The following is a 453328-nucleotide window of genomic DNA, read 5'->3' as shown; positions in this document are numbered from 1 at the left end:
GCGCCCGCGGTCCCGCCGGCGTCTCCGGCGCCGCCGGTGCGGCTGGTGTGGTGGAGCGGCCGTGGCACGGCAGGGCGGTGGCGGCGGCCCGGAGCGCCGCCCGGCGCAGCGCCACCGTCCTCGACGACGGCATTCACGCCGTCCAGGTGCAGAGCCTGGGCTTCACCGGCCCGCCGGGCGGCTGGCTGGCCATCCGCACGGCCTCGCCCCTGGAATGGCACACCAGGATGCTCGCCAACCAGGCGGCCTGCCTGCTGGCCATGGAGCTGGTGGGCGTGCGCGCGAACCGGGCCAGGGCGCACGCCCAGCGGGCCGCGCTGCTGTCGGCCGTGCTCGACGGGACGCTGACGCCGCGGCAGCTCGGCGAGCTGTGCCCGGTGGCGCCGCCGTACGAGGTGGTCGTGGTGCGGGCGCGGGTCCCGGCGGACGCGGCGATGGAGGCGCTGGAGGACGTGCTGCCCGACCCGGACGCCGAGGACCGGGCGTTCGTCTGCGCCCGCCCTGACGGTACGACCCTCTTCGTGCTCCCGGAGCACACCGGGCCACCGGACTCCGGCCTGGGCAACCCCAGGTTGAGTGACCCCGGTCTGAGCGGGCCCGGTCTGAGCGAGTCCGGTCTGAGCGACCCCGGGCGGGGCGACCCTGGGCGGGGCGATGCGCGGTCGCGGGGAGCGCGGCTGTGCGCCCGGCTGGGCGTGCCGGGCGGCGGCTGCCGGGCGCACGACCTGGAGGAATTGCCGGCTGCGGCCCGCCACGCCACCGCCCTGGCCGGCCGCGGCACCGCCCCCGGCTACACACACGTGGACGATCTGGAGACGGCGGCCCTGCTCAGGGACGCGTTCGTGCCTGAGGCGGCGCGTCGCTTCTCCGACGCCGTCCTGCGCCCGCTCAGGGAGCACGAGGCCCGGCACGGCGGCGACCTGGTGGGCACGGTGCGCGCGTACCTGGAGGCGGGGGAGAACCTGGAGCTGGCCGCCAGACGCCTGGGCGTGCACCGCAACACGCTGCGCCGCCGCCTGACCACCGCCGAACGCGTCTGCGGCCGCTCCTTCACCGACCCCGGCCACCGCCTGCACCTGTGGCTGGCCGTCTCGCTGGGAGATCTCGTGCCGCCGGGCCGGGCGCGGGACGGGGAGAACGCCTAACATCGGGAGTCGGCGGTCAGCGCAGATCCCTTCGGGAGACCACATGAGCGATTCCGCGACCTTACCCCTCTACATGCGCCGCTCCCTGTTCGACCCGGACCCCGAGCTGGTGCGGGTGCGCGAGCAGGAGGGCGTGCGCCGGGTCCCCACCCCGTTCGGTGAGGACGTCTGGATGGTGACCAGGTTCGCCGACGTCAGGGAGGTGCTGGGAGACCCGGCGCGCTTCAGCAACGCCAGGCAGCCGCGCCCGCCGGGCGCGCCCGACATGCCCAGGGAGCAGGTGGAGGCGCAGCGGGCGGGCCACCTGCTGCTGTTCGACCCGCCCGAGCACACCCGGCTGCGGCGGATGCTGACGCCGGAGTTCACCATGCGCCGCATCCGCCGCCTGGAGCCGCGGATCAGGCAGATCGTGACGGAGCACCTCGACGCGATGGAGGCGGCCGGCCCGCCCGCGGACCTGGTCGAGTCGTTCGCGCTGCCGATCCCGTCCCTGGTGATCTGCGAGCTGCTGGGCGTGCCGTACGCCGACCGCGAGGAGTTCCAGCGGCGCACGACGAGCCTGCTCGACCTGTCCCTGTCGCTGAAGGAGCGGGCCCCGATCCGCGACGCCGCGCGGGCCTACATGGGCGAGCTCGTCGCCCGCGCCCGGGCGGACCGGGGAGAGGACATGCTCGGCATGCTGGTGCGCGAGCACGGCGACGACCTGACCACCGACGAGCTGATCGGCATCGGCAGCCTGCTGCTGGTGGCCGGCCACGAGACCACCTCCAACATGATCGGCCTCGGCACCCTGGCGCTGCTGCGCCACCCCGACCAGCTCGACCTGCTCAGGAAGGAGCCAGAGCGCGTCGGCGCGGCCGTGGAGGAGCTGCTGCGCTGGCTCAGCATCGTGCACAACGGCACGTTCAAGGTCGCCACCACGGAGGTCGAGCTGTCGGGCGTGCGCATCCCCGAGAACGCGCTGGTGGCGGTCGCGCTGCCCGCGGCCAACCGCGACCCCGCGCTGGTGCCCGACCCCGACCGGCTCGACCTCGGCCGCGGCGACCTGGGACATCTGGCCTTCGGCCACGGCGTGCACCACTGCCTCGGCGCGCCGCTGGCCAGGATGGAGATGCAGATCGCCTTCAACGCCCTGCTGGCGCGCTTCCCCGGCCTGCGCGAGGCCGGGCCGCCGCCCGCGTTCCGCGCCATGAACGTCGTGTACGGGCTGACCTCCCTCCACGTGACCTGGTGAGGCCCAGCGTGAGGCCCAGTGTGAAATCCAGTGTGAGACCCAGCGTGAGGCCCCGCATGAGGCCCGGCGTGGAGCTCAGCCCTTCAGCCCGCTGAACGTCATGGTGGCCACGAACTGCCGCTGCGCCAGCACGAACGCGATGATGAGCGGCATCGTGGCCACCACGTTCCCGGCCATGAGCAGCGACCACTGCGTGTGCCGGGTGCCCTGGAAGTTGGCCAGCCCGAGCTGCATCGTGTACAGGCTCTCGTCGCTGATCGCGACCAGCGGCCAGATCAGGTCGTTCCACGAGCCGAGCAGCGTGAACACGGTGAGCGTCGCCAGCGCGGGCCTGGCCAGCGGCAGCACCACCCGCCAGAACACGCCGAACGTGGAGCACCCGTCGATGCGGGCCGCGTCCTCCAGTTCGGCCGGCAGCGACAGGAAGAACTGCCGCATCAGGAAGATGCCGAACGCCGAGGCCAGCCACGGCACGAACGCCGCCGCCAGGGTGTCGATCAGGCCGAGCCGGCTGAACATCACGTAGGTCGGGATCATCAGAAGCTGCGCCGGGATCATGATGGTCGCCAGGATCATCATGAATCCGGCGTTCCTGCCGAAGAACTTCAGCCGCGCGAAGCCGTACCCGGCCATGGAGCAGAGCACGAGCTGGGCGAGCACCGCGATCGCGGCCACGATGACGGTGTTCAGCAGCCAGCGCAGCGCCTGCGACTCGGTGAACAGGCCGACGAAGCCGTCGAGCTGCAGCCGGCTCGGGATCAGGCGGGGCGGGAAGCGGTTGATGTCGCCGTCCGGCATGAACGCGGTGAGCACCATCTGCACCAGCGGCAGCGCGAACAGCAGGGCCAGCGGCATCAGCAGCAGGTGCCAGGGGCTGAACGGCAGACGTCTCAGCATCAGAAGGCCTCGATCTTGCTGCGCCGGGAGTAGACGATCATCCCGACGGTGATGAGCAGGGTCGCGGCGAACAGCCCGTAGGCGACGGCCGAGCCGTAGCCGAACTTCGTGAGCTTGAACGCCTGGAGGTAGACGTAGTAGACGATCGTCTGCGTCGCGCCCAGCGGGCCGCCCCTGGTCGTGGTGAAGACCAGGTCGAACAGCTGCAACGCGGTGATCGTCTGCCAGATGGAGGTGAAGACGGTGACGGGCCCGAGCGCGGGCAGCGTGACGTGGCGGAACACCCGCCAGCGGTTGGCGCCGTCCATCCGGGCCGCCTCCACCACGTCCTTCGGGATGTCCTGCAGCGCGGCCAGGTACACGACCACGGTGAAGCCGACCTGGCCCCACAGCGCGATCAGGCAGATCACGGGGAGGGCCTGCGACTGGCTCTCCAGGAACTGCTGCTGCGGCAGGCCGATCGTGCGCAGCACGGTGTTGGCGGCGCCGTACTGGGGGTTGAAGACGAAGCTGGCCAGGATGCCGGTCGCCGCCGCCGACGCGACGAACGGGATGAAGATGCACGTACGGTAGAAGCCGACCAGCTTGATCGGCCGGTTGAGCGCGACGGCGATCAGCATCCCGAGGAAGATCGACGCGGGCACGAACAGCACCGTGAAGACCAGCGTGTGCCGCACGGCCGCGATCAGGTCAGGGTCCTGGGCCATGAGCTCGTAGTTCAGCAGGCCGATGGGCTTGGCGGGGGCGATGCCGTTCCACTTCTGCAGCGAGATGAGGAACGCCCACACCGCGGGGAAGATCGACAGGCCCACCACGAGCGCGGTGGCGGGCCCCGCGAAGCCCCATCCGACCAGGCTGCGATGCAGCCACCGCAGCCGGCCGGACGGGATCGCCGCGCGGGGGGCGGTGTTCTGGCGCCGCCCGGCGAACAGCAGCGACATCGTCAGCCCCCGGCCAGCGCCTGGCGCGACTTGGTGGCCGCCTCGTCCAGCGCCGCCTTCGGTGTGGCCGCGCCCTGCAGCGCCTTGGCGATGGCCTCGCCGACGTAGCGGGACATCTCGACGTACCCGCTGACCGTGGGCCTGGCCTGCTTGGCGTTGGCGAGGTTGGCGACGATCTTCTCGACGCCCGGGTACTCCTTGATGTAGGTCTGGTACTCCGGCAGCGACGTCTCCGAGGCGCGCAGCGGCAGGTTGCCCTGGGCCAGGTTCCACTGGGCGTCGCCCTCGGCCGAGGTCAGCCACTTCATCAGCTCGAACGACCAGTAGGCCCGGTTGGCGTCGCCGTTGTCGAACAGCGTCCACAGGTCCGGCCCCGAGACCGTCTGGTGGTCGCCGTTGGTGCCGGGCAGGAAGGCCACGCCGTAGTCGGTCTTCTTCTCCTTGAGTTCGAGCAGCGACCACGGCCCGTTGATGATCATCGCGATGCGGCCGTCGCCGAACAGCGGCGCGTACCGCTCGTCGGTCTGGTCGAGGTAGACGCTCTTGTCGTCCACCGCCATCGCCCGCAGGAACTCCAGCGCGTCCACCCCGGCCTGCGAGTTGAACGCGGCCTGCTTGCCGTCCTGCGACAGGATGCTGCCGCCGCGCTGCCACAGCAGCGGCCAGAAGTGCCAGGTGGTGTCCTCGGAGGCGCTCACCGAGTACGCGGTGCCGTAGATCTTCTCCGCCGGATCGGTCAGCTTCCTGGCGGCGGCCCTGAAGTCGTCCCAGGTCCAGTCGTCGGTCGGGTACGGCACGCGCTTGGCGTCGAAGAGCGTCTTGTTGTAGAGCAGGGCGAGGTTGTCCACGAGCGCGGGGAAGCCGATGACCTGGCCGTTCGGCGTCGCGGTGGTGCGGGCCGACTCGGGGAACTCCGCCCACCCGACCGCCGGGTCCTTCACCTTCTCGGTCAGGTCGAGGGTCTTGCCCGATTCCTGGAGCTGCGACGCCCAGCTACCGAAAGCATAGGAAATATCGGGATACACGCCGCTTGCGAAGCCCGCGGACAGCTTCTGCAACAGCTCGTCGGTCGTGGACGCGCCCGAGGTGACCTCGATGGTGACGTTGGGATGCTGCTGGGTGAACTTGGCCGCCAGCCCCTCCAGGATCTTCTGCGCGTCGGCGGTCTGCCCCGACCACCACGTGAGCTTGACCTTCGCCTGCGGGTCCACGGTCCTGGGGCCCTCCTGCGACGGTCCTCCGCAGCCCGCGGCCGCCAGGATGATCGCCGCGACCAGGGCCGCCACGGTTCTTCTTCGCACGGTGGATGCTCCCTCCCGGAATGTTGGAGCCCATCATGGCTACTTTCGAAGTCTTGTCAATACCTTCGAAAATTCGCAAGGGTTGACAAGCTTTCACAACTCCTGCGACTGTGCCGTGGTGTCCAGAACGACCTTCGACCTTCTAGTCGTCGGCGACGCCAACCCGGACGTGATCGTGTCGGGTTCGCCTCGCCATCCCGAGTTCGGCCAGCGCGAGCAGCTCGTCCCCGCCGCCGGCCTCGTGCTCGGCGGCTCCGGCGCGATCACCGCGTACGGCGCCGCCCGGCTGGGCCTGCGCACCGCGTTCGCCGGGCGGGTGGGGGACGACCCCGCGGGCGCCTTCGTCCTGGACGCCCTGCGTGGCGGCGGCGTGGACGTCTCCGCCTGCGTCGTCGACCCCGGCGTGCCCACCGCCATGACCGTGGTGCTGGTGGACGGCGACGACCGGGCCATCCTCACCGCCCCCGGCTGCCTCGACCGGCTCGCCCCCGCGGACGTGCCGCCCGGCCTGCTCGAACGCGCCGCGCACGTGCACGTCTCGTCGTACTTCCTGCAGCCGCTGCTGGCGGCCGGGCTGGCCGGGCTGTTCGGCATGGCCAGGGCCGCGGGCGCCTCCACCTCCCTCGACACCAACGACGACCCGGCCGGCCGCTGGGCGGGCCTGGCCGGCGTGCTGCCGGTCACCGACGTGCTGCTGCCCAACGAGAACGAGGCCCTCGCCATCGCCCGCGCCGTCTCCGGAGCCGGACCGGGCGCGGGCACAGGCGTGGGAGCAGGAGCGGACGACGACGCCGATCTCGAGCGTGCCGTCAAGGAGCTGGCGGCCCGAGGCACGCTGCCCGTCGTCAAGCGCGGCGAACGCGGCGCCCTCGCCTTCGCCGACGGCGAGCTGGTCGAGGTCCCCGCCCGTCCCGCCACCGTCGTGGACGCCGTCGGCGCGGGTGACAGCTTCAACGCGGGCCTGCTCGCCGCCCTCCTGCGCGGCCTGCCACTGAGCCGCGGCATGTCGGTCGCCGTGACCTGCGGCACCCTTTCCACCCGCGCCGCCGGGGGCACCGCGGCGCAGCCCACCTGGGAGGAAGCAACCTCATGAAGAAGATCGTGTTCGTCGGGGCGGGAAGCGTCGTCTTCACCCAGGGGCTGCTCGCCGACCTGGCCGCCTTCCCCGAGCTGCGCGGCATGCGCATCGCCCTGCACGACATCGACCCCGAGCGGCTGCAGGTGGCCGAGGCCGTCGCCCGCCGCATCACCGGCGGCTGCGCCACCGTCACCGCCCACCTTGATCGCAGGGAGGCGCTCGACGGCGCCGACTTCGTGATCAACATGGTGCAGGTCGGCGGGTACGACGCCACCGTCACCGACTTCGAGATCCCCGCCAGGTACGGCCTGCGCCAGACGATCGCCGACACCATCGGCGCGGGCGGCGTGTTCCGCGCGCTGCGCACCTTCCCCCTGCTCGACGCGCTGGCCGCGGACATCGCCGCGCTCTGCCCCGACGCGCTGCTGCTCAACTACACCAACCCGATGGCGATGAACGTCTGGTACCTGGCGGGCAAGGTCAGGAACGTGGTCGGCCTGTGCCACTCCGTCTACTGGACGATGCGGGGCCTGGCGGAGCTGGTGGACGTCCCGTACGAGGAGGTCTCCTACGTCGCGGCGGGCGTCAACCACCAGGCGTGGGTGCTGCGCTTCGAACGTGACGGCGAGAACCTGTACCCCCGCCTGGACAGCGCGGCCGACCGCGACCCGGAGCTGCGGCGGCGGGTGCGGGTCGACATGTACCGGCGGCTCGGCTACTACCCGACCGAGACCAGCGAGCACTCCGCCGAGTACGTGCCCTGGCTGATGCACCACGACTCCGAGCTCGACCGCCTGCGCATCCCGGTGGGGGAGTACCTGCGGGTCAGCGAGGACAACCTGGCCGAGTACAAGCGCACCCGCGACCTCGTCCGGCACGGCGGCGAGCTCGACCTGGCCGGCACCGGCGAGTACGCCCCCCAGATCATCCACAGCGTCGTCACCGGCACGCCCCGCGTCGTCTACGGCAACGTCGTCAACGACGGCCTCATCTCCAACCTGCCGCAGGGCTGCGTGGTGGAGGTGCCGTGCGCGGTGGACGCCACCGGCGTGCGGCCCACCGCGATCGGCGCGCTGCCCCCGCAGTGCGCGGCCCTGAACAGGACCTACGCCAGCGTCAACGAGCTGACGGTGCGCGCCGCGCTCGAAGGTGACCCCCGCCTCGTCAGGCACGCCCTGATGATCGACCCCAACACGGCGGCCACGCTCACGCTGGACGACATCTGGCGCATGGCCGACGACCTCACCCGCGCCCACGGCGACCTACTGCCGGAGGCGCTCAGAGCGTAGGAACGGGCTCAGCGGGCGATCTCGACCTCCAGGCCCTTGTCGCGCAGCGCGGCCACGCACTCGGGGTCGGCCGACTCGCCCGTGATCAGCAGGTCGATCTCGCCGACCGCGCAGATCGGCGCCATCTCCACCACACCCAGCTTGGACGCGTCCGCGACCAGGATCTTCCTGGCCGCGGCGCGCAGCATGCGCTGCTTCATCTCCGCGTCGGGCAGGCTCACGTTCGTCACCCCGCCGGCCGCGTCGACCCCGCCGCAGCCCAGGATGACGGTGTGGGCGCGGATGCCCTCCAGCAGCTTGCCGCCCAGCGGATCGACCAGCGAGTGCTGCTGCCGCCGCAGGCTGCCGCCGGTCACCACGACCGAGATGCGCGGCAGCGCGGGCTCCAGCTCCAGCGCCGTGCGCAGCCCGTTGGTGAACACCGTCACCTCGGTCAGGTCGGAGCGCGCCACCAGCTCCCTGGCCACGTACGTGGTGGTCGTGCCCGCCCCCATCAGCACGCTCTCGCCCGAGCCGACCAGCCGCGCCGCCACCTTCGCGATGGACGACTTCTCCACCGCCGCCGTGCCCAGCGACAGCTCGAACGACGGCTCCACGTGCGGCGCGGGCCCGGCGGACACGGCGCCGCCGCGCACCCGGCGCACCTTGCCCTGCTCCTCCAGCGCGTCGAGGTCGGCCCGGACCGTCACGCTGGACACCCCGAACGCCTCGGCCAGCTCCGCGACCCGGGCGAACTCCTGCTCGGTCAGCAACGCCAGCATGCGCTCGCGCCGCACCTCCGTCGGCATCGACTCGCTCATCGGCGGACCGCCGCCGGCAGCAGGTCGCCGTGCGCCTCGATCAGCTCGTCGCACAGCGCCTCGATCGCGGGCAGCGGCAGCGTGGCCGCCGTGTTGGGGTCGAGCATGGCCGCCCGGTAGACGTGCGCGCGCTCCCCGTCGAGCACCGCGCGCACGGTCAGCTCCACCACGTTGAGGAACGTCCGGTTGAGCGCGGCGAGCTGGACCGGCAGGTCGCCGACGGCCCGCGGGCGGACCCCGCCGGAGCCGACCAGGGCCGGCACCTCCACGCACGCCTCCCCGGGCAGGTTGCCGATCAGGCCGCGGTTGGGCACGTTGACGTAGATCTCCTTCTCCTCGCCGGTCAGCAGGGCCAGGATCATCGCGGCGGCGGGCTCCTGGTGCTGCCACCGGATGAGCAGCTTGTGGCCGGCGGACAGGGCGCGCCGGGTCTCCTCGTACAGGTGCAGGCTCTGGCCGACGCGGCGCAGGTACTCCTCGACCGGCACCCCGAGCCGGGCGGTCTCCTCGGGGTGGCGCATGATCCACGGCACGTACTCGGCGGCATGCTCACTCGACTGCGTGGGGAAGTGGCCGAAGGTCCGGTAGAGCTCGACGCGGACGTGCCTGCGCAACTGAGGGTCGGCGGCGATCACCGCGTCGAGCTCCGGGTAGAGCGAGCGGCCGCCGGCCTCGAAGCGCAGCACGAACGACTGGTGGTTGAGCCCCGCGCTGAGGAAGGTGATCTCGTCCTCGTCGCGGCCGACCAGGTCGGCGAGGTAGGCGTGGGTGTCGCACACCGCGTGGCACAGCCCGGCGAACCGCTCGAACCCGGTGGCCTCGTGCACCGCCCACCCGGTCATCGCCATCGGGTCGGTGGAGCTCAGCAGCCACGCCCGCGGGCACAGCTCGGCCATCTGCCCGGCCAGCTCCACCAGCACCGGGATCGTGCGCAGCCCGCGGAACACGCCGCCGATGCCGATGGTGTCGCCGATGGTCTGGCGCAGGCCGTACCGGTGGGGGATCTCGAAGTCGCGCAGCGTGGCCTCGAACCCGCCGACGTCGAGGTGGGCGACCACGAAGTCGGCCCCCTTGAGCGCCTGGCGCCGGTCGAACACGCTGCGGATCTTCGCCTGCGCGCCCGCCTCCGCGCCCAGCGCCCGCACCAGCGTCTCGGTGGTCGCCAGCCTGCCGGGGTCGTCGTCGTGCAGCACGACCTCCAGCTCGCCGCGCAGGGCGGGGGCGAGCATCAGGGCGGACAGGACGCGGCGCGTCAGCTCCACGTCACCGACCCCGATGAAGACGATCCGCGCCATTCCGGCAGTATCCCACGCCGGGGCGGCGTAAGCGGCTGCGTCAGACCCGCAGCAGCGGCGCCCAGGTGCGCGGCCCGACGAGGCCGTCCGGGTCGATGCCCTCGGCCTGCTGGAACCGGCGCACCAGCTCGACCAGCCCGTCGTCGCACCGGGTGGACTTCAGCCACCCCTCCAGCCCGTCCTGGACGGCGGCGTAGGCGGCGGGAGGCACGTGCCCCCGGGCGAACAGGCAGCCCCTGACGGTCTTGACGTCGTAGTTGTCGTCGCCGAGCCGGATCAGCGGCAGTTCCTTCATGATCTCCTCCGTCCAGGATGGGCCGGGCGCACCGGCGTTGAGGGCGGCGACGGCCGCCCGGAAGTCGGTCATGTCGATGGAGTGGGGGTCGGGCTTGGCGGTGTTGACCTCCCGATGGGCCCTGACGCGCGAGGCGCCCAGCCCGAACTCGCGGCACAGCTCCGCGCACAGCCGCCGGTAGGCGTCGAGCTGGACCTCCGGCCACGGCTGCGAGCCGTTGTTCTCGGCCTCGATGCCGAGCGAGCTGGAGTTGTCGTGCAGGGGCGAGGTCGAGGGGGCGTTGTGCCAGCAGCGACCCGCGGCGATGACGTAGATGCGGCCCGACCTGCCGAGCCCGAACTGCGACAGCGGCCCCGCCAGGCCCGGCCGGCCGTCGCGCACCACCGCGAGCGAGGGGTAGTCGCCGCCGCCGGCCGGGCCGGCGGTGTGGTGGCAGACGATGCCCTGCACCTCCGGCTGCGGCCCGTGGCCGCGGCTCTTCCACCCCGCCACCTCGGTCACCGGGTGGCCCGTGCGGCGGGCGACGTCGGCGAGCTGGGTCAAATACGGCATCGAGCACCTCCGTCTTGCGTCTGGATGAGTCTCACACCCTTCGATCGACGACCAGTAGCCATCGTGTTGCTGTACGTGATCACCGCCGGACGGGCCGATGACCGCGGCCCCTGCCGTGCCCGGCGGGCGCCTACAGATCACTACCATGCCGTACCCGTACGCGACCGGGAGATTCGAACAATCAGGTCGATCCGCCCCCGGCAGGCGCGCGAGCCCGGCTCGCCGGCGGGGTCCCTGAGGTCTGTCCCCGGAGGTCATCGCCCGATCCCGGGATCGGCAGCAAGGTTCTTGTACTCGGGGCACATCACTCGGGCGACCCTCCAGGAGGACGGCCACGATGAGCCATCTCGACACCCCGCGGCTCACTTTCGCGGGCAGGTTCCTCAGCGACGTTCCGACCATGAACAACAACGCGGAGTCCTTCGGCAGCCCGGACCCGCCGCCGCCGGGCTGGAACCCCTACGGCGGCGGCACGTTCGACCTGCTCGCCTGCAAGGTGACCGGCGGGGAGCGCGCGCCGGGGGAGCCGCTGGGGGAAGGCGACCCGGCGCTCGGCCTGAACGTGCTCACCGGCCAGGACCAGGTCGCCGCCAAGCTCGTCGACCTCGATCCTGAGTGGCCGGCCTCCAGCGAGATCTGGGGGCTCACGATCCGGCTCGCGGGGCCGCGCGGCGACCCGCTGCTGACCGGCCGCCACTGGGCGGCGGCCTTCCGCGACCTGTGGCCGCGCGGCGGCTTCGAGCGCGACTTCCCGATGATGGGCGCCTGCTTCACCTCCGTCCTGGAGGACGTCACGTACGGCCCCGCCGCCGCGGCCGTCCCCCTGCTGGCCGAGCTGCGCGAGCGGTCGCCCGACCGGCTCTCCATCGCCTTCACCATGTACGGGATCTCCGCCCAGCGCTGCACCGCCGCCTTCGCCACCGGCGAGCTGACCGGCTGCCTCGGGCCCTGGCAGCCGGGGGAGCCGCGCTCGTTCGTGGCCGGCCGCCGCCTCGACATGGGCGCCCTGACCCCGGAGACCGCCTTCGGCCGCTCCGTGGCCGTCGTCACCGGCGGACGCCTCGTGCTCGACCTCGGCAACGCCTACCCGTTCTTCGACACCCCCGGCTCGGCGCATCCGCTGGCGGCGCGCCTCGACGTGGCCGTCCTGCCGGACGAGCGGGTGCGCGCGGGCGACGTCCTGGCCCCGGGCGCCGCGGTGACCGAGATCGGCACGGTCGCGCTGCGGCCGAAGCTCCCGCCGTCGGGCATCGTCTCCCTCCCCCTCACCCGGCAGGCGGCCTCGAAACCCGGCCGCTGGCGCTGCTCGTCGCCGAGACCGGCGGGGGAGGGGGCAGGCGCGTGCTGTCCCGGGAGACCAGGGACGGCCTCTACGTCAGGGCGGACGAGTTCGTCCACCGCGTGGAGGCCGGCGCCCGCGCCACGCTCACCCTGCACGCCCGCGAGCGCGGCGCGCCCGCCCCGGCGTGACCATCCACCTCCAGCGCGTCCTCGGCGAGCGGTCCGTGCTGACCGCGCCGGACTCCGTCGTGACCGGCCCCGACGGCACGGCCACGGTGACACTGCGGGCGGGCGACCCGGCGGGCCCGCGCCCCCGGCGGACGAGGGCCTGGAAGGCGAGGTCCAGCGCATCCTGGCCCCGTACGCCAGGCACTTCCCGATCATGGGCGAGCACCTGGTGGACCTCGGCGACCTCGCCGCCGTCCGGCCGTGGCGGGCCGCGATGTCGCTGGCCCTGTCCCGCGACATCACCGACCCCAACCACATGCCGGTCACCCGGGACCTGTCCGAGCCGAAACGCGCGACGCTCCTGCGCTGGCTGAACTCCCTGCCCGCCGCACCCCGCGGCCTGGGACGCGCCGCGCCGCCGCCCGACACGCGCGCCGTCCCGCCCGAGCCCAAGCTGGCGGTCGCCCGCGGGCTGGCCGACCGCGCCCTGCACCCGTCCCCACACCCGTCCCCACAGCCGTCCCGGGATCCGTCCGGCGACGACAGAGAGAGGCGATTGACGCCCGACCAGCGCGTGGCCGGCCTCGACGGGAACTCCGAGGGGCGGCGGCGGGTGCACCAGTTCCGGGTGACGTTCACCCGCCTGCTGAGCGCGCTGCAGCGCTGCGTGGACGGATCGCCGGGCCGGCTCGACGCGGCGATGGGCATCATGTTCGAGCTGAAACTGGCCGGGCAGCGGCTGGCGGCCACCCCGGCCATCTCGGGCGGCTTGCCGACCGGCAGGCACGCCGGGCCCGTCTTCACCCGCGCCGACATCAACCAGTGACGCCTACGGTGATGCCTCAGGGACGTCTCAGGGCCGGACGGCGCCGACCAGGCGGCCACGCCAGTAGTCGTCGAGATCGACCACCTTGATGACGTCGCCGGTCTGCGGGGCGTGCACCATCTTGCCCCCGCCCGCGTACATGCCCATGTGCCCCAGCCCCTTGCTGAACAGAAGGTCGCCGGGCTGCACCTGGTCCAGGGGCACGCGCCTGCCCGCGCCCCAGGCCCACTGCGTGTACGTGGTGCGGGGCAGCGTCACCCCGGCCGCCCGCCACGCCGCCTGCGTCAGGCCCGAGCAGTCGAAGGAGGCCGGCCCCGTGCCGCCGTACCGGTAGGGCTTGCCCACCTGGGCGAAGGCGAACTGCAGCGCCTCGCGGGCGTTGCCGGAGGCCGGGCCCGTGTACCTGATGCCGGTGCTGCGCGGGTTGCCGCTCTGGTAGGCGCCCAGGCGGCGCAGCAGCTTCGTCTGCTGGTCGACGAGGTCGTCGACCTCCTCCTGCTTGCCGCGTACCGCGTCACGGGCCTGCTCGGCCTCCTCCAGGGCGGCCCCGGCCCGGTCGCGCCGCTCGCGCAGGCCCCTGGTCGCCTCCTCGAACGCCCGGATCTTCGCCGCCCGGTCCCTGGCCATCTGGTCGAGGGCGGCCATGCCGCTGAGCATCGCCTCCGGCGGGCCGCCGAAGGCCAGCCGCTGCCAGCCCTGCGACGGGCCGAACTGGTAGTTGTGCACCGCGATGGCGGCCAGCTCCTCGCGCAGCCCCGCCACCTGCTCGTCCTTGGCGGCCAGCTCGGTCTCCAGCGTCTGGTGCTTCTTCCTGGCCTTGCGGTAGGCCTCGGTGGCCTGGTTGTAGCGCTCGACGAGCTGGTCGGCCCGCTCGTTGAGCTTCACCAGCCGGGCCCTGACCTGGGCGGGGGACGGGTCGGCCCAGGCCGCGCCCGGGACGACGACCGCAACGGTCATGGCCAGCGCCGTGGCAGCCGCCGCCCGTGCGAGCCTCGCCGACACCGTCACCCGCCTGCCTCCTTCTCGCCGCTGTATGAGGAGGTACGCGGGAAGCGCCGCGGATGTTCACCCCGTTCGCCCCGCGCGCCGGCCCATACGATTCATTCGCCTCTCGGTCGTCGCCGCGTACGTCTTCTGGAACCTGCACGAGGAGCGGCGCGGACCGGCTGGGGGCACGCGTGACGCCCGCCGGCCCCCGGCGTCCGGCACGCGCAGCGCCTCTTCACCCGGGCGCCGGGCCGGTGCTGCCGCGGATGAGCAGGCGAGGCTGGTAGCGCACGTTGTAGCCGCCGCCCTCGCCGTTCATCAGCCCCCGCAGCCGCTCCCACGCCTGCCGCCCCAGCTCGCTCTGCGGGATCGACACCGTGGTCAGCGGCGGCGTGGTGTAGCGGGCGAACGGGATGTCGTCGAACCCGGTCACCGACACCTGGCCGGGCACCCGCACATCCAGCTCCCGGAGCCCTGTCAGCACGCCCGAGGCCACCATGTCGTTGAACGCGACGACCGCGCTGGCCCCGCACTCCACCACCCGCGGCGCGGCGGCGTGCCCGTGCTCGAACATCGATCCGCACTCCAGCACGGTCAGCTCCACCCCGGGCCCGGCCTGCGCCAGGGAGCGCAGCGCGGCCAGCCGCTCGGCGTTGCCCGCGCTGCCGTCCGGGCCGGCCAGGTAGGCCAGGCGGCGGTGCCCGTGCCCGGTCAGGTGGGTGACGATCGCGCCGATGCCGGCGGCGTTGTCGATCGACAGCGACGGAGCCTCCAGCCCGGCGACCTCCCGGTAGACCAGCACGAACGGCGCCAGCCGGTCGCCGAGCGCCCGCAGCCGCTCGTCCGGCGCGCGCGGCGAGGCGAGCACCAGCCCGTCGGCGTTGCGCCGCGCCTCCAGCGCGAGGATCACCTCCTCCTCGGGGTCCTCGTCGGACTCGGCCACCAGGAGCTGGCGGCCCGCCCTGCCCGCGGCCTGGCTCAGCCCGCGCAGCACGCTCTGGAACAGCGGGTTCGACAGGTCGGGGACGACGAGCGCGACCGCGCCGGTACGGCCGAGCGCGAGCCTGCGGGCGGCGGCGCTGGGCTCGTAGTCGAGCGCCTCGGCCGCGGCGCGCACCCGCGCGGCCAGCTCGGGGTTGACACTCGTCGAGCCGTTCATCACCCGCGACACCGTCGCGCGCGAGACCCCGGCCGCCTCGGCGACGCGGCTGATCGTGGCCTGCCCGGCCGGTCTGGGCCCGCGCCTGCCGGCCGGCCGCGGCGGGGACGCTGGCGCCTCCAGGTCCTGCTCGCCGTCTCCGGTGCTCGCCCTCATCCGCTCTCCCTGCACGCCGCGCGGGCCGCCTACGCATGCATTAAAGCGCGCAGCCGCCCCGGCGGCGAGATACCGGTTTCTCACCTCACGGAACAACCGGTTGCGGCGGGCCCCACCGCACGGATTTACCCAGGTCAGTGCTTCGCCGACCAAGCGTTGACACCCGTTGTGGGCAATGTTAGAAACTGGTTACTGCGAAGGGTGCCAGATGAGCAAACGTTTGGAACTCGCCGACACCGCCGTCGCCCCGCCCCCTCCACGACCGCACCCCGCCGGGAGCCCGAGGCCCGCCCGCCCCGGCAAGGACCGGATCGGCTACCTGTTCCTGACCCCGTGGTTCCTCGGCATGGCCCTGTTCACCGTCGGCCCGATCCTGGGCTCGCTCTACCTGTCCTTCACCGAGTACACCCTGCTCAAGCCGCCCGAGTGGCTCGGGCTCGAGAACTACCGCCAGATGCTGGACGACCCCCGGCTGCACAGGTCGCTGCTGGTCACGTTCGTCTACGTGTTCGTGTCGGTGCCCATCCAGCTCGTGCTGGCGCTGGCGCTGGCCCTGCTGCTCAACCGCGGCGTGCGCGGGCTGAGCTTCTACCGGTCGGTCTACTACCTGCCCTCGCTCCTGGCCGGGAGCGTGTCCATCGCCATCCTGTGGCGGCAGATCTTCGGCAAGGACGGCCTGGTCAACCAGCTCCTGGCGGTCGCCGGCCTCGAGGGCGTGAGCTGGGTGGCCCATCCCGACTTCGCCCTCGGCACACTGGTGCTGCTCAACGCCTGGACGTTCGGCGCCCCCATGGTCATCTTCCTGGCGGGGCTGCGGCAGATCCCCGCCTCCTACTACGAGGCCGCCCAGGTGGACGGCGCCGGCCCCGTGTCCCGGTTCCTGCACATCACGCTGCCCATGCTGACCCCGATCATCTTCTTCAACCTCGTTCTGCAGCTCATCGGCGCCTTCCAGAGCTTCACTCAGGCGTTCGTGATCAGCGGCGGGCGCGGCGGCCCGTCCGACTCGACCCTGCTCTACACGCTCTACCTGTACGAGCGCGGCTTCGGCTCGTTCGACATGGGTTACGCCTCGGCGATGGCGTGGGTGCTGCTCGCGATGATCGCGGTGCTGACCGGGCTGAACTTCCTGTTCGCCAGGCGGTGGGTGTTCTATGGGAGCTAGACGATGGCCCAAGCACCTGCTGCTTATCGGCTTCGGCCTGGTGATGCTCTACCCGCTGCTGTGGATGGTGTCCAGCTCGGTCAAACCCACCGAGACGATCTTCCGTGACCCGTCGATCTGGCCCACGGAGCTGGACCTCGGCAACTACACCGAGGGCTGGACGGCCCTGGAGCACTCCTTCCACTACTACCTGTGGAACTCCGCCGTCATCGCGATCCTGGCCGTCGCGGGCAACCTCATCTCCTGCTCGCTGGCCGCGTACGCCTTCGCGCGGCTGGACTTCCGCGGCAGGAAGCTCTTCTTCGCCCTGATGCTGGCGACGCTGATGCTGCCCGTCCACGTGCTGATCGTCCCCCAGTACGTCCTGTTCTCCCAGCTCGACTGGATCAACACGAACCTGCCGCTGGTCGTGCCCAAGTTCCTGGCGCACGACGCGTTCTTCATCTTCCTGATGGTGCAGTTCATCCGCGGCCTGCCCCGCGAGCTGGACGAGGCCGCCCGCATCGACGGCTGCGGGCACATCAGGATCTACTGGCGGATCATCATGCCGCTGTCGGTGCCGGCGCTGGCCACCTCGGCGCTGTTCACCTTCATCTGGACCTGGAACGACTTCTTCAGCCAGCTCATCTTCCTCACCGATCCCGAGCTGTGGACCATGCCGGTGGCGCTGCGCTCGTTCATGGACGGCCAGGGCGAGACCGCCTGGGGCCAGCTGTTCGCCATGTCCATCGTGGGGCTGGCGCCGATCTTCGGATTCTTCCTGGCCGGGCAGCGCTACCTGACCCAGGGCATCTCCACGACCGGCTTCCGTTGACACGTTCGTACGAAGGAGAAGGCCATGCCACGATCGAACGGCCTGGCGGCGCTCTGCCTGACCGGCGTCCTGCTCGCGGTCACCGCCTGCGGCGGGAGCCCGGCCGGAGGCGGTGACGGCACGGTCGAGCTGCGCTTCGGCTGGTGGGGCAACAACGACAGGGCCGCCGCCACCCAGCGCGTCATCGACGCCTTCCAGAAGCAGAACCCGGGCATCAAGGTCAAGGGCAGCTACACCGACTTCAACTCCTACTTCGACCGCCTGGCCACCGAGGTCGCCGGCGGGCGCGCCCCCGACGTCATCACGCTCGGCGGCGCCTACCCCCGCGAGTACGGCGACCGCGGCGCCCTGCTCGACCTGGCCGAAACCGGGCTCAAGACCGACAAGATCGGCGCCGCGGCCCTGGACAACGGCAAGTTCGGCGGCGTCCAGTACGGCGTCCCGACCGGCGTCAACGCCATCGCCGTCGTCGTCAACGAGGCGGTGTTCGAACAGGCCGGCGTGCCCCTGCCCGACGAGGACACCTGGACCTGGGACGACTTCACCCGCACCGCCACCGAGCTGGCAGGCAAGCTGCCCGAGGGCACGTTCGCGCTGGCCGACCCCACCAGGACCGACATGCTCGACGCCTACTCCCGCCAGCGCGGCGAGGCGCTCTACACCGCCGACGGCAAGGTCGGCATCAGCGAGGGGACACTGGTGGACTGGTGGACGATGACGCTCGCCCTGATGAAGGCCGGCGCCACCCCGCCCGCGTCCCAGACGGCCGAGCTGATCACCCAGCCCGCTCCCGAGCAGTCGCTGATGGGCCGCGGCCAGGCCGCCATGCAGTTCGACTGGAGCAACCAGCTCACCGCGCTCGGCAAGGCCGCCGGCCGGCCGCTGCGGCTCATGCGGGTGCCCGGCGAGAGCGCCAGGCCCGGCATGTGGCTGCAGGCGTCGCAGATCTACAGCGTCAACGCCAGGAGCGAGCACCCGCAGGAGGCGGCCAAGCTCGTGGACTTCCTCGTCAACAGCCCCGAAGCCGGGAAGATCATCCTCGCCGACCGCGGCATCCCGGCCAACTCCGACGTCCGCGCCGCCATCCAGGACGTGCTCGGCGAGGCGGAGAAGACGCAGGCCGCCTTCATCGACGCGCTCACCCCGAAGGCCGGGCCGCCCCTGGTGATCGGCCCCGCCGGCTCCACCGACACGCCCAAGATCCTGGACCGGGTCAACGCCGAGGTGCTGTTCGGCCGGCAGCAGCCCGCCGCGGCGGCGGCAGACTTCGTCCGGCAGGTCTCCACGGCGATCAAGCAGTGATCGACCGCCGCGAGCTGGCCGGGCGGCACGCCGTCGACCTGTCCGGCCTCGTCCCCGGCTCCCCGCTGTCGGTCGGCAACGGGGAGCTGTGCTTCACCGCCGACATCACCGGCCTGCAGACGTTCCCCGCCCTCCACCCATCGGGAGGCGGGACGCTGCTGGCGACCATGGCGTCGTGGGGCTGGCACAGCGTCCCCGCCGGCGTCCCCGCCGGCGTCCCCGGCGATGTCCCCGGCGAGCACACGCTGGAGCAGGTGACGCGCACGTACCGGACGCCGCGCGGGCCCGTCCCGTACGTGGACATGGCCGGAGAGCTGACCGGCTCCGGCGGCGAGACGCCCGCGTCGGCGGCCGAGTCGTGGCTGCGCGCCAACCCGCACCGCCTCGACCTCGGCCGGATCGGGCTGGCCACGCCCGGCACGCCCCTGACGACGGCGGACGTGAGCGGCGCCCGGCAGCGGCTCGACCTGTGGACGGGCACGCTGACCAGCCGCTACCGGCTGCGCAGCGTGCCGTTCGAGGTCGTCACCGCCTGCCATCCCACGCTCGACGCCGTCGCCGTGCGGCTGCGCTCACCCGCGCTGGCCGAGACGGGGGTGCGGCTGGCGTTCCCGTACGGGTCGCAGGAGTGGGGGAACGCGGCCGACTGGTCACGGCCCGGCGCCCACACCTCGCGCCTGCGCGCGGGGGAGGGCGGCTTCACCGTCGAGCGCACCCTCGACGCGGCCGCGTACCGGGTCGAGGTGCGGATGACGGGCGGCTGCGAGGTGACGCGGACGGGGCCGCACGAGTTCCGCGTCACCTTCCCCGGGCCCGCCGCCGAGCTCACCTTCGCCTTCCAGCGCGGCGCCACGAGCCGGGTGCCCGGCTTCGCCGAGGTGGCGGAGTCGTCCGCCGCCCACTGGGCGTGGTTCTGGAGCACCGGCGGCGCGATCGACCTGTCCGGCGGCCACGACGAGCGCGCCCACGAGCTGGAGCGCCGGATCGTGCTGTCGCGCTACCTGACGGCGATCCACTGCGCCGGCTCCAGCCCGCCGGCCGAGACCGGGCTGATGGCCAACAGCTGGCGGGGCCGCTTCCACCTGGAGATGCACTGGTGGCACGCGGCGCACTTCCCGCTGTGGGGCCGTCCCGAGCTGCTGGAGCGCAGCCTCGCCTGGTACGCCGCCATCCTGCCCGCCGCCCGGGGCACCGCCCGCGCCCAGGGCTGCCCGGGGGCGCGCTGGCCCAAGCAGACCGGCCCCGACGGGCGGGAGAGCCCCAGCCCGATCGGGCCGTTCCTGGTGTGGCAGCAGCCGCACCCGATCTTCCTGGCCGAGCTGGTGCGCCGCGCCGCCGGCACCCGCCACGCCCTCGACCGCTACGCCGACCTGGTGCTGGAGACCGCCGCGTTCATGGCGGCCTTCGCCGTCGAGGGGCCCGGCGGGTACGGGCTGGGGCCGCCGCTGGTGCCCGCCCAGGAGTCGTACGCCGCGGTGCGCGCCCGAGCGGCGAACCCGACGTTCGAGCTCGCGTACTGGTCGTGGGCCCTGGAGGTGGCCCAGCGGTGGCGGCGCCTGCTGGGCCTGGCGCCCGAGCCCCGCTGGGCGCAGGTGGCCGCGGGCATGGCCAGGCCGCTGGTGCGCGGCGGCGTGTACGCGGCGATGGCCGCCCCGCCGTACACGGTGCGCGACGACCACCCCTCCATGCTGTACGCGCTCGGCCTCGTCCCCCCGACCCGCCTCATCGACGCCGCCACGATGCGCGCCACACTGCACGACGTGCTGTCCGGCTGGGACTGGGACAGCACCTGGGGCTGGGACTACCCGGCCATCGCCATGACCGCCACCCGCCTCGGCGACCCGCGCACCGCCGTCGAGACCCTGCTCATGCCCACGGCCAAGAACACCTACCTGCCCAACGGGCACAACTTCCAGACCGCCGCGCTGCCCGTCTACCTGCCCGGCAACGGCGGCCTGCTGGCCGCGGCCGCGCTCATGGCCAGAGGATGGGACGCCGGCCCCGCCACCCCCGGCTTCCCTGACACGTGGCACGTCCGGCACGAGGGGCTGCTGCCCTCACCCTGACCAGTCGATCTCCTCCCGCTTGCGCAGGAACTCCTCGGCCGCCTCCCACTCCAGCGGCAACGGCATCGGATACGTCGTCCTGATCCTGGACAGCTCCCGGTGCCCGCGGATCAGCCCGGCGAAGTCGCGCGGGTAGGCCCGCGTGTCCACCCCGGTGAACACCCCGACCTTGCGCGCCCGCTCCAGCAGCCGCCGCCAGTGCCCGACTCCGGCCAGCCCCACCGACTCCACCCCGTGCGAGAACAGCATGAGCCTGATCTCGTCGAACGGGTCGGCCCCGTCGAGGTAGGCCATGGCCCGCGCGTGCGACTGCTCGGCGTTGAACACCATCCAGTACGGCACCGACCCGGAGCGCAACGCCCACCACGGCTCCAGCAGCAGGAAACACTCCACGAGCAGCCGATCGCCCGGCAGCCCCCGCAGCTCGTACCAGCTCCGGTACAGGTCGGCCACGACCGGGCTCAGGTCCTCCGGCTCGTCGAAGCGCATCCGCGCCAGCCGCCAGCCGTTGCGCGCCGCCAGCTCCTCCAGGTCGGCGAGCAGCTCGGGCTCGAACCCCCACTCCGCCTCCGGGCTGTCGCCGTCCGCCGGAGGGTAGTCCCACCGCTCCCGCCCGGCGCCGTAGCGGCTCAGGTGGCCGGCCACGCGCGGGCCGCCGCGCTCGTACTCCTCCCGGGTGGCGCCGCCCAGCGCCCCGTGCTGGAACACGTAGCGCGGCCCCACCCGCGTGACCGGCCAGCGCAGCCCGCACTCCGGCACGACCAGCGTCGCGCCCGCCGGCAGCGACTCCTCCAGGAAGCGCCGGTAGGCCCCGGGCAGCCTGCGCCACTTCACCCGGAAGTACGTCATGCCCGCGATCATCAGCCGGTCCTGGTTGGCGTCGTGCATGTGGTGCAGCACCAGGTCAGGGTTGGCCGCCAGCAGCGCCTCGCCGGCCGCCCGGGTCGCGCGCAGGTCGCCGCGCGGGTCGTCCGGGCCGACGCCGCGGCGGCGCACCGGCAGCAGCAGCGTCTGCGGCAGCCACGGCGCCCGCAGCGCCGCCGCCAGGTGCACCAGCGCGCCGTTGGACGACCCGATGAACGCCACCGGGTACGGCCCCCGCGGGTAGTGCCCGCTCACCCAGCGCGCCAGCTCCTGCGAGCGGATCTCCGGCACGCGGCGCAACGGCACCGCCTCGGCCCAGCCGCTCACCGCGTACGCCTTCTCCTTGGCCGCCCGCGGCAGCCGAGCCGCCGCGCCCGCCACGGCGGCGGCCACCGGCTCCACCGCCCCCGGCGCCTGCCCGAGCATCGGCACGTCCCGGTCGCGCAGGAACCGCGACAGGGCCCGCAACATCCCGGTGGCCGAGTCGAACGACGCCACCGCCTTCTGCGGCTTCACCATGCCGCCTCCAGGAACGCCGCCACCTCGCGCGCCAGGCCGTCCGGGTCCTTGTACGGCACCATGTGCGGCAGCCCGTCCATCACCACCAGCCGCCCCCGCGGCAGCAGCCGGGTCACCTCCTCGGCCCACGCCTGGCTCACCATCCGGTCCTTGCCGCCGCGCACCACCAGGGCGGGCACGGTGACGTGGGGGAGCTTGTCCTCGATCCGGTCGCGCATCGAGGCGCCGAAGCTGGCCAGCACCTGGCGCGGCCCGGCGTCGAGGTAGTCGGCCACGTTCAGCGGCAGCATGCGCGGGCTCTCCCGCACCGAGTTGCGCAGCCACTGGCCCACCAGCCGCGCCGGGCTGCGCCCGCGCGCGTCCACGGTCGGTCCCACCAGCACCAGCGCGCCCGCCGCGCCCGGGTGCCTGGCCGCCACGTCCACCGCCACCTGGCAGCCGAACGACCCGCCCAGCAGGCAGGGCCGCTCCAGCCCGCTCGCGGCCAGCCAATCGGCCACCGCGTCGGCGAGCGCCGTCAGCGTCAGCGGCGCCCGCGGCTTCTCGCTGCGCCCGAACCCGGGCAGGTCGAGGCTCCAGGCGTCATGGGTGACCCCCATGGCCCGCACGAACGGCAGCAACTCCCGGCTCGACACCCCGGCGCCGTGCACGCACACCACGGCGGGCCCGGGCCCGTGACTCCGCCACACCGCCAGCTTCATGCCGAGGGCGGTGCGGACCAGCGATTCGAGCGGCACGCCTCTCCTTCCACAGGGGAGCCGCCCACCTACCCGAACCGTGATCGGTCAGTCCACCGGCGACGGCGGCGGCGTGCCCAGCGCCTGCAGCTCCTCCCAGAACCCGTCCGGGATCACCGCGTCCACCAGCGCGTCGAGGCCCTCCAGCCGCTCCACCGAGGTGATGCCCACCACCGTGGAGTGCACCCGCGGCTCCCGCAGCGAGAAGTGCAGCGCGGCGGCCGGGAGCGCGATGTCCCACCGCTCGCACAGCTCCCGCACCCGCTCCACGTGCTGCCCGAACTCCGGCGTGATGGGCCGGTACCCGTACCGGGAGGCGTGCCGCGGCGAGCCCGACAGGATGCCGCCGCCGAAGGGCGCGGCGTTGAAGACCGTCATCCCGCGCTCGGTCGCCAGCCGCAGGATGTCCTCGGCCCCCCGGTCCACCAGCGTGTACCGGTTGTGGGTGAGCACCGCGTCGAACGCGTCCGTGCGGATGTAGTCCTCCACCAGCGTCCCGCCGGCGGCGGCGATGCCGATGGCGGCGACCAGCCCCTGCTCGCGCAGCGACACCAGCGCGGGCACCGCGCCGCCCGGCGCCATCGCCTCCCGCACCGTGATCGTGAACGGATCGTGCAGGTGGTAGATCGGCAGGGTGCCGACGCCGAGCCGGGAGGTCGTCTCCTCGAACGAGCGCATCACCCGGTCGCCGTCGAACACGCCCGTCCGCGGGTCGCGGTCGGCCTTGGAGAAGACGGTCACCCCGTCGGCCGGGCCGAGCACCTGGCCGATCAGCGTCTCGCTGCGCCCGCCGGCGTACTCGTTGGAGGTGTCGAGCTGGCGGAACCTGCCGGACACCAGCTCCCGCGCCAGTCGTTCGCCGCCGGGCTCGCGGCCCAGCCCCGACGTGCCGAGGGTGATCGCCTCCAGGGGAGTGTCCGTCCCGGGCACGCGGCGCGCCTGCTGCTCTGGCACCGTGTCCGCCTCTCTTCGTGATCGTACGATTTACGGACGATCATCCCATGTGCCTGGGTCAGAGGACGAGCTGGAAGCGCCGCCGCGTCTGCCACTCCACGGTCACCACCGTCGCGTCATCCTGCAACCGGCCGTGCTGGTGCGCCAGGATGGCCTGGATGAGCCGCCGCAGCGTCTCCGGGGCAGAGACCCCGTCGGCCTCCCGCCGCACCACGAAGTCGATGAACCGCTCCAGCCCGAACAGCTCCCCGTCCGGGCTCTGCGCCTCGATGACGCCGTCGGTGTAGAACAGCAGCCGGTCCCCGGGCTCCAGCTGGTAGTGCAGCAGCCCGGTGGAGACGTGCAGGCCGAAGCCCATCGGCGGGTCCGGCACGCTGGCCAGGCTCGCCACCAGGTGGCCGTCGCGCAGCACCAGCGGCGGGTGGTGCCCCCGGTTGACCCAGCTCAGCAGCCCCGAGCGCAGGTCGAGCTGGGCCAGGATGCCGGTGGCGAAGCGGCCGGTGAACTCCTCCCTGATCGCCGTGTCGATCGCCTCCCCGATCGCGGCGAGGTCCATGCCCTGCCTGCGGTTGTTGCGGCAGGCCGCCATGGCGATGGAGGCGGTCAGCCCGGCGGAGGTGTCGTGGCCCATCGCGTCGAAGATCGACACGTGCAGGGTGCTGCCGTCGAGGGCGTAGTCGAAGGCGTCGCCGCCCATCTCGTACGCGGGCTCCAGCGCGGCGCTGACCACGACGTCGTCGTTGGCGAACGTGCCCGGCGGCAGAAGGTTCCACAACACCTCGGCCGACAGGGTCAGGGGGCGGGCGCGGACCAGGCGGGCGAAGGAGTCGCTGTGCGGCCGCTTGCTCACCACCATCACCGCCACCAGCGACGCCAGGTCCTTGGCCCGCGTCTCGGTGAGCTCGCCGTCCTGCGGCGCGGTCAGCCCGATCACGCCGATCCGCTCGGTGCCGTCCAGCAGCGGCACCCACAGCAGCGGCGTCCGCTCGTCCTGCGGCGAGCGGGCGCGGACGATCGCCACCGCGCGGAAGGCCCGGCCCGGCATGGTCGCGTCGATGCGCATGCTCTCCAGCGGCTCGCCGGCGGCGTCGTGCTGGCCGGGCAGCGGCACGAGGAACTGCTGCTGCAGGTCGGTCACGTAGATCACGACGTGGGTGAACCCGGTCAGGCGGGCGTGCTCGGCGGCCTTGGCCGGCAGGTCCTCCATCCCGGACAGGTGCATGCTCGCCAGCAGGCCGCCGAGGGCGCGCTCACCGTCGCTCCGCACGTCCTCACCCCTCGCGCGCGTCGTCGTCCATCACCCGCCTCCTACCCATCCCGCGGTGGTAGCTGTCCGCCGGGCGGATCTTTTGCGCCGTCGTCCGGTCAGGCCGTCACCGGGTCCTCAAGCACACGGCCGAGCACCCCGCGCTGGAACCCCTCCGGGCCGGGGCTGGACAGGCCGGCCATCGTCGCCAGCGCCTTCCACAGCGCCCATCCGCGCGCCCGCCGGTCGCGGACGAGCAGGTTGCCGGGCGCGACGTCACCGTGGAACCACACCGGCGCCTGCCGCCAGGACGAGTCCACCGCCCGCGCCCACACGGCCCGGCACGCGGCGGCGTCGACATCGCCGTCCAGCCTGCGCAGGGCCTGCTCGACCTCGCCGCCCAGGACGTCCGGATGGCGGCCGCGCCGATGCGAGTGCGCTCCGGCGGCGGGCCCGTGCCGCGCCGGGGCGGCACGGAGGGCGGCCAGGAAGGCGCCGAGGTCCCGGGCCAGCGCCGGCCGGTCGACGCCCGCGGCGCCCTCCACGGTGTCCCCGGGCAACCACCGCCGCACCGACCACGGGAACGGGTACCCCGCTCCCGGGCGGCCGGTCGCGACGGGCGCGGGGACGGGCAGCGGCAGGTGCCCGGCCAGCAGCGGCAGGCAGCGGTCCTCCTTCTCGACCCCTTCCACGTACGCGTCGCCGCTGGGCAGGCGCACGGCCAGCCGGTCGCCGAGGCGGAACGTCCGGTTGTCCCAGCCCTGGCGGGCCACGGGGGTCACCGGCAGGCGGGCCCAGGCGGGGAACTGCTCGGCGACCAGGGCCCGTACGAGATCAGCCGTGATGTCGATCACGACCTCGATTCTGTCCCAGCCCCCGGCGGCCCCTCCGCCCGCCTCTCCCGCCCGGCGGCTCAGGTGTTCAGCCTGCCCGCTCGACCGCGTACGTGGACTGCACCACGCCCGCCCCGAACACCCTGGTCGACACGTGCGTGAGCGGCACGTCCCGGCCGACCGGCCCGAACAGCGGCAACCCCGTGCCGATCAGCACCGGCACCGTGGTGATGGTCAGCTCGTCGATCAGCCCCTCGCGCAGGAACATGCGGATGACCTGCCCGCCGTCCACGTACACGCTCTTCGTGCCCCGTTCCTCCAGCGCGCTCACCAGCGTGCCGAGCTCGCGGTGAACGGTGACGCGCGGGTCGGCGCCCAGCGGGAGGGTGCGGCTCAGGACGGCGCAGTGCCTGCCCTCGTGCGGCCACGGATCGTAGGTGAGGCCGGGCTCGTAGGTGCCGCGGCCCATGACGACGGTGTCGATGCCGTCGATGAACTCCTGGTAGCCCAGGTCCCCTCCGGCTGCCTCGCCTCTGCTGGTGAGCCAGTGGAGGTCGCCGTCCTGCCGGGCGATGAAGCCGTCGAGGCTGATCCCGATGAACACCGAGCACGTGAACGAACGGCCTGCGGTCATGTGAGCGTCTCCCCGTTAGTAAATGATCCTTCGTTTATAAATCTAGCGACTCCTGGCCGGGTTTGTAAACGCGGATTCAGGAACGAGGCGGATTCTGTCGGCTCCGGCCGTCATGATGAGGGTCATGGCTTCATGGCAGGAGTTCGAGACCCAGGCGCCGGAGCTGGCCAAGGCCGCCCGCCGGTTGATGGACACCTACACGCACAAGGTCCTGGCGACCTTGCGCAAGGACGGCTCGCCCCGGGTGAGCGGCGTCGAGACGAGCTTCAAGGACGGCGAGCTGTGGACGGGCTCGATGGCCCGCGCGGTGAAGGCCGCCGACCTGCGCCGCGATCCCCGCATGGCCCTCCACGTCACCTCGCGCGACCCCGACCAGGCCGACCCGTCCTCGTGGGAGGGGGACCTGAAGCTGTCCGGGCGCGCGGTGGAGATCACCGACGCCGGGGTGCTGGCCTCGTTCGGGCTGCCCGACGCCGACTCGCACCTGTTCCGGATCGAGCTGACCGAGGTGGCCTGGACGAGGGTGCAGGGCAACGAGATCGTCATCGCCGCCTGGCGTGAGGGTGTGGGCGAACGGGAGTTCCGCCGCACTTGATCTACAACGTAAAGGCGCCCGGCCGGTCCATCCCACCCACCTGCGTCCCGGTCGTCGACGCGCGCGGCACGTTCAGGGAGCAGGCCGTCGCCCGGTGACCGCGCAGCCGTTGTGACCCGGCGCCTGCCTCCGGCCGCGGAGCGCCGCGGTCACCGGCCGGTGCGGCTAGTGGACGGCGAAGCCGCCGTCCACGAAGAGCATCTGGCCGGTGACGAACGCGCAGGCGTTCCCCGCCAGGAACACCGCGGCACCCTCGAAGTCCTCCGGCACCCCGTTGCGCCCCACCATGTGCCGGGCCGCCAGCGCCTCGACCCGGCCGGGGACGGCCTGGGCGGGCTCGGTCAGCGGCGTCAGCACGAACCCCGGGATGATCGTGTTGACGCACACCCCGGCCGCCGACCACGCCTCGGCCTGGGAGCGGGTCAGCCCCGCCAGGCCGGCCTTGGCGGCGCCGTAGATGCCGCTGTCGCCGAAGGCGCTGACCGACTGCTGCGAGCCGACGTTGATGATGCGGCCCCAGCCGCGCTCCGCCATCCGCGGCCCGTAGTGCTGGCCGAGCAGGTACGGGGCGGTGAAGTTGACGGCCATGGTGCGCTCGAAGTCGTCCAGGGTGAGCTCGGCCATGGGCTTGCGGATGTTGTTGCCCGCGTCGTTGACCAGGATGTCGATGGCGCCGGCCGTCTCGCACACCCGCCGCACGTCGGCGCGGTCGCCGAGGTCGGCACTGATCCAGGACGCGCTCACGCCGTGCTCGCGCAGCCGGGTGACGGCCTTGTCGAGCTCGGTCTCCCTGCGGGCCACCACCACGACCTCGGCCCCGGCGCGCCCGATCGCCTCGGCGACGGCGTACCCGATTCCGGAGCTGCCGCCGGTCACCAGCGCGCGCCGGCCGTGAAGGGAGAACAGCTCCCGCAGATAGTCGGACATGGTCGATGAAGCTAGCACCCCGCGCCCGACCGGCCGCCACGAGGGCCGGTGTGAGCGAAACCACAGCCCGCCGTGTCCTGGCGGGCCGCCCCGGCGCCGCTGAGATGCCCGTCCCCGGCCGCCGGGGTCAGGAGGGCGGGCGCCGACCGGCCGTCGCGAAGGGGAGGGCGGGGTGCCGGGACACGGGTGTCAGCGGCCGTTCCCGGGCCTGTCGCGACACCCCGGGAAACGTGCTCTGACCAGGGGCGACAGGGATCGCTGGCCGTAGGATCATGAGGTCCGGCCGCGCGGGGCGGCCGCCCTGTTCTGGAGATCCCGAGTGAACCGCACCATTCGTACGATCGACGACGTCCTGGCCCTCATGGACCGGATGTTCGCCTCGGAGGCCGACCGGTGGACGGGCAACGCCTCCACCTGGTGGGACGGCTTCTACGCCGACCGGTCCAAGCCGGTCCCGTTCTTCGTACCGGGGCCGGACGAGAGCCTGGTCTCCTACCTGGACCGGGGGCTGCTGAAGCCCGGGCGCGCGCTGGACCTGGGGTGCGGGCCCGGCAGGAACGCCGTGCACCTGGCGTCGCTCGGGTTCGAGGTGGACGCCGTGGACCTGTCGCCCGCCGCGGTGACGTGGGGGCGGGAGCGGGCCGGGGAGGCGGGGGCCGAGGTGCGCTTCGTGTGCGGCGACGCGTTCACCTCGCCGGAGGTCGCGGGCCCGTACGACCTGGTGTACGACTCCGGCTGCCTGCACCACCTGCCGCCACACCGCCGGGTCAGCTACCGCGCGCTGCTGGAGCGGGTGCTGGCCCCGGGCGGGCACCTGGCCCTCACCTGCTTCGCGGCCGGCGGCATGGGGTCGGAGAAGAGCGACGAGGAGCTGTACCGCGACGGTGAGCTGCACGGCGGCCTGGCCTACACGCCCGGCGAGCTGCGGTGGCTGTTCTCCGACTACACCGAGGTGGAGCTGCGGCCGATGGTGCGCCAGCCGCCGGGCGGCGCGCTCTTCGGCGCCCCGTTCCTGCTGTCGGCGCTGTTCCGCCGTACGGAGGGCACGGGCTGACCCGCCCGCAGTGAAGGAGCTCAGGCGTCGCGGCGGCGCCGGCGGCAGGCGCGGGCCAGAGTGGCGATCTGTCCCCTGCGTGGGGGAGATCGCGCGGTATGAAGTACGGTGACAGAGCTCAGGAGGTCCCTTCGCCGACCCTCTGAGATGGATATCGCATACTGCATTCAGTATGTATGATCACAGGCGAAGTGGAGGGGAGTACTCCTTCGCGGCCGCGTCGTCATCACGGACCCGCCTTCGGGGCCCGGTGCGGTCGGTCCGCGACGACGCGGGCGGAGAAGACCTCCGACGGACGTGTCAACGCCAAGTCGGAGGAGCATCATGCCCCCACCCCTGTCCGTGCCCGCATGGCTGTGGGCGGCCACCATCGCCGCCCTGCTCGGACTCATCCTCCTCGACCTGTTCATCGTCAACAGGAGACCCCACAAGGTCACGATCGCCGAGTCGGCCCGGTGGATCACCTTCTACATCGGCTGTGCCGTCGCTTTCGGCGCAGCCGTGTGGATCTTCGGCGGCAGCGAGCACGCGGCCTCCTACATCACCGGGTACATCACCGAGTACACGCTGAGCGTCGACAACCTGTTCATCTTCATGCTCATCATGGCGAACTTCGCCGTTCCCGCGATCCACCAGCACCGCGTGCTGCTCATCGGGATCATGATGGCGCTGGTGATGCGCGGGATCTTCATCGGCGTGGGCGCCCAGGCCGTACAGCGCTTCAGCTGGATCTTCTGGCTCTTCGGCGGCATCCTCATCTACACCGCGTGGAAGTTCGCCTTCAACCACAACGACGACGAGGAGTACGACCCCAACGGCGGCGTCGTACGGCTGGTCCGCAGGCTGTTCCCGGTCACCGACACCTACCACGGCTCCCGGCTGACCATCAAGCAGGACGGCCGCCGCCTGCTGACCCCGATGTTCATCGTCATCGTCGCCATCGGCGGCGCGGACCTGGTCTTCGCGGTCGACTCGATCCCGGCCATCTTCGGCATCACCCAGGACGCCTATCTGGTCTTCGCGGCCAACGCGTTCGCGCTGATGGGGCTGAGACAGCTGTACTTCCTGCTCGGCGGGCTGGTGGAGAAGCTCGTCTACCTCACCTACGGCCTGGCGGTCATCCTGGCCTTCATCGGCGTGAAACTCGTCCTGCACGCCCTGCACGAGAACGAGCTGCCGTTCATCAACGGCGGCGAGCACGTCACCTGGGTCCCGGAGATCAACAACTGGCTCTCGCTGGCGGTCATCGTCACCGTGCTCACCGTCACGACGGTGGCCAGCATGATCAAGTCCAGGCGCGACACCCGCCGGGCCGCCGGGCAGCCCCTGCCCGAACCGCCGGTGTCCGAGCCCGCCGATCAGCCGAGCAACTGATCACGGCGGCAAACGGCTGAGCGGCACCGCCCCGCGGGCTGGATCCCGCGGGGCGGTGCCGTGTCGGCAGCCAGAAGCTGTTCCGGCGTAGCCGGCTTGCTCGTTTCGGGATGCGGCGAGATGGGGGCGATCAACCGTTCGCTGCCCGTACGGGCTGAGCTGCGGGGACGCGAAGCGCCGACAGGAGGGGCCGACAGGGGGCCGACAGAGGGGTTTGCGCGCGGCGACGCGCGGGTCTAAGCTCGAACATTGCCATTCTCTACTGCGAGCTATCACATACCTCCTGTTAGGAGTATACCACCGAATGACTAATCGTCAAGATGGTCTCGCGCAAGCCCTTGACACCGAGCAGCGCACCGTGTCGTGGCTCTACGGGCGGCTCGACGCCGCCAGGGAGAGCGCCCAGCGCACCCTGCGCGAGGTGTACGCCGCCGGCGGCGTCGCGGTCACCCGCCAGGCGCGGGTGGAGCGCGAGGTGCTGGCCTCGGAGCAGGCGCGGCGGCTGGCGCAGCTCAACGCGGTCGAGCGGGGCCTGTGCTTCGGCCGCATCGACGACGCCGCGGGGCGCAGCACGTACATCGGCAGGATCGGCCTGCGCGACGAGGCGCACGAGTCGGCCCTGATCGACTGGCGGGCGCCGGCGGCCCGGCCGTTCTACGTGGCCACGGCCACCGACCCGGGCGGGCTGGTGCGCAGGCGCCACCTGCATCTGAAGGACCGCCTGGTGGTCGGCATCGACGACGAGGTGTTCGACCTGGAGGGGATGAGCGAGGGCGACCGGCGCACGCTGGTGGGCGAGGCGGCGTTGCTGGCGGCGCTGCGCCGGGGCCGTACGGGCCGGATGGGCGACGTGGTGGCGACCATCCAGACCGAGCAGGACCGGGTGATCCGGGCCTCGCTGCAGGGGGCGCTGGTGGTGCAGGGCGGTCCCGGCACCGGCAAGACGGTGGCGGCGCTGCACCGCGCGGCGTACCTGCTCTACACCCACCGCGACACGCTGGAGCGGCGCGGCGTGCTGGTGATCGGCCCGAACCCGATGTTCCTGCGCTACATCGGCCAGGTGCTGCCCGCGCTGGGGGAGACGCAGGTGGTGATGACCACGGTGGGGGAGATGTTCCCCGGCGTGCGGGCGGCGGCGGCCGACGAGCCGGCGACCGCGGTGGTCAAGGGCGACGCGCGGATGGCCGGGCTGGTCGCCGCGGCGCTGGAGCGGCTGCGGCGCGTGCCGGAGGGCGAGCTGGTGGTGGAGCTGGACGGGCTGCGGCTGCGGGTGCCGCACGAGACGTGCGTACGGCTGCGCGAGCGGGCCCGCGCGGTGCGGCTGCCGCACAACATGGCCCGCAAGCTGTACGTCACCGAGCTGCTCAAGGAGCTGGCCAGGGCCGAGGCGCGGGCGCTGGAGGAGTCGCTGCACATCGAGGACCTGGTGATCGAGGGCGAGCCGGAGCTGAGCGAGCCGCTCGACCTGGAGGGCGACCTGGACGAGCTGGACCTGGAGCTGGCCTCGCGGCGGTTGTGGGGCGAGCCGGCGGTGCGCCGCGCGGTGGACGGGCTCTGGCCGGAGCTGACACCGCAGTCCATGATCGCGGGCCTGCTGTCGGACGCGGAGGCGCTGCGGCAGGCGGCGCCGCCCGGGCTCGACTGGAGACCGCTGCTGCGCCCGCCGGACGCCGCGTGGACGGTGGGGGACGTGCCGCTGCTGGACGAGGCCGCCGAGCTGCTGGGCGAGGACGACTCGGCGCGGCGGGTGGCGGCCAGGGCGGCCGGCGAGGAGCAGGCCGAGCAGGAGCTGTACGCGCGGGAGGTGCTGACCGTGACGGGCGTGGCGGAGTCGGGCATCTTCGAGCGGGCCGACGTGCTGGCCGGGCGGCACGCCGACGAGGGCCTGGGCCTGACCACCGCGGACCGGGCGGCGGCCGACCGGAGCTGGGCGTACGGGCACGTGATCGTGGACGAGGCGCAGGAGCTGTCGCCGATGGCCTGGCGGATGATCATGCGGCGGGTGCCGGCCAAGTCGCTGACCGTGGTGGGCGACGTGGCGCAGACGGGCTCGGCGGCGGGCGCGCGCTCGTGGGGCGAGGTGCTGGACCCGTACCTTGCGGGCCGCTGGCGGGAGGAGCGGCTGCTGGTCAACTACCGCACCCCGGTGGAGATCATGCGGGTCGCGGCGGACGTGCTGCGCGCGTTCGCGCCGGGGCAGGAGCCGCCGGAGTCGGTGCGCGAGGGCGAGGCGGAGCCGCGCGCGGTGCGCACGCCGGTGTCCGGGCTGCCGGAGCTGGTGGCGGGGGAGCTGGCGGAGATCGGGGCGGGGCAGGAGCAGGGCCGCGTGGCCGTGCTGACGCCTGACGCGCGGCACGCGGAGGTGGCGCGGCTGTTCCCGGCGGGGGACCTGGACGCGCCGGTGGTGGTGCTGACGGTGGGGCAGGCCAAGGGGCTGGAGTTCGACGCGGTCGTGGTGGTGGATCCGGCCGGCATCATCGGGCAGTCGCCGCTGGGCGGCCAGGATCTGTACGTCGCGGTGACGCGGGCCACGCGGCGGCTGACGGTGGTGCACGAGGGCGACCTGCCGCCGGTGCTCTCCCGCCTGGCGTAGAAATCTACAACGTAAAGGCGCCGGCCCGGGAACCCGGAGAGGGGGTCACCCGTTGTCGGGGGTGAGCTCGTCGGGGACGGGAGCCCTGTCCGGGGCGAGCTTGGCGGCGACCTCACCGATCTTCCGGCTGACGTGCTCGAGGGTGCGCAGGGTCTCGGTGTCGAGGTGCTCCATGATGCGCCGGTACTGCTGGATTCCGGCGTTGTTGATCTCCTCGATGAGGCCGGCGCCGGCGGGGGTGAGCTCGACGCGGCGGACGCGGCGGTCATGGGGGTCCTCGTGACGGCTGACGAGGCCGTGGGCGACGAGGCGGTCGACGATGCCGGTCACGGTGCCGAGACCGACGCCGAGATTGTGGGCCAGGTCCTGTCCTGAGGCGGAGCCGTTCATGGACAGGACCATGACGACCTTGAGCTGCCTCATGGTGAGGTTGGAGCTGAACAGGGGGGATTGGTGCTGAGCGAACAGCCGTGCCAGGCCTCGCTGTGTGTCGGTGATCCGGCGGATCAGGTCTTCGCGTTCGTTGCTCACGCTCACCTCTCGCTTCCTGAGAAGGTTATCAGGAACGCTTGAGTGATCTAAATATTCGTGCAAGGCAAAGTGTTAGTCTAGGGCGAACTCTTGGAGGGGGACCCTATGACCGCATTTGCTCGGTTGAGCCTGGTCAACCGGAGCCTTGTCATCTTGGTGGCGGTCGTGCTCAGCGCGTTCGGCGCGTTCACGATTCCGCAGTTGAAGCAGCAGTTGCTGCCGTCGTTGTCGTTCCCGGGCGCGTTCGTGATCGCGTCGTATCCGGGTGCGTCGCCTGAGATCGTAGAGGATCAGGTGACCGCCCCGATCGAGGACTCCTTCCAGGGGCTTGCCGGGATGGAGCAGATGACCTCGACCTCGAAGGAGGGCCTGGCACAGATCCAGGTCGCCTTCGAGTACGGCACCGACGTCGAGTCCTCGCTGAACAAGATGCAGCAGGCCATCAGCAGGGTGGCGCTGCCGGACGGCGTGGACCCGCAGGTGGTTGCGGGCAACACCGACGACATCCCGGTGCTGGTGCTGGCGGTGGGCGACGGTGGTGACGAGCGGGCGATGGCCGACAAGCTGCGCCGCATCGTGGTGCCCGAGATCCAGGGCGTCGAAGGCGTACGGGAGGCCGAGGTCACCGGCACCCGCGACGAGGTCGTCACGATCGAGCCCGACGCCAAGAAGATGGCCGAGAAGGGCGTGTCGGCGGCGCAGATCCCCGAGGTGCTGCGGGCGAACGGGACCCCGATCCCGGCCGGCACGCTGACCGCGGACAACAAGTCGCTGTCGGTGCAGGTCGGCTCGCGGGTCGACTCGGTGGACAAGCTGAAGAACCTCTACCTGACGCCTGCTCAGCCGACGGCCGCGCAGCAGCAGGCCGCCGCCCAGGCGCAGGCCCAGCAGGCCGCCGCGGCCCGGGCGCAGGCCGCCCAGGCGCAGGCGCAGGGGCGTGCGCAGGTTCCGCAGCAGCCGGTGGCGCAGCCCAAGCCGCCCAAGCCCGTCAAGCTGGGCGACGTCGCGACGATCACGCGCGGGCTGGCGGACGCCACGACGATCACCCGTACCGACGGCAAGACCAGCCTCGGCGTCTCGGTGACGATGGTGCCCGACGGCAACGCGGTGGCGATCTCCCACGCGGTCGCCGAGAAGCTGCCCGAGCTGACCAAGGCGCTGGGCGACGGCTCGGACACGGCCGTGTCGGTGGTGTTCGACCAGGCGCCGTACGTGGAGCAGTCGATCGAGAGCCTGACCACCGAGGGCCTGCTGGGCCTGATCTTCGCGGTGCTGGTCATCCTGGTGTTCCTGCTGTCGGTGCGCTCGACGCTGGTGACGGCCGTGTCGATCCCGCTGTCGGTCGTGATCGCGCTGATCGCGCTGTGGGCGGGCGACTACTCGCTCAACATGCTGACGCTGGGCGCGCTGACGATCGCCGTGGGCCGGGTCGTGGACGACTCGATCGTGGTGCTGGAGAACATCAAACGGCATCTCGCCTACGGCGAGGCGAAACTCCAGGCCATCCTGACGGCGGTGCGCGAGGTGTCGGGCGCGGTCACGGCCTCGACGCTCACGACGGTGGCGGTGTTCGCGCCGATCGCGATGGTCGGCGGCATGGTGGGCGAGCTGTTCAGCCCGTTCGCGATCACGGTGACGGTGGCGCTGCTGGCCTCGCTGGTGGTGTCGCTGACCGTGGTGCCGGTGCTGGCGTTCTGGTTCCTCAAGTCGCCCGACCTGACGCCGGAGGAGGCGCGCAAGCAGCGCGACGAGGCCGAGGCCAAGGAGCTGCGCTCGCCGCTGCAGCGGGCCTACCTGCCCGTGCTGCGCTTCGCCACGCGGTTCAAGCTGGTGACGATCCTCATCGGCGTGGCGGTGTTCATCGGCACGATGGGGCTGGCCGGCGGGCTGCAGACGAACTTCCTGGACTCCTCCGGGCAGAACACGCTGTCGATCTCGCAGCGCATGCCGGTGGGCACGGACCTGGCGACCACCGACAAGGCGGCCAAGAAGGTCGAGGACGTGCTGGCCGGTCAGGACGGCGTCGACACCTACCAGGTGAACGTCGGCGGCGGCAACGCCATGATGGGCGGCACCGGCGGCGGTGCCGACCGGGCGTCGTACTCGGTCACCCTGAATGAGGACGCCGACACGGCCAGGATCGAGCAGGAGCTGCGCGACAAGGTCGCCGGCCTGTCGGGGGTCGGCGAGGTCACCGTCGGCGGCGCGAGCGGCGGCGGGTTCGCCTCCGACACGATCGAGGTGATCGTGCAGGCGCCCGACAACGAGACGCTGCGCACCGCGACCGACGCGGTGAAGACCGCCATGGGCGAGGTGTCCGGGCTGCGCGACCTGTCGTCGAACCTGGAGACCAGCGCCCCGCGCGTCGAGGTCGTGGTCGACCGCGAGGAGGCCGCCGAGCGCGGCCTGTCGGAGGCGCAGGTCGGGCAGGCGGTGGCGCAGGCCTTCCGCGGCGCCCCGCTGGGCCAGATCACGCTGGACGGCCGCGCGAGCGACCTGGTGCTGCGCGGCGCGGACGCGCCGGACGACGTCAAGGCGATCGAGGACCTGAAGCTGGCCACGGCCGGCGGCACGGTGAAGCTGTCGTCGGTGGCCGACGTGCGCGAGGTGGCCGGGCCGACGCAGGTGACCAGGATCGACGGCGAGCGCTCCGCGACGGTCTCGGCCAAGGCCGAGGACTCGGGCAACCTCGGCGCGGTGACGCAGGAGCTGACCACGAAGCTCGACGGGCTGGCGCTGACGTCGGGCGCGTCGTACGAGATCGGCGGCGTGTCGGCGGACCAGGCCGACGCGTTCTCCGACCTCGGCATGGCGATGCTGGCGGCGATCGCGATCGTGTTCCTGATCATGGTGGCGACGTTCCGCAGCTTCATCCAGCCGGTGATCCTGCTGGTGTCGATCCCGTTCGCGGCCACGGGCGCGATCGGCCTGCTGGTGGCGACCGACACGGCGCTGGGCGTGCCGGCCCTGATCGGCATGCTGATGCTGATCGGCATCGTGGTGACGAACGCGATCGTGCTGATCGACCTGATCAACCAGTACCGCGATCAGGGCATGGGCGTGGTCGAGGCGGTGATCGAGGGCGGCCGGCGCAGGCTCCGGCCGATCCTGATGACGGCGGTGGCCACGATCTGCGCGCTGACGCCGATGGCGCTGGGCGTGACCGGCTCCGGCGGGTTCATCTCCCAGCCGCTGGCCATCGTGGTGATCGGCGGCCTGATCTCCTCGACGCTGCTGACCCTGGTCCTGGTCCCGACGCTGTACGTCGTGGTCACCAGGAAGCGCGACCGGGGGCCGCGCCACGCGGCCGGGTCGCAGGGCGGGGAGCGGAGCGGCGAGGAGGCCGGCAAGGAGAACCTGGCCGGCCAGCCGGCCTGACGGTCGCCTGACGCCGTGGTGAACGCCCGGCGGGGTCGCTTGACCTCGCCGGGCGCTACGGCCAGGTCGCGCTGATCAGCCGCCCGTGGGTGCGGCTCGGTCGCCTACCCGGCTGAGCACAGCCTGCCCGTGTACTTGGCGTACCAGATGCTGGGATACTTCCCTAGCGTGGTGAGGCCTGGCTTGACGCACTTGTCGTAGTTGCCGCTGTCGCCACCCCAGCCCAGTTCGACGTTGATGACGATGTCGGTCCGAGGTGGCGCATCGCAGTGCCCGTACAGTGCGTTGAGGTTGCCGTCCACGTGAAAGCCGCACTGGAACTGCGCGGCGGGCTGCGGCTCGGCGGTGGCGGCTGATGCGGGCAGCGCAACCGCCGCCATGGTGGCCAGCGAGAGGGTGGCGATTGCCGAGCGCATGGAGGCGGATGTCCGAATTCGCATGATTGCTCCGAGAGAGATGAGGAGATCTCGAACAGGGCCATCCAATGCGAGAGCAGCCTCAGATCCGCTTCATCCCGGCTTCATCTGAGGTGGAGGGGCATGCGGGGGGCGCATACTTGCACTTCTCTTGACGTCGAGAGCCCGGATTGCCGGGCCTGCCGTGAGAAGCCTCGTTATAAATCTACGATGTAAAGGCGCTGGGTTTCGGGATCGACCGCACCGCTACGATCACGAACGACAACAGCCACGGGAAGAAAGGGCCGCGCCATGGACATCGTGACCGCTGACCTCTACGACGAGCGCGGTGACCAGCTCGACTCCTGCGACCTCCAGCTCTCCCAGTACGGCGGCCGCCGCTCCTTCGCCGGGACGATCGCCACGGTGCGCTGTCATGAGGACAACGCGCTGCTCAAGAGCGTTCTGGGCGAGCCTGGTGAGGGGCGCGTCCTGGTGGTCGACGGCGGCGGCTCGGTGCACACCGCGCTCATGGGCGACGTCATCGCCGCTCTGGCCGTCGCCAACGGCTGGGAGGGGGTGGTCATCAACGGTGCTGTACGCGATGTCGCCGCCCTGCGCGAGCTGAATCTGGGCATCAAGGCACTGGGCTCCAACCCGCGTAAGAGCGGCAAGTCGGGTGTCGGCGAGCGCGACGTCCCGGTCACGTTCGGCGGGGTCGTCTTCGAGCCGGGAGCCGAGCTGTTCAGCGATGACGACGGCATTCTCGTGACCCGCCCCTGAGGTCAGCGCGTCGAGCCCGTCGCGCAACACGTCGGCCGGGCCATGAGGAGAACACCGTCGATCGCGGACCGCGCCCAGGTGGAAGCCGTCACCGGAGCGGTGCCAGGCCCGGTAGCCGGGCTTCCGGCTGCGGCCGGCGCCGGGCGCGAGGAGGGCGGAGGTTCACGCCGTGCCGGTCTCCGCGTCGTCACCCGCCTCACGGAGATCGGCGAGGGTGAGCCCCAGTGTCTCCAGCAGGTCGGTCAGCTCGTGCAGCTGGTAGTAGCCCGGCAGCCGGCCGACGGCGGCGCCGCCCTGGGTCACGAGGTACCACACCTCGCCCGGCCGCACGTCGGGTGCGATCATGCGGACGAAGACCCAGTGCGCGTTGCTGGGCAGCACGTCCACCGGCTGGATGCGGAGCCCGCCCGGGGCCACGAAGTAGCGCCCCATGCGTCATTCCGGCGGTGAGAAGCGCGGCTGGTCGGCGAGCTTGATCTCGCGCAGGTCGTCGTCGGCCTGCTCGGTCGCGGTGTGGAGCCTGCGGACGGCCACGCGCAGCTCGTCGAGCGTCAGGTCGGCGTCGAGCGCGCCGAAGGCCTCCCGGACGGGTGCCAGCGCTGCCTCTATCGCCCCGTGCTGCTCATCCATGAACCGACGTTACGTCACGGTGCCCGCTTCGTCACCCAAGGGCCGCGCCGTCCAGCGTGGCGCGGTTCACCAGTTGTCGGGAGCGACGGACTTGCCAGGCGGATGGGTGATGGTGAAGCCGGCTCCCCAATCCCGGTAGATCTTGTTCTGCTTGATGTAGTCGAAGCCGTCGTCCTTCTCCTCGGGGGCGTTGTCCCAGGTGATCACGGCGTGGAAGCGCCTCGGCAGGCGATCGGGGCCGACCCAGAGCCGCCACGAGATCGTCCCTCCGGTGAAACCGCCTTCCTCGGTGCTGAACCTGACGCCCGGCTGGGTCGTGCCGAGGCCGGCGACGGTCACCGTTCCCCGCAGGAGGGTGCAGGGCGTGCCTTCGACGGTTCCGCCGTCGGTGGCGCTGTGGTCCTGGGCGGCGGCCAGTGCCAGGAAACCGAGGTTGATCCCGTCGACCAGATCGTCCTTCCACTGGTAGTTCGGTGAGTACCCCCGTGCGCGCCACTTCTTGCCCTTGGGCAGGGGGTCGTACCTGTCGTCCTGGGTGTAGCTGGCGCGGCCGACCGTGCGTAAGCGGAAGCGCCGGCCTTCCTCGTCGACCTCCGTGACGTCGGAGGCCGACACCCCCGAGGCCGTGAGGCGGTACGCGCCGGAGGAGGTGCTGGTCGTGACGATGCCGACCAGCCTTTCCACCGACTTGGCGGTGAAGCGTACGCCGCTCTTGCTCGCGAACTGGCGTTTGACAGCGGCGATCACGGGGGTGAGGGATTCCGGGCGGGCAGCGGCGGCGGGTGGGGCGGCGAGGAGGTGCGTGGAGGCGAGCAGGGCGGCTACGGGGGCGAGGAGACGAAGTGAACGCACGAAGCCCTCCGCTGGTCAGTGAACGTCCCACCCTGAGGCGATCACTCTAGCGGAAACGATCTGTGCCTGGATCGGATTGATCTACGCTGTAAAGGCGCTGGGATCGGGACGATCCACCATCCCGCCGTCGACAACAGACTCAACGACGGGGGAAGGCGTCAGGTGGCCGGAGCGGGGTGAATACACTTGTCGAACGTGACTTCCAAGCCGCGTATCCCCAATGTCCTGGCCGGCCGCTACGCCTCGGCGGAGCTGGCGCGCCTGTGGTCGCCCGAGTACAAGATCATCGCCGAGCGGCGGTTGTGGCTGGCGGTGCTGCGGGCACAGGCCGAGCTGGGGATCGCGGTGCCCGAAGGGGCGGTCGCCGACTACGAGAAGGTGGTCGAGCGGGTCGATCTGGAGTCGATCGCGGCGCGGGAGCGGGTCACCCGGCACGACGTGAAGGCGCGCATCGAGGAGTTCAACGCGCTGGCCGGGCACGAGCAGGTGCACAAGGGCATGACCTCGCGCGACCTGACCGAGAACGTCGAGCAGCTCCAGGTGCGCGACAGCCTGCTGCTGGTGCGGGACCGGGTGGTGGCGCTGCTGGCGCGGCTGGCGACGCTGGCCGAGGAGCACGAGGCCACGGTCATGGCGGGCCGCTCGCACAACGTGGCCGCGCAGGCGACGACGCTGGGCAAGCGGTTCGCGACGGCGGCCGACGAGCTGCTGGTGGGGTTCCGGCGGCTGGAGGAGCTGATCGGCCGTTACCCGCTGCGGGGCGTCAAGGGGCCGGTGGGCACCGCGCAGGACATGCTGGACCTGCTGGGCGGTGATCGCGGGAAGCTGGCCGAGCTGGAGGGGCGGGTGGCCGCGCACTTGGGGTTCGAGCACCGCTTCACCAGCGTGGGGCAGGTGTATCCGCGGTCGCTGGACTTCGAGGTGGTGACGGCGCTGGTGCAGCTGGCGGCGGCGCCGTCGTCGCTGGCCAAGACGATCCGGCTGATGGCCGGGCACGAGCTGGTGACCGAGGGGTTCAAGGAGGGGCAGGTCGGCTCCTCGGCGATGCCGCACAAGATGAACACCCGCTCCTGCGAGCGCGTGAACGGCCTGGCCGTGGTGCTGCGCGGTTACGCCTCGATGGTGGGCGAGCTGGCGGGCGACCAGTGGAACGAGGGTGACGTGTCCTGCTCGGTGGTGCGGCGGGTGGCGCTGCCGGACGCGTTCTTCGCCTTCGACGGGCTGGTGGAGACGATGCTGACGGTGCTGGACGAGTTCGGGGCGTTCCCGGCGGTGATCGCCGCCGAGCTGGGCCGTTACCTGCCGTTCCTGGCGACGACGAAGATGCTGATGGCGGCGGTGCGGGCCGGGGTGGGCCGCGAGCAGGCGCATGAGCTGATCAAGGAGCACGCGGTGGCGGCGGCGCTGGCGATGCGCTCGCGCGGGGCGGCGAACGAGCTGCTGGACCTGCTGGCCGCCGACGAGCGGTTCCCGCTGGACCGGGCGCGGCTGGAGGAGCTGCTGGCGGACCGGGTGTCGTTCACCGGGGCGGCGGCCGACCAGGTGGAGGCGGTCTCGCAGCAGGTGGGCGAGGTCGTGGCGGCGTACCCGGAGGCGGCCGCGTACCGTCCCGGCGCGATTTTGTGATCAGAGATCTGCGTTCCCTGGACGAGGTGCGGGCCGCGTGCGGGGACGACGATCTGGTGGTGTGGGCGGCGCAGGGCCTGTCCGGGGGCAGCCGGGCGTGGGCGCTGGGCGGGGCGGTCGTGGCCGCCAGCCCGGCGGTGTCGCGGCATGACCGGTTAGCCGTGTGGGGGGAGGCGTCGGACGCGGTGGGGCTGGTGCGGCACGCGCTGGGCGAGCTGGGGCCGACGTACCGGCCGCTGGGTGAGGTGGAGCTGGTGCGGCGGGTGGCCGCGAAGGTGGACGGCGTGCGGGAGGCGGCGGAGTTCTCCTGGATGAGCCTGTCCGGTCAGGTGCCGGCGCCGGGCGGGGGTGTGGGCTGGCTGGACGGCGGTGCGGGGGTAGAGGTGGCGGAGCTGCTGGCGGCCGACGCGCCGCACTCGTACGCGGTGCCCGGCGCGGCCGGGGTGAGCCGGTGGGCGGGTGTCCGGGTGGACGGGGTGCTGGCGGCGGTGGCGGCCGAGGCGTGGTCGGCGCCGACGGTGGGGCTGGTGGCGGGGGTCGCCACGCGGGCGTCCCTGCGCGGGCGGGGGCTGGCCGGGCTGGTGTGCCGGTGGGTGTCGCGGGAGCTGGTGGCGGCGCGCGGGCGGGCGGCGCTGATGGTGGACGACGGGAACGCGGCGGCGATCAGGGTGTACGAGGGGATCGGGTATCGGCGCAGACGGGTGCTGGCCGCGTACGTGGCCTGATCCCTCCCGGTACTGCTGCGCGCGTATGGGGATGGCGCCGCCGTGACCGCGTCCGTGCCGCTGTCCTGGCTCGGCGCCGACCGCCTGCTCGCCGGCGCCGCCCCGGGTCAGGCGACGGGCACGGAGATGTCCACCGAGGGCCGTAGTTTCGCGGCGGCGGCCAGCGCCTGGTGGACGGGGTGGCCGGTGAAGGCGGACACGAGGTCGCCGTCGGCGGGAGCGCTCGCGGCCGGGAAGGCGATCTGCTCGTAGGCGGCCTGGAAGCGCGGCCCCCACCGGCGCGCGCCGAGCCGCGCGGTGCGGGAGCAGTTGTCCACCATGTACGCGACATCGCGGGCGTGCATGTACGGCAGCAGCGAGTCGACGGCCTCGATCACCGACTCGTTGACGATCTCCGACCACGGGTGGCCGCGTTCGGCGAACTCGTCCACCTGGGCCATCATCGTGGCCACGAACAGCCCGGCCGTGAACGGCTCGACGTCCGTCTCCCGGCCGGCGCGGCCGGCGCGGCCGGCGCGCACCGGCCGGCCGGCGGCCCACATGGGCGAGCCGCTGATGCGGCTCATCGGCCGGTCGGCCAGACGTCGTTCGGCGAGGATGACGCTGCGCAGCTCGGTGCCGTCGGCGACCTCGTCGTAGATCTCGGCGACGAGCTCCCTGGCGGGGCCGTAGGCGGCGGTGTAGGCGCGGTCGAAGGTGTCGCGGGCGCCGGGGCCGAGCCGGTCGCGGACGGCGGTCAGGCCGGAGCGGGAGATGGTCTGCCGGATGGGGCCGGTGAGGGATTCGCAGGAGCGTTCGTAGGCGGTGGCGGGGTCGTCGCCGGCCAGCCGGTAGTGCCCGTACAGGGCTTCGACGAGGCCGTGGACGGCGCCCAGCAGGATGGCGCGCTCGCCGGCGATGTCGGAGAGGTATTCGCCGGCGAGCGTGGTGCGGAAGGTGTAGGGGGAGCCGAGCGCCACCGACCAGCCGAGCGCGAGGTCGGCGGCGCGGCCGCTGTGGTCGGCGTGCACGGCGAAGCTGGCGTTGATGCCGGCGCCACCGACGTGGCCGCCCTGCTCGTACAGGCGGCGCACGGAGTCGCCCATGCCTTTGGGGCAGACGGCGATGACGTCGTGGCCGTCGGGGAACGCGCCGCCGGTGGCGCGCAGGTGGCCGAGCAGGAAGCCGTGGGACAGGCCGATGGCGGCGCCGGGCCGCAGCGCGGCGAAGATCTCCTGGTGGTGGGCGGCCAGGGCGGCGTCGGCGATGAGCAGGATGACCAGGTCGCTGGTGGCGGTGACGTCGAGCCAGTCGCCGAGGGTGCCGTCGTGCTCGGTGAAGCCGTGGGTGCGGGCGTCGGGCGCGGAGGCGGAGCCGGGGCGCAGGCCGACGGCCACCTGGATGCCGGTGCCGGCCAGGGAGTCGCGCAGGTTGAGCGCCTGGGCGCGGCCCTGGGGGCCCCAGCCGATGACGCCGATCCGGCGGACGCCGGCGAACGCGGCGGGCAGCAGCGGGAACAGGTGCCTGCCGCCCGGCAGGACCGTTTCGGTGCCGCCGGGCACGTCCATGGTCTGCAGAGGGAAGACGGCGGAGGTGAAGGAGTTGCCGGGGGAGGTCATGGCGTCAGTTGTAGGATCCGCTGCGATCCCGCGGCAAGCGCAACCTGTGCAGCGGGGCGTTGCGTGAAGCGGAACACCTGAGGTGGGGCGGTATGGAGGAGCATCGCGAGTTGCGGGTTTTCCTGCATCTGGCGCGGACGCTGAGCTTCGGCAGGACGAGTCAGGACTGTCATGTGAGCCCGGCGACGCTGACCAGGCTGGTGCAGCGGCTGGAGGCGCGGCTGGGGCAGCGGTTGTTCGACCGGGGGCCGCGCGGGGTGGCGCTGACGGACGAGGGGCGGCGCTTCCGGGAGTACGCGGTGGCGGCGGTGGACCTGTGGCACGCCTACCGGCAGGGGGAGGTGGGTCCGGGGGAGTTGTCGGGGCGGCTGGGCCTGTTCGCGACGGTGACGGCCTGCCAGGCGTTGCTGCCGGATCTGCTGGCGCCGTTCCGGGCGGCGCATCCGCGGATCCGGGTGGATCTGCGTACGGGGGACGCGGCGGCGGCGCTGGCGCGGCTGGATGAGGGGGAGGTGGACGCGGCGGTGGCGGCGATCCCGGGCCGGTTGCCGGCGTCGCTGGTGAGCCGGACGGTGGCGGTGACGGATCTGGTGTTCGTCGCGGGGACGGCGGAGGCGGGGCTGGAGGGGCCGTTCGTGCTGCCTCGGCGCGGACTGGTGCGGGAGGCGGCCGACCGGTGGTTGCGGGGGCGGCTGCCGTGGCGGCCGGAGGTGGTGGCCGAGCCGGAGGGGCACGAGGCGCTGCTGGCGCTGGTCGCGCTCGGGTACGGGACGGGGATCGTACCGCGGATGGTGCTGGAGACGAGCGTGATGCGTGACCGGGTGCGGGTGGTGGCGGCCGATCCGGCGCCGGCGCCGCTGGCGGTGGGGTTGTGCGTGCGGCGGGCCGATCTGCGGCGGCCGTTGGTGGCGGCCCTGTGGAGCCTGACGGACGGAGTGCGACACACGGTCTGACGGGCGGGTCTGACGGGCGTGCCTGGCGGATGAAGCCTGCCGAAGGGGGGCCGTCCGGGGTGATCACCGGAGCCGATCCCGTGGTGGCGTTAATTCGGATGAGGTTCCGGCGGCGCTCGTGCAGAGTTGACGGAGTGATGTCCAACTTTGTACCTGGTATCGAGCTGTCGCGCGCCTTCTACGGCGAGGTCGTGGCGCCCTTGGTGTCGGGAGTTCCGCATAGCGCAGCGCTGATCGGGCCGGGCTCGGAAGTGCTGGAGTTCGACACGGCGCGGTCGGCGGATCATGACTGGGGGCCGCGGGTGCTGCTGTTCGTGGCCGCGGAGCGGGTGGCCGAGGTGGAGGCGAAGGTGGTGGCGGGGCTGCCCGACCGGTTCGGCGGCTTCCCGACCGTGTTCGCCTATCACGAGCGGGTGCGGCCGGGGGTGACGGTGATGGATCTGGGCCAGTGGCTGGTGGACCGGCTGGGTTTCGATCCGCGGCGGGGGGTGACGCTGCTGGACTGGTTGTCGGCGCCGTGGCAGCGCCTGGCGGAGGTGACCGGCGGCGAGGTGTTCTCCGACGGGCTGGGCGAGCCGGGCCTGGAGGCGGCCAGGGCGGCGTTGCGCTGGTACCCGCACGACGTGTGGCGCTACGTGCTGGCGTGTCAATGGCAGCGGATCTGCCAGGAGGAGCCGTTCGTCGGCCGGTGCGGGGAGGTGGGCGACGAGCTGGGGTCGGCGGTGCTGGGGGCACGGCTGGCGCGGGAGGTGATGCGGCTGGCGCTGCTGCTGCGCAGACGGTACCCGCCGTATGCGAAATGGCTGGGCAGCGCGCTGGCGCGGCTGCCGGGCTCGACCGAGCTGGGGGAGTCCCTGGGCGCCGCGGTGGCGGCCCGCTCCTGGCGGGAGCGGGAGACGGGCTTGTCGGCCGCGTACGGGAGGGTGGCGGCGCTGCAGAACCGGGTGGCGCTGGCCGAGCGGCTGGATGAGGGGGTGCGGGGGTTCTTCGACCGGCCGTTCCAGGTGATCGGGGCGGGGCGGTTCGTGGAGGCGCTGATGGCTTCGGTGTCGGATCCGGTGATCAGGGGACTGCCGGTGACGGGGTGCGTGGATCAGCTGTCGGATTCGACGGATCTGCTGGTGGCGCCGGCGCGGGCGCGGGCGGTGACGGCCGCGGTGCTGGGCTTGACCGCTTAGTAATCTACAACGTAAAGGGCGAGGGTATGGACAAAATCCCTCGCCCTTCTTTCGTTCAACCCCTGTCAGACGATGAGGGAGGCGGCGAGGTCTTCGACGCGGATGCGCCAGGCGTCGGCCGTGGCGGGGTCGCCGGTGCAGGTGATGATGAGGCGCGGCCCCTGGCCGGTGCCCTGGGTGAGCTCCCAGCGGACGGAGCCGTCGGGGGTGTCGTACTCCAGGAGTTTGGCGGTCTCTGCGCGGGTGACCGGCCCGGGCCGGAGGGTCGGGACGGTGAAGGGGGCCGGTGGCGGGGTGCCGGGGGTGGCGTCGGGGCCGTGCAGGAGCTGCCAGACGTCTTCGGCGGGGCGGGTGAGCTGGCGTTCGACGCGTACGGTGTCGCGGTCGACGGTGGTGGAGGGCAGGCCGAGGATGGCGATGTAGTCCTCGTGGAGGCGGGCGGAGTGGGCGGGGTCGGGCTGGTCGGGCAGGTGGCTGGGGCGTTGGTCGAGGTGGGCGTGCAGGGCTTGGATGCAGGTGTGCCAGCCGGCGGCGAAGCTGGCGGCGCCGTGGCGGTCGGTGAAGGTGTGGGTGAAGGTGAGCAGGGTGCCGTCGCCGTCGGGGGTGAGGTGCCAGCGTAGTTCGTCCTCGCCCCAGGTGTGGGCGAAGGTGCGGGGTGGGTCGTTGGTGGTGATGCGGCCGTCGGGGCCGAAGCCGTAGCCGATGCGGTCGCCGTCGATGGTGACGTCGGCGGGGAACCAGGCGGCGAGGTGTTCGGGCTGGGTGATGGCGTGCCAGACCTTGTGGGGTGGGTGGGGGAGGCGGCGTTGGAGGGTGAGGGTGGTGCGGCCGTCGGGGTGGAGGGTGAGGGTCTCGTTCATGGGGTGGGGTCGTCTTCCGTGGCGGCGGGCAGGGTGTCGGGCAGGGTGTCGGGCAGGGTGTCGAGGTGGTGTTCGAGGTTGTCGAGGGCGGTGTTCCAGAGTCTGCGGTAGGGGGTGAGCCAGGCGTCGATTTCGGCGAGGGGTTGGGGGCGGAGTTCGTACCAGCGGCGTTGGGCGTCTTTTCGGACGGTGACGAGGCCGGCTTGGCGGAGGATGCGCAGGTGTTTGCTGGTGCCGGGTTGGGTGAGGCCGAGGTGGTGGGTGAGTTCGGCGACCTGGTGGGGGCGTTGGAGGAGGAGGTCGAGGATGTGGCGTCGTGCGGGTTCGGCGAGCACGTCGAAGGGCATGCGGCGAATATACCGGTCTAGTTATATGCCTGCAAGGGTATGTATGCGGGTCAGGGGGTGTGGCGGCGGGCGTTGGCGTGGATGGCGTGGCGCAGGTAGGCGGCCAGGCCGGGGGTGACGGCGTCGAAGACGGCGGTGAAGCGGGGGTCGTCGACGTAGAGGTCGCCGAGGCAGCGGTGCAGGTCGTGGGGGCAGTCGTAGAACCAGCGGGTGATGTGGCCGCGGTGGCGCTCGGCGATGTCCATGGCGGGGGTCTCGTCGGCGGGCAGGCCGGCTTTGTGGGCCGCGGCGAGGTCGTCGGTGATGGTGGCGGCTTCGGCTTTGAGCTGGAGCCAGTCGGCTTTGGTGTAGGCGGCGACGCGGCGGCGGCTCTGGGTGTAGGCGTCGGTGTGGCCCCAGCGGCGCTCGGCTTCGGCGTCGTGGTCTTCGGGGCGGAAGTCGCCGAAGATCTCAAAGCGTTCTTCGGGGGTGAGGGTGATGCCGGCGGTGCGGGCGGTGATGGCGCGTTCGACGGCGGTGATGACCTCGTGCAGGCGGGCGGCCTTGCCGGTGAGGAGCTCGTGCTGGCGGCGCAGGTGGGTGAGCTCGTCGGCGGCGGGTTCGTCGAGGATGACGGCGATCTCGTCGAGGGGGAAGCCGAGCTCGCGGTAGAGGAGGATCTGCTGCAGGCGGGTGAGGTCGTCGTCGGTGTAGCGGCGGTAGCCGGAGCGGGTGCGCTCGCCGGGGGTGAGCAGGCCGATCTCGTCGTAGTGGTGGAGGGTGCGGACGGTGATGCCGGCGAGTCTGGCGACCTGGCCCACGGAGAAGCTCATGTCTTCCAGCTTGGGGGCTGCCGTCGGGTGGGGGTCAAGCCGGGGTGGACTCTCCCCTTGTGGGAGGGGTCATGCTGGTGGGCGTGGACGAGGAGTTGCTGCCGATCGGGCAGTTCGCCCGGCTGGGCCGGTTGAGTGTGAAGCAGTTGCGGCATTACGACGAGCTGGGGTTGTTGCGGCCGGCGTATGTGGATGCGGAGACGGGTTACCGGTATTACCGGGCGTCGCAGGCGCGGGCGGCGTTGTCGATCGGGTTGTTGCGGTCGCTGGATGTGCCGTTGCCGGTGGTGGGTGAGGTGTTGTCGGGGGCGCCGGAGGAGGCTGCGGGGGTGCTGGCGGGGGTGCGGGATGCGCTGGAGGCGGAGCTGGTGCGGCGGCGGCGGACGCTGGCGGCGCTGGAGCGGGTGATGGCGCAGGGGTTGCCGGCGGCGCCGGTGCGGCTGGTGGCCGAGCCCGCGCGCCGGGTGGCGGTGGTGCGGGAGCGGGCGGCGGGGCCGGAGGACATCGGGCGGGCGACGTCGGTGGCGGTGGCGCGGTTGCTGGCGGGTGGGTTCTCGGGGGAGGGGGCGGTGCGGCTGGTGGGGTTGTTCCCGGTGGATCTGGGTGAGGTGGTGGAGGTTTCGGTGGCGGTGGTGCTGGAGGAGGGGTGGCGGGCGGCTGAGGGGGTGGAGGTGGGGGTGTTGCCGGGCGGGGTGTTCGCGTGTGCGACGCATGTGGGGCCGTACGACCAGATCTCGTTGACGGCGCATGCGGTGCTGGCGTGGTGTGCGGAGCGGCGGCATGTGGTGAGGGGCGCTGTTCGTGAGGTGTACGTGTCGGATCCGGCGGTGACGGCTCCGGAGGAGCTGGTGACGCGTCTGCTGGTGTGTGTGGAGGAGGAGTCGTGGTGAGGGCGGAGCTGGTGTCGTGTGGCCGGGTGTCGCGGCTGTGCGTGTCGGGGGTGGGGGAGCCGGGTGGTGTGGAGCACGTGTCGGCGATCGGGGCGTTGTACGCGGTGGCGTCGGCGCTGGGTGGTGCTTCGGGGCCGTTGGAGGGGTTGTGGTGGGTGGAGGAGGAGGGGCCGCCGCTGATGGTGGCGCGGGAGCGGTGGCGGTGGCATCTGCTGCTGCCGGCTGCGGGGGCGGAGGTCGCGGGGGCTCTGGAGCGGGCGCGTGAGGGGGCGCGGGGTTCGGGGGCGGCGGTGGATCGGGTCGTGGTGTCGTCTTTCACGGAGGGGGAGTGTGTGGAGGTGTTGCATGAGGGGCCGTTCAGCGAGGAGTACCGGTCGCTGGCGGTGATGGAGGCGTTCATGGCGGAGCGGGGGCTGGTGGTCAACGGGCCGCATCATGAGGTGTATCTGACGGCGCTGGATGATCCGTCTCCGCGTACGGTGCTGCGGCAGCCGGTGCGGCGGGCGTAGGCGCGGGTGGGTGTCCTGGCCGTTCCGGCGGCTGGGGCGCCTTTTTGTCGTTTACGGGAGGGAGTGTCGGTCAAGGGCGGGCCGGGGGCGTGCCATGCGCGGGTCAAATCTTGTCGTGGCTTCGTGACCAGGGCAGACTCGCGGCGGGGGCGGGACATACGCTGGGTGGCGACGGCCAGGGGCGTGGTCGTGGTGGCCTCGCCCGCCTGATCGGCGCGGGCGTTTCGGGGTGTGTGCGGCTCCGGGGCCGGGCGCCGGTCGGCGCTGATCGACTGGAGTTACGCCTCATGTTAGGTAGAGGAACGGCTGTTGTGGCGCCTGCCGTTCGGCGGCGCGCCGGAGTCCGCCGCGCGGGCGGGGCTGATCGCCGCCGGCCGGGCGGAGGGGTGCGTGCCGATGCGCGGCGTCCTGAGCTGCGTCCTGCGCTACGTCCTGCGCTACGTCCTGCGCTACGTCCTGTACTGCGCTCGACGCTGCGTCCTGCTGGAGGGCCTGCCGGGTGGCGGCGGGTTTCGCCGGGCGCCGGTGGGTGGCGGCCGGTCGTCGTGCGGCGTGCGGCGCGCCCGATGGACGGGTTATTAGCCGGCAGGCCCTTGCGGGTGGCGGCGGGTTCGCCGCCGGCTGGTGAGGTCCGGGCGGCGGCGGTGGAGCGCCCGGTTCTGGGTGTGTGCGGTCACGGGGCGGTGGCCGTGCCGGATCACGGGTTATTACCCGGCTTCTGAGGCGGTGGGGCGCGGGTGTTGCGGCCCGCGCCGGTCGCGGGTCTCGTGCGCGGCCCTGCTGGCTTCGATGTGCGGGACGTGTTCGATGGCCCAGCCTGCGAGGGCGAGCGCGGGCGGGATGAGGCTCTTGCCGGTGGGGGTGAGGGCGTATTCGACGCGTGGCGGGACTTCGGCGTGGACGGTGCGGGAGACGAGGCCGTCGCGTTCGAGGTGGCGCAGGGTCAGGGTGAGCATGCGCTGGGAGATGCCGGGGATCTGCTGGTGCAGGTCGGTGAAGCGCAGGGTGCCCTGGTCGAGGGTGGCGACGACGAGCAGGGTCCATTTGTTGCAGATGCGGTCGAGGACCGCGCGCAGGACGCGGCCTCCGTCTCCGCGGATCAGGCAGGTGTGCTCGTAGTCCGGCATGACAGCCCCTTGTGGGTTACGCACACGTGTGTGCCTTTTGTAAGGCTTTCAATGGTGACGCATGATGAGGCTACTTACGACCGGTAACCATCGGGCCCGGTCTGCTGTTTTCTCCCTAGCCTCGTGAAGGTGTCCTCATGGAGTTGTCGTACTGGGCCGTGGCCGCGCTGCTGGCCGTCCTGTACCTGTTCGCCGGCGGCAAGAAGATCGTCCAGAGCCGGGAGCGGCTGCGGCCGATGATGGGCTGGGTCGACACCGTCCCGATGCCGCAGGTGCGGGCGATCGGCGTGCTGGAGGTGCTCGGCGTGGCGGGGCTGTTCCTGCCGCCGCTGACCGGGATCGTGCCGTGGCTGGCGGTCGCCGCGGCGTCGGGGCTGGCGCTGATCCAGGTGGGGGCGATCGTGCTGCACGTACGCCGGGGCGAGGCGTCGGTGGTGTGGCTGAACGTGGTCGCGCTGGCGGTCGCGGCGGCGGCCGTGTGGCTGGCCACCGTCTGGATCTGAGGATCCTCCGGCCGCTACGTCAGCGGGACGGGAAGTCGCGCACAAGGCGGTGGAGTCCACGTGCCACGCCTCGATGCGTCCTGCCGTGCGGACGGCGTGCACCCTCCAGGGTCAGGAGCGGGCGGAGAGCGCGGCCTTCAGGTGGGCGCCGGTGACGGATCCCGGGGCGCCGGGCAGGCCCGCCGGCGGCCCTTCGTACAGGATGCGGCCGCCGTGCCTGCCGCCGCCGGGGCCGAGGTCGATCACCCAGTCGGCGCGCGCGACCACGTCGAGGTGGTGCTCGATGACGATGACGGTGTTGCCGCCGTCGACGAGCCGGTCCAGCAGCGCGATGAGCGTCTGGACGTCCGACAGGTGCAGGCCGGTGGTGGGCTCGTCCAGGATGTGCACGGCGCCGGTCCTGGACAGCTCGCCGGCGAGTTTCATGCGCTGCAGTTCGCCGCCGGACAGGGTGCTGGCAGGCTGGCCGAGGGTGAGGTAGCCGAGCCCGACGTCGACGAGCGCGGCGATGCGGCCGGCCACGGCGGGCTCGGTGAAGAAGGCGGCGGCCTGGTCGGCGGTCAGGGCGAGCACGTCGGCGATCGACAGGCCGCGCAGCCGGTGGGCCAGCGCCTCGGGCCGGTAGCGGGTGCCGGCGCACAGCTCGCACACCGTGGTGACGGGGTCCATGAACGCCAGGTCGGTGTGGATGACGCCGCGCCCCTCGCAGCGGGGGCAGGCGCCGCCGGAGTTGTAGCTGAACAGGGCGGGCGGGGCGCCGGCGGCGCGGGCGAACAGGCGGCGGATCGGCTCCAGCACGCCGAGGTAGGAGGCGGGGCTGGAGCGGGCGGAGGCGCCGGGGGCGGCCTGGCCGGCCACGACGGCGCCGGGGTGCTGGGCGGGCAGGATGCGGGTGATGAGGGTGGACTTGCCGGATCCGGCGACGCCGGTGACGCAGGTGAGCACGCCGGTGGGGATGGCGGTGGTGACCTCGCGCAGGTTGTGCAGGCTGGCGGGGGCGATGGTGAGCCGGCCGGTGGGGCGGCGCGGCGCGGTCTTGAGCTCGGCGCGCCGGCGCAGGGCGCGGCCGGTGCGGGTGGCGGAGGCGGTCAGGCCGCCGGGGGTGCCGGTGTAGACGATGTGGCCGCCGTGGACGCCGGCGCCGGGGCCGAGGTCGATGACGTGGTCGGCGACGGAGATGACGTCGGGGTCGTGCTCGACGACCAGGACGGTGTTGCCCTTGTCGCGCAGCTCCGCGAGGAGCCGGGTGAGGCGGCCGACGTCGCTGGGGTGCAGGCCGGCGCTGGGCTCGTCGAAGACGTAGGTCATGCCGGTCAGGGCGGAGCCGAGGTGGCGGACGGTCTTGAGGCGCTGGGCCTCACCGCCGGAGACGGTGGAGGTCTCGCGGCCGAGGGTGAGGTAGCCGAGCCCGATGTCGTCCAGGCGGCGCAGCGCTCGTACGGCGGCGTCGGCGACGGGGTTGCCGAGGCCGGACAGGACGGTGATGAGGTCGGTGATCTCCATGGCGGCGTGGTCGGCGATGGAGTGGGGGCCGATCCTGGTGGCCAGGGCGGCCGGGTTGAGGCGGGCGCCGTGGCAGCCGGGGCAGAGGCCTTCGGTGATGAGGCCGGCGACGGCGCGGCGGGTGCGCTCGGACAGGGTGGAGGTGTCGCGTCTGAGGTAGAGGCGGGTGAACCGGTCGGCGACGCCTTCGTAGTCGACCTTGTTGAGGGTGCCGTTCTTGCCGCGCACGTCGACGGTGAAGCCGCTGCCGTGCAGGAGCAGGTCGCGTTCGGCGGGGGTGTAGGCGGCGACGGGCTTGGCGGGGTCGAAGGTGCCGGAGCGGGCGTAGATCTGCCACTGCCAGGTGCCGACGCCGAACAGGGGGAAGCGGATGGCGCCGTCGTCGAGGGAGAGGGCGGGATCGATGAGGGCGTCGAGGTCGAGCTGGACGGCGCGGCCGAGACCGTCGCAGCCGGGGCACATGCCGGTGGGGTCGTTGAAGGAGTAGGCGAAGGAGTAGCCGGCGCTGGGGGTGCCGTAGCGGGAGAACAGCACGCGCAGGATCGGCATGATGTCGGTCATCGTGCCGACGGTGGAGCGGGCGTTGCCGCCGACCGGCTTCTGGTCGACGACGATGGCGGCGCCGAGGTTGTCGATGGCTTCGACGTCGGGTTTGTCGTGCGAGGGCAGCCGGTTGCGGATGAAGGCGGTGTAGGTCTCGTTGAGCTGGCGCTGTGATTCGGCGGCGACGGTGCCGAAGACGATGGAGGACTTGCCGGAGCCGGACACGCCGGTGAAGACGACCAGGCGGTTCTTGGGGATGCGCAGGGAGACGTTCTTGAGGTTGTTGACGCGCGCGCCGGTGATCACGATGCTGTCGTCCATGCCGCCACGCTACCGTATGGTGTACGGCACGCTGTACGGCTCAAGTCCTCGCGGCCGCCCGGTATAAGGTGGGGGCATGGTGCGACCACCGCTGACCCCCGAGGAACGCCTGCGCGGCGAGCAGCTCGGCCACGTTCTGCGCCAGGCCCGCGGCGAGCGCAGCATCGTCGAGGTCGCCGCGCAGGCCGGCATGTCCGCCGAGACCCTGCGCAAGATCGAGACCGGCCGCATCGCCACCCCGGCGTTCTTCACCATCGCCGCCCTGGCCGACGTGCTCGGCATCTCCCTCGACCGCCTCGCCGTCCGCTCCACCCCCGCGCCCACCCCCTAGCGAAAACGCCAGGAAACCTCCCCGCGGGGAGGGCTATCCTCCTGCCCATGATCACGCATCCGGAGCTCCTGGAGCGCGGCCACCCGTTCCGGCAGTGGAAGACCTGGCGCCTGCCCGGCACCCGGCTCACCCTCACCGGCTACTCCCGCGCCGCCGACAAGACGTTCTTCCACATCCCCGAGCTGAAACTCGCCCTCGACGCGGGCCTGGCCGAAGGCCGCCAGGCCGACACGGTGCTGCTCACCCACACCCACCTCGACCACGCCAAGGACCTCGACTTCCTGGCCACCCGCCCCACCGGCGTCGACATCCACGTCCCCGAGCAGGCGCTGCCGTACGTGCGCCACTACCTGCGCGCCACCACCGAGCTCAACCAGAGCGCCGCCTACGACGCCACCCTGGCCGCCGGCGCCCGCGTGCACGGCGTACGGCCCGGCCAGGAGTTCCCCCTCGGCAGGAACGCCTCCCACACGGTGCGCGTCCTGCACACCGAGCACAAGGTGCCCAGCGCCGGCTACGGCGTCGCCGAGAACCGGCGAGCCCTCCTGCCGGAGACCGAACAGCTCAAGGCGAGCCTCGGCGCCGCCGAGTTCGGCCGGCTCCTCGCCGAGCGCCGCAGGCGCGGCATCGCCGTCGACCGGCAGGTCCAGCGGCCCCTGTTCGCCTACCTCGGCGACACCCACGCCGACGCCCTGCCCCGCAACCCGGCCCTGGCCGAATACCCCGTGATCATCACCGAGTGCACCTACCTCGACGACACCCAGGCCGAACGGGCCCGCCGCGTGGGGCACACCGTGTGGAGCCAGCTCAAACCGTACGTCCTGGCGCACCCGCGCACCCTGTTCGTCCTCACCCACTTCAGCCTGCGCCACACCGACCGCGAAGTGCTCGACTTCTTCGACCGGGAGAACGTGCCCAACGTGCTGGCCTGGGCACACGCCGGCAGCCACCTGCCCGAGCAGCACCAGCGCTGACCCCGGGGGGTCACACGAGCGCCAGCTGCGCCGCCCTCGGCTCGCGCCGCACCGCCTCCGGCGCGCCGCACTCCATCCCGTACACCCGGCACAACTGCGCGATCTGCCCCGTGATCCGCCCCTCGTACGCCTCCGGCGGCAGCCCCGACCGGTCGTACAGCTCCTCATAGCGCGCCACCAGCTGCGGATGCGCCTGCCCCAGCCACTGCAGGTACCACTCGCGCGTCCCCGGCGGCAGCCGCAGCACCACCGGCTCCACCCGCCGCACCCCCGCCGCCGCGATCCGCCGCACCGTCGCCCCCAGCTGGTCGGCCGCGTCGCTGAGCAGCGGCAGCACCGGCGCCATCACCACCCGGCAGTCCACCCCTGCCTCCACCAGCGCCGAGACCAGCTCCAGCCGCGCCTGCGCCGAAGGCGCCCCCGGCTCCACCGAGCGCCGGATCCGCTCGTCCACGAACGCGATCGACACCGCCACCCGCGCCCCCGCCCGTGCCAGCAGCTCCGCGTCGCGCAACACCAGCGGCCCCTTGGTGTACACCGTGAACGGCGTGCCCGACCCCGCCAGCGCCCCGATCACGTGCGGCATCAGCCGGTAGGTCTCCTCGGCCTGCTGATAGCAGTCGCCGCCCAGCCCCACCGCCAGCTCGCTGCCGTCCCAGCGCGCCAGCTCCGCCCGCAGCCGCTCGGCCACGTTCGGCCGCACCACGATCCGCGTGTCGAAATCACGCCCGGTGTCCAGGCCCAGCCGCCGGTGCGCGGCACGGGCGCCGCAGCCGCGGCAGGCATGGGCGCAGCCACGGTAGGGGGAGACGGCCCACTGCTGGGCGATGCCCGCGGCCTGCGGCACCCGTTCGATCACCGTGCGGGCCTGCAGCTCGTAGAAGCCGCCCCGCACCACCGCCCGCCGCTCGATCAGCGGACGATCGTCGTCGTCGGCGTCGACCAGCGAAAGCGCGTCCCAAGCCACACCCTCCAGTGGAACACGTATTCGACTGCGTTTTCAAGCGGTTCACGCGAACGCGGCGGCTGCCCGGGGGAGTACTAAAATCAGGACACCCGTACCACTTTTGCGAACCCCGGAGAACAACCACCCATGGCCTGGCTCCTGCTCGCCCTCGCCATCACCACCGAAGTCCTCGCCACCACCGCGCTCAAGCTCAGCAACGGCTTCACCCACCTCGGCTGGACCGTCGCCGTCGCCGCCGGCTACATCACCTCCTTCGCCCTCCTGTCACGCGTCCTGAAACTCCAGCTCGACATGGGCACCGCCTACGCCGTCTGGTCCGGCGCCGGCACCGCCGCCATCGCCCTCATCGGCGCCGCCTTCATGGGGGAGACCCTCACCCCCCTCAAGATCGGCGGTATCCTGCTGATCATCGGCGGCGTCGTCCTCCTCAACCTCGCAGGTGGCCATTGAACCCACACCCCGCACAGGCCGGCCAGGGGCCCGCACAGGCGCCCAGCCAGGAACGCAGCCGCCGCCGGCGCACCACCCTCCTCAACGCCGCCGTCACCCTGCTCACCGAAGGCGGCTTCAACGCCGTCACCCACCGCGCCGTCGCCTCCCGCGCCCGCCTGCCCCTGGCCGCCACCACCTACTACTTCGCCTCCCGCGACCAGCTCCTGGCCGAAGCCTTCGCCCAGCTCGTCGAGACCGAGCTCGCCACCACCCGCACCTGGATCACCCGGCACGGCCTGGCCGCCCTCACCGACCAGGTCGCCACCGCCGACCGCACCCGCCAGCTCGGCCTGTGGGAGCTCTACGTCCACGCCGGCCGCGACCCCGTCCTGCAGCACATCGCCCGCCGCTGGACCGACGGCTGCGTCCACCTCATCGCCGAAACCCTCGGCCTGCCCGGCACCGACCCCCGCGTCCGTCTCCTCTACACCACCGTCTCCACCCTGTGGCTCGAGCACGTCGTCGAGCAACGCCCTCTCGGCCAGGCCCGCGACCTGCTCACCCTCGCCCTGTCCCACGCCACGAGAAAGGACCCCATGACCGGCCCCATCCACCACCTGGCCCTGCGCACCGACTGGGACGACGCCCGCGCGGCGGGGGAGTACCGCATCTCCACCCTCGGCCGCACCCTCGAACAGGAAGGGTTCATCCACTGCAGCCGCGACCTCACCCAGCTGCACGGCGTGCACACCGCCTACTACAGCCACCTGTCCGAGCCGCTGCTCGTCCTCGACATCGACCCCACCGGGCTCGACATCCGTTTTGAGAACGGCTTCCCCCACCTGTACGGGCCCCTGCCCGTCACCGCCGTCACCGCCACCCGCCCCTACCGGCCCGCGGCACCGGGGGAGAGCACCCCATGACCCGCCTGGACACCCGGCAGGCCGCCCAGCGCTTCGCCGACACCTGGCAACACGGCTGGACACGGCACGACGTCGCCGCCATCACCGCCCTCTACCACGACGACGCCGTCCACACCAGCATGCCGTTCCGCCCCCCGCACCACGGCAAACAGGCCATCGCCGACTACATCGCCTGGTCCTTCACCGGCGAGAGCGACCCCCAGGTGACCTTCTCCGCACCCGTCACCGACGGCGACCAGGCCGCCATCGAGTTCCGCGTCCACGCCTACGACAACGGCCGCCCCGTCACGCTCGCGGGCTGCGTCTTCGCCCAGTTCGACGCCGACGGCCTCGCCGTACGGACCCGCGACTACTGGCACACCGCCGACGGCCACCACTGAACAGGCGGGCCCGCCGGCGTCACCACCGAACGCTCAGCGCACCACCCGCAGCGGCGCGCGACCGGCGCCCTGCATGGGGGCCTGCACCGGCGGCTGCACCGGCTGCCGGCCGTGACCGTGGTTCGGGACCGGAGCAGGGGAGGGGGCCGCCTGAGGGCGCACCATCTGCTGGGTCTGCTGCGTCTGCTCGGCCCGCTCGGCGCACCCGCCCGCGCAGTACCCGTTCGTCACGATCAGCCGCCCCCGCAGCGGCGTGTACGACTCCTTACCGGAAGCGGGCAGAACCCTCTGGCACACCGGGCATAACACCGACTCGTTCCCCACGTGCTGCTCCTCTCGCGGCGCGAATAGCAGGAGCTCCACCCTATGACCACACATGAGGCGAAGGACAGGGAATCAACGAAAAGTCAAGCCGGGCGTCAGCGCCCGCACAGGCCGCCCCACCAGAGCCGATGACACCGCGTAACCCCCGCTCAGCCGCCCTCCCGGCACCCCTCGCACCCCTCCCGGAACGCACCGCCCACGCCGTAAAAATCTTCCCGCCAACCCCGGCCGCCCCACCCGCCGAGGGGAGCCCCGGCCACCCTTACTTGACATAATGTTCATTATCGAGCAACCACGGACGGGGCCCGCATAAACCCACCGCACCCGGGAAGACGCCCCACCATGCCCCCGATCCAGATCGCCTCACCCATCACCTCACCCAGCATCATCGCGCTCACCGCGGTCGTCACCGCCGCCGCCATCTGGCTCATCATCCTCGCCGCCAGACTCACCAGAAACCCACGCAACCGCCCCGGCATCAGCGTCGACCTCGTCGACCAGGCCCGCGAACTCAAAGCACTCGGACAGATACAGGAAGCCGTCTTCCTCGTCCGCGGCGAAACCGGCATGAGCCAGCGCGCCGCCGCCCGCTTCGTCAACCGCCTATAAGCCACCACTAATACAACGCTTCGCCGCCCCCCACCACGGGAATGCCACCCTGGCCACCATCCACCCGGCCCAGGGAGACCACCCATGCCCTCACCGCCCGCTCCGGCGCCACCACCCGCCCTCACCCAGGCAGGCCACGCCCTGGCCAGCCCCCGCACCTACACCGACGAAACCCACCTCCACGACGCCCTCACCCTCCTGCGCCACCAAGCCCCCGTCCACCACGTCGACGCCCCCGGCTACCACCCCTTCTGGGCCGTCACCCGCCACACCGACATCCTCACCATCGAACGCGACCACACCCTCTGGCTCAACGCCCCCCGCCCCGTCCTGCGCACCACCGCACTCGACCACGCCCTCCACACCCGCCGGCAACAAGGCAAAGCCCTCACCAGCATCGTCCACCTCGACGAACCCCACCACCGCCCCCTGCGCGCCGTCGCCGCCGACTGGTTCCGCCCCCACGCCATGCGCACCCTGCACACCCGCATCCGCGACCTGGCCCGCCGCCACGTCGACCTCATGGCCCAGCACGGCACCACCTGCGACTTCGCCCGCCAGATCGCCGCCCACTACCCCCTCTACGTCATCCTCACCCTCCTCGGCCTGCCCGAATCCGACTTCCCCCGCATGCTCCACCTCACCCAGCAGCTCTTCGGCCACGACGACGACGAAACCGGACGCGGCACCGGCACCCCCCGCGACCACACCGGCGTCCTGGAAGACCTCTTCGCCTACTTCCACCACCTCACCGCCACCCGCCGCGCCCACCCCACCACCGACCTCGCCTCCCGCATCGCCAACGCCCGCATCGACGGCCGCCTCCTCGACGACAACACCGCCGCCTCCTACTACATCCTCATCGCCACCGCCGGCCACGACACCACCAGCTCCACCATCGCCGGCGGCTTGGAAGCCCTCATCCGCCACCCCGGACAGCTGCACCGCCTGCGCCAGGACCCCGCCCTGCTGCCGTCCGCCGTCGAGGAGATGATCCGCTGGGTCAGCCCCGTCAAGGCGTTCATGCGCACCGCCGCCGCCGACACCCACGTGCGCGGCGTCCGGATCGGCCAGGGCGAGTCGGTGCTGCTGTCGTACCCGTCGGCCAACCGGGACGAGGACGTCTTCGACGAGCCGTTCCGCTTCGACGTCGGGCGGGAGCCGAACCGGCATCTGGCGTTCGGGTTCGGGGTGCATTTCTGCCTGGGCGCGGCGCTGGCGCGGATGGAGGTCTCGGCGTTGTTCGCCGAGCTGCTGCCCCGGCTGGCGCGGGTCGAGCTGGACGGTGAGCCGGCGTGGACGGCGACGACGTTCGTGGGCGGGCTGAAGCGGCTGCCGATTCGCTACTCCCTCACTTGACCGCTGGTTGGGCGAAAGTATGCGTTACCGTACAGAAGCTGGATTCTGTCTGGTTTAGGCAATATCGTCACTTTTGCTCTTCAAGGTCCGTTTTCGCGAGGTCTGGCGTACAAGGGCATGCGCGGCTCAGGCGGCGGGCACGTCGGGATCCGGCCATCGGCACGCGGTGCTGTCTGCGCCGGCGCGGCCGAGGAGGCGCGCGGCGAGGACCGCCCGCGATCGCGCCGGGCGGGGCGGCGCGCCGGTCCGGTCCGTTGGCCGCCGGCTGCCCGGTCGGGGCCGGTGGTGATCGGTGCCACTCCCCTGCTCGCGGCCGCCAACCGGTGATCAAGGGCCGCTCAAGGGGTTTTGGGGGTGCGGGGAGCCCGGGGCGGGGCGGCGGGTTTGGATCGCCGTTGCGCGGGATTGGGTCAAGGGGCTGTCGGGGACTCGTGTCCTGGGCCTGACCTGGGCGGGCGGGGTGCGGAGTGATGCTGGAGGGTGTCGGCGCAGGTGGTGTGTGGTGGTGCGGCTCCGTTCGCGGGTCGTGCCGTCGCCTGGGGGTCCGGGTCGCCTCCCTCGCCCGGGCCCCCTCCCCTGGTTCGGTGTCCCGCACCTGGAGGGATTTTCTGGGCAAAGCGGGTCAATTGGGGCTGGTCAGGGTGGCTTTTTGCGGTGAATGGTCACCAGTAGTGGAAGTTTCGTGTCAGCATCGTGGGATGTATGGGTCATATGGGTCTGCCGTAAATGCCTGTGACACGTGTGTGTGCCCGTGTCCGGGCTGGTAGGTCCCGCCCTGGTGTAGCCGTCTCCCCTGCTCGGAAAGAAGTGCCGCGTTGCGTATCCTGCTGCTCTGCTCCTCCTTCAACGGCCTGACCCAGCGTGCGTGGCTGGAGTTGCGCCGGGCCGGTCATGACGTTTCGGTCGAGCTGGCCCTGTCGCCGGAGGTGATGGTGGAGGCGGCCGAGCTGGCCAAGCCGGATCTGATCATCTGCCCGTTCCTGAAGGAGCGGGTGCCTGAAGCGTTGTGGCGGGCTCACCGTACGGTGATCGTTCATCCGGGGCCGCCCGGCGATCGGGGGCCGTCGTCGCTGGACTGGGCGATCCTCGAGGGTGAGGCGGAGTGGGGTGTGACGGCTCTGCAGGCGGTCGAGGAGATGGATGCGGGGCCGATCTGGGGGTTCCGTACGTTCGCGATGCCGTCGGAGGCGCCGCGTAAGTCGGCGTTGTACAACGGGCCGGTGGCCGAGGCGGCGGCGGAGCTGGTGGTGGAGGTGGCGGCGAAGGCGGGTGACGCGTCGTTCGTGCCGGCGCCGCTGGATTACCGCTCCCCTGGTGTGCGGGGGCGGTTGCGGCGGGCGATGAGGCATGCCGATCGGGAGTTCTCGTGGTCGGAGCCGACGGAGGACGTGCTGCGGCGGGTGCGGGCGGCCGATGGGGCGCCGGGCGGGCGGGCCGAGTTGTGCGGTCTGCCGGTGCGGGTGTTCGACGTGTATCGGGGGCCGGAGCTGTCGGGTGCGGCGGGGCAGGTGGTGGCGCGGCGTGAGGGCGCGGTGCTGGTGCACACCGGTGACGGGACGGTGTGGGTGGGTCATCTGCGGGTGGAGCAGGACGGGGCGATCAAATTGCCGGCGGCGATGGCGCTGGGTGAGGCGGTGGCGGGGGTGCCGCAGCGGTCGGGGTACAGCGAGATCACCTATGACCGCAGTGAGGGGGTGGGGGTGGTGAGTTTCGATTTCTACAACGGGGCGATGTCGACGGAGCAGTGCAGGCGGCTGGCTTCGGCGTTGCGGTACGCGGTGGCGCAGGATACGCGGGTGCTGGTGGTGCGGGGTGGTGAGGTGTTCTCCAACGGGATTCATCTGAACGTGATCGAGGCGGCGCGGCATCCGGAGCTCGAGGCGTGGATGAACATCAATGCGATCAACGCGGTGTGCCGGGAGATCGTGGGGTGCACGAGCCAGCTGGTGGTGACGTCGATCGGGGGGAACGCGGGTGCGGGCGGGGTGATGATGGGGCTGGGCGCCGATCGGGTGGTGGTGCGGGATTCGGTGGTGCTGAATCCGCATTACCGGACGATGGGGTTGTTCGGCAGTGAGTACTGGACGTATGTGCTGCCGCGGCGGGTGGGTGCGGAGCATGCGTTGCGGCTGACGCAGGAGGCGTTGCCGGTGGGGGCGGCGGAAGCGGTGGAGTGCGGGCTGGCGGACAAGGCGTTGCCGGGGTCGCGGCTGGATTTCGAGCGGCGGGTGCTGGAGTACGCGGAGCGGCTGGCCGCGGATCCGGGTTACGATCGGTTGCTGGCGGGCAGGCGGCAGGTGCGTGAGGTCGATGAGCGGCGTAGGCCGCTGGATGCGTACCGGGCTGAGGAGCTGGCGGAGATGAGCCGGGACATGTTCGACGACCGCGGCGGGTTCCGGCTGGCGCGGCGGGAGTTCGTGCGGAAGGTGAAGGCTGCGGCGACGCCGGAGCGGTTGGCGGGTCATCGGGAGTTGTCCGGCGCGTCGCTTGCGGGTGGCGCGGGGGCATCTCATATGTGAGATATGGTTGCCTGTTGTGGCAGATGATTATCTTGTGCGGATCGGCCGGCTGATCCGGGATGCGCGCCAGCATCGCGGGTGGACTCAGCTGCAGCTTGCCGACGCGCTGGCGACGAGTCAGAGCGCGGTCAACCGCATCGAGCGTGGTAACCAGAACATCAGTCTTGAGATGATCGCCCGGATCGGTGAGGCGCTCGACAGTGAGATCGTCTCGCTCGGTTATGCGGGGCCGATGCATCTGCGGGTGGTGGGCGGTCGCCGCCTTTCGGGCAGTATCGATGTCAAGACGTCGAAGAACGCGTGCGTGGCGCTGTTGTGCGCGTCGCTGCTGAACTCGGGCCGCACCATCTTGCGGAAGGTGGCGCGGATCGAGGAGGTGTACCGGATCCTGGAGGTGCTGGCCTCGATCGGGGTGCGGGCGCGGTGGATCAACGAGGGCAGTGATCTGGAGATCGTGCCGCCGTCCCGGCTGGAGCTGGAGGCGATGGACACGGAGGCGGCGCGCCGTACCAGGAGCGTGATCATGTTCCTGGGGCCGCTGATGCATCGCACGGAGCAGTTCCAGATCCCGTACGCGGGCGGGTGTGATCTGGGCACCCGTACGGTGCAGCCGCACATGTCGGCCCTGCGGCACTTCGGGCTGGACATCACCGCGACGGGCGGGTTCTATCACGCGCGGGTGGATCGGGCGGTGGCGCCGTCGCGGCCGATCGTGCTGACGGAGCGGGGTGACACGGTCACGGAGAACGCGTTGCTGGCGGCGGCGCGGCACGACGGGGTGACGGTGATCCGTAACGCCTCCTCCAACTACATGGTGCAGGACCTGTGCTTCTTCCTGGAGCAGCTCGGGGTGCGGGTGGAGGGCATCGGCACGACGACGCTGACCGTGCACGGGCTGCCGGAGATCGAGCGGGACGTCGACTACTCCCCCTCCGAGGATCCGGTGGAGGCGATGAGCCTGCTGGCCGCGGCGGTGGTGACGTCGTCGGAGCTGACGATCTGCAGGGTTCCGGTGGAGTTCCTGGAGATCGAGCTGGCGGTGCTGGAGGAGATGGGGCTGGATCACGACCGGGGGCGGGAGTATCCTGCGGCCAACGGGCGGACGCGGCTGGTGGATCTGACGGTGCGGCCGTCGAAGCTGGTCTCCCCCATCGACAAGATCCATCCGATGCCGTTCCCGGGGCTGAACATCGACAATGTGCCGTTCTTCGCGGCGATCGCGGCGGCGGCGCAGGGGTCGACGCTGATTCACGACTGGGTGTACGACAACCGGGCGATCTATCTGACGGAGCTGACGCGGCTGGGGGCGTCGGTGAAGCTGCTGGATCCGCATCGGGTGCTGGTGGAGGGGCCGACGCGGTGGCGCAGCGCGGAGATGATGTGCCCGCCGGCGCTGCGGCCGGCGGTGGTGGTGCTGCTGGCGATGATGGCGGCCGAGGGCACGTCGGTGCTGCGGAACGTGTACGTGATCAATCGGGGGTATGAGGATCTGGCCGAGCGGCTGAACGCGCTGGGGGCGCGCATAGAGACCTTCCGCGACATCTGAGGTTTCTGTCGGTGCGGGCCGCTACCGTCGTTGCTGGATCTTCTCGCTCGTTGGCGGTGAGGGAAAGGGGCGGCGGGTGCGGCCTGCGGAGCTGGACCGGGTGACGGTGGCGGAGGCGGCGGACCGGTATGTGGAGCTGGTGCGGGCCAGGACTCTGACGGGGGCGTTGTCGCCGGCGACGGCGGAGGTGTATGCGCGGGACGTGGCGACGCTGGTGGAGCTGGCCGGTGAGCGGGTGGTGCTCGACGATCTGACGGGCGCGGACGTGGATGCGATTCTGCTGGCGTTCGCGCGTAAGCCGGATGGGCGCTCCTCCCCCGGGTCGGCGCGTGAGGGTGAGTGGGCGGGGCAGTCGCCGTCGTCGCAGGCGCGGTTCCGGCGGTCGATCTCGGCGTTGTTCAAGCATGCGGCGCTGGCGGGGTGGGTGCAGATCAACCCGATGACGGTCTCGACGGTGACGTCCCGGCAGCGGGGCGGGTTGCGGGCCGAGCGGCGGGCGTTGACGCGGGAGCAGGCGCAGGGGCTGGTCGGGGCGGCGCGGGGGTTGCAGGAGGCGCCGGCGGAGCCGGGTAAGCGGCGTGATCAGCGTACGGGGCTGCGGGACGCGGTGATCGTGTTGCTGCTGGCGACGGTGGGGCCGCGGGTGTCGGAGCTGGTGCGGGCGAATGTGGAGGATTTCTTCACCAACGACGGGGTGCGGTACTGGCGGATCTTCGGCAAGGGCGGGCGGACGCGGGATGTGCCGTTGCCTGATGACGTGGCGCAGGTGTTGCAGGCGTATCTGGTGCGGGGGCGGCCGGAGATGGCCGGCGCGGGGGGCGAGAAGGCGTTGCTGCTGTCGTGGCGGGGGCGGCGGCTGGCGCGGGGGGATGTGCAGGCGGTGATCGATCGGGTGCAGCGGCGGGTGGACCCGGATCAGCGGCGGTCGGTGACGCCGCATGGGTTGCGGCATACGACGGCGACGCACCTGCTGGCCGATGCGGTGGACATGGATGCGGTGCGGCGGGTGCTGGGGCACAGTGACCTGTCTACGCTGGGGCGGTATCGCGATGAGCTGCCGGGTGAGCTGGAGGTGGCGATGCGGTCGCATCCGCTGCTGCGGGGCCGCCCCTGACGGGCCCCGCCCCGATCACCCCGCCTGATCATCCTGCCTGATCATCCTGCCCGGTCTCGCGCCCGGATCACGCCTGGGAGACCGGGCGTCCCCGGTTCCCGTCGGGGCGGCGGCCTTGGCCGGATCCGTGCGGGAGGGCAGGCGGATCCGGTTCCCGGCCGGGAGACGACCTTGCCGGATCCGCCTGAGGGAGCACGCGTACCCGGGTCCGGCCGGGAGGCGGGCTTGCCCGCTGCCCTTCGGGAGAGCGGGCGCGCCCGTCCGTACCGGCCCGCGCGTTCAGGCCGGTACCGACGTCCGGCGTCCCGGCCCGGTCGTGGCCGGTGGTGCCGGCCAGGAGGCCCAGGTGCGCGGGCCGGGGTGACCGGATCGGGGTGACCGGGCCAGGCTGTCAGGCTGGCCGGTGTGGCGTGATCGGGGCGTCGGTGAGGTCGTTGCGCAGCAGTTGCCGCAGGTCGGCTACCGACTGCACGCCGGGGACGGGCGGGCGGCCGTCGATGACGAGGCTGGGCACGCCGGTGACGCCGTGTTGTGCGGCGCGGCGGCGGTCGGCGTGTACCTCGGCGGCGTAGTCGTCGCCGTCCAGGAGGGCGCGCACCTGACCGGTGTCCAGCCCGGCCTCCCCGCCGAGGCGTTGCAGGACCTGCGCGTCGGCCACGTTGTGCCCGTCGGTGTGGTACGCGTGCAGCAGCAGCTCCATCATCTCCTCGGCCCGGCCGTGGGCGGCGGCGAGCTTGACCAGCCGGTGGGCGTCGAAGGTGTTCACCGGGCGGGCCAGATGCAGGTTCAGCTCCAGGCCTTCGGCCGCGCCCAGCGACCGGATCCGGTCGATGCGGGATTGCGCCTGCTCGCCCCACCAGCCGGCCATGGCCTGGGCGGCGGTCGGGCCGGGGGTGCGGTTCTCGCCGGGCGCGAGTTCGTAGGCGCGCCAGGTGATCTCGATGCCGTCGCGGCGGGGGTGCCGGGCCAGGGCGGCGGTGAGGCGTCTTTTGCCGATGTAGCACCAGGGGCACAGCACGTCGGCGTAGATGTCGAGCTTCATGGACGTCCCGCGCGGTGAGCCGGCGGCTGGAAGCGGGCGATCAGGCATCGAGGCGCTGCGGGCCGGGGCCGACCTCGCGGACGACGGTGTAGGTGGGCAGCCCGGTCATGCGTGGTTCGGCCTTGCCGGACAGGCCCTGCAGTGCCTTGCCGATGGCGGCCGTGCGCCTGTCGGTGTCGGAGGTCTCCGCGAAGTGGCGGTAGTCCGCCTCGCTGGCCCAGTGCACGATGTTGTAGACGCGGGTGCCGTCGGTGCTGATGTGGAAGCGGGCCGAGCGGTAGCCGGGGTGGAAGCGTACCCACCGTTCCTGGATCTCGGCGAACGCCTCGACGAGTTCGCGTTGCGTGTCAGGGCCGTCGACGGTGTAGTCGATGATCGAATAGAAGCCGGGATCGGTGCTCACGGTGGGTACTCCTCAACGTTGGTCGCGGGGCGGCGGCCCCGGCCGCCATCGTGCAATCTCAACCGCGGTTGAGGTCAACCGGCCGTGCGCGGGGGTGCCCCGTCCCGCATCGACGACCCCAGGCCTCGCGTACGCGGGCCGCGCCGCCTGCGGGTCCGTGACGGCGGAGCCTCAGGCCCGGCCGCCGGGCGTCTGTGACACCCGGACGGTGATCCGGTCGCCCGCCTCGGCGAGCCTGTCCAGGCCGGTCGTGATGACGCCGAGGCGGATCAGGCCCGGGTCGGGGACCGCCTGGCCGAGGTCGTCGTAGTAGACGGCGATCATCTGGCTGGAGGGCCAGAAGTAGATCTCGCCCGGGATCGGGTCGTGGACGGGGGTGCCGCCGTCGAGCGGGTGTGGGAGCGGCCCGGCCTTGGCCTGTCCCCATGCGTCCGTCAGGTGCAGGGTCAGGGGCAGCATCGCGGCGAGCTGCCGCGACGGCGGGGTGTCGGTCAAGGTGGCGGTGACGGCCTGGCCGCCGAACCGCAGCACCACCGGGATCGGCCAGGCGGTGCTCGCCGTGTTCGCCCGCGTCCCCGGCGTCTGCGGGCCGGTCAGGGGCGGGCGGGCCGACGTCGAGCACCCGGCGAGCGCGGCGATGATCAGGGCGGCGATGATCAGGCAGGTGGCAAGTCGGCGGGCCCGGGCGGCGAGGAGCGCGCCAGCCGTGACGGAGCCGGCGAGGGAGGCGGCGAGGGAGGCGATCATGTGGCCGGCGAGGGAGGCGGTGGCGGAGCCGGTCATGGGGGCGGTCATGGGCTCCAGCACATCGGGGGTGCGTGGTGCGGGGAAGTCACTGCTGATGGGTGTACTGCCAGTACATCCCAGTCTGTTCGGAGTTGGCGTACGGTCGGGGCATGGACAACCGGTCCGAGGTGCGGGAGTTCCTCACCTCACGACGCGCCAGGATCACCCCCGGGCAGGCGGGCCTGCCCGCTGCCGGGCAGCGCCGTGTCCCCGGGCTGCGGCGCAGTGAGGTCGCCGCTCTGGCCGGGATGAGCGTGGAGTACTACGCCAAGCTCGAACGCGGCCACCTGGCGGGCGTGTCGGCCGGGGTGCTCGACGCGCTCGCCCGCGCCCTGCGCCTGGACGACGCCGAGCGCGCGCACCTGCTGCGCCTGGCGCACGAGGCCGACGGCAGCAACGCCGTCCTGCGCCGCCGCCGGCCCCGGCAGCCGGTGGCGCGCCCCGGCCTGCAGTGGATGCTCGACGCCGTCACCACCGCCCCGGCGATCATCGGCAACGACCGGTCGGACCTGCTGGCCGCCAATCACCTGGGCCGCGCCCTGTACTGCGACGTCCACGCCGCCGCCGACCCCACCCGTCCGCCGAACTTCGCCCGCTTCACCTTCCTCGACGGCGCCGCCCGCCGCTTCTACCCCGACTGGGACCTGGCCGCCGACATGACCGTGGCCAACCTGCGCACCGCCGCCGGCAAGGACCCCCACGACAAGGCCCTGCACGACCTGGTCGGCGAGCTGTCCACCCGCAGCGACGAGTTCCGCCTTCGCTGGGCGGCGCACAACGTCCGGACGCACGGCAGCGGGGTCAAGCACGTCCGTCACCCCGTCGTCGGGGAGCTCGCCCTGGCCTACGAGAGCATGGATCTGCGTGCGGAGCCCGGCCTGTCCATGACGGTCTACACCGCCGAGCCCGGCTCCCCCACCGAGGACGCGCTGCGCCTGCTCGCCTCCTGGGCGGCCACGCAGGAGCACGCCGGGCGCCCGCACGTCGAACGCGCCTGACCTGCGAAGTGCCACCGGCGGAGACCGCGCGGAATCAGAGGGCGCCCGCCCCCGAGTCACGGCTTCCCGGCCCAAGCCCGGGCCTGCCATCGCCGACAACCGGAGCGGAAGGCGTCACGGCCGCCGCGTTCCCCGCCGATGTGCTGGACCGCCCCTCCCTGGCCGCTGCTCTCGACGCGGCGGCCGAGCGGTTCGGCGGCATCGACGTGCTGGAGTACTCCCCCGCGCCGCACGCCCCTGTGCCCGGCCACACCCTGGCCGTGCCCACCGAGGTCACGGCGGACAACCTGCAGTCACAGCTCGAATACCTCGTCTACGGCGCGCCGGCCGCCGCCCGCGCGGTGCTGCCCGCCATGCGGCAGGCCGGCGCCGGCACGCTGCTGTTCACCACCGGCGGCGGCTCGGTGCACCCCATCGCCATGCTCGGCAACGTCAACGCCGCCGCCGCGGCGCTGCGCAACTGGGATCTGCACGAGCGCCGTGACCAGTCCTGTGGATCGTGCTGGCCGTCATGTTCGGCATCGCCGGAGTGATGAAGGCCACCCAGCCCAAGGACGAACTCGCCGCCAGGCTGCCGTGGGCCGAGGACTTCTCCGCCGGCACCGTCCGCCTCATCGGCGTCGCCGAGCTCGCCGGCGCGCTCGGGCTGACCCTGCCCGCCCTCACCGGCATCGCCCCGATCCTGACCCCGCCGGCCGCCCTCACCCACGCCCGCCGCAGGGAACCGTCCGCGATCGCGTTCAACGCGGTCCTGTTCGTCCTGGCCGCGTTCGTCGCCTGGGCCCGCCTCGGCCCGTACGGCTTCTGACCGGTGGGCAGCCGCCCTGTGTCAGTGGCGACTACCGTTGCCCGTCCCGCAGCCTGGCCAGAGCCTGGTCGATGCGCCGCGCGCGGGTCTCGGGCTTCTTCGCGCTCTCGATGGCGAGCACGTGCTCCCGCTTGCGGCTGTGGGACAGGCGGTCGTAGGCGGCCCGGGCGGCCGGGTCGGCGTCCAGGGCGCGGGCGAAGTCGCCGGGCTCGGCCACGACGGGAGGCTCGGCGTCGAGTTCCAGCTCGACCTCGACCTCCTCGCCGGTCGCGACACCGGCCGCCCGCCGGTTGGCGTTGCTGAGGCCGAGCAGGCAGCGGCCGCGCATGATGGCGACCCGGCTCTTCCACGTGTGCCCGTTGAGCGTGATGGTCACCCTCGGCCGCTTGCCGCCGCCGAGCGCCTCCACCACCTCTTCGGGGACCTCCAGCCCTCTCATGGGCTCGGCAGGTTCGACAAGGGTCCGGAACTTCATGGTGTGCCCCCGCTCCGTGAGTGTGCGCCGATCCGGCCGGCACTTGGTATGACCGGCGGCGCGCAGGAATGTGACGGGTCTACCCGCGTCGGGTGGCGCGTACGACGACGTCATGCAGAGGGACGGTGCGGCCGGGCACGGTGCGCAGGTGCTCTTCGGCGGTGACGATCTCCCACTCGGTGTCGCGCAGGCGGGCGGTGATCGCGGCGGGGGTGGCCGACGCCTCGGCGGGAGGGTGGTGGTCGTGACCCCCGGAGGCGGGGCCGGATGAGGAGTGGCCGGGACGGGAGTGGGAGGTGTGCAGGTGGCCGACGATGAGCAGGGTGCCGCCGGGGGCCACCCAGCCGGCGATGCGCTCGTAGAAGTCCTGCTGCGGCGTCGAGGGGTGGGCGTAGTGGGTCATGACCAGGTCGAACGGCGCGTCCGGCCGCCAGAGGGTCAGGTCGGCCCGGACCCAGCGCAGGCGTGCGGCGGCGCCGCTCGCCGCCGCGCGCCCGGCGGCGACGGTCAGGGCCTGGGAGGAGATGTCGGCGGCGGTGACGTCCCAGCCGCGCTCGGCGAGCCAGATCGCCTCGGCGCCGCCGCCGCACCCGGCGTCCAGGGCCGTGCCGGGTGTCAGGCCGGCGGTCTCGCGGGCGAGGTACGGGTTCGGCGGGTGGCCGCCCATGGAGGCGTGCCCCGCGTGCCAGTGCTGCTCCCAGTAGTCCTTGTCGAAGGCGTGCGTCATCGGTGATCTTCCTCGTTCGCAGGGTGACGGGCTCGGTTCGTCCCTCATGGTGGTGAACGAACCGGCCGATGCGCAAACCTTGTTGCCGAATGGCAAACTGGCCGGATGGACGAGACGATTGACCGCACCCTCGACGCCGTCGGCCCCAGGCTGAAACGCCTGCGGCTGCAGCGGGACGTGACGCTGTCCGGCCTCGCGGCCCAGACCGGGATCTCCGCCAGCACGCTGTCGCGGCTGGAGGCGGGCCTGCGGCGCCCCACGCTGGAGCAGCTGCTGCCGCTGGCCCGCGCCTACGGGGTCACGCTGGATGAGCTCGTCGACGCGCCGCCGACCGGCGATCCCCGCGTCAACCTGCGTCCTATCACCGCCGGTGACGGCATGGTCGTCCTGCCGCTGACCCGCAGGCCCGGAGGGATCCAGGCCTACAAGTTCGTCCTGCCGGCCGGGCGCGACGACGCCGAGCCGGACCTGCGCACCCATGAGGGCTACGACTGGGTCTACGTGCTCAACGGGACGCTGCGCCTCGTCCTGGGGGAGCATGACCTGCTGCTCGAGCCCGGGCAGGCGGCGGAGTTCGACACGCGCACCCCGCACTGGTTCGGGGCCACCGGCGCCGGTCCCGTGGAGTTCCTGAGCCTCATCGGCACGCAGGGCGAGCGCGCGCACGTCCGGGTCGCGCCGAGGCGCGTCGCCGGGCGCCCGTAGCCGACCGAACTGTTTGGTTTGGGCTTTTCGCGTTGCGGGGGTAGCGTGGGCGGCAAGAACCGAACAGTTCGGTTTGGCGATGGGAGGGCCATGATGCAGCAGCGTGTTCTGGGTGCTCAGGGGCTGGTGGTGTCGGCGATCGGCTACGGCTCGATGGGGCTGACCATGGCGTACGGGCCCGGCGACGAGAAGGCCGGCGTCGCGGCGCTCCGCCGCGCCTACGAGCTGGGCGTGACGTTCTTCGACACCGCCGAGCTGTACGGGCTCGGCACCGGCTCGAACGAGATCCTGGTCGGCAAGGCGCTCAGGGACGTCCGCGAGGAGGTGGTGATCGCCACCAAGTTCGGCTTCGACCTGTCCGGCGGGCTCACCGGCGCGCTCAACAGCCGCCCGGACAACATCCGCAAAGTCGCCGACAACAGCCTGCGCCATCTCGGCGTCGACCGGATCGACGTGTTCTACCAGCACCGCGTCGACCCCGACGTGCCGATCGAGGACGTCGCGGGGGCCGTCAAGGAGCTCATCGAGGCGGGGAAGGTGAAGTACTTCGGCCTGTCGGAGGCCGGCGCGCGCACGATCCGCCGCGCGCACGCCGTGCAGCCCGTCTCGGTGCTGCAGACCGAGTACTCGCTGTTCGAGCGCGACGTCGAGCAGCTGTTCCCGGTCCTGCGCGAGCTGGGGATCGGGTTCGTGGCCTACTCCCCGCTGGGCCGGGGGTTCATCACCGGCGCCGCCAGGCCCGCCGCCGAGCACGACGCCACCGACATGCGCCACAGCCTCGACCCGCGCTGGGAGCCGGGCAACTTCGAGAAGAACGCCGAGGCGGTGGAGAGGCTGCGCGAGGTGGCCGCCGCCCGGGGCGCGACCGTCGCCCAGCTCGCCCTCGCCTGGATCCTGGCCCAGGGCGAGGACATCGTGCCGATCCCCGGCACCCGCAGCGCCGAGCGCATGCAGGAGAACGCGGCGGCGGCCGGGGTGGAGCTGACCCAGGCCGACCTGGACGCCATCGCCGAGATCCTGCCCACCGGCGGGTTCGGCGACCGCTACCGGGTCCTGCCCGCCTGGGACTGACCCGCCGTTCCGCGCCCCGGGCTCAGAGGGGGTGTCTTCGAGCTCTCTACGTGATCTTTCTGATTTTCGCCACGACGAGCAGGCCCGCTGTGATCAGCCCGCCGGCGTGCAGGCAGAGCGTGGGGACGATGCCGAGCCGGTCGCCGAGCACGCCCGCCAGCGCCATCCCGAGCAGCGACGTGGCGGCCTGGGCGCTCATGAGAAGCCCGAAGACCGCGCCCAGCCGGTCGTCGCTGGTGACCGTCTGGGCGAATGTGGTCAGCCCCGCCATCGCTGCGGCGGCCGGTAGGCCGGCCAGGGCGATCAGCGCGATGGCCGGCCACAGCTCCGGCGTCAGGATCGGGTAGCTGAACAGCGCCAGGTCGGCCAGGCCGAAGACGACCGTTCCCCATCCGAACAGCGCCCGCGGCGTGGCGTTCCCCGGGCGGGCGGCGACCATCAGGCCGCCGGCGATCCCGCCGACCGCCTGCGCCGACAGGAACAACCCGTAGGCGTCCCCTTGCCCGCCGAGCACGTCCGCCACGAACGGTGCCGCGAGTGTCCCGAAGATGCCCTCGCCGAGCCCTGTGATCATCATGTATGCCACCAGCAGGCGCACCCCGCGGTTCTGCCTGGTCAGCCGCAGCCCCGAGGTCCACTGCCCGCCCGTCGTCGCCGTGGCCGCGGGGCGGGCGGGCGCCCGCAGGCGGGCCAGCAGGAGTGCGGAGATCAGGAAGCTGGCCACGTCGATCCAGACGATGGCGGCCGGCCCGCCCGCGCCGACCGCGACCCCGCCGGCCAGCGCGCCCAGCAGTCTGGCGGCCTGGCCGCTCTGCCCGTGCAGGGCGTTGGCCCTGACGAGCTGCGAGGCGGCCACGATCTGGGGCACGAGGGCCTTCTGGGCGGGGAACAGGACCGTGCTGAGCACGCCCGTCCACAGGGCGACGGCGTAGACGATCCACACCTGGTCCGGCTCGCGTACCGCCAGCAGAGGCAGCAGCCCCAGCGCGAGCAGCACGTCCGTGATCACGAGCAGCCTGCGGCGGTCCCACCGGTCGGCGAGCACGCCCGCCAGTGAGCCGAGCAGGACGTCCGGTAACCGGGCGGCCAGCAGCATGGTGGCGCTGGACAGCGTGGACCCGGTGAGTACGTAGACGTGGTAGGCCAGGCCGGTGCTGATGACCCAGTCACCGGTCTGCGAGATCAGCCCGGCGAGGAGCAGCCGCCGGTAGTCCCGGTTCTTTCCGAGCAGGCTCCGGATCCCGTCCGGCGCTCGCCGCGCCGGCTTCTCCGGAGCGCTCGTGGCCTCCCCTGCCGGCTCCTGTCCCGGCTCCTCTTCCGGCTCCTCTTCCGGCTCCTCTTCCGGCTCCTCTTCCGGCTCCTCTTCCGGCGGGGTGGCGTCCCTGGCCTCAGTCACCGGTGCCGGTGGCCGGGAGCGGGACCAGGAGGGTGGTCAGCAGGACCGGCCGGGCTCCTTCCGGCCGCTCGCAGGGGTCGGCGATCCGCGCCATCAGCGGCTCCAGCAGGCGGGTGAACGCGGCGTCGAACGCGGCGAGCTCGTCGGGTGTGACATAGAGGTAGGAGCTGCCGATCCCGCCGCTCGTCCGCCACGGGTCCGGCTCGTCCGCGCGGCGCTCCTGCCACTCGGCCAGCCGTGCCAGCGCCCGTTCGGCGATGACCTGTTCCAGCAGGCCGCGGGCGGCCGTGACCTCGGGGCTGGACTCGGCGCCGGACCACTCCTGGGTCAGCGACGTCGCCTTCCACGGCCGTTCGCGCTCGTCTCGCGCCTCGGCCTGCTCCACGAAGCCGTACCTGGCCAGTTGCCGCAGATGGTAGGAGGCCAGGGCCTGGCTGATGCCGACCTCGCGGGCGGCGTCCGCGGCGGTCGTGGCGCCGGCCCGCATCAGCAGCTCGTGCAGTGCCAGGCGGACGGGGTGGGCGAATGCCCGCATGGCGGCCGGGTCGTCGAGCACCTGCCGTGGCCGCTTCCTCCACGATTCCAAAGACATGCTTGGAATCGAAGGTCAATCACGAGCGCATGTCAAGGAAATCCTTGGGATGCGATGAAGGCCGATCAAGGCGTGTGCGCGGTGAAGCAGGGGGCCCGTCAGCGGGGCCGGGTGGTGTCAGGGGCGGAGGTGGCGGGGAACATCCGCTGCACGGCGGCGACGATCGCGGCCCGCCGGGCGGCGATGAACGCCTCGCGCTCCTGCCCGGCGGGGACCAGGTCGGCCTGCAGGACCCAGGAGGTGGCGACCTGGCTGGTGAACATCAGGATGTCCTCGGGCGCCCAGGAGGGATCGAGGTGGCCGGCCTCCTGCGCCTGGCGCAGCTTCTCGGTCTTGCGGAGCATCGACTGCCGCACGGGATCGCCGGGCAGGGCCTGGCCGGGGGCGAGCTCCAGCTGCCCCCACATCATCAGCCGCTGCCGCTCGGGATGGCGCGACAGGTAGTCGTGCACGCGCCCGGCGTAGCCGGGAAGGTCGGTGGGGTCGATCTGGGTGGCCTCGGCCAGCGCCGACAGCTCCCGCCCGGCCACATGCCGGTACAGCTCCTCCTTGCTGCGGAAGTAGGCGTAGACGCGCTCCTTGCTGGTGCGCGCGGCCTTGGCGATCCGCTCGATGCGGGCTCCGGCGATCCCGTGGCGCGCGAACTCCGTGGTCGCCGCCGCGACGATCCGGTCGGCGACGGAATCGGTGCTGGTGGAGGCGGCCATGGCGCAAGTGTATCCAACTGAACGGTTCGGTTCGGGCGGCGGGAGAGAGCGCCGGGGCCGGGACATCGCCTGGCGGTGCCCGAACGCCGTCCAGGTGTTCCTGATGGATCAGGAGGAGTCGTTTGTCCCGGTCATGGCCGGCCGAGCCTCCTCAGCCGCCGGTGGTAGGTGTCGTCCCGCTCTCACTGGCGTCGGCGTCGTCCCCTGACCTCAGAGCCCGGCCGGGCGTGCCGCAGGTCCTCGGCGCACACTCACCTCGGCGCTCTGGCAGGGCCGATCACAACACGGCCCGGCCCGGCCCGCCCGGCAAGCGGCTTTTATCGGCATGCCGCCGAAGGGCACGCCCGCGTACGATGCCGGCATGGCCCACCCCGACCCGGCCGGTCCCCGGCAGGCCGGCCCCGCCTACGCCTCCACCCTGTCCGAGAGCGAGGCCGAGCGCATCCGCCGGTGGCACCACAGCGCCTACGAGGCCGCAAGCGCCGAAGCGGCCTCCACCCGGACCTTCACCTACCTCGGCACGACCCTGGTGATCCCGCCGCAGGTGCATCCGGTCACCGGCATGTCGCATCTGCTGGGCGAAGCGGTGCTCGCCGAGGTGCGGGATGACGATCACGTGCTCGACATGGGCACCGGCAGCGGCGTCAACGCGATCCTGGCCGCCTCGGCCGCGGCGAGGGTCCTGGCCGTGGACATCAATCCGGTCGCCGTCGAGACCGCCCGCGGCAACGCCGCCCGCAACGGTGTCGAGGGCCGCGTCGAGGTCCGCCACAGCGACGTGTTCGGCAACGTCGAGGGCCGCTTCGACCTCATCGTCTTCGACCCGCCGTTCCGCTGGTTCGCCCCGCGCGACCTGCTCGAGGCCGCCATGACCGACGAGAACTACCAGGCGATGACCACGTTCTTCCGCAACGCCAGGAGTCACCTCAGCCCTGGCGGGCGGATGCTGATCTCCTTCGGCACCTCGGGGGACCTGGCCTACCTGCGGCGGCTCGCCGGGGAGGAAGGGTTCGTGACGCGGACCGTCGCCCAGCGGAGCCTGGTCAAGGACGGCTGGACGGTCGACTACTTCGTCTTCCGCATGCTCCAGGCCCCCTGAGCGGGCCTCACAGGCGGCGTTGCAGGAGCATGCCGGGCCACTCCCCCACGGTGAAGGGGGCGACGCGGGTGAAGCCGCAGCTCTCGTAGTAGGCCACCAGGCGGCCGTCGTGGCCGGCGTAGCAGTCGACGCGCAGCAGGCCGACGCCCCGGTCGCGGGCCTCGCCGGCGGCCCGGTCGAGCAGGGCGCGGCCGATGCCGTGGCCGCCGTGACGGCGGTCGAGGACCAGGATCTGCACGTACAGCTCCGGCTCGCTGGCCGGGGTGACGTAGTCGTGGGCGGGGCCGAGGGAGATGCAGCCGGCGGGCTCGCCGCCGTGCTCGGCGATGCGCATGCCGCCGCCGGCCAGGAAGGACGTGATCTGCGCGGTGCGCTTGGGGTCGCCGGTGAAGGGACGGCTGCCCCACTGCCCGGTGCGGCCCTGGGCGGTGAGCCAGGCGACGGCGGAGTCGAACATGGCCAGGACGGCGGGCACGTCACCGTCGCGGGCCGGCCGGATGACGACCGGCCCCTGCGGCACGGGCTGCCGGGACACGGCCCGAGGCGCGGGCTCGGGCCGCTGGAGTGCGGGCTGCTGCGGGACGGCGTGGTCGCGGGTCACGACTTGCTGCTCTTGTTCAGTGCGCTGCCCTTCTTCCACTGGGAGAACGGCATCTGCCAGTATCCCCAGCCGTTGTTCCACTCCAGCTCCCGGTCGGTGCCGGTGATGTCGACGACGTCGCCGCGCTGCACGTTGTCGTAGAACCAGCGGGCCTGGTCGGGGCGGGCGTTGATGCAGCCGTGGCTGACGTTGCGCACGCCCTGGGCCCAGACGTTGTCCTTGGCGTGGACGTACTCGCCGGAGTTGGAGATCCGCACGGCGTGGTTGATCATGACGTCGTAGTAGCCGGGGTCGCCCTTCTTGCGGCCCGGGGAGATCATGCGCACGGGGCTGCCGCGTTCCATGGTCAGGTGCACGCCGGAGGTGGTGGTGTACTCGCGGGTGGTGGCCATGCCGGCGCTGATGCGCATGGTCTGGACGCGCTTGCCGTCCTTGTAGACGTACATCATCTTCTTGCGCGTGTCGACCTTGCTGATCTGCTTGGCGCCGATCTTGAGGTTGGCGGTGTAGTCCTTGACCCCGTACAGGCCCTTGCCGCCCTTGATGCCGGTGATGTTGGCGTTGAAGGTGACCTTCTGGTGGGCGGGCCAGTACTTGGCGGTGCGGTAGATGACGACGGTGTCGTTGATCCAGCGCCAGGCTCCGTCGACGGGCTTTTCCGCCTCGATCTCCAGGGCGCGCTCGATGGTCGCCTTGCTGGTGACGGGCTGGTTGAAGGTGACGATGATGGGAGCGCCGACGCCGAGGGTCTCGCCCTTGGCGTTGGGGGTGACGTCGGCGACCTGCAGCGCGCGCTCGGGCTTGGCTGTGGTGAACGTGCTGGTGGCGGTGGTGACGCCGGCGGTGGCCGAGACGTTGTAGCTGGTGGACGGCTTCAACGCGGTCCTGGACACCCAGCGGGTCTTGTCGGCGTTGTACTTGCCTTCGAGCTGCTCGCCGTCGGCCTCGACGGTGACGTTGTCGAGCGGGGCGCCGGCCGCGGCCACGACGACCTTCTTCTCGGGGCTGACCTTGCTCGCGCCCTCGTCAGGGGTGATCTTGACGGTGGGGGCCTGGGGGGTGGCGGTGGTGGTCGCCTCGGAGGCTTCCGGTGGTTGCGCGGCAGGGGCGCCGGAGCATGAGGCCGTCAGGACAGCCGCCGCGAGCAGCGCGAACGCGGTGGCGGGTCTCCTCCGAGCGGGCGCAACGTTCAACTTTGTCCTCTCCCCACGGCACCACAATGGCACCCCAAAAACTTTAATGCTCCCGCATGTAAGACGCGGAATCCTTTGGGAGAGTTCGATCACATTTCAATCACTTCTGCCGGAAGTGGGTGGCGGCCCGTCAGCGCCGCTGGTCAGCCGCGGGTCAGTGGCGGGTCAGGCGGTGTGTCAGGCCGGTGTGGCGGCGGCCCGCGCCCTTGGTGCGCACGGCCTGGGCCAGCGCCCGCCGCGAGCCCACGATGACCACCAGCTTCTTGGCCCGCGTGATGGCGGTGTAGAGCAGGTTGCGCTGCAGCATCATCCACGCGCTGGTGGCCAGCGGGATGACGACGGCCGGGTACTCGCTGCCCTGGGAGCGGTGGATGGACACGGCGTAGGCGTGGGCGAGCTCGTCGAGCTCGTCGAAGGCGTAGTCGACCGCCTCGTCCTCGTCGGTCAGGACGGTGAGCTTGTGCTCGTCCGGGCGGATGTCGGTGACGATGCCGACGGTGCCGTTGAACACCCCGGCCGCGCCCTTGTCGTAGTTGTTGCGCAACTGGGTGACCTTGTCGCCGACGCGGAAGACGCGGCCGCCGTAGCGCCGCTCCGGCATGCCCTCGCGGGCGGGCGTGAGCGCCTCCTGCAGGGCGATGTTGAGCGCGCCTGCGCCGGCGGCGCCGCGGTGCATGGGCGCCAGCACCTGGACGTCGCGGCGCGGGTCGAGGCGGAAGCGGCGCGGGATGCGGCGGGCGACGACGTCCACGGTCAGCTCGGCGATCTCCTCGGGCTCCTCGCAGGGGAACAGGAAGAAGTCCTTCATGCCCTCCAGGACGGGGTGGCGGCCGGTGTTGACGCGGTGGGCGTTGACGACGACGCCCGACTCCTGCGCCTGGCGGAAGATCTGGGTCAGGCGCACCCGCGGGACGTTGCCGGCGGCCAGCAGGTCTTTGAGCACCTCTCCGGCGCCCACGGACGGCAGCTGGTCCACATCGCCCACGAACAGCAGGTGCGCGCCGGGCGCGACGGCCTTGACCAGCTTGTTGGCCAGCAGCAGGTCGAGCATGGAGGCCTCGTCGACGACGACCAGGTCGGCGTCCAGGGGGTTGTCGCGGTCGAAGGTGGCCTCGCCGCCCAGGCGCAGTTGCAGCAGCCGGTGCACGGTGGTGGCCTCGTGGCCGGTCAGCTCGGCCAGGCGCTTGGCGGCGCGGCCGGTGGGGGCGGCCAGGATGACCCTGGCGCGTTTGGCGCGCGCCAGCAGCACGATGGAGCGCACGGTGAAGCTCTTGCCGCAGCCGGGGCCGCCGGTCAGGACGGCGACCTTCTCGGTGAGGGCCAGGCGGACGGCCTGGCGCTGCTCGGCGGCCAGCTCGGCGCCCGTCCGGCCGTGCAGCCAGGTCTCGGCGCGCTCCCAGTCGACGTCGGCGAAGGCCTTGAGCCGGTCGTGGCCGTTGTGCAGCAGGGAGAGCAGGCCGCCGGCCAGGGCGGTCTCGGCGCGGTGGAAGGGCGGCAGGTAGACGGCCGGGACGTCGTTGTCGCCGGCGGGGATCGTCTCGCGCACCACGCCCTCGTCGCCGACGAGCTCCTCCAGGCACGTGGTGACCAGCGGGGCGGGCACGTCGAGGATCTTGACGGCGTCAGCAATCAGGTTGGGGGCGGGCAGGTAGCAGTGGCCGTCGTCGGCGGCCTGCGACAGGGTGTAGCGCAGGCCGGCCTTGACGCGCTCGGGGCTGTCGTGCGGGATGCCGACGGCCTGGGCGATGGTGTCGGCGGTCTTGAAGCCGATGCCCCACACGTCGTCGGCCAGCTTGTACGGCTGGCTCCTGACGACGGAGACGGAGGTGTCGCCGTACTGCTTGAAGATGCGCACCGCGATGGAGGTGGACACGCCGACCCCCTGCAGGAAGATCATCACCTCCTTGATGATCTTCTGTTCCTCCCAGGCGGCGGCGATCATCTTCGTCCGCTTGGGGCCGAGCCCGGGCACCTCGACCAGCCGCTCGGGCTGCTGCTCGATGACCTCCAGGGTGCCGGTGCCGAAATGGTCGACGATGCGCTCGGCCATCTTGGGGCCGATGCCCTTGATCAGGCCGGAGCCGAGGTAGCGGCGGATGCCCTGCACGGTGGCCGGCAGCACGGTGCTGTAGGACCACACCTCGAACTGGCGGCCGTAGCGGGGATGGGAGGCCCAGCGGCCGCGCAGCCGCAGCGACTCGCCGACCTGGGCGCCGAGCAGGGGGCCGACGACGGTCAGCAGGTCGGCGCCGGAGCGTTCGGTGGCGACGCGGGCGATCGTGTAGCCCGTCTCCTCGTTGGCATAGGTGATGCGTTCAAGCACGGCGTCCAGCGTCGCTGCGGCCGGGCCGTCTTGACCTTGCGCCACCTGATCCTCCCCTTTCGTCTGGGGCCAGATTAGAGCAGGAACCGCCCGCCGCTGCCGGGCCGGGGCATTACCTCCGCTTTGAACAAGGCGATATGTCGCGCGTTCCCGGGGTAGTCGAAGGCTTTCCGCGAACTCAACGGAGGAAAGCGATATGGGCTTGAGCTACCGGAAGTCGATCAAGATCGGGCCGTTCCGGCTGAACCTGTCCAACCGCGGCGTCGGCCACAGCTGGGGCAACCGGCTGTTCCGGGTGACGCGCGGCGCCGACGGGCGCCGTACGGTGTCGGTCAACCTGCCCGGCGGCTTCACCTGGCGCAAGACCCGCGCCCGCCGCTGAGGGGCTGCCAGGAAAGAGCACGGGGCGCGGGCGGATGCAGCCCGCGCCCCGCCGCGCTGCACGGGGACTCGCGCGCGGCCCCGCCGTCCAGCACACTGCCTACAGACACTGCCTACAAGCACTGCCTGCGGACGTCCCTGCGGCGGGAGGCGAGACGGCGATGCCCACACGCGCGGCCCTGCTCCTGGCCGCCCTGCTGCTGGCCGCCCGCTGCGGCGGCGCGCCGCCCCCGCCCGCAAGCCCCCAGAACCCCGCGCCGCAGGCCTCCGCGGCGCGAGCCGGTTCCAGCGGCTGCCAGGCCGCGCGCCCCCTGGAGCCCGGCACCCACCGGCTGCGCTCCGGCGGGCTCGAACGCCGCTTCCTGCTGTCGCTGCCCAGCGGCGACGGCCCCCATCCCGTCCTGCTCGACCTGCACGGCCTCGGCTCCAGCGCCGCCCAGCAGGCCGCCTACGGCCGGCTGCCGGAGCAGGGCTCACGCCGCGGCTACATCGTGGCCACCCCGCAGGCCGCCGAAGGCCGCCTGGGCTGGACGCTGCCGCACACCTCCGGGCCCGACGACACCGCGTTCCTGACCGCCCTGCTCGACCACCTCGAGCGGGGCCTGTGCGTGCAGGACCGGCGCGAGTTCGCCGCCGGCCTGTCCTACGGCGCCGCGATGGCCACCGCGCTGGTCTGCGAGCTGGACGGCCGCCTGAGCGGGGTGGCCGCCGTGGCCGGGCTCAACATCGTGCGCCCGTGCGAGCGCCGGCCGCCGCCCACCACCGTGGTGGCCTTCCACGGCACCGCCGACCGCATCGTCCCCTACCGCGGCGGCCACCCGTTCCAGGACGCCACCGGCGAGCTGCGCACGCTCGCCGACCTGGTCGTGCTCGACCCCGTCGAGGACGCGGCGGCCGGCTGGGCGGACCTCTTCGAATGCGCGGGCCGCGCCACCGGCACCCTGTCGGCGGGGATACGGGTGCGTGACTGGAAATCCTGCCCGGGCGGCACCACACTGCGCCTGTACACGATCGACGGAGGCGGGCACACCTGGCCCGGCCCCATCGAGGTGCCCTGGCTCGGGGCCACCGCCCGCGACCTGGACGCCACCCGGCTCATCCTCGACGCCTTCGACCGCGCCCCCTCCCGCTGACCCTCCGCAAAGGAGTCCAGCATGACCGACGACGTACGCGTCACGCTCGAAGCCGTCCCCCGCACCGGGCTGAGCGAGCAGCGGCTGCGCCAGGCCGTGGCCGAGCACCCCGAGGCGCTGGCCGCGCTGGAGGTCGCCGACCCCGAGCGGCTCACCGTCGCCTTCGCGCCCGGGCTGGGCCACGACCCCGGCGACAACGCCCCGTTCCAGGCCACCGTGTTCGACCCGGTCGGCAACCGCGCCGTCGAGCTGCGCGGCACCCTCGACCGTCCCGAGCGCGCCGAGCTGCGGCCCAGCTCCTTCCGGCCGCCGCCCAGCCGCGAGGAGCTCGTCGCCGCGGCGGCGATCCTGCGCGCCGACCCGCGCTTCCCCGCCGGTGACGACGTCGTCGTCTACCGGCCCATGCCGTCCCTGGCCGACGCCGAGAACCCCGACGGCACCACCGTGCGCCGCCCCGCCCTCGGCCTGTACACGCCGGGCGAGCCCACCGGGCTGCGGCACCGCATCGTGGCCGTCGACCTGGCCGCCCGCTCGGTGGACTGGACGCCCGCCGGCGTCAACGTGCGCATGCACCACGACTGCGAGGACAGCGTCCCGGCCGGCGTGGACGCGCTGGCCGACCGCGGCGGCCCCGACCAGGTGCGGGTGCGCGTCCATCGCGGCGGCACCGAGCTGTGGAACCTGCTGGTGGTCCGCCCGCGCGCCTCGGCGCCCAGGAGCCCCGGCCTGGGCGGCGGCGTGGAGCTGCGCCAGGTCCGCTACCGCGGCCGGCTCGTCCTGCGGCAGGCGCACCTGCCCATCCTCAACGTCGAGTACGACGAGGGCACCACCTTCCGCGACGACGTCAACCTCGAGACCCGCTTCAGCGCCGCCGGCAGCGACCCCGTCGGCTGGGGATGGCGGCTGTGCACCCGCCCGCCCCGCACGATCCTGGAACGCCCCTCCACCGACTCCGGCAACTTCCAGGGCGTCGCCTTCCACCACGACGGCGGGCAGCTGCGCATCGTCAGCGAGCTGGAGGCCGGCTGGTACCGCTACGCCAGCGACTGGCGGCTGGCCGACGACGGCGAGATCCTGCCGCGCTTCGGGTTCGCCGCCACCCGCAACCCGATGACGTGCCTGGTGCACCGCCACCACTGCTACTGGCGGCTCGACTTCGACGTCGAGGGCGCCGGCAACGACGTCGTCGAGCAGATCGACGACACCGGCTCCCTCATCCCCGAGCCGGTCACGATCATCCGCGAGACCTCCCGGCGGCGCCGCCCGCCCGCCCGCCACTGGCAGGTGCGCGACAAGGCCTCCGGCCGCGGCCTGCAGATCCACCCGGGCCCGTTCGACGGCACCGCCGACGCCTACGGGGTGTCCGACCTGTGGTTCCTGCGCCATCACCCGCGCGAGCTGGACGACGGCGACCCCGGCCCGCGCAACCGCGCCGCGCTCAACCGCTTCCTCGACGGCGAGAACATCAACGGCGCCAACGTCGTCGTCTGGTACGCCGGCCACTACTACCACGACCAGGCCCACCCCCAGCCCCACCAGGGCGAGCTCATCGGGCCGCGGCTGATCCCGATCTGAACGCTACCCTTGTCGCCCATGACGCAGGTGGGACAAGAGGCGGCGCGCGCACTGCTGCGCAGGCTCGCCGTCGAGCAGGCCGAATGCAGGATCCCGTCGCTGACGGCGGCGATCGTCCGCGACGGGCGGACGGCGTGGTTCGCCGGGCGCGGCAGCGTGGACGGCGCCACGCCGACCGCCGCCACGCAGTACCGCATCGGCTCGATCACCAAGAGCATGGTCGCGGTGGTGGTGATGCGGCTGCGCGACGAGGGCGCGCTCGAGCTGAACGACCCGCTCGAACGGCACCTGCCGGGCACCCGGCTGGGCCACCTGACCATCGCCCAGCTGCTGTCGCACACCGCCGGCCTGACCGCCGAGCCGCCCACCTCCTGGTGGGAGCGCACCCCCGGCATCCCCACCGGCGACCTGCTGGAGCGGCTCGGGCCCGGCGAGCTCAAGCACCGGCCCGGGCGGCGCTTCCACTACTCCAACGTCGGCTTCGCCGTTCTCGGCGAGCTGGTGGCCCGCCTTCGCGGCACCACCTGGCTCAAGGCGCTGCGCGCCGAGGTGCTCGACCCGCTCGGCATGCACGCCACCACCGCCCGCCCCCGCGCCCCGCACGCCACCGGCTACGCCGTGCACCCGTGGGCCGACGTGGTGCAGGCCGAGCCCGAGCACGACGCCGACGCCATGGGCCCGGCAGGGCAGCTGTGGTCCACCGCGCACGACCTGGCCCGCTGGGCGGCGTTCCTGGGCGGCGAGACCGGCGGCGTGCTGTGCCCCGGCACCCTGGCCGAGATGCGCGAGCCGATCGGCGTCGACGACGGCGACGCCTGGACCGGCGGCTTCGGCCTCGGGCTGCAGCTGGCCAGGATCGGCGGGCGCCGCCTGGCCGGGCACGGCGGCTCGATGCCCGGCTTCCTGGCCACCGTGTGGAGCGAGGCCGCCGACGGGGTCGGCGCGCTGTTCCTGGCCAACACCACCAGCGGCATGAGCGGCACCCTGCTGACCGACCTGCTCGACATCCTCGACCGGTACGAGCCGCGCCTGCCGGACGAGTGGCGGCCCGTCGCCGCCGACCCGGGGCTGCTCGCGCTGACCGGGCTGTGGCACTGGGGGCCCAAGGCGTACACGCTGCGGCTGCTGCCGGAGCGGGGCCTGTCGCTGGAGCCGGTCGGCGGGGCCGGGCGGGCCTCGCGGTTCGTGCCGCAGGACGACGGGACGTGGCTGGGGCTGGACGGCTACTACGCCGGGGAGACGCTGCGCGTGGCGGCCGACCATCTCGACCTCAACACCTTCGTCTTCACCCGCACCCCGTACGACCCGGACGCGCCGGTGCCGGGCGGGGCGGGCGACTGGCACGCCTGAACCTGCCGGCAGGCCCGCCGGCAGCGTGCCGGCGGGCCTGCCGCGGGTGTCAGCCGAGCGGGATGACCGGTTCGGTCGAACGGGTGGCGTAGGAGCAGCCCGTGGTGGGCAGGCTGGTCGCGGCCGGCGGCGTGGCGCCGTCGTAGACGGCCAGCAGGAAGTTCTGCGGGCAGCGGCGGGTGCTGCCGGTGCGGATGCCGAAGTGCAGGTGCGGGCCGGTGGAGTTGCCGGTGTTGCCGGTCAGCCCGATCTGCTGCCCGGCGGCGACGGACGCGCCGCCCGAGACCGACCACGACGAGAAGTGGCAGTAGGTGTAGATGGCGCCGTCGGTGCCGGTCAGGTTGACGCCGCGCCCGCACAGGCTGTCGTCGATGATCGTCACCGTGCCGGCGCGGACCGCGTACGCCGGGGTGCCGGTGCCGACCGGCAGGTCGATGGCGGGATAGTCGTGGTGCGGGTCGTCGTACTCGCTGCGCGGGAGCGCGGTGCGGGGCAGGGGCAGCGAGAACGAGGGGTTCCCGGTCGAGGAGGTGATCCGGACGGCGTCGGCGACGACGTAGCCGGGCTGGCTGGTCCAGCGGCTGACGCCGACCACGTTGTAGTCGCCCGCGGCCAGGGTGAACGTGCCGAGACTGACCCAGCGGCCGCCGTTGGCGCGCTGGTCGACGACCATGCTGCGGGTGCCGTCGGCGGTGGCCACCATGAACGGGGTGGCGCTGTTGTAGCCGGGGTCGGCCGGATACCACACCTCGACCAGGTGCGGCCCGGCCGCGGGGATCGACGCCTTGAACCAGGCGACGTCGCTGGCGGTGGTGTCGGGTGCGGCGAAGCGGTAGTCCGCGCCGTAGCGTTGCCCGGACCAGGCCGAGGTGCCCCAGCCGGCGCTCGCGGTGAACCGTCCGGCGGTGGCGTTGTCGACCGTGGTGGTCGCGGCCGCCACGGGGTGGGCGGGGCCGAGCAGGGCCAGGCAGGCCGCCGCGGCGGTGGCCGATAAGCGAGTGAGGATTTTCACGAGCTGTTCCCTCCGGGGGGTTGAGGGGAAGCAGAGGCGAAAGTATTCAACCAACCCGCGAAGACGAATGAAAGATATCTACACAGACCGGTCTTTTATGCCGCGTTCCAGGTCTTGGGTGTCCGGCCGGAGGGTCAGCGCGGCGGCCAGGGCGGCGGCCGCGCCCGGGGGCAGGGCGGCGTGCAGCAGCTCCACCCGGTGCACCAGCCGGGGGGCGGCCACCGGCACCGCCGTGATGCCGCCGCCGGGGACGGCCGAGGCGGGCAGGAGGGTCAGGCCGTGGCCGGCCGCCGCGAGGGCGAGCACGGTGTGCACGTCGTCCCCCTCGTACGCCAGGCCCGCCGGGAAGCCGTCGCCCACCAGGTCCCGCAGCCGGGCGAGCGGGCACAGCGGGGTCTGCAGCCAGCGGGCGTCGATCAGGTCCGCCAGCCGCAGCGACGCCCGCCCGGCCAGGGGATGCCCCGACGGCAGCACCACCACCAGGTCCTCCTCCGTCACCCCCGCCGTCGTCATGGGGCCGGCGTCGGGCAGCCGCAGCGGGTCGCTCGGGGCGGCGATGCCGTCGGCCAGGCCCAGGTCGGCGTGGCCCTCGGCGACCAGGGCCGCCAGCCGTTCGGCCCGGCAGGTGCGCAGCCGCACCTCCAGGCGCGGCATGCGGGCACGGGCCCGGGCCAGGCGGGCGGCCACGGCCGGGTTGACGGCCAGCGGGGTGGCGGCCAGGCGCAGCAGGTGGCGGGGCCCGGCGGCGGTGCGCAGCACGTCGGCGCGGGCGGCGCGCAGGCGCAGCAGCAGCGGCTCGGCGTGCTCCAGCAGCCGCCGCCCCGCCGGGGTGGGCTCGACCGGGCGGCGGCGCAGCAGCGGCAGCCCCAGGTCGGCCTCCAGGGCGGCGATCTGCTGGGAGATCGCCGACTGGGTGTAGCCGAGCTCGGAGGCGGCGGCGGAGAACGAGCCGTGCCGGGCGACGGTCACGAACGTGGTCAGCAGGTGCGGGTCCATCAGCGTCGCTTATCGTGAGTGCAGGAATCATCGTTGGCGCTTAACGAGGGGCGCCGGTCACGATGGTGCCATGAGAATCGCTCTTGTGGGGGACCGCTCCCCCGGCGTCCGATCCCACGCCCGGATCCCCCTGCTGCTGGAGGCGCTGCGCGAGCGGGACGGGATCGCGCTGGACGCGTACTGGATGCCGACCGACGACGTGAGCGGGGTGGCCGGGTTCGACGGCGTCTGGCTGGTGCCCGGCAGCCCCTACCGGGACGAGGCGGGCGCGGTGGAGGCCGTGCGGGTGGCGCGGGAGCAGCAGATCCCGTTCCTGGGCACGTGCGCGGGGTTCCAGCACATGCTGCTGGAGTTCGCCCGGCACGTGTGCGGGCTGCCCGTCGCGCACGCCGAGAACGAGCCCGGCGCGGCCGACCTCCTGCTGACGCCGCTGTCGTGCTCGCTGGCCGGGCACGAAGGGCGGGTGCTGCTGGTGCCCGGCACGCGGATCGAGCAGATCGTCGGGGCCGGTTCGACGACGGAGTCCTACATCTGCTCCTACGGGCTCAACGAGGACTACAAGCAGACGCTGGCCGGGCACGGGATGGTGTTCTCCGGGCACGCCGACGACGGCACGGCTCGGGTGGCCGAGCTGCCCGGGCATCCGTTCTTCCTGGCCACCTTGTTCCAGCCGGAGCTGGCGGGGGACGGGCGGCGGCCGCATCCGGTGGTCTCGGCGTTCGCGGCGGCCGTCGCCCGCCGCCACGCCGGCCGTGACCTGCCCGCGTCCGTGGGGTGAGCGGCCCGCTCCAATCCGTCAGCCGGTGGCGCCCTCGGCATGGCGCAGGGTGCGCAGGCCGGGCAGGATGAGGGCGCCCAGGCGGGCGCCGGTGGCCGGGTCCAGGCGCAGGACCTGCTCTCCCGCGCCCGCCAGCAGCTCGCCGCCCAGGAACGCCAGCCCGCGTGCCGGGCCGGGAAGGTCCCAGATGGCCCGCAGGGCGAGGGTGCGGTCGTCGCAGACCAGCAGCCGCCTGCCCTCGGCCAGGTACAGCTGACCGCCGCCCGACACCGCGAACGCCTCCCCCGCCTGCCCCGCCTCCTCGCCCTGGCCCGCCTGGCCGTCCGCCCTCGCCTGCCCTGCGCCTGCCTGACCGGGCGAGCCGGCCCGGCCCAGCAGGGCCGAGCGGCTGATCGTCAGGTCCTGCGTCGAGGCCATCACCACGCGCCCGCTGGAGGCGTCGAACACGTACAGGCCCGCCAGGCCCAGCGCCAGCGTGTGCGCCGCCGCCGGGCCGAGCCCGAACGGTGCGGGCAGGTCCAGGCAGTACGCCCAGCGCCGGCCGAGATGCAGGACGTGGACGAAGGCGTGCGCCCCCGGGCTGAGGTCCTCGCCGGCGGCCAGGTCACGGGTGTGCAGGTGGCTGTCCTGATGGGTGTAGAGGGTGTAGAGGACGTCCTGGCCGGGGTCGAGGACGGCCTGGCGTCCCCGGCCGCGCATCTCCTCCTCCTGCCCGGCCGGGACCGCCCGCTTGTCGCGCGTCTGCAGAGGGCCCATGCGCCGGCGGGCCAGGTCGTAGGCGCGCACGCGGTAACGGTCAGGGGCGTTCGGGGGCAGGAGGTCCAGGACGTACATGGTGGTGCCGTCCGGGGAGAAGGCCTCGGGCTCGATGTTGCCGTCGAGGCGCAACGTGCGCGGCCGGCCCTCGCCGGTGAGGGTCAGGGTGGTGCCGTCGCGCGGCCCCGGCGGCGGGCCGGTCACCACGAGGCCGGCCGAGACGGCCTTGATCTGCTCGCCGGCGGCGGCGACGTCGCCGGCCAGGCGGCCGCTGCCCGCCTCCCAGGTGCGCAGGCGGCCGTCGGCGAGCTGGTACAGGCGGCCCCAGCGCGCCTCGGGGACCGCGCCCGGGTAGGTGGCGCGTACGGTGCCGGTGGCCAGATCGGCCACGGCCAGCCCGGTGGCGGTGTCGGCGTACAGCCGTCCGGGCCGGGGCGGGCGCGCCGGACGCGTACCGGCCCGCCGGCCGGCGCCCGGGTCGCTGGAGCAGCCCGGCAGGAGCGCGGCGGCGCCGGCCAGGGCGCCGCCGAGGGCCAGAGCCCGGCGTCTGGTGCAGGAAGCCATGCCCTGCCTACACCGGCCGGATCCCGCGGGTTCCCTCTGGCCCGGGAAAAGGGCGCTCCGCGAGGAGAATCCTCGCGGAGCGCCGGATGCGCTGGCGCTAGTCGAGCGCCCAGCTGCTTCTAGTCGTCCTCGACCTCATCTGCGTCCTTGCAGTACTCGGTCCTCCACTTTCCGTGCCTGTAGCACTGCTTGCACCAGTCGCCGTAGACGGTCTTCCAGCGGCACTTGACCGCGGCGTTCCCGGGTGCGGCGCTCTGCCCGGCGACGGTGCAGTTCGTGTCGGTGACGGTGGCGGCTTGAGAGGTGACAGGGCTGCTGATCACCAGCGTGGACGAGGCCACGGCCATGGCGACGAGAAGTCGTTTCACCATTGATCTGCTCCTGATGGAGGGATGAGTTCCAGGTCAGGCCTGGAACCAGTCGAAGCGTCGTTCACGGGTGTACGAATGTCGCCGCAACGGCGCTATGGACACTTTCCACGCTAGCGACGGTCGCCCGAATCGTCCCCCCACCAGGTGCAAAGCCCGATTTTCGAACAATCGGCCCTATATTTCGTTCGAGCGGCACTAACGAATATCGCCCTGGGGTCGGCGCCGCAAGGAGAGCCGCTACTTCGCGTGCACACGGCGATACGGACTCCCGTCTCGTAAGGCCGCCTGAGACGATCTTCTCTTCCCCGGCCGGGCCAGGGTGACGCCGGGCTTGCTGAATGGTTCGGGAAAGGGCCCGGGTGGCGGGCGATGCGCGGAGGGGGCCGCCGCCGCGATTGACGATACTTCATTGAACGGAGTATCGTCGCCTGGCGTGCCAAGAAGATCCACATTGGCGCTGATCATGATAGGGGCCGCACGCCGCGCCGAGCCGTACGGGCACCCAGGCGGTCGCGTGCGCGCGTGAGGCCGACATACGGGGAGACCGACCTTGAACACCATCAGCAAGACCGCCTTGGCCCTGGCCGCCGCAGCCGTGCTCAGCGGCTGCGGGAGTGACCCCGGGCCGGCCGGGAAGGCCGCCTCGCCTCCCACGGAGCCGGCCGCGACGGCGCAGGAGAAGCGGCACCGGTTCGAGTCCGTCAAGGCGGACTGCATGAAACAGAAGGGCTTCAGGTACATCGCCCACGTGCCGCGGGAAGAGCTCGTCACCGACGAGGAGCGCAGGCGCAGAGCCGGCGACTACGAGGCGTTGAAGGCCCAGCGGGCGAAGTACGGCTTCGGGGTCTTCGCGGTGTACGTCCACCCGAAGGGCCCGGACAGCCCCGACAGCATGCCCGACCTCTCGGGGGCCGACCCCAACGGGGACGTCTGGACCAAGCTCTCCCCGGCTCAGCGCAAGAGCTACTGGAAGGCCGTCAACGCCTGCGTCGCCGTCGCGGCCAAGCAGGTCCTCGGCAAGGACGTGAAGTCCGACACCGACCTGTTCGACCAGCTCGCCGCCGCCTCCGACCGGGCGGTGCGGCGGGAGATCGACGGCGACGCCGAGCTGGTCGAGCTGGCCTCGAGCATGGCCACCTGCCTGACGGGCAAGGGCTACGAGGTCTCCGCCACCATGCCGTCGGAGCTGTCGCAGCGCGGCCGCATCGCGTTCCTCGACCAGGAGGACGAGATCGGGCGCAGGCAGCGCGAGGACGTTGCCGACGTGCCGCCGCCCGTCAAGAAGGGTGAGGTCGAGCGGACCTTCGGAGCCACGCTCACGCCCGCCGAGGCCAGGCCCCACCTGGCCAGGGAGATCCAGGCCGCTCTGGACGATCTGGAGTGCGGCAGGGACTTCTACCGGGTCTACACCCCCAAGTCGGAGGCCATCGCTCAGCGGATCGCCGCGGAATACGGCAGCTGACGCCCGGGCGTGCGGGCGAGGCGCCGGCCGAGGTCTCCTGGGGGCCGGTCACCCCGCCGCCGGGGCGGACCTACCTGTCCCCTGGTCAAGGGCGAGCCGGCGACGGCCGCCCGCCGGATGCAGCCGAGCTCACCGCTCCCGCGTGCCGCCCAGCTCGCGCAACCGCCGCAGCAGCGCCGCCCGCCGGGCGTGGGCGCGGACGACCAGCACGAGCGCCGCCGCCACGAACAGCCCGCCGGCCGCCAGGACCGGCCAGGGAACGGCGGCGCCGCGCTGGACGGCGGCCACACCGGCCAGGGCGGTGGTGGCGACGGAGGCGGCCAGGCCCATCCAGGCGGCGATCACCCGGTCGGTGGCGAACAGCGGCACCCGCCGCCGCACCAGCCAGCCGCCGTATCCGGCCCACGCCAGGCAGATCACGGTGAACAGCGCGAACGCCGCCTGCGTACGGCCCGGCAGCGGCCCGGGCTCGCCCCACCACAGCGCGGCCACGAACACCGCCCCCGCCAGCCCGGCCACCAGCGCCGTCACCGCCCGCACCCGACGGCCGGCGCCCAGCGACGGCTCCAGCCGCTCGAGCATCTCCCGCGCGGACAGGCGCGGCTCCTCGCGTTCGTTCATGACCGCTCTCCCTCCTGAAGATGGGCGCGCAGCAGCCGGCGGGCCCGGCTGAGCCGCGACTTGATCGTTCCGGCCGGGACCTGGCAGACCTGCGCGCAGTCCTCCACCGAGAGGTCCTCCAGGTAGTACAGGACGAGCACCTCGCGCTCCGGCACCGGCAGCCGGGTCAGGGCGCTGATCAGCTCGGCTCGGTCCACCATGGCCTCCACCGGGTCCCCGGCGGCGGCCTCGCCGGCCGTGAGCGTCTCGGGCTCGCGGGCGTACTGGCCGCGCAGCCGGTCGGTGACCGAGCGGCGGGCGATGGTGAACAGCCAGGGCGCGAACCGGCCCGGCTCCCGCAGCCGCGGCAGGCCGCGCACCACCGCCAGCCAGATCTCCTGGCTCACGTCGTCGGCCCGCTCGGCGTCCAGCATGCGCCGCACGTACGTCCACACCGGCACCCGCCATCGGGTCACCAGCTCGGCCAGTGCCGCCCGCTCACCCAGCTGGGCGCGGACCACCAGCAGCTCATCGCTCATCTCGTCCTCCCGTCACCCTGCACAGTCGGGCGGGAGGCCCGTCAGGTTCACGATCCGGACGGGACGCCGCCCAGGTTCGCGGGTTCAGGCGGCCGGGGCCACTCGCGGTGCACCGGCACGGGGCAGGCCACTCGGGGTGCACCGGGGCGGGCAGGCCGCCCCCCGGGCTCAGGCGGGCGGCACGAGCGCGGCGAGCCGGTGCAGGCAGTGGCGGGTCAGCGCGGCCGCGAACGGCCGGGCCAGCGGCCAGGCGGCCCTGCCCAGCGCGCCGAACGGCAGCTCCAGCTCCTCGGCCCAGATCACCCGGCTGCCGCCCCGCTCCGGCCGGACGCTGAAGGCGCCGCGCCCGCGCACGACGCGGCCGGTGTGCGTGACGCGCACCAGCGCCGGCGGCTCCCAGCGGGTGATCGTCATCGTGTCGAGGAAGCCGAACGGCCGCACCCCCGTGTACGCCTCCAGCCCGTCCCGGCCCACCCGCCGGGCGGTGGTCAGCAGCATCCACTCATGATGCCGGGACCAGTCGGTCATCACCGCGAACACCTGCTCCGGCGGCGCGGGCACGTGCACGGCCGCGGCCATGTACACGGGTCTCACCAGGACGCTCCCCTCTTCACGCTCTTCACCGACATCCTCGCCCAGCGACGGCCGGGCCCGCCGGCGATCCTTTGTTCCCTCGACGTACCTGCTCATGATCGGACCGGACGAACCCGACGTGCCGCGAGGAGATCGCCCGCCTTCGGGGAGCGGGGCGGGGGTTCAAGGGGTCGCCCGCGCCGCCCGCTCGTCGATGAGCCCCGCCGCCGCCAGATCGGCCCACAGCCCCTCCGGCACCTGCGTGGCGAACGCGGCCAGGTTGCGGCCGGCCTCCTCGGCCGAGCGCATGCCGACCACGATGCCCGCCACCGCCGGATGCCGCAGGGGGAAGGCCATGGCGGCGGCGGGCAGCGTCACCCCGTGCGCCTCGCAGACGTCGGCGATGCGGTGCGCGCGCTCCAGCACCTCCCCGGAGGCGGGCCGGTACTCGAAACACGCGTCCGGCGCGGGCCGTGGCGCCGCCAGGACGCCGGAGTTGAAGACGGAGGCCGCCAGGACCGAGACGCCGCGTCCGGCGCAGGCCGGCAGCAGGTCGTCGAGGGCGGAATGCTGCAGCAGGGTGTAGTAGCCCGACAACATGACGACGTCCACGTCGCTCTCCCGCACGAGCCGGGTGAGCATGCCGGTGTCGTACATGCCCGCCCCGATGGCGCCGACCAGGCCCTCGGCCCGCAGCTCCGCCAGCGCGGGGCAACCGTCGCGCAGGGCGGCCTCGAAGTGCTCCTCGGCGTCGTGCAGGAAGAGCACGTCGAAGCGGTCGACGCCCATGCGGGCGAGGGAGTCCTCGACGCTGCGCCGGATGCCGTCGCGGGAGAAGTCCCACACCCGGCGGTGGGTGGCGGGCACGTGGAAGAACTCGTCCGTCCGGCCCGTCGGGTCCTGGGCGAGCAGCAGCCGGCCGACCTTGGTGGACAGCACGTACCGCTCGCGCGGCACCTGGCGCAGGAACTCGCCGATCCGGCGCTCGGAGTGCCCGATCCCGTAGTGCGGCGAGGTGTCGAAGTAGCGGATCCCGCCTTCCCAGGCCGCGGCCAGCGCCTCGGCCGCCGCCTCGTCGGACAGCGGCGTGAACAGCCCGCCCAGCGGGCCGCCGCCGAAGCCCAGTTCCGTGACCTGCACCGTGCTGCGCCCGAGCCGCTTGGTCTTCATCCCGCTCCCTGTCCGGCGATCGTGAGGGCTTCAGCTCACAACCTGCGGCGCCGGCGGCCAAACGATTTAGCGTGGCGCTTCATGGCGGGCCGGAGAGGCGGTCGCCGAGCTCGGTGCGGCGGTACAGGACCTGCCGGCCGTCCCGGGCCCGGGCGACCAGGCCCGTACCGTGCAGGATGCGCAGGTGCTGGGAGACGGCGCTGGGCGTGACGCGCAGGCGGCGGGCGAGCTCGACCGTCGGCAGCGGCTCCTCGAGCAGGTGGAGCAGCCGGGCGCGGGGCGCGCCGAGCAGCGCCGTCAGCGCGGTCGCGTCCGGGGCGGGCGGCGGCGTCCACAACGTGGCCACGGCGCGGCTGGGGTAGACCAGGCTCGGCGGCTCCTCCGGGCTGACCGGCGGGGCCGGCTTGTGGGCGAACACCGACGGCATCAGCAGCAGCCCCTGGCCGGTCGCGGCGACGTGGTGGTGGCCGATCATCTTGGAGATGTGCAGCACGCCGTCCTGCCAGCGCAGGTTCGGGTGCATGTCGGCGAACAGCAGGCGGGCGCCGCCCAGGGCAAGCCGGCGCGCCCGGTAGGTCATGTCGGCCTCCAGCACCCGCCGCATCCGGGGCCAGACCGGCTCGATGGCCAGCTTCCAGTAGCGGCGCAGCAGCTCGCAGGCCGCGTCGCGGAAGGCGACCGCGGCCTCGTCGTCGGCGAGGGCCGGCCCGAGGACGAGCGCGGCCGGCAGGTCCCGGCGGACCAGCCGCGGAGCCGCCCGCCGGACGACGGCCAGCTCCTCGTCGAACGTCGGCGCGAACGTCGCCGGCCGCGGGGTCAGGAAGTCCGGCAGGGCGAGCTTCTCCCCGACCAGGGACACCAGCCGGTCCGTCCCGGCCGCGCCGAGCCGGGCGAGCACCGCCCTGCGCCACGGCAGGTGCGCCGTGTGCAGCCCGGGCTCGCGCAGCACCCGCAGGCTGAAGACCGTCTCGGCCAGCGGCGAGATCGCGAACCGGGTGTCGGCCAGGTCTTCGACGCCGAGCTCGTAGCTGATCATTAAGCTGCAGGCTACATCAGTTGGCCGCACGTCCCCTCGGGCGCTGTGCTGGCGGACATGACACCTGCGCCTCGCGGGCAGCGCATCGCGATCACGACCGGGCGCCTGCATCCGGGCCGTCCGCGCGCAAGTTCCCCGCGTGCGGACCGGCCGGGTTCAGGGCGATCCCGTACAGGCCGGCCGCGTTCCCGGCCGGACGGCGGGCCCGGCATGGCGCTGATCCTGCTGCTGGCCCTGGCCGGCGGGGTGGCGGTCGGCAACGTCTACTTCCCCCAGGTCGTCGGCCCCGCGGTGGCCGCCGGGCTGGGCGTCGCCCCGGAGACGGCGGCCCAGGTGGTGACCGCGACCCAGTTCGGCTACGCGGCCGGGATCGTGCTGCTGGTGCCCCTCGGCGACCGGATCCCGCACCGCCGGTTGATCGTCGGCCTGCTCGCTCTGACGGCCCTCGGGCTCCTGGCGGCGGGCAGCGCGCCCACGCTGGGCGCGCTGCTGGCCGCGGGCGTGTTCACCGGCGCCGCGACCGTGGCCGGGCCGGTGATCGGCCCGATGGCGGCCGGGCTGGTGGGCGAGGACCGCCGCGGGATGGTCAGCGGGATGCTGCTGAGCGGGGGGCTGGGCGGCATGCTGCTGTCGCGCACGTTCGGCGGGGTCCTCGCCGAGTGGCTGGGCTGGCGCGCGCCGTACCTGGTGGCGGCGGCGATCGTCTCGATCATCGCGCTCGTCCTGCTCCGCGCGCTGCCCGAGACGGCCCCGCCGTCGGCGCAGCGGTACCCGGAGCTGCTGGCCGGGTCGCTGCGGCTGCTGCGGACCGAGCCGGAGCTGCGCCGCTCCTGCCTCTACCAGGCCACGGTCTTCGCCGGCTTCTCGGCCGTCTGGACCAGCGTCACGCTCCTGCTGACCGGCCCCGCCTACGGCCTGCCGGCGTCGGCGGCCGGCGTGCTCGCCCTGGTCAACGCGGCGACGATGGTGTGCACGCCGATCGCGGGCCGGCTGGTGGACCGGCGGGGCCCCGACAGGGTCAACCTCGTCTGCCTGATCGGGGTCATCGCCTCGGCGCCCGTGCTCGCGATCGGCGGCCTCGGCGGGACGCCCGGCCTGGCGGGGCTCGTGCTCGGCTCCCTGCTGCTCGACGTCGCCATGCAGTCCGGGATGGTGGCCAACCAGGTCCGCGTCTACGGCCTGCGCGCCGAGGCCCGCAGCAGGCTGACGACCGCCTTCATGGCCTGCGCGTACGCCGGCGGCGCCGCGGGCTCCTGGCTCGGCACGCTCGCCCACGGCCGGACCGGCTGGACCGGGGTGTGCGCGCTCGTGGCGGTGCTGGCCGCGCTCGCCCTGGCCCGCCATCTCATGGCCCGCCCCGTCGAGCGCCCGTCCCGGACGGCGTAGCCGGGGGCAGTCCTTCGGGCTCTGCGCGGGTGGCTCGCCGCCCCGCCGGGCTACAACGTGCGCAGCACCTGCATGGCGTCGTGCTCGATGCGCGACAGCTCCTCAAGGACGGCGCCGGCCTGCTCCAGGCAGTCCGCGTCGCCGCTCTCCCCCGCCTTGGCGATCAGGGCGGACACCTGCGTCCACAGGACGGCGGCCTCGGCGTACAGCCGCTGACCGGCGCGCAGGCGCTCGTCGCCGATCAGCCCGGCGCACTCGCCGAGGAAGTCGCGGTACAGGGCCCGGAACAGGGCGCCGCCGGTGCCGCCGCGCTCCATGAGCATGGCGGCGTGCGGCAGGTCCCGCCGCGGCTCGCCGGCCCGGCGCAGCCAGCCGGGCACCTGCTTGCCTGCCTTGGCGATGCCGCGGTGGCCCAGGTTCGCGATGGGGGCGGCCAGGAACGCCTCGGCGCAGCCCCTGATGGCGGGGACGAGCTGATCCTGCCAGGCGGGCGGGCGCGACGGCAGGGTGAGGGTGAAGGACCGGTTCCTGGCGGTCATCGGGCCGCGCTCGGCCCTCGCCGCGGCCAGGGCCGCCAGGCCGGTGCGCACCGTGCCGCCCTGCTGGTCGGTGTCCACCAGGTAGGCGTCGTGCTCGTCGTAGCCGTACATGGCCACGACATGGCCGCCGAAGTGCACCCTGGACCGGAAGTAGTCCAGGTGGAAGGAGTCGAGCTGCAGGCCGACCGGCCGGCCGGCGTCGATGGCGGCGGCCACGTTCTGCCACGCCCTGCGCGGTGAGGTGGTCTCGGCGACCGTCAGCGTGAGACCGAGCCGGGCGGCCAGGTTCCTGGTGAGCTCGAAGGGTTTGACGCGGCCGCCCAGGAAGGGGAACGGCATGCCCTTGCCGTCCCAGTAGACGAAGGACAGGCCCGAGCCGAGCCCGAACAGCATGGGCTCGGACAGATCGAGGCCCTCGTGCCGCAGCAGCACGCCCAGCGCCGTCGTCTCGCAGTGCTGCATGCCGCGGGCCTCGATGCCCTGCACGATGGTCATACGTCCGCTCTCCCTGTCCCCGGCACGGTCATGATGGGCCAGCATGAGGCCTCCCCCCGTGGGAGAGTCCAGCTCAGGGCCGCGCCCGGTCGTGTTCCGCCTGGAGGAAGTCGAGGCCGGCCAGCTCGTCCACGGTCTCCTGGAGCTGAGTGACGCGGGCGCGGCCGATCCGTACGAGCTCCTCACCCGCGGCCGTCCACAGGGCGAGATCGTGGGACAGGGGCGGGATGGCGGCCAGGATGGCGGCGCTCTCCTTGAGCGTGATCCCGACGCGTTGCGCGGCGAGCGCGAGCCTGATCCGGCAGACCGCGTCGACGGTGAAGCGGCGGGCGTTGCCGCTGCTGCGGTACGCGCTGATCACGCCGTAGCGCTCGTAGAAGCGGACGGCGTTGGCCGTCACCCCGGCGGCCCCGGCCACCTGACCGACCGTGAGCGAGGCCTGGCTCGCCGCACGGCCGGGGTGCTCGATGGTGGTCATGGCGCCTGCCCCGCGTTCGCTGATGGTCGTTGCCGCTCCAGTATGGCCGGGGGGCGGCGCGGGGCGCGCAGGCGTACGGCCAGGGCGAGCGCCATCACGACGAGACCCGCCGCCTGCGTGAGCCGCAGGGCGTCCACGATGGCGGCCTGCGCCGGCGGCCCGGGCGCCGCCGTGAGGGCGGCGCCGCTCAGCGCCGTGAACAGCGCGCTGACCGCGGCGGTGCCCACGCCGTTGGCGACCGTGTTCACCAGCGACAGCAGCGCGGAGCCCGACGCCAGGTCGGGGCCGTCGAGGTCGCGGCTGGAGCTGGACATGGTGGGCATCATGACGGCCCCGGTGCCCGCTCCCTGAAGCAGCGCGAGCAGGCCGAGCAGCGCGTACGGCGTGTCCGGCCGCAGGACGGCCACCTGGGCGAGGCCGGCGGCGATCGCCAGGCCGAGCCCGGAGCCGACGACGAGCCGGGGGCCGAGCCGTTCCAGGAGCCGGGCGGCGATCTGCAGGCTGACGCCCATGCCGATCGCGCCGGGCACCATCAGCGCGGCCGTGATCGCGGGGCTGTCGGAGCGCAGCGTCTGCACGTAGGCGGGCATCAGCACGGCCGAGCCGAAGTAGGGAGCCGCGTACAGGGCCAGGACCGCGGCGCCCCGGCCGAACCCCGGCCTGCCGAGCAGGCCGATCCGCAGCAGCGGCTCGGGACGGTTCGTCGCCCGCACGCAGAACACTCCGGCCAGCACCGCGCCGGCGGCGGCCGTGGCGATCCGCACCCAGCCGGGCGCGTCGTGGGCGCTGATGCCGTACGCGACCGCGACGATGCCCGGGACCAGCAGCATCGCGCCCGCCAGGTCGAGCCGGGTCCGCCGCCCGGCGGCGCCGTCGGCCGGCAGCCAGGCCAGCGCGCCCGCGATGCCCAGCAGCGCCAGCGGCACCGTGACGAAGAACAGCGCCCGCCACGACCCGGTGCCCAGCAGTACCGCGCCGAGCACCGGGCCCAGGATCGGCCCGGCCAGCATCGGCACGCCGGTGATCGCCATCATCCGGCCGCGGCGCTCGGGCGCGACCGCGCCGAACCCGATCGCCATCCCCAGCGGCGTCATCAGCCCGCCGCCGAGCCCCTGCGCCGCCCGCGCCGCGATCAGCCAGCCCAGGCCGTCCGCCGCGCCGGCGACGGCGGAGGCGGCCGCGAAGGCGGCCAGCGCCCCCAGGTACACGCGGCGGGCGCCCCACCGGGCGGCCAGACCGGCGGCCAGCGGCATCGTCGCGACCATCGCCAGCGTGTACGCGGTGATGATCCACTGCGCGGCGGCCAGCGTCGCGCCGAACGTCCCCATCAGGTACGGCAGCGCCACCGCGACGATCGTGGCGTCCAGCACCGCCATCAGCCCGCCGGAGGCCAGCACCACCCCGGCCCGCAGCTCCGGCCCCGTGAGCCTGCTCATGCCCGCCCGGCCGGCTCGGCGGCCCCGTCCCCGGCCCAGGACTCGGCCCGGGACTCCGCCCGGACGGGGCGCAGTGCCCGCGCCCACGTCCGCAGCTCCGTCATCATCGTGTGCAGCGCCTCCACCGTGCCCGGCGGCGGAACGAAACGGCCGCCCGCGTCGAGGTGCTCCCACGCCATCGGCAGCAGGACCGACTCCCGGACGGTGGTGGCCCGCAGCTCGGGAAAGACCGTGCGCAACTGCTCGACGGCGCGGATGCCGCCGGAGGCGCCGTATGCGACGAACGCGACCGGCTTGTACGCCCATTCGGTGAAATGCCAGTCGATCGCGTTCTTCACCGGCGCCGGGAAGCTGTGGTTGTACTCCGGCACGAGGAACACGAAGCCGTCGGCGTCGGCGAGCCGGCCAGCGATCGGCGAGGTGGCCGCGCCGCCCGGCTGCATCTCGTGCATCGGCAGCGGGACCGCGGCCAGGTCGATCAGGTCGAGGTCGAGCCAGTCGATCCTGGTGAGCTCGTGCTCCAGCCACGCGGCGAGGGGGCCGGCCATTCTGGGCTCGCGCACGCTGCCGATCACCACGGCGATCCGGAGGGGCGCGTTGAGGTTGTCTCGCGTCATGGCCACGACGCTAGGCATTCGCCTATGGGCGAACTCAAGCCGAAGGGCCTCGGGGGAACAGCACGGTGACGGACAGCCCGCCTTCGGCAGGCGCGGCGGCGGTGAGGGTGGCGCGGTGAGCCTGCGTGACGGCGTGGACGATGGCCAGGCCGAGCCCGTAGCCGTCGCGGCGGCCGGCCGCCAGCTTCTGGAAGGGCTGGAACAGGCGCTGGACCTGGTCGCCGGGGACGACCGGGCCGCTGTTGGCGACGGTGAGGGCCGCCTGCGTGCCGCAGACCCGCGTGGTGACCGTCATGTGGCCGTCTGTGCGGTTGTGGCGGATGGCGTTGTCGACGAGGTTGGCGACGAGGCTCTCGATCAGCCGGGGGTCGCCGGCCGTCACCGCGGGCGCGAGCTCCTCGGCGAGGCCGAGGCCGGCCCGCCTGGCCTGGTCGCGGCGGGAGTCGAGCACGGTGCCGGCGACGCGGGCGAGGTCGAGGGGGTCCCGGCGGGTGACGCCGCACTCGCTGGTGGCCAGGGTGAGCAGGGCCTGGACGAGCCGCTCCTGGTGCTCACCGAGCTCAAGGGCTTCCTGGCAGGCCGAGCGCAGGGTGGCGATGTCGGCGCCGGGGTCGGCGAGGGCGACTTCGAGCAGGGTGCGCAGCCCGGCCAGCGGGGTGCGCAGCTCGTGGGAGGCGTTGGCGACGAAGTGGCGCTGGGCGTCGAAGGAGGCCTGCAGGCGGGCGAACAGGTCGTCGAGCGTGTGGCCCAGCTCGGTCAGCTCGTCGCCGGGCGCGCCGAGGTCCAGGCGCCGGTGGAGGTCTCCGGCGGAGATGTCCCTGGCGGTGGCGGTGATGGCGCGCAGCGGGTGCAGGAACCGGCCGGCGACGTACCAGCCGAGAGCCAGGGCGACGGGGACCAGCACGGCCAGCGCGACGGCGGACCCGACGAGGAGCTGGGGCAGGCTGATGCCGGGACCGGCCGCGGTGACCGCGCCCCGCGAGCCAGGGTCCTTGGGGACGGCCGCGTGGATGCTCGCGAGCGGGACGTCGACCATCACCAGCACCAGGACCCCGGCGGCGTAGATGCCGCAGGCGTAGGCGATCGCGAGCCGCGCCTGCAGGGACCTCCTGGCGGTCATGCCGGTCCGAGGCGGTAGCCGCCCTCGCGGACGGTCTCGATGACGGGCGGGTCGCCGAGCTTGGCCCGTAACCGGTGCACGGTGTGCTTGACGGCGCTGCTGAAGGGGTCGGCGGCCTCGTCCCAGGCCCGCTCGAGCAGCTCCTCGGCGGAGACGACCACGCCGGGCTCGGCGAGCAGGCATTCCAGCACGGCGAACTCCCTGGGGCTCAGATCGAGCCGCCGCCCCGCCCGCAGCACGGTCCGGCGGGCCGGATCGAGGGTGATGTCGCCGCACGCCAGGGTGGGCGGCAGCGGCGGGGCGGCGCGGCGGGCCAGCGCGCGGACGCGGGCGACCAGCTCGGCGAATGCGAACGGCTTGGGCAGGTAGTCGTCGGCGCCGAGGCCGAGCCCGTCGACGCGGTCCTCGATCGTGCCGGAGGCGGTGAGCATCAGCACGCGGGTCCGGCAACGGCCGCGGGCCAGGCGCCGGCAGATGTCGTCGCCGTGGACGCCGGGCAGGTCGCGGTCGAGGATCACCACGTCGTAGCGCGTGGCGGCCAGGCGCTCGACGGCAGCAGTCCCGTCCAGGACGACGTCGACGGCCATGCCCTCGCGGCGCAGCCCCGTCCCGATCGAGCGGGCGAGGACCTCGAAGTCCTCCACGACGAGAACCCTCACCGTCGCCTGCCGCCGGTCGTCGTGCGGGCGGGGCCGCCGCGTCGGGGTGCCATGCCTCCCACGATGCCAGATCCCCGGTCGCAACCCGGTCGCAGCCGCCGCGACCGCACCGGAACCGGGCGCCGTCTACAACCGTCGGCATGAGTTCATCAACGCCGCGCCGATCCGGGTCGCTGCGCGCGCAGTGGGCCGCCTTCCGCTCCTCGCGGGGCCGGCTGCTCGCCCTGGCCGCCTCCGTGCTTGTCACCGTGTCGATCGGGCTGCTGGTCGCCGGAGGCGCCCGCAGCACCTGCGTCACCGGGAAGGGCGAGGGCCCCTGCCCCGCGCCGCTGGTGGGGCCCGACGGCACGGCGGTCAGCGACAAGTACTTCTTCGTGCACCAGCCGCTCACGGGCGACGGCAGTATCACCGCCCGCGTGACGGGGCTGACCGGGCAGATGCGGGTGCCGGACGTCGTGCCGGGGGTGCGCAACGTCAAGGAGGGGGTGGTGCCGTGGGCCAAGGCGGGGCTCCTGGTCAGGCAGAGCCTGCGGCGGGGCACGCCGTACGCCGCCGTCATGCTCACCGGGGAGCACGGCGTGCGGATGCAGCACAACTACATCCACGACGTGCCCGGTGGCCCGCACAACGGCCCGCAGTGGCTGCGGCTGACCAGGGCGGGCGACCTCGTCAGCGCGTACGAGTCGGACGACGGCACGCGGTGGACGAAGGTCGGGGCGGTCACGCTCGGCGCTCTGCCGGAGACGGTCGAGATCGGGCTGTTCGCCGCCTCGCCGGGCGCACTGTGGGACACGGCGTCGGCGTTCGCGCAGGTCACGGCCACCTTCGATCGGATCGAGCTGCGGGGTGCGGACGGTTCGTGGCGGTACGACGACGTCGGCGTCGTCATGGAGTCGGACGGCCTGACGCCGCATCATCCGGGCCGGGCCGTCGCCTCCGGTGACAAGCTGATCGTGACCGGGGGCGGTGACATCGGGCCCGCCACGATGGAGGGCGGGCTGCGCGCCGACCTCCTGCTGATCGGCGGGGCGGTGGGGCTCATCCCGGTGCTGCTGGCGGCGGTCACGTTTCCGGCCGGCGGGCCGCGGCCTGCGCCGTCACCGGCGCTGTCACCGGTGCCGAGGCCGGTGGCGGCCAGGGCAGTGGTGGCCAGGGCAGTGGTGGTCGGCGCGGCGGCTTTCGTGACGGGCCTGGTGGCGGCAGGGGCGGTGGTTCCCGTCGGCCTGGCGATGCTGCGCGCCGGCCACAACCCGATCCAGCCGATCACCCTGGGCACCGGACTGCGGGTGGTCGCCGGCTACGCGGCGCTGAGCGCCGCCGCGGCCGTCCTGGCGGTGGGCCTCGCCGAGCTGGTCAAGAGGACCGTGGTGGCCGCCGCTCTGGCCATCGCGCTGGTCGTCGCCCCCCACCTGCCGGCCGTCGCGGGCCTGGCGCCATGGCTGCTGGCGGTCACCCCGGCCGCCGGGTTCGCGATCACGCAGAGCGTGCCCACGTTCGCGCACGTGGACGTCGTCTCGACCCTGCTCGGGAGCTACTACCCGCTCCCGCCCTGGGCAGGGCTGGCGGTGACCTGCGGATATGCCGCCCTCACCCTGGCGGCGGCGATCGCCGGACGTCAGGGGCCGCCCGCATGAAGCCGCGGTCCGGCGTGCCCGGCCAGGCACAGCCACCGGCCCTCCTCCTCGACCCAGGTCTGCGTCACCGGCATCCGGAACGTCACGCGCTCACCCTCCCCGGTGGTCACGTCGTCGGCCACCACGCACCGCAGCACCGCGGCCCGCCCGCACACCACCACCTCGACCTCGGTCAGGCTCTGGCCCTGCCACGCCAGGGCCCCGGCCGTGTTGGCGCTCACGTAGCCGTCCCGGTCGAAGCGCTCGCCCGCGTGCGACGTCCAGTGGAAGCGCGGATGCAGCGACCGGCGCAGCCGTTCGGGGTCCCGCGCCGCCAGGGCGGCGGCGCGCTCGCGGGCCGCCGCGACGACCTGCTGCTCCGGGCTCACGACGGCGGCGCCGCTCCCGCGGCGGGGCGGATCGTGCTCACTCCCTGCTCACTCCGTGCTCGTTCGTGCTCACACTGGGCTCACGCTGGGCTCATACTGCGCTCACTCCGCACGCACGCCGGAGGTGGACAGCAGCGGGATGCCGAGCATCACCAGGCGCGGATCGAGGGAGATCTCGGCGATGAGCCGCAGATCCTCGGCGGCCATGCCCGCCTGGACGAGCTGCGGCGCCAGCTCCCTGCTGCCGTGGTGGGCCAGCAGGCCGACACCGGTGCCGCCGCGCCAGGAGCGCTGCCACGCCTCGGTCTCCACGCGCGCCAGGCCGGCCCCCGCCATCGCGGCGTGCACCTGGCGGCCCCAGTAGGGGTCGTTGCCGTTGGCCCGCAGGACGGCGCGGATGCCGCTCTCGTAGGCGGCGAACACCTCGTGGGCGCGCGGGTCGGGGGTGTCGAGGACGGCCCCGGCCCAGCGTGCCTCCAGCTCCTCCACCAGCAGCACCCCGCCGGGGGCGAGCGAGCCCGCCAGCCGGGCCAGCACCTCGTGGCGTTGCGGCAGGTGCTGCAGCACCGCCCGCGCGTGGATGAGGTCGAAGCTGCCCGCCGGCATCGGGTCGGCGGCCACGTTGTGGCGCATGACCGTGAGCCGGGGATGCGGGCGTACGTGCTGGGGCTTGACGTCGGTGGCGATCACCTCGCCCCGCGGGCCGACGCGGTCGGCGAGCCAGGCGGCGATCGTGCCCGCGCCCGCGCCCACCTCCAGGCAGCGGGCGCCCTCGGCGACGCCGAGGCGTTCGAGCCTGGCCGTGGTGAACTCGTCGCACATCTCGCCCAGCGAGCCGAGCAGCTCGCCGGCGTGGGGCGCGTCGTTGTCGAAGGCGTACGGGGTGGCCGGGTCGTGGCTGTGCCCAGTGGCCGTCATCGGCCCTCCTCGCTGGCGTGCTCCGGCGGCGTTGATCGGACCTGGCCGGAGTGTCGCAGGTCTGGGCGGGAGGGGCAAGACGTGCCGGGGCGGGCTCAGCCGCGCCCGCCGGTGAACGGGGGCTCGCCCTCCTTCAGGGGCCGGAAGCGCAGCGCCGACCAGGTGTCGTCCACGGCCACCTGGCCGTTGGGGCGCAGGCCGTACTCCCCCACGATCGGCCAGAGCGTGTCGCGGTTGATGTCGGACTTGTTGCCCTTGGGGTAGGCCACCCAGACGATGGCGGGCTCGGTGAGCAGGTCGCGCTGCTCGTCCAGCAGCCGGCGGGCGGCGGCGGCATCGGCGGCGAAGAACACCGCCACGCCCGCCTCCTTCAGGTCCGCGGCGTAGCGGGCGCCGTCGGGCAGCGGCTCCACCAGCGGGCGGTGGGCGTCGTCGGAGATCCACACGACGGTGCCCGGCTTGACGAGCAGTTTCTCGGCGATGGTCTTGGCAGGCATGGTCAGGCCCTCGTGTAGGTCAGGTTCAGCACGCCGGTGCTGAAGGTGGCGGATCGGGTGAGCGTCAGGGGGAGCTGGCCGGTGCCCTCGTCGAACAGGCGGCGGCCGCGGCCGAGCACGATGGGGTGCACCATGAGGTTCAGCTCGTCGAGCAGGCCCTCGCGCAGCAGCCACGTCACCAGGGTAGGGCTGCCGCTCATGCCGATGTCCCCGCCGGGGGCCTCCTTGAGCCTGATCAGCTCCTTGCGCGGGTCGCCTGCGATGACCGTGGTGTTCTCCCAGGTGGGCTCGGTCAGGGTGGTGGAGACGACGTACTTGGGCGCCGCGTTCAGGGTGGCGGCCATGGGGTCGTCGGCGCTCTGGTGCGGCCAGTGGGCGGCGAAGACGTCGTAGGTGTGCCGGCCGAGCAGCAGGGCGTCCGCGGCCTGCATCTGGGCGGTGACCGCCCGGCTCATCTCGTCGTTGAGGTACGGGAAGTGCCAGGTCTCGGGCGCCTCGATGACGCCGTCGAGCGAGATGAACAGCCCCGCGACGATCTTTCTCATGGTTGTCGGCTCCTTGTTCTCCGAAGGTGGCTCCAGCGTTCCACCGACAAATAGAATTGTCAAGAAAGATGGGTTTGTCGGCGGGGAAATGCGGGTGAGAAGCGGGCACGGGCCTCGGTAGGGTCGGTGGACATGACCTATCCCCGCAAGCTGACCAGGGGCGATGTGGTGCGCGTCGTGGCCCCCTCCCGATCCCGCGCGATGGTGACCGAGCACGACCACACCGGCCTCATCGAGGCCCGCTTCGCCGAGCTCGGCCTCACCCTCACCTACGGCCGCCACGTGGACGAGCGCGACGCCTTCGACTCCTCCGCCGTCGCCTCCCGGGTCGCCGACCTGCACGACGCCTTCGCCGATCCGTCGGTCGCGGCGATCATCACGGTCATCGGGGGGTACAACAGCAACGAGCTCCTGCCGTACCTGGACTGGGAGCTGATCCGCGCCAACCCCAAGATCCTGTGCGGCTACTCCGACATCAGCGCGCTGCAGAACGCGATCCTGGCCCGCACCGGGCTGGTCACCTACTCGGGGCCGCACTGGTCGACGTTCGGGATGCGCGATCACTTCGAGCAGACGCTGCGCTGGTTCACCGAGGTCATGTTCGGCTCGGCCCCGCTCACCCTGGCGCCCGCGGACGCCTGGAGCGACGACCTGTGGTTCCTCGACCAGGACAAGCGCGAGCTCATCCCCAACGAAGGCTGGTGGCGGCTGCGGCCGGGCGCCGCCGAGGGGCCCGTCGTCGGCGGCAACCTCGCCACGCTGAGCCTGCTCCAGGGCACCCCGTACATGCCGTCACTCGACGGCGTGATCCTCCTGCTGGAGGACGACTTCGAGTCGCACCCGGCGATCTTCGCCCGCAACCTGACCTCGCTGCTGCAGCTCCCGGACGCCGCCGGGGTGCGCGGGCTGGTCATCGGCCGCTTCCAGAGCGAGACCCGCATGACGCGCCCGCTGCTGGAGCAGATCGTCGCCACCCAGCCGGCGCTGGAGGGGGTGCCGGTGCTGGCCAACCTCGACGTCGGCCACACCTACCCCCTCGCGACCGTCCCGATCGGCGGCCTGGCCGAGCTCGCGGTCGGCGGCGGCGAGGCGAGTCTCACCCTGCGCCGCCACTGACGCCCGGCTCAGGACTCCAGGAAGTGCAGCACCGCCAGCACGCGGCGGCTGTAGCCGGTGGTGTGCGACAGGTTCAGCTTGTCGAACAGGGAGTTGACGTGCTTCTCCACGGCGCTCTGCGACACGTGCAGCTCCTGGGCGATCGAGGCGTTGGTCAGCCCCTGCGCCATCCGCTCCAGCACCTCGCGCTCGCGCGCCGTCAGCCGGGCCAGCGGGTCCACCTGCGTGGTGCGGGCCAGCAACTGCCGCACCACCTCGGGGTCGAACGCCGCACCGCCCGCGGCTACCCGCTCCAGCGCGTCGAGGAAGTCGCCGACCTGCCCGACGCGGTCCTTCAGCAGGTAACCGACGCCTTCGACGTCGGAGCTCATCAGCTCGGTGGCGTAGCGCTTCTCGACGTACTGCGACAGGACCAGCACCTTGACCTCCGGCCGGCGGCGCCGGATCTCCAGCGCCGCCCGCAGCCCCTCGTCGGTGTGGGTGGGCGGCATGCGCACGTCCACCACGACGATGTCGGGGCGGTGCTCGTCCACGGCCGCCACGAGCGCCTGGCCGTCGCTGACGGCCGCGGGCACCTCGTGGCCCTCCTCCAGCAGCAGCCGCACCAGGCCCTCGCGCAGCAGCGTGGAGTCCTCGGCGAGGATCACCCGCACGGCAGCACCGCCGTGATCGTCGTGGGCCCGCCCGCCGGGCTGGTCACCTCGAACCGGCCGTCGAGCGCCGCCACCCGCCTGGCCAGCCCTGACAGGCCGCCTCCCGACGCCTGCGCGCCGCCCGAGCCGTCGTCGCGCACCCTTACGACCACCGCCGACTCCTCCTGCCGCACCTCGACCGTGATGAGCGTGGCGCCGGCGTGCTTGGCCGCGTTCGTCACCGCCTCGCAGACCACGAAGTACGCCGCCGTCTCCACCGCCATCGGCGGCCGCTCCTCAAGCCGGCAATCTACCGTGACCGGGACGCTGGAGCGTTCCGCCACCCCCGCCAGCGCCTCGCCCAGCCCGAGGGAGTCGAGCCCGCTCGGGTAGACCCGCCAGGCCACCTCGCGCAGCTCCGCGAGCGCCTGCTGGGCCTCCTGGTGGGCCTGCTGCATCAGCTCGGCCCGGCCGCGCAGGGAGCGGCCGATCAGCATCGACAGCGCCACCAGCCGCTGCTGCAGGCCGTCGTGCAGGTCACGCTCGATCCTGCGCCGCTCGGAGTCGACCGCCGCCACGATGCCGGCCCGGCTCTCGGCCAGCTCGGTGATCCGGCGCTGCAGCGCCTGCGTGGGGTCGGGGCCGAGCATCCGCCGGGCCAGCATGCGCTCCAGCGCGTGCACGCCGACCAGGCCCGACAGCACCAGGAACAGCACCACGAACCCGGCGACCCCGAGGTAGGTCACCAGCGGCACCGAGGGCACCATCCCGTCGAACGCCTCGCCCCGCCCCCAGGCGGCCGCGAAGGGCACCGCGACCGACAGCCCGTACCCGAGCAGCACGAGCACCAGGCCGCCCAGGATCCCGACCGGCACCCGGGCGGCCAGGTACCCGCCGGCCCGCTTGCCCCGGCCCTCCTCCAGCGCGTCGAGCTCGCTCAGGTCCAGGCGCAGGCGCCGGGCCTCCAGCCGGGCCAGCCGCCGGGCCGAGGCCCGCACGTTCGGATTGCCCAGGAAGGGCAGCGTCAGCAGCAGGAACACCAGCTCGGCGAGCGCCGTGACCGTGCCCAGGACCACCGCGCCGCCCAGGCGCAAGCCCTCAACGGCGGCTCGCATGCCTTCCCTTCGCGCGCTCGGTCAGCCGGACCACGACGAAGACGACGACCGCGAGGGCCACCAGGCCGAGCACGACCTTGCTGCCGATGCCGGCGTAGGTCTCCACCAGGTGCCACTGGTCGCCCAGCAGGTAGCCGGCCATCACGAAGGCGGTGTTCCAGATGAGGCTGCCGGCCGTCGTGAGCAGCGTGAACATCGGAAGCGGCATCCGCTCCACACCGGCGGGGACGGAGATGAGGCTGCGGAAGATGGGGATCATCCTGCCGAAGAACACGGCCTTGCGTCCGTGGCGCTGGAAGAACGCCTCGGTCTTCTCGATGTCGGAGACCTTGACCAGGGGGAGCTTGGCCGCGATCGCCAGCGTGCGCTCGCGGCCCAGCAACGCGCCCACGGCGTACAACGCGAGCGCGCCGACCACCGAGCCCAGCGTCGTGCACACCAGGACATCGACGAGGTCCATGCTGCCCTTGGCCGCCGTGAAACCGGCCAGCGGCAGGATCACCTCGCTGGGTAGGGGCGGGAACAAATTCTCCAGTGCGATGGCCAGCCCCGCCCCCACGGCACCAAGGCTCTCCATCAATCCGATCAGCCAGTCAGTCATGAGATCAAGGCTATGGAAGATCTGGAAAAACGCGGAATGGGGAGCCTGCCCGATCCCGACTGCGGTAAACCACACCCTCCCCGTACCGTACACTGTACGGCCGTGAGCTCTTCCACGGATCTGGTCCGGCACTCGGCAGTCTTCCAACCCGGCGACCCGCCCAGGTCCGGCCAGATCGCCTTCCTCGACCCCGGCGGGGACGGCCTGGTCACCGTGGCCGAGGAGCAGGACGGCCAGGTCACGGCCAGGTCCGCCGCGGCCACCCTGGTGCCCGTCGGCGAGGCTGTGGCGGCGCTGGCCAGGGCCCGCACGGATCCGCACGCCCACCCGGCCGCCCGCTTCTGGGGCGCCGCCGCGCTCGTCGCGCTGCAACTCGTCACCCGGGGCCGCATCCTGCCCGGCGTGACGGCCGGCGAGCACGACTCCTGGCGGGCCGGGCCGCTGGACGCCGAGGACCTGCGGCGCGTACGCGAGCTGGCCGCCGCGATGCCCGCCGCCGCCCGCGCCGTCCCCCGCGACACCCGGCCGCACCCGGACGGCCCGCTGCTGCCGGACGCCGAGCCTCTCGTGCGCGCCTTCCTCGACGCCGTCGCCGACGCCATGCCGCGCTCGCCCGGCGCCGTGCGCGCCACCGGCCTCACCGCCTTCGCCGCCGCCCGGCCCGTCAAGGTGCCCCACCTGCGCCGCTGGTCCGAGGAGGTCTCGGCCGGCCTGGACGCCGGCGTGCGGCTGTCGCTGCGCGTCGAGGCCGACGACCCTGCCAGCGCCGAGTTCCGCGCCGTCGTCCAGCTCCACAGCCTGGCCGACCCGTCGCTCGTCGTGGACGCCGCCGACCTGTGGCACGGCCGCGACCCCGGCTTCGGCGCCCGCGCCAGGATCGAGGCCACGCTCGCCGTGCGCCGCGCCGCCCGCGCCTGGCCCCGCCTGGAACGCCTGCTGGACAGCGCCGTCCCCGACGAGCTCACGCTCTCCGACGGCGACGTGGAGGACCTGCTGGCCGGTGCCGCCGACCGGCTGGCCGCCGCCGGCGTGGACGTGCACTGGCCCAGGTCGCTCGTCCGCGGCCTCAGCGCCCGCGCCGTACTCGGAGATCGTGACGCCGCCCCCTCCGACATGCCCTCCTTCCTCGGCGGGCAGCACCTGACCAGCTTCGACTGGCAGCTCGCCCTCGGCGGCGAGCGCCTGACCGCCGCCGAGATGGACCGGCTCGCCGAGGCCCACCGCCCCGTCGTGCGGCTGCGCGACCAGTGGGTGCTCATCGACCCCGACCTGGCCCGCAAGGCCCGCCAGCGCGACCTCAAGCCGCTGACCGGCATCGAGGCGCTCGGCGCCGCCCTGACGGGAACGGTCGAGGTCGAGGGCGAGCAGGTGCCCGTCGAGCCCACCGCCTGGCTGGAGGAGCTGCGCGAGCGCCTGGCCGAGCCCGCCGCCGTCGATCCGCCCCCGGGCCTGGCCGCCACCCTGCGCGACTACCAGCTCGCCGGGCTGCGCTGGCTGGCCAGGATGACCTCGCTCGGCCTCGGCGCCTGCCTGGCCGACGACATGGGGCTGGGCAAGACGATCACGCTCATCGCGCTGCACCTGCACCGCGCCGCCGAGGGCGCCGGCCCGACGCTCGTGGTCTGCCCCGCCTCGCTGCTGGGCAACTGGGAGCGCGAGATCACCAGGTTCGCGCCGGGCGTGCCCGTGCGCCGCTTCCACGGCAGCAACCGCGCCCTCGCCGAGGAGGGGTTCGTGCTGACCACGTACGCCACCATGCGCCTGGACGCGGCCCGGCTCGCCGCCCACCGCTGGGGCCTGCTCGTCGCCGACGAGGCCCAGCACGTCAAGAACCCCGCCTCGGGCACGGCCAAGGCCCTGCGCGAGATCCCCGCCGCCGCCCGCGTCGCGCTCACCGGCACCCCCGTGGAGAACAACCTGTCGGAGCTGTGGGCCATCCTCGACTGGACCACGCCCGGGCTGCTCGGCCCGCTCGGCAGGTTCAGGGCACGCTGGGCCAAACCCGTCGAGTCCGGCGACACCGAGGCGGCCGGGCGGCTGTCCAGGCTCGTCGGGGCGTTCCTGCTGCGCCGCCGCAAGAGCGACCCCGGCATCGCGCCCGAGCTGCCGCCCAAGACCGAGACCGACCGGCCCGTGGCGCTCACCGTCGAGCAGGCCGGCCTGTACGAGGCGGTCGTGCGCGAGATCATGGCCCAGATCGCCGACGCTCAGGGCATGGCCAGGCGCGGCCTCATCGTCAAGCTGCTCACCGGGCTCAAGCAGATCTGCAACCACCCCGCGCAGTACCTGCACGAGGCGAGCCCGCGCCTGCCCGGCCGCTCCGGCAAGCTGGAGCTGCTCGACGAGCTGGTCGACACCATCGTCGCCGAGGACGGTGCCGTGCTCGTCTTCACCCAGTACGTCGCCATGGCGCGCCTGCTGGAGCGCCACCTGTCCGGTCGCGGCGTGCCCACCCAGCTCCTGCACGGCGGGACCCCCGTCCCTCGCCGCGAGGAGATGGTCCAGCGCTTCCAGGACGGCAGCGCCCCCGTCTTCCTGCTGTCGCTCAAGGCCGCCGGCACCGGCCTGAACCTCACCCGCGCCGACCACGTCATCCACTACGACCGCTGGTGGAACCCCGCCGTCGAGGACCAGGCCACCGACCGCGCCTACCGCATCGGCCAGACCAGGCCCGTGCAGGTGCACCGCCTCATCGCCGAAGGCACGATCGAGGACCGCATCGCCCGGATGCTCACCGCCAAGCGCTCGCTCGCCGACGCCGTCCTGGCCTCCGGCGAGGCCGCCTTCACCGAGCTGACCGACGCCGAACTCGCCGCCCTCGTGGAGCTGAGATGACCACCCCCGCCTCTCGCCGCCCTCGTGGAGCTGAGATGACCCCCGCCGCACTCCCCGCTCTCGTGGAGCCCCGATGACCGCCGCCCGTGGATTCGCCGCGTTCCCTCCGCAGCGCGCCGGCGCCCGCTTCGCCACCTCCTGGTGGGGACGCGCCTGGGTCCAGGCCATGGAGGACACCTCCCTGGACCACGGCCTGCTGCGCAAGGGCCGCGCCTACGCCAAGCACGGCCGGCTCGGCCCCATCACCGTCAGCCCCGGCAGGATCGCCGCCGTCGCCGAGAGCGAGTACGACGTCGTCGTCCGCGTCGAGCAGCTCACCGACGCCGCCTGGGAGCGCTTCCTGGACCAGGTCGCCGCCAAGGCGGGGCACATCGCGGCCCTGCTCGACCGCGACATGCCGCACGACCTGGTGGAGGCGGCCGAGGACGCCGCCGTGCCGCTGCTGCCGGCCGTCGGCGACCTGGAGCCCGAGTGTTCCTGCCCCGACTGGGGGCACCCCTGCAAGCACGCCGCCGCCCTGTGCTACCAGGCGTCGTGGCTGCTGGACGCCGACCCGTTCGTGCTGCTGCTGATGCGCGGGCGCGGCGAGCGCGACCTCATCGAGGCGTTGCAGGAGCGCGAGGCGCCCGTCCAGGAGCCGTCCGGGGTGCCGGCCGCGCGGGCGTACGCGGCGGGGGTGCCGCCGTTGCCGGAGCCGCCGCCGTACGACGTGGCCTACACCGCGCCCGCCCTGGAGCCGGCCCCCGGCGTGGACGTGGCCGCACTGCGGGTGCTGGCCGCCTCGGCCGCCGGGAGGGCCCGCGAGCTGCTGCGACGCGGGCGGCTGCCGGAGCTGGGCGAGTACCAGGACCGCGTCCGGCTGGCCGCCGAGCACGACCTCGACCTCGGGCTCGGCGCGGCCGTCCAGGCGTGGCGCTACGGCGGCGCCGACGGCCTGGACGTGCTGGACGGCACGTGGACGCCGCCGCGGCGGGAGCTGGCCAGGGCTCAGGCGCTGCTGGAGTCCGGCTGGGAGGGGGAGCGCCCGCCCCAGGTGGAGGCGTGGCGCAACCGGTGGACCATCGGCTCGGTGCAGTTGCGTTACGGCCGTGACGGGCGCTGGTATCCGTTCACCCGGCGGGAGGACGAGTGGTGGCCCGCGGGCCCGCCGGAACGCGACCCGTCCGTGCTCCTGGGCTGATGGGACGGGCCACGCGCGCAGGCCACCGGCCCGGGCGCAGGCGCCTCAGGAGGCCACCGAGATGACGTGTCCGACCGAGGCGCGGTCGCTGATCAGTCGCAGCATGCAGTCCGCCACGTCGGCGCGGGTGGTCCTGAAACCGCCGCGGAGGCTGAGGTCCCAGGCCGTGCGGTAGGCGTTCGTGCGGCCGTCGTCGGTCAGGCGGGCGGGGCGGACGATCGTCCAGTCCAGCTCGGCGGCCCGCACCAGGCGTTCCGCCCTGGCCAGGTCGGCGTAGGAGTGGCGGAACACGCGCTGGATGACGAGGGGCTTGAGCACGTACCGGGTGAAGGGGCCGTCGCCGGCGTCGGCCTCCAGGCCCGCGGCGCTGACCATGAGCAGGCGGCGGGCGCCCTCCTGGCGCATGGCGGCGAGGATGGCGGCGATGCTGCCGGCCTGGACGGTGGTGGGGCCGCGCTCGCGCGAGCCCATCGCGCTCAGCACGGCGTCGCGGCCCTTGACGGCGGGGGCGATGGCGGCGGGGTTCATGATGTCGGTCTCGACGACGTCGAGGCGGTCGCGCAGATCGGCCGGGAGGCGGCCCGCGTCGCGGACGACCGCGGTGAGGTCGTGGGCCTGTTCCAGGCCCTGACGCAGGAGCTCCAGACCGGTGCCGCCGGTGGCTCCGAAGACGGTGATCTTCATGGTGGATGTCGCCCCTCGATGGTGTGTAAGTATTTACTCACCACGATAGCCGGAGGGGGCGCCGCCCGGGCGCCGGACCTCCTGGAGCGCATCGGTCACAGGATGCGGAGCGGCAGGGTACGGGGGCCGCGCACCTGGCTGGCCGCCCACGTCACCGCCGCCGGGTCCGCGAGGGTGAAGGCGGGCACGCGTTCCAGCCAGACCTCCAGGGCGACCCGCAGCTCCATGCGGGCCAGGTGCGAGCCCACGCAGCGGTGGACGCCGAGGCCGAAGGCGGCGTGCCGGTTCTCCTCGCGGTCGATGAGCACCTCATCGGCCCGCTCGAACCGGGCCGGGTCGCGGTTGGCCGCCGGGAAGGACAGCAGGACCCAGTCGTCGGCCCTCATGTCCACTCCGTTGAAGTGCATGTCCTGCTTGACCAGGCGGGCCATGGTGACGGGGGCGTAGGCGCGCAGGAACTCCTCGATCGCGACCGGCAGCAGCGCCGGCCGGGCCGCCAGGCGCTCGCGGTCGGCGGGCGTCGCGGCCAGGTGCCACAGCGACGCGCCGATGGCGCTCCACGTGGTGTCGACGCCGGCGATGAGCAGCAGCATCATCGTGCCGACCACGTGCACGGGGTCCAGCTTCCTGCCGTCCAGCTCGGCGTTGACCAGGTACGTCGTCAGGTCGTCGCGCGGCTCGGCGAGGTGGCCCTGGATCTGCGTGACGAGATAGGCGGCCAGCTCGTCCTGGTGGCCGAGGCGTTCCTCGGGCGGCTGGTCGATGCTCTCCAGGACGTTCTCGACGAACTCGCGGAAGCGCGGGCCGTCCTCCGGAGGGAAGCCGAGCAGGTCGGCGATCACCCGCATCGGGATGTGCTGGGCGTAGTCGCGGGCGGCGTCCACGACCTGCCGGCCCCGCATGGCGTCGATCAGCTCGTGGCAGTACGCCCGCGTCGCCTCCTCCTGCTTGGCCACCACCGCCCTGGTGAACATCGGCAGCAGCAGCCTGCGCGCCTCCCGGTGGAACGGCGGGTCGGAGGTGATGGGCGGGGCGTCGCCGGCCGGGGCCAGCTCGCGTGGCGGCTTGTTGTTGCTGACGATGACCGCCCGGGAGGAGAACCGCTCGGTGTCGTAGGCGATGGCCGCCACGTCCTCGTACCGGGTGGGCAGCCACGCGCCGCCGAACCGCTCGGTGCGCGCGATCGGGCAGCTGCGCCGCAGCTCGTCCTGGATCGGGTACGGATCGGCCACCCAGACCGGATCGACGTGGGAGAAGTCGCTCGCCCAGTCCGTGACCGGATCGGTCACGACCTCGCTGGAGGTGCCCAGCAGCCGGTCCTTGCGGCCCTGCCCGACGTCTTGCCCGAAACGGTCGTCCCCGGTCATCGCGGCGGTTCCCCTCTGTTGACGCCGGTCCCCATGCGGGTGATTCGCCCGGGAGCCGCCGCCGGATGTCCCGGCCGGCCGGGAATCGCACGCGGATGACGATCGGGGGTTCAGGCGCGGGACGTGGCTCCGGCCATCCGCTCGGCCAGCACACCGGCCAGCTCCACCACGACCTCGCGGCGGCGGGCGACGGCGCGCTCATGGTCGGGCTCGTCCAGGATGAGGCCGCGCACCTGCGGCACCGCGAAGTTCCACGCCACCAGGCCGAGGACGGTGAACAGCCAGTCCTGCGCCATGGCCCGGTCCGGCAGGCCGGCGGCCAGCAGGCCGTCCACGTGGCCGCGGTAGGACTCCCTGCGCTCCTGTTCGCCCTCGACCTGCACGCCGGCCTCGAGCGCCTCCCACAGCAGCAGGCGGATCAGCTCGGGATGCTCCTGGTACCAGTCGTAGAGCTGCCCCACCGTCTCGGGCAGGGTGCGCGGGTCGAGGGTCAGCGTGTGGCAGATCTCGTCCATCTTGGCCCGCACGACCGCCCCGAACAGCTTCTCCTTGCCGCCGTAGTACAGGTAGATGGCCTGCTTGTTGGCGCGGGCGGCGGTGGCGATGCGGTCGATCCTGGCGCCGGCCAGCCCGTGCTCGGCGAACTCGGCCGTGGCGGCCTGGAAGATCCGCTGCCGGGTGGCCTCCGCGTCGTACGTCATACCCCCGATTAAACCATCCAGTTGACTTATTCGCCCAACGTGCGCCATGGTGGTGCCGCCAGCTAAACCAACCAGATGGTTTATTTGCTCGACGAGGAGTGCTCCATGTCCGCGACCCTTGCCCCCATGCCCATCACCTCGCCCCTGCCCACCGCCCTGGAAGGCCGCACGGTGCTGATCGTCGGAGGCAGCTCCGGCATCGGCCTGGCCGCCGGCGCCCTGCTGACCTCCGTGGGCGCCCGCGTCGCCCTCCTGGCCCGCGACCCCGCCCGCCTGTCGGACGCGGTGGACCGGCTCCGCACGACGCCCGGCGTCTCCGTGACGGGCATCGCCGGCGACGGCACCGACGAGACCGTCCTGGACCGGGCTCTGGACCAGGCGGGCCCGGTCGACCACGTCCTGGTGACCGCGGGCGTCTTCAGCGCGGGAGCGCTCCTGGACACCCCGCACGACCAGGTGCGCGAGGCCGTGGAGGGCCGGATCTGGGGCGCGTACGGCACGGCCAGGGCCGCCGCCCGCCGCCTGCCCGCAGGCGGCTCGATCACCTTCAGCTCCGGCCACTACCTGGCCCGCCCGATCCCCGGCGCCTCCGCGGCCATCGCCAGTATCGGCGCCGTCGAGGGGCTCACCCGCGCCCTGGCGGTGGAGCTCGCGCCGCGCAGGCTGCGGGTCAACGCGATCAGGTTCGGCGTCGTGGACACCCCCCTGGCGCGCGGCGCGTTCGGCCTGGCCGACGACGCGGCCGTGGCGGCGGCCGGGCAGGGCACGCCGCTGGGGCGTTTCGCCACGGCGGAGGAGGCGGCCTCGGCGGCGCTGTTCCTCATGGCCAACAACTTCATGACCGGGACGGTGATCACCGTGGACGGCGGCCAGGCCCTGGTCTGAGGCCGCGCTCCCGCCCGGCCCCTCAGCCCCGGGGGCCGGGCGGGGCTTCCCCTGTTCAGGCCAGGCTGAGCTGCCAGGAGACGCCGAAGCGGTCGTTGACCCAGCCGAACTTCGTGCCGAACCCGTACGAGCCGAGCGGCATGAGGGCCTGCCTGCCCTCGCCCAGCGCGTCGTACAGGCGCTGGATCTGCTCCTCGCTGTCGCAGTCGACGAACAGCGACATCGACGGCGTGAAGGTGAAGTCGTGCTTGGGGACGCTGTCGATGCACATGTACTCGCGGCCCGCCAGCGTGAAGAGCGCGTGCTTGACCGTGCCCTCCGGGCCGGGCTCTCCCGGGCCGTAGCGCTCGACGGAGACCACCTTGCCGTCGTCGAACAGCGACACGTAGAAGTTCATCGCCTCCTCGGCGTCGCCGTTCTGGAACATGAGAAACGTGGTGACCTTCATCAGGAGCCCTCCTCGGGGGCGTAGAACGTGGTGAGTGCGGTGACCATGGCGGCGGCCACGTCGTCCGGGGCGCCCGCGGACCGGTAGGCCTCGCCCCACGCCTGGGCGCTGCCGGTGATGTAGGCGCGGCCCTCCTCGGTCAGGTGGAAGGAGGCCTCGTCGACCTTCTCGCCGCCCGACAGGTGCAGGCCCAGGCCGAGCAGGGCCAGGTCCCAGCCGACGCCGACGGCGCCGGGGCCGTACTGCGCCCAGAACTCCTCCGGCGGCTCGGCCGTGTGGGTCAGCTCGAACAGCGTGCCGCCGTCCTTGGCGGCCAGGCGCACCTCGACCTCGGAGAAGCCCGGGTCGGGGCCGAACAGCCAGGAGACCTTGAGCAGGCTCGGCGGCTCGCAGCGCAGGATCTCCCCGCCGGCGTTGCCTTCGAGCTGGTACTTGCCGCCCAGGCGGAGGTCTCCGCTGATGGGCAGGAACCAGCGGCTGAGCCGGTCGGCGTCGGTGCAGGCATGCCAGACGTCCTCCACCTCGGCGTCGTAGTGGCGGCGCAGCACCATGGTCTTGCGGGAGCCGTCGATCAGCTCATGGTGTGTCCGGGTGAGGTGGTCGATCATCTTCATGGGGTGTCTTCCTTCTCGGTGTTCGGACGGCGTTGGCGTCTGCCCCGGGCCAGCTCCGTGGCCAGCGCGTCCAGGCGCTGGTCCCAGAAACCCCGGAAGCGTTCCAGCCAGAGATCGACCTCCTGCAGCGGCCCGGGCTCGACGGCGTACAGCCGCCGGGTGCCTTCGGCCCGTACGCTGGCGAACCCGTTGTCCCGCAGCACCCGCAGGTGCTGGGAGACGGCCGGCTGGGAGATGCCGAACTCGCCCTGGATGACGGCGGTGACCTCTCCGGAGCTGCGCTCACCGCCTGCGAGCAGCTCCAGGATCCGGCGGCGGACCGGATCGCCGAGGACGTCGAATGCGTGCACGGCCCAAATTGTTTCAGCGCAGGCTTATATAAGTCAAGCCTGAGGCTTAGTCGTCGAGGCCGCGGGCGCTCAGCGCCTCGCCCAGCGCGTCGGCGTGCCGCAGCGAGCTGACCACCAGCGGCACCGCGAACGCCCGCAGGCTGCGCTCGACGCCCCTGGCCCGCTGCGCCTCCCGCACCCGGCCGGCCAGCGAGGCCACCACCGGCACGCTGCGCACGGTCAGCGACAGCAGCAGCGACAGCCGGAACGGGTCCAGCCCCACGAGCCTGGCCGGCGACAGGCACCGCTCCAGCGTGCGCATCATGGCCGCGGTGCGGGTGGTGAGCGTGACCAGCCCGGCCAGCGCCACGGCCAGCACCACCCGCAGCGTCGTCGAGATCGCCCCGTCCAGGCCGGCGAAGACGAGCTGCGTCCCGAACAGCGCCACCGCGAACCAGCGCACCGGCCTGACCTGCGCCCACGCCGCCGCCACGCCCACCCGCGACAGCGCGTACAGGGCCGCGACCAGCACCCCGGCCACCGCCAGGGCGAGAGGCGAGCGCAGCAGCACCAGCACGGTGCAGGCCGCGGCGAGAGCGGCCAGCTTGGCGCCGGCGGGCAGGCGGTGCAGGAGGGACGAGCCGGGGACGTAGGCGCCGGTCAGGCCGTTCACGCCATGAGCTTCCTGTAGTGGCCGATGGCCTCCTCGGGGGAGCCGTCGGCGGCGACGCGGCCCTCGTCGAGCACCAGCACGCGGTCGAAGCCGGCCAGCAGCGGCAGGTCGTGGGTGACCACCAGCACCTGCTGGGGCAGCTCGCGCAGCAGGGCGGCGACCTGGCGGGAGTGGCGCAGGTCGAGCAGGGTGGTCGGCTCGTCCATGACCAGGATCTCGGGCTCCAGGACCATGATCGAGCAGAGCGCCAGGAGCTGCTTCTGGCCGCCGGACAGGTGGTGGGCGGGGTGGTCGGCGTGATCGGCCAGGCCGTAGCGGGCCAGGACGTCCGTCACGCGCCGGTCGACCTCCTCGCGCGACAGGCCCTTGCGGCGCAGCGAGAAGGCCACGTCCTCGGCCACCGTGGGCATCACGATCTGCGCGTCGGGGTCGGTGAACAGGAAGCCGACGCCGCGCCTGATCCTGGCGGCGTGGCGGCGGGTGTCCAGGCCGAGCACGGTGACGCTGCCCGAGGTGGGCAGCGCCAGGCCGTTGACCAGGCGGGCCAGCGTGCTCTTGCCCGAGCCGTTGGCGCCGACCACGCCGACGCGGCGCTCGGACAGCGAGGCGGTGACGCCACTCAGCACGTCGCGCTCGCCCAGGCGGACGTGCACGCCGGCGAAGTCGATCGACGTCCCGGCCGCCATCACACCACCTCGAACAGCGCGGCCAAGCCCAGCCCGCCGCCGACCGCCGCGGCCGCCAGGCCCAGCGTCCCCGGCGGGGCGGCGGCCCGCACGAGCCTGCTGAACAGCCTGGTCACCACGACCGCCCCGGTCGCCCCCCACGGATGCCCCAGCGCCAGCGCCCCGCCGTCGGGGCACACCCGCTCCGCGTCGGCGCCCAGCGGGTCGAGCCCGAGCGCGTCGGTCACGGCCAGCACCTGCGCCGCGAACGCCTCCACGATCTCCACCGCCGCGACCCGCTCCACATCCACCCCCGTCCGCGCCAGCACCCGGCGGACGGCCGGCACCGGCCCCCAGCCGGGCAGCCCGGGATCGCACCCGACGACGGCCCCGGCCACCAGCCGCATCCCCGGCAGGCCCGCGCGCAGCCGCTCCGGCACGATGGCCACGGCCGCCGCGCCGTCGCTGACCGGGGAGGCATTACCGGCCGTCACTGTACCTCCCGCGACGAACGCCGCAGGCAGGCGGGCCAGCGACGCCGCCCGCAGCGGGCGCGGGCGCTGGTCGTCGAGACGCCCTCCGACAGGGACGATCTCCTGCTCGAAGCGCCCCGCCTGCCTGGCCGCCAGGGCGCGGGCGTGGCTGCGGCAGGCGTAGGCGTCCTGGCGGTCGCGGCCGATGCCGTACGCCGCCGCCAGCGCCTCCGCGGCCGGCCCCATGTCGGGATCGGGATGCCCGTCGGGGGTGAACGGCGCCCGCTCGTACGGCTGCGCCGCCCCCCGCAGCGTGCGCAGCGGCGCGGTCGAGGCGCTCTCGGCCCCACCGGCGATCACCAGGTCCGACTCCCCCGCGCGGACCGCCTGCCCGGCCACCAGGATCGCCGCGAGCCCGCTGCCGCACTGCCGGTCCACCGTCAGCCCGGGCACCTCGGGCCCCAGCCCGGCGGCCAGCGCCGACACCCGGGCCACGTTCCCGCCGGGCCCCATGCAGTTGCCCAGCACCACGTCGTCGGCCCGCCGCCCGGGCACGTCGGCGGCGACGGCGGCGATCACGGGGGCGGCCAGCCGGTCGACGGTCAGCTCCTTGTAGGCGTGCCCGGCCGTGCCGATGGGCGTGCGCCGGGCCGCCACCACCACAGGGATGTCGCCCATGTCAGGCCAGCCGCCGGATCTCGGGATCGCCGCCGGCCAGCCGGGCCGCGACGAGGGCCCGGGCGGGCTTGCCCGTCGGGTTGCGCGGCAGGCTCGGCACCACGAACCAGCGGCGCGGCCGCTGCGCCGCGTCCAGCCCGCCCCTGGCGGTGGCCTCCAGCAGGGCGCGCGGCGGCGTGGCCGCCTGCCCGGCCTCGACGACGGCCGTCACCACCGAGCCCAGGGACGGGTGCGGCAGGCCGACCACCACGATGTCGTCCACGCCGGGCACCTTCCTGAGCACCTCCTCGACGTCCTCGGGCACGACGGTGGCGCCGCCGGTCTGGATCGCGCCGTCTCCGCGCCCGCGCAGCCGCAGCACCTGTCCTGCCCGGTACGGCTCGGCGAGGTCGCCGACGCTCACCCAGCCCTCACCGTCGCGGCGCAGTGGCCCGGCCGCTCCCGCCAGGTACCCCTCGGCCAGCCAGGGCGAGCGCGCCCACACCTCGCCGAGCGGCTCGCAGGCGCCGGTGCGGACCTCGATCTCCACGCCGGGAAAGGGGCGCAGCCCGCCTCCGTCGGTGTCCACGGCCACGAACGACAGCTCGGTGGCCCCGTAGTACGACACGACGCGCACGCCGGCCGCGGCGGCCCGCGCCCGCGCTCCGGGGCCGAGCGCCGCGCCGCCGACCACGGCCACGCGGAGCGAGCCGGGCTGCTGCAGCACGTCGGGCAGCCGGTGCGGCACCACGTGCACGACGGTCGAGCGGGCCAGGCAGGCGGCCAGGGAGCGGCCGGGCCAGCGGCCGGGGACGACGGCCGTCGCGCCGGTGGCCAGGGCGTGCAGGGCGGCGAAGGCGTACAGGGAGGAGACGAGCGGGCCGGGCACCAGCACGACGTCGTCGGGACCGATCCCGGTCAGCGCGTTCAGGTGCGGGTAGGAGCCGGTCCACGAGGCGCGGGTGCGCACGACGGCACGGGGGCGGCCGGTGCTGCCGGAGCTGAAGCAGGCCCAGGCCAGGTCACCCGGGCGGTCCTCGGCCGGCACGGCCGGCCCGGCCGGGTGCGGGAGTGGTTCGTCGAGGACGGCCGCGAGGTCCTCGCCGGTGATCTGGTCCCACCGCTCGCGGTCCCACGCGTGCTCGCCGACCAGCGGCGTGGCGCCGGCGAGGTCGGCCGCCAGCACGGCGGTGAGCAGCTCCACGGGGTCGGCCAGGGCGATGCCGACCAGGGCACCGGGGCCGACGCCCCGGCCTCGCAGGTGACGGGCGGCGCCGTCGATCCTCTCGGCGAGCCCGGCGTAGGTGAGCTCGCCTTGGGGGCCGCACAGGGCGAGCCGGGACGGGCGCCCGGCGGCGTGCGTCAGGACGTGTCGCGCTACGGGCATCGAAGGGTCAGCGCCCCCCGGCCGAGCGCACCCGCTCCTGGTGCACGGCGGGCACCGCGTCAGGGTAGGCCCGCTGCGTGCCCCTGGCCACGACCGCGGTCAGCCCGGCCTTGATCAGGTCGCCGGGCAGGAAGACGAGGCTGCTCAACGCCGCCGCGCCGAGCGACATCCCGCCCACGAGAGCCCAGACCGGAATCCCGAACAGATAGATCACGCCGACGCAACCTATCAAGCAGGCCAGGAACAACCGCAGGGTGCTCGGGCTGCGGCCCCCCCGCTCCACCAGCCATCCGGTCACCGCGGCCCCCGGCAGCCAGCCGATCAGGAACCCGGCCGACGGCCCGGTGAACACCCCGAGCCCGCCCCGCCCGCCGGCCGCCAGCGGCAGCCCGGCGGCGATCAGCACGAGCAGCACCAGGACGGCCAGCGCGGCCCGCCACGAGCCCAGGATCACCCCCGCCAGCATCACGCCCATGGTCTGCAGCGTGATGGGAACGGCGGCGCCGAAGACGTTCAGCGTGCCGGGCACGCCGAGGACGGCGATGAGCGCCGCGAACACGGCCACCCTCGCCAGGGTCTGCATCGCGAACCCGCGCTGTTTCTTCATGGAGTCGATCCCACACCACGACCGTCACGAACGGGCATGGAGGGATCCCACAACATTGCCGCGCATCATCTGCTGACGACCGATACCGTTCGCACAAAACTTCTCGAACATCCTGGTGATCTCCTCCTGGCGGGTCCGCAGCTCCCCGGTGGTGAGCTCGCGGTTGGGCAGGGTGAAGTCCAGGTCCCCTCCGGCCGACAGGGTGATCCGGATCTGGTCGGGCGCCAGGGCCGTGCGGCCGGGGTAGCGCAGGCGGACCCGGTAGTCGGTCACGGCGCGGTCGCCCTCCAGGCAGGAGCGGGCGCCGTCCTCGACGCGTTTCATCAGGCCCTGGTTGATCTGCCTGCCCCGCATGGGGACCAGGTTGTAGCGCAGGCCGACGCCGTCGAAGGAGGCGGCGATGAGGTGACCGCCGTTCCAGTCGCCGCGCCCGCCCCAGTCGCCCACCGTGCTCTGGCAGGCGGTGCGCGTGGCGGATCTGTCCACGAGCTTCCTGGCCAGGGCCTCGACGGGGCGTCCGGTGTCGTCGGTGGTGAAGGTCTGGCGGTGGGCGTGGTAGGTGTGGGCGGGCTTCAGGTGGCGCTCGCAGGGAGCGCTGTCGGGCGCGTACGCGGGGGCCGCCGCTCCGGCGGTGAGCAGCAGGGCGGCGGCGCTCGCGCGGCGCAGGGCAGGCAGAAGTGCGGGCACGGTGGCGTTCCTCTCGGGCAAGGGGAGTTCGCCGGCGCAGGCGCAGCAGGCCGATGGAGGGGCGGGGCAAATGGCCTTATCGGCCGCCTCGTCGGCTTTGTTGCGACATTCGTGCCCGTGACGGAAGTCACATAACGTTGCTTCTTGGTTACTGTTGGTTGTTTCAGGCGGCCAGGCGCAGAGCGCGGGCCACGTCGGCGGTGGCGGCCGAGGTCTCCGTCGCGGTGTAGCCGTCGCGCAGGGAGGCGTCGAGGTCCTTCAGGCCGTTGCCGCTGAGCGTGATCACGATGCGCAGCCCCGGCTCGAGCTCGCCCCTGGCGTGCAGGTCGAGCAGGCCCGCCACCCCGGCCGCCGAGGCCGGCTCGGCGAAGACGCCGTCGCGGCGGGCCACCAGCCGGTACGCCGCGAAGATCTGCTCGTCGGTCACCGCGGCGATCAGCCCGCCGGACCCGTCGCGGGCCGCCAGGGCGCCGTCCCAGGTGGCCGGGTGGCCGATGTTGATCGCGGTGGCCGCCGTGCGGGGCTCGGCGACGGGCCCGCCGCGCACGAACGGCGCCGCGCCGGCCGCCTGGAAGCCCCACAGGCGCGGCAGCCGCGACGACAGCCCGGCCTCGCGGTAGTTGCGGTAACCGCCCCAGGTGGCGGTGATGTTGCCGCCGTTGCCCACCGGCAGGCAGTGCACGTCGGGCGCGTCGCCGAGGGCGTCGGCGATCTCGTACGCCACGGTGCGCTGCCCGGCCAGGCGCAGCTCGTTGCCCACCGAGTTGACCAGCGCGATCGGGTGGTGGGCGGCCAGCTCGCGGGCCACGCGCAGGCAGTCGTCGAAGGTGCCGTCGATCTCGACGATCTCGGCGCCGTACCGTACGGCCTGGCTCAGCTTGCCCAGCGCGACCCCGCTCCTGGGCACCAGCACGGCGGCGCTCAGCCCGGCGCGGGCGGCGTAGGCGGCGGCCGAGGCGCTGGTGTTGCCGGTGGAGGCGCAGATGACGGCCTCGGCGCCGGCCTCGGCGGCCCGGCTGATCGCCACCGTCATGCCGCGGTCCTTGAACGAGCCCGTCGGGTTCGCGCCCTCGACCTTGAGCCAGACCTCGCAGCCGGTGAGCCCGGACAGGTGCTCCGAGCGCAGCAGCGGGGTGTTGCCCTCGTTGAGCGAGATGGACGGGGTGTCGGCGGTGACCGGCAGCCAGCGCCGGTAGGGGCTGTCGATCAGGCCGTGCCAGGTAGTCATGGCGGCACCGTAACACTCGTTTCGTACAAATCGCCAAATGGCGGCTGGTGTAACATTTGTCATCGTGGAGAACGATCCGATCGCGGGCCGCCTCGGCGCCGTCTATCCCGAGCTGCCGCCCGGGGAGCGCGCCGTCGTGCGCGTGCTGCTCGACGACTATCCGTTCGCGGCGCTCGGCTCGCTGCGCTCCCTGGCCGAGCGGGCGGGGGTGAGCCCGCCGACGGCCTCGCGGCTGTTCGACCGGCTGGGGTTCGAGGGGTTCGCCGCGTTCCAGGCGGCCGTGCGCGACGGGGCCCGCGACCGCTCCCAGCTCCTGGAGCACGTCGCCGGCTCCACCACCGGGCTGGGGCAGGCGGCGGAGGAGCTGCGCGCCGGGCTCGACGGCACGCTGGGCGCCGTCCCGGAGGCGCTGTGCCACCAGGTGGCAGGGCTGCTGGCCGAGGCGCGCACCGTGTGGGCGCTCGGCGGCCCGCTGAGCGAGCTGGCCGCGGAATACCTCATCCGCCAGCTCGCCAGCCTGCGGCCGGGCGCGCACCGGGTGCCCGGCCCGGTGCCCGCGCGGGCCCGTACGGTGCTGGACCTGGGGCCGTCCGACGTGGTCGTGGCCTACGACTTCCGGCGCTACTCCCCCGACACCGCCCGCTTCGTGCGCGCCGCGCACGAGCGGGGGGCGCGGCTGGTGCTCGTCACCGACGCCTGGGGGTCGCCGCTGGCCGCGCAGGCGGAGGTGCTGATCAGCCTGCCCCGCGAGGCGAGCGGGCCGATCGCGCCGCTCGCCCACGAGATCGCGGTCACCGAGCTGCTGCTCGTCGCCACGGCCGCCCGGCTCGCGCCGGCCCGCCGCCTGGCCGACCTCGACCGGCTCACCCGGTCGCTGTCCTGACGCGCGGCTCCCCCAGCGACTCCCAGAACGCGCAGTTGCTGTCCACGGCCGGGTTCACCGTGCGGATGCCGCCCGGCCCCGGCGCCAGGCTCAGCACGTCGCCCGGGGAGCGGAAGCGCGGCCAGCCCGCCGCCCTGGGGCGGCCGGTGGCGGCGAACGACGTCCAGAAGCTCACCATGGCGTCCGACAGCCGCTCCTGCTCGGCGTTCAGCTCGGCGCCCGGCACCAGGCCGGGGAACAGGTACTCCAGCTCCGAGGCGTGGTAGGCGCCCTCCTCGAACCCCGGCACGTCGATGAGCGGCGGCGCGCTCCTGTCGGCGAACTGGTAGCCGTAGACCGGCACGCCGGAGCGGGCGAACAGCCCGAGCGCGTCCAGGTGCCCGCAGGTGGACAGGGACGAGCCGGAGTCGGTCAGCAGGGTCGCGATGGCGATCCGCAGGTCGGGGTAGCCGGCGGCCGGGTAGCGGGCCAGGACCGCGGAGGCGGCCGGCCCGTACGTCTCGCGCACGAACCCCTCGTACTGCTCCACCGTGATCGGCTGCGGGAACTGCAGCGACATGAACAGCCGCATCTCGTCCAGGGTGTTGCCGTGGATGACCGGCATGCGGTTGTAGCGCCCCGAGGCGATGGCGTCGCGCGGCTGCGCGGGCAGCACGCCGTCGGCTCCGGCCACGGCGTACGGATCCTGCTCCTGGTAGGCCTCCACCAGCGTCCTGGCGGGCAGCGCGCGCAGGCAGGCGGCGTCGGCGCAGCCCACGGCCCCGGCCAGGGCCGCGCCGGCCGTCTCGGCCTGCTGCTCGGTCCTGGTGGGCCAGGCGCAGCTGTAGCTCTGCGCGATCGCGCGGTGGAACAGCCCCGCGGCGGCCGGGGCGGCCAGGTGGGCGCAGGCGTCGGCGGCGCCGGCCGACTCGCCGAACAGGGTCACGTTGCCGGGGTCGCCGCCGAAGGCCGCGATGTTGCGGCGGACCCAGCGCAGCGCCGCCTGCTGGTCGAGCAGGCCGTAGTTGCCGCTCTGGTACCGCTCGCCGGGCTCCAGCGCGGGGTGGGCCAGCCAGCCCAGCACGCCCAGCCGGTAGTTGACGGTGACGACCACGACGCCGCCGTCCACCGCCGGCTTGGCGCCGTCGTAGATCGTGCTGTTGCCGTAGAGGTTGCCGCCGCCGTGGAGCCAGACCATGACGGGCAGCCGTCCGGCGCGGCGCGGGGCGGTGACGTTGAGGTAGAGGCAGTCCTCGACGTAGGTCGCCTGGGGGCTGCCCAGGAGGCTCGCGGGTTGCGCGCACTGGCCGGCGAAGGCCGTGGCGTCGCGCACGCCCCGCCACGGCGCGGCCGGGCGGGGCGCCTTCCAGCGCAGCTCGCCGACCGGCGGCGCGGCGTACGGGATGCCCTTGAACTCCTGGCGGTCCTTCAGCACCAGGCCCTGGACCACCCCCTTGTCGGTGCGCACCTGGCCCGGAGGGCTCGCGGCGGCGGAGGCGGGGGTGGCGAGGAGGGTGGTGAGGAGCAGAATCGCTGCTGCGGGAATGAGTCGCACGGACATCACCTTCCGGCGGGAGCGCCCTGACCGTACACATGCGGGCGCCATGACCGTATACGCGAGCCCGGCGATCGCCTAGCACTCAGCCGGACGGCGTCAGGCGCTTGTAGAAGAAGCTGCAGTCGCGCAGGACGCCGTCAGGGGAGGCGGCGTAGTCGGGGACGATGCCGTAGCGGGTCCAGCCGCCGGACAGGTAGACGTGCTCGGCGGTGCTCCCGGTCTCGGTGTCGAGCAGGAGCAGGGTGGCCCCGGAGTCGAGGGCGGCCTGTTCGGCCGCGGCCAGCAGGGCGCGTGACAGGCCCTGGCCGCGGGCGTCGCGGTGGACCATGAGCTTGACGATCTCGGCGCGGTGGCGGGCGTTGGCCTTGGCGGCCGGGATGAGGCTGACGGTGCCGGCCAGGACGCCGTCGAGGCGGCAGGCCCACACGAGCTGGCTGCCGGCGGCCACCGCCGGGGCCTGCGCCCGCCACCACGCGACCGCGGCGTCATGGTCGAACGGGGTCACGAACCCCAGCGAGGCGCCGTCGTCCACGGCGTCGGCCAGCAGGTCGGCCAGCTCCTTGACGCAGTGCTCGAACTCCTCGGCGGACAGGCGGGCGATGGTGCGCATGTGATCCCTTCTCGTGGGCAGGACAGGACGGCCTCGTGAGGGTCAGGGCAGGACGACGAAGATCGCGTATCGGGACGGGCCCGGGCCGGGGCAGCGGAATCGGGAGCCGCCCCACAGGTGGAAACGCAGGCAGTCGCCCGCCTCCACGAGGTGCGTGCGGCCGTTGGCGGTGATCTCCACCGCTCCCTCCAGGGCCCAGATGTGCTGCTCCAGCCCCGGTACGGGCGGCGCGTCGTAGGAGATGTCGGCCCCCGGCCGCAGCGTCGACTCGACCACCTCGCCGCGCAGCCCCGGATGGGGCGGGGAGACCGAGCGGCGCACGAACCCCGATTCGTCGTCCCGCCACACCCGCTGCGCCGCGGCCGTCAGGACCTGTGGCGGCTCGTCCTCGACCTCGGCCAGCAGCCGGGACATCGTCCGCTCGTACACCTCGCACAGCTTGCCGAGCAGGGACGCCGTGGGGCTGATCTCGCCGCGCTCCAGCCTCGACAGCGTCGAGCGGCTGATGCCGGACCGGTGCGCCAGCTCCTCCAGCGACCAGCCCCGCTCGACGCGCAGCCCGGCCAGGCGGTCGGCGAGGCGGGCGTCCACGTCCTCCAGGTTTCTCACATTTGGGATCGTATCCCACATCTGGGATGGGCGAGGCCGGCAGCCAGGCAGGCGACCGGGATGACGGGCAGCACGTACCGGTGGTCGAAGTCCAGCACGGCGACCGGGCCGATCAGCAGGCCCATCGCCACCGCCCACGGCAGCAGCGCCACCCGGGGCCGGCGGATCGCGGCGACCGCGCCCAGCAGGAGGATCGCGCCCAGGAGCGGGCCGCGCAGGTAGGCGGCGTACTGGTAGGCGATGAGCAGGTCCGCGTACGGGGAGACCGACGACAGGCCGCGGAGGTCCGGATCGTACTCGCGCCTGACCTTGTCGATCAAAGGCTGGTCGGGCAGTTCCCAGTGCCCGCTCCGGAAGCCGAACGCCGGAGTGGTGCGGTCGGGATGCGGGATCGGGGTCCAGGAGAAGGCGATGGCGGTGTCGCGTACGACGTGGCCCAGGTAGTCCAGGGGCTGGGCGAGGATGGCGTCGATGGCGAACGAGCGGGCCAGGTCGTTGTGCGTGAAGCGGTCGCCCGGCAGCAGGTTGAGCGAGGCCCCGGGAGCCCACACGTACTCCGAGGCCGCGTCCGCCTTCGTCCCGTTGGGGCACAGGCGGGCCAGGGCGGGCGGCGGCTGGATGCGGGCGCAGTCGGCGAACGTCATGGTGCGGGCCCACAGGGCGACGCCGTCGGCGCCGCTGATGGCGAAACGGCCGTGGTGCTGGGCGTACCAGGCGGCGTAGCCGGCCAGCGGCAGCGTGCCGGCCAGGACCAGGGCGGCCAGGCGCCGCCACCCCACCCGCCGCACGATCAGCACGAGCACGACGAGCAGGAGCAGCGGCAGCGCGATCGTCCTGGTCAGCGCGGCCGCGGCGAACAGCAGGCCCGCCCCGGCCGCGGCGCGCGCGGACAGCGCCGGCGACCACATCAGCACGGCCAGCCCGGCCACCACCAGGAAGATGAACTGCGTGTCGGACAGCACGCCGTGCTCCAGCCGCAGGAAGGAGGCGTCGAGGAGCAGCGGCGCCGCCGCCGACGCCGCCACCCAGCCGGGCGCCGACCTGCGGCGCAGCACCGCGTAGAGCAGCGTCCCCGTGGCGAGGCCGATGGCGTGCTGGACGGCCGCGACCAGCTCCACACTGTGGAACGGCAGCAGCGCCCGCAGCAGCAGCGGGTAACCGATCGGATGGAAGGTGGCCGACGGGGCCGGGTGCGCGGCGGTGTCGAGGTAGGTGAAGGAGTCGTACCAGTAGAGCGTGACGGGGCGGTAGCCGAGCATCGTCACCACCCGCAGCGCGGCGGCCAGGGCGAGCAGCGCGGCGAAGACGCGGTGGTCGGCGAGTACGGCGAGGCGGCGCCGCGCGGGCGGCGCGACGCGGTGGTCGGTGAGCACGCGAAATCCGATCGTGGGGGCATGACGGGGATCCGCGCATGCCGAGGACGACGCATGGCGGTGAAGGCAGGTGGAGGTCAGGTGAAGGTCAGGTGGAGGTCAGCGGCGGGAAGGGCTCAGCAGCGGGACTCGGGCACGACGCTGCTCCTGGCGCCGGGCTCGGCGCCGACCAGCAGGAGTGCCTGGCCGTCGGCGCTCATGACGCCGTCGAGCACGTACCAGTCGCCGGGCGCCGAGGGGCCCGAGGGCCTGCCGTAGGAGATGTACGACGGCGTGACGCCCCGCTCGCGCAGCAGGGCCGAGATCTCGGCGACGGTCCTGTTGACGTAGTCCACGCAGTGCAGGGGCTCGCCGGGCATGGCGATGCCGGGCGGCATCTTGTAGCGCTCGCCGGGCAGAGCCCGCCTGCCGAGCGTGATCTCGGCCTTCTTGTCGAAGTCGACCGGCACCTTCACCCCGATGGGGCAGCCCAGGAACCGCTCGCACGGGCCCGGGGCGTCGATCGTGGTGATCGGGCCCTCGACGGGCACCGGTCTGCCCGACCTCAGCCGGTCCAGGTCGTTGATCACGAACATCTGGCCCGTCAGGCTCGCGGAGGTCGGCACCAGGTCCAGCGTGATGTCCAGGCCCCTGGCCCGCAGCTCGCGCTGGTACACCTCGGGCTCGGCCATCAGGTCCTTGACCGTGATCACGTAGTGGTCGTCCACCACCTCGATGTCCAGCGCGGCGGAGGCGGGCGCCTGGGCGACGCCGAAGGACAGCAGGGCCGCCAGCGTGGCCAGCACCGGCACGGCCGCCCACCTGCGCGGCCACCTGCGTACGCGGGACTCGGCGACGGGCATGGAGGTGATCTCCTCCAGCAGCTCCCTGGCGATCGGCGTCGTGCCGGGGCCCGGGTCGGGTGCGATGCCGGCCACCAGGCGGTCGATCTCGTGCATCACATGGCCCCCTTCGTCATGGCGACGGCGCGCAGGCCGATGCGGGCCAGGTCGATGCCGGCCGCGTCCAGGCGCGCGGCCAGCCGTTTACGGGCCCGGTGCAGCCGCAGCCGGGCGTTGGCCCGCGAGCAGCCCAGGACGGTCGCGATCTCGTCGGAGCCCAGCCCCTCCCACCCGGCCAGCGCGAGGATCTCCCGGTCGTCGGCGCTCAGCCGCGCGAACGCCTCCCGCACGCCCGCCAGGTTCTCGGCGGACTCCACCCGCTCCGCCCACACGGCGAGCTCGCGGCCGAGCCGCTCCACCAGCTCGCCGCGGCGCGACTCGGCCCGGCGGCCGTTGGCCAGCACCCGGCGGGCCACGCCGAACAGCCACAGGCGCGCGTCCGGCCCCTGGGGGATGTCGTCCAGGCGGCGCCAGGCCGTGGCGAACGTCTCGGCGAGGGCGTCGGCCGCGTCCTCGTGGGAGTCGGCACGCCGCCGGATGTAGGCGAGGATGTCGGCGTAGTGGGCAACGTAGATCACCTCGAAGCGCTGCTTGCGGTCATGGCGGGTCACGCTGCCTTCTCTCATCCGATAGGTCCGACACCCCGTACCTGTCCGGACCCACCGGATAGTTTCACCCCGATTTCCGGCGAATTCTGATGTCCCGCATGTCGGTCACCGCGATCTTCAGGATCTCGTGCGGTAGCCCGTACGCCTCCAGCGCCGCCATCGCGCCCAGCGCCCCGTCGTCCTCGCCGTCGTCCGGACCCTCGGCGGGCACCTGGCAGCGGAACGTGAACACCGACACGCTCGCGTCGTGCGTGAACGTGCCGGCCTCGGTGTACCCGGCGCCCGAGGCCGCCAGCACGGCGGCCCTGCCCGCGTCGTCGAGCCCCTTGAACTTGCCCCTGATCGTCACCCTGAACACGGTCACTCCCCTCGTACGGCGTAGGCCAGGACCCGCTCGCCCAGCACGCTCTCGGCCGCGTCCAGCAGCTCCAGCACGGCCCGCGCGATCGTGTCGGGCCGCTCCCCCGCCGCCGTGCGCCGGCCGATCTCGGACAGCACCAGCGCGTGCAGGCAGCCGAGGTGCCAGGCGACGACGCGCGGCAGCGGATCGTCCCTCGCGGCCCCGCTCTCCTCGGCCAGCAGCTCGGCCAGCGCGTCGGTCATCTGCTGCCCGAGCGCCTCCAGCCGGGCGGTGAGTGTGGGCGCGGCCCTCATCATCTCCAGCACCCGCCCGAACCCGGCCGTCAGGCCCACCTGGCGCTCGCGCCCGCGCACCTCCTGCCGCAGCCGGGCCAGCACCGCGACCGCCGCCGACTCGCCGGGGGCGCGCTCGCGCACGATGCCGGCCAGCCGCTGCGGCGAGGCCTCCTCCGGCGGCAGGACCAGGTCCTCCTTGGCCGGGAAGTAGTTGTAGACGGTGTTCACCGACACCTCGGCGGCGGCGGCGACCTCGGCGATGGTGACGTCGTCGAAGCCGCGCTCGACGAACAGGCCGATGGCCACCTCGGAGATGCGCTGCCTGGTCTGCCGCTTCTTGCGCTCGCGCAGTCCTTCGGTCATAAAACTGAAGCGTACTGCAAATTTTAAGTCGATTGCATTTTTGGGTCGTTCAGCCGGGCGGCGATGAGACGGGTCGCGTGCCGGACGACCTCCGCCTGTGCGGGGGCCAGCCCTTCGAGGAACGGCTCGAGCTGCTGAGGGTCCCAGCCGGGGCCCGGCCGCAGATCGTGCAGCACGTGTTCGACGCTGTAGTCGGCCAGGCTCTCGGCCAGCGGCGCCACCCGGGGGTCGCCGGGCTCGGCGTCGGCGAGCTCGTCCAGCCTGCGGTAGAACTCCTGCCCGTGCTCGGCCGCGGCCGGGTCGGCGGCCAGCGCGTCGAGCATGGTCAGCGTCCGCTCCCGGTCAGGTGCCGCCGACATGCTGTCCACCAGCACGAGCAGGTCGCGGTCCCACGCCGCGCTCGTCGAGGCGGGCACGTCCACCACGCGCAGGAAGGCCACCAGGTCCGGCGAGGCGGTGTCGTCGGGGCCGAGCGTGCCGTCCTCGGCGCGCGCCAGCACCTCCGCCAGGCGGGCCCGCCGCAGGTGGATCTCCCGCTCCTGCGCCGCGAGGTCGGCGTCGATCTCGGCGAGGATCTCGGGCAGCTCCCTGGAACGGTCCTCCGCGATGACGTCGCGCGCCTCGTCCAGGCTCAGGCCCAGCTCGACCAGGCGGCGGACGCGGGCCAGCGCGACGGCGTCGCGCATGCCGTACTCGCGGTAGCCGTTGGCCAGGCGCGGCGGCTCCGGCAGCACGCCCTGATGGTGGTAGTAGCGCACCGTCCGGGTGGACACCCCGAGCAGCGCGGCCAGCTCTCCGATCCGCATGCTCCCAGTTAAGACGTTGACGTGGCGTCAACGTCAAGCCGGGCGCACGGCCTTGAGGAAGAGATCGACGAGAGCGTCGGCGTACTCGGGGGTCAGCGGGCCCGAGCGGTGCAGCCAGCGCTGGAACAGGGGCGCGTACAGCAGCTCCAGGGCCAGGTCGAGGTCGGTGCCGGCGGCGATCTGGCCGGCCCGCTGCGCGCTGCGCAGCCGCGCCTTCTTGGCCTCGTCCAACGGCGCGGCCAGTCGCTCGCGGTACTGCGCCGCGAGGTCGGGGTCGCTGATGATCTCCGTGTTGAGCGCTCTGATGGGCCCCTCGAACGCCGGATCGGCGAACTCCGCCACCGTGGCCCGCATCACGAGCTTCAGATCGGCCTCGATGTCGCCGGTGTCGGGCAGCGCCATGCCGCCGCCCTCGTCCACCTCGCTGAGGGCGAGGAACGCGTCGAAGACGACCGCGCCCCTGGACCGCCACCAGCGGTAGATCGTCTGCTTGCCCACGCCGGCCCGGGCCGCGATGGCCTCGATGGAGACCTTGGCGTAACCCACCTCGGAGACCAACTCGCGGGCGGCGGCGAGGATGGCCTGGCGGGAGCGCTCGCTGCGGCGGGAGGGGTCGGGGTGCTTCGGCATGCGAGCAGCATACACCCAACGAGACGAGACGTTGCGTCTTGACAGGCTCGGCCGGACGCCTCACAGTAGAGGCATTCAGCGAGACGGTTCGTCTCGTCTCGCAACTGCAGTCTGAGGAGACAATCTTGACCCGAGTATGGTTCGTCACCGGTGCGTCGCGGGGCCTCGGACGGGCGTTCACGGAGGCGGCGCTGGCCGCCGGTGAGCGGGTCGTCGCGGCGGCGCGGAACGTGGAGCCGCTGGCGGAGCTGGGCCGGAAATATCCCGACACTCTCGTACGGCTGCCGCTCGACGTGTCCGACCGCGCGGCCGTGTTCGACGGCGTGGAGCGGGCCGTGGCCGCCTGGGGCCGGCTCGACATCGTGCTCAACAACGCCGGCGCCCTGCTCTACGGCATGGTGGAGGAGGCCACGGAGGAGCAGCTCAGAGCCCATTTCGACGTCAACTTCTTCGGCGCCGTCTGGGTCGCCCAGGCCGTCGTGCCGCACCTGCGCGCCCAGGGCTCGGGCCACATCCTCCAGGTCACCTCGATGGGCGCGGGCGGCGGCTTCGCCTCGACCGGCATGTACGCGGCGGGCAAGGCGGCGCTCGACTCCGTGAGCGAGGCCCTGGCCATGGAGGTCGAGCCGTTCGGCGTCAAGGTCACCATCCTCCAGATGGGCGGCTACGACACCGGCCTGTTCACCGTGGGCACCACCGCGACCGAGCCCGACCCCGCCTACGCGGAACTGCGCGCCAAGCTGAGCGAGATGTGGGGCGACGACGCCGGCCCCGACCCGAGCACCGCCGCGTCCACCATCATGGAGCTGGTCGACCTGCCGGAGCCGCCGGTGCGGCTGATCGTCGGCAGCGCCTCCTACGACATGGTGCTGCAAATGGAGTCGGCCCGCGCCGAGCAATACCGCGCCTGGGAACGACTCAGCCGGCTGGCGCCGGGGTGAAACCATTCCGCGCCCCCGCGCGTCCGAATAAATAAGTGGCACGGCCGCCGGGCCGGCCATTAATGTCAACGACAACGGAACACGGGGCGGCGCCGAGCCGCCCCTCCGCCGGACAGTCAGGGAAAGGCCAGTCATGTTTCTCGCAGCCACCGCACTCGGGCAGGAACGGTGTCGCTATCGCCGACCTGCGGCGCTCGGCTGCGCCCTGCTCGGGACGGCTTCTGGATAAACCTCGAAGAGGAGTATTCCGGAGGCCGCCAGGTGACCACCAGGCGGCCTTTTCTCTTTCCCCTGCCCGGAATCCGGGCCGCGCATTTTGACAACTCCACAGCGGAGCACCGAGGGCTGATGGTGAAAAGGCATCACACCTGCCTTGCAAGCAGGAGTTCGGGTTTCGAGATCCCGTCGGTCCACATTGCCGCAGAGGCCGAACTGGTAAGGCAGCTGGCTTCCACCCAGCAGGACGGGGTTCGAGTCCCCGCTGCGGCTCCCACGCGTCCGTAGCCCAATGGGAGAGGCACCGGCCTAAGGAGCCGGACGGTGCGGGTTCGAATCCCGCCGGACGTACCAGGCCCCGTTCGTCCAGTGGTCAGGACACCCGGCTTTCACCCGGGAGATCGCCGGTTCGAATCCGGTACGGGGTACGGCTCCATAGCTCAATGGACAGAGCGCCGGCCTACGAAGCCGGGTCTGCTGCAGGTTCGAATCCTGCTGGGGCCACTTCATGCGCGAGCTGGGCACGTGGCGAGCCCACCCGGCTGTAGACCGGGCGCTTCGGCTGTGGCGGTCCGACTCCGTCCTCGCGCACTTCCTCTGCCTGTTCCGTCGTGGCGCAGTTCGCCGGTGCGGAGGCCGGTCTGCAAAACCGGCCCGTGCGAGTTCGACTCTCGCCTGCGTCTCCAAGGGTGCTTCCGCTGCGGAGATCCGTCCCCGCTTGACAGTTCTGCCGGGATGTGTGCGTAATAACCGTCGCGTCGCGTGTCGCCGGCCGGGAGGACGGTCGAGGCATGGAGGCGCCGAATCAAAGGGGATGACGCCGTGACCACTCACACTGTCGGTCGTGCCTGAGCGCACTGCGCCCGCGCGTCATCCCATGCCCTTGCTCCCGGCGGTGCTGTAGCAGCCCGTCGCGCGCCGGCATGCCCGCGCGGGTTTCCGTCCTTTCGACATTTCACCCGCCAGTGAGCCAGAAAAGGCATGCCCATGGATTTCAACCAGCAGATCATCGACGAATTCCGCGCGAACAAGGGCCAGGTCGGCGGCCCCTTCGAAGGAGCCAGGCTGCTCCTGCTGACCACCACCGGCGCCCGATCGGGAGCCCCGCACACCACGCCGCTCGGCTACCTGCCCGACGGCGAACGCCTCCTCGTCATCGCCTCGGCCGGTGGCTCGCCCAGGCACCCGGCCTGGTACCACAACCTGCGGGCCGATCCGCAGGTCACGGTGGAGACGGGCCTGTTCACGTACACGGCCAAGGCGGTGGTGCTCGACGGCGAGGAGCGTGAGCGCATGTTCGCCCGCGCCGTCGAGGCGGACCCGGGCTGGGGCGCGTACGAGGACAGGTCCGGGCGGACGCTGCCCGTGGTGGCGCTGCTGCCCACCGACTTCGGGCCGCCCGCAGGGCGCATGGGCGACGCGCTGATCTCCATGCACGACACCTTCCGCCGCGAGCTCGCCCTGATCCGCCGCGAGGTGGCCGCCTCGGGGCCGCGTCTGGCCGCCCAGCTCCGGGTCAACTGCCTGACCATGTGCCAGGGGCTGCACGTGCACCACTCGCGCGAGGACGAGTACATGTTCCCCGCGCTGGAGCATCGGTATCCGGAGCTGGCCCCGGTGATGGCGCGGCTGCGGGACGAGCACGCGGTCGTCGCGCGCCTGCTCGGGGAGCTGCAGGAGTTGCTGCGCGCCGAGGACGTCGCACCGGCCGAGCTGCTCTCGGAGGTGGAGCGGCTCACCGGGGAGCTCGAAACCCATCTGGACTACGAGGAGGAGCAGCTCGTACCGCTGCTGAACTGATTATCCTCGGTGTCGTTGTGACCCCAGGGACAGGCGGGAACGTATCCTGGCATCGCGTCCGGGCCCGGCGCCACAGAACAGGGTGAATTCCGTCGTGTAGCAGCGCCGCTCCCGCATGTCAGGACGGCCCTGCGTAGCGGGTGGCGATCGCGGTGGCGCGCTCGCGCAGGGAGTCGCGCAACCACTGCGGGGCCAGCGCCTCCGCGTTCGTGCTGAGCTGCCACAGCGCCCACTCGGCGTGCCGCGCGTCCTGGAAGGTCACCTCCAGCCGCAGCCAGCCGTCCGGGCCGGTCTCCTCGGCGAGGACGGCCAGCGCGGTGCCCACCAGGTCCTCCCGCCGCACCGGGTTAAGCCGGACCAGCGCGGCTACCTGGTCGCCGCCGGTGCGGAACCGCGTGCTGCGTTCCTGCCAGGCCCGGTCCAGATCGACCCGGTCCGGTCGCTGCGCGGGCTCGGCGAGCTCCTCGGCGGCCAGGACCCGGGACAGCCGGTAGGTGCGGTCCGCGCCGGATCTCGTGGCCAGCAGGTAGCCCCGGTCGCGTACGGTGACCAGGCCGATCGGGTCCACCGTGCGCCACCGCGGGTCCTGGCCCGCGGCCGCGTAGTGGATGCGCAGCCTGCGCCCGGCGAACACCGCGCGCAGGACCGTGGCCACGACGGTGTCCGGCACCTCCTCGTCGGCCAGCCGGCGGCTGAGCAGGTCGGTCTCCGGGTCGATGAGCAGGCGCTCGGCCGCGCCTGCCGCGGTGTGCCGATAGCTCTCGGGCAGCGCGTCGACCACCTTCAGCATCGCCGAGGCGAGCGCCGAGCCGAGCCCGAACGCCTGCGCGCCGCGCCGCGACCCGGCGACCAGCAGGGCTAGGGCCTCGTCGTGGTTCAGCCCGGTGAGCTCGGTACGGAAACCGGGCAGCAACGCGAACCCGCCGTGCCGGCCGCGTTCGGCGTAGACCGGGACGCCGGCCGCCGACAGCGCCTCGATGTCGCGCAGCACGGTGCGGGTGGACACCTCCAGCTCGCGGGCCAGCGCGGTCGCCGACAGCCGGCCGTGCTGCCGCAGCAGCAACACCAGGGACACCAGCCGGTCGGCACGCACCCGAAGGACATTACCGAAATACACGACACAGGATGTCGTGATTCGCTGGGAGGCTCTTCGACGTCACGAAAGACGGCGGCCACGGGGTTGCAGGACCCGCGTGACGTCGAGGAATCGAACGGAGCTGATGTGGCGATGGAGCGAACGGCGGTCAACCCGTGGGCGTGGTCGGTGGAGCTCGGGTACAACCAGGGTGAGATCGTCTCCGGGCACACCCGGACGCTTTACTGCTCGGGGCAGACCGCGATGAGCGGCGACGGCAAGCCCCAGCACGACGGTGACATGGCGGCGCAGCTGGCGCTGAGCCTCGACAACCTGGAGGCCGTGCTCGGCGAGGGCGGCATGTCGCTGGCGAACCTCGTCCGGCTGAACGTGTACACCACCGACGTGGATCGGCTCTTCGAGCACTACGGCGTGCTGGCGTCGCGGCTGGGAGCCGCCGGGGTTGCGCCGTCCACCACGATGCTCGGGGTGACGCGGCTGGCGATCCCCGGCCTGATGGTGGAGCTGGAGGGGACCGCCGTCGCCTGACGCGGCCGGCCCGCCCGGCACCAGGCGCTCTGGTGCCGGGCGGGGAACTGGAGGTGGGTGCCACCGTTACGGCCCCGGGCTTCCGGCATGTCGTGATCTCGTGCTCCGGCGAGCGGGCCCGCCGGCCCGGATCGGCTTCGAGCTCGACCGGCGTGCCGAGGGAGGCCCGTGCCGCGCCCCCCCACCGGCGGCGCGGACGCGGGCGGTCAGGTCGCCGGAGCGGAACATCCGACAGACATGGCTGTCGTGCCCCGCCGTGGGCCACAGGGTCTCCGGCACGCAGCACCAGGTGGAACTCCGTGTCGGCGTACCGGCTGGTGTCGCAGACGTCCCTGCCCTCCCTGCCCTCCCGGCGCTCCACCACGACCTCCGCCTCGCCGCCCCGCAGATGCTCCTCGTCCAGCGCCGGCCGGACCGGGGACAGGCCGGTGACCACGACGGGTCCGGGCACCAGGCGGTCTCGCACGGCGGTCGCGCCCAGGGCGGCCGGCTCGAAGGTGAAGCGCCCGAAACTCCTCATCCGGCTTCCGGAACGGGCCCCCGCAGACGCTCCGCATGATCCTGCTGGTTCTTCAGCGCCAGCGACAGGAACCTCTCGATCACGGACAGCTCGGCCAGGCTGAACTTCCCCAGCTCGACCTGCGCATCCGTCAGCACGGGCCCCCAGATCTCCGCACTCATCCGCTCCGCGTGCTCGGTCAGGTGGACGAGGACCCGACGCCGGTCGGCGGTATCGCGGCGCCGCTCGGCCAGCCCCGCCCGCTCGAGCCGGTCGATCACGGTGGTCATGGCGCCCCCGGTGAGCCCGGCGGCGGTCGCCAGCTCGCTGGCCGTCAGCGGCCCACGCGTGCTCAACCGGCTCAGACAGCGCAGGTCGGTGCGGTTGATGGCGAGGCGGCGCGCGGCCCGCTCGTCCAGCACGTCGGTGGCGTCCTGCAGATCCTGCACAGCCTTGGTGACGGAATCGATCACGCTCTGCTTTGACAATCTAATCCTTAGAAAACTAAAGTTTCTTCCGCCAGCATCCTACTCCCCGGGGAGACGAGCATGTCGGACGACCAGCACCTCATTCTCCGCCCAGCCACGACGCACGACATCCCTGCCCTGCTCGCACTCATGGACTCGGTCCTGACCTGGCTCGTCGCGCGCGGCCACACGGAGCAGTGGGGCACGGTGCCGTTCTCACGCATCCCCGGCTTCCCCGAGCTTTTCACGGGCTGGACGTCCCAGGGCGCCATCACCACGGCCGAGCGCGGCGACACCTGCGTGGGCCTCCTGGCCCTGGCCCCCGCACCCCCGCCGCGCATCCCACCGGGTCTGATCCCCGACGGCGCCCTGTTCATCCACACCATCATGTCCACCCGGAGCCCGGCCGGGCAGGGAGTAGGCCACGCCCTCCTGGAGGAGGCCGCCCGCCAGGCCAGGTCGCACGGCTCACCGGCCCTCGGCCTGGACCACTGGGCGGGCAGCGCCGAGCTTGACCAGATCTACGACAAGCACGGCTTCGCCAGGACCGGCGACTACGAGGACGGCAAGGACGGCCTGACCACCACCCTCAACACCGTACGAGTCCGCCACCTCTTACCCCGCTGATCCGACCGCGGAGTCCGCTGCCCATAAACCCAGGGAGCGCCCCTCGGTGCCGGCCACCCCGGCACCCTGGCCTCCCGTAACAACTTCGCCGCCGCCTACCTCACGGCCGCGGATGTCCGGGCCCCTGGTGGCGGTGGACCCAGCGTTTGAGCTCCTTGGCGCAGCGGGCGGCCTCCCGGGAGACGAAGGCGAGCTCCGATCCCAGCGTGCTGAACGCCACGATGGGCGTCTTCCGCCGCCGGCCTTTCCGATCACGCCACCGGATGGACAGCAGGAGGACCTCCGGAAAGTCGATCACATCCTTGATCGGGATGGTGCGGCTGCGAAGGTATCCGCGCACGGTGACCGTCGCCGGCCGGCACACCACGCCGAGCCTGAACCCGCGAACGACCAGCGTCAGACTCACGAGGCCGAATGGCACGGCGAGGGCGGGAGCGTAGTCGGTGTCCACCCATTGCAGCAGTACCGCGAAGGGGATGTACGGGATGGCCAGCCCCCCGAACGCGTTCGCGAGGCGAGTCACGCACCCGCTGGCGCCAAAGGACGCTGAACAGGGTCGAAGACACCTTCTAAGGCGTGGTGCGCCTTTCCAGACGGCTGCCACGAGGCAGGGTGACGGCCATGATGTTGCTCGGGATGTCCAGCTCGATGCGGTGCCACCGTCCGCGCGGCACGATGGCGGCGGTCCCGGCCGTCAGCCTGATCTCTTCTTCCTGCTGTCCCGGCCGCTCGGGGCGGAGGTAGAGGCGGATCTTCCCGATGAGGCAGGAGATGATCTCCTCCGCTTGCGGGTGGATCTCCCAGTGGTCGGCGTGGACGTCGGCGTCGGTCTTGGCGTGGAGGGCCGTCAGTTGCCAGCCGTCCTGGTCGCAGTCCGCCGGGTGGTTCTCGGCGTGGATGCCGCCGCCTTGGCGGAGGTGGAGGGGAGAGGCGAAGAGATCGATCGGAGTGACGGTCACGCCGGGGGGTCCTTCCTTGGGGGTCGGCTCCGCCGGGGCGCCTGGCCGCCCGCCGGGCTGGGGGAGGTCGGTGGCGGTCATCGCGCCCAGGGCGGCACAGGGCTCGGGTGTCCGGGATGCGCGCCTCAAGCTGGGATGCATGCCGGTCATCCTCCCGGCCGTGACGAGCCGGATCATCCGCCAGGCGTCGGGGATCCCGCCGCCGTGGCGCGCCGATCGTCGCGTGGCCGGGGTCCTGCGCGTCCCACCAGGACCGTCGGAGGAACGGTGGGGCGGAAAGGCGCACGACCGAAGCCGTGATCCTGGGCATGCGCTTCCCGGCAGGATCGTCGGTGGGGCGGGAAGCGCGCACGATTGGGGCCGTGGTCCTGGTGGAGCGCGCCTCCCGTCAGGAGCGTCGGGTGACGGTGGGCGCGTGGCGGGGATGCGCGTGCGGCCAGGACCCGCACACGCCGGGCGTGGTGGAGTAGACGTACGGTCAGGGCCGTCCGATGGTTGGGATGGGCGCACGACAAGGCCGTGGTCCTGGGGGGACGTGTGTCCCGCCAGGACCGGCTCACCGGCTGGTGACCAGTTCCTCGTCGGAGGCCGTGCGCGGGGCCCGCCGGCCGGTGCCGAGGGTGAGGAGCAGCGAGGCCGCCGTCAGCGCCACCCCGAACCAGACCACACTCGTGACCCTCAGGTGATCGGCGAACAGCCCGCCGAAGAGCGCCCCGAGCGCGATGGAGGTGTTGTACGCCATGGTGTTGAGCGACATGGCGGCTTCGAAGGTGTCGGGCGCGGCCGCCTGGGTCATGTTGACCTGGCACAACTGCACGACCCCGAAGGAAACCCCCCAGAGCACCAGCGCGACGATCGACCCGGCCTGCCCCTGACCGATCGTGAGCAGCAGCAGCATCGACACCACGAGCCCGGCGCAGCCGGCGATGAAGCTGCCCCGCAGGCTTGTGTTCACCGTGAAGCCGGCGACGAAGTTCCCGATGGCGCCGCCGACGCCGTAGATCATGAGCACGACCGTGATGAAGGCGGGGGCGGCGCCGGTGCTGCTCTCCAGGAAGGGCCGTACGAAGGTGTACGCCCCGAAGTGGCCGAGCACGAAGAGCACGACCGTGCCGAGCACCAGGCGCAGCGGCACGTTCCTGAACGGGAGTGCGAACACCTCCCTGACCGGGACGGCGTTCGCCGACGGCAGCGACGGCACGATGATCGCCACGGCCAGGAACACCAGCGCGCTGAGGCCGCTCCAGATGAGGAACGTGGTCCGCCAGTCGGTGAGGCTCTCCAGCACGGTCCCCAGCGGGATGCCCACGACGGCGGCGATCGAGATACCCGACATCACGACCGCGGCCGCCCTGCTGGCCTGGCGTTCGGGGACCAGGCGCATCGCCATGCTGACCCCGATCGCCCAGAACACGCCGCTGGCGAACCCCATGACGAGCCGGGTCGTCAGGACCAGCGGATAGCTGGGCGCGAGGGCGGTGACACAGTTTCCCACGGTCAGGATGGCCAGCAGCGTGGACAGGAGCACGCGCCGGTTGACGCGCCTGGTCCAGGCCACGATGAAGGGCACGCCCAGGCCGGCCGAGACGCCGTACAGGGTGACCATCAACCCGGCGACGCCGACCGTGATGTGCAGGCTGGCACTGACGGGGGTGAGCAGGCCGACCGGCATGAGCTCGGTCGTGAGAAAGACGAACAAACTGGCGGTGATGGCGGCGACACCCAGCCATGCCCTCAGGGCCGAGTGCGCGTGTCCATGGTGTGTGGCCACTTGATTCCTCTGATCGATTCAGGCGGATGACAGGCCTGGGATCGCGGAGAGGGCGATCCCGGTCTCTCCGCGTTGATAATCTCAACGTTGAGATAACACCATGGATGGAAGCTCAACGTCAAATAAATGAACGTTGAGATAGTTAGCGTTGAGGGAAGCCTGCCCGGCGGGTCGCCGGGCAGGCGGAAGGAGGCCCTGTTGGGTGACGCGGTGGACCTGATCCTGAGCCAGTGGCAGCGTGAGCGGCCCGACGTCGACGTCTGGCCCATGGGGATCATCGGGCGGGTCAGCAGGTTGTCGCGGGTGCTGGATCGCGAGCTGAGGGAGTTCTTCGCCGCGCAGGGGCTGGAGCGGTGGGAGTTCGACGTGCTGGCCACCTTGCGGCGGTCCGGCTCCCCGTACGAGCTGACGGCCGGGAGTCTCAACCGGGCCGCCATGGTGACCTCCGGGGCGATCACCAACCGGATCGACAGGCTCGCGGCCAAGGGGCTGGTCGAACGGTTGCCCGACGAGGAGGACCGGCGCTCGATCCGCGTCCGGCTGACCGCGCAGGGGCTGGCCAAGATCGACGAGCTGGTCGGCCCGCATGTGGAGAACGAGGCCCGGCTGCTCGCCGAGCTGGGCCCGCGGGAGCGCGACCAGCTCGCCGGCCTGCTGCGCGGCCTGCTCGAGTCGCTCGGTGACACCTCCCAGGAGTAGGGCCGCAGCCCGCACAGGGGGATGGACGGCGCGGCCTGCATAGCGGGGGGTGGGCCGCATGGCCCACATGCCGAGGGTGGCCGCGTGGCCCACATGGCGAGGGTGACCGCGCGGGGCCCGGTCAGCCGATGGATCGGAGGCGGTCCAGCTCGTCGTCCGAGAGCGCCAGCGTGCCCGCGGCCATGTTCTCCGCGAGGTGGCCGGGGTCGCCGGTGCCCGGGATGGCCAGCACGTGCGCCCCCTGCCGCAACGTCCAGGCCAGCCGGACCTGGGCGGGCGTGGCCCCATGGGCGCGGGCGACGGCGAGGACGGTCTCGTGCTCGCCGCCGCCCGCACCGGCCTCACGCCCCGCGCCGGCGATCGCGAAGAACGGCACGAAGGCGATGCCCTGCTCGCCGCAGCCACGCAGCAGCTCGCCCTGTCCGGCCGTCGCGCCGACGCCGAAGGGGTTCTGCACGCACACCACCGGCGCGATGGCCTGAGCCTCGGCGAGCTGGGCGGGCGTGACGTTGGAGACCCCCAGGTGCCGGATGAGCCCAGCGTCACGCAGGCCGGCCAGTGCGCCGAAGTGGTCGGCGATCGAGCCGGCGGTGCCGCTGGGCGGTACCCGCAGGTTCACGACTTCGAGATGGTCGCGGCCGAGCTGGCGCAGGTTCTCCTCCACCTGGCCGCGGAGCTGCTCGGGGGTGGCCCACCACCACTCCCCCGACGGGGTGCGGCCCGGCCAGACCTTCGTGGCGATGACGAGGTCGTCCGGGTACGGCGCCAGGGCCCGGTTGATCAGCTCGTTGGCCGACAGGCGTGGCGAGAAGTAGAACGCGGCGGTGTCGATGTGGTCGACCCCGAGCTCCACCGCGCGACGCAGGACGCTGATCGAGCGTTCCCGGTCGGCGCTCGCGCCGGAGCCGAAGGCGGTGCGTCCCGTCAGCCTCATGGCGCCGAGCCCGATCCTGTTGACGGTCAGGTCGCCCAGCTTCCAGGTGCCCGCGGTGTTCGAAGGTGCAGTCATGACGGATCCTCACGGCAGTGTGGGAGGGAAGTGCCACGGTTGTCCGGGCATGAAAAAAGCCTCCCCGGGGCGGATGAGGATCCGGCCGAGAAGGCTCTGCGATGGCCCTAACGCTACCAGTTCTGGACGGTTGACGTATTGACCTGAGGTCACTAATACTGACCTCAGGTCAACAAGCTCATGTCCAAGGAGTGCGGATGTCCCTGGTGATGAACAGCGAAACCTCCGGCCTCGACCTGGTCGGCAAGCTTCTCGACCCCGCGTCGAGAGCCGACCCGTACCCGCTCTACGCCGGATTCCGGGCCCTCGGCCCCGTCTGGATCGACGAGATCTCCGCGCTGGTGGTGACGGGTTACCACGACTGCGAGACGCTGCTGCGCGACCCGCGGCTCAGCGCCGAGCGCCGGCGTCACTTCGACGCCGCCCGCGAGGCCGATCCGTATCCCCCTGACGCGCCGTCCTCGGTGCGGCAGCCGTGGTTCCTGTCCATGGACCCGCCCGACCACACCCGGCTGCGGCGCCTGGTCAGCAGGGCGTTCACCGCCCGTACGATCGCCCGTCTCGAGCCGTACGCGGCGCGGCTGGTCGACGACCTGCTCGACCAGGCGTGCGAGCGGGACACGTTCGACGTGGTGTCCGGGCTCGCCTACTCGCTGCCCGTGACGGTCATCTGCCACCTGCTCGGCGTCCCCGCAGCGGACGAGCGGCTGTTCCACGGCTGGTCCGCCCAGCTCACCCGGCAGCTCGACGGCTTCTCCGGCCCGGGCGACGACGGGAAGCAGTGGGCCGGCGGCATGGTCGAGCTGCACCGCTACGTCAACGAGCTCGTCGCCGACCGGCGCAGGAGCCCGCGCCGCGACGACCTGATCTCCGAGCTGCTCGCCGCGGAGGACGGCGGCGACGTGCTCGGTCACGACGAGCTGGTCTCCACGATCGTGCTGTTACTGGTGGCGGGGCACGAGACGACGGTCAACCTGATCGCCAACGGCGTGCTCGCCCTGCTGCGCCACCCCGGCCACCTGGCCGCCCTCCGGGCCGATCCCGGCAGGGCGCCCGCGGTCGTCGAGGAGATCCTGCGCTACGATCCGCCCGTGCAGCTCACCGCCCGGGTCGCGCGCGAGGACCTGCACGTCGGGAACGCGAAGGCGCCCGCGGGCGGCCTGCTCATCCTCCTGCTGGCCGCGGCCCACCGTGACCCGGAGGCGAACCGGGACCCCGACCGGTTCGACCCGGGCCGCGAGCAGGTGCGGCATCTGGGCTTCAGCGCGGGCGCGCACTTCTGCCTCGGCGCGCCGCTGGCCAGGCTCGAAGGGCGGGTGGCGCTGGCCGCGTTCGCCCGGCGCGTCCGGGAGCCCCGGCTCGTCGCCGACCCGCCGCCGTACCGGGAGCACATCAACCTCCGCGGCGTCAGCGAGCTGCTGGTTGGGCACGGCGCGCGCGGTCGCTAGCCTGGTGCGGTGGTCACCTCCAGGAGCCGCCGTCGCCTCTCTCCCGAGGCCAGGCGCGGCGAACTCATCGACGCCGCCATCCGGCTCCTGCGCTCCGGCAAGGAGGTGAGCAACTGGGTCCAGGCCGTCACCGCCGAGGCCGACGCCGCCAAGGGCACCTTCTACGTCTACTTCTCCTCCTGGGAGGACATGCTCGCCGCGGTGCGCGACCACGTGCTGCGCGACTACGTGGAGCGTTTCCACCGCCTCGCCGAGTCCGCCGAGCCGATCGACTGGTGGGCCACCCTCGACACCGAGTGCGCCGCGGCCATCGAGGACATCTCCCGGCCGGGCGGGCTGCACGCCGCCGTCTTCCACTCCGCGCCCGAGTCCGCGGACGGCGGGCGGCTCGACGTCGTCGGCGCGATCGCCACGGCGCTGCGACGCGGCATGGACGACGGCGCGTTCCGCCAGGTCGACCCGCACATCGCGGCCACGATCCTGTTCACGGTGCTGCACGGCGCCGCGGACGCGATCGCCGCCGGCGAGCAGCGTCAGGGCTGGCTGGAGGCCGTGCGCGACCTCACCCGCCAGTGGCTCGCACCGGCGTGACCGTCAGGCGGGGCGGCACAGGATCGGCATGGCGACCATGCCGTTCGCCTTCAGGGTGGAGCGGACGAAGCGGTGGAAGCTGGGCCGCAGCATCTGGTTGAGCAGGAAGGCGGGGGCGCTGCCGGGCAGCCGTACGTAGTTGACGAACGCGTAGGGGGCGCCCTGCCCGGCGGGCCGCAGCAGCGTGGAGTTGTCCACGATGGTCTTGGCGGTGTACCAGGCCGCCAGCTCGTCCCAGGCCGCCACCCCCGCCTCCGGGTCCGGCGCGGTGAAGTGGTTGAACAGGAACGTGCCCCGCGTCGTGGCGTCGGTGTCGCCGACGCGCCTGATGTTGCGGGCCGGCATGACCAGGTCGGCCCGCAGCTTCTCGACGGGCACCGCCGCGAGCCCGTCCGGGGAGGTGGTCTGGACGAGCATGAGCACGTCGTGGCGCGGGCCGCCCTCGATGGGCGGGATGAGCACGGACTCGTAGACGGTGGCGGCGGCCACCTCGTCCAGCTCGGTCAGCTCCCGGGCCAGGGCCCGCCACTGGGCGAGCACCTGCTGGCGGCGTGCGCTCCCGCGGACGAAGGGGGCGCGGCCGGGCGGATCGACGCTCGCGCCGGCGTACAGGTACCCGCGGGGCGACGGGGTGGTGAAGCTGATCGGCGCAATGCCCTTCGGCATGGCGACCTCCTGCCAGGTTGCGAAAATAGGTAGATCGGTCTATTTTTTCCGAGCATGGGGCGTAAAGGGGACGAGACGCGCGGGCGGCTGCTCGACGCCACGCAGGGCCTGATCGAGGCCGGCGGATATTTCGGCGCCGGGCTCAACCAGGTGATCGCGGCCAGCGGGATGCCCAGGGGCTCGCTCTACTTCCACTTCCCCGGCGGCAAGGATCAACTCGTCGCCGAGGCGCTGCGGCGGGCGGGGCGCGAGCTCGGCCAGATGATGCGTGATCTCGCCGAGTCGGCGCCGGACGCGCCTGCCCTGGTGGCCGGGGTGCTCAAGCTGCTCGGCGACCGGCTGGAGGGCTCGGCCTGGCGCAAGGGCTGCCCGGTGGCCACCGTCGCCCTGGAGATGGCGGCGGCCGATGATGTGCTGCAGCAGGTCTGCGCCGAGGTGTACGACGCGTGGGAGGGCGTGCTGCGGGAGCGGCTGATCGCCGACGGGCACCCCGACGCCGACGACGTCGCCACGAGCGTGCTGGCCCTGGTCGAGGGGGCGCTGCTGCTGGCGAGGGCGCGGCGCAGCCGGGTCCCGCTCGACCGGGCGGCCAGGAGCGTCGCGGTCCTGCTCGGCGGCTGACGCCGGTCGCGGGCCCGTCTCCGCATGCGGCGCCGGTCGCGAATTCGTCATCGCATGCCTAAAAAATATGTAGATCGGTCTATAGGGAGACTCGTGCAACCCGATTCAGTCGTCTTCGGCGCGTCCGGCCTCATCGGGCGTTTCCTCGTCGCGGAGCTCCTGCGCCGCGGTCGCACCGTCGCCGCCGCGGCCCGTCAGCCAGACGGTGGCGCTCTCACCTCCTGGCTGACGAGCCGGGACGTTCCGCTGGACGGGCTGGCCCTCGTCCGGGCCGACATCGCCCGGCCCGACCTCGGCCTGCCGCCGGGCGATCTGACGGCGGTCCGCGACGTCTACAACTGCGCCGGCCGGTACGCCTTCGGGCTCACGGCCGAGGAGGCGCGCGCCACCAACGTCACCGGAGCGGTGCACGTGCTCGACTGGGCCGCGACCAGGCCCGGGCTCCGCCGCGTGGTGCACGTCAGCGGTTACCGGGTGAGCGGGGCCGGGGAGCCGCCCGACTACCGGCGGCTGGGCGCGTACGAGGCGTCCAAGGTGGAGGCGGACGCGGCCGTGCGGGCACGCGCCCGCGAGCGGGACGTCCCGCTGAGCATCGCCAATCCCGCCAGCGTGATCGGCCCCGGCCAGTTCGTCGGCCTGGCGTCCATGGTGTCCGACCTGTGGCACGGCCGGCTGCCCGCCCTGCCCGGTGGCCGCGAGGTGTTCGTGCCGGTGGTGGACGCCGCCTATCTCGCGGCCTTCCTGGCCGAGCTGCCGGAGGACGACCGGGGCCGGGGCGAGGCGTACTGGATCCTGGACGACCGCACGCCGGTCCTGCCGGAGCTCATCGGGCTGCTCGCCGCGCACATGGGGGTGCGGGCGCCGCGGCACGCGGTCCCGGTCGGGTTGCTGCGGCTGCTCCCCCGCGCCCTGACCGGCGCCGATCCCGAGACGTTTTCGTTCCTGTCCACCGACCGGTACGACACCGCGTCCGCCCGGACCTTCGCCGAACGGGCGGGGCTGCGCATGCCGCCGACCGGGGCGGCGCTCAGGGCCTGGGCCGACGACCTGGTGGCGGCCCGCTTCGGCGCGGCCGGTACGCCGCGCGGCCCGTACGGCTACCAGCAGGTGGCAGGCACCGCGACGTGGATCAGCGGCGAGCGCGAACGGCCAGGTCACGTGCTGCTGCACGGGCTGCCGCTGGACTCCGGCTCGTGGCGGGAGGTCGCCGACCGGCTCGACGGGCCCGTGCTGGCGGCCGATCTGCCCGGGCTGGGCAGGTCGGGCCCCGCCCGCGGGCCGGCCGCGGAATGGCTCGCCGAGCTCCTGGCCGGGGCCCGGCCGGTGCTCGTGGCGCACTCGGCGGCCTGTGTCCCGGCCCTGCGCTACGCGGCGGCGCACCCGGAGCGGATCTCCCGGCTGGTGCTGGTCGCCCCGGCGTTCCTGCAGGCGCCCTCGTCCTGGCCGGCGCGCACGCCACTCGCGGCGCTCCTGCTGCGGCGGATGTCCGCCGCCCGGCTGGCCGCCGTGCTGGGCGTGCCCGAAGGGCCGGCCGTCACCGCCGCCGCGGCCGGCCTGGCCCGCCCCGGCCAGGCCCGCCGGGTGGTGGTGGCGCTGCGGGCCGCGCATGCCGCACGCGACGAGTTGCGGCGGCTCCTGGACCGGGTGCGCGTGCCCGTGGAGATCGTCACGGGGTCGGCGGATCCGCTGACCGTGGCGGTGGACCGGCCGGTGACCACGATCGCGGGGGCCGGGCACTATCCGCAGCTCACCCATCCCGGTGAGGTCGCCGCCGCCATCGGGTGATCCGCCTCTCAGGTTTCACGTCGTACCGAGGTCGTGTCGCTGGTCAGGGGCGAGCCGTCCGCCGCCACGGGCAGGAGGTCGGGCACGCGGGCGCCGTCATCGTCGACCAGGACCGAGTGCGTCTCGCCCGGCTCGAAGGCGTGGCGTTCGCCCCACTGCCGCAGCGTGACGATCACGGGGAAGAGGTCCTTGCCCGCCTCGGTGAGCGCGTACAGCCTGCGCCTGCCCGAGGGGGCGTCGACCTGGGTGAGCAGTCCGTGGGCGGTGAGCTTGCGCAGCCGGTCGGTGAGGATGTTGCGCGCGATGCCGGTGCGCTGCTGGAAGTCGGTGAACGAGCGGGCGCCGTCCATCGCGTCGCGGATGACGAGCAGGCTCCACCGGTCGCCGACCAGGTCGGCCGTGCGGGCGACCGGGCAGCCCGGGTCCGTCCACGCGGGGCCTTCCACCATCACCCCTCCAATGAGTTGCGTAATGAAACCATTCTGGCCTAACCTCCGAACAGTTGCAAAATGAAACCAATCGGAGGTGTGCCGGTGAGCTGGAGGACGAGGCTGCTGCTGGCGGTGGTGTGCGGGGTCGCGGTCGCGAGCGTCTACGCCGGGCAGCCGGTGCTCGGCGCGATGGGGCGGGACCTGGGCGTCCCTGTCGATGCGCTCGGCTGGTTCGTGGCCACCGGCCAGCTCGGTTATCTGGCGGGGCTGGTGTTGCTGGTGCCGCTGGGTGACGTGCTGGACCGCAGGCGCCTGATCGCGGCGCACCTCGCCCTGGTGGCCGCGGGCATGGCGGTCACGGCGGCGGCCCCGGCCGCCTGGGTGGCGTTCTGCGGGCTGGCGGCGGCGGGCGGGTTCGCGGTGGTGGTGCAGAGCGCCGTCGCGTACACGGCGTCGATCTCGCCGCCCGCCGAGCGCGGGCGCAACCTCGGCATCGTGACCTCGGGCGTGGTCATCGGCATCCTCGCCGCGCGCGTCGTCGCGGGAATCCTCGCGGACCTGTGGGGATGGCGGAGCGTCTACCTGGCCCTGGCGGTCGTGACCGCCGTCCTGGCGTTGTCCGCCCTGGCCCTGCTGCCCGCGGACGTCCGCCGGGCCCCGGCGCGGTACGGGCAGGTCCTCCGGTCCTTCGCCAGGCTGTTCGGCCGGCCGCTGTTCCTGGGGCGCGGGCTGATCGCGTTCTTCCTGTTCGCCTCGTTCGGCACCCTGTGGAGCGGCATGGCCCTGCCGCTGAGCGGTGCGCCGTGGCACCTCAGCGAGACGCAGATCGGGCTCTTCGGCGTCGCCGGGCTCGCCGGAGCGCTCGGCGCCGCCCGGTCCGGACGCTGGGGCGACGCCGGGCACGCCCGCCGGGTCACCGGCGTCGCGCTCGCCCTCCTGGTGGTCTCCTGGGTCGCGATCGGGCAGCTCGCGTGGTCGCTGCCGCTGCTGGTCCTCGGCGTGATCCTGCTCGACCTCGCCGTGCAGGCCGTGCACGTGAGCAACCAGCACACGCTCACCAGCGCCTACCCCGGCCGCACCAGCACCGCCATCGGCGCGTACATGGTGTTCTACTCCCTCGGGTCCGCGCTGGGAGCGGCCGCGACCACGGCCCTGTTCGACGCCACCGGCTGGGTCGGCCCCAGCGTCCTCGGGGCGACGCTCGCCCTCTGCGCGCTCGCCACCTGGGCGTTCAACACCCGCACGGGCGTGAGCCGGGCGGCGCTCAGAGCCGGGTGCTGACCCCGCGGATGAGCGTGCGCAACATCCACGTGCCCAGGCCGCCGGGCATGGCGACGGCGCCGCGCAGCGCCCACTCGCTCTGGGTCAGCATCGCCCGGGGCCCGCCGGTCGCGACGGCCTGGGTGGCCAGCGCCGAGGCCAGCGTCGCCGGCCGGCGGCGGCCGCGCGCGTACGCGGCCAGCGCCCCGGCCGGATCCTGGCCCGTGGCGGCCAGGGCGCGCAGCAGGGCCGAGACGTCTTCGAGCCCCTGCCCGGCGCCCTGCGCCAGCATGGGCGGCATGGCGTGCACCGCGTCACCGATCAGCACGCTCCGCCCGCGCCCCCACCGGAGCGGGGCAGGGTGCCTGCGGTGCGGGAAGAGCTCAAGATCGTCCTCCGACAACGCCTCCAGCAGGTCGGGGACGGGCGAGGCCCACGAGCCGTACCGCTGCCTGAGGGCGGCGAGCGCGGCCTTCCGCGGCTCGGCGACGTCGCCCGGGCGCAGGCGGAAGTCGATGAGCCACTGCAGCGTGCCGTCGCCCGAGGGATTCATCCCGAAGTCGCCCTGGGGGCCGAGGAAGAGCAGGGCCCGCGTGCCGGGGTCGAAGGGGGCCTTGATCAGGCCCTGCCAGGTGGCCGTGCCGGTCGGGCGGGCAGGGCGGGGGCCGAAGAGGGCCGTACGGACCTGGGAGTTCACGCCGTCGGCCCCGATGAGCAGGTCGGCGGTGTACTGGGCGCCGTCCTCGGTCTCGGCGCGCACCGACCGGCCGTCGTCGTGCAGTTTCGCGAAGCGGGCGCCGAACCGGAAGATGCCCGCCGGCAGCCCTTCGGCCAGGCGGTCGAGCAGCACCCGGCGGGGCAGCGAGATCACAGGGGCGCCGAAGTCGGCCGCCAGCCGTTCGAGGTCCATGACCATCACCCGGCGCCCCTGGGAGCTGCGCAGCTCGACGGCGTCCAGGCGCTGCCCGGCCCCGTCCATCCGGACGCCGAGATCGCGCAGCACGGTGGTGCCGTTGTGCCAGATCATGATGGCGTATCCGGTCTCGCGTAAGGCGGGCGACCGCTCCAGGACGGTCACCTCGTGCCCGGCCGCGAGGAACCCCCGCGCCGCCGCCACCCCCGCTATGCCGGCTCCCACGATGAGCACACGCATACCCGTCCCCTACGGCTAGTAGTACTACTAGCCGTAGAGCATAGGTGGGGCGGTCGGCGGGCCCGGATCCGGGTGCGGCCGGTCCGCTGGTGTCTCCCGGACTCGCTCAGCCGAGGCCGCCGTCCACCCGCAGCACCGCCCCGGTCACGTAGGAGGCGCGGTCGCTGAGCAGCCAGGCGGCGGCCTCGGCCACCTCCTCGGGCGCGGCCGGGCGCCGCAGCGCGGCCCGCGCGACGAGCTGCTCGACGATGCCGGGCGAGACGGCCTCCCAGGCGTCCACCATCTCGGTCAGCGTGGTGCCGGGGGCGATCCCGTTGACCCGGATGCCCTCCGGGCCGTAGGTGGCGGCGGCCGACTCGGTGAGGCTGTTGAGCGCCCGCTTCATCGCGCCGTAGGCGGGCAGCACGGGGTTCGGCCCCCAGCTGCCGACGGTGGAGGTGTTGACGATCGCCCCGGTCCCGGCGGTGGCCCTGATGGCGGCCACCTGCGCGGACATGGCGATCCACTGGCCCTTGAAGTTCACGGTGTACATCAGGTCGAGATCGGCCTCCGGCATCCGGTCCATCGGCGCCGGGGGCACCGCCGTCGCGCCGTTGTTGAAGGCGACGTCGAGCCGGCCGTACAGGTCCACGGCCCGCTCCACCGCGGCGCGGACGTCGGCCGCGTCGGCCAGGTCGCACACGACGTGGCCGGCGGTGCCGCCCGCGGCGCGGATCTCCTCGGTCACGGCCTTGAGCTGGCCCTCGGTACGGGCGGCGAGCAGCACCGTGGCGCCCTCCCGGGCGAACAGCCGTGCCGCGGCGGCGCCGATGCCCCGCCCGGCGCCGGTGATGAAGGCGACCTTGCCGGCCAGCAGGCCCGTGCTTGTCTCAGGTGTCATGGCCTCGAGCCTGGTCCCGGCGCGCGGTGCTCAGCCAGGCATCGGCTGTACCTGGCTGAGCACCGCGCCGGTCACGCATAGTGGGGGTGTGGACAGACAGGAACTGGCCGCCTTCCTGCGCAGCAGGCGGGAGCGGATCTCGGCCGCCGACGTGGGCCTGCCGGCCGGGCGGCGGCGCCGTACCCCCGGGTTGCGCCGCGAGGAGGTGGCCCAGCTCGCCTACATCTCGACCGAGTACTACACGCGCCTGGAACAGGGCCGGGCCCCGCGCCCGTCCCGCGAGGTGCTGGCCGGGCTGGCCAGGGCGCTGCGCCTGTCGGACGCCGAGCGCGAGCACCTGCACCACCTGGCCGGCGCGCCGCCGGGCCCGCCGCCGGGGCCGTGCCGCGAGGTGCACCGCGACGTCCTCGACCTGCTGGAGCGGCTGCCGCAGGCCGCCGCGTTCGTGCTGTCGGCGACGTATGAGGTGATCGCCTGGAACGACCTGGCGGCCGCCCTGATGGGGGACTTCTCCGCGCTGCCCCCGCGCGAGCGCAACCTGATCCGGTACGCCTTCCTGAACGGGACCCGGCCGCCTGTCCTGGCGGAGGCGGACCGGGCCGCGTTCGCCCGCGAGGTGGCCCGGCGGCTGCGCGCCGCCTCCGCCCGCTACCCCGGCGCCCGTGAGGTGGAGGAGCTGGTGTCGGAGCTCCTGGACGGCAGCGCCGAGTTCGCCCGCCTGTGGGCCTCGCACGACGTGTCGCCAGGGCCCAGCCTGCGCAAGACCCTGCACCACCCGCTGGTCGGCCCCATCACCCTGAACTGCCACGTGCTGGACGTCTCCGACCGCGACCAGCACGTGGTGATCTACACCGCCGACCCCGGCTCCCCCGCCGAGCAGGCGCTGCGGCTGATCTCGGTGATCGGCATCCAGCGCATGAACGTGCCGGGCTGAACCGGCCGTTCAGGCTCCGGCACCGCGGGCGTGCGAACCGGCCGGGTACCCCTCCAGCGGCACGAGATCCCTCGACCAGGCCGACATGACGGGTTCGAGCACTCGCCACGCCTCCTCCGCCTCGTCGCCCCTGATCGACAGGGCGGCGTTCCCCTCCAGGATGTCGAGCAGCAGCCGCCCGTAGGCGGGCAGGCCGGACTCCGCCATGCGGGCGCTCAGCGTGAGCGGGGCCAGGGTACGCGTGCCCGAGCCGATGCCGGTCAGGCCCAGCGTCATGGTCTCCGGTTCGAGCCCGAACCGCAGCACGTTCGGCTCCGCCCTGCCGGTGTGCCCGAAGGGCAGGTGGGGCACGGGGCGGAAGCGCACGGCGACCTCCTTGCGGTCGTCGCCGAGCGCCTTGCCGCTGGAGAGCCGGAAGGTCGTGCCGGACCAGCGCCAGCTCTCCAGCTCCAGCTCCACCTCGGCGTAGGTCTCGGTGCGGCGCCGCGGGTCCACGCCGTCCTCCTCGGCATAGGCGGGCACGTCCCGCTCGCCGATGCGGCCGGCCAGGTAGCGGGCGCGGCGGGTGCGGCGCACGACGTCGTCGTCGGTGAGCGGGCGCACCGAGCGCAGCACGTCGATCTTCCGGTCGCGCAGGTCACGCTCGCCGAGGCTGAGCGGCGGCTCCATGGCGACCAGGCACAGCACCTGGAGCAGGTGGTTCTGCACCATGTCCTTGAGCGCGCCGGCGCCGTCGTAGTAACCCGCCCTGCCCTCCAGGGTGAGGGTCTCGTTCCAGACGATCTCCACCTCGGCGATGTGCGCGCTGTTCCACAGCGGCTCCAGCACCCGGTTGGCCAGCCGGCTGCCGAGCACGTTCTGGACGGTCGTCATGGCCAGGAAGTGGTCCACGCGGAACACCGCCTGCTCGGGCACGACGCCCGCCAGCAGCCGGTTCAGCTCCACCGCGCTGTCCAGGTCCTCCCCGAACGGCTTCTCCAGCACGATCCGGCTGCCCGGGGGCAGGTTCGCGCCTGCCAGGGCGGTGATCGTGCCGGGAAAGACCGCCGGGGGCAGGGCGAGGTAGACGGCGACGGGCCCCTCGCCCGCGACGAGTGAGGCGATGCCGGCGGCGCTGGTGGCGTCGGCCTGCCGGTAGCGGGCGGAGCCGGCGATCGCCTGCCTGATCTCGCCGGGCTCCTGCGGGGCGTGCCGGTCGAGCTGGGCGCAGGCCCAGCCGCGGAACTCCTCCTCGCTCCAGCCCTGCCGGTCGGCGCAGGTCAGCTCGAACCCGTCGCCGAGGTGGCCGCCGGCGCGCAGGGCGGCCAGCGCCGGCAGCAGGTAGCGGGCGTTGAGGTCGCCGGTGGCGCCGAGGATGACGAGCCGGTCGATCATGCGATCATCTCCGCCCTCGGCGGTGGCCGGTCGGTCATGTCGTCCCCGCTCTCGCCCGGGCCAGGTTGACGCCGCTGGCGATGATCCCGATGTGGCTGAAGGCCTGCGGGAAGTTGCCCATGAACGCGCCCGTGGCGGGGTCGATCTGCTCGGGCAGCAGCCCGAGCGGGCTGGCGCGGGCGCACAGCGACGTGTACAGCTCCTCGGCCCGGTCCAGGTGCCCCAGCAGGATCAGGTTGTCGACCAGCCAGAAGCTGCAGAGCACGAAGGCGCCCTCGTCGCCTGGCAGGCCGTCGGGGGATCGTTCGTGCAGGTAGCGGTAGAGCAGGCCGTCACCGGCCGACAGGCGCTCGGCGATGGCCGCGGTGGTGGCCGCCATGCGCGGATGGCCGGCCGGGACGACCTTGCGCAGCGGCAGCGCCAGCAGGCTGGCGTCCAGGGAGCCGCCGCCGTCGAGGTGCTCGCTCAGGCAGCGCGCGTCCTCGTCCCAGGACTGCTCCAGGATGAGCCGGCGCAGCTTCTCCGCGGTGGCCCGCCAGGTGGCGATCGGCCCGGACAGGCCCAGCCGCTCGCCGATCGCCGCCGCCCGGTCCAGGGCCACCTGGCACATCCCGGCCGAGTAGGTGAAGACCCGGCCCTCGCTGCGTACCTCCCAGATGCCCTGGTCGGGCTGCTGCCAGGCGTGCGCGGCGGACTCGGCCAGCTCCGCCAGGCCGGACCACAGAGCCGGCTGCAGCTCGCGGCCGGGAAGCAGCCACTGGTCGGCGCAGTCGAGCACCTCGCCGTAGACGTCGTGCTGGCGCTGGTCGGCGGCGCCGTTGCCCCACCGCACCGGCGCCGAGCGCCGGTAACCCTCCAGCTCGGCGTCGTGGATCTCCTCCGGTACGGGGCCGCCGCCCAGGGTGTACATGATGCGCGGATGGCGGCTCTGCTCGAAGGCGTCGAGGACCCAGCCGAGGAAGGCGTCGGCCTCCTCCTCGAAGCCGACGCGGCGCAGCGCGAACACGGCGTAGGCGGCGTCGCGGATCCAGGTGTAGCGGTAGTCCCAGTTGCGCACCCCGCCGATCGGCGCCGGCAGCGAGGACGTGGGCGCCGCGACCAGCGAGCCGTCACCCCAGTCGTCGCACAGCTTCAGCGTGATGACCGCGCGCCGGACCAGCGCCTCCTGGGGGCCGCTGTAGCCGCACTGGCGCATCCAGCGCCGCCAGGCCTCGGCCGTCTGCCGCAACATCGCCTCGGGGTCGAAGCGGTGATGGCGGTGGACGCGCCCCCAGGACAGCACGAGGTCGAGCCGCTCGCCCTGCGCGAGGTCGTAGGTGCCGCGCAGGCCCGCCAGCGGCCGGTTGGCGCGCAGGTGCAGCCGCAGGTCGGGCCGCCGGGAGGCGCCGATCTCCAGGCCGCTGTAGAGGACCCGGGCCTGCGCGCCGCCGCGCGGCTCCAGCTCGGCCAGCAGGCGCGCGGTCCCGGACAGGACCGTCGCGGAGCGGACCAGCTCGCACCGGCCGCCGCCCGCGTCGTCGCTGAGGTCGGCGCCGGGGCGCAGGGCCAGCGCGTCGGTGATCCGCACCAGGCCGGTGGGGCCGCGCAGCTCGGTGACCAGCACCGCGGTGTCCGGCTCGTAGAACTGCCTGGCTTCGCGCAGGTCGTCCACGGTCAGCGTGAAGTGGCCGCCGCGCGCGTGGTCCAGCAGGCCGCAGAGCAGGGGGTCGCTGTCGAAGCGGGGCAGGCACAACCACGGGATGGAGCCGTCGAGGCCGACGAGCGCCGCCGTCGTGCCGTCGCCGATGAGGCCCAGGTCCTCCAGCGGCAGGTAGCCCTCGTGCCGGCGGACCGGGCGGAAGGGCGGATCGGGATCGAGCATGGCTGGCGTTCTCCGTCACTGTCACGGGAAGGTGATCAGCACCTTCACCATGTCCTCGATCTTCTTGTCGGAGATCTCGAAGGCGCGCTCCATCTCCTCGAAGCGGAACGTGTGGGTGGTCATGGGCGTGGGGTCGAGCCGCCTGCCCTGCAGGATGCGCAGCAGCCGCTCCATGCGCAGCCGGCCGCCCGGGCACAGGCCGGTCGTGATCGTCTTGTCGGCCATGCCGACGCCCCACTCGACCCGGGGGATGCGCACGAACTCGCCTTCCCCGTAGTAGCCGGTGTTGGACACCGTGCCGCCCGGCTTGGTGATCCTGATGGCGCTCTGGAAGGTGGCGTCCGCGCCGAGGGCCTCGATGGCGGTGTCCACGCCCTGCCCCTGGGTCAGGTCGAGGACGCGCTCCACGACGTCCTCCTCGGTGAAGTCGACGATCTCGTCGGCGCCGTACTCGCGGGCGAGCCGCTGCCGGCCGGGCACCGACTCGACCCCGATGACCAGGCCGGCGCCGCGCAGCCTGGCGCCCGCGGTGGCCATGAGGCCCACCGGGCCCTGGGCGAGCACGGCCACCGTCCCGCCGATGGGGATGTGGCCGTTCTCCGCGCCCATGAAGCCGGTCGAGAGCATGTCGGCGCAGTAGACGGCCATCTCGTCGGGGACGTCGTCGGGGATCTTCGCCAGGTTGGCGTCGGCCTCGTTCACGTGGAAGTACTCGGCGAAGACGCCGTCCTTGGAGTTGGCGAACTTGAACCCGCCGAGCGGCCCGCCGGACTGCGACGGGTGACCGTTCTGCGAGGCGAGGTCGCCCCAGTCGGGCGTGATGGCGCCCGACAGGACCCGGTCGCCCGGCCGGAAGCCCTTCACCTCCTCGCCCACCTCGTGCACCACGCCGACGCCCTCGTGGCCGAGCGTGAGGTTCTCCCGAGGCCCGATGCCGCCTCTGACGGTGTGGGAGTCGGAGGTGCAGATGAGGGCGGCGGTGGTCTTGACGACGGCGTCGAGCGGGCCGGGCCGCGGGACGGGTTTGTCCATGAACCCGACCTGGCCGATCTGCCTCATCACGAACGCTCGCATCGTGCCCCCGGTGACTCCTCCGTGTCCGGCGCCCCCCGTAAACGCCGCAAACATGCCCAGCCCTACCCGGCTGACCTCGGCGTTTAACCTCGGCCCGCGCCCCGCGCCCGGTCGGCGTTGGCCATGATGGCGTCGTGCACGTAGCGGGACAGGCCGGGCGCCATGTCGTCGTAGTTGCGCCCGATCCGCTCGTTGGCGAGATAGGCCCTGGCAAGGCCGCGGTGGGTTTCGTGGTCGCAGTCGTGGAAGCGCCGGTGCAGGTGCAGCCGGTGCTCCTCGGCCAGGCCCATGACGGCGGGGTCGGCGGCCGGCACGCCGGCGGCCATGGCGTCGAGCAGCCGCCGGTGGATGGCGGACTGCTCGTCGCGGATGCGCTCCCAGTCGGCCGCGGAGCAGGCGGCGGCGCGCCGCTGCCGCTGGCGCCACAGCTCCGAGTCGCCCCAGCGCTCCCGCGCGCGGGCCGCGTTGTCCTCCAGCCGGGTGCTGCCGAAGATCTCCAGCCGCTCCCGCGGGGTGAGGGTGAGGCCGAGCTCGCGCGCGTGGAGCTCCCTGTCGATCGAGGCGAGCATGGCCTGCTGCCGCTCGATCCGCGCGGTGAGCAGCGTACGCTGCTCCCGCAGCCGGTCGGCGTCGGTGCGCGCCGGGTCGGCGAGGATCGCGCCGATGGTGTCGAGGTCGAAGCCGAGCTCCCGGTAGAACAGGATGTGCTGCAAGCGCCGCAGGTCGTCGCCGGAGTAGAGCCGGTAGCCGGCGGCGCTGCGCTCGCTGGGCTCCAGGAGCCCGATCTCGTCGTAGTGGTGGAGGGCGCGCACCGAGATCCCGGCCAGCTCGGCGACGGCGCCGACGGTGTGCTCTTGCGTGGTCATGCGTTCACTGTGCCGCCTGACGTGAGGTGAGGGTCAAGCCGTACGCGATCGCTGTCGCCGTCGGACAGGAACGACGCCAGCGCCCGCCCCTCCTCGGCCACGGCGTCGCGTTCGGTGCGGGAGAGGGGACGCAGCGGGACGATGGCCACGGCGCCGTCCTCGACGGTCCAGGTCGCGCCGACCCGGCCGTCCACCAGGACCACGCGGGCGCCGGCGACCGACAGGCCGCGGTGGGCGTCGTCGATGATCCGGGTCCGGTCGTGGTAGCCGAGTATCGCGTTGTCGAACGCCGGCAGGAACCGTACCGGGGCCGGGACGCCGGGGTCGGGACGCGGCGCGCCGGGCAGGTCGAGCAGCACCCGGCCCCGCTCGTCCCTGAACTCGACCAGCTCCTCGCGGACCGCGGCGACCGCGGAGGGCAGCCCGGCCAGGCCGCACCAGGCCCGCAGGTCGGCCGCGGCGGCCGGGCCGAACGCGGCGAGATAGCGCCGTACCAGCGCTTGCCCCACCGGATCGGAGCCGTCCGCGGCCGGCGGGTCGATCTCCCGCCCCAGCCAGGAGGAGAGCGGGACGTTGCGCACCCCCGCCCTCGTCCGCCACAGCCCGCGCGGCGGGAGCTGCGCCATCGGGATGAGCGCGGCCACCAGCATCTCGCCCAGCGCCCTCGGCCCCGGCTCCGGCCAGCGCGCGGCCACCGCCCGCGCGAGCTCGCTCATCGAGCGCGGCTCGCCGTCGGCCGTCACCGCCCGGGCCGCCGCCGCGAGCTCGTCGAGGTCCACCCCGGCCAGCTCACGCCGGTAGGTGCCGAGCACACGCCGGCGCAGCATGGCGTCGTGGCGGGCCCGCCAGGCCAGCGCGTCGCCGGCGGTGAGCAGGTGCACGGTGCGCCGCATCAGGTGCGTGCGCACCACCCCGCGCCCGGCCAGCTGTCGCGAGAGCGCCGCCGGGTCGAAGGAGCGCAGCCGCGACCAGAGCCCGACGAACGGCTCCTGCGGCTCCTGCGCCTGCAGGCCGCACAGGTGCGCCACCGCGCCGGGCACCGGCAGGTCGGCGCGGTCGAGCAGCAGTTGCCGGGCCAGCGTCGCGCGGTTCAGCGCCCGGGCGCCGAGGACGGTCATCGCCTCACGCCGCCGCTCGCTCGCCGGACGGCCGCCTGCGGTCGATGTGGTCGGTCCGCAGGCGGCGCAGCGAGTGCTCGACCTCGGTGACGATCCAGCGCCGGGAGTTGCCGGCGCGGTTGGGGTCCTCCCCCATCGGGGCGTTGACCTTGGTGGCCAGGACGACGTCGTCGCGGCGGCCCTTGAGCGCCTTGCCGACGATCTCCCCGCTCTCGCTGCAGGAGTAGACGTCGGCGGTGTCGATGACGTTGATCCCGGCGTCGAGGGCCCGGTGGACGAGGCGGACGCAGTCGTCGTGGTCGGGGTTGCCGACCCGGCCGAACATCATCGTGCCCAGGCAGTAGGGGCTCACCTGGATCCCGGTCCGCCCCAGGGGGCGCGTTCTCATCTTCGTTGGTTCCCTTCGGCAGGAGGAGGGGGCGTGGCGCGGGCGGGTCCCGCACCACGCCGGGTGCTCAGGCGCCGTACTCGCTCGCGACGTCCAGGACCCAGGTGACTCCGAAGCGGTCGGTGAGCATCCCGTAGAGCGGGGCCCACTGCGCGGGCGCCAGGGGCCGGGCGATGGTCGCGCCGTCGGAGAGCTTCTCCCAGTACGCGGTGATCTCCTCCGGGTTCTCACCGCGGACGGACAGGAAGAACGCGTTCTCACCCCGGTCCCAGGGCGTCCCCGTGGGCACGTCGTAGGCCATCACGTGGAAACCGTTCCCGGCGAGCACCTGGCCCCACGTCACCCGGTCCGCGTCGGCGGGGTCCTGCACGTTCCCGAGGTCCTTGTAGGTGACGACGGCGACGTGCCCGCCGAACACGGCCTGGTAGAACTCGAGCGCCGCCCGGGCGTCGCCCTGGAAGTTCAGATGAGTAGTGGACTTAACGGACATATCCGGCTCCTTGTCAGGTCGTTGCGAGGACCACAGTCGCAGGGGTAGCGGACAGGATGTGGCCTCTACCGCAGGCAGAATGGGCAACATGCCGAAGACCTCAGCGCGGCTGCTGGCGCTGCTCTCGTTGCTCCAGACGCGCCGCGACTGGCCGGGGGCGCTGCTGGCCGACCGGCTCGACGTGAGCGCGCGCACCGTGCGCCGCGACGTCGACCGGCTGCGCGAGCTCGGCTACCCCATCGTGGCCTTCAAGGGGCCCGAGGGCGGATACCGGCTGGACGCCGGCTCGGAGCTGCCGCCCTTGTTGTTCGACGACGAGCAGGCCGTCGCCCTGGCCATCGCGCTGCAGGTCGCGGCCACCAGCGGCGCCGGCATCGAGGAGGCCGCGGCCCGCGCGCTGAGCACCGTCCGCCAGGTGATGCCCGCCCGGCTGCGCCACCGCATCGACACCCTTCAGGTCACCGCCGTCGAGCGGCCCGCGCCCGGGCCGCAGGTGGGCAGCGGGGTGCTCGTCGCGCTCAGCGCCGCCGTCCACGCCCGCGAGGTGCTGCGCTTCGGCTACGGCTCGCAGGAGGCCCCGCCGCGCCGGGCCGAGCCCCATCACCTCGTCACCTGGGGCGGGCGCTGGTACCTCGTCGCCTGGGACCTCGATCGCGAGGACTGGCGCACCTTCCGCGCCGACCGCGTCACCCCGCGCACCCCGGCCGGGCCCCGCTTCACCCCGCGCGAGCTGCCGGGAGGCACGGTGGCCGCCTTCCTGACCGCCAGGTTCCTCGGCTCCGACGGGTCCGGCCGGTGGCCCTGCCGCGGCGAGGTGATCCTCTCCCTGCCCGCCGGCGCCGTGTCCCCCTACGTCCGCGACGGGGTCGTCGAGGAGCTCGGCCCCGGCCGCTGCCGGCTCGTCCTGGGTTCGTGGTCGTGGACCGGCCTGGCCGCCACCGTCGGCAGGTTCGACGCCGGCATCGAGGTGGTCGGCCCGCCGGAGCTCCAGGCCGCCTTCGCCCAGCTCGCCCGCCGCTACGCCGAGGCGGCCAGCCCTCCGGCGCCCACGCCGCCTTGATGGTCGCCGTCACGAACCTGTACGACCGGCTCAACGCCCCGGCCCGGCAGATCGCCGGCGCCCGGGGACGAAGGAGCCTCAGCCCCCGCTGGTGGGCGGGCTGCTGCTGGGCAGCGTCTTCCGGATGGCGGGCTCCAGCGGCCGGCGCGCTCCTGGTGGCGCCGGCTGGGCGCCGTCTGACCGCCCGGTGAGGATCGGCCCACGGTATGTTGCATTCCCATGAGTCTTCCCTGGGCCAATCCGTGAGCGGCGGCGACCTGCATCTGGAGCTCAGCGGCAGCGGCGGCGCCCGCGTACGGCTGATGCGGGCCCTGCGCGAGGCCGTCGACTCGGGACGCCTGGCGCCCGGCACCCGGTTGCCGCCCTACCGCGCCCTGGCCCTCGACCTGGGCATCGCCCGCAACACGGTGGCCGCCGCCTACGCCGAGCTCGTCGAGGAGGGCTGGCTCACCGCCCGTCAGGGCTCCGGCACCGAGGTCGCGCACCGCGCCGCGCCGGTGGAGCCGGACCGGCGGCGAGACCCCGTGCGTCCGTCCCGCCCCCGGATCGCCCACGACCTCATGCCCAGCTCCCCCGACGCCTCCGCCTTCCCCCGCTCGGCCTGGACCGCCTCGGCCAGGCGGGCGCTGACCGCCGCGCCGAGCGACGCCTTCGGCGTCGGCGACCCCCGCGGCCGCCCCGAGCTGCGCCACGCGCTGGTGGACTACCTGGCACGCACCAGAGGCGTGCGCACCACGGCCGGGCACGTCGTGATCTGCTCGGGGTACGCGCACGGGCTGCGGCTGGTGTCCCAGGTGCTGCGCGGCCCGGTCGCCGTCGAGGCGTACGGGCTCGCCTTCCACCGCTCCCTCCTGACAGAGGCGGGGCTGACGACCGTGCCGCTCACCGTGGACGCCCACGGCGCCCGGATCGAGGACCTGCCCGCCACGGGCGCGCGAGCGGTCCTGCTGACTCCGGCGCACCAGTACCCCACCGGAGGCGCCCTGCACCCCCGGAGACGGGCCGCGGTCATCGACTGGGCCCGCGCCACGGGCGGCCTGGTGCTGGAGGACGACTACGACGGCGAGTTCCGCTACGACCGCGAACCGGTCGGCGCCGTGCAGGGCCTCGACCCCGACCGTGTCGTCTACTTCGGCTCGACCAGCAAGAGCCTGTCGCCGTCGCTGCGGCTCGGCTGGATGGCGCTGCCCGGCCGGCTGGTGGACGAGGTGCTCGCCGCCAAGGGGCCGCGGGAGTTCTGGTCGGGCGTCACCGACCAGCTCACCCTGGCCGACTTCCTCGCGTGCGGCGCCTACGACCGCCAGCTGCGCCGCATGCGCGCGATCTACCGGCGCCGCCGGGACCTGCTCACCGCCACGCTCGCCGGGCACGCCCCGCACGTCACCGTCAGCGGCATCGCGGCGGGCCTGCACGCCGTTCTGGACCTTCCTCCCGGAACCGAGCAGGCCGCGCTGCGCGCCGCCCGCCGCCTCGGCCTCGCCCTGGACGGCCTGGGCCCGTACCGGCATCCGCGGAGCGCGATGCCGGCCCGCGACGGCCTGGTCATCGGGTACGGCACCCCGCCCGAGCACGCGTTCGCCGCCGCGCTGGACGCCCTGTGCCTGGCGCTGCCCGACCTCGGCGGGTGATCCGTCACGACTCGGAGGGCACCCAGGTGCGGGCGGCCTCGTGCAGGCGCAGCAGCCGGTCCCAGTGCTCGGCCGCGGCGGCGCGGCCCGGCTCGGTGAGGCTGACGACGGTCCGGGGACGGCGCTGGCCGGTCTTCTCGATCCGGACGATCCCGCCCTTCTCCAGCTTGGCCAGATGGCTGGACAGGTTGCCCTTGGACAGGCCGGTGACCCGCTGGAGAAAGAGGAAGTCGGCGCTCTCGCAGGCCGACAGCGCACTCGTGATCGCCAGCCGGGAGGGGTCGTGCACCAGCCGGTCGATCTCCGTCATGTCCTCGAACGGGGTCGTCACCTCACTCCTCCTCGCCGGCCCGTCGCGGCAGCGAGCGCACCAGGGCCCGGTGGTCGAGCAGGCCGTTGACGACGAGCAGCGCGCCGACGGTGAGGAGCTGCCAGAGGGGCTCGGCCGAGGCGAACGGGTGCTGCCCTGACGGGGTGAGCACGCCGAGCGGGGCCAGGGTGAGGGCCATGAGCAGCACGGCCGAGGCCGGGTAGTGCGCGCGGCCGGGCCAGGGCGGCACGCCGATCAGGGCGAGGAGGGCGGCGAAGATCAGGCCGCCGGTGAGATGCCCGGCCGCCCCGGTGACGTTGGCGGCGGTGACCACCAGGAGCACGCCCAGCAGCAGCACGGGGACGAGCAGCCAGGCCGGGAACCGGGCGCCGCCACGCCGCGGGACGACCGTGCCGAAGGTGCCGCGGTAGTAGCCGGTCACGGCGGCGAGCAGGACGGCGAAGGGCAGGACGGCGACGACAGGGCTCTCCCGTACGCCGCCGAAGGCGAGGGCGCCGAGGAAGAGACCGAAGGCGGCCAGGTAGAGCCCACGGCGCTGGGCGTGCTCCGCGGTGGTTCGGCGGATGCGGTCGAGGCGATCGAGTTCGTACGAGCTGACCATCGGACCCTTTCGGTTTGCAGTGCAGACCTTTCTTGGAGTGTAGGACCCGGGCGCGAGGTTTGCAATGCAGACCAACGGGGTGGTGGCGTTCCAGGATCGTCCGTGTCACACTCACTGTTATAGAACTCTCTGTAGAGTTATAGAACGATTGGAGAAGGGCATGCGCAACGTGCGTGAGCCGGTCCCGCTGGACGGGACCATGGGCCAGCCCCGCGCGCGGGGCCGCTTCGGCGAGTACGGCGGCCGGTACGCGCCGGAGTCCCTGGTGGAGGCGTGCCGCGAGGTGGACGAGGCGTTCCGGCAGGCCTGGGCCGATCCGGGGTTCCGCGGCGCCCTGGCGCGGCTGCTCGCCGTGCACGCCGGGCGGCCGACCCCCCTCACCCCGGCCCTGCGGCTGTCGGAATCGCTGGGCGTGCGGCTGTTCCTCAAGCGCGAGGACCTCACCCACACCGGCTCCCACAAGATCAACAACGTGCTGGGCCAGGCCCTGCTCGCCACCCGGATGGGACGGCGCAGGCTGATCGCCGAGACGGGAGCGGGCCAGCACGGGGTGGCCACCGCGACCGCCGCCGCGCTGCTCGGGCTGGAGGCCACCGTCTTCATGGGCGAGCGCGACATCGAGCGGCAGGCGCTGAACGTCTTCCGGATGCGCATGCTGGGCGCCGAGGTGGTCCCGGTGACCACGGGCAGCCGCACCCTCAAGGACGCGACCAGCGAGGCCATGCGGCACTGGGTGGGCGCGACCGGCGACTCCCACTACTGCATCGGCTCGGTCGTCGGGCCGGACCCGTACCCGTGGATGGTCAGGGAGTTCCAGCGGGTCATCGGCGAGGAGGCCCGCGCGCAGTGCGCCGCCGAGCTGCGGACCGGCGTGCCGGACCACGTGGTCGCGTGCGTCGGCGGCGGCTCCAACGCGGCCGGCACCTTCGCCGGGTTCGCCGACACCCCGGCGCGTCTGGTCGGCGTCGAGGCTGAGGGCGGCGCCGGGGCGGGCCGCGGCAAGCTCGGCGTCCTGCACGGCTGCCGCTCGCTGTTCCTGCAGGACGACGACGGGCAGATCACCGAGGCGCACTCCATCGCCGCCGGGCTCGACTACCCCGGGGTCGGCCCCGAGCACGCCCACCTGCGCGACCTGGGCCGGGCCCGCTACGTCACGGTGACCGACGACGAGGCGGTCGCCGCGGCCGTACGGCTGGCCCGCACCGAGGGCATCGTCCCGGCCCTCGAATCGGCGCACGCCCTCGCCTGGGTGATCCGCGCGGCGGGCGACGGCGACCTGCCCGCGGGATCGACGGTGCTGATGACGTTGTCCGGACGGGGCGACAAGGACGTCTCGACCTACAAGGAGCTGCTGTGACGAACCCGACCCTGGCCGCCGGCGCGGTCGAACGCCACCTGCGTGCCCGCCGGGAGAGCGGCCGCGGCCTGCTCATGCCGTACGTCACCGCGGGGATCACGCCCGGCTGGACGGACTACCTGCGGGCCTTCGCCGATGCCGGAGCGGACGCGATCGAGGTCGGCCTGCCCTTCTCCGACCCCACGCTGGACGGCCTCACCATCCAGCAGGCCAGCCAGGCGGCCCTGGCCAGGGGCGCGAGCACCCGCCGGATCCTCGCCGACCTGTCCGGCGTGGACCTGGGCATCCCGCTGGTCGCCAGCACCTACTACAACCTGGTGCTGCACGACGGCCCCGAGGCGTTCTGCGCCGCGCTGCGCCGGGCCGGCGTCCACGGCCTGATCGTGCCCGACCTGCCGGTGCACGAGGCCGACGAGCTGACGGACGCGGCCGCCGCAGCCGGCATCGAGCCGGCCCTGCTGGCCTCACCGTCGACGCCGCAGCCGAGGCTGGCGGAGATCGCGGAGCGCAGCCGCGGATTCGTCTACGCGGTGTCGCTGATGGGCACCACCGGCGAGCGGGCCACCCTCGCCGCCTCGGCGGCGGAGCTCACCGAGCGGATCCGGCGCGTCACCGACCGGCCGATCTTGCTAGGATTTGGCATCTCCACCCCGGACCATGCACGTGAGGCCCGCCGGCACGCCGACGGCGTGGTGGTGGGCGCCGCGGTCATGCGGCGGGTGCTCGACGGGGCCGGGCCGGACGACCTGCGGGTCTTCCTCGCGACCCTGCGGCAAGCCCTCGACCAGGAGTGTGACCGACCACGATGAGCACCGACGCCGGGCACGAGGCGAGATACCGAGCCATCGCCGCCGACCTCGCCGCGAAGATCCGGTCCGGGCACTACGCTCCCGGTGAGGCGCTGCCGCCGCAACGGGAGCTGAGCGCCTCCTACGGGGTGACGCTCATGACGCTGCGCCAGGCGTTGCGGGAGCTCAGCGACGAGAGGCTGATCGTGCAGCGGCCCGGCAAGGGCACGTTCGTCGCCCCGCCGCACCTGGCGTACCAGCTCGACTCGTTGCGCAGCCTGGTCGACGACCTGCGCAAGCAGGGCCACGACGTGCGCACCGCGGTGGCCGGCCGGGCGGTGCGCCGGGCTCCCGCCCAGGTCGCCGCGGAGCTGCGGCTGCGTCCCGGCGACAGCGCCCTGCGGCTGGAGCGGGTCCGCGAGTTCGACGGGCGGCCCGCCGTGCACCAGGTGTCCTGGGTCCGCCGGCCGGTGGCCGACCGGATCCGCGACCGCGACTTCACCGCCGTCTCCCTCTACACGGCCCTCGCCGACGCGGGGATGACGGTCGCCCGGGCGTCCGAGGTGGTCCGGCCCGGCCTGCTCGACCCCGCCGCCGCCCGCCACCTCCGCGAGCCGCAGGGCAGCCCGGTGCTCGTCAGCACCCGGATCACCCACACGCTCGACGGCACGCCGGTGGTGTCCGACCACGCCACCATCCTCGGCAGCATGATGGAGATCCGCACCGAACGCGCCGCCACCGGCCTGTCTCTCACCTGGGGCGCGACGAGCTGAGCACCTGAGTCGAAAATCCTTTGAGACCTTCTCGGCGCGCTGGCTAGTCTGCCCCCATGATCTCCCTCGCGCGGCACCGCCTGACCTCCGCCGAGACCGGCCCGGCCCTGCGCGCGCTGAGCGAGTGGACGCCGGCCGACGCCCCGGGCGGCGGTCTCCACCCCGGAGACGTGGGGTGGCACCTGCGGTTCGACGACGCGGCCGTCTTCGTCTGGACGCACGACGGGGTGCCGGTGGCGGCCGGCTTCCTCGACGGCTCCGTGCTGCGCGTGACCGGCGCGCCCGGCGCCGATCTAGGAGCGGTGGCGGCCGACGCCGAGGAGCTGCTCGAGCCCGGCAACGACCGCACCGACGGCCTGCCCGTGCCCGGCTGGGAGCTCGATCGGGAGCAGCCCTGGGTCGTCCTGTCGTGGGCCCCGCGGCCGGTGTCGAGCCGTGCCGAGCCGGTCGGCCGCGACGATGCCGCCGACCGGGTGCTGGTGCAGCGGGCCGCCTTCGAGGGGTCCACGTTCACCGTCGAGCGCTGGCGCGCCATGAAGGCCTCGCCGGCGGGCGAGCTGGCCGTGGAGACGCTCGTCCGCACGCCCTCGGGCGAGCCCGCGGCCGCCGCGACCGGCTGGTTCGCCGGCGTGGGCAGGTGCGGGCTGCTCGAACCGGTCGGCGCCCATCCCGACCATCGCGGGCACGGCCACGGGCGCGATGCCGTGCTGGGGGTGTGCGCGGGCCTGGCCGACCGGGGCGCGAGCGCGGTCGCCGTCGTGACCCCGGCCACGAACGAGGCCGCCGTGGCGCTGTATCGATCGGCCGGCTTCACCGTCGTACGCGAGAATCACGACTGGGTGCGCGCTCGACGAGCTTGACGGATCTGCCTCCGCACCGCGGCGCGGAGCACCGCACCGAACCGGTCCGGCGCTTCCAGCCAGGGGAAGTGCCCCGCGTCCTGGACGATGACGACCTCGCGGCCCAGGCGCGTGCCGAGCCGCCGCAGGGCATCGGCGGGACGGCTGTCGCCCGACCCGCCGATGATCACCGCGCCGGGTGGCACGCGCTCGCGCAGCTCGTCCACGTGCGATTCGAGCGGATCGGCCTTGGCAGCCGCGTTGAGCTGGGCGTTCATCGTGTAGTTGACCGGCCGCAGCGTACGGGCCGAGGCCAGCGCCCACTCCCACGCCCGCGTCCGGTCGGCGTGGTCGGTGAACCACGACAGCGTGAGGTACTCGATCTCCTCGGCGTCCGTGCGCGAGCCGATCGCGTCGAGCTCATCGAGCCTGGCCTGCTGCTCCTCACTGCGCCGCGCCCGCTGCGCCGCCCGGTCGGCCTGCCGCCAGGGCTCCAGGAACGGCCCGGCGACCTGCACCAGGCCGGCCACCCGCTCAGGGTGGGCCAGCAGGAAGTAGCCGGCCAGGTTCGTTCCGAACGAATGCCCCAGCAGGACGACCCGATCGTGCCCCCACGCGTCAAGCAGCAGCGCCAGGTCGCGGACGTGCCGGGCGATCGTGTGCGCGCCCTGCCAGGGCGACCCGCCGGTGCCGCGCTGGTCGTAGCGGTGGACCAGGCACAGGTCGTCGATGAGGCCGGCGACGGGCGCCAGATAGTCGGGGACTCCTGGCCCGCCGTGCAGCATCACCACGGGCGATCTCCCCGGATCGGCCCGGCCCGCGGTCCACGTACGCAGCCGTGCGCCGTCATCCAGCTCGATCATGGTCGCGAGTGTACCGAGCAGGAAGTGACGCTTGTCCGGGGTAATGCCCTTACCTCCTTCACGACGCTCACCGTGCATAACCTGAGCCCATGGGCCAGATCGACCACCGCGCCGAGGTTCGCGAGTTTCTCAGCTCGCGGCGGGCGCGCATCACTCCGGAGCGGGCGGGGCTGCCCGCCTACGGCGGCAACCGCCGCGTCAAGGGACTGCGGCGCGAAGAGGTCGCGATGCTCGCCGGCGTCTCCATCGACTACTACGTCCGCATGGAACGCGGGAACCTGTCCGGCGCCTCCGACAGCGTGCTGGACGCCCTGGCCCGCGCGCTGCAACTGGACGAGGCCGAGCGCGAGCACCTGTTCGCCCTGGCCAGGGCCGCCGGGCCGGGCCCGCGCCACCGCCGCGCCTCGCCCACCACGGTGCGGCCGGTGACCCAGCAGGTGCTGGACGCCATCACCGACGCCCCGGCCTGGGTGCGCAACGGCCGCCACGACATCCTCGCGACGAACCGCCTGGCCCGCGCCCTGTACGCCCCCGTCCTGGCCGGCCCGCGCCGCCCGGCGAACACCTGCCGGTTCGTCTACCTCGACGAGGCCGCCCGGGAGTTCTTCGTCGACTGGGACCGGATCGCCGACAACTCCGCCGCCATGCTCCGCCTGGAGGCGGGCCGCGCCCCCCACGACCGGGCGCTGATCGAGCTGATCGGCGAGTTGTCGACGTGCAGCGACGTCTTCCGGCGACGCTGGGCCTCCCACGACGTTCAGTACCACCGCAGCGGCATGAAGCGGCTGCGGCATCCGGTGGTCGGCCGGCTCGACCTGGACTTCGAGTCGATGGAGCTGCCGTCCGACCCCGGCCTCACCCTGGCCGTCTACACCGCCGCCGCCGGCACCCCGGCCGCCGACGGGCTGAAGATGCTGGCCAGCTGGGCGGCCACCCAGGACCTCACCGAGGCGCCGCGGCCCGCCCCGGACCAGAGCTGACCGCCCGGTCACCTCCCGGACACGAAGGAGTCAGCAGTGCACACCAGAACGCTGGGACAAGGCCTGCGGGTGTCGGCCGTGGGGCTGGGCTGCATGGGCATGTCGCAGAGCTACGGCCCCAACCCGGGCAGCCGCGAGGACATGATCGGCGTGGTCCGATCCGCCCTGGACGCCGGGGTGACCTTCCTCGACACCGCGGAGGTCTACGGCCCGTACCACAACGAGGAGCTCGTGGGTGAGGCCATCGCCCCGATCCGCGACCAGGTGCAGGTCGCCACGAAGTTCGGCTGGGACATCCGCGACGGCAGGCCCGCCGGCCTGAACTCCCGGCCCGAGCAGATCCGCAAGGTCGCCGACGCCTGCCTGGGCCGCCTGCGCACCGACCGCATCGACCTGTTCTACCAGCACCGGGTGGACCCGGACGTGCCGATCGAGGACGTCGCCGGAGCCGTGGGAGAGCTGGTGCGAGCGGGCAAGGTCAGGCACTTCGGCCTGTCCGAGGCCGCGGCCGCCACCATCCGCAGGGCCCACGCCGTGCACCCCGTCACCGCCGTGCAGTCGGAGTACTCGTTGTGGACCCGCGACCCCGAGCCCGAGGTGCTGCCCGCCTGCGCGGAGCTGGGCATCGGGTTCGTGCCGTTCAGCCCGCTCGGCAAGGGCTTCCTCACCGGCACGGTCGGCCCGGACGCCTCCTTCCAGCAGGGGGACATCCGGGCGACGATCCCGCGCTTCGCCGCCGGCAACCTGCCCGCCAACCAGGCGCTGGTGGGCCACGTCCGCGCCCTGGCCGAGGCCAAGGGCGTCACACCAGGGCAGCTCGCCCTGGCCTGGCTCCTGGCCCAGCAGCCCTGGATCGTGCCGATCCCCGGCACCCGGCGCCTGTCCCGCCTGCGGGAGAACGCCGGCGCGGCGGCGGTGGCGCTGTCCGCGGACGAGCGGGCCGGCCTGGACACCCTGGCCGCCCGCGTCGGCGTGGCCGGTGACCGGTACGGCGAGGCCCACATGAAGCTGGTCGGCCGCTAGCCCCGCTGCTCCCGTGCCCGGCGGTCAGGACGGCTGGAGTTCGTCGAAGAAGGCGAGGGCGTCGGCAGGGTCCGGGCTCACGAGGCGTTCCAGCCCGGCTGCCGTGATCTTCGCCCATCTGCCGGCCCGTGCCCACATCCGTTCCTCGAAGGCGCGGACGGCCTCGTCCAGCTCGGCGGGGCCGGGGGCGGTGGCGACGGCTTCGGCGAGTTCGGCGCCTTCCAGCATCGCGAGGTTCGCGCCCACGCCCAAGGGGGGCATCAGGTGGGCGGCGTCGCCCAGCAGCGTCACCCCCGGGACGTGAGCCCAGGTGTGGGACACGGGCAGGACGTGGAGGGGGCGCTGGACGAACGCGGCGCCCTGGCGCAGGAGGTCGAGGACAGGCGCGGCCCAGCCCTCGAACATGGCCAGCAGCCTCGACCGCACCGCCGCCGCATCGTCCCAGTCCAGACCCGCGTGCCAGTCCAGCGGCGCCCGGAACTGGGCGTACACCTTCACGTGGCCGCCGCTGTTGCGCTGGGCGACGAGGGCGCGGCTGACGCCGTACACGGCCAGGGAGCCGTCGCCGATCAGCCGGGCGAGGTCGGGGTGGCGGGTGTCGACGTCGTCGAGGGAGGTCTCGACCATGGTGATGCCGGTGTAGCGCGGCGTCGCGGAGGAGACGGCCGGGCGGACCCGGGACCAGGCGCCGTCCGCGCCGACCACGAGATCGAACGTCTCCTGCCGCCCGTCCGCGAACCGGACCAGCACGCCGTCCCGGGTGCCCGGCACCACCTCGGTCACGCCGCTCCCCCACTGGACGTCGAGGGAGCCGAGCAGGAGGTCACGCAGTTGCCCGCGGTCGATCTCCGGGTTGGCCAGGTCGTCCGGACGGGGCCGCCAGTCGCGCAGGACCGTCCCGTCCACGTCCAGGATGCGCATGGCCTGCCCCTCGGGGCGCGACAGCGCCTGGAACCCCGCCAGCAGGCCCGCCTTGTCCAGCGCGAGCTGGCCCATCCCTTCGTGCAGGTCCAGCGTGCCGCCCGGGGGACGGGCGTCGCGGGCGGGATCGCGTTCGAGGACGCTGACGGGCCGGCCGTGGCGGTGCAGGACGCGGGCGAAGGCAAGCCCGGCGGGGCCGGCGCCGACCACGGCGATACGCTGTCTCATGTCGATACACTGTATTGACAGAAGACGGCGTATCGCAACAGTACGATGTGCCGCATGACTGTGTGGGACCGGCCGGAGCCGCCAACCCGCCCCGCGCCCCTCGACCGGGAACGCATCGTCGCCGCCGCCATCGCGCTGGCCGACGAGGGCGGGCTGGAGGCGGTGTCGTTGCGCAAGGTCGCCGCCCGCCTCGACGCCGGCCCGATGCGGCTCTACGGATACATCTCCACCAAGGAGGAGCTGTTCGACCTCATGGTGGACGAGGTCCACGCCGAGCTCCTCCCCGAGGAGCAGCCCGGCGACTGGCGGGAGGCGCTGCGCGTGCGCGCCCACCTCACCAGGCAGGCCACCCTCCGCCACGAATGGCTGGCCGACCTGCTCGGCGGCCGTCCGGCACTGGGCCCGAACGCCCTCGCCGTGGCCGAGGCCACACTGGCCGCCCTCGACGGCCTCGCCGACCTCGACACCGTCCTGCGCGCCGTGGAGACCGTCAGCGCCTACATCACCGGCGCGATCAGACGCGAGATCGCGAACCTGCGGGCCGAGCGCGCCACGGGCCTGTCCGATCGCGACTGGCAGCGCGCCTCCGGCCCGCACGTGATGCGGATGCTGGCCACCGGCCGCTTCCCGGCCGTGGCCAAGTTCGTGCACGACGGCACGGAGGTGGACGCCGAGGAGTCCTTCGCGACCGGCCTCGACTGGGTCCTCGACGCCGTGGCCGCCAAGCTGGCCCGGCCGCCGGCGTGACACTTCCCGCCTCCTGGCCAGGCAGTGCACCGTCATCGCCGGCGGCACCGAGGCAGACCGCGACTACGAGCTCGGCCGGTATCGCCGCCTGCCGCGCCGGGGCGGCCGGACGATGACCACCGCCGGCCGCGGCACGGGATACGCGATGCGTTCGATCGTCACGCCGGGGCCGCGCGTGCGGGCGATGATGGCCCGCTCGCGGCGAGCGGACCTCACCGCACTGGCCCGGCACGTGGACCGGGAGGCCGTCCGGCCGATCGCCGGGGACGTCCACCCGCTGGAGACATCGGCCAGGCTCACCAACTGGTTGGGACCGGGCGTGCACGCGGCAAGCGGGTGATCACTGTACTGCCCAGCCCCTGACTCCTGGACGGGCCGTCGCATCGCCGCCGGCGAGAACCCCTCATCGGGGCGTTGCCCACAGCGGTCATCAGCGGTTGATGTGCTTGCTGCGCGGCAGCACGTCGTCCACGTTGAGCGCGGCGGCGGGGAGCGGTGTCCCGCCGAACGCGTTCCCGCCGCGGTCCAGCGCGGCGAGGTAGGCGCGGGGTCACACCAACCCCATGTCCGCCAGGCGCAGCGCATGAAATGCGGGGCCTCCGCCCCAGCCACGTGCAACACGCGAGAAGGGCGGGCACCCGTCCCCAACAGGTGCAGCGCAGGGAGGGGCCGGACACGCGTACAGCACGCGGGGGAGGCCGACGGCCATTCCGTCACCTGGCAGCGCAAGGGGCGATGGGCGTCACGCCGAACGCATCTCCGCCGCCACCGCGCGCTCCCGCAACTGCGCCGCCTCCGCCCGTGCGGCCTCCAGTTCCGCCCGCAGATCCTCCAGCCGGATCCGCTCCAACCGCAACTCTCCCTGAACCCGATCCCGCTCCTTGACCGCGGCATCGGCCCGCGACTTCTCCCGCGACACCGCCTTGCGCTCCCGGACCACGGCCGCAGCCCCTTCGTCTTCCAGGGACGTGACCCTCCCGGCCAGCCGTTCCGCCTCCTCCGCCGCCTGCGCGGCGTCCTTGAGCGCCACCGCACGGTCCCGCTCGGCTCCGGCCACGGCCCGCTCGGCCTTGACGGCCCGCTCGACGGCCCGCTCCCGCTCCTGCACGGCGGCCTCCTCACGCGCCCGAGCCCCGATCACCTCACGTTCGGCCTGCTCACGCGCCTGCACGGCCGCCACCGTCTCCTCCCGTGCACGATCCCGTTCCTCACGGGCCAGCGCAGCCTCCTCCCGCGCCTGCACAACTCCGGCCCGCGCCTCCTCCTGCGCCTGCACGACCGCGGCCCGCGCCTCTTCCCTCGTTTGTTCGGCTTCGGCGCGAGCCTCCTCTCGCGCCTGAACAGCTTCGGCCCGTGCCTCCTCCACCTGCCGACCGGCCAGCTCGACCCGCTCGGCCAGCTCCTGCACCGCCTGATCCCTGGCCTGCTCGATCAGCTCGACCCGCCGCGCCGCCTCCTCAGCCCGGCGCTCGGCCAGCTCCGCACGCCGCTTGGCCTCCTCGGCCGCCTGCAACGCCTGCCGCTCAGTGCTCGCGGCCTCACGCAACGCGGCCAGCGCCTGCTCCCGCGCCCGCTCAGCGTCACCCAGCGCCGTGTCGCGCTCCTGCTCGGCCTCTTCAAGCCGCACCCGCATCTCAGCCGTCTGCCGGCGGGCGTGCTCGGTGGCCTCGCGCGCGATCCGTACCTGCTCGAAGGCCTGCTCCCGCTCGGTACGCGCGATCGCCACCCGCGTGTGCGCCTCGGCCTGCACAGCGCTCAGCTTGGCCTCGACCCCGGCAGGACTCAGCTCCTCGGCCAGCGCCCGCGCCAGCGGCTCGATCGCCGCGGCAAGCCCGCTCTCCATCCGGTCGTACAGCTGCTCCGCCCGGGCCAACGCCCCTTCCAACCCGGGGGTGGCCCGCCGCAACTCCCGCTCCCGCTTGGCCGCGGCCTGGCAGTCCTTCTCAGGACAGTACGCCTTGGGCCGCCCCCTCCCCCGCCGCTGCTCGATCGGCGCACCACAGTGCTGACAAGGCGTTACCAGGCTGGTCTCTGCTGTCACTCCAGCAGTCTAGCATTTTCGATTTTCTAGAAAATAGAAATCAGAAAAAACGATCCGTTGCGTGGCGCGAGGTGGCGAGCAACTTGCGAGAAGGCAGAATTCCCGCAAGTAACTGGTCATGAGCCAAGAGGCGTCCGGATCGCATGGCAACTGAGACTGGTCATCTAGCTGCAACGCCGTTCAGTTAGAGCTGAGGTAGCGGTGTCAAGGGCTGGCCGGAAGCATGTTGATGCTGATGGTGGCCTTGTAGGTGGTCCGGTCGATGGCGGGTCCGCGGGCGTTGTATTTGGAGATCGCGCGTTTGACGATGCGGTCTTTGGTGCGGACTCGCCGGGCGGGCAGGAGCTGGGTCAGGACGTGACGGCCGATGGTGCCGATCAGGTCGATGTCGGTGCCGGTGATGACGCCGGCGGCCAGAATGAGCTGGTCGCGGGCGGCGCTCAGGGCGATCGTGAAGCCGGCCCGGTCTGGGTCGGTGCCCGGGACGCTGTCGGTGGCGTCGGTCATCGCGGTCCGCAGGACCTGGTAGGCGGTCAGCAGGGCCCAGACCTCCTGTTCGATGCCGTCAGGGGTGCGCGCCCGCAGGACGTGTCCGCTCAGGATGGTGGACTTCAGCTCGGCGTAGGCGGTTTCGATCTCCCAGCGCTCGTGGTAGAGCCGGATGAGATCGGCCGCCGGGTGGCGAGCGGGATCGGTGAGGGTGGTCAGCAGCCGGTAGTGGCCGGTGCGGGTGCCCGCCGCGGTGCGGATGGTGATCTCGGCGTCGATGACGCGGACGGTCAGCGCGCCGAGCCGGGCCAGGACCGAGCCGTCTCGGCAGCGGGCCACGGCGGGCAGGGTGCGGCCGGACTTGCAGCGCACCAGCAGGTCGGCGCCGGTGGCGGCCAGCCGGTTGAGCAGGTCGGTGGCGGCGAAGTTCCGATCGCCCAGCAGGAGCATCCCGGCCCGCAGCTGGGCGGCCAGACGACGGGCGTAGTCCAGCTCGCCGATCGTGGCGGGTCCGAACACCGCCCCGATCATCGACCGGGTCCCGCAGGCCACCAGCGCGGCCAGACGCAGTTGCGGGTAGCCCGAGGTTCCGTTGCCAAGCCGCTGCCGGGTGAACACCGCCAGGTTGGCCGGACAGTCCGGGACCGGCAGCAGGGTGCCGTCGACGGCGACCACCCGCAGTCCCCGCCACCATCCTGCCGCAGCGGTCGTCACCGCAGGACCGCTGACCAGGTCGAACAGTGCCTTCATCGGGGCCGGCCCGAGCCGCTGGCGGGCTTGGCGAAGAGCGCTGCCGCTGGGCCGTACCGGGGCCAGGTGCGCCAGCCCGGCACACAGCCGGTCAAAGACCTGCCGGTAGCCCAGTCCGGTGAACAACGCGCCTGCCAGCAGCAGGTAGACCGTGACCCGGGCCGGCACCAGCCGGATCCTGCGCTCCAGCGCACGCGTCTCCGCCAGCACCTCATCGACCATCTCGAACGGGATGATCCGGGTCAGTTCACCCAGGTGTCCCGGCGCGAACACCCCAGCCGCTACCCCGGCCGTTCGTTGTATGGCAACCTGTTCCAACAGCGGAGCTCCTGTGGTGAGGATGTCTTGGAGTGACAGACCTCTTCTACAGCGGCTCCGCTCCTTCGTTCACCGGTCTTGACGAACGGCCCTCTCCCTTAACTGAACGGCGTTGCATCTAGCTGTCCTGCAGGTTCGTCATTGCCTGTCACTTCATTGGTCACGTCTTGTCACTCAGCTGGCCTAGCCATGTGCGCATTGCCTTACATGTAACCATTTGACCAGATTCTCACGCGGCAGCACTAGTTGGCATTTAATTTCTTATGGTGTTTAAAATTATCGTTTTGGCAGAAACGTGAATTTTAATTTTCTTTTTGGGGTCGAGGGTCGGCGCTTGCCGGATTCTCGGCCTCTTCATTAGGCACCATATTCTGGTCGCTGAATTTTTGGAAATACTTCTCCTTGCCGACACGGGCTCTGGAGAAAGTCTCTGACCTGCAGATTTGCCAGGCAGCGGCTGTGTCCGGCGTCGTATGGGCTTGTTCGATTGCTCGAGCCGACGTTCCTCGCCTGGGCTGTCGATCATGGTAGATACCTGGCGGCATCGTAGGACAAGTGATGACCACCACGAGGACAGTTCGGTGACCAATGAGCGTCTCACCAGCAGGTTCGTCGGGTAGTGTCCACGCCGTTAGTCACTGGTGCTCCCCGTGTGACGCGCAGGTTCGTTGACAGCGGAAACGCAGAACTATGACAGCGAGGACCGCGTGTGTGGCCGTCAACCTGCGCATCTGTTGGGACGAGTCACCTAAGTTTCATGAGCCTGCACACCTGCTGTTTTGCGCGTTTTGGCTGGTCAGAGCCCCACATTGCGCATGGCGTTGTCCCGCCAGCGGTCCACGGCCCTGATGTACCGCAAAACCACGGGTGAAGCGGGGGCCCAGCGGCCGTGCTTGGCGATGACCGCGACCGGGACGCCGGCGGCGTAGGCGACGGTGGCGCCGCCGGCGCGCAGGCTGTGCGCGGTGACGGTGTCGGCGGAGGGCACCCCGGCGCGGACGGCGAGGTCGCGGACGATGGTGTTGACGGCGTCGGCGCCGAGCGAGGGGCCGATCGTGCCGTGCCGGTTGATGCGGCGCAGCAATCTTCCTGAGGTGTGTCCGGCCTGGTCAAGCACATTAAGCCAGTCGCGCCAGGCGGCGACGGGGTCGGTCAGCGGATGGCTGCCGCGCGGAATGGCGATGGTCTCGCCCGCGGAGTCCTTGTCGGTCTTGGAGGTGCGGATGGTGACCTCGAGCCCGTCGGCGACCTCGCGCACGTCCTCCCGCTGCAGGGCGACGAGTTCGCTGCGGCGGCCCATCAGGGCCAGGCCGAGCACCAGCAGCAGCCGGTCGCGCCGCCCGATCGGGGTGTCCAGGTCGCAGGCGGACACCATGGCGCGCAGGGCGTCGATGGTGATGGGCGGGGCCTCGCGCTGGCCGCGTCCGCCGGCTTCGGCGCGCTGGCGTTTGTAGGCGCGCAGGGCCAGGCGGGCGGATTCGGTGGCGGGCCGTCCGAGGTGACCGGCGAGGCGGTGCATGGTGCGCACCGCGGCGATGGCCTGTTCGATGCTGGCCGGGGCCTGGCCAGCCTCGCACAGCCCAGAGGTGTATTCGGCCAGCGTGTGCGCAGTGGCGGGCAGCGCGATGCGGCCGTGCTCGGCGCACCAGGCGTTGAAGGTCGCCCATTGGCGGGCGTAGGCGCGGCGGGTGTTGGCGGGCACGCCGTCGGCGATCCGCTCCTGGGTGCGGGCGCTGAGGGTGTAGTCGGCGGCGGTATGCCCGGCTGCCGCGCCAAGTACTGCAGCGACGCCTGCCGGGCCGCCGCCTACCGGGCGCGCACCACCGTGCACGCCGTCCCCGTAACGAACGCGCTGCTGCGCACCCAGGACCTGCTCGCGCCGCTGCTGGCGGCCGGCGAGCAGTGGCAGGCCGCCCAGGAAGCGCTGCGCGCCCAGCTGGCCGAGCTGAACCGCGGCGCGCTGGCCCAGGTGGAGGCCGCCGAACAGGCCGCCGAGGAAGCCCGCGCCGCCGCCGCGGCGGCCGAGCAACGCGCCACCACTGCGGCCAACACGGCCACCACCCGGATCGCCGCGGCCGAGCAGGTCCGCGCCCAGGCCGAGATCGCCCGTGACCGTGCCGAGGAGCGCGAGCAGGAGGCCTGGCGACAGGTCGGCGAGCACCAGAACGCCCGCACCCGAGCCGAGCAACGCGCCACCGAAGCCGCCGACCGGCAGCGTCAGGCCGAGCACGACCGGGACACCGCCCGCAGGCGAACCACCGAACTCACCGAACTGCACGCCACCGCGACCGCCCGCATCACCGAGTTGGAACAGCAGACCAGCGACCAGCAGCACGAGCTCGCCGACCTCCGTCGCCAACTGATCGAACAGGAAGCCCGGACCCGGAAAGCCGAGCAGGAACGCGACCAGGCTCGCGGCATGGCCGGGGTGCACGCCGAGGAGGCCGACCGGCTGCGCCAGGCGCTCACCGCCGAACAACAGCGGCGCGAGCAAGCCGTCACCGCGGCCGCCGTGGCCGAGCAGGCCCGGACCCTCGCCGACCAAGCAAGAGCCGCGTCCGTCGGCGAGACCGAACGCCTGCGAGGCGAACTCGCCGAGCTCGCGAGCGCGCTGAAGAGCGCCCACCAGCAACGCGAAGAGGCCGTTACGGCCGTCGCCGTTGCACAGGCGCTCCTGCGTGAGCATCAATCCCATCGCGCCCCGGATCAGAGCAAACCCGAGGCTCCTGGCATCACCACACCAGCAGCATCGGAGGCGTAGCGGTGGATCGGAGGGTTCCCATCCTTGGGTGCCACAAGACGTTCGACGAGCTTGCCGTCGATGAAGGTGGCCCCGGCGCGGACCAGGGCGACCAGGTGGGCGCCGTTGACCGCACGCCAGCGGGATTGGGCGGATTCGATCAGTTTGAAGGCCATGGCCAGGCCGGCGGCGCGGGAGCCGGGTCCCTTGGTGACCTTGGTGCGGTGCCGGACGGTGGCGAACGTGGACTCGATCGGATTGGTGGTGCGCAGGTGCCGCCAGTGCTCGGCCGGGTAGTCGTAGAAGGCCATTAGTTCTTCCAGGTCGTCGGTGATCTTGGCGGCGGCTCTTGGAAACTTGGCGCCGTAGGTGGCCCTCGAAGGCGGCGACCGCGGCCAGCGCGTGGTCCTTGCTCTCGGCGTTCCAGATGTCCGCGAGAGCCTTCTTCGCACCCGGGTGAGCCGACTTCGGCAGCGCCCCGAGCACGTTGGCGATCTTGTGAAACCAGCACCTCTGCGCTCTAGCCTGTGGAAACACCTCGGCCAGCGCGGACCAGAAGCCGAGCGCGCCGTCCCCGATGGCGAGCACCGGAGCGGACATGCCGCGCCGGGCGCAATCGCGCAGCAGGTCGGCCCAGGATTCGGTCGATTCGCGGTAGCCGTCGGTGAGGGCGATGAGTTCCTTACGGCCGTCGGCGCGCACCCCGATCAGCACCAGCAGGCAGAGTCTGTGCTCCTCCAGGCGGATGTTGACGTGAATGCCATCAGCCCACAGATAGACATAGTCGACACCGGACAGGTCACGGGCAGCGAAGGCACGCTGCTCGGCCTTCCACTGCTCGGTGAGCTTGGTGATGACCGGCGCCGACAGCCCGTTGCCGGTGCCGAGGAACTGACCCAGCGCGGGCACGAAGTCGCCGGTGGACAGGCCATGCAGGTAGAGCAGCGGCAGCACCTCGGTGATGGCCGGGCTCTTACGGCACCACGGCGGCAGGATGGACGAGGAGAAGCGCCGGCGCTCCCCAATCGCCTCGTCGACGCGCTTGTCGTTGACGCGTGGGGCGTGCACCTCGATTGCGCCCGCGCTGGTCAGCACCTGCCGGGGCTGGTGATAGCCGTTGCGCACGACCAGGCGCCGGCCGACCTCGTCACGCTCGTCGGCGAAGGCGGCGATGTAGGCGTCGACCTCGGCCTTGAGCGCTTCGGCGAGCATCCGGCGGGCGCCCTCGCGCACCAGCTCGTCGATGAGCGCGGGCGTCGGGGCGGGAGTGACGGCGGTGTGGTCGCGGTCAGCGGGGTCAGGGACTACGGTGAGCACGGGTGTGCCTTTCCGGCCGACGTTGGCGCGTCGGTCATGCTTGGTGGAATCACATGATCACCGGGAAGGTACACCCCTCTCCCGGTGATCCACAGATCTCAAGCATTGCTCGGAGGGGCCGCAACGCTGGTGATGGGCCCGACCAGGAGGTCCTTCGCGGATCGTACGAACCCTGTGACGAGTGGGTTGGTGTCTGCGCTCCGGGTGGCCACGACGATCTGGCAAGGCTCGATCCCGTCGAGCGCCACGGTGACCAGGCCGGGGCGCAGGGTGTAGCGCCGGTCGCCGGCCGGGACGACGGCGATGGCGGTGCCGTCGGTGATGGCCTCGAGTTTGTCCTCGTAGGTCTCGGCCAAGGTCGGACCCACCGGGGCGGGTTCGCTGCCCGGTCGGGGTTCGAGCCGCCAGAAGGTGGTCCATTCGACGCCCATCCCGGTACAGCCCACGAGTGGTTCTGCGGCGATGTCGGCGGCCGTGACCGCCTCTTTCCCGGAGAGGCGGTGCGAGGCGGGCACGAGCAGGACCCGGGCCTCGGAGTACAGGACTGTCACCTCCAGATCCTCGGCTGGGATCGGCAGCGGCGTGCGGGTGACCAGGACATCAACCTGCCGCTCCAGCAGCGCGGAGGCGTCCTGTGAGCCGAGGTGACGCGTACGGACGTGGGCGTCGGGATAGCGATGGCGCAGGTTGCGCACGGCGGGTGTGATGACGAGGTCGTCGACGTACCCGATGGTGATCGTGCGCGCCGGCGCCGCGGCCCGGGCGGTCTGGACCGCCTGCTGGGCGCCGTGCAGCAGGCGCTGTGCCTGGGGCAGGAAAGCCGCGCCTGCGGCGGTCAGGCGGCTGCCCTGGGTGGTGCGCTCCAGCAGACGCACGCCGAGCGTGTTCTCCAGGCGCTGGATCTGACGGCTCAGGGAAGGCTGGGCAACACGCAGTTCCTCGGCCGCCCGGGCGAAGTTCAGCTGCTCGGCGACGACCGTGAAGTACCGGACCAGCCGTAGGTCCAGATCGGGAAGCATGCCCCGAGACTAGTCCCTCGTTATGCATTTCTTGCATCACGGGGTGCAAGGCAGGTCTTGGACGCCCATGCCGGCCTGGTGGTGTCATACCTGGCATGACCATTGTCTTTGTCCACGGCGTCCCGGTGACCTCTGCGGTCTGGACCCCTGTGATCAGCGAACTGCCCACGTCCCAGCAGCAGGACGTGGTCCGGCTCTCACCTCCAGGCTTCGGCGCCGCACTTCCGGCAGGCTTCGGTGCCACCTTCCTGGACTACCGCGATTGGCTCATTGACGAACTGTCGCAGCTCAGGACCCCGGTGGACCTGGTCGGTCACGACTTCGGCGGCGGTTACGTGCTGGAGGTCGCGATGGCCCGTCCCGATCTGGTGCGCAGCTGGACCAGCGACACCATTGGCGGGTACGAGCCGGACTTTTCGTGGCATGAGATCGCCAAGACCTGGCAGACGCCGGAGGATGGGGAACGCCACATCGAGGAAACCTTCTCGGGAGACGCCGCGGAACGGACGGCGCGCATGATCTCGTGGGGCATCCCGGAGCCGGCGGCCGGCCAGGTGGCGCTTGGGCAGGGGCCCGAGATGGGCCGGGCCATTCTGTCGCTGTACCGCTCGGTACCCGAGAACACGCTGGCCGAACGCGGGCGCAGGCTGCCCGCGGCCGCGGCCCGGCCCGGTCTGGTTCCCGTGGCCACCGACGACCTCACCGCCGGCAGCGTTGCCCTGCGCCACCGCGCCGCCCGGCGCGCCGGCGCCCGTGCCGTCGACCTCGACGGGCTCGGTCACTGGTGGATGCTTCAGGACCCGGCCCGGTCCGCCCGCATGCTGTCGGACTTCTGGAACAGCCTGTGAAGCCGCACACCCGGAAGCCATCGATCTTGAACACCACGCAACACGATCACGGAAAGACCGCCGTCACCTCATGACCATGCACATCCCCGATCAAACCGGCCGGACCGTCATCGTCACCGGCGGCAGCAGCGGCATCGGCAAGGCCACCGCTGCCGCCCTGGCGGCGAAGGGCGCACGGGTCATCCTCGCCGTGCGCGACCAGACCCGCGGCCGCGCGGCCGCCGCCGAGATAGGCGGCCTCACCGAGTCACGCCCCCTCGACCTCGGATCGCTGGCCTCCGTACGCGAGTTCGCCCGCACGACCGACGGCCCCATCGACTACCTGATCAACAACGCCGGTTCCATGACCGACACCCTGCGGCACACCACCGACGGCTTCGAGAGCCAGTTCGGCGTCAACCATCTCGGGCACTTCGCCTTGACGAATCTGCTCCTGAGCCAGATCACCAGGCGGGTGATCACCGTGTCCTCCACCAATTACCGCAGCGCACACATCGACTTCGAGGACCTGCAGTGGCAACGACGGCCCTACCGGCCGTTCGGCGCCTACGGACAGACCAAGCTGGCCAACCTGCTGTTCACCCGAGAACTGCAGCGCCGCCTGAGCAGGGCCGGCTCACCGATCCTGGCCACGGCAGCACATCCCGGCTGGGCAGCCACCGGATTCACCATGACCACCGGCCGGCGCATCCTTGACCACACCCTCGCACTGGGAACGCGGCTACTGGCCCAAAGCCCCGAAGGCGGCGCCCGACCGACCCTGCTGGCCACCATCGGCGACGTCCCCGGCGCCAGCTTCTCCGGCCCCAGCCGGTTCGGAGTACGCGGCCCCGCCGCCCTCGAAGAACTGTCCGGCGAAGCACTCAACGACGACACCGCGCAAAAACTGTGGGAAGTTTCCGAACTCCTCACCCAAATCAAGTTCCCCCTGCCCACCTCCTGAACGGCCGGTTTGACTGCCTGGCGCGGCGGCTTCACGACCTCCGGGGCTGTCTCACAGGCGAGGACTCATGCACCACCGCCTGCGGCCGGCCGCGTCCTGTGGATTCCCGTTCCATAAGTCGCATCGGGGCGCCCCACGGATGCACCATGCGCTGCGGGCCAGGTCACATGCCTGACGTGCCTGACAAGATCATCGCGTTCTGACCTGCGAGAAGAGACTGACAACCCAAGATAACGATGGCGCTCGGTGGAGTCGCTCGGCTCATCCCGGTGAAGCACCATTCTCGCCAGGGCGGTGTTGCGGTGACGTTCGGCCTGGCGGCCCGGGCCAGGGTCGATGAACAGGGCGTTCAAATGGTGGACCGGCACGCCGGCCTCGCTCTGGCGGCGGAAGGGCTGGTCCGGGTCGAGGGTGTAGTGGTTGCGGTCGCCGATCCGTTCCCGGGTGAGCTAGCCGGCCGGCCCAGCAAGCCCCACTTCCTGGTCTTCGTTTTCCGACCCGACCGTTTTCGTTTCCGGCTGCTTCGATGGCCGGTGGCCCTGGCGTGGCCACCAGCGGGCGCATCAGGACAGGCCGACCTCCTCAGCTCTGCCGGCCTCGGCCGCCCCCGGCCGCCCGTGGCCCGCCCTGGCGTTCGTCGCCAGGATGAGTTCCTGCGCCCGCGCACGGACACGTTCGGTCCGCCTGACAGCCCGCTGGAGACGGTCCCGGCCCCGGCGCAGACCCTCTTCGCCCGGTCAACGCGCTCGCGGGCCTGCCGCATCTCCTCGCTCACGAGCCTCTCTGAAACAAATTTTCCCGCCATGATGGGGACTTACCAGATCAAGCCCCACCGGGGAAGGTGGCCGGGGTTGTGTTCAGGTCCGTGGCGCCCGCGCCGTCCTGGACCGGCCGACCAAAGCGCCGGACAGGCACGCTTTCGCCGATGCAGGGCCAGGCGTTATAGCTGCAGGTGTTCCGCCGATCCGATGGGCAGCCAGCGAAAGCGGCTGCGGATCGGCTTCGGCGCCCGCAGCAGGTCGCGCTCGATGCCGTCGCGGCCCTGCCGGAAGTGCTGCCATCCCTCGTAGTGGACCGGCAGGATCGTGTGCGGTGTGATGGCCTCGCACAGCCGTACGGCCTGCAGGGCGGTCATGGTGTAGCGCAGCGGCCCGGTGAGGGGGAAGCCGACGCCGCCCAGATGCAGCAGCACCGTGCCTGGCCGGATCTGGGCGGCGGCCCGGCGAAGCGCGCGGTGGTAGACGGTGTCGCCGGTGATCCACAGCGGGCCGTGCTCCTGGCCGGGCCAGGTGAGGGCGAAGCCGATTACCTCGCCGGTGATCGGCCGGCTCAGCAGCGGCCCGTGCCGGCACGGGGTGGCGGTGATCTCGATCGGCGGCCGGCCGGGTGCCTGCAGCCGCATGCTCTGCCCGGACTTGAGCCCGCAGGCGGTGCCGCCGAGGCGGCGGGCGCCCGAGGAGGTGGTGACCGTGGTCGTGGCGGTGCTCAGCAGGAGGCGCCCGGCGCTGTCGAGGTTGTCGCCGTGGTGGTCGTGGGTGAGCAGGACGGCGTCCACCGGCCCGAGCTCGGCCATGGGCAGGGCCGGGCCGGTGAGCTTGCGGGAGGAGATCCCCCAGCCGAACCTGTAGGTTCGGCCGGGAGGGTCGAAGGTCGGGTCCGTCAGCAGCCGCCAGCCGTCGAACTCGATGAGGACAGTGGGACCGCCGATGTGAGTGAACCTGACATCCGACACGGAACACGCTCCCTTCGAGGGCGTCAGCTGTGTTGCAGGGCCCACGCCAGCACGTGGTCGGCGACTTCTTGCCAACCGGCCTGAGCCGGCAGCAGGTGAGAGCGGCCGGGGTAGGTGATGTGCTCGGTGAGGGTGCCAGGTGCTTTGTAGTGTTGGGCGTTGGAGGCCTGGACCTTGGGCGGCATGAGGTGGTCGTTCTCGCCGGAGATGAACAGCAGCGGCGCCCTGCCGGGGTTGTTGTAGTTGACGTAGGTGTCGTCGTGGCCGGGGTGGATGTTGGCCAGCGCGCTGCCCCAGAACACGTGTCCGGAGGCGGGGATGTGGTAGCGGCCGTAAGTGACCTTGGCCTGGTCTTCGGGGAAGGTGTTGGTGAAGGTGTAGCGCCACTGGTCGTAGGTGAGACCGACGGCCTTGTGCCGGTTGGCCGGGTTGCGCAGCATCGGGAACGAGGCGCGCAGCTGCGACAGCGGAATGATCTTGACGCCTTCGGTGGGGGCGGAGTTGATCGCCACCCCGGCGGCGCCGTAGCCGTGGTCCAGCAGGATCTGGGTGAACACGCCTCCGGCAGAGTGGCCGATGAGGATGGGCTGGGTGTCCAGGCCGTTGATCACCGCCTTGAGTGAATCGATGATCGCCGGCACTTCGAGGCGTTCGATCGGGGTGGGATCGGCGTTGAGGGCCTCGACCTCGACGTCGAAGCCGGGGTAGGCGGGGGCCAGGACGCGAAAGCCCTTGGCCTTGTAGTACTCGATCCAGTGCTCCCAGCTGCGGGGGGTGACCCAGAAGCCGTGAATGAGGACGATCGTGTCGGGTTTCGCGGTCATCGCGTGGCTCCTCAGCGGGTTCCGGCGTAGGCGGCCAGAATCGTGGCGGCCGAGGCCGCCGGGTGGGACATCATGACCACGTGGGAGGAGCGGATCTCCCGGACGTGGCTGCCGGCGCGCTTGGCCATCATGCGCTGGACGTCCGGGGGGATGACCTTGTCCTGGGTCGGGATGAGATACCAGGACGGGATGGTCTTCCAGGCCGGGGCGCCGCTGGGCCCGGCGAGTCCGCCGACGCTGCCCGGGCGCTGGGTGGTGGCCATCAGCCGGGTCTGGGAGGCGGGCAGGTCGGCGGCGAACACCTGCTGGAACTTGGCAGGGTCGATGTAGCCGTCGGCCGGGCCGCTGCCGTCGGGCGGGATCGTGCCGTCCGGCAGCGGGTAGTGGCGCGTGATGAGCGCCTCGCCGAGCAGGCTGCCCGGCACGCTGGTGGCGAGCTGGAGCGCGCTCTCGCCCTGATCGGGAGCGAACGCGCCCAGATAGACGAGGGCCTTGACGTTGGTGTGGCCACGGGCGGCGTTGGTGATGACGATGCCGCCGTACGAATGACCGACCAGGATGACCGGGCCGGTGATGGTGTCCAGGACGCTGGAGATATAGGCGGCGTCGCCGGCGGCATCGCGCAGCGGGTTGGCGGGCGCGATGGTCGGGAAGCCCGCGGCCTGAAGCAGGGCGATGGTGTCGTTGAAGCCGGAGGCGTCGGCGAACGCCCCGTGCACCAGCACCACAGTCGGTTTCGGCGTACGGCCGGCGGCCGATTCGGCCTGGGCGGCAGCGGAGCCGCAAAGGAGAAGAGCGACGCTGATCACGATGGTGAGAGCGCGCCTGAGATACGGGATAGGCATAGGATTCCTTGTCGTTGCCGGAGCGGTTCAGGAGGCCAGGAAGGCGAGCAGGTCGGTGGTGAACTCCTGCTCGAACGCGCCCACCAGGCCGTGCGGCGCGCCGGGATAGACCTTGAGCCGCGCATCCTTGACGATCTTCGCGGACTCCAGAGCGGCGGCGACGATCGGGACGATCTGGTCGTCGTCACCGTGGGCGATGAACGTGGGCACATCGAACTTCTTGAGGTCGGCGTGGAAGTCGGACTCGGAGAAGGCGCGGATGCAGTCCAAGGCGCCCTTGATGCCGACCTGCATGGACTGGGCCCAGAAGGCGCGGGAGACGCCCTCGGAGATCTGGGCGCCTTCCCGGTTGAACCCGTAGAAGGGGAAGGACAGGTCGTAGTAGAACTGCGAGCGGTCGGCCGCCACCCCGGCGCGGATGGCGTCGAAGGCCTCGATCGGCAGGCCCTGCGGGTTGTCCTCGGTCTTGAGCATCAGCGGCGGCACCGCGCCCAGCAGCACCACCTTGGCCACCCGGGAGGTGCCATGACGGCCGATGTAGCGGGTGACCTCGCCGCCGCCGGTCGAGTGGCCGACCAGGACGACGTCGCGCAGGTCCAGGGTCTCGATCAGGGTGGCGAGGTCGTCGGCGTAGGTGTCGATGTCGTTGCCGTTCCACGGCTGGGACGAGCGCCCGTGGCCGCGCCGGTCGTGGGCGATCGACCGGTAGCCGGCGGTTGCCACAGCGTGGGCCTGCGGGTCCCAGGCGTCGGCGTTGAGGGGCCAGCCGTGGCTGAACACGACGGGCTGTCCGGTGCCCCAATCCTTATAGAAGATGGCGGTTTCGTCGGCGGTGGTCACGAAAGGCATCGTGCGTCTCCTGTCATCGCGAGCGAGTCGGTTGCTTGCGGACCGATCGTCCCCGGGGCCCGGCCGCCCGGTCTGGCCCGTGCGTGCCACGCTCTTCACTGTGCGCGCCAGCCTGATCAAGCGCATTGACGGCGACGACCCGCCATGACCTTGACCGTTGCCCGGCTGCGCCGTACCCGCTGGCCTTTCGAGGACTGGTCAGCGCGCCGGATGATCAGCGAGAATCCGACGCAAAGGGGACACAACGCCCCCACTGCACCCCTAGGTCGCCGGGCGTTGCCGCCCGTCCGACACGCACCGGGAGGAACCAGTGCTGCTTCTGGACACCGCCGATGTTCGGCCGCAGGACCGGATCGAGGTCTTCGAGGCGGCCGCGCTCGGCCAGACCGGCAGCTGCGGGGTGGAGCACGAACTCGGCCCCGACGGTCTGATGAGCAAACGGCTGGAGGGCTGGCGGTTCGGCCCCGTGGCCATGTACTTCAATTCCGGCACCGGGATGCGGTACTGGCAGACCTCACGTCACCTGCGGATGGACTCCTGGAACACCGTCTCGGTCCTGGCCCAGGTCGCCGGCCCCGGGCGGTTCATCTGGAACGATCATCAGCAGGTCCTCACCGCCAGGGACCTGGTCGTCGCCTCCAAGTCGGCTGGCTACTGGGAACGGACCTGGTCCGGCGTCGGCTCGAACATCGCTCTCATGATCGACGCGGAGCAGATCGCGCTGCCCGACAGCATGATCCACAACGCTGTGCCGCGTATCACGCTCAGCCCGATCACCCCGCTGGTGCTGAACCACATCCACGCCCTGCGCCGTGACGCCGACCGGCTGGAGACCGACGCTGGAGGCGACGACGTCGGCCAGGCGACTCTCTCCCTGGTCCGCGCTCTCATCGCCTCCGTCATCACCGACGACCGCGCGCGCCGCGCGATCGGCAACGAGACTCTCCTGGTCCGGGTGCTGGCCTACATCCGGGCTCACCTGACCGACCCGGAGCTCACCCCGGCCCGGATCGCCGCCGCCCACAACATCTCCCTGCGTTCCCTCTACCGGCTGTGCGAGGACGGCGGCCTCAGCCTGGAGCAGTGGATCATCCGCCGCCGCCTCGACGGTGCCCGCAGCGACCTGACCGCGCCCGAGCATGCCCATCGCACTATCGACGCGATCGCCCGATCGTGGGGCTTCACCCACCCCGGCTACTTCACCCGCAGATTCCGCGGCGCCTACGGGCTCACCCCCCGCGAGGCACGGCGGCAAGGGAAGAACCATGCTGCTCTTTGAGACTGACGACATCCCGCCCGCCGACCGCGTTGACGCCTATCGCGAGGCGGCGGTGGCCGAGACCGGCAGTTGCGCCATCGACCACGAACCCGGACCTGACGGCCACGTCAACAAGCGCATCGAGGCCTGGCACTTCGACCCCTTCGCCCTCTATCACACCTCCGGCAGCGGCTTCCGCTACTGGCAGACCGCACGCCACCTGCGGATGGACTCCTGGAACACCATCTCGATCATCACCGTGCCCGCCGGCAAGGGCGGCTTCATCTGGAACGACCACCAGCAGGCCATGACCCCCCGCGACCTAACCATCACCAACAAGTCCGCCGGCTACTGGGAGGTCAACTGGAGCGGGACCGGCGCCACGCTCTGCCTCCTGGCCGACGCGGCCCACGTGGGCCCGCCCGACAGCATGATCCACACCGCAGTCCCTCACATCCCGCACAGCCCGATCACCCCGCTGCTGCTCAACCACATGCAAGCTCTGCACCGCGCCGGCGACCACGCCGCCGGCGGAGCAAGCGCGAACGATCTCGGCCAAGCGACCCTTTCCCTCGTCCGCGCGCTGGTGGCCTCGGTCGGCGCACCTTCCAGCACCCGGCGTGCCATCGCCGACGAGACCCGCCTCGTCCGGGTGCTGGCCTACATCCGGGCTCACCTGACCGACCCGGAGCTCGCCCCGGCCCGGATCACCGCCGCCCACAACATCTCCCTGCGTTCCCTCTACCGGCTGTGCGAGGACGGCGGCCTCAGCCTGGAGCAGTGGATCATCCGCCGCCGCCTCGACGGCGCCCACCGCGACCTGACCGCCCCCGAACACGCCCACCGCACCATCGACGCCATCGCCCGTACCTGGGGATTCACCAGCCCAGCCCACTTCGCCCGCAGGTTCCGCCAAGCCTACGGAAGCACCCCACGCACCTGGCGCGCCGCCTCGGCGCCGAACACCGGAGACTGACCGACATGCTCCTTCTCGACACCGACGACCTTCCCCCCGGCGATCGGGTCGATGCCTTCTACGCCGTGGCAAGCGCCGAGACCGGCACGTGCGGCATCGAGCACGAGCTCGACGCGAGCCACGGGTTTCACAAGCGCATCGCCGCCTGGCGCTTCGGCCCGGTCACCCTGTTCCGCAACCAGGGGTCGGGCATGCGCTACTGGCAAACACCCAAGCACCTGCGACAGGACTCCTGGAACACCGTCTCCATCCTCACCCAGCTCCACGGGCAGGGCGGCTTCGCCTGGGACGGCCGACAGCGCCAGCTCACCGCCTACGACCTCGCCATCGCCAGCAAGGCCACCGGCCCGTGGGAATGGCGCTGGTCCGGCACCGGCCAGAGCTTGGGGGTCATGGTGGACGCCGACCTGCTCGGCCTGTCCGACGACGTGATCCGCACCGCGATCGCCAACACACCGCGCAGCGACATCACTCCCCTGCTGCTCTCCCACCTGCGCGGCCTCAATGCCGATGCCGACCGCCTGGCCGCCGAACCCGGAGCCCCCGCGCTCGGTGACACCGTTCTGGCCCTCCTGCGTGCCCACATCGCCTCTACCACCACCGGCTCCCCCCGGCGCGAGATGGCCGAACAGACCCGCTTCACCCGCGTTCTGGCCTACGTCCGGGCCAACCTGACCGACCCCGAGCTCACCCCGGCACGCATCGCCGCCGCCCACAACCTCACTCTTCAGGCACTGCGCGAGCTCTGCGACGACAACAGCATCGACCTTGCACAATGGATCACCCATCTCCGTCTCGACGGCGCTCGCCGCGACCTGGCCGCCCCCGAACACGCCCACCGCACCATCGACGCCATCGCCCGCTCATGGGGATTCACCACCCCCACTCACTTCGCTCGCCGTTTCCGCAATGCCTACGGCCTCGCCCCCCGCGCCTGGCGCGACGGTTCGACGCCGCCGCCGTCCAAGATCACGCAGTGCTCGGGCAGTTGGTAGCCGATTGGGATCCGCTGCTTGGTCATCGGCCCTCCGCATGGGGTGTCCTCAGCCATCATCGTCGGCTCCCGGCGTCCGGTACGCCCCGGGATCGCGCGAAGCCCGCGCATCGGCTGCAGCGCAGGCCGCCACTCCTCCAGCGGCGACTGCCCCCAACAGCTGCTTCCCACCCCGTGCACCGCCACGATCTGCGCCATCGGCCCACCTGCGCTCGAGGCGTGTCTGAGAAAATGCACCAGATAGGGCCGAAAACACCTATCAATCGAGAAGGGGTTATACGGGATCCTGGCGTAGTTCGCGCCGGGTCGCAACCCGGACCTCGTGAGCAGCTATCAGCCCGGCCCGGCGGGCCTCCCGGATGGTCTCGCCCCGCCCGTGATGCTCGTCATCGGGAGTGACGTAGCCGAGGCCCTCGTGCAGCCTGACCTCGTTGCAGAACGTCCGGATCGAGTCCAGCTCGGCCTCCAGCTCCCCAGGGTCGGTGATCTTGTCCAGGTGCGGCAACTCCTCCTTGACGTGCCCGAACAGCGACTCAATCCACGCCTGGTCATTCGGCGTACCAGGACGACCGAAGTGCTGAGCGATGCGCGCCCCGGCCATGAACGTCCTGGTCGCCGAGCACGACGCGCCCGCGGCGCGGCCGAACGAGCCCGCCACGACGCCGAACAGGCCCGCGAGACCGCCGAGCAGGCCGCCACGCAGGCCACGGCCGAGCATCAGGCACCTCCTCATCGCGGGCCAGGTCGTGAAGGCGTGCGACCTTCTCCTGCACGCTGACCGGGTGCTCGACCTGGTGGCCGACGAGCCGTTTGGCGGCATCCTGCGTCCACCGGTGCTCGCCCGTTCGCTCGTCGAGCGGCGGCTTGGTGATGGTCTGCCAGTGCTGCTCTTCGGCGGGTATCTCCGCCAGGATGCGGTGCACGCTGTGGCACACGCCGGGCTGGCGCTGCTGCTTGGGCCAGCGAGCGGCGACCCACCGGTAGTTCTTGAGGGAGTTGAAGGGCACTCCTGTGTCCTCGGCGTAGCGCTGCAGCGCTGCTGTCACCGTCCACGCCTCGTCGTCGGCGCCCGCAGGATGTGATCCGCCCAGCTCTGTAAGGCTCCAGCTCGAGAACCCGATCGCCTAGATCGAACTGGCAACGGGTCTGGACCGCGACCAGTTCCCGCCCCTCGGACACGAGCTGGTCGTAACGCTCCTGGGTGACATGCCCAATCGTGGCTGGCATGGTCCGCTCTCCTTCCAGCGTGATGCGCCTTCACGATTGGGCGGGATGCGGGCCGCCAACTCCAAGTACGCTACTGATTACAAAACATGACAATACCTGGCAGGCAAAGTCTTTCGCCCGTCTAAGCCAAGATCGCCAAGGGGTTCAAATACACCCTCTAACCTGCCGGTTCTCGGTGGGGTGGGTCGGAGCGACAGCGGGGGCGCAACGACGTCATCGCTGAGTGGGCGCCAGGGGCCATACCGCAGAAGTTGAGGAGCGGATTCCAACTGGGAGCGGACGCGCGGGGGACGGGCGCTCGAATACCGTGCAGGCGGCCGCCACGACCGCTCCCGACGATCTTCGGAGTGCCAGTGTTCCATGACCTCCGCATCCCACCCCTGACTCCCCTGCCGGTGGCGCATCTGGGCTCGCGTCTCGCCGCAGCCCTGCTGGACTTCGTGGCCATGGGCGCCTTCATCATCCTGCTGACGACGACCTGGCCGGGTGGCGACGGCGCGTCGTCGCCATTCGAGAATCTGCTCGTCTGGGCGCTGATCGGCTTGTTCGTCGCAACGTACTCGCAGGTGACGACCAGCCGCTGGGGCGGAACGCCCGGCAAGCTCATCTGCCGCCTGCGTGTGGTGGCCGTACGTGACGGAGGTCCGCTGGGTTATGGGCGCGCGCTGTTGCGGCATGTGTCCCACGTGGTGATGTGGACACTGCCGGTCCTCAGCCTGCTGAACGTCGCGTACTGCCTCTGGGATCGCCCGCTGCGGCAATGTCTCCACGACAAGATCGTCAGCAGTGTCGTCGTCCGCTGTCTTTGATCCGGAGTCGTCATGACCGTCCATGAGGTGGAGGACCGGTCCCAGCGGATCGGCCCGTACCGGATCGTGCGCAGGCTGGGCCAGGGCGGCATGGGCATCGTCTACCTGGCGCAGGACCCCCAGTTCCGGCTGGTGGCGTTGAAGGTGCTGCGGCCGGAACTGGCCGGCGACGAGGGCTTTCGCCGCCGATTCGACAGGGAGGCGCAGGCCGCCCGCCAAGTCGCCCGGTTCTGCACCGCCCCGGTGGTGGACGCGGGGATCGACGGGGACGTCGCCTATCTCGTCACCGAGTACGTCGACGGCCCGGATCTGTCGTCGGTCGTCGCGACGCAGGGGCCGATGAGCGGGGCCAACCTGGAGGCTCTCGCGGTCGGAGTGGCCACCGCGCTGGCCGCCATCCATCAGGCGGGGGTGGTGCATCGCGATCTCAAGCCGTCCAACATCCTGCTCAGCGCCGTCGGCCCGCGCGTCATCGACTTCGGCATCGCCCGGCTTGCCGAGCCCGATGCCACGCAATCCGCCATCGTCGCGGGCACACCCGCGTACATGGCGCCCGAGCAGGCCGACGGCGGTCCCGCGACGGCCGCCGGCGACGTGTTCGCCTGGGGCGGGGTCATCGCGTACGCGGGCACCGGCGAACCACCGTTCGGCACCGGGCAGGCTGCGGAGGTGCTGTATCGGGTGGCTCACCACGTACCTCGCCTGGACGGGCTGGACGAGCGACTGCGGCCATGGGTGGAGCACGCGCTGCAGAAGAACCCTGGCAGGCGGCCCACGACGCAGCAACTCCTCGACGGTCTGCTGGGCCGCGAGCAGGCCACGGTGGCCGCGGCGGCCCGTGCGGTGAGCGCCGCGTGGACGCCGCCGGAGCCGTCCGCAGCGCGGTCACCGTCGATGACCGGGCGCCGCTGGCCGGCGCCGCTGCTGGCCGCGGCGCTCTCCGCCGCGCTGGCCACCGGCGTCACCATGGCCGTCCAGCGATCCGGCGAGCCGCGTGTCGTGGCGGCGCCGACCACGACGGTCACGGCCTTCGCCAGCACGACCATGACCGTGACCACCGGGCCCGCTGCCACCACTCCTGTGGCGACGAACACCATAGGCATGGGCAGCGTGCTCATACCGGGGAAGGAGGGAGCCGGACGGTCCTTCCGGCAGACGCACTATGGCAGACAGGTCCAGGGATTCGTTCAGATCGACTCACTTGTCTGGCAGGGGGACAACGTCAAACTGCAGTTCACTGTCAGGAACGACTCGGCCAGCGGGAACATGGACCTCATTCAGCTCTTTCACGCCAGCGCGACGAACCTTGCCTCGATCGAGTTGACCCTCGCGACCGAGCCGGCGCCCTTCCACCCGATGTGGGAACAGAACACATGCGTCTGTTCCGGTTGGGGTTTCCACGACACACTCGACGCGGGAGACTCCAAGCGGTTCCACGCCGTCTTCCGGCGCGTACCCAAGAGCGCCGCCACCGTCGACCTGGACCTTCTCAAGCTGGGGCTCTTCAAGAACGTGCGCATCGCCAAGGAATGAACGCAGGGTGTCGCCACCGGCGACGGGCCTCTCCGCGTGGAGCGGCTCCGTCGTCAGGGATCGGGAATGGTGAGGTTGACCGCAAATCCGCCTTCGGGGCGACGGTTCGTGGTTTATGCCCGTCCCACCAGCGGTCGGACCCATGCCTCACCCGCCACCGGCGGGGCCCCGAGGCAGGCGCCTTCTGCGCAGCGCTCGTGGCCCTCTGCCGGTCATCACCTCGGCCGTCGCCCAGTGCGGCAGGGCGTACCGCGAAAGTCCAGGACGGCGCCCGTCCGATCCCGACGCCGGGCGCGCCCCCATCGCGGATGTGCACCTGTGCTTCCACGTCCCGGGCGGTCAACGCCACTCGAGTACGACGGCGGTGCCGCTCAGCGCGGACAGGCTCCCGGTCTTCTCCACCTTCGTGGGTGTCGACTTCGGCTTGGTGCTGGAAAGGTAAAAGTCCCTGGACGTCCCCTCCTGCGACAGGAACGCGAACCGCTGCCCATCCGGCGAGATGACCATGCCTCGGTTCACATGGTCGTTCTCGGGCAGGATCGGAGCGCTGGGCTTGGCCCCTGCGCTGAGGTCCAGCGTGCGGAAGTTGTAGTCGTTGGTCCCGCAGAGGACAGTGTCGTCGTCGATCCAGCCCACGGCCGTGGCATCGGGGCAGATGCCCTGCTCTGCGCCGGGTTCTTCGAGCACGTCCACGAGTTCGGCGTCCGCTGGGACGGCCATGACGCGGTTGCCGGCGAGGAGGCGTTCACCGTTAGGGGAGACGTGGGCGTCGTCGCCGGTTCGTACCACTCTGCTCGGGTTTCTCACCACGGTCAGGTACTCCCAATCTTCACCCTCCCCATGAACCACCGCCTTGTGGTCGCCGGTCACTGACCGGCTGGCCACCCGGTAAGGGTTCGGCCGGCCTTCCTCCATGGAGACGAACCAGACGGCGCTCCCGTCCGGCCAGAAGGTCGCGGTGTCCTCTTGCGGGGTGTTTCCGAATCCCTTGTCGCCCGTCAGATCGGTGAACGTACCTGATCGGTCCACATAGCCGACGTGAGACGCCCCCGACTGCGGGTCCTCGGTGACCACGGCCATCTTGGTGAAGTCTTGATCGAAGAGCGATCGGAGCCTGGTCACGTTGCCTGCATCGGGCGGCGTGATGGTGTCCTCTTCGCACAGGTCGCTGAGCGCGTGGCTGGCATGGGTGTCGTCGGGGCCACCCGCGCCGACCGCGTTGGGCGGTAGCGGAAACTTCGCATGCGCCAGGCGCTTCCAGCTTTCCGGGTCCCAGCCGTCCACCGTCACCATTCCGGGGTCCGCCGCGTTCGCGGGCGTGCAGATTGCCGTCACGATGAGGTCCCGCTCCGGGAAGCCGCCGTCCGCCACCGACGCCGGCGATAAGGGCGCGTCCTCGCCTGTCTCGGCGCTCACCTGGTCACCGCCCGCAGAGGAACAAGCCGTCATTCCCACTGCCAGTACCAGCATCAAGGCGGTCGCGGCCGTCCCGGTTCCGTGCTTGCCGCATGTCCGCCCCATCGCGTGAGCCATGTGATCCTTTCCCGAAAACGCGCAGCTTGGGTAGCCGGCCACACCCTATGACGGACGTCGAGGGCAGTCATTGATCATGAGTGCATAATGGTGGCGCTCAGCGCAATGACCCCGGGACGGAGTAACGTGATCGAGCTGAACAGCGCGGACGTCCCGGTGCGCGACCGCTTCTCGTGGTGGTGCGCGATGACTGAGCAGGAAATGGCGCCCACGCTGATCAGCAGCCCTCACGCCGATGACTTCCACGCCTCGGTGACGATCCTTCAGCTTGGTCAGACCACGGTGACGGCACCCGAGTTCGAAGACATGCACTCCACCCGCACCGCCAAGCTGATACGGCGCTCCGATCCCGAACAGTGGTGGTTGACGCTGGTCCGCGCGGGATCGATGTGGATTGAGCAGGACCGCAAACATGCTCACCTGACGGCCGGCGACCTTGTCCTGGAGACCACGTCCCTGCCCTTTCGCTGTGGTGTCGCCCGCCAGAACGGCGCATTCGCCAGGACCATCACCCTCCAATTGCCCAGGCGCCAACTGCCCCTGCCCGAACGCCTGCTACGCGACCTGGCGGCGCGGGCGCTGCCGTCATCCCATGGAGCCGGAGCGTTGCTCGGTGCGTTCATGGAGAACCTCATGCGGCACCGTACGGAACTGGGCACGGCCGAGAACGCCCGCCTCGGCGCCGTGGCGAACGATCTCGCCACGCTGTTCCTCTCCCAGCTGACCGGCGACGCCGTCACGCCTGCGCCCGGCTCCCGGCGACAGGCCCTCATCCAGCAGATCAAAAGCTTCGTACGCCAGAACCTGGGCCGTCGTGATCTGTCACCATCGACCATCGCGGCGGCGCACCACATCTCGGTGCGCTATCTGCATCACCTCTTCGAGCAGGAGGAGCAGAGCGTCGGCCGCTACATTGTCCGGGGACGGCTGAAGCGTTGCCGGGCGGATCTCGCAGATCCGCTCCTGAGCGGCCGAACCATCGCGCAGATCGCCGCCCGCTGGGGATTCGCCGACGCCTCTTCGTTCAACCGCGCGTTCAAGGCCGCCTATGGGATGACTCCCGGCGACTATCGCGCATCCCAGCTTGACCACCTGACCGGCACCATCGACAGTGCCGGACATCCATCTACCTGATGCGGGCGCCTCCAGAGCGCTGGTCCGGCTCGAAGGTGCCGGATCGTGCTCTCCATGCCCCAGACGGGCCATCCTGCCTGCCCAGCTCCGGGTAGCGCCGGGAATTCGCGCTCACGTGCGTGGCGGCTCTTCCTGGGCGGCCAGGTCGGCTTCGAGCTGGTAGGCGGCGTGTCCGCCGAGGTCCTGGTCGGGGGGTTGTAGCGCATGGTGGTGGCCAGGTTGGCGTGCCGGGCGGCGCGTTGCACCTTGTCGGGTGCCATGCCGAGGGCGAAGGCATGGGTGATGAACGTGGAGCGCAGCATGTGCGGATACAGCTGCGTGGCTCGCTGCGTGGGAATGCCGCCGAGCGGGGCGGCCTGCCGCCGCAGCGCGTCGCGGACCCACCAGCGATCGATGGGGCTGCCGTCCGGTTTGCTGAACAGCAGCTCGCCCGCGGCGCGGCCGGTCAGCAGCGGCGCCAGCAACTCCGCAGCCAGCTACGGCAACGGCAGCATCTCCTCGGTGCCGCCCTTGTTGCGGAAGGACACGGTCAGCAGTCTGCCGTCGAAGTCGACGAGTGTGCGGATGTCGCCCACGGTCAGCGCGGGCAGGGAGCCGCTGCGGGTGCCCAGCCCGGCGCTCGCGGCGTTGACGCACCAGGCGTGGTCGAAGGCGAACGGCATGCCGTCGGCCAGCACCATGCCTTCGACGTACAGCAGGTCGGCGTGCCCGTCGGCCATGCGGCTGGCGGTGGCGAAGCAAGTGCCCGGCGGGCCGGCGGTGAGGGCGGCTGGCCGCGCCGCCGGAGTGAACAGGCGGCCTTGGGCCAGGGGGCTTTCCCCCAAGGCCAGGTAGTTAAGGTTTCTGAGCTGTTGGCAAGAGTGCTGTGGAGCCCGGCTTGGCGGTGTAGACGCCTGGCCCGATTTTGCGGATGAGTTGGCCGGCGGCCCAGCGCGAGAGTTGCCGATACATGGTGTCCGGGTGACATCACCAAGGTGGCGGGCGATGTCCCGGGCCTTCCAGGGTCGGGCGGGGTCTTGGTGAAGGAGGGCCAGGGACCTGTTGTTGTCTGCGGCGGTCGGTGGGGGTCATGGGTCGCTCGTCCCGGGACACGGCGGGCGGCGTGGGCGGGGGTGGCAGGAGAGTGATGTGGAGGTCGGTGATGGTGCGGCTGCGGTCGGGCCGGCCGTCGTCGAGCCGTTCGTTGTAGCGGGAGGTGGGTGATTTGACCTTGCGGGTGCTGACGCGCGGGCGGCGTGGTGGCAGCAGCGCCGCCAGGACACGGCGTCCGATGGTTGCGACCAGCCGGTGGCCATGCTGGGGTTGTCGCCCGGCTGAAGGACCAGGTCGCGGGCGGTATGCAGGGCGATGGAGAAGCTGCAGCGGTCGGGGTCGGTGCCGGGCCGGGACTCGGCGGCGTCGACCATCACGCTGCGCAGCAGTTGATAGAGAGTGAGCACCGACCACATCTCCTGCTCCAGTCCGGCGGGGTCGCCGGAGCGCAGGATTCGTCCTTGCATGATGGTGTGGCGGAGCGCGTAGTAGGCGGACTCGTGTTCCCATCGCTGGTGGTAGAGCCTGACCAAGGTGGCGGCCGGGTAGCGGCGGGCATCGGTCAAGGTGGTGACCAGGCGGTAGGTGCCGGTGAAGGTGGTGCCGTCGGCGCAGGCCACCGTGATGCGGGCCTCGATAACGCGGATCTGCAAGCTGCCGATCATCGAGAGATAGGAGCCGTCGGTGAGGGTGGCCAGGATGGGGGTGCGCCGGTTGCTGCGCAGTCGGCCGAGCACCTGGGCGCCGGTGGCGTTGACCTGGGCGAGGAAGGCGTTGCCGTCGAAGCCCTTGTCCCATAACACGAGCATGTCGGGCGTCAGTAGGTGCAGCAGGCGCCGGGCATAGCCGCTCTCGCCCTCGCCAGTGGGCCGAAGACCGCGCCGATCAGGGCCCGGGTTCCGGTCTCCACCAGCGTCATCAGCTCCAGCAGCGGGTAGCCGCCGTGACCCGGGCTGCCCAGCCAGGCCCGGTTACGGACGGTGTCGGGCGCCTTGAGTGAGCTGCAGCCGTCGAAGGAGACCGTGCGGTAGGTCCCGAACCGTACTCCGGGCGTCGTGGGCCGGGCCAGCGGTCCGCTCAGCACCTCGAACAGGCGCCGCATCGGCGCGCAACCGACTCTGCGGCGCAGGTCACGCAGCGCTTTGGTGGTGGGCGTCACGACCGGCAGGGCGCTCAGCGAGGCCGTCAGCTTCTGCCAGACCAGCAGGTAGCCGACCTCGGGGAACAGGCACATCGCCAGCAGGAAGTAGACCCCGACACGCGAGGGCAGCGCGCGCAGACGGCTGTATCCCACATTCTTACCGTCTGGTCGTTACCGGCGCTGGCCAGGCGCCGGCCGTCCGGGCTGAACGCCACCGAGACCACCGGACCGTGGAGGCTGGTGAGTTCGCGAACCTGATGGCCGGTGGCCGTATCCCAGATCCGCACCGTCGCGTCGTTGCCGCCACTGGCCAGGTACTTGCCATCCCGGCTGAACGCCCACCGCGGACACCCGGCCGTCGGTGTGGCCCCTCCAGACGCCTCGTGCGGGCCGGCTTACCACCGTGTACAAGCTTGTGCGGGCGTCGTTGGTCGGAGCGATCGCCCAGGCCGCCGCTGCCAGGCGTGCCACCGTCACCGGGTCGTCGTCGGGCCAGGACTGGCTCCAGGCGGCGATCTCGCTGGAGCGTGCCCCGGTGCGTTGCCGGTCCGCTTCGGTGGCCTGCCGGTCGGCGTCCTGGGCGGAGCGCACGGCGGTTATCGCGGTGATGACGGCGATGACGGCTCGGGCACTACGGTAAGCGGCACGGGTGTGCCTTCCCGACCGACGCTGCAACGTCGGCCTTATCTCGAAACCATCATCGGATGCTCCGGGAAGGTACACCCCTTCCCGGCAGATCCACAGGTTTCGATCATTGCTCCCGAACGCGTGGCCGAAGGTCCTGATGTTGAGTGATCGGGCTGTCAGAGTTCCCCTGCCGGTGCCCGCGCCACGGTACTGGCCGAAGCGCAGGCGGTCAGGCCGGGTCAGCGGAACTTGGTGGTCACGGCGGCGGCCGCCGATGTTTTGACCGACACCTTGCTCCCCCATCCCGTGTAACGGCTGTCCACGGTGCTGGTGTAGGTGGTGCCGTCCTCGGCCAGAGCGTAGGTGGACCGCACGCGGCTGACCAGACCCGCTGAGGACAGGGTGAGCGTGTAGGAGATCTTCATGCCGTCGTGCTCAGTGCCGATCCTGGCGGCGGACACCCAGGCCGAGACCGCCTTGAGCTCCCTGACGGTGATGGAGCCGGTAACGGTGTTGCCCTTGGTCGTGCCGTTCTTGAGCAGCCGGGCCACGGTCTTGGTCTCGGCCGGGTTGATGAACTGCGACCACGAGTCGGGCATGCCGCGGTTCTTTTCCTTGTACCAGGTCTTGCCCTCGGGCAGCAGGCCGCCCGGAGTGTTCTGAACTTCCTGCGGGGCAAGCAAACAAGTCCGAACTCCGCCTCAACGGCCGGGCGACCCGAGGAAGTGTATGGGTTCGCCCGACCCTGCCGCCCGCCGAAAAGCTGAAGCGGGAGCTGTTTCCCGAGCAGTACCCCGGCTGCGTCGACCGATGGACCGGACACGTCGAGCCGCAGGACGCATCGGTCCGTCCCTGGGTAGGTGGCCGACGCCAGAACCTCAGTTCTGGTGCGCAGAGCGTCCAGTTCCAGCGTGTACGAACGCCGAGCGGCAGCGAATGCGCTTGCGGGATGGACCTGCGAGCCCTTGAGGACGATGGTGATGAGCACCCCGCCCACCACGCCACATGGGCGATCGGCCTCCGGCCGCCCAAGAACCTGGAGTGGTGGGGTGACCTGGCCGTGGTGACGACCGAGTCGCCCATCGCTTGGCGCAAGCTGGCCCACCAGATGGGGGTGGACCGTACGAGCGCAGGAGGTTCGACGCGATCGGATCCGGCTCGATCTTCGCGCGCGGGTCGCTGAAGAAGCTCTACCGCGACGGCGCGTCGGCCGACGGCACGGCGAGGACGCTGATCCAGGCGTTGTATGACGCCACGGACGACGACTCGGCGACCGGCGGGCCGGACGTGACGCGCAAGATCTGGCCGATCGTGTCGGTGATCGACGCCGACGGCTTCCGCAGGCTGACCGATCAGCAGGTGGCCGGCCATGTGGAGCGGATGCTCGAAGCCCGCCTGATCTCGCCCGACGGCCCCATCGCCCCACTGCGTCAGTAAGTCGTCGTGGTGTCGCACAACCGGGAGGTCCGGCGAAGGGCCCGCAGTGGCCCGCATCCGGAGCACCGAGTGCCCGGCCACCGACTCATGGCGGCTGCGAACCCGCGCCGGCTGACCACCGCGCACTGGACACTCCCCTTCGGCCCGGTCGTCACGGCCCTCACCCTCACGGTTGTGGTGTGGCCGGGGCCTCGGGGAAGTGGAGCCCGCAGGCTCGGGCCGACTGGAGTAGGGTGACCGTATGCGCTCCTGATCTTGCCCGTCCCCGCGCCCGAGGCCACCGGCCCGGCGGGATGCGTTCCTCCGTGAGGTCAGGCCTTTCGTGTTCACCACGCTTTGTGCTCCGGCATCCCGCCTGTGTTTCTCGTCGCCCCGGGCGCCGCCGTCATCAACGCATGTCCGGCCACGTACGACGAAAAGAGGAGACATAGATGATCGACACCCGCCTCAGCGGCCAGAACGTCCTGGTCACCGGCGGCGCCGGGAACATCGGGGCGGCGATCAGCCGCGCGTTCGCCGCCCAGGGCGCCCGCGTCGCGATCCACTATCTCGCCCAGGACCGGCCCGCCCCACAGGGCGTCGAACAGGCGCACATCACCCCCGACGCCCACGCGGCCGCCGTGCTGGCCCGCGAACTCGGCAACGGCGCCTTCACCGTCAGCGCCGACCTCTCGGAACCCGACGCCGCCGCCAGGCTCGCCGACGCGGTAACCGGCCAAGCCGGGCCGATCAACGTTCTGGTCAACAACGCGGCGCACTGTGAGACGCCGGACGATGTCGACACGCTCACCCACGGTTCGCTGGAGCGGCATTATCAGGTCAACGCCATCGCCCCGGCACTCCTGACCGCCGAGGTCGCTCGCCGACGCCGTGGCGAGGAACCCTTGTGCGTCGTCAACATCACCACCGACGCCGCCCGCGCGTTCCCCGGCCAGACCGGCTACGGAACGTCGAAGGCCGCGCTGGAGGCGATCACCCGCTCCACCGCCCTGGACCTGGCCGCACGGGGCATCCGGGTCAACGCCGTCGCGCCCGGCCCAGTACAGACCGGCTGGATGACACCGGACGTCCTCGCCCATGCGAGCGGGATCGTGCCGATGGGCCGGGTAGGCGAGCCGGAAGACATCGCCGACGCGGTGGTGTACCTGGCCTCCTACCAGGCCCGCTGGGTCACCGGCCAGGTGCTCCAGGTCGCCGGCGGCCACGCCTTGTAGCCCGGACGGAGTCCACATGTTCGACAGCCGGCAGCAGCGTAACCTTGCCTGACCTCCACGAGCAGGGCCCGCCGCTGCCGGCGGCCGTCTCGAGCTGCTCGCCGAGAAGCGTGTCAGCACCCCACCCGCCATCGACGGGGCCTGGGAGGGTGTCGAGGGGCCGCGCGAGACCTCGCGTCGTTTCCGTTCATGGGCCGGAGTGTGCGCAAGCTCGCCCGATCGTCTGGCTCATGGCCTTCCAGCGCACCCGTATCTGGAAGACCTTCTCCGATCCGGACCTCGCCCATACCCGGCCCGGTGGGGACGCCTCATTCCTGTTCATGCATGGCCCCGGGCCAGCCGTCCGAGATGGCTGACCCGGGGGACTCCGCGCCTGGAGATCTTGCCACGGCGTGCGCAACGGCCCTGATCAGGGAACTGACAGCGGAGCCATCCAGGCCGGTGTGGTCCTGGATGCCTGGTTACTCCTCGCCGTCACCCAGGGGCGCGTCGCCGTCGACGAGTTCGCACGGTCCCACGGGCCCGTCAGAGACTCGCGCCCAGATCGCCGCTATGACGCCACCCGGCTGGGGGTTGTCGTTCACGCCGAACTCCAGCACGCCGGTCTGGCCCGGTTTGATCTGTGCCGGGTCGATCTGGAAGCCCGGGAAGTCCTCGGAAGTGGGCGGGAACACGGCGAGGGGAGCAAGTTCCTTCGACAGCCAGTGCGAGCCGCGCGGCCGGGTGGCGCACTTCTTGCCCGCCGGCAGGTAGTCGACGACGATGTTGTAGCCCATCCGCCGCAGTTCGGCCTCGAGCCCCTTGGGATTCTTGGCCTCGTTGATGGTGATCGACACGGTGCCGTCCGGGTTCTTGGCCACCGCGTAGGCGGGAGTGCCGCCGAACGCCAGCGGAATGGCCACCGCAGCCGCGGCGGCCAGGCCCACGGCGGGAGCCAGAATTGCGGGGCGCAGCAGTCTGCGACGCCGCCTGGCGGGGGTGGACTCGTCCTGGATCGTGATCATCACGAACTCCCTGAGTAGTTGGTGACGGCCCTCAGGAAAGTCCCGCTTTCCGGGGAAAATGTTCATGGGTGCTCCTTGAGGGGCCGGACCGCGATGCTGCGGTCACCATCTTCTGTCACGGGGGTAAGGGCGAGTTCCAGCTTCTTGCGGGCCCGAGACAGCCGGGACCGCACAGTGCCGATCGGGATGCCGAGCGCCTCGGCCGCCTCGGCGTAGTCGAGTCCAGCGCCGGCGCACAGCAGCAGCACGTCCCGCTCGTGCTTGCGCAACCGCCCGATCGCGGCACGCACCTTCTCCAGTCGCTGCGCGTCGGTAATCCGCCCGACCACCTCGTCGGCGAAGTCCGGCACGGGGGCGGCGCGGGGCATCTTGGCAAGAGCCTCCCGATGCAGCCGTCTGGCCCGCCGCAGATTGCGGCCCACGTTGGTGGCCACCCCCAGCAGCCATGGATGCAGCGAGCCGCCTTGCGGGTCAAGGCGTGCCCGTAGCCGCCACACCTCCATGAACGTTAACGACACCACGTCCTCGGCTGCCGACCAGTCACCGACCACCCAGTAGGCATGGTTATAGACACTGGTGGCGTACCGGTCGAAAAGCTCGCCCAATGCCTGTTGATCGCCTTCAAGCAGGCGAGCACGTATCTTCACATCCACACACATCACTGTCGCGGGAACGCCGGCGAGTTCCCTGCCGGCCCCCCTGTCGGCCTCACTGTCAGCTCTGCGGACCGTCGGCGGGCGCCGACAACGTGGGCGGGGCGCTGGTGAAGCGGCGAGCCGGGCCCGGTCAGATTCTGCCCGGGAACTTGGAAGGCAGGGGCCTGGACTGGCGCGGACCGACTGCCCGGGGGCAGCGGGCGGTTGCTCAGCGCAGAACGGGGAGGTGGCGCGAGCCGCGTGTACTGGATGCGCGAGTGCCTCTGACTGTTTCCAGCGATACCGGCTTCTCCGGGTCTGCCTCCGCCACGGGGTACAGCACCACCGGCTGCCACCCGGGCGCGTGGATCACCACCAGGCGCGGGCGGCCGAAGACGGCGGGGAGGAAGGTGACCCTGGTGCTGGGGGCCGCCTACTAGGCCGTGTTTCAGAAGTGGTGCGCTCATAGCCAGGTGTCGATCACGGCGATATGAACAGTCGCTTCGTAGCGCACGGCCAGCTTGTCGAAGCGGGTAGCCACCGCCCGGTAGCCCTTGAGCCGGTTGATGCCGCATTCCACGGCGTGACGCAGCTTGTAGGACTCGGGGTCGAAGGCCGGTGGCCGGCCGCCCTTCGTCCCCTTCCTGCGCCGGGCGGCGGCTTGGTCCAGCTTGATCGGGATGGTGGCCTTGATGCCGCGCCTGCGCAGGTAACGGCGGTTACCGCGCGAGCTGTAGGCCTTATCGGCCAGCACCCGGTCCGGCCGGGTACGGGGCCGGCCCCCGCCCAGGCGCGGCACCCGGATGCCCTCCAAGACCGCCGTGAACTGCGGGCTGTCACCACGCTGCCCGGCCGTCAGCACGATCGACAGTGCTCTGCGGCCCTGCTCGGTGGCCAGGTGCAGTTTGGTGCTCAAGCCACCCCGGGAACGCCCCAGCCCGTGATCGGCCGGCTCTTCCTGCACCCCGCCCGGCGACTCGACCTGCAGATCCCCCTTTTCCGCGCCCCGGCGGCGTGCTGATGAGCCCGGCAGACGGTGGAGTCGACACTCACATCCCACGTGATCAGCCCAGCCGCGTCCGCCTGAGCCTGCAAGACGGTCAGGATCTGCTGCCAGGTTCCGGCACGCTGCCAGCGCCGGAACAACCCGTAGATCGTCTGCCAGCATCCGTACCGCTCCGGCACGTCCCGCCATGGCGCCCCCACCCGAACCCGCCACCGGATCCCATTAATGAGCTGCCGTTTCGTCCAGGTCGGCGGGCGCCCTGGCTTGCGGCCGACCGGCAGCAGCGGCTCCAGCACCGCCCACTGCGCATCGGTCAGATCAGCCCGCCCGGCCACCGGTAAGGTGTCCACGAGGTCTCCGTGCAGATGGTCTTCTTGGTCGTTGACTCATCTACCGGAGACCTCTTTTTTTGTCGATCTACGAACACCTCGAGCAACCGCCACTCAAGTCACTTCTGAAACACGGCCTAGCACCTCACCAGAACCAGTGACAGAAAGCCTACGAAATGTAGCCGAGGTGACAATCAAACGCGGCAAGAGCCACAACCCTGCTGCGGCCACCCAGACCGAACGACGCTTCGACCTGGTCGACCTCGACCCGTTCGACTACTCCACCCCAGCCGGAATCAACGCGTTCATCGAGCACCTAGCTGGCATCGAAGACCAGCTCCGGCTCCTGCGCGGCTTCGATGGAATGCTCACCGGCGGCGGCATGCCCGAATACCTGTTCCGCCGCACCCACGGCATCGTCGGCCTCCTGCGCCGGCTCATCGAGGACGGCTGCGCCAAGGCGATCGCCACCGGCGAGGAGCAGCTGACCCCCGAACTCCTGGCAGGGACGGCAATCCGCCTCGGGAACCTCGCCGACCTCGACGCCGGAGAGATCCCGTCGATCCCGGGAAGGACTCGCCGGGTTCCTGCTCCGCTTGGCCTGGCGTCTGCGGGTCACACCGCAGCAGCTGGCCAAGGTCATCCAGTGCGGCGATGGAGTCCCCGGCCAGCTGAGCCGGCGGCTCTTGATCGATCTCAACCTCCCGGTCTTCGCGACGGCCACCGCTCTCACCGCGGGCGAGGCCGCTGAGCTGACGCTCTTGCCCTGGGCCGACCGCTACCCGCCGATCACCCACAGCGCCGGAAAGATCTGGACAGAGGGGAACAGAAGATTCGACGAGTGGCTGTTCCATGACGACGTCCGCTACTGCCCGGACTGCCTGGCCGGGGACGGGACCGCAGTTCAGCAGGCCTACGGCGGACCCTGGAAGAAGATCTGGCACCTGCCCATCGCCTTCGCCTGCCCAGACCACCACACGTTCCTTCGCGACGCCTGTCCTCGGCAGCATCGGCTCGCAGCCCAACCCAACCGGCTGATCACCCCGACCTCCGAATGGGTCCTGCATCCGGCCCAGTGCCGCGACCCCGCGGATCCGGACGGCCGGGGCCGCCGCCGACCGTGCTGCGGGGCCCGCCTGGACCAGCCCCAACCGCCCGCCTTCGAGCCTCGGCCAGCCGTCCTGAACGCTCAGCGACGGCTTTCCGCTCTGCTTGATCCGCGCACCTCACCCGACAACGCGACGCGCACCTTCACCGACCTTCGCGTCGTCGTCTCACTGCTCTATCTCGCCTGGCCAGCAAGCCAAGACCTTCTGCAACCACACAGCATCCCCGCGATCGGCGAACACGTCAGCCACCTCAATGGCGGGAACCGCAAGTCCCGTGACTCCCTGCCCCGAGAACTCCACGCGACCGCGGCCATCCTGACCGCCGCGCTCAACGTCCTCGATCATCCCGACCTCCAGAACGCCCTCGTTCGCGAGATCCAGGAAGCCCACACCATCCAGCCCAGTAAGACTCCGCTCGCCTCTGTCCTCGACAGGCACCACACCGCCTGCTCCCCGACACTCCGGGACACCATCGAACCCGCCATCCGCCGCTACCGCCGCCTGGCCGGACCAAGGGGACCGAAAGCCCCCGCACGCTTCGGCGGCTACCGGCCAGAACACGTTCCCGCCTTCCTTGAAGACGTCTGGTTCGACCGGCACCTCGCGCCGCTCGGCTGCAAGAGCCGGCTGAGCAAGGTTCTCCGCCGATCCGCGGCCGCCATCCTCGTTCAGTGGTCAGCGGGCGGATCCCTCGGCGACGCCGCCAACTTCCTCGGCATCAATCCCAAGGGCGGCCAGTTCGCCTTCACCAAAGACCTCTACCAATGGCTCGACACCGACCCGACCCGAACCTCCTTCATCATCGCCCTCAAGAACCTCGCCGCCGAACTCGACACCACCCCCGGGCTAATCGACTACCAGCACCGCCGCGACGCCCTCCACGGCTGGAGCCTCGACGAAGAGTCCTCCGCGTTCATCTGGGCACGCGTCACCCAAGGCGAACCCCGCTTCGCGCCCCGTCCCATCGAGGCCCAGCAGCCGCAGCACACCCAGCGCGAATGGCTCCTACGCCGCGGGACCACCTGGCACCACCTCAACCGCGAGGCGCCCCTCGCCCACTACGGCGCGCTCAAGAAGCTCCTGATCCACGAGGCCGACCTCCTCGCGGCCACGACCGACCTGATCTCCGGAGAACCGGCTGGGCGCCTCGGCTAATATCCGCACCACCCCTAAAATCTGCAAGTGGAGCGACCGCTGAACCGAGACGACCTTCTCACGCTCCTCGACACAACAACCGGAGCATGCAGAGCGGCCCGCGCCGCTCTCGCCGACAACGGCCAGTTCACCATCTGGGACGGAGACGTGCCGGCATCCGAACTGGCCACGACCTACCGGCGCCGACTCCGCCTCACCACGAAACAAGGTGCCCAAAACGAGTCCCTTCAGCAAACAGTCGACACCCTCAACGGCCTTGGCCAATCGCCGATCCAACTCGGTCGTATCACCTCAGCCGACCGCACCTGGAACTACATCCTGTTCCTCACACCGGACACCACCAAGGTCATAGCCTGCACCGGAGTTCGCCGGCGAGGATCTGAGGATGACTGAACTGATCGACATGAGCGAGCGCGAGTACTTCGACCAGTTCGCCAAGCGCATCGGCATGTTCATCGGCCGCCCATCGCTGAAGGGCGTGACCGCGTTCTTGATCGGCTATGACCAGGCTGCTCGCCGACATGGAGGACCCGGGCTCGACGGCTGGCGCGAATGGCTGATGGCACGACATCAAGTCGGCACCAACCTCGTCTGGGAGGCCCAGGTCCAACAAATCGCCCTCGGCGAAACCGGATTCAGAGCGGACCTCACCCCGGAGGAAGAGACCCAGGTCACCGGCATCCTCTTCGACCTACTCGACAAGTTCCTGGCCGACCAGAACCGAGCCCGCCAGAACCCGCAGACCTGAGCAGAAACCCCACCCGCCGATCAGAACGCGCAAGAGCCCGCGCCACACCCGCAGAGATCACGTCACAGGTGACAGAAAGCCTGCCTATGTGACAACTACCGTGCTTCGGCTCACCCGAAACGAACGCCCTCGTTATGGGCTCCACGTATCAGCGAAGATGTCACGCCATCTACAGCCGAAAGTCACAGCCCGGCGACCAGGAGAACGTCTCGCCGGGGCGGTGCGCGACTCCGGCACGTTATCCGGTACATCATTCTGGCGGGCAAGGCGACTGCCGCCCGGCGGCCGGCATGACCGCCGCGCCGAAGGTCACCGCCCTTCGCGGGGGAGGCGTCAGGCTCGCTGCTGCCGCCGACGCTTTCCTGGCCACCCCGCGCACGGCCAACCCCAACACTCACCGCGCCTACGCCTCGGCCATCGACCGCACCATCGAGCGACTCGGCCGCGACCGGCCGCTCGCCGGCGTCACCGACGCCGAGATCGGTACCGCCCTCACCGAGCTCTGGGGCCGATGCGCGCCGGCGACCTGGAACCGCAACCGTGCCGCCATCACCTCCTGGCTGACCTGGTGCCAGACCAAGAAGCACTGGATCGCACCGTCGGTCCCGGCCGACGCCGAACGCCGTAAAGAGAGCGCGGATGAGACCCGCGCGGTCGCCAGGACCACCATCCACCGGCTGCTGTCGCGCCGCGACATCCCGCTGCGGGAGAAGACGCTCTGGCGGATGCTGTACGAAACGGCCGCCCGGGCTGCCGAGATCCTCGCCCTGAACGTCGAAGACCTCGACCTGGAACACCGCCGCGCCCCGGTTCGGTCCAAGGGCGGCGCGATCGAGTGGGTGTACTGGGACCGCGGCACCGCCCACCTCCTGCCCCGCCTCCTCCGGCTCCCCGACGGCAGCACGCGCACGCACGGCCCGCTGTTCCTGTCCGAACGCCGCCCCGTCCCCGCCCGCCGCCCCGCGGCCGCCGACCTCTGCCCGCACACCGGCCGCGCCCGCCTGGGCTACGACCGCGCCCGCGTCCTGCTGAACAAGTACACCGGGCTCGACCTGCACCAGCTGCGCCACAGCGCGGCCACCCACCTCAGCGACGCCGAGATCCCGCTGCAGCTCATCATGGGCAAGACCCGGCACAAGAACCCCCGCACCACCATGCGCTACGTCAAACCCGGCGCCGAAGCCATCGCCAAGGTCACCGAGGTCCTGGCGCCCCGCCGCCGTACCCACTGAGCAACTGAGTGGCGGCTCGCCGGAGCTATAGGAGTTCTGGGCCGGCTCGGCCGCATGGGGCATGTCGCTGCCGCCGCATGCTCATGGAGGAGCTTGTGGGCGGGCTGGTCAGCAAGGCAGGAGTTTGAGTGTGGTGGCCCGGGCTGTGTTGGCGACCATCGGCTCGACGTAGCCGCTGTAGTGGCCGTACTTGCTGCGGTAAGCGGCGTCGATGCGGTCGTTGACGGCCGGATCGGCTTCTTCGGCGAAGGTGACGTCTCTGGTCACGCCGCCGGCGCTGACGCGGCCGGCGCGGCTGGAGTCGGCGGTGCGGAACCACATGCCGTCGCTGCCGCGCCAGGAGCGGACGAACAGGTTGTCGCCGTCGCGGACCACCCAGATGGTGGTCGGCTTGCGCAGGCTGCCGTCGCGGCGTTGCGGAGCGATGTCCAGCTCGTCGGCTGTGCTGATGCGCTCCAGCTCATCGGCGGTCCAGGTGGTCATGGGCGTGTCTCCTTCACAGGGCGAGGTAGCCGCAGCTACCGGAGCTTCGAAAAGGGTTGTGAGGATGAACGGGCGTGGACGGTCCGGTGGGCAGGGCGCCTGCCCGTCTGGCGGTCGTGCCGTCAGGGGCGCAGCAGCACCTTGACGGCGCGGCGCTCATCCATCGCGCGGTAGGCGTCGCCTACCTGGTCGAGGGGTAGCGTCAGGTCGAACACCTTGCCCGGCTGGATCCGGCCGTCGAAGGTCCGCTCGATGAGGTCGGGCAGGTTGGCGCGCACCGGGGCGGGGCCGCCGCGCAGGCCGACATGGGAGTAGAAGAGCTCCTCAGCCGGGATGTCGGCGCCGTGCGGGACGCCGACGAAGCCGACATTGCCGCCCGGCCGGGTCGAGCGCAGCGCCTGCAGCATCGACTCGCCGGTCCCGACGCACTCCAGCACGGCATCGGCGCCGATGCCGTCGGTCATGTCCTTGATCCGGGCCACGCCGTCGTCGCCGCGCTCGGTGACGATGTCGGTGGCGCCGAACTCCAGCGCCAGCTTCTGCCGCGGCTCATGACGGCTCATCGCGATGATCCGCTGCGCGCCGAGTTCGCGAGCGGCGATCACCGCGCACAAGCCGACCGCTCCATCGCCGACCACCGCGACGGTGGAGCCGGGCTTGACCTCGGCCGCCGCGGCAGCGTACCAGCCGGTGCCCATCACATCCGACAGGGCCAGCAGGCTGGGCACCAGCTCCGGGGCGGGCTGGTCGGGCGTGGCGACCAGGGTGCCGTCGGCCAGCGGGACGCGCACGTACTCGGCCTGGCAGCCGCCGACGAACTCGCGGTGCACGCACGAGCTGGGGTAGCCGTTTCGACAGTTGGGGCAGGTGTTGTCGCTGGCGAAGAAGGAGCCGATGACGAACTGGCCGGGCTGGATCGTCTCGACCTGATCGCCGACCTCCTCCACTACGCCGACGTACTCGTGGCCGATCGGGGTGGGCTCGGTGACGGGATTGATACCGCGGTAGTCCCACAGGTCCGACCCGCACACGCAGGTGGCGACAGTGCGGATGACGGCGTCGGTGGGGTGGACGATCGTCGGGTTCGGGCGCTGTTCGAGGCGCACGTCCCCGGGAGCGTAGATGACGGCTCCGCGCATGATGGGTGCCTTTCCGTTCGAAGATGACCGCCCCCGGGGCCGCGAGGCGGGGGCGCCAGCAGCGGCAGGCCACGCCGCCACCGTGCGGTTGCGTCGAACGCTCGCAACATGAGCGTCCGGTCGTTGGGGTTCGTGGTGGTAGCTACCCGGCGGTGACCGGCGATGGGTCAGCGGCGGTTCCGCTCCGCATCGGTTTCGCGGAAAACGTCCTGCCTCGCCGGGGGCGCCCCGTTCCCGTGCCCCCGCGGTCCGGCAGGCGGCGCAGGATCCTGTGGTGCCGGTACACGGCAACCGGTTCCGGGCGGGACTTGCGGCGCGCCTGCGTGTCCCGGTGACCGCAGGTTGTGAAGCGGCCCGACGGGTTTCCGGAGGCCGGCTACGGCCGGTTGTTCTCGGCCGTCTGGCGGTCGCTGCCGGTGGTTGGGGCTGTCCAGCTGGCGAGCAGCTTCAGCGCGTCTTGTGAGGTTGAGCCGGGTTCGGCGGTGTAGGCGGTGAGCGTCAGGCCTTGGTCTTCCTTGGTGGGAAGGGGCATGGAGTCGAAGGTGACGTCGATGCGCCCGACGAGCGGGTGGTTGAAATGTTTCATGCCGCTCTGGTGCAGGTGGACGTTGTGGGTCGCCCAGCGGGTGCGGAACGGCTCGCTGCGGGTGGCGAGTTCGCCGACGAGGTCGGTCAGTTCCCGGTTGTGCGGGTCGCGGCCTGCTTCGGCGCGCAAGACCGCGACGGTGCTGGTGGCGACCTCGTTCCAGTCGATGAGGAAGTCGGTGGCGCTGGGGTCGAGGAAGGTGAACCGGGCCAGGTTCGCCGGGCGGACCGGGTCATCCAGCATCGGCGCGTACATCGGTGCGTACAGGGCGCGCCCGAGTGGGTTGATGGCGAGCACGTCGAGCCGGCCGTTGCGGACGAAGGCCGGCGTGTCGGTCATCGACTCCAGGATGCGCAGCACGCTCGGCCGGACGGCCTGCCGGGTGCGGCGGCGGGGCGATCGAAGGGGTTTGGCGGCCCGGGCGAGGGCGAACAGGTGCTGCCGCTCGGCCTCGTCGAGCTGCAGCGCACGGGCCACGGCTTCGAGAACGTCGTCGGAGACACCGCTGATGTGGCCCTTCTCCAGGCGCACGTACCAGTCGATGGACACACCGGCCAGGACGGCCACTTCCTCGCGCCGCAGCCCGGGGACGCGCCGTATGCCGGCCCCGGGGGCCAGCCCGGCCTGCTCCGGGGTGATTTTGGCTCGCCGCGAGGCCAGGAACTCGCGGATCTCGGCTCGGTTGTCCATGCCGTCAACGGTACGACCCCTGTTGTGCCGCTGGGGGGTGGAGTTACTCCCCCCGATAAACGCTGCCTCCCGCACCTGCACGGTAACGGATTTGATGGGTGGTGCCGGGATAGCGCAAGCGGCCGGCAACGGCCCTTCGCCGGGGCCGTGTCCCCGGCCGGCCCACCATCCCCGTCAGGAGATCATCGCGCAAAGCCCGCGTGAGTCGATGCCGCGGCCCTGACACCGCCCCGCTCACCAGCCCCGCCCGCTCACCGACCCTGCCCGTGCCCGCACTCCAGCGGGCCGATCATCCGATCAGGAGTGACACACCATGAATCCGACCTACGACTTTGCGAACAAGGTGGCCCTCGTCACCGGTGCGGCCTCCGGGATGGGACTGGCGACGGCACGCGCCTTCGCCGACGCCGGCGCGGCGGTCGTGCTGGCCGACGTCAACCAGGACGCCGCCGAGCGCGCGGCCGGGGAACTGGTCTCGGCCGGCCATCAGGCGATCGGCGTCGCCTGCGATGTCACCGACGAGAACCAGGCGGCCTCCATGGTGGAGCGCGCGGTGACGACGTTCGGCCGCCTGGACATGGCGTTCAACAACGCCGGCGTGCAGGCGCCGCCCAGCGACGCGGCTGAGGAGACGGCCGAGAACTTCGACTTCGTCAACGCGGTCAACCTGCGCGGCGTGTGGGCCGCAATGAAGCACGAACTGCGCCAGATGCGAGAGCAGGGCAGCGGCGCCATCGTCAACTGCTCCTCCCTCGGCGGGCTCGTGGGCCTGCCGCAACGCGCGGCCTATCACGCCTCCAAGCACGGCGTGATCGGCCTGACCAAGAGCGTCGCGGTCGAGTACGCCCCCAAGGGCGTCCGCGTCAACGCCATATGCCCCGGAGTGATCGACACGCCCATGGTCGCGGACATGGTCACCACCCAGGCCGACGCCATGGCAGAGATCACCAAGCAGCAGCCGATCGGCAGGCTGGGCCAGGCGGACGAGATCGCCGCCGCCGTCCTGTGGCTGTGCAGCCCTGCCGCCAGCTTCGTGGTCGGTGTCGCTCTGCCGGTCGATGGCGGCTTCACCGCGCACTGAGACAACGCCGGCTGAGACGACGCGGGCTCGCGGCAGGCGGCCGGCGCCCGCCCGTCGCACGCGAGGCAAGGCCGCTACGCCCGCGCCTGTCTTGCGGCGACGGGCAGGCCGCGCCGCCACCACAAGACGCCGAACCCGAAACGTCCGGCCTGCGCGTGAACCTGCTGATCGCCGTGGTGCCGACCTTCGCCGCAGCGGCGGCGAACCTGTTCCCGCAACCAGCCCCGGCGCAGCGGTGACGACCATCCCCCAGGCCCCGGCCCGCCACATACGCACACCCCCAGGACACCCACCCCTGACGCCCCGGACCAGACGATCATGATGAACAAGCCCCTGCCCATCCTCTTGACCACCCTCCTGCTGCTCACCGGCTGCGCCATGAGCCCGCAGGCACCCCGCTCCCCGGCTCCCGCCTCCCCGGGCGGCCATACCGCAGCGCCCGCCCGCACGCCCAGCCCGCAACGGCCGGCGCCGGACACCGGCCACACCGGCTACACGGGGCCGAGCCTGGTCGGCCTGAGCACCGACGACTTCGGCGTCACGGTCGTCACCGACAAGCTGGACTACCCATGGGAGGTGCGCCAGTCCGAGGGCACGCTCATCATCACCGAGGTCGCGGGCACGATCGCAATGGTCGACCACAAGGGCCGATTCGACCGCTACGAGGTGCAGACCTCCGCCCCGGTCGTCCACGACGGCGGCAGCGGCCTGATGGGGCTGGCGCTGGCCGAGGACTTCGCCGAATCGGGCACCGCGTACATCTACTACACCTACAAGGGCCAGGACGGGCTGACGAACCGGATCGCCGAGGCGAGCTTCGACGGCTCAGCCTGGCGCGAGACCGGGGTGCTGCTGGACGGCATCCCTGGCCACGAGCTCTACAACGGAGGCAGGATCGCGATCGGCCCCGACGGGTACCTGTACGCGACCACCGGCTGGGTCCATGACGAGCGGATGCCGCAGGACCGCAACAGCCTCGCCGGGAAAATCCTTCGCCTGGCCCTGGACGGCTCCGTGCCCGAGGACAACCCGTTCGACGGCTCCTTCGTGTACTCCTACGGGCACCGCAACCCGCAGGGGCTGGCCTGGGACGCCAAGGGCCGGCTGTTCTCGGCCGAGCACGGCGAGGCCGCCCACGACGAGATCAACCTCATCACCCCCGGCACGAACTACGGCTGGCCAGCCGCCCAGGGGACCGACGACCAAGACGGCATGGAGCCTGCGTTCCTGGGCTCCGGGTCCGACACCTGGGCACCGTCGGGCATCGCCTTCGCCGGCGACGAGCTCGTGGTCGCGGCCCTGGCCGCGCAGATCCTCTACGTGATGGACGACGACGCACGGACCATGCACCCGCTGTTCAGTTCCGGCGAGCGCGCCCGCGCCGTACTGCCCTACCAGAACGGCATCTACGTCACCTCCACCAACACCTCCCCGCGCGCGACCGAGGGGGCCACGTCGGTGGACCGTCTGCTGTGGATCAGCGCCGCGTCATGACGAGGCCCGCACTCCTCCGGGCCCGCGGCCCGCCGGCCACGACGACAGGCCGCGTCTTGCGGGGCGCTCCCGGCGGAACCGGGCAGCCCAGAGCGATCCAGCGCGGCCCGGCACCAGGTAGAGGGGACACCGTGCCCCGAGACCGGCGGGCCCGTCCCCGCAGATGCCCACTTCTTCACCGGCCGGCCGCCGACCGTCGCCGGCCGAACCGTTGTCCCCGATGCCGGGGACCCACGCTCCCAGCCCCAGACCGAGAGACAGGACACAGGATGACGAACACCACCTCGCCGCTCAAGCGCCGCCCACTGCTCCAAGCCGCGTTGGCCGCGCTGCTGATGAGCGGATGCTCCAGCGCCGCAGCGGACCCGAAACCGGCCGCCTCCACGGCGGCTGCCGGCGCCAAGACCGGCCACGCCGAGGGTGCGCAGAGCGTGACCTTCCCCAGCGACTCGGTCACGATCGCCGGCAACCTGTACCGCCCGCCCGGCTTCGACGCCTCCAAGGAGTACCCCGCGATCGTGGTCTCCCACCCGTGGGGCGGCGTCAAGGAGCAGACCGCCGGTCTGTACGCCCGCTCGATGGCCAAGCAGGGATTCATCACCCTGGCCTACGACGCCTCACACTACGGGCAGAGCGGGGGGAAGCCGCGGAACATGGAAGACCCCAGCCACCGCGTCCGCGACATCCGCAGCGCGGTCACCTATCTCAGCAACCACCAGCAGGTCGACGCCAACCGGATCGGAACTCTCGGCATCTGCGCCGGCGGCGGCTACACCATCGACGAGGCCCAGACCGACCCGCGCGTCAGGGCCGTGGCCACGGTCGTGGCCTACGACATGGGTGCCGCCGCGCGCGAAGGGATCGAAGGAGCACCGATCTCCTACGAGCAAAGGAGGCCCAGCTCAAGAAGATCGGCGAGCAGCTGACCCGGGAGGCCGGTGGCCCGCCGCTTGTCGAGCAGCTCGTCCCCAGCCCCGACCAGCACACCGACGACACACCGTCCTTCTTCCGCGAAGCCGCGGACTACTACCTGACCGATCGCGGCAGCCATCCTCGCGCGGAGAACCGCTACGTGGTCACCAGCGTGGGCCTGCACATGGCCTACTTCCCGTTCGCGCAGATCGAGACGATCTCACCGCGGCCGCTGTTGCTGATCGCCGGGGAGAACGCCGAGACGCTGCAGTTCAGCCGGACCGCCTACGAGGCGGCGAAAGAGCCCAAGGAGCTCATGGTCGTGCCCGGGGCCTCCCACTTCGACCTGTACGACAAGCCCGCATACGTCGAGCCGGCCGTGGAACGGATGGCGGAGTTCTTCACCAAGCACCTGGCATAGGGCTTGATGTGCCGGTGGTGCCAGGCCGGACGGTCAACCTGAACGGCGTCGCCGATGACCCCGACGGCGACCGACTCACCTACAAGTGGTGGTGGCGGTATGCCGACGTGGACACCCTCGCCGGCACCGGAACCATCGACCTGGCGAACACACGGGACGCCACGGCAGACGCCAGGACCGGCGACACCATCCACCTGATCTTCGAGGTTTCCGACTCTCCGAGCAATCCGACGTACACCCGCCTGAAGACCTATAGGCGCGTGGTCCTGACGGTCGTCTCGTACGCCGACCTGTCCACCGCCGTGCAGAAGTGGGCGGACGACGGTCAGCTGTCGGCGACTCTCGTCAGGAGACTGCACGCCTTCGTGGACAAGGCGCGCGAGCAGACCACCGCAGGCAAGGTTCAGCCGACAGACGCCGCGCTGCGCGAGTTCCTCAGCCGCATCGGCAACGCCGACCCCAAGCGCGCCTCGGCCGAGGCGAAGGCCGAGCTGGTCGCCCTCGCCACGACGCTACGGAACGTGCCGCGGGAGGGCGGAGGGATCCCGGCGGGTCGCTGAGCCCGGCAGCAGGCAGGGCCACGAGGAAGGAGCTCCCCTCGTGGCCCTGCCTGCTGCGCGCATGACCACCGGGACGCCGTTCGACGTGCTACCCAGGAGCGGGCGGAAACGCGTCCTGGAGATCAACCAGCTCACCACCGTGACCAAGGAAGTCGTCGAAGCCGCCCGCGAGAACCTCATCATCGGCGTCATGTGAGGCTCCCGCCTCGAACCCGCGACCCACCACATCGACAACCTCCGGCCCCGCCACATGGCGGGGCCGTACTCATGCCGGCAAGAGATCACGTCCGGCCAAATAGCGCCGGAGATCCCGGCCATTTGCCGCCGGAACTTACAGGGAGGACCGCGCTACGATCGTATCGGCGTGTCATCGGCCTCGGTGTCATCGGGGCCGGGCAGGGCCAGGCATAGGGCGTCCAGTCCGGCGGCGAAGGTGTGCTCGGCTGGCGTGCCGTACCCGATGACCAGTCCGTCGCGTGCCGGTAGGGCCCCAGCCCGTCGCCTCCGTCAGGAGGGAGCGGTGGAAGGCGAGCCCGTACGCCTCGACGGCGACCGGGCCGCGCAGCACCTGGGACACCAGCCGCAGCCCGTGCGCGTATCCCGAGCAGACGCCGAAGGCGTCACTGGGCGCGGCGGTCAACGCCCGGTAGGCCGAGGCGGCCCAGGCCGAGCGGGGGAAGACGGCGTCGGGGGAACGGGGCGTCATGTCATGGACGATCCGGGGGCGGGACGGCCGCGCGGGGGCTCGCCGCGGGTCCGGCTCCACAGGTGCGGCGCGGTACGCGACCTCGGTGCCCGAGCCCTGACGTGCGGTGAGCCAGCCTTCCTCGACGAGTTCGGCATAGGCGGCGGCCACCGTGTTGCGGGCGATGCCCAGGTCCAGGGCGAGGGCGCGGTAGGGCGGAAGCCGGGTGCCGGGGGCCAGCCGTCCTGAGCGGATGGCCTCGCGCAGGGCCCGCATCAGCCGTACGCGCGCGCCGCCGCTGCCGGTGAGCTCCAGATGCAGGTCGCTGCCGCTCACGAATTGGCCCAACAAAGAGTCACGGAAATGCACCATATCGCGGGTCGATCACGCCCCTAGCGTGGTGGCCATGACAAACGTCGCCATTGCCGAACGGATGAACCTGTCGCGTGTCGCCCCCAAGATCTTCAAGGCCGTACTGGCCCTGGACGCCGCGGCCCGCGAAGGGCTGAACCCGGTGCTGGTCGAGCTGGTGCAGATCCGCGCCTCGCAGATCAACCAGTGCGCCTACTGCATCGACTACCACACCGGCGACGCACGCCGGGCGGGGGAGAGTGAGGCGCGGATCTACCAGCTCAGCGCCTGGCGGGAGTCCAGCCTCTACACCGCGAAGGAGCGGGCTGCTCTGGCGCTGACGGAGGCGGTGACCCTGCTGCCGCACGGAGTCGGGGATGAGGTGTACGACGAGGCCGCGCGGCAGTTCGACGACAAAGAACTGGCCCAGCTCATCGCGCTGATCTTCACGGTCAACGCGTGGAACCGCATGAACGTGACCACGCGCAAGACCCCCGGCACCGAGTAGGCCCACAGTTTCCCCCGCTTCCGGGCGGTGGCCGGCTCGTGCGGCCACCGCCCGCGCCTTGACCGCACCCGGAAAGGCCCACACCCATGACCACCATCGACGCCCGGTCGCCGGACGAGGCCCGGAGCCCCGGCCTGTCACCCGTCCGGGGCTGGCTCGCGATCCTCGCCGTCACGCTGGGCATCTTCGCCCTGATGACCTCCGAACTGCTGCCCGTCGGGCTGCTCACCCCCATCGGCACCGCCCTCGACCTGTCCGAGGGCACCACCGCGCTCATGGTCACCGTGCCCGGGCTGGTCGCCGCCGTCGCGGCGCCGCTGGTCACCGTGGCCACTGCCCGGATCGACCGCCGCCTGGTGCTGGTCCTGCTGATCGGCATCGTGGGCGCGGCCAACCTCGCCTCCGCCCTCGCCACCAGCTTCGCCATCGTCCTGCTGGCCCGCTTCCTGATCGGCATCAGCGTCGGCGGCTTCTGGTCGCTGGCCGGCGGCATCGCCCTGCGCCTGGTACCCGAACGCCACGTGCCCCGCGCCACCGCGGTCGTCTTCGGCGGCGTCGAAACCGCCTCTGTGCTCGGCGTGCCCGCCGGCACCCTGACCGGTGACCTCGCCGGCTGGCGCACCGCGTTCGCCGCTGTCGGCGTGCTCGGCCTGATCTCGCTGGCCTGCATGGTCATCCTGATGCCGAAGGTGGCGCCGCAACGCACGATGGTGTGGGCGGACCTGCCGCGCGTGCTGCGCGACCACCGCGCCGTACGCACCGGCATCGTGGTGACCTTCCTGGCCATCACCGGGCACTTCACCGCCTATACCTTCCTGCGGCCCATCCTCCAGGACGGCGGCGTCGCCGACAACATGATCAGCGTGCTGCTCCTGGTCTTCGGCGTTGCCGGCATCTGCGGCAACTTCCTCGCCGGCGCCTTGGTCGCCACGCGCCTGTGGCAGACGGTGTGCGGCATCGGCCTGCTGCTCACCGCCGCCATGGCCGCCGTCGCCATCGGCAGCCACGACGTCCGGTCCGCGGCCGTGGTCCTGGTGGTCTGGGGGCTGGCGTACGGCGCCGTCCCGGTCACCTTTCAGACCTGGATGCTCAACGCCGCCCCTGCCGCCACCGAGGCCGCATCATCCCTGTACGTCTCGACGTTCAACCTGTCCATCGCCCTCGGCGCTTTCGCGGGCGGCCTGGCGGTCGATGCCGCCGGCCCGATGAGCGTGTTGTGGATCGGCGGCGCCCTGACCCTCCTGGTACCGCTGCTCATCATGGTCGCCCGCCGCCGGACATGACGAAAGATCCACGCGGGTTACGACCAGCCGTCCCCGATATACCAAACCCACGTAAGGTATCCCTGTAGCTTGTTGCGCATCTATCGCAATAACGAAGGAGGTATTCATGCCCGACACCAGCCCGACGGTGCGACGGTCGCTGTTCCTGCACGCCCCGATCAGGCGTACGCCGCGCGTGATGCTGGAGCAGATGCTGGCCCTGGTGGATGACGACACTCCGGCCGACGGGCCGCAGGGCCCCGTCGCGTTGCTGGAGCGGCGGCTGGCCGAGTTGCTCGGCAAGGAGGCCGCGCTGTTCTTCCCCAGCGGCACGATGGCCCAGCAGACCGCGCTGCGCGTGCACGCCGACCGGCGCGGCCGGCGCACGTTCGCCGCGCACCCGCAATCACATCTGGACACCTGGGAGGAGCAGGGCTACAACGCCGTCCACGGTCTGCGGTTACGCCGTACCGGCGACCTTCACGAGCTGATGACAACTGCGGACCTGGCGGCGATCGGCGAGCCCCTCGCCGCCGCCGTGTGGGAACTGCCGCAGCGTGACATCGGCGGCCTGCTGCCCACCTGGGACGAGTTGTGCGAGCAGGTCGCGCTCGTGCGCGCCACCGGCGCCGCCGCACACCTGGACGGCGCCCGGCTGTGGGAGGCCCAGAGCTACTACCGGCGCCCCTTCGACGAGATCGCGGCCCTGTTCGACACCGTCTACGTCTCCCTCTACAAGAGCCTGCAAGGCGTGCGCGGCGCGGTGCTCGCCTCCGACGCGGCCACCGTGGAGGTGGCAAGGGTGTGGCGGCAACGACTCGGCGGCGGCATCCGCGACGCTTGGCCGCTCGCCCTGGCCGCGCTGGTCCACCTCGACACCCTGGCCGACGCGATGCCCGCCTACCGCGAGCACGCCATCGCCATCGCGGCCGCGATCAACGCCGAAGGCACCGCCCGCGCCTGCCCTGACCCGCCGCAGACCCCGCTGTTCCACATCCACCTGCCCGCCGGCCGGCGCGCCATCGAACAAGCGGGCCAGGCGATCCTCGCCGAGCACGGCATCCAGCTCTGGGGCCGGGTGCGCTCGTCGTCCGAGCCCGGCCGGTGCGCCTTCGAGGTCAGCGTCGGCGAGAACGCCATGGACTTCACCCCCGATGAGGTGGTCAGCTTGATCCTCGACGTGCTCGACCGCGCCGCCTCCCTTGAGGCTGCGCCGATGTAGGCCGGTCCGGCATTCATCTCGGCCGGAAGCCTGACCCGTACGGCTGAAACGCCGGGAGCCAGACTCGGACATCTACCTTGATCCCGGGACCGCCGAGGAAGGCAGCCCCCTTGCCGTCGTGCTCGCCCCCACGATCAGCAGGACGGCGTCCAGCCCTGGGGGTGGCGTGTTCGACTACGTTGGATCTTCGTACTCTCGTCCCGTCCTTGACATCTGTCGTTGTCGTTCGCCGAGGAGCGCCCCTGGAAGAACTGACTCTACGTCGCGGAGATCGTCCTCTTCCTCCTCGGTATGGCGATCTCCATGGCGTTGCACGAGCCCGGCCACCCTGGTGCCGGCCAAGTCTTCTGGCGTCAAGGCGACCCAGCGCATGGTGGGCTTCGGCCCCACGGTCTGGTCGTGCGCGGAGGTGAGATCGAACACGGCATCGAGTGGATCCCGTTCGGCGGCTGTATCCGCGTGATCGGCTTGAGCCCGCCTGCGAGGCCGGGCCGCAAGAGGTGCGTCCGGGCGACGAGAACCGCGTCATCCACCGTAAGAAAGTGCTGGCAGAAGGTCATCAACATGTCGGGCGGGCCGTTGATGAACTTCGTGCCGGCGTTCGTCTTCTTCACCGTCCTGCTGGTCGGCATCGGCCTGCCCACCGAGCTCCCGACCACCTCGTCCGCCACCCAGACGTGCGTGATCACCAGTTCCGGGTGGCGCGCTGCCTGCGAGCCCGGCGACCGCATGGTCTCCTTCGACGGCGCCGCGATCGGCTCCTGGGAGGACGCTAAGCGCTTGGTCCGCTCCCCCGGTGCCGGTCCGGTCAGGCTGGGCCTCGTCCGTGACGGCAAGCCGATGACGCTCGACGTCACGCTCATCGCCCAGGACCGGCCCACCGCGCCTCTGGGAGGGCCTCAAACGCGCCTACGCCAAGATCACGCGACGGCCGAACTGACGGACGGATTCACGACGGCAGATCCGCACCGGGCGCTTCGGCACGGCCAGGCACCGTCGCCTGGGACGGAGAGACGCACGTCACACTTGCCTGTCGTCACAGGCTGCCGGGCTGCCCTGTCTGAGAGGGGCGACAGCGAAATGACGCTAGGAGCGCACGATGGATGCTCGTTTGAACCTTTTCGGTAACCCGGTCGCAGGCACGTCCCTGAAGCACCTCGTCGCGGCGGGCAAGGCACTCGCGGACTCGACGCTGCCGGCCTCGACGCGCGAGCTGGTACTACTGCGCGTCAGCCAGATCAACGGCTGTGCCGTCTGCGTCGACATGCACACCAAGGACGCCGCCCACGCTGGGAGAGTTCCACCCGTATCAACCTGGTCTCCGCCTGGCGCGAGGCCACGGTCTTCACCGAGGCCGAACGCGCCGCTCTGGAGATGGCCGAGCAGGGCACCCGGATCGCCGACACCGCCGGTGGCGTCACCGACGAGGTCTGGGACAAGGCCGCCGAGCATTACCCCGAGGACGAACTCGCCGCCCTGGTTTCCCTGATCTCCCTCATCAACGCCCTCAACCGTTTCAACGTCATGACCCGGCAGCCCGCTGGTGACTACCAGCCCGGTCAGCACGGATGACGAGCAAGGCGCGGCCGGATGCTGTCTGGCGTCGGTAGTCCGGCCGTGCACCGATCGCCGCTCCGGTATCAGGACCGGATTCCCCCTCCGACGGTTATGGAAGAGATCTCATGCACCTTGCTCTGTGGATTTGCGCCGGATTGCTGGCCGTGGTCCTCCTCATCGGTGGCATCGGCAAGCTGGCCGTGCCTCGGGAGAAGATGGCCGCCATGCGCGGCGCGGGATGGACCACGGACTTCAGCCCCTGGTTCCTGAAGGTCCTCGGGGCCATCGAGGTCCTGGGGGCGGCGGGGCTGATCCTGCCCGCCGTAACCGGCATCGCGCCGGTTCTGGTGCCGGTGGCGGCGGTCGGTGTGGTGGTGCTGATGGTCGGTGCAATGGTCACGCACCTGCGCCGTGGCGAGGTCTCGTCGGCTGCGGGAAACCTGGTCTATCTCGCCCTGGCCGCCTTCGTGGCGTGGGGCCGCTTCGGCCCCGAGTCCTTCATCGGCTGAGCACGGTGCAGTCGAGGGCCGTACGTCGACCTCGTGGACAAGACCGAGGGCGGGCGTGGGCGGCAGGCCGACGCGGTCGCTCGCCCCGCTCTGATCGGAGCCGGGCGACCGGCACACCAGTGGCTGTCAGGGGCGCCACCGGATCAGATCGTCTCGGCCGGTGTCCGGGGTATGAGCGGAGTCGCGCCCGTTGATCTTCGGAGGATTCAGGTCGACATCGCCCTTGTTCACCACCCCGGTCAGGACCGTACGGACCGGGGCGGACGTGATCGGCAGTCGACTCGCACCCCCGTACGAGGAGGAGATTCGTGGACGTGACGAACGACAGTGGCCGCCGGGCTCTTGTGGTCGGGCTGGGTATCAGTGGGATCGCGGCAGCGCTTCGGCTGCGGCAGATCGGCTGGGAACCGGTCACATCGAGCGTGCCGCCGGGCGGCGCTCCGGCGGGTACTTCATCGCGCTCTTCGGTGCGGGCCGGGCCGCCGCCCAGCGCCTGGGCATCCTGGACACGCTCACCGATCGCGGTGCGGACGGCGCCGCCTACGACATCGACCGGGCCGGCATGCGCGCGGCCGGGCTGGGTTTCAAGGACTTTCCCGGCCGGCCGTGGATGATGACGCGAGGAGACGTGGAAGCAGCCGGTTTCGCCGCGCTGCCGTCCGATGTCGAACTCCGATACGCCACTGTGCCGACCCGGATCGAGCAGGACGCCCACGGGGTGAACGTCACGCTGGCCGACACCGCCGGCCGGACCTCGGTGACCGAGCGCTTCGATCTGGTCGTCGGCGCGGATGGGCTGCGCTCCACGGTGCGGCAGCTGGTGTTCGGGCCGCACGAGGACTATCTGCGCCGGATGAACTACATGGCGGTCGCCTTTCAACTGCCCAGCGCGCTCCCGGGCCACGACCGGAGCGATTCGGTCATCCTGGCCGAGCCCCGGCGGTCGATGTGGATCTTCCCATTCAAGGATCGCCCGCCGACGGTGTTGCTGAGCTACCACACCAATGACGTGGATGCCGAGTTCGACAGGCCCATAGCCGAGCGGGTGCGCGAGGTGTTCGGCCCCGAAGCGGCAGGCCCAGCCTTGGGCGCGGTGCTGGACGCGCTGGAGTCGGCCGAGGAGGTGCTGTTCGACTCGGTCGATCAGGTGCGCATGGACAGTTGGCACCGCGGCCGGGTGGTGCTCGTCGGTGACGCGGCCTGGTGCGTGACCCTGTATGCGGGGATGGGCGCCTCGACCGGGATGGCCGGGGCCGACCTGCTGGGCACCATGCTGGCTCGCCACGGCGGCAGCGTGAACGATGCGCTGACGCGATGGGAGCGGCAGCTACGCCCTTCCTTCCATCGATTACATGCAGGGCAACGGCATGCGGATGCGCAGCCTGTTCGTCCCGGCCACCCGCTTCGAACTCGCACGGCGCAGAATGAGGCTACGGGTGAGCAAGATGCCGGTGACCTCTCCGTTGTTCCTTCGGTGGCGGACCAGGAGCAAGGTCGCCCGGATGAAGGACATGGACTTCGCTCACCCCGGCCCGGCTGTGCCCCTCCGGCCCCACACGTGACGGGCCTCATCGGCGGCACAGCCTTCGAACCGGCGGAACACGACCACCCCACACAGCCACCACGCCGCCCGGCCTCCGGGACCCGGCCACCATTGACAGCCGTTCGAGCAGAAGGACGCGAGCCGCCAGGCACCGGGGGTGTCGAGGCGGTGGGCAGGCAGACAGACGGGCCCCACAAGGGGCCCCGATACGCGAGTCCGGAAGGGTCGTATGCCGGGATCAACAGATGTGAAAGAGGCTGCCGGTTACCGGCCGCTGCTGTTTTCCATCGCTTACGGGATGACCGGGTCCGTGGGCGATGCCGAGGACATCGTGCAGGACGCGTTCCTCGGCCTGAGCCGGGCACACCAGGAGGGGACTGAGATCGTCAATACGAAGGCGTACCTGACCACGGCGGTGACGCGGCTGGGCATCAACTACCTGCATTCGGCGCGGGTGCGGCGGGAGACCTACGTGGGCGACTGGTTGCCCGAGCCGATCGTGGTGCCCGCCGACCGGCCGGCCGAGCAGGCCGAGCTGGCCGACTCGCTGTCCATGGCGTTCCTGGTGCTGCTGGAGGCCCTCTCGCCGGTGGAGCGGGCGGTGTTCATGCTGCGCGAGGTGTTCGGGTACGACTACCGGGAGGTGTCGAGGATCACCGGCAAGAGCGAGGCGAACTGCCGGCAGATCTTCGCCCGCGCCCGTCAGCGCATCGCCGCCGGAGGGCAGGTGGCCGGCAGGGCGCCGTCCCGCGAGCGACGGGCGGAAGGCGAGAGACTCGCCCGCCGGTTCTTCGAGGTTGCCGCGGGCGGCGACATGGACGCGCTGCTCGGCATGCTCGCGCCCGACGTGGTGCTGCACGGGGACGGCGGCGGCAAGGTGGCGGCCATCGGGAAGCGGCTGGCCGGGCGGTTGCCCGTGGTGCGGTTGCTCCTCGGCGTGTTCCGCCGGGCCGGGATTCTCGGGGTCACTCTACGGCCGGCCTGGGTCAACGGACGGCCGGGCGCCGTCAAGTTCGACGCCGAAGGGCTCGTGATCGGCGTGATCGAGCTCGACATCGCCGACGGCATGGTCAACGCGATCCACGCGGTGGCCAACCCCGACAAGCTTGCCCGCATCGGAGCGAATTCGGATATGGCGTGAGTGCGGGGACGAACCATCCAGCACCGCTTATGGAGCACAACCACAACAACAACCCACGCTCATCACCGGCAGTTCCCCGGACAGGGCGCCGTGCGTACGGGCGCTGGACGCGGGCGGGAACGCCCGATCAGCGGGCGGGCTGCTGGTCCGCCGGCTCGCCAGGGGCGTCGGGTGCGCTGTCACGCCGTCGCGGCAGCGCGGCCGCCAGGAGGGCGACGGCAACCAGCACCACGGCCAGAACGGCGAACGCCCGCCCGTACCCGGCCGCCAGAACGTGCGCCGGCGTACCGTGAACCCGGGCTCTGGGCGCCAGGCAGGCGTCACCGGACCGCCGCCTACGCCGGTCGGCTCCGCCGTCAGCGCGACCAGGGCGGCCAGGCCGAGCGCGCCGCCGATCTGCTTGGCGGTGCTCATCAGTCCGGAGGCCGCTCCCGCCTCGCCCGGGGCGACGCCTGAGGTGACCGTGACGGTCAGCGGCGCGTTCAGCAGGCCCGCGCCGAGCGAGATCAGCACGGCCAGGCCGCCGATGGCCGTCAGGTAGTCCTGCCCCGGGGCGATGCGGCTCTGCCACCAAAAGCCGGCCGCGCCGATTAGTGCCCCGGCGGCGAGGGTCTTCGACCGCCCACCGGTGCAACTTGATCTACATCCTCCGTGCCACTACGTAGGCCGAATCAGCATCCGGCCACCTCACGGCGCCGGTATTCACCGGCGCGTCTTCGGACATTGCACTCTTCTCCTTGGCTGACACGCTGCCGCCCTTCCCCACGTGCCGGGCTTTCCCCGGCTCCGAGGACTACGGCGGCTCCGCCCCGCTCGGGCCTCCGGCGGGCATCACACCCATCTTCCGCTGCTGTCATAGTCCGCGTTTCCGTGTCGCATCTCTGTCGTTCACGACACGAATCGTGTACTGGCAGGTCAGGGAGTATTGCTCCACCTCCGAGATCTCCGGCAGTCAGGCAGAGGCCGCGCCCCCGTTCAAGGGACCGCCGCGCTTCCCCGTACCGCTGCGACTGCCGCGAGGACCAGGTCTTCCAGCGGCGTGGTGCCGTTGCCGCGGGTCCAGGCCTCGCCGGCGACGTCAAGGCAGGTGAGTACGCAGGCGACGATCGCCTCGGCGCGCAGGTCGTGCTCGTCGTCCGGGGCGACGCCGAGGCGGTGGCGGATGTCCGGGGTGAGCAGTGCCTGCCATTGGAGGTGTTTCTCCAGGCTGCGGGCACGCAGGGAAGGAGTGTTGTAGAGCATCTTCGAGATCTTCAACGTGGTCGCATCGTCCGGGCCGGGCCGGGGCGCGTGGCGCAATGCGTTGAGCAGGGCGCTCCAGGCGTCCTCGGTGGCGGGCCTGGCCTCCAGTTCCTTGCGGATCTGCTCGCCGTGCGCGGCGAGGTCGCCGAGCACGATGTCCTCCTTGGTGCCGAAGTAGCGGAAGAAGGAGCGCCGGGAGATGCCTGCCGCAGCGGCGATGTCGTCGATCGTGGTCGCCTCGAATCCGCGCTCCAGGAACAGGCCCATCGCGGTCCTGGCGACCTGCGCGTGGACGGCCTGGCGGGTGCGGACCCAGAGCTTCTGGTCGGGACTGGCTGGCATGCCCCGATGCTAGCACCTCAGTGACCATTTGACACTCAGTGCCAGACGGACCTACGGTGCCATCGTTGTTCCGAACCGGATTCCTGGAGGAGCCATGACACCCGTGGACTACCACGGTCAGACCACCCTCATCACCGGCGCCAGCGCGGGCATCGGCGCCGAGTTCGCCCGGCAACTCGCCACGCGGGGTTCCGACGTCGTGCTCGTCGCCCGGCGTTTGGACCGGCTTGAGCAGCTCGCGGACGAGCTCGCGACGGCGTACGGAATCAACGCGACGCCGATCGCCATGGACCTGGCCGCCCCCGGCGTCGTGGCGGCGCTCGACGCCGCCCTGACCGAGCGCGGCCTGACCGTCACCAGCCTGATCAACAACGCAGGCTTCGCCACCAACACGACCTTCCACCAGGAGAACCCGCAGCGGCTGGAGGCGGAGATCGCCGTCAACGTCACCAGCCTGGTCGCCCTCAGCCGCCTGTTCATCGAACGGCTGCGCGCCCACGGGCGCGGCGTGCTCGTCAACGTCGCGAGCATGGCGGCCTACCAGGCCACCCCGACCATGGCCGTCTACGGCGCGACCAAAGCGTTCGTGCTCAGTTTCACCGAAGCGCTCTGGTACGAGTCGCGCGGCACCGGGCTGCGCGTGGTAGCACTGTCGCCGGGCGCGACCGAGACCGAGTTCTTCGACGTCGCGGGCGCCCAGGCCGACGGCGGCACCGGCCGGATGCGCCCGGAGGAGGTCGTCACGATCGCGCTGAAGGCCCTCGACCGGCGTACCCCACCGCCCAGTGTGATCACGGGCACGAGGAACCGGCTGATGGCACACGCGGGACGCCTGGCCGGCCGCCGTCGCATGACCATGACGATCGGCTCGATGATGGACCGGGCGGGAGCGGGCCGCTGATGCCAGCCTCCCGATCGGCCTCTCCTGGCACCGGCCTCACTCCTCCTCATCGGGTCCGGCGTTCGGATCACGCAGCTCGCGCAGCCCGCCACCCAGCTCAGGGCGATGAACGGGTAGAACCCATGGACATTCTTATCTGGACATCCCGCTGAAGGATCTTCCTGGAATCCTCCCCATTGGTGGTCCCTCGCCTCATACGTTGCCCGTGCTGTTGCTGGCACGAGGCGAGGAGGGCCCGGTGCGGGTCGTCAAGGAGCGGGATGGCGGGATCGTCCGCCGGGTACGGCTGGTCAGCCGGCCTGCTCCACCGCCGCCCGCACCGCCTGCACGCTGCGGGTCTGCACCACGAGCGCCGACAGCATCTCGCCGAGCGCCTGGACCTGCCCGGCGTTACCGGCACACGAGGTCACCGTCTCCATCGCCCGCGCCACCGCCTCGACCTCGGCGGCCGAGGTCTCGCTGCCGGGGTCGAGACGTTCCAGCACCTGACGGTAGGTGCCGATCAGCCGCTCACTGGTCGCCCGCTGCCGGGCGCGAATCTCCTCCAGCTCCGCCTTGGCCCGTTTGACGTGGGCGGCCATCCGCTTGGACAACATCTCGGCCAAGTCATCGCGGGCCCGCATCCCGGCGGTGTGCGTCAGGCACGCCAGCAACGCCACCTGCTTGACCGGGTCATAGCGAGACAAGGTGTCGGCGTCCTGCGCGTCGGCCTCACCGGCGAAATCGGCGATCTTCGACAGCGCGATGCTCTCCAGCCACGCGTCGGTGTCGCCCAGCGCGTCCACCTGGTCCAACCATTTTCACCTAGTCACGAGACCGCGGCCAGGTGGCCCGCTGGGCGGGCTTCTTCAGCCAGGTTGAACGTCGATTTGCCATCCGGCCCGACGACGAGCAGAGCCTCCATCCGGGCCCGGCCGGCCTCGCCCATCTGCCGCGGGATCGTGGCGAAGATGGTGGCGTTCACCTCGGCGCCGATACTCGTGGCCAGGTCCTCCAGCGTCGAGTACCCGAGCAGCTCCAGCCGGAGCCGGAGCAACTCCTCGATCGCCACGTTGATCAGATCCGCAGGGTTGTTCTTGGCCTGGGCCGCCTTCCGGATCGCCGCCGCGGCGATCGCCCGGGCCCGGCCCGCGTCGTACTTCACGCCCTGACGCTGGCACCAGCTTGCGATGCGCCTTCGCGCTCGGGGAGGACCCGTGGTCCGGCCAGACGTCCTCGGCCAACTCCAGGCAGCGCCCGGACGTGGTCGATCACCACCTCGGAAATCTCGTCCGGGGACGGAAAGCGCGCCATCTTCTGAAAACACGTCAGCGCCAGCACCAGCGCGAAGCACGACTTGGGGCTGCCGGTGCGCTGTTTGCCTCAGACGGCAACTCAGATGTGCCACGCCGACAGGCTGCACCATCCGGCCCGCCCCATGTTCGAACACCTACAGACAGGACAGATGCCGGTGATCATCGTCCACACCGCGGCGCGTTCGCGGGCGTCCTTGGTGCGGCTCAGCGTGCTCGGGGTGCGGCTGCCGGCCCAGCAGCAACCCGGCCCAGCAGCACCCCCGCCGGTACGGCAGGGCTGGGACTGGGACGTCCTGTCGCACCTGTCATGACGGAGCACAGCGGCGATCCGTCACGGTCAGGGATGGTGTGCAGCTGCGTAACCCGTCCCGGCCGTGAGGTTCCCGTCATCGAGATACCTGTCATCGGCGCCGCCTTGCGCCGTTGGTCCAGCGGGGTTCGTCCGGCTTGGCCGCTACCGCGCGGGTTGAGGTTGCCGTGCTGGGTTGTGAAGGCGCAGGTCGGGCAGAGCCGTCGAGGCGGGTGCGTGTGTTGAGGGCTGGGCTGTGGTTTCACGGCCGCTGGCTGGGTTTCCCCGACCACCTACGTCGAGCGCGAGGCCGGCCGCCTGCCCCGCCAGCCACGCTTCCGGCCCGTGCGTATGAGGAGTTCGTGGCGGCACAGCCCGTACGACCAGCTGACTCGCGGTCGTGCGGTTGAGCGCGTTGAGCGGGGTGAAAAGAGATCGCAAGGCTGCGAACCTTCATCCCCCGGACGCTGTCCAACCCCCATGTACGGCGAACCTGAAAATAGACAGGAAAGACATTCCTTATATGCAATCGAAGCTGGCCACCCTGCTCTTCGCTACCCTCACCGCCGGCAGCTGCGTCCTCGCCGGCGCCTCGCCCGCCTTGGCCACAACGCACTACGGCAAAGCAAAGGGATCAGCTCCGAGAGCGGCTGGCAGAACGCGGGCGTTTACGTCAAGCCGGGTGACATGGTGCGGATCCACTACGTCAGCGGTCGGTGGACGGTCGACTTCCCTCACGTGTCCTTGGCCGGCTACGCCTGGCGCATCGACCGCAGGATCTATCAGGGGCGCAAGATCCTCAGCACGCACCCGCATGGTTCGATGATCGCGAGGATCAACAACGACCGCTACAGGGTCGGTAGCAGGGCCCTGATCGAGGCGCGCCAGGCGGGCTTCCTCCAGCTGTGCGTCAACGACGCCGACGGTTGCCTGCGCGACAACGACGGCGCCGTCCGCGTGAAGATCTCGGTCACCGACAACTGAGCCGTGCTCCCAGCGGATCATGACGTGGTCGGCGCCTCCCTCCCTCCTCACCCGGTTTACGTCTTCACCCACAACGGATGACCCCATATGCGCAAGAGAGATGTCCGTTCAACTACAGCCGGCGCCGGCCCGAGTTCCCGGGCAGGGGCCGCGCCGCCGCCAGCGGCCTCCGGGCGCCCGAGTCCTTGGCCGCATGTGCGTGTCCCAGCGACCATGAGAGCGTTGCTGGGAGAGGACCCGCACACGGTCGGCGGCTACTGGCTGGCCGGCCGCCTGGGGCAGGGCGGCCAGGGTGTCGTCTACGAGGCGTACGACGGTGAGGGCACTCGGGTGGCGCTCAAGCTCCTGCACGCCGACGGCGGCCGCACGCAACTGGACCGGTTCGCCCGGGAGGTCGAGGCCGCGCGAAGGGTGGCCTCCTTCTGCACGGCTCGGGTGTTGGACGCCGATCTGGCGGGCCCGCGGCCGTACATCGTCAGTGAGTACGTCAGCGGGCCCAGCCTGCGCACAGCCGTACGGGATGGGCGGTCGTTCGCGGGCGACGACCTGCACCGGTTGGCCACGGCGATCGCCACCGCGCTGGCCGCGGTTCACGAGGCGGGGGTGATCCACCGTGATCTGAAGCCCGACAACGTCCTGCTCGGTCCGGACGGCCCGCGGATGATCGACTTCGGTATCGCGCGTACCGAGGAGATGTCAGTGACGTCCACTGGACTGATCGCCGGCACGCCCGCCTACATGCCACCCGAGTCGTTCAGCGGGCAGCGGGCGGGCGCGCCAGGCGACGTGTTCGCGTGGGGCGCGGTGATGCTCTTCGCCGCACGGGGAACGGACGCCTTCGCCGGGGACAACGCCGCCGCGGTGATCCACCAGGTCCTGTCGGCCATACCCGACGTGGAGGGGTTGCCGCCGGCGCTGCGCCCGCTGGTGGCGGCGGCGCTGGCCAAGGAGCCGCAGGCGCGGCCGACAGCCCGGGAGTTGCTGCTCGCCCTGGTCAGCGGGAACGGCGAGGCGACCGGACTGTTGCGGGCGGGCAGTGAGCGGGCGCGGCAGATCGCCTCGGACGATGGCCTGGACCCGGGGCTGGGGACGATCGCCGAGGACGCCTACACCGCACTCCCGGAGGAGCAGCGGCGACTGGTGCCCGGAGTGTTCCTGCGGCTGCTCACCCTGGACGAGTACGACATGGAGACGACCCGCCCGGTGCCCGTGGCCGAGCTGGAGTACGGCGGGCAGGACCTGCGGGCCATCCTCCGGGCGTTCTCCTACGTGCTCTCCGAGCGTGACGGCCAGATGGTCCTGACCCGTCCCGCCGTCCTGCGCGCGTGGCCTCGCCTGCGCGGCTGGGTGAGCGCGGAGAGACCGGGCCTGGCGGTCGTCGGGCAGCTCAGCCAGGCCGCCCGCCACTGGGAGGACAACGGTCGCGGCGACGGCGACCTGCTGCGCGGCAGCCGGCTGCAAGCGGTCGAGAGCTGGGCCATCTCCGAGCGCCGCCACATGACGCTCACCCGGCTGGAGCGGGACTTCCTCGACTCCAGCCGCCGGGCGCTGGCCCGATCCAGGAAGATGCGGCGCGGCGCGCTGGTCACGCTGGTCACGTTGCTCGTTCTCGCTCTCGCCGGCGCGGTCTCGGCCGTGTCCGCCGCGGGCGAGGCCAACAGGGAGCGGGAGCGGGCGGAGGCGCAGAAGCGGCAGGCGTTGTCCCGGCAACTGGCGACGCAGAGCATCCGGCTCGTCGGCACCGAGCCGACGGTCGGACACCTGCTCGCGGTCACCGCCTGGCGGCTCGCGCCAACCAAGGAGGCCCGCCACAGCCTCCGCAACGCGCTCACCGGGCCCGCCGTCTTCACCAGGCCAGGCCCGGCGCTCGCGCTGGCCTTCAGCCCCGACGGCAAGGTCCTCGCGACCAACGGGGACGAGGGCGTCGTAACACTCCGCGACCCTGTCACCCACCGTCCGACCGGCTCCCTGACCGGCCAGAAGCAGATGGTCACCGAGGTGGCGTTCAGCAGCGACGGCCGGCTCGTCGCGGCGGCGGCCGAGGACGTACGGATCTGGGACGCCACCACGCACGAGCAGCTCGGGAAGCCGCTCCGGGGCGGCGGCACCGTGGCGTTCAGCCCGGACGGCAGGCTCCTGGCCACCGGCGGCGACAGGGTGCGGCTGTGGGACGTGGCCACGCGCACACAGGTCGGTGACGCCCTTCCCGGAGCCAACGCCGCCGCCTTCAGCCCGGATGGGAGGCTGCTGGCGACCCACTCCTCCCGCGAGACCGAGGCCCGGGTCTGGGACGTGGCCTCGCGCAGGCAGGTCGCCTCGCTCCAAGCGCACCTCTCCCCCGCCGGCATCAGCCACCTCGCCTTCAGCCCCGACGGGAAGCGGCTGGTCACCAGTAGCCACGCGTTGCGCCTGTGGGACGTCGCCACGTGGCGGCCCATCGGCAAGCCGCTCATGAACAGGCAGATCGGCGGCATCCGCGTGGCGTTCAGCCCGGACGGCTCGGTCCTGGCGACCACGAGTGACGGCGGCCGGGTCCGGCTGTGGGACCTGGCCACGCGCGAGGAGCTCGGTCCCAGGCTCGCCGGTCACACGATCGGCCTGTACAGCGTGGCCTTCAGCCCCGACGGGAAACTGCTGGCCGCCGGCGGATTCGACGGGCTGCGGCTGTGGAGCCCGTTCACACACCGGCAGCTGGGAGCTCCCTTGCCCACGGCGGGCACCACCGCGCGCGCCGCGACGTTCAGCAGCGATCGGCGCAGCATCCTGACCTCCGACGCGCGGCAAGTCAGGCTCTGGGACCTCGGCTCGCGAACGCCGATCTTCACCATCAGGCCGGGGCAGCCCATCAACACCGCGGTGCGCAGCCCGGACGGTGGCACGCTGGCGATCGGCCTGGAGTCCGAGCTGACCTGGTGGGACGTCGCCAGCCGACGCCAGGTGAGCTCGGTGCGAACCCCTCGCCACGTCATCGGGCCGGCGGCCTACAGCCCGGACGGGCGGACCCTGGCCATCGCGCTCACACCGGACCCGCAGACCGCGGCGAAGCCCGAGATATGGCTCTTCGACACACGCACCCATCGCCGGATCGACCGCATCGTCCGCCCCGAGAACATCGCGCAGCTGGTCATCAGCCCCGACGGCAGATACCTGACCGCGGTGGACATCACGGAGAACGCCCAGCTGTGGGAGCTGTCCACCCAGGCCGAGGCCGGCCCGCCCATCAGCAGGGCGAAGAGCGTCGCCTTCTCCCCCGACGTCAGGACCCTGGCCGTGGCCGGCAACACGGGAACGCGGCTGATCGACCTGGCCTCCCGCAAGCAGCTCGGCCGGGACCTGGGCGGGCACTCCGGCGTGATCACCGCGGTGGCCTTCAGCGCCGACGGTGGCACTCTCGCCACCGCGAGCGACGACAAGAGCGTCCGGCTGTGGGACGTGGCCACGCAGGAGCAGGTCGGCGCCGCTCTTCCTGGCCGTAGCAGGGTCTCGCAGGTGGAATTCGGCGATGGTGTGCTGGCCACGGTGAACGATGACGACACCTTCCGGGTGTGGGGCGTGGCCGAACCCGCGGACCTGGTGGCCGCCGCCTGTGCCCGCGCCGGCCGTACGCTCAGCGACGAGGAGTGGGAGCAGTACCTGCCCGGCGAGCCCTTCCAGACGGTGTGCGTACCGTCCTGAGCCACCGGGCCTCGTCGGACCGGCCGGGAGGGGCTCGACCCACGACTTGCCGTGGACATACCACTGCCATACCGCCGGTCTTGAGCAGAGGGCCGCCGCCCCAGCGCTGGACGGCTCAACGCCGGGAGAGCTCGACGTCGTGGACCGGACGCTCGATGACTTCCAGAGACTTGTCGGTGCCGGTGTCCAGCAAGGATGGCTGTCGGCCGGGGGCGCTGTGTTGGGTCGGACCGGGGCGCCCTGCCGTGATTACTCCCGGCGGGTTTCCCCGGCCCGCCCGCCGCGTGAAGTCGACCGCTGGCGAGGTGCCCTTGGCCGGGTCCTTTTCCGTCGGTCTCTTCCCGAACAGGGCATGCAAGATTTCCCCGCACCCTGCTCTCCAGTGATCATTTCTGGTAGGGCTTGGCAAGACGTCCGGCGTGGATGTCCTCGTGACAGCGGCGGCAGATGACGAGGGTCTTGCGCCGTCGCATGGCCATGAGGTGTTTCCAGGCGGGCTGGGCCCGCCGTCCGGGCTGATTGAGGTCGGCCAGTTTGCGGATGTGGTGGACCTCCAGGCCCTCCGTGGACTCGCAGAGCTCGCAGCGTCCGGCCAGGAGCCGATGGATCAGCTCGTTGCGCCGGGCGCTGTTCATGACCGGACGCCAGTCAGTGAGGACGGCTGTGCGGACTCGTTTGAGCGGGATCCCGCCGAAGCGGGCGACCAGCGGTTTCCTGTCTCGGTCTCGTGGGACGGTCACCTGGAAGACTCTGCGCGGCCCGGTCGGAGACTCGATCGTCGTCTTGTGCCTTCGAGCCATCGCCGAGACCGTGCTGCGGTTTGCCCGCGAGTGTCTTCAGCATGGACGTCTCCATGACCCATTGCAGATGTCCCAGCCGGAACACGTCCTGGGCGAGAAGGTAGTACTGGACCAGCCCGGCGAACTCTGACCCGTACTTCGCGACGATGGTGAAATCGTCGTCGCGGATGAGGGCACCGCGTTGCGCCGGTTTCCCTTGCTCATGTAGAGCCGACACTTGTGCCTGTTGACGTCCTTGGGCACGAACAGCCCGATCGCCTCGTTGACGGCCCGGAACTCCTATAGCTCCGGCGAGCCGCCTCCAGAGTGCCCCCTGAACCGGCGCGAGTGGGGCCGAAAGTAGCAAAGCGTTACAGTCCGACCGTCGGTTGCGGGACAGCCTGGAACCCGCTGGATGAGGCAACGCCTCCTGGCCCTGCGCAACCTCGTCGGCGACGCCTGTGCCACTCTCGGCGGCGTCGGCGCCTTGAACACTGTGAGGATCCGCCAACGTGCACACGGGAAAGAAAAGATCATCTAGCGCTGACCTGCGAGAAGCGGCCACGAACCCCAGATGACCATCGGCCGCCGGTGGTCCGTTCAGGCCGCGGTGAGGTCGAGCCGGGTTTCCTTGTCCAGCCGGAACCGGCCGTAAGGGTTCACGTGAGCCCAGGACAGCGGGCTGAGCGCGCGCCGGTCTTCCTCCGTGAGTTTGCCAGCCCACTGCTCGCAGAACGGCCTGTAGGAGCTGGGTGTTATGAATACACCAACGAGGATTGCAGCAGGTGCAGGGTAAGCATGGACACCTCGGCGTGCTCACGGTCGGCTCCGGTCAGCACTGCCCCCGGCCACGCCTTGCGCGCTCACCCGCGTGGGCGGGCGCGTACGTGACACCGGGCAGCCCAGGGAACGGCACAGGTGCGGCCAACGGGGCTCATGCAGGGAACTCATTCCCCACACCGCAGATCTTTCACATCAGTAGGCTGATGCCGGAGGGCCTGCCTCCTGCGGCATCCCCGGCCGCCCCGCAACGCGGCTGCAACACGAACGGACCGCGCCACAGGCTCAGACACTTTGCCGGACCACGTCTTCTGCAAAATCACGGTGTCGATGCCCTCCGGCCTCAGCGGCACTGGCCAGGGTCCTTTCTCGATCAACTGGCGATGCTTATCCAAGCCCGGCAACGGGGATATCGTGCGACCTCCATCCGTTTTTCCGCCTGCTGCCACCCCATCTGACACGACAATCTAACAACCAAAGTCCCTCCGAACTGCCACTTCGTCAAACCCCTGTCTCGACGTTGGAAGATCCGCAACGGATGACCTCATCACAAGGCATTCGACCTGCATATTGACACACGATGACCAATCCCAGCAGCGTTCACAGCGCCAACCACCAGCCACCTGGGAATTTGTCAACACCTGTCCTGCGCCTGGTCGCTTCACTGTCACCAGAGAGAGGCAAATATTGTTCGCAATTCTCCTTGAAAGATCTTCAGAGGAATTAGTATTTGCAGGCTGGACTGCGGAGGGACACCTACTGACTAATTGGAGGTGACAAATTCGTGACCAGTCTCAGCGGGCTCGCCGCACCACCTCGTGGAAGCCTACGGTGACCAGGCCTTCCCGGCCGCGAGCCTGCTGATACAGCTCGCGCAGTTGGCCAGGCGTGCCGCTCAGCACGGAACGGGATGCGGGTCCAGCCCGGCATGCAGGCCGCCCGAGGCATCCTTGGCGTCTTCCGGTGGCGGCCCGGGCGGGCCGGGATGTCCTTGAGCAGCTCCACGTACCGGGTCAGGGTCATGCGGGGGGCGATGTAGGCACCGGCCTGGGTCAGCGCCGGCGGCAGGTCACCGAGCTGGGCGCTGCGAGCACCAACGCCAGGGAAACGATCAATCTGCTGGACAACCTGCTTCCCCGCGGGGTCGTCCGCCACAGGGGCAGCGCTCCGGAGAACCCGGCCTTTCCGCGCGGCGCCATCACGATCGACCTCTGGCCGGATCCGCCCGGCCATGTGCGCCTGCCTCGTACCGACGACGAGATCATCGCCCGCGCCGTGGCCCTACAGGCGCGCGCCGGCAGGAAGGTGAAACTGCTGACCGGCAATCTCGGTATGTCGACGCGAGAGGGTGCATGGACGGCTCAGACATGCAGGGTGGGCCGGTAGGTGAGCTCTTGGGTGTGGCCGTCGAGCGTCCGGCTCTCGATCAGCTCGAGGTCGAAGTCCGCCGCACCCTGGAAGATCGGGTCCACTCCGGTCCGGCCGGTGATCACGGGGAAGACGGTCACCTGGACGCGGTCGACCAGACCGGCGGCCATCAGCGCCCGGTTCAGCGACAGGCTGCCGTGCGAGCGCAACGGCACCTCCGATTCCTCCTTGAGGCGGACAACGATGTCAACGGCATCGCCGCTCGCGAGGGTCGCGTTCGGCCAGTCGAGCGGTCCCTGCAGCGTGCTCGACACCACCGTTGCCGGCATGTTCATCATCCGCATGGCCCATGGGTCACCCACCCCGGACTCCTCGGTGCTCGCGGCAAGCAACTGCACGTGCGCCCGATAGGTGTTGGCGCCGAAGACCATCCGCTGCTCCTGGTCGTACAGGGCGAGGCGGCGATCGAGGAATTCGGGGCCTTGCTTGCCCCAGTATCCGCCCCAGTCGCCGCTGCTGTTGTAGGAGCCGAAGCCGTCGAGGGTGGTGAAGACGTCGAAGGTGTAGGTGGCGGTCATGATGTTCTCCTCTGGTACCGGTGGATCAGATGTGAAGAAACAGATGGGGTACGACGTGTCGCCCTGACGGGTTGTCTTGGAACGCGACGTGCGGAGCGACGCTGCGACAGACGCGGGCGACGGGGCCGGCCGGACGACTGGTCGTCGTGGCCGGCGGCATCACCTGCCGGAGACGAGTTCGGCCAGGTGGTGCAGCGAGTTGATGAGATGGTCGGGGCCGAAGGGCGGGAACTGGATGTATTCGCGGCGGAACTGCGGCACCGCCGACCAGTCGTAGGTGAGCGTGACCTCGGTCTCGGACGGGCCGAGCGGTGCGAGGTCGTAGCGCCAGAGCCAGCCGCCGAGCTCCAGCCGGCCGTCGTCCTTCTCCACCCCGGTCAGCCAGCCGATGGCGTGCGGTGCCTGGAACACCTCGACCTTGTTGACCACCCGGTAGTCACCGTCCGGATGGTCGGCGTGGTGCATGTCCATCCGGAAGATCTGCCCTGCCGCGGTCAGCGGCGCCTGGTTGACGGCTTCCTGTACCCAGCCGGTGCCGTCGATCGCCGCATGGCTGGTCGGGTCCGCCAGCACCGCGAACACCCTCGCGGCGGGCACGGCGAAAGTCAGGGTGGCGCTCACGCTCTCGCGTTCCATGGTGTGCGCGTTCGTTGTCATCTCATGCTCCTTGTCGGGCTCGGCGCGTCTGCAGGAAGGTTCGTTCGGTGTCGTTGGTGGCCAGGGTGATGGCCTCGTCGTAGGCGGCGACAGCCTCGGCGGTACGGCCCAGGCGGGCCAGCAGGTCGGCGCGGGTGGCGGGCAGCAGGTGGTAGCCCGGCAGGTCCAGGTCCTCGATGGCGGCCAGAGCCTGCGCCGGTCCGTGTACCTCGGCAACGGCGACCGCGCGGTTGAGTGCCACGATCGGGGTCGGGGACTGGCGCAGCAGCTGGTCGTACAGCGCCAGCACCTGCGCCCAGTCGGTCGCCTGCCCGTCGGTGTGCACGGCGTTGATCGCGGCCTGCAACTGGTACGGTCCCGGCTGGTTACGGCGCAGGCAGCGGCGTACCAGCTCGTGTCCCTCGGCGATCAGCTCGCGGTTCCACAGCGAGCGGTCCTGCTCGGCGAGCACCACCAGCTCGCCCGAAGGTCCCACCCGGGCGGGCCGGCGGGCTTCGGTGAGCAGGAGCAGGGCCAGCAGCCCGATCACCTCCGGCTCATGAGGCATCAGCTCGGCCAGCTCCCTGGCCAGGTGGACGGCCTCCAGGCACAGGTCGGTGCGTAGCAGCCAGCCTGTCGTGGAGGTGTATCCTTCGTTGAAGACCAGGTAGAGGACGGCGAGTACCGGTGCCAGCCGGTCGGGGAGTTCGGCGGCGCCGGGCACCCGGTAGGGGATGCCGGCGTCGCGGATCTTCTTCTTCGCGCGAACGATCCGCTGGAAGACGGTCGCTTCGGGCACCAAGTAGGCCCTGGCGATCTCGGCCACCTCCAGCCCGCCGAGCAGGCGCAGGGTGAGCGCGGTCTGTGCCGGCGGCGACAGCGCCGGGTGGCAGCAGGTGAAGATCATGCGGAGCTGGTCGTCGCGCACCGGTCCCACCTCCTGTGGTTCGTCGACCTGGCGCAGCAGTAGCGCCTGGGCGTGGCGGGCCTCGCGGGTGGATTCCCGGCGCAGCCGGTCGATCGCCCGGTTGCGGGCGGTGGTCACGATCCACGCGCCGGGATTAGGCGGTGGCCGCTCGTCCCACTTCTGGACGGCCACCGCGAACGCGTCCTGCACGAACTCCTCGGCCAGGCCGATGTCACCGAGCAGGCGCGTCAGCGTGGCCACGCATCGGCCGTATTCGGCCCGGTAGATGCCGTCCAGATCCACCGCTGCTCACGTCCACTGCGCGTCTTCGAACGGGCGCACCTCGATCGGGGACCCGCAGGCAAGCGCGCACCTCTCGCCCCAGACCAGCGCCTGGTCCAGGTCGTCGCACTGGATCACCCAGAACCCGCCGAGCTGCTCCTTGGTCTCGGCGAACGGCCCGTCGGTCATCGTGGTCACGCCGTTGCCGGGGCGTACGACGGTGGTGGCGTGCGAGCCCAGCAGGCCGCCGACGAACACCCAGCAACCGGCGGACTGCATGTCGGCGGTCACCTGGCCGGTTCGGGCCTGCTGCTCGCGCAGGTCTTCCTCGGACGGCCACGGCGCGCTCTCGTCGTACTGGACGGCCAGCAGGTACTTCTTCACGGGCGAACTCCTTGCGAAAACCGGGTCAGGCGGACAGGCGGCGGGCGACGGCCGGGATGACGATCGCGGCGGCGACCACATGGGTCACCATCAGCAGCACCTTCGTGGCCACCGACGCGCCCACCAGCGCATCCGGTACCAGGGACAGCGCGGTGAGCGCAAGCGTGGCACGGACGAACACCGTGCGCGGCCGGCGAGCCCAGCGAGCCAACCCTACGGCCAGCACCAGGCCCGCCACGGAGAAGATGACGGTCAGCATGGCGAACCCGGACGCCGGGATCGGCGCGCCGCCGGCAACGAGGCTGATCCCGGCGAACTCACCCGCTGCGGCGACGGCCGCGGTCGCCGCGCCCGCGACGACCGCGGCGGTCAGGCCGCCGATGATCAGCGGCTTGGGTGGAGCGGTGGTGCTGATGACGGACATCGCAGACCTCCGGTGAGTGGTGACCGGCTCCTTGCCGACCTCTCACCCTGGCTACGAACGGGCTCGACGCCACTCGACATCACCGCAGAAAAAATCTGAAGACCTATTCACCCCGGCCGCGAGCGATCCGACGGCATCCGCCAACCACGGCATCACGGGTGTGACCCACTCCGCGAAGGGCCAGGCCGACCATGCAACGCCTGAGAATCGCTTCGACACCTTGAGCACCCGGGCGTACGCCTCGGGCGGGTAGTCGCCGGACCCCAGCGTGCGCCGGTTGCCGTCGGCGGCCCGGCGGATGTCCCAGACGCTGACCCGCAGACAAGGGTCGTGCCCCAGCCAGCCGTCGAAGTCATCGAGACGGTCGGCGACGTGCTGCACATACCGTTCCCGCACGCTCCGCGCGGAGGTGCCGGGGGGTCGGGCGAGACGTCGACGCCGGCGGCGCAGCTTTGCCGGGCGCGGTCCACCAGGAGGTGGCGTGTTCGTCGACGCTCTCGATCAGGAACGCGTACCGCGTGCTCAGCCCGGCGATGTGCTCCTGGGCCCCGAACTGCTCGGCCGCCTGAGCGGAGCGCGCGGCCCACTCGGCGAGCGCAGCGTAGAGCGCGGCGTAGAGCGCGGCGTAGAGCGCGGCGTAGAGCGCGGCGTAGAGCGCGGCGTAGAGCGCGGCGTAGAGCGCGGCGTAGAGCGCGGCGTAGAGCGCGGCCTGCTGCCGGTGCGGCGGCGCCCCGCTGTTCAGCGCGGCCGCCCCCAGCAGCGGCGTCGCAGCGCGACGATCTCAGGCCCCTGGTCCCTCCGGCAGGTCGGGTGCGATCGGAATCACCAGGTGCGTGCCGCCGGCGCCGACGAAGACGGTCTGGTCGGCGACGGCGAAGTCGTCCCCTGTCGCCTCGGCCGGGTCGGCCATCGTCTGCGGGTTGCGATCGAAGCGAGGATAGTTGGACGAGGCGATCTGCAGGCGGAGCCGGTGCCCCGCCGGCACCACGTGGGCGATCGAGCCCAGCGGCAGCCGGTAGGATTCCCGCCGCCCGGGTGTCAGCGCGACGGCGGCGCCGCCGTGCCGGTAGCGCGCTCGCAGGATGCCGTCGACCAGCCCGACCGATCGGCCTGCCGCGTCGACCTCGGTGAGACGGGCCGTCCAGTCGCAGTCCTCGGCCGAGGAGGCCGCCTCCAGGTGCAGGACCACCTCACCCGCGATGGTCAGGCCGGTCTCCAGCGGCGCCGAGGTGAGCACGAGCACGTCGTCGCGTGCCTCGATCGCGGCCTGGTCCTTGGGGCCGGAGTCGCGGGCGACCAGCAGCCCGGGCAGGAACGTCGCCCCGCCGGTGGTCGGCACCGGGTTCGCCGGATCCGACCGGTAGGTGAGCGTCGCCTGCTCTCCGGCGGCTCCCTGGGTCAGGCCGCCGTCCGCGCGCAGCGCCCAGGAGGTCGGCGTGGTGCCGGGCGGCGGCCAGGACGGCAGGTCGTGCCAGGTGTCGGCGCCGGTGAAGAAGATCCGTGCCTTGGGCAGGTCCGGCTCGCGTCCGGCGGCGATCGCGGAGAAGAACTCCAGGTGCATTGCGGTCAGGTCGAGGGCGCCGGAGTCCGCGTCGTATCCGTGCCAGCCGTCGCCTTGCCAGCCGCTGAGGTTGCCGTGCGACCAGGGGCCGACGACGAGGTACTGGCGGCCTCGCGCCTCCTCGGTCGGCGCGTGCTCGGTGAGCCCGCGGTAGTTGCGCAGGGTGCCGTCGAGGAAGAGGTCGTGCCAGCCGCCGATGTGCAGCCCGGCGACGTCCATCCGGCCGTAGGCACGGGAGGGGTCGATGGCCGCCCAGAAGCCGTCGCGGGACGGGTGCGCCAGCCAGTCCCGCAGGTAGGGCGCGAGCGCTTCGAGCTCCTTGCGCCGTGCGGGAACCAGGTCCATGGCGTGCCACGGATCCTCGCGCAGGTCCGCCAGCAGGGCGCTGAGCGTCGCGTCCGGTGCCCGGCGGTCCAGGTCGGGCGGCGCCAGCGACTCGATGATCCACAGCAGGACGAACCCGAGTTGCAGCGCCCCGCCGCGGTACGTCCAGCTCTCGTAGTAGTCGGAGGTGGTCAGCTGGGGTGCGATGGCGCGCAGGCCCTCGGGCGCGGCCGAGGCTGCCAGCAACTGGGTGGCGCCGATGTAGGAGGCGCCGTACATGAACACGTGGCCGTCGCAGAAGTCCTGCTCCAGCAGCCAGGCGACGGTGTCGCTGCCGTCGGCGGCCTCGTGCGTGAACGGGTCGAAGTCGCCTTCGGAGGCGTACCGGCCGCGCGTGTCCTGCACGACGACGGCGAAACCGGCGTCGAGCGCGCGCACGATCTCCAGCCCGACGATGTGCTGTGCCATGAACGAGGACGACTTGTCGTAGGGCATCCGCTCCAGCAGCACGGGGACGGGACCGTCGCGGTCGGGGAGCCAGATGTCGGCACGGAGCCGGACACCGTCGCTCATCGGCACGTCGGCGTTGCGCCGGACGGTGTAGGTGGCGGCGCTCATCGCAGGCCGCCGAGCAGGTTGGCGCGGAGCCGGTCGAAGGCGACCGCGAGGATGAGCAGCGAGCCGGTGGCGACCTGCTGCCAGGAGGAGTCGACGTTCATCAGCGTGAGGCCGTTGCTGAGCACGCCCACGATGAGCAGACCGATGATCGTGCCGAACACTCCGCCGGTGCCGCCCTGGAGGCTGGTGCCGCCGAGGATCACCGCGGTGACAGCGGCCAGCTCCAGCCCGGTGCCCGTGGTGCCGGAGGAGGAGCCGATGAGCGAGGTGTTGAGCAGCCCCGCCAGCGCCATGCACAGCCCCGAGATGACGAAGGCCAGGAACAGGTTGCGCTTGACGCGAATGCCGACCAGCCGCGCGGCGTCGGAGTTGGCGCCGATGGCGTACATCTCCCGCCCGTAGACGGTGAAGCTCATGACCAGCGCGAAGACCACGGCGACGGCGATGAACACCAGCGCCGGTATCGGCACGTTCAGGAAGGGCCGGGCGATGGCCCAGTCGAAGCCGTTCACCGCGATGTTCTGGCCCTCGCCCACGGCGAGGGTGAGCCCGCGGAAGATCGCCAGCGTGCCGAGTGTCGTGATCAGCGCGTTGATGCCGAGCACGTTGACCAGGAAACCGTTGAGCAGGCCGATGGCGATGCCACCGGCGATCGCGACAAGGACGGCCCTGGCCGTGCCGAGATGGGGTTGCAGCTCGACCAGCAGCAGCCCGACGAAGCCGACGCCGCTGCCCACGGACAGGTCGAACTGCCCGGAGACGAGCAGCAGGGTCGCGCCGGCCGCGAGCACGCCGGTGATCGAGATGGCCGTCAGGATGTTCGTCGCGTTGTCCCAGTTGAGGAAGTACGGGGAGTTGGCGGCGAAGAAGACGATCTCCAGGATGAGGAAGACCACGAGCGCGGCGCTGCTGGGAATCCTTGCCAGCGTGGAAACCCGGCCGGCCGGCGGTTCGGGCGCCGGAGGCCCGCCCGCGGCCACCGCCGCGGGCCCGGGCGTCCCGGCGCTGTCGGACACGGCGCTATCGGACACTGAGAGCTCCTCCTGCGGATTCGGTGAGTTGGTCGGTGGTGACGCCGGCGCCGTCGAGCATGGCCACGACGCGGCCGCGTACCATGACGGCTGCCTGATCGGCGACCGCGACGATGTCCTCGTAGTCGGAGGACGCGACGACGATGGCGGTGCCGTCCTCGGCGAGGCGGCGGATCGCCTGGTAGATCTCCTGCCGGGCGCCGACGTCGACGCCGCGGGTGGGCTCCGCCAGCACCAGCACGCGGGAGCCGCACTCCAGCCAGCGGGCGAGCAGGACCTTCTGCTGGTTGCCGCCCGACAGGGTGCCGATGCTCTGGTCGGGGTCGTCGCGTGAGCGGACGGAGAGCGCGTCGTGCCAGCGCCGGTAGGCCCCGGCCTCCCGCGCCCGCGTCATCAGGCCACCGCGCCCGGCCAGCCGCCGCCAGCTCGGGGCGGTCAGGTTCTCCGCCACCGACCGGTCGGACAGCACGGCCTGCCCCTGCCGGTCAGGGGGCAGGAATCCGATGCCGGCGCGGATCGCGTCCGCCGGGGTGCGCAGGTGGATGGCCCTGCCGTCGAGGCGCAGCTCGCCGCCGGCGAGCCCGCGCATGCCGAACAGCGTCTCGGCCACCTCGGAGACGCCGGAGCCGACCTTGCCGTACAGGCCGACCACGGTGCCGGGCGCGGCCGACAGCGACACGCCGGCGAAGTTGTCCCCGGACGCCTCGTGCAGGGTCAGCACCGCCTCGGCGCGCTGAGCCGGCCCGTCCGCCGGCCCGCCGGCCGGCTCGACGAACCGGCGGGCGGCGACCGCCCTGCCCACCATGGCTTCCACCAGATCGGCCGTCGTGACCTCGGCGACCGGCCGGTCGAGCGAGATGCGGCCGTCGCGCAGCACGCAGGCACGGTCGGCGATGCGGAAGACCTCGTCGAGCCGGTGCGTGATGTAGACGATCGCCACGCCGGTCTCGCGCAGGTCGGCGATCAGCTCGAACAGCCGCCCGGCCTCGGCGTCGGACAGCGCCGCCGTCGGCTCGTCGAACAGCAGGCACCGGCTCTCCCCCGCCAGGGCGCGGGCGATCTCGACGATCTGCCGTTCGCCCAGCCGCAGCCGGCTGACCGGGCGGTCCAGCGGGATCTCGGCACGCAGCCTGGCCAGCGACCCGGCGGCGCGACGGCGCATCTCCTTCCGGCTCACCACGCCCAGGCGCCGGGGCCAGGCGCCGAGCACGACGTTCTCGGCCACGGTCAGGGGGCCGGCGTCGGCGATCTCCTGCGAGATCAGCCGGATGCCCGCGGCGCGGGCGTCGGCGACGGAGCCGAACCGGGCGGGCCGGCCGCCGACGCGGATCTCGCCGCCGTCGGCGTCGTGGTCACCGGCCAGGATCTTGACGAACGTGCTCTTGCCGGCGCCGTTCTCACCGAGCAGGGCCACCACCGAGCCGGCCTCGGCGGTGAAGTCGATGCCGTGCAGCACCTTGACGGGGCCGAAGGACTTGGTGATGCCAAGTGCGTTCAGGAAGGGCATCGGGGCGCTCCTAGCAGGCGTACGCGGGGTAGTACTGCTTGACCGTCTCCTTGGTGACGAACTCGTGGGGCACCAGGAGCTCGGCCGGCAGCTTCTCGCCCTTCATCGCCTTGATCAGGTTCGGCACGAGGATCTGGCCGTACTTCTCCGGGAAGTAGGCGACGCTGCCGAGCCAGTGCGGGGCGGTGTAGATGACGCAGTTCTTCGGGTTGAGGTTCTGCACGCCCAGGTACAGGTCGTCCATGCGGTTCTGGACGCGGGCGGCGGCCAGCGCGCCGATGATGACGTCCTCGTTGATGCCCACGACGATCACGTGCTCGGCGCCCGGCAGGGCGGTCAGCGTGTCGGTCATCAGCCGCTGCGCCGGCTCGCTCAGGCCGCCCGGCCCGGTGTCGAGCGTGCGCAGATTCGTGATGGCGCCGCAGACGCTCTCGAAGCCCTTGCGGATGCCGCCCATCCGCAGCTCGTTGACCTGGCCCACGGCCTTGGACTCCAGCGAGACGAACGCGTCGTACTTGCAGTCGTTCTGCTTGGCGAAGTGCAGGCCGACGTTGTAGCCGACGAGCTGCCCGGCGTACTCGTTGGCGGCGCCCACGAAGGTCGTCTGGCACGGCTTCTGCTCGATGTCCACGGCCATGACCGGCACCGACGGGCCGGCCTCGCAGATGCGCGGAGCGGCGTTGGCGTCGGCCTGGAAGGTGATCAGGCCCTTGACACCCTGGGTCTTGAACTGCTTGGCGCAGTCCAGGGCCACGGCCGCGTCGGCCTTGGAGTCGCAGGTGATCAGCTTGACGCCGGCCTTCTCCGCCTGCTCCTCGACGCTGCGCTGGACATCCTGGGGGAATCCGACCGAGAGGTTGAGCTGGGTGAAGCCGATGGTCAGGCCCTCCCCGCTGCCGGGGGCCGCGTCCTCGAACTTCGCGACGCCCGTCGGCGCGGCCGGCGGCGGCGCGCTGGTGCGTGCTCCTCCGCCGCCGGCCGTGGTCGTGCTCGACCCCTCGCCGCCGCACGCGGCCAGCGTGGCCGCGAGCACGAGGGACGCCGCGGCAGCAGCGGCCGCCCGCGTCCGACTCCGAACGAACATGGATCCTCCAGTGGGTGGTGATGCGCCGGTCGCCGCCCAGAAGGCGCGGAGCCGGGTATCGTGATCAGCCTGGGGCTGACCAGGGCCGGCAGGGCTCCGACACGTTTGGGAAACCATCACGCAACACGGCGGCCACCTCTACCCGACGCCCGTCGGCTATTGCCCGACACGCGTCTGGTGGCTGGCCGGCGGCTCGGCCCGGGACAATGAGCACCATGACAGACACGGGGAGCGTTCCCGCGCGGGTGACCGGCCCGCCCCCGCCCTTCGATGCCGAGCTCGCCGCCGGGCTCGCCGTCGTGCAGGGCGGCGCGCCGGTGACGCTGACCCCTGACCTGATCGGCGCCCTGCGTACGGGTCACGTCGCCGCCCACGAGGTGGACGACGACGGCCTGCGCCGGGGCGGCGCCTACACCTTCGCCGACCACGTCGTGCCCGGCCCGCCCGGCGCCCCGGAGGTGACCGTGCTGGTCTGCACGCCGGCGACCGTGGACGCGCCCGCCCCGGTGATCTACCACATCCACGACGGCGGCATGGTCGCCGGCACCCGCCGGTCCGGGATGACGCCGATGCTGGACCTCGCCGAGCCGCACGGCGCGATCGTGGTCTCCGTGGAGTACCGCCTGGCGCCCGAGCATCCCTACCCCGCCCAGCTGGAGGACTGCTACGCCGGGTTGAGCTGGATCGCCGGGGACGCCGATGCGCTCGGCGCCGACACCGAGCGCATCGTGATCGTGGGCGTCAGCGCCGGTGGCGGCCTGGCGGCGGCGGTCGCGCTGCTGGCCCGCGACCGCGGGGGCCCCGCTCTGTACGGCCAGCTGCTCGGCTACCCGATGCTGGACGACCGCAACGACAGCTACTCCACCGTCCAGATGCGCGGGTTCGGCGTCTGGGACCAGACCTCGAACGAGACCGGATGGCGGGCCGTGCTGGGCGCGGCCTACGGCGCCGCGGACGTCTCGCCGTACGCGGCGCCGGCCCGGGCCACCGACCTGTCCGGGCTGCCGCCCGCCTACATCGACGTGGGCTCGGCCGAGATCTTCCGCGACGAGGCCGTGGCGTACGCCGACCGGATCTGGCAGGCCGGCGGCGACGCCGAGCTGCACGTGTGGCCGGGCGGTTTCCACGCCTTCGACGCCTGGATGCCGCAGGCCGCCCTCTCCCAATCCTTGACCCGTGCCCGGCAGGACTGGCTGCGCCGCCTGCTGGCGACCTGAGCCGGCGCGAACCACTATGAAGACATGAGAGAGCTGGTCGGCCGCCTGGAGGCGCTGGACCCGGACGCCGGGGCCGCGCTGCGCGTCATCACGTACTTCGACCAGCTCATCGAGCGCCGTGCCGGGCTGGAGAACGTGGTCAGGGGCGCCGCCGTCCTGTCCGGGCATCCAGCCGTCCTCGTCGACACCGACCGCAACCTCAGGATCCGGGTGACACCCGACGGCGCCCGCACCGAGCAGGCCCGGCCCGCGCCCCCGGCCGAGTGGTGCCGGCTGACCGTCGACTCCCACATCACCGTCTACCTGGAGCATCCGGGGCCGGCCGGGCCGGTCGAGGCGATGGTGCTCGAACGCGCCGCGATGGCGGCCCGCACGATCCTGGACCGCACACGCAGCCGCGCCCGGCTGCGCCCGCACCACGACACCGAGCTGGTGGAGGTGCTGCTGGACGCCTCAGCGCCGGTCGAGGACCGCTATCACGCCGCGAAGTCGCTGGGCCTGAGCCGGTCGGCACCCGCACGCGTGATCGCCGGATTCGACGGCTCGCTGCACGTCACCGCCGCCATGGCGGAAGCGCTGCCGGACGACCTGCGTGCCGGCGTCGGTCCCGCCGTACCCCTGCTCGAACTGCCGCGGACGGTCGACGCCGCGCGGGCGGCGGCGCGCTTCACCGCCGACGGCACACCCACCGATCCGGGCCCGCAGGTCGTCCGCGCCGAGGATCTCGGCGGCCTGATCATGCTGACGGCCGCGGTGGACGCCGGGCTCGGGGCGGGCCCCGACATCGCCGCCGTGGAGCGGACGGCGGCGGCGGCCCCGTGGATGCTGACGACGCTGGACACGCTGGCCGGCGGCGCCAGCCTGCGCACCGCCGCCGCGTCGTTGCGGGTGCACCACTCCACCCTGCACGAGCGGATGGCCCAGGCCGAACGGCTGCTCGGCTGGTCCCTGCGCGAGCAGCCCGGCCGGATACGGCTCACCGTCGCCCTCATGCTGCGCAGACTCCACCGCAACAGGGCAGCGGACTCCGTGCCGAGCGGCACCTAGGCATCCTGCTCGCGGCGGTCGGCTGCACCGTCCGGTGCGACCTGCACGGTGCGCAGCGGCCGTGACGGCCGTCGAGTCGCGCGACGGGATCCCCCACGGTGTCGCCGTCGAGGAGCAGGGTCCACAGCCGCTCGCCGCGACACTGCTTCACGCTGAGGCCCTCGGCGGACCGGGACGCCCATCCGGACGGCCATCCCGGTCCGCCCGTCGCGGATCTCGATGCGAGCGAGATCACCCCTGCTCCTGTCCTACGGGAGAGGGTCCGGTCAGCCGGTGGGTGCGGCGATCCTGATGAGGTCGATGTCCGGTGCGTAACCGCTGGTGGGATTGCCGAAGCTGATGGTGTTGGCGCCTGCGGCCAGCTGGACGTCGACCACCGTGGTGCGGAAGGTGGACCAGCTCAGCGTGTTGCGGAAGAAGGCCCGCTGGGGAGCCCCGCCGTTGACGCTGATCTCTGCCATCCGGTCGACGATGTTGTTGTTGTACTGGTGGTTTCCGACCACCTCGGCGTTGGCGTAGGCGACGACCATCCGGTAGCGGCCGGCGGCGGGGACGGTGACGTTGTTGAACCGCAGCGTGTTGCCCGCGCCGGCGCCGACGAAGCCGACGTGCTGCCCGCCGGACGCACCCGAGTTGCTCGCCACCCTGGCGGTGCCGGCCAGCGTGTTGGCGCTCGATTCCGCCTCGTACGTCGTGATCGTGCCCGTGGTGGGCGCGACGTCGAGATAGTCGATGTTGACGGCGTCGCGGTCGTCGGCGGCGAACGCGTTGACCTCCAGGCGGCTGATGCCGGCAGGCAGGAACGCCTTGATGGTCGCGGTGTTCCAGGTGTTCCAGTCGGTGGTGCCCGAGAGCGCGAGGTCGGTCAGGTCGGAGCCGTTGAGCCGGAGCCGGATCGACCGGTTGGCCGGAGCGCCCGCGTAGGGTCCGGCGGAGTAGCGCAGGGCGAGGGTGTAGTAGCCGTCGGACGGCACGGTCGTCACGAACTTCGTGCTGGCGCTGGTGCTGCCGCCGTACCCCTGGACGAAGGAGGTGCCGGAGTAGCCGGTGTTGCCGCCGTGCGTGATACGGGCGGAGCCATCCGTCCTGGCGTACTCGGCCTGGTAACGCGAGGCGGGGCCGGTGGCCGACAGGTCCGTGTTCGGCGTGAGGATCACCTGGTAGGCGGAGGAGCCCCTGAGGCCGGTCAGCGGGATCGTGACCTGCCCGCCGCTGACGGTGAAGTCGCCCTCGCGCACCAGGTAGGGCCCGCTGGACGGCTCCAGGCCGGAGGAGTCCACGCCCCAGACCGTGGCGTGGACCGTGGTGCCCAGGTACGGCGCCGCCGCGACGTTCCTGATGACGACGTCGGTGTCGTAGCTACCGGACGCAAGGTTGTTGCCACCGAAGATCACCCTGGCCTGCTGCTTGGCCGCGTCCAGTGCGGCCACTCCTTGCAGCGAGCCGCTCACCGAGGGCGGGGTGACGGCGACCGTGTTGCCGGTCAGCTCGCCGTACCACTTGTACAGCCACCAGCCTCCGGTGGCCTGGTTGTTGCGGGTCACCAGATCGTTGAGGCCTCCCGCCGTCGTCCAGTAGGCCAGGCAGCCGTCGACCTTGGAGGCCTCGAACTTGGCGACGTACTGGATCAGGTTGCCCGGGACGCCCAGGTCGCCGTTCTGCCGGCCGTACTCGTTGATGTCGATCGGCCGGGCGCTGACCCCCAGACTCCGTTCGATCGCGCGGTAGTCGTTGAAGTGGTTGTGCCAGTCGGTGAAGAAGTCGTTGCCCAGTTCGTGCCAGGTCACCACGTCCGGGAGCACGTTGTTGTCGCGGGCGAAGGTGAGGAAGGCGCGCATGTCGGCGGAGCGGTAGTTGGAGAAGTTGGGCCCGGCGATGCGCGCGGTCGGGTCGATGGAGCGGATCCGGCGGTAGACGGTGCGCCAGTCGGTGAGGAAGCGGTTCAGGTCGCCCGAATACCAGATCAGGTTGGGCTCGTTGAAGGGCACATAGACGAAGAAGGCGCGGTTGGGGTCGGCGACCACCTTCCTGGTCATCGTGTCGACCTTGGCGAGGTAGTCGTTGATGCCCAGGTTGTCGTACGGCCAGTTCGGATAGATGTCCTGCATGTAGATCTCGACGTGGCGGCCGCCCGCGCGCTTGAACATCGGCGCGATCCTGAGCGCGTCTCCGTTGGGGTGCTGCAAGCCGTCGGGTGCCTTCTGCGCGGCCACCTGCGGCCGCAGCGCGGCCAGCATCGTCTCGTTGGGGATGCCCTCGTCGCCCAAGCCGTACAGGAAGCCCGTCGCGCCGTAGCGCAGTGGCCCTGTGTCGGCCGCGAGGTCCACCACCAGTTGCGACGGTGCGGCGACGGCGGGCGCGGCCGGCATGAGCCCGGCTAAGCCGGCGACAAGCAGCACGTAGATACCTAATTTGCCCTTCATCGACCCTTTTCCTCCAGATGTGATCGGTCACATCGCTCTGTGTAGCGAGTGTGATCGGTCACATCACAGAGGAGAAGAGGGTGTTACCGATTCGTTGCGTTCCTTCGAACGCGGTGCCCGGGTTTGATCGTGATGGCGTAGGCGGTCGTCGCGAAGCTGGCGATCCTCGGCTTCGGCGAACTCCGCCGCGAGATCCCTCAGGTGACCCGGCGCATGCTGGTCGAACAGCTGCGTGGGTTTGAAGATGACAGTCCCGTCACGCGAAAGGTCTACGCCGGAGTCCCTGTGATCGGAGCGCCGCGCCGATGGGGTGTGGCACGGCCCGGGCGATCGTGGGTCGCCGCCGTTCGGTGTGCAAGAAGACCTGCAGGGCCGCCGCAACGGCCGCTCGCAGACCATGGTGCTTGCTCCCTGGCCCCAGCATGGCCGGTTGCCGGCCGCGTGACGCGGACCATGGCGCGGTACAAGGCGGCGGGTGCGGGGGCCTGCTGCAGCGGGGGCAGGTCCTGTCTCTGCCCGATCTGCAGACCGACCCGGCCACCGGCACGCTGCACGACCCCGCCCGGCGCACCCGCGAGATCGTCTCCTACGCCATCGCCGCCGACCAGGCCGGACTGGACGTCTTCACCCTGTTCGGCATCGACCCTGCCGACTACGACGAGGTGGGCGCGGCTGGCTGGTCAGCCCGGAACGATTCCAGGCCACCAGATCGACTTCGGCGGCATGCCGGCGCACATGGTGGGCGACTCCCTCGAACTGCTGGCCACCGAGGTCGCCCCCACCCTCCGCAAGGAACTCGGCCTGCCGGCAGGACCGGCATGACGAGCGCTAGCAGAATATCCGCCTGATTTCCGCCGGCCCACGGTGACGACCCTCGGGCGCCTGATGCCTTCCACCAGCGATGCCATCTTCGAGGAGAAGAGCGTCATGTCCACCCGCACCGACCCGTCCTACGTCGACCCAGCTCGGATCGACCCCCGTGCCGTACGTCGCTCAACGGAGTTGCCGCTCTCCTGCAGCAGATGCACGCGGCCACCGGCGCCCCGCTGGCACTCCTGGCCATGCCGCTGTACAGCGAACTCTTCCAAGGACCTGGGCAGCGTCAGCAACTGACGTATTGGCGGCGACAGTTTCGTGCGTGGTCTCAGGTGTCACGCTCAGGCAGCACAAAGTGGTTCACTCGGACGCGAACGACTTGCGAAGCTCTCCCTCGGGGCCCTGACACGACAACTGGAACCCTCGCTGTGCCCCGCCTGACTGCGCCGGTGAGCCGGCCGCGCGCTTCAACGCGGCCGGCTGGTGGGTTGTGCCGGCTGGGTGGCTGCCGGGCTGGCCAGGAGCTTGAGCCGCTCGCCGGAGGTGCTGCCCGGTAACTGCGGGGTTCGCGCAAGTGGCGGTGGTAGAGGGGTTGAGCCTGTCCCCCCTATAAACGCGCTCTGCCTCGTGCGCGGCCAGGCGGGTTTTCTAAGGGATCAGCAGGGAGAACGCGACCTGCACTACGGAGATGGACGCTGTCCGGCGGCTCTAGTCGTGCTGATCGGCCCGCCCATCACCGTCGAAGCCCTCCTGTGACGCACCAACAGGACCTCCAACACCCCGGGAGTATGACCATGACCGGCAAGACCGTACTCATCACCGGCGCGACCAGCGGCATCGGCGCCCACACCGCACGGTTGCTCCTCGACCGCGGCCACCGCGTGGCCGTCACCGGCCGCGACGAGACCAAGCTCAAGTCCTTCCTCGACGAGACCGGCCACCCCGACCGGCTGCTCGGCATCATCGCCGACGCCGCCGACTGGCCGGCCACCCAAGCCGCCGTGACCCGCACCGTGGCGCACTTCGGCGCTCTGGACGCCGCGGTGGCCAACGCCGGCTTCATCCCCGCCGACCACCCGCGCACCATCGCCGACGGCGACCCGGAACTGTGGGCGCCCATGGTCCTCACCAACGTCCTCGGCCCCGCCCTGCTGGCCAACGCCGCCCTGCCCCACCTCGAGACCACGGGCGGGCGGCTGGTGCTCATCGGCAGCGTCGCGGGCCTGAAGAACAGCCCCGCCAACCTCTACTCCGCCACCAAGTGGGCCGTCACCGGCATGGCCGAGAACCTGCGGATGTACGCCACCAGCCGCGGCGTCGGCGTCACCCTCGTCAACCCCGGCATGACCGACACCGCCTTCTGGCAAGGCGGCGTCCCGCCCTTCGCCCTGTCCCCCGGGCCCGTCGCCGAGGCCATCTGCTTCGCCCTCGGCCAGCCGGCCGGCGTCGACCTCAACACCCTGACCATCCGGCCGGTCGGCCAGCCCGTCTGAGGCACATCTGACACCCTGTGGTGGCGCAGCCGGTCGTGAGCCGTGGTGTTCCCATGCGACGCGGGACGGCCACCCCGGCAGGTGGCCGGAGACCTCCTGGTCAAGTCCGCGTGTGAGACCTGCGGGTCTCCCTCATGACGGGTGAGCTCAGGGCTTGTGCGAACACCGAGCAGATCATCCTGCCGGGAGGCCACCAGGCCCGCACCGGCCTCGGCCGCGAATCCGGCGCCACCGCCGTCGTCTCCGCCCGCGGCCTGGAAGGGATTGCCCAGGTCCGCGAGCTGACGGGCGGGCACGGCACGCACGTGGTCCACGAGATCGTCGGCAGCCTGCGAGCAGGCCCTCGGCGTCGCCCGCCCGGGCGGCGTCATCAGCCGGCTCGGCGTCCCGCAGTACGAGGACGCGCCGATCGGCGTCGGCGGCCTCTTCCACCACGACCTCCGCCCGACCGGCGGGCCCACGCCGGTCCGGGCCTACATCAAGGAGCTGATGCCCGACATCCTGGACGGGACCATCGAGCCAGGGAAGGGGTGAAGCGTGTGGGAACGGCCAGGAATTCACCCGGCCACACTGCCCCGGGAGCAGCGACGCTTCAATCGCGCCCTGGCCGCCGAAGGGGCCTACCGCCGGCCCTGCACCAGCAACCGGCAACGCACCCAGGCCCTCGACTCCTGGCTGAAGCACTACAGAACCGCCAGACCACACTTGGCCCGCGGCTGGCCGGCAGACCACGTTCATCACCCAAAAGCGATCACCCCGCGGTCGCGAGCTGCGGATACAGGGCGGCAAGATCGGCGGCGAGACCGGCCTTGACCTGGCGTGACAGGTCGTCGGCCAGGACCTCGGGGGCGTCGGCCTCGATGCCGTCCAGGGCCTGCTCGGCGACGCTGCCCGGGGACGTCTTCGGCGCGTCGACGCTGGCGGCCATGTCGGTGTCGACGTAGCCGACGTGCAGCCCCGTGACGTTGATGCCGCGTGGTCGCAGCGCCAGGCGCAGCGCGTTGCTCTGCGACCAGAGGGCGGACTTGGACGCGCTGTACGCCTCCACGGTCGGCAGCGTGACCCAGGAGAGCACCGAGTGCATGGTGAGGATGTGCCCTCCGCCGTTGCCCTCGATGATCGGGACGAAGGCGCGGGTGGTGAGCAGCGGCCCGAAGAAGTTGACCTCGAACTCGCGGCGGACGTCCTCGACGGGGGAACCGAGGAACGAGGCCGACAGGAGCACGCCGGCGTTGTTGATCAGGATGGTCGCGTCCCCGGCCTGCCGGGCCGCCGCCGTTACCGAGGCGGGGTCGGTGACCTCCAGCGCCAGCGGGACGGCGTCCGGGTGCGTGACGGCGCGCGGGTCGCGGGCGGTGGCGTACACCTTGGCGGCGCCGCGCCGGTAGAGCGCGTCCACCAGGGCCTTGCCGATGCCGCGGCTGCCACCTGTGACGACGGCCACGGAGCCTTTGATGCTGGTCATGAGCCATTCCCTTCTCGGAAACCGATCGGTTTCCGCCGACTGTAAACCGATCGGTTTCCGTTGCGCAAACCGGACGGTAATCTGGGCGCATGACGAACCCCGCGCCGCCCGCCGCCCCCGCCTCGACCCGCGAACGCCTGCTCGACGCCGCGGCGGAGCTCTTCTACCGCGAGGGCGTCGGCGTGGGCATCGACGCGCTGTGCCGCCGGGCCGGGGTGTCCAAGCGTTCGATGTACCAGCTCTTCGACAGCAAGGACGAGGTCGTGGCGGCGAGCCTCGAACGCAGCGCGCCCGCCTACCAGGCCTTCCTGCTGCCCCCCGACGACGACCGGCCGCCCCGCGCGCGCATCCTGCACGTGTTCGAACGCCTGGAGGAGTCGGCCACGATGCCCGATTACCGGGGGTGCCCGTTCGTGGCGGCGGCGGTGGAGGTCAAGTCGCCCGGCCATCCGGCGGCCCTGGTAGCCCGCCGCAGCAAGGACGCGCTGACCGCGTTCTTCCGCGGGGAGGCCGAGCGCGCGGGCGTCAAGGACCCGGCCCTGCTCGCCCGGCAGCTCACCGTCGCGTTCGACGGGGCCGGCGCGCAGGCGGTCGTGCAGGCCAGGGGGCTCGACGGCCTCGCCGTGGCCACGGCCGCCGCCCTGCTCGACGCCGCGGGCCTGCACGGCTGAACCCGGCACCGGACGGAGACCCTACAAGTCCCGACAAAACCTGGGCAACGATCGAATAACTGCAGGTAGGCGTGGTTATTCTGATAAGCCTGGCAGCGAGTGCGTCCCGCTACGGGAGACGGGTTGATGGCATGAAAGCAGCCGGAAGCGTCCGCCGAGGGGCGACTCCAGCGGTCGCCGTCGTCGACGGCGCGGGCACGGTGATCGGCTGGACACAGGCCGCCGAGGAGCTTACCGGCTACCCCGCCGCCGGCATCGTCGGCCGCCCCATCGCCACCCTCCTCCCGGCCGAGGGCCACGACGGCGACGGCGACAGCGTTGACGGCCAGGCCGGCGCGCCCCTGCGCCGTACGGGAACGACCCAGGTGCGGCGGCGGGACGGACAGGTGGTCGTCGTGCGCGTCGAGGCCGTACCCCTCGCTCTGGGCGGCGACCGGCAGAAGTCCTGGCTGGTGTCGGCGGTCCCGGCCACCTCCGACCTGTCCACCGGCACCGGCGACCTGCTGGAGTCGCTCATCAGCAGCTTCCCCGTCGCCATGGCCATCTGGGACGAGAACCTGCGGTGCGTCTGGCTGAACGAGGCAGCCGAGCAGCTCAGCGACGGCTACCCCTACTACCGCGTCGGCCGCTCCCTGACCGAGGTCATCGAGGGAATCGACACCGAGGCGGTGCAGGAGGCGATGCGCGAGGCGCTCGCCGACCGCCGGCCCACGATCGACCGCGAGGCCCGCTGGTCCCACGGGAGTCAAGAGCGAACGCTGTCCATCTCGCTGCTGCCTCTGGAGGGCGCGGACGGCCGGCCGCTGGGCGTGTGCTCCGTGGCCCTGGACTTCAGCAACAGCCAGGCGCGGGATCACCTCAATCTCCTGCGCGAGGCCAGCGTCCGGCTCGGCAGCACGCTGGACGTCATGGACACCGCCCAGGAACTGGCGGAGATGGCCGTTCCGGTCCTCGCCGACTACGTGACCGTCGATCTGTCGGAGGCGATGCTGCCCGGCGCGGCGCCGCTGCAGCGGCCGGCCGCGGCAGAGGGCGGTGGCCCCGTCTTCCGCCGGGCCGGCATGGCCTCGGTGCGCGACCCGGTGCGCGACCCGGTGCGCGACCCGGTGCGCGACCCGGTGCGCGACGGGGTGCCCGAGTCGCCCTGGGAGCGCAGGCAGACCGTGTTCGTGCCGCCGCGGTCCCCGTTCACCGAGGTCCTGCACACACGGCGGCCGCACTTCGAGCCCGTGCTGGACACCTCGCCCGGTACCTGGCTGGACCTGGACCCCGGCCGGGCGCGCATCATCCGCGCCACCGGCATGCACTCGCTGATCATCATCGCGCTGGAGGCGCGTGGGGACGTGCTCGGCGTCGCGGCGTTCGCGCGCACCTCCAATCCGGTGCCGTTCACCAGGGACGACCTGCTCCTGGCCGAGGAACTGGTCACGCGGGCCGCGCTGAGCCTGGACAACGCCCGCCAGTACACGCGCGAGCGGCTGACCGCACTCGCGCTCCAGCGCGACCTGCTGCCGCACGACCTGTGCGGCACCGCCACCGTCGAAGTGGCCTCGCGCTACCTGCCCTCCGACGCGCACGAGGGGGTGGGAGGCGACTGGTACGACGTCATCCACCTGCCAGGCGCCCGCGTCGCTCTCGTCGTCGGCGACGTGACCGGGCACGGCATCAACGCCGCGGCCACCATGGGCAGGCTGCGCACCGCCGTACGTACGCTGGCCTATCTGGACCTGCCTCCGCAGGAGTTGCTCACCCACCTCGACCACCTGATGGCCCAGGACGCTCGCGGCTTCGACGCCACAGCGGCCACCTGCCTGTACGCGGTCTACGATCCGCGGACCAGCCGCTGCACCATGGCCACGGCCGGGCATCCGCCCCCCGCGATCGTCAGCCCTTCCGGCGACGTGACGTTCCCCTCGCTGCCCACCGGCACCCCGATCGGCGTGGGGATGGGCGCCTTCGACTCGCACGACCTTCACCTGCCGCCCGGGACTTCGCTGGCCCTCTACACCGACGGCCTGATCGAGACGCGCCAGTCCGACCTCGACGCCGGCATGGCCAGGCTCGGCGACGCCCTCGCCCACGCAGCGCCGCGGTCGGCGACGCTTGAGCGGATGTGCACTGCCGTGATCGGCTCCATCGTGGGCGACTCACCGGCCGAGGACGACATCGCCCTGCTCGTGGCCCGCATCCAGGCTTGACCACCATCCCGACCCGCGCGGGCGCGTCAGGTGAGCGTCCGCGCATGCCGCCGCAGCCTCCCGCCACCGTTCACCGCGCCGCTCCTCATCCTCCAGGGCGAGTTCCGGCGGCCCGCCCCCGGAACACACCCCGTAGATCTGATGCGCCCCGTCCGCCGTCAGCAGATGGTCGAAGTGGAACGACCCCTCGAACCCCAGCCAGGCCACCACGCTCGTCTCCACCGAACAGGCCCGCAGCAGGCAGACCCGCAGGTGGCCGGCCGGCGCGGAAGTCGACCGAGGGCGTCTCGTCGCCGGCGTGGGCCACGAAGACGCTGATCATGCAGCGCACGCCGTCCCACATCAGCGCCTCGGCGATGTCACTCACGCTCTGCCGTCTCCCCTTCTGCGGGACCCGCTTCTTCATGTTCGCGGCCGTCGGCACCACGGCCGAGATGACCTGCCGTGGTACGGGCCTGCCGCTCGGCGGCGACGCTGCCCTCGTTCAGGATGAGGCCGTCGTCGATCAGGTGGCGCATGGCGGGGCCGCCCTCGTTGCGCATCCTGTCGAAGGCGGTGACGACGGTGTCGGAGGTGAAGCCGCTGGGACAGTTGTGGACCAGCGCGTCCTGCCCGCCCCGCCCCGCCGCGCATGCGCCCCGGCCAGGGGCGTCCGGCGGGCTCACGGAACGGGTGGAGAATGCACTGATCGACGCGCGAAAAGGAGGAAGTTCGTGGAACTGTCCGGGTGGCTGGCGGAGATCCCCGGCGAACAGCCGTACCCCATGATGTTCGCGACGGTGAGCGGGGCGCACCTGTACGGGTTCCCGTCGGTGGACTCGGACGTGGATCTGCGCGGGGTACACGTCCTGCCGGTCGAGGAGGTCGCGGGGCTGCGGCACGGGCCCGAGACGCTGTCGCGGATGTGGACCCGCCAGGGCGTGGAGGTCGACCTCGTCACCCACGACGCCGCCAAGTTCTGCCGGTTGCTGCTCGGCCGCAACGGCTACGTCCTGGAGCAGTTGCTGTCGCCGCTGGTGGTGGCGTCCTCGCCGGTGCACGAGGAACTGGCCGGGCTGGCACCCGGCTGCCTGACCCGGCATCACGCCCACCACTACCTGGGGTTCGCCCGTACGCAGTGGCGGTTGTTCCAGAAGACCGAGGCGTTGAAGCCGCTGCTCTACACCTTCCGGGTGCTGGCCACCGGCACGCATCTCATGCGTGCGGGGGAACTGCAGGCCGACCTGACGCGTCTGTACGCGTACGGGCCCGCGTACCTGCCCGAACTCGTGGCCGCGAAGCAGGCCGCCGAGCACGGCCGCCTGCCCGACGGCCTCACCCCGGGCGAGGGGTTCGAGGCGGACGTGGAACGGATGACGCGAGCTCTGGAGGAGGCCCGGGACTCCTCGGCTCTGCCCGAGCGGGCCACCGTCGAGGCAGCGCTGCACGACCTGGTGCTGCGCGCCCGCTCGCGCGGATGAGAGCGGGCGCCCGACGCCGTCCTCGACCCCGGCTGGCTCCGCCGCGCCGGGCCTGCGCCGCCCGATGACCCGTTCCAAGGTGGGCGCGGTTAACAATTGAGGGCGACGGTGGTCCGGGGCCGGCCCGAGACAGAGTCCAAGGCCACGGGGAAGGCCCGCCCGTCGGCCACCCGGATCTCAACCGAACTCGGCCCCGTCCAGGTGACCGAGTCGAAGGTGTCGTCGGGCACGTCATCGTTGAAGCAGCCCAGATCCCACTTTCTGCTGAACAGCCCGGCGTCCCTGCGGACGCTGAGCCACATCACCGCGTCCGGCCCGAGACCCGCCAGCGACCGCTCGATCCGGATCCGGTACGGAGCCGGCCCGTCGACGAAGCCGACCTCCTCGGTGGAGGAGAACGTAAGGGCGACCAACCCCACCAACAGCGCACCACTCGCGCCCAGCCCGGCCAGCACGCCGGTCAGGACGCGCAGCACCCGACCCCCAGCCGATCTTTTCGCGCCGCCGATGATCCACCCGCCGTCCATGAACGAATCCAGGTCACCTCTCCGAAGAAGGGACTTCGATGACCGAGCCTCACTGGTTACGCAAGACCCTGACGGCAAGCGTGATCCTGGCCGTCGCCGCAGGAGTTCTGGCGCTCGCGCCCTCCGCCTCCGCCTCCGCATCCCCCTCCACCTCCGCCGTCCCGCCGCCGTACGCGGCCGACCTCCCCGACCTCGGCACCCCCGCCGTGGCCTTCAACCGCGCCGGCACCCCCGTCGCGACCGGCGTCGCCGTGCGCGGCGCCGACGGCTCGCTGCTGTACAGCCCCCGCTCGGGCTCCGCCTTCGGCGCCTTCCAGTCGCTCGGCGGCGTGATCGTCGGCGATCCGTCGGTGGTGGTGAACTCGGACGGCACGCACTTCTTCGTCCGCGGCACCGACGACCAGGTGTACACCAACACGATCACCCCGTCCGGCGCCGTCACCGGCTACTCGCAGGTGCCCGGCCTGACCGTCACCGGCGACGTCGAGGCGATCGTCCCCAACCTCGTGCCGCCGACCAGCGTGCGGATCTTCGCTCGCGGCACCGACGGCGCCGTGTGGACCAACAACCTCAACGGCGGCGCGTGGAGTGGCTGGAGCAGCCTCGGCGGCCACGCCACCAGCGACATCACCGCCACCCGCACCTTCGTCGTCCCGAACGACACCATCCGGGTGTTCATCCGGGGCGCCGACCACCGCGTCTACGTCAACAGGGTGAGCACCAGCGGCGTCTCCGGTTTCGAGCCGCTCGCCGATCTGCAGGTGACCAGCAACATCGCCGTCGCCGAGGACGCCGTCTTCGGCGGCGGCTTCATCGCCGCCCGGGGCGCCGACCACGGTCTCTGGACGCTCAACCTGTACACCGTCCCGTACGTCTGGAAGCCTCTCGGCGGTACTGTCACCAGCGACATCGCCATCAGCTTCCAGGCCAATGTCACCGCCTACTACGTCCGGGGCGCCGATGACGCCCTCTACGTCAACAAGGCGACCGCCCCGGCCGCGCTCTTCCGCGGCTTCGAACGGATCGACGGCACGGTCACCGGCAACCCGGCGGCCTTCGGCTCCGGCCCCAACGCTCCGGGCACCGGGTTCCTGCTGGCCCGCCTCGCCGGCGGGTCCCTGGGCCTGAACATCGAGCCCAGTCCCTCAGTCCTGCCGCCGCACAAGTTCGGCGGCTACGCTCCGATACCGGGCCCGGCCGTCGGCTGAGCCGCCCTCGCCCGCGTCCTGTCGGGGACGCGGGCGAGCGCCTCTGCCGACGAAACGGCCTGGTGTCAGCGGCTTCACCGCTCAGAAATCCTCTGCCACGTCGTCAGTTCTGGTAGCCCCTTGCCCCCTGCGGAAGGATTGACGACCATGACCGACGCCAGACTGCTGGGCGATGACGAGTCCGCGTTCATCGCGGCGGCCCGCTCGAATGACGCAGCACAGTTCGCGCACCTCACCGAGCGCTACCGGCGTGAGCTGCAGGTGCACTGCTACCGGATGCTCGCGAACTACGAGGACGCCCAGGACATGACGCAGGAGACGTTCCTGCGGGTGTGGAACAAGCGGGAGTCGTTCAAGGGCCACGCCGCGCTGCGGACCTGGCTGTACCGGATTGCGACGAACGCCTGCCTCGACTTCCTGGACAAGCGCAACGACCGCACACCCGTGCCCGCCGCGCTGCCGGGTGCGGGCACGGAAGTGCTCTACCTGCAGCCCTACCCGGACCGGATGCTCCCGGAGGACCCGCAGGAATCGGTGGTGGCGCGGGAGACGATCGAGCTGGCGTTCATCGTCGCCGTCCAGAACCTGCCGCCGCGGCAGCGGGCGGTGTTCATCTTGCGCGACGTCCTCGGCTGGCCGGCGTCGAAGGCCGCCGACGCCCTGGAGCTGACCGTCGCCTCGGTGACCAGCGCACTGCAGCGGGCGCGCGTGACGATGCGCGAGCAGCTGCCCGACCGCCGCCTCGACTGGCGGACCCCTGCCACGCACGAGCTGTCGGACGACGAGCGCGGCGTCGTGAAGTCGTACATGGACGCCCACGAACGCAACGACCTCGACGGGCTGACGGCCCTGCTGCGCGACGACCTGCGCTTCGCGATGCTGCCCGAGCCGGACACCCTGGTCGTCATGGCCAAGGACGCGGTGGACGGCTGGGTCGCGGGCGGGCTCTTCCAGCGCGGCTACGACGACTGGCGCTGCATCCCCACGACGGTCAACCTCATGCCTGCCGCCGCGCTGTACCGCCGCATCCCCGGCGACCCGGAACACCGTTTGTACAACATCGCGGTCCTGCACATCGTCGGCGGGAAGATCGCCGAGCTCACCGGATTCGACGCCGCCGGCAAACCATGGCTCAGCCTGCCCGCGACGCTGTGATCAGACCAGTCCGCATCGTCGACGGGTCCAGCGCACGGGCCGGCGTCACCGAAGTCACCGCCGGATGAGCATCCCGGCCAGCTGAACACCACCGCCCCGCCGGCGTCGCCGGCGGGGCATCTTCCTGCCCCGAGATGTTCGACCCGACCTTACGAGCCGGGCAGGTGACCCGTGCTCATCGCCTCGCCTCGTAGCGGGTCAGCACCACGCCGCCGGGAAACGTCCGCATCTCGACCAGGTTCAGGTTCACCCAGCTGTCCAGCGCGGTGCAGAACGGCGTGCCGCCGCCCACCAGGACCGGCTGGGAGCTCATCGTCTCCCACAGCTTGCGCCCGTACAGCGTCAGCTCGCTCGCCCGCATCTGTTCGGTCCACCACTGGAACCGCTCGGCGCTCGGCGATGAGTCCGGTCCCTCCCCTCCTCTCCACTCCAGCCGATGTAGCCGTCCAGGGTCACGTTCATACCGGAGGTCAGTTTCCGCATCGTGCCGGCCCCCTGTGAGTCGACCTCATAGGTTCAGACGGGGGCGGCGCGGAATCCTGATCGGTGCGCGATCCGCGTCCGCAGGCCGTCCTCGCGTTCCGGACTCAGCACGCGTACACGGCGGGCTCGAGCACCACCGACCGGGCGCGGCTGGAGACCCCGGGTTGTCTCCGGCCGGTGAGCATTCCAACGGATATGCAGGTCAGGGGCCCGGGGAGGGACTTCCTTGACTTCGGTCAGGGCATGACGCCCCCTGCCGGGGAAGCGACGCGCTGGCCCGGCATCGGGGAACGGGGGCAGGGCATGGTTGCGGTTGAAGAAGCGCCCGCCAGGGTGCTGGAAGATGCGGCGGCGCGGGTGGCCGGCAGGAGTGAGCAGCGCCGGCGGCAGGTCGCCCTGCTTGCCGAGCCGGGCGGGATCGCCCGGGCCGATGAGCCGGTGAGGGTGGCCACCCGCATCGATCGGCTCAGCCACCGCTACCGTGATCTGCACCCGATCGATCCCGCAGCGCTCACTGCTGCGGACCCGGCGGCCGTGACAGCGGCGGCGGCGGTGCTGGAGCGGATCATCCTAACCAACGATCTGCTTCCGGTCGGCTACCTGGAAGGCGGGGCGGCGGCGGCGCGAGCGGTCGGGCGGGTGGTCGTGCGTGACGCGCGCGGGCGACTGGCCGGTTACGGCACCGGATCGCTGGTCTGCCGGGAGCTGCTGCTCACCAACCACCACGTGCTCGCCGATGCCGACACGGCCGGCCGCAGTAGCGTCGAGTTCGACTACCAGGACGGCAACGACGGCAGGCCACTGCCGCTGCACGCCTTCTCCCTGGATCCGGGCCGGTTCTTCTTCGCTGACCAAGAGCTGGACTTCGCGCTGGTGGCGGTGAAGGCCACCACGGGCGAGCTGGCCAGGTTCGGGTTCAACCGGCTGCTGGCTTCGGAGGGCAAGGCCATCGTCGGCGACTTCGTCACGATCATCCAGCATCCGGGCGGGGAGAAGAAGCAGGTCGCCCTGCGGGAGAACCGGATCGTCGACATCCTGGAATCGTTCGTGCACTACCAGACCGACACCGAGCCCGGCTCCTCCGGGTCGCCGGTCTTCAACGACCAGTGGGAGATCGTGGCCTTGCACCACGCCGCCGTCCCCGCCCCGGATCACGACGAGTTCGGCGGTGTCATCAACGAAGGGGTGCGCATCAGCCGCCTGCTGACCGACCTGCGTGGCCGGCCGTTCCCGCCGGACCAGCAGGCCATGCTCGACCGGTTGTTCGCCGAACGCATCACCCTCCCGCCCGCCGCACCAGCCGCACCCGCCGACCCTGCTGCGCCCGCTTCGACCGACGGCCGGCTCACCCGACCGGCCGAGCCAGTGATGGGACAGTGGGCCGCCGGGCAGATGCCGCTGACGCTCACTCTGACGGCCCCCGTCACTCTTCAACTCGCCGGGCCGCTCGCCGCGGCCGGCACGGCCGCAGCAGCGCCGGAGGCGATCCAGATAGATCCGGACTACGCCGGCCGCCGCGGCTATGACCCGGACTTCCTGCCGGGCGGGCATCGGGTCGCGCTGCCCACGCTGCACCCCGATCTCCTCCCGCTCGCGGCACTCAACCCGCACGCCGGCGACGGGCAGGCGCACGTGCTGAACTACCACCACTTCAGCGTGGTGATGAACCGGCAACGGCGGCTGGCCTTCTTCACCGCGGTCAACATCGACGGCGCGACCAGCCTGCGCATCCGCCGCGACCCCGACCGCTGGATCTTCGACCCCCGCCTGCCCGACAGCCAGCAGACCGGCGAGGAGGTCTACCGCGACAACCCCCTGGACCGCGGCCACCTGGTCCGCCGCCTGGACCCCGCGTGGGGAGCCAGCCTTGCGGCGGCCAAGTCCGGCAACGACGACACCTTCCATTTCACCAACTGCACCCCGCAGCACAAGGACTTCAACCAGAACCAGACCACCTGGGCCGGCCTGGAGGACTACATCCTGGACAACGCCGACACCCGCGACCTCAAAGCCAGCGTCTTCACCGGCCCGGTCCTGGCCGCCGACGACGACCCCTACCGCGGCGTCCAGCTACCCCGCCAGTACTGGAAAGTCGTGGCGATGGTGAAACACGACGACGAGCTGTCGGCCACCGGCTACCTGCTCAGCCAGGACCACCTCATCGACGGCCTGGAAGCCGCCCCCGCAGAGTTCTCCTACGGCGCCTACAAGACCTACCAGGTCCCGATCCGGCGCATCGAAGACCTCACCCGGCTGTCCTTCGGCACCCTCGCCGACGCCGACCCCATGGCCCGCATGGAAGGGGCCACCACAGCCCGGGAGATCACCCACCTGCGCCAGCTCACCCTCTGAAGAGTCCCGCTCCAGAACGTCGCCGGGGTGGATCTTCCTGATCGGATTCATCTCATCACGAACGCGCTGCCGGATTCGGGTGCCATCCGATCGGACCATGCCCTGCCCGTCCTCGCGGACGAGCAGGGCATCGCCCTCGCGGCTTCGCGTCGTGCTAGCAGGTGTCCGCGCCGTCGAACGAACGGACGCCTCGAGGGACCTGATGCCAGATCGTTTTGCCTGGGTCGACCGTCTGGCATGCGCTGTCTGTTCCGCGGGCCCATATCAGCTTCAGTCGTAGCCGGGAGGCGCAGTCGTTACGGGCGTACCCGGTCTTGGTGATGCGTCCCGTTGTCTGCCAGACGGCCACGCACATGGGCGCGTTACCTGCCGGTGCCGCGGCCACGGCCGGGGTGGAGGTGAGAGCGCAGCTCGTGGCGGCGATCAGGGCGAGTGCTGTGCGGACGGCTGTGCGGACGGCTGTGCGGACGGCTGTGCGGACGGCTGTGCGGACGGCTGTGCGGACGGCTGTGCGGACGGCTGTGCGCATGAGTGCTCCTTCGGTGTGGGTCGGTCTCGGGTGATGGTCAGCAGGTGGCGAGCATCTCCCCCAGGGCCATCCGCCGTACGGGCTCAGCCACCGGCCGGACAGCGGCTCGCACGCACCGGCCAGAGTGGAGCGGGGCGAGGAGCCGCCGCGTGGCGGCGCCGGCGGCGGGGAGAGCGAGACGGCGCATGGCGGCCCTTCTGGCTCCGCCCCGGGCCAGGCGTTCGGCCTGGCCGGGGAACGAGGCGGAGACAGAAGTGAACATCTCAGATGGGTAACGCGTGTCGGGATGGTGTCGCCGTACAGCATGTGACCTGCGACTTTGGGCGTGTCGCCGGTAACGCTCGCGACCGGCCGCGCAGAATCAGGACAGAGAGCATCAAGCCCCGCATCGGTCGGGGCGAGCTGATCGCCGCAGGGAGCACGACACGGTTCGCCGCCCGCAGCGACCCGAGCGGAGGAACGCATCCTGTGCACGAGCGCCGGGTCGTACGCAGTGCTCGCCGGCACTGCCGGGCTGCCAGAGTTCGCTCTCCCCGGCGACAGCGGACTGCTGCTGGCCGCGGGACAGGAGCTGCCCCTACGTTCTTCTGGGGGGTCCGGGCACAGACCCGAGGGGGGACTCATGATCACTGTACAGGGCAAGGACTTCAAGGACGTCCAGGATCTGGTCATCGAGATCGCGACCACGCGCCCGGACTTCGTCTGGCGCAACGCCTACGTTCAGGGGCTGCACCAGCTGAACGCGAACGACGCCGTCCTCGCCGACTACAACGACCTGGTGACGCGCCTGGAAGCGCTGGCCTCGGCCGCGCCGGCCAATGAGGTCTACGACGTCTCGTTCGAGCTGCTGGAGCTGTTCACCAAGCCCGCCTCCGCCATGGAGCGCTCCGCGGCGAAGGGCTTCAAGTCGAAGGTGAAGACGTCCAGCGCGCTGGAGCCGCGCCGCGTCGTGCTCCGCAACCTCGCCGCGGAGCTGGAGAACGCCAACAAGATCGACGGGCAGATACTGCACTTCCATGCGCTGCGCAGGGACGACCTGCGGCACGTAGCCGTACTGAACAAGATCAACGACATCACCGCGCGGATCATCCAGACCGTCGTCTTCTACTGGAACGACGACCAGGGAGGCGGCGCCCAGATCATGGCCGCGCTCGGCGAGGTGGGGTTCGTCCACGTGCTGCTGGAGTGGGTGACCGGCGTGATCAACTGCAACATGAACGCGGGCTCGAAACTCCGCGGCGCCTGCGACAAGGTCGAATGCACGCTGAAAGCCTGATCACCGTAGGCGGGCACCACCCGGACCCGCCCCCGCGGGCGACGGCTTGAACGCAGGGCATGATCCCGGCCGGAGCGGCTTGCCCTCCGGCCGGGCAGCTAACGCGGCATCGCGTCACGAAGGAACACGCACTCCATCGCCACCTGGGCCGCGAGGCTGCCCGTCAGCCCCGCATGATCGTGCGGCGGGCTCACAGTGTTGATGTCGAAGGCGGCGAACTCGAGCCCGCGCATCCCCCGCAGCACGCCCAGCCCCTCCCGCACGGTGATCCCGCCCCAGGACGGAGTGACGACACCGGGCGCGGCGGAGGGGTCGAAGACGTCCATGTCCCAGCACAGGTAGACCGGCACACCGGCGAAACGCTCACGAATCCGCTCGACGAGCGCGGGCACCCCCATGGCGGTGAACTCGTCCATCGTGACGACCTCGTAGCCGAGGTCACGGGCCACGCCCACGATCCCGGGATGACCCCGGTGGCTGGTGTCACGCATTCCGACGTGCATCGATTCGGCAGGGTCGATCAGCCCTTCCGTCACGGCGTGCACGAAGGTGTTCGCGTTGTTGTACTCGTAGGGGTAGATGCCGTCGTAGGCGTCGGTGTGCGCGTCGAAGTGCAGGACGGCGAAGTCACCGGCCCGGTGCCGCTTCAACGCGCGGAGCTGAGGCAGCGTCACGGCTCCGTCGCCGCCGAGAGTCAGCGGCACCGCACCCGCCACGAGGATCCGCGCGACCGCGGCCTCGATCGCCGGAAAGCTCTTCGCGACGTCGCCGGGCAGCACAGGAGCATCCCCGAGGTCGACCACGCCGAGCTCCTGGAGCAGGTCCGCCCCGAACCCGTCGAGGTGCTCCGCGACGAGGGCGGAATGCGTCCGCACGTGAGCGGGGCCGGAGCGCGCGCCGACCCTGGTCGGGTGGTACCCCATGTCGAACGGCACCCCCATCACGGCCAGCCTGCTCGCGGACAGGTCCTGACCGGCGGGAACGCCGAAGAGCGTACCGACGGGCACGGCGGAGGCGGCATCCTGGCGCGTCATGTCACCATGTTAACGATCAGAGGAGCCGGCGGCGGGGGCTGCCCCTCGGTCGGCAGTTGCCGGTCCCGAGGCACACGCCGCCCGGCCGTGCAGGAGCACTGACGCTGCACCCCGGCGGAGACCGGCCTTGCAGGCATGCCGCGTCGCAGGCGCGAACCGGGCACACCGCACGAGGCCCTGGCCGCCACGCCTCCCGCCGGCCAGGACAACACGGCGGCGAAGCCCGAGCCGGCCACGGCCCGCACACCGCTACCGCAGGCGAGCACGAAAAGGCCTCCATGGTTTCCGGAGGCTCGCCATTTGGTGGCAATTTGCCTTATAGATGCGCGTTATCCGGAAACGTGCATCCCGAACCTTAGGGATATCAAACTTCCCCCAAAGAATTTTATCGTTGAGCCATCAGGAAGAGCCGGACCAAAAAAGCACTAAAACCGTGCAGCCCAACGCGTCCGACTTCCAGATCACCCACATCAACAGCCAGCCAACAACCACAAGGAGAAAACAATGGCCAAAACGTACGCCTCATGGCAACACGGCTTCACGGCCGTGGCCGAAAACCCCGGCACGAGCGCGCTCCGCCAAGGATTCGGCGTGACCTTCTCGCTCCCGGCGAACGGAGGCGACTGGATCCACCTGAACATCCCCACCCCCGTCATCGTCGAGGACCGCCGGGCGACCCTGGACAGGGTGCTCATCCTCTTCCACGCACGGGAGACCAGCTCGCTCCTCCACGTCCACGTCTGGGACGGCCCGAACCGCATCCTGGCCAGAGACGACCTCAAGATCGAAGGTGACCACGCGCACGGCCTGAGCGGGAACAACGTCTTCCCCGTAGGCCGCGACGGCATCAACTTCGGATGCGGGATCTCAATGTTCTTCGCCGCCGGTCAGATCGACAGCCACGTCTACATCGCCGGCTTCGGCGGAGACTTCTCGCACAACATCTGACCTCACCGCATCCACCCGCGCTCCGGCGCGCAGGCATTTCCAAGCGATGCACGAAAACTCGGACCCTCCGGAGAGAGAAACCCCGAAAACGACATCACAGAAAGGAAACAACCATGAATCACCGAACCCGCCTGCTCGCCGCTCTCGCCGCCGCCACCTGCCTGGCGCTGGGCACCGGCGTCGCCCCCGCGACCGCCCAGTCCACGTACGGCCCCTATGCCAGCTACGAGGTCTGCTGGGTAGCCGGCAACCAAGGGCAGCAAGCCGGTCAATGGGCATCGTATTTCTGCGCGCAGAACGGCACCCCCCAGTGGTGGCTCTTCACCACACCCTGACCGGCCGTTCCCCCCCTCCGCCCAACGAGAGAACACCCTGACCTCGGCGGCCCGCCATGCCCCTCCCTCCCCATGAGGGCTGCCGACGGCCACACAACACCGGCCCCAACCTCACGACGCGCTGGGCGCGGGGCCGGACCTGCGATCGCCACCGGGCAACCTCCGTTCCGGCGCACCCGCACCAGGGACGTCACATGTTGAGCGACGCGATGAGCTCGTCGCGTCCGCTCGTGCCCGTCTTACGGAACAGAGCCTTGAGATGGTCGCCGACCGTGTAAAGGGACAGATCGAGCTCACGAGCGATCTGCTTGGGCGCGGACCCGCTGTAGAGGTGCTGCATGATCTGCCGCTCACGAGCGGTCACCCCATACCAGTCGCAGAACGAAGGCATCAACGACTGGCCGCTCGCCAGCTGAATCATGACCGCCACGTCACCGTCGTCACCGAGCCGCTGAGCCTCGATCGTGGTCCACCAGCCACATCCCACCGAAGGGACACACAGCCGCACATGCCGCGGGAGCTCGCGCGCCGCCGCCGCAAGACACGAGAACGAGCAGTCAGCCAGCCACCCCGGTACGGCCAGGTGCGTTCTCATCGCCTCCAACCACGGCTGCGCCTGCGACGTCATCGTCCTGATCCGGCTGTCGGCCCCGACGACGAGCATGCCCGGCGGCGGCCCAGGCGGCACGGATCTCCTCGGCGAGGCCGTCACGTAGCCGCGAAACGCCGCGACCAGCGCAGGCCCCACGTCAGCCAGCCGCCGCGCGTCCACGTCGTCGAACGGACGGCCGCTCGCCGCCCGCATCAGACACAGCACCCCCCACACACCCCGCGCGGACCGCAACGCCAGGCACAGCTCCTCGCCGGCCCCGTGCTCGTCCACCAGCCGATCACGCATGCCCGGCCCCAGCCGCCGGGTCACCGTCACAGGAACCTGCCGCCGCGCCAGATGAGCCAGTTCCCCCATGTACTCGCCTACACGATCCGCCCTGAGCAGTTCGCGGCCGAGGTCAGGCGTGTACCCGTGCCAGAACGCCAGCGTGGTGATACCCACGCCCGACGACGGAGTGCTCGTCCCGCACCGCAACGCGTCATGCGGCACCACAGGCGCAATCACCCGGGACAACTCCGCCGCCACCGCCTCCATGCCGACACCAGGGACCAGCGCCCCACACAGATCCCGATGCAACCGGACACAATCCGTAACCACAGTCCCAGTGTGAGCCGGACCGCACCGCGCGGGCCAGCGAATTTCCGTCTGAACCCCCGGTGACGGGCTGACTTCCCTCGCGTGGGCTGGATCTCGTGATCTTACGAGATCCAGCGGGCCGGATCTGTGCGAGGAGCTCCTTATAGGAGCGTACGGGCGAAGCCCGTACCGCTTTTCTTGGTGATGAGAAATGGCTGCATCCCAACCCGCCGCCTTTACGATGTAGATCAACTCAACAGAGAAGGACATTCCGTGTGCGCACGCAAGCTGGCGACCTCCTGGCCGGGGCGGTCCTGGCTGCCTCCACCACGCTGGTGGTGGGCGCTGCCCCGGCCGGCCCCGTGTACGTATCGGCGCCCGGCCAGTGCATCGACGTGTCCGGAACGGTAGTGGCCGGAAAGACCATCGACCTCGACAACGTGCACTGCGGCTGAACTTCTTCTGAGCCGACCTGACCCGGAGCCCGAGGAGAGGCCCGCCGCGCCGGGATCGCAACGGGCCTCTCAGGGAGCTCAGGTTCACCTGGCTACGCCGGCGACGCAGGCGCCGCGTCTTTCAGTGCCCGGCGGGCGATGGCCCACTTGTGCGTCTCGGTCGGGCCGTCGTAGACGCGGAAGGGGCGGACCTCGCGCAGGAACCGGCCGAGCAGCACGTCCCCGGAGATGCCGAGCGAGCCGCAGATCTGCACCTGACCGGGATCAGGGCGGCGGGTGCGCCGCCCGTCAGGTGCGGGACTCCAGATGTTGCTGGATGGCCGCCATGACCGCCTGCGGCGACGCCGTTCGGCTGAAGGCCGCCACCACCACCTGCTCGCTCTGGTCCTGGGGCTGTTCGAGGTGGCGGAAGGTGGCGATGACGTAGCCGAGGGCGTGGTCGAGCCGGCCGGAAGGGTCGTAGCTGCCGCCGGCGCGCAGCCAGCCGCGCAGCACCTGGTTGTGCGCGGCGACGACGGAGGCGGCCATGAGCTCGGCCCGCAGCCCGGCGTCAGGCGAGTCGCCGAGCCACTTCCCGACGAACTCGCGGAACAGCCGCTGGTAACGGGCCACGCTGGCGATCTCGCGATCGCGGAGCGCGGGCACCTGGCGCACGAGCTGGTAGCGGCGTAGCGAGACCTCGGCGTCCTCGACGTAGTGGGCGAGCACGATCCGGACGGCGTCGGTGATGGCCACGATCGCGGTGCCGGCGGTGGAGGCGCGCAGCCGTGCGTCGATCCTGGCCAGCAGCGCGTCGTGGTCGGGGAAGATCGCGTCTTCCTTTGAGCGGTAGTTGCGGAAGAACGTGCTGCGGCTCACGCCGGCACGGGCCGCGATGTCGTCGACCGTCGTCGCGTCGTAACCGTTCTCGTCGAACAGGGCGACGGCGGCTTCGGCCAGGCGCTGGCGAATGGGCGGTGTCGGCACGGGATTCATTCTTCCGGATGGGAGGGCTTGCCCCGGAGAATCGACACTGAGTACCGTAATCGTGAAACTCAGTCCTCTTCGCGGGGTGATGGATGGCAGCGCAGAGCACCGCGGGCAGTCTGGCCCTCCTGAAGGAACAGCTCGACCAGGCGGTTCACGTGGGTGAGGCGCGGGCGGCGGCCAAGCAGCACGCCAAGGGCCGGCTGACCGCCCGCGAGCGGATCGAGCGGCTGCTGGACGACGGCTCGTTCGTCGAGCTGGACGCGCTGGCCAAGGGGTCGCTCGGCCACGGCGACGGCGTGGTGACCGGCTACGGCACGGTGGACGGGCGCCAGGTGTGCGTGTTCTCGCAGGACTTCACCGTGGCCGGGGGCTCGCTGGGCGAGGTCTACGGGCAGAAGATCTGCAAGGTGATGGACCTGGCGGTGCGCAACGGCTGCCCGATCATCGGCATCAACGAGGGCGCCGGGGCGCGGATCCAGGAGGGGGTGGTCTCGCTCGGCCTGTACGGGGAGATCTTCCGCCGCAACGTCCGCGCGTCGGGGGTGATCCCGCAGATCTCGCTCATCATGGGCGCGTGCGCGGGCGGCCACGTGTACTCGCCCGCGCTCACCGACTTCACGATCATGGTGGACGAGACGTCGCACATGTTCGTCACCGGCCCGGACGTCATCAAGACGGTCACCGGCGAGGACGTGACGTTCGAGGACCTGGGCGGCGGGCGGGTGCACAACAGCCGCAGCGGGGTCGCTCACTACCTGGCCTCCGGCGAGGACGACGCCCTCGACTACGTGCGGGCGCTGCTGGCGTACCTGCCGGACAACAATCTCGACGAGCCGCCGTACCCGCACGTCGAAGCGGACCTGTCGGACGATCCGGACCTGGACGCGCTCGTCCCCGACTCGCCCAACCAGCCCTACGACATGCACGAGGTGATCGCCGCCGTGCTCGACGACGGCGAGTTCCTGGAGGTGCAGGAGCTGTTCGCACCCAACATCCTGGTCGGCTTCGGCCGCGTCGAGGGGCGGCCGGTGGGGGTGGTGGCCAACCAGCCGCTGCGGCTGGCGGGGACGCTCGACATCGACGCCTCGGAGAAGGCGGCCCGGTTCGTACGCACCTGCGACGCCTTCAGCATTCCGGTGCTGACGCTGGTGGACGTGCCCGGCTTCCTGCCCGGCACCGATCAGGAGTGGAACGGGATCATCCGGCGCGGCGCCAAGCTGCTGTACGCCTACGGCGAGGCCACCGTGCCGCTGGTCACCGTGATCACCCGCAAGGCGTACGGGGGCGCGTACGACGTGATGGGCTCCAAGCACCTGGGCGCGGACGTCAACCTGGCCTGGGCCACCGCGCAGATCGCCGTCATGGGCGCCCAGGGCGCGGTGAACATCCTGCATCGCAAGCGCCTGGCCGCCGCCGAGGACCCCGACGTGCTGCGCGCCGAGCTGGTCGCCGAGTACGAGGACACCCTGGCCACGCCGTACCTGGCGGCCGAGCGCGGCTACGTGGACAAGGTGATCAGGCCGGGCGAGACCCGCCGCGAGGTGATCCGGGCGCTGCGGCTGCTGCGCGGCAAGCGCGACGCCCTGCCGCCCAAGAAGCACGGGAACATCCCGCTGTGAAGATCACCAAGGGCTCTCCGACGGCCGAAGAGCTGGCCGCCCTCGTCGTGGCCCTGCACGCCGCGCGGCAGGCGCCCGCACCGCCGTCCGTGACACGCCGCCCCCGCCGTCCGCTGCGCCGCCCCCTCCTGCCCGGCCCGAGCGGCTGGCGGGAGTCGAGATGGAACCCGGGAGGACACCTGTGAGCCTGCGCAAGGTGCTGGTCGCCAACCGCGGCGAGATAGCCGTCCGGATCATCCGGGCCTGCCGGGACGCCGGCATCGGCTGCGTGGCGGTCTACGCCGAGCCCGACCGCGACGCGCCGCACGCCCGGCTGGCCGACGAGGCGTACGCGCTGGACGGGGAGGCGTACCTGTCGATCGAGAAGATCATCGAGGTGGCCGCCCGCTCCGGCGCCGACGCCGTCCACCCCGGCTACGGCTTCCTCGCCGAGAACGCCGCCTTCGCCCAGGCCGTCATCGACGCCGGCCTGATCTGGATCGGCCCGCCCCCTTCGGCGATCACCGCACTCGGCGACAAGGTCCGGGCCCGCCACCTCGCGCAGAAGGTCGGCGCGCCCCTGGTCGCCGGCACCGCGGACCCGGTGGCGGACGTCGGCGAGGTCGTGGCCTTCGCGCGGGAGCACGGGCTGCCGATCGCGATCAAGGCGGCGTTCGGCGGCGGCGGGCGCGGCCTGAAGGTGGCCCGCACGCTGGAGGAGATCCCCGGCCTGTACGACAGCGCCGTCCGCGAGGCGGTGGCCGCCTTCGGCCGGGGCGAGTGCTTCGTCGAGCGTTACCTCGACCGTCCCCGGCACGTCGAGACCCAGTGCCTGGCCGACGCCCACGGCGCCGTGGTCGTCGTCTCCACCCGCGACTGCTCACTCCAGCGCCGCCACCAGAAGCTGGTGGAGGAGGCCCCCGCCCCGTTCCTCACCGCCGGGCAGGAGGCGCTGCTGCGCGAGTCGTCCAAGGCCATCCTGCGCGAGGCCGGCTACGCCGGCGCGGGCACCTGCGAGTTCCTCGTCGGCCAGGACGGCACCGTCTCCTTCCTGGAGGTCAACACCCGCCTGCAGGTCGAGCACCCGGTCACCGAGGAGGTCACCGGAATCGACCTGGTCCGCGAGATGTTCCGCATCGCCGGCGGTGAACCTCTGGGTTACGACGACCCTCCCCCGCGCGGCCACTCACTCGAGTTCCGCGTCAACGCCGAGGACCCGGGCCTCGGCTTCCTGCCCGCCCCCGGCACCATCGCCCGCTGGCGCTCCCCCGCCGGCCCGGGTGTCCGGCTCGACGCCGGGTACGAGCAGGGCCAGACCGTGCCCGGCGCCTACGACTCCCTGATCGCCAAGCTGATCGTCACCGGTGCCACCCGGGAGCAGGCGCTGCAGCGGGCGCGCCGTGCCCTGGCCGAGTTCGAGATCGACGGCCTGCCCACCGTCCTGCCCTTCCACCGAGCGGTCGTCACGGACCCGGCTTTCACCGCGGAGCCGTTCACCGTGCACACCCGCTGGATCGAGACCGAGTTCGACAACCGGATCTCCCCCTACGCCGGGCCGGTCGCCGTGGCGCGGACGCAGGAGAGGGAGCGGGTCACCGTCGAGGTGGCGGGCAAACGCCTGGAGGTCGTCCTGCCCGCCGGGCCAGGAGCCACCCGTCCCGTGATCTCCAGAGCCGCTCCCCAGCGCCGCCGCGCCGCGCGGGCCGCGCAGGCCGCGCCCGGCGGGGACACCCTCATCAGTCCGATGCAGGGCACCATCGTCAAGCTGGTGGCGGCCGACGGCGACAGCGTGCGCGCCGGGGACACGATCGTCGTGCTGGAGGCCATGAAGATGGAGCAGCCGCTCACCGCGCACAGGAACGGCACCGTGGTGGGCATGTCCGCCGAGGTGGGCGCCACCGTGGCGGCCGGTGCGGCGATCTGCGAGATCAAGGACCCGGCATGACGCCGTCCCCTGCCTCGCCGCGTCGCGACCTCTCGCTCCGGTACTCGACCTGAAGATCTCACAGATCTCCTTCCGGACTTGAACAGGAGGGCGAGTCCGTGTCAGTGACGTTCAACGAACGGACGCGCAGGCTGCTGGACGGGAAGACTTTCGCCACCGTCGCCACGCTCGACCCGGACGGCGCACCGCAGACCTCGGTCGTCTGGATCGAGCGGGACGGAGACGCGGTGCTGTTCTCCGCCACGGCAGGGCGCCGGAAAGGCGAAGAACCTTGCCCGCGACCCGCGGGTCAGCCTCACGGTCTACGACTCTGCACCGGCCCGGGCGCGACGGCGTTGACCCGGACACCCCGCGCGGCCAGGTCCAGCGCGTTGGAGCGGGTCAGCGCCTCCAGCGCGGCCTTCGACGTCCCGTAGCCGGTCTGCCCGGGGAACGCGCGGGCCGCGTCAGTGGAGATGTTCACCACGCACAGGGGCTCGTCGCCGCGGCGCCGGCGCGCGACCTCGGCCGTCAGGAGCGCCGGGGCGATGGCGTTGACGCGGTAGTGCCGCTCCAGCGAGCCGTGGGTGAGGGTGTCGACGCCGTCCGGGACCTCGCAGTGCGCCGCGTTGTTGACCAGGACGTTGATCGGCCCGGCCCGGCGGGTGGCCTCGTCGACGAGCCGGGCGGCGGCGTCGGGCTCCGGCAGGTCCGCGCTGACGGTGTAGGCGCCGTTGCCCAGTTCGCGGGCGAGCGCGGTGGCCACGTCGGCGGCGGGGGTGACGTACGCCTGCTCGACGCCCTCGGGCGCGGGCCGGTCCCGGGCGAGGTGGTGGATCGCGACGCGGGCGCCCTCAGCGGCGAACGCGCGGCTGATCGCGGCCCCGATGTTCCCGGCTCCGCCGGTGACCAGGACGTTCTGGCCGCTCAGGCGAGTATCGATCATCTGTGTCTCCTCCAGGTGTGCGTCGTACGGTCCGATGGCGGGCCGCCGGGGCGGCCCCCTGGCCGGGGAGGAGCACGGGTGGGACACGATGAACAAGAAAAGGCCTGATCCGCCGGGAGAACGCACCCCGCCGGGCCGGGCTGTGCGGGCGGTCCTGGAGATCGGACACAGACGAGCGTCCCGTAGCGGGTGGAAGGGCGATCGCCCGTCGCCGCCCAGGCTCACCCGTTGGCCGCTCCCTGCCCTACCACTGGAAATCCCAGTCTTGATTGATGCGGTTCCACGCATCGGTTTCCGAGATGCAGTCCCATATCTGCAAGGGAGCACCAACCGTTGGCGGTGCCGGCGCGGATCCGTTCGCAGCATCGAGACACTTGCCGCTCTGGCGGCTTACCAGGAGCTTGGTGTCGGGATCGTTGCCCCCGATCCAATCTATCTGGAACATCTCCGGCCTGAAGAGCTGATTGTGGCCTCCATGGCACTGCCAGAGAACCACCCTGGTCCCGTTGTTCGTGCCGAAGCCCGAAACATCCAGGCAGTAGTCCCCGAACCATCTGACCTCGCTCCATCCGCCTTCCTTCTCATGAAAGTTGAAGTAGGTGTTGGTATTGCTCGCCCCCAGCAACACAGGTGTGCCGTTGACGCACGCAGGGTTGTCAGGGATATAGCAGCTTGCGGGGATGCTTATGTTCGCCGGCAGGCCGGACAGCCTGTTGGTGATGTAGGTTGCGGGGCCATGGCGATGCGCGCTCGCAAGAGCCGGAGACATGTCAGCGAAGAACAGAAGTGATGCGCTGAGCACCTTCAGGAAGATCGTGATCCGTCTTCTCAACATCGCTTCCCCCTCGAAGGGCCGCCGCGAGCCAGAGGCATGAGGCTGATGCTTCCACGAATACCGGAACCGATACGAAATAGCCTACGTCACTGTCTCCCAGCGAAACACAAAGGCGTTTCCCGAAGGCTGTCAAGTCGCCTTCGGCGGAAAGGGAGGTCATTGCAGTATCAGAAACCGCTCGCGGCGCCAGGGCTGCCCAGGTGCCGGGCGAAGAATCGGATCGAGCTGTCGATTTCGAAGGACGGGACCCGGAAGTGGCTGCCCGGGTTGGCGTGCAGGGTTTTCTCGGCGGAGCCGAGTGCGTCGAACAGCTTCATGACTGAATCCCGCGGATTGCCTTCATCGTCCCACTGCAGCAGGAACTCGACCGGGATCGTGATCCGCGCCGCGGTGCCGGTGAGCCAGTCGCTTCCGATCAGACCGAGGACCGCGGCGGTGATCCGGGGTTCGGCCGCGACGAGGCGGATGCCCATCTCACCGGCCGAGGACAGGCCGTAGTACCCGACGGGCCGGCTGTCGCCGACGGAGTCCAGTTTCTGGAGCGCGTCCAGGGTGGTCTGCCAGTCGGGGATGAGCTGCGCCGCCACGGTTTCGTTGAGGGCGGGCCACGCCGGGCCGAAGGGCTCGCCCGCGGCCTCTCGTTCCTGGATGAGCGCGACGAGCCGCCGGATCTGCGGGTGCTCCGGCCTGTCGCCGGTGCCTGGCGCGTCGATCGCGGCGACCGCGAAGCCGCAGGAGGTGACGTAGGGGAAGGCGCGGGAGACGACCTCCCACCCCTTCTTGTGCGACCCGCCGCCGTGCCCGATCAGGACCAGCGGACGGGGACCGGAGCCCTCGGCGGGCGTCCAGAGCACCCCGGGGATGTCTCCGATGGTGAAGAGTTGTTCGCGGATGCCGTCGGCGACGGTTTCCGAGGTGATGCGCATGGCGGTATTACATCGGCATCCCCGCTGACACGGCGAGCCAATTATGCGGGCGTCCTGCGATCGTGCGGGGTGCTGGGGCAGGAATTCCGGGTTGCCCAGGCAGGCGTCCCTGAACTCCGGGCCGTTCCGTCGCAAGGTTTCCGGCCTGTCACTCCCCTGCTCCCTCAGTACAGTGGCTGCGCATGACCGACACCGAGATCACCGCGGATCTGGTCCGCGACCTGCTGCGCGAGCAACATCCGGACCTTGCGGGGCTGGCCGTTCGCGAGGTGGCGGGCGGCTGGGGCAACCAGATGTGGCGCCTCGGGGACGAGCTGGCCGTACGCATGCAGCGCATGGACCCCACCCCGGAGCTCCAGCTCAAGGAGCGGCGGTGGCTGCCCGTGCTGGCTCCGCGCCTGCCGCTCCCGGTGCCGACCCCGGTGCGGTACGGCGAACCGTCCGAGCGCTTCCCCAAGCACTGGACCGTGATGACGTGGGTCCCCGGCGAGCCGCTGGACCAGGCCTCGATCAGCCGCGGCGCCCACGCGGCCGACGCGCTGGCGAGCTTCCTCCAGGCACTCCACGTGAAGGCGCCCGCCGAGGCGCCGGCCGGTTCGGGTTTCGGCGCTCACCCCAAGCGGTGCACGGGTGGCTTCGAGCAGTTCTTGCAGGCCATCGACCCCGGCACCGTCGGGGATGTCCGCGCCGTCCGGGCCGTCTGGGCCGACGCCGTCGCGGCCCCCGAGTGGGAGGGCCCGCCGGTGTGGGTGCACGGCGACCTCCATCCCGCGAACGTCGTCGTCTCGGACGGGACGCTCTCGGGCGTGATCGACTTCGGCGCCCTGTTCGCCGGCGATCCCGCGTGGGACCTCGGCGCCGCGTGGATGTTGCTCCCCGAGGGCACGGCCGCCCGGTTCTTCGGCGCGTACGCGCACGCGGACGAGGCGGCGATCCGGCGCGCTCGCGGCCTGGCCGCCATGAAGAGCCTCTTCCTGATGCTCATGGGGCAGAACGGGGATCGGGGCCTTCCTGGCGGCAAGCCGAACTGGGGACCCGCGGGCCGGGCGGCGCTTGACCGTGTCCTGAAGGGCGTTTGACGAGTCCGGGCAGAGCGGGTGACGCGGATCGCCGGCTCGGGGTGCTCGTGGAGCAGGTTGTCGGTGGTGCCTGCGATCGTGTCCCGCATGGGCGAGATGGTCGAGCGAGTGGATGAGCTGGACCGCGTGCTGGGAGTCGTGGATCGCGCGGAGGCGGAGCGTCGGCGATGGCTGCATCGGATCGCGACGACGATCTGTCGCGATCCGATGCGGCGGATCCTGGTGCTGCGCCGAGCGGAGCGGCACCCTCGCTTTCCCGGCCGCTATGACGTGATGGTCGGCGGTGCCGTGGGCGTGGGCGAGTCATATGAGGACGCGGCGGCCCGCGAGCTGTCCGAGGAGTTGGGCGCCGGCGTTCCGGTGCGTTTCATGTTCACGTTCCTGTGCCGGGACGGGGTCAGCCCTGTGTGGTTCGGGGTGCACGAGGCTGTGATCACCGAGCCGTTGGTTCCGGATCCGTCGGAGATCGCTTGGCATGCCTGGCTCACAGAGCCCGAACTGCGGGAGGTCGTTGATCGATGGGCCTTCGTTCCCGGTGGGCGAGAGGCGTTGCGCCGTTATCGTGGTGTTCGGGAATGGGGGCCGGCCGGCCGGCTCCGGCGTGGTCACATGGCCCACGTGGCGCTGCGGCGCACCGTCGCCGAGCTCGGCCGTCGCGATCCTGGCAGGCGCGCCCACCGTGGACAGCCTGGGCACGATCGCCGCGCCGAGTCCGTGCCCCACCATCGCCATCACCACCCCGGCGCGCCCGTCCGCCGCCTCCCCCGCGACCCCCGCCCCAGATCGGGCACGATCCGCACGGTCACCGTCATCTTCGGATACCGCTGCCCGAACCGCACCAGCACCCCGGGCAGCAGGTGGAAGGCCGCACTGCGAAAGGCCGCCACCCGGATCGTCCCCGTGACCTCGCCCCGCGCGGGCACACCGATGACCTGGACGCGGCAGTGACCGGACTGGCCGCCGGCGGTATCCACCCGTGTGACGAGGTCGAGCCCTGGAGAATCTCGATCCCAGAACCCACTGGATCAAGAACCCGGCCGGTGTCGTGCATCTGCTCGCGGAGTCCGGCTGATCCCGAGGTCGCGATGGTCCTGCGCCCCTGTTCCCGCCAGCAGGCCATGGACGTTCACCTTCACGTGCGCCAGGCGTCCAGGCACCGCGCCATGACCCGGAAGGGGACGGCCTGCCCCTTGGTCTGGTCAACGGTGCCGGCCATATGCAGGTCGAGCTCCGGACAGTGGAAGAGCCACGTCCCGGTGGCTCCCGAGTGGCCGGCGAGCGTGACCGGGCGCCGCCCCGGCGACACGAGCCGGCCGACCTTGTAGAACATGGTGCCCAGTCCGTACTTGAGGACGGGGATGTTGCGCAGCCGGTTGCGCCGCCCGGTGAGCAGCTCCAGCGAGCGGGCGTCGCTGAAGAGCTCGCCGTCGAGCAGCGCTCGCTGGAAGGTGAGGAGGTCGCCGGTGGTGCTGAACAGGTCGTTGCTGGACTCGATCAACGAGGTCAGGTCCACGCGGCGCTGTCTCGCGTAGAGCGGCGAGGGCGCCGGGGTCGCCGGGTCCGGTGGGCGGCGTCCTGGGAGCCAGGTGTGTTCCAGGCCGAGCGGAGCGAGGACGCGTTCGGTCAGCAGGTCGGGGAAGGGCCGATCGGTCACCGTCTCCAGGATGCGGATGAGCAGCTGGAAGCCGGTGTCGGAGTAGCGGGCCTTCTGCCGGGCGGCGTCGAGGTCCTGCGGCTCGAAGTGCGGGCGCTGCTGCTCGCGCGTGGTCCGTATCGTGTCCTCGAAGGTCCAGGCCACATCCCGGCCGGCGGCGAGGCGCTCGTACAGGCTGGGGGCGTCACGACGCCTCTCGAAGTGGTCGGGCAGACCGGAGGTGTGACTCGCCAGGTGGTGCACCGTGATCGCGGACGTCCGGTCGACCCCCTTGAGCACGTGGAGTCCCGTTATCACTTCCCCTGGCAGGTAGCGGCTGATCGGAGCGTCCAGCTCCAGTTCGCCGCGCTCGTGCGCCTGGAGCACCAGCGTGACGATGAAACGTTTGGTGATGCTTGCGATGAAGAACGGGGTGTCGGGAGACAGCGGGCGGCCGGCGGCGGCGGACCAGCGTTGTTTCCCGTCGCCGCTGGTGACGGCGAGGTTGGCGTGGTGTATCCCGCGTCGCGCGACGAGGTTCGCCAGCAGGCTCGTCAGCCGCGCGCCGATGTCCGCGGGGACGTGATTGTCCTGGGCATGGGTCGTGGCGAGCGGCGATGTCACGTGAATGCTCCTCGTCTGCGTTCGCTCGAGAGGCCCGTCGCCCCGTTTCGCCGAGGCCCCCGATGAGGGGTATATGTCTACTGGACATGTCTATGAGAGTCAACGGTCTATACTCGCCGACGTGGCCCATGTGATCCTCGGTCTGCTCATGATCGCCCCGCAGACCTTCTACGACCTCATCAAAGGCTTCGAGGCCAGCGTGGCGCTGTTCTACAGCGCCAGCAGCGGCAGCATCAAGCGCGCTCTGGACACCCTGCTCGCCCGAGGGTTCATCGAGGTCGCCAGCATCGAGACGGGAGGCCGGGGGCGGAAGGTGTATCGCGTGACCGATGCCGGCCGTGAGGAGTTCCGCGCCTGGATGACCGGAGAGCCGACCGGGCCCGATCTGGAGAAGACGGCGCTGTCGAGGCTCTACTTCCTCGGCCTGGTGGAACCCGGCGAACGCGCACCGGTGCTCCACCGCATCGTGGCGCGCATAGAAACCGACCTCGCCGCGTTCTCGGCCCTCGACAAGCTCCTCGACACCCTGGACGTCCCGCGGGAGCAGCGCGACATCGCCGCCCATCAGCGCGCGACCCTTGACTACGGCATGGCCTCACTTCGCTTCATGCTCGACTGGTTTCGCGATCACCTTGAGCGGTACGAGTCGCCCGGACCACTGACACGCGCGGACGCGCCGCCCGGAGTCAGCGATCGCCGTGCGCGCCGGTGAGGGTGGCGCCGATCTCCGCCATCCGCTCGGCCGCGTAGCCGGGGTCGATCAACGCCTCGGGGGTGTGGAGGCCGGGCGGCACGGGGGCGCCGCGCAGGCCGAGCAGCCGCTCGACGCCGAGGGCGAGGCCGAGCGCCGTCAGAGGGCGCTGCCCCTCCGGGTGGAGGAGGTGGCGGATCATCCTGAGCGGCGCGCCCGCCCGGTCCACGCCTTCGAGGTCGATCCCGACCTCCGCCGACGCGGGCCCGCCGCGCCGCCTGCCCGCCGATTCCCCGATCGCGAACGCGAAGCGCACGTTGGGCGCGCCCGTCGCGAGGGCCAGGCTCGGCACGTCGAGGATGGGGACGATCCGGCCGGGCAACACGGCGCCGTCGACGCCGGTGACCTCCACCTCCGCGTCGGGGCCGCTGACCCAGTGGAAGACGCCGTCGCGGCGGACGTGCCCCGCCGAGGTGGCGGCCAGCAGGCGTTCCAGGTCCGCCACGGCCGCGGGCCCGCCGCTGTCCTGTTCGTCCAGCACGCCGCTGACCTCGATGGTGTCGAGCCGGTCGAACTCCCCGGCGAGGCCGAGCACCGCGAGGACGACGAGCCCCGCGTACCAGTGGCTGGCCAGCAGGACCGGCGCCGCGCCGGCTCGCAGGCCGGCGGCGACCACCTCGGGTCCGATGTCGACCAGGCCGCTGGAGATGCTGACGTACGGCAGGCCGCGGTCCTGCGCGTAGCGCAGTCCGTTCAGATGGCTGTCCCACACCGTCGCCACGACCGCCGAGTAGCCGCCGGTCCCCTGGAGGCCGAGGTCGCCTCGCCGCAGATCGATGGTCGCGGCGCTCGCGCCGCCGAGTTCGTCGGCGACTCTCCTCGCGCGGCCGAGATCGCGGCCCGCGATCGTCAGCGGCAGCTCCGGGTACCACCGGCGCAGGAGGGCCGCGGTCCCCGCGCCCGCCTGGCCGGATCCGCCCATGATCAGTACGGAGTGCTCCACGGTGATGTCCTCCCACTAACCTACATTCTGTAACTTACATTTTGTAGCTTAAGCTGGGAGGCAACGCAAGGGAGGACGATGGCTCCGGGATCGACTCGCCTGTCCAAGCCGGCCAGGCGGGAGCAACTGCTCGACACCGCCATGGCGATCGTGCGCGCCCACGGCACCGACAGCCTCACGCTGCTCAGCCTGGCGGAGGCCGCCGGGGTGAGCAGGCCGGTCGTCTACGACCACTTCGGCACCCGCCCCGGCCTGCTGATCGCGCTCTACCGGCGGCTCGAAGAGCGGCACCGGGCCGCCTCGGAGGAGGCTCTGCGTGGCGCTCCGGCCGTCCCCCGCGAGATCGCCCGCGTCCTGAGCGCCGCCTACTTCGCCTGCGCCACCGACATGCCGGAGTGGACCGCCATCTCGGCCGCGCTCAAGGGCAGCCAGGAGATGGAGGCGATCGAGCGTGAGCTGCTCGACGGCTACACGGACCTGATGTCCACCGCCCTGCGGCCGTATTCCGGGCTCACGCAGGAAGCCCTCCGGCTCCGCTGCGCCGGCGTGCTGGGCGCGGCCGAGGCGATCGCCGCGGAGCTGAACCGGGGGCGTGCCACCGTCGCCGCGGCCGTCGAGGCGCTGACGGACCTGACCGTCGGCAGCATCGCCGCCTGACCTCAGGACTGACGCTCGCGCGGTGGTGCTGGCAGAAGGGCGGGCCCAGATCGGGAGCGGGAGGCCGTGACCAGCCCGTACTCGGCCTGAGAATCGTCAAGGCCCGGGGAACCGGACGGCTCCCCCGCGGGCGAGTGCCCCTTCGCGACCGCGAAGGGGCACTCGCCGGGAGCGTGGCTCAGTACCGCTCGTCCACGGAGAATCCCCAGGAACCGCGAGCCGGAGGGTTGGCCGTGTAGAAGTAGCACGGCCTCGGCGTGGTCCAGGACGACTTGTACTTGGGCCGCTCCCGCTCGCAGGCGGCCTTCGTCGGGAACATCCCGACGAAGTAGTCCGCGTGCGCCGGTCCGGCCAGAGTGACCGCACCGATCGCCGCCGTCGCGACCGCGAGGCCGACCACTCCGGCCCGGCGCAGACCAGGCCGACGGATGACCATCATCATGTGACTCCATTGGGTCGAGGTTTTCGCGGAGAGCCAATCATCCGGCGGTACACGGCCGGGATATCCGGGTCATGTTCCGAGAATGTGCCGCCGGTGTGCCGGCCGGTTTCATCATCAGGACGCGGCGGAGCTCATTTCATTTCTCTGCGCGAAGGGAACTGATGAAACTCACCTCCTGTCTCATGGTCATCGTGGCCGTCGGTGCGACGGTGGCCGTGACTCCGAGTGCGGCGCACGCCGATCACTACACGACGTACAAGAACAGCTCGGCCCGGGGCGGCACCCTCTACCTCCAGGCGGCGATGGGTGCCAGGAGCGGCGGCCGGACCACCATCGGCGGCAGTCTCTTCCGGCTGTACGCGAACACCTACAACGGCGCGGACGGCGGCTTGCACGCCACCGCCAACAGCGTCAGCGGAGTCGTCGTCCTGAGTCACCCGCGCTACAACTCCGGCCGCAGCGGCTGCAAATGGGTGCTCGGGGGCTCGACCGCCGGTAAAACCCTCACCTGCGAATCACGCATCGCCGGATGACCACGATGGCAGCGGAAAAGAGGATTTCGTCATGAGAAAAGCGTTGATCCTGGCGGCTGCGACCACGGCCATCGGCCTTTCCCTCGTCGCCACGGCGCAGGCCGGCACCGCGGTCCCCGAGGACGTGGCCGGGCACCTGTCGCTGATGTCGCAGGGGCAGGCCGCGGCGGATCAGCTGCCCGCGTTCGTCTCCGCCGGGACCGAGGTCGGCGACCTGGTCGCCCCGGCCACGACCCGGCTGCTCGGCTCCGCCAGCGGCGGCACGTACTGGTCGGGGATCGACGCCGGCGGCAGGCTCTGCCTGATCACGGTCATCGGTGACACGGCGGCCGACTTCGTCGCCGGCGCCTCGTGCGCGCCGCCGTCCGAGTTCACCGGCAAGGGGGTGGGCCTGCAGGTGGCCGGCCCGCCCGGCGCGAGTGAGGCCTATCTCCTGCCGGACGGCGTGCCCGCCTCCCGGCTGGGCGACGGGTACACCGTGGTGTCGCCCAACCTGGTGCTGTCCGATCCCGCGGCGGAGCCGGCCGCGCCGCGCGGCGTCGCCGGCACGAACGGCACCTTCACCCTTTCCGACCTGGCCCCCACCCCGGTGCGATGACGGCCTCCGGGACCAGGGATCAGGCCATGCCCATCCGCAGGAAGAGGCAAGGCACCGTCGAGTCAGGGACCTGGACGACCGTGCATCTCTATTCCGACTCGAACGTCACCAGCGCTTCGTACAGTTCGAGGGGTTCCGCCGGGCACACCACGATGACGCATCCACGGCTCACTCCGGCGTACAGCACCTGTAAGTGGTCCGGCCTCAGAGGAAGCGCGTTCATGACGTGCAAGTACCGCACCTGACGTGATCCGCCGTGATCGGCCGGGCGCCCCGGCCGATCACGGGCGCGACGTCAGCGAGCCGGTCAGTGGAACTCGTCGGAGGCCCTGCAGGTCATCATCGCGTCCAGGGTCAGGCCTCCGCGCAGCAGGTTCTCCACCAGCCCGCAACCCGCCAGGTAGTTGCCTCGCCTGGCGATCGCGGCGAAGGCCGATCCGGAGAACAACTGCCTGCCACGCGGATTGGAGATCCGCGGGTGGACGCTGCACCTGATGGCGTTGTTACAGGTCTTCGTCCGGCGCGCGGCGCGCATGGGGGTGGAGTGGCGGGTGGCCTCCGCCGAGACGACGATGCGGCTCTGGACCCGGTCGCACACCACGGCGTACGAGATGACGACGGCGGAGCCGCTCGTGCGGATGCCGGTCACGCTTCCACGGCAGTCGTCGCGGTTGGCGGCCTGCGCCGGAGACGCTCCGACGAACATGGACCCTGCGGCGACCGCGGCCACCAGGGCGGTCCTCGTGAATGTGCGCATGACAATCCTTGGCGGTGGGGGTGCGGGCGGGACATCGCTTGCCGGTGGAGCAGGGCGAGCGTCAGGAACCGAACTGGAACGCCCCGCGCAGGACGGTGCCGCGCCCGCTCCAGTAGCTCTCGTACGCGGCCCGGAAGGTGGTGTCCTCGAAGGCGGTGAGCACCGCACAGGTGGCGCCCGGGTGCCGGACGTTGTCGTCCCTGATGACGACGGGCTTTCCGACCACGCCCGGCCGGGTCAGGGTCACCTCGACCCAGGCCGTCCCGGTGGTGTCGTCCGCCCGGACGCACAGCTCGTCGGTGGGGTCGGCGTACCGGACGATCCCGTCCCCGACATCCCGTTGGAAGCCGGCGGCCAGGGCAGGCTGGGCGAGAACGACGCTCGCCGTCGCGGCGGCGACCCCAGTGATGATCATTCTGAGCGGGCGCAAACGTTCCTCCTTGTCTCGGACGGAGATCGGCTCTCCGGGGGTGAGATGGCAGGTGGCCGCTGACGGGATGCGTCTCCGGGCGGCGGGCGATCCCCTGACCGGGGTTCACCGGCGTGATCGTCGCACGGGCCGGCAGCACCACGGAATACGACGGGAATACGCCCGTCGCCGGGTCGCGCGCGGCCGGGCGAGCAAGATTCGCAATCGTTTCGTCACCCGGTGCACCGGCGGAACCGGCCGTCCCGGTCTACAGTGCCTCCAGCCAAGGGGGCGCGATGGAGTTCGGGATACTTGGTCCGCTGACGGTGTGGTGCGAAGGTGAGCAGCTCGATCTGGGCACGCCGAAGGCCCGGGTGCTGCTGGCGGTTCTGCTGTGCCAGGCGGGTTACCCTGTTTCGGAAGATCAGCTCGTCGTGGCGCTCTGGGGGGACTCCCCTCCGAAGAGCGCCACCAAGAACGTGCAGACCTACGTGCACCGGCTCCGTCGGCGCCTGGGCGATCCCGCCCTCGTGATGCGGCAGGGCTCCGGCTATCTGCTGCCGGTGGCCGGCGACGAGCTGGATGCGGCGAGGTTCGAGGCCCTGGCCGGCTCAGGGCAGGCGGTGGCGGCCGCCGGTGAGCCGGAGGAGGCCACCCGCCGCCTGCACGAGGCGCTCAGCCTCTGGCGCGGGCCCGCGTTCGCCGGCATGACCGACGTCCCGATGCTGGCCGCGGAGGCGTTACGGCTGGACGAGGTGCGCCTGTCGGCCCTGCAGTCGCGGATCGCCGTGGACCTCCGGCTGGGGCGCCACGCCAGGCTGCTGGGCGAGCTGACCGCACTCACCGGCGAGCACCCCCTGCGGGAGCGGCTGCGCGCGCAGCTGATGCTGGCGCTGTACCGCTGCGGCCGGCGGGCGGACGCGCTCGCCGAGTACGCGCGCGCCCGAAGGACCCTGATCGAGGAGACCGGTCTGGACCCGGCCGGAGAGCTGCACGACCTGCACCAGCGCATCCTCGGGCAGGACCCCTCGCTCGACCTCGTCCCCCGCGCGGTCGCGACGATCGCGGGTGCCCCCGCGGAGGCCGGTCGTGAACGCGCCGCGCGCCTGCCGGACGAGGTGGGCATCGAGCCGAGCGGGAAGGTACGGCACGCGCACGCGCCTGCCCCGTCCGCCGACGGTCCCGCCCAGGTCACGGCCCCGGCGCCGGAACCCCCGGCGGCTCCTGCGCCCGCCGAGCTGCCGCCGGACATCGCGGACTTCACCGGCAGGGACGACGAGGTGGCGAGCCTCACCGAGGCCCTCACCAGGGGGCGGCCGGGCACCGTCGCCATGGCCGGCATCGCGGGCCTGGGCGGGCTGGGCAAGACCACGCTCGCCGTGCACGTCGCGCACCGGATCGCGGATCGTTTCCCCGACGGCCAGCTCTACGCGGACCTGCGCGGCGCCTCCGCGGACCCGGCCCGCCCGGAGGACGTGCTCAGCCGCTTCCTGTTCGCCCTGGGCGTCAGCCCCACCGGCATCCCCGAATCCCTGGAAGAACGCGTGGCTCTCTACCGGAGCTGCCTGGCCGGACGCAGGATCCTCATCCTGCTCGACAACGTCGCCGGGGAGAAGCAGGTGCGGCCGCTCCTGCCCGGGGCCCCGGGCACGGCCGTGCTCCTCACCGGACGGGTCCGGCTGGTCGGCCTGGAGGGGGCCAGCCTCCTGGAGCTCGACGTCCTGCCGTCGGGCCAGGCCCTGGACCTGCTGAGCAGGATCGTGGGCGACGACCGTGTCCGGGACGACCCGGACGCGGCGCTGGAGATCACCCGGCTGTGCGGCCGGGTCCCGCTCGCGGTCCGCATCTCGGCGGCCAGGCTCCTCGGCAGGAGGCAGTGGAGCCTGGCCCACCTCGCCGGCGTCCTCGGGGAGGAACGGCACCGGCTGGACGAACTGGTCGCGGGCGACCTCGACGTCCGCGCGGGATTCGAGATGAGCTACCGGTTGCTGCCCGCGGGCGCCCGGCGGGCCTTCCGGCTCGCCGGGCTGCTGGACGCACCCGACTTCGCCTCCTGGACGGTGGCGGCCCTCCTGGACGTCCCCGTACGGCAGGCGGAACGCGAGATCGAGACCCTGCTCGACACCCACCTGCTGAACCTCACCGGGACGGACGAGACGGGCAGGCACCGCTACCGGTTCCACGACCTGATCCGGCTGTACGCGCGCGAGCGCGCACAACGCGAGGATCCGGAACCCGGACGCCAGGCCGCCCTCCGGCGGGCCCTGGGCGCGTGGCTGGCGCTGGCGGAGGTCGCGGCGGAGCGCGTCCCCGGCCCCTGTTACGCGCCCATGCACGGCTCCGCGCCGCGCTGGCGGCTGCCCGCGGCGGACTCCGGCCCGCTGCTGGCCGACCCGATGGCGTGGTTCGGCGCCGAGCACGCCGCGTTGATGGCGGGGGTCGCCCAGGCGTGCGAGGCACGCCTGACCGAGCTCGCGTGGGACCTGGCGGGATCCACCGAGACCTACCTGAACGTGCGCGGCCTGTACGACGGCTGGCAGCGCATGCACGAACAGGCGCTCGCGCTCTGCCGTGAGAGCGGCGACCGGCGCGGCGAGGCCGTGCTGATGCGCGGCCTCCTGGAGGTCACGACCTGGAGCTCACCGGCGGGCCCAGGACCGGCGATGATCCGGATGAGGGCCGGCGCCTCGCGGCTCCTCGACCTGTTCACCATGCTGAACGATCCGGTCGGGACGGCCGACGCCCTGGCCACCCTGGCCTGGAGCATGACGGCCGACGGGAACGGCGGCGCCCAGGCGCTCGCCCTGGCGCAGCGCGCTCTGCGCACGGCCGCCGACGCGGGCTACCTCGGCGGCCAGGCGCGGGCCTATCACGTGCTGGCGATCATCCATGGCGAGGACGACCCGCACGCGGCGCACACGGTCCTGGAGCAGGCGACGAGGGTCGCCGAGGCGCTCGGCAACGTGCACTACACCACGACGATCACCCAGTTCCTCGGCGCGGCGAAGTTCTTCTGCGGCGACGTCGCGGGCGGCCAGGAGCTGCTGGAGAGGTCGCTGGCCATGGCGCGGCGGCTGAACTACCGCTATCTGGAGACGTTCTCGCTGCTCTACCTCTCGAAGCTGTTCGCCGCGGTCGGGGACGAGCGGGCGAGGGTGACCGCCGAGCTGACGCTGGCCCACAGCGAGGCCGGCAACTTCGGCCACTATCTCGCCGACTCGCTCAGCGTGCTCGGGCGGCTGGACCTGGCCGAAGGAGACCTGCCCGCCGCCGTCGCCACCCTCGAACGCTCGGTCCGGGCGTGGCGCACGCGCGGCTCGATCCCGTACCTGGCGCGGACGCTGCTCGCGCTCGGCGACGTGCACCGCGCCGCCGGCGACCATCGCGCGGCCTCGGCCGTCTGGGAAGAGGCGCGTGAGCTGTTCCGCAGGATCTCGCACGAGCACGGTGTGCGGACGCTGGACGCCCGGCTCGCGGAACGGCCGGGTTCGCCGGCGTCGTAGACCGCTTCGAGGGCGCCAGAGTCCTCATCGGAACAGAGCTGTGCTCGCAGGGTCCGACGGGCCCATCGCTCCCAGCGCTCGCGCGGCCAGCGGCGCGCATGCACGAACAGCAGGTACAGCTCGGGGCTGAGCAGGCCGTAGAGCAGGTCGGCGGCCTCCGGCACGGAAACCTCCACCCGCGCGCCGGGCTTGCCGGCCAGCGCCTTGGCGGCCCTCTCCTGGACGACGTACCGCGGATCGACGTCGTGGGGCCACAGCGCCGCGACCTCGGGATCGCTCGCGCACGCCCCCTCCAGCACCCTGCCGATGGGCGCGACCCGCTCCAGGACCGAGGTCGCCCCCGCGACGTAGGCGCGCAGCATGTCCTGGGCGGTGCAGGCGGCCAGCGCGTCGACGTACCAGGGCCGGTCCATGGTGGCCACCGGCTCGTCATCGCCGGCGATCGTCACGTCGAGCAGTTCCTTCAGCAGGGCGCGCTTGCTGCCGAAGACGAAGTAGATCGTCTGCACCGCGACCCCGGCCTTGCCGGCGACGTCCTGCAGGTTCGTCGCACCGTACCCGTCCCGCACGAACAGCTCCAGTGCCGCCGACAGGATGCGCCGGCGGGTCTCATGCGCCTTCTGCGCCCGCTTGCCGGGCCGCTTGACACCGCTCATTGCTAGAGTCTATCTCTAGATACGTTCACTAGAAGCCAACTCTAGATATGAGGGCTAGTAATGCCGGTCATCACCGTCACCCGTTTCCGGTCCGATCCCTCCGACGCCGAGGAGCTGCGCGCAAGACACGCCGCTCTGGTGTCGGCGACCAGGGCGGCCTTCCCCGGGCTGACCGAGGCGCGCCTGGGCCGGATCGACGACTCCACCTGGGTCGGCGTCTGGCGCTGGGACTCGGCCGCCGACCTGCGAGCCGCCCGCGAGGCGGTGCCCGGCGACGCCGCGGCCGCCGCGGCCTTCGCGCTGACGCGCGAGGCCACCGTCGACGACATCGACGTCCTGGACGAGCACTGATGAGCACTGATGAGCACTGATGAGCGCTGACGACCTCCCCGGCCCCGCGAGAGGGCCGGGGCTTCCCCCCCACACGAGGAGATGACGTGATCGAGATCGACGCGTTGACCAAGGTGTACGGCGCGGCGCAGGTCCGGGCGGTCGACGAGGTGTCTCTGAGCATCCCGGCCGGATCGGTCCTCGGCTTCCTGGGCCCCAACGGCGCGGGCAAGACCACCACGATCAAGATGCTGGCCGGGCTGCTGACCCCCACCTCCGGCCGGGTCCGGCTGGGCGGCTTCGACGTGGCCCGGCAACGTCCGGCGGCGATGGCACAGTTCGGCGCCGTGCTGGAAGGCTCACGCAACGTCTACTGGAGCCTGTCGGCGTGGCAGAACCTGATGTATTTCGGCCGGCTCAAAGGGCTGCGCAAGGCCCGGGTCGCTGAGCGCGCCGAGGACCTGCTGACCGATCTGGGCCTGTGGGAGCGGCGCCACGACAAGGTCGGCGGCTTCTCCCGGGGCATGCAGCAGAAGGTCGCGATCGCCGTCGCCCTGATCGCCGACCCGCCGATCGTGCTGCTGGACGAGCCGACCCTCGGCCTGGACGTCGAGGCCACCCGTACCGTCAAGAGCTGGATCGCCGAGCAGGCCCGCGAGCTCGGCACCACCGTCCTGCTCACCACCCACCAGCTCGACGTGGCCCAGGAGCTGTGCGGGCGCGTGGCTGTCATGCGGCAGGGGCGGCTCGTGGCCGATCTGCCCACGCGTGAGCTGCTGGCCCGTTTCCGCGAGCGCGACCGGTACGAGATCCGTGTGGAGGGCGCGGCGCCGCCCGGCTTCGACGCCGTCACCCGCGACGGCGTCACCACGATCAGCGCGCGGGTCGGCGATCCACGCGAGGTGTACGACGTGGTCGAGCGGCTGCGCGCGCAGGGAGCCGTCCTGGAGTCGCTGACCCAGGTCCAGCCCGACCTGGAGGACGTGTTCCTCGCCCTGGTGAGCGAGCCGTCCCATGCGTGAGGTCCTGCGCGCGGAGATCGGCAAGGGCCTGCGCGTCCAGCTCGCCCATCCCGCCGGGCACGTGATCACGCTGCTGATCAGCACCATGATGTACCTCGGCCTGCAGTTCGTCCTGGGCCAGGGCGAGCTGCGCCAGGACCTGCTGCCGCCCACGCTGGTCGCGATCGGCGGTTACTGGTTCCTGCAGTACGCCGGCCTGGTGATGGTGGCCGACCTCGTCGAGGAGCAACGCGCGGGCACCTTCATCCAGGCCCAGATGAGCCCGGCGCCTCCGTCGCTGCTGATGCTCGGCCGGCTGATCACCGCCTCGGCGTTCGGGCTGGCCGTGACCGCCGTCGCCGCTCTCGTCCCGATCGTCGTGGCCCAGATCGCCATCCCCCTGCGCTGGGCGGCGCTCCTGCCCGCCGTGCTGCTGGCGGTCAACGCGCTGGCCTTCACCTTCCTGCTGGCCGCCCTCGCCCTGGTCTCGCCGATGATCGGCGCCTTGCAGTCGCTGTTCACCTCGCTGGTGCTGCTGCTCAACGGCTCGTTCCTGCCGCTGCACCTGTATCCGGACTGGCTGGCCGCAGCGGCCAGACTCCTGCCCACGACGCTGGGCATCGAGGCGCTGAACCAGACGCTGTTCGGCGGCCGGACCCTGGCCGAGGTCTGGACCGGCGGCGCGCTGCCCTGGCTGCTGATCCACACCCTCCTCCTCACCGCCGTCGCCGGCCTGCTGTTCGCCCGTAACCATCGACGAGCCCTGGAGGCGTCATGACCTTCATCCGCGGATTCGCCGCCGAAGTCCGCAAGGGCCTGCTCAACCTGCTCGCCGGCTGGCGCGAGGTCCTGATGGAGATGATCACGTTCCCGCTGTTCTACCTGCTCATCGTGCTGTTCATGGGACGCGGGCAGCTGCGTGCGGACCTGCTGCTGCCGGTGCTGCTCGGCATGGTGGCGCTGACCTTCATCCACGAGCAGGTCAACCGGGCGTTCTGGAGCTACCTGGGCGACATCCAGTCCGGCGTGCTGGAGCAGACCTGCCTGACCCCGCTGCCCTCGGCCGCGAGCATCCTCGGCCGCCAGGTCGCCGCCGTGATCGCGGCCTTGCCCGCCGCTCTGGCCGTCCTGGTCACCGGCGCCGTCGCCATCGCCCTCCAGGGCGGGCCGCTGCCCGTCGACGCGCAGATCGTCGTGCCGCTGACCTCCATCGTCCTGGGCACCTGCGGGCTCGCGCTCATCTTGTGCGGCCTGACCCTGGTGTTCAAACGCATCGAGATCATCACCCAGCTGTCCGTGGCCGTCTACGCCATCGCCGGCGGAACCCTGGTCCCCCTGACCGCCATGCCCGGCCCGATCGCCTTCCTCAGCCGCCTGACCGTCCCCATCGCGCCCGGCATCGAGGCGATGCGCGACATCCTGCTCGGCGGGCACTCCCTGGCCGCCCTGCCGACCGGCTGGGGTCTCGGCTGGCTGCTGGCCCAGCCGCTGCTCATCACGGCGGTCGGAGTGGTCCTGTTCAACCGGCTCGAACACCTCGCCCGCCACCGCGGCACCCTCGGCCGCTACTAGGCCGAGAACATGAAGAAGGAGAGCAACTGACGTGAACGTGTCCCTGTGGGTACTGCAGGCCGTCCTGGCCGCCGTCTTCGGCCTGACCGGGATCATGCACGCCACCCGGCCCAAGGAGAAGCTGAGCCCCATGGCGCCCTGGGTGGAGGACTTCGCCCTCACCCGGATCCGGCTGATCGGCGCGGCCGAGCTCCTCGGCGCCCTCGGTCTGATCCTGCCCGCCGTGACCGGCATCGCCCCGATCCTCACTCCGCTGGCCGCGACCGGCCTGGCCATCACCATGCTCGGCGCCGTGGCCACGCACGCCCGCCGCAAGGAGCCTGCGGCCATCGCCGTCAACGTGGTGCTGCTCACCCTGGCCGCGGTCATCGCCTGGGGCCGCTTCGGCCCCCACGCCCTCTGACCACCTGGACACATCGCCGGAGATCACCATGACAGCGCGGACCGTGACCCTGCACCCCGTCGGCCAGGTCGTAGGCGGTCGCAGCGAGATGTACGAGGACAACTGGCACGACGTGCGAGCCGTGATCCGGCTTGACGGCGAATCCTTCACCACCTCGGCGGTGCTCGGCCTTGAGGACTTCTCCCACCTGGAGATCGTCTTCCTCTTCGACCGCGTCGATCCGGCCACGGTGGACAGCCGGCCTCGCCCGCCACGGGGAAACCCGGCCGCGGCACCCGTCGGGGTCTTCGCCCACCGCGGGCCGTACCGCCCCAACCGCCTGGGTGTCTCCCGCTGCCGGCTCCTCACGGTGGACGGCCTGGACCTGCATGTCGCCGACCTGGACGCGCTTTCCGGCTCGCCGGTCCTGGACGTCAAGCCGTACCTGATCGAGTTCGCCCCCCGCCGACCGGTCACCCAGCCGGCCTGGGCGAGCGAACTCATGGCCCGCTACTACTGAGGCTCCATGCCCTCATCGACACCGGGTGCGTGCAGCGTGAACAGATGGGACAACCGCTCGCCGAGCTCGTCGTAGGAGCCCTCGGCGGCGACGCGTCCCTCTTCCAGCAGCACGATGTGGTCCGCCTGGCGGATGGTGGACAGGCGGTGGGCGATGACGAGCGTGGCCCGTCCGGCTGCGGCTTGCCGGAGCGACTCGGTGAGGCGGGCCTCGTTGTCGGGGTCGAGGCTGGCCACCGCCTCGTCCAGCACGAGCACGGGTGCGCCCGTGGCGAGCGCCCGGGCGACGGCGACCCTGGCGCGCTGGCCGCCGGACAGGGTGGCGCCTCGCTCGCCTACCGGCAGCTCCGGATCGACGGTGAGGCGGGCGGTGCGCAGGGCGGCCGCCGCGTCGGCGCCGGGGGCGCCGAGCCGGACGTTGTCCCCGATCGTGCCGGCGAACAGGCGCACGTCCTGCGGCACCACCGTGACGTGCCGGTGCAGCCCGGCGATCCGCGGCAGCGGCACGCCGCCGACCAGGATGCGGCCGCCGTCCGGGTCCCAGTAGCGCAGCAGGAGCGACACGCAGGTGGACTTGCCCGCCCCCGAGGCTCCGACCAGGGCGACCGTCGTGCCGTACGGGATGCGGAAGGACACGCCGCGCAGCACGTCGGGCCCGTCAGGCGTGTACCGGAAGCGTACGTCCTCGAAGACCACGTCCGGCCGTTCGGCCACCTGGAGGGGGTCGCGCGGCGGGGGCACGTTGGCGGGCGCGGTGACCAGCGTGTGCACGCGGTCGGCCGCGGCGCGCAGCGTGCCGTACTCCTTGAGCAGCAGCGCCACCTGCGCCGCCGGGCCGAGCGCGCCGGCGGCCAGCACCATGGCCACCGGCGCGTCGGCCGGGCTCCGGATCGCCGTGGCGACCAGGAGCAGCGTCCCGGCCGCGGCGACGGCGAGGAGCAGGTCGGTCAGGGCCGCCTCCAGGCCGCCGCGGGCCGCGTCGGCCGCCTGGGCGCGGGCCAGCCGGCGGGTCCTGCGGGCCAGCAGTTCCCTGCGGCGTTCCAGCGCGCGGAAGGCGGTGAGCTCGGGCATGCCCTGGACGGTGTCGATGACGTCGGAGGTCAGCTCGGCGGTGGCGGCCCTCAGCTCGTCGCCCTGCCTGCGCGAGGCCTTGCGGAACCACAGCGGCACGGCCACCACGAACGCGGCCAGCGGCAGCGACACCGTCAGCAGCAGCGGATCGATCGTCGCCGCGGCGACGCTGCCGGCCACCAGCACCGTGCCGGCCGTGATGAGCTGCGCCAGGGTGTGCGCGAACAGCCATTCCAGGGTCTCGATGTCCGACAGCACGGCCGCCGACAGGTCGCCGCTGCGGCGGCCGAGCAGGCGGGCCGGGGCGATCCTGGCGATCGCGTCGTACACCTGGCCTCTGAGCCTGGCCAGCACCAGGTACGCCAGGTCGTGCGCGACGTAGGTCTCCCACCAGGCTGCCAGTGTGGCGACGGCGACCAGCCCGCCGAGCACGGCGCCGGCCAGGTCGAGTGGCGCGCTCTGCCTGCTGATCGCGCGGCCGACGAGCCAGGCGCCGGTCACGCTCGCGCCGAGTACCGCCAGTTGCCCGAGCAGGTTGGAGACAAGGGTGGAGACGAAGGCGCGGCGGTGCGCGCCGACGGCGCCCGCGAGCCAGCGGATGGACGGGTTCATGCCACGGTCTCCAGAAGGGTGCCGTTCTCCAGGGTCACCACGTGGTCGGCCTGGCTGATGGTGCCGGGCCGGTGGGCGATCATCAAGCAGGTTCGGCCACGCCGCGCCTCGGACAGGGCCTGCTCGGTGCGGGCGTCCACGTGCGAGGTGGCCTCGTCCAGCACCAGGACGGGGGCGTCGGCCAGCAGCGCCCGCGCGATGGCCAGGCGCTGGCGCTGCCCGCCCGACAGTGTCGCCCCGCGCTCCCCCAGCGGCGTGTCGTAGCCGCCGGGCAACGCGGTGATGAAGTCGTGGGCGGCGGCCAGCCGGGCGGCGGCGACCAGGTCCTCGTCCGGAGCGTCCGGTCTGGCCAGGCGCAGGTTCTCGGCGACGGTGCCGTGGAAGAGGTAGGTGTCCTGCGCCACGACGGCGACGCCGCCGCGCAGGGCGTCGAGCGTGAGGTCGCGCACGTCGATCCCGCCGATGGTGATCCTCCCTTGGCCGGGGTCGTGGTGACGCTGCAGCAGGGCGGCGAGTGTGCTCTTGCCCGCACCGGACGGGCCGGTCAGGGCGACGGTGCGGCCCGGCTCGACGGTGAAGGAGACGTCGCGGACGGCGGGCCGCCGGGAGCCCGGGTAGGCGAAGGTGACGTGCTCGAACGTGATGGCAGGCGCGTCAGGGAAGTCGCTTCGCGTCCCCCGGTCCTCGACGGCCGGGGACGCCGCCAGCAGGGCCTCGATGCCGTCGACCGCCGTGATCCCGAGATATCCGGCGTGCCAGGCGTCGGAGAGGCCCTTCACCGGGCGGAAGCACTCCACGGCGATCAGCAGGACCGCGAAGACCTCCCATGCGCTGCCCGCGGTCGTGGCGGCGAGGACGGCCGCGGCGCTGCCCGCCTGGACGAAGAACGTGCTGATCCCGGTCTCCACCAGCGAGATCCTGAGCTGGCGCATGGTCGTCAGGTAGAGGTCGTGAGCTCGCCCGGCCAGCCGCGAGCCCAGCGTGCCGGCGGCGCCGAACGCGCGCAGCGTCGCCATGCCCTGCGTCGCCTCCAGGTAGTCGGAGGCGAGCGCGGCGAACGCGGCCCAGCGCCCGCGCCCCCGCCGCAGCAGGGTCGCGTCCCAGAACCGCGGAATGATCAGGACCCCGGCCACGGCGGCGGCCAGGACCGCCGCCGCCGGCGCGTTGACCGTGAACAGCCAGCCGACCAGCGCCACCGGCACCCAGAAGGTGACGACGACCTGCGGCAGGTAGCGGCTGAAGTACGGGTCGAGCCCTTCCACGCCCTCGACCACGGTGGTCTGCAGGTTCCCGGTGCGCGTGCCGGTCAGGTGAGCGGGCCCGAGCCGGCTCAGGTGGACGATCAGCCGGTCGCGCAGCCTGGCCTTGACCAGCCCGCCCGCCCACACGGTCACGGCCTGCCTGGCCCACAGGAGCACAGCGCGTAGCGCGATCACGGCCAGGGCCCAGGCCAGCAGGCGGACCGCGGTCATGGCGTCCTCGCGCACCAGGGCGGCCAGGGCCGCGGCGAGCAGGACGGCCTGGGCGACGTACGCGGCGCTGACGGCCAGGCCCAGCCCCACGCAGGCCACGATGGGCCCGCTCACGCTGCCGGCCAGTTGCAGCAACCGGCGATGGACGATCACTCGCTGTCCTTCCGATCCGTTCGAGGCATGGAATGCCCTTGATGCGAAGCGAGCGTAAATGATAACTATTTTCACCGTCTAGAGTTGATAATGGTTTTCACACCTGGAGGTCCCATGCGCCGCGGCGCTCTCTCCCCCGCCGGTCAGCGCTTCTGGCCGGCGACGAGGCGGCCCCTGATCGCGGTCGTCCTGCTCGCCCTGGTGACGTCCTGCGGCCAGAGCGACCCCCGCACCGGCGCCGCCGCCGCCCCTGCGACCCGGCAGGCCGCCGAGGTGACCCCCGCCCCCGTCTCCGCGGCCCTGACCGTCTCCGATCCGCATGGCAAGACGTTCACGCTGAAGAAGAAGCCCGAACGCGTGGTGTGCCTGACCGGCCTGTGCGACGACGCCCTCGTCGAGCTGGGCCTGGCACCGGTGGCCACCACGACCCCCAAGCTCCTGTCCCGCCCTGACTACCTCGGCGCGAAGGGCGCCGACATCCCCGTCATCCCCGGCAGCTTCGGCGGCGAGGACGTCGCCAGGATCGCCGAGGCGAAGCCGGACCTGGTGATCGGCCTGGCCGGGGTGCACGACCAGCTCAGGACCGCCGTGGAGAAGTTCGCGCCGCTGTGGGTGGTGCAGGTGAAGTCCTACGACGACTCGATCGGCTACCTGCGCGCGCTCGCCCAGCTCACCGACCGCGGGCAGCAGCAGGCGGCGGCCGAGACACGCTTCCGCGCCAAGCTCGCCGACGGGCTCGCCAAGGCCAGGGCCGCGGGGCTGGACAAGAAGCCGGTCCTGGCGATGTACGGCGGCACCTCGGTCGGGGTGAACACCACCGAGGACGTGCTGGGCCACTTCATGTCGCAGTTCTTCGCCTACCCCTGGCCCAGCAAGGGCGGCGGCTTCGAGACCGCGCAGGCCTACAGCGTGGAGGAGATCCTGGCCAAGGCGCCCCAGGTCATCTTCATCCAGTCCTTCGGCACCTCCGTCAGCGAGCACTACAAGGACAACCCGGTGTGGAAGCGCGTGCCCGCCGTGGCCGCGGGCAAGGTGCACGAGGTCCCGACCGAGCTGTGGTCGTCGGGCCGCGGCACCAGGGCGTTCGGCATCATCCTGGACGAGGCGCTCGCCAAGGCCACCGGATGAGCACGGCGCTCGACGGGCGCCCGGCGGACACCGCCGGGCGCCCCTTCACGCTCGCGCCGTGGGCGGCCGGGCTCGGCCTGGCCGCCGTGGCGCTGGCCGGACTGTGCCTGGGCACGCCCTTCGTGTCCCCTCATGACCTCCTGTCGCTCGCACCGGACTCGATCGCGCACGTCGTGGTCTGGGAGCTGCGCGTCCCGCGCGTGCTGATCGGCCTGCTCGGCGGCGCGGCCATCGGCACGGCGGGGCTCCTCCTGCAGGAGTCGCTGCGCAACCCGCTCGCCGTCCCGGAGATGCTCGGCGTCTCGACCGGCGCCGCGCTGGCCGTGAGCGTGTGCGTGGTGTGGACGCTGCCCATCTCCCCCTCGCTGTACCCGCTGGCCGGCCTGCTCGGCGCCGCGCTCGGCGGGCTCGCCACGCTGGCCGCGGCCCGGTCCGGGCGCAGCGCCGGCGGCGTCCTGCTGATCGGCGCCGCCGTCTCGACCGGGATCCAGGCGCTCCTGCTGGCCGTGATGGCCACCGCCGACCGGCTCCAGTACGACATGCTCTTCCGCTACCTGGTCGGCAGCCTGTCCGGCCTGATGTGGGAGCAGACCGCCAGGACGCTGCCGTGGTTCGCCGTCGCGCTCCCGCTCGTGGTGCTCTGCGTGCCCGCGCTCGGCCTGCTGCGGCTCGGCGACGACGCGGCGGCCTCCCTCGGCAGCCGCGTGAACCGGGCCCGGCTGGGGGTGCTGGCTGTGGCGACCTTGCTGATCGGCGCCGTCACCGGGCCGTGCGGCCCGATCGCGTGGGTGGGGTTCCTGGCGCCGGTGGTGGCCAGAAGGCTGCGCCCGCAGGCGGGGGTCCGGAGCTGGCTGCCGTGGTCGGCCGCGCTGGGCGCGCTGGTCACCCTGACGGCCGACGTGGCGGCGCGCCTGGCGTTCGCCCCGGTCGAGACCCCGCTGGGCGCGTGGACGGCACTGGCCGGCGTCCTGACGGGGGCCGTCCTGCTGCGGAAGCGGGCCGCCGCATGACGCTCACGACAAGGACGGCGCCCGGCGCGCGCAGCGCCGGGTCCAGCCGGGCGGCCATGGCGGCGGCGCTGCTCGCGGCGGTCGCGGCCCTGCACCTGCTCGTCTCCGGACAGCCGCTGGGCGCCATCACGGGCCTGCTCGACGGCGCCGCCGACGGCCAGGCCGAGAAGATCGTGTGGGAGCTCGGCGTGCCCAGGCTGCTCACCGCCCTGCTCACCGGCGCGGCCCTGGGCGTCTCCGGGTACGTGCTCCAGGCGACGCTGCGCAACTCGCTGGCCGCGCCCGAGTTCTCCGGCGTGAACCCCGGCGCGGTGCTCGGCATCCTCGGCGGGCTCACCCTCGGCCTGTTCCCCGCCGACTCCGCCGCCGGAGCGCTGCTCGCCGCGCTCGCCGGGGGCGCGCTGGGCGGCGGGGTCACCTGGCTGCTGTCGGCGGGCCGCGACCCGGCCAACCTGGTGGTCCACGGCCTGCTCGGCAGCGCGCTGCTGGCCGGGCTGACCACGATGCTGCTCGCCTACCAGCCCAGCAGGTTCGGCAACGCGCTGCGCTGGCTGATCGGCTCGGTGGAAGGACGGGTCTGGGAGCACCTGGCCTTCGCCTCCTGGTGGATCGCCGGCGGCATCGCCCTGGCGTGGGCCTGCTCGGGCCTGCTGGCCGTGCTCGCGCCCAGCGACGACCACGCCGCCTCGCTCGGCCTGCACCCCGCCCTCGGCCGGGCCATCGCGCTGGCCGTGGCCATCGCGCTGACCGCCGGCGCTGCCAGCCTGGCGGGGGCGATCGCCTTCGTCGGCCTGGTCGCCCCGCACGTCGCGCGCAGGCTCGGCGGCCGGGTCCTGGCCGCCGCCGTCATCGGGGCCGTCGCGCTGGCCGGCGCGGACAGCCTCGCCCAGCTCGCCGGGCACCTCCTCAACGGCACGCACCGGCTCGGCGTCCCGACCGGCGTGATCACCGCACTGGCCGGCTCCGCCGTCCTGATCAGACTGGGAAGATCGCAATGAGCGTCATGGTCCAGGACCTGCACTTCTCGTACGCCACCCGCCCCGTGCTGGCCGGGATCGACCTGGCCGTCGAAGCCGGCGAGTTCGTCGCCCTCGTCGGCGTGAACGGGTGCGGCAAGAGCACGCTGCTGCGCCTCGTCGCGGGCCTGCTCAAGCCGTCGTCCGGCCGGATCCTGCTCGGCGGGACGGACCTGGCCGCCCTGTCACGCCGGCAGGTGGCCCAGCGGCTGGCCGTCCTGCACCAGACCCTGCCGCCCGTCCCCGCGCTCACCGTCCGCGAGCTCGTGAGGCAGGGCCGCTACCCGCACCGGGGACCCCTGGGACTGCTGTGGGAGTCGGACTCCATGGACGAGGCGCTGGAGCTGGCCGGAGTCACCCACCTCGCCGACCGCGTCCTCGACACGCTGTCGGGCGGCGAGCGCCAGCGCGTCCGGCTCGCGCTCGCCGTGGCCCAGAACACCGGCATCCTGCTCCTCGACGAGCCGACCGCCCACCTGGACATCCGCCACCAGCTGGAGGTCCTCGACCTCGTGCGCGCCCTGCGCGAGGCCCGCGGCCTCACCGTCGTGACCGTCCTGCACGAGCTTGACCACGCGGCCCGCTTCGCCGAGCGCATCGTCGCACTCCACGAAGGGCGAATCTGGGCCGACGGCAGGCCGGCGGACGTGATCACACCGGCCCTGCTGGCCGACGTGTTCGGCGTGGCCGGGCGAGTGGTCGTGGACGACCTGCACGGAACCCCTCGCTGCCTCCTGGACGCGGCCATCTGACTCGGAGCCGCGTGCGCGCATGACGTACGGCACCTTCGCCGGCCCGTCGGGGAGGTCGTCCGGTCAAGCCTTGACGGGCGACTGGGCGATCATGCTCTCGGCCGACGCCACGATCGCCTCAGAAGACGATCGTGGCCGCAGGTCGAGCAGCCTGCGCGCCTTCTCGTTCGACACGCGCCTGACGTGGCCGAGATCCGCGGCGACGGGCCTGAACCCCGCCCTGAAGGGCGCGGTGAGACGGACGGCCACGTCGGGGATGGAGCGCGTCGGGACCCGCCTGGCCGCGTCGCCGACCGTTCGCGGAGGATGACGCCGATCTCCTTCATCGCGATGGCGGCCTCACCGCTCGCCACGAGGAACCGCCGGCCGGCGGCGCCTGGCGCGGTCATCGCCACGACCCGCGCGGCCGCCACGTCGCGGACGTCGACCACCCGGACGTACAGGTCCGGGTATCCCGGCAGGTCACCGTTCAGGCTGCGCCGGACGATGTGGTTCGCGCCGGAGACGGCCCTGCCCAGGACCGGTCCCATGGTGGCCACCGGGCAGATCGTGGCCAGCTCCATGCGGCCTCCCCCGGTCCGGACGAAGTCCCGGGCCGCGCGTTCGGCGAGGATCTTGCTCCTGCCGTACGCGTCGACGCCCGGGCCGTCGAGAGGCGACCAGTCGTCCTCGGCGAACGGCCGCGTCTCCCGGCCCGGGTCAGCGTCGCGCGGACCGGCGCCGGCGGACCAGGCTCCCCGTGACACTGGTAGTGGCAGGGAGGAGCCAGGCCGGGCCGCCGCGGGGTTACCGTGGCAGACATGCCGCATGAGCCGAACGTCCTCGGCGACTACCTCCGGGCCCGCCGCGAGCTCGTCACTCCCGAGCAGGCCGGAATTCCGGTCATCGGCACCCGCCGGGTCCCCGGGCTGCGCCGCGAAGAGGTCGCGATGCTCTCCGGGACCAGCGCCGAGTACTACCTGCGCCTGGAGCAGGGCCGTGACCGCAACCCTTCGGTCCACGTGCTCGAGTCGATCGGACGTGTCCTGCAGCTCGAGGACGACGCGTACCTGATCAGCCTCGCGGTGGAGCGACCGCGCCGGAATCGGGGCAGGACCCGGCGCGAGACCGTACCGGCGAGCACCGCCCGCCTGGTCGCGGAGCTTCCGTTCCCCGCCTTCGTCGAGGGCCGCTACTGGACGTGCTCGTGGCCAGCCCGCTCGCCGCCGCGCTCTCGCCCCGGCTGCGGGCAGGACGGAACCGGCTTCGTGCTTCCATGCCCCGGCATCCACCCCGTACGGAACAAGCCAGACAACAACTACCGAAGGATGGACGATCATGCGGAAACTCGCAGGGACTGCGGTGAGTCTGCTGGCCACGACCGTCGTGACGTTCGGCGGAACGGCCGCGTGGGCGACCCCGTGCACGGGGAGTTGCATCGAGAAGACGGGGGCCGGCGCCGTGTCGCGGCAGATGCCCTGGGAGGCCTCCGGCCTACCGGTCAGGCCCGCCGGCGGCGCCGAGCCGGAGGGCGGCTACCAGCCGGACTGAGCGTGCAGGACGGCCTCGGCGCACATCCTGCTCGCCCGGCTCCGGCAGGCCGAGCGGCGCCTTCCGCCCGGAGCCTGGAGATCGCCCAGTACCCCGGCACCCGCTGGACGACGTGCTGCCGGGCCGCGCCGAGGCGCACCACCGCCTGGGACGGCACGCCGAGGCGCTGTCCGAGGCGCACCGGTCGCTGGGGCTCGCCCTTGACCCCTCGGCCGCGCTCTGCGAGGGCCGCAGGCGCAGCGGCATCTGAGGAAGGCCGGGCACCCGTTCGCCGCCATCGGTGCCGCGCCCTCGCGCCGGTGCCTCCGGAGGGTGAGGCAGGCGGGGACGAGCGGCGCGAACGCGTCCAGGGGTCTTGCCGGTGAGGGCGTCCTAGTGGGGGGCCGGCCTTCGTGCTCGGAGACTTCTGGGGTGGTTCGCCGCGAGCCCGGCTCGGCGGGCCTGGAGGAACGCCATGCCGTAGGTGGTCAGGCCGAGCAGGATCATGCCCGTGACGACCGGCCAGCGGAGGCCGGGTGGCATGTAGGTGGCCAGGAACCAGGTGTGGCGCTCGAAGCCGTTCGCGACGAGGATCCCGGCGACGACGCCCTGGGGGAACAGGGGGACGGCGCCCAGGCCGAAGCCGGTCCAGGCGACGGCCTGGCGATGCCTGGGCAGGCTGGCCAGGCGGGAGGCCGTGCCCGGGCGGCGGCCGGTGCGCATGGTCTGCAGCAGCTCCGGTCCCCGGGCACGGAGCCGGTGCCCGGCCAGCCGGCCGAGGGCCCAGTAACACAGCAGGCCCGTCGCCGTGCCGGTGGGCACGCCGGCCCAGCCGTACGACGAGGCCACCAGGCCGGCGGGCACGCCGGTCGCGGCGACGAGGGCGAGCATGAGGTAGGCCAGACCTGTCAGGCCGCCGCTGTCGTCGCTGACGCGCAGCGGGTTGCCGCCGCGCCGGGCCGGGTCGGTGCCCGGGATGAGGCCGTACACCGACAGCAGGGGCACCAGCCCGGCGGCGCCGCCCAGCAGGGCGGGCAGCAGCGCGAGCACGAGCGGCCACCGCCCGCCGGCGATCGCCGTGGTCACGACGGTGATCACGAGCGCCGCCGGGGCGATCACGGCCAGCCAGGCATGCTGGCGTCCGCGCACGTCGTCGCCGTCCGGGGTGAGCAGGGTGAGCCACAGCGCGGTGCCGTCGGTGCCGTACAGGTTGGACGTCATCGAGGCGGCCATCACGACGAAGATCGGGCCGGCGGCCGGGAGCATGCCGTCCCAGCCGATGATGAGCGGGGCGGCCGCGAAGCAGACGCCGAACGACAGGGCGAAGACGAACTGGTGGTTGCGCGCCAGGTCGCGAGACCACGTGCGCAGTTCCTTGGCGGCCACCGCGCCGCCCGCGCCGCGCGCCGCGATCGACCGGCGGGGACGGCCCGACGTGCGCGGCGCCCCTGACCTCCTGGACAGCAGCACGGTCCAGGCGGCCAGCAGCAGCAGGTCGAGGACGGCGAGCGCGGCGAGCGCGGCCAGGTCGCCCCGGACGGCGAGCAGCCCCCAGCCCGAGGGCAGGAGCCAGACCGCCGCGGGCACGCCGCTCTGGTCGAACGCCGCCAGGAACACCCAGATCTGGCAGCCCGCCGCCAGGACGGCCCCGTTGATCAGACCGGCGCCGATCGCTCCCAGACGAGAGCGCAGCGCCAGCCCGAGCAGGCCCACGGCCACCTTCGACAGCAGGACGAACAGGGCGAGCTGCAACACGATCGCGGGCACGGCCGTCAGCAGCCCGGCCACGCCCTCCCGGCCCCCGGACACCGCCAGTCCGAGCAGGGCGGCCAGGCCGACCAGCGGGGCCGTGCCGACGAACGCCGCCGCCAGCAGGCCGCCCGCCAGGCGGTGCGCCTTGAGCCCGGCCAGGGAAAAGTGCTCCGGCCTGAGAGACTCGTCGCCGCCGCCCATGACGACCGGGCCCAGGGTCCAGCCCAGCATCCACACCGCGTACGCCGCCGCCAGCGCGCCGGCGTCACCGCTCACGGACAGCCAGAGCGTGCCGCCCGCCAGGACCACGCCCAGGGCGGCGCCCGTGGACGTCATCGCCCCCTGCTTGCCCTCCCGCGAGTGGCGCAGGAGCGCGAGCTTCATGCGGACCAGCGTCAGTTCGACAGCCACGCCAGCTCCTTCACGCCGCCGCCGCGGGCGTCCACGAGGCCCACGAACCGGTCCTCCAGGCTCTGACCGGCCCTGACCTCGTCCAGCGTGCCGACGGCCGCCACCCGGCCCCTGTCGATCACGGCCACGTGGTCGCAGAGCTGCTCCACCAGCGCCATCACGTGGCTGGACAGCACGATCGAGCCGCCGCCCGCGACGAAACCGCGCAGGATCTGCTTGATCGTCGCCGCCGACACCGGGTCCACCGCCTCGAACGGCTCGTCCAGCACCAGCAGCCTGGGCGCGTGCAGCAGCGCCGTGGCCAGGCCGATCTTCTTGCGCATGCCGGTGGAGTACTCGATCACGAGCGTCTTCTCCGCCGCGTCCAGCTCCAGCACGCTCAGCAGCTCCCCGGCGCGCCGGTCGACGGTGTCCCTGTCCAGGCCGCGCAGCAGGCCCAGGTACGTGAGCACCTCGCGGCCCGTCAGCCGCTCCGGCATGGCCAGGCCGTCCGGCAGCACTCCGATCATCGCCTTGGCCCGGCCGGGGCCGGCCCACACGTCGGCGCCGAAGACGTGCGCCGTCCCGGCGTCGGGACGCAGCAGCCCGACGGCCATCGACAAGGTGGTGGTCTTGCCCGCGCCGTTCTGGCCCACCAGGCCGAAGAACGCGCCCCGGGGCACCTCCAGGTGGATCCCGTCCACCGCGGGCGAGCCGCCGAAGGACTTGGACAGGCCGGCGAGCCGCAGCGCGGCGCCATCCGCGTACGTATGCACGAGCTTCCCCTCGAAAATGGTCACAGATCGTCACGTGAAAGCCTCCAGCCCCGCCCGGCGGTGGATCAACGACAGCCCCGATAACCTGGCATAACACCACGCTTATGGATTGAAGGGCCGGAATGGAGCTGCGGGACATCGAGATCTTCCTGACGCTGGCCGAAGAGCTGCACTTCAGCCGTACCGCCGAGAAGCTGCACATCACCCAGGCCCGGGTCAGCCAGTCCATCAAGAAGCAGGAACGCCGTGTCGGGGCTCCGCTGTTCGGGCGCACCAGCCGCGCCGTACGGCTGACGCCCATCGGCAGCCGGTTGCGCGACGACCTGCGGCAGGCGTACGACCTGATCAACGGCGGGCTGGAGCGCGCGGCCGGCGTCGCGCAGGGGATCCGGGGCACCCTGCGGCTGGGCGTGATGGGCGCGCTGGGCAACGAGCTGCGCCCGCTGATCGAGGCGTTCGCGGAGCGGCATCCCGGCTGCGAGGTGCAGGTCACCGAGTTCCACTTCAGCGACCCGTTCACCGCGTTGCGCTCGGGCGAGGCCGATCTGCAGCTGATGTGGCTGCCGGTCCGGGAGCCGGATCTCGTCGTCGGCCCCGTGGTGCTGACCGAGGGGCGCGTGCTCGCCGTCGCCGGGAGCTCCGACCTGGCCGGCCGCGCGTCCGTGTCCATGGAGGACCTCGCCGGCCGCCCCGTCCTCGACCCGGGAACCGACGGGCCGGGCTACTGGTTCGAGGGCATGCTGCCCGCCTCCACCCCGTCCGGGGCGCCCGTTCCCCGGGGGCCGCGCGTCCGCACGTTCCACGAGGCACTCGCGCTCGTCGCCGCCGGCCGGATCGTCTGCCCGCTCAACGCGCACGTCACCCGCTACTACAACTATCCCGGCATCGTGTGCCTGCCCATCCACGACGCCCCGTCCACCGAGTGGGCGCTGGTCCGGCGCTCGGCCGGCGAGACGCCGCTCGTCCGCGCGTTCGTCCGGACGGGAAGCGACCTCGGGATGCTCGCCATCTGACCCCTGCGCACCGGCCGCCTGAGAGGGCGCTCCGGCTGCCGGGCGCTGGGACGCACAGTACGCGGGCCGCGCCGTGGACGAGACGGAGCCGGGGGTGGAGGCGGCCGAGGCGTACTCCCGCCACTGCGACGCCCACCGAGGCGAGCCCGGCACCGTGGCGCCCTGCGGCAGAGCCGTCCCGGGGCGCGACGCGCTGCTGCGCGCCGGTGCGGTGCTGCCGGGCACGCCCACCGGCTCCGGCGAGGACGCGTGCGTCGCCGTCCGCTACGAGCACGCCGTCCTGGGCGTCACCTCGTCGGCGAGGCGGATTTCAGGCGGCGGGACTTCAGGCGGCGGACTTCGGCGGATGGGTGAGGTCGCCGGCATGGCCGGTGTTCGGTTGCCGGCGGGCCGGCCGCGCCGCGGCGCCTGCCCGGCCGCTCAGCTCCCTGTCCGCGTGACGGACGCGAGGAGCGCCAGCCTGTCGGCGCTGCCGGTGCCGGGGTCCGGATGGAGGACGACGAGTGTCTGGCCGGTCGCGCCGCTGACGCCCAGTCTCTCCCGGTTCAGCCACAGGCCACCGACCTGGGGGTGGTCGATGAGCTTGGGCGTGCCTTCGCACGTGTTCACGTCGTGGCGGGCCCAGAGCCTGCTGAAGCGGCGGCTGGCGAGGCAGAGCTCGCCGACGAGCTCGATGAACCGGGGGTCGTCGGTGTCGGTGCCGACGGACTCGCGGAAGCCGGCGACCATGCCCTGCGCGGCGTCCTCCCAGCCCGGGAACAGGGCCTGCTCGGCGGGGTCGAGGAACACGTCCCGCAGGCGGTTGCGCCCCTCCACGAGGCGGGGCGACAGCGCGGTCGCCAGCGCGTTGGCGGTCAGGACGTCGAAGTAGCGGCCCTCCACGTACGCGGGGAGCGTGAGCGTGCCGACGAGCCGGGCCACCCCCGCGGGGACGGTCTCCTTGCGGGGCCGGCGCCGGCGCCGCCGGGGTTGCCGCGACCCGAGGCGGAGCAGGTAGGCCGTCGCGTCGTCGTCGAGCCGCAGCACCCGGGCCAGGGACTCCAGGACCTGCGCGGACGGGTTGCGGTCGCGGCCCTGCTCCAGGCGCAGGTAGTAGTCGGCGCTGATGCCGGCGAGCATCGCGACCTCCTCCCGCCGCAGGCCCGGCACCCGCCGTACGCCCACGGACGGGATGCCGGCCTGGTCGGGGGTGACGAGCTCCCGGCGGGCGCGTACGTAGTCGCCCAGAAGGTTGGATCCCTCGCTCATGCCCCCCACGGTAGTGCGCGCACCCCGGTGCGTGCCTGGCCCCCTCACCCCCAGGATCGCGGGGGCTCTGGCTGCGCCGGCGGGCGGGCGGAAGCCTCATCTCCGGACGAACACCTGCGACGCACCAAGGAGCTACGCATGTCGACATATGTACTGGTACACGGGGCCTGGCACAGCGGGCGATGCTGGGAGCGGGTGGTCCCGCTGCTGGCCTCGGCCGGGCACCGGGTGCTCGCGCCGTCGCTGACCGGCTACGGCGACAAGAGGCACCTGCTCGGCCCCGAGGTGGGGCTGGACACGCACGCCGGCGACATCGTCGGGCTGATCACCGAGGAGGGCCTCACCGACGTGATCCTGGTGGGCCACAGCTACGCCGGGCTGGTCATCTCCTCCGCCGCCAACCGGATCCCGGACCGCATCGCCCACCTGGTCTATCTCGACGCGATGGTCCCGGAGGACGGCGAGAGCGCGGTGGACGTGCAGCCCATGACCCAGGCCCTCATCGACCGGGCCGCGCGGTCCGAGGCCGGCTGGCGGATCCCGCCGATGCCCGCATCGCCGCCGCCGGTGGGCCTGTTCGGCGTCACCGACCCGGCGGACGTGGCCTGGCTGCGGGCGATGTTGTCGGACCAGCCGGTGCTCTGCCTCCAGCAACCGGTCCGGCTGGACAACCCGGCGGTGCGCCGGATCCCGCGCACGCACATCCACTGCGTGGCCGGCGTACCGGAGGGCATCGAGCGGCGGCCCGTTCCCGCGATCCAGCCCAACGGCAGCCCGGCGCAGGTGTGGGAGCTGGAGACGGGCCACGACTGCATGATCACCATGCCGGCCGAGCTGACCGGACTGCTGCTCAAGCTCGGCTGACAGGTCGCGGCGGCGATCCCGGAGACGACGGCGGGCACCCGGCGCCCGGCCGCGCGGGACAGGGCCGCGCGGGACAGGGCCGCGAGCGGGTTGCGCACGCCGCCGGCCGGCATCATCGTCGACTGCAGGGGCCCGCCGGCTCCTCGGCGAAACCCTTGGGGGGACCGATTCTGCCAGTCCGATGACCAGGAGAACCGGCATGCCGACACCCGCCGACGAACGTGAAACCCAGGTCGACTCCTCGCGCCGCAGAACGGTGGGCGCCGTGGTGATCGGCCACTTCATCGAGGTCTACGACATGGCCCTCTACGGCCTGTTCGTCGCCCCCATCTCGACGGCCTTCTTCCCGGCGGGCAACGCCGAGGCCGCGCTGATCGCGACCTTCGCCGTCTTCGGCGTCTCCTTCCTGTCGAGGTCGGCGGGCAGCCTGTTCTTCGGGGTGATGGCCGATCGGGTGGGCCGGCGTAACGCGATGATGACGTCGATCCTCCTGGTCGGGCTGGCGACCGCCGGCATCGGCCTCATCCCCACCTACGAGACGGCGGCGCTGCTCTCCCCGATCCTGCTCGTCGTGTGCAGGCTCCTTCAGGGGTTCGCCTCGGGCGGGGAGACCACGGTCGCCCCGGTGTTCCTCGGCGAGTACGCCTCACCAAGGCGGCGCGGGTTCCTGACGTCGTTCATCTCCGCCGCGGGGAACCTGGGCACCCTGGCCGCGGCCGCCACGGGTGTGATCATCGGCCTGGCGGTGGACGCGCGCACGTTCGACGCCTGGGGGTGGCGTGTGGCGTTCCTGATCGCCGCGCCGCTGGCCCTGGTGGGCCTGTACTTCCGCTACGGGCTGCGGGAGCCGCCGGCGTACGAGGCCGCGCGTGCCGGGGTGCGCAACGCCTCGATCGGGACGGCCCTGCGGCGCAGCCGGCGCATGATCCTGCGCGTGAGCTGCGTCGGCGCGCTGGGAACCACCTTCTACATCATGTTCGTCTACTACCCGACCTACCTCGTGCGTGAGAGCGACCTGTCGGCCGGCCAGGCCCGCGCGGTGCCGCTGATCCTCATCTCGACGCTCGTGGTGTTCAACCCGCTGGTCGGGCTGCTCGGCGACCGGGTCGGGCGGCGGGTGCCGCTCGTGCTGGGCGGGCTGGCGTCGATGTTGTTCGTGCTGCCCGGCTTCCTGGTCGCCCGCGGCGGCGGCTTCGCGGCGGCCGTGCTGGGCGGCCTGCTCATCCTGGTGAGCGTCCCGCTGTGCCTGGGCGCGATCCACGCCGTGGCGATGGAGTTCTACCCGACCGAGGTACGTGCCACGGCGGGCGGCATCGCCTGGACCCTCGGGACCTTCGTCTTCTCCGGCCTGCCGCCCCTGGTCGTCAACGTGCTCACCACGCAGGCCGGCCTGCCGCTGTCGCCGGCGTTCGTGATCATGGGGACGGCGGTGATCGGGATCGTCGCCGCGTGGGGGCTGCCGGACAGCCGGAAGATCCGGCTGGAGTCCGTGGAGTCGTCGATCAGGGACCAGCGGGAGGCCGCGGCCACCTGATTCAAGGCCGCGCTCGTGCCCCGGTCCGGGAGAGCCGTACGTGGAGCTGCCCGCCGGCCAGGGCGAGGAGTTCGGGTTCTCCGGGACCGTGTGAAGGGCCTGAGCCGATCGTCAGGGGGTCGGCGTAGGCGCCGCGGGCGATGGCGGCCCTGTGGTCCTCGAGGAACGCGGCGAGCTCGCCGTCTGGGTCGCGCACCACCTCCACGGCCAGCGCGACCGGCTCGCCCGGCCGGCTTCCCTGGCGTTTGCGCAGGTCGTTGACCAGCCGCGTGAACTCCCTGGCCAGCCCCTCCAGCCGCAGCCCGCGATCCATCGACGTGTCGACCGCCACGGCGTACGGTCCGTCGGCGGACAGCTGCCATCCCGCGGCCGGAGTCTCGGCGAGCTGGAGGTGTGCCCGGCGTACCGGGAATCCCCGCAGTTCGACGCTGCCGTCCCGGCCGAGCCGGGCCAGCAACCGTTCCGGGTCGGCCGCGGCGATGGCGGCGGCGACGTCCCGGGTCCGTGAGCCGAACTCCCGGCCGAGCGCGCGGAAGTCCGGTTTGACGGTCACCCGGCGGCCCGGCGGCTCGCCGAACTCGACGGCTTTCACGTTGAGCTCCCCTTCGACCACCTCGCGCAGGCCGATGAGGCGGGCGCGTTCGGCGGCGGGGACGGTGACGGTGGCGCGGCGCAGCGGCTGGCGGGCCGGGATGCCGGCCGCGGCCCGGGCGTCCCGGCCCAGCGAGGTGAGCCGTCGCGCGAGCGCCATGGCCGAGCACAGCTCGCCGTCGCGAGCCCCTGGGTCGGGGCGGGGGTACTGCGTCATGTGCACGGGGCTGGTGACGCGGGCCGGGTCCGGCTCCGCCGGATCCGGCGGGAAGGCCAGTTTCTCGTGGAGCTCGGCGGCCAGGCAGGGGGCGAAGGGGGCGAGCAGGCCGGCCAGCGTCACCAGGCAGGTGTGCAGGGTCGCGAAGGCGGCCTCGTCCCGGCCTGCCCAGAAGCGTTCGCGGCAGCGGCGCACGTACCAGTTGGACAGGTCGTCGGTGAAGAGCGCCAGGCAGCGGGCCGCCGCGGCCGGATCGAACCCGGACAGCGCGGCGTCGGCCCGCGCGCAGGTCTCGGCGAGCCGGGCGAGAACCCACCGGTCCATGACCGTGCGGCCGGTGACCGTGCGGCCGGTGACCGTGCGGCCGGTGACCGTGCGGCCGGTGACCGTGCGGCCGGTGACCGTGCGGCCGGTGGCTGTGCGGGGTGTCCAGCCGGCGAGGCCGGCGTAGGTGACGAAGAAGACCGCCGTGTTCCACACCGTGCGCAGTGTCCTGCCCGCGGTGTCCGGCTCGTCGAACATCGCCCAGCGGGAGACGTCGCAGACCTGCCCGCCGCCGTCGCGGGGCGCGCTCGCCGGGGGGCGCAGGGCGTGCCGGTGACCGTCGCGTCCCGACACCAGGCGGGCGACGGTGTCCACGGAGTACAGCCAGCTGCGGGAGCCGCAGGCCAGGTCGAGCGGCTCGGGGTGGCGGGCGTGCCGGGCACCGGCGTCGTACCAGGCGTCGGTCACGCCCGGCACCCTGGTCATGGCGCCGCCACAGCTCGCGCAGGCGAAGGAGATCTCGTCCACGTACGGGCGGTGCGGGTCGAGCCCGGCCAGATCGGCTCCGGCCAGCGCCCCCAGCTCGGCACGGGACGCGATCGCGATCGTGTGCCCGCACGAGCCGCAGCGCCACAGCGGCAGAGGCGTGCCCCAGTAACGTTCCCGCGACACCGTCCAGCCGTTCCCGGCGTCGGGGCCGAGGTGCCAGCCGGGCGCGGCGGCGTAGTGGAGCGGCGTGCGGCAGTACACGCAGAACGGGAAGGCGTGCCGGTGCGCGCGGGAGTGGACCAGCAGCCCCGCCGCGCGCAGGTGCCGGGTGATCGGGTCGTCCGCGTCACGGATGTACAGGCCCGCGTACGGGCCGGTGCGGGCGTCGAAACGGCCGTCCGGGCCGACCGGCTTGACGACCGGCACGCCGTGCCGCCTGGCCACCCGCATGTCGTCGGGCCCGTACGCGGCGCCGGTGTGCACGATCCCGGTGCCCTCGTCCGGCTTGACGAAGCCGTCGGCCACCACGAACCGCCACGAGGAGGGATCGCCGTCCGGATCGTCGGCCGATCCCGGTCCCACGAAGCCGAAGGGCGCCCGGTAGCGCGCGCCTTCCAGCTCGCAGACCGGCACCTCGCGCAGCACCCGCGCGCCCTCCCCCAGCGCCGGCGCCACGCGGCCGGCGGCCAGCACCACGGGCCGGTCCCCCGCCCTGCCGCCGGTGGCCAGCACGTACGCCAGGCCCGGCCCGACGACGGCCAGCGTGGCAGGGATCAGGGTCCAGGGCATGGTGGTCCAGATCAGCAGGTCGGCCTGACCCGCGAGCGGGCCGGTCAGCAGCGGGAAACGGACGTACAGGCCGAGATCCTCGGTCTCCTCGTAGCTCCGGGCGAGCTCATGGCCGGCGAGCGCGGTCCCGCAGCGCGGGCACCAGGGCGACACGCGCTCCTCCTCGCGCAGCAGGCCCCGCTCGTACAGCTGCTTCAGCGTCCCCCATACAGCCTCCACGTCCTGCGGCGTCATCGTCGCCGGAGCCGAGGCGCGGCAGAGCCGGTTGAACCCGGCCACGCCGTACCGTTCGATCTGCCGCCTGCCGGACAACCCGAGCTGCTGCTCGATCCGCAGCTCCGTCGCGATGCCATGGCCCGTCCACTCCCGCATCACCGGTGCCGAGCAGCCCTTCATGGTCCAGTAGCGCCGGTAGAGGTCCTCGATCGCCTCGGCGCCCGTTGCGCCGCGGAGGGCGGGCTCGCGGGCGAACCTGCGGATCGGCCGGCCCGGTACTACGGGGTGGTCCGGCAACCTCGCCGGGACACGTGCCGCCAGTTCGGCCCACTCCGCGATCGGCTCGAACCTCACCCGCGTCGCCCCCCTTCCACGGCAGGCGCGCCCACCGCCCGCACCGCCGCGATGATCCGCGCCCGGTCGTCGTCGCTCAGCGCCCGCGCGTTGTCGCCCAGCGCGGCCCGTCCCCGGTGGGTCAGGCGGACGAGCAGGCACCGCTGATCGTCGGCCGAGCGTTGCCTGGTGACCAGGCCTGCGGCGTCGAGCCTGGCCAGGACCCGGCTGAGGTGGCCGGGGTCGAGCCGCAGCCGCCGCCGCACGGACCTGACCTCGCAGCCGTCCTGGGTTGCCAGGTCCAGCAGGACGCGGGTCTCGGCCAGGGAGAACGAGCCGGCCATGCCGGTCATGACGTACGCGTGGAACCGGTCGAGAGCCTGGATCATCGCAAACATCGTTGACCCAATCAATGGATACGTTGACTCAGTCAATTGATAGCGGACGAGCGCGGGGTTCGTCCAGACCCCCGGCGGAGCGGAGCTCCGCGGCCACTGAGCGCAGATGCCCGATCATCGCGACGGCGGCGGGCAGCCGGCGTGCCAGTGCCGGCGTGGCGGTCATCACGGTCCTGGTCAGCGACGGCTCGCTCAGCGGGCGCACGACGAGGTCGGGAGCCGTCGCGGGCAGGGTGAGGAACGGGGCGAGCGCCACCCCCAGCCCCGCGGCGACCAGCCCTCGCACCGTCATCTGGTCATCGGTCCTGAAGGCGATGACCGGCTCGAACCCCGCCTGCCGGCACGCCTGGGGCAGGACGTCGACGGTGGACCCCCGGTGCACCCCCTGGATCCACCGCTCGCCGGCCAGATCGGCGAGCCGGACGCGGGCGCGCCCGGCCTGACGGTGACCCGGCGGCAGCGCGATGTACAGCGGGTCGACGAGCAGCGGCCGCACCTCGACGTTCGAAGGGAGCACCAGGGGCACGGCGGGGAACTCGTACACCAGCGCCAGGTCCAGTTCGTGCGCGGCGACGGCGGCCACGGCCTCGTCGCGGTCGGCCTCCACCAGCTCCACCGACACTCCGGGCCGCTCGCGCAGGAAGGCGCGTACGGCCAGGGGCATGAGCGTGGCGTTGGCGGTCGTGAACGACCCGAACCGCAACCTCCCGCCTTCCCCCGAACGGATCGCGGCCAGCGTGCTCTCGGCGGCACGCAGCTCCGTCATGATCCGCTCGGTGTGCTCCAGGAGCGCCCGGCCGGCCTCGGTCAGCCGCACGCCCCGGGCGTGCCGTTCGAGCAGCCGGGCCCCGGCCTCCCTCTCGAGCACGGAGATCTGCTGCGACAGCGCCGAGGTGGTGTACGACAGCGCCGCGGCGGCACGAGTGAGCGACCCGTGGCAGGCCACCTCCCGCAGGACGCGGAGCCTGGCCAAGTCGAGCATGCGAAAACGCTAAACCCCTCCTTAAGAAGCTGTCGATTGTGCTTAACGCACCAAGCCCCTCAATCTGGCGTCATGCGATTCGGAACCCCCTACGACGAGGTCTACGCCGAAAACGCGTTCGTACCGGAGAAGGAGTCCAGGCTCAGCGTCCTGGCCAACGCGGTCTCCTACGGCACAGGCACCTTCGAAGGCATCAGGGCCTGCTGGAACCCCGATCACCAGGAGCTCTACCTGCTGCAGGCGCGCGCCCACTACGAGCGGATGGCGCGCTCGGCCCGCATACTCGGGCTGGAGCCGCCCCACGGCCCGGACCAGCTCGTCCATCTCACCGCCGAACTGCTGCGCCGCAACGGGGTGCGCGCCGACGCCTACGTGCGCCCCCTCCTGCTGCAGGCGGGCGAGCAACTGGCCGTCCGGATGCACGACTGCGGCACGCGCCTGTACCTGGCCGCGACCCCCATGCCGGACGACTACATCGACCGGCGCGGCGTGCGCTGCACGGTGAGCGCCTGGCGCAGGACCGCCGACGCCGCGGTGCCCAACCGGGCCAAGGTGATCGGCAGTTACGCCGGGCCCGCGCTGGCCAAGACCGAGGCGCTACGCAACGGCTTCGACGAGGCGATCATGCTGACCGGCGACGGCTACGTGGCCGAGGCCACCACCTCCAACGTGCTGATCAGGACCGGCGAGCGCTGGGCCACCCCGGCCGCCACGGACGACATCCTCGCCGGCATCACGCGCAGCCAGGTCATGCGTCTCCTGCGCGAACACACCGGCGCCGTCGTCGAGGAACGGCGCGTGCACCGCTCGGAGCTCTACTCCTGCGACGAGGCTCTGCTGTGCGGGACGGCCGTGCTCGTCACCCCGGTCGTCGAGGTGGACGGACGGCCCGTCGGTGACGGGCACCCGGGCGAGACGACGCTCGCCGTACAGCGCCTGCTGCAAGCGATCAGCCGCCGCGAGGAGGCCGATCACCCCGAATGGACCACACCCGTGTACGGAGCCGCCCGATGCTGACCACCCTGAGCGCCATCCCGCCCACCCGCGTCTGGAAAGACGTCCTGGCCCGCGTGATCCACGGCGAGCAGCTCACCCTGGCCGTCGTCGAGCTGCCCCCGGGCGGCCTGGTCCCCGAACACCGCCACGTCAACGAGCAGATCGGCCTGTGCCTGCACGGCACGCTCACCTTCCGGGTCGGCCAGGAGACCCGGGACCTGGGGCCCGGCGGCTCCTGGCGCATCCTCGCGAACGTCGCCCATGAGGTCCAGGCAGGACCGGAAGGCGCGGTCGTGGTGGAAGCGTTCGCCCCGGCACGCGACGACTGGGCCGGGCTCGAACAGGCGGCCCCGGCCCCGCCGCGCTGGCCTTCCACCCACTGAGGCCAGGCAGGATCACCAGCCGTCGCCGTCATGCCGCGAGGCCCGTCCCTGGACCGGAACGGGCCTCGGACCTGCGGTGAATCAGAGAGCCATCAGCTTGAACCCGGCCTGGTCGATGTAGCGGGCCGACCAGAACTCGCCGTTCCCCTTGCCGGGATACCAGTACATCCCGCCGCTCCCGTCATAGACGGCGAGCAGGTCGCGTTTACCGTCCTGGTTGAGGTCCGCCAGCTCCATGTGGCGGAATCCCGCCTGCCCGAGGTAGCGGGCGGACCAGAACGTCCCGTCGCCCTTGCCGGGATACCAGTGCATCCCATGGCTTCCGTCGTAGACCGCGAGAAGATCGGCCGCGCCGTCGTTGTTGAGGTCGCCCACCGCCATGTTCTTGAAGCCGGCCTGGTCGATGTAGCGGGCCGACCAGAACGTCCCGTCGCCCTTGCCCGGATACCAGTGCATCCCGCCGCTGCCCTCATAGATGGCGAGCAGGTCGAGCTTGCCGTCCTGGTTGAGATCCGCCAGCTCCATGTGGCGGAAGCCGGCCTGGTCGAGGTAGCGGGCCGACCAGAACGTCCCGTCGCCCTTGCCCGGGTACCAGTAGAGCCCGTTGCTGCCCTCATAGATCGCCAGCAGGTCGGCCTTGCCGTCGCCGTTCAGGTCGCCCTTCGCCATCAGCTTGAACCCGGCCTGCGACCAGTAACGGGCCGACCAGAACGTCCCGTCGCCCTTGCCCGGATACCAGTAGAGCCCTCCGTCGCTGTCGTAGATCGCCAGCAGGTCGGCCTTGCCGTCACCGTTCAGGTCCGCGGGATTCCTGGCCGGCGGCGGGGGCGGCGGCGGAGGCGGAGGCACCGGAGGATTCGGCGGCTGGGGAGGATTCTGCCCGGTGTCGTCTCCGACGTCACGGCAGGTGCGGCTGGTGATGGTGACCGTCTGGTTGTCGGCGAAGGAGATGTACAGCGGATTGATGACGTCGTTGTTGGTGAACGGGGACCGTGAGGAGGAGAGATAGTTGCCTCCCACGTTGAGCCCGCTGGCCGTGAAGTAGACGGTGCACGGGTAAGGCACCACGAACTGATCGATGTCGATCCCGGGCCAGCCGCCGGCGCGACCGCCGTTGGGCGAGACGTAGCCGACGTTCCACACGCTGCTGTTGTCGTCGTCCTTCCAGCGATACTCGATCAGAGCGCTGGAGTTGTTCACCAGCTCGCCACAGGGAGGAACGGAGCATCCCCCCAGAGCCGCGACCCGGCCGTCCGCCCTGCCGGAGCCCTCCGCCACCGCGGGAGACGCGCTGATGAAGACGGGTGCTGCGATGATGGCGACGGCTGACATCGCCCATCGCCGTGATAACACCATGGTTCCCCTTCCGAATGCCGGTGCCTGAGCCGCTCCAGGGGTTCACGAGACAAGGCGTCACGCCCCCCGACCTGCGCCCTGGGTCAGCGGTCTACCGCATGTTAGGTTTGCCCCGACTTGTTCAGCCCCAGGTCGAGCACTGAACAAACAACTACAGCTAGGCAGGGCGGACATGGGCAGGCCTGAGCGGGCTCTGGACCCGACCGCTGGACCGGTGCAGCGACTCGCGCACGAACTCCGCGGTCTGCGCGACTCTGCCGGGCGGCCCAGTTACCGGACGATGGCCAAGGCCGCCCACTACTCGATGACAGCGCTGGCCGAGGCCGCGGGCGGCGAGCGCCTGCCGAGCCTGGCGGTCACACTGGCCTATGTCACCGCCTGCGGCGGCGACCGTACGGCGTGGGAGAAACGCTGGCGCGAAGCCGAGGCCGAGCTCACGGGCAGCAACGCCGGAGGCGACACCACCGCGCCCTACCCCGGGCTCGCCGCGTACGGGCCGCAGGACGCCGACCGCTACTTCGGCCGGGAGCGGCTCGTCGAGCACGTGGTGCACCAGGTCACCGGAAGGCCCGTCGTCGCCGTCTTCGGCGCGTCCGGCAGCGGGAAGTCCTCGCTGATCCGCGCCGGGCTCCTGCCCGCCTCACGCTCGCACCCGGCGTTCTCCGGGCACGAGTGGTCGTGGATCCTCCTGACCCCCACCCGGTCCCCGATCCAGGAACTGGCCTGCGCCGTGGCCGACTGGAGCGGGCGCGAACCCCGCAACGAACCCAGCCGCGGCGAACCCAGCCGCGGCGAACACGGTCGCGGCGAACACGGCTGGCTCGATCGAACCCTCCGGCTCGCCGACCCCGGCGGCGACAAGCGCGTCCTGCTGGTCGTCGACCAGTTCGAAGAGTTGTTCACCCTGTGCCCCGACCCCGCCGAGCGGACCGCCTTCATCGACGAGCTCCTGGACGCGGCACTCGGCGCGGAACGGGTGGCCACCGTCGTACTCGGGATCCGCGCCGACTTCTACGGCCACTGCGCGACACATCCCGCCCTGGCAGAAGTGCTCAGCCAGGACACCCACGTCCTCGTCGCACCGATGACCAGGACCGAGCTCCGGTCGGCCATCACCCAGCCCGCGCTGCGCGCCGGACTGACCATCGAGCGCGACCTCACCACGACACTGCTGGCCGACATCGCCGACGAACCCGGCGGCCTCCCGCTGCTGTCCCACGCCCTGCTCGAAACCTGGCGCCGCCGCCGCGGCACCACGCTGACCCTCACCGGATACCACGCCTGCGGCGGCGCCCACGGGGCACTGGCACAGACCGCCGAGCGCACCTACGCCGGCTTCGACGACCCGCAGAAAGACGCCGCTCGCCGGGTGTTCCTGCGGTTGACGGCCCTCGGCGACGGCACCGAGGACACCCGGCGCCGGGCCGCGCACACCGAGCTGGCCACCATCGCCGACCAGGCGACCGTGACCGGCGTGCTGAACCGGCTGGCGGCGGCCCGGCTGGTGGTCATCGGCGAGGACAGCGTGGAGGTCGCGCACGAGGCGCTCATCCGCGCCTGGCCGCGCCTGCGGCGCTGGCTCACCGACGACCGGGACGGGCTGATGCTGCACCGCCGGCTCACCGACGCCACACAGCTCTGGCAGTCCGCGGACCGCGACCCCGACCTGCTCTACCGCGCCGCCCAGCTCGACCAGGCGACGGCGTGGGCCGAGCTGCCGGACCACGCCACGGCCCTCAACGCCGGCGAACGCGACTTCCTCGACGAGGCGATCCGGCTGCGGGACAAGCAGATCCGCGCGCGCAAGCGCCGGGCCTCACGGATCCGCGTCGTCACCGCGGCGGTCGTGGCGCTGCTGGCCGCCGCGACACTGATCACCGTGATCCAGCGCAACGACGCCCGCGAGGCACACCGAGGGGCGGTCGCCCGCCAGCTCGTCGCCGAGGCGACAGCGCTGCGCGAGGTCGATCCGCTGCGCGCCGCCCAGCTCAGCCTGGCCTCCTGGCGGATCGCACCCGACCTCCCCGCCACCCGCAACAGCCTGATCAGCACCCAGGCGGTGACGCTGCCCACCAGGATCCCCGGCCACAGCGGCGAGGTCCGCGACGTGGCGTTCAGCCCGGACGGCCACCTCATGGCGACCGCATCGGACAAGGGCACCGTCCGGATGTGGAACGCCTCGACCCACCAGCCGCTGGGCCCGCCGCTCACCGGCCACACCGCCATGGTGAACGGCGCGGCGTTCAGCCCGGACGGGACGATGCTCGTGACCGCCTCCACCGACCAGACGCTGCGATTATGGGACGTCACCGGACGCCGAACCGCCGGCGAGCCGCTCACCGGCCACACAGGAGTCGTCACCGGTGTCGCGTTCAGCCCGGACGGACGCCTGGTGGTGAGCGCCGGCGCCGACGGCACGCTGCGGGTCTGGAACCCCGCCACCCGGCTCGCCGTCGGAAAGCCGCTCACCGGGCACGACGGCCCCATCACCGCGGTCACGATCAGCCCCGACGGCTCCACGATCGCCAGCTCCGGCAACGACAAAACAGTACGGCTGTGGAACCTGACCACCCGCCGGCCGATCGGCCGCCCCCTGACCGGGCACACCAGCCTCACCAACGGCGTGGCCTTCAGCCCCGACGGCCGCATCCTGGCATCGACCAGCGGCGACAAGTCGGTGCGGCTGTGGAACGTCGCGACCGGAACACCAGCAGGCGACCCCCTGCACGGGCACACCAACGTCACCTACGGCGTGGCCTTCAGCCCCGACGGCCGCATCCTCGCCAGCAGCGGCTGGGACAAGACCGTCCGGCTGTGGGACGTCGCCACCCGCCGGCCGCTCGGCACCCCCCTCACCGGCTCCACGAGCAGTGTCTTCAACATCTCCTTCAGCCCCGACGGCTCGGCGCTCGGCGGCGGCGACTCCGACGGCTCCCTCCTGATCTGGCGGCTGCGGACGACCCTCCTGCCCGGGCACACCGACGCGGTCTACGCCGTCGCGCTCGGCCCCGGCGGCGTCGCGGCCACCGCCTCCGACGACCGCACCGTTCGCCTGTGGGGAATCTCCGGCAACCAGCCCCTCGGCCCCCCACTCACCGGGCACACCGCCGAGGTCCGCGCGATGGCCTTCGGCCCGCGAGGCGACCTCCTGGTGACCGGCAGCTGGGACGGAACGCTCCGCCTGTGGGACACCACCAGCCGCAAGCAACTCGGCGCCCCGCTCACCGGCCACACCGGCTGGATCCGCGGAGTCGCGATCAGCCCCGACGAAGCCCTGATCGCCACCGCCGGCATGGACACCACAGTCCGGCTGTGGGACACGGCCACACGCGAACAGCTCGGCACCCCACTGGCCGGCCATACCAACTCGGTCACCGGCGTCGCCTTCAGCCCCGACGGACGCACCCTCGCCACCGCCGCCAACGACACCACCGTACGGCTGTGGGACGTGACGACCCGAACCCCGCTCGGCGACCCGCTGACCGGCCACACCAGCGCGGTACGCGACGTCGCGTTCAGCCCGGACGGCGCCACACTCGCCACCGTCGGCGACGACAAGACCGTCCGCCTCTGGGACACCGGAAGCCGCACCCGGATCGCCGCCCTGACCGGACACACCGCCGAAGTCCTCAAAGTGGCCTTCAGCCCGGACGGACACGAACTGGCCAGTACGGGCCTGGACAAGACCGTCCGCCTGTGGGACCTCCGAAGCCGCTCAGCCACAGCGACCTTCACCGCGAGCACCGGCCTGGCCGGCGTCGCCTACGTCCCCGGCGGACTGCTGACCGGCGGCGTGACCGGCGACCTCCTGCGCTGGACCACAGACGTGAAGCACGCCGCCGCACACGTCTGCACCGCCACCAGAGCCGACCTCACCGACGAAGAATGGCACAGACACGTCCCGTCCTGGCCGAACCAGCCCCTGTGTCACTGACCCCGCAGGCGGGACACGAGGCCGGCGAATCGTGGTGGTCACGGTGGAGAGCGGCACGGCAAATGTCGGCGTTCGGCAGCAGACAGCCGCTACCGTGCCTCCATGATGACGCGCACGAACGGTTCGTGACGTCCGGGCCGTCAGGTACAGGAGAGGGACGGCCCGGGCGTTCGACGAGCCCGCCGCCCGCACGATGCTGGAACTGGCACTGTCGCGGGCCACCGACCCGGCCTCTGCGGTCGACCATCAGGAGAGCGTACGGGCGAAGCCCGTGCTGTTTGTCGATTTTCGGATCTTGATCAACTGACGCCCTTTACAAAGTAAGTTCCATGCCGGCTTGACGGCGCTTGATAGGTTCTCTACAGGTGCGCCGGGAAGTCTGGTCGGCAAGTCCCTTCCGTTGCCATGCGAGGATGTGCCGGTGCGCGCCCCTGACCTGATGATCTACTTCCCCGCCGTCTCCCTCGACGCCGCACGGGTGCTCGCGGCGTGAGCGTGCTGTCCTGGGTGAGCGTGGCGGTGTTCCTGGCCGCGTACGCGCTGATCGCCACCGAGAAGGTCCACCGCGTGGCCGCGGCGCTCGGCGGCGCCGGCATCATGCTGGCCGTCCACGCCACCGGCGCCGAGGCCGCGTTCTTCTCCGAGCACGCCGGCATCGACTGGAACGTCATCTTCCTGCTGCTCGGCATGATGATCATCGTCGGCGTGCTGAAGCAGACCGGCGTGTTCGAGTTCCTGGCCATCTGGGCCGCCAAACGTGCCCGCGGGCGGCCGTTCCGGCTGATGGTGCTGCTGGTACTGATCACCGCGGGCGCCTCGGCGCTGCTCGACAACGTCACCACCGTGCTGCTCATCGCGCCGGTGACGTTCCTGGTGTGCGAACGGCTCGCGGTCAACCCGATCCCGTTCCTCATCGCCGAGGCCATGGCGTCCAACATCGGCGGCGCCGCCACCCTCGTCGGCGACCCGCCGAACATCATCATCGCCAGCCGCGGCGGCCTGAGCTTCAACGACTTCCTCATCCACATGGCGCCCATGGTCATCGTGCTGATGGCGGTGTTCGTCGGCCTGTGCTACCTGCTGTTCGGCCGGACGTTCCGGTACGACCCCGAGCGGGCGGCCGAGGTCATGACGCTCAACGAGCGCGAGGCCATCGCCGACCGCAGGCTGCTGTGGCAGTCGCTGGCCGTGCTCGCGCTGGTGCTGGCCGCGTTCGTGCTGCACCCGGTGCTGCACTACGAGCCGTCGGTGGTCGCGCTGCTGGGCGCGGGGGTGCTGGTGGCCGCCACCCGGGTGACCACCGAGCAGGCCATCGCCGAGGTGGAGTGGCCCACGCTGGTGTTCTTCGCCGGGTTGTTCGTCATGGTCGGCGCCCTGGTGGAGACCGGCGTCATCGAAGAGCTGTCGCGGGCCGCGGTCGCCGCCACCGACGGGCGGCTCGCGGTGACCACGATGGGAGTCCTCGGCCTCTCGGCCGTTCTGTCCGCGGTCGTGGACAACATCCCCTACGTCGCCACCATGAGCCCGATCGTCGAGCAACTGGTCCAGGCGGGCGGGAACGGGCCGGCGCAGGTGCTGTGGTGGGCGCTGGCCTTCGGCGCCGACCTCGGCGGCAACGCCACCGCCGTCGGCGCCGCGGCCAACGTGGTGGTGCTCGGCATCGCCGCCCGCAACGGCACGCCGATCAGCTTCTGGCAGTTCACCAAGTACGGCCTGGTCGTCACCGTGGTCACGGTGGTGCTCGTCGCCCCGTACCTGTGGCTGCGCTACCTCCTGTGACCCGGCCGCCCAGGCGTGCCCCACCCGGCTGCTGCGTCAGCCGCCCGGCCTGAGGCGGACGGGCAGCCCGGTGAGCGCCCGCTTGAATCCCGGTTGCCAGCCGACCTCCCCGGCCAGGGCGAGGTCGGGGAAGCGGTCGAGGAGGCTGGTGAGCGCGATCTGCGTCTCGGCGCGGGCCAGCGCGGCGCCCAGGCAGTAGTGGATGCCGTGCCCGAAGCCGAGGTGGGCGTTGTCGGGGCGGTGCAGGTCGAGCAGGTCGGGCCGGTCGAAGCGGCGCGGGTCGCGGTTCGCCGCCGCGTACACGACCTGGACGGCCTCCCCCGCCGGGATGCCGACCCCGCCGAGCTCCACCGGCGCCAGGGTGTGGCGCAGGACGGCGATCTCGGCGGGCCCGCTGTAACGCAGCAGCTCCTCCACCGCCGCCGCACTGTCGCCGAGGTCGAGGGAACGGGTGAGCAGCAGCCAGACGCCCTGGCTGATGAGGCCGACGGTGGTCTCGTGACCGGCGATGAGGATGCTGATGGACATCGAGATCAGCTCCTCGTCACTGAGCCGGTCCCCGTCGTCCTCGTGCACCTTGACCAGCCCGGACAGCAGGTCGTCGCCCGGGGCGGCCCGCTTGGCGGCGATCAGGTCGCGCATGTAGCCGACCAGCCCCCTGGCTCCGGCGGCGAGCCGGTCCAGGTCGGGTGCGCCGAGGTCGGCGGCCCAGCCGCGCCAGGTGTCCCGGTCCTGGACGGGGACGCCGAGCAGCTCGCAGATGACCTGGATCGGCAGCGGGTAGGCGTACCGCTCGATCAGGTCGAACTCCCCGGGCAGGCCGGACAGGAGCTCGTCGGCGATCTCCTGGATGCGCGGGCGCAGCCCCTCGACCCTGCGGGCGGTGAACTCGCGGGAGACGAGCCTGCGCAACCGGGTGTGGTCCGGCGGGTCGTAGGCACCGAGCGTGCGCATCAGGTACGGCACCACGTCCTCCGGCAGCCCGGCCGCAGCCGCCACGTCGATCCTGGCCTGCTTGGTGACGTCGCTGCTGAAGCGCGGATCGGTCAGCACCGTGACGCTCTCCGGATAGCCGGTGACCAGCCAGATGGGGGTGCCGTCCACGTAGGTGCCCCGGCTGACCGGCCCCTGCTCGGCCAGTCCGGCGAGGAACGCGTCACGGTCGGGGGCGGCCAGCAGGCCGGCGATGTTGGTCATGCTCACTCCAAGGACGGGAAGGATGACGGCCGAGGGCCGCAGGGGGTCGCGGCTCGGCGAGGACGAGGACCTTCATCGCTGCTTCCTGACCGCGTCCCACGCCGCCAGGACGCGGTCGTCGGCGAACACGCCGCGGGTGAAGATCTCGACGGCGGCCCGGGAGTACTGCAGGGTGGCGTCGGTGTCGTGCAGGTCGCTCACGCCCAGCACCCGCGACAGGTGCTCGCCGAAGGCCAGCGGCGCCAGCAGCCAGGTCACGTAGATCGCCGCACGCGCCCGCGGGTCCTCGCTCGGCCGGGCCCACCCCTCCTGTACGCCCTGCTCCAGCCACCGCCCGGTCGTCTCCACGATCTCGTCGAACAGGGCGGCGGCCTCCGGCGTACCGTCCAGGAAGGCCCGCGCCAGGTAGCGGCGCACACCCGCGCCCGCCTCCAGCAGCGCACCCAGCCCGGCCGTGTCGTCCAGAGGGTCGTCCAGAGGGTCGTCCAGCACCTCCATGCCGGGCCCGCCGCGCACCAGCGAGATCACGTACGCGTCGCACTCCCTGCGCAGCCCCTCCTTGCTGCCGAAATGGTGCAGCACCAGGGCATGAGACACACCCGCACGGGCGGCGACCGTCCGCAGGCTGACCCGGCCCACCCCCTCGGCGCCGAACAGCTCCAGGGCCGCGTTCCTGATCCGGGCGCGCGCCGTGAGATCGGCATCCTCGCTTGACCGCATGGTCGGGATACTAACCATTTGGTCAGCCATCGGCAAGCGGCGGTGGCGGCACTCGGGATCGTCCAGGGCGGCCTGCCTCGGCAGATCAGGGCTTGATGAGCACCTTGAGGCTCTTGCGGTCCTCCATGTCCTGGTAACCGGCCGGGACGCCGTCGAGGCCGGTGGTGGCGTCGAAGACCTTGCCCGGCTCGATGGCGCCGTTGAGGATGTCGGGCAGCAGTTCCTCGATGTAGGCCCGGACCGGGGCGGGTCCGCCGGCCAGGCGCACATTGGGGAGGAAGAGGCTGCCCATGCCGATCGGCGCGTCCTCGTACTGCGGGACGCCGACGCGGCTGATGACGCCGCCCGGGCGGACGACGCCGACGGCCTGCTGGTAGGCGGGCAGCGTGCCGACGGCCTCCAGGACCACGTGGGCGCCCTGCCCGCCCGTGAGCTCGCGCACCGCCTCGATGCCTTCCTCGCCACGGGCGGAGACGACGGCGGCGGCGCCGAACTCGCGGCCGAGGCCGGTGCGGGCCTGGTGGCGTCCCATCAGGATGATCTGCTCGGCGCCCAGGCGCCTGGCCGACAGGACCGCCAGCAGGCCGACGGCGCCGTCACCGATCACGGTGACCCGGGTGCGCTCGCTGACGCCGCCGGCCACGGCCGCGTGGTGGCCGGTGCCGAGCACGTCCGAGAGCGTCAGGAGACGGCAGGAGGGCCGAGTCCGCTTCGACGGGCAGCTTGACCAGGGTGCCGTCCGCGAGCGGGACGCGGACCGCCTCGGCCTGGCCGCCCTCGGACGACAAGCCGTCCCAGAAGCCGGCCTGCGGGTGGGCACAGGAGGTGTGCAGGCCCTCACGGCAGAACCGGCAGGTGTTGTCGGAGATGGCGAACGGCGCCACGACCAGGTCGCCCCGGTTGAGGGTGGTCACCTCCGAGCCGATGTCCTCGACGATGCCGATGAACTCGTGGCCCATCCGGGCCGGGCCGTCCTCCGGCTTCATCGAGCCGTAGGGCCACAGGTCGCTGCCGCAGATGCAGGACGCGGTGACGCGGACCAGCGCGTCCGTGGGCAGCTTGACGACCGAGTCCGGCACCTGCTCGACGCGGACGTCGCGGGCGCCGTACATCAGGGTTGCGCGCATCAGGGTTCTCCGTTTCAGCGGGTTGTGCGTGGTGAGTGGTGGATGACGGCGATGGTGATCGTGGGGATCAGGGTCAGCGCGGCGATGGCGGCCCCCACCGCGGCGGGGCCGGTGGCGCCGAGCGCGGAATCGAGGGCGCGCCCGGCGAGCCAGGACCCGGCCGCGGTGCCGGCGTTGAACGCCGAGACGCTCAGCGCGGAGGCCAGCGTGGGCGCGTCACCGGCGAAGCGGACCGACAGGGAGATCAGCACCGGGTTGGCGCCGAGCCCGAAGAACCCCAGCAGCACGACCAGGACGACCGTGGCACCGGCGTGCGCCGGCAGCAGGCAGATCGCGGCCAGCAGCACGGCGGCGCCCGCGGCGGCGGCGATCGTCGTGGTGTGCGGGCGGGCGTCCCCGAGCCGTCCCCCCACCAGCGAGCCGGCCAGGGACCCGAGGCCGAAGCCGACGAGAACCAGCGGCACGAGCCCGGCCGCGACACCGGCCCGGCCGGTCAGCAGCGGCGCTATGTAGGAGTAGGCCGACAGCACCCCGCCGGTCGTGGTCGCGCAGGCGGCCAGCACCTCGCCAGCCTGCCAGTTGTCCGGCGAACGCGCCGATCGGCACCCCGACGACGTTGGCGAGCATGCCTCCGGCACCCACCAGCCCCAGGGCGCGGGCGCTCGCGGCAGGACCCGCGGCACGGCCGGCGGCCACGTTGGCCACCGCCCAGAACGCGCCGGTCGCCAGCGCCGTCACGAACCGCGCCGCCAGCAGCAGCCCGAAGCCGGAGCCGACCGCGACGACGAGATGCCCGGCCGCGAACACCGTGATCAGCAGGCCCGCCTGCGGCACGCTCACCCGCAGGTCGGCGGCGATCTCCGGCAGCAGGCCCGCGACCACGAACTCGGTCGTGATCATCAAGAAGGTGCCCACCGCCAGCACATGGACCACCAGCGGCAGCCGCGCGGGCGACCGTCCGTGCCCGCCGTGCCCGCCGTGCCCGCCGGCCGCCCTGGCGTCATCCAGGCCGGCGGCCTGCCCGGCGGCTTCTTGGCGCGTGCTCATGTCCATCTCCGTATCGCGGGGTCGCGGTCAACGTGCTGACTCCACGAAACCCGCCCGGCAGCGGGTGAGGCAGAGCGCGTTAGAGGGGGGACAAGCTCAACCCCCTTACCGCCGCCACCTGCGCGAACCCTGCGGCTACCGTGGAGGGCATGGACCACCGGCCCGACCACCGCGACCAGATCCGGGACTTCCTCGCCACCCGGCGCGCCAAGCTCACCCCGGAGCAGGTCGGGCTGCCCACCAGCGGCCGGCGCCGGGTCCCCGGGCTGCGCCGCGAGGAGGTCGCCGTGCTGGCCGGCGTGAGCACCGAGTGGTACACCCGGCTGGAGAAGGGCCACATCAGCGGCGTGTCCGAGGACGTGCTCGACGCGGTCGCCCAGGCCCTGCGCCTGGACCAGGACGAACGCACCTACCTGTTCGACCTGGCCCGCGCCGCCCGGCCCGCCCGCCACGCGCCCTCGCGCCGCAAGGACGTCCAGGTGCCGCCGCGGGTGCAGTGGCTGCTGGACTCGGTGACGTTGTCCGCGGCGTTCGTACGCAACGGCCGCCAGGACATCGTCGCCAGCAACGCGCTGGCCCGGGCCCTGCACGCGCCGATCTTCGACAGCCCCGTCACCGCGCGGCACGGATGCGCCAACATCGCCCGTTACATCTTCCTCGACCCGGAATCCCCGCGGTTCTTCGTCGACTGGGACGCGGCCGCCGCCACCACCGCCGCCCTGCTGCGTGCCGAGGCCGGACGCGAGCCCCACGACCGGGCCCTGCGCGACCTGGTCGGTGAGCTGTCCACGCTCAGCACCGAGTTCCGCAGCAACTGGGCCGCGCACGACGTGCGCCTGCGCCACGACGGCACCAAGCGGCTGTGGCACCCCCAGGTCGGCGACCTGGACCTGACCTACCAGTCCCTCGACCTGCCGATGTCCAGCCGGACGGTGTACGGCCTCACCATCTACACCGCCGAACCGGGCAGCACCTCCGAAGAGCGGCTCAAGCTCCTGGCCAGCCTGGCGGCCACCCGGCCGGCACACCCGACCGACCAGCCGCGCTGAGGCACGCCGGCCCGCTCGCCTGCGCAACAGGAAGGGCACGGCGAACGGTTGGCCGTGCCCTGGGGATCGGCGCGGATCCGATCGATCGGCTCCGAGCTACCGGGTGACGGTCCCGGGCTGGACGGACAGCAGGTCTCGGTCCAGCCGGCGGGGCCGCACCCGGCCGTCGCGGCGGCGGCCGGCGCGGGCAAAGCCCGGCCCCCGCATCACCTGACTGCCGACCGGCGAACGCTACTTCCTGTCCATCAATTCGATCCACTCGTCGACGAGTCGCTCCAGCGCCTCCCTGCCGGCCTCGATCTCGCCCATGTTGCGGAGCTTGGCGTACGCCTTGCCCTTGGGGCCGGGCTCCAGCAGCCCGCTGTCGTCCTTGAGCAGGGCGCCCTGGTGGAAGATCAGCGTGGCGGCGTCCTTGACCCGCGGGCTGAAGGTCGCCAGCTCCTCCTTGTAGGAGAAGCTGGGGCCGCCCCATTTGACGTCTTCCTCGATTTTTGGATTGGCGGTGATGATGGCCCTGATGGCCTTCATCTCCTCCTTCAGCGGGTGGTCCAGCTTGTCGAGGAAATCGTCGACCTTTTTCGTGTTGGACATCGGCCCAAACTAGCAGCCGGCACCGGCAGCCGCATCCCGGCGGGAATGGCCGCCCAGTGAGGTGATCTCAGGTCAGCCTCATTTCTGGCTCCCGATGAAAAGCATGAGCAGCAGGCCGACGGACGAACGGAGGGCGAGATCCACGATCGCGCGGGCGGCGCCTGGCCGACCGCGGGAAGCCTGCGAGGCTCCAACCCCGTGTGGGCCCATGCGTGAACGAGTGCGACCGTTTCGCCTCGCTGATCCTTGAACTCGATCCTTGAATATACAGCGATTGGAAATCCTCCGGAGTTGTCAGATTTCCTAGAGGTCGAGGGTTCTTCTGTCACGACCGTGCCCACTGCGTGTTTTCCGCGTCTTCCGGCAGGTGAACGGTTTCCAGGAGGAGCTGAGGTCGGGAGTGAAAAAGCAACAGCGCCACGCCGGCCGGCTCCGCGGGAACGAGAAGGCCCGACTCACCGTGAAGGCAGCCGGCTTCCTGTTCGAAGCGCGCTAGCGGTCGAGGACGTGGAGTGCGTGCGGGGTCGTGCCGAGCGGCAGCGCCCCCTCTTCCGCGCACAGCACCACGTCCGCCACCCTGGCCCCGAACAGGTCCGGCACATGGATGGCCGGCTCCAGGCAGAACGTCATCCCCGGCCCCAGGACCGTGCCCTCCCCCGGCCACGGCCCCTCGTCCGGCCCGAGGCCGACGCCCCGGCCGGCGTGTGCCGCCGCGAAGCGCCCGTACCCGCTGCCGTCGATCACCTCGGTCACCGCCCGGGCGACCTCACCGGCGGGGACGCCGGGCCGCAACGCCGCCAGGCCCGCCCGGTGGGCGGCGAGCACCACCGAGTACATCGCCTCGAAGTCCTCCGGCGGCTCGGCCACCACGAACACCCGGGCCGCCTCCGCGCAGTAGCCGTCCCATCGGCCGCACACCGACACGCCCAGCGCGTCCCCGGGGTTGATCACGCGTTGCGAGGGCAGGTGGGCGGGCCGCGCCGTGTGCTCGCCGGCGGCCACCCGCAGCGCCAGCGGCTCCTCGCACCCGGACTCCAGCAGCAGCGTGCGCAGCCGCGCGGCCATCGCGTGCTCGGTCTTCCCGAACCAGTCCAGCTCCCGCACCCGCTCAAGCACGCCTTCCGCCGCCGCCACGGCGCGCCGCAGAGCCCCGACCTCGTACGGCTCCTTGCGCAGGCGCAGCGGGGCGAGCACGGGGGTGGCGGGGACCAGCTCGGCCTCGATGGCCAGCGCGAACAGCTCGCGCACCCGCATCTCCGGATCGACCCCGACCCGCCGGGCCGCCTGCGGCAGCAGCGCGGCGGGGTCCCCTGTCTCGGCCAGCCCCTCCTGCGTCACGACGAGGAACGGCCCCTGCCCGCCGCCGAGGAAGCGGAAGTCGGGCGAGGGCCGCAGCACGAGCGCGTCGATCCCGGCCTCCGCCATGGCCCGCCGCGCCCCCGCGACCCGCGCCGCCACCACGGCGGCGGGCGGCCGGGATGTCACTTCGGCTCGTGCAGCCAGCAGGCGACCGGCCCGAAGTCCGGCTCCTTGTCGCGGCACACGTCCATCACCAGCGGGCAGCGCGGGCTGAACCGGCATCCGGCCGGCGGGCTGGCCGGGTCCGGAACGTCGCCGGGCAGCTCCGCCGGCAGCACGCCCAGCCCGTCGGGCTGCGGGATGGCCGCCAGCAGCGCCCTGGTGTACGGGTGCCGGGGGTTCGCCCACACCTCCGCCGTGTCGCCGACTTCGACGATCTTGCCGAGGTACATGACCGCGATGCGATCCGCGATCAGCCGCACCACCGACAGGTCGTGGCTGATGAACAGCAGCCCGGCTCCGGACTCCACCGCGAGGTCCCGCATGAGCCGTGCCACCTGGGCCTGCGCGGAAGCGTCCAGCGCCGAGATCGGCTCGTCGCCGATCAGCAGGCGGGGCCGCGCCGCCAGCGCCCGGGCGATGGCGATGCGCTGCCGCTGCCCGCCGGAGAACTCGTGCGGGTGCCGTCCGGCGAAGTCGCGCGGCAGGCCGACGCGTTCCAGCAGGTCGGCCGGGGAGGCGGCGGTGTCGCGGGCGGTGCGCAGGCCGTCGGCGATCTGGTCGCCCACGCGCCGGCGCGGGTTCAGCGACGCGTACGGATCCTGGAACACCATCTGGATCCCGGTGAGCCTGCGGCGGCGCAGCCCCAGCGGCGTGACCGGCTGCCCGTCGAAGTCGATCGAGCCCGAGGTGATCGGGTTCAGCCCGCAGACCGCGCGGGCCAGCGTGGACTTGCCGCACCCGGACTCGCCCACGAGGCCGACGACCTCTCCCGGCCGCACGCTCAGGCTGGCCCCGGCCACGGCCCGCACGACGGGACGCCCGGGAGAGCGGTGCTCGACGACCAGGTCGTCGATGGTCAGCAGGCTGGTCATCGCATCTCCGCATCGGGCAGGGAGTCGAGGAGCGCTCGCGTGTAGGCGTGCTCCGGCTCGCGCAGCACCCGTCCGCGCGGCCCCGACTCCACCACCAGGCCGTCCTTCATCACGCTCACCTCGTCGGCCACCGCCGACATGACGCCCAGGTCGTGCGTGACCAGCAGCACCGCGAGCCCCAGCTCGTCGCACAGGCCGCGCAGCAGCCGCAGCACGCCGGCCTGCACGGTCACGTCCAGCGCCGTCGTGGGCTCGTCGGCGATGAGCACCTTCGGCGAGCAGGCCAGCGCGATGGCGATCGCGATCCGCTGGCGCATGCCGCCGGAGAACTGGTGGGGGTAGCGCCCGTACGCCTCCTGCGGCCCCGGGATGCGGACCTTGCCCAGCAGCTCCACGGCCCGCGCCTTCGCCTCGGCCTTGCCGAGCCGGAGGTGGTGGCGCATGTGCTCGGTGAGCTGCTTGCCGATGGTCAGCATCGGGTGCAGGCTGGTGGCCGGATCCTGGAAGACCATGGCGATCTCGCCGCCGCGGACCCGGTTCAGCTCCTTGGGCGGCAGCGTCAGCAGCTCGCGCTCGCCGAGCCGGATGGAGCCGGTCGCCCGGGCGCCGTGCGGCAGCAGCCCGAGCGCGGCCAGGCCGGTCATCGTCTTGCCCGACCCGCTCTCCCCCGCCAGGCCGTGCACGCGCCCGGCCTGCAGCCGCAGGTCCACGCCGCGCAGGATCTCCTTGCCGCCGATCGAGACCCGCAGATCGGTGATGTCCAGCGTCAAAGGGTCGGTGATGTCCGGCGTCACAGCGCACGCTCCTTGATCGCGCGGGCCGTACGGGGGTCGAGGGCGTCGCGCAGCGTGTCCCCCAGGAAGTTGAACGCCAGCACGACGGTCAGGATGGCCAGCCCCGGGAACGTCGCCACCCACCAGCTGTCGAAGACCTCCACGCCGGAGGCCACCATCGCCCCCCACTCGGGGGAGGGCGGCTTGGCCCCCAGGCCCAGGAACGACAGCCCGGACAGCAGCAGCAGGGCGGTGCCGATGTCGAGGGTGGCCAGCACCAGGATCGGGCCGGTGATGTTGGGCAGCACATCCACGCGCAGCGAGCGCCACACGGAGAAGCCCAGCAGCCGTCCGCTCAGCACGAACTCGCGTTCGCGCACCCCCAGCACCAGGCCGCGCGTGACGCGGGCATAGGCGGGCCAGGCCACCACCAGCACGGCCAGCACCGCGTTGGTCAGGCTCGCGCCCAGCGCGGCGGCCACCACCATGGCCAGGATCACGGTCGGGAACGCGAACACCAGGTCCGCCACCCGCATGATCGTCTCGTCCACCCAGCGGCCGAAGTATCCGGCGCACGCGCCGAGCAGGCCGCCGATCAGCACCGACAGGGCCACCAGCAGCAGCGTCAGCGGGATCGACACCCGCGCCCCGTACATGACGCGGCTCAGGATGTCGCGGCCGAGCTGGTCGGTGCCGAACCAGTGGCCGGGGCCGGGCGGCGCGAGCCGGGGCAGCTCCTGGGCGAGCGGGTCGTGCGGGGCGATCCAGGGCGCGAGCAGCGCGATGACCACCCACGCCACGGCGAGCACGCCGCCGGTCACGGCCAGCGGCTGCCGCCACGCCTCGGGGAGCCTCCCCAGGAGACTCACGCGTCTCATTGCAGCCTCACTCGGGGGTCGATGACGCCGTACAGGACGTCCACGACCAGGTTGATGACGAGGTAGACGATGCCCACCACCAGGCCGACGCCCATGACGGCGGGCAGGTCGAGGGTGGTGGCGCTCTTGTAGGCGTACTGGCCGATGCCGGGCCAGGCGAAGATCGCCTCGACCAGGACGGTGCCCGACAGCAGGCTGCCGAAGGCCAGGCCCGCCACGGTGATGATGGGCACCAGCGCCGAGCGCAGCACGTACCGGAACAGGATCGTCCGCCCTGGCAGGCCCTTGGCGCGGGCGGCGCGCACGTAGTCCTGCCCGAGCACCTCCAGCACCGCCGAGCGGGTGAAGCGGGTCAGCAGGCCGATCGTGTAGAGCGCCAGCACCAGCGCGGGCGTGATGAGGTGGCCGACGGCCGAGGAGAAGATGTCCCATCGGCCGGCCAGCACGGCGTCCACCGTCTGCAGCCCGGTGACGGCGGGGGCGCCGCCGAGGGCGGCGTCCACCCGGCCGCTGCCGGGGGTGATCTGCAGGCGGTAGAAGAACACGTAGAACGCGACCAGCGCCAGCCAGAACGTCGGCACCGAGATGCCGATCAGGCTCAGCACCCGCAGCGCGTGGTCGGAGAGCCGGTCGCGGCGCAGCGCGGCCACGACGCCGAACGCCACGCCCAGCACCAGCGAGACCAGGATCGCCGCGCCCGCCAGCTCCAGCGTCGCCGGCACGAATTCGGCCAGGTCCTGGCTGACCGGGCGGTGGCTCTGCTGGCTCATGCCCAGGTCGCCCTGGACCAGGCCCTGCAGGTGGATCAGGTACTGCTGCCACAGCGGCTTGTCCAGGCCGTGCTCGGCCCGCCACTGGGCGACGATGGCCGGGTCGCCCAGTGCCCGCTGGCCGAGGTTGGCGGCGACCGGGTCGCCGGGGACGAGGTTCGTCAGGACGAACGTGACGAGCGTGATGCCCCAGGCCATCAGGACGGCCAGCAGGACGCGGCGGATGAGGAACCGCGCGAGCGGAGGCACCTCAGACCGCCCTTGCGTGGGAACGCACTCGGACCGCCCCTACTTCGCGCCGAGGTCGGCGAGGTCGACCGTCCACACCGGGTGGTACTCCAGGCCGGTCACGGAGGCGGCCGTCACGATGTTCTGGCTCGGCTGGATCAGCGGGATGAACGGCCCGGAGGCGTTGAGCTTGGTCTGGACGTCGGCGTAGGCGGTCTTGCGCGCGTCGTCGCCGATCGTCTCGGCGGCCTTGGCGCCGGCCTCCTCGATCTCCTTGGCCGTGCCCTCCTTCCAGCCGGCCCGCAGGCCGACGGTCTTACCGGGCAGGAAGGCGAGGTAGTCGCTGGGGTCGGGGTAGTCGGGGCCCCAGTACCACAGGCCCATCTCCTCCTTGCCGTTGCGGTAGTTGTCCAGCGCCGTCGTGACCGGCGCGGGCTGCAGGTCCACCGTGATGCCGACCTCCTTGAGGTTGGCCTGGATGCGCTCGGCCAGCGGCTGGAACGACAGCCCGTTCACGGTCAGCTCGCTCGGGTACTCCAGCTTCACGGTCGGGTTGGACAGCCCGCTGGCGGCCAGCGCCGCCTTGGCGCCCTCGACGTCCCGCTTGGCTCCCTGGTCGGCGGGCAGCGCGCCGAGGATCTGGGACGGGATGACGCCCGGCGCCTGGGTCGAGCCCTCGCCGGCCAGCTCCAGCAGCCCCGCGTAGTCCACGCCCTTGCGCACGGCCTCGACGAACTTGGCGTTCGGCGTGGTCTTGCTGATCGCGGAGTCCTGGTTGGCCAGCAGGAAGATGACGTTCGCCGAGGCGGTCTTCTTGACCTGGAGGGTGGCGGGCATGCCGGTCACCTGGTCGCCCGACAGGTTCAGCGCCACCTGGCTGTCGCCGCGCTGGACGTTCAGCTTCTGGGTGGCGGCCTCGACGTTGCGGATGACGACCTTGTCGTAGGCGGGCTTGGTCCCGTAGTACTTCGGGTTCGCCTTGAGCGTGACCTGGCTGCTCACGTTGAACGACTCGATGGTGTACGGCCCGGAGCCGGCGGAGTTGGCGTTCAGGTACTGCTCGGCCTTGTCCTGGGCGTCGGCGGTCGCGCCGTTCTGCTTGGCGAGCTTGCTGTTGAGGATGCCCAGGGCCGGGTTCGGCAGGATGAACGGCAGCGCGGGGTTGGCCGCCTTCGACGTCAGCGTGATCGTCGTGTCGTCGGTCTTGGCCACCTCGACGCCGTCCAGCAGGAACGACGGCGTGCCCTTCATGTCGCGCACGCGCGTCAGCGAGAACACCACGTCGTCAGCCGTGATCGGCGTGCCGTCGGCGAACGTGGCGCCCTGCTTGAGCTTGAGGGTCAGCGTCTTGCCGTCCTCGGACAGCTCGTACGACTCGGCCAGCGCCGGCACCGGCTTGGTCACGTCGGCCCCGTCGAAGGTGAGCAGCGTCTCGTACACCGCCTTGCCGACGATGAGCCCCGTGGGCTCGTACGTGCGGCCGGGGTCGGCGGTCTTGAGGTCGAAGGACGTGTCGATGACGAGGGTCTTCCCGCCGCCGCCGGAGGCCGCGGGGGTCTGTGACGTGCCGCCGCTGCCGCAGGCGGCCAGGGCGAGTGCACCGGCGAGCAGCACGGCCGCCGTCTGGGAGCGGGTCGCCATGAGAGTCCTCCAAAATTGGACGTTCAGCAGAAGGATGTCGAGGATTGTCCGGCAGATCGTCCAGGGACTGTGCGGTCAGCAAGACGTATATAAAGGTGGATGAGGTAATGATGAGTGAAATTTCCAGAAATGGTGTCAGTGGTGGCGGTCAGCCTGGACGGATCGGCATCGGTCTCGAGCTGGACGACATCCACCTGAAGATCCTTGAGGTGCTGCGCGAGAACGGCAGGATCTCCGTCGCGGCGCTGGCCGAGCGGGTGGGCATCTCCCGGGCCAACGCCTACACCCGCTTCGAGGCGCTGCGCGCCGACGGCGCGATCAAACGGTTCACGGCGGAGATCGACCACGTCAGGACGGGGCTCGGCATCACGGCGCTGATCTTCGTGACCGTGCGCCAGCAGATGTGGAAGCAGTTCAGGGCGGAGCTGGCCAGGATGCCGGAGGTGGAGTACTGCGCGATCACCACCGGGCAGCACGACGCGATGATCCAGGTACGGGTCTCCGACGTGGCCGCCGTGCACACCATGGTGACCGACCGGCTGGCCAACATCCCGGCGGTCAAGGCGACCGAGACCGTGTTCATCCTGGACGAGGTGCTCAGGCGGCCGTACGTGCTGCCGAGCGATCGGGACCGGCCCCGGCAGCAGCGGCGGCCCGCCCAGGAGGCGCAGGGCGACGTGCCGCTCGGCAAGATGCGCTTCGTCGGCGCCGCCGAGGGCCGGGCCGCCCTGCGCAAGGACGACTGAACCCCGCTAGGAGACCTCGGTGCACACGCTCACGTGCAGCGTGTCGTCCCCGTCGAAGCTGAACTCCTCCACCAGGCGCAGCAGCCCGTCGTCGCCGGTCTCGATGCGGCTGCTGCTCTGCCCGCCCGCCTTGCCGCCGGCCTTCAGCGCGTGCGCGTAGGCGATCGACACCTGGTCGCCGTCGCGCGTGCCGACGAAGCGCCCGTGGGTCACCGTGTCGCCGGTGTACTCGCCCCACACGACCTCGTCGGCCTCCCAGTACTGGAACCGGGTGGGGCTGTCGGGGTTCACCGCGCTCGCCGTCGAGCTCACCATCACGAATGTACGACCGTTAAGATTCACCCCCCTATGGTCCCTACATTTCCGAAATATCAGCACGCGGCTGGACATATGGTGATGGCGTCCTGTCAAAGCCTGGAAATCCGTCCAGCCCCGCCCTCGCCGGAGGGCGGGGGGACGCGGCTCAGTCCAGCCAGCGGCCGACGCCACGCACGGTGACCTCGAGCAGTTCCGCCGGATTCGCCGGGTCGGGATAGTAGATGATCATGGTTGTGCCGGCCGGGAGCAGCAGTTTGACGGCCTGGACGCACCCTGCCACCACCTGGCGCTGCGCATCGGGCCCCGTGCCTGCGATCGGCACGGCGTCACAGACACCGCCACGGTTGTTCATGACGAGCCGCAGCGTGTTGTCACGGAGCTCCACCTCCCGCGTCGCGACGCGATAGGCGAGCTGCGTCTCCAGGTGCCAGGCCGGAGGCGCCATGGGCACCCCGAACTCCTGCCTGTACAGCAGCCCGAGGCGGTGTTCGAGGGCCGCCAGGTCGTCGTGCAGCCCGCTCTGGACCGTGTACCTCCCCCACGCCGCGAGATCGCCGGCCGGAGGAAGGGCCGCGATCGGCAGCCCGTTCGCGTCGAGCACCCGTCCGGAGGCGTCGACGAGGTAGCCCTGGTTGTTCTGCGGCTTGATCGACTCGCTCACGTCCCTGAGCTGTCGCGCGGTGTCCTCGTACGGGCACTGCCCGCCCTCCTGCACGCACCCGATCGGGAGGATCCGCAGAAGCGAGGTCGCCAGATCGCTCTCGTACAGCGCCGAGAGGATGGTCCGATCGGACAGGTGCCCGTTGAGGTACATCGTGCCCCAGATCGAGTTGTACTCGGCGAAGCGCAGCTCTTCCGGGACGAGCGACTCCACGAAGGTCCCCTTCCACTGGCTGGAGTACTTGTCCCAGTCGGGCTCCTCGGTCAGGTCCAGGAACCCGGTGATGCAGTCGGAGAACTTCTTGATCCCCATCAGGATGCCGCCCTTGGCGGCGCTCCTGCACTTGCCGGCGACCGAGTACTGCGAGGCGGCGTTGAGCAGGTCCAGCCCGAACAGCGTCATGTACTCCTCGGCGAGACGGTGGGTCTCGGTCTCCCGGTCGGCGATCCCCCTGGCCGCGAAGTAGAACAGCGGGCTCATGACGAGGGACATGCAGGCGTCCTGGGCCTTGCCGACGAACTGGTTGCGGCAGTGCTGAATGCGTTCCTCGGCGTAGCCGTCCGGGTCGTGGAGCGGCCCCTTGGGGTCGTTGAGGATCTCCTCGACGTAGGCGTTGCAGTCGTTGTACCCGGGCAGGCCGTCCTCCGGCCCCCACTTGCAGTGTCCGTACCATTCGGCCTTGAGCGCCCCCAGGCGCCTCTCGGCCTCCTCCCGATAGTCCTCGAACACCTCGGCCGCGATGCGAGCCGCTTCCGACGCGCTCTGGCCGGCCCGGATCTGCGCCGCGTACGAGGCGTCGTAGGCGGCGAAGGCGCCGGCCGCGTCCTGTGCCGCCGAGACGGCCGAGGCCCGCGCCCAGCGGGCCGACAGCGACGCCCGCCTGGCCGACTGCTGGGCCTGCCGGGTCGCGGCGGCAGCGGTGCGGACGGCCTGCGCGGCTCGTTCCGCGGACGCGGCGGCGTCGCGTGCGCTCTCGACGGCCTCGCTCGCGTACTTCCGCGCCTGCTCGGCCGCGGTGCCGGCGTAGCCGGCGTATTCGATCGCCTTCTCAGCCGCGCCGCGGGCCCGTGCCGCCGCGGCCTGCGCGGTGCGCGCGAACTCGACGGCGCTCTGCGCGATCTGCGAGGTCTCGATCATCAGGGAGGTGGCGATGTAGTTGTGCGTCGCGGTCGCGTGGTCGCGCTCGGCCGCGCGGTGCCGGCCCACCTCCAGGAACTCGACCTGCATCGCCGTCGTGCCGGCCAGCGCGACCTGGGCGGCGTTGCGCACCTCGGTGCCGTGGGAGTCGTCGCCGGCGATCGCGTCGACCTGCGACCGGATGTCGATCGTGTGCGCGGTGTTGTACGTCGAGTCCAGGAACTTCTCCAGGGCCTCCGGGTCGTCCGCGCGCAGGGCGGTGTTGGCCGCCTGCTCGGTCTCCGTCCTGCCGGCGTCGCGGGCCTCGGCGAGGATCCGCCCGATCCGCTCTCGTAGCTCGGCGGGCCGCTCGGGGTAGTCCGGGTCGTCGAGGAACGCGACGACGCGGGGCCAGCCGCCGTCGAGGGCGTTCTGGGCGGCGGCTCTCATGGCGGGGGTGCCGGTGACCATGAGGCCGGTCAGCGTCGTGCGGTCGTCCTGCTCCTCGGCGGCCTTGAGCCCGCGCCGGGCGAACTCGAGGACGAGCAGGTCGTCGTCCTCGCCGAGGGCGTCCACGGCCGCCGAGCTGGTCCACGTGCCGGGCACGGTCGCGAAGTACCGGGCCGCTTCCCGCGCCTTGCGCACCGCCACCGCCGCGGCGGTCCGCGGGTCGGCCGCCTCGGCGAGCAGCGCGTCGACCTGCGGAGTGTGGTAGTCGCGCATCGGCACGCCGAAGCCGCGGGCGTCCCCCATGCGGGCCTGGGCGGCCTGCGCGCCGACGTGCCGGGCGAAGGACAGCTCGAGCTCCAGCTCGTCCTGGAGTCGTTCGGCGTCCGCCTCACGCGCCGACTTGTAGACGGTCTGGGCCGTCTCGGCGGCCTGCAGCGCGTCCGCCGCCGCGAGGTAGGCGTTGTCGGCGTGCCGGGTCGCCAGTTCCGCCGCGTTGACGGCGGAGCCCGCGTGCGCGGCCGCGCTGGCCGCCGCGCTCGCCGCCTGCTCGGCGTAGGACACCGCACGCGTGGCGGCGTCTCGCGCCTTGTCGGCCGCCTCCTTGGCGATGTTCGCGTGACGCACCGTCTCCGCGGTGGCGCGCCTGGCCCGCTCCGCGCTCGCGCCCGCCCGCGCGGCAGCGGCGAACGCGGCCTTGGCCTCGGCGCTCGCCTCCCCCGCGTAGTGTCCGGCGGCCTCGGCGGCGCGTCCTGCGGCCTCGGTGTTCGCCCGCGCCGAGTCGGCGGCGGCCGCCGCGGCGAACGCCTGCTGGTTCACGGCGATGATCTGGTCGATGGGCGAGAGCCAGGCGGAGATCTGGGGGCCGAGCTGCTGCATGACGCGGTTGTGCGCCTCCGCGTCGGCGGCGGCGTCCGCGTCCAGCTCCGCCGCCGCCGCGGCCGCCCACGCCTCGTCGGACTTGGTGTGCGCCCGCGCCGCCGCCGTGGCGGCGCGTCCGGCGGCCCCCGCGGCGGTGCGCGCGGCCTCCGCCGCCGCCCGCGCCGCCTGCACGGCGACACGGGACGCCGCCGCCGCGCGATCGGCGGCCTCGGCCGCACGCTGGGCCTGGCGCCTGGCCTCCACCGACTCCCGTCCGGCCAGCGTGGCGAGGCGTTGCGCCTCCAGCGCGTCGTTCTTGGCCGCCAGGGACTCGGCCTCCGCGCGGTCGGCCTGCGCGACGGCGGCGATCGTCTCGAACGCCGCGCGGCGGGTCGCCTCGGTGGCGCTGGTCCGCAGATCGCTCAGGGTCTGGTTCTCGTTGTCCCTGGCCTGGGCCACCCCCCAGTCGATCTGGACGAATCGTTCGTGCATCTCCAGGCTGCCGTCCTGAAGCGCCCGGTTCGCCGCGGCCTGCACCTCCGGGCCGCCGTCGGCCATCGCACGGTTGACGATGGCCCGCAGGTCCAGCCTGTACGGCACCCGCCATCCCGACTCGACGAACCTGCCCATGGCCTCCCGCGTCCCGTTGCGCAGCACCGCGTTGGCCGCGGCCTTGACCTCCGGTCCACCGGCCGCCTTCATCTCGTTCACGCCGGCGCGCAGGTCGATCTCCCGGGCCCGCTCCCAGCCCCCGGCGAGGAAGGCCTGCACGGCGCCGGCGTCGCCCGAGAGCAGGGCGGCGTTGGCGGCCGCGGACACCTCGGGACCTCCGCGGGCCTTGACGCGGCCGACCTGCTCACGGTCGTCCTGCGCCGCGAGCCGGGGAAGACCTTCGAGGAAGGCGCAGATCGCGGCCTCGTCCGCGAGCAGGGCCTGCTCCGCGGCGGGGCGGACGTTCACGCCGCCCGTGACCCAGGCCTCCAGCACCACCTGGCGTTCGCAGGCCGGCGCGGCGGGCGGCTCGGTCTCCGCCGCCCGTGCCGCGCCGGCGGGGCCGCCCACGAGAAGCATCGAGAGCACGACGCCCATGACAGTTGTTGCGCGTAACGCGCGATTCGCTTTCACTTCACCCTTTCGGCCGATGCTTGCGCATGAACGGGCAGACGGCCGGCCGGGCCCGTGCCCGGCCGGCCGTTCCGCTCTCAGTTGACGACCCGCAGCTCCAGCAGGGTCTCCCGGCAGTTGTCGGGGAAATCCGGGTGGTTCTCGTCGCACGTGACGTCCGTGCGCCCGAACTGCTCGCTCTCGTCCCGCTCGACGCGCTTGGTGCGCTCCGTGCCGGACGCCACGTTCACGACCGTCGCGTCCACGTCATGACCGGCCCCCGGTGACCGGCCGTCTCCCTGGACCTCGTAGACGTTCGGGATCCGGAGCTTGACCACTCCCTTCGGCGCGAGGACCTTGAAGCACACGGCTGTCACGCCGAGGTGCGGCTCGCCGACCTCGGTGTCGCCGTTCAGCAGGCCAGGGAACACCTTGATCACGCCGACCCCGTCCTCCGTGGCCGCGGTGCACGAGACCCAGATGATCCCGCCGTTGCCGGAGATCAGCTCGAAGTTCCGCGCCTCGGCCTCGTCCCTGCCCCAGTCGTCCTGGCCGGAGGTGCCCGCGTACTCGTGCGAGAGGTCGAGGGGATAGACGAAGCCCTCCACGATCGACTGGCCGCCGGTCGGCAGGGGGGTCGGGTCACCGTCTCCAGGCTGGGTGCCTCCGGCGGGCACGAGGTCGCCCATGTACCAGCCCTGGACCTCCACCAGGAGGTGCGCGGTGCCGGGGCTGTCGTTCCTGATCCTGATCTTGCCGTCGGTTCCGGCCTTGACCACGGTGTGCCCCGCACGGACGCCTTCGGCCTTCGGCGCGTAGTTGACCAGCGAGGTGGTCCGCTCGGCGCCGTCGACCGGCCACACGTTGAGGTGTCCGTCCGCCGTGTTGTCGACGACGGTGAGGTTCAGGGCCGCCGTGGCTCCCGCGGGCACGCCGAGCGGCACGTCGACGGTGCCGTTGGCCGGTAGGGGCTCGCCGTCGCCGGCCGAGCGGGTGTCCAGGCGGCGCACCGCCGTCATCGTCCGCAGCCTGGTGCCGCTGTCCGCGCTGCCGGTGAAGTAGCCCAGCGCGGTCGCCACGAAGTGCACCGACGAGGCGCCGTTGTTGGTGAAGGTCGCCCGCCCGTCCGCGCTGAGCTGCACCGCCACGCCGTGCGCGGTCGTGCCGGGCACGTAGTCCATGACGCTGCGGTTGTTGGCGCCTCCGGGCGGGAAGGCGCCGACCCAGCCGTCCTGGGTCGCGTCGGTCACGATCAGGTCCAGGTACGCCGTGCCGGCCCCCGCCGGGATGGCGGCACCTCGAAGGTTGAAGGTGCGCGTCCCCCGCGGCGGCACGACGCCCGCCGGCCCGCCCAGGCCGCTGCGGGTGTCCACGACCCGGGTGTGGTCGACCGGCACGAAGCCCCGCCCCGCGGTCCCCGAGGTGGTGTAGTAGCCCTGGACGTCGACCGTGACGTGCGCGCCGGGGCCGTTGCTGTAGACGGCGAGCTTCCCGCTTGCGGGCACGGGCACGACCGCGGTGTTGGAGATGATCTGCCCGGCGCTGGCGTTCACCATCGACAGGGGCGGGCGCGGCGCGCCGTCCGGCAGCAGCGTCAGGAAGGTGGGCAGCGTGCCCGCGATGGCCGTGACGTCGACCAGCACCGCGGTGACGTCGCCGGCCGGTATGCCGCCCACCCCGGTGACCTGGAACGGGGTGAGGCTGCGCGCCTCCCGCGGACCGGCGGTGGCGCCCAGCCCGGATCGGGTGTCGAGCACCTGCGCGCTGGTGGGCAGGCGGACGAACGCGCCGCCCCGCACGGTCTGCCGCACCCAGTCCCGGACGTCGTCCAGCCGCACCTCGGTGGCCCCGGTGCGGGTCTCCGACGCGTCGGTCTCCAGGCAGCCCGCCTGCCAGGAGGCGCTGTTCAGCGCGACCAGTTCGAGGCCGGCCGCCACGCTGCGCAGGGCGGGCCCGCCGGCGTCTCCCTTGCAGATGCTCGCCGGCGCCGAAGAGCCGGGGGCGATCTCGATGGCCCCCGCGTTCACCGTCCGCACGGAGAAGGGCGCCGTGTGCAGCCGGTGCGGCACCCACGTGGTGGCCGTACGCCCGAAGCCGGCGACCCGCAGCTCCTCCCCCGGCGTCGGCGCGGTCGCGCTCACCCGCACCGGCGTCACCTCGACCACCGGAGCGGCCAGCTTGGCCAGCAGCAGGTCACGCGCGGGATGCGGCACCACGTGCGTGACGCCGCGCACCTGCCCCTCGCTGACGGTCGTCAGGTCCTCCCTGCCGACGGTGACGGTGGTCGCCTGCGACGGCGGACCGGCCGGCACCGGGGCGCTCCCCTCGGCGAAGCAGGACTTCGCCGTCACGATCCACTCCGGGTCGATGAGCGCGCCGGAACAGCCGCGCACCGCGTCCCCCACTCTGACGTCCGCCACGAACCCGTACCCGTCGGCGGGCGCCGCCGACCCGCCCACGATGCCGAGGGCCGGGGCGGCGGGCAGCGCCGCGGTGGCCACCACCCCGCCGAGCACCAGCCCCGCGAGCGCACCGCGGCATGATAAAGAACGCATGGATGACCCTCTCTTCCGGCCGATGGCCGGGGATGAGCAGCGATGGCACACACGGCCCCGTTCCGCGCCATCCTCGCGGCCGCCGCATTCAGGCCTGCTTCATTTCTGCTTCATGCACACAAATCTGCGCACCTGTCATCACTCACGCGTTGTGTGTCTGAAGGTCCTGGTGTGTCCCGGGAGGTTGTTGTACCGCTTTGTAAGAGGTAGTGACCGGGGACGATGGCTACCCGGCTACCGCCCTTGGCTCATGACGTGGGGATCAGCGAGTGCCGGTCCTCGGCCGGCGGACGCGGATCGGACGTGACGTCTCTCCACCAGGCACCGCGGGCGAACGCTACAAGCCTCACTGGAACAAGCGAAAATGAAGGCCGGCGGCCAGGACCCATTGCCACGTGGCGAGTGATCTCCCAGGGATTCCGCCTTGACCGGCCGCTCGAATATGGCCGTCCCGTCCTCCGGCGACTGCTTCCCATTCTGATCACTGCAGGCACGCCAAAGACGACAAGAGGGCGCAGATTTACTGCGGGTGCGGTTCAATTGAGTTTCGACGTTGCTGCCGAGCCCTCGGAAGGTCGGCATGGCCGGGCTGCTCGCCAAACTCATGGGTACGTGCCTCGCTGTCCTTGTCACGAGCCTGACCATGCCCCTGCAGGCCGAGGCGGTCACCGCACCTCTGCGGGTGAGTCCGGAGGAGTTCGACTCCAGAGTGGCCTACTGCCTCTCCGAGGACCGTCGCGACGAACTCGTGGAGGCGGCGAACAACCTCAAAGTGGGCACGCCAATCCCCGTGCCGTCCCCACCGCACCCCTCTCCGACGGATACCAGGATTCGCATCGGTGACAAGGAGTTCGGCTTGGAGGACTGGCCGACCGGCAACAGTATTGCGTTCAAGCGTGTTTGCGGTGCATTGATCAGGACCGATCCCGATCAAAGACTGCCGAGCAGCTCTTTCTGGTCCGGCTTGTTCGGCGGCATGATCCCGGTGATCATCGGAGGGCTCCTCACGTTGTTCGCCGCCACCCGAACGCTCAGACGAGATCGGATCGCGCAGGTCGGCACCGAGTTGCGCGCGGCGGCCATCGCCTACCGTCGCGCCGCCACCCAACATATCGCGGCGCAGACCGACCCCACCAAGAACAGCCGCGACGAAGACGGCGAACTCGCCTCGACGCAGATGGCGCTGGAAGGACAGCTGTGGGCGATCCGCGGGCTTCGGCTGCATGGCGCAGCGCTCGCGGATGAGTTGTTACAGCGCCTGACAGCCGAGGGTCATGCACCCTGGGGTAAGCCTGCCGAGTGGCGTGCGGAGGGACAGAAGAATCGCCTTGAGGAGTTCAAGAAGGAGCGTACGAAGGCGGTTGAGCGCGAGGTGCAGGTCGCCTTCGACGTGGTGCTGGCGTGCGAGCGCGCACTGCCGCGCCCGCACTGGCTCATGAGGCGCAAACGCATCTCGGACGGCCGGTCGTGAGAAATCCATTCGTTCATCCGAGCGCTCGTCCACAGCGTCCCGATGATCCCCTGCGGCCGCAGTCAGAGGCCGGCGATCTGCGCTTCTACATGAAGCTCGGCAGCCAACGGGATCAGTGCCTGGCATTCCGTCGGCACTACGCCCGCCAGGACGCCCCGGCCAAGAATGGACACCTCATCCTGGTCACCGGGCAAGAAAAGCACGGAAAGACCAGCCTGCTCGGCTGGTGTGCGGCCTACCTCAGGCGCAAGGGGGCGCCACGAGACCACCATCGTCGGCATCTGACCGTTCAAAGCGCCATCGACTCCGTGCTATTCGCCGACCTCTCGCCCTTTACGTTCGACTCGGCCGACGACAGGGTACGGTTCCAGAAACTTGTGCAGATACTTCAGGCCGGTGGGACACGACTTCCACTTGACATATCCAGCACAAGGGAATCAGAGGACCACTATCGCGTCTTGGCACACTATATGCAGAAGGGTCTGGATTGTCACCTTCTCATCCAACTGCCTCCGATGGACACCATGGAGCAGATTCGTTCCCACCTGTGGAACGCGTGGCCGGGCATCACGTTCCTGGCCGAGACATCTCCCATCCTCTACGCCGATCTCGAGAAGAACACCGGCGGAGAGCCGAAAGAATTGAGCACCTATCTCTACGAAAAGGTGCAGGACACGGCATTCAGCACGTTCATGCATCTACACGCCGGCCCCCTACAGGACGACGAGTTCGTCTCCTATGTGCGGGAGAGGCTGAGGATCAGCAACTGCACAGTTCACGTCGATGACGATCTGATAAGTGAGTTCCACGAACATCGGCGCGACATCGTCGGCATTGGTCACTGGCGTAGCATTTTCAGAGAGATCTTCGACCTGCCGAACTTGACCGCCCTGGAACGAGAGCACTTCAACACTTTCTCTCTCGGCGGCACATGGCCAGTCAGTGCACAGTCGAAGATTGATGCGGAGTGATATGCATGCGCAACCCGTTCCCGCGAACACCGGCCATTCTCGAGGATTTCGAGCTGCGCAACACCGTGCTCACGAGCACGATCCGGCTCGCGTCGGCGGAGGTGGACACGTTCCTCCACGCCGCCGCCTCCCGCAGCCGGGAGGAGGCCGGCACACCCGGCTCAGGAATGGCGCTTGCCTATATCGGTGCGCCCGGTTCCGGCAAAAGTCACCTGCGTAAGCACCTGGAAGCTATTCTCATTCCCGCTGCCAGGCGCACCCATGCCCCGCACTTCAAGCCGCATTTTTTCACGGCCGGTGGCTCACCGAGCCGCTTTCTCACGATCTATCGTGAGCAGCTCATCACAGATCTCAGCCTGAGCAGTTTCAGGCGGGTCCTTCGCTTCTACTATGCCGCCGCGACCGCGGACCTCCTGCAGCAGCTCAACGCGAGCGCGAAGCTGATCAAGGAGGTACGCACGATGGGCACCGCCACCAGCGAGGTCGTCCAACGGCTTCGGCTCTCTGAGCATGACATCCGCCGCGCCATGGCCGCCGCCCTGCGCGTCATCACCAACTCGGATGAGCTGGCCACCCAGCTCTCCCAGCACGATCTGCACGAAGCAGCAGGTGACACGCGCAGGCCCGCGGCCGTCTGGGAGTGGCTGAACTGCAAACCTCCCGACCCCATGCTCGTCGAGCAGGGCATAGCCGAGCAGATCGACTCGGACGAGAAGGCACTGAGCGCGTTCACCATGCTGGCCTTCCTGTACGGGCGTGCCGGCGAGCCCTTCTTGCTCACCGTGGACGAGATCGAGCGCATGTTGCAGGAGAGCGACCATTCGCCGACGTGGAACATGGGGCGCCTCCAAGGTTTCGAGCGCCTGGTGAACGTGCTCATCGATACCGGTGGCATCACCATAATTTTCGCCGCCACGGACAACATTGACCGGTTTTCCGCCGGCTTCCATGAGCGCGTCCGGATACAACCGGTCGAGCCGTTCACCGAGAAGGACGCGAAGAGACTGATCGATTTCCATGTGCCGCCGAACTCCAAGATCAGATTTCCCGAGACCGCTATCGCCCATCTGACGCGGCTCGCGGAAGGGAATCCCCGTTTCATCCTCGACGTCTGCCACCGCAGTTGGGAACTGCTCGCCGGGCCGGATCCACGGGGCGCCGTCGAGGTCGGCACTCTCGACATCGACTCGGCTGTCCGGCAACGCCATGAACTGCCGAACATCGGGATGGTCAATCGAGAGGTAGGGCACGTCCTGCAGACCGGAGGCTGGGCGTACGAGAACCCCGAAGAGCACCGGTTCAGGATCGCAAGAGGTCTCAGCGGTGCGGCGGTGCAGGTACTCGTGACCGACTCCATTCTCAACGACGCCACCCGGGCGCGCCTGCTGGACCGGCTGGAGGAGCTCCTGCGCGCGCAGCGGCAGGAGCTCATCATCGTGATCAACGGCTATCTCCGTCCGAGTGATCGACGGACGATCGCCGGAGTCATCTCGCGGCAACCGATCACGTACAAGGACCGCTCGTTCAGGGAGCTTCTGCGTGAGCAACTGCTGGATGCCAACAGCAGCCTCGACGAGGCAGGGCGGCAGACGCTGCTGACCACGGTGCGGGAAGAGGTGTTGCGGGTCAGCCGGCAGCACAGTTACACCCAGAGCATCCTGGAGCGTCTCAACGCGCGCGTCGAGCATGTCTCTGCGGCAGGGCCGGCACCATCCGACATGCCGCGGCACGAGCATGCGGAGAGCCGGCTCCCTGCGCTGGTTCTCCGGCAGTTCACCGTCGTGCTCGACGCCCTGCGCCGGGAGACGGCCCTGGACCGGCTCTTCCCCGGTTCCTTGGCCGCCGAACCGGCCATTCACACCGATACGCTGTACGCGCCGCCGTCGGCCGCCCGCGCCTTCTACGAGCACATGGGGCTCATCCTCATTTTGCAACGGCTCGTCGAAGCGCTCATGGACGCCGTCAGCACCTGGTTCGCCGAAGCTCAGGATGCCGCTCTGCGCGGTCGCCCTCGAGCCGATCTCCTCGACGAGTTGGAGATGATCTGCACCAACTACCTGGCTTCCGTCGAGCTGATCCCGCTCTTCCGGCTGGCCACGCCGGCTACCGACGAGACACCATCGGGGTTCTACGAGCGCGGGCTCAGGTTCGAGGTGATCAGGGATCTCGAGCGGCTGGTGACCGGGCTCGGCTCACGCGTGCAGGAGCACATGACCCGCCACCTGGGTTTCCCCTCGGAGTAGGCCGGATGAGGGGCGGAGACGCCGAACTACGTTTCCGGCGTGTCCTTCAACTGCCCTCTGAGACGCGCGATGCGCCCGTCACACGATTCGACCGCGGACTGCTCCAAGGTGACCCCGAGCAGCAGGTCGTTCGAGCTGCCCAGTCGCTCGACGTAGATCGCTCCGGATTCGAGATCGAGCACGACTCTCTCGGCCGGGCCACCGATGATGTCACGGACGGCCCGGTGCAGGTGAGCCAGGTCGCCACGGCCTCGGTGGGCGAACTCACCGTAGAGGGTTCTCCGGTGGGCGGTCGTGATGCTGTTGAACAGATGTGAGACCGCCGAACTGTTGAACACGTCGGCTTCCATGACGGGCTGCCGGTCGCGGATCAGAGCAACATAATGCAGGTCGTTCACATTGAGCTGCTCCTTGAGCAGTTCCTGAACGGACGGTGAGGCATCCGGAGCCCGGCGGAAGGTGATCTCGGCCGACTGGGCGCTCTCGCTCCGCCGTCCGTGATATCCACCGGGGTTCTCATCGGGTAATTCGTACAACCCGGTCCGGATCGCGGTGATGAGTTCGCACAACCGCCAGTCGACGCGATCCGGTGCGCGGACAGGGGAAGACATCCCAACGATGTACTCCTCGGCGCGGACCCGGCCACAGACGATCAGGCCCGTGCCGGTCCGGAGCGCGATTCGGATGAGTCCACCGGTCCGCAGCGGATCCAGCAGCCACTCCATGCGCTCGTAAACCAAAATGAACCGGCGAAAAGCGCGGACACACTTCTCCCGCAGCGTGCCCGCGGCATCTGGATCGGACACCTCGGGGTGGTCGAACAGATCAATGGTGAAGTCCCGGAATCCTCCATTGAAATACATGAGACAGTGCGGGCCAGAAATATCGATCATGGAGTCCAGGCAGAGCCGGAGGAGCTCGCTGTAGGCGGGCGCCTTCGCATGACCTGCCCTGTTGACGGTGAGACGGTCTTTCAGCGGGTGCTGCTCCGCAGCGGAGAAAGCCGCACCGGCGTCCCGATCTTTCCCGGAAAGACCCATGGTCTCCGCCCCTAGCTAGCCTGGTATTTCTATGTCGATGACCTGCCTGTTGTCCTCTTGGCGCAGACGTGTGACATCGAGATTGATCGCTACGGCCTCGGTTCGAGGATGCCCATCCCCGTACACCAAGGTTAGGCCATCCAAAATATCGTTTTCCAGCTCAAAGGCTTCTTCACGCCGATCCAGTTGCACGAGTGTGCCGGAATGGTTGGCCGCCACCGCCAGATACAAAGGGTGCAAATCACCCACTTTGTCCAAGAGGGTGCGCACGGCTACGAAGCCATGCTCGAATGCCTCCTCGATCTGATCGACCATGCGCAGATAGACACCCAGGTTGCCCCGGCAGACCTGCGTGAAGGGATGGTCGGCGCCCAACTCTTCCTGCAGATGCCCCAGAGCCTGCCCTGCGTGTGCGACTGCGTCCGGGTACCGGCCCACGGCGAAGAGGTCGGCACCGAGACTCACTTCACAGCAGAGGGTCAGCGCGCCGGATTCACCGAACGCTAGGATGGCTTCTGTGAGGAGCCGGCGACCCTCCAGGACCAGATCGTCGACACCTCCCATCCGGCGCTTTATCACATGGAGACCGAGCCGCGCGGAGATCCTCTCCGTATGAGCCGGATCGGAGACATACTGCAACCGTTTCAGGACGTCCAGCAGACGAACTCTGGCATTCTCGTGCTCTCCCAGCTCACGCAGGAAGTAGGCCAGGTTGCAGGCAGTGCCGAGGACGAATGGATCATTGTCATCGTGCAGTCGTGACCGGCGGGCGATTCGCTCTTCGGCCAGCCGCACGGCTTCCGTGTAATGCCCCATCAGGCCCGCGGCGAGAGCGTGGTTGTTCATCGCCCTCCCGACTGCCGGATGGTTGGCGCCGAACAGTTTTCTCAGACCCTGCAGCGCTGAGGCGGACTTGTCGTAGGACAGTTCGAAGTCGCCGGTCGAACGCAGCCCGTACGCGACGGCGCCGGTGCCTTCCAGCACAACGGGATGCAGTGGACCGTGCACGCGGACGAGCTCCTCCAACGCGGCGCTCCCGAGCTCGACCGTCCTGCGGCCCTGTCCCAGCCGCAGGTGAGCTCGAGCCTGGATCAGCAGCAACTCCGCACGCAGCTCCGCGTGGAGCTCGCTTTCCGAGGCGCCCAGCATCCGCCGCCCGTCCTCGGATTCGAGCACCCGCCGACCCACTTCCGCATGGCGGAGAACCCGCCGTACCGAATCGTGGTGGTTGTCGAGCAACCGGAACTTGAGCTGGGCCAACGCCCAGCGCCACACGTCTTCCGGCATGGGAGCGGCCAGCACGTTCAAGGTGCCCAGATGGCGGTCGAGCTCCTCGAACACTCCCTTGGTGTCGGCGTCCATGTTCTCCATGTAGCGAGGAGCCGTCCGCGCCAGGACGCGCGCTACCTCGAGGCGTCGCAGTTCGAGCGTTCCTTGCAGACCCAACCGTTCGGTCACCGTTTCCCGCAGGATCGGTTGCATGCGGATGCGCTCTTCAGCGCGCCCCAGCTCGGCGCGGATCAGGCCGTAACGGTCCGCTTCCCGCAGCGCGACGTCGACGAACGACGCCTCGGCGAGCCGCCGGTCGACCTTCTGCATCTCCACCGTCATGTGCGGCGAGCGCAGGAGAGCCGGCTGAACCCCCCTCGACGACAGGAAGGCGAACACCTCGACCAGCCAGACGCCGGCAGCGCCTGCTGGGCCGTCGGCCAGCTCAAGCAGCGCCAGGTCTGCCAGGGTGTGATAGACGGACGGTTGCTGTCCGTACCGGGCGATGTGCTGGAGTCTCCGCTCCTCAAAGTGCTCGATGAAGTCTTCGACGATGCGTTCTTCCGCCTCACCGGTGCCGACCGGCGCCGACATGCTGTCCCGGGCGCGACCGGTGCTCTGACGGCTACGGGCGGCGAGCCAAGCACCCGCGAGATCGAGCGCCAGTGGCAGACGTTCGACCGTCTCAGCGACGCGTTGCGCGGCTCTGTCGGTCAACGTGGCGAGTCTCGTCCGTAACAGCGAGACGGCGTCAGCCAGGCTCATCGCGTCGATGGAGATGGTGTGGAAGGGCTCGGGCCATTGCGCCGTTCGTCCAGTGACGAGAACGTGACCGACACTTCCGGTAGCCGCCTCCGGCAGCGGCAGTGCCCTCATCAACTCCTCTGGATCACGTACTCCGTCACAGACGACCAGCCACCGGCGGCCGGTTCCCGACGCCAACTCCTGGCTCACCGCCTCCTGCAGATCAACGAAGGTGTGCAGTTTCAACCTCTTCGCCAGCCTGGTCAGACCCGTGCGGAAGCCGAGGTACTGCATGGCGTTGATCCAGACCACCACGTCGTAGGAGGAATGGAAACGCTGCACGAACTCAAGCGCGCTCTGGGTTTTGCCGATGCCCCCGGGGCCGCTGAGCGCGACATAGCAGCTGCTCGCCGGCGCAAGGGCGACACGCAACTCTTCCAGCAGCTCATCGCGTCCCTCGAAGCGGTGATCAAGCGTCAGCCCGATCGGCGGCTGGGCGGCACTGGGATACCTCGGCGGGCCGCCCTCCGAGTCCACGAGCAGAGGCAGAGGCCCCAGACCGAGCACCGAGGCGAGCAGGGCGGGGGCGTCCTTCTCCTCCGTCTGATGGAGATCCAAGGCGGGCAGGCGGGCCAGTTCCGCCGGAACAGGTTCGTCGTCCGTCCGGACTAGGACCGTTCCCTGCTCCCCGAACTGGCGAACGGCCATGGCATCGAGGTCGTCCGAGTGGATCACGAGCACCTGCTGGTCCACCGGGATAGGAGCACGGCCGATCTTGTACTGGGCCACCAGCTGGGTGCTCACTCCATACCGAGCGCAGAGGGCGCCGAGCCACTCCGCCCAGATCCGCCGCCGGGAAGCGTAGACGATGGTGATCTGCCTCGTGGCCAGGCTCTCGCTGCCGGTGAGCGAGCTGGCTAGTCTTTCGTAGGCGGCCCGCAGTTCCTGGGGTGCTCCAGGAGGTTCCAGCAGCACGGCGAGCCCTTCCGAAGCCGAGTACTCTGCCCGGTAAGGAATCTCCAGGCAGGCACCCGCGATACCGAAGCGGCTCTTCGCAACCTGCCGCACCTCAGCCAGGCCGTCACCCGCGCTGGGGTCCACCCTCATCAGGACGGGCACGATACGACCAACGGATGCCCTCTCGAACCAGGTCAGCTCTTCGCCGGCCTCTTCCAAGGCGCGCGGCGTCGGCGGGAAGCACAGCACGACACTGTCGCAGAGCGCCGCGGTGAAACTGCGAACGTCGTCGGCAGTGGATCGAGGAACGTCCACCAGGACGTAGTCATATGCCGCACACTCTGCTCGCAGTGTGCTCGCATGGCAGGCGTCGCTCTGCCACACGACCCGCCGCACGTGAATGCCGCCGCTCAAGCTCAGTGCGAGCGAAACGGCCCGTCCGGTGCCGATCTCTCCGGGAGGCGTGTACTGCTGAAGAAAGGCGCTGACCCCGGGCTCACCAGTGGTGACATCAACGACCAACACTCTGTACCCGTCCGCGGCGAGGATGAGTGCGACATTGCACAGCGTCATCGATCGCCCGCATCCGTCGCGTCGCGCGTGAAAAGCGATCACTCGCTGGACGTGAGGTACCTCGGCAGGCTTCGTCATCGCGCTCCGTCTCCGCCACCGCGGCCCCTGCCCAATATCAGAGAAAGAGGCGCAGAAGCTGCGCGGTCACCCTGGCATCCGAAGTATAGGTAAGGCCTCAGCCGGAAAGAAACAGTCGAGCACGTGACGGTATGGTGATCAGGGGACCGGCTTCGGCGGCACCCCCGAATACGCTCCGTCCATGATGATCAGGCTGTGCCCTGGCACCTGTCTAGGATCCGTCCTGGAAGCCGACCCACTGGGCGTCCGAACCGGATCGGTCGGCCAGGAACCGGCTCAACAGCATGGCCAGCATGGGGTTCGCCAGTGACGCGACTTGATCGAGGTCGAGGCTGGAGATATCTGGCAGTTCGGCGACCAGGTCATCGCTGTCCTCCGTCATGGGATCCGCCGCCCGTCCCCGGTGTGAGACCAAAGGGCGACGGCAGTAACTCTTACGAACGTCTCCGGCACTGCCCGGCCCTCGACCGCTACAACGATGTTACACGACTCGATACCGACGACCAGCTGAACTATTGTTATCGCCGCCAGAGCAATGCATCGCATCACTTACCCAACTTGATTCCCGGGAGATCCGATGGGCGGTGCCCGCGATCAGCGAGCCGGCTCCAAGACACCGGACAACTGGCCGGAGAACCTTGACATTGACGCGTTACTGGCAACCGGCTGGCGGCCCACGCCGTTCCAGGAATTCGTACTCAAAGTACATGGCCGGTGCGATCTGGCATGCGATTACTGCTATGTCTATCGATCCGCCGACCAACGCTGGCGGACCCAGCCCCGCATCATGTCGCTCACCGTCGCCGCACGTGCCGCCGCACGCATCGCCGAGCATGCCGAGAGACATCGCCTGACACACGTCAGGGTCGTCTTGCACGGAGGCGAGCCGCTGCTTCGCACGCCACATGACCTGGCTCAGATCATCGAGCTGATCAGGCGGGCGACAGGCGATCTTGCACATGTGGAAATGACCGTCCAGACCAACGGCATGAGATTGCACGAGCCGTACCTGCAGTTGTTCAAGCGCAACGACGTGCGGGTGGGAGTGAGTCTGGACGGTGATGCGACGGCGCACAACCGTCATCGCCGGACGCCGAACGGTGGGGGCAGCCACGACCTCGTGGCGGCTGGAATCCGCAGACTGATTTCACCGTCCTACCGGCACCTTTTCGGCGGGCTGCTCTGTGTCATCGATCCGCGGACCGACGCGACCAGCGTGTACAAGGGACTGCTCGAATACGACCCGCCCATGGTCGATTTCCTCCTGCCGCACGGTCACTGGTCTGTTCCCCCGCCCGGCCGCGTGCAAGGTGATCCTGCGACACCTTACGCCGATTGGCTCATCGAAATCTTCGAATTGTGGTACGGGGGAACCCGAACGACCGTGACCGTGCGATTCCTGGCCGGTATCGTGAATCTGCTCCTCGGCGGACGTGCCGCCGCCCAAGGAGTGGGCCTCGCTCCCCATCGGACCGTCATCGTGGAGACCGATGGCGGCATCGAACAGGGGGATGTGCTCAAGACGTCCCGGCCTGGCGTGAAACGGTCGGGTCGCAATGTCTTGCGCGATCCCTTCGATGCGGCCTTACGTGAGCGACAGGTGGTGGCCCAGCAATTGGGCTTGGCGGCATTGGCTCCTCTCTGCCGTTCCTGCACCCTCCGGTGGATCTGCGGGGGCGGTTTCTATCCACACCGATATAAAGAGGGGGCGGGGTTTGCGAATCCATCCGTGTACTGTCCAGATCTCTATCGCTTGATTCACCACATCAAGGCCCGTGTCGGCACGGATCTCGCGAGATCAAGCGCGGTACCGGCATGAGGCCGGGCCTGCACACTCTCGCTCGGAAAAGCTTTCTCGAGCTGAGTCACGGTGGAGGGGGCGCAACGGCTGTCGAGGTGCTGGCCGCGGCCGAGTTCAGTAAACAGTTGCTGCTCTTCCGTGGGATCGCCGAAGCGGTCGACGATCTGCCGAGCTGCGACCAGAAGAGCGTTGCGGCGGAAGGCTACGCGGCGCTGATCGAGTCGGGCCGCGACCACTACGGGTGTGTGAAGAGCGTACTCGGGTACCCCTCAGTCGGGCTGTGGGGTCATGCGACCCTTGATGCCCTGCGATCCGGGGATCCACGGAAGGGCCGGCCGGAGAGGCTGGCGGTGCTGGCGCTGGCGGCCGCCAGGCGGGCCCGGACCGAACTCACCCTCGCCACGCTCACCGAGCGTGACACCCTGGCCGTCCCCTCCTACGGAGTCTACGATGTGCCTGGTGCCGCGGATCGCACCCCGTACGTCCTTCGAGCCCGGGATGGAGCACTTACCTTCACCGGCGGACTGGTTCCCGGCCGCAGGCACATCCGCAACCTGGCCCTCGGTGAGGGCGCCTGGGAGGTGCGCTTCGACGACACCGACGCCACGGGGTTCCCCTTCCAGCCCGGGCAGCGGGCGACCGTTCAGCCCCGTGACTTCGGCACGTGGCAGTCGAGGCTGCGCGAGGGTGCCGATCTCCTGTCGGCTCATCATCCCGCGGCTGCGGCAGAGGTGTTCGCAGCCATAAAGGTGCTCACGCCGGTGAAATCCCGGGTCGGCGGGCACGCGAGCGCCAGTTGCCGGGCCGCTTTCGGCTGCGTGGCGCTATCGCTCCCCCAGGACGGCACACAGGCGGCGGAAACCTTCGTGCACGAAACGCAGCATCTGAAACTGAACGCACTGATGACGATGTTCACTTTGGTACGTCCCGGCGCCCATGGCCTCTTCTACGCTCCTTGGCGCCCCGACCCGCGCCCGTTCCTCAGTCTGTTCCACGGCGCGTATGCGCATCTGGGCATCGCCTTGTTCTGGCGTCATGAGTGGCAGCGGACCGGCAGCCTGATTGCGGCGGCGCGTTTCGCTCGTTGGCGAGAGGTCACGTTCGTGGTCACTCAGCAATTGCTGGCGGCCGGCGGGTGCACCCCTCTCGGCCGCACCTTCGCCGAGGGCATGCTCCGAACGCTGGAGGGCCTGCGGGAGGACAAGACTCCTGCCACCGCACGGACCTGGGCGCTGGGTAAGGCCCGACTCCACCATTCCGCCTGGCGGAAGGCCAACGGCTGATCCTGGCGCGGGCCCAGCCATGCGATTCTATGCGCGGAACGGGGTACCCGCGCGAGCGAGCGGCTAAGGGTTGAGAGCATGTCCAGATCACCGTGAACCTTGACGACGGCCAGAGACTGTTGTCCGATCGCACAAACCTCGCCAGGCCGGGTTGTCCGATCGGCTGAGTACGGCGACGGGGGTCGCCTTCTAGCCTCAGCCGCATGATGTCGCCGGAAAGTGTGCAGAGCTGGCTTGACGAACACTTCGCGCAGATCGTGGCCGAGCGCGGGGTGCCGGGCGCCTCGGTCGCCGTTCTCACCCAGGGCCAGGTGCTCACCGCCGCCGGCGGTGTCCTGAGCAGGGCCACCGGCGTCGAGGTGACCACCGACTCGCTCTTCCAGATCGGCTCGATCACCAAGCTGTGGACCAGCGCGCTGGTCATGCAGCTCGCCGACGAGGGCCTGGTCGACCTGGACGCGCCGTTGCGGACGTACCTGCCGGAGTTCCGCGTCGGCGACGAGGCCGCGGCCTCCGCGATCACCACCCGGCAGTTGCTGTGCCACGTCGCGGGCTTCGAGGGCGACATCTTCACCGACACCGGGCGGGGTGACGACGCGGTCGAGAAGTACCTCGCCTCGATCCACGACATCCCGCAGCTCTTCGCGCCGGGCGAGGTGTTCTCCTACAACAACACCGGCTTCGTGGTGCTCGGCCGCCTGGTCGAGGTGCTGCGCGGCAAGCCGTTCGACGAGGTGCTGGCCGAGCGGCTGGTCGCGCCGCTCGGGCTCACGCACGTCGCGCCGAGCCCGTACGAGGCGATCCTGCACCGCGCCGCCGTCGGCCACGTGCCGGGCGAGGACGGCGAGCCGGTTGCGGCGCCGGTCTGGGCGCTGGCCCGCTCCAACGCCCCGGCCGGCTCGATGCTCGCCATGACCCCGCGCGACCTGCTCTCCTTCGTCGCCATGCACCTGGCCGGCGGCGCCGCGCCGGACGGCTCCGCCGTGCTGCGGCCCGGCACCGTGGCCGCCATGTGGCAGCCGCAGGTGAAGCTGCCCCGGCTCGCCGGCATGGGCACCGCGTGGGGGCTCGGCTGGGAGATCGAGGAGCACGACGGGCACACCGTCGTCGGCCACGACGGCGGGACGATCGGCCAGGCGGCCTTCCTGCGGGTCGCGCCCGAGCACGGCGTGGCGATCGCGCTGCTGACCAACGGCGGCGACGTCTTCGGCATCTTCACCGACGTGCTGGCGCACCTGCTCAAGGAGCTCACCGGCGTCGCCCTGCCGGGCCGCCCCGTGCCGCCGGCCGAGCCCGGGACGATCGACCCGGCCCCCTACCTGGGCCGCTACTCCGACACGATCTACGACATCACCGTCAGCCAGGACGCCGACGGCGCGATCTGGCTCGACCGGGTGCCCAAGGACATCATCGCCGAGATCGGCGGGAAGCCGATGCGCGCTCAGCTCGTGGCCTTCGAGGGTGACTCGCTGATCTCGCTCGAACCGACCCAAGGCATCCACCTGGTCTTCGCCTTCATCGGCCGCGACGACGCGGGCCTGGCGAAGTACGTGCACTACGGCCGTGTGGTCGCCCGCGCCTGAGATCTCCCGCTCACACCCTCCGGAATAAGGACCCCGCATGACCCCCACCCGCACGAGGGCCCTCGCGGCGCTCGCCTTGACGCTGACCGGCTCGCTCGGCCTGGCCGCCTGCGGCAGCGGCGCGCCCGGCACCGCCGCGCCGGGCGCCTCCGCCGCCTACGCCGGCGGCAAGACGTTCACGCTCAACCTCGCCTCGGACCCGGGCGCCCTCGACCCGCAGGGATCGGCGACCAGCGCCCTGTTCGGCCTGACGCAGTACGCCTACGACAACCTGGTGTCGGTCGCGGCGGACGGCTCGATCCAGCCGCAGCTCGCCGCGTCGTGGACCGTCGACGGCAGCACGATCACCCTCCAGCTCAAGGACGGGATCACCTGCGCCGACGGCACGGCGTTCACGGCGAAGACCGTGGTCGACAACATCACGTACGTGGTGAACCCGGACAACAAGAGCCCGTTCCTGGGCGTCTTCATCCCGGCGGGAACGACCGCCTCCGCCTCGGGCTCGACGGTCACCCTCAAGCTCGCCACGCCGGCCCCCTTCGTGCTGACCTCGCTGGCGAACCTGCCGATGGTGTGCGACGCCGGCATGAAGGACCGCTCCACCCTCAAGGCCGGGACGAACGGCACCGGCCCGTACGTCCTCACCGAGGCGGTCCCGTCGACCCGCTACACCTACGAGCTGCGCAAGGGCTACACGTGGGGCCCCGGCGGCGCCACCACGGCCGAGGCGGGCATGCCGGCCAAGGTGGTCGTCAAGATCGTCGCGAATGAGACCACCTCCGCCAACGAGCTGCTGGCCGGCACCATCAGCGCCGTCCAGATCACCGGCCCGGACGCCGACCGCCTGGCCAGGGCGGGCCTGGAGTCCGTGGGCATGCAGGCGCTGATCGGCGAGCAGTGGTACAACCAGGGCGACGGCCACGCCACCGCCGACCCGGCCGTGCGCATGGCGCTGACCCAGGCGCTCGACCTCAAGCAGCTCCAGATCGCGCTGACCTCCGGCAAGGGCGCGCCGCCGACCCAGCTCGCCGCCCTGGAGCCGCTCGGCTGCGTCGGCGACGCCGTGACCGGCCACGTGCCGTCCTTCGACGTCGCCGCCGCCGGGGCCGCCCTCGACGCCGCCGGCTGGACGAAGGGGCCGGACGGCATCCGCGCCAAGGACGGCAAGAAGCTCTCGCTCACCTTCATCTACCCGAACTCGCTCGGCACCGGCGGTGGCGCCGCGGCCGAGCTCGCGGTGGCGGCGTGGAAGGCGGCAGGGGTCGAGGTCACGGCCAAGCAGCAGACCCAGACCGAGGCGTCCGGCGCGGTCTTCGGCACCGGCGCCTGGGACATCGTCTGGATGCCGCTCAACGTCAGCACCCCCGACCAGGTCATGCCGTTCGTCTCCGGCACCACCGCCCCGAAGGGCACCAACTTCGCCTCCATCGACAACGCCGACTACCTCGCCCACGCCACCAAGGGGATGAGCGCCAACGGCTCCGAGGGCTGCAAGGACTGGTTCGCCGCCGAGCAGGCGCTCTACAAGGCGGCCGACGTGGTGCCGTTCGCCAACAACGTGGTCCCGACGTTCGTCAAGGGCGCGAAGCTCTCCATCATCGGCAGCATCGTCCCGACCAGCATCCGGATGCTCGGCTGACGATATGAAGAGCTCAACGCCGGCGGCCGTCCCGCCCGGCCTCGCGAGCAGGGCGGCCGGGCTGTGGTCGCACCCGTGGTTCCGCTTCGCGCTGCGGCGGGCGAGACGGCTGCTGCTGGCCCTCTGGGTCCTGGTGACCGCCTCGTTCCTGATGATCCACCTGGTCCCGGGCGATCCGGTGCGGGCCGCGCTCGGGCCGACCGCCCCCGCGGACCTGGTGCAGGCCACGAAGGAGGAGCTCGGGCTGCTCGACCCGCTCTGGCAGCAGTACGCCGGCTTCCTCGGGCGCCTGCTCCAGGGCGACCTGGGCGTCTCGATCACCAGCAGGCTCCCCGTGAGCGAGATGATCGGCCAGCGGCTGCCGGCGACGGTGCAGCTCGCCGTGGCCGCGTTCGTCCTGTCGCTGCTCGTCGCCGTGCCGGTGGGCGTGGTGATGGCCGTGATCACGCGGCGCGGGAAGGGCCGGCGTACGGAGCTGGCGTTCACGGGAACGAGCGTCGTGCTGAGCGCGATCCCCGACTTCCTGCTCGCCGTCGGGCTCGTCTACCTGCTGGCGGTGCAGACCAGGCTCTTCCCGGTGGCGGGCCTCGACGACTGGAACTCCTACGTGCTGCCGACGCTCGCGCTGGCGATCGGCCCCGCCGCGGTGCTCTCGCGCATCGTGCGCGTCGAGATGCTGGCCGTGATGGAGGCCGACTACATCCGGACGGCGCGGGCCAAGCGGCTCACCCCCGTGCGGGTGCAGCTCGTGCACGCCCTGCCGAACGCCGTGACGGCGAGCCTGACGCTCGGCGGCATGCTGCTGAGCTCCCTCGTGGCCGGGACGGTGCTCGTGGAGAACGTCTTCGCCTGGCCCGGCCTCGGCTCCACGATCGTCTCCTCGATCGTCGCCAAGGACTATCCCCTGGTGCAGGGCACCGTCCTGGTCTACGGCGTCGGGGTCCTGCTCATCAACACCCTCGTCGACGTGCTGCTCGCGCTGCTCGACCCCCGCTCGACGATCGGAGCCGCCTGAGATGCGCGCGGCACACCTTCTGCGCCGTCCCGTCGGGCTGGCCGGGCTCGGCCTGCTGGTCGTCGTCCTGTCGGTGGCCCTGCTCGGGCCGATCCTGTGGGGCGAGCGGGCGACGGTCGTCGACACGGGCAACCTGCTCGCCGGCCCGTCGGCCGAGCACTGGATCGGCACCGACAACCTCGGCCGGGACCTGTTCTACCGGGTGCTCGTAGCCACCCGGCTCTCCATCGTGCTGGCGCTCGGGGCGACGGCGATCAGCATCGTGCTGGGCCTCGTCCTGGGGGCCGCGCCGATGCTGGCCGGGCCGCGGCTGGGCCGCCTCGTCACGTGGGCCGTCAACGTGCTGGTGGCCTTCCCCGGGCTGCTGCTCGTGCTCTTCTTCGCCGTCGTCTTCGGCGTCGGCGAGAGCGGCGCGGCGCTCGCGGTGGGGCTCGCGGGGGCGCCGTCGTTCGCGCGGCTGTGCCACACGCTCATCGCCGGCGTCTCGGAACGGGACTACGTCGCCGCGGCCCGGATCGCGGGCGTGAGCCGGCTTCGCATCCTGCGCCGCCACGTGCTGCCGAACATCGCCGAGCCGCTCATCGTCAACGCGACGATGAGCGCCGGCGGGGTGCTGCTGTCGTTCGCCGGGCTCTCGTTCCTGGGACTGGGCGTCCAGGCCCCGTCCTACGACTGGGGCAAGCTCATGCAGGACGGGCTCAACGGCATCTACACCAACCCCCTCGCCGCGCTCGGGCCCGGCTTCGCCGTCATCGTCGCGGGGCTGGCGTTCAACCTCACCGGGGAGGCCCTGGCGACCGCCTTCGGCCTCGGCGCGGCCACCGGCGCCGCCCGCCGGGGCCGCGCCGGGACCACCACCGCCGCCGGGACCCGCGCGCCCGCCGCGACGGCGCCCGCCGAGGGCGCCGTCCTGTCGGTGGACGACCTGCGGGTGACGATCCCCGCCGGCGCGGGGAATCCGATCCGCGCGGTGCGCGGCGTCACGTTCGCCGTCCGGGAGGGCGAGGCCGTCGGCGTCGTCGGCGAGTCCGGGTCGGGCAAGTCGATGACGGCTCTGGCGGTGGCCAGGCTCATCGAGGAGCCGATCCGCGTCGAGGCGGGCCACCTGGCCTTCGCCGGGGAGGATCTCCTGGCGGCCGGCGACTCCGCGGCCCTGCGCAAGCGGCTCGGCACGTCGCTGGCCGTGGTGTTCCAGGACCCGATGACGTCCTTCAACCCGACGCACCGGGTGGGGTCGCAACTGGCCGAGGTGAGCCGCTTCCACCAGGGCCTGAGCCGCCGGGCGGCCTTCGCCCGCGCGGTGGACCGCCTGCGCGCGGTCAGGATCCGCGAGCCCGGGCGGCGCGCCAGGCAGCACCCCTTCGAGTTCTCCGGAGGCATGCGCCAGCGGGCGATGATCGGCATGGGTCTCATGGGCACGCCGCGGCTCATCATCGCCGACGAGCCGACCACCGCGCTCGACGTCACGGTCCAGCAGCAGGTCCTCGACCTGCTCGCCGAGGTGCGCCGCGACACCGGCGCCGCCCTCCTGCTCATCAGCCACGACGTCTCGGTCGTGACCGACGTGTGCGACCGGGTCCTGGTCATGTACGCCGGCCGCATCGTCGAGGAGCTGCCCGCGCAGGACCTGCGGACGCTGGCCCGGCACCCGTACACGCGGGCCCTCGTCGCGGCCGTGCCGGACATGGAGACCGACCTCACCCGGCCGCTCTCCGTCATCCCGGGGCTGCCGGTCGATCCCGCGCACGTGCCGGCCGGCTGCGCCTTCGCGGCCCGCTGCCCGCTCGCCGACGACCACTGCAGGTCGGTCGAGCCCGTGCTGGAGGCCGACCCGGCGGGCAACCGGGTGGCCTGCCACAAGGCCGGGCAGCCCCTTCCCGCCCGCACCGAGGAGGTGAGCGCGTGAGCGTCCTCGGCTTCCACGACGTCCGCGTACGGTACGGCTCGCACACCGTGCTCAGGGACGTCAGCCTGGAGGTCGGCGACGGCGAGATCGTCGGCCTCGTCGGCGAGTCCGGCTCGGGCAAGTCCACCATGGCACGGGCGGCGGTCGGCCTGGCGCCCGTGACCGGCGGCCGGATCCTGCTGGACGGCCGGCCGGTGCCCGGGCAGGGCCGCGTGCGCCCGGTGCAGATGGTCTTCCAGGACCCGTACTCCTCGCTCGACCCCCGCATGACCGTCGGCGAGAGCATCGCCGAGGCCATGCCGCAACGCCTCGGCAGGCAGGCCCGCCAGGCGGAGATCGCGCGCCTGCTCGCGCTAGTCCACCTGGACGCGGCCCGGGCCGGCGACCTGCCCGGGCGGCTCTCCGGCGGGCAGCGTCAGCGCGTCGCGCTGGCCAGGGCGCTCGCCGCCCGGCCCGAGGTGATCCTCGCCGACGAGATCACCTCGGCGCTCGACGTCTCCGTCCAGGGGGCCGTGCTCAACCTCGTCCGCGACATGCGGCGCGACCTGGGCCTGTCCATGCTGTTCATCTCCCACAACCTGGCGGTGGTGCGCTACGTCGCCGACCGCGTGGCCGTGATGCACAACGGGGAGATCGTCGAGCACGGGCCCACCGCGCAGGTGCTCGGCACGCCACGGCACGAGTACACCCGCCATCTCCTCGCCGCACTCCCCGGAGCGGCGCACCGGACATCCAGGGACACAGGCACCACGCCTCCCACCCCGATCCTGAAGGAGCAGACATGACCAGCGCCATCGACCAGGCCCACTGGCAGAGCCGCCTCGACGAGCTCGCGAGGAAGCACGGCGTCCCCGGCGCCCAGCTCGGCATACTCCGGCTCGGCGCCGACGGCGGCGACGAGCTCGTCACCGCCGCCACGGGCGTGCTGCACGCCGGCACCGGCCAGCCCGCCGGCACCGACTCGGTCTGGCAGATCGGCTCGATCTCCAAGGTGTGGACCGCGACCGTGATCATGCAGCTCGTGGACGAGGGCCGGTTCGCCCTCGACACGCCCGTGGCCAAGATCCTCCCCGGGTTCGCGCTGCGCGACCCGGAGATCACGGCAGCCGTGACCGTCTGGCACCTGCTCACCCACACCAGCGGCATCGACGGCGACCTGTTCACCGACACCGGCCGGGGCGACGACGCGCTGGAGAAGTACGTCGCGCTGCTGGCCGACACCGCGCAGAACCACCCCATCGGCGCCACCTGGTCCTACTGCAACGCGGGATACTCCCTGCTCGGCCGGATCATCGAGGTCGTCACCGGCAAGACCTGGGACCAGGCGATCAAGGACAAGCTCTTCGTCCCGCTCGGCCTGACCCACACCACCACCCTGCCGGAGGAGGCGATGGTCTTCGCGCACGCCATGGGCCATGTCAAGGGCGGCGAGGAGCCCGTGGTCGCGCCGGTGTGGGGGCTGCCGCGCTCGGTCGGCCCGGCGGGCCTGATCACCTCCACCGTCACCGACGTGCTGGCCTTCGCCCGGATGCACCTGGCCGGCGGGCTCGCCGCCGGCGGCACCCGCGTGCTGGGCGAGGAGAGCACCGCGGCGATGTCGGCGTACCAGACCGACTGCCCCGAGAAGCACCTGCTCGGCGACTCGTGGGGCCTCGGCTGGTTCCGCTGCGACTGGAACGGCCACCGGGCCCACGGCCACGACGGCAACACCATCGGCCAGGCGGCGTTCCTGCGCGTCCTGCCGGAGGCCGGCCTCGCGGTGGCGCTCCTCACCAACGGCGGCAGCACCCGCGACCTCTACGCCGGGCTCTACGACGAGATCTTCAGCGAGCTCGCCGGGGTGCGGCTGCCCGCGCCGTTCGAGCCGCCGGCCGAGCCGGTGACGACGGACCTGACGCCGTACGCGGGCACCTACGAGCGCGAGTCGGTGCGCATGGAGGTGTTCGAGGAGGACGGCAAGCCGACCCTGCGCACCACGCTGATGGGTCCCCTGGCCGAGCTCGAAGGCGAGCAGGTGGAGACGTACGAGCTGATCCCGGTCTCGCCGGGCATGTACGCCGTCCGCCCCGAGGGCATGGAGTCGTGGGCTCCGGTGACGTTCTACTCGCTGCCCACCGGCGAGGAGTACGTCCACTACGGCGCTCGCGCGACCCCCAGGAAGCTCGGCTGACCGTGCCGGTCACCTCGCGCGGCTCCCTCAGCCTCCAGGCGCTGCTCGCCGACCTCGAAGAGCTCGTCGCGTGCGAGTCGCCCTCCTCTGACCACGCCGCGGTCGCCAGGTCGGCCGGCCTCGTGGCCCGCATCGGGGCCGGCCGGCTCGGCGCCGAGCCGGAGCGGATCACCGTCGACGGGTGCTCGCACCTGCGGTGGCGCTTCGGTGACGGCGACCGCCAGGTGCTGCTCCTGGCCCACCACGACACGGTCTGGCCGCTCGGCACCCTGGCGGCCCGCCCGTACGAGCTCGCCGGCGGCGTGGTGCGCGGCCCCGGCTGCTTCGACATGCTCGCCGGGCTCGTCATGGCCGTCCACGCCGTCGCCGACCTGCCGGTGCGGACCGGCGTCACCCTGCTGGTGACCGGGGACGAGGAGATCGGCTCGCCGAGCTCGCGCGCGCTGATCGAGGAGGAGGCCCGCCGGTCCCGGGCGGCGCTCGTGCTGGAGGCGTCGGCCGACGGCGGCGCGCTCAAGGTGGGCCGCAAGGGCGTGTCGCTGTACGAGGTCCGCGTCACCGGCCGGGCGGCCCACGCCGGGCTGGAGCCGGACAAGGGCGTCAACGCCACGATGGAGCTGGCCCGCCTGGCCATCGCGGTGGACGCCCTGGGCGATCCGGCGGCCGGCACGACGGTCACCCCGACCGTGATGAGCTCGGGCACGACGTCGAACACGGTGCCCGCGTACGGCTCGTTCGCGGTCGACGTGCGGGCCTGGACCCACGCCGAGCAGTCGCGGGTGGACCGGGCGCTGCGCGCGCTGACGCCGGCCGCGCCCGGCGCCGTGGTCGAGATCGCGGGCGGGGTCAACCGGCCGCCGCTGGAGGAGGCGGCGAGCCGGGCGCTGTTCGAGCGGGCGGCGGCCGTCGGGGCCCGGCTCGGCCTGCCGCCGGTCACCGGCACCGCCGTCGGCGGCGCCTCGGACGGCAACTTCACCGCGGGCGCGGGCACCCCGACGCTCGACGGCCTGGGCGCGGTGGGCGGCGGCGCCCACGCCGACCACGAGCACGTCGTCGTCGGCCGGCTGCTCGACCGTACGGTGCTGCTGCGCGAGCTGATCGCCGAACTCCTGGAGGAGCAGGCATGAGCATCGAGGCCCATGAAGGGCGGAGCCTGGGCATCGAGGCCTCCGCCGTCGGCCTGGCGGCGCGGGACGCGGCGCGATGGGCCGCGCAGGCGGGCGTGGCGGTCCGGGAGCTGCGGGAGCTCGACGAGGCCCACGCCGTGATCGCCCTGCTCGTCGAGATCTGGGGCCGCCCCGAGAACCCCCTGATCACGGTGGAGTTCCTGCGGGCGCTGACCAAGGCCGGCAACTACGTCGCCGGCGCGTACGACGGGGACCGGCTGATCGGCGTCTGCATCGGCTTCCACGAGGAGCCGGCGGCCCGCACCCTGCACAGCCACATCGCCGGGGTGGCGCCGGGGCTGGCCGGCCGCGGCATCGGGATGGCGCTCAAGCTGCACCAGCGCGCGTGGGCCCTCGCCCGCGGCATCGTCGCGGTCGAGTGGACCTTCGACCCGCTGGTCAGCCGCAACGCCTACTTCAACATCGTCAAGCTGGGCGCGCTGCCGGTGGAGTACCTGCCCAACTTCTACGGCGCGATGCACGACGCGATCAACGGCGGCGACGACACCGACCGGCTCCTGGTGCGCTGGGAGCTGCTCTCGCCGCGGGTCCGCGCCGCCTGCTCGGGAACGCCCTGCGAACGGCCGGCCGGCGGCCCGTCGAGCCGCCGGGTCGCGGCGCCGGCCGACATCGAGGCACTGCGCGTCCACGACGCGGCCGCCGCCCGGGGCTGGCGCCACCGGCTCCGGGACGAGCTGGAGCCGCTGATGGCCGCCGGTGGCCGCGTCGTCGACTTCGACCGCGAGCACGGCTACCTCGTCCGGCCAGACCTCCCTGACACCGACCAGATCCGGAGAACCCCATGAAGCTGCGGGGAATCGAACTTCGCCGCGTCTCGATGCCGCTCGTGTCGCCGTTCCGGACCTCGTTCGGCACGCAGACCGAGCGGGACGTCCTCCTCCTCAAGGCCGTCACGGACGAGGCCGAGGGCTGGGGCGAGTGCGTCGCCCTGGCCGACCCGCTCTACTCCAGCGAGTACCTCGGCTCCCAGGTGGACGTGCTCCGCCACCACCTGCTCCCGAGGCTCTCCTCCCCGGAGGGCCAGGCCGCGATCGCGCGCTCGGGAGCCGCCGCGATCGCCGGTCTCGCGCACCCGGTCAAGGGGCACCGGATGGCCAAGGCCGCTCTGGAGATGGCGGTGCTCGACGCGGAGCTGCGCGCGCTCGGCCGCTCGTTCGGCCGCGAGCTGGGCGCCGTCCGCGACCGCGTCCCCAGCGGGGTGTCGGTCGGCATCCACGACTCGATCCCGCAGCTCCTGACGGTCGTCGAGGGCTACCTGGACGCCGGGTACGTGCGCATCAAGCTGAAGATCCAGCCGGGCTGGGACCTGGCCCCGGTGGCCGCCGTACGCGAGCGCTTCGGCGCGGACGTGCTGCTCCAGGTCGACGCCAACACCGCCTACACGCTGCGCGACGCCCGCCACCTGGCCAGGCTCGACGAGTTCGGCCTGCTCCTGATCGAGCAGCCGCTGGAGGAGGAGGACGTCCTCGGTCACGCCGCGCTGGCGCGGCAGGTGGCCACGCCGATCTGTCTCGACGAGTCCATCGTCTCGGCGCAGACCGCCGCCGCGGCGATCAGACTGGGCGCCTGCCAGATCATCAACATCAAGCCCGGCCGCGTCGGCGGCTACCTGGAGGCCCGGCGGATCCACGACCTGGCCGTGGCGAACGGGCTGCCGGTCTGGTGCGGCGGCATGCTGGAGACGGGGCTCGGCCGCGCCGCCAACGTCGCCCTGGCCGGCCTGCCCGGATTCACGCTGCCGGGCGACGTCTCGGCCTCCGACCGCTTCTACCGCACCGACATCACCGAGCCGATCGTCCTGGACGACGGCCACATCGCCGTGCCCACCGGCCCCGGGCTCGGGGTCACGCCGATCCCCGAGGCGCTCGAAGCGGTGACCAGGTCCGTCGAGTGGCTCGTCCTCTGATCGTCGGACGATCGGACCGTACGCCCGGGGCTCCTATACTGCGGGGCGTGAGCCAGCGTCCCCGTGCCAGCCTCGGCAGGGTCTTGGACGACCTGGGGGCCACCCTGCTCGAACTGGTCGCCGGTGACGTCGACCAGCGCGAGGAGATCAGCGGCCTCGTCATCTACGACCCGCTCGACGAGCCCGTGCTCGGGCCGCGCTCGCTGGTGCTCGGCATCGGCGTCGACCCGTCCGGCGACACGCTGCCCCGGCTCCTGGGCGCCCTCGGCGACCACGACGCGGTGGGCCTGGTCGTCCGGGCGCCGGTCGCCCTGACCCCGCAGGTACGCGACGCGGTCGCCCGGAGCGGCGTGGCGCTGATCGGCCTGCGCCGGGGCGCCACGTGGGCGCAGATCACCGCGCTCATCCGGTCGATGCTCGCCGAGGGCGACATCGGTGAGCACGAGCACGAGTCGCTGGGCGGGCTCCCGTCCGGCGACCTGTTCGCGGTGGCCAACGCCGTGGCCGCGCTCCTCGACGCCCCCATCACCATCGAGGACCGCAACTCCCGCGTGCTCGCCTTCTCCGGCCGGCAGGACGAGGCCGACGCCTCCCGCGTCGAGACGGTCATCGGCCGGCAGGTCCCCGAACGGTACGCCACCCGCCTGACCGAGCTGGGCGTCTTCCGCGACCTCTACCGCTACCAGCGGCCGGTCGTCGTCACGCCGCAGGATCTCGGCTACGACGGGATGACGGTGCAGCGCGTGGCCATCGCGGTCCGGGCCGGCGACGAGATCCTCGGCTCGATCTGGGCCGCCATGGACGGCGACCTCGACAGCGAGCGGACGAACGCCCTGCTCGACGCCTCGAAACTGGTGGCGCTGCACCTGCTGCGCATCCGCGCCGGCGCCGACGTCCGGCGGCGGCTGCGCGCCGACCTGATGGCGACGGTCCTGGAGGGCGGGGCGGGCGCGCGGGACGCGCTGGCCCGGCTCGGCCTGTCCGGCCGCACCCTCGTCATCGTGAGCGCGGCCCTGCTCACCGGCGACGAGCACGCCTGGGCCGACCACGGCAGGGCCGCCGAGCTCGAACGGCTCGCGGACGCCCTGTCGGTCCACCTGTCGGCGGCGGTGCCGTCCGCCGCCGTGGCGGCCGTCGGCGGCACCGTGTACGGCCTGCTGCCCGTGATCGTCGCGACCAGCAGCCCGGAACAGCGGGCCGTGCGCCTGGCCTCCGACTTCGTGGATCGGGTCGGCGGCAGCCTTCCCGCGATCGTCGCGGTCGCCCCGGCAGGGCCGGACATCGGCGGCATCGTCGGCGGGAAGGCGCAGGCCGACCGGGTGCTCCGGGTGATGCGGGAGGGCCACACGGCGCTCCGGGTGGCCCGCCTCGACGACGTCCAGACGCTCGCGCTGGTCCTGGAGCTGCGCGACCTCGCGGCGGCGCGCGGCGAGCGGCCGGTCGGGGCGATCGCGCGCCTGATGGAGTACGACGAGTGCAACAACGCCGGGCTCGTCCAGTCGCTGGAGGCCTGGCTGGACGCGCTCGGCGACGTGGGCAAGGCGGCCGCCGCCCTCTTCATCCATCCCAACACGCTGCGTTACCGGCTCAGGCGGGTCGCCGAGGTGGGCGAGATCGACCTGGAGGACCCGGAGCAGCGCTTCGCGGCGATGCTGCAGCTGCGCATCCTGGCACCCCGCTAGCATCCCCCGGCCCGCATGCCCGGGAACGAGCTGCCCCTGACGCCCTGCCCGTGACACCAGCAGCCCGAGCAGCACCATCACCACGAGGAATCCGCCGGGCAGCACCCAGAACGTCGCGAACGAGCCGCTGCCCGCGGCGGGTGCGGAGGTCTCCGGCGAACCAGCTGGGCCAGGGGGCGAGGCGGGCGAACACTCCCCCCTCGCGGGGATCGGCGATGGCGCGCCACCTCATGGCATGGGTGGAATTTGACCTGGTTGTAGCAATTCTGGGGACATATCGCGGGTAACTCGCAGGCACAACGGCGGAAGCCTGATGTGATCATCGCCGTTGCCGTGGGGTGGCGAGTCGATGGGGCGCCGGATGCGCGATGGGTGACAGCGTGGAAGAAGGCGAGCGGCGGAGCGAGAGCGGAGGGGCGCGCGCGCCGTCGGCCGCCGATCTGGTCGTCGTCCTGGTCACGCTGGTGGTGCTGGTCGGCGGCTCGCTGGTGTTGTTCGGCCTGGACGCCCTCGACGGGCCGATCCAGGTCGCGCTGGTGCTGTGCGCGCTGGTCGCGATGCTGGTGGTGCTGAAGAACGGGCACCGCTGGGAGGAGGTCGAGGCCAGCGGGCAGCGGGCGCTGTCGTCGATCACCAGCGCGGTCTTCATCCTGCTGGCGGTGGGCGCGCTGATCGGCACCTGGAACATGTCGGGAACGATCCCGACCCTGGTCTACTACGGGATCCAGGTGCTGTCGCCCGGATGGTACTACGCCGCCACCGCGCTGATCTGCGGCCTCGTGGCCATGTCGATCGGCAGCTCCTGGACCACGGCGGCGACGGTCGGGGTCGGGCTGGTGGGGATCGCCACCATGCTGGGGGTGTCGGCGCCGATCACCGCGGGGGCGGTGATCTCGGGCGCGTATCTGGGAGACAAGCTGTCGCCGCTGTCGGAGACCACCGTGCTGACCGCGCAGATGGTCCGGGTGAACGTGTACGAGCACGTCAAGCGCCAGGCGTGGACGTCCATCCCGGCCTTCGTGATCGCCTTCGTGCTGTTCCTGCTGATCGGGCAGTTGTGGGGGCCCGCCGCGACGGACCTCGGCGACACCGCCGGCGAGCTGGCCTCCCTCGGCGACCTCTACTGGATCACGCCGCTGAACCTGCTGCCGCTGCTGCTGCTGGTCGTGCTGTCGGTCCGCAAGGTGCCGCCGACGCTGGCGCTCATGGCGGCGGCGATCTTCGCCGGGATCGTGGGCATCTTCACCCAGCCCGCGGTGATCCGCGCGTTCGTCGCGGAGCCCGCACTGAACCCGGTCGCCGCCGGGATCAAGGCGGTCTGGCGGGCCATGGCGAACGGGTTCGAGAAGAGCTCGGGCCTGGCCGACGTGGACCGGCTGCTGTCGCGCGGCGGGATGGACAGCATGCTGCCCACCCTGTGGCTGATCATCGGTGCGGTCACGTTCGGCACCCTGCTGGAGGAGTTCGGGCTGCTCAACCGGCTCATCGAGCCGATGACGCGGGCGGCCAGGAGCACCGGCCGGTTGTTCGTGACGGTTTTCGCGAGTGCCTTCAGCCTCAACGTCATCGCCGGCGACCAGTACATCGCGCTGGTGCTGCCGACCCGGATCTTCCGGGCCGAGTTCGCCCGGCGTGGCCTGGCGCCGACGAACCTGTCGCGGCTGGCCGCCGACAGCGGGACGGTCACCTCGCCGCTGGTGCCCTGGAACTCCTGCGGGGCGTTCCTGGGCGCGGTGCTGGGCGTGCCGACCCTGGCCTACCTGCCGTTCTGCTTCTTCAACATCATCAGCCCGCTGCTCAGCGTGGTGTACGGCATCACCGGCTTCAAGATCGAGCGGATCTCCGGTGACGTGGCCCCGGAGCAGGGCGTGAAGGGCCGGCCGGAACCGTGAGCCAGACCAGCACGCACACCGAGGGCGCGCGGAAGATGTCGCTGCCGGTCCTGACCGCGATGGTGGTCGGATCGATGGTCGGCGCCGGCGTGTTCTCGCTGCCGCGCAACTTCGCCCAGGCCACCGGCGTGCTCGGCGCGATCGGCGCCTGGCTGATCGCCGGGGCGGGCATGCTGATGCTCGCCTTCGTCTTCCAGACGCTGGCGATGCGCAAACCGCACCTGGACGCCGGCGTGTACGCCTACGCCAAGGAGGGTTTCGGTCAGTACCCCGGGTTCTTCTCTGCCTTCGGTTACTGGGCCAGTGCCTGTGTCGGCAACGTCACCTACTGGGTGCTGATCAAGTCCACCGTCGGCTTGGTGGTTCCGGTCTTCGGTGAAGGCGCGACGATCGTGGCGGTGGCGGTCTCCACGGTCGGAGTGTGGGCCTTCCACGTCATGATCCTGCGCGGTGTACGGGAGGCGGCGAAGATCAACCAGATCGTCACGGTCGCCAAGCTCCTGCCGATCCTGCTGTTCGTCGTGATCGTGGCCGTCGCGCTGCGCGCGGACGTGTTCGGCGCGAACCTGTGGGCCGGCGCGGCGCGCACGCCCGGAGCGCTGTTCGAGCAGATCCGGGCGACGATGCTGGTGACGGTGTTCGTGTTCCTGGGCGTGGAGGGGGCCAGCGTCTACTCCCGCTACGCCCGCCGGCGCGCGGACGTGGGCCGGGCCACCGTGCTGGGCTTCCTGGCCGTGCTGGCGCTGTTCGCCTCGGTGAGCATTCTCTCCTACGGCGTGCTGCCCAAGGCCGGGCTGGCCGGGCTGCGCCAGCCGTCCATGGGCGGTGTGCTGGAGTCCGTGGTCGGCGTTTGGGGCGCGGGGCTCATCGGGGTCGGTCTGATCGTGTCGGTGCTGGGTGCGTACCTGGCGTGGACGCTGATGGCCGCCGAGGTGCTGTTCGTGGCCGCCAAGGACCAGGACATGCCCGCCTTCCTCGCCCGCGAGAACCAGCGCAACGTGCCGGTCACCGCGCTCGTCATGACCAGCGCGCTCATCACCGCCGTGCTGTTCGTCACCTTGTTCTCCGACGACGCCTTCACCTTCACGCTGAAGCTGACCAGCGCGCTGTCGCTGGTCCCGTACCTGCTCGCCGCCGGGTACGCGCTGCGCCTGGCCGTCACCGGCGAGACCTACGACGACACCCCCGCGGGCCGGGGCAGGGACCTGACGATCGCGGCACTGGCCACCTTCTACACCGCCTTCCTCCTCGTCGCGGCCGGGCTGAAGTTCCTGCTGCTGTCGTGCATTGTCTACGCCCCCGGCACGATCCTGTTCGTCCTGACCCGCCGGGAGCGCGGCCTGCGTCCCTTCTCCCCCGCTGAGCTGATCCTGTTCGCCGTCGTGGCCGCCGGAGCAGTCGCCGGCATCGCCGGCCTGGTCACCGGCCGCATCACCATCTAGGCCCGTTCACACAGAGAGGACGACCGCCCATGACCGACCAGCCCTACGGGGTGCACTCCGAGGTGGGCACCCTGCGCAAGGTCATCGTCCACCGGCCGGACCTGAGCCTGCGCAGGCTCACCCCGTCCAACAATGACGAGCTGCTGTTCGACGACATCCTGTGGGTGGAGCAGGCGCAGGCCGAGCACGACGCCTTCGTCCAGGTGATGCGTGAACGCGGGATCGAGGTGTACCACCACCACGAGCTGCTCGCGCAGGCGCTGGATGCGAGCTTCGAGGCCAAGCAGCGCGCCGTCGAGCACGCCGTCACCCACCTGACCGTCGGCCCGGCCCTGGTGGACGGCGTCCGCGAGACCCTGGCCGGCTGGAGCGGGGACAAGCTCGCCACGCACCTCATCGGCGGCCTGACCAAGGAGGAGTTCGGGGTGGCGGAGCTGGACGGCCACTCGCTGGTGGCCGCCTCCTGCCACCCCCGCGAGTTCATCCTGCCCGCGCTGCCCAACTCGCTCTACCAGCGCGACCCCGCGGCCTGGCTGTACGGCGGCGTGTCGCTCAACCCGATGTACTTCCATGTCCGGCTGCTGGAGACGATGAACCAGTCCACCATCTACCACCACCATCCCATGTTCGCCGGCGAGGACTTCGCCTACTGGTACCCCTACGCGGGCGAGGACGACCGCTTCAACGAGGAGTCCTACGGCAACGCCGCCATGGAAGGCGGTGACATGATGCCCATCGGCAACGCCACGGTGGCGATCGGGATCAGCGAGCGCACCAACCCGCGCACCATCGAGCACCTGGCCCTGTCGCTGTTCACCGCGGGGGCCGCCGAGCGGGTGATCGCCATCGAGGTGCCCAAGGCCCGCTCCTACATGCACCTGGACACCGTCTTCACCTTCCTGGACGCCGACAAGGCCAGCGCCTACCCGCCGTTCCTGGAGGCCGCGGTCGCCTACAGCCTGCGGCCGGGCGACAAGAGCGGCACCCTGGACGTGCACCGCGAGCCGGGCCTGCTGCAGGCCCTGCGGGACGCGCTGCGCGTCCCGCGCCTGGACATCGTGCCCACCGGCGGTGACGACTACCAGCAGGCCCGCGAGCAATGGGACTCCGGCAACAACTTCTTCGCCCTGGCCCCGGGCGTGGTCGTCGGCTACCACAAGAACCAGTTCACCAACCGCAAGCTGCGGGAGCACGGCGTGGAGGTGATCGAGATCGAGGGCTTCGAGCTCGGCAAGGGCCGCGGCGGCACCCATTGCATGACCTGCCCCATCCAGCGCGATCCCGTCTGAACGCCGCGGCCACGGATGGATGAGTTCGGCGCGTGAACGAGCCCGCCCCGGACGCTGACGCCAACCGCGCGATCAGCCTGACCCTGCGCGTCGGCGAGCTGATGCTCGCCAGCGGAGAAGGCACCGAGAACGTGACGAACGCCATGCGCGCCGTCGCCCGCGCCTACGGGGTGCGCCGCATCGAGGTCGACGTGAACCTGTCGGCGTTGACGCTGTCGAACGTCCCGGACGACGGCAGCCCGCCGGTCACCGCCGAGAGGCGAGTGCGCAGGCGCGAACCCGACTTCGCCCACCTGGTCGAGCTGCACGACCTGGTCGCCGAGATCACGGCGCGGGAGCTGGCGCCGACAGAGGCACGCCGTCGCCTGCGGAGGATCGACAGACCGGCGCCGGTCCATCCGCCCTGGATGGCGGCCACGGCGCCCGCGCTGGTCGCCGCCTCGGCAGCGGTCCTGACCGGCGGTGGCCCGGTGGTGACGCTGGCCGCGTTCGTCGCCACCCTGCTCGGTGACCGCGCCGGCACCTGGCTCGCCAGGCGGGGCGTCGCCGAGTTCTTCCGCACGGCCGTGGCCTCGGCCGTGGGGACCGCGACCGCGGTCCTCATGATCTGGCAGCCGGTACCCGTCCAGGCCTCGGCGATCGTCGTCGGAGCGGTGATCGCGTTGCTGCCCGGCCGGTCGCTGGTCGCCTGCGTGCAGGACGGCATCGCCGGCGAGTACGTCACCGCCACCGCGCGGCTGGCGGAGGTGGTGTTCGTCGTGACGGCCGTCCTGTCGGGCATCGGCTTCGTCCTCACCTTCGCCGTCCGGGCCGACGTGCCGATCACCGTGCAGAACGCGCCCACGGCGCCGCTGTCGCTGGCGGCGCCGCAGCTGCTCGGGGCGCTCATGCTCGGGCTGACGTTCGCCCTGGCGCTGCGGGTGCCGCCCAGGCTCATCCCTCCGGCGGCCGTCGGCGGCCTGGTCATCTGGAGCGTCTACGTCGGCCTCCGCTGGCTGGGATGGCCGGCGGTGCTCGCCACCGCGGTGGCGGCCGCCGCCATCGGGCTGCTGGGCTCGGTGTACGCCGACCGGGTACGGGTACCGCCCATGGTGTTCGTGATCCCGGCGATCGGACCGCTGCTCCCGGGCTCGGCGCTGTTCCGCGGCATGCTGAAGCTGAACCTCGGTGACGTGACCGGCGGCACGCACTACCTCATCGAGGCCCTGTCGGCCGCTCTGGCCATCGGCGCCGGGGTGATCCTGGGCATGAACGTGCTGCGCGCGCTCGGCGGCCGCGGCCCTGGGCGCCGCACCAGGCGGTCCTGACGTCCGCATCCGGGGACGTGCCGCGGGCGCCCCCGTACGGGAGCGCCCGCGTGGCCCGGCCGCCGGTGCGTCACCGGTCGTAGCGCGGGCTGACGTTGAGGTTGATCGAGGTCAGCAGGACGTGTGCCGTGGTGTAGCGGAGCAGGTTCGCGGGGGTCGCCGGCAGTTCCAGCGTCGCCTGGGCGTGCCTGGCTGCGGCGCCCACGGTCCTGGTCCCCAGTTGCTGCGCGGTCAGCGACTCGATCCGGGTCGAGGCGTTGAGGCGCCGGTCCCCCAGGTTCAGGTAGAGCGCCAGCAGTTCGGCCCGCAGCAGGGCGGGCGGCGCCACCGGCAGCTGCAGCACCTTGCGGGCCTCGGCCGCCGACAGCATCCCGTCGGGGGCCGAGCCGTCGGCGCCGTCGAAGCGGGTGTCGGTGGCCTGCACCTGGGCCAGCAGTTCGGCCGGCCACTGGCCGCTGTGCAGCAGCCACACCGTGGGCGGGCGGGGGTCGCGGCCGGGCGGCTGCTCGGTGACCGTGGTGGGTCGCCGTGGCCGTGGCGGCGGGGTAGAGGCAGCCGCCCGCGCCGCCGTACGCGGCCGAGGCCCGCACCGTGATCGCGGTCCCGCCGACGGTCAGCAGGCTCGTGCGGACGGTGAACCGCGCGGTCCCCGACGCGCCGGGGGCGACGGTTCCCACGTCCTGGCGCAGCGTGCGCGGCGACACCCCGTCGGGCGTCTGGAGCTCGACGGCCACCCCCGTGGCCGGGGCGGAGCCGGTGTTGCGGTAGGTGACGGTGTAGGTGAGCGCCTCGCCCGCGCCGGCCTCGCTCGTCCCCTCCACCTCGGCTTCCATGCCGGGCACGTGCGCGGTGGTGGTGGCGGTGGCGGTGTTGTCCGCGAGCAGCCATGCGGGTTCCGGCCGGCCGGAGGAGTCGCGGCCGGTGACCGTCACGTGGTTGGTCAGCGTCTGCCCGTCGGTGACCGTGCACGGAACCGTGGCGGTGACGGTCTCCTGCGTGTGCTGCCCGGCCGGCAGGTCGGGCAGCACACGCGTGACGTCCGCGCCCGTGGGCGGGGTGTCCGTGAGGGAGACGGCCGTGGCGGTGCCCGGTCCGGCGTTCCGCGCGGTGATCGTGTAGGTGAGCTCGTCTCCCGGGACGGCGTCGCGCCTGTCCACGGTCTTGGCCACGCCGAGGTCGGCTGCCGCCAGCCCGCGCAGGTCCACGGCGTCGATCTCGTCGGGGGCGGGCCCGTGCACGCCGTCGGAGAAGTAGGGGCTGTTGCTGAAGTTGTAGATCAGCCGGTCCCAGTCGGGGTTGCTGACCAGCATCTGCCCGGGTGAAGGGTCGTCGCATCCGACGAAGTTGGTCAGGTGGTTGAGGTCGACCGCGACCGACGGCTCCAGCTTGGGCTTGCCGTCGGGCAGGAAGTCCGCCTTCCAGTTGAGGCGCTCGTCGGCGGGGCCGTGGAACCAGCGGCCGGCGCCGTTGCCGCCCCAGATGACGCGCCGCGAGCCCGCGCCGGCCACGCCCGGCGCCGTGGTCTCGTCCAGCGCCGCCTCGTTGAGCGTCCGGACGCCGTCCAGCCGCTGGTAGTCCAGCGGGCGGTTCGGGTCGAGGTGCTGGTCGGCGGGAAGGGAGGCCACGGTGGCGAACTGGTGCGGATAGTTCATGACGCTCAGGTAGTGAGGCTTGCAGTTGACGTCGTCCACGCTGCCGTTGTCGGTACGCCCGCCGTGCCCGAGCCCGAAGGTGTGCCCGAGCTCGTGCAGGAGCGTGGACTGCTCGGCGTCGTCGCGGCCGCCGTACCTGTTCAGGTCCTCCGCGGCGGCGAGCCGGCCGAGCGAGACGACGAAGTCGTTGCCGCCCCGATCGTGCAGCTCGGCCCTGCCGGAGACGGTGTTGGGCACCATGGTCCCGTCGGGCCCCGGCACCTGCGCCGGGCTCAGGCCGTTGATGAAGATGCCGTAGCGGAAGTGCAGCCGCTTGAACAGCAGGATCTGGTCGCACTGCGGACCGGCGCGGTCGGCGGGGATGCCGAAGTGACCGTCCTCGCCGCCGTGCGCACAGGTCCGGTCGGCCCTGCCCAGCTTGAGGTCGTCGAAGTCGTCGGCGGGCTCGGGGAAACGCTCGTCCTCGAACCACAACGACTCGCTGTACGCCAGCTCCTCGTCCTCGATCAGGTGCAACGCCAGGCCCTGCGCCCCCGTCGCCTGGTTCGTGACCGGGGCCCTGTCGAACACGCCCTCGACGGCAGCCAGCACACCCGGCTGGGGCCTGAGGCCGGCCATCCAGTCGATCTCGACGAAGACGTCGCGCCGCCGCGGATCGGCCCACCGCTCCAGGTGCAGGTCGATGGTGCCGTCGTCGTCGAAGTCCAGGCCGCGGTGCTCGGCGTAGTCGGTGAAGCCGTCGTTGTCGCCGTCCTGGAACGAGTAGGGCTGGACGTTGTAGCAGACCTGGACGGGATGCCCGTCACCGCCGCCCAGCGTGCACCCCACCGGGTCGGTGAGGTCGCCCGACAGCGACCCGTCGACCAGGTCGAGCGTGAAGCGGGCCGCGGTGTCGCCGCTCCTGCGCGAGGCGTCGGCCACGTCGTCGCCGTTGGGATCCGAGGGCGGGTCGTCCTCCAGGATGCGGACGGCGAGGTCGACCGAGGGTAAGGAGGTGGACACCTGCGCCTTCAGCGTCCAGCCCGCCGGGACGAACACCTGCGCCGTGTCCTCCACGACGGGCGTGGTCATCGACTCCTCGCCGATGTGCAGGTTGGCGAAGAAGTCGGGCTTGCCCATGCCCGCGGCCTCGATGCCCGTGCCGTCGCAGGCCGACGCGCACTCGACCGACATGATGCGCAGGACCACCTCCTGCGTGGCCGGAGCGCCGGCGCGCGCCTCGGCCGCCGGCGCTCCGCCGTACTCGCTGGACAGGCCCGCCATGCCTATCACCGTGCCCGCCGCCACCATCGCCGCGGCGACCAGCGTCCTGCCCCATCGTGCCCGGTTGCCCATCTTCCGCTCCCTGCGTCGGTGCTGCTGGGCCTACAGGGTGGAGGGCGGGCGGCCACGGCGCATGAGTAGGGCGTACTCAATCGCCGGCCGGGTCGTGATCAGCGCTTGGGCGCCGGAGGGAGCTGGACTGTGGCGTTGTCCGCGTCGAGCTTGGTGGTCACCGCGCTCGCGGCCGGGGCCTTGATCGAGACCTTGGCGCCCCACCTGGTGTAGCGCATCTCCATCGCGGTCTTGCTGACGCCGGCCTTCTTGCTCTCCAGCCGCGTGGTCAGCTTGACCGGCAGGCCCGAGGAGCTGACGGCGAGCGTCCAGTTCACCTTCACGCCGGAGTCGAGCTTCCACCACATGGTGGCGCGGGACCAGTCGGAGGCCTTCAGCAGGTCCGTGACGGTCATCGACCCCTTGTACGTCGACCCGCTCCGCTTGGAGCGTGCCAGCAGCACCTTCAGCGTGCTCGGGTCGGCCGCGTTCACGAAGCCGCCGAAGTAGGCGGTCATGCCACTCGTCCAGCCGGGCGACTGCTTGTACCACGTCTTGCCCTCGGGCAGGCCCGCGCTCATCGGGCCGCCGCTGATGTAGGACGTCCGGCCGATGCGGATCGTGCGCTCCGGCTTGCCCAAGGCGGTGGCCGCGGCGCTCGAGTCCTCGCCGCCGCCGAAATCGTCGGCCGGCTTCTCGTCGTCGCGCGAGGCGAGCTTTCCGGTGACGTCGGAGGCCGCGATGCCCTTCTTGCCGAACTGCAGGCGGCCGGTCTGGGTGTAGAGGGAGGTGTCGCCGTACGTACGGAACGAGAACGACACGCCCTTGCCCGCGGCGAGCTGGGCCCGCAGCGCCGCGAGCGGGTCCTTGGGGGCGGCCACGGCGGGCGTGGCGGTCAAGAGGAGGGCGGCGCCGGCGGCGACGCCGATGATCGTCTGCTTCATGAGGCGTGATCATCCTGCATCCAGATCACGAAGCGGAAACGCCTCTTCCGGGTGCGCGGCGCTCAGTACAGCGTCTGCGCGAGGCGGGGCGCAGCGGCTGCGCGGGGCTCAGCGCAGCCGCTGGTCGGGGCTCAGCGCAGCGGCTGGGCACCGATGACGGACAGCAACTGCAGCTTCTCGTAGCTCTCGCTGCCGGGGATGGCGGTGTAGACGAGCAGCGATCTCGGGCAGCCCCGAGACGTACATCCGCGTGAGGAACGCGTGTTCGGCCGGCGCGTGGAGCCGACGGGCGGCGGGGTCGGTAGGCCGGGGCTGAGGTGGTCGCCGAACGCTCACCTCGCCGGCGGGTTGTGCCCGGCGAGGCGGAACAGGTGGTCCCGCTCGCCGAGCGACAGGTGCAGCTGATGCCGCCATCGGCCGAGAACGCAGCTCAGCAGGATTCGACCGGGTCGCGCCATGCCGAGGTTTCCGCATGAAACCGGGCCCGTTCGCTTCTTCCGGTCTCCCTGCGGTCTCCCCCGGCTTCCTTGTTCGAGCTGATCACGCCCCCTTCCCCGCCGGCAGTGCCCCGATCCGTCCCACCCGGCCGAGGCCCCGGCCACCGCATCGATCACCCCTGCCTGTAGACACACAGCGCTACCCTCTCGACACGTCTCAGTTCGGCGACCGCTCTCACCCAATCTCCGAGTACCGCGGCCACTGTTACCCACGAGAGCCTCCTCCCCACATCATCAGCCGGTGGCGGCGACTCCTGCCGGGCAGCCGGGGCAGGGAGGGCGGCACGGTGACGCCCTCCGCAGGCGGCCGGCACCGTCGCCGTATCGTCGAGACCGCAGAGTATGTCGCGATGCTGCACCGCATGGTGGACGCACTCGCCAAGCGGCTCTCCGACGACCCGGTCGGCCTGGTGCATGTAGAGCCCTTGCGCGAACAGCTGCGAGACGCCATGAACATCGCCATCGCCCTCAACCAGGAAAAGCCCCGCGGCTACTCCTTCGGAGAACTGGCGAAGATCCTCGGCATGCGGCGGGAATCCGTCTACGAACGCGGGGTCAAGGGCCGCGCGCTGCTCGCCGAGATGCGGGCCCGGCTCGGCGTGACCAGCCTGCGCCGGCACCGCGAAGCACGCCTGCAAGAGGCGGCACTCCCCGACCGCCGCCCGGCAGGAGGACACCATCGAGCAGATCTCAGCTGATCGAACGCTGTGCGCCGCACCACGAGGCCGGAGCCGGGGGCGCCGCCACAGACTCCCGCGTTGTTGACGCACGCCGATCGACTCATGGTTGCCAAGTGCCTCGTCGGCCAGGCGGTCGACCTGACGCAACTCGGCGAGCCCGAGCCCACCGACTACTGGCTGTCCACCCTGCCGCCCGGCATCCGGCTGCGGGAACTGGTCCGCCTGGCCAAGATCCGCCGGCGCATCGAGCACGAGTACCGGGAGCTCAGGACCGGTCTGGGCCTGACTCACTTCGAGTGACGCTCCTGGAGCGGTTGGCATCGCCACGTCACCCTGGTTCCAGCCGCCCACCTGTTCCTCACTGAACTGCCGTTGACCAGCCCAAAAGCGGTCGGCGCGGCCTAACTTCCTACAACATCCTGTACATGCTCCAGGTGCTGTCAGCCACCTGGAGCGGCCGAGCCCCACCTGCCACCGACAACCGCCATGACGACCCAACGAAGTACTACTAGAAGGCGTAGCGGGTGTGGCTGAACACCTGGCCATCGTGCCCGAAGCTGTACGCCGTGCTGGGTGCCACCGCAAACAGCAGGTCCCTGCCCTTGCGGATGCTGTCGCCGAAGCCGTGGAAGGGCCCCTCCGGCGAGGTGATGTGGACGCCGTACTGCGCCTCGAACGCGGCGATGACCTCGTCCCGCCGCGCTGGATCCGTCACCCGCTCCGCCGTGCCTTCGATCACGATGTCGAGGCCTTCGGAGAGTGAGTTGTGCCCTGTGGTGAGTGCGCAGTGGGCATTGCGGGCCAGATTCTTCGCCTTCTGCTCGCCCGGCCCGGTGCTGAAGTGCAACGCCCCGTCGTGCCAGGCGGCGATCAGCGGCGTGACATGCAGCCGGCCGTCCGGCCGGATCGTGGTGATCCAGAAGACCTCGGCGGCCCGCAGCTGGCGCTGGGCTTCGACCCAGTCGGTGGCGGTGACGTTCTCCGCGCCCGGGCGCGGGTTCAGCGCCGAGCTGTAGCGGGCGTCGAGCTCGGTCCTGGGCTGTTTCGGCGTCATGCAGAACTCCTTCCCCCTTCTTGTAACGAAGGCAACGTAGCCCGGCAGCGCGCAGGCCCGGCTTCTGACACAGATCGAGTTCTTCGCGCGTGCCAGACGGATGCCTCACCGCCGCACCATCCGCTCGGCCGTATGGGGCAGCGACCAGGAAGTGCGGGCGCTGCTGGCCCACCGACCGGAGCAAGGCCCTGTGTCTGCAGCTGGCCAGGCGAGGGGTGGGCGGTCTCCTTGGGTTCCCCCTCGCGGTGAAGCGTTGTGGGGGCGCTACAGGGACTTTCGGCTGCATTCCATTGTTCTGCTCATTTCGCCGCCTGAGTGTGGTGTCGGCGTACTCCCTGACGTGCAGAACTGAGTACGAGTAAATGTGCAAGCCTCAGGAGTAGTTGAGTGGCGATGGGGCTGCAACCAAGTCCGGGTCGCCGCATACCTGGATCCGGAGGTGGTGCTGTACCAGGCTCCGGGTCTGCCGTTCACGGGGACGGGGACGTGGCGAGGCCGGGATGGTATGGAGCAGTTTTTGGCTGCCTTCAGTGAGGTCTGGGAATCGATGGAGTTCCTGGAACAGGAGCACTGGGGTGACGGGGACACTGTGGTGGTGCGCAATCGGGTGCGGTTCCGCGCCCGGGCCACGGGCCAGGAGATCGAGACCCTGATCGTGCAGCTGATCACCGTGCGGAACGGTCGCATGCTCGAGTGCCGTCCCTTCTATTGGGATCCGACCGCCATTGCCCAAGCCTGCGGCTCGGTGTTGTCGCATCGAGCAGAGCAGGGGTGATCAGGTGACTGCGGCGATCTCGGCTCGACGGCGGCCAGGCGGTTCTTGAGCCTGTAACTGGGGCCGTTGATCGCGATGACTTCGCAGTGGTGCAGCAGGCGGTCGAGGATGGCGGTGGCCAGGACTTCGTCGCCGAAGACCTGGCCCCATTCACCTGGGGCTGGCACATGTTCCCGTCGGAGGATCCCGGCTGCTAGCTGGGGTTTCTGGATCCCTTCTGGTTGCCCTGATTCGTGAGGTGAGAGGCGCATGTTAGGTGCTGCCTTCATTCTTCCGGGGTGAGGAAGGTGTGCCGGTGACGCGGACACATCGGCGGCCAGACAGACGGGAAACACCGCACCGGCGCGATCATCGATCTCCGGCACGGCCCAGCTTGGTAAGAATCACTGATGACGGGCCAGAACCAGGGACGGCTAGGGATCGCCCATCTCTAGTCGGGCAGGTTGGGCTTGGTGTCGGTCCAGCCCGAGTCCACGACCAGCCAGTACTGAAGAACTCTGCCGGGGACTTGCCAGGACTGGCTGTCAGGGCCGGGCTTCTGGAGGATGTCCCTGCTGCCCAGAACCCTGCCGGTCCGCTGGTCGAAGATCAGGTCGCGCTGGAGCGTCCCCCGGCCGTCGCGACTTTGGTACGAGGCCGCGAGGGCGACGCCGGGGCGGCCGAGCGGGTCGGCAACGGCGCCGAGCCGGCGTACACCGGGGTAGTCGGTGAGCAGGCGCATGAGACCGGCTTGCACGCCGGGAGGGATCGGGGTGTTGCTGAGAGCGAAGAAGACCTTGTCGAGCACGCCGGACGCGCCGTCGCAGCGCTTGCGGGCCGCGCTGACGCCGCCGCGGCGCAGTTGCCCGGCCACTTCCGGCGTGAGCTTGACTCTGCCCTCGCACAGCAGTTCCCGCAAGTCCTCTGGCTCGGTGGGGAGAGTCTGGAGCTCCGCGTAGGTGAACGCGCCGACGCCTGGAATGTTGAAGGTGCCTCCTGGGTGCTTGTTCTGATCCGCGTCCCAGTCTCCTGACCGGGTGCTGATCGTCCGCGTTACTTCCGATGAGCGCACCTGCCAGCTGCGGGGTGAGCCCGCATCGTGCCAGGCCTCGACGTCGGCGTCGGTCTGGGGCTTGCCGGCCAGGTCACGACCATAGAACGCCTGGCCGTCGCCGCGGGTGCGTCCCGTCCACCCGAAGGTGTCCCATCGCTCTTCCACGACGTACCCGCCCGTGCGGCCGAGCGCGAGCAACGGCAGGCTGGTCCGCTGGTGCGTGAACCAGTAGCGGCCCTGTGGCTGCCGTTCGGCCTGAGAGGCGGCCGCCAGCATCATGTCGCGTGAGGTGAGGGGCTGAGGAACAGGGGCCGCGCCCATGCTCGTCCCTCCGGGCTTCTGCGGTTCTGCGCGGTCGTGGGCGACGAGCGCCATGCCCGCGACCACGGACGCGACCGTCGTGGCGGCCACCAGGCCGAGCGGCAGGCGCCAAGCGCGGCGAGGGCGGCGGCGTACGGTGCCGGCCTGGCTCAGCATCTGCGCCCGGGCCTGGGCCATCGCCTGGCGGGTGGGCGGGGGCGGGTCGTCGTCGTACAGTCCGCGTACGAGATCCAGGTCGTTCATCGACGCATGTCCTCCTCGTCCAGCAGGGGATTGCTCCCACCCAGCGCCTTGCGTAGTTTCTTGCGGGCCCGGTTCAGCCGCGAGGAGACCGTGCCGAAGGGCACGTCCAGAGCCTGCGCCGCCTCTTCGTAGCTGAGCCCCGACAGCGACACCAGCAGCAGCACGTCGCGTTGATCGGCGGGGAGGGCGGCGATGGCCTTGGCCAGCGCCACCTTCAGCCTCTCGGCGCTCACCTTCTCGGTCACCGCGTCCTCATGGCCGCCGGCGGACTCCGATACGGGGCGGAGCCGGTTCACGGCGCGTAAGAGGCGAACCTCATCGCGCCGGTGGCGGCTGATGACGTTGGTCGCGATGCCGTAGAGCCATGGCCGGGCGCTGCTGCGGCTCACGTCGTAGCGATGACGTTGCCGGAACGCCAGGACGAAGGTCTCGGCGCAGATGTCGTCGGCCGCGTGCGGGCCGAGCCGCTGTGAGGCGTAGCGGTGGATCTCCGTGTAGTGGGCGTCGAAGACGGCTCCGAAACAGTCGGGCTCGTCCCAAGACCGCTTGATCGCCATGGCGTCGTCCTGCCACGGTGGTACGACGCTCTGGGGAGCTGCCACGTCGGGCTCCTTCATACACAAACCTTGTCGTCGGCGGTACAGCGGTCACCACTTGTTGTCCGAAGGCCGCCGTCGCCTTCCCCTCGAATTCTGAGAGGTCTCGGCTGCTGCAGGGGCAGGCGGCCCTGCCGCGGCGCGCGCGTGCTCCGGAACTGGCTGATTCACGCATCTGTCCGAGGGTGCACGGGGCACCGGCGCGGCGGCCTCGAGCGCGGCGGCTTCGAGCGCGGTAGCCGATCGAGTTGCGGTCATCGCCCTGGCCGACAAGCGCCCGGGCGTCACGGTGGGCGTCACGGTGGGTGAGGTCGTCACCCGGTCGCGATGGTTGCGTCTCAGCTCGGATGCTCTGCGTCGGGCGGTAGGGCGGTGACCGCCTGGAGGGCGGCGCTCAGCGCGCGGGCCTGCGCCGGGGACTGGGAGGCATCGCCGAGGGGGATGGCGCGGTCGGCGTGGTGCAGCTGTACCACGCCGTCCTGCACGGTGACGGCGTCGATGGTGTCGGCGGGCAGCCGCACGCCGGGCCGCCCGTCGACGTCGGCCAGCGCGGGCACCACCATGCCGGTGGCGGCCTGGGCGGCGGCGAGCTGGCGGCGCAGGGTGCGCAGTTCGCGTGCGGCCATGTCCAGGCGGGTTTCGACGGTGACCTGGCTGTTCAGCGGGCTGCGCAGCGACGAGATCGGCCGGCTGCGCCTGGGATGCATCCGCTGGCAGCACCAGGACGCCCCGATCCGCGGCGACTCCGGCCGGGTCCTGGCTCGCGACGCGGTCTGCCTCCTGGACGTTCCCACGCACAAGACCGGAACCGCGTTCACCAAGCCTGTCGATCCGATCCTCGGCCAGGCCATCGACGCCTGGCACGTCGTCCGCCCCGACCAGCCAGTCTTCGTCGACCGCCGCACCGCCGAGCAGGTGAACCTGCTGTTCTCCCTCCAGGCCCGCCGCATCTCCTACATCAACAACACCGTCACCCCCATGCTCTGCCGCAAGGCCGGCGTCCCGGCCGCCGACGTCCGCGGGAACATCACCAGCCACCGGGCCCGATCCACCATCGCCAGCTACAACGCCAAGATCACCCCGACGACGCTGACGCGGGCCTGCACCGACGCCGGATACTTCGAACGCAACGTCCGCACCGTCGAGGTGCTCATCGACCGAGACGCCGTCGAGAGCGGAGCCGTGGCCGCCGGAGAGCCGTGGCAGTACTACGACCTGGGACACGGGTTCTGCAATCACACCTGCTCTGAAGAGTGCCCGCACCGGATGGCCTGCGCCAAGTGCGACTTCTCCACCCCGAAGGACTCCTCCAAGGCTCTGCTGCTGGAGGCCAAGGACAACCTGCAGCGCATGCTCGCCGCCGTCCCGCCCACCGACGACGAACGCGCCGCGGTCGACGACGGCCAAGCTGCCCTTGACCGGCTTCTCGGTCACCTCGCCGACGTTTCCACCCCCGCCGGGCCCACCCCTCGGCAAATCAACGCCTCGGCCCAGACCACCCTGCTGCCGATCATCGAGATCAATCGGAGGCCGACCTCATCAGGCTGCGTGCCACGACCCAGTGAGTGCCGTACCCATTCTGGATGGCCTCACCGACCTCGCCGGAACCGGCGCCGACGCTGCGGCACAGGCGGCTCGATCACCGCCCACGGCTCGTCGCTGACCTCTCACGGCTTCGGCTTGGCCACCCTCTCCTCTCGCCATGGCCGCGACTGGATGACCGACCGGCGTTGCAAGGGCATCTTGTTCGTGCTGCACACCGGGATCGCCTGGGAGCACCTGCCGCGTGAACGCGGTTACGGCTCGGGCATCACGTGCTGGCGGCGGCTGGCCGAGTGCAACAAGCCGGCGTGCCGCAGCGGCCGAATGAGGTGCTGCTCGGTCGGCTGCGCGCGGCCGAAGCGCTGGACCTCGCGCGCGGCGGCGTTGAAGGGTCCAAAAGGAAGAGCGATCAAGCGCCGTGGCTCGTACCGGAGGAGTCATGGGCGAGGGGCAGCCGGTCGTGCCGCGCCGGTCGGGACGGGGGTGTGATGGCCAGGGCGAGGAACCGTGACGTCCAGGCGCCGCAACGCATGATCGCTGTGTTCTCCGCTGGCATGCCCGCAGGGAGAACACAGCGACCTTCTTGGGTCAACGAGACAGAACCTCGTTGGGGAGGTAGATCGGCATCGAGTCCTCCCAGATGCTGTCGGTCAGCATCTTCTTGCCGGAGCCGTCGGCATTCATGATGAAGATCTGGCCGTAGGGCTGGAAGGTGTTGTCGTACAGTGCCGCTTCCTCGCGGAAGCCGTACATGCCGCTGTTGTAGAGGATGCGCCCGTCGGGATTCCAGACCGCGTGGCCCTCGTTCGCGCCGCTGCTGCCGGTCAGGACCCGCAGGCCCGTACCGTCGGGACGAATGGTGCACACATCGAAATTGACCGCGTCCATCTTGCGGGTGAACAGGATGAGCTTCCCATCAGGCGACCAGTCGGGCAGGTTGTCGTACTCGGTGGTGAGGACACGTGTCACTCTTGTCTCAAGGTCAAGGATGCGCAGACCCCTGTTCTCCGCGCCCCACACGCGATAGACGAGCTGCTTTCCGTCGGGCGAATAGCTCGGAAAACCGGCGTGCGAGGTGCCATCGGTGAGCACCTCCCATTCCGAGCCGTCGGCGCGCACCCGCGCGACCACGGCCGTGCTGGTGGCGCGCATGAAGAACCAGCCACCCAGGCCGAAGGCGATCCACTCACCGTCGGGCGACCAAGCGGGCCGGAAGGCGCCGGCCAGGCCGCGCGCGACAAGCGACGGGTCCAGGCCCCGCCCGTAGGAGTCGAAGACGACGCGCTGGTCCGTGCCGTCGGGGTTCATGGTGACGATCGATGAGTGACCGAGCTGCTTTTCGGTGTAGGCGAGGCGGCCCTGGTTGGACAGGACGGGGAAAACGTCGCAGAAGCGGTAGTCCCAGTCCGAATCCCAGCTGAAGAGCGGCGTGTCGAGCGGGCGGACCGACCAGCCGACCTTGTCATAGATCACTGACTTGCCGTCCGGCGACCAGACGGGCGAACGCACCCAGGGCCGCTTGACGGCCGGGATCGTGCCTGAGGTGTAGGCCAGGCCCTCGTCGGCTCCGCCCTTGATGAGGTAGCCGATCTCGGTGGCGTTCACGAACTGGGGCGAGAGCTTCAGGCCGGGACCGGAGGTGTGCTCGACGCGCACACCGGTCGCGACGTCGACCGAGACGATCTGGGATTCGACCCTTCCGATGTACTCGGGGCGATGGGCGCCCCAGGTGCCCTCGGTAGTGATCTCGTAGAAGACGATCCGGCGGCCGTCCGGCGACCACTTCGGCGAGCCGAGGCAGTAGCCCTCCTTGGTGGCGACCTTGCGGAAGCCGGTGCCGTCGGCGCGGATGATGTAGATGCTGAGTTCCTGGGTGTGCTCCCAGCCCCGGCCGTCGTCATGCCCGCGCCAGGGCGTGTTGCGGTCGCTGGAGAAGGCGATCCACTGGCCGTCGGGAGACCAGGAGGGGCGGAAGTGACCATCGGGCAAGGCGGGGTCACCGGCGACGTTCGGGGCGTTGGTCAGGTTCTTCAGCTTGTTGGTGCGCAGGTCGAGCACCCAGATGTGGGTTTTGTGGTCGCCGGGGATGGCTTCCCGGGTGGAGACGAAGGCGAGCTTGGTCCCGTCGGGCGACAGGACGCCGGCGTCGTGGACCGCCCGGCCGGTCGCTAACGGCTGGATGCCCGTTCCGTCGATACGTGACCGGTAGAGGCTGGAGTTGCCGTCGCCCCTGCGTTCGGAGGTGAAGACCACCGACTGGCCGTTGGCGGCAAAGCTGGCGTGGTAGTCGAAGGTCGCGTTGCCCAGCAGCGGGCGCTCGTTCGAACCGTCGAGGTTGGAGATGTACAGCTGCGACGCTGAGGGACCGATCCGGTTCATCAGCATCACGCCCTTCTTGTCGCCGGTGGCGGCTGCCACGGCGAAGGGCTTGGGCAGGAAAGCACTGCCGACGGTGGCCGCCCCGGCCACCAGAAACGTTCGCCTCTTCATTCCGGATTCCATCGCTGACGCCCTCTCTTCGTGTTTCGATGCGCGCTGAACAGGCATGACGAGGTGTCACGCCGGACAGAGTCGGTGAAAAGCGAGTCGGTGCGCTCAGGCGTGCTGCTCGGCCGGGCGGCGCCGGGCGATGAGCCCGAGGCGTTTCAGGGCGAGCTTGTCGAGCCAGGTGAGCAGCCCGTTCAGCGTGAGCGTCATCACGATCAGGACGATCAGACCGGCGAAGGTGGCGGCCGCGTCCAGATTCATCGCGGAGGTGAACAGCCCGTGGCCGATGCCCTCGGTGGAGGCGATGAACTCGGCGCCGATGACGCCGAGGATGGCCAGCGGGCCGCCGGTCTTGAGCGCGGCGAAGAACGGGGCGGCCAGTGTGGGGATCGTCACGTACGTGAGCAGGTGGTGCCGGCGGCCGCCCATGACCTGGACGATCTCCATGAGCTCCCGCTCGCGCAGGCGCAGACCGAGGTAGATGTTGTAGAAGGTCACAAAAGCCGGCCCGATCATCGCGATGGTGATCTTCGACCAGGGGCCGATGCCGAAGAACAGCAGGAACAGCGGCGCGAGCGCGATCTTCGGGATGCCGTTGAAGGCCGCGATGAGGGGCTCGAGCACCCGGCCCGCCAGCGAGAAGGAGCCCAGCACCAGGCCCACCACGGTGCCGAGCGTGACGCCCATGGAGAAGCCCGCCACCACCTCGATCAACGTGGCCCTGATGTCGATCCATCCGGCCTCCGAGCCGAGTAGCCTGGCCAGGGCCTGCGCCACGTCGGTGGGCTTGCTGACCGCGTACTCGGGCAGGACCGGCCCGCTCAGCAGCTGCCAGAGCGCCAGGACGACGGCGATCACCCCGATGCGCAGCGCCACCAGGGTGAGCGGGCTCTGCCACCGGTCGCTCTTGCGCTTGGTCGCGGCCACGACCGCGGTCATCTTCCGCACCGGCTTGTCGGTAGTTGCCACCATCACGATCCTCCGCCCGACGGCACGTAGGCGTTGCTCCAGTCATCCCCGGTGACGGACATCGTCTGGGTGAGAACGCCGAGCCCGTTGATGAAGTCCAGGGTCTTCTTCCATTCCGCGTCGTTCATCGCGACGCTGGTCGGCCAGCCGACCTGCTTCAGTGCGGCCTGCAGCACGGGGGCCGGGGTGCCCTCCATCGCCTTGGTGGCGATGTCCAGCAGTTCCTGGTCGGCCACGTGCGCGTTCATGTAAGCCGTGGCCTCCTGGACCGCAGCGACGAACTTCTTGGCGACCTCGGGGTTCTTGTCGAGGTAGTCCTTGCGCGCCACTACGAACTCCCCGTAGCCGGCGCGTTCGGGAGACCACTCGGGGACCCGCAGCGGGTCGGCCACCACGATGCCCTCTCCGGCGTGCTCGATGGCCAGTGGCGTGGGCTGGCCGGTCATGAACCAGTCGATCTGGCCGCTGTTGAGTGCGGCCTTGTTCGCGGCCGGGCTCGGCAGCTGCACCCAGTTCACCTTGGTGGGGTCGACGCCGCGGGCCTTGAGGAACTGGCTCGCCTGGGCCTTGGTGTTGGCCGAGCTGGCGCCGGCGGTGGAGGTGGCCAGTGCCTTGGCCGCCTCCTCGGGCGTGGTCTCGGCAGTGATCTTGTTGGCGTCGGCGAACTTCTTGCTGACGACGATGGCGATCGGGTTGCCCAGGCCGTCGGCGGCGATGGCGACCTGCGGAACGCCCTTGGCCAGGGCGGACAGGAAGCCTGTCGGGCTGGAGTTGAGGAACTGCACCGAGCCTGATTCGAGAGCAGCCGGGCCGGTCGAGGCGTTCGTCGAGACGAACGTGACCTGGAGCCCGTGCTTGCTGAAGTAACCCTTGGCCTCGGCCACCTTCATCGGCAGGTCCATGATGTTGTCTCCGCTGCCGACGGTGACCTGGCTCAGGCCGCTCGCGGTGCTGTGAACACCCTGGCCGCCGGACTCGCCGCACGCGGCGGTCACTGCGGCACTGAGAAACAGTGCGGCCGTGAGCGCCAGAGTGCGCAGGCCTCGGCGGGTATCGTGCTGTCTCATTTCGGCTCCTGACACGTGCATGGGGGGTGGTCTATTCGGCAGGGGTGCCGGCATGGCCGACGGCCGTCTGCAGCAGCAGGGCCCGCCGGGCGGAGGCGACGTGGTGACGCATCGCGGCTACGGCCGCCTCCGGGTTACGGGTGACAATGGCCATGAGGATCGCCTGATGCTCCTCCAGCGACCCGGTCCTCGGGTGCTGTGCGGACAGGTTGCGATATTGGCGCATGACCAGCGGGTACAGCAGGGTGTCGTAGGCCCGGGCCAGAGTCTGCTGGTGGGCGGCTTCCTTGACCTGCTGGTGGAACCTGCGGTTGCCTCGCGAGTACCCGGCCTGATCCCCGCGCCTCTTGCAGTCCTCCATCGCCTCCAGCGTGGCGCGCAGCTCGCGGATCTCCTCCTCGGTGGCCCGTTCGGCGGCCTTGCCTGCCAGCGCGGACTCCAGCACCTCGCGCGCCTCCAGGATGTCGGCCGCCTCCTGGGGGGAGAAGTTCCTCGTCCGCACCCCCCGGTTGACTTCGCTGGTGACGTAGCCCTCCTGGGCCAGCTGGACCAGCACCGAGCGCATGGTGCTGCGCGAGACGTTGAACATCCCGGTCAGCTCGGCCTCGGTGAGCCGCGTGCCCGGTGCGAGGTCACCCGACAACAGCAGTGAGCGCAGTCCCTCGTAGGCCTGGCTGTGTCTGTTGCGCGTCTCCACGGCCTGGTCGTGGCCGCTGCCATTTGCCATGATCACCTGTATCCCAGAAGAGAGATGACGACTGCTCCGGAGAGCAGCTCAAGGGTCAGCCTGCGCCCAGGCTCGGATACAGCCGCCTCGCCGTGCCCGCGAAGATCTCCTCCCGGGCAGTCTGCGGCAGGTCCGCGAGGATCTCCTCGGCGAGCCGCAGCAGTTCCGGCAGCGGCTGTTCGGCGGCCGGCAGGTTCGAGCCCCAGGCGATCCGGCCGGCGCCGAACGCCTCGATCACCGGCTCCAGGAAGCCGGCCGCCTCTTTGCCCGCGTCCTGGAGGCGCTCCAGGTTGCGGTGGGTGAGCTTGAGGTGCAGGCCGGGGTGGCGGGCGAGCCCGGCCACCTCGCTGCCCGCGTCTGCGGGTGAGGCGGCGATATCGGGGTAGCCGATGTGGTCGAGAAGCACCCGCACGCCGGGGAAGCGTTCCAGCACCTCCTCCAGTTGCCTGGTGGCCGGTCCGAGGCGCATCTGGAGGCAGACGGTGACATCGAACTCCCCTGCCTTCTCCCAGAATTCGTACGTCTCAGGTGCGGCGAACCACTCGCCCTGGACGGGCACCGTGCTGCCGTGGGTGAACAGCCGCACCCCGGCCAGGCCACCGTCGATCGCCCCAGCCAGGCGGGCGGCGGCATCCGGCCGCAGGGGGTCGAAGGTGCCCACCGCCACGAAGCGATCGGGGCGCTGCCGGGCGCTGTCCACGACATAGGAGTTGTCGTAGCCGTAGTTCGTGGTGGCCTGGACCAGCACCGCCTGACCGATGCCCGCCGCGTCCATCCGCTCGACCATGCCGTCGGCGGTGACCGGCCGGGATTCGGCCCAGTCCGACTGCTTGCCGCCGATCGGCGCGCGCGGATACCTGCTCAGGTCATCCGAGATGACGTGGCAGTGGGTATCGATCACGCTCACCTGTAGTCTCCTTCCGCGAACAGCTCATGGATGTCGGTGGGGAAGTCAGGATCGAGCAGACCCTGATCCCTGGAGAAGCGCACGAGCGCCCTCAGGCTCGGCTCGTTGGCCTCGATGCCGTACGGGATCGGGTCCGCGCCGATCTGCTCCGCCTGGCGGGCCAGTCGCGGGATCGCGGACCAGGCCGCCTGGCTCTGCCGCTTGCTCTCGGCCAGCGCCGCGTACAGCGCGGTCGGCAGGCCGGGGTCGCGTTCGACCAGCTCCGAGCGGATCACCACCACGGAATGGAGGGGGTAGATGCCGGTCCGGACATACCAGTCGGCGCTGAGCACCTCGGCGTCGGGGAAGAGCGGGTAGGAGCCTTCCGTAACGCCGCCGTGAGAGGTCCAGCCCGTCCGCGGTGCGCCCGCGCGGCCGGTGCCGGCGTTACCGGTGAGCGCGGCGTCCAGCTCCCCGGCGCTCAGCAGCTCGCCCAGGGAACGCCCGTCGGTGACCCGCTCGACGTTCGCAGGGACACGGCCTTCGACGTGGTCGTCGTCGTCCACCACCCACGTGATCTTCTCGTGGGCGACGCCGTACTCCTCGGCGAGGACGCCGCGCACCCACACGCCGGTGCTCACCGAGTACGCGCGGACTCCGACCCGCCGTCCCTCCAGGTCACGCGGCACCCGGATCCCCGAGTTCGCGGCGCACTGGACGTCCTCGTGGTGGAAGCGCCGGTTGAGGAAGACCGGGATCGCGCTGAGCGGCACGCCCACCTGGCGGGCCATCAGATAGGACACCGGCGCCAGCTCGCACACGTCGAACTCCAGGTCGCGGATCATCCGCCGGTAGGCGGCTATGATCGGCTTCACCTCCACCGGTTCGACGTCGTACCCGTCCAGCTCCAGCTGCGCGTGGGGGTAGTCCCCCAGAGCGACCTTCATAGCCTGCCTTCCGTTGCCCCGAGGGCCTCGCAGGAGCGTGCCACCCATTCGTCGAAGTCCACCGGCCGAGGCAGAACTTCCTGCTCCAGCGCGAACGCCGCCACCCTCGTCACGGCTGCGCGCAGCGCCTCGAAGCCCACCGCGTCGCTGGTGATCTCCCGCATCGCGCCGTAGGCGGCGAGGACGGCGGCCGAGTGCTCGCGCGCCGCCTTCTCCGTGACGCCGACGACGTGGTTGAGGGGAAGGAAGCCGTTCCGCTCGGTCCACTCGGCGGCGGCCTGCGCGGCGTCGGGGATGGCGGTGCGGATGCGGTGGTCGGTGGGCAGCTCGTTGCCCATGATCCCGAAGTCCAGGGAGCCGTCGAGAAAGTCCGCCTGCAGGCGACCCCCCTCGGGCGCCCGCCGTACCCAGGAGGGGTCGTGGTGCTCGTCGACGTGGCCGCCCTCGTACACCACCCAGTCGACCCTGCGCAGGTCGACCCCGTACTCCTCGGCCAGGATGCCGCGCATCCACACGCCGGTGGTCTGGCTCCACGAGCGGACACCGACGCTGCGGCCCTGGACGTTCTCGACGGTCAGGTCGCCGCAGGTCACCAGGGTCTGGTGCTGGGCGCGGGCGAGCACGGTGACCGGCAGCAGGATCACCGGGTGGTCGTGCGCGACGGCCTGCAGCAGCGTCACGATCGGCAGCTCGCAGATGTCCACCGAGCCCTGGCCGATCATGCCGCGCGCGGCCTTGTGCACCGGGCGAACGTCGAGCCGCTCCACCTGTGTGCCGGTCCCGCGGATGGCCGATGCCGCGGCGACGGCGAGGTCGTCACGACCCAGAACCAACTTCACGTGCTCTCCTTGACGTGGAACCGTTCGTGGTGCTGCCGCAGCAGGTCGATGCCGTAGTCGCCCGCGTTGGGCGTACGGACCACGGTGTGGATGTGCCGGCGGGTCGGGTAGTCGTTGGCGTACATCACGCCGGCCATGTGCTCGAACTCGATGAGGATCACCGGGCTGTGCAGGCGGTAGTAGAACACCCCGTTCGGTTCGCCAGCCCAGGCGAAGTGCGTCTCCGCCTCGTGGGCCAGGACCTCCTCCATGCGGGCACGGGCGTGGTCCTCGCGGGCCCGGTTCACGTACAGGCCGAGCAGGTCGGTGGCGATCAGCCGCTGCGGCTCGGTGAGCTCGCCCAGCGGCAGGCCGGTGTAGTTCAGTTCGAAGTTGTCGCGGAAGGCGCCGGCGAACAGCTCGGGCGGCAGCTCATCGGCGAAGACCGCGCTCTTGCGCTGCTCGGCGGTCAGGCTGGTGAACAGCCGTGCGGCTACGGCCTCCTCGCGGCGGAAGGCGGCGGTTCCGGCGTACCGGCCGTCCTCGGCCATCGTTGGTTCAGCGCCCAGGAAGGTCGGGGTGAGGGTCATCTGGTCGCCGACGATGACGGCGTTGACGCAGATGTGGTGGCCGTCGAGCTGCCAGCCCCACGGCTGGCCGCTCTCGGGCGAGCCGTAGACGCTGAACCAGTACAGCCACTCGTTGAGCAGATGCTCCTCGCCACGCAGCTCGCCCATGGTCAGGTTCAGATGCATCAGGTCGATGATCTGCGTGTAGCCGTACGCGCTGAGGCTGGTACGTACCAGGGCGAGAGCCTTGTCCCGCTGCCGCTGGTCCAGATCCTCCAGGCACAGCCCGTGCCGCAGGAAGTAGCGCACACCGTTCGCCCAGTGCCGCCAGGACACGTCGTCCATCCGGAACCGGCCCTCCGCCCGTTGCCCGGGCTCCAGCACGGCCAGGTAGTCCAGCGCCGCCTGCCGGATGCCGTCGACGTCAAGCCCGGTCTCGCGCAGTGGGAACAGGCCCGAGCGGATACCGTCGGAGGTGCCCACCCCGCGGAAGGGTTCGTCGGCCGCGCGCCGGCGCCATTCGATCTTCTCGAGCAGGTCCGGTGTGAACTCGGCCGGGCGCCGCACGGGGGCGTCGCCCCGCTGCCTGTATCCGATCACGTCCATTTCCGGGTCGCTTTCTCCAGGTCGACGGGCTCGCGGAGGAGTTCCTGCTGCAGGGCGTAGCCGGCAGCCAGCTCCAGGCAGGCGCGCAGTTCGTCGGTCCATCCGGCCCCGAGCGTGTCCGCCAGCGCCCGGACCTGGTCCGGTGCGGCACGCAGCACCTCGTCGCGGACCACGAGCAGGTGGTTGATCGGGCTGAAACCGTGCCGCTCGGCCCAGGCCCGCTCGGCGGCCTCGGCGTCGGGGATGATCGGAACCAGGCCCTCGCCCTGCCCGCCGATCGCGCGAGGGCCGAGCACCGCGGCCTCGACCTCGCCATCGCGTAGCAGGTCGGCGACCCGTGTGGCCGGGGACCGTGTCACGTACGCCGGTTCCCGATACTGCGCCACGTGGGGTTCCTCCGTGGTGACCCAGGTGACCTCCGAGGCGGCGATGCCGTACTCCTCCTGCAGGATTCCTCGCACCCACAGGCCGGTGGTCTGGCTGTAGGAGCGCACCCCGATCCGCTTGCCGGGCAGGTCCTCAGGGGTGAGGGCGGGACCGTCGGGCAGGCGGGTGAGCGAGCGGTGGTGGGCGCTGCCGACCAGCTCGACAGGCACCAGGGTGATCGGGACGCCCGCCTCGACCGCCTGCAGGTACGTCGCGAGCGCCAGCTCGCAGACGTCGAACTCGAGGTTCCTGACCATCCGGGCGAAGGCCGAGTAGAGCGGCTTGACCTGCGGGAACTCGAAGCCGGGCAGGTCTTCCACGGTCCGGCCGAGCACGGCCGTGAGCGGTTTCATACGTCCTCGCCGAAATGGAGGCGCCGGTACGGCACGCTCACCTCGCGGGTGATGCGCACGTCGATCACGGTCGGGCGCGGGGCCTTCACATACTCCGCGAGCGCGGCACGCAGCTCGGTCCCGTTCCGGACCGTGGCGCCGCCACCGCCGAGCGCCACCGCGACCGGACCCAGCTCAGGGGTGGGGATCAGCGCGAGCTCCGGGTCCAGGCCGGAGGCGGCCGCCTTGTGGTACTCGGCGCCCAGGCCCTCGTCGTTCATGACGACGACCAGGATCGGGATACCGTAGCGGCAGGCCGTCTCGAACTCCGGCAGGTGCATCAGGAAGCTGGCGTCGCCCTCGACCACGAACGCGGGCCGGTTGCCGCCTGCCACGATCGAGCCCATGGTCAGCAGCGGGGCCTGACCGATGGCGCCGAACATGCCGTAGTTCGACAGGACCTCGCGGGAGCGCTGGAAGAGCATGGTGCCGAAGTCGGTCTGGTGGCCGCTGCCCAGGACCAGGCCGATCTCGCCGGGGATCTCCTCGTCCAGGACGTGGATGACCTCGCGCGGGTCCATGCGGCCCGGTTCGCCGCGGAACTCCCCTGGGGCCACCAGCGGAGCGGTCAGCCTGTGCAGCACCTCTGCCGTGTGGTAGCCCTCGGCCCGGCCTTCCAGCGGCTGGCTCAGCTGGGTGAGGCCGGTGACCGCGTCGGCCCTGATGTAGGCGTCGGCTACCGCGCCGTTGCCCATGACCAGGTGTGGCGCCGTGTCGATCTGAATGTAGCGGGCGTCGGGGAACAGGTAGCCGTGCTCGATCGTGTAGTGGTTGAGGCTGGCGCCCACCGCGATCACGCAGTCGGCCTCCTGCAGCAGCTCCATCGCGATCTTGTTGCCGTACAGGCCGGCGATGCCGACGTGGTAGTCGGTGTCGCCGCACAGCCAGTTCTTGGCCTGCAGGGTGGTGGCCAGCAGGGCGCCGGTCTGCTGCTGCAGGCGCAGGATCTGCTGGCCCGCATCCGCGCGGCGTGCGCCGCGGCCGGCGATGATGACCACGCGCTTGCTCGACCGGATGATGTCGCGGGCCTGCTCGATGGCGGCGGGGTCAGGCAGCGTGCGCACCTGCGGGATGAGGGCGGTGGAGGGGACGTAGTCGTCGAGCTCCTCGCACTCCTGCTTCTGCACGTCGATCGGCGCGCTCAGCATGATCGGGCGGGACTCGGTCCTGGCCAGGTAGAAAGCCTTCTGCACGGCTTCCGCCGCGAGGTCGGCCCGGGACACGTGGACGAACCCGCACTCGATCGCGGCGGCGAAACGCCGCTGGTCCAGGTACTGCACGGCGCCCTGGTCACCCCAGGGAGTCTCACCGCAGAAGGCCACCAGCGGGGTTCGCGCCCGGCTGGCGCAGATCATCGAGGTGGCCAGTTGCGCGACGCCCGGCCCGCTGGTCGTCGTGACAACGCCAGGTCTGCCAGCCGCCCGCGCCCACCCGTCGGCCATGCCGAGGCCGGAGCCCTCGTGCCGCACCTCGTACAGGCGCACGCCGCGCTGGGCGAGCGCGTTCATCCAGTGCATGTTGGCATCGCCCATCATGCCGAAGACGTCGCTGGTGCCCTCCGCGACGAACGCCTGGGCGAGTGCTTGGTAAACCTTCACTTCAGAGCCCCCTTGAGCCTTGCGAACACACGCAGCGCGTTGTCGCCGTAGACGGCATCGCTCACCGTGCCGATGGAGTCCAGGAGGTGTTTGGTGTCGTCGAACCGCCGTCCGGTCTCGGGGTCCACCGAGCGGACGGCGCCGATCATCTCGGAGGCGAACAAGATGTTCTCCTGCGGGATCACGTCGAGGAGCAGTTCCAGCCCGCGCTTGTGGTACACGCAGGTATCAAAGAAGACGTTGTTCAGCACCGCCTCTTCCAGCGGTGGCCGGCCCTGATCGATCATGAAGCCGCGATAGCGGCCCCAGTGATAGGGCACGGCACCGCCGCCATGCGGCAGAACGAGCTTCAAAGTCGGAAAATCAGCGAACAAGTCCGACATCAACAGCTGCATGAACGCGGCGGTGTCGCCGTTGAGATAGTGCGCGCAGGTGCCCTGCAGGGCGGGGTTGCGCGACATCGCGACGTGGATCATCGCCGGTACGTCGAGCTCGACCAGCTTCTCGTAGAGCGGGTAGTACACCCGGTCGGTCAAGGGGGGCGCCTGCCAGTAGCCGTCGGAGGGATCCGGGTTGAGCAGGCAGCCCACGAAGCCCAGCTCCTCGACGCAGCGCTCCAGCTCTTCGACGCAGTTGCCGATGGAAGCGGCCAGGCCTTCGCCGGGCGACTGCGGGAGCTGGCAGGCCCCGATGAACCTGCCGGGGAAGAGCGAGCACACGCGGGCGATCAGGTCGTTGCTCACCCGGGACCAGTCGAGGCTGGTCTGCTCGTCGCCGTAGTGGTGTGCCATCTTCCCCGCCCCGGGTGAGAAGATGGTCAGGTCCGTGCCGCGCTCCTGTTGCAGCTTGAGCTGGCCCCCTTCGATGGCCGCTCTGATCTCGTCGTCGGTGATGACGAGCTCCTCGGGCGACACGCGGGCGCCCGAGTCCTCGAATGCTCGGATCTGCCGCTCCCGCCACTGCCCGAGGGCCGGCGGGGCGGTGGTGAAATGGCCGTGACAATCAATGATCACGAAATGCTCCTCGTGAGCGTCCGGCCCAGTTCCAGGCCCGGATACGACCGCACCGGGGCCGTCATCAGGAACCGGTAGCCGTCGTCCAGCACCTGCTTGACGTTGTCCGCCGTGACGTGGGGATGACCGACGGCGACCCCCCGCTCGGTGCAGACCTCGAGGATGCGGCGCTTGGACTCCGCGACGCGCGGATGGTCGTACTGGCGGGGCACGCCGAGCTCCTGGCTCAGATCGCCCTCGCCGGGGATGACCAGGCCGATGCCCGGGACCTGGTCGAGGATGTCCGGCAGGCTCTCGACGCCACGCCGGCTCTCGATCATGATCGCCACCAGGATCTCGCCGTCCGGGTCGAGCGGCCACACGTCGCTCCTGGCGTAGTACTCCTTGGCCGAGACGCCCCAGTAGCGTGCCGCCGCGGCCGGGCTGTCGCCGCGCACGCCGGCAGGCTCGTAGAGAGGGGTGTCAGGCAGCCGGGGGTAACGGCAGGCCGCGACCGCGTTGTACGCCTCGCGCACCGACGTGACGTGAGGCCAGACGATGCCGTAGGCGCCCAGGTCCAAGGCCTGTTTGGCGTGCCACTGTGCCTTCTCGCCACCGTTGGTCGGGACCCTGACGAGGGGGGCGATCGGGGCCGCGAGGCTGTCCGCGCCGAAGATCTGGCGCCGGTTCAGCAGGTACTGCAGGCTGTCCCGGAGCGCGATGGCGTCCCACGGCTTGTGCTCGGTCTCGAAGACCAGGGCGTCGTAGTCGGTGGTGCTGAACTCGACGGCGATCGACGGGTCGGCCGCGGCGAAGGAGGCGAAGACGTGCCTCCCCTCCGCCAAGCCGCTGATCACCCTATTCAGCCTGGGCATGGGCATTGCCTGCCTTTCTGGGGTGTGTGAAGCGACGCATCCACCAGGCCCGCAGCCGGGCGAACAGGCCGGTGGGCCGCGGTGTCTCAGCGATCGCGGCGGCAGTATCGGCCTCGACGGCGGCCTGGCCGGCGCACAGCTGGACCAGTTGCTCCGAGAACTCCTTCGTCATCCGCGCGACCACGGCCCCGGCACCCGACTCCACCAGCGAGGCGAGCTTGCCGTTGATGGTGATCTCGCCGGTCACGGCCACCCGAGCCTTGCCGGGACCGTCGCCCTGCATCACCCGGAACGTAGCCTCCGCAGTGAAGCGGGTGGCCCGCTGGCCGTCTCGGCCGCGCGCCGACAACCGGCCCTCGAGCTGATCCTCGGTCAGCTCCAGCGTGACCCGGGCGGCGAACTTGACGCGCACCGCCCCGAACTTGACGACCAGCGTCCCGTCGAACGAGCCGTCGTCGTGAGCCGCCCCGAGTTCGGCCCCGCTGATGCAGGACACGACTTCCGTGGGATTGGAGATGACCTCCCAGACGCGGGCCGGCGGACTTGGAACGGCGATCTCTTCTGTGATCGATATCAATGCTGTCGCCTCTTCATGCGGTGGCGTGCTCGGACCTGAACAGGCTCCAGAGGTCGTTGTAGATCTCGGCGAACTCCGGTGACTCGACGAGGGTGCTGATCTGGCGCGGGCGCTCGAAGGGCACATGCAGCACGCGGCGGATCGTGCCCGGTCCCTCGGACATCACGATGACCTCGTCGGCGAGGTAGATGGCCTCGTTGAGGTCGTGAGTGACGAAGACGAGCGTGCCGTTCTCCTTCTCCCACAGGTTGAGCAGGTCCTGCTGGAGCTTGAGCCGGGTGATGGCGTCCAGCGGGCCGAAAGGCTCGTCCATCAGCACGATGGAGGGCTCGTAGATCAGCGCTCGCGCGATCGCGACGCGTTTCTGCATGCCGCCGGACAGCTCCCGGGGAAAGTGGTCCTCGAATCCGGTGAGCCCGACCCTGTTCACCCAGTGAGCGATCTTCTCGTTCCGCTCCTCTTTCGGAACCTTGCGGAACTTCAGCGCCAGGCCGATGTTGCCCCTGACGCTGAGCCAGGGCAGCAGGTTTGCCTGCTGGGTCACGTACGCGGCCTCGGAGTTGACCCCGGTGACCGGCCGGCCGTCGAAGTGGACCTCGCCCTGCGTCGGCGACAGCAGCCCCGCGGCCAGGTTGAGGATGGTGCTCTTACCGCACCCGCTGGGCCCGATCACGGCGACGAACTTGCCGCGTCCGACCTGGAACGACACGTCCTTGATGGCCGGCTGATGAGCACCGGGAAACTCTAGGGTGACGCCCTCCAAGCGGAGCGCGTCTGGCTGATCGTTGGACAATGTGTGCTCCTTGACCGCCTGGGGGACGGGTAGGGGAGGCCAGAGCGGGGGTGTCCGGGTGGCGCATCCGCGCTCTACATCTGGCTCGGGGTGGGTGCGTTGGCGTTCGCACGGTGGTCTCTCGCCTGTCGCTCGACACATTGGATTGTCCGACAAGCGATGAGCGAAACGTAACAGCGGCGACATGTATCCGCAAGATACGGTCAGCAACTCCTTCGATTCCGTTGTGATGGTCGTCCCACAATCCCCGCCTCACCTGCGTGGCCCTGCCCGCTCCGCAGGAGTCGTCAGATCGCGGAACCTGAGATTGCGCTGCGAACAGTCACCAGGCGGTTGACGAACAACCGCGTCCGGTCACAGACTGTGGCCCACTGGGGTTGGTGTTCGGCGTTCATCTGGATGGCGCGGCTGGTCGCTCGCCTGTGTTCGTTCGCGAACAGAGAGGTCAGCGCAACAATGTCGGACTCCGCAAACGAGGATTGGCGACCGGCCCGCAGACAGGTGCTGGGCGTATTGGCGGCATCCGCCGCCGCGCCAGTGCTCCTGGGCACGCAGGGCGCGAACGCTTCCTCGAACTCGAAGCAGGAACTCCTCTACGTCGGAACGTGGCGAGGCACCCAGGTGACCGGCGCCCGGTTCGATCCCGTCGGCGGGACCATGACCTCGTTCGGCGTCGCGGCTCAGGTGAACTCGAGCTGGCAGGTCAAACACCCCTCCATGCCGGTTCTCTACGTCGGCAGCGGCGACGCCGGCGGCACGGTCTCCGCGTTCCGGGTCAACCGGTCGACCGGCGCCGTCGACCTGATCGGTCAGGCGACGAGCGACAGCGCGGGCACCCCCGGCGGCCTGTCGTACATCGGCATCGACCGGCCCTCGGGCACCGTTCTGGTGGCGCATTTCGCGGCGGGGCTGACCGTCGCCATGCCCATCCTCGACGATGGCGGCATCGGCTCTCCGGCCTCCGTCGTGGTGCACACCGGCTCCGGGCCCCACCCGCGCCAGACAAGCCCGCACCCCCATCACGTGATCGTGGATCCGAGCGGCCGATTCGCGTTGGTCCCGGATCTCGGCGCGGACCGCGTCTTCGTCCACCGCTTCGACCGCAGGACCCGCGCGCTGTCCGACGGCCCGCTCCCCTACGCGGTGCAGCCGGGTTCGGGCCCCAGACGCGTGCTGTTCCATCCCCATGGCCGGACCGTCTACCTGCTCAACGAGCTGACCGCGGACCTTCACGTCCTCGACTGGAACGCCAGGACAGGACAGCTCACGCTCGGCCAGAGCCTGTCCGTCGTCGCGCCTGACTACACCGGCGTCAAGAGCGGGGGCGAACTGGGCATGAGCCGCGACGGCCGCTTCGTCTACGCCACGAGCCGGGGCAGCGAGAACGCCATCGTCGTCTTCGCGGCCGACCGGCGAACCGGCCGGCTCACCGTCGTCCAGCGCATACCCAGCGGCGGCCTGACGCCGTGGAGCTTCACGATCCATCGCAGCAACCGGTGGATGCTCGTAGCGAATCAGGCAAGCAGCACCGTCAACCTGTTCAGCATCGACCCGCGATCCGGGAAGCTGACCAGCACCGGCACATCCATGCCCGTTCCGAATCCGGACTGCATCACGTTCGCTTAGCTCGATCGCGCTGGCGTGGGGCTCCTCCACCTGTGGTGCATTCAGGACCGTACTCGGGCTGACCTCGTGCAGCCTGGACCTTCGGCCACGGGCGGGGTTGAGGTTACCGAGCTCTTGTTCCTGTGCGGGCCGTCTGGCTGGAGGTCGCGGGCACGTAAGTGATCCGCGTGCTCACATCACCTTCATCGCTCCCGCTCAGATTCACTTCGGACAACCCGCAAGACTCGATCAGGAGAAAGCCAATGAAGCTCGACCAAGCAAGGTCCGTCTCCCTGCTTCTGGCCCGCCTAGCCATCGGGACGATCTTCATCGTCCACGGGCTCGAGAAGCTCAACGAGCGCGGTGTCGGCGGCACCATCGACTACTTCGACTCCCTCGGCATCCCGCTGGCCGTGATCGCCGCGCCCGCGGTGCTCCTCCTCGAAGTGGTCGGGGGCGCTGCCATCATCCTCGGCGCCGGGTTGCCCTTGGTAGGCGTCATGCTCGCCATCGACATGATGGGCGCCATCTTCTTCGTGCAGGGCCCCAAGGGATGGAAGGCGAGCGAGCTCTGTCTCACCCTTCTCGTCGGCGCCCTCGTCCTCACCTTCAGCGGCGGCGGAGCCCTGGCCGTCGACAAGCTCTGGATGAACCGGAAGCACAAAACGGCCACGTCATAACCCCGCATGAAGGGCTGAGCCGCCGAGGTCCGCAGGTCTGCACGATCGCCTCGAACCGCTTCGGCCCTGCCCCGTACGCGCCGCCTGGATGCCGGCGCGCCGACGGGGGCTCCGTCGCCCACGACGGCGACTCGCGCCTCACCGTCGGCGCGCCGGCGTCCAGGCGGCCGTGGCCTGACATCGTCGTGGGCACCGGCACTCCGACACGATCTCGCCGGCTACCTCTTGGTGAAAGGCAACACGAGCCGCGACGGGTGTGAGGCGTCACGATAGATCTTGTGGGTGACGGGGCGGCCCACCGGCAGGTGGAACGCGTCCGGCGGCAGCAGGGCGTTGTGTGCGTCGGCCAGGGGTTCGTCGTTGGACAGCTCAGCCACCAGCCGGTGGCCGGGGGTGAGCGTCGCCGCGAACGGGTAGAGCCGCAGGACGTACTCCTCGATCTTCCCCGGTTCCACCGGCACGGTGCGGGTGTGTGGGTGGTACGGGTTACCCTCGGTCGTCCGGGCGTCCAGCTCGCGGTGCGAGGCCTTGAGGAAGCCGGTGGTGAGCAGTTGCCGGTTGCCGTTCGGGGCGACGTCCCATAGGCGCATGATGAAGTTCGTGTCGTTCTGGTCGATCTCGGCGAACAGATGGGCCGCTCCGGCGCCGATGAGCTCGGTGGGCTCCTCGAACGGCTCGGTGCTCCAGCGGACGATCTCCACCTTGTCGGTCACGGTCAGCGGCGCCTGGTAGAAGCCGTCGGGGGCGGCGTGCTCGGCGCCCATCAGCTCGGGCTCCGGGGAGAGCTTGTGGCGCGGGCGCAGGTACAGCGGCCGGTGGTCGATCTTCTTCGGCGGCCACTGCTCGGCGGTGACCACCTGGCGCGAGCCCTCGACGAAGACGCTCACGGCGGGCTCGTCCATGATGCCGTTGTCGATACCCTTGAGCCAGTAGTCGTACCAGCGAAACATCTTGTCGTGCTCCTCGATCCAGGGGCGCGACTGCATCGGCGGGTAGGAGCCGATGTCCAGCTTCTTGGGGCCCGTCAGCACGTCGAACAGCTCGATGTGGCCGTCGACCGTCCAGCCGCGTCCCTGGTCGATCTGCAGGTAGACCGGGATGTCGATGTTCCGTGCCAGCGTGATGGGGTTGCGCTCCTCGTACCACGGCCCGTCGAGGTGGTTCATCACGATGTCGAACCAGAGTTCGCGGTTCTTGGGGTATTTCAGCACGTGCACGAGGTTCGGCCAGGCGGCCACGTCGGGGTCTTGGAGGCGCTCGTCGACCAGTTTCTTGAGCTCCTCCGGGGAGTGGATCTCCTGCATGCGCGACCTGACGTTCGTGTGCGCGATGCCGGAGTCGCCGCCGCGCCCTTCGCGGGCGGCCCGCGGCATGAACCACATGACGCCGCCGTGGTAGGTGGTCTGGTAGAAGTCGAAGTGGCCACCGCTGACGAAGATCGCCTTCAGGTGCGGCGGCCGCTCGGCCGCGGCGAGCACCTGCATCGACCCGAAGTAGGAGATGCCGATCATGCCGACGTTTCCGTCGCACCACGGCTGGGCGGCGACCCATTCGATGAGGTCGTACAGGTCCTGGCCCTGAGGGACTCCGCCGGCGTTGTAGTTGCCGATCATCACGCCGCCGGAGTCGCCGGTGCCGCGCATGTCGCCGATGACGTGGACGTAGTCCTCCTTGACGACACGCGTGATGTCGCCGGCCTCGATGCAGCCGTCCCACATCGGGCTGGGACGGCGCTGCGGCGGCGTGGTGAGGGCGAGGGCCTGCAACTCCTTGCCGTAGGCGCTCATCGCCACCAGTGCCGGCCGCGGCTTGTCGCCGACGCCATGGTAGGCGTCCACGGCGAGGGGGACGCCGTCACGCATCGGCACCCGCAGGTCCTTGCGGACGGCGATCGTCTGCTCGCCCGCCTGGATCGTCTGGATGTCAGCCATGGTCGTCCTCCTTGATGAGATGCGTACGGTAGCCGTGCATCGTGGTGAAGAACGGCGACGGCTCCAGCGTGGGGTCCCCGGTGTAACCGAGCCCGTCGGCGATCGGAGCGAACGGGGAGTACGGCGAATCCGTCTCCCGCGGACCGTCCTGGAGGCAGCGGCGGGCCGCTTCGCTGACCCTCGCCTCCATGTCCAGGCTGCCCTGGAGCGCTTCCCCTGCCTGGTCCTTGTCGAGCTCGACCCCGTACGGCGTACCGTCCGCGCGGCGGTACGGATGCCCGAGATACAGGTGCCGCGGGCGGACCTCGTCACGCAGGTACCGCAGGCTCGCGCGGTAGGCGTCCGGGTCCGCGTAGCCGGGGAAGCCGTTGGCGGCCCCGTGAACCTGGACGGCGTCGCCGACGAACACCGAGCGCTGCCCGTCGATCACGTAGGCCACGGAACCGGGTGTGTGGCCCGGGACCGGGTGGACGGAGACGGTGACGTCACCGCCGAGTGAGAGCGTCTCGCCACCTTCGACCAGCGTGGTCGGCTCCATCTCGCCGGAGATGACCGTGTCGGCCGCGGCCGCCACCTTCGTCGCGCCCTCCGGGTCGTTCAGATACCGCGCCCGGCCGTGCAGATACTCCTCCACGTGGGCCCGGCGCGAGCGCAGCAGCGGGGCATCGGCCTCGTGGATGACCACCTGAGCGCGTCGGCCGGTGAGCTCCCACAGGGCGTGCGCGCCGCCGATGTGGTCGATGTGACCGTGGGTCAGCAGGATCCAGCGCACGTCCTCGATGCGGCGGCCGATGGCCGCGAGCCCCGGGGCCATGCCCCCGGCGGGCGAGGAGGCGATGCCGGTGTCGACGATGGCGGGCTCGGGGGCGTCGATGAAGAAGCTGTACAGACCGAACCGGCCCCACGGTGAGACCAGGGGGTGCACGTTCACCCGCGTCATGCTTCGCCTTTCAGGAAGGCGGCCGTCTCCTCGAAGACCCGGTGGTAGGCCGGGATCCAGGAGAAGTGCTGTACGAACCCGTGGCCGGCGCCCGGGTAGCGGCTCACCGTGGCGGCGACTCCGGCCTCCTTGAGCCGTCGTCCGTAGTCTTCGCCCTCGTCGCGCATCGGGTCGTACTCGGCGGTCACGATCAGCGCGGGCGGCAGGCCGGTGAGGTCGGCCCGCTTGATCGGTGAGACCAGCGGGTCGGCGGGGTCGGCGCCGCTGTCGAGGTAGAAGGCGTTGAACGGCTTCAGCGCCGCCGTCTCCAGGCCGTACCCGACGGCGTTCTCGCGCAGCGAGACGTAGCGGTCGACGTCGAAGTCGAGGTCGAGCGACGGGTAGAACATCACCTGATGGGTGATCCGGTCGAAGCCGTCGTCGTGGGCCATCGCAGCGACCGCGGCGACGAACGTTCCGCCGGAGCTGTCACCGGCGATGGCGAGCGGGGCGCCATCCTGCGCGAGGTGTTCGGCAGCCCACCGGACGGCGGCGTAGCAGTCGTCGAGACCGGCGGGGAAGGCGTGCTCGGGTGCCCGGCGATAGCCGACGGAGACGACCGTGAGCCCGCTCTCCCGGGCCAGTGAGCGCGCGACGTGATCGTGGGTCTCCAAGCTGCCGAGGAAGAACGCGCCACCGTGGAAGTAGACCAGCACGCCGTCCGCGCCGGGCTCGACCGGCGTGTAGACGCGCACGGGGATCTCGTCCGCGATCGTGTCCGTCACCGAACGCAGCGGCAGCCGGGCGGCTAGGGGCGGGACCTGGGACTCCTCGCCGGCGCGCATCGCCTCGGGGTTCAGCGGGCCGGGCGGCGGCGCCGGCAGGCTGGCGAGGACCCGGGCGATGTCGGGGTGCAGGGGCATGGCGTCAGGCCTCCGGCCTCTGGGACGCGGGCCTCTGGCCCGGGAAGGCGTCGTTGATCTCGTCCTCGGTCCAGCCCTGGCGCGAGATGCGCTGCAGTTCGTCGGTCACCGGCTTGCGGGTGGCCTGGTAGCGAGCCAGCGCCTCCTTGACCGAGCCGGCTTCCTCGAGCGCGTCGGCGAGGGCGCCGGCGTCCAGGATCGCCGAATTCGCGCCCTGGCCCTGGTGGTGCAGCATCGAGTGGGCCGCGTCGCCCAGGAGGACCACGGAGTCCGAGTGCCACGTGTCCACCGGGTCGATGTCGTAGACCGCGCGGCAGTTGACGGCGGCCATGTCCAGGCCGCGGGTGATGGCCACGATCCGGTCGTCGAAACCCTCGATGGTCCTCAGCAGGTCGTCCTTGGTGACCTCGGGTGCCCAGGCGCCGTCCGCGCACAGGGCGGTGATGTCGAAGGAGACCTGGTGGCGGTGGCGCAGCGGCAGGAGATAGACCTTCGTGCCCCGGCCGATGTACATCCGCAGGTTGTCGTCGGGAGCCGTGCCGCAGGCGTCGTCGACGGAGATGACCGCGCGGTAGGCGTGCTCGCCGGAGAACACCGGCTGGTTGCCGCCGAACAGCTGGTCGCGCACGACCGATTTGATGCCGTCGGCGCCGACCACCAGGTCGGCGGTGACCGACTCGCCGTTGGTGAAGGTCAGGGTGGCCTGCTCGCCCGCGTCCTCGACGCGTTCCAGCTTGTGACCGAGGTGCACCATGCCGTCGGGGAGTACGCCGAGGAGCGCTTCGATGAAGTCCCCGCGGTGGATCAGGCGGGTCTTCTCGCCGAAGGCGTCGATCTCCGGCCACGCCTCCTTCGTGATCGGGTCACCGGTGGCGGTGAGGATCTCGAAGTAGTCGCTCGGCGAGCTCACCTTCGCGATCGTGTCGCCGACGCCCCACCGGCGGAAGCGGTCCATGGTGGACGGCCGCAGGCCGATGCCGGCGCCGACCTCTCGGATCCGGCTCGCCTGCTCATAGACGTTGACGGTGGCGCCGAGGAGGCTCAGGGCCTTGGCCGCGGCGGCGCCGCCGTACCCCGCGCCGACGACGGCGATGTTCACGTTCTTCAGCTCGGAGGGGTCCATGCTCGTGGTCCTTGTCAGTTCTTGATCGATAGGAAGTGGGCGGGGTTGTCGACGAAGAGGGTCGTGATGGCGGGCTCGTCGAGACCGGCGGCGCGCAGGTCGGGGATGAGGTCTTCGAAGATGTAGTTGACGGTGTGGCCCTTGACGCCCGGCCAGCCCAGCGGGCTGCAGTTGGCGTCGGCCGAGGCGAGCACCTTGTCCAGGTGCCCCTGGCCGATGAACCGCAGGAGGTGGTCCAGCCGCTCCTTGCGGGGCCGGGCCCAGAACGGTGGGTCCTCAAGTTCGGTCTCGTAGCCGAAGGTGTCGAACCCGAGCCTGCCGCCCTGCTCGGCGATCCAGATGTCGCGGGTCTTGTCGGCGTTCACGCCGTCGTCGACGTGCCCGAACAGGACGCGGTCGAGTGAGAGGCCCTCCTCGGTGAAGATGGCGATCGCGTTCTCGGCGTCGATCGCCAGGTGGGTCAGGATCGGCACCCCGGTCGTCACGGCCGCGCGGGCGGCGGCGCGGTAGATGCGCTTGTCCAGCTCGGTCATGCGGCCGCCGCGGCTGACGCCGACCTTGATGACGCCGGCGCGGCTGCCGGTGTCGCCGATCCCGGCCGTGATCTCGTGCACGAAGTGCCGCATCAGGTAGTCGACGCTCGCCCGGGCGAAGAACGGCAGCGCCGTGTCGCCGCCGACGAAGCCGGTGCAGGCGACGATGTGCACGCCGGTCTTGGCCGACAGCGACTTGTAGTAGTCGACGTCGCGGCCGTTGCAGATGCCGGTCACGTCCACGAACGTGCCGCCGCCGTACTCGCGGAAGCGGCGCAGCTTCGGGACGGTCTCCGCGTACCGCTCCTCGGGCGTCTTCCACCACGTGGTGTCCAGCTCCGAGCCCGGCATGCCGTAGCCGATGTGCTCGTGGACGGCCACGAGACCCAGCTCTTCGGCCGGGATCGGGCCCAGGACCGTGTTCACTCTCGACACAACACTCACCTTCCGGAAAGATCGACGATCTTGGGCTGGCGCACCGACAGCAAGTCGCGCGGGTTGTCCACGAGGATTCGCCGGACGTCCTCGTCGCCGAGCCCCCGCGCCTTGAGGAGGGGGACGAACACGCCCAGCACGTGGCTGTAGTGCACGTCGTTGGCCGGGTGGCCCTTGGCGACGCCGGTCGCGTTGCTCGACAGCAGGATCCGGTCGCCGTGGCCGGCCTCGATCAGCGCGACGACCAGTGCGGCGCGCTCGGCGTCGGTGACGTGGGCGTCGTCCTCGGTGCCCACGTGGTCGAGGGCGGCGTAGGCGCCGCAGGCTGCGACCTTGAACGGCGCGCCGGCCTCGGCGGCGTCCCTGCGGTCCAACCCGCCGACGACGACGCGGCCGGCGGGCAGTTTCTCGTCCAGGAAGACGTCGAGGTCGCGTACGGCGTTGTTTCCGTAGCGGACCGACACCGGGACGCCGGTGGCCAGGGCGGCTCGGGCCGCGCCGCGGAACAAGCTCTCGTCGGTCGCGGTCATGCCCGCGCGGGTGGCGCCGGTGGCCACGAGGCCCGCCGCGCCCCGCCGCTCGACCCGGGGGACGACCATGCCCTCGGTGATCTCCTTGGCGAAGAGGGCGGCGAATCTATCGGCCGGCCAGGGCGTCGGAGGGTTGGTCTGCGGTGTCAGGAAGTAGCCGCCGAGCAGTTCCTCGGGGCCCTGGCCGGTCGAGGCGACGATGTGCACGCCGGTCGTACGCGAGAGTGCCTCGTACAGCCGCACGTCGCGGCCGTGGAACATGCCGGTGCTGTCGACGATCGTCCCGCCGCCGTGGCCGCGGAAGTCGTTCAGCTTCCCGGCGAGGGTCTCGAAGATCTCGGCACGGTCGAGGGTGACGTCGAACGCGTACTCCGCTCCGGGGACCACTGACAGCAGTGCCTCGTGCACCGCGACCACTCCCAGCTCCCGCGCGGGCACGGGGCCGAGAACAGTGTTGACGATGCCGCTTGCGGCTGTCCGCACGCCTTTCACCAATACTTCCTTTCCATCATGTCTGTTCACTGTACGACATGTAAAGCAATTATCCGGCGGTGATGAGCGGCTCTCCGGCCTGGGGCTCCTCGACGTCCGCACGCTGCGAGCCGTACAAACCGATCAGGGTCAGGGCCGCGGCGACGGCCGCGCAGACCCCGGCGACCACGAACGCGAGGCTGTAGGCGTTCCCGAGCGACTCGAACGCCAGCGCGCGCAGACTCTCTGGCATCGGCACCGGGGGCAGGTCCGGGCCCGCGCCGGGCACGACCGGCATGGAGTTCACGGCCATCGCGCCGCCCTGGTGCGCCAGCCCGCCCGCGATGTCGGTGTACGGCGGCTGTAGCCCGGACGCGCCGATGGCGGCGGCCACGCCGTCCGTAAGATCGCCGTTCGCCCGGCTGACCGCGAACGCGGCGATGAGCACAGGACCGAGGGCGAAGCCGAAGTCGCGCAGCAGATTGGTGGTGGCGCTGGCCATGCCGGCCAGCCGTAGCGGGACCGTGTTGATCGCGACCGCCGTGATCGAGCCGACCGTCAGCGCGAAGCCGACGCCGAGGGCCAGCATCGGCGTGATGAAGCGCGTCCAGCTCAGGTCGTGGATGTCGAACGTCGAGCACCAGATGCCGCTGACGGCCATGAGGGCGAAGCCGACGGTGAGCACCCAGCGCGGCGAGAAGTTCCTGATCACGTGGGAGACGACCGGCACCAGCACGAACGCGGGTGCCTGGATGAAGAGGAACAGGACGCCGATCTTGAGTGCGCTCTGGTGCTGGATGGCGCCGAGCCAGATGCTCATCGAGTAGCACGTCGCGAGGAAGGCGAACATCCCGATGACCGTCGCGATGGCGACGATCGCGTAGGAGCGGTTGGCGAAGATCTTGAGGTGCAGCAGCGGGACGTCGGCCCGCAGCTCGATGACCACAAAGGCGGCCAGGAGCACGACGCCCGCGGCGAAGGCCCCGATGATCTCGGGACGGGCGAAGCCGGCCTCGGAGCCCTGGGTGGCGGCGAAGAGGACGGCGATCAGGCCGAGGGCCAGTGTGACCTGCCCCGGCACGTCTAGCTTGCGGCCCTCCGGGGCCGACGAGTCCGCGGCGAGCTGAGTGAGGGCGATCGAGACGACCGCGGACGCGATCACCACGAGATACGAGGTCCGCCAGTCTCCGTCCGCCGCGAGCCAGCCGCCCATCAGCGGGGAAATCGCGGCGCCGACCGACAGGAACCCGGCCCAGGTCGCGATGGCCTTGGAGCGGGCCTCCTGCGACGGGCTCACCGCGGCCAGCATGGCGAGCGAGATCGGATAGAGGACGGCCGCGCCGAGGCCGGCGACGATCTGCCCGGCCCACAGGACGTGGACCGTGTCGGCGACGTAGCAGACGATCGAGCCGGCGACCGTCAGCAACGCACCGGCCTGCAGCAGGCGCTTGCGGCCGAACAGGTCGCCGATCACGCCGGTGGTCAGCTCGAAGACGACCATGGGGATCGCGAAGGCGGCGGTGATCCAGGTCAGTTCCGCACCGGTGGTCCGGAACTCCTGCTGGAACGTGCCATTGAGCGCGCCGGGCAGCGAATACGCCACCTGAGCGAGAAGTACGGCGAAGCATCCGGCGACCACGGTGGCGGTGTAGCCCTGCTTGCGCGCAACGGTCTGGGTCATTGCGGAATTCCTACTCGTCGACGGGCAGGGGCGGCTGCTTCCGCACAAGGGGGGAGCCACCGATATGAGCCCGATCACCTCTCGGATGTGCAACGTGTCATATGACTTAACACCACGTCAAGAGTTTGTGCGCTGCGTATGGAGAATGCTCACCCAGCACGGAACGCGATCGCGGTGCTCTAGGCTGGCGGGATGGCGAGGCTTCGTGAGGCGCAGAAGGAGATGACGCGCAAGCTCCTGCTGGATTCCGGCGTGGAGTTGTTCGTCTCGAAGGGCTACGCGGCGACCACGGTCGACGACATCGCGTCGGCGGCGGGGACAACCCGGGTGACCTTTTACGCCTACTTCCCGTCGAAGGTCGACCTGATGAAGGCCCTCGTCTCTGAGCGGCTCAACGCCGCGCTCGACCGGGTCCCCTCCGCCGAGCACGGCTCGACCGAACGTGAGCTGGTCGCCGTGGTCGAGGACGGCTCACGGGAGCGGATCCGCGCCTGGCTCGCCGCGACCTCCGAACGATGGGAGGCGATCCGCCCCTACACCACGGCCGCCTTCGAGGCCGCCGCCGTCGATCCCGAGATCCGCGCGCTACTCGAAGCATGGCTGAACGAGGCCATCGGCGACATCGAGGACGGCCTCGACCGTGCCGGCCGGTTCCCCGCCGGCACCCGGCGCTTCCGCGGCGTCATCGCGATCACCGAGCTGGACCATGTCGCGCGGCACTGGACCCCGGGGCGTTGGGGTGTCGGGCGCGACGAGATGCTGGACGTCCTCACCGAAAGCTGGTTCGGCACGATCGGCCGTCACTGACCCGGCGCGCGCCTCAGGACCGCGCGGCGTCGAACAGGAGCTGGCGCAGCCAGGCGACGAAGTGGTGATCGCCCAGATGCGGGTTCCAGACCATGTCGATGCCCAGCCCGGGCAGCGGGAACGGGAACTCCTCGATGCGTAGGCCGACGAGCGCGCGCATCTCGGCGGCGACCCTGAAGCGCAGGAGCGCGACTCCGCCGGCCCGCCCCACCAGGTACGGGACCAGCAGGAAGTCGGAGATCAACCGCCCGATGCGGTAGTCGACCCCCTTCTCGTCGAGCACCGAATAGGGAAAGACCCGCCGCTCGGTGTCCACCACGACGTGCGGCTGCGTCGTCAGCAGGTCGAGCGCGCTCGCGTCCGGCGGCGTGTCCGTCGAGGCCACGACCACGCAGCGGTCGTCGTACAGGCGCTCGCGCGGGTGCAGCGTGGGGAAGGCTTCGGAGATCAGGACGACGTCGACGCCGTGCTCGGTGAAGGTGGGCTCGGTCGGGCCGGTGATCGGATTCCTCAGGCCCAGGGTGCCGTCGCTCGTGGGTGCTCACGGCTCTTGCCGGGGGACGTAGGCAAGGCCGTGCGCACCCGGCTCGCCGCGCTTGGGGATCTCCAGGCGCGCCAGCCGGCGCATCCCCTCCAGGTCCACGACGTCCACGGTGGAGGAGGACACGCATGAGACGTAGCCGAGCCGGCCGTCGGGAGAGGAGGTGATCGTCAGCGGGAAGCGGCCGATCTCGACGCCGCCGAGCGGCCGGTGGTCGTGAGCGTCGAACACGGTGAGTCGGCCAGGGGCCTGGCGGCCGAGCTGGGAGTCGGTGGCGGCTTCCATGCGCAGCTCGCCGGTGAGCAGCCGTCCGGTGGTGGTGACGTGGACGGGGAATGTCAACGCGCCGGTGGGCATGACCTTGGTGATCGACGCCGTGGTGGTGTCGATGACGCGGATGCCGGGCGTCGCGTGCGGTCCTGGAGCGGTGAAGGAGCCGTAGGGGGCGGCGACGAAGACCTCGCCGCCGTCGCCGGAGACGGCCAGCCCTTCACTGCCGGGCACCTCCACCTTGGCCGTCATCATGCCGGTGCGCAGGTCCACCACCGACACGTACGGCGCCTCCTTGTTGCTGGCGTAGCCGGCGTTGCCGTCCGAGCTGATGACGAACCAGTGCGGCCCCTTGGCCCCGGTGTCGATACGGCCGATGGGTTTGCGTGTGGCGAGGTCGACGACCACGACGCCGCCCGGGCGGTCCTGGGCGCCCTCCACGCTCACGTAGAGCAGGTCGCGGGTGGAGTCGAGGGCCAGGCCGTGCGGGGCGTGCTCGGGTGCCAGGTCGATCACGTCCACGATGCGGCGCTCGTCGGGGTCGAGGAGAGTGATCTCGCTGCGCCGGCCGTTGTTGGCGTGGTAGTAGCCCCCGTGGTAGCTGTGCGTGCACCACAGCAGGCGCCGCGCCGGGTCGAGGCAGAGTTCGTGCGGCTCGGCCAGCACTTCGAGCACATCCAGCAGCCGGTGGCTGGCCGCGTCGAAGAACGACACCGTGGGTCCGCTCTGGCTCACCACCGCCAGGACGTCGCCCTCTCGCCCGGCCAGTGCGTCGTACGTCACCCGCTTCTCCTTGTTGTCGAGGATGTGTCAGGCCAGTCTCGAAGAGACGCCTGTTGCCGGGCAATGCAAAAATTGGCACGTAATCTTTACGCTGGCCGCAATCATTGGGACTGCTCATGGATCTGAACCTGCTGGTGGCACTCGACGCCCTCCTGCACGAGGCCAGCGTGACCCGGGCAGCGGAACGGCTGGGCACCTCACCCGCGGCGGCCAGCCGCAAACTGGCAACCCTGCGCCGGATCCTGGAAGATCCCCTGCTCGTCCGGGCCGGGCAGCGCCTGGTTCCCACCCCGCGGGCGCTGCGCCTACGTGAGGAGGCGCGCGAGCTCCTTCAGCGATCCGAGGCGCTGTTCGCCCCCGCGCCCGCGCTGGACCTCGCCCATCTGCGCAGAACGTTCACCATCCAGGCCAGCGACCTGCTGCTGACCGGTCTCGGCGCACCGCTGATGGAACGGGTCAACGCTCAGGCTCCGCAGGTTGACGTGGTGTTCGCACCCGAGGCCCTGGAGGGAGGTCCCGCGCTGCGACAGGGCGAGGTGGACATCGAAGTCGGCGTGCTGGGCGACCTCGACCCCGAGATCCGCACCGAGCCGCTGGCCACGGCCACCATGGTGGCCGTGGCCAGGAAAGACCACCCCCTGTTCGCCGAGCCCATCACCCCGCTCCGCTTCGCGCGGGTGCCGCACATCGGGATCTCACGTCGCGGGAGACTGCGTGGCCCCATCGACGTCGCGCTGGCCCAGTACGGCCTGAGCCGCCGGGTGGCCGCCGTTGTCCCCAGCCACACCGCCGCCATGATCTTGGCCGCCACCAGCGACCTCGTCTGCCTGGCCATCAACGGGTGGCTCGACTCCATCCTTGCCGCCCTGAAACTGCGGTCCTTTACCGTTCCACTGGACGTCCCCCCGATGGCGATAGGTATGGCCTGGCATCCCCGTCATGCGGCCGATCAGGGGCACGCCTGGCTCCGCCGCCAGGTCCGCGCGGTCATCGACACCCTGGTCGGATGAGCAACGGTTGTCGGCCCTGCGTTCCTCCCGCTGCGCGGCGCGAGGCTGCGGGCCGCACATGCACGTGCCAAGCCCGGCCAACGCAGGTGAGCGCTTCCCGGGGCCAAGGCCGATGGATCCCTTGGAGGATCAGGCGAGTCGGCTCACGGGGCAGACCGCGGCGGGAAACGCTCAGTTAGATCACGGTCGGTCGACCACGTACAGCGCTCAGCCACTGAGGGGACGCGGACCGTGCCGTGCGATTCCGTGAGATCGGGATCACGATCTCACGCGCTGGAAGAGGCGCCACCTCCCCGCCCCGATTGAATGACAGGGGGCATCGGCGCTCCTGGCCTCAAACCGGGGATGGCCATCGCACCACGGTGATCGACAGCACGATGTCTGATTTGTGCAAGACCGCTGCACCGGCTCCGTGGTGGCCTTGAAGCCTGTCCCGTACTGATCTTCCAGGAGCCGCAATGAGGTTCGGTTACGCCATCGTGTACGTCTCGGACGTGATCCAAGCCGTGGACTTCTACGAGCGGGCCTTCGGGCTCGCCCGCGCGTTCGTTCACGAGTCCGGAGATTTCGCCCAGCTCGATACCGGCGGCACGGCGCTCGCCTTCACCAGCCACCGGCTGGGGGTGCAGGCGGTGCCCATTCCCTACACCGCCCTCGACCCTTCCATGCCTCCGGCGGGGCTCGAGTTCACCTTCATCACCGATGACGTCGCCGGCGGCTTCGCCCGCGCCGTCGCGGCGGGTGCCAGCGCCGTGGCCGAGCCACACCACACCCCTTGGGGCCAAGTGGTCTCGTATGTCCGAGACCCCTACGGCGTCCTCGTGGGAATCGCCTCGCCGGTCACCGGCTCCTAGGGGCCCGCATGGAGTTCGGATCTCAAGATGGGCGGAGGCTCCGGATCCACAAGATGGCACCGCGTAGGTGGAGACCAGCGAGGTAGCCTTCGGGCGTTCTGTCGAACCGGAAGCCCAGCCCGCGCCATACCTTGATCCGGTTGATGAACCGTTCCACTGTGTTGCGCTGTTGATACAGATCCAGATCATGGCCGATCGGACGACCGCCGCAGGAGCGCGCCTCTTGCGGTTGGCCGCCTGATCGGTCTTCTCCGGATGACCGCTCGGATCCCACGTCTACGCCTCAGCACCGCACTGATCGCTCAGCGCACTGCCCGCCGACGGCGCGAGCGACAGTGACGCGGTGAGTCCAGCGCGTGCGGACCCTCCAGCCCAGCCGGACGACAGCCGCGGCCAGTAGAGGCGTAGACATCCGAGCGACCCGTGCGCGGACCCGTCAGAGGATGCCATCGCGCGACAGGGGCATGTGGGCCTGGGTTCGCATCCCGCCCGACCGCGGAGTGACCTGGGCCAAGGAGCGGCCAGGGCCCTGAACATCGCCTGCAGGCCGCCTGGGACCGCTTCGCTGCCGACGTCGAGGAACGCTGACCACCTTCCCCGCGCGACGAAGATCGACAGCTGAGGTCCTGACCTGCGGGAAGAGGTCGAGAACCCAAGATGACCATCGACGCCGCAGCGGGCCGCCCACGCGTCTTGGTGTCGTGAGTTGAGAACGATGACAACCTGGCGGTCGCCCTCCCCGAGGGCAAAAGTCGGGGTGGTCGGGTGAGGAGCACCCGATGTTAGGAAGCGCGCGGGGGCGGAGGATGCCTGCGGTACGACATCCCGTTTGTCCCCTCCGGCGTAAAGGAAACTCCCTCCATGCGACCTCCCCACCGGTTACGGCGCTGGCTCCTGCTCGGGCGGCTGGGCCTCATCGGGCTCGTGGCCGCCATCGTCGCGACCGTGCTGGCCGGCGGACCGGCCTCCGCCGGGCCGAACCTGCCCCGGCCGACCACAGGGCCGATCGTGCCGACGCTCAAGCCGGTGCCGAACTTTCCCCCGCTCCCTGTGACTCCGCCGCCGACCACAGCGCCGACCACCGAGCCGACCACCGAGCCGACGAAGCGCCACTACAAGTGGGCGACGGTCGGCGACAGCTACACCAGCGGCGAGGGCGCCAGCCATGGCAGCGTCTACGTCGGCTATCCCACGGAGTCGTTCAAGCACCAGTCCGGGTACGCGCCCGCCCATCTGGCCTGGGCCTACCTGCAGCAGGGCCGCTATCCGATCGGCTCGTACACGATCCTGCCGCAGGAGATCCGCTCCACCTGGGGCGGCGACGAAATGCACTTCAACGCCTCGTCAGGGGCCGAGACCAAGCACCTCAAACAGCAGCATTGCGAGAACAAGAGCTGCAGCGTGGTACGCAACCCGCCCCAGCTCGACGGCGTTCCCGCAGACACCGACATCGTCTACTTCGGGCTCGGCGGCAACGACGCCGGCTTCGGGTCGCTGCTGTCGTCCGCGATCGCCTCGCACTACGTCGGCTGGCTGAAGGAGGACATCCACGACCCGTCGATGCCCAACTACCAGGCGCGCGACGTGGAGCTCGAGGTGAAGCGGCTGCTCAAGCGGATCCCGCAGGTGTCGGCGAACGTCGAGCAGGCCCTGGTCGACACGCATGCCAAGGCGGGCAAGGCGGCGATCGTCGTGGCGCTCTATCCGCTGGCCGTCAAGGCGTCCGGCAACGCCGGCATCACCCAGATCACCGGCGCCGCGCTGGACCAGATGTATCCGTTCGCCGCCGCCGTCAACCAGGCGATCAAGGACGCGGTCGCGAACTTCCGTGCCAGGTACCCCTCCGTCAAGCTGCACGTCTTCGACCCGAACACGGCCGGGCCGAACGGCACCAGCGTGGTGGCCGGACATGAGCTCGGTCAGGCGGCGCCGTACTTCAACGGGCTGAAGGTCCGCAAGGAGCTCATCGGCAACACCAAGGCCTTCAAGATCGCCCAGGAGAGCTTCCACCCCAACGAGCCGGGCGCGGTGGCGATCGGCAAGGCGCTGGCGACCTTCATGGCCGGCGCGTTCCCCGACCTGTTCCCGAACGGCCCCGACTTCACCAACGTGCACACCAACCCGATCGCCGACGCGCAGGACCCGGAGGCGGAGCGGGAATTCGAGGAATGGGCGCTTGCTCACCCCGAGCTGATGTGCGAGGGGGCCGAGATCGACAGCATCTGCCACTACATCCGCCCCAACGGCGAGACCAAGTTCCCGGTGACCATCGTGACCGACCCGATCCCGTTCCCCGCGATTCCGGGGGCGCACGTGGTCAGCGGTGGCATCGGCGGTGGTGGTGGCTACGGAAGCGGCTACAGCTGGATTCCGGCCACTTACACGTACCCGACCGGGGAGCCGGGCGAGCACGGCGGTTCGAGCACCGTCCCGGGCGGCGGCACCGGCGGTAGTTCGGGTGGTGGCACAGGCGGAAGCACCGGCGGCGGCACAGGCGGAAGCACCGGCGGCGGCACTGGCGGTGGCACTGGCGGCGGTACCGGCGGTGGCACTGGCGGCGGTACCGGCGGCGACGGTGGCGGCTCGGGCGACGGCAGCGGCTCCGGTACCGGTACCGGCAGCGGCACCGGCGGCACCGGCGGCACCGGCGGGGCCACGAACACGCCCACCGGCGACCCGTGCAAGCCCATCCAGGTGGAGCCGGGCGGCGGTGGCTCCATGCAGGTCTCGACGTCCGTGGTGAGCGGCGGCGGCCTCCAGCTGCCCGTCCAGCTCTTCTGGATCCAGTTCTCCAACACCAAGTCGCACCCGGACCCCTGCTCGCCCAGCATCCACATCAACGACGACATCACAGAGATCACCAACGAGGAGTGGGCGTAGGAACGCCCCGGAGCCGCCGGACGGTCACGAACCGGCCGGCGGCTCCGGCCGTCCGGCCGGGAGGTCGCCGCCGGACAGTCGCCGGGCCAGCGCCACCCGCGACCGCACGTCGTACTTGCTGAAGATCCGCGACACGTGCGTCTCCACCGTCTTCTGGCTGACCTGGAGCCGCTCGGCCACCTCGCGGTTGGTCAGCCCCTGGCTGATCAGCTCGGCCACCTCCCGTTCCCGCCCGGTCAGCGCCGTCTCCCGCGCCGCGTGCCGCTGCCCCCTGGCGGCCAGCCGCCGTTCCACCCGGGTCAGCCGCGCGGCCAGCCAGTCCGCCCCGGACTCCCGATAGGCGGCCTTGGCCCGCCCGATCTCGGCGCGGCTGGCCGCCGCGTCGCCCATCCGGTCGTGGAGGGTGGCGAGCAGCTGATGGGCCAGGCCCCGCTCCACGACCGCGCCGCTCTCGGCGAACCGCTCGGCGGAGATCCGGGCGGCGGTCACGGCCCCGGGCAGGTCGTCGTGGCCGCACAACGCGCGGGCGCGGGCGTCGTGGGCGAGCCCGAGCCGGTACGGGAGGTCGCCGGCGGCCTCGACCGCCGCCGCCGAGCGGGCCAGCGCGGTGCCCACGTCGCCGTCGGCGCCGGCCCGGATCGACTGCACAGCCAGCCGTTCCACCTCGGTGTCGCGGGTCAGGACCGGTGGCAGCCGGTGGTCGGGCCCTGCCTGCCCGGCCAGCCCTACGCGGGCCACCGGCACGTACGCCATCGCCTGCCACCACGCGGACCCCGGCCCGTTGGCGGCCAGCGAGCCGGCCAGCGCCAGGGCGGCCTCGATGCCGTGCCGCCACAGGACCGGCAGGAGCAGCACGCACCGCGCCATCGCCAGCGTCTCGCTGCTGCGGATGTATTCGGAGGCCGCGGCGGCGTGCTCGGCGATCTCGATGGCCTCCGCCAGCTGCCCCGTCCTGGCGTTGAGCTGCGCCTGCCCGATCAGCAGGTACGGCATCGCGTAGCTGCGCCCGGACATTGTGGCCAGCTCGACGCCCCGGGTCAGATGGCGTTCGGCGTCGGCAGGCCGGCCCAGGAAGATCTCGCTCCACGACAGCGGCGCGATCAGCTCGACGTGCGGCACGAGGGCGGTGTCGGAGGCGCTGTCCATCAGCCAGCCGGCCCGCCTGCTGTGCGCCCGCGCCGCCGCCAGGTCGCCGTCCTGCATGCAGGCCACCCCCATCAGCGCGTACGCCGCCGCCTCCAGCGCGGGATCGGCCGTCTCCGACACCAGCGCGAGGGCTTCGCGCGCGTGCCGCCTGGCGCCCCCGGGGTCCGAGCGCAGCATCGCCACGGCGGCCAGCTCGGCCAGCAGCTGAGCGCGTACCCGCCCCTCGGCCTTACGGGTCTGCGCGCTCAGCAGCGCCTGCGCCTCGTCCAGCCGCCCGAGCATGCGCGAGATCACCGAGGAGAAGGCCACCGCGGCCGAGGCCACCTCGGGCGGCAGGTGGATGACCTCGTGCAGGATGCGGCGGCTCTCCGTCAGCGAGCCCATCACGCCGGTACCGCGCGCCAGCCCGGTGAGCAGCCTGCCCCGGTACGGGACGAGGTCGTCGCGCTCCGGCAGCACCCGCAGCGCCTCGCGGAGCAGCCGTACGGCGGTCGCCGGAGCCGAGTCCAGGTAGGCGATGCCCGCGTCGCCCAGCGTCCTGGCGGCCCGCTCGTCACCGGGCTCGGCGCACCGCTCGGTGTGGTGGGCCAGCAGCGCGAGCGAGCCGTCGGTGCGGCGCAGGTGGCCGGCGACCCTGGCGTGGGCGGCCACGCGCCAGGCCGCCCCGCACGTGTCGTACGCGGCGGCCCGCACCAGCGGATGCCGGAAGGCGAACCGCGCGCCCGCCAGCGTGCCGAGGCCGTGTCGGCACAGCTCGTCCACGGCGGCGGCGGCGCTCGCCGCGTCCAGCTCGGCGACGTGGGAGATGACGACGGGCGAGGCCAGCTCCCCGGCAACCGCCGCCGCGTGGGCCGCCCGCCGGCCGGCGGGGGTGAGCCGGTCCAACTCCCGACGCAGCACGGCCAGCAGCGTCTGTTCGAGGGCGAGCGTGGCGCCCGGCCGCCCCTCGGCCAGCTCGCTCAGGAGCCGGTCGTCGGCGTCCAGCAACGCCCGCAGGAACAGCGGGTTGCCGCCGCTGGCCCGGTACATCAGCCGTCGACGGCCCGGGTCCACCTGCGGCGGCACCAGCAGCGCCGCCGCGTCCTCGTCGAGCGGGGCCAGGCTCAGCCGGGTGACGTGCGGGTCCCGCCGCGCGACGGCCTCGGCGATCACGGGCGGGACGGTGCCCGTACGGCACGCGAGGGCCAGCGTGAACCCAGCGGCCGGCGGGCGGCGGAGCAGGAACTCGGTCAGTTCGAGCGAGGGCGCGTCGGCCCAGTGCAGGTCGTCCAGCGCCACCACGGCGCCGCAGTCATCGGCCAGCCGGGCCAGGAACGACCGGATGCTGCGGTAGGTGTGGTAACGATCGAGCTGGTCGGCCTTGCCCGCCGACAGCAGTGTGCCCAACGCCGCCTCCGCGGGCCCGCCTTCGGGAGCGGTGTCGGACAGGCGGGTGAAGGCGTCCACGTAGACGCCGAACGGGACGAGCCGCTCGAACTCGGTGGCGCTGCCGGCCAGCACCGTGCGCCCGGCCGCCTCCGCCCGCTCGACCAGGTGCTCCAGCAGCCGGGTCTTGCCGACCCCCGGCTCCCCGTCGATGAGCACCAGACGGTGGCCGCCGGCGATCGCGGCCTCCACCAAGGACCTCTCTCCGGCCCGCCCCACCAGCTCGGGCCGTAACACCGCCTCGGTCATCGCAGACCCCCGGTCCCGCAGAAAGCCGCCCCAAGACACGGCGATCTTACCCAGGGCGTGCGGGGCCGCACAGGGGGCAGCCGGAATACGGGAGAAGGACAGGGTCAGTGGGTGCAGGGTCGGCGGGGGCGTTCTCTGGCGCCGGGTCTGCAGAGGTCGGGTCGGTCGGGCTGCTGCTCGGCAGGGACAGGCCGCATGGTCGTGTCATGCGTCGCGGCTGCCGAGTTCAGCGGTACAAGTACGGAGAGCGGGGCAGTCGCGAACGCTAACGCCAGCAGGCGGCGGTCCAGGCGCTCGGCAGGTCAGAGACTCTCTCCTGTCGTAGGGGCAGTTCAGGAGCGCATGGCTGTGGCGAGTGCTGATGCGATTCCGGAACCGCGTTCGCGCAGCCAGCCCCCACCGCACTCGTACTCCCACACGAGCGCCAGCAGCATGCAGAGCAGCCGGTGGTTCGCCATGTGGAACGACGCGTCGGCCGGCCAGGTCCAGCCATTGGGCTAACGGCACCGCAGTCGGCCCAGTCGATGATCCCCTCAATCCCGGACCCGGCCGAAAGGACATGACGCGGGTGGAAGTCGCCGTGCACGTACACGCAGGACTGATCCCACCGAGTACCGTCCAGGAGATCTCGACATCGGGAGAGGAGTACCGGAGGCAGGATTCCGGCATCGGCGACCGGGTCGAGCCGATCTGCCAGCCCAGCGACTCCCTCCGCCCATGTCTCTTCACCGCATGACGGCAAGCCGGCTGACTCGTTGAAGAAGCCCGCTTCCTTGACGGGGAGGGAGTGGACGACACGCGATAGCCGTCCCACCTCGGACGCCGCCTTGAGCGTCACGACTCCAGGCTCACCCGATACGAAGCGGGTCACCAGGTGCGGGATCTCCGCGTCTGGGACGCCGGCGATGACCTCGGGGACCGGAACGCCATGCTCCGCCATGGACGGCAGGGCCCATGGCTCCACCTCGATCTCGCGCTGCGGCAGCCTTGAGAACAACGCGGCCGAAGCCGAACCGGTTCACGGCCACCGCCAGCAGGTCGAGTACACCCTTGGCGATTGATCGAATCACTGCAGATTTCTTGCAGCCGTTCTGCATGCCTCATGTGCGATCTTGAAAAGGAGACGCGCGTGTACGCGTTTTCCGGCAGAAGCACTCCCATGCCCGGTAAGCAGAGCATGACCGAGCGCCTCAGCGACGAACCCCGTGAAATGCCGAAAGGAGGTGCCTCATGACCCGCAAGGACACTCATTGGGACCACTGATGCCCGCAGAAGATCTGACAGTGGCCGGCCCGCAGCCTTCGGCGGAGCCGGCCACCGCATGGAGCGCATGACGGAGAACGGATGAGTCGACCGGAGACGGATGAGAAGCACCCGGCGGGCTATCGCGATCTCTTCGTTCTGGTGGAGTACCGCGCGGTGTTCACCGCGAGCGTGCTCTCCTGGAGCGGGGACTATCTGTGCAAGGCCGCTGTGGCGCTGCTGGTCTTCGATCGCACCGGCTCGGCACTGGCCTCGGCGGCCGCCTTCGCTCTGAGCTATCTGCCGTGGCTCACCGCGGGACCCTTGCTCGCGGCCGTGGCCGAACGGTATCCCGCACGCTCGGTGATGATCTCCTGCGATCTGGTCAGAGCGGCGCTGATCGCGCTGATCGCGATCCCCGGCGTACCGGTGGCCGTCCTGCTGGTGCTGCTGTTCGCCGGCGGGCTGCTCGCCCCGCCGTTCGACGCGGCCCGTTCGGCCCAGCTCCCGCAGATCCTGACCGGCGACCGCTACGCGCTCGGCCTCGCCTTCAACAACACGATCCTCCATCTGGCCCAGGTCGTCGGGTACGCCGCCGGAGGAGGGATCGCCGCCCACAGCCCGCATGTCGCGTTGCTGCTGAACGCCGGCACCTTCCTCGGCTCGGCGTACCTGCTGCGCCGTCACGTCAAGCTCCGGCCGGCCACGCTCGCGACCGCTGCTCGCACCGGCCTGTGGCGGGAGACCCGGCAAGGATACGCCGTCGTGTTCGGCGACCCGGTGATGCGGGCCATCGCCTTCATCGCCTTCGCCACCGTCGCCTTCGTGGTCGTCCCCGAAGGACTGGCCGCGGCCTGGGCCGCAGAACTCGACGGCGGCGGCGCGGCCCAGGGGCTCATCATGGCCGCGAACCCGCTCGGCGTCGTCGTCGGAGGCCTGCTCCTGACCCGGCTGCTGCGACCGAGCACCCGGACCCGGCTGATCCGGCCCCTGGCGATCTTGGCACCCCTCACCCTGACCCCGGCACTGCTCGACCCACCGCTCGCCGGCGTGCTGCTCCTGGTGGCCTCCTCCGGCGTGGTGATGTCGCTGCTGCTGCCCACTGCCCAGGCCTTGTTCAAAGACGTGCTTCCGGACCAATACCGGGCCCGGGCGTTCGGCGTCATGAACAGCGGCATCCAGATCGCCCAGGGCGCCGCGATCGTGACCACCGGCGCCCTCAGCGAGGCTCTTCCCACCTCCACGGTCATCGGAGCCTGGTGCGGCGCCGGGGTCCTGCTGATGCTCTTCGTCACGTTCCGGCCGCTCACGAATCCCCCATCATCGGCTTCACCATCCGATGCGGTAGGGAGGACGCGATGAACGTGCTGCTGCCGGTGAGCAGCAGCAGCGTTTGACGGCCGGCTGTCCTGTGACGGCGGACTTGAGGTCGTGCCATCGTGGTTTGAGCGGGCCAGGGGGTAGCTTGTGGTGGACATGGAGCCTGATGGTGCGGCCTGCGCCCCAAGCCGCCATGCGCCGCGGCCGATGGCCCTTGATCTGTCCCACCATCGTTGTACTAGATCGACGACAACAGCGCCAACGATATGACCATCGAGGATGGCCGATGGCGCGCTGTACAGACAAGGAAACCGTATGACCACCACCGCGCTCATCGTCGGCGACCTGCAGGCGGGCATCGTGGACAACTATCCCTTCGCCGCCGAGGTGCTCCCTGTCGTGGAGAAGGTTCTCCCCGCGGCCAGAGCCTCCGGAATCCCGGTGATCTTCATCCGTTTCGGGCTCCGGGCCTCAGGCCTTGATGTGGCAGCGGGAAATCAGTTGATCAGGGGCCTGCACGGGGCGGGGACGCTGTTTCACGAAGAGTCCCCCGAGACCTTCGTGCACCCGCGCATTGAGCCATTGCCGGGCGAGGCCGTCGTCCTCAAGCGCCGCGCCAGCGCCTTCGCGGCGACCGACCTCGATCGGCTCCTGCGCGCCCAGCACATCGACTCGATCGTGCTGACCGGTGTCGCGACCGGGGCGATGATCGCCGCTACCCTCTACGACGCTTCCGACCGTGACTACCACGTGACCGTGCTCAGCGACGCCTGCGCCGACGGGGAAGCGGACGTGCACGACTTCCTGATCAACCGCGTCTTCCCGGCCAGGGGTGCTGACGTCCTTACAGGCCACGAGTGGACCGCCCGCCTGTGACCAGCCGTCAGCCTTAAAGATCTGAGCCATGCCCGCGGAACCTGTCCAACCCAGTGAGACGTCAGGCTATTTGCGTACTCGGAGCGTGGGGTCGGTTTCGGGTGTCGTGGGTGGTTGCCCTGCCCGTCCGATCCCGGGATGTCCCCGAATCGCCCACCCCAAAAGGTGCGGGCCTTCCCCCGCGGCGACAGTCTGCTAGCACGAGTGCCATGACCTCACGCCGCCCCTACCCCTCAGACCTGCCCGACGCCCGCTCGGGCGTTACTCGAACCGACCCTCAGCGCCTGGCGAGCCGCACGCATGCAGGCCCCCGCACGAGCCGGGATCACCGTCGCAGACCCGTCGACCAGTCTGCGCGACCGCGCTGTTGGTGGAGCGGGAGCGGGCGGTCGCCGATGCGCTGGTGGATCTGCTGATCGCCACGGTGCACCGGATACCTTTCGTTGTGCGAGTCCTACCTGTGTGGGTGTGCCCTTCCAGTGCTCGCGGCGACATCTGTCACGTGGGTGTGGTGCGGCCCCGCCGCCCCGGTGGGCGGAGGGGCCGTGACCTGGTGGAACCGATCTATCCGTACACCGGGTAGTTGGCGCGGAACACGTTGTGCGGGTCACGGGCCCGCTTGATCTCCCGCAGCCGCGCGAGCGCGCTGCCGGAGAAGGACTGCGCCGCCGTGTCACCGGGGGACAGCAGGGTGTACGGTGTGCGGCCGCTGATGTAGGCCTTCAGGTCGGCCGCGACCTCGGCCTGCTTGGTGCGCGTCGCATCGGCCGCGTGCGGCAGGCCAAGACCCAGCAGGCCGAGCAGGTACGGCTCAGCCACCGCGCCGCTCGCACCCGCCCCGCCGCCCGGCTCGGCGAGCGCCCCGCCCAAGTGCCTGATCTGCACGTTGATGAGCGGTTCGACCGGCTTGGCGAGCAGGAGCTCCACCGCGTCCGGGTCCAGGCCGGTGAGCAGCTCCGCACGAGCGATGGAGGGGGCAGGATCGGTGGGCTCGGCGGCGATGGTGCCCAGGTCGGCAACCGGGACGACGCCGCGGCTGTCGGAGATCGCGCCCTCGATCTTGTCGATGCGCGCCAGCAGGCCCTGCCCCTGAGCCGCCTCACCCAGGTAGGCCAGATCGAGCGTCACCATCGGCGACGCGCCGGGTGGCTGGAGCCGGTTGATCCAGACACTGAGTTCACGCGGCGCCTCGGCGGTGATCTCCAGGAACGCGTCGTACACCTCCCTGGTCCGGTGCTCTGACCAGATCACGCGCCCGCCGTACAGGACCGGCACGGGATACAGCTCGAGTTCGAGGGCGGTCACCACCGCGAAGTCCCCGCCACCGCCGCGCAGCGCCCAGAACAGCTCGGGATCGGACTCGGCGGTCACCCGGCCCGGCTCGCCATCGGCGTCCACGATGTCGATGGCCCGCACGCTGTCGGAGGCGAAGCCGTGCTTGCGGCTGAACCAGCCGACCCCACCGCCCAGGGTGTAGCCGGTCACGCTGACCCCCGGCGCGCTGCCGGCCAGGCCGGTCAGACCCAGCGGGCCGGCCGCCGCCAGCACCTGCCCCCACTTCACGCCCGCGCCCACCCGGACCACGCGCTCCTGCGCGCGGACCTCCACCTCGTTCAGCAGGCCGGTACGCAGCAGGATCAGGCCTTCCACATCACCGGAGGCGCCATGCCCGCTCGGCTGCGCGGTCACCGTCATACCCGCCCGCCGCGCGTAACGCACGAGCGCCGCCACGTCGTCGGCATCCGCGGCCTCTGCTACGGCCGCCACCGGCTGCCTGACGGTCAGATTCCACGCGGTGGTCGCCTGTTCAAAACCGTCGTCATCGGGCAGGAGCACGCGCCCCTTGAGGACACCGCGCAGATCGTTGATCGTCATTGTCGTCTCCCTTTTCGAGTTCTCAGAGAATGCGGACGTCAGGCGGGCTGCGTGGCGGTCGCCGGGGTGGTGCTGGTCTCGCGGAGGGTCAGCAATCCCGTGACCGCGATCAGCGCCGCGGTCAGGCCGTGGATGCCGAGCGCGGCGGCCGTGGATCCGTGGTGGGCCAGGACGTTGACCATGTCGCCGAACGGGGCGACGGCCACCATCAGCAGGACCCAGCCCAACGGGCGGCGGTGGCCCGTCACTAGCAGGATGCCCATGGCCAGGCCCATCGCGATCTCGCGGCTGCCCTTCACGATGGAGAAGCCGCTGCCGTCAGAGGGCCAGCTCGCCAGCCCCGGGAAGGTGGTCCCGAGGGGCAGGACGAAGGACAACCCGAGGTAGAGGGTGAACAGGACGACGACGGCGGCCAGGACGGTGTTGAGCTTCTTCAGCGACATGGTCGCTCTCCTTGTATGCACGGACGGGCAGGGTTCAGCCGCGGACACGGCGGATGTGGCGGGCGTAGCGGGGGCGGCCGATGACGTGCCAGATGACGCGGACCGGGCCGGGAAGGCCGCTGAGGACGATGGCGCGCTCGGCCGGGTTCGCGTCCTCCAGGACGGCGCCGAAGAGCGTGAACAGGGCGAGCTTGGGAGTGTCGTTCACCAGGTGGTCGCCCAGGGAGGCCCACTCCTGTTCGGTGATGTGCTTGGCCGCGAGCGGGAGGAGGGTGGCTTCCTCGTCGTCGAGGTGTTCCAGCAGGACAGCGCGGTGCTCGCAGAGGGCGGCCACCAGGGTGTCGCGCTCGTCGGCGCCCGCGGTGGCCTCCCAGACGGGGACCGCGGCGTCCAGCCTGCTCAGGGTGGCCGCGATGCGCTCGTGCTGGGCCTGCATGCGCAGGACGATGTCGGCCTCCAGGTCCACCCGGGAAAGGAGTGGCGGCCACAGCAACTCGTCCTCGCTCTCGTGATGGTTGTGCAGGCCCAGCCGGTAGACGCGGAAGTGGTCGCCGATCACCTTGGCGCGAGCGGTGTCACCCGGGGCGACGGCCGCGACGAGCTGCACCAGCAGCCGGGACGCTCGGCGGAGCACGCGGTGGACGATCTCCATGTCCCGGGTGTTGACGCTCATCTGTTCCCGCCCTTCATCGGTTGCGATGTGTTCAGGCTGCTCCTGGGTGTTTGGAGGCGATTTGGAGGGGACTTGGAACGTCCACGTAAAATGTGCGGATCATGGTCTTCATCCGGGTGCTGGGCTCTTTCGCGGCCGAGGTCGGCGGCGAGCCCGTTCCCCTGGGCGGGCCGCGGCAACGGGGCGTGCTGGCGTTGCTGGTGACAGCGCGCGGGCAGGTCGTGCCCGTCGACCGGATGATCGAAGACCTGTGGCGCGGGGAGCCGCCCGCGCGGGCGCTGATGTCCTTGCAGGCGTACGTGTCCAACCTGCGCCGGCTGCTGGAGCCCGGACGTTCGCCGCGCACGCCTGCCCGGCTGCTGGTCAGCGCGTCGCCCGGCTACGCGCTGCGGCTGCCCCCGGAGTCGGTGGACGCGTGGCGGTTCGAGGGCCTGCTCGACCAAGCCCGTACGGACACCGACCCGCGCGTCGCCCAGGCCCGGCTCGCCGAGGCGCTGGGACTGTGGCAGGGACCGGCGTTCGCCGAGGTCGCCGACGAGCCGTGGGCCGCCGCCGAGACGGCCCGGCTGAACGAGCTGCGCCTGGTCGCCACCGAGGCGCACGTCGCGGCGGGTCTGCGCACCGGCGACCCCGCCGCGGTCGTTCCCGAGGCCGAGCGGCTCACCCGCGAGGAGCCCCTCCGCGAGGAAGGCTGGCGGTTGCACGCCCTGGCACTGTGGAGCAGCGGCCGCCAAGCCGACGCGCTGGCGACGCTCCGCCGCGCCCGCGGCATCCTCGCCGAGGAACTCGGGCTCGACCCCGGCCCGGACCTGACGGCGTTGGAGGAGGCGATCCTCACCCAGCGCACGGACGTCCTGCGCGCGACCGTACCCCCGCCACCGCCGGCCGCACCGCGGCTGCGGCCGGCTCCGGCCATCGAGGCGCCGTTCATCGGACGCGAGGCACAGCTGTCGGCGCTGGTCACGGCCGCCGCCGATGCCGCCACCGACGGCGCCGGCATCGCCCTTGTCACCGGCGAGGCCGGGCTCGGCAAGTCGACGCTGCTGGACCACCTGGGCAGGCGGCTCGAACGTGACGGGTGGCTGGTCGCCGTCGGCCGCTGCCCCGAGGTCGACAGCGCGCCACCCGCGTGGGCCTGGGCCGAGGCGCTGAGAGCTGTCGCCGCGACCACGTCCCCGGGCGAGTTCGCGGACGACCTCGCGCCGCTGCTCACCGACACCGGGCCGGTGAACGCCGACGCCACCGCGGGACGGTTCCGCCTGCGCCAAGCCGTGTGGAAGTGGCTCGCGGCGGTCGCCACGGAACGCCCGGTCGCCGTCGTGCTGGACGACCTGCACTGGGCGGACGCCGCCACGCTGGAGCTGCTCGGCGGCGTCCTCGGCCTGCGGGCGCCGATCCTGGTCGTCGCCGCGTACCGCGCGGACGAGAGCGGGCACCTCACCGAGACGCTGGCCTCCCTCGCGCGTGCCGCGCCGCTGCGCCTGGCGCTGCCGGGGCTGAACGACGAGGCCGTCGCGCAGCTCGTACGGGCCGAATGCGAGGCCGACGAGGAGACCATCGCCGGGATCGTGGAGCGCACCGGCGGCAACCCGTTCTACGTGCGCGAAAGCGCCCGGCTGCTGAACGGCGAAGGCGCGCTGGTCGCCCTCTCCGAGGTCCCGGAAGGCGTCCGGGACGTCCTGCGCCGACGGCTCGCGCGCCTGCCCGAGGGAGGCGTGTCCGTCCTGCGGCTGGCCGCGGTCGCGGGCCGGGAAAGCTCGGTGGACGTCCTGGTCAAGGCCGCCGACACCGACGAGGACGGCGTGCTGGACGCGCTGGACGCGGGCGTCATCGCCGGGCTCCTCGACGAACCCGGCCCCGGGCTCGTCCGCTTCGTCCACGCCCTCGTCAGGGACACGCTCGTCGCCGACCTCAGCAGGTTGCGCGCCACCCGGATGCACGCCCGGATCGCCGACGCCCTGGAAGGCACCGGCGACATCGCGGCGCTGGCCCACCACTACGCGCGCGCCGGCTCACCGAAGGCCGTCGGCTACTGCGTCCAGGCCGCCGAGCTTGCCGAGGCCCGCTACGCCCACGACGTGGCGGCCGGCCTCCTGACCGACGCCGTCGCCAACTCGACAGGACCGGACGAACGCGTCGAATTGCTCGGCAGGCTGCTGCGCGCGCAGGTCCGGGCGGGGGCCGTCGCAGCCGCCCGCGAGACACGCCGTGAAGCCGTGGAGTACGCGGAGTCCCTGGGCCGCGACGACCTGATGCTCGCCGCGTTCACCGCGTGGACAGAGCCGACCGCCTGGCAGGCCCGTACGTACGGCACAGTGGACCGGCCCATCGTCGACCGCCTGAGCCGCCTGCTGAAGGGTGACCTGACCCCTTCGGTGCGGTCCCGGCTCCTGACGGCGTACGCCAACGAACTGGTCGGCGAGGACGACCCGACCGTTGTGGAGGCAGCGCAGGAGGCACTCGACCTCGCCACCGGACCCCGGCTGCGGGCCGCGGCACTCCAGATCCTGTCTGAAGTCCACGGCGACGCCGACCTCTGCCGGGAGCTCGTGGAGATCGGCATCGAGCACGACCTGCCGGTCTACCGCGTCACCGGGCTGCTCAACCATGCTGCCGTCGCCGCCTCCGCCAACGACGGGGTGACCATGCATCGGGTGACCGCCGAGGCCCTGGAACTCGCGCGCACCTACCGAATGCGCGAGGCGATCGCCGCCGCCGAGATCGCGCTGGCGACCCTGGCGCTCATCGAAGGCCGATTCGCCGACGCCGAGCTCCTCTACATCAAGGCCGACGCGGGCATGCGGCGCATCGGATCGGTGCACATGGGCTTTCTCCAACTCGCTCTGGCCACGATCCGGCTGAACGAGGGCACGCTCGGTGCGCACCTGGACGATGTTCGCGCCCTCCACGTCGTGCTTGGCCCCATGGTCTGCGACCTGCTCGCGCTCGCCCTCCACGCCAACGGCCTGGACGCCGAAGCTCGCGAGGTCCGCGCGTCACCCAGCCCGATCCGCCCCGACTTCTTCTTCACCTTCCTCGCAACGTTGCGCGCGATGGCCATCGTCGCCCTGAACGACCGTGATGCCGCCGAGGAGATCTACGCGACGCTGCTTCCGCATCGCAACGGTCCCCCGGCGGGCGCCGCGAGCCTGTCGTTGGCGTTGCGCCCGGTCGCCCACACCCTCGGTGAACTGGCCGCCTTCCTCGGCCGCACCGACGAGGCCGCCGCCCACTTCACCCAGGCCGCCACCATCGCCGACCAATGGAACGCACCCCACTGGGCCGCCGAGGCCCGGTTGCGGACGACCACCTAGCCTCTGCCCACGGTGCCGCACCTCTGTGACACAGGACTTGCGTTTTCTGTCGCATGGGCGGCCTTAAGGGCCGTGCCCGCTCAGCTCGGCGTCTGCCGCCAAAGCCAAGCCCGCTTCCGCCCAGCCTGATACCGCGACTTTTCACTCGGCCCACAGCGGCTTGGCCCACATGTCGTCGTCGATGACGCGAGGATCCGGACCGATAAGCGCCTGGATGGTTCGGGGGGTACGCAGAGCGGTGGCGGGGTCGAATGGTCGTGAAATGTGTTCCCACTCGTGCAGGTCGCGGAAGGACGTTCCGGTCGCGGTGAGATCGGCCTTAGGCCGTGTTTCAGAAGTGGTGCGCTCATAGCCAGGTGTCGATCACGGCGATATGAACAGTCGCTTCGTAGCGCACGGCCAGCTTGTCGAAGCGGGTAGCCACCGCCCGGTAGCCCTTGAGCCGGTTGATGCCGCATTCCACGGCGTGACGCAGCTTGTAGGACTCGGGGTCGAAGGCCGGTGGCCGGCCGCCCTTCGTCCCCTTCCTGCGCCGGGCGGCGGCTTGGTCCAGCTTGATCGGGATGGTGGCCTTGATGCCGCGCCTGCGCAGGTAACGGCGGTTACCGCGCGAGCTGTAGGCCTTATCGGCCAGCACCCGGTCCGGCCGGGTACGGGGCCGGCCCCCGCCCAGGCGCGGCACCCGGATGCCCTCCAAGACCGCCGTGAACTGCGGGCTGTCACCACGCTGCCCGGCCGTCAGCACGATCGACAGTGCTCTGCGGCCCTGCTCGGTGGCCAGGTGCAGTTTGGTGCTCAAGCCACCCCGGGAACGCCCCAGCCCGTGATCGGCCGGCTCTTCCTGCACCCCGCCCGGCGACTCGACCTGCAGATCCCCCTTTTCCGCGCCCCGGCGGCGTGCTGATGAGCCCGGCAGACGGTGGAGTCGACACTCACATCCCACGTGATCAGCCCAGCCGCGTCCGCCTGAGCCTGCAAGACGGTCAGGATCTGCTGCCAGGTTCCGGCACGCTGCCAGCGCCGGAACAACCCGTAGATCGTCTGCCAGCATCCGTACCGCTCCGGCACGTCCCGCCATGGCGCCCCCACCCGAACCCGCCACCGGATCCCATTAATGAGCTGCCGTTTCGTCCAGGTCGGCGGGCGCCCTGGCTTGCGGCCGACCGGCAGCAGCGGCTCCAGCACCGCCCACTGCGCATCGGTCAGATCAGCCCGCCCGGCCACCGGTAAGGTGTCCACGAGGTCTCCGTGCAGATGGTCTTCTTGGTCGTTGACTCATCTACCGGAGACCTCTTTTTTTGTCGATCTACGAACACCTCGAGCAACCGCCACTCAAGTCACTTCTGAAACACGGCCTAGTGCGTGGCGAGAGCTCACGTGTCCACTGGCGGGGTTCGATGATCTCAGGGTGCTCGGTGGCGAGCCAGCGGCCGCCCTTGGACAGGACGCTGCGAAAGATCCCACGGACTTCGGGGGTGAGCGTGGAGGTGGCGTACCAGCGTTCGATCCATGCCGTCCACGCCGGTGGTGCTCCCTGGACAGCCCGCACGGCTACGCGTGGAGCCCGCGGGGGACCCGGCCCGGCTCCTCGCGGACGTGGAATGGTCGGAGGACCACGTCGATCACCGTTTCGAGCACCTGCGGGGCGCCTTCTACTCCTGGGGCGGACGCCGCTGAAGGTCCCGTACGGGAAGTAAGCGTTCTGATACCGAATCGCAAGCAACCTTGATCACAATCGACACGTGAGTGACGAAACCCGACGCATCGGCCCGTACACCATCATCAAACGCCTCGGACAAGGCGGGATGGGCACCGTGTACCTGGCGCGGCTCGGAGACTCGCCACCCGTGGCGCTCAAGGTCCTGAACCCCGGCACGGACGACGGCTTCGAGCGCCGCTTCACCAGGGAGGTGGAGGCGGCGCGCCGCGTGGCCCGCTTCTGCACCGCCCCCGTCCTGGACGCGGGCCTCGACGGGCAGAGCGCCTACATCGTCACCGAGTACGTCGACGGCCCCGACCTGGCCACGGCGATCCGCGACGGCGCCCCCATGTCGGGCGCGAACCTGGAGGCCCTGGCCGTCGGCGTGGCCACCGCGCTCGTCGCCATCCACCAGGCCGGAATCGTGCACCGCGACCTCAAGCCCGCCAACATCCTGCTCAGCTCCATCGGCCCCCGGGTCATCGACTTCGGCATCGCCCAGTTCATGACGCCGGACGCGACCAAGTCGGCGTCCATCGTGGGCACGCCCGCCTACATGTCGCCCGAGCAGGCCGGCGGCGAGCCGGTCACGGCCGCCAGTGACGTGTTCGCGTGGGGCGGCGTGGTCGTGTACGCGGCGACGGGCAAGCCGCCGTTCGGCGTGGGCGGCCCGCCCGAGGTGCTGTACCGGGTGGTGCACTACGCGCCGGACCTGAGCAACCTGGACGGCAGGCTGTACCCGCTGGTGGAGCAGGCGCTGGCCAAGGACCCGGCCCGGCGGCCGACGTCGCAGCAGCTTCTCGACCGCCTGCTCGGCCGCGAGTCGATCAACGTGGCCGCGGCCACGAACCTGGTCAGCCAATCCTGGGAGCAGCAGGCCGTGCGGCAGCCGGCGCGCGCTCCGTCGAGGTGGCGGTGGGTGCGCCCGGCGGCGGCGATCGCCGCCGCGCTGCTGGTCTCGGCCGTCACGGCTACGGTGCTGTTGCAGTCGAACAGTCCGGGCAGTTCGGGCGCTTCGGGGGGTACGTCCCCACTGGCTCAGGTCACCACCGCCGGGCCGGCGCCCGCGCACGTCCACACCACCACGGGCCTGGCCGCCCGCGACACCTACATCGAGAACGCCAACGGGCGGCGGATCCCCGTCCACGTCTCGATCGACAAGCTGACGCGCGAGTTCGACCAGACGCGGCTGGAGTGGACGGTCGAGAACATCGGCGCGCCCGGAGACAAGGCCGACCTGGCCCACCTGCTGGGCGGCGGCGAGTCGTGGAGCGTGCACGGGATCACGATCCGGCCGGACGGCTCGAACAAGTCGTCCCATCCGGACACCGAGGACGGCGTCTGCTCGTGCACGTACTGGTACAGCTACGCCAACGCGATCGACGCGGGCGAGTCGCTGCAGTTCTTCGCCACCTTCCGCGGGCTCCCCGAAGCCGACAGTGCCGACCTCAACCTGCTGGGCCTCGGCCGCTACCGGGGCGTCCCCATCGAAGGCTCCTCGTGAAAAGAACGGGACGCGGTGATCCCCGGGCTTGTAGCGTGCGGTCGGCCGTGACACCGCCCGAGGAGGTGAGACCCATGAACGCTGTATCGCTGTGGGTGCTCGGCCTCGCTGTCGCGGCCGGGCGATCGACGTAGGTGTCGCCGGGAGCGCCTGACCACCAAGGCACTCCCGGAGGGCAACACCGATGATCTTCGACGTGATCACCGCCGGGTGCGGGCCGACCCGCGCGATGCCGGCCGCCGAGCTGCGGCTGCGCGATGTGCGGGCCCTCGTCCTGGAGGAGACCGAGCCCGCGTCGTTCCTCCGCATCGTCAGCCTGCACCTGCGCGGCCTGGAGCCGATGGCGATGCGCGGCCTGCTGGGCCGCGTCCTGCAGCAGGGCAGACGGCGTCCGGCCGGCGGCCTGTTCGCCGACTGGCGCCACGTCAGGCAACGTTTGCCCTGTCCGCTACCGGCACCTCGGGGCGATGTCCCCCGTCGATATGTCCGCGTGTTCGGGGGCACGGCCAGCGCGGCCAACGCGACCCCGGGCCGTCGCTCCGTCGCGAGGGAGCGGTCTACGTGCCAGGATAAATCACGTCAAGCCGTAACTCGCGTGGGCCGGTATCGCAGGGCGACCGCCCCCGACCGGAACTCGTGGCGCTCCACGGGCTCGAGCTGGATGCGCTCGCGCAGGCCGGCGAGCAACGTCGGCCCGTGTCCGGCAAGGACCGGCTGCACAAGGAACTCGTACTCGTCGATCAGTCCCAGATCTGCCAACGCCAGGGGGAGCGTCACGCCACCCACCCACAGGCCCTCACCTGACTCCTGCTTGAGCCGCTGAACCGCTTGCCCCAAGTCGCCTCGCACCAGCTCGGCATTCCAATCGACCCCGCTCAGCGTGCTCGACACGACGTGCTTCTTCGCCCGGTCGATGGTCTCGGCGAACGGGATCTGCCACTCATCCATCCAGTCAGGCCACGTGTCCGTGGCCGGCTTCCGCCACGCCGACTCCATCATCTCGTAGGTCACCCGGCCGAACAGCAGGGCATCGGCTCGCTCCATCTCAGCGGTCCAGTAGCGCATCGACTCCTCGTCCGGGGGGAGCCCTGCCTCGTGATGGCAGCAGCCGTCGAGCGTGACGTTGATCGAGTATCGAAGTGGTCTCATCTCATTGCTCTCCCTTGATGCGCGCAGCGCGTTTTCACCGGACGTCTACTTAGACGACTGTCGGCGCCATTTCTCATCGGCGCCCGATCCCACCTGCTCAACACCGTCGCGACGCGAACTGTAACGCCGTCGTGACGCGAACTGTAACGCCGTCGTGATGCGAACTGTAACGCCGTCGTGATGCGAACCAGACCGCAGACCGAGCGCGCGACTGATTCGGCGCTCGGGGCGTTCAGGTTCGCAACGGGACGGCGCCCATGACGCTCGACTTCGATGCGCGGTGCCACGTCACCTACCGTCGGCTCAGGGCCAACGACGAACGTCGCAAACGTTGCCTGACGCGGCACCAGTTGTGGTGATGGATCTTGTCACGATGAGTGCATGGGGCGTGGTGACTTGACGAACGCCGAGTGGGAGCGACTCCAACAGCCCTTTGCAGAAGTCCGTGTGTGAGCAGGTCAGTGCCGTTCTGCGGCAGTGGTGCTCATGCTGGGAGGGCGAGGTCGTGCATGTGTGCGACGGCTTGGACCGCGTGGTGGAGTCCGGACCCTCTCTGCCGGCAATCACGCAGGATCTTGTAGTTCTTCATCCGGGCGAAGGTGTGCTCGACGAGGGCGCGGATGCGCCGGTGTTCAGCGTTGTCTTCCTCCTGGCCCGTAGCAGAGGTCGTCCCGTCCGTCTTCGGTGCGGGACGAGCAGGCCGGTGTTGACACAGGGCACGTTCGCAGAGAAGTGGTAGTTCTTGCCGGAAGCGGCGACGGTGCGGTCCCCTACCGGGATCAGGGTGCCGTTCGCGATCCACAGCCGTTCCGCGGCCTCGGCTGCGCGCGCTGCCGGGCTCCAGGGCGAGCAGCGGGCCCAAGCGCTGGATGACCCGGCATACGGTGGCCGGACAGACCCCGGACAACGGCGCGAGCTGTGGCCGCCCCCTCTACAGCCCGACTTGGTCAGCGTGCAAGGCCACGGCGCGGAAGGGCTGGCGGTGGCCGTACGGGAACAGCCCGACGTCGTACTGACCGGCCTGCGGATGCCGGGCTGGGCGGAGCGGAGTTCATCGGGCTGCTGACCGCGCGGGTGCCGTCGGCCCGGGTGCTGGTGCTGACGACGTACGACGGGGACGACGACGTGCTGCCGGCCGTGGCGGCTCGCGTGCTGCGGCGGGTGCGCGAGCCCGCTGCCAGGGCGGCCGAGCTGAGCGAGCGCGAGCACAGCGTGCTGCGGCTGGTGGCGGGCGGCGCGACCAACAGGGAGGCGGCCGCGGCGCTGTTCATCAGCGAGACGACGGTCAAGACCCACCTGGCGCACATCTACACCAAATTGGGCGTTTCCGATCGGGCCGCCGCAGCCGCCACCGCCTACGCGCGCGGCCTGCTGCCCTGATCAGGTCGTCGCCGCGGTGACGGCGGGGTCGTGCTCGACCCCGAACTCGCCGGTGAGGTTGCCGCCGCCGGGGGGGCGACGACGGTCGCGGCCGGCTGTGGGGCCACGACCAGGGACAGGCCTGTTCGAGCAAGGGGAAGCAGGACTTGAGCGGCTTCCTGGGTCGGATAACTCAATGTCGCGAGCTGCCAGCCCTTCGAGGCCTTTGCAGCTCGCCGTCAAGTGACTGATGTGCCCGATCAGCCCGGCGTACCAGAGTGGGGCCTGGCCCTGGCACCGCAGGGCCGGAATCTGGAGGACTTGAGGTGAACGGGCTCAGATCAAACGCCCTCTCAGGGCGAGGCGGCGCGGGTCAGGGTGCCGGCGACAAAGGTGGACAGCATGTCCCGCAAGGTGGGCGCGAAATCCATACGCAACACCGCCAGGGAGGGATCGGCGTCGTAGGCGTCGAGCATGGCCGCGGACGGTCGCGCGTGCGTCCAGACTGCGGCGGTGATCATGATGGTCTGAGCGCACAACGTCTGGGCGCGGTCGCCCAGTTCGGGCAGATGGTGCCGCATCAGGCGGGCCATGGTGTCGACGTTCCCGATCGCCGTCCTCTTCCACTGGCCGGCCAGGTCGGCGGAAACGTTGCGTTCCAGGACGCCGGCCTGCGCGCTGAGAAGGTCGCACAGAACCTGGCGCTCCTCCAGTGATCGGGTGAGGGCCGTGGCCAGCCGGTCACCGCGCTCCCCCGCGGAGCCGGCTTCGCCGACCTCGGCAGCCAAGCGGCCGGGCAGGTCGTCGATCCACTGTTTCCATGCCCGGTCCAGCAGTTCCAGCAGGATGGCCTCGCGCGATTCGAAGTAGCGCAGGACGTTGGACTTGGCCAGGCCGACCCGGCGGCTCAGCTCGTTGAGGCTGACCTCGGCGACCGGCATCTCGTTCAGCATCGCGGCCGTGGCGTCGAGGATCGCTCGCCTGCGGAGCTCGCGCTGTTCCTCGCTGCGGGCGCGCTGGAAGGTGGGCATGCCCCCATCCTACAGACCTCCGGTCTTTTGACATCAGACCGGTGGTACGTTAATTTCATTACAAGAGCCCGCCGGTCTGTTAACGGCCCGGGGCAACCGCGCACAACGTGCGCGGTCAACCATGAACGCAAGGGAGAACCCATCATGAGCAGCGACAAGAAGATCGCGGTCATCACCGGCGGCGCGACCGGCATCGGCAAGGAGACCGCGAAGCTGCTGATCGCCGACGGCGTGCACGTCGTCGTGAGCGGGCGGCGCGAGGACGTCGGCAAGCAGGCGGTCGTGGAGCTGACCAAGGACGGCGGCAGCGCGTCGTTCGTGGCGGCCGACATGGACTCGCCGCAGAGCATCACCGCCCTGTTCGACTCCGTCCTTTCCGAGTACGGCCGCCTGGACTACGCGGTCAACAACGCCGGCCTGGCCCACGAGACGTCAGCGATCGCCGACGCCGACCCGGTGAAGTTCCAGGAGATGTTGTCGACGAACGTGATGGGCCTGTTCCTGTGCCTGCAGCGCGAGATCAACGAGATGCTCGCCGGCGGCCGCGGGGGCGCCATCGTCAACCTCGCCTCCATCGCGGGCCTCAACGGCATCCCGTGGAGCGGCCCGTACGCGGCCACCAAGCACGCGGTCGTCGGCCTGACCAAGACCGCGGGCCTGGAATACTCCTCCCAGGGCGTGCGCGTGAACGCCGTGGCCCCGGGCGCGATCAAGACCGACATCATCGCGCGCGCCATCTCCCTCGGCCAGTACGACGAGGAGACCATCACCGCGATGCACCCGATCGGGCGCATGGGCCGGCCCGAGGAGATCGCCGAGGGCATCCACTGGCTCCTGTCCGACAAGGCGTCGTTCGTGGCCGGCGCGATCCTGAACATCGACGGCGGCTTCCAGGCGAAGTGACCTGCAGCGAACCCCGACTCAGGCCCGATACGTCGTACTAAAACATTGGAGCACCATTCATGACCACTGTGATGCTCGTCCACGGCGCCTGGCACCAGCCAAGCAGCTGGGCGCGGCTCGAGGCGGAGTTGCACGCTCTCGGCCATGACACGCACACGCCGAGGCTCCCGAGCGCCGGCGAACATCCCACCGCAGGCATGCATGACGACGCCGCCGTACTGGCCGCGGAGCTGGCGTCGATCGCAGGACCGGTCGCCCTGCTCGGGCACTCCTACGGCGGCATCCCGATCACCGAGGCCGCCGCCGGGGCGAGCAATGTTGATCGGCTGATCTACCTCGCCGCCTACATGCCGGACACGGGACAGTCGATGTACACCCTCCACGGCCTTCCCGATCCCGAAGAAACAGGCGGCCTGTTCCCGCTCGGCGGCGAGCCGCGTGTCTCGCTCTACGGCGACCTGCCCGACGGAGAGGCCGAGGAGGCGGTGAGCAAGCTGGTCAACCAGACCGTCAGGTCGTTCGCGGAGAAGGTGGACGTGGCCGCCTGGCGGAGCATCCCGTCCGCCTACATCATCACGGAGCAGGACCAGGCCATCCCTGTTGCGCTGCAGGAGCAGATGGCCGCCCAAGCGGCTGAGATCCACCGGCTCCCTGGCGGTCATTCGCCGTTCCTGTCCCAGCCACGCCGGCTGGCCGCCCTCATCGACGAGATCGTACGGTCGGCCTGAACCCTTCACTGCGCCAGTCCTCCATCTCCTTGGCCTTGCAGGTCGCCGGCAGGCAGACGGCCCAGGGCGACGCCTTCCGGTCGCTGGTTCCTGCGGCCGACGCCGAAGCTCCCGCACGGTCGGGGACGCGTGACACGATTCGGCGCCCACACCGGCTCCTGACCGCCGGCAGTCTCACCGGCACCATGCGAGGCCGCTCCCCGGCTTCCGGCCATCAGCGACAAATTGCCGAGGCCTTCGCGCTCATGGCATCATCCGCGCTGGTGAAAGGATGTGTTGGTGATGCCGAGCTTGGAAGGCGCGCCCGCCGAGTTGGTCAACCGGATCGGTGAGCGGGAAACTCTCCTCGGGTTCCTCCAGGCCGTTCGGGAGGGCAAGGGGCGGGCCCTCGTCCTGAGCGGCGACGCGGGGATCGGCAAGACGGCACTGCTCGACGACATGGCGGCCAGGGCGCGCGGATTCAGGGTGCTGCGGGTCTCGGGCATGCAGTCGGAGATGGAGTTGGCCTTCGCCGGGCTGCACCAGCTGTGCGGCCCCATGCTGGAGCGGGTGGAGATGCTGCCCAAGCCGCAGCAGCTCGCCTTGCGGACCGCGTTCGGGCTGGCGGAGGGTCCGCCTCCGGCACGCTTCCTGATCGGGATGGCCGTCCTCAGCCTGCTGTCGGAGGTCTCCAGGGAGCGGCCCCTGCTCTGCGTGACAGACGATCTGCATTGGCTGGACCGGGCGTCGGCGCAGACACTCGGCTTCGTCGCGCGCAGACTCGGGGCCGACCCGATCGGCATGGTGTTCGGGGCGCGAACCCCGACCGACGAGGTGGCCGGGGTTCCTGCACTGCGCCTGGACGGGCTGGCCGCTCAGCACGCGCACGAGCTGCTGGCCACCGCGCTGACCGGGCCGCTCGACATGCGGGTGCGGGATCAGATCGTGGCCGAGACGCGGGGCAACCCGCTGGCGTTGCTGGAGCTGCCGCGGACGATGTCCCGGGAGGAACTGGCCGGCGGGTTCGGCTTTCCCGGTACGGCTCCGTTGTCGGGACGGATCGAGGAGAGTTTCGCCCGGCAGCTGGATGCGCTGCCGGGCGACACCAGGCTGCTGATCTGCCTGGCCTCGGCCGAGCCCTCGGGAGAGGCGAAGCTGATCTGGCGGGCCGCGAGCCTCCTGGGGATCTCGCATGTGGTGGCCCGGCCCGCGATGGAGTCGGGGCTCGCCGACTTCGGGCATCGGATCAGCTTCCGGCATCCGCTGCTGCGAAGGGCCGCCTACCGGTTGGCGACGGCCGAACAGCGGCGTGCCGTGCATCGGGCGCTGGCCGAGTCGACCGATCCGATCGCCGATCCGGATCGCCGGGCCTGGCACCGAGCGCAGTCGACGGACGGGCCGGACGAGGACGCCGCGGCCGACCTCGAGCGCTCCGCGAGCAGGGCTCAGGCCCGTGGCGGACCCAGCGCGGCGGCGGCCTTCCTGGAGCAGGCCGCCGCCCTGACCGTCGATCCGGCGCGCCGCAGCGATCGTCTGCTCGCCGCCGCTCACGCCAACCTGCAGGCCGGCTCCTACGAGCGCGTACTCGAACTGCTCGCGATCGTGCGGGCGGAACCGCTGACAGAGCTGCAGAGTGCCCGTGCGGACCTGCTGCGCGGAAACGTCGCCTTCACCTCCGGGCTGGGCAACGACGCTCCGCCGCTGCTGCTGCAAGCGGCCAAGCGGCTTGAACCGCTCGACCTGAACCTGGCCCGCGAGACCTACCTGAAAGCGTGGATGGCCGCGATGTTCGCGGGTGACCTCGCGATCGGCGGCAGCCTGGCGGACGTGTCCCGGGCCGCTCTCGCGCTGCCGGTGTCGGCACACCCGGATGAGGCCGAACTCGTCCTCGACGCCCTGGCGCGGGTGATCGTGCAGGGCCCGGCCGCCGCGGCACCGGTCCTGCGGAGAGCGATCAGCGCGATCGTCGACGCCTCCCTCACGCCCGACGAGGTACTGCGCTGGGGCTGGTTCGCGCACGCCGCCGCCATCGGCAGCTGGGACTTCGCCAACTGGCGCTTCCTGCTCGACCGGGAGCTGAAGGTGCTGAGGACGGTGGGCGCGTTCGACCTGATGCCCATCGTGCTGGCGGCGCTGGGGACCGTGACCACTTGGTCGGGCGAGTTCGCGACGTCCGCGGCCATGTTCGCCGAGGCCGAGACGATCTGCGAGGCGACCGGGGCGCCCGCGGCCGCCTTCGGCCCGACGATGCTCGCCTGCCTGCGCGGCGACGAGCAGAAGGCCGTCCCCCTCCTCCGCTCGATGATCGCCGAGACGCAGGTGACCGGTCAGGGAGCGAGCGTGACGTACGCGAACTGGGTGGCGGCGGTCCTCTACAACGGGCTCGGCCGCTACCCCGAGGCACTGGCCGCCGCCGTCGAGTCGAGCGAGAGCTCCTCCGACCTGTTCGTCGCTCTGTGGTCGCTGCCCGAACTGGTCGAAGCCGCCACCCGCGTCGGGGACGTCAGGGCCGCTTCGGCGGCCCTCGCCCGGCTGGCCGAGTCGACGACGGCCGGCGGCACCGATGTGGGGCTCGGCCTGGAAGCACGTTCGCGCGCACTGCTCAGCGGCGGAGACGTCGCCGAGCGGCACTATCGGGAGGCCGTCGAGCGGCTCGGCCGGACTCCGCTGCGGCCCGAGCTGGGCCGGGCACACCTGCTCTACGGCGAGTGGCTGCGCCGGGACAACCGCCGTGTGGACGCCCGGCACCACCTGAAGACCGCTCACGAGATGTTCACGGATCTGGGGATGAGGGCGTTCGCCGAACGCGCCCGCCGCGAACTGCTGGCGACCGGCGAACGGGTCCGGCAAGGCGCGGTGGACAGCGAGAGCGCGCTCACGGCACAGGAGACGCTGATCGTGCGCCTGGCGTCCGACGGCCTCACGAACACGGAGATCGGCGCCCAGTTGTTCCTCAGCGCTCGCACCGTCGAGTGGCATCTGCGGAAGGTCTACGGGAAACTCGGTATCACCTCCCGCCGCCAACTCGCCGCCGCCCTGCGCCAGAACGGCGACCGGCCGGACCGTTAGATCCCGCACTCACCCTGCCAGCTCGCCCCCAGGCTCGCGGGTGTGACATCGGGGGGCCGGCTAGGTGCGGACGAGGGGGCGGTGCGGAGGCCGTCCGAGGTGCGCAAGACGTCGGCGCGGCGGCGGTGGCGGGCACTGCCCCGGCAGCGGGCGGCGACCCGGAGCACGAACCGTTCCATGTTCGGGATCTCCTCTCTGATGCGGTCTCAGCGCCCGCCGGGCGGGGGTGCGGTGGTGTCCCTGTGGGTCTCGAGGAGACGGAGCCAGACCTCGCTGAGCGTCGGAAGGGCCGGAACGGCGTGCCGGAGGCGGTCCAGCGGGATCTCGCCGGCGATGGCGAACGTCGCCGACTGCAGGAGTCCGGCGACGCCACGGCCGGCGAAGGTGGCGCCCAGGAGGGTGCCGCGGGCGGGGTCGAGGAGGATGCGGGCGCGGCCCCGCTGACCGGGGCTGTGCTGGTGGGCTCCGGCGACTAGGCCGAGGTCGAGGTCGACGATGTCGACGTCCCTGCCCAGGCGTACGGCGTCGGCCGCGGTGAGGCCGACGAAGGCGATCTCGGGGTCGGTCAGGAGGACCTGGGGGACGGCGACGTGGTCGGCCGTTCCGGTGTGGCGGCTCCACGGCCTGCGGTCGAGGGGATGGTTGCGGGCACGGTCGGCGATGACCGTACCGGCGATCCTCGCTTGGTACCGGCCCTGGTGGGTGAGCAGGGCGCGCTGGTTGACGTCACCGACGGCATACAGCCAGTCGCCGGTGACGCCGGGCACGGTGTAGGTGTCGTCGCTCGGCAGCCAGGCACCGGGGCGCAAGCCGACGGTCTCCAGGCCGAGGTCGTCGGTGCGGGGAGCGCGGCCGGCCGCCAGCAGGAGCTCGTCGGCATGGAGCACTGCTCCGTCGGACAAGGCGAGGCGGACGTCAGCGGCGCGGGTCGCGGCGCTGAGGGTCGTGTCGAACCTCAGCTCGACGCCCGAGGCACGAAGAGCGTCGGTGACCAGGTCGGCGGCGAAACGTTCCACCCGGGGAAGCAGCCCGGATTCCGGGACGACGAGGGTCACCTGCGAGCCGAGCGCTTGCCAGGCGGTGGCCATCTCAACGGCGGCCACGCCCCCGCCCACGATGGCCAGCCGCGGCGGGACCTTCGTGGCACCGGCGGCTTCACGGCTGGTCCACGGCCGCAGGGCGGCGAGGCCCGGCAGCGGCGGGAGGGCCGCTCGGGTTCCTGTGCACACGGCCACGGCGTGCAGGGCCGACAGCCGCAGGACCGCGCCGTCGGTGCCGGTCACCTCCACGATCCGTGGCCCGGACAGCCGTCCGTGCCCGCGGACCAGAGTGATGCCCGCCCGCTCCGGCCGTTGCGCCCGAGGCAGGTCGTGCCGGCCGCCGGACGTTCGGTCGCGAGGCCGCAGGACGGCTTCGACGACGACGGTGTTCAGCCCGGCGGCGGCCGTCCGGGCGGCGACGTGCTCGCCGGCCGGTCCGGCGCCGATGACGACGACGTCGAAAATACGCACAGGATCTCCAAGGTAGACGGGCAGGACGGCGATTGGCCCTCCCCGTTGGGGACAGCGGGTCAGCGGCCGGGAGCGCGCCGGGTGATCTCCTGGCGGAACCACGGCGAGTGACGACTTCGAGTTTCCGGTCCATGACGTCGGGACGCGGCCATCAGCGGCGAACCGGCTCCGGCGAACGGCCGCCTGCGCTGGTTGTTCATGGAGCACGCCTTCCGAGCGAGCGATGCGGACGCTCCCACCCTCGGCTGTGACGCGGCCGCGCACATCCGTCATCTGACGGTGACTCAGACGACCGCCGGAACGAGCGAGTCAGGTGCCCGACCCCGGGCGCCGGTCCCCGGTGCGGACCCGTGCCCCCGGGGGGCAGTCCAGGGACACTCCCTGGGGCTCCGAGACCTCCTGCCGAGTAAAGCTGTTCACCAGGCAGGTCAGGGAGAGGGACGAGGAGTCGGCGATGGTGATCATCGGCAGGGATCGCGAACGGGCGGAGATCTCCGGAACGGTGAAGTCCACTGCCGGCCGGGTGCTCGTCGTCCGGGGCGAGGCGGGAGTGGGCAAGAGCGCTCTGCTCGAGGAAGCGGCGGAGCTGGCCGTCCGTGACGGTCACCTCGTGAGCCGGATCACGGGGGTCGAGGCCGAATCCGAGCTGCCCTATTCCGGGCTGCACCAGCTCCTCTACCAACTGCTCCCGCTGCACGACGACAGCCGCACGGTGCTCGACGCGGTCACCGGGCGGCGAGCCGACGATCCTCCCTCGCTGATGACACTCGGCATCGCGGTGCTCGAACTGCTGTCGGACATCGCCACGCGACGTCCTCTGCTGGTGATCCTCGATGACGGCCAGTGGCTCGACGATTCCAGCGCCGACGTCTTCGGCTTCGTCGGGCGCCGGATCGGGAGCGTCCCGGTGAAGCTGCTGGTCGCCGTCCGGGACGAGGTCGTCTCCCGGTTCGACACGGCGGTGCTGCCCGAGATATCGGTCGGCCCGCTCGCCGACGAAGACGCGGTGCGCCTGCTCGACCGGCACCACCCCTCCCTTGACCGGCGGGTACGCCAATGGGTGCTGAACCAGGCGCTCGGCAACCCTCTCGCGCTGTTGGAGCTGCCGTCCCAGGCCGGCGCCGCGGGACTGCCACGGAGGCTGCACCAACTGTACGGCTCCCGCATCGCCGCGCTCAGCGACCCGGCCCGTACGGAACTGTTGATGGGCGCGCTCGACGGCGTCGGGACCCGGCCGGGCGACGGCGGACCGAAGCCGCGCCACCGGATGCGGAACGTCGACGAGGCGGTGGCGTGCGGCCTGCTGGACACCGAACCGATCACCGGGGACATCACCTTCCGGCATCCGCTGGTCCGGTCGAGTGTCGTACAGATGGCAACCCCCGAGCAGCGCCGGGCGGCGCATCGCGCGCTCGCGGACCTGCACCGGGATGACCTCGAACGCCGTGCGATGCATCTGGCCGCGGCCTGTGTCGCACCCGACGAGGAGGCCGCCCAGGCGCTGGAGGCCGCGGCCGATTCGGCGATCCGCCACGGCGGCGCCGTCACCGCCGTCGGCTGGCTGACCCGGGCGGCCGAGCTGAGCGAGGACGCCGTGCAACAGACCCGGCGGCGCAGCTACGCGACGTTCCTGTCCGGCTACGCGGCCCGCCCCGGCAGTGAGCTCCCCCCGGTCCGGCTCACCGCCGGTCCGGACGCGACCGTCAACGCCGTCCACCAGGCGTTCTTCGAGGACGGTGACGTGCGCTCCGCCCACCGGCAGGCGATGGCGGCGATCGAGGCACTGAAAGGCGGGCCCACCGAGACCCTCACCCGCCTGCAGGTCCTCCTGCTCGCCGTCGACCAGTACGCCGCCGACCCCGCCATGTGGAACGAGACTCACAGGATGCTCGCGTCCCTCGGCACTCTCGTCACCGAGCAGACCCGGATCTACAGCAACACCTGGAGCGACGTGGTCCTGCACGGGCGTGGCTGGGCCGGACCTCTGGAGCGGGCCGCGGCGAACCTGCGCGACCGGGAGCCCTGGGATGTCACCCGCCTGGCGACCGCGGCCTACCACCTCGACATCGTCGGTCAGTACCGGCCCCATCTGGAACGCGTCGTGGATCGCGAACTGGCGACCGGCACCATGTTCAGCGGCCTGATCATGCTGACGATGATCATGCTGGATCAGATGGGGTCCGGCGAGTGGGACGCCGCGGTGCGGACCGGAGAACGGGCTCTGGCTCTGGAGATCGAGCACGGCCGTCAGCTGCTCGCCCACCAGACACGTGCCCATCTGGCGCAGCTCGCGGCGCTGCGCGGCCAGATCACCCGGGCCCTCGAACTGCGGGCGGAAGTCGACGCCTGGGCCAGGCCGCGCGGCGTCGGCTTCGTCACCGACCTCGCCGACTCCATCGCCCTGACGGCCGCGCTGAGCTCGGGCGACTACGAGGCCGCATACCGCCACGCGGTCGGCATCACGACACCGGGCACGTTCCGGCCCTACTGCGGCCAGGCATCACGAACCCTCCTCGACCTCGTCGAGGCGGCCCTGCACACCGGCCGCACCGAGCAGGCCCGCCGCCACGCCCTCGCCGCCCGCGACGCGGGCTTCGCCGCCCTCTCCCCGCGCCTCGCTCTGACGTGCTACGGGGCGCTGGCGATGACGGCGGACTCCGAGCGGGAGGCCGCCGGCATGTTCGCGCGGGCCACATCCCATCCGGCGGCCGCGCGGTTCCCGTTCGAAACGGCGCGGATCCAGCTGGCCCAGGGGATCCGCCTGCGCCACGCCCGCGAACGCACCGCCGCCCGGTCACTCCTCACCCACGCCGCCGAGACCTTCGAACGGCTCGGCGCCGCCGCATGGGCCGAGCGGGCCGGCATCGAACTGCGGATCATCGGATCAGCACCGCGGGTTGCCGCCCCGGACACGTCGCTGACCTGGCAGGAACGGCGGATCGCCGACCTCGCCGCCAGCGGCCTCACCAACAAGCAGATCGGCGAACGGCTACGCCTGTCACCGCGTACCGTCAGCTCCCATCTGTACCGGATCTTCCCCAAACTGGGTGTCACCACCCGCGCGGCCCTCAGGGACGCCATGAACCGCCCCGGCCGTGTCACGACGTCGGCGGACTGATGCGCCGAGAGGCTCGACTCGGGCGCAGCGGCTGGGCTCTCCTTCACCGGTCAGATGTGGTCAGCCGTGTCGCGGACCACCTCGCCGTCTCGCACGGGCGTACACCCCGCTGCCCGGCGTGGTCTCCCCCGAGTGGGCCTTGAGAGCCTCCACGTCCACCTCCTCCGGCCACCGGTTTCCGGCCTCCGACCACCGGACTCCGACCGGATCGACCCCGGCCAGATGAGCATTGCGCAGGTCAGCGACCGTGAAGTCGTCGAGAAACGGGCACACCGAGGACTCGTTGAGCGGCACCTCCCGGCCCAGCACCGCGCGAATGGTCTTCCGGGCGCAGACGGTGATCAGCAGAGCGACGTCAGCGGCGCGGTTGAGGCCGTGGTCGAGGTTGTGTTCAAGGTCATCGGCGAGTTCGTCGGCACGAGCGCGGGCGCGGGCGCGGTCGAAGGCGAGGTCGCGGGTGTGGGCGAGGTCGCGGGTGTGGGCGAGGGTTTGCGATACGGCGAGAACGTCGCCGTTACGGCGTAGGCTGATTCGGGCCTATCAGTGCGCAGGAGGAGCAGCACGGGCGGCTCAGGTGGCGGATCAACCGCGTCCTCCAGGGTTTGGGCGACGCGCCGGACCAGGGCCCGGGAGGCCACGGTGTGCACCCACGCACGAGGATGAGTGATCGCACTCCAACGCTGATGGCCCACATACCGAGTGCGCATCGAACCAGAGCCTGATAGAAGGTGGTCGGCCCGCCTCCCCGATAACCCCAGGTGTAGCCGGGCTCGTCGCCGCGGTTGGACAAGGGGTCGACACGGATGTTCCCGTCCGGCATCGGAGTGAGGGCGAAGGCGGAGGTGCTGGCCTGAGGGTCGGCGGCGATGACAGTGGCATCGGTCCAGCCGGCAGGAAGGCCGATCGGCCACTCGGCCGCGATCGCAGTGCCGTGGGAGCGGTAGTCGGAATCGAACTCGACGACGAGCCGGTCCGCGTGATCGCGCCATGCGCCAGCGACTTGCGCATCGGCCTGCTGGATGTAGCCCTGCTGGCAGTCAACCTGACCGGCACCTTCCAGGCCGGGTCGGCACCGCCGAAGAGATCGCCGCCGCATGCGCCTACCTGTGCTCCGAGGCCGCCGGCTTCGTCATCGGCCAGGTGCTCGGCGTCAACGGCGGCCTCGTGCTCTGAGCGGGCGGATGGGCCACCTGACCCCGTTCGCGCCCGGGGTCAGGTGGCTCGCAGCAGCAGGGCCAGCGCCCAGTCCTGGTCGTTGGCCAGGGGATCGGCGCGGTGGGCCGGCCGGCCGTCGACGCAGCTCGGCATGACGAAGGTGCAGGTCGCGCCGCCGTCGGGGGTGAAGTCGACCAGGTTGGCCGCGAAGATCGCCTCTGCGGTCCGCTGGTTCTCTTCGGTCTTGAGGGGCTCCGGCAGCCGGCGTAGCGCCATCGCGGTCAGCACACTCCAGTAGTGCGGGAAGGTGTCGCCCCACTGCCGGTCGATGCCGAACCAGTAGCCGTCCCAGTGGCGGATGGCGATGTCGCGGGTCCTGACGTGCGGCTGCGGTCCGCCGAAGGCGCGCAGCCAGCCCAGCGCGGTGCGCGCCGCGGTCAGGAAACGCTCCTCGCCCTGCAGGGAGTACGCCGTGGCCAGCAGGCTCACCAGCGGCGCGACCATGGATTGTTCGTAGGCGACCTCGTGCGCCGGCAGATCGGTGCCCAGGTCCACGAAACGGTCGGCGTGCTCGATCAGCGCCTTGCGCAACGAGCAGGCCCGCTCCTTGCGGCCCTGGCCCTCCAGCGTGCGCGAGACCGCCTCGACGGCCTCGGCCTGGCCGATCGACAGGTGCTCGGAGGCGCCCAGGGCGTAGCCGGCCTCCAGCAGCCAGGCCGCCAGGTCCAGGTCGCCGGCATCGCCGTACAGGTGGAACTGGTCGAGGAAGAAGTGCGCCAGCCACGGCGTGTTGTACAGCCGCAGCGGCTCGGCGCCGGGGCTGCTGCTGCGCCGGACGGCACCGTCCGGCTGGATGAGCCGCTCGCGGGCGAAGCGCGCAAAACCCCGCAGGGCGTCATCGACGGCCCGCTGATCGCCCCAGCCACGCAGCCGGGCCTGCTGCAGCAGCACGGGCATCCCGATCCGCTCGGCGCCGTCGCTCCAGTCGGGCCAGCCGTTCTCGCTCTGGCGCAGCCCGGTGCGCGTATCGACCGGGACGAACGCGTAGCGTTCCGGCTCCGGCCGCTCGGCCGGCCGGTGCTCGGCGAGGATGCGCTCCACCCGCGCCTCGACGAGCCGGCGAACCGGCGCCAGGAAGGCGACCGCCGTGCGGCTCCGGCGGTCGTCGCGCTCGAGATCGACATGCCTGACGCCGTGCCGGCCACCAGTGACGGTGCCGCCGGCGACCCCCTCGCCTGGCAGGATCGTCACCCCGGCGGCCAGGCCCAGGTGCAGGGCGGTGCCGAGCGGCGCCGTCAGCACCGGCAACGCCGCCGGAGCGTCGGTAGCCTGCAGGAAGGCTTCGCGGCTGTCGTACCAGCCCACCTCCCAGGACAACGTGTGGCTCTGGCCGGGCGCCAGCTCCAGAATCGGCTGCCCGCCGAAGGCGTCCGGGTTGCGGGCGTGATCGGTGGCATGCACCAGCAGGTGGCCCCGGCTGTCGGAGGAGGTGTTGCGGTTGCGGGACTCGATCGAGTACGCCCACAGCTCCCCCTCCCGCACGATCACCCCGAGCAGTGGCGGCGTGCCGGACATCGGCTCGGCCAGGATCCACGACCAGGCACCCGCGGTGAAGACATGCGCATGGCAACTACGGGCCAGCGCCGACGCGGCCCCGTCGTAGACGTCGCGCACCGGCACACTGACCGCCAGCCCCGTGACCTGCACCGGCCGTGCGCTGGTGTTGGTCCAGGTGTAGGTCTCGACGAAGTGCTCGGCGGTGACGCGCCCGTCGAGCACCAGCTCCAGGCCCGGGCGCGGCCGATGCCGGGTAGTCACGCCGCCGGGCCGCCAGGCGACGTCGGCCGCCGCCTGCCAGCGTCCGGACCCCTCCGGCGTGATGACGAAACCGCTGCCCCACCGATGGTCCGGCCCATGCCAGCCCTGCGACGCCGCATCCAGGAGATACGAGCGGCCGGGATCGCGGGGATGCGCGAACGCCACCGGCCCGCCGTCGGCGCCCAGCATCACATGGCCTCCGCCGAACGCGAATCTCTTCGCCACGTCGTCTCCCACCCGCACCCATCGTCGATTCGTATCGACGACGGACCCTATCTCACGTCACCACGATCGGGCGATCGGAGGCCGGCCAGGGCTACCCTGCGCCGAACACCGCCGTGCTGGCCCGCCGGGTCAGGCTGGGCGGCTGGAGGACGTGGCGGGTCGTGCCCGTCACCGGGACCCCATCGAGCTGGTCGAACAGGAGGGACATCGCCAGCCGGACCGTCCGGCGTGGTTCGGGAGACACGTTGGTGACGGGCACGCCGTAGCGGAGCGCCGCCTCGTCGGTGCACTGCCCCACCAGCGAGATGTCCCGCCCGGGGAGCAGCCCGCGCAGCACGGCGAGCTGCAGGACCCAGCCGATCGCCTGCGGCGTCCGGGCGATCACCCCGAGCCGGTCGCCGGCCTGCCCGAACAGCGCCTCCGCCATCTCCTTGAGGCCCTCCCACCCCGGGCGCGGCGGATGGACCACCCGCAGATCCAGGCCACGCGCGCTCGCGACGCCCACCGCCCCATCGTGGAACTCGCCGATGAAGGGGAAGCCCGCCCGCCGGACCTCGGGCGCCTCGCCGACCACGACGAGGTGCCGATGCCCCGTCTCGGCGAGCTCGGCCGCGAGCAGTTCGCCCGCGCGCCGCGCGTCGATGTCGACCGCGTGCAAGCCGTGGCCGTCATCCGGCGTTCCGATGAGCACCACCGGCAGCCCGAGGCCGGCCGCCGTGGCGACCCTGGCGTCCTGGGCACGGATGTCCATCAGCACGATGCCGTCGCAGATCGAGCGTTTGGCCAAACGGATCAGCTCATCGGGCCCCTGCCCCGCCGTCACCAGAACGACGTCGAAGTCGCGCTCGCGCGCCTGCTCGACCACCGTGTCGATGTACGGGATCGTGTCCGTCACGTCGGTCGCCTGCGAGAGCCGGGCCACCAGGGCGATGACGTTCGTCCGCCGCCCGCGAAGCGCCCGGGCTCCAGCGTTCGGCTGGTAGGTCAGCTGCGCGATCGCCGCCTCGACCCGCCGCTTGGTCTCGGCCGAGATCGAACGTTTCCCGCTGAGCACATAAGAGACCGTGCTCTGTGAGACGCCTGCCAAAGCGGCGACGTCCTTGCTGGTCGGCAAGGACCGATCGCTGGTACGGCTCATGCGCACCAGCCTAAGGTCCAGCCCGCCACGGCCACGCCCGCGAGCCGGCACGCACCGAGGTGCTCTCGCTGCACGAGACTCTTCGTTCGCGTGCTCAGAAACCCCAGCCGTGAAGGCGTTGGTAACGGTCGGCGATCCAATCGGCCCCGTCGACCATGCGAAGATCTCCTTCACCGGAGGTGGGGGCGGAGTATTTCCCGATGGTCTCCCGCACGCGAGCGCGTTGCCATGCCAATGCGCAGAAGCCGCCATGACCGTGAGCGCTTACGGCCGCCATGTCCCAGGCGGTGTGCCGCATGCGGGTCGTGCACCGGCACTGTCCTGCGAGAGGGAATTTTCATTGCCTGTCACACATGGCGCGGCCGGCCTGCATATGCCCAGCTCATTACTCCGCCCCAAGAGTCCGACTCGGTAGTGTCATGTGTCACATCACCTTGGGGAGGTGCGTCATGCCGGCCGCCGCCCCCAGCGCGCCCGGGCCCGAAGAACCCTCCGGCGACCGCTCCACCGTGGGCGACGCCGTCGAGCGTTTCCTCGCCTCCCTGCGGAGCGCCACCACCCGAACCAGCTACGCCCGTACCCTGGCCCGCCTGACCACCGTCGCCGGCCCGCACCACCCGGTCGCCGACCTCGAGCCCGACCACTACGCCACCGTCATGGCCACCTGGGACACCGCTGCGGCGGCCACCTGGAACCGGCACCTGTCCGCCCTGATTTCCTTCCCCAGCTGGGCCCAGCGCCAGGACCTGCTGGCAACCAACCCCGCCCGCCGCCTGACCCGGCGCATCACCGCACGCCGCGACGACCGCGCCATCCCCGCCACCCGTCTGGATGCGCTGCTCACTGACAACCAGCACGTACCGCGCGAACAAGTCCTGTGGCGAATGCTCTGCGAAACAGCGGCGCGCGCAGAAGAGAGATCCTGTCCCTCGACGTCGAAGACCTCGACCTTGAGTACCGCCGCGCCCGCGTCCGCTCCAAGGGCGGCGCCATCGAATACGTGCACTGGGCCACCGCCACTGACCGGCCGCCCTCACAGCACGCCCTCGCAGGCCGCCGTTACCGGACGGGCGCCAGCCGGGCGGCCGGCGGCAGCGGCTCGCGGACCGGGTTCGCCCGGAACGACTGGATCATCAGGGCGGCGAACCGGCGCGACGCCGCCACCCGCGCCTCAGGCGACTCGGCACGGATGCCCTCGTTGGCCATCATCGCCAGCACGAAGTCCTCCATGACGAAGTCCGGCCGCAGCTCACCCGCCTCCTTCGCCCGCCGCACGAGCAGGAGCACCAGCCGGATCGCCCGGTCGCGCTCCGCGGCGAGGTACGGCAGTCGCGAGATGAACGCGCGGGACAGGCCCCGATCGAGGGCGTGCACCTCCATGAGCTTCTCGACCACCAGGCAGAACCCGCGCCACGGGTCGGCCTCCTTCAGCCCCTCCTCGACGACTGTCGAGCACAGGGCCATCGGCTCGGCGAACACCTCCGCGAGCAGCGCCTCCTTGGCCGGGAAGTGCCGGTAGACGGTGGCCGGGCCGACCTGCGCCCGCCGGGCGATCTCCCTGATCGGCACGTCGAGGCCCTCGGCGGCGAACGCCACGCGGGCGACCGCGAGGATGCGCGCCCGGTTGTCGCGAGCGTCCGAACGGGACTTCCCACTCACTTCGGCCCTCACCGCTCTCACTTTAGTCAAACGGACGGGGTGTTCCGTTACGGTCCCGTCGCATGAGAGCAGTTCAGTTCTGTGAGTACGGCCCGGCGGGCGTGGTGCACGTCGCCGAGGTCGAGGAGCCGCACGCCGGGCCGGGGACGATCCGCGTCGCCGTGCGGGCGTCCGGACTGTCGGTGGGAGAGACCCACATCCGCTCAGGGAAGCTGCGTGGCGTGGTGCCCGTCACGTTCCCGTTCCTGACCGGGTTCGACGCCGCGGGCGTGGTGGACGAGGTCGGCGAGGGTGTCACGGGCGTCAGCGAGGGCGACGAGGTGTTCGGCATGACCGCGGCGGCCGTGCGCGGCGCCAACGCCGACCACGCGGTCCTGACCGCCTGGGCGCCGAAGCCGGCCGCGTGGAGCTGGGAGGAGGCGGGCGGCGCCGCGGGCGCGGCCGAGACGGCCACGCGGGTGCTCGACCGGCTCGCGGTCGGCGCCGGGCACACCGTGCTGGTGCAGGGAGCGTCCGGCGGGGTGGGGACGGTCGCCGTGCAGCTCGCCGTGGCGCGCGGCGCGACCGTCATCGGTACGGCCCGCGAGCGCAGCCACGGCCTCCTCCGCTCGCTGGGCGCCGAGCCGACGACGTACGGGCCGGGGCTGGCCGAGCGGGTCAGGGCGCTGGCGCCGGCCGGGGTGGACGCGGTGTTCGACTGCGCGGGAGGGTCACTGCCCGACCTGGTCGCGATCGCCGGCGACCCGGCGCGTGTGGTCACCATCACGC

At 71.5% G+C, this 453328-nt stretch carries 430 protein-coding genes, 7 tRNA genes and 13 pseudogenes (2 of these 450 cut by a window edge); 208 read left to right on the top strand and 242 right to left on the bottom strand.

Annotated elements, in window-relative coordinates; all coding sequences use genetic code 11:
- Together HD597_RS21600 and HD597_RS21595 are read left to right on the top strand one after the other, a co-directional pair.
- On the top strand, window positions 1-1145 hold the 3' portion of the coding sequence (locus tag HD597_RS21600) for a PucR family transcriptional regulator (protein ID WP_253744484.1). Its footprint begins 571 nt before the window's first position; 1145 of the gene's 1716 nt are visible here — the last part of the coding sequence; its start codon lies off the left edge, out of view; it ends in the stop codon at window positions 1143-1145.
- Window positions 1146-1188: 43 nt separating this feature from the next.
- Window positions 1189-2379, top strand: coding sequence for a cytochrome P450 (locus HD597_RS21595; protein WP_253744483.1), 1191 nt, complete (start codon window positions 1189-1191; stop codon window positions 2377-2379).
- A 75-nt stretch (window positions 2380-2454) separates the two neighbouring features.
- Here HD597_RS21595 and HD597_RS21590 read toward each other — a convergent pair whose 3' ends face one another.
- The 3 genes from HD597_RS21590 to HD597_RS21580 are packed head-to-tail and all read right to left on the bottom strand — an operon-like array spanning window position 2455 to window position 5518.
- Entirely contained in the window at window positions 2455-3276 is an 822-nt protein-coding gene (locus tag HD597_RS21590) for a carbohydrate ABC transporter permease (RefSeq protein WP_253744482.1), read from the bottom strand.
- Complete coding sequence (locus HD597_RS21585; protein WP_253744481.1) at window positions 3276-4217, bottom strand: carbohydrate ABC transporter permease; 942 nt, start codon at window positions 4215-4217, stop codon at window positions 3276-3278. The genes HD597_RS21590 and HD597_RS21585 overlap by 1 nt, the downstream gene beginning before the upstream one ends.
- Window positions 4218-4219: 2 nt before the next feature.
- Window positions 4220-5518, bottom strand: coding sequence for an ABC transporter substrate-binding protein (locus HD597_RS21580; RefSeq protein WP_253744480.1), 1299 nt, complete (start codon window positions 5516-5518; stop codon window positions 4220-4222).
- A gap of 118 nt (window positions 5519-5636) precedes the next feature.
- Here HD597_RS21580 and HD597_RS21575 point away from each other — a divergent pair, with 118 nt between their 5' ends.
- Both HD597_RS21575 and HD597_RS21570 read left to right on the top strand, forming a co-directional pair.
- Window positions 5637-6611: a carbohydrate kinase family protein gene (locus HD597_RS21575; RefSeq protein ID WP_253744479.1), complete on the top strand. Its 975-nt coding sequence runs from the start codon at window positions 5637-5639 to the stop codon at window positions 6609-6611.
- Window positions 6608-7885, top strand: coding sequence for an alpha-glucosidase/alpha-galactosidase (locus HD597_RS21570; protein WP_253744478.1), 1278 nt, complete (start codon window positions 6608-6610; stop codon window positions 7883-7885). Before HD597_RS21575 ends, HD597_RS21570 begins: the two co-directional genes overlap by 4 nt.
- 8 nt (window positions 7886-7893) lie before the next feature.
- Here the strand turns inward: HD597_RS21570 and HD597_RS21565 are convergent, their stop codons facing one another.
- From HD597_RS21565 to HD597_RS21555, 3 genes are read right to left on the bottom strand one after another with little or no spacing between them, the layout of a single operon-like run.
- Complete coding sequence (locus HD597_RS21565; RefSeq protein ID WP_253744477.1) at window positions 7894-8673, bottom strand: DeoR/GlpR family DNA-binding transcription regulator; 780 nt, start codon at window positions 8671-8673, stop codon at window positions 7894-7896.
- Between the two features lie 8 nt (window positions 8674-8681).
- The gene (locus HD597_RS21560; protein WP_253744476.1) at window positions 8682-9980 is read right to left on the bottom strand and encodes a family 4 glycosyl hydrolase; all 1299 of its coding nucleotides are present in this window, start codon (window positions 9978-9980) and stop codon (window positions 8682-8684) included.
- A gap of 40 nt (window positions 9981-10020) precedes the next feature.
- Entirely contained in the window at window positions 10021-10827 is an 807-nt protein-coding gene (locus HD597_RS21555) for a peptidoglycan recognition protein family protein (RefSeq protein ID WP_253744475.1), read from the bottom strand.
- 337 nt (window positions 10828-11164) lie between these two features.
- Here HD597_RS21555 and HD597_RS21550 point away from each other — a divergent pair, with 337 nt between their 5' ends.
- Entirely contained in the window at window positions 11165-13102 is a 1938-nt protein-coding gene (locus HD597_RS21550) for a hypothetical protein (protein WP_253744474.1), read from the top strand.
- Between the two features lie 27 nt (window positions 13103-13129).
- Here HD597_RS21550 and HD597_RS21545 read toward each other — a convergent pair whose 3' ends face one another.
- Both HD597_RS21545 and HD597_RS21540 read right to left on the bottom strand, forming a co-directional pair.
- A complete protein-coding gene (locus HD597_RS21545) occupies window positions 13130-14110 on the bottom strand; it encodes a C40 family peptidase (RefSeq protein ID WP_253744473.1) in 981 nt (326 codons plus the stop codon).
- A gap of 214 nt (window positions 14111-14324) precedes the next feature.
- Window positions 14325-15404, bottom strand: coding sequence for a LacI family DNA-binding transcriptional regulator (locus tag HD597_RS21540; protein WP_253744472.1), 1080 nt, complete (start codon window positions 15402-15404; stop codon window positions 14325-14327).
- 208 nt (window positions 15405-15612) lie between these two features.
- On the opposite strand from HD597_RS21540, the gene HD597_RS21535 reads away from it, so the two are divergent.
- The 4 genes from HD597_RS21535 to HD597_RS21520 are packed head-to-tail and all read left to right on the top strand — an operon-like array spanning window position 15613 to window position 20751.
- Entirely contained in the window at window positions 15613-16569 is a 957-nt protein-coding gene (locus HD597_RS21535; protein WP_372513385.1) for a carbohydrate ABC transporter permease, read from the top strand.
- A complete protein-coding gene (locus HD597_RS21530) occupies window positions 16559-17383 on the top strand; it encodes a carbohydrate ABC transporter permease (RefSeq protein ID WP_253744471.1) in 825 nt (274 codons plus the stop codon). The genes HD597_RS21535 and HD597_RS21530 overlap by 11 nt, the downstream gene beginning before the upstream one ends.
- Window positions 17384-17407: 24 nt before the next feature.
- Window positions 17408-18685, top strand: a complete 1278-nt coding sequence (locus HD597_RS21525) for an ABC transporter substrate-binding protein (protein WP_253744470.1) — start codon at window positions 17408-17410, stop codon at window positions 18683-18685.
- On the top strand, window positions 18682-20751 hold the full coding sequence (locus HD597_RS21520) for a hypothetical protein (protein WP_253744469.1): 2070 nt from the start codon (window positions 18682-18684) through the stop codon (window positions 20749-20751). The genes HD597_RS21525 and HD597_RS21520 overlap by 4 nt, the downstream gene beginning before the upstream one ends.
- Here HD597_RS21520 and HD597_RS21515 read toward each other — a convergent pair.
- From HD597_RS21515 to HD597_RS21490, 6 genes are all read right to left on the bottom strand, one after another.
- Window positions 20743-22134 carry a hypothetical protein gene (locus HD597_RS21515; RefSeq protein WP_253744468.1) on the bottom strand — a complete coding sequence of 464 codons (1392 nt, stop codon included), beginning with the start codon at window positions 22132-22134 and terminating at the stop codon, window positions 20743-20745. The two genes, HD597_RS21520 and HD597_RS21515, sit on opposite strands and share 9 nt — an antisense overlap.
- Window positions 22128-22871: an alpha/beta fold hydrolase gene (locus HD597_RS21510; RefSeq protein ID WP_253744467.1), complete on the bottom strand. Its 744-nt coding sequence runs from the start codon at window positions 22869-22871 to the stop codon at window positions 22128-22130. The genes HD597_RS21515 and HD597_RS21510 overlap by 7 nt, the downstream gene beginning before the upstream one ends.
- 48 nt (window positions 22872-22919) lie before the next feature.
- Window positions 22920-23825, bottom strand: a complete 906-nt coding sequence (locus HD597_RS21505) for an aldo/keto reductase (protein ID WP_253744466.1) — start codon at window positions 23823-23825, stop codon at window positions 22920-22922.
- Window positions 23826-23883: 58 nt separating this feature from the next.
- The gene (locus tag HD597_RS21500; RefSeq protein WP_253744465.1) at window positions 23884-25092 is read right to left on the bottom strand and encodes a PP2C family protein-serine/threonine phosphatase; all 1209 of its coding nucleotides are present in this window, start codon (window positions 25090-25092) and stop codon (window positions 23884-23886) included.
- A 98-nt stretch (window positions 25093-25190) separates the two neighbouring features.
- Window positions 25191-25925 (bottom strand): phosphotransferase, encoded by a 735-nt coding sequence (locus HD597_RS21495; protein ID WP_253744464.1) that lies wholly within the window; start codon window positions 25923-25925, stop codon window positions 25191-25193.
- A gap of 67 nt (window positions 25926-25992) precedes the next feature.
- Window positions 25993-26538: a dihydrofolate reductase family protein gene (locus HD597_RS21490; protein WP_253744463.1), complete on the bottom strand. Its 546-nt coding sequence runs from the start codon at window positions 26536-26538 to the stop codon at window positions 25993-25995.
- 124 nt (window positions 26539-26662) lie between these two features.
- Here HD597_RS21490 and HD597_RS21485 point away from each other — a divergent pair, with 124 nt between their 5' ends.
- Window positions 26663-27133 carry a pyridoxamine 5'-phosphate oxidase family protein gene (locus tag HD597_RS21485; protein WP_253744462.1) on the top strand — a complete coding sequence of 157 codons (471 nt, stop codon included), beginning with the start codon at window positions 26663-26665 and terminating at the stop codon, window positions 27131-27133.
- Between the two features lie 165 nt (window positions 27134-27298).
- Here HD597_RS21485 and HD597_RS21480 read toward each other — a convergent pair whose 3' ends face one another.
- The gene (locus HD597_RS21480) at window positions 27299-28060 is read right to left on the bottom strand and encodes an SDR family NAD(P)-dependent oxidoreductase (protein ID WP_253744461.1); all 762 of its coding nucleotides are present in this window, start codon (window positions 28058-28060) and stop codon (window positions 27299-27301) included.
- A gap of 319 nt (window positions 28061-28379) precedes the next feature.
- Between HD597_RS21480 and HD597_RS21475 the strand changes: the two genes are divergently transcribed.
- From HD597_RS21475 to HD597_RS21465, 3 genes are all read left to right on the top strand, one after another.
- A complete protein-coding gene (locus tag HD597_RS21475; RefSeq protein ID WP_253744460.1) occupies window positions 28380-29114 on the top strand; it encodes a class I SAM-dependent methyltransferase in 735 nt (244 codons plus the stop codon).
- Between the two features lie 324 nt (window positions 29115-29438).
- A complete protein-coding gene (locus HD597_RS21470; protein ID WP_253744459.1) occupies window positions 29439-30488 on the top strand; it encodes a TerC family protein in 1050 nt (349 codons plus the stop codon).
- 304 nt (window positions 30489-30792) lie between these two features.
- Window positions 30793-33081, top strand: coding sequence for a HelD family protein (locus HD597_RS21465; protein ID WP_253744458.1), 2289 nt, complete (start codon window positions 30793-30795; stop codon window positions 33079-33081).
- 45 nt (window positions 33082-33126) lie between these two features.
- On the opposite strand, the gene HD597_RS21460 is transcribed toward HD597_RS21465, so the two are convergent.
- Window positions 33127-33612 (bottom strand): MarR family winged helix-turn-helix transcriptional regulator, encoded by a 486-nt coding sequence (locus HD597_RS21460; RefSeq protein WP_253744457.1) that lies wholly within the window; start codon window positions 33610-33612, stop codon window positions 33127-33129.
- Window positions 33613-33717: 105 nt separating this feature from the next.
- Between HD597_RS21460 and HD597_RS21455 the strand changes: the two genes are divergently transcribed.
- On the top strand, window positions 33718-36990 hold the full coding sequence (locus tag HD597_RS21455) for an efflux RND transporter permease subunit (protein WP_253744456.1): 3273 nt from the start codon (window positions 33718-33720) through the stop codon (window positions 36988-36990).
- A 104-nt stretch (window positions 36991-37094) separates the two neighbouring features.
- Here HD597_RS21455 and HD597_RS21450 read toward each other — a convergent pair whose 3' ends face one another.
- Entirely contained in the window at window positions 37095-37430 is a 336-nt protein-coding gene (locus HD597_RS21450; protein ID WP_253744455.1) for a DUF6355 family natural product biosynthesis protein, read from the bottom strand.
- A 267-nt stretch (window positions 37431-37697) separates the two neighbouring features.
- Here HD597_RS21450 and rraA point away from each other — a divergent pair, with 267 nt between their 5' ends.
- A complete protein-coding gene (rraA, locus tag HD597_RS21445) occupies window positions 37698-38168 on the top strand; it encodes a ribonuclease E activity regulator RraA (RefSeq protein WP_253744454.1) in 471 nt (156 codons plus the stop codon).
- A 162-nt stretch (window positions 38169-38330) separates the two neighbouring features.
- Here the strand turns inward: rraA and HD597_RS21440 are convergent, their stop codons facing one another.
- From HD597_RS21440 to HD597_RS21430, 3 genes are all read right to left on the bottom strand, one after another.
- A complete protein-coding gene (locus tag HD597_RS21440; RefSeq protein WP_253744453.1) occupies window positions 38331-38600 on the bottom strand; it encodes a hypothetical protein in 270 nt (89 codons plus the stop codon).
- A gap of 3 nt (window positions 38601-38603) precedes the next feature.
- Window positions 38604-38798, bottom strand: coding sequence for a hypothetical protein (locus tag HD597_RS21435; protein ID WP_253744452.1), 195 nt, complete (start codon window positions 38796-38798; stop codon window positions 38604-38606).
- A gap of 66 nt (window positions 38799-38864) precedes the next feature.
- Complete coding sequence (locus HD597_RS21430) at window positions 38865-39650, bottom strand: hypothetical protein (protein ID WP_253744451.1); 786 nt, start codon at window positions 39648-39650, stop codon at window positions 38865-38867.
- Window positions 39651-39845: 195 nt separating this feature from the next.
- Between HD597_RS21430 and purB the strand changes: the two genes are divergently transcribed.
- Together purB and HD597_RS65890 are read left to right on the top strand one after the other, a co-directional pair.
- Entirely contained in the window at window positions 39846-41276 is a 1431-nt protein-coding gene (gene purB, locus HD597_RS21425; protein ID WP_253744450.1) for an adenylosuccinate lyase, read from the top strand.
- A complete protein-coding gene (locus HD597_RS65890) occupies window positions 41273-42001 on the top strand; it encodes a GNAT family N-acetyltransferase (protein ID WP_253744449.1) in 729 nt (242 codons plus the stop codon). The genes purB and HD597_RS65890 overlap by 4 nt, the downstream gene beginning before the upstream one ends.
- Window positions 42002-42108: 107 nt before the next feature.
- Here HD597_RS65890 and HD597_RS21415 read toward each other — a convergent pair whose 3' ends face one another.
- The gene (locus HD597_RS21415) at window positions 42109-43599 is read right to left on the bottom strand and encodes a ketol-acid reductoisomerase (protein ID WP_253744448.1); all 1491 of its coding nucleotides are present in this window, start codon (window positions 43597-43599) and stop codon (window positions 42109-42111) included.
- 92 nt (window positions 43600-43691) lie between these two features.
- On the opposite strand from HD597_RS21415, the gene ilvY reads away from it, so the two are divergent.
- Both ilvY and HD597_RS21405 read left to right on the top strand, forming a co-directional pair.
- Window positions 43692-44552: an HTH-type transcriptional activator IlvY gene (gene ilvY / locus HD597_RS21410; RefSeq protein ID WP_253744447.1), complete on the top strand. Its 861-nt coding sequence runs from the start codon at window positions 43692-43694 to the stop codon at window positions 44550-44552.
- A gap of 137 nt (window positions 44553-44689) precedes the next feature.
- Complete coding sequence (locus HD597_RS21405) at window positions 44690-45730, top strand: DUF4037 domain-containing protein (RefSeq protein ID WP_253744446.1); 1041 nt, start codon at window positions 44690-44692, stop codon at window positions 45728-45730.
- 65 nt (window positions 45731-45795) lie between these two features.
- On the opposite strand, the gene HD597_RS21400 is transcribed toward HD597_RS21405, so the two are convergent.
- From HD597_RS21400 to HD597_RS21390, 3 genes are read right to left on the bottom strand one after another with little or no spacing between them, the layout of a single operon-like run.
- Window positions 45796-46590, bottom strand: coding sequence for an SRPBCC domain-containing protein (locus tag HD597_RS21400; RefSeq protein ID WP_253744445.1), 795 nt, complete (start codon window positions 46588-46590; stop codon window positions 45796-45798).
- Window positions 46587-46937 carry an ArsR/SmtB family transcription factor gene (locus HD597_RS21395; RefSeq protein ID WP_253744444.1) on the bottom strand — a complete coding sequence of 117 codons (351 nt, stop codon included), beginning with the start codon at window positions 46935-46937 and terminating at the stop codon, window positions 46587-46589. The genes HD597_RS21400 and HD597_RS21395 overlap by 4 nt, the downstream gene beginning before the upstream one ends.
- 50 nt (window positions 46938-46987) lie before the next feature.
- The gene (locus HD597_RS21390; protein ID WP_253744443.1) at window positions 46988-47749 is read right to left on the bottom strand and encodes a MerR family transcriptional regulator; all 762 of its coding nucleotides are present in this window, start codon (window positions 47747-47749) and stop codon (window positions 46988-46990) included.
- A 71-nt stretch (window positions 47750-47820) separates the two neighbouring features.
- On the opposite strand from HD597_RS21390, the gene HD597_RS64650 reads away from it, so the two are divergent.
- From HD597_RS64650 to HD597_RS21370, 3 genes are all read left to right on the top strand, one after another.
- A complete protein-coding gene (locus tag HD597_RS64650) occupies window positions 47821-48639 on the top strand; it encodes a MerR family transcriptional regulator (RefSeq protein ID WP_276082981.1) in 819 nt (272 codons plus the stop codon).
- Window positions 48633-49148, top strand: coding sequence for a hypothetical protein (locus HD597_RS21375; RefSeq protein WP_253760005.1), 516 nt, complete (start codon window positions 48633-48635; stop codon window positions 49146-49148). The genes HD597_RS64650 and HD597_RS21375 overlap by 7 nt, the downstream gene beginning before the upstream one ends.
- 309 nt (window positions 49149-49457) lie before the next feature.
- Window positions 49458-49730 carry a hypothetical protein gene (locus HD597_RS21370; protein ID WP_253744442.1) on the top strand — a complete coding sequence of 91 codons (273 nt, stop codon included), beginning with the start codon at window positions 49458-49460 and terminating at the stop codon, window positions 49728-49730.
- A 125-nt stretch (window positions 49731-49855) separates the two neighbouring features.
- On the opposite strand, the gene HD597_RS21365 is transcribed toward HD597_RS21370, so the two are convergent.
- Window positions 49856-50275, bottom strand: coding sequence for a winged helix-turn-helix transcriptional regulator (locus HD597_RS21365; RefSeq protein ID WP_253744441.1), 420 nt, complete (start codon window positions 50273-50275; stop codon window positions 49856-49858).
- Between the two features lie 137 nt (window positions 50276-50412).
- Here HD597_RS21365 and HD597_RS21360 point away from each other — a divergent pair, with 137 nt between their 5' ends.
- Window positions 50413-50778, top strand: coding sequence for a DoxX family protein (locus HD597_RS21360; protein WP_253744440.1), 366 nt, complete (start codon window positions 50413-50415; stop codon window positions 50776-50778).
- Between the two features lie 111 nt (window positions 50779-50889).
- On the opposite strand, the gene HD597_RS21355 is transcribed toward HD597_RS21360, so the two are convergent.
- Window positions 50890-53145, bottom strand: a complete 2256-nt coding sequence (locus HD597_RS21355; protein WP_253744439.1) for an excinuclease ABC subunit UvrA — start codon at window positions 53143-53145, stop codon at window positions 50890-50892.
- Window positions 53146-53221: 76 nt separating this feature from the next.
- On the opposite strand from HD597_RS21355, the gene HD597_RS21350 reads away from it, so the two are divergent.
- Window positions 53222-53476, top strand: coding sequence for a helix-turn-helix domain-containing protein (locus HD597_RS21350; protein ID WP_253744438.1), 255 nt, complete (start codon window positions 53222-53224; stop codon window positions 53474-53476).
- A gap of 47 nt (window positions 53477-53523) precedes the next feature.
- Window positions 53524-54450: an MBL fold metallo-hydrolase gene (locus tag HD597_RS21345; RefSeq protein ID WP_253744437.1), complete on the top strand. Its 927-nt coding sequence runs from the start codon at window positions 53524-53526 to the stop codon at window positions 54448-54450.
- Between the two features lie 10 nt (window positions 54451-54460).
- Here the strand turns inward: HD597_RS21345 and HD597_RS21340 are convergent, their stop codons facing one another.
- On the bottom strand, window positions 54461-55417 hold the full coding sequence (locus HD597_RS21340; RefSeq protein ID WP_253744436.1) for a radical SAM protein: 957 nt from the start codon (window positions 55415-55417) through the stop codon (window positions 54461-54463).
- A 126-nt stretch (window positions 55418-55543) separates the two neighbouring features.
- On the opposite strand from HD597_RS21340, the gene HD597_RS21335 reads away from it, so the two are divergent.
- The 3 genes from HD597_RS21335 to HD597_RS21325 are packed head-to-tail and all read left to right on the top strand — an operon-like array spanning window position 55544 to window position 57152.
- A complete protein-coding gene (locus HD597_RS21335) occupies window positions 55544-55867 on the top strand; it encodes a DMT family transporter (RefSeq protein ID WP_253744435.1) in 324 nt (107 codons plus the stop codon).
- Complete coding sequence (locus HD597_RS21330) at window positions 55864-56772, top strand: DUF952 domain-containing protein (protein ID WP_253744434.1); 909 nt, start codon at window positions 55864-55866, stop codon at window positions 56770-56772. The genes HD597_RS21335 and HD597_RS21330 overlap by 4 nt, the downstream gene beginning before the upstream one ends.
- Window positions 56769-57152: a nuclear transport factor 2 family protein gene (locus tag HD597_RS21325; RefSeq protein WP_253744433.1), complete on the top strand. Its 384-nt coding sequence runs from the start codon at window positions 56769-56771 to the stop codon at window positions 57150-57152. The genes HD597_RS21330 and HD597_RS21325 overlap by 4 nt, the downstream gene beginning before the upstream one ends.
- 33 nt (window positions 57153-57185) lie before the next feature.
- On the opposite strand, the gene HD597_RS21320 is transcribed toward HD597_RS21325, so the two are convergent.
- Window positions 57186-57476, bottom strand: a complete 291-nt coding sequence (locus tag HD597_RS21320) for a hypothetical protein (RefSeq protein ID WP_253744432.1) — start codon at window positions 57474-57476, stop codon at window positions 57186-57188.
- 342 nt (window positions 57477-57818) lie between these two features.
- Here HD597_RS21320 and HD597_RS21315 point away from each other — a divergent pair, with 342 nt between their 5' ends.
- The 5 genes from HD597_RS21315 to HD597_RS21285 all read left to right on the top strand — a co-directional run bounded on the left by HD597_RS21315 (window position 57819) and on the right by HD597_RS21285 (window position 64623).
- On the top strand, window positions 57819-58085 hold the full coding sequence (locus HD597_RS21315) for a hypothetical protein (protein WP_253744431.1): 267 nt from the start codon (window positions 57819-57821) through the stop codon (window positions 58083-58085).
- 84 nt (window positions 58086-58169) lie between these two features.
- On the top strand, window positions 58170-59444 hold the full coding sequence (locus HD597_RS21310) for a cytochrome P450 (protein WP_276082980.1): 1275 nt from the start codon (window positions 58170-58172) through the stop codon (window positions 59442-59444).
- An 815-nt stretch (window positions 59445-60259) separates the two neighbouring features.
- Entirely contained in the window at window positions 60260-61963 is a 1704-nt protein-coding gene (locus HD597_RS21295; protein WP_276082979.1) for an enoyl-CoA hydratase-related protein, read from the top strand.
- Window positions 61938-63509: a helix-turn-helix domain-containing protein gene (locus HD597_RS21290; RefSeq protein ID WP_308210673.1), complete on the top strand. Its 1572-nt coding sequence runs from the start codon at window positions 61938-61940 to the stop codon at window positions 63507-63509. The genes HD597_RS21295 and HD597_RS21290 overlap by 26 nt, the downstream gene beginning before the upstream one ends.
- A 76-nt stretch (window positions 63510-63585) precedes the next feature.
- On the top strand, window positions 63586-64623 hold the full coding sequence (locus HD597_RS21285; RefSeq protein WP_308210672.1) for a tyrosine-type recombinase/integrase: 1038 nt from the start codon (window positions 63586-63588) through the stop codon (window positions 64621-64623).
- A 391-nt stretch (window positions 64624-65014) separates the two neighbouring features.
- Here the strand turns inward: HD597_RS21285 and HD597_RS21280 are convergent, their stop codons facing one another.
- The 3 genes from HD597_RS21280 to HD597_RS21270 form a co-directional block, all read right to left on the bottom strand.
- On the bottom strand, window positions 65015-65665 hold the full coding sequence (locus HD597_RS21280; RefSeq protein WP_253744429.1) for a DsbA family oxidoreductase: 651 nt from the start codon (window positions 65663-65665) through the stop codon (window positions 65015-65017).
- 40 nt (window positions 65666-65705) lie between these two features.
- Window positions 65706-66068, bottom strand: a complete 363-nt coding sequence (locus HD597_RS21275) for an antibiotic biosynthesis monooxygenase family protein (protein ID WP_253744428.1) — start codon at window positions 66066-66068, stop codon at window positions 65706-65708.
- 171 nt (window positions 66069-66239) lie between these two features.
- Window positions 66240-66863, bottom strand: coding sequence for a cyclophilin-like fold protein (locus HD597_RS21270; RefSeq protein WP_253744427.1), 624 nt, complete (start codon window positions 66861-66863; stop codon window positions 66240-66242).
- A 101-nt stretch (window positions 66864-66964) separates the two neighbouring features.
- Between HD597_RS21270 and HD597_RS21265 the strand changes: the two genes are divergently transcribed.
- Genes HD597_RS21265 through HD597_RS21255 form a run of 3 tightly spaced genes read left to right on the top strand, consistent with a single transcriptional unit; the run spans window position 66965 to window position 68660 of the window.
- Window positions 66965-67852 carry a helix-turn-helix domain-containing protein gene (locus HD597_RS21265; RefSeq protein WP_253744426.1) on the top strand — a complete coding sequence of 296 codons (888 nt, stop codon included), beginning with the start codon at window positions 66965-66967 and terminating at the stop codon, window positions 67850-67852.
- A gap of 8 nt (window positions 67853-67860) precedes the next feature.
- Window positions 67861-68385 (top strand): SDR family oxidoreductase, encoded by a 525-nt coding sequence (locus tag HD597_RS21260; protein ID WP_308210671.1) that lies wholly within the window; start codon window positions 67861-67863, stop codon window positions 68383-68385.
- Complete coding sequence (locus tag HD597_RS21255; RefSeq protein WP_253744424.1) at window positions 68364-68660, top strand: DoxX family protein; 297 nt, start codon at window positions 68364-68366, stop codon at window positions 68658-68660. Before HD597_RS21260 ends, HD597_RS21255 begins: the two co-directional genes overlap by 22 nt.
- Window positions 68661-68691: 31 nt before the next feature.
- On the opposite strand, the gene HD597_RS21250 is transcribed toward HD597_RS21255, so the two are convergent.
- Together HD597_RS21250 and HD597_RS21245 are read right to left on the bottom strand one after the other, a co-directional pair.
- The gene (locus HD597_RS21250) at window positions 68692-69135 is read right to left on the bottom strand and encodes a YdeI/OmpD-associated family protein (RefSeq protein WP_253744423.1); all 444 of its coding nucleotides are present in this window, start codon (window positions 69133-69135) and stop codon (window positions 68692-68694) included.
- 79 nt (window positions 69136-69214) lie between these two features.
- A complete protein-coding gene (locus HD597_RS21245; RefSeq protein ID WP_253744422.1) occupies window positions 69215-69862 on the bottom strand; it encodes a class I SAM-dependent methyltransferase in 648 nt (215 codons plus the stop codon).
- A gap of 105 nt (window positions 69863-69967) precedes the next feature.
- On the opposite strand from HD597_RS21245, the gene HD597_RS21240 reads away from it, so the two are divergent.
- Together HD597_RS21240 and HD597_RS21235 are read left to right on the top strand one after the other, a co-directional pair.
- Entirely contained in the window at window positions 69968-70567 is a 600-nt protein-coding gene (locus tag HD597_RS21240) for a helix-turn-helix domain-containing protein (RefSeq protein ID WP_253744421.1), read from the top strand.
- Window positions 70568-70657: 90 nt separating this feature from the next.
- Entirely contained in the window at window positions 70658-71638 is a 981-nt protein-coding gene (locus HD597_RS21235) for an aldo/keto reductase (protein ID WP_253744420.1), read from the top strand.
- A gap of 46 nt (window positions 71639-71684) precedes the next feature.
- Here the strand turns inward: HD597_RS21235 and HD597_RS21230 are convergent, their stop codons facing one another.
- From HD597_RS21230 to HD597_RS21220, 3 genes are all read right to left on the bottom strand, one after another.
- Window positions 71685-73034, bottom strand: a complete 1350-nt coding sequence (locus tag HD597_RS21230; protein ID WP_253744419.1) for an MFS transporter — start codon at window positions 73032-73034, stop codon at window positions 71685-71687.
- Window positions 73027-73626 carry a helix-turn-helix domain-containing protein gene (locus HD597_RS21225; RefSeq protein ID WP_253744418.1) on the bottom strand — a complete coding sequence of 200 codons (600 nt, stop codon included), beginning with the start codon at window positions 73624-73626 and terminating at the stop codon, window positions 73027-73029. Before HD597_RS21225 ends, HD597_RS21230 begins: the two co-directional genes overlap by 8 nt.
- A 98-nt stretch (window positions 73627-73724) precedes the next feature.
- Window positions 73725-74333 carry a TetR/AcrR family transcriptional regulator gene (locus tag HD597_RS21220; RefSeq protein ID WP_253744417.1) on the bottom strand — a complete coding sequence of 203 codons (609 nt, stop codon included), beginning with the start codon at window positions 74331-74333 and terminating at the stop codon, window positions 73725-73727.
- A 361-nt stretch (window positions 74334-74694) separates the two neighbouring features.
- Between HD597_RS21220 and HD597_RS21215 the strand changes: the two genes are divergently transcribed.
- Entirely contained in the window at window positions 74695-75432 is a 738-nt protein-coding gene (locus HD597_RS21215) for a methyltransferase (RefSeq protein ID WP_253744416.1), read from the top strand.
- Window positions 75433-75439: 7 nt separating this feature from the next.
- Here HD597_RS21215 and HD597_RS64645 read toward each other — a convergent pair whose 3' ends face one another.
- The 3 genes from HD597_RS64645 to recD2 form a co-directional block, all read right to left on the bottom strand.
- Window positions 75440-76033, bottom strand: a complete 594-nt coding sequence (locus HD597_RS64645) for a GNAT family N-acetyltransferase (RefSeq protein WP_308210670.1) — start codon at window positions 76031-76033, stop codon at window positions 75440-75442.
- Window positions 76030-77226 carry a L,D-transpeptidase gene (locus HD597_RS21205; protein WP_253744415.1) on the bottom strand — a complete coding sequence of 399 codons (1197 nt, stop codon included), beginning with the start codon at window positions 77224-77226 and terminating at the stop codon, window positions 76030-76032. Before HD597_RS21205 ends, HD597_RS64645 begins: the two co-directional genes overlap by 4 nt.
- 154 nt (window positions 77227-77380) lie before the next feature.
- A complete protein-coding gene (gene recD2, locus HD597_RS21200) occupies window positions 77381-79549 on the bottom strand; it encodes an SF1B family DNA helicase RecD2 (protein ID WP_253744414.1) in 2169 nt (722 codons plus the stop codon).
- A gap of 196 nt (window positions 79550-79745) precedes the next feature.
- Between recD2 and HD597_RS21195 the strand changes: the two genes are divergently transcribed.
- The 4 genes from HD597_RS21195 (at window position 79746) to HD597_RS21180 (ending at window position 83988) form a co-directional block, all read left to right on the top strand.
- On the top strand, window positions 79746-79931 hold the full coding sequence (locus HD597_RS21195; protein WP_185104967.1) for a DUF4236 domain-containing protein: 186 nt from the start codon (window positions 79746-79748) through the stop codon (window positions 79929-79931).
- A 160-nt stretch (window positions 79932-80091) separates the two neighbouring features.
- Window positions 80092-81063, top strand: a complete 972-nt coding sequence (locus tag HD597_RS21190) for a CE1 family esterase (RefSeq protein ID WP_253744413.1) — start codon at window positions 80092-80094, stop codon at window positions 81061-81063.
- A gap of 21 nt (window positions 81064-81084) precedes the next feature.
- A complete protein-coding gene (locus tag HD597_RS21185; RefSeq protein ID WP_253744412.1) occupies window positions 81085-82638 on the top strand; it encodes a hypothetical protein in 1554 nt (517 codons plus the stop codon).
- An 18-nt stretch (window positions 82639-82656) separates the two neighbouring features.
- The gene (locus HD597_RS21180; RefSeq protein ID WP_253744411.1) at window positions 82657-83988 is read left to right on the top strand and encodes a serine hydrolase domain-containing protein; all 1332 of its coding nucleotides are present in this window, start codon (window positions 82657-82659) and stop codon (window positions 83986-83988) included.
- 49 nt (window positions 83989-84037) lie between these two features.
- Here HD597_RS21180 and HD597_RS21175 read toward each other — a convergent pair whose 3' ends face one another.
- Entirely contained in the window at window positions 84038-85000 is a 963-nt protein-coding gene (locus HD597_RS21175; RefSeq protein WP_253744410.1) for a golvesin C-terminal-like domain-containing protein, read from the bottom strand.
- A gap of 78 nt (window positions 85001-85078) precedes the next feature.
- Window positions 85079-85996, bottom strand: a complete 918-nt coding sequence (locus tag HD597_RS21170) for a LysR family transcriptional regulator (protein ID WP_253744409.1) — start codon at window positions 85994-85996, stop codon at window positions 85079-85081.
- Window positions 85997-86066: 70 nt separating this feature from the next.
- Between HD597_RS21170 and HD597_RS21165 the strand changes: the two genes are divergently transcribed.
- Window positions 86067-86774, top strand: coding sequence for a CTP synthase C-terminal region-related (seleno)protein (locus HD597_RS21165; protein ID WP_253744408.1), 708 nt, complete (start codon window positions 86067-86069; stop codon window positions 86772-86774).
- A gap of 18 nt (window positions 86775-86792) precedes the next feature.
- On the opposite strand, the gene HD597_RS21160 is transcribed toward HD597_RS21165, so the two are convergent.
- The gene (locus HD597_RS21160) at window positions 86793-88094 is read right to left on the bottom strand and encodes a hypothetical protein (protein WP_253744407.1); all 1302 of its coding nucleotides are present in this window, start codon (window positions 88092-88094) and stop codon (window positions 86793-86795) included.
- 119 nt (window positions 88095-88213) lie between these two features.
- Window positions 88214-88465, bottom strand: coding sequence for a hypothetical protein (locus tag HD597_RS21155; protein WP_253744406.1), 252 nt, complete (start codon window positions 88463-88465; stop codon window positions 88214-88216).
- A gap of 550 nt (window positions 88466-89015) precedes the next feature.
- Here HD597_RS21155 and HD597_RS21150 point away from each other — a divergent pair.
- Entirely contained in the window at window positions 89016-89927 is a 912-nt protein-coding gene (locus HD597_RS21150) for a hypothetical protein (protein WP_253744405.1), read from the top strand.
- Window positions 89928-90056: 129 nt separating this feature from the next.
- On the opposite strand, the gene HD597_RS21145 is transcribed toward HD597_RS21150, so the two are convergent.
- The 5 genes from HD597_RS21145 to HD597_RS21125 all read right to left on the bottom strand — a co-directional run bounded on the left by HD597_RS21145 (window position 90057) and on the right by HD597_RS21125 (window position 93845).
- Window positions 90057-90548, bottom strand: coding sequence for a hypothetical protein (locus HD597_RS21145; RefSeq protein WP_253744404.1), 492 nt, complete (start codon window positions 90546-90548; stop codon window positions 90057-90059).
- Window positions 90545-91066, bottom strand: a complete 522-nt coding sequence (locus tag HD597_RS21140; RefSeq protein ID WP_253744403.1) for an RNA polymerase sigma factor — start codon at window positions 91064-91066, stop codon at window positions 90545-90547. Before HD597_RS21140 ends, HD597_RS21145 begins: the two co-directional genes overlap by 4 nt.
- A 168-nt stretch (window positions 91067-91234) precedes the next feature.
- Window positions 91235-91660 (bottom strand): SRPBCC family protein, encoded by a 426-nt coding sequence (locus tag HD597_RS21135; protein WP_253744402.1) that lies wholly within the window; start codon window positions 91658-91660, stop codon window positions 91235-91237.
- 162 nt (window positions 91661-91822) lie between these two features.
- A complete protein-coding gene (locus HD597_RS21130; protein WP_253744401.1) occupies window positions 91823-92809 on the bottom strand; it encodes an aldo/keto reductase in 987 nt (328 codons plus the stop codon).
- 79 nt (window positions 92810-92888) lie between these two features.
- Window positions 92889-93845 carry an ArsR family transcriptional regulator gene (locus HD597_RS21125; protein WP_253744400.1) on the bottom strand — a complete coding sequence of 319 codons (957 nt, stop codon included), beginning with the start codon at window positions 93843-93845 and terminating at the stop codon, window positions 92889-92891.
- 210 nt (window positions 93846-94055) lie between these two features.
- On the opposite strand from HD597_RS21125, the gene HD597_RS21120 reads away from it, so the two are divergent.
- On the top strand, window positions 94056-95231 hold the full coding sequence (locus tag HD597_RS21120) for an MFS transporter (RefSeq protein WP_253744399.1): 1176 nt from the start codon (window positions 94056-94058) through the stop codon (window positions 95229-95231).
- Between the two features lie 50 nt (window positions 95232-95281).
- On the opposite strand, the gene HD597_RS21115 is transcribed toward HD597_RS21120, so the two are convergent.
- The 6 genes from HD597_RS21115 to HD597_RS21090 all read right to left on the bottom strand — a co-directional run bounded on the left by HD597_RS21115 (window position 95282) and on the right by HD597_RS21090 (window position 100575).
- Window positions 95282-96265 carry a BtrH N-terminal domain-containing protein gene (locus HD597_RS21115; RefSeq protein ID WP_253744398.1) on the bottom strand — a complete coding sequence of 328 codons (984 nt, stop codon included), beginning with the start codon at window positions 96263-96265 and terminating at the stop codon, window positions 95282-95284.
- Window positions 96266-96338: 73 nt separating this feature from the next.
- Window positions 96339-96743 (bottom strand): MerR family transcriptional regulator, encoded by a 405-nt coding sequence (locus HD597_RS21110; RefSeq protein ID WP_253744397.1) that lies wholly within the window; start codon window positions 96741-96743, stop codon window positions 96339-96341.
- Window positions 96740-98179, bottom strand: a complete 1440-nt coding sequence (locus HD597_RS21105) for a DHA2 family efflux MFS transporter permease subunit (protein ID WP_253744396.1) — start codon at window positions 98177-98179, stop codon at window positions 96740-96742. Before HD597_RS21105 ends, HD597_RS21110 begins: the two co-directional genes overlap by 4 nt.
- A complete protein-coding gene (locus tag HD597_RS21100) occupies window positions 98176-98796 on the bottom strand; it encodes an NADPH-dependent FMN reductase (RefSeq protein WP_253744395.1) in 621 nt (206 codons plus the stop codon). Before HD597_RS21100 ends, HD597_RS21105 begins: the two co-directional genes overlap by 4 nt.
- A gap of 34 nt (window positions 98797-98830) precedes the next feature.
- The gene (locus tag HD597_RS21095) at window positions 98831-99916 is read right to left on the bottom strand and encodes a sensor histidine kinase (RefSeq protein ID WP_253744394.1); all 1086 of its coding nucleotides are present in this window, start codon (window positions 99914-99916) and stop codon (window positions 98831-98833) included.
- Complete coding sequence (locus HD597_RS21090; RefSeq protein WP_253744393.1) at window positions 99913-100575, bottom strand: response regulator transcription factor; 663 nt, start codon at window positions 100573-100575, stop codon at window positions 99913-99915. Before HD597_RS21090 ends, HD597_RS21095 begins: the two co-directional genes overlap by 4 nt.
- A 140-nt stretch (window positions 100576-100715) precedes the next feature.
- Between HD597_RS21090 and HD597_RS21085 the strand changes: the two genes are divergently transcribed.
- Entirely contained in the window at window positions 100716-102209 is a 1494-nt protein-coding gene (locus HD597_RS21085) for a DUF1349 domain-containing protein (RefSeq protein WP_253744392.1), read from the top strand.
- Here the strand turns inward: HD597_RS21085 and HD597_RS21080 are convergent.
- From HD597_RS21080 to HD597_RS21065, 4 genes are all read right to left on the bottom strand, one after another.
- The gene (locus HD597_RS21080; RefSeq protein ID WP_253744391.1) at window positions 102191-102577 is read right to left on the bottom strand and encodes a nuclear transport factor 2 family protein; all 387 of its coding nucleotides are present in this window, start codon (window positions 102575-102577) and stop codon (window positions 102191-102193) included. The genes HD597_RS21085 and HD597_RS21080 overlap by 19 nt on opposite strands.
- 102 nt (window positions 102578-102679) lie before the next feature.
- Window positions 102680-103495, bottom strand: a complete 816-nt coding sequence (locus tag HD597_RS21075) for a class I SAM-dependent methyltransferase (protein ID WP_253744390.1) — start codon at window positions 103493-103495, stop codon at window positions 102680-102682.
- A 95-nt stretch (window positions 103496-103590) separates the two neighbouring features.
- Window positions 103591-103992 (bottom strand): hypothetical protein, encoded by a 402-nt coding sequence (locus HD597_RS21070; protein ID WP_253744389.1) that lies wholly within the window; start codon window positions 103990-103992, stop codon window positions 103591-103593.
- Window positions 103993-103994: 2 nt separating this feature from the next.
- Entirely contained in the window at window positions 103995-104537 is a 543-nt protein-coding gene (locus HD597_RS21065) for a dihydrofolate reductase family protein (RefSeq protein ID WP_253744388.1), read from the bottom strand.
- 132 nt (window positions 104538-104669) lie between these two features.
- Here HD597_RS21065 and HD597_RS21060 point away from each other — a divergent pair, with 132 nt between their 5' ends.
- A complete protein-coding gene (locus HD597_RS21060; RefSeq protein WP_253744387.1) occupies window positions 104670-105653 on the top strand; it encodes a S66 family peptidase in 984 nt (327 codons plus the stop codon).
- An 8-nt stretch (window positions 105654-105661) separates the two neighbouring features.
- Here HD597_RS21060 and HD597_RS21055 read toward each other — a convergent pair whose 3' ends face one another.
- Genes HD597_RS21055 through HD597_RS21045 form a run of 3 tightly spaced genes read right to left on the bottom strand, consistent with a single transcriptional unit; the run spans window position 105662 to window position 108001 of the window.
- Entirely contained in the window at window positions 105662-106306 is a 645-nt protein-coding gene (locus HD597_RS21055) for a response regulator (RefSeq protein WP_253744386.1), read from the bottom strand.
- Window positions 106297-107400 (bottom strand): sensor histidine kinase, encoded by a 1104-nt coding sequence (locus tag HD597_RS21050; RefSeq protein ID WP_253744385.1) that lies wholly within the window; start codon window positions 107398-107400, stop codon window positions 106297-106299. The genes HD597_RS21055 and HD597_RS21050 overlap by 10 nt, the downstream gene beginning before the upstream one ends.
- Window positions 107384-108001, bottom strand: a complete 618-nt coding sequence (locus tag HD597_RS21045) for a DedA family protein (RefSeq protein ID WP_253744384.1) — start codon at window positions 107999-108001, stop codon at window positions 107384-107386. The genes HD597_RS21050 and HD597_RS21045 overlap by 17 nt, the downstream gene beginning before the upstream one ends.
- A 102-nt stretch (window positions 108002-108103) precedes the next feature.
- Here HD597_RS21045 and HD597_RS21040 point away from each other — a divergent pair, with 102 nt between their 5' ends.
- Together HD597_RS21040 and HD597_RS21035 are read left to right on the top strand one after the other, a co-directional pair.
- Window positions 108104-110836 carry an SCO1167/SCO6262 family helicase gene (locus HD597_RS21040; RefSeq protein WP_253744383.1) on the top strand — a complete coding sequence of 911 codons (2733 nt, stop codon included), beginning with the start codon at window positions 108104-108106 and terminating at the stop codon, window positions 110834-110836.
- Between the two features lie 73 nt (window positions 110837-110909).
- The gene (locus HD597_RS21035) at window positions 110910-112016 is read left to right on the top strand and encodes an SWIM zinc finger family protein (RefSeq protein WP_253744382.1); all 1107 of its coding nucleotides are present in this window, start codon (window positions 110910-110912) and stop codon (window positions 112014-112016) included.
- A gap of 45 nt (window positions 112017-112061) precedes the next feature.
- Here the strand turns inward: HD597_RS21035 and HD597_RS21030 are convergent, their stop codons facing one another.
- The 3 genes from HD597_RS21030 to HD597_RS21020 all read right to left on the bottom strand — a co-directional run bounded on the left by HD597_RS21030 (window position 112062) and on the right by HD597_RS21020 (window position 114768).
- Entirely contained in the window at window positions 112062-112700 is a 639-nt protein-coding gene (locus tag HD597_RS21030; protein WP_253744381.1) for an NAD(P)-dependent oxidoreductase, read from the bottom strand.
- Window positions 112701-112795: 95 nt separating this feature from the next.
- Window positions 112796-114067, bottom strand: coding sequence for a cytochrome P450 (locus HD597_RS21025; RefSeq protein ID WP_253744380.1), 1272 nt, complete (start codon window positions 114065-114067; stop codon window positions 112796-112798).
- A 110-nt stretch (window positions 114068-114177) separates the two neighbouring features.
- The gene (locus HD597_RS21020; protein WP_253744379.1) at window positions 114178-114768 is read right to left on the bottom strand and encodes a TetR/AcrR family transcriptional regulator; all 591 of its coding nucleotides are present in this window, start codon (window positions 114766-114768) and stop codon (window positions 114178-114180) included.
- A gap of 105 nt (window positions 114769-114873) precedes the next feature.
- On the opposite strand from HD597_RS21020, the gene HD597_RS21015 reads away from it, so the two are divergent.
- Window positions 114874-115653 (top strand): SDR family oxidoreductase, encoded by a 780-nt coding sequence (locus tag HD597_RS21015; RefSeq protein ID WP_253744378.1) that lies wholly within the window; start codon window positions 114874-114876, stop codon window positions 115651-115653.
- Between the two features lie 55 nt (window positions 115654-115708).
- Here HD597_RS21015 and HD597_RS21010 read toward each other — a convergent pair whose 3' ends face one another.
- The 10 genes from HD597_RS21010 to thrC all read right to left on the bottom strand — a co-directional run bounded on the left by HD597_RS21010 (window position 115709) and on the right by thrC (window position 123421).
- Entirely contained in the window at window positions 115709-116101 is a 393-nt protein-coding gene (locus HD597_RS21010) for a VOC family protein (protein WP_253744376.1), read from the bottom strand.
- Complete coding sequence (locus HD597_RS21005; protein ID WP_253744375.1) at window positions 116101-116715, bottom strand: SRPBCC family protein; 615 nt, start codon at window positions 116713-116715, stop codon at window positions 116101-116103. Before HD597_RS21005 ends, HD597_RS21010 begins: the two co-directional genes overlap by 1 nt.
- A complete protein-coding gene (locus tag HD597_RS21000) occupies window positions 116712-117065 on the bottom strand; it encodes an ArsR/SmtB family transcription factor (RefSeq protein ID WP_253744373.1) in 354 nt (117 codons plus the stop codon). The genes HD597_RS21005 and HD597_RS21000 overlap by 4 nt, the downstream gene beginning before the upstream one ends.
- Window positions 117066-117111: 46 nt before the next feature.
- Window positions 117112-117717 carry an energy-coupling factor transporter transmembrane component T family protein gene (locus HD597_RS20995; RefSeq protein ID WP_253744372.1) on the bottom strand — a complete coding sequence of 202 codons (606 nt, stop codon included), beginning with the start codon at window positions 117715-117717 and terminating at the stop codon, window positions 117112-117114.
- Window positions 117714-118403 (bottom strand): energy-coupling factor ABC transporter ATP-binding protein, encoded by a 690-nt coding sequence (locus HD597_RS20990; protein ID WP_253744371.1) that lies wholly within the window; start codon window positions 118401-118403, stop codon window positions 117714-117716. Before HD597_RS20990 ends, HD597_RS20995 begins: the two co-directional genes overlap by 4 nt.
- Window positions 118403-119533 (bottom strand): thiolase family protein, encoded by a 1131-nt coding sequence (locus HD597_RS20985; RefSeq protein WP_253744370.1) that lies wholly within the window; start codon window positions 119531-119533, stop codon window positions 118403-118405. The genes HD597_RS20990 and HD597_RS20985 overlap by 1 nt, the downstream gene beginning before the upstream one ends.
- 1 nt (window position 119534) lies before the next feature.
- Window positions 119535-120899 carry a class I adenylate-forming enzyme family protein gene (locus tag HD597_RS20980; RefSeq protein ID WP_253744369.1) on the bottom strand — a complete coding sequence of 455 codons (1365 nt, stop codon included), beginning with the start codon at window positions 120897-120899 and terminating at the stop codon, window positions 119535-119537.
- Between the two features lie 7 nt (window positions 120900-120906).
- Window positions 120907-121506 (bottom strand): biotin transporter BioY, encoded by a 600-nt coding sequence (locus HD597_RS20975; protein WP_253744367.1) that lies wholly within the window; start codon window positions 121504-121506, stop codon window positions 120907-120909.
- 24 nt (window positions 121507-121530) lie between these two features.
- A complete protein-coding gene (locus HD597_RS20970; protein WP_253744366.1) occupies window positions 121531-122193 on the bottom strand; it encodes a DNA/RNA non-specific endonuclease in 663 nt (220 codons plus the stop codon).
- Window positions 122194-122356: 163 nt separating this feature from the next.
- Window positions 122357-123421, bottom strand: a complete 1065-nt coding sequence (gene thrC / locus HD597_RS20965) for a threonine synthase (protein WP_253744365.1) — start codon at window positions 123419-123421, stop codon at window positions 122357-122359.
- Between the two features lie 64 nt (window positions 123422-123485).
- On the opposite strand from thrC, the gene HD597_RS20960 reads away from it, so the two are divergent.
- On the top strand, window positions 123486-124304 hold the full coding sequence (locus HD597_RS20960) for a MurR/RpiR family transcriptional regulator (RefSeq protein WP_253744364.1): 819 nt from the start codon (window positions 123486-123488) through the stop codon (window positions 124302-124304).
- On the opposite strand, the gene HD597_RS20955 is transcribed toward HD597_RS20960, so the two are convergent.
- The 10 genes from HD597_RS20955 to HD597_RS20910 all read right to left on the bottom strand — a co-directional run bounded on the left by HD597_RS20955 (window position 124285) and on the right by HD597_RS20910 (window position 132357).
- On the bottom strand, window positions 124285-125838 hold the full coding sequence (locus HD597_RS20955) for a carboxylesterase/lipase family protein (protein ID WP_253744363.1): 1554 nt from the start codon (window positions 125836-125838) through the stop codon (window positions 124285-124287). The genes HD597_RS20960 and HD597_RS20955 overlap by 20 nt on opposite strands.
- A gap of 85 nt (window positions 125839-125923) precedes the next feature.
- Window positions 125924-126451 (bottom strand): GNAT family N-acetyltransferase, encoded by a 528-nt coding sequence (locus tag HD597_RS20950; protein ID WP_253744362.1) that lies wholly within the window; start codon window positions 126449-126451, stop codon window positions 125924-125926.
- Between the two features lie 42 nt (window positions 126452-126493).
- Window positions 126494-127060: a helix-turn-helix domain-containing protein gene (locus tag HD597_RS20945; protein ID WP_253744361.1), complete on the bottom strand. Its 567-nt coding sequence runs from the start codon at window positions 127058-127060 to the stop codon at window positions 126494-126496.
- Window positions 127057-128433 carry a hypothetical protein gene (locus HD597_RS20940; RefSeq protein ID WP_253744360.1) on the bottom strand — a complete coding sequence of 459 codons (1377 nt, stop codon included), beginning with the start codon at window positions 128431-128433 and terminating at the stop codon, window positions 127057-127059. The genes HD597_RS20945 and HD597_RS20940 overlap by 4 nt, the downstream gene beginning before the upstream one ends.
- Before the next feature lie 116 nt (window positions 128434-128549).
- Window positions 128550-129371: a hypothetical protein gene (locus tag HD597_RS20935; RefSeq protein ID WP_253744358.1), complete on the bottom strand. Its 822-nt coding sequence runs from the start codon at window positions 129369-129371 to the stop codon at window positions 128550-128552.
- On the bottom strand, window positions 129371-129925 hold the full coding sequence (locus tag HD597_RS20930) for an RNA polymerase sigma factor (protein ID WP_253744357.1): 555 nt from the start codon (window positions 129923-129925) through the stop codon (window positions 129371-129373). The genes HD597_RS20935 and HD597_RS20930 overlap by 1 nt, the downstream gene beginning before the upstream one ends.
- Window positions 129926-129986: 61 nt before the next feature.
- Entirely contained in the window at window positions 129987-130280 is a 294-nt protein-coding gene (locus HD597_RS20925; protein ID WP_253744355.1) for a DUF6204 family protein, read from the bottom strand.
- Window positions 130281-130282: 2 nt separating this feature from the next.
- Window positions 130283-130921 carry a TetR/AcrR family transcriptional regulator gene (locus tag HD597_RS20920; protein ID WP_253744354.1) on the bottom strand — a complete coding sequence of 213 codons (639 nt, stop codon included), beginning with the start codon at window positions 130919-130921 and terminating at the stop codon, window positions 130283-130285.
- A gap of 23 nt (window positions 130922-130944) precedes the next feature.
- Entirely contained in the window at window positions 130945-131727 is a 783-nt protein-coding gene (locus tag HD597_RS20915; protein ID WP_253744353.1) for a MerR family transcriptional regulator, read from the bottom strand.
- A 33-nt stretch (window positions 131728-131760) separates the two neighbouring features.
- Window positions 131761-132357: a TetR/AcrR family transcriptional regulator gene (locus tag HD597_RS20910; protein ID WP_253744352.1), complete on the bottom strand. Its 597-nt coding sequence runs from the start codon at window positions 132355-132357 to the stop codon at window positions 131761-131763.
- A 125-nt stretch (window positions 132358-132482) separates the two neighbouring features.
- On the opposite strand from HD597_RS20910, the gene HD597_RS20905 reads away from it, so the two are divergent.
- The 9 genes from HD597_RS20905 to HD597_RS20865 all read left to right on the top strand — a co-directional run bounded on the left by HD597_RS20905 (window position 132483) and on the right by HD597_RS20865 (window position 135314).
- Window positions 132483-133298 (top strand): SDR family NAD(P)-dependent oxidoreductase, encoded by an 816-nt coding sequence (locus HD597_RS20905; RefSeq protein ID WP_253744350.1) that lies wholly within the window; start codon window positions 132483-132485, stop codon window positions 133296-133298.
- A gap of 342 nt (window positions 133299-133640) precedes the next feature.
- Window positions 133641-133711: transfer RNA gene (locus tag HD597_RS20900), tRNA-Ala, on the top strand.
- A gap of 4 nt (window positions 133712-133715) precedes the next feature.
- A tRNA-Gly gene (locus HD597_RS20895) sits at window positions 133716-133787 on the top strand.
- A 5-nt stretch (window positions 133788-133792) separates the two neighbouring features.
- Window positions 133793-133868: transfer RNA gene (locus tag HD597_RS20890), tRNA-Leu, on the top strand.
- Between the two features lies 1 nt (window position 133869).
- Window positions 133870-133942 (top strand) — tRNA-Glu (locus HD597_RS20885).
- Window position 133943: 1 nt separating this feature from the next.
- A tRNA-Arg gene (locus HD597_RS20880) sits at window positions 133944-134018 on the top strand.
- 6 nt (window positions 134019-134024) lie between these two features.
- A tRNA-Tyr gene (locus tag HD597_RS20875) sits at window positions 134025-134105 on the top strand.
- Window positions 134106-134127: 22 nt separating this feature from the next.
- Window positions 134128-134200: transfer RNA gene (locus tag HD597_RS20870), tRNA-Cys, on the top strand.
- Window positions 134201-134501: 301 nt separating this feature from the next.
- On the top strand, window positions 134502-135314 hold the full coding sequence (locus HD597_RS20865) for a nitroreductase/quinone reductase family protein (protein WP_253744348.1): 813 nt from the start codon (window positions 134502-134504) through the stop codon (window positions 135312-135314).
- 118 nt (window positions 135315-135432) lie between these two features.
- Here the strand turns inward: HD597_RS20865 and HD597_RS20860 are convergent, their stop codons facing one another.
- Entirely contained in the window at window positions 135433-136407 is a 975-nt protein-coding gene (locus HD597_RS20860) for a helix-turn-helix transcriptional regulator (RefSeq protein WP_253744347.1), read from the bottom strand.
- A gap of 135 nt (window positions 136408-136542) precedes the next feature.
- Here HD597_RS20860 and HD597_RS20855 point away from each other — a divergent pair, with 135 nt between their 5' ends.
- Window positions 136543-136938, top strand: a complete 396-nt coding sequence (locus tag HD597_RS20855; RefSeq protein ID WP_253759426.1) for a RidA family protein — start codon at window positions 136543-136545, stop codon at window positions 136936-136938.
- A gap of 516 nt (window positions 136939-137454) precedes the next feature.
- Here HD597_RS20855 and HD597_RS20850 read toward each other — a convergent pair.
- Window positions 137455-137910 (bottom strand): MarR family winged helix-turn-helix transcriptional regulator, encoded by a 456-nt coding sequence (locus HD597_RS20850; protein ID WP_253744346.1) that lies wholly within the window; start codon window positions 137908-137910, stop codon window positions 137455-137457.
- A 75-nt stretch (window positions 137911-137985) separates the two neighbouring features.
- Between HD597_RS20850 and HD597_RS20845 the strand changes: the two genes are divergently transcribed.
- Complete coding sequence (locus HD597_RS20845) at window positions 137986-138531, top strand: GNAT family N-acetyltransferase (protein WP_253744345.1); 546 nt, start codon at window positions 137986-137988, stop codon at window positions 138529-138531.
- Window positions 138532-138631: 100 nt separating this feature from the next.
- Here the strand turns inward: HD597_RS20845 and HD597_RS20840 are convergent, their stop codons facing one another.
- The 3 genes from HD597_RS20840 to HD597_RS20830 all read right to left on the bottom strand — a co-directional run bounded on the left by HD597_RS20840 (window position 138632) and on the right by HD597_RS20830 (window position 141189).
- Complete coding sequence (locus HD597_RS20840; RefSeq protein WP_253744344.1) at window positions 138632-139054, bottom strand: hypothetical protein; 423 nt, start codon at window positions 139052-139054, stop codon at window positions 138632-138634.
- A 46-nt stretch (window positions 139055-139100) separates the two neighbouring features.
- Window positions 139101-139571: a cupin domain-containing protein gene (locus HD597_RS20835; protein WP_253744343.1), complete on the bottom strand. Its 471-nt coding sequence runs from the start codon at window positions 139569-139571 to the stop codon at window positions 139101-139103.
- Between the two features lie 475 nt (window positions 139572-140046).
- Entirely contained in the window at window positions 140047-141189 is a 1143-nt protein-coding gene (locus tag HD597_RS20830) for an MFS transporter (protein WP_253744342.1), read from the bottom strand.
- 270 nt (window positions 141190-141459) lie between these two features.
- Between HD597_RS20830 and HD597_RS20825 the strand changes: the two genes are divergently transcribed.
- On the top strand, window positions 141460-141960 hold the full coding sequence (locus tag HD597_RS20825) for a MarR family winged helix-turn-helix transcriptional regulator (protein ID WP_253744341.1): 501 nt from the start codon (window positions 141460-141462) through the stop codon (window positions 141958-141960).
- 121 nt (window positions 141961-142081) lie between these two features.
- On the opposite strand, the gene HD597_RS20820 is transcribed toward HD597_RS20825, so the two are convergent.
- Window positions 142082-142969, bottom strand: a complete 888-nt coding sequence (locus tag HD597_RS20820; protein ID WP_253744340.1) for an aldo/keto reductase — start codon at window positions 142967-142969, stop codon at window positions 142082-142084.
- A 197-nt stretch (window positions 142970-143166) separates the two neighbouring features.
- Between HD597_RS20820 and HD597_RS20815 the strand changes: the two genes are divergently transcribed.
- Window positions 143167-144417, top strand: coding sequence for a cytochrome P450 (locus HD597_RS20815; RefSeq protein ID WP_253744339.1), 1251 nt, complete (start codon window positions 143167-143169; stop codon window positions 144415-144417).
- Between the two features lie 9 nt (window positions 144418-144426).
- Window positions 144427-145008, top strand: a complete 582-nt coding sequence (locus tag HD597_RS20810; protein WP_253744338.1) for a TetR/AcrR family transcriptional regulator — start codon at window positions 144427-144429, stop codon at window positions 145006-145008.
- 3 nt (window positions 145009-145011) lie between these two features.
- Here the strand turns inward: HD597_RS20810 and HD597_RS20805 are convergent, their stop codons facing one another.
- Window positions 145012-145674 (bottom strand): hypothetical protein, encoded by a 663-nt coding sequence (locus tag HD597_RS20805; protein ID WP_253744337.1) that lies wholly within the window; start codon window positions 145672-145674, stop codon window positions 145012-145014.
- Between the two features lie 54 nt (window positions 145675-145728).
- Between HD597_RS20805 and HD597_RS20800 the strand changes: the two genes are divergently transcribed.
- Together HD597_RS20800 and HD597_RS20795 are read left to right on the top strand one after the other, a co-directional pair.
- On the top strand, window positions 145729-146295 hold the full coding sequence (locus tag HD597_RS20800) for a TetR/AcrR family transcriptional regulator (RefSeq protein WP_253744336.1): 567 nt from the start codon (window positions 145729-145731) through the stop codon (window positions 146293-146295).
- A gap of 93 nt (window positions 146296-146388) precedes the next feature.
- On the top strand, window positions 146389-148080 hold the full coding sequence (locus tag HD597_RS20795; RefSeq protein ID WP_253744335.1) for an alpha/beta fold hydrolase: 1692 nt from the start codon (window positions 146389-146391) through the stop codon (window positions 148078-148080).
- A gap of 8 nt (window positions 148081-148088) precedes the next feature.
- Here the strand turns inward: HD597_RS20795 and HD597_RS20790 are convergent, their stop codons facing one another.
- A complete protein-coding gene (locus HD597_RS20790; RefSeq protein WP_253744334.1) occupies window positions 148089-148529 on the bottom strand; it encodes a winged helix-turn-helix transcriptional regulator in 441 nt (146 codons plus the stop codon).
- An 84-nt stretch (window positions 148530-148613) separates the two neighbouring features.
- Between HD597_RS20790 and HD597_RS20785 the strand changes: the two genes are divergently transcribed.
- Window positions 148614-149792: an MFS transporter gene (locus HD597_RS20785; RefSeq protein WP_253744333.1), complete on the top strand. Its 1179-nt coding sequence runs from the start codon at window positions 148614-148616 to the stop codon at window positions 149790-149792.
- Here the strand turns inward: HD597_RS20785 and HD597_RS20780 are convergent.
- Complete coding sequence (locus HD597_RS20780; protein ID WP_253744331.1) at window positions 149776-150924, bottom strand: FAD-dependent oxidoreductase; 1149 nt, start codon at window positions 150922-150924, stop codon at window positions 149776-149778. The genes HD597_RS20785 and HD597_RS20780 overlap by 17 nt on opposite strands.
- A 106-nt stretch (window positions 150925-151030) precedes the next feature.
- Entirely contained in the window at window positions 151031-151804 is a 774-nt protein-coding gene (locus tag HD597_RS20775; protein ID WP_253744330.1) for an SDR family NAD(P)-dependent oxidoreductase, read from the bottom strand.
- Between the two features lie 88 nt (window positions 151805-151892).
- On the opposite strand from HD597_RS20775, the gene HD597_RS20770 reads away from it, so the two are divergent.
- Entirely contained in the window at window positions 151893-152738 is an 846-nt protein-coding gene (locus HD597_RS20770; protein ID WP_253744329.1) for a helix-turn-helix transcriptional regulator, read from the top strand.
- Window positions 152739-152747: 9 nt separating this feature from the next.
- On the opposite strand, the gene HD597_RS20765 is transcribed toward HD597_RS20770, so the two are convergent.
- The 7 genes from HD597_RS20765 to HD597_RS20735 all read right to left on the bottom strand — a co-directional run bounded on the left by HD597_RS20765 (window position 152748) and on the right by HD597_RS20735 (window position 159909).
- Window positions 152748-154112 (bottom strand): glucose-6-phosphate dehydrogenase, encoded by a 1365-nt coding sequence (locus HD597_RS20765; RefSeq protein WP_253744328.1) that lies wholly within the window; start codon window positions 154110-154112, stop codon window positions 152748-152750.
- A gap of 34 nt (window positions 154113-154146) precedes the next feature.
- Window positions 154147-155973: a glycoside hydrolase family 15 protein gene (locus tag HD597_RS20760; protein ID WP_253744327.1), complete on the bottom strand. Its 1827-nt coding sequence runs from the start codon at window positions 155971-155973 to the stop codon at window positions 154147-154149.
- 21 nt (window positions 155974-155994) lie between these two features.
- A complete protein-coding gene (locus tag HD597_RS20755; protein ID WP_253744326.1) occupies window positions 155995-157047 on the bottom strand; it encodes an NAD(P)-dependent alcohol dehydrogenase in 1053 nt (350 codons plus the stop codon).
- Between the two features lie 83 nt (window positions 157048-157130).
- Complete coding sequence (locus tag HD597_RS20750) at window positions 157131-157913, bottom strand: MerR family transcriptional regulator (protein WP_253744325.1); 783 nt, start codon at window positions 157911-157913, stop codon at window positions 157131-157133.
- Entirely contained in the window at window positions 157910-159031 is a 1122-nt protein-coding gene (locus tag HD597_RS20745) for a winged helix DNA-binding domain-containing protein (protein WP_253744324.1), read from the bottom strand. The genes HD597_RS20750 and HD597_RS20745 overlap by 4 nt, the downstream gene beginning before the upstream one ends.
- Before the next feature lie 4 nt (window positions 159032-159035).
- Complete coding sequence (locus tag HD597_RS20740; RefSeq protein WP_308210668.1) at window positions 159036-159419, bottom strand: aldo/keto reductase; 384 nt, start codon at window positions 159417-159419, stop codon at window positions 159036-159038.
- 67 nt (window positions 159420-159486) lie between these two features.
- The gene (locus tag HD597_RS20735) at window positions 159487-159909 is read right to left on the bottom strand and encodes a VOC family protein (RefSeq protein ID WP_253744323.1); all 423 of its coding nucleotides are present in this window, start codon (window positions 159907-159909) and stop codon (window positions 159487-159489) included.
- An 88-nt stretch (window positions 159910-159997) separates the two neighbouring features.
- On the opposite strand from HD597_RS20735, the gene HD597_RS20730 reads away from it, so the two are divergent.
- Together HD597_RS20730 and pdxR are read left to right on the top strand one after the other, a co-directional pair.
- Complete coding sequence (locus tag HD597_RS20730; RefSeq protein ID WP_253744322.1) at window positions 159998-160969, top strand: helix-turn-helix transcriptional regulator; 972 nt, start codon at window positions 159998-160000, stop codon at window positions 160967-160969.
- A gap of 242 nt (window positions 160970-161211) precedes the next feature.
- Window positions 161212-162597, top strand: a complete 1386-nt coding sequence (gene pdxR, locus HD597_RS20725; RefSeq protein WP_253744321.1) for a MocR-like pyridoxine biosynthesis transcription factor PdxR — start codon at window positions 161212-161214, stop codon at window positions 162595-162597.
- Between the two features lie 4 nt (window positions 162598-162601).
- Here pdxR and HD597_RS20720 read toward each other — a convergent pair whose 3' ends face one another.
- A complete protein-coding gene (locus HD597_RS20720; protein ID WP_253744319.1) occupies window positions 162602-162928 on the bottom strand; it encodes a transcriptional regulator in 327 nt (108 codons plus the stop codon).
- Window position 162929: 1 nt separating this feature from the next.
- The gene (locus HD597_RS20715) at window positions 162930-163529 is read right to left on the bottom strand and encodes a hypothetical protein (protein WP_253744318.1); all 600 of its coding nucleotides are present in this window, start codon (window positions 163527-163529) and stop codon (window positions 162930-162932) included.
- Between the two features lie 160 nt (window positions 163530-163689).
- Between HD597_RS20715 and trpB the strand changes: the two genes are divergently transcribed.
- The 4 genes from trpB to HD597_RS20695 are packed head-to-tail and all read left to right on the top strand — an operon-like array spanning window position 163690 to window position 167307.
- Window positions 163690-164886, top strand: a complete 1197-nt coding sequence (trpB, locus tag HD597_RS20710; protein ID WP_253744317.1) for a tryptophan synthase subunit beta — start codon at window positions 163690-163692, stop codon at window positions 164884-164886.
- The gene (gene trpA / locus HD597_RS20705) at window positions 164883-165695 is read left to right on the top strand and encodes a tryptophan synthase subunit alpha (protein WP_253744316.1); all 813 of its coding nucleotides are present in this window, start codon (window positions 164883-164885) and stop codon (window positions 165693-165695) included. The genes trpB and trpA overlap by 4 nt, the downstream gene beginning before the upstream one ends.
- The gene (locus tag HD597_RS20700; protein WP_253744315.1) at window positions 165692-166447 is read left to right on the top strand and encodes a GntR family transcriptional regulator; all 756 of its coding nucleotides are present in this window, start codon (window positions 165692-165694) and stop codon (window positions 166445-166447) included. The genes trpA and HD597_RS20700 overlap by 4 nt, the downstream gene beginning before the upstream one ends.
- A 56-nt stretch (window positions 166448-166503) precedes the next feature.
- Complete coding sequence (locus tag HD597_RS20695; protein WP_253744314.1) at window positions 166504-167307, top strand: GNAT family N-acetyltransferase; 804 nt, start codon at window positions 166504-166506, stop codon at window positions 167305-167307.
- Here HD597_RS20695 and HD597_RS20690 read toward each other — a convergent pair.
- Complete coding sequence (locus HD597_RS20690) at window positions 167277-168149, bottom strand: alpha/beta fold hydrolase (RefSeq protein ID WP_253744313.1); 873 nt, start codon at window positions 168147-168149, stop codon at window positions 167277-167279. The genes HD597_RS20695 and HD597_RS20690 overlap by 31 nt on opposite strands.
- Before the next feature lie 89 nt (window positions 168150-168238).
- Here HD597_RS20690 and HD597_RS20685 point away from each other — a divergent pair, with 89 nt between their 5' ends.
- Together HD597_RS20685 and HD597_RS20680 are read left to right on the top strand one after the other, a co-directional pair.
- On the top strand, window positions 168239-169129 hold the full coding sequence (locus HD597_RS20685) for a helix-turn-helix transcriptional regulator (RefSeq protein WP_276082969.1): 891 nt from the start codon (window positions 168239-168241) through the stop codon (window positions 169127-169129).
- A gap of 36 nt (window positions 169130-169165) precedes the next feature.
- Complete coding sequence (locus HD597_RS20680; RefSeq protein WP_253744312.1) at window positions 169166-170152, top strand: aldo/keto reductase; 987 nt, start codon at window positions 169166-169168, stop codon at window positions 170150-170152.
- A 24-nt stretch (window positions 170153-170176) separates the two neighbouring features.
- Here HD597_RS20680 and HD597_RS20675 read toward each other — a convergent pair whose 3' ends face one another.
- On the bottom strand, window positions 170177-171301 hold the full coding sequence (locus tag HD597_RS20675; protein ID WP_253744310.1) for an FAD-dependent oxidoreductase: 1125 nt from the start codon (window positions 171299-171301) through the stop codon (window positions 170177-170179).
- Between the two features lie 54 nt (window positions 171302-171355).
- Between HD597_RS20675 and HD597_RS20670 the strand changes: the two genes are divergently transcribed.
- Together HD597_RS20670 and HD597_RS20665 are read left to right on the top strand one after the other, a co-directional pair.
- Window positions 171356-172048: a TetR/AcrR family transcriptional regulator gene (locus HD597_RS20670; protein WP_253744309.1), complete on the top strand. Its 693-nt coding sequence runs from the start codon at window positions 171356-171358 to the stop codon at window positions 172046-172048.
- Window positions 172049-172193: 145 nt separating this feature from the next.
- Complete coding sequence (locus tag HD597_RS20665; RefSeq protein WP_253744308.1) at window positions 172194-172388, top strand: hypothetical protein; 195 nt, start codon at window positions 172194-172196, stop codon at window positions 172386-172388.
- A gap of 402 nt (window positions 172389-172790) precedes the next feature.
- On the opposite strand, the gene HD597_RS20660 is transcribed toward HD597_RS20665, so the two are convergent.
- The 3 genes from HD597_RS20660 to HD597_RS20650 all read right to left on the bottom strand — a co-directional run bounded on the left by HD597_RS20660 (window position 172791) and on the right by HD597_RS20650 (window position 177348).
- Window positions 172791-174089: a coiled-coil domain-containing protein gene (locus tag HD597_RS20660; RefSeq protein WP_253744307.1), complete on the bottom strand. Its 1299-nt coding sequence runs from the start codon at window positions 174087-174089 to the stop codon at window positions 172791-172793.
- 204 nt (window positions 174090-174293) lie between these two features.
- Window positions 174294-175601 carry an IS4 family transposase gene (locus HD597_RS20655; protein WP_308210969.1) on the bottom strand — a complete coding sequence of 436 codons (1308 nt, stop codon included), beginning with the start codon at window positions 175599-175601 and terminating at the stop codon, window positions 174294-174296.
- Window positions 175602-176442: 841 nt separating this feature from the next.
- Entirely contained in the window at window positions 176443-177348 is a 906-nt protein-coding gene (locus HD597_RS20650) for a tyrosine-type recombinase/integrase (RefSeq protein ID WP_372513384.1), read from the bottom strand.
- Window positions 177349-177402: 54 nt separating this feature from the next.
- Between HD597_RS20650 and HD597_RS20645 the strand changes: the two genes are divergently transcribed.
- On the top strand, window positions 177403-178407 hold the full coding sequence (locus tag HD597_RS20645) for a coiled-coil domain-containing protein (RefSeq protein ID WP_253744305.1): 1005 nt from the start codon (window positions 177403-177405) through the stop codon (window positions 178405-178407).
- Here HD597_RS20645 and HD597_RS20640 read toward each other — a convergent pair.
- Both HD597_RS20640 and HD597_RS20635 read right to left on the bottom strand, forming a co-directional pair.
- Window positions 178353-179703: pseudogene (locus tag HD597_RS20640) on the bottom strand (IS256 family transposase). The gene HD597_RS20645 and the pseudogene HD597_RS20640 sit on opposite strands and share 55 nt — an antisense overlap.
- A 98-nt stretch (window positions 179704-179801) precedes the next feature.
- On the bottom strand, window positions 179802-180722 hold the full coding sequence (locus tag HD597_RS20635) for a LysR family transcriptional regulator (RefSeq protein ID WP_253744304.1): 921 nt from the start codon (window positions 180720-180722) through the stop codon (window positions 179802-179804).
- 95 nt (window positions 180723-180817) lie between these two features.
- Between HD597_RS20635 and HD597_RS20630 the strand changes: the two genes are divergently transcribed.
- Both HD597_RS20630 and HD597_RS20625 read left to right on the top strand, forming a co-directional pair.
- Complete coding sequence (locus HD597_RS20630; RefSeq protein ID WP_253744303.1) at window positions 180818-181570, top strand: alpha/beta fold hydrolase; 753 nt, start codon at window positions 180818-180820, stop codon at window positions 181568-181570.
- Between the two features lie 70 nt (window positions 181571-181640).
- Entirely contained in the window at window positions 181641-182513 is an 873-nt protein-coding gene (locus HD597_RS20625) for an oxidoreductase (RefSeq protein WP_253744302.1), read from the top strand.
- Window positions 182514-183453: 940 nt separating this feature from the next.
- On the opposite strand, the gene HD597_RS20620 is transcribed toward HD597_RS20625, so the two are convergent.
- The 4 genes from HD597_RS20620 to HD597_RS20605 are packed head-to-tail and all read right to left on the bottom strand — an operon-like array spanning window position 183454 to window position 186763.
- Entirely contained in the window at window positions 183454-184245 is a 792-nt protein-coding gene (locus HD597_RS20620; protein WP_253744301.1) for an MBL fold metallo-hydrolase, read from the bottom strand.
- Window positions 184246-184268: 23 nt separating this feature from the next.
- Window positions 184269-185069 (bottom strand): alpha/beta hydrolase, encoded by an 801-nt coding sequence (locus HD597_RS20615; RefSeq protein WP_253744300.1) that lies wholly within the window; start codon window positions 185067-185069, stop codon window positions 184269-184271.
- Window positions 185070-185080: 11 nt separating this feature from the next.
- Window positions 185081-185914 (bottom strand): alpha/beta fold hydrolase, encoded by an 834-nt coding sequence (locus HD597_RS20610; protein ID WP_253744299.1) that lies wholly within the window; start codon window positions 185912-185914, stop codon window positions 185081-185083.
- 27 nt (window positions 185915-185941) lie between these two features.
- Entirely contained in the window at window positions 185942-186763 is an 822-nt protein-coding gene (locus HD597_RS20605) for an alpha/beta fold hydrolase (protein ID WP_253744298.1), read from the bottom strand.
- Window positions 186764-187073: 310 nt separating this feature from the next.
- Between HD597_RS20605 and HD597_RS20600 the strand changes: the two genes are divergently transcribed.
- Genes HD597_RS20600 through HD597_RS20590 form a run of 3 tightly spaced genes read left to right on the top strand, consistent with a single transcriptional unit; the run spans window position 187074 to window position 189992 of the window.
- Window positions 187074-188042, top strand: a complete 969-nt coding sequence (locus tag HD597_RS20600; protein WP_253744297.1) for a helix-turn-helix domain-containing protein — start codon at window positions 187074-187076, stop codon at window positions 188040-188042.
- Window positions 188029-188997 carry a helix-turn-helix domain-containing protein gene (locus tag HD597_RS20595; RefSeq protein ID WP_253744296.1) on the top strand — a complete coding sequence of 323 codons (969 nt, stop codon included), beginning with the start codon at window positions 188029-188031 and terminating at the stop codon, window positions 188995-188997. The genes HD597_RS20600 and HD597_RS20595 overlap by 14 nt, the downstream gene beginning before the upstream one ends.
- Before the next feature lie 5 nt (window positions 188998-189002).
- Window positions 189003-189992: a helix-turn-helix domain-containing protein gene (locus HD597_RS20590; RefSeq protein ID WP_253744295.1), complete on the top strand. Its 990-nt coding sequence runs from the start codon at window positions 189003-189005 to the stop codon at window positions 189990-189992.
- Between the two features lie 273 nt (window positions 189993-190265).
- On the opposite strand, the gene HD597_RS20585 is transcribed toward HD597_RS20590, so the two are convergent.
- The gene (locus HD597_RS20585; RefSeq protein ID WP_372513383.1) at window positions 190266-190592 is read right to left on the bottom strand and encodes an integrase core domain-containing protein; all 327 of its coding nucleotides are present in this window, start codon (window positions 190590-190592) and stop codon (window positions 190266-190268) included.
- Window positions 190540-190893: a DUF6192 family protein gene (locus HD597_RS66835; RefSeq protein ID WP_372513624.1), complete on the bottom strand. Its 354-nt coding sequence runs from the start codon at window positions 190891-190893 to the stop codon at window positions 190540-190542. The genes HD597_RS20585 and HD597_RS66835 overlap by 53 nt, the downstream gene beginning before the upstream one ends.
- Between HD597_RS66835 and HD597_RS20580 the strand changes: the two genes are divergently transcribed.
- The 3 genes from HD597_RS20580 to HD597_RS20570 all read left to right on the top strand — a co-directional run bounded on the left by HD597_RS20580 (window position 190774) and on the right by HD597_RS20570 (window position 193560).
- Window positions 190774-191073, top strand: coding sequence for a hypothetical protein (locus tag HD597_RS20580; protein WP_253744292.1), 300 nt, complete (start codon window positions 190774-190776; stop codon window positions 191071-191073). The two genes, HD597_RS66835 and HD597_RS20580, sit on opposite strands and share 120 nt — an antisense overlap.
- 498 nt (window positions 191074-191571) lie before the next feature.
- A complete protein-coding gene (locus tag HD597_RS20575) occupies window positions 191572-192027 on the top strand; it encodes an RDD family protein (protein ID WP_253744291.1) in 456 nt (151 codons plus the stop codon).
- Window positions 192028-192039: 12 nt separating this feature from the next.
- Complete coding sequence (locus HD597_RS20570; RefSeq protein WP_276082965.1) at window positions 192040-193560, top strand: serine/threonine-protein kinase; 1521 nt, start codon at window positions 192040-192042, stop codon at window positions 193558-193560.
- Window positions 193561-193899: 339 nt separating this feature from the next.
- Here HD597_RS20570 and HD597_RS20565 read toward each other — a convergent pair whose 3' ends face one another.
- A complete protein-coding gene (locus HD597_RS20565; protein ID WP_253744289.1) occupies window positions 193900-195093 on the bottom strand; it encodes a TolB-like translocation protein in 1194 nt (397 codons plus the stop codon).
- Window positions 195094-195219: 126 nt separating this feature from the next.
- Between HD597_RS20565 and HD597_RS20560 the strand changes: the two genes are divergently transcribed.
- The gene (locus HD597_RS20560) at window positions 195220-196227 is read left to right on the top strand and encodes a helix-turn-helix domain-containing protein (protein ID WP_253744288.1); all 1008 of its coding nucleotides are present in this window, start codon (window positions 195220-195222) and stop codon (window positions 196225-196227) included.
- On the opposite strand, the gene HD597_RS66830 is transcribed toward HD597_RS20560, so the two are convergent.
- The 7 genes and pseudogenes from HD597_RS66830 to HD597_RS20540 all read right to left on the bottom strand — a co-directional run bounded on the left by HD597_RS66830 (window position 196161) and on the right by HD597_RS20540 (window position 199710).
- Entirely contained in the window at window positions 196161-196691 is a 531-nt protein-coding gene (locus HD597_RS66830; RefSeq protein ID WP_372513382.1) for a tyrosine-type recombinase/integrase, read from the bottom strand. The two genes, HD597_RS20560 and HD597_RS66830, sit on opposite strands and share 67 nt — an antisense overlap.
- 12 nt (window positions 196692-196703) lie before the next feature.
- Complete coding sequence (locus tag HD597_RS20555) at window positions 196704-197051, bottom strand: hypothetical protein (protein WP_253744287.1); 348 nt, start codon at window positions 197049-197051, stop codon at window positions 196704-196706.
- 243 nt (window positions 197052-197294) lie between these two features.
- Entirely contained in the window at window positions 197295-198068 is a 774-nt protein-coding gene (locus tag HD597_RS20550) for a transposase (protein ID WP_253744286.1), read from the bottom strand.
- 8 nt (window positions 198069-198076) lie between these two features.
- Window positions 198077-198553 (bottom strand): transposase domain-containing protein, encoded by a 477-nt coding sequence (locus tag HD597_RS20545; protein ID WP_253744285.1) that lies wholly within the window; start codon window positions 198551-198553, stop codon window positions 198077-198079.
- Window positions 198445-198687 (bottom strand): WD40 repeat domain-containing protein, encoded by a 243-nt coding sequence (locus HD597_RS66825; RefSeq protein ID WP_372513623.1) that lies wholly within the window; start codon window positions 198685-198687, stop codon window positions 198445-198447. Before HD597_RS66825 ends, HD597_RS20545 begins: the two co-directional genes overlap by 109 nt.
- Window positions 198679-198732, bottom strand: a pseudogene (locus tag HD597_RS66820) (hypothetical protein); the annotation flags it as partial. The pseudogene HD597_RS66820 and the gene HD597_RS66825, both read right to left, overlap by 9 nt.
- Window positions 198733-199266: 534 nt before the next feature.
- Window positions 199267-199710: a hypothetical protein gene (locus tag HD597_RS20540; RefSeq protein ID WP_253744284.1), complete on the bottom strand. Its 444-nt coding sequence runs from the start codon at window positions 199708-199710 to the stop codon at window positions 199267-199269.
- Between the two features lie 403 nt (window positions 199711-200113).
- Between HD597_RS20540 and HD597_RS20535 the strand changes: the two genes are divergently transcribed.
- Both HD597_RS20535 and HD597_RS20530 read left to right on the top strand, forming a co-directional pair.
- Window positions 200114-200464 carry a hypothetical protein gene (locus HD597_RS20535; protein WP_253744283.1) on the top strand — a complete coding sequence of 117 codons (351 nt, stop codon included), beginning with the start codon at window positions 200114-200116 and terminating at the stop codon, window positions 200462-200464.
- A gap of 431 nt (window positions 200465-200895) precedes the next feature.
- Window positions 200896-201678, top strand: a complete 783-nt coding sequence (locus tag HD597_RS20530; protein WP_253744282.1) for an SDR family NAD(P)-dependent oxidoreductase — start codon at window positions 200896-200898, stop codon at window positions 201676-201678.
- A gap of 461 nt (window positions 201679-202139) precedes the next feature.
- On the opposite strand, the gene HD597_RS20525 is transcribed toward HD597_RS20530, so the two are convergent.
- The 4 genes from HD597_RS20525 to HD597_RS20510 all read right to left on the bottom strand — a co-directional run bounded on the left by HD597_RS20525 (window position 202140) and on the right by HD597_RS20510 (window position 204688).
- Window positions 202140-202682: a hypothetical protein gene (locus HD597_RS20525; RefSeq protein ID WP_253744280.1), complete on the bottom strand. Its 543-nt coding sequence runs from the start codon at window positions 202680-202682 to the stop codon at window positions 202140-202142.
- 62 nt (window positions 202683-202744) lie between these two features.
- Complete coding sequence (locus HD597_RS20520; protein WP_253744279.1) at window positions 202745-203335, bottom strand: RNA polymerase sigma factor; 591 nt, start codon at window positions 203333-203335, stop codon at window positions 202745-202747.
- A 211-nt stretch (window positions 203336-203546) separates the two neighbouring features.
- Window positions 203547-203690 (bottom strand): hypothetical protein, encoded by a 144-nt coding sequence (locus HD597_RS20515; RefSeq protein WP_253759420.1) that lies wholly within the window; start codon window positions 203688-203690, stop codon window positions 203547-203549.
- Window positions 203691-203780: 90 nt separating this feature from the next.
- Window positions 203781-204688, bottom strand: a protein-coding gene (locus HD597_RS20510; protein WP_276082695.1) for an IS5 family transposase whose coding sequence is annotated in 2 segments (ribosomal slippage) — window positions 203781-204262 and window positions 204262-204688 — 909 coding nt in all. Because the reading frame shifts where the segments join, the coding sequence is not laid out codon by codon here.
- A 560-nt stretch (window positions 204689-205248) separates the two neighbouring features.
- Between HD597_RS20510 and HD597_RS20505 the strand changes: the two genes are divergently transcribed.
- The 4 genes from HD597_RS20505 (at window position 205249) to HD597_RS20490 (ending at window position 208896) form a co-directional block, all read left to right on the top strand.
- The gene (locus HD597_RS20505; RefSeq protein WP_253744278.1) at window positions 205249-206916 is read left to right on the top strand and encodes a TniQ family protein; all 1668 of its coding nucleotides are present in this window, start codon (window positions 205249-205251) and stop codon (window positions 206914-206916) included.
- 27 nt (window positions 206917-206943) lie between these two features.
- Window positions 206944-207309 carry a hypothetical protein gene (locus tag HD597_RS20500; protein WP_253744277.1) on the top strand — a complete coding sequence of 122 codons (366 nt, stop codon included), beginning with the start codon at window positions 206944-206946 and terminating at the stop codon, window positions 207307-207309.
- Window positions 207302-207664, top strand: coding sequence for a hypothetical protein (locus HD597_RS20495; protein ID WP_253744276.1), 363 nt, complete (start codon window positions 207302-207304; stop codon window positions 207662-207664). The genes HD597_RS20500 and HD597_RS20495 overlap by 8 nt, the downstream gene beginning before the upstream one ends.
- Window positions 207665-207954: 290 nt before the next feature.
- On the top strand, window positions 207955-208896 hold the full coding sequence (locus HD597_RS20490) for a tyrosine-type recombinase/integrase (RefSeq protein ID WP_253744274.1): 942 nt from the start codon (window positions 207955-207957) through the stop codon (window positions 208894-208896).
- 108 nt (window positions 208897-209004) lie between these two features.
- Here HD597_RS20490 and HD597_RS20485 read toward each other — a convergent pair whose 3' ends face one another.
- The 3 genes from HD597_RS20485 to HD597_RS20475 all read right to left on the bottom strand — a co-directional run bounded on the left by HD597_RS20485 (window position 209005) and on the right by HD597_RS20475 (window position 211794).
- A complete protein-coding gene (locus HD597_RS20485; RefSeq protein WP_253744272.1) occupies window positions 209005-209379 on the bottom strand; it encodes a DUF2255 family protein in 375 nt (124 codons plus the stop codon).
- Window positions 209380-209501: 122 nt separating this feature from the next.
- Window positions 209502-210518 (bottom strand): zinc-dependent alcohol dehydrogenase family protein, encoded by a 1017-nt coding sequence (locus HD597_RS20480; protein ID WP_253744270.1) that lies wholly within the window; start codon window positions 210516-210518, stop codon window positions 209502-209504.
- A 376-nt stretch (window positions 210519-210894) separates the two neighbouring features.
- Complete coding sequence (locus HD597_RS20475; RefSeq protein WP_253744269.1) at window positions 210895-211794, bottom strand: helix-turn-helix transcriptional regulator; 900 nt, start codon at window positions 211792-211794, stop codon at window positions 210895-210897.
- 313 nt (window positions 211795-212107) lie between these two features.
- Between HD597_RS20475 and HD597_RS20470 the strand changes: the two genes are divergently transcribed.
- From HD597_RS20470 to HD597_RS20445, 6 genes are all read left to right on the top strand, one after another.
- Window positions 212108-212875 carry a glucose 1-dehydrogenase gene (locus tag HD597_RS20470; RefSeq protein WP_253744267.1) on the top strand — a complete coding sequence of 256 codons (768 nt, stop codon included), beginning with the start codon at window positions 212108-212110 and terminating at the stop codon, window positions 212873-212875.
- Window positions 212876-213193: 318 nt separating this feature from the next.
- Window positions 213194-214369, top strand: a complete 1176-nt coding sequence (locus tag HD597_RS20465) for a PQQ-dependent sugar dehydrogenase (protein ID WP_253744266.1) — start codon at window positions 213194-213196, stop codon at window positions 214367-214369.
- 269 nt (window positions 214370-214638) lie between these two features.
- On the top strand, window positions 214639-215295 hold the full coding sequence (locus HD597_RS20460) for an alpha/beta hydrolase (RefSeq protein WP_253744265.1): 657 nt from the start codon (window positions 214639-214641) through the stop codon (window positions 215293-215295).
- Window positions 215296-215441: 146 nt separating this feature from the next.
- Window positions 215442-215702: an alpha/beta hydrolase gene (locus HD597_RS20455; protein ID WP_253744264.1), complete on the top strand. Its 261-nt coding sequence runs from the start codon at window positions 215442-215444 to the stop codon at window positions 215700-215702.
- Window positions 215703-215719: 17 nt separating this feature from the next.
- Window positions 215720-216262, top strand: a complete 543-nt coding sequence (locus tag HD597_RS20450) for an FIMAH domain-containing protein (protein ID WP_253744263.1) — start codon at window positions 215720-215722, stop codon at window positions 216260-216262.
- Between the two features lie 40 nt (window positions 216263-216302).
- Window positions 216303-216458: a hypothetical protein gene (locus HD597_RS20445; RefSeq protein WP_253744262.1), complete on the top strand. Its 156-nt coding sequence runs from the start codon at window positions 216303-216305 to the stop codon at window positions 216456-216458.
- A gap of 186 nt (window positions 216459-216644) precedes the next feature.
- Here the strand turns inward: HD597_RS20445 and HD597_RS20440 are convergent, their stop codons facing one another.
- Window positions 216645-217283, bottom strand: a complete 639-nt coding sequence (locus tag HD597_RS20440) for a GntR family transcriptional regulator (protein ID WP_253744261.1) — start codon at window positions 217281-217283, stop codon at window positions 216645-216647.
- A gap of 70 nt (window positions 217284-217353) precedes the next feature.
- On the opposite strand from HD597_RS20440, the gene HD597_RS20435 reads away from it, so the two are divergent.
- The 9 genes and pseudogenes from HD597_RS20435 to sigJ all read left to right on the top strand — a co-directional run bounded on the left by HD597_RS20435 (window position 217354) and on the right by sigJ (window position 225040).
- Window positions 217354-217806 carry a carboxymuconolactone decarboxylase family protein gene (locus tag HD597_RS20435; RefSeq protein ID WP_253744260.1) on the top strand — a complete coding sequence of 151 codons (453 nt, stop codon included), beginning with the start codon at window positions 217354-217356 and terminating at the stop codon, window positions 217804-217806.
- Window positions 217807-217892: 86 nt separating this feature from the next.
- The gene (locus tag HD597_RS20430; protein ID WP_253744259.1) at window positions 217893-219089 is read left to right on the top strand and encodes an MFS transporter; all 1197 of its coding nucleotides are present in this window, start codon (window positions 217893-217895) and stop codon (window positions 219087-219089) included.
- Window positions 219090-219195: 106 nt separating this feature from the next.
- Window positions 219196-220290, top strand: coding sequence for a threonine aldolase family protein (locus HD597_RS20425; protein WP_253744258.1), 1095 nt, complete (start codon window positions 219196-219198; stop codon window positions 220288-220290).
- A gap of 291 nt (window positions 220291-220581) precedes the next feature.
- Window positions 220582-221418, top strand: a complete 837-nt coding sequence (locus tag HD597_RS20420) for a M50 family metallopeptidase (RefSeq protein WP_276082964.1) — start codon at window positions 220582-220584, stop codon at window positions 221416-221418.
- A pseudogene (locus HD597_RS65885) lies at window positions 221390-221536 on the top strand (carboxymuconolactone decarboxylase family protein); the annotation flags it as partial. The gene HD597_RS20420 and the pseudogene HD597_RS65885, both read left to right, overlap by 29 nt.
- A 128-nt stretch (window positions 221537-221664) precedes the next feature.
- Window positions 221665-221862, top strand: coding sequence for a carboxymuconolactone decarboxylase family protein (locus HD597_RS65880; protein WP_308210996.1), 198 nt, complete (start codon window positions 221665-221667; stop codon window positions 221860-221862).
- A 110-nt stretch (window positions 221863-221972) separates the two neighbouring features.
- On the top strand, window positions 221973-222356 hold the full coding sequence (locus HD597_RS20410) for a DoxX family protein (protein ID WP_253744257.1): 384 nt from the start codon (window positions 221973-221975) through the stop codon (window positions 222354-222356).
- Window positions 222357-222579: 223 nt separating this feature from the next.
- Window positions 222580-224280 (top strand): FAD-dependent monooxygenase, encoded by a 1701-nt coding sequence (locus tag HD597_RS20405; RefSeq protein ID WP_253744256.1) that lies wholly within the window; start codon window positions 222580-222582, stop codon window positions 224278-224280.
- Window positions 224198-225040: an RNA polymerase sigma factor SigJ gene (sigJ, locus tag HD597_RS20400; RefSeq protein ID WP_253744255.1), complete on the top strand. Its 843-nt coding sequence runs from the start codon at window positions 224198-224200 to the stop codon at window positions 225038-225040. Before HD597_RS20405 ends, sigJ begins: the two co-directional genes overlap by 83 nt.
- A 27-nt stretch (window positions 225041-225067) precedes the next feature.
- On the opposite strand, the gene HD597_RS20395 is transcribed toward sigJ, so the two are convergent.
- Both HD597_RS20395 and HD597_RS20390 read right to left on the bottom strand, forming a co-directional pair.
- Window positions 225068-225553 carry a hypothetical protein gene (locus HD597_RS20395; RefSeq protein WP_253744254.1) on the bottom strand — a complete coding sequence of 162 codons (486 nt, stop codon included), beginning with the start codon at window positions 225551-225553 and terminating at the stop codon, window positions 225068-225070.
- 462 nt (window positions 225554-226015) lie between these two features.
- Entirely contained in the window at window positions 226016-226624 is a 609-nt protein-coding gene (locus tag HD597_RS20390; RefSeq protein WP_253744253.1) for a TetR family transcriptional regulator, read from the bottom strand.
- A gap of 94 nt (window positions 226625-226718) precedes the next feature.
- On the opposite strand from HD597_RS20390, the gene HD597_RS20385 reads away from it, so the two are divergent.
- A complete protein-coding gene (locus tag HD597_RS20385) occupies window positions 226719-227525 on the top strand; it encodes an SDR family NAD(P)-dependent oxidoreductase (protein WP_253744252.1) in 807 nt (268 codons plus the stop codon).
- 290 nt (window positions 227526-227815) lie between these two features.
- Here the strand turns inward: HD597_RS20385 and HD597_RS20380 are convergent, their stop codons facing one another.
- Complete coding sequence (locus tag HD597_RS20380) at window positions 227816-228319, bottom strand: hypothetical protein (RefSeq protein WP_253744251.1); 504 nt, start codon at window positions 228317-228319, stop codon at window positions 227816-227818.
- Between the two features lie 14 nt (window positions 228320-228333).
- A complete protein-coding gene (locus HD597_RS20375) occupies window positions 228334-228669 on the bottom strand; it encodes a hypothetical protein (RefSeq protein ID WP_253744250.1) in 336 nt (111 codons plus the stop codon).
- Window positions 228670-228969: 300 nt separating this feature from the next.
- On the opposite strand from HD597_RS20375, the gene HD597_RS20370 reads away from it, so the two are divergent.
- From HD597_RS20370 to HD597_RS20360, 3 genes are all read left to right on the top strand, one after another.
- A complete protein-coding gene (locus tag HD597_RS20370) occupies window positions 228970-229131 on the top strand; it encodes a hypothetical protein (protein WP_253744249.1) in 162 nt (53 codons plus the stop codon).
- A gap of 665 nt (window positions 229132-229796) precedes the next feature.
- Complete coding sequence (locus HD597_RS20365) at window positions 229797-230093, top strand: hypothetical protein (RefSeq protein ID WP_253744248.1); 297 nt, start codon at window positions 229797-229799, stop codon at window positions 230091-230093.
- A 213-nt stretch (window positions 230094-230306) separates the two neighbouring features.
- Window positions 230307-233768: a protein kinase domain-containing protein gene (locus HD597_RS20360; RefSeq protein WP_253744247.1), complete on the top strand. Its 3462-nt coding sequence runs from the start codon at window positions 230307-230309 to the stop codon at window positions 233766-233768.
- 386 nt (window positions 233769-234154) lie between these two features.
- On the opposite strand, the gene HD597_RS20355 is transcribed toward HD597_RS20360, so the two are convergent.
- The 3 genes and pseudogenes from HD597_RS20355 to HD597_RS20350 form a co-directional block, all read right to left on the bottom strand.
- Window positions 234155-234403: an HNH endonuclease gene (locus HD597_RS20355; protein ID WP_253744246.1), complete on the bottom strand. Its 249-nt coding sequence runs from the start codon at window positions 234401-234403 to the stop codon at window positions 234155-234157.
- A 13-nt stretch (window positions 234404-234416) separates the two neighbouring features.
- A complete protein-coding gene (locus tag HD597_RS66815) occupies window positions 234417-234785 on the bottom strand; it encodes a group II intron reverse transcriptase/maturase (protein ID WP_372513381.1) in 369 nt (122 codons plus the stop codon).
- A 362-nt stretch (window positions 234786-235147) separates the two neighbouring features.
- A pseudogene (locus tag HD597_RS20350) lies at window positions 235148-235356 on the bottom strand (Tn3 family transposase); the annotation flags it as partial.
- Between the two features lie 934 nt (window positions 235357-236290).
- Between HD597_RS20350 and HD597_RS20345 the strand changes: the two are divergent.
- Complete coding sequence (locus HD597_RS20345) at window positions 236291-236713, top strand: hypothetical protein (protein WP_253744245.1); 423 nt, start codon at window positions 236291-236293, stop codon at window positions 236711-236713.
- Here HD597_RS20345 and HD597_RS20340 read toward each other — a convergent pair.
- The 10 genes from HD597_RS20340 to HD597_RS20295 all read right to left on the bottom strand — a co-directional run bounded on the left by HD597_RS20340 (window position 236689) and on the right by HD597_RS20295 (window position 246031).
- The gene (locus tag HD597_RS20340; RefSeq protein WP_253744244.1) at window positions 236689-237273 is read right to left on the bottom strand and encodes a dihydrofolate reductase family protein; all 585 of its coding nucleotides are present in this window, start codon (window positions 237271-237273) and stop codon (window positions 236689-236691) included. The genes HD597_RS20345 and HD597_RS20340 overlap by 25 nt on opposite strands.
- Window positions 237274-237432: 159 nt before the next feature.
- A complete protein-coding gene (locus tag HD597_RS20335; protein ID WP_253744243.1) occupies window positions 237433-237930 on the bottom strand; it encodes an SRPBCC family protein in 498 nt (165 codons plus the stop codon).
- Between the two features lies 1 nt (window position 237931).
- Window positions 237932-239119 carry an RNA polymerase sigma factor gene (locus tag HD597_RS20330; RefSeq protein ID WP_253744242.1) on the bottom strand — a complete coding sequence of 396 codons (1188 nt, stop codon included), beginning with the start codon at window positions 239117-239119 and terminating at the stop codon, window positions 237932-237934.
- A 6-nt stretch (window positions 239120-239125) separates the two neighbouring features.
- A complete protein-coding gene (locus HD597_RS20325) occupies window positions 239126-239482 on the bottom strand; it encodes a YciI family protein (protein WP_253744241.1) in 357 nt (118 codons plus the stop codon).
- Between the two features lie 25 nt (window positions 239483-239507).
- Window positions 239508-239906: a DUF6069 family protein gene (locus HD597_RS20320; RefSeq protein WP_253744240.1), complete on the bottom strand. Its 399-nt coding sequence runs from the start codon at window positions 239904-239906 to the stop codon at window positions 239508-239510.
- Window positions 239907-239957: 51 nt separating this feature from the next.
- Window positions 239958-240287: a hypothetical protein gene (locus HD597_RS20315; protein WP_253744239.1), complete on the bottom strand. Its 330-nt coding sequence runs from the start codon at window positions 240285-240287 to the stop codon at window positions 239958-239960.
- Between the two features lie 400 nt (window positions 240288-240687).
- On the bottom strand, window positions 240688-242409 hold the full coding sequence (locus HD597_RS20310; RefSeq protein WP_253744238.1) for a CocE/NonD family hydrolase: 1722 nt from the start codon (window positions 242407-242409) through the stop codon (window positions 240688-240690).
- Window positions 242406-243440 carry an ABC transporter permease gene (locus HD597_RS20305; RefSeq protein WP_253744237.1) on the bottom strand — a complete coding sequence of 345 codons (1035 nt, stop codon included), beginning with the start codon at window positions 243438-243440 and terminating at the stop codon, window positions 242406-242408. The genes HD597_RS20310 and HD597_RS20305 overlap by 4 nt, the downstream gene beginning before the upstream one ends.
- Complete coding sequence (locus HD597_RS20300) at window positions 243430-244947, bottom strand: sugar ABC transporter ATP-binding protein (RefSeq protein ID WP_253744236.1); 1518 nt, start codon at window positions 244945-244947, stop codon at window positions 243430-243432. The genes HD597_RS20305 and HD597_RS20300 overlap by 11 nt, the downstream gene beginning before the upstream one ends.
- 10 nt (window positions 244948-244957) lie before the next feature.
- Window positions 244958-246031: a sugar ABC transporter substrate-binding protein gene (locus tag HD597_RS20295; RefSeq protein WP_253744235.1), complete on the bottom strand. Its 1074-nt coding sequence runs from the start codon at window positions 246029-246031 to the stop codon at window positions 244958-244960.
- Window positions 246032-246246: 215 nt separating this feature from the next.
- Here HD597_RS20295 and HD597_RS20290 point away from each other — a divergent pair, with 215 nt between their 5' ends.
- Entirely contained in the window at window positions 246247-247248 is a 1002-nt protein-coding gene (locus tag HD597_RS20290; RefSeq protein WP_253744234.1) for an alpha/beta hydrolase, read from the top strand.
- 24 nt (window positions 247249-247272) lie between these two features.
- Entirely contained in the window at window positions 247273-248295 is a 1023-nt protein-coding gene (locus HD597_RS20285) for a helix-turn-helix domain-containing protein (protein WP_253744233.1), read from the top strand.
- Between the two features lie 266 nt (window positions 248296-248561).
- Here HD597_RS20285 and HD597_RS20280 read toward each other — a convergent pair whose 3' ends face one another.
- The gene (locus HD597_RS20280) at window positions 248562-250718 is read right to left on the bottom strand and encodes a CBM35 domain-containing protein (protein ID WP_253744232.1); all 2157 of its coding nucleotides are present in this window, start codon (window positions 250716-250718) and stop codon (window positions 248562-248564) included.
- A gap of 156 nt (window positions 250719-250874) precedes the next feature.
- Between HD597_RS20280 and HD597_RS66810 the strand changes: the two are divergent.
- Window positions 250875-250994 (top strand): annotated as a pseudogene (locus tag HD597_RS66810) (winged helix-turn-helix transcriptional regulator); the annotation flags it as partial.
- A 1334-nt stretch (window positions 250995-252328) separates the two neighbouring features.
- Entirely contained in the window at window positions 252329-253027 is a 699-nt protein-coding gene (locus tag HD597_RS20275) for an SDR family oxidoreductase (protein ID WP_253744231.1), read from the top strand.
- Between the two features lie 751 nt (window positions 253028-253778).
- On the opposite strand, the gene HD597_RS20270 is transcribed toward HD597_RS20275, so the two are convergent.
- Window positions 253779-254492, bottom strand: coding sequence for an SDR family oxidoreductase (locus HD597_RS20270; protein WP_253744230.1), 714 nt, complete (start codon window positions 254490-254492; stop codon window positions 253779-253781).
- 89 nt (window positions 254493-254581) lie between these two features.
- Between HD597_RS20270 and HD597_RS20265 the strand changes: the two genes are divergently transcribed.
- Complete coding sequence (locus tag HD597_RS20265; protein WP_253744229.1) at window positions 254582-255163, top strand: TetR/AcrR family transcriptional regulator; 582 nt, start codon at window positions 254582-254584, stop codon at window positions 255161-255163.
- 131 nt (window positions 255164-255294) lie between these two features.
- The gene (locus tag HD597_RS20260) at window positions 255295-257361 is read left to right on the top strand and encodes a SpoIIE family protein phosphatase (protein ID WP_253744228.1); all 2067 of its coding nucleotides are present in this window, start codon (window positions 255295-255297) and stop codon (window positions 257359-257361) included.
- Between the two features lie 359 nt (window positions 257362-257720).
- Here HD597_RS20260 and HD597_RS20255 read toward each other — a convergent pair whose 3' ends face one another.
- A complete protein-coding gene (locus HD597_RS20255) occupies window positions 257721-258026 on the bottom strand; it encodes a hypothetical protein (protein WP_253744227.1) in 306 nt (101 codons plus the stop codon).
- A gap of 48 nt (window positions 258027-258074) precedes the next feature.
- On the opposite strand from HD597_RS20255, the gene HD597_RS20250 reads away from it, so the two are divergent.
- On the top strand, window positions 258075-258821 hold the full coding sequence (locus HD597_RS20250) for a nucleotidyltransferase domain-containing protein (protein WP_253744226.1): 747 nt from the start codon (window positions 258075-258077) through the stop codon (window positions 258819-258821).
- A gap of 89 nt (window positions 258822-258910) precedes the next feature.
- On the opposite strand, the gene HD597_RS20245 is transcribed toward HD597_RS20250, so the two are convergent.
- Window positions 258911-259297 (bottom strand): hypothetical protein, encoded by a 387-nt coding sequence (locus HD597_RS20245; protein WP_253744225.1) that lies wholly within the window; start codon window positions 259295-259297, stop codon window positions 258911-258913.
- Window positions 259298-259386: 89 nt separating this feature from the next.
- Between HD597_RS20245 and HD597_RS20240 the strand changes: the two genes are divergently transcribed.
- Window positions 259387-260556 (top strand): DUF8189 domain-containing protein, encoded by a 1170-nt coding sequence (locus HD597_RS20240; protein ID WP_253744224.1) that lies wholly within the window; start codon window positions 259387-259389, stop codon window positions 260554-260556.
- A 147-nt stretch (window positions 260557-260703) separates the two neighbouring features.
- Entirely contained in the window at window positions 260704-261711 is a 1008-nt protein-coding gene (locus HD597_RS20235) for an RNA polymerase subunit sigma-70 (RefSeq protein ID WP_253744223.1), read from the top strand.
- A gap of 175 nt (window positions 261712-261886) precedes the next feature.
- On the opposite strand, the gene HD597_RS20230 is transcribed toward HD597_RS20235, so the two are convergent.
- Entirely contained in the window at window positions 261887-262072 is a 186-nt protein-coding gene (locus HD597_RS20230) for a dihydrofolate reductase family protein (RefSeq protein ID WP_253744222.1), read from the bottom strand.
- Between the two features lie 425 nt (window positions 262073-262497).
- Here HD597_RS20230 and HD597_RS20225 point away from each other — a divergent pair, with 425 nt between their 5' ends.
- Window positions 262498-264546 carry a DNA/RNA non-specific endonuclease gene (locus HD597_RS20225; protein WP_253744221.1) on the top strand — a complete coding sequence of 683 codons (2049 nt, stop codon included), beginning with the start codon at window positions 262498-262500 and terminating at the stop codon, window positions 264544-264546.
- A 154-nt stretch (window positions 264547-264700) separates the two neighbouring features.
- Here the strand turns inward: HD597_RS20225 and HD597_RS67320 are convergent, their stop codons facing one another.
- Window positions 264701-264901, bottom strand: a complete 201-nt coding sequence (locus HD597_RS67320; RefSeq protein ID WP_504928498.1) for an alpha-amylase inhibitor — start codon at window positions 264899-264901, stop codon at window positions 264701-264703.
- A 796-nt stretch (window positions 264902-265697) separates the two neighbouring features.
- Between HD597_RS67320 and HD597_RS20220 the strand changes: the two genes are divergently transcribed.
- Window positions 265698-266351 carry a hypothetical protein gene (locus tag HD597_RS20220; RefSeq protein WP_253744220.1) on the top strand — a complete coding sequence of 218 codons (654 nt, stop codon included), beginning with the start codon at window positions 265698-265700 and terminating at the stop codon, window positions 266349-266351.
- Window positions 266352-266449: 98 nt separating this feature from the next.
- On the opposite strand, the gene HD597_RS20215 is transcribed toward HD597_RS20220, so the two are convergent.
- On the bottom strand, window positions 266450-267385 hold the full coding sequence (locus tag HD597_RS20215; protein WP_253744219.1) for an arginase family protein: 936 nt from the start codon (window positions 267383-267385) through the stop codon (window positions 266450-266452).
- Window positions 267386-267889: 504 nt separating this feature from the next.
- On the opposite strand from HD597_RS20215, the gene HD597_RS20210 reads away from it, so the two are divergent.
- Together HD597_RS20210 and HD597_RS20205 are read left to right on the top strand one after the other, a co-directional pair.
- Complete coding sequence (locus HD597_RS20210; protein ID WP_308210664.1) at window positions 267890-268333, top strand: DUF6623 family protein; 444 nt, start codon at window positions 267890-267892, stop codon at window positions 268331-268333.
- A 113-nt stretch (window positions 268334-268446) separates the two neighbouring features.
- Window positions 268447-268668, top strand: coding sequence for a hypothetical protein (locus tag HD597_RS20205; RefSeq protein WP_253744217.1), 222 nt, complete (start codon window positions 268447-268449; stop codon window positions 268666-268668).
- 190 nt (window positions 268669-268858) lie between these two features.
- On the opposite strand, the gene HD597_RS64640 is transcribed toward HD597_RS20205, so the two are convergent.
- Window positions 268859-269815, bottom strand: coding sequence for a helix-turn-helix transcriptional regulator (locus HD597_RS64640; protein ID WP_276082963.1), 957 nt, complete (start codon window positions 269813-269815; stop codon window positions 268859-268861).
- Between the two features lie 317 nt (window positions 269816-270132).
- On the opposite strand from HD597_RS64640, the gene HD597_RS20195 reads away from it, so the two are divergent.
- Window positions 270133-270312, top strand: a complete 180-nt coding sequence (locus HD597_RS20195; RefSeq protein WP_253744216.1) for a hypothetical protein — start codon at window positions 270133-270135, stop codon at window positions 270310-270312.
- A 92-nt stretch (window positions 270313-270404) separates the two neighbouring features.
- Here HD597_RS20195 and HD597_RS20190 read toward each other — a convergent pair whose 3' ends face one another.
- Window positions 270405-270566, bottom strand: coding sequence for an acyl-CoA dehydrogenase family protein (locus HD597_RS20190; protein WP_253744215.1), 162 nt, complete (start codon window positions 270564-270566; stop codon window positions 270405-270407).
- Window positions 270567-270600: 34 nt separating this feature from the next.
- Window positions 270601-271278, bottom strand: a complete 678-nt coding sequence (locus HD597_RS20185) for a TetR/AcrR family transcriptional regulator (protein WP_253744214.1) — start codon at window positions 271276-271278, stop codon at window positions 270601-270603.
- A 92-nt stretch (window positions 271279-271370) separates the two neighbouring features.
- On the opposite strand from HD597_RS20185, the gene HD597_RS20180 reads away from it, so the two are divergent.
- From HD597_RS20180 to HD597_RS20165, 4 genes and pseudogenes are all read left to right on the top strand, one after another.
- Window positions 271371-272900 (top strand): acyl-CoA carboxylase subunit beta, encoded by a 1530-nt coding sequence (locus tag HD597_RS20180; RefSeq protein WP_253744213.1) that lies wholly within the window; start codon window positions 271371-271373, stop codon window positions 272898-272900.
- Window positions 272897-273085, top strand: coding sequence for an acyl-CoA carboxylase epsilon subunit (locus HD597_RS20175; RefSeq protein WP_253744212.1), 189 nt, complete (start codon window positions 272897-272899; stop codon window positions 273083-273085). The genes HD597_RS20180 and HD597_RS20175 overlap by 4 nt, the downstream gene beginning before the upstream one ends.
- A 2-nt stretch (window positions 273086-273087) precedes the next feature.
- Window positions 273088-274824 carry an ATP-binding protein gene (locus HD597_RS20170; RefSeq protein ID WP_253759414.1) on the top strand — a complete coding sequence of 579 codons (1737 nt, stop codon included), beginning with the start codon at window positions 273088-273090 and terminating at the stop codon, window positions 274822-274824.
- A 98-nt stretch (window positions 274825-274922) separates the two neighbouring features.
- Window positions 274923-275078, top strand: a pseudogene (locus HD597_RS20165) (pyridoxamine 5'-phosphate oxidase family protein); the annotation flags it as partial.
- Between the two features lie 41 nt (window positions 275079-275119).
- On the opposite strand, the gene HD597_RS20160 reads toward HD597_RS20165, so the two are convergent.
- The 3 genes from HD597_RS20160 to HD597_RS20150 all read right to left on the bottom strand — a co-directional run bounded on the left by HD597_RS20160 (window position 275120) and on the right by HD597_RS20150 (window position 277510).
- Window positions 275120-275749 carry an SDR family NAD(P)-dependent oxidoreductase gene (locus tag HD597_RS20160; protein WP_253744211.1) on the bottom strand — a complete coding sequence of 210 codons (630 nt, stop codon included), beginning with the start codon at window positions 275747-275749 and terminating at the stop codon, window positions 275120-275122.
- 244 nt (window positions 275750-275993) lie between these two features.
- Complete coding sequence (locus HD597_RS20155; protein WP_253744210.1) at window positions 275994-276584, bottom strand: RICIN domain-containing protein; 591 nt, start codon at window positions 276582-276584, stop codon at window positions 275994-275996.
- Window positions 276585-276751: 167 nt separating this feature from the next.
- Complete coding sequence (locus tag HD597_RS20150; RefSeq protein ID WP_253744209.1) at window positions 276752-277510, bottom strand: dienelactone hydrolase family protein; 759 nt, start codon at window positions 277508-277510, stop codon at window positions 276752-276754.
- 182 nt (window positions 277511-277692) lie between these two features.
- Between HD597_RS20150 and HD597_RS20145 the strand changes: the two genes are divergently transcribed.
- Both HD597_RS20145 and HD597_RS66800 read left to right on the top strand, forming a co-directional pair.
- On the top strand, window positions 277693-278589 hold the full coding sequence (locus HD597_RS20145; RefSeq protein ID WP_253744208.1) for an aminoglycoside phosphotransferase family protein: 897 nt from the start codon (window positions 277693-277695) through the stop codon (window positions 278587-278589).
- 87 nt (window positions 278590-278676) lie between these two features.
- Window positions 278677-279096 (top strand): annotated as a pseudogene (locus HD597_RS66800) (NUDIX domain-containing protein); the annotation flags it as partial.
- 224 nt (window positions 279097-279320) lie between these two features.
- Here HD597_RS66800 and HD597_RS66795 read toward each other — a convergent pair.
- Both HD597_RS66795 and HD597_RS20135 read right to left on the bottom strand, forming a co-directional pair.
- Entirely contained in the window at window positions 279321-279476 is a 156-nt protein-coding gene (locus HD597_RS66795; protein ID WP_372513621.1) for a hypothetical protein, read from the bottom strand.
- 245 nt (window positions 279477-279721) lie between these two features.
- Window positions 279722-280846, bottom strand: a complete 1125-nt coding sequence (locus tag HD597_RS20135; RefSeq protein WP_253744206.1) for a serine hydrolase domain-containing protein — start codon at window positions 280844-280846, stop codon at window positions 279722-279724.
- 121 nt (window positions 280847-280967) lie between these two features.
- Here HD597_RS20135 and HD597_RS20130 point away from each other — a divergent pair, with 121 nt between their 5' ends.
- Entirely contained in the window at window positions 280968-281558 is a 591-nt protein-coding gene (locus HD597_RS20130) for a PadR family transcriptional regulator (RefSeq protein ID WP_253744205.1), read from the top strand.
- Here the strand turns inward: HD597_RS20130 and HD597_RS20125 are convergent.
- Complete coding sequence (locus tag HD597_RS20125; protein ID WP_253744204.1) at window positions 281533-282540, bottom strand: saccharopine dehydrogenase family protein; 1008 nt, start codon at window positions 282538-282540, stop codon at window positions 281533-281535. The genes HD597_RS20130 and HD597_RS20125 overlap by 26 nt on opposite strands.
- 78 nt (window positions 282541-282618) lie before the next feature.
- Here HD597_RS20125 and HD597_RS20120 point away from each other — a divergent pair, with 78 nt between their 5' ends.
- Window positions 282619-283197 carry a TetR/AcrR family transcriptional regulator gene (locus HD597_RS20120; protein WP_253744203.1) on the top strand — a complete coding sequence of 193 codons (579 nt, stop codon included), beginning with the start codon at window positions 282619-282621 and terminating at the stop codon, window positions 283195-283197.
- 178 nt (window positions 283198-283375) lie between these two features.
- On the opposite strand, the gene HD597_RS20115 is transcribed toward HD597_RS20120, so the two are convergent.
- Window positions 283376-283639, bottom strand: coding sequence for a hypothetical protein (locus HD597_RS20115; protein ID WP_253744202.1), 264 nt, complete (start codon window positions 283637-283639; stop codon window positions 283376-283378).
- Window positions 283640-283800: 161 nt separating this feature from the next.
- On the opposite strand from HD597_RS20115, the gene HD597_RS20110 reads away from it, so the two are divergent.
- Both HD597_RS20110 and HD597_RS20105 read left to right on the top strand, forming a co-directional pair.
- The gene (locus HD597_RS20110) at window positions 283801-284172 is read left to right on the top strand and encodes a hypothetical protein (RefSeq protein WP_253744201.1); all 372 of its coding nucleotides are present in this window, start codon (window positions 283801-283803) and stop codon (window positions 284170-284172) included.
- A 31-nt stretch (window positions 284173-284203) separates the two neighbouring features.
- Window positions 284204-284770, top strand: a complete 567-nt coding sequence (locus HD597_RS20105) for a hypothetical protein (protein ID WP_253744200.1) — start codon at window positions 284204-284206, stop codon at window positions 284768-284770.
- A 307-nt stretch (window positions 284771-285077) separates the two neighbouring features.
- Here the strand turns inward: HD597_RS20105 and HD597_RS20100 are convergent, their stop codons facing one another.
- Window positions 285078-285527 (bottom strand): hypothetical protein, encoded by a 450-nt coding sequence (locus HD597_RS20100; protein ID WP_253744199.1) that lies wholly within the window; start codon window positions 285525-285527, stop codon window positions 285078-285080.
- A 61-nt stretch (window positions 285528-285588) separates the two neighbouring features.
- Window positions 285589-285957, bottom strand: a complete 369-nt coding sequence (locus tag HD597_RS20095) for a hypothetical protein (RefSeq protein WP_253744198.1) — start codon at window positions 285955-285957, stop codon at window positions 285589-285591.
- Between the two features lie 275 nt (window positions 285958-286232).
- Here HD597_RS20095 and HD597_RS20090 point away from each other — a divergent pair, with 275 nt between their 5' ends.
- Window positions 286233-289439, top strand: a complete 3207-nt coding sequence (locus HD597_RS20090) for an AfsR/SARP family transcriptional regulator (RefSeq protein ID WP_253744197.1) — start codon at window positions 286233-286235, stop codon at window positions 289437-289439.
- Window positions 289440-289906: 467 nt separating this feature from the next.
- Here the strand turns inward: HD597_RS20090 and HD597_RS20085 are convergent.
- Window positions 289907-290095 (bottom strand): annotated as a pseudogene (locus HD597_RS20085) (TetR/AcrR family transcriptional regulator); the annotation flags it as partial.
- A 60-nt stretch (window positions 290096-290155) separates the two neighbouring features.
- Here HD597_RS20085 and HD597_RS20080 point away from each other — a divergent pair.
- The 6 genes from HD597_RS20080 (at window position 290156) to HD597_RS20055 (ending at window position 293900) form a co-directional block, all read left to right on the top strand.
- The gene (locus tag HD597_RS20080; protein ID WP_253744196.1) at window positions 290156-290446 is read left to right on the top strand and encodes an antibiotic biosynthesis monooxygenase; all 291 of its coding nucleotides are present in this window, start codon (window positions 290156-290158) and stop codon (window positions 290444-290446) included.
- An 86-nt stretch (window positions 290447-290532) separates the two neighbouring features.
- Window positions 290533-291447, top strand: a complete 915-nt coding sequence (locus tag HD597_RS20075) for an ABC transporter ATP-binding protein (protein ID WP_253744195.1) — start codon at window positions 290533-290535, stop codon at window positions 291445-291447.
- On the top strand, window positions 291440-292204 hold the full coding sequence (locus HD597_RS20070; RefSeq protein ID WP_253744194.1) for an ABC transporter permease: 765 nt from the start codon (window positions 291440-291442) through the stop codon (window positions 292202-292204). Before HD597_RS20075 ends, HD597_RS20070 begins: the two co-directional genes overlap by 8 nt.
- Window positions 292201-292998 carry an ABC-2 family transporter protein gene (locus HD597_RS20065; RefSeq protein ID WP_253744193.1) on the top strand — a complete coding sequence of 266 codons (798 nt, stop codon included), beginning with the start codon at window positions 292201-292203 and terminating at the stop codon, window positions 292996-292998. Before HD597_RS20070 ends, HD597_RS20065 begins: the two co-directional genes overlap by 4 nt.
- 31 nt (window positions 292999-293029) lie before the next feature.
- Window positions 293030-293401 carry a DoxX family protein gene (locus HD597_RS20060; protein WP_253744192.1) on the top strand — a complete coding sequence of 124 codons (372 nt, stop codon included), beginning with the start codon at window positions 293030-293032 and terminating at the stop codon, window positions 293399-293401.
- Window positions 293402-293429: 28 nt separating this feature from the next.
- Window positions 293430-293900 (top strand): SAM-dependent methyltransferase, encoded by a 471-nt coding sequence (locus tag HD597_RS20055; RefSeq protein ID WP_253744191.1) that lies wholly within the window; start codon window positions 293430-293432, stop codon window positions 293898-293900.
- Here HD597_RS20055 and HD597_RS20050 read toward each other — a convergent pair.
- Both HD597_RS20050 and HD597_RS20045 read right to left on the bottom strand, forming a co-directional pair.
- The gene (locus tag HD597_RS20050) at window positions 293894-295582 is read right to left on the bottom strand and encodes an ABC transporter ATP-binding protein (RefSeq protein WP_253744190.1); all 1689 of its coding nucleotides are present in this window, start codon (window positions 295580-295582) and stop codon (window positions 293894-293896) included. The genes HD597_RS20055 and HD597_RS20050 overlap by 7 nt on opposite strands.
- Window positions 295579-297207, bottom strand: coding sequence for an ABC transporter ATP-binding protein/permease (locus HD597_RS20045; RefSeq protein ID WP_253744189.1), 1629 nt, complete (start codon window positions 297205-297207; stop codon window positions 295579-295581). The genes HD597_RS20050 and HD597_RS20045 overlap by 4 nt, the downstream gene beginning before the upstream one ends.
- Window positions 297208-297321: 114 nt before the next feature.
- Here HD597_RS20045 and HD597_RS20040 point away from each other — a divergent pair, with 114 nt between their 5' ends.
- Genes HD597_RS20040 through HD597_RS20025 form a run of 4 tightly spaced genes read left to right on the top strand, consistent with a single transcriptional unit; the run spans window position 297322 to window position 301113 of the window.
- Window positions 297322-298335 carry an ABC transporter substrate-binding protein gene (locus tag HD597_RS20040; protein ID WP_253744188.1) on the top strand — a complete coding sequence of 338 codons (1014 nt, stop codon included), beginning with the start codon at window positions 297322-297324 and terminating at the stop codon, window positions 298333-298335.
- On the top strand, window positions 298332-299345 hold the full coding sequence (locus HD597_RS20035) for a FecCD family ABC transporter permease (RefSeq protein WP_253744187.1): 1014 nt from the start codon (window positions 298332-298334) through the stop codon (window positions 299343-299345). The genes HD597_RS20040 and HD597_RS20035 overlap by 4 nt, the downstream gene beginning before the upstream one ends.
- Window positions 299342-300343 carry a FecCD family ABC transporter permease gene (locus HD597_RS20030; RefSeq protein ID WP_253744186.1) on the top strand — a complete coding sequence of 334 codons (1002 nt, stop codon included), beginning with the start codon at window positions 299342-299344 and terminating at the stop codon, window positions 300341-300343. The genes HD597_RS20035 and HD597_RS20030 overlap by 4 nt, the downstream gene beginning before the upstream one ends.
- Window positions 300340-301113, top strand: a complete 774-nt coding sequence (locus HD597_RS20025) for an ABC transporter ATP-binding protein (RefSeq protein ID WP_253744185.1) — start codon at window positions 300340-300342, stop codon at window positions 301111-301113. Before HD597_RS20030 ends, HD597_RS20025 begins: the two co-directional genes overlap by 4 nt.
- Window positions 301114-301176: 63 nt before the next feature.
- Here the strand turns inward: HD597_RS20025 and HD597_RS20020 are convergent, their stop codons facing one another.
- Window positions 301177-301362, bottom strand: coding sequence for a hypothetical protein (locus HD597_RS20020; RefSeq protein WP_253744184.1), 186 nt, complete (start codon window positions 301360-301362; stop codon window positions 301177-301179).
- A 551-nt stretch (window positions 301363-301913) separates the two neighbouring features.
- Here HD597_RS20020 and HD597_RS20015 point away from each other — a divergent pair.
- From HD597_RS20015 to HD597_RS20005, 3 genes and pseudogenes are all read left to right on the top strand, one after another.
- Window positions 301914-302096 (top strand): annotated as a pseudogene (locus HD597_RS20015) (helix-turn-helix domain-containing protein); the annotation flags it as partial.
- A gap of 334 nt (window positions 302097-302430) precedes the next feature.
- The gene (locus HD597_RS20010; RefSeq protein WP_253760003.1) at window positions 302431-302643 is read left to right on the top strand and encodes a hypothetical protein; all 213 of its coding nucleotides are present in this window, start codon (window positions 302431-302433) and stop codon (window positions 302641-302643) included.
- Window positions 302644-302755: 112 nt separating this feature from the next.
- On the top strand, window positions 302756-302893 hold the full coding sequence (locus tag HD597_RS20005) for a hypothetical protein (protein ID WP_253760001.1): 138 nt from the start codon (window positions 302756-302758) through the stop codon (window positions 302891-302893).
- 122 nt (window positions 302894-303015) lie between these two features.
- On the opposite strand, the gene HD597_RS20000 is transcribed toward HD597_RS20005, so the two are convergent.
- Both HD597_RS20000 and HD597_RS19995 read right to left on the bottom strand, forming a co-directional pair.
- Window positions 303016-304785 (bottom strand): hypothetical protein, encoded by a 1770-nt coding sequence (locus HD597_RS20000; protein ID WP_253744183.1) that lies wholly within the window; start codon window positions 304783-304785, stop codon window positions 303016-303018.
- Window positions 304770-305540, bottom strand: coding sequence for an ABC transporter ATP-binding protein (locus tag HD597_RS19995; protein WP_253744182.1), 771 nt, complete (start codon window positions 305538-305540; stop codon window positions 304770-304772). Before HD597_RS19995 ends, HD597_RS20000 begins: the two co-directional genes overlap by 16 nt.
- Window positions 305541-305662: 122 nt before the next feature.
- Here HD597_RS19995 and HD597_RS19990 point away from each other — a divergent pair, with 122 nt between their 5' ends.
- The gene (locus HD597_RS19990; protein WP_253744181.1) at window positions 305663-306553 is read left to right on the top strand and encodes a LysR family transcriptional regulator; all 891 of its coding nucleotides are present in this window, start codon (window positions 305663-305665) and stop codon (window positions 306551-306553) included.
- 420 nt (window positions 306554-306973) lie between these two features.
- On the opposite strand, the gene HD597_RS19985 is transcribed toward HD597_RS19990, so the two are convergent.
- A complete protein-coding gene (locus tag HD597_RS19985; RefSeq protein WP_253744180.1) occupies window positions 306974-307801 on the bottom strand; it encodes a helix-turn-helix domain-containing protein in 828 nt (275 codons plus the stop codon).
- Window positions 307802-307939: 138 nt separating this feature from the next.
- Between HD597_RS19985 and HD597_RS19980 the strand changes: the two genes are divergently transcribed.
- Entirely contained in the window at window positions 307940-308665 is a 726-nt protein-coding gene (locus tag HD597_RS19980; RefSeq protein ID WP_253744179.1) for an alpha/beta fold hydrolase, read from the top strand.
- Window positions 308666-308864: 199 nt separating this feature from the next.
- Complete coding sequence (locus tag HD597_RS19975) at window positions 308865-310199, top strand: MFS transporter (RefSeq protein ID WP_253744178.1); 1335 nt, start codon at window positions 308865-308867, stop codon at window positions 310197-310199.
- A 1-nt stretch (window position 310200) separates the two neighbouring features.
- Here the strand turns inward: HD597_RS19975 and HD597_RS19970 are convergent, their stop codons facing one another.
- From HD597_RS19970 to HD597_RS19960, 3 genes are read right to left on the bottom strand one after another with little or no spacing between them, the layout of a single operon-like run.
- Window positions 310201-313119, bottom strand: coding sequence for a class I tRNA ligase family protein (locus HD597_RS19970; RefSeq protein WP_253744177.1), 2919 nt, complete (start codon window positions 313117-313119; stop codon window positions 310201-310203).
- Window positions 313116-313487 carry a MarR family transcriptional regulator gene (locus HD597_RS19965; RefSeq protein ID WP_253744176.1) on the bottom strand — a complete coding sequence of 124 codons (372 nt, stop codon included), beginning with the start codon at window positions 313485-313487 and terminating at the stop codon, window positions 313116-313118. The genes HD597_RS19970 and HD597_RS19965 overlap by 4 nt, the downstream gene beginning before the upstream one ends.
- A 37-nt stretch (window positions 313488-313524) precedes the next feature.
- Window positions 313525-314478, bottom strand: a complete 954-nt coding sequence (locus HD597_RS19960) for a LysR family transcriptional regulator (protein WP_253744175.1) — start codon at window positions 314476-314478, stop codon at window positions 313525-313527.
- A 72-nt stretch (window positions 314479-314550) separates the two neighbouring features.
- Here HD597_RS19960 and HD597_RS19955 point away from each other — a divergent pair, with 72 nt between their 5' ends.
- Window positions 314551-315495 (top strand): aminotransferase class IV, encoded by a 945-nt coding sequence (locus tag HD597_RS19955; protein WP_253744174.1) that lies wholly within the window; start codon window positions 314551-314553, stop codon window positions 315493-315495.
- The gene (locus tag HD597_RS19950; RefSeq protein WP_253744173.1) at window positions 315489-315857 is read left to right on the top strand and encodes a cupin domain-containing protein; all 369 of its coding nucleotides are present in this window, start codon (window positions 315489-315491) and stop codon (window positions 315855-315857) included. The genes HD597_RS19955 and HD597_RS19950 overlap by 7 nt, the downstream gene beginning before the upstream one ends.
- An 81-nt stretch (window positions 315858-315938) precedes the next feature.
- Here the strand turns inward: HD597_RS19950 and HD597_RS19945 are convergent, their stop codons facing one another.
- Window positions 315939-317189, bottom strand: coding sequence for an FG-GAP repeat domain-containing protein (locus HD597_RS19945; RefSeq protein ID WP_253744172.1), 1251 nt, complete (start codon window positions 317187-317189; stop codon window positions 315939-315941).
- A 196-nt stretch (window positions 317190-317385) separates the two neighbouring features.
- On the opposite strand from HD597_RS19945, the gene HD597_RS19940 reads away from it, so the two are divergent.
- Complete coding sequence (locus tag HD597_RS19940) at window positions 317386-321147, top strand: nSTAND1 domain-containing NTPase (protein ID WP_253744171.1); 3762 nt, start codon at window positions 317386-317388, stop codon at window positions 321145-321147.
- A gap of 489 nt (window positions 321148-321636) precedes the next feature.
- Window positions 321637-322926 carry an ArsB/NhaD family transporter gene (locus tag HD597_RS19935; RefSeq protein ID WP_253744170.1) on the top strand — a complete coding sequence of 430 codons (1290 nt, stop codon included), beginning with the start codon at window positions 321637-321639 and terminating at the stop codon, window positions 322924-322926.
- 36 nt (window positions 322927-322962) lie between these two features.
- Here HD597_RS19935 and HD597_RS19930 read toward each other — a convergent pair whose 3' ends face one another.
- The 5 genes from HD597_RS19930 to HD597_RS19915 all read right to left on the bottom strand — a co-directional run bounded on the left by HD597_RS19930 (window position 322963) and on the right by HD597_RS19915 (window position 326533).
- Entirely contained in the window at window positions 322963-324123 is a 1161-nt protein-coding gene (locus tag HD597_RS19930; RefSeq protein ID WP_253744169.1) for a cytochrome P450 family protein, read from the bottom strand.
- 72 nt (window positions 324124-324195) lie between these two features.
- Window positions 324196-324843 carry a TetR/AcrR family transcriptional regulator gene (locus HD597_RS19925; RefSeq protein ID WP_253744168.1) on the bottom strand — a complete coding sequence of 216 codons (648 nt, stop codon included), beginning with the start codon at window positions 324841-324843 and terminating at the stop codon, window positions 324196-324198.
- 85 nt (window positions 324844-324928) lie between these two features.
- On the bottom strand, window positions 324929-325513 hold the full coding sequence (locus HD597_RS66790) for a zinc-binding dehydrogenase (protein ID WP_372513380.1): 585 nt from the start codon (window positions 325511-325513) through the stop codon (window positions 324929-324931).
- The gene (locus HD597_RS66785) at window positions 325440-325970 is read right to left on the bottom strand and encodes an alcohol dehydrogenase catalytic domain-containing protein (protein WP_372513379.1); all 531 of its coding nucleotides are present in this window, start codon (window positions 325968-325970) and stop codon (window positions 325440-325442) included. Before HD597_RS66785 ends, HD597_RS66790 begins: the two co-directional genes overlap by 74 nt.
- Window positions 325971-325984: 14 nt before the next feature.
- Window positions 325985-326533, bottom strand: coding sequence for an MFS transporter (locus tag HD597_RS19915; protein WP_253744167.1), 549 nt, complete (start codon window positions 326531-326533; stop codon window positions 325985-325987).
- On the opposite strand from HD597_RS19915, the gene HD597_RS19910 reads away from it, so the two are divergent.
- Both HD597_RS19910 and HD597_RS19905 read left to right on the top strand, forming a co-directional pair.
- Window positions 326511-327056, top strand: a complete 546-nt coding sequence (locus HD597_RS19910) for a hypothetical protein (protein ID WP_253744166.1) — start codon at window positions 326511-326513, stop codon at window positions 327054-327056. The genes HD597_RS19915 and HD597_RS19910 overlap by 23 nt on opposite strands.
- A gap of 110 nt (window positions 327057-327166) precedes the next feature.
- A complete protein-coding gene (locus HD597_RS19905) occupies window positions 327167-328066 on the top strand; it encodes a helix-turn-helix transcriptional regulator (protein WP_253744165.1) in 900 nt (299 codons plus the stop codon).
- A gap of 231 nt (window positions 328067-328297) precedes the next feature.
- Here HD597_RS19905 and HD597_RS19900 read toward each other — a convergent pair whose 3' ends face one another.
- From HD597_RS19900 to HD597_RS19870, 7 genes are all read right to left on the bottom strand, one after another.
- Window positions 328298-328657, bottom strand: coding sequence for a DUF1801 domain-containing protein (locus HD597_RS19900; RefSeq protein ID WP_253744164.1), 360 nt, complete (start codon window positions 328655-328657; stop codon window positions 328298-328300).
- A gap of 492 nt (window positions 328658-329149) precedes the next feature.
- Window positions 329150-330142 carry a M24 family metallopeptidase gene (locus HD597_RS19895; protein ID WP_253744163.1) on the bottom strand — a complete coding sequence of 331 codons (993 nt, stop codon included), beginning with the start codon at window positions 330140-330142 and terminating at the stop codon, window positions 329150-329152.
- Window positions 330139-331050, bottom strand: coding sequence for an ABC transporter ATP-binding protein (locus HD597_RS19890; protein ID WP_253744162.1), 912 nt, complete (start codon window positions 331048-331050; stop codon window positions 330139-330141). The genes HD597_RS19895 and HD597_RS19890 overlap by 4 nt, the downstream gene beginning before the upstream one ends.
- Window positions 331047-331844 carry an ABC transporter ATP-binding protein gene (locus HD597_RS19885; protein ID WP_253744161.1) on the bottom strand — a complete coding sequence of 266 codons (798 nt, stop codon included), beginning with the start codon at window positions 331842-331844 and terminating at the stop codon, window positions 331047-331049. The genes HD597_RS19890 and HD597_RS19885 overlap by 4 nt, the downstream gene beginning before the upstream one ends.
- Entirely contained in the window at window positions 331841-332701 is an 861-nt protein-coding gene (locus tag HD597_RS19880; protein ID WP_253744160.1) for an ABC transporter permease, read from the bottom strand. Before HD597_RS19880 ends, HD597_RS19885 begins: the two co-directional genes overlap by 4 nt.
- A complete protein-coding gene (locus HD597_RS19875) occupies window positions 332698-333720 on the bottom strand; it encodes an ABC transporter permease (RefSeq protein ID WP_253744159.1) in 1023 nt (340 codons plus the stop codon). Before HD597_RS19875 ends, HD597_RS19880 begins: the two co-directional genes overlap by 4 nt.
- A 39-nt stretch (window positions 333721-333759) precedes the next feature.
- Window positions 333760-335340, bottom strand: coding sequence for an ABC transporter substrate-binding protein (locus HD597_RS19870; protein WP_253744158.1), 1581 nt, complete (start codon window positions 335338-335340; stop codon window positions 333760-333762).
- A gap of 110 nt (window positions 335341-335450) precedes the next feature.
- Here HD597_RS19870 and HD597_RS19865 point away from each other — a divergent pair, with 110 nt between their 5' ends.
- Window positions 335451-336086: an Lrp/AsnC family transcriptional regulator gene (locus HD597_RS19865; RefSeq protein ID WP_253744157.1), complete on the top strand. Its 636-nt coding sequence runs from the start codon at window positions 335451-335453 to the stop codon at window positions 336084-336086.
- A 6-nt stretch (window positions 336087-336092) separates the two neighbouring features.
- On the opposite strand, the gene HD597_RS19860 is transcribed toward HD597_RS19865, so the two are convergent.
- From HD597_RS19860 to HD597_RS19850, 3 genes are all read right to left on the bottom strand, one after another.
- Window positions 336093-336476: an avidin-fold protein gene (locus HD597_RS19860; RefSeq protein ID WP_465263941.1), complete on the bottom strand. Its 384-nt coding sequence runs from the start codon at window positions 336474-336476 to the stop codon at window positions 336093-336095.
- Between the two features lie 73 nt (window positions 336477-336549).
- Entirely contained in the window at window positions 336550-340560 is a 4011-nt protein-coding gene (locus HD597_RS19855; protein WP_253759412.1) for a DddA-like double-stranded DNA deaminase toxin, read from the bottom strand.
- A 131-nt stretch (window positions 340561-340691) separates the two neighbouring features.
- A complete protein-coding gene (locus tag HD597_RS19850) occupies window positions 340692-343148 on the bottom strand; it encodes a S1 family peptidase (protein ID WP_253744155.1) in 2457 nt (818 codons plus the stop codon).
- 580 nt (window positions 343149-343728) lie between these two features.
- On the opposite strand from HD597_RS19850, the gene HD597_RS19845 reads away from it, so the two are divergent.
- Genes HD597_RS19845 through HD597_RS19835 form a run of 3 tightly spaced genes read left to right on the top strand, consistent with a single transcriptional unit; the run spans window position 343729 to window position 347833 of the window.
- Window positions 343729-344619, top strand: a complete 891-nt coding sequence (locus HD597_RS19845) for a hypothetical protein (RefSeq protein WP_253744154.1) — start codon at window positions 343729-343731, stop codon at window positions 344617-344619.
- Window positions 344616-345590, top strand: a complete 975-nt coding sequence (locus tag HD597_RS19840; RefSeq protein WP_253744153.1) for a hypothetical protein — start codon at window positions 344616-344618, stop codon at window positions 345588-345590. The genes HD597_RS19845 and HD597_RS19840 overlap by 4 nt, the downstream gene beginning before the upstream one ends.
- A gap of 5 nt (window positions 345591-345595) precedes the next feature.
- Window positions 345596-347833: a hypothetical protein gene (locus HD597_RS19835; RefSeq protein ID WP_253744152.1), complete on the top strand. Its 2238-nt coding sequence runs from the start codon at window positions 345596-345598 to the stop codon at window positions 347831-347833.
- Between the two features lie 26 nt (window positions 347834-347859).
- On the opposite strand, the gene HD597_RS19830 is transcribed toward HD597_RS19835, so the two are convergent.
- The 3 genes from HD597_RS19830 to HD597_RS19820 all read right to left on the bottom strand — a co-directional run bounded on the left by HD597_RS19830 (window position 347860) and on the right by HD597_RS19820 (window position 352876).
- A complete protein-coding gene (locus tag HD597_RS19830) occupies window positions 347860-348873 on the bottom strand; it encodes a hypothetical protein (RefSeq protein WP_253744151.1) in 1014 nt (337 codons plus the stop codon).
- A 15-nt stretch (window positions 348874-348888) separates the two neighbouring features.
- Window positions 348889-352494 carry an FxSxx-COOH system tetratricopeptide repeat protein gene (fxsT, locus tag HD597_RS19825; protein WP_253744150.1) on the bottom strand — a complete coding sequence of 1202 codons (3606 nt, stop codon included), beginning with the start codon at window positions 352492-352494 and terminating at the stop codon, window positions 348889-348891.
- A gap of 211 nt (window positions 352495-352705) precedes the next feature.
- Window positions 352706-352876, bottom strand: a complete 171-nt coding sequence (locus HD597_RS19820) for a hypothetical protein (RefSeq protein ID WP_253744149.1) — start codon at window positions 352874-352876, stop codon at window positions 352706-352708.
- 195 nt (window positions 352877-353071) lie between these two features.
- Between HD597_RS19820 and HD597_RS19815 the strand changes: the two genes are divergently transcribed.
- The 16 genes from HD597_RS19815 (at window position 353072) to HD597_RS19740 (ending at window position 374596) form a co-directional block, all read left to right on the top strand.
- Complete coding sequence (locus tag HD597_RS19815; RefSeq protein ID WP_253744148.1) at window positions 353072-354313, top strand: FxsB family cyclophane-forming radical SAM/SPASM peptide maturase; 1242 nt, start codon at window positions 353072-353074, stop codon at window positions 354311-354313.
- A gap of 77 nt (window positions 354314-354390) precedes the next feature.
- Complete coding sequence (locus tag HD597_RS19810) at window positions 354391-355578, top strand: aKG-HExxH-type peptide beta-hydroxylase (RefSeq protein WP_253744147.1); 1188 nt, start codon at window positions 354391-354393, stop codon at window positions 355576-355578.
- Between the two features lie 203 nt (window positions 355579-355781).
- Window positions 355782-357161: a serine hydrolase domain-containing protein gene (locus HD597_RS19805; RefSeq protein WP_253744146.1), complete on the top strand. Its 1380-nt coding sequence runs from the start codon at window positions 355782-355784 to the stop codon at window positions 357159-357161.
- Between the two features lie 37 nt (window positions 357162-357198).
- Window positions 357199-358800, top strand: a complete 1602-nt coding sequence (locus HD597_RS19800; RefSeq protein WP_253744145.1) for an ABC transporter substrate-binding protein — start codon at window positions 357199-357201, stop codon at window positions 358798-358800.
- 4 nt (window positions 358801-358804) lie between these two features.
- Entirely contained in the window at window positions 358805-359815 is a 1011-nt protein-coding gene (locus tag HD597_RS19795) for an ABC transporter permease (RefSeq protein WP_253744144.1), read from the top strand.
- Window position 359816: 1 nt separating this feature from the next.
- Complete coding sequence (locus HD597_RS19790) at window positions 359817-361721, top strand: dipeptide/oligopeptide/nickel ABC transporter permease/ATP-binding protein (protein WP_253744143.1); 1905 nt, start codon at window positions 359817-359819, stop codon at window positions 361719-361721.
- Window positions 361718-362506, top strand: a complete 789-nt coding sequence (locus HD597_RS19785; protein ID WP_253744142.1) for an ABC transporter ATP-binding protein — start codon at window positions 361718-361720, stop codon at window positions 362504-362506. Before HD597_RS19790 ends, HD597_RS19785 begins: the two co-directional genes overlap by 4 nt.
- Complete coding sequence (locus HD597_RS19780; RefSeq protein WP_253744141.1) at window positions 362503-363891, top strand: serine hydrolase domain-containing protein; 1389 nt, start codon at window positions 362503-362505, stop codon at window positions 363889-363891. Before HD597_RS19785 ends, HD597_RS19780 begins: the two co-directional genes overlap by 4 nt.
- A gap of 2 nt (window positions 363892-363893) precedes the next feature.
- Window positions 363894-365018, top strand: coding sequence for a M20 family metallopeptidase (locus HD597_RS19775; RefSeq protein ID WP_253744140.1), 1125 nt, complete (start codon window positions 363894-363896; stop codon window positions 365016-365018).
- Window positions 365015-365863: a GNAT family N-acetyltransferase gene (locus HD597_RS19770; RefSeq protein WP_253744139.1), complete on the top strand. Its 849-nt coding sequence runs from the start codon at window positions 365015-365017 to the stop codon at window positions 365861-365863. The genes HD597_RS19775 and HD597_RS19770 overlap by 4 nt, the downstream gene beginning before the upstream one ends.
- The gene (gene menC / locus HD597_RS19765) at window positions 365860-366984 is read left to right on the top strand and encodes an o-succinylbenzoate synthase (RefSeq protein ID WP_253744138.1); all 1125 of its coding nucleotides are present in this window, start codon (window positions 365860-365862) and stop codon (window positions 366982-366984) included. Before HD597_RS19770 ends, menC begins: the two co-directional genes overlap by 4 nt.
- 47 nt (window positions 366985-367031) lie before the next feature.
- The gene (locus tag HD597_RS19760; protein ID WP_253744137.1) at window positions 367032-368666 is read left to right on the top strand and encodes a PucR family transcriptional regulator; all 1635 of its coding nucleotides are present in this window, start codon (window positions 367032-367034) and stop codon (window positions 368664-368666) included.
- Between the two features lie 368 nt (window positions 368667-369034).
- On the top strand, window positions 369035-370558 hold the full coding sequence (nhaC, locus tag HD597_RS19755) for a Na+/H+ antiporter NhaC (RefSeq protein ID WP_253744136.1): 1524 nt from the start codon (window positions 369035-369037) through the stop codon (window positions 370556-370558).
- On the top strand, window positions 370555-372000 hold the full coding sequence (locus HD597_RS19750; protein ID WP_253744135.1) for a basic amino acid/polyamine antiporter: 1446 nt from the start codon (window positions 370555-370557) through the stop codon (window positions 371998-372000). The genes nhaC and HD597_RS19750 overlap by 4 nt, the downstream gene beginning before the upstream one ends.
- Window positions 372001-372029: 29 nt before the next feature.
- Window positions 372030-373289 (top strand): arginine deiminase, encoded by a 1260-nt coding sequence (locus HD597_RS19745; protein ID WP_253744134.1) that lies wholly within the window; start codon window positions 372030-372032, stop codon window positions 373287-373289.
- A gap of 32 nt (window positions 373290-373321) precedes the next feature.
- Window positions 373322-374596: a threonine/serine exporter family protein gene (locus HD597_RS19740; protein WP_253744133.1), complete on the top strand. Its 1275-nt coding sequence runs from the start codon at window positions 373322-373324 to the stop codon at window positions 374594-374596.
- On the opposite strand, the gene HD597_RS19735 is transcribed toward HD597_RS19740, so the two are convergent.
- Both HD597_RS19735 and HD597_RS19730 read right to left on the bottom strand, forming a co-directional pair.
- Window positions 374479-377583, bottom strand: a complete 3105-nt coding sequence (locus tag HD597_RS19735) for a CLIPPER-2 domain-containing protein (protein ID WP_253744132.1) — start codon at window positions 377581-377583, stop codon at window positions 374479-374481. The two genes, HD597_RS19740 and HD597_RS19735, sit on opposite strands and share 118 nt — an antisense overlap.
- Before the next feature lie 98 nt (window positions 377584-377681).
- Window positions 377682-378506, bottom strand: coding sequence for a hypothetical protein (locus tag HD597_RS19730; protein ID WP_253744131.1), 825 nt, complete (start codon window positions 378504-378506; stop codon window positions 377682-377684).
- Window positions 378507-379290: 784 nt separating this feature from the next.
- Between HD597_RS19730 and HD597_RS19725 the strand changes: the two genes are divergently transcribed.
- Both HD597_RS19725 and HD597_RS19720 read left to right on the top strand, forming a co-directional pair.
- Window positions 379291-379701, top strand: a complete 411-nt coding sequence (locus tag HD597_RS19725; RefSeq protein ID WP_253744130.1) for a hypothetical protein — start codon at window positions 379291-379293, stop codon at window positions 379699-379701.
- 132 nt (window positions 379702-379833) lie between these two features.
- Window positions 379834-380088: pseudogene (locus HD597_RS19720) on the top strand (IS701 family transposase); the annotation flags it as partial.
- Between the two features lie 103 nt (window positions 380089-380191).
- Here the strand turns inward: HD597_RS19720 and HD597_RS19715 are convergent.
- Window positions 380192-380737 carry a pyridoxamine 5'-phosphate oxidase family protein gene (locus tag HD597_RS19715; RefSeq protein ID WP_253744129.1) on the bottom strand — a complete coding sequence of 182 codons (546 nt, stop codon included), beginning with the start codon at window positions 380735-380737 and terminating at the stop codon, window positions 380192-380194.
- A 364-nt stretch (window positions 380738-381101) separates the two neighbouring features.
- Here HD597_RS19715 and HD597_RS19710 point away from each other — a divergent pair, with 364 nt between their 5' ends.
- Window positions 381102-381512 carry a nuclear transport factor 2 family protein gene (locus HD597_RS19710; RefSeq protein ID WP_308210662.1) on the top strand — a complete coding sequence of 137 codons (411 nt, stop codon included), beginning with the start codon at window positions 381102-381104 and terminating at the stop codon, window positions 381510-381512.
- Here HD597_RS19710 and HD597_RS66780 read toward each other — a convergent pair.
- The 4 genes from HD597_RS66780 to HD597_RS19690 form a co-directional block, all read right to left on the bottom strand.
- The gene (locus HD597_RS66780) at window positions 381443-381763 is read right to left on the bottom strand and encodes an ATP-binding protein (RefSeq protein ID WP_276083921.1); all 321 of its coding nucleotides are present in this window, start codon (window positions 381761-381763) and stop codon (window positions 381443-381445) included. The genes HD597_RS19710 and HD597_RS66780 overlap by 70 nt on opposite strands.
- Before the next feature lie 179 nt (window positions 381764-381942).
- Window positions 381943-383109, bottom strand: a complete 1167-nt coding sequence (locus tag HD597_RS19700) for a CU044_5270 family protein (protein ID WP_253744127.1) — start codon at window positions 383107-383109, stop codon at window positions 381943-381945.
- On the bottom strand, window positions 383106-383711 hold the full coding sequence (locus tag HD597_RS19695; protein ID WP_253744126.1) for an RNA polymerase sigma factor: 606 nt from the start codon (window positions 383709-383711) through the stop codon (window positions 383106-383108). The genes HD597_RS19700 and HD597_RS19695 overlap by 4 nt, the downstream gene beginning before the upstream one ends.
- Window positions 383712-384043: 332 nt before the next feature.
- The gene (locus HD597_RS19690) at window positions 384044-384331 is read right to left on the bottom strand and encodes a hypothetical protein (RefSeq protein ID WP_253744125.1); all 288 of its coding nucleotides are present in this window, start codon (window positions 384329-384331) and stop codon (window positions 384044-384046) included.
- A gap of 1111 nt (window positions 384332-385442) precedes the next feature.
- Here HD597_RS19690 and HD597_RS66775 point away from each other — a divergent pair.
- Window positions 385443-385541, top strand: a pseudogene (locus HD597_RS66775) (IS5/IS1182 family transposase); the annotation flags it as partial.
- Window positions 385542-385835: 294 nt separating this feature from the next.
- Here HD597_RS66775 and HD597_RS19680 read toward each other — a convergent pair.
- The 14 genes from HD597_RS19680 to HD597_RS19615 form a co-directional block, all read right to left on the bottom strand.
- A complete protein-coding gene (locus HD597_RS19680; protein ID WP_253744124.1) occupies window positions 385836-387737 on the bottom strand; it encodes a hypothetical protein in 1902 nt (633 codons plus the stop codon).
- Window positions 387738-387842: 105 nt separating this feature from the next.
- Entirely contained in the window at window positions 387843-388706 is an 864-nt protein-coding gene (locus HD597_RS19675) for an ABC transporter permease (protein ID WP_253744123.1), read from the bottom strand.
- The gene (locus tag HD597_RS19670; RefSeq protein WP_253744122.1) at window positions 388706-389770 is read right to left on the bottom strand and encodes an ABC transporter substrate-binding protein; all 1065 of its coding nucleotides are present in this window, start codon (window positions 389768-389770) and stop codon (window positions 388706-388708) included. The genes HD597_RS19675 and HD597_RS19670 overlap by 1 nt, the downstream gene beginning before the upstream one ends.
- 31 nt (window positions 389771-389801) lie before the next feature.
- Window positions 389802-390497 carry a GntR family transcriptional regulator gene (locus HD597_RS19665; protein WP_253744121.1) on the bottom strand — a complete coding sequence of 232 codons (696 nt, stop codon included), beginning with the start codon at window positions 390495-390497 and terminating at the stop codon, window positions 389802-389804.
- Between the two features lie 55 nt (window positions 390498-390552).
- Window positions 390553-391404: an amidohydrolase family protein gene (locus tag HD597_RS19660; RefSeq protein ID WP_253744120.1), complete on the bottom strand. Its 852-nt coding sequence runs from the start codon at window positions 391402-391404 to the stop codon at window positions 390553-390555.
- Window positions 391401-392330, bottom strand: coding sequence for an ABC transporter substrate-binding protein (locus HD597_RS19655; protein WP_253744119.1), 930 nt, complete (start codon window positions 392328-392330; stop codon window positions 391401-391403). Before HD597_RS19655 ends, HD597_RS19660 begins: the two co-directional genes overlap by 4 nt.
- Complete coding sequence (locus tag HD597_RS19650; RefSeq protein WP_253744118.1) at window positions 392327-393169, bottom strand: hypothetical protein; 843 nt, start codon at window positions 393167-393169, stop codon at window positions 392327-392329. The genes HD597_RS19655 and HD597_RS19650 overlap by 4 nt, the downstream gene beginning before the upstream one ends.
- Window positions 393166-394323, bottom strand: a complete 1158-nt coding sequence (locus HD597_RS19645) for a DUF3500 domain-containing protein (protein WP_253744117.1) — start codon at window positions 394321-394323, stop codon at window positions 393166-393168. The genes HD597_RS19650 and HD597_RS19645 overlap by 4 nt, the downstream gene beginning before the upstream one ends.
- Window positions 394314-395102, bottom strand: coding sequence for a substrate-binding domain-containing protein (locus tag HD597_RS19640; RefSeq protein WP_253744116.1), 789 nt, complete (start codon window positions 395100-395102; stop codon window positions 394314-394316). The genes HD597_RS19645 and HD597_RS19640 overlap by 10 nt, the downstream gene beginning before the upstream one ends.
- Window positions 395099-396739, bottom strand: a complete 1641-nt coding sequence (locus tag HD597_RS65870) for a thiamine pyrophosphate-binding protein (RefSeq protein WP_253744115.1) — start codon at window positions 396737-396739, stop codon at window positions 395099-395101. The genes HD597_RS19640 and HD597_RS65870 overlap by 4 nt, the downstream gene beginning before the upstream one ends.
- Window positions 396736-397752, bottom strand: a complete 1017-nt coding sequence (locus HD597_RS19630) for an amidohydrolase family protein (RefSeq protein ID WP_253744114.1) — start codon at window positions 397750-397752, stop codon at window positions 396736-396738. Before HD597_RS19630 ends, HD597_RS65870 begins: the two co-directional genes overlap by 4 nt.
- Window positions 397749-398588, bottom strand: a complete 840-nt coding sequence (locus tag HD597_RS19625; protein ID WP_253744113.1) for an HpcH/HpaI aldolase family protein — start codon at window positions 398586-398588, stop codon at window positions 397749-397751. The genes HD597_RS19630 and HD597_RS19625 overlap by 4 nt, the downstream gene beginning before the upstream one ends.
- A 1-nt stretch (window position 398589) precedes the next feature.
- The gene (locus HD597_RS19620; protein WP_276082962.1) at window positions 398590-399309 is read right to left on the bottom strand and encodes an SRPBCC family protein; all 720 of its coding nucleotides are present in this window, start codon (window positions 399307-399309) and stop codon (window positions 398590-398592) included.
- Window positions 399197-399892 (bottom strand): ABC transporter ATP-binding protein, encoded by a 696-nt coding sequence (locus tag HD597_RS19615; RefSeq protein ID WP_253744111.1) that lies wholly within the window; start codon window positions 399890-399892, stop codon window positions 399197-399199. Before HD597_RS19615 ends, HD597_RS19620 begins: the two co-directional genes overlap by 113 nt.
- A 483-nt stretch (window positions 399893-400375) precedes the next feature.
- On the opposite strand from HD597_RS19615, the gene HD597_RS19610 reads away from it, so the two are divergent.
- Both HD597_RS19610 and HD597_RS19605 read left to right on the top strand, forming a co-directional pair.
- On the top strand, window positions 400376-401602 hold the full coding sequence (locus HD597_RS19610) for a lactonase family protein (protein WP_253744110.1): 1227 nt from the start codon (window positions 400376-400378) through the stop codon (window positions 401600-401602).
- Window positions 401603-401844: 242 nt separating this feature from the next.
- Window positions 401845-402261 carry a DoxX family protein gene (locus HD597_RS19605; protein WP_253744109.1) on the top strand — a complete coding sequence of 139 codons (417 nt, stop codon included), beginning with the start codon at window positions 401845-401847 and terminating at the stop codon, window positions 402259-402261.
- Window positions 402262-402479: 218 nt separating this feature from the next.
- On the opposite strand, the gene HD597_RS19600 is transcribed toward HD597_RS19605, so the two are convergent.
- The 7 genes from HD597_RS19600 to HD597_RS19570 are packed head-to-tail and all read right to left on the bottom strand — an operon-like array spanning window position 402480 to window position 410807.
- Entirely contained in the window at window positions 402480-404192 is a 1713-nt protein-coding gene (locus HD597_RS19600) for a CocE/NonD family hydrolase (RefSeq protein WP_253744108.1), read from the bottom strand.
- Window positions 404185-405132 carry an MBL fold metallo-hydrolase gene (locus HD597_RS19595; RefSeq protein ID WP_253744107.1) on the bottom strand — a complete coding sequence of 316 codons (948 nt, stop codon included), beginning with the start codon at window positions 405130-405132 and terminating at the stop codon, window positions 404185-404187. The genes HD597_RS19600 and HD597_RS19595 overlap by 8 nt, the downstream gene beginning before the upstream one ends.
- The gene (locus HD597_RS19590) at window positions 405129-406034 is read right to left on the bottom strand and encodes an alpha/beta hydrolase (protein WP_253744106.1); all 906 of its coding nucleotides are present in this window, start codon (window positions 406032-406034) and stop codon (window positions 405129-405131) included. The genes HD597_RS19595 and HD597_RS19590 overlap by 4 nt, the downstream gene beginning before the upstream one ends.
- A 4-nt stretch (window positions 406035-406038) precedes the next feature.
- Window positions 406039-407157: an FAD-dependent monooxygenase gene (locus HD597_RS19585; RefSeq protein WP_253744105.1), complete on the bottom strand. Its 1119-nt coding sequence runs from the start codon at window positions 407155-407157 to the stop codon at window positions 406039-406041.
- A 14-nt stretch (window positions 407158-407171) separates the two neighbouring features.
- Window positions 407172-408125 carry a phosphotriesterase family protein gene (locus tag HD597_RS19580; RefSeq protein WP_253744104.1) on the bottom strand — a complete coding sequence of 318 codons (954 nt, stop codon included), beginning with the start codon at window positions 408123-408125 and terminating at the stop codon, window positions 407172-407174.
- 5 nt (window positions 408126-408130) lie between these two features.
- Window positions 408131-409138, bottom strand: a complete 1008-nt coding sequence (locus HD597_RS19575; RefSeq protein ID WP_253744103.1) for a phosphotriesterase family protein — start codon at window positions 409136-409138, stop codon at window positions 408131-408133.
- Between the two features lie 58 nt (window positions 409139-409196).
- Window positions 409197-410807, bottom strand: coding sequence for an MFS transporter (locus HD597_RS19570; RefSeq protein WP_253744102.1), 1611 nt, complete (start codon window positions 410805-410807; stop codon window positions 409197-409199).
- Between the two features lie 192 nt (window positions 410808-410999).
- Here HD597_RS19570 and HD597_RS19565 point away from each other — a divergent pair, with 192 nt between their 5' ends.
- Window positions 411000-411614 carry a TetR/AcrR family transcriptional regulator gene (locus tag HD597_RS19565; RefSeq protein ID WP_253744101.1) on the top strand — a complete coding sequence of 205 codons (615 nt, stop codon included), beginning with the start codon at window positions 411000-411002 and terminating at the stop codon, window positions 411612-411614.
- Between the two features lie 13 nt (window positions 411615-411627).
- Here HD597_RS19565 and HD597_RS19560 read toward each other — a convergent pair whose 3' ends face one another.
- Both HD597_RS19560 and HD597_RS19555 read right to left on the bottom strand, forming a co-directional pair.
- Window positions 411628-412116 (bottom strand): LysR substrate-binding domain-containing protein, encoded by a 489-nt coding sequence (locus HD597_RS19560; RefSeq protein ID WP_308210968.1) that lies wholly within the window; start codon window positions 412114-412116, stop codon window positions 411628-411630.
- A 39-nt stretch (window positions 412117-412155) separates the two neighbouring features.
- Window positions 412156-413208 carry a YncE family protein gene (locus tag HD597_RS19555; RefSeq protein ID WP_253744100.1) on the bottom strand — a complete coding sequence of 351 codons (1053 nt, stop codon included), beginning with the start codon at window positions 413206-413208 and terminating at the stop codon, window positions 412156-412158.
- 116 nt (window positions 413209-413324) lie between these two features.
- Here HD597_RS19555 and HD597_RS19550 point away from each other — a divergent pair, with 116 nt between their 5' ends.
- Window positions 413325-414218 (top strand): LysR family transcriptional regulator, encoded by an 894-nt coding sequence (locus HD597_RS19550; protein WP_253744099.1) that lies wholly within the window; start codon window positions 413325-413327, stop codon window positions 414216-414218.
- Between the two features lie 458 nt (window positions 414219-414676).
- Window positions 414677-415072 (top strand): VOC family protein, encoded by a 396-nt coding sequence (locus tag HD597_RS19545; protein WP_253744098.1) that lies wholly within the window; start codon window positions 414677-414679, stop codon window positions 415070-415072.
- 22 nt (window positions 415073-415094) lie between these two features.
- Here HD597_RS19545 and HD597_RS19540 read toward each other — a convergent pair.
- Window positions 415095-415353 (bottom strand): annotated as a pseudogene (locus HD597_RS19540) (transposase family protein); the annotation flags it as partial.
- Window positions 415354-415933: 580 nt separating this feature from the next.
- Between HD597_RS19540 and HD597_RS64620 the strand changes: the two are divergent.
- The gene (locus tag HD597_RS64620; protein WP_276082961.1) at window positions 415934-417952 is read left to right on the top strand and encodes an SGNH/GDSL hydrolase family protein; all 2019 of its coding nucleotides are present in this window, start codon (window positions 415934-415936) and stop codon (window positions 417950-417952) included.
- 24 nt (window positions 417953-417976) lie between these two features.
- Here HD597_RS64620 and HD597_RS19530 read toward each other — a convergent pair whose 3' ends face one another.
- On the bottom strand, window positions 417977-420772 hold the full coding sequence (locus tag HD597_RS19530; protein WP_253744097.1) for a helix-turn-helix transcriptional regulator: 2796 nt from the start codon (window positions 420770-420772) through the stop codon (window positions 417977-417979).
- Between the two features lie 265 nt (window positions 420773-421037).
- Window positions 421038-421712: a phosphotransferase gene (locus HD597_RS66770; protein WP_372513378.1), complete on the bottom strand. Its 675-nt coding sequence runs from the start codon at window positions 421710-421712 to the stop codon at window positions 421038-421040.
- Here HD597_RS66770 and HD597_RS64615 point away from each other — a divergent pair.
- The 3 genes from HD597_RS64615 (at window position 421711) to HD597_RS19520 (ending at window position 424210) form a co-directional block, all read left to right on the top strand.
- Window positions 421711-421833: a hypothetical protein gene (locus HD597_RS64615; protein WP_276082960.1), complete on the top strand. Its 123-nt coding sequence runs from the start codon at window positions 421711-421713 to the stop codon at window positions 421831-421833. The genes HD597_RS66770 and HD597_RS64615 overlap by 2 nt on opposite strands.
- A 283-nt stretch (window positions 421834-422116) precedes the next feature.
- Window positions 422117-423376, top strand: a complete 1260-nt coding sequence (locus tag HD597_RS19525; RefSeq protein ID WP_253744096.1) for an MFS transporter — start codon at window positions 422117-422119, stop codon at window positions 423374-423376.
- Window positions 423377-423649: 273 nt separating this feature from the next.
- The gene (locus HD597_RS19520) at window positions 423650-424210 is read left to right on the top strand and encodes a cysteine hydrolase family protein (RefSeq protein ID WP_253744095.1); all 561 of its coding nucleotides are present in this window, start codon (window positions 423650-423652) and stop codon (window positions 424208-424210) included.
- 564 nt (window positions 424211-424774) lie between these two features.
- Here HD597_RS19520 and HD597_RS19515 read toward each other — a convergent pair.
- Genes HD597_RS19515 through HD597_RS19505 form a run of 3 tightly spaced genes read right to left on the bottom strand, consistent with a single transcriptional unit; the run spans window position 424775 to window position 427201 of the window.
- The gene (locus tag HD597_RS19515) at window positions 424775-426085 is read right to left on the bottom strand and encodes an FAD-binding oxidoreductase (RefSeq protein WP_253744094.1); all 1311 of its coding nucleotides are present in this window, start codon (window positions 426083-426085) and stop codon (window positions 424775-424777) included.
- A 38-nt stretch (window positions 426086-426123) separates the two neighbouring features.
- Window positions 426124-426528, bottom strand: coding sequence for a DUF4267 domain-containing protein (locus tag HD597_RS19510; RefSeq protein WP_253744093.1), 405 nt, complete (start codon window positions 426526-426528; stop codon window positions 426124-426126).
- Window positions 426529-426562: 34 nt separating this feature from the next.
- Entirely contained in the window at window positions 426563-427201 is a 639-nt protein-coding gene (locus HD597_RS19505; RefSeq protein ID WP_253744092.1) for a hemerythrin domain-containing protein, read from the bottom strand.
- Between the two features lie 101 nt (window positions 427202-427302).
- Here HD597_RS19505 and HD597_RS19500 point away from each other — a divergent pair, with 101 nt between their 5' ends.
- A complete protein-coding gene (locus tag HD597_RS19500; protein ID WP_253744091.1) occupies window positions 427303-430515 on the top strand; it encodes an ATP-binding protein in 3213 nt (1070 codons plus the stop codon).
- Between the two features lie 346 nt (window positions 430516-430861).
- Here HD597_RS19500 and HD597_RS19495 read toward each other — a convergent pair.
- Window positions 430862-431769 (bottom strand): IS5 family transposase gene (locus HD597_RS19495; RefSeq protein WP_276082695.1). Its coding sequence is split into 2 segments (ribosomal slippage): window positions 430862-431343 and window positions 431343-431769, totalling 909 coding nucleotides; the frame shifts between segments, so codons are not numbered across the junction.
- Between the two features lie 255 nt (window positions 431770-432024).
- Between HD597_RS19495 and HD597_RS19490 the strand changes: the two genes are divergently transcribed.
- Window positions 432025-432192, top strand: a complete 168-nt coding sequence (locus HD597_RS19490; protein WP_253744090.1) for a hypothetical protein — start codon at window positions 432025-432027, stop codon at window positions 432190-432192.
- 65 nt (window positions 432193-432257) lie between these two features.
- Window positions 432258-433718, top strand: a complete 1461-nt coding sequence (locus HD597_RS19485; RefSeq protein ID WP_253744089.1) for a serine/threonine-protein kinase — start codon at window positions 432258-432260, stop codon at window positions 433716-433718.
- Between the two features lie 579 nt (window positions 433719-434297).
- Here HD597_RS19485 and HD597_RS19480 read toward each other — a convergent pair.
- Together HD597_RS19480 and HD597_RS66765 are read right to left on the bottom strand one after the other, a co-directional pair.
- Entirely contained in the window at window positions 434298-434867 is a 570-nt protein-coding gene (locus HD597_RS19480) for a dihydrofolate reductase family protein (RefSeq protein WP_253744088.1), read from the bottom strand.
- A 484-nt stretch (window positions 434868-435351) separates the two neighbouring features.
- Window positions 435352-435669 (bottom strand): transposase family protein, encoded by a 318-nt coding sequence (locus HD597_RS66765; RefSeq protein ID WP_372513620.1) that lies wholly within the window; start codon window positions 435667-435669, stop codon window positions 435352-435354.
- Window positions 435670-435956: 287 nt separating this feature from the next.
- On the opposite strand from HD597_RS66765, the gene HD597_RS19475 reads away from it, so the two are divergent.
- Complete coding sequence (locus HD597_RS19475; RefSeq protein ID WP_372513377.1) at window positions 435957-436247, top strand: LuxR C-terminal-related transcriptional regulator; 291 nt, start codon at window positions 435957-435959, stop codon at window positions 436245-436247.
- 332 nt (window positions 436248-436579) lie between these two features.
- Here the strand turns inward: HD597_RS19475 and HD597_RS19470 are convergent, their stop codons facing one another.
- Window positions 436580-437257 carry a TetR/AcrR family transcriptional regulator gene (locus HD597_RS19470; protein ID WP_253744087.1) on the bottom strand — a complete coding sequence of 226 codons (678 nt, stop codon included), beginning with the start codon at window positions 437255-437257 and terminating at the stop codon, window positions 436580-436582.
- A 144-nt stretch (window positions 437258-437401) separates the two neighbouring features.
- On the opposite strand from HD597_RS19470, the gene HD597_RS19465 reads away from it, so the two are divergent.
- The 3 genes from HD597_RS19465 (at window position 437402) to HD597_RS19455 (ending at window position 441936) form a co-directional block, all read left to right on the top strand.
- Window positions 437402-438160, top strand: coding sequence for an SDR family NAD(P)-dependent oxidoreductase (locus HD597_RS19465; RefSeq protein WP_253744086.1), 759 nt, complete (start codon window positions 437402-437404; stop codon window positions 438158-438160).
- A 59-nt stretch (window positions 438161-438219) separates the two neighbouring features.
- Window positions 438220-438888, top strand: a complete 669-nt coding sequence (locus HD597_RS19460; RefSeq protein ID WP_253744085.1) for an alpha/beta hydrolase — start codon at window positions 438220-438222, stop codon at window positions 438886-438888.
- A gap of 282 nt (window positions 438889-439170) precedes the next feature.
- Window positions 439171-441936: an ATP-binding protein gene (locus tag HD597_RS19455; protein WP_253744084.1), complete on the top strand. Its 2766-nt coding sequence runs from the start codon at window positions 439171-439173 to the stop codon at window positions 441934-441936.
- Window positions 441937-442142: 206 nt separating this feature from the next.
- Here HD597_RS19455 and HD597_RS19450 read toward each other — a convergent pair whose 3' ends face one another.
- Window positions 442143-443447 carry a dihydrolipoyl dehydrogenase family protein gene (locus HD597_RS19450; protein ID WP_253744083.1) on the bottom strand — a complete coding sequence of 435 codons (1305 nt, stop codon included), beginning with the start codon at window positions 443445-443447 and terminating at the stop codon, window positions 442143-442145.
- 454 nt (window positions 443448-443901) lie between these two features.
- Here HD597_RS19450 and HD597_RS19445 point away from each other — a divergent pair, with 454 nt between their 5' ends.
- Window positions 443902-446565, top strand: coding sequence for an AAA family ATPase (locus tag HD597_RS19445; RefSeq protein WP_253744082.1), 2664 nt, complete (start codon window positions 443902-443904; stop codon window positions 446563-446565).
- 222 nt (window positions 446566-446787) lie between these two features.
- On the top strand, window positions 446788-447090 hold the full coding sequence (locus tag HD597_RS19440; protein WP_253744081.1) for a hypothetical protein: 303 nt from the start codon (window positions 446788-446790) through the stop codon (window positions 447088-447090).
- Here HD597_RS19440 and HD597_RS67315 read toward each other — a convergent pair.
- On the bottom strand, window positions 447080-447469 hold the full coding sequence (locus HD597_RS67315) for a hypothetical protein (protein ID WP_504928497.1): 390 nt from the start codon (window positions 447467-447469) through the stop codon (window positions 447080-447082). The two genes, HD597_RS19440 and HD597_RS67315, sit on opposite strands and share 11 nt — an antisense overlap.
- A gap of 83 nt (window positions 447470-447552) precedes the next feature.
- Here HD597_RS67315 and HD597_RS19435 point away from each other — a divergent pair, with 83 nt between their 5' ends.
- On the top strand, window positions 447553-447738 hold the full coding sequence (locus HD597_RS19435; RefSeq protein WP_253744080.1) for an SDR family oxidoreductase: 186 nt from the start codon (window positions 447553-447555) through the stop codon (window positions 447736-447738).
- 39 nt (window positions 447739-447777) lie between these two features.
- Here the strand turns inward: HD597_RS19435 and HD597_RS19430 are convergent, their stop codons facing one another.
- Together HD597_RS19430 and HD597_RS19425 are read right to left on the bottom strand one after the other, a co-directional pair.
- The gene (locus HD597_RS19430) at window positions 447778-449763 is read right to left on the bottom strand and encodes a hypothetical protein (RefSeq protein WP_253744079.1); all 1986 of its coding nucleotides are present in this window, start codon (window positions 449761-449763) and stop codon (window positions 447778-447780) included.
- Between the two features lie 91 nt (window positions 449764-449854).
- A complete protein-coding gene (locus tag HD597_RS19425; RefSeq protein ID WP_253744078.1) occupies window positions 449855-450901 on the bottom strand; it encodes a LacI family DNA-binding transcriptional regulator in 1047 nt (348 codons plus the stop codon).
- 275 nt (window positions 450902-451176) lie between these two features.
- On the opposite strand from HD597_RS19425, the pseudogene HD597_RS66760 reads away from it, so the two are divergent.
- A pseudogene (locus HD597_RS66760) lies at window positions 451177-451632 on the top strand (site-specific integrase); the annotation flags it as partial.
- A gap of 328 nt (window positions 451633-451960) precedes the next feature.
- Here HD597_RS66760 and HD597_RS19420 read toward each other — a convergent pair.
- Window positions 451961-452572 (bottom strand): TetR/AcrR family transcriptional regulator, encoded by a 612-nt coding sequence (locus HD597_RS19420; RefSeq protein ID WP_253744077.1) that lies wholly within the window; start codon window positions 452570-452572, stop codon window positions 451961-451963.
- A 50-nt stretch (window positions 452573-452622) separates the two neighbouring features.
- Here HD597_RS19420 and HD597_RS19415 point away from each other — a divergent pair, with 50 nt between their 5' ends.
- On the top strand, window positions 452623-453328 hold the 5' portion of the coding sequence (locus tag HD597_RS19415; RefSeq protein ID WP_253744076.1) for an NADP-dependent oxidoreductase. It continues 281 nt past the right edge of the window; the window shows 706 of its 987 coding nt (coding positions 1-706); it begins with the start codon at window positions 452623-452625; its stop codon lies beyond the right edge, outside the window.

This window comes from Nonomuraea thailandensis, assembly GCF_024172165.1.
GTDB lineage: Bacteria > Actinomycetota > Actinomycetes > Streptosporangiales > Streptosporangiaceae > Nonomuraea > Nonomuraea thailandensis.
The sequence above is the reverse complement of the archived record's forward strand: the minus strand, read 5'-3'. Positions and strand labels throughout refer to the sequence as shown.

Bases quoted from the DNA above. Each gene is read 5' to 3' on its own strand.
- HD597_RS20760 (WP_253744327.1), bottom strand. From the start codon at position 155,973: ATGCTCGATCCCGATCCGCCCTTCCGCCCGGTCCGCCGGCACGAGGGC.
- HD597_RS19605 (WP_253744109.1), top strand. From the start codon at position 401,845: ATGAAGCTCGACCAAGCAAGGTCCGTCTCCCTGCTTCTGGCCCGCCTA.
- HD597_RS19510 (WP_253744093.1), bottom strand. From the start codon at position 426,528: ATGTCGCTGAAGAAGCTCAACACCGTCCTGGCCGCCGTCGTCGTCCTG.
- HD597_RS19780 (WP_253744141.1), top strand. From the start codon at position 362,503: ATGACCAGCGCCATCGACCAGGCCCACTGGCAGAGCCGCCTCGACGAG.
- HD597_RS19965 (WP_253744176.1), bottom strand. From the start codon at position 313,487: ATGATCCAGGCTCTCGACCGGTTCCACGCGTACGTCATGACCGGCATG.
- HD597_RS19550 (WP_253744099.1), top strand. From the start codon at position 413,325: ATGGATCTGAACCTGCTGGTGGCACTCGACGCCCTCCTGCACGAGGCC.
- HD597_RS19800 (WP_253744145.1), top strand. From the start codon at position 357,199: ATGACCCCCACCCGCACGAGGGCCCTCGCGGCGCTCGCCTTGACGCTG.
- HD597_RS20220 (WP_253744220.1), top strand. From the start codon at position 265,698: ATGATCACTGTACAGGGCAAGGACTTCAAGGACGTCCAGGATCTGGTC.
- HD597_RS21035 (WP_253744382.1), top strand. From the start codon at position 110,910: ATGACCGCCGCCCGTGGATTCGCCGCGTTCCCTCCGCAGCGCGCCGGC.
- HD597_RS21215 (WP_253744416.1), top strand. From the start codon at position 74,695: ATGGCCCACCCCGACCCGGCCGGTCCCCGGCAGGCCGGCCCCGCCTAC.
- HD597_RS20485 (WP_253744272.1), bottom strand. From the start codon at position 209,379: ATGACCACCTGGACCGCCGATGAGCTGGAGCGCATCAGCACAGCCGAC.
- HD597_RS19690 (WP_253744125.1), bottom strand. From the start codon at position 384,331: ATGGCCGCACGCGAACTGCGCACCCTGCGCCGCCAGCTCGCCGCCGCC.
- HD597_RS20750 (WP_253744325.1), bottom strand. From the start codon at position 157,913: ATGACCACGCAAGAGCACACCGTCGGCGCCGTCGCCGAGCTGGCCGGG.
- HD597_RS19900 (WP_253744164.1), bottom strand. From the start codon at position 328,657: ATGTCCAACACGAAAAAGGTCGACGATTTCCTCGACAAGCTGGACCAC.
- HD597_RS21220 (WP_253744417.1), bottom strand. From the start codon at position 74,333: ATGGCCGCCTCCACCAGCACCGATTCCGTCGCCGACCGGATCGTCGCG.
- HD597_RS20385 (WP_253744252.1), top strand. From the start codon at position 226,719: ATGACACCCGTGGACTACCACGGTCAGACCACCCTCATCACCGGCGCC.
- HD597_RS19435 (WP_253744080.1), top strand. From the start codon at position 447,553: ATGCGCCAGCGACTTGCGCATCGGCCTGCTGGATGTAGCCCTGCTGGC.
- HD597_RS19975 (WP_253744178.1), top strand. From the start codon at position 308,865: ATGCCGACACCCGCCGACGAACGTGAAACCCAGGTCGACTCCTCGCGC.
- HD597_RS19770 (WP_253744139.1), top strand. From the start codon at position 365,015: ATGAGCATCGAGGCCCATGAAGGGCGGAGCCTGGGCATCGAGGCCTCC.
- HD597_RS19955 (WP_253744174.1), top strand. From the start codon at position 314,551: ATGCGATTCGGAACCCCCTACGACGAGGTCTACGCCGAAAACGCGTTC.
- HD597_RS19500 (WP_253744091.1), top strand. From the start codon at position 427,303: ATGGTCTTCATCCGGGTGCTGGGCTCTTTCGCGGCCGAGGTCGGCGGC.
- HD597_RS64615 (WP_276082960.1), top strand. From the start codon at position 421,711: ATGGACGGCAGGGCCCATGGCTCCACCTCGATCTCGCGCTGCGGCAGC.
- HD597_RS20055 (WP_253744191.1), top strand. From the start codon at position 293,430: ATGACAGCGCGGACCGTGACCCTGCACCCCGTCGGCCAGGTCGTAGGC.
- HD597_RS19835 (WP_253744152.1), top strand. From the start codon at position 345,596: ATGCGCAACCCGTTCCCGCGAACACCGGCCATTCTCGAGGATTTCGAG.
- HD597_RS21405 (WP_253744446.1), top strand. From the start codon at position 44,690: ATGTCCAACTTTGTACCTGGTATCGAGCTGTCGCGCGCCTTCTACGGC.
- HD597_RS20115 (WP_253744202.1), bottom strand. From the start codon at position 283,639: ATGATGATGGTCATCCGTCGGCCTGGTCTGCGCCGGGCCGGAGTGGTC.
- HD597_RS20010 (WP_253760003.1), top strand. From the start codon at position 302,431: ATGCGGAAACTCGCAGGGACTGCGGTGAGTCTGCTGGCCACGACCGTC.
- HD597_RS20765 (WP_253744328.1), bottom strand. From the start codon at position 154,112: ATGATCGACCGGCTCGTCATCCTCGGCGCCACCGGCGACCTCAACGCC.
- HD597_RS64620 (WP_276082961.1), top strand. From the start codon at position 415,934: ATGCGACCTCCCCACCGGTTACGGCGCTGGCTCCTGCTCGGGCGGCTG.
- HD597_RS21280 (WP_253744429.1), bottom strand. From the start codon at position 65,665: ATGAAGCTCGACATCTACGCCGACGTGCTGTGCCCCTGGTGCTACATC.
- HD597_RS19845 (WP_253744154.1), top strand. From the start codon at position 343,729: ATGGCCGGGCTGCTCGCCAAACTCATGGGTACGTGCCTCGCTGTCCTT.
- HD597_RS21270 (WP_253744427.1), bottom strand. From the start codon at position 66,863: ATGACCGCCCCCATGACCGGCTCCGCCACCGCCTCCCTCGCCGGCCAC.
- HD597_RS21350 (WP_253744438.1), top strand. From the start codon at position 53,222: ATGGTGCGACCACCGCTGACCCCCGAGGAACGCCTGCGCGGCGAGCAG.
- HD597_RS21530 (WP_253744471.1), top strand. From the start codon at position 16,559: ATGGGAGCTAGACGATGGCCCAAGCACCTGCTGCTTATCGGCTTCGGC.
- HD597_RS20105 (WP_253744200.1), top strand. From the start codon at position 284,204: ATGAGAAAAGCGTTGATCCTGGCGGCTGCGACCACGGCCATCGGCCTT.
- HD597_RS20920 (WP_253744354.1), bottom strand. From the start codon at position 130,921: ATGACCGAAGGACTGCGCGAGCGCAAGAAGCGGCAGACCAGGCAGCGC.
- HD597_RS19930 (WP_253744169.1), bottom strand. From the start codon at position 324,123: ATGACCAACATCGCCGGCCTGCTGGCCGCCCCCGACCGTGACGCGTTC.
- HD597_RS21010 (WP_253744376.1), bottom strand. From the start codon at position 116,101: ATGAAGGTCACCACGTTTCTCATGTTCCAGAACGGCGACGCCGAGGAG.
- HD597_RS20300 (WP_253744236.1), bottom strand. From the start codon at position 244,947: ATGCCCTTCCTGAACGCACTTGGCATCACCAAGTCCTTCGGCCCCGTC.
- HD597_RS21075 (WP_253744390.1), bottom strand. From the start codon at position 103,495: ATGACGGCCACTGGGCACAGCCACGACCCGGCCACCCCGTACGCCTTC.
- HD597_RS20740 (WP_308210668.1), bottom strand. From the start codon at position 159,419: ATGAGAACGCGCCCCCTGGGGCGGACCGGGATCCAGGTGAGCCCCTAC.
- HD597_RS20470 (WP_253744267.1), top strand. From the start codon at position 212,108: ATGAATCCGACCTACGACTTTGCGAACAAGGTGGCCCTCGTCACCGGT.
- HD597_RS21095 (WP_253744394.1), bottom strand. From the start codon at position 99,916: ATGACCGCCAGGAGGTCCCTGCAGGCGCGGCTCGCGATCGCCTACGCC.
- HD597_RS20775 (WP_253744330.1), bottom strand. From the start codon at position 151,804: ATGACACCTGAGACAAGCACGGGCCTGCTGGCCGGCAAGGTCGCCTTC.
- HD597_RS19490 (WP_253744090.1), top strand. From the start codon at position 432,025: ATGCCGTCCACGCCGGTGGTGCTCCCTGGACAGCCCGCACGGCTACGC.
- HD597_RS21400 (WP_253744445.1), bottom strand. From the start codon at position 46,590: ATGAACGAGACCCTCACCCTCCACCCCGACGGCCGCACCACCCTCACC.
- HD597_RS19585 (WP_253744105.1), bottom strand. From the start codon at position 407,157: ATGGACCCCTCCGAGCTGAAGAACGTGAACATCGCCGTCGTCGGCGCG.
- HD597_RS20310 (WP_253744238.1), bottom strand. From the start codon at position 242,409: ATGAGCGCCGCCACCTACACCGTCCGGCGCAACGCCGACGTGCCGATG.
- fxsT (WP_253744150.1), bottom strand. From the start codon at position 352,494: ATGACGAAGCCTGCCGAGGTACCTCACGTCCAGCGAGTGATCGCTTTT.
- HD597_RS20235 (WP_253744223.1), top strand. From the start codon at position 260,704: ATGACCGACGCCAGACTGCTGGGCGATGACGAGTCCGCGTTCATCGCG.
- HD597_RS21470 (WP_253744459.1), top strand. From the start codon at position 29,439: ATGCCCCCACCCCTGTCCGTGCCCGCATGGCTGTGGGCGGCCACCATC.
- HD597_RS20550 (WP_253744286.1), bottom strand. From the start codon at position 198,068: ATGCTCGTGTTATGGGACAAGGGCTTCGACGGCAACGCCTTCCTCGCC.
- HD597_RS19645 (WP_253744117.1), bottom strand. From the start codon at position 394,323: ATGGACGTGATCGGATACAGGCAGCGGGGCGACGCCCCCGTGCGGCGC.
- HD597_RS19665 (WP_253744121.1), bottom strand. From the start codon at position 390,497: ATGGCAAATGGCAGCGGCCACGACCAGGCCGTGGAGACGCGCAACAGA.
- HD597_RS21480 (WP_253744461.1), bottom strand. From the start codon at position 28,060: ATGTCCGACTATCTGCGGGAGCTGTTCTCCCTTCACGGCCGGCGCGCG.
- HD597_RS20835 (WP_253744343.1), bottom strand. From the start codon at position 139,571: ATGACCGCCACCGACCTCCCCCAGCCCGGCGGGCGGCCAGGCGCCCCG.
- HD597_RS20285 (WP_253744233.1), top strand. From the start codon at position 247,273: ATGAGAGAGCTGGTCGGCCGCCTGGAGGCGCTGGACCCGGACGCCGGG.
- HD597_RS21325 (WP_253744433.1), top strand. From the start codon at position 56,769: ATGACCCGCCTGGACACCCGGCAGGCCGCCCAGCGCTTCGCCGACACC.
- HD597_RS20915 (WP_253744353.1), bottom strand. From the start codon at position 131,727: ATGCGGATCGGAGAGCTGGCCGCGCTGCTCGGGGTGTCCACCCGGACG.
- HD597_RS20295 (WP_253744235.1), bottom strand. From the start codon at position 246,031: ATGTTCGTTCGGAGTCGGACGCGGGCGGCCGCTGCTGCCGCGGCGTCC.
- HD597_RS21560 (WP_253744476.1), bottom strand. From the start codon at position 9,980: ATGGCGCGGATCGTCTTCATCGGGGTCGGTGACGTGGAGCTGACGCGC.
- HD597_RS21005 (WP_253744375.1), bottom strand. From the start codon at position 116,715: ATGAAGATGATCGACCACCTCACCCGGACACACCATGAGCTGATCGAC.
- HD597_RS21060 (WP_253744387.1), top strand. From the start codon at position 104,670: ATGACCTATCCCCGCAAGCTGACCAGGGGCGATGTGGTGCGCGTCGTG.
- HD597_RS21590 (WP_253744482.1), bottom strand. From the start codon at position 3,276: ATGCTGAGACGTCTGCCGTTCAGCCCCTGGCACCTGCTGCTGATGCCG.
- HD597_RS20490 (WP_253744274.1), top strand. From the start codon at position 207,955: ATGACCGCCGCGCCGAAGGTCACCGCCCTTCGCGGGGGAGGCGTCAGG.
- HD597_RS19795 (WP_253744144.1), top strand. From the start codon at position 358,805: ATGAAGAGCTCAACGCCGGCGGCCGTCCCGCCCGGCCTCGCGAGCAGG.
- HD597_RS19950 (WP_253744173.1), top strand. From the start codon at position 315,489: ATGCTGACCACCCTGAGCGCCATCCCGCCCACCCGCGTCTGGAAAGAC.
- HD597_RS21570 (WP_253744478.1), top strand. From the start codon at position 6,608: ATGAAGAAGATCGTGTTCGTCGGGGCGGGAAGCGTCGTCTTCACCCAG.
- HD597_RS19700 (WP_253744127.1), bottom strand. From the start codon at position 383,109: ATGAACGACCTGGATCTCGTACGCGGACTGTACGACGACGACCCGCCC.
- HD597_RS19595 (WP_253744107.1), bottom strand. From the start codon at position 405,132: ATGACGCGGGTGAACGTGCACCCCCTGGTCTCACCGTGGGGCCGGTTC.
- HD597_RS67320 (WP_504928498.1), bottom strand. From the start codon at position 264,901: ATGTGCGTGGCCGTCTGGCAGACAACGGGACGCATCACCAAGACCGGG.
- HD597_RS20465 (WP_253744266.1), top strand. From the start codon at position 213,194: ATGATGAACAAGCCCCTGCCCATCCTCTTGACCACCCTCCTGCTGCTC.
- HD597_RS20460 (WP_253744265.1), top strand. From the start codon at position 214,639: ATGACGAACACCACCTCGCCGCTCAAGCGCCGCCCACTGCTCCAAGCC.
- HD597_RS19735 (WP_253744132.1), bottom strand. From the start codon at position 377,583: ATGGGCAACCGGGCACGATGGGGCAGGACGCTGGTCGCCGCGGCGATG.
- HD597_RS20685 (WP_276082969.1), top strand. From the start codon at position 168,239: ATGGGCCAGATCGACCACCGCGCCGAGGTTCGCGAGTTTCTCAGCTCG.
- HD597_RS19465 (WP_253744086.1), top strand. From the start codon at position 437,402: ATGAGCAGCGACAAGAAGATCGCGGTCATCACCGGCGGCGCGACCGGC.
- HD597_RS19990 (WP_253744181.1), top strand. From the start codon at position 305,663: ATGGAGCTGCGGGACATCGAGATCTTCCTGACGCTGGCCGAAGAGCTG.
- HD597_RS19515 (WP_253744094.1), bottom strand. From the start codon at position 426,085: ATGACGATCAACGATCTGCGCGGTGTCCTCAAGGGGCGCGTGCTCCTG.
- HD597_RS21440 (WP_253744453.1), bottom strand. From the start codon at position 38,600: ATGGGGCGCTACTTCGTGGCCCCGGGCGGGCTCCGCATCCAGCCGGTG.
- HD597_RS19655 (WP_253744119.1), bottom strand. From the start codon at position 392,330: ATGAAGGTCGCTCTGGGGGACTACCCCCACGCGCAGCTGGAGCTGGAC.
- HD597_RS21490 (WP_253744463.1), bottom strand. From the start codon at position 26,538: ATGACCGCAGGCCGTTCGTTCACGTGCTCGGTGTTCATCGGGATCAGC.
- HD597_RS20475 (WP_253744269.1), bottom strand. From the start codon at position 211,794: ATGGACAACCGAGCCGAGATCCGCGAGTTCCTGGCCTCGCGGCGAGCC.
- HD597_RS20205 (WP_253744217.1), top strand. From the start codon at position 268,447: ATGAATCACCGAACCCGCCTGCTCGCCGCTCTCGCCGCCGCCACCTGC.
- HD597_RS20275 (WP_253744231.1), top strand. From the start codon at position 252,329: ATGACCGGCAAGACCGTACTCATCACCGGCGCGACCAGCGGCATCGGC.
- HD597_RS19865 (WP_253744157.1), top strand. From the start codon at position 335,451: ATGAGTGAAATTTCCAGAAATGGTGTCAGTGGTGGCGGTCAGCCTGGA.
- HD597_RS20435 (WP_253744260.1), top strand. From the start codon at position 217,354: ATGACAAACGTCGCCATTGCCGAACGGATGAACCTGTCGCGTGTCGCC.
- HD597_RS21515 (WP_253744468.1), bottom strand. From the start codon at position 22,134: ATGGTGAAGCCGCAGAAGGCGGTGGCGTCGTTCGACTCGGCCACCGGG.
- HD597_RS21025 (WP_253744380.1), bottom strand. From the start codon at position 114,067: ATGACCGGGGACGACCGTTTCGGGCAAGACGTCGGGCAGGGCCGCAAG.
- HD597_RS21435 (WP_253744452.1), bottom strand. From the start codon at position 38,798: ATGGATGAGCAGCACGGGGCGATAGAGGCAGCGCTGGCACCCGTCCGG.
- HD597_RS20780 (WP_253744331.1), bottom strand. From the start codon at position 150,924: ATGCGTGTGCTCATCGTGGGAGCCGGCATAGCGGGGGTGGCGGCGGCG.
- HD597_RS20390 (WP_253744253.1), bottom strand. From the start codon at position 226,624: ATGCCAGCCAGTCCCGACCAGAAGCTCTGGGTCCGCACCCGCCAGGCC.
- HD597_RS20800 (WP_253744336.1), top strand. From the start codon at position 145,729: ATGGGGCGTAAAGGGGACGAGACGCGCGGGCGGCTGCTCGACGCCACG.
- HD597_RS21180 (WP_253744411.1), top strand. From the start codon at position 82,657: ATGACGCAGGTGGGACAAGAGGCGGCGCGCGCACTGCTGCGCAGGCTC.
- HD597_RS19425 (WP_253744078.1), bottom strand. From the start codon at position 450,901: ATGAGCCGTACCAGCGATCGGTCCTTGCCGACCAGCAAGGACGTCGCC.
- HD597_RS19870 (WP_253744158.1), bottom strand. From the start codon at position 335,340: ATGGCGACCCGCTCCCAGACGGCGGCCGTGCTGCTCGCCGGTGCACTC.
- HD597_RS21110 (WP_253744397.1), bottom strand. From the start codon at position 96,743: ATGACCACCATCGAGCACCCCGGCCGTGCGGCGAGCCAGGCCTCGCTC.
- HD597_RS19620 (WP_276082962.1), bottom strand. From the start codon at position 399,309: ATGTGCCCTTCGAGCGCCCGCGCCAGATCAGCACCCTCGTCGAGTCAC.
- HD597_RS19960 (WP_253744175.1), bottom strand. From the start codon at position 314,478: ATGCTCGACTTGGCCAGGCTCCGCGTCCTGCGGGAGGTGGCCTGCCAC.
- HD597_RS19610 (WP_253744110.1), top strand. From the start codon at position 400,376: ATGGCGCGGCTGGTCGCTCGCCTGTGTTCGTTCGCGAACAGAGAGGTC.
- HD597_RS20340 (WP_253744244.1), bottom strand. From the start codon at position 237,273: ATGACCGCCACCTACACCTTCGACGTCTTCACCACCCTCGACGGCTTC.
- HD597_RS20035 (WP_253744187.1), top strand. From the start codon at position 298,332: ATGAGCACGGCGCTCGACGGGCGCCCGGCGGACACCGCCGGGCGCCCC.
- HD597_RS20260 (WP_253744228.1), top strand. From the start codon at position 255,295: ATGAAAGCAGCCGGAAGCGTCCGCCGAGGGGCGACTCCAGCGGTCGCC.
- HD597_RS19600 (WP_253744108.1), bottom strand. From the start codon at position 404,192: ATGGCTGACATCCAGACGATCCAGGCGGGCGAGCAGACGATCGCCGTC.
- HD597_RS66770 (WP_372513378.1), bottom strand. From the start codon at position 421,712: ATGGCGGAGCATGGCGTTCCGGTCCCCGAGGTCATCGCCGGCGTCCCA.
- HD597_RS21065 (WP_253744388.1), bottom strand. From the start codon at position 104,537: ATGAGAAAGATCGTCGCGGGGCTGTTCATCTCGCTCGACGGCGTCATC.
- HD597_RS19905 (WP_253744165.1), top strand. From the start codon at position 327,167: ATGGACCACCGGCCCGACCACCGCGACCAGATCCGGGACTTCCTCGCC.
- HD597_RS20820 (WP_253744340.1), bottom strand. From the start codon at position 142,969: ATGACTGCACCTTCGAACACCGCGGGCACCTGGAAGCTGGGCGACCTG.
- HD597_RS66785 (WP_372513379.1), bottom strand. From the start codon at position 325,970: ATGCGCGCAACCCTGATGTACGGCGCCCGCGACGTCCGCGTCGAGCAG.
- HD597_RS19890 (WP_253744162.1), bottom strand. From the start codon at position 331,050: ATGACCAGCCTGCTGACCATCGACGACCTGGTCGTCGAGCACCGCTCT.
- HD597_RS19980 (WP_253744179.1), top strand. From the start codon at position 307,940: ATGTCGACATATGTACTGGTACACGGGGCCTGGCACAGCGGGCGATGC.
- HD597_RS21130 (WP_253744401.1), bottom strand. From the start codon at position 92,809: ATGAAGACCAAGCGGCTCGGGCGCAGCACGGTGCAGGTCACGGAACTG.
- HD597_RS20320 (WP_253744240.1), bottom strand. From the start codon at position 239,906: ATGTCCGTCATCAGCACCACCGCTCCACCCAAGCCGCTGATCATCGGC.
- HD597_RS20030 (WP_253744186.1), top strand. From the start codon at position 299,342: ATGACGCTCACGACAAGGACGGCGCCCGGCGCGCGCAGCGCCGGGTCC.
- HD597_RS20585 (WP_372513383.1), bottom strand. From the start codon at position 190,592: ATGGCCGGGGCGCGCATCGCTCAGCACTTCGGTCGTCCTGGTACGCCG.
- HD597_RS19925 (WP_253744168.1), bottom strand. From the start codon at position 324,843: ATGCGGTCAAGCGAGGATGCCGATCTCACGGCGCGCGCCCGGATCAGG.
- HD597_RS64650 (WP_276082981.1), top strand. From the start codon at position 47,821: ATGCTGGTGGGCGTGGACGAGGAGTTGCTGCCGATCGGGCAGTTCGCC.
- trpB (WP_253744317.1), top strand. From the start codon at position 163,690: ATGCGCAACGTGCGTGAGCCGGTCCCGCTGGACGGGACCATGGGCCAG.
- HD597_RS19520 (WP_253744095.1), top strand. From the start codon at position 423,650: ATGACCACCACCGCGCTCATCGTCGGCGACCTGCAGGCGGGCATCGTG.
- HD597_RS20980 (WP_253744369.1), bottom strand. From the start codon at position 120,899: ATGCCCGTAGCGCGACACGTCCTGACGCACGCCGCCGGGCGCCCGTCC.
- HD597_RS20050 (WP_253744190.1), bottom strand. From the start codon at position 295,582: ATGAACCCGTCCATCCGCTGGCTCGCGGGCGCCGTCGGCGCGCACCGC.
- HD597_RS20690 (WP_253744313.1), bottom strand. From the start codon at position 168,149: ATGATCGAGCTGGATGACGGCGCACGGCTGCGTACGTGGACCGCGGGC.
- HD597_RS21310 (WP_276082980.1), top strand. From the start codon at position 58,170: ATGCCCTCACCGCCCGCTCCGGCGCCACCACCCGCCCTCACCCAGGCA.
- HD597_RS20100 (WP_253744199.1), bottom strand. From the start codon at position 285,527: ATGCGCACATTCACGAGGACCGCCCTGGTGGCCGCGGTCGCCGCAGGG.
- HD597_RS19470 (WP_253744087.1), bottom strand. From the start codon at position 437,257: ATGCCCACCTTCCAGCGCGCCCGCAGCGAGGAACAGCGCGAGCTCCGC.
- HD597_RS20635 (WP_253744304.1), bottom strand. From the start codon at position 180,722: ATGCTTCCCGATCTGGACCTACGGCTGGTCCGGTACTTCACGGTCGTC.
- HD597_RS21255 (WP_253744424.1), top strand. From the start codon at position 68,364: ATGTTCGGCATCGCCGGAGTGATGAAGGCCACCCAGCCCAAGGACGAA.
- HD597_RS21315 (WP_253744431.1), top strand. From the start codon at position 57,819: ATGCCCCCGATCCAGATCGCCTCACCCATCACCTCACCCAGCATCATC.
- HD597_RS20610 (WP_253744299.1), bottom strand. From the start codon at position 185,914: ATGCCTATCCCGTATCTCAGGCGCGCTCTCACCATCGTGATCAGCGTC.
- HD597_RS21565 (WP_253744477.1), bottom strand. From the start codon at position 8,673: ATGCCGACGGAGGTGCGGCGCGAGCGCATGCTGGCGTTGCTGACCGAG.
- HD597_RS21240 (WP_253744421.1), top strand. From the start codon at position 69,968: ATGGACGAGACGATTGACCGCACCCTCGACGCCGTCGGCCCCAGGCTG.
- HD597_RS21050 (WP_253744385.1), bottom strand. From the start codon at position 107,400: ATGCGAGCCGCCGTTGAGGGCTTGCGCCTGGGCGGCGCGGTGGTCCTG.
- HD597_RS20240 (WP_253744224.1), top strand. From the start codon at position 259,387: ATGACCGAGCCTCACTGGTTACGCAAGACCCTGACGGCAAGCGTGATC.
- HD597_RS20805 (WP_253744337.1), bottom strand. From the start codon at position 145,674: ATGCCGAAGGGCATTGCGCCGATCAGCTTCACCACCCCGTCGCCCCGC.
- HD597_RS20570 (WP_276082965.1), top strand. From the start codon at position 192,040: ATGACCGTCCATGAGGTGGAGGACCGGTCCCAGCGGATCGGCCCGTAC.
- HD597_RS20675 (WP_253744310.1), bottom strand. From the start codon at position 171,301: ATGAGACAGCGTATCGCCGTGGTCGGCGCCGGCCCCGCCGGGCTTGCC.
- HD597_RS19640 (WP_253744116.1), bottom strand. From the start codon at position 395,102: ATGAAACCGCTCACGGCCGTGCTCGGCCGGACCGTGGAAGACCTGCCC.
- HD597_RS19945 (WP_253744172.1), bottom strand. From the start codon at position 317,189: ATGTCAGCCGTCGCCATCATCGCAGCACCCGTCTTCATCAGCGCGTCT.
- HD597_RS20290 (WP_253744234.1), top strand. From the start codon at position 246,247: ATGACAGACACGGGGAGCGTTCCCGCGCGGGTGACCGGCCCGCCCCCG.
- HD597_RS21105 (WP_253744396.1), bottom strand. From the start codon at position 98,179: ATGAGCAGGCTCACGGGGCCGGAGCTGCGGGCCGGGGTGGTGCTGGCC.
- HD597_RS21465 (WP_253744458.1), top strand. From the start codon at position 30,793: ATGACTAATCGTCAAGATGGTCTCGCGCAAGCCCTTGACACCGAGCAG.
- HD597_RS19675 (WP_253744123.1), bottom strand. From the start codon at position 388,706: ATGGTGGCAACTACCGACAAGCCGGTGCGGAAGATGACCGCGGTCGTG.
- HD597_RS21155 (WP_253744406.1), bottom strand. From the start codon at position 88,465: ATGGTGAAACGACTTCTCGTCGCCATGGCCGTGGCCTCGTCCACGCTG.
- HD597_RS20360 (WP_253744247.1), top strand. From the start codon at position 230,307: ATGAGAGCGTTGCTGGGAGAGGACCCGCACACGGTCGGCGGCTACTGG.
- HD597_RS20735 (WP_253744323.1), bottom strand. From the start codon at position 159,909: ATGTCCGTTAAGTCCACTACTCATCTGAACTTCCAGGGCGACGCCCGG.
- nhaC (WP_253744136.1), top strand. From the start codon at position 369,035: ATGGGTGACAGCGTGGAAGAAGGCGAGCGGCGGAGCGAGAGCGGAGGG.
- HD597_RS19830 (WP_253744151.1), bottom strand. From the start codon at position 348,873: ATGGGTCTTTCCGGGAAAGATCGGGACGCCGGTGCGGCTTTCTCCGCT.
- ilvY (WP_253744447.1), top strand. From the start codon at position 43,692: ATGGAGGAGCATCGCGAGTTGCGGGTTTTCCTGCATCTGGCGCGGACG.
- HD597_RS20070 (WP_253744194.1), top strand. From the start codon at position 291,440: ATGCGTGAGGTCCTGCGCGCGGAGATCGGCAAGGGCCTGCGCGTCCAG.
- HD597_RS21390 (WP_253744443.1), bottom strand. From the start codon at position 47,749: ATGAGCTTCTCCGTGGGCCAGGTCGCCAGACTCGCCGGCATCACCGTC.
- HD597_RS19940 (WP_253744171.1), top strand. From the start codon at position 317,386: ATGGGCAGGCCTGAGCGGGCTCTGGACCCGACCGCTGGACCGGTGCAG.
- HD597_RS20120 (WP_253744203.1), top strand. From the start codon at position 282,619: ATGGCTCCGGGATCGACTCGCCTGTCCAAGCCGGCCAGGCGGGAGCAA.
- HD597_RS21185 (WP_253744412.1), top strand. From the start codon at position 81,085: ATGACCGACGACGTACGCGTCACGCTCGAAGCCGTCCCCCGCACCGGG.
- HD597_RS20145 (WP_253744208.1), top strand. From the start codon at position 277,693: ATGACCGACACCGAGATCACCGCGGATCTGGTCCGCGACCTGCTGCGC.
- HD597_RS21070 (WP_253744389.1), bottom strand. From the start codon at position 103,992: ATGCCTGCCAAGACCATCGCCGAGAAACTGCTCGTCAAGCCGGGCACC.
- HD597_RS21235 (WP_253744420.1), top strand. From the start codon at position 70,658: ATGATGCAGCAGCGTGTTCTGGGTGCTCAGGGGCTGGTGGTGTCGGCG.
- HD597_RS20530 (WP_253744282.1), top strand. From the start codon at position 200,896: ATGATCGACACCCGCCTCAGCGGCCAGAACGTCCTGGTCACCGGCGGC.
- HD597_RS20625 (WP_253744302.1), top strand. From the start codon at position 181,641: ATGACCATGCACATCCCCGATCAAACCGGCCGGACCGTCATCGTCACC.
- HD597_RS21450 (WP_253744455.1), bottom strand. From the start codon at position 37,430: ATGCGAATTCGGACATCCGCCTCCATGCGCTCGGCAATCGCCACCCTC.
- HD597_RS21415 (WP_253744448.1), bottom strand. From the start codon at position 43,599: ATGACCTCCCCCGGCAACTCCTTCACCTCCGCCGTCTTCCCTCTGCAG.
- HD597_RS21170 (WP_253744409.1), bottom strand. From the start codon at position 85,996: ATGGACCCGCACCTGCTGACCACGTTCGTGACCGTCGCCCGGCACGGC.
- HD597_RS20910 (WP_253744352.1), bottom strand. From the start codon at position 132,357: ATGCCGAAGCACCCCGACCCCTCCCGCCGCAGCGAGCGCTCCCGCCAG.
- HD597_RS20280 (WP_253744232.1), bottom strand. From the start codon at position 250,718: ATGAAGGGCAAATTAGGTATCTACGTGCTGCTTGTCGCCGGCTTAGCC.
- HD597_RS20665 (WP_253744308.1), top strand. From the start codon at position 172,194: ATGCGTTCGATCGTCACGCCGGGGCCGCGCGTGCGGGCGATGATGGCC.
- HD597_RS21190 (WP_253744413.1), top strand. From the start codon at position 80,092: ATGCCCACACGCGCGGCCCTGCTCCTGGCCGCCCTGCTGCTGGCCGCC.
- HD597_RS19505 (WP_253744092.1), bottom strand. From the start codon at position 427,201: ATGAGCGTCAACACCCGGGACATGGAGATCGTCCACCGCGTGCTCCGC.
- HD597_RS20990 (WP_253744371.1), bottom strand. From the start codon at position 118,403: ATGGCGGCCGGGACGTCGATCGACTTCGCCGGCGTGCACGTCCGCCTG.
- HD597_RS21015 (WP_253744378.1), top strand. From the start codon at position 114,874: ATGTCCGCGACCCTTGCCCCCATGCCCATCACCTCGCCCCTGCCCACC.
- HD597_RS19530 (WP_253744097.1), bottom strand. From the start codon at position 420,772: ATGACCGAGGCGGTGTTACGGCCCGAGCTGGTGGGGCGGGCCGGAGAG.
- HD597_RS20755 (WP_253744326.1), bottom strand. From the start codon at position 157,047: ATGCGAGCGTTCGTGATGAGGCAGATCGGCCAGGTCGGGTTCATGGAC.
- HD597_RS19855 (WP_253759412.1), bottom strand. From the start codon at position 340,560: ATGCTTCTCGTGGGCGGCCCCGCCGGCGCGGCACGGGCGGCGGAGACC.
- HD597_RS20410 (WP_253744257.1), top strand. From the start codon at position 221,973: ATGCACCTTGCTCTGTGGATTTGCGCCGGATTGCTGGCCGTGGTCCTC.
- HD597_RS21140 (WP_253744403.1), bottom strand. From the start codon at position 91,066: ATGAGCGATGAGCTGCTGGTGGTCCGCGCCCAGCTGGGTGAGCGGGCG.
- HD597_RS20355 (WP_253744246.1), bottom strand. From the start codon at position 234,403: ATGAACAGCGCCCGGCGCAACGAGCTGATCCATCGGCTCCTGGCCGGA.
- HD597_RS21145 (WP_253744404.1), bottom strand. From the start codon at position 90,548: ATGAACGAACGCGAGGAGCCGCGCCTGTCCGCGCGGGAGATGCTCGAG.
- HD597_RS21115 (WP_253744398.1), bottom strand. From the start codon at position 96,265: ATGACCATCGTGCAGGGCATCGAGGCCCGCGGCATGCAGCACTGCGAG.
- HD597_RS19745 (WP_253744134.1), top strand. From the start codon at position 372,030: ATGACCGACCAGCCCTACGGGGTGCACTCCGAGGTGGGCACCCTGCGC.
- HD597_RS20230 (WP_253744222.1), bottom strand. From the start codon at position 262,072: ATGCGGGCGAGCGAGCTGACGCTGTACGGGCGCAAGCTGTGGGAGACG.
- HD597_RS20430 (WP_253744259.1), top strand. From the start codon at position 217,893: ATGACCACCATCGACGCCCGGTCGCCGGACGAGGCCCGGAGCCCCGGC.
- HD597_RS19680 (WP_253744124.1), bottom strand. From the start codon at position 387,737: ATGAAGAGGCGAACGTTTCTGGTGGCCGGGGCGGCCACCGTCGGCAGT.
- HD597_RS21165 (WP_253744408.1), top strand. From the start codon at position 86,067: ATGAGAATCGCTCTTGTGGGGGACCGCTCCCCCGGCGTCCGATCCCAC.
- HD597_RS19545 (WP_253744098.1), top strand. From the start codon at position 414,677: ATGAGGTTCGGTTACGCCATCGTGTACGTCTCGGACGTGATCCAAGCC.
- HD597_RS19480 (WP_253744088.1), bottom strand. From the start codon at position 434,867: ATGAGACCACTTCGATACTCGATCAACGTCACGCTCGACGGCTGCTGC.
- HD597_RS20160 (WP_253744211.1), bottom strand. From the start codon at position 275,749: ATGATCGATACTCGCCTGAGCGGCCAGAACGTCCTGGTCACCGGCGGA.
- HD597_RS20605 (WP_253744298.1), bottom strand. From the start codon at position 186,763: ATGCCTTTCGTGACCACCGCCGACGAAACCGCCATCTTCTATAAGGAT.
- HD597_RS21160 (WP_253744407.1), bottom strand. From the start codon at position 88,094: ATGGCTTCCTGCACCAGACGCCGGGCTCTGGCCCTCGGCGGCGCCCTG.
- HD597_RS19860 (WP_465263941.1), bottom strand. From the start codon at position 336,476: ATGTCCAGCCGCGTGCTGATATTTCGGAAATGTAGGGACCATAGGGGG.
- HD597_RS20480 (WP_253744270.1), bottom strand. From the start codon at position 210,518: ATGCGCGGAGCCGTCATCTACGCTCCCGGGGACGTGCGCCTCGAACAG.
- HD597_RS19730 (WP_253744131.1), bottom strand. From the start codon at position 378,506: ATGAAGCAGACGATCATCGGCGTCGCCGCCGGCGCCGCCCTCCTCTTG.
- HD597_RS21535 (WP_372513385.1), top strand. From the start codon at position 15,613: ATGAGCAAACGTTTGGAACTCGCCGACACCGCCGTCGCCCCGCCCCCT.
- HD597_RS20865 (WP_253744348.1), top strand. From the start codon at position 134,502: ATGGATTTCAACCAGCAGATCATCGACGAATTCCGCGCGAACAAGGGC.
- HD597_RS20150 (WP_253744209.1), bottom strand. From the start codon at position 277,510: ATGCGCATCACCTCGGAAACCGTCGCCGACGGCATCCGCGAACAACTC.
- HD597_RS19445 (WP_253744082.1), top strand. From the start codon at position 443,902: ATGGTGATCATCGGCAGGGATCGCGAACGGGCGGAGATCTCCGGAACG.
- rraA (WP_253744454.1), top strand. From the start codon at position 37,698: ATGGACATCGTGACCGCTGACCTCTACGACGAGCGCGGTGACCAGCTC.
- HD597_RS21335 (WP_253744435.1), top strand. From the start codon at position 55,544: ATGGCCTGGCTCCTGCTCGCCCTCGCCATCACCACCGAAGTCCTCGCC.
- HD597_RS20065 (WP_253744193.1), top strand. From the start codon at position 292,201: ATGACCTTCATCCGCGGATTCGCCGCCGAAGTCCGCAAGGGCCTGCTC.
- thrC (WP_253744365.1), bottom strand. From the start codon at position 123,421: ATGACTACCTGGCACGGCCTGATCGACAGCCCCTACCGGCGCTGGCTG.
- HD597_RS21550 (WP_253744474.1), top strand. From the start codon at position 11,165: ATGAGCCATCTCGACACCCCGCGGCTCACTTTCGCGGGCAGGTTCCTC.
- HD597_RS19820 (WP_253744149.1), bottom strand. From the start codon at position 352,876: ATGACGGAGGACAGCGATGACCTGGTCGCCGAACTGCCAGATATCTCC.
- HD597_RS21250 (WP_253744423.1), bottom strand. From the start codon at position 69,135: ATGAAGTTCCGGACCCTTGTCGAACCTGCCGAGCCCATGAGAGGGCTG.
- HD597_RS21245 (WP_253744422.1), bottom strand. From the start codon at position 69,862: ATGACGCACGCCTTCGACAAGGACTACTGGGAGCAGCACTGGCACGCG.
- HD597_RS20090 (WP_253744197.1), top strand. From the start codon at position 286,233: ATGGAGTTCGGGATACTTGGTCCGCTGACGGTGTGGTGCGAAGGTGAG.
- HD597_RS21360 (WP_253744440.1), top strand. From the start codon at position 50,413: ATGGAGTTGTCGTACTGGGCCGTGGCCGCGCTGCTGGCCGTCCTGTAC.
- HD597_RS20215 (WP_253744219.1), bottom strand. From the start codon at position 267,385: ATGACGCGCCAGGATGCCGCCTCCGCCGTGCCCGTCGGTACGCTCTTC.
- HD597_RS21455 (WP_253744456.1), top strand. From the start codon at position 33,718: ATGACCGCATTTGCTCGGTTGAGCCTGGTCAACCGGAGCCTTGTCATC.
- HD597_RS21540 (WP_253744472.1), bottom strand. From the start codon at position 15,404: ATGAGGGCGAGCACCGGAGACGGCGAGCAGGACCTGGAGGCGCCAGCG.
- HD597_RS20180 (WP_253744213.1), top strand. From the start codon at position 271,371: ATGGCAGCGCAGAGCACCGCGGGCAGTCTGGCCCTCCTGAAGGAACAG.
- menC (WP_253744138.1), top strand. From the start codon at position 365,860: ATGAAGCTGCGGGGAATCGAACTTCGCCGCGTCTCGATGCCGCTCGTG.
- HD597_RS20985 (WP_253744370.1), bottom strand. From the start codon at position 119,533: ATGGGCGACATCCCTGTGGTGGTGGCGGCCCGGCGCACGCCCATCGGC.
- HD597_RS21485 (WP_253744462.1), top strand. From the start codon at position 26,663: ATGGCTTCATGGCAGGAGTTCGAGACCCAGGCGCCGGAGCTGGCCAAG.
- HD597_RS20975 (WP_253744367.1), bottom strand. From the start codon at position 121,506: ATGAAGAAACAGCGCGGGTTCGCGATGCAGACCCTGGCGAGGGTGGCC.
- HD597_RS20645 (WP_253744305.1), top strand. From the start codon at position 177,403: ATGCCCGGCTGCCGCGCCAAGTACTGCAGCGACGCCTGCCGGGCCGCC.
- HD597_RS20855 (WP_253759426.1), top strand. From the start codon at position 136,543: ATGGAGCGAACGGCGGTCAACCCGTGGGCGTGGTCGGTGGAGCTCGGG.
- HD597_RS21555 (WP_253744475.1), bottom strand. From the start codon at position 10,827: ATGCCGTATTTGACCCAGCTCGCCGACGTCGCCCGCCGCACGGGCCAC.
- HD597_RS21355 (WP_253744439.1), bottom strand. From the start codon at position 53,145: ATGGACGACAGCATCGTGATCACCGGCGCGCGCGTCAACAACCTCAAG.
- HD597_RS21345 (WP_253744437.1), top strand. From the start codon at position 53,524: ATGATCACGCATCCGGAGCTCCTGGAGCGCGGCCACCCGTTCCGGCAG.
- HD597_RS20695 (WP_253744314.1), top strand. From the start codon at position 166,504: ATGATCTCCCTCGCGCGGCACCGCCTGACCTCCGCCGAGACCGGCCCG.
- HD597_RS20425 (WP_253744258.1), top strand. From the start codon at position 219,196: ATGCCCGACACCAGCCCGACGGTGCGACGGTCGCTGTTCCTGCACGCC.
- HD597_RS21225 (WP_253744418.1), bottom strand. From the start codon at position 73,626: ATGTCTTTGGAATCGTGGAGGAAGCGGCCACGGCAGGTGCTCGACGAC.
- HD597_RS21595 (WP_253744483.1), top strand. From the start codon at position 1,189: ATGAGCGATTCCGCGACCTTACCCCTCTACATGCGCCGCTCCCTGTTC.
- HD597_RS20040 (WP_253744188.1), top strand. From the start codon at position 297,322: ATGCGCCGCGGCGCTCTCTCCCCCGCCGGTCAGCGCTTCTGGCCGGCG.
- HD597_RS19570 (WP_253744102.1), bottom strand. From the start codon at position 410,807: ATGACCCAGACCGTTGCGCGCAAGCAGGGCTACACCGCCACCGTGGTC.
- HD597_RS20265 (WP_253744229.1), top strand. From the start codon at position 254,582: ATGACGAACCCCGCGCCGCCCGCCGCCCCCGCCTCGACCCGCGAACGC.
- HD597_RS20790 (WP_253744334.1), bottom strand. From the start codon at position 148,529: ATGGTGGAAGGCCCCGCGTGGACGGACCCGGGCTGCCCGGTCGCCCGC.
- HD597_RS20715 (WP_253744318.1), bottom strand. From the start codon at position 163,529: ATGGTCAGCTCGTACGAACTCGATCGCCTCGACCGCATCCGCCGAACC.
- HD597_RS20495 (WP_253744276.1), top strand. From the start codon at position 207,302: ATGACTGAACTGATCGACATGAGCGAGCGCGAGTACTTCGACCAGTTC.
- HD597_RS21030 (WP_253744381.1), bottom strand. From the start codon at position 112,700: ATGAAGATCACCGTCTTCGGAGCCACCGGCGGCACCGGTCTGGAGCTC.
- HD597_RS19590 (WP_253744106.1), bottom strand. From the start codon at position 406,034: ATGCCCCTGCACCCCGACATCGCCCGGGTCCTCGCCAGCCTGCCGGCG.
- sigJ (WP_253744255.1), top strand. From the start codon at position 224,198: ATGACCGGGTCCGTGGGCGATGCCGAGGACATCGTGCAGGACGCGTTC.
- HD597_RS64640 (WP_276082963.1), bottom strand. From the start codon at position 269,815: ATGGAGGCGGTGGCGGCGGAGTTGTCCCGGGTGATTGCGCCTGTGGTG.
- HD597_RS20745 (WP_253744324.1), bottom strand. From the start codon at position 159,031: ATGACCGTCCTCGGCGCCCGGGCGCTGAACCGCGCGACGCTGGCCCGG.
- HD597_RS19880 (WP_253744160.1), bottom strand. From the start codon at position 332,701: ATGAGACGCGTGAGTCTCCTGGGGAGGCTCCCCGAGGCGTGGCGGCAG.
- HD597_RS19565 (WP_253744101.1), top strand. From the start codon at position 411,000: ATGGCGAGGCTTCGTGAGGCGCAGAAGGAGATGACGCGCAAGCTCCTG.
- HD597_RS20565 (WP_253744289.1), bottom strand. From the start codon at position 195,093: ATGGCTCACGCGATGGGGCGGACATGCGGCAAGCACGGAACCGGGACG.
- HD597_RS19440 (WP_253744081.1), top strand. From the start codon at position 446,788: ATGAGCATTGCGCAGGTCAGCGACCGTGAAGTCGTCGAGAAACGGGCA.
- HD597_RS21395 (WP_253744444.1), bottom strand. From the start codon at position 46,937: ATGCCCTTCGACGTGCTCGCCGAACCCGCACGACGCCACATCCTCGAC.
- HD597_RS19815 (WP_253744148.1), top strand. From the start codon at position 353,072: ATGGGCGGTGCCCGCGATCAGCGAGCCGGCTCCAAGACACCGGACAAC.
- HD597_RS20815 (WP_253744339.1), top strand. From the start codon at position 143,167: ATGTCCCTGGTGATGAACAGCGAAACCTCCGGCCTCGACCTGGTCGGC.
- HD597_RS21525 (WP_253744470.1), top strand. From the start codon at position 17,408: ATGCCACGATCGAACGGCCTGGCGGCGCTCTGCCTGACCGGCGTCCTG.
- HD597_RS20365 (WP_253744248.1), top strand. From the start codon at position 229,797: ATGGTGCGGATCCACTACGTCAGCGGTCGGTGGACGGTCGACTTCCCT.
- HD597_RS20615 (WP_253744300.1), bottom strand. From the start codon at position 185,069: ATGACCGCGAAACCCGACACGATCGTCCTCATTCACGGCTTCTGGGTC.
- HD597_RS19525 (WP_253744096.1), top strand. From the start codon at position 422,117: ATGAGTCGACCGGAGACGGATGAGAAGCACCCGGCGGGCTATCGCGAT.
- HD597_RS19805 (WP_253744146.1), top strand. From the start codon at position 355,782: ATGATGTCGCCGGAAAGTGTGCAGAGCTGGCTTGACGAACACTTCGCG.
- HD597_RS65880 (WP_308210996.1), top strand. From the start codon at position 221,665: ATGGCCGAGCAGGGCACCCGGATCGCCGACACCGCCGGTGGCGTCACC.
- HD597_RS19985 (WP_253744180.1), bottom strand. From the start codon at position 307,801: ATGAGCGAGGGATCCAACCTTCTGGGCGACTACGTACGCGCCCGCCGG.
- HD597_RS20845 (WP_253744345.1), top strand. From the start codon at position 137,986: ATGTCGGACGACCAGCACCTCATTCTCCGCCCAGCCACGACGCACGAC.
- HD597_RS20270 (WP_253744230.1), bottom strand. From the start codon at position 254,492: ATGACCAGCATCAAAGGCTCCGTGGCCGTCGTCACAGGTGGCAGCCGC.
- HD597_RS19850 (WP_253744155.1), bottom strand. From the start codon at position 343,148: ATGCGTTCTTTATCATGCCGCGGTGCGCTCGCGGGGCTGGTGCTCGGC.
- HD597_RS21195 (WP_185104967.1), top strand. From the start codon at position 79,746: ATGGGCTTGAGCTACCGGAAGTCGATCAAGATCGGGCCGTTCCGGCTG.
- HD597_RS20590 (WP_253744295.1), top strand. From the start codon at position 189,003: ATGCTCCTTCTCGACACCGACGACCTTCCCCCCGGCGATCGGGTCGAT.
- HD597_RS20025 (WP_253744185.1), top strand. From the start codon at position 300,340: ATGAGCGTCATGGTCCAGGACCTGCACTTCTCGTACGCCACCCGCCCC.
- HD597_RS20935 (WP_253744358.1), bottom strand. From the start codon at position 129,371: ATGCACGAGATCGACCGCCTGGTGGCCGGCATCGCACCCGACCCGGGC.
- HD597_RS19455 (WP_253744084.1), top strand. From the start codon at position 439,171: ATGCCGAGCTTGGAAGGCGCGCCCGCCGAGTTGGTCAACCGGATCGGT.
- HD597_RS66780 (WP_276083921.1), bottom strand. From the start codon at position 381,763: ATGCGCCTCTCACCTCACGAATCAGGGCAACCAGAAGGGATCCAGAAA.
- HD597_RS21265 (WP_253744426.1), top strand. From the start codon at position 66,965: ATGGACAACCGGTCCGAGGTGCGGGAGTTCCTCACCTCACGACGCGCC.
- HD597_RS21100 (WP_253744395.1), bottom strand. From the start codon at position 98,796: ATGACGCGAGACAACCTCAACGCGCCCCTCCGGATCGCCGTGGTGATC.
- HD597_RS19790 (WP_253744143.1), top strand. From the start codon at position 359,817: ATGCGCGCGGCACACCTTCTGCGCCGTCCCGTCGGGCTGGCCGGGCTC.
- HD597_RS20525 (WP_253744280.1), bottom strand. From the start codon at position 202,682: ATGATCACGATCCAGGACGAGTCCACCCCCGCCAGGCGGCGTCGCAGA.
- HD597_RS20950 (WP_253744362.1), bottom strand. From the start codon at position 126,451: ATGCGCACCATCGCCCGCCTGTCCGCCGAGGAGTTCGAGCACTGCGTC.
- HD597_RS19670 (WP_253744122.1), bottom strand. From the start codon at position 389,770: ATGAGACAGCACGATACCCGCCGAGGCCTGCGCACTCTGGCGCTCACG.
- HD597_RS20225 (WP_253744221.1), top strand. From the start codon at position 262,498: ATGGTTGCGGTTGAAGAAGCGCCCGCCAGGGTGCTGGAAGATGCGGCG.
- HD597_RS21120 (WP_253744399.1), top strand. From the start codon at position 94,056: ATGGCGCTGATCCTGCTGCTGGCCCTGGCCGGCGGGGTGGCGGTCGGC.
- HD597_RS21020 (WP_253744379.1), bottom strand. From the start codon at position 114,768: ATGACGTACGACGCGGAGGCCACCCGGCAGCGGATCTTCCAGGCCGCC.
- HD597_RS19460 (WP_253744085.1), top strand. From the start codon at position 438,220: ATGACCACTGTGATGCTCGTCCACGGCGCCTGGCACCAGCCAAGCAGC.
- HD597_RS21045 (WP_253744384.1), bottom strand. From the start codon at position 108,001: ATGACTGACTGGCTGATCGGATTGATGGAGAGCCTTGGTGCCGTGGGG.
- HD597_RS20730 (WP_253744322.1), top strand. From the start codon at position 159,998: ATGCCGAAGACCTCAGCGCGGCTGCTGGCGCTGCTCTCGTTGCTCCAG.
- HD597_RS21585 (WP_253744481.1), bottom strand. From the start codon at position 4,217: ATGTCGCTGCTGTTCGCCGGGCGGCGCCAGAACACCGCCCCCCGCGCG.
- HD597_RS20670 (WP_253744309.1), top strand. From the start codon at position 171,356: ATGACTGTGTGGGACCGGCCGGAGCCGCCAACCCGCCCCGCGCCCCTC.
- HD597_RS21085 (WP_253744392.1), top strand. From the start codon at position 100,716: ATGAGTTCATCAACGCCGCGCCGATCCGGGTCGCTGCGCGCGCAGTGG.
- HD597_RS19715 (WP_253744129.1), bottom strand. From the start codon at position 380,737: ATGACGCCGAAACAGCCCAGGACCGAGCTCGACGCCCGCTACAGCTCG.
- HD597_RS21365 (WP_253744441.1), bottom strand. From the start codon at position 50,275: ATGCCGGACTACGAGCACACCTGCCTGATCCGCGGAGACGGAGGCCGC.
- HD597_RS21125 (WP_253744400.1), bottom strand. From the start codon at position 93,845: ATGATCAGCTACGAGCTCGGCGTCGAAGACCTGGCCGACACCCGGTTC.
- HD597_RS20595 (WP_253744296.1), top strand. From the start codon at position 188,029: ATGCTGCTCTTTGAGACTGACGACATCCCGCCCGCCGACCGCGTTGAC.
- HD597_RS20335 (WP_253744243.1), bottom strand. From the start codon at position 237,930: ATGACAACGAACGCGCACACCATGGAACGCGAGAGCGTGAGCGCCACC.
- HD597_RS20080 (WP_253744196.1), top strand. From the start codon at position 290,156: ATGCCGGTCATCACCGTCACCCGTTTCCGGTCCGATCCCTCCGACGCC.
- HD597_RS20700 (WP_253744315.1), top strand. From the start codon at position 165,692: ATGAGCACCGACGCCGGGCACGAGGCGAGATACCGAGCCATCGCCGCC.
- HD597_RS20630 (WP_253744303.1), top strand. From the start codon at position 180,818: ATGACCATTGTCTTTGTCCACGGCGTCCCGGTGACCTCTGCGGTCTGG.
- HD597_RS20210 (WP_308210664.1), top strand. From the start codon at position 267,890: ATGGCCAAAACGTACGCCTCATGGCAACACGGCTTCACGGCCGTGGCC.
- HD597_RS20370 (WP_253744249.1), top strand. From the start codon at position 228,970: ATGCCGGTGATCATCGTCCACACCGCGGCGCGTTCGCGGGCGTCCTTG.
- HD597_RS20420 (WP_276082964.1), top strand. From the start codon at position 220,582: ATGGCGATCTCCATGGCGTTGCACGAGCCCGGCCACCCTGGTGCCGGC.
- HD597_RS20110 (WP_253744201.1), top strand. From the start codon at position 283,801: ATGAAACTCACCTCCTGTCTCATGGTCATCGTGGCCGTCGGTGCGACG.
- HD597_RS20155 (WP_253744210.1), bottom strand. From the start codon at position 276,584: ATGTTGAGAAGACGGATCACGATCTTCCTGAAGGTGCTCAGCGCATCA.